Here is a 436,265-nt window from a genome sequence, read left to right on the forward strand (position 1 = left end):
CTGACGGCAAATAAACCTGTAATGGCTAAGTCACTTTGATAAAGGGATAGCTCATTATTGATAGTATCTGAAACAATTGCATCTGAAACAACAGAATAAAGTATATGCAAAAACGAATAACCTGGCCCCCCATACTATTGACCATCCTGATAGTCTTGCTATTCCTGGGTGGCTTGGTATACGGTGCCGTATCCATCCCTTTGGAAAGCGTAATAGATATCCTTCTGGGAAAAGACATCGGCCGTCCGGCCTGGCAAAGCATCATCCTGCAATCCCGTTTCCCGCAGGTGGTGACGGCCTTGCTTGCCGGTGCTTCGCTCGCTACCAGCGGTTTGTTGTTGCAGACCTTGTTCCGAAATCCGTTGGCAGGTCCTTCTATCCTGGGTATCAGCGACGGGGCAAACCTGGGAGTAGCTGCCATCATGCTTTACTTCGGCGGTACCCTCGGTATGGTGACCGAACTGCCGATCAGCGGTTATCTGGCAGTCATCATTGCCGCTTTTGCCGGTGCTGCCTGTATCCTGGGACTGATCATCTGGTTCTCAGCCAAAGTGAAGAATAATGTCATGCTGCTAATCATCGGAATCATGATCGGCTATCTGGCATCCTCCCTGATATCCGTACTGAATTATTACGCATCGACCGATAAAGTACATGCCTTCGTCATGTGGGGCCTGGGTAATTTCTCCGGAGTCTCCCTCATGCAATTGCCTTACTTTCTATTTTTCACCATTACCGGCCTGCTCCTGGCTGTTCTGCTGATCAAGCCGCTGAATGCCTTGCTTCTGGGAGAGATGTACGCCGCCAACCTGGGGATAAAGATTAAACGGACCCGTATCGGAATTCTGTTCTGTACCGGTCTGCTGACGGCTACGACCACCGCTTTCTGCGGTCCTATCTCTTTTATCGGTCTTGCCGTCCCGCATATTGCCCGCCTGATGCTAGGCTCGTCCAATCATAAGATGCTGGTGCCGGTTACGATGCTGGCAGGCTCCTGTATCGCCTTACTCTGTAATATACTGATGGTCATGCCCGGAACTAATAATATCCTGCCTCTGAATGCGGTGACCCCCATGTTGGGTGCTCCGGTCATTATCTATGTGATCGTAAATCGTAAAAACATCCAATACTTTGACTGATGAGGACACAGGAACCAGTAATAGAAACAAATCATCTCAGCATAGGCTACCTGCTGAAAGGCGGCAGGCGCAAGATCATCCACGAGGACCTGAACCTGCGTCTCCAACCCGGTGAAGTCACCTGCCTGTTAGGGCTGAACGGAGCCGGTAAATCGACCCTGTTGCGTACCCTATGCGGTTTCCAGCCCCCGTTGTCGGGTGAGATCCGCCTGATGGGAAAACCGTTGGCATCCTATTCACAAAGCAACTTTTCGCTGACTGTAGGTGTTGTACTGACGGAGAAGACAAACGCGGGCGGAATCACTGTTTACGAACTCGTTTCATTAGGACGCCACCCGTACACAGGTTTCTTCGGCCAACTGAAGAAGCACGACAGGGAGATCATCGAACAATCGCTGGAGGCAGCCGGTATTGCCCACAAAGCACAAAATTACGTATCCGAACTGAGCGACGGCGAACGGCAGAAAGCTATGATCGCGAAAGCCCTTGCGCAGCAATGCCCGATCATCCTGCTGGATGAGCCGACCGCTTTCCTGGATGTCACCAGCCGCATAGAGACTATGGTGCTGCTGCACCGCCTGGCAACGGAACAACATAAAGCCATCCTTCTCTCCACCCACGACCTCGATCTGGCTATCCAGATGGGCGACTGTCTTTGGCTGCAGGAGAAAGGCCGCCCGATGGCCTGCGGTACACCCGAAGACCTGATATTGAGCGGTGCCTTCGAATCCTTTTTCGGTAAGGAGGGCATCGTGTTCGATCCCTCTACAGGGAAACTGAATACCAAAGCTCCTGTCGATCCGATAGGGGTCGAGGGCGACTTCCTTGTCTCTTATTGGGTGGGGAATGCCCTTATCCGGAACGGTTTCCGTCCTGCCCCGGCGAAAGAGGGACAGGTAAATGTAAATTGTCTGTCTCCCAGTGATCTCCTGCTGACTTTGCCTGATGGGAAAGTGAGAAAACTGGACGGAGTGGCTGCTTTGATTGAAGCGGTAAGGGAAGAGGAATTTAGCACTAAAGTGTCGCCCCTATCAGCACAATAGTGTCATTGGCATCAGCACGGTAGTGCTACGGGTACTGACATAATAGTGTTGACAAAAGTATCTTAGTGTCGTTATTGTCAGTAACTTGGCAGTGTTACTAAGAATGAAAGAATAATAAAAGATATAATAAGATAAGTACAGATGAATTATGGCAAATGAAATAACCTGGCGGTTAGAGAATGAGAAAGTAAGCCGTCTGCTGTTACAGTATGCTATCCCGGCGGTGATCGGGACGATGGTGAACTCTTTATACAATATCGTAGACCGGGTTTTTATCGGTCAGGGTGTCGGTGCGCTGGCGATTGCTGGGCTTACATTGACTTTCCCTATCCTGCTTTTCCTGCAGGCATTCGGTATGTTGGTGGGGGCCGGTGCCGCGACGCGTGTCTCTATCCATCTGGGGAGGAAGGCGAATGATATGGCGGAGAAGGTATTGGGAAATGCCTTTACACTGACTTTCATCATAACGATCCTTACGGTAGTCCCCTGTATGATCTGGATGGACGACCTGCTGCTTGCCTTTGGCGGTAGCGAACAGACCATCCCTTATGCAAAGGACTATCTGAATATTGTCATCCCCGGAACGATCCTTACTTCGTTGAGCTTCGGCTTTAATGCCGTCATGCGAGCTTCCGGTTACCCGAAAAAGGCCATGTTCACCATGCTGATCGGAGCCATAGCTAATGTAATCCTCGACCCGATCTTTATTTTCTGGCTGGATATGGGTATACAGGGGGCGGCAATCGCTACGATTATCTCCATGCTCTTGAGTACCGCTTTCGTGATGAACCACTTTATTCAGAAAGACAGTATCGTCCGCTTCCACAAGGGAACGTTCAAGCTGGAAGGACATGTCGTGTGGAATATCCTGACGATCGGTGTTTCACCGTTCGCCATGCAGCTGGCAGGTAGCCTGGTAGTCGTTATCCAGAACTATGCGCTTAAAGTACATGGCGGCGACCTGGCGCTCGGTGCGAACGGGATCATTACCAGCGTCGGCATGCTACTCGTCATGCTTATCATCGGTATCGCCCAGGGGATGCAACCTATTGTCGGTTTCAACTACGGGGCGGGGCATCATAAGCGTGTGCAGGATACCCTTTGGCTCGTTATCATCACTTCGACCGTCATAATGGGGATCGGGTGTATATGCAGCATCCTTTTCCCGGAAACGATCTCCCGTGCTTTCACAAACGATCCGGCACTGATAGAGGTGACGGCAAACGGTTTACGGATCAGTTTGCTGGTCTTCGTGGTGGTCGGTTCGCAGATCTCCATCAGCCAGTTTTTCCAGAGTATCGGTATTGCCTGGAAAGCGATGTTCCTTAGTCTGAGCCGCCAGTGCCTTTTCCTGATACCGGCCCTGCTGGTTTTCCCGAACATCTGGGGGCTCGACGGCGTGTGGTATGCCTCGCCGTTTTCAGACTTCATTGCGGCCGTAACTGCCTGGGGGTTCTTATGGTATCATGTTAAAAACATAAAAAGTACAGGAGTAAATTGAACTTCCTGGCATGTTATTTGTCTATATAATGAAAAGTGATTCACAACGTATTAATTATAAAGAATAGAAGTATGAAAAGAGTATTATTATTGCTAGCTGTCCTACTGTTTAGTGCCGGTTCAGGGACAATGATGGCACAACAGGATAAAGCAGCACAGAAGGCTGCCAAGAAAGCAGAGAAAGAAGCCAAGAAAGCAGCAGAGGAAGCTGAAAATATGGCCTTGTTCGAACAGGCTGTCCAGGCTCTTAACGCTAAAGATTTCGTGCTCGAAGCAGATCGTGTGGAATTTAAACGCGGACGCTTTGTTTATGTCACTCCTAGCACCAACTTCGTATCGATGGATGGCAACCGTGCAACGATCCAGTTGGCTTTCAACGGAGCATATGCCGGACCTAACGGCATCGGGGGGATCACTGTAGAAGGTAACGCTTCGAATGTCGAAATGAAGACCGACAAGAAAGGAAATGTCACTTTCAGTATGATGGTACAAGGTGTAGCTGTTTCAGCAAATGTCACTTTCCGTATGGTTAAAGGCTCCAATAAATGTACGGCTACTGTGAGCCCGAACTTCAACAGCAACCGTGTTTCATTCACCGGTTCACTGTATCCGACAGAACAATCCAATGTGTTTAAGGGACGTTCCATTTAAACCGGTTGAATGACTGTCGCAGGAGCGAAGTCGGATATAAAATAGCATGTGTCAGAAACGGATGAGTTGTCCGGTTTTCTGACACATGTTGTTTTATGCGAGGTTTATTTCTTCACTTGATCGACATCGTGGAATATCATTATCTGCAGTACCGGATTCGCGTCGTCGTCGAGTGTTTTGATAAGCTTTTTCAGTTCCTCGTCCCCATGTTGGCCTTCGGCTTCCTGTAAAGCATATACCTGGCGAGTGCGAACCGCAATATGGCTGTTCTGCGTCGTATTCCAGTTGGTGATGTGCGGATAGTCGTCCATCAGTGTCCAGTAGGAATTGCCCGTATAGTCTGTCATTTTGTAGATCTGGTTCTCTTTCTTGTCGTAGATGTAGAAATGCTCGTCGACATACGGCTTGTACGAATGGCTGCGGAGGATATAAAACATCAGGTAACGCCCGGTTTCGATCGTCGGATGTATTTGTGCGAAGGTGGTGGGGTATTGGCTTTGGTCGATGATACGCGGAACGACCTGCAGGTCTTGCTGCCGGATTTCAAAGATCGTGTCGTTGCCCAGGTTAGCCATAAATGCTCCCTTGGGACTCTTTATCAGGCTTCCGTAGGCCAGGCGTCCGTGGCTGTCGTGAGGCAATTGGGTAGGGAAACGGATCGGTAGTTTTTTTACCGTGCTTCCATCTTCTTTGCGGATGACCGAATAGCGGGGGCCTCCGGGGTTGTATCTGAAATAATTGAGCAGGAGCGAGTCATTGAGTATTACGATCTCTTTTGCTTTGTTGGGGAAGGTCCGTTTGAAGTTCCCTTCCAGGTCGTAGACGTATGTGCAGCCTTTCTTTAAGTTGGCATCTTGAACGAATATCTCTTTCCGGAGGGTATCGACGGCATAGCTGCTAATGTAACTATATTCGCCCGGTCCTCCGCCTCGGTGGTCGATTTTACGGACCAGGCTGCCGTCTTTCTTGAATATATAGATGGCGGTTTGCTCTTCCTGGGCGTAGATAAAGTCGTTGGTCAGCAGATATTCGTTGCCCTCGCAGGTGCCGCGTTGCCTCAGGAGGGTCGTATCGTTGGTCTCCAATGGAATATACAAAGCGTCGGAGAGGTCGCTCAAGCGGATATTCGTTTCCGGATAGTTCTCTTCTACATTGAAGTAGATAGGTTTTTCTCCCTCATACCAGACGGGGGCAGCCGGCAGAGTCACTCTTTCAGATACCTCTTTTCCGGTATCTTCCGTCCGGGATTCTTTTTTTGTGCCGGAACAACAGATTGTCAGGGAGAAAGTGAAAAATAGAAGAGGGAATGTTTTCATGGTATAGTATATCTGATTGTTAAACGCAAACAATATAGATATAAAGGAGGATACAGCAAAGTGGTGGGGCTGTTTTTTAACTTTGTTTGTTCCGCATATAAAGATATTTTGTAGATTTGTTCTCATTAATCCTATAGTTAAAGTTAAGTTATTATGCAATTATCAATCGACCAAAAAGACATCGATAAATTCATCATGATAGGCGATAAAGTGCTTATCAAACCGAAGAATCCGCAGAGCCAGACTAAATCAGGTCTTTACCTGCCGCCTACGGTGCAGCAGGATAAGATACAGAGCGGTTATATCATCAAGGTAGGTCCCGGTTTTCCTCTGCCTTCGCAAAAGGAAGAGCATGAAGTATGGGAAAAGAAGGAAGATGAAGCTGTCCATTACCTGCCTTTGCAGGCGCGTGAAGGCGATCTGGCTGTCTATTTGCAGAATGCAGCCTATGAGATCAACTTTAATGAAGAAAAGTTTCTGATCGTGCCTCATTCTGCTATTTTGATGCTGCTCCGCGACGAAGGATTGTTCGAATAAAGCCTTTTTCTTTGGCAAAATACTAATAGATATACTTTTTTGATGTATTTTTGCAAGCAAATCAACAAAATAAACTATCAACAGTAGCGATTAGAATGAATAAAATTGTAAGTAAAGAACATTTCTCTGCCAACGTCGTGAAGCTGGAAGTGGAAGCTCCGCTGATTGCCCGCTCACGCAAAGCCGGTCACTTTGTGATCGTAAAGGTGGGAGAGAAAGGTGAACGTATCCCTTTAACCATTGCAGGAGCAGATACTCAGAAAGGAACCATCACCCTGGTTATCCAGGCCGTAGGCGGTTCATCCAAAAAGATCTGCGATTTGAACGTAGGCGACTATATTACCGATCTGGTAGGTCCGCTGGGACAAGCCACCCATATCGAAAAGGTAGGGACGGTAGTTTGTGCCGGAGGTGGTGTAGGTGTAGCCCCGCTGCTGCCTATCGTTGAGGCTTTCCATAAGGCCGGCAACCGCGTGATCGTCGTGCTGGCTGCCCGTACGAAAGACCTGGTGATCCTCGAGGAACAGATGAAAGCCAATTCCGATGAAGTGATCGTGATGACCGACGATGGCTCATACGGCACGAAGGGACTGGTGACGAACGGTGTGGAAAGTGTGATCAATCGTGAGAAGGTAGACCTGTGTGTAACCATCGGTCCGGCCATCATGATGAAATTCGTTTCGGCTCTTACAAAGAAATACGAGATACCTACCGTCGCTTCCCTGAATACAATCATGGTAGACGGTACGGGCATGTGCGGCGCTTGCCGTATCACGGTGGGCGGAAAGACCAAGTTCGTCTGTGTGGACGGACCTGAATTCGATGCTCATCAGGTTGATTTCGACGAGATGCTTATGCGTCTGGGTGCTTATAAAGATATTGAAAAGAAATAACCACTTAAACAAATGACAACAGCAGAACTAATTGCAGCCCGCCGTTCCGAACCCTGGAGGGAAGAACTGCGCAAGAGCAAAAAAAATAAAGAACGCACGGATATTCCCCGTGTGGAAATGAACGAACTCGATCCGGAATACCGCAGTCATACCCGCCTGGAAGAGGTGAACCTGGGTTTGACAAAAGAGCAGGCTATGCAGGAGGCACAACGTTGCCTGGACTGTCCGAATCCAACCTGTATGGAAGGTTGTCCGGTAAGTATCAATATCCCGACATTCATCAAGAATATCGAACGGGGTGAATTTCTCGAAGCAGCGAAGGTATTGAAAGAAACCAGTGCCTTGCCTGCCGTTTGTGGCCGCGTATGTCCGCAGGAGAAACAGTGCGAAAGCAAATGTATCCACCTGAAGATGAAGAAGGCCCCGGTAGCCATCGGTTACCTGGAACGTTTCGCTGCCGACTATGAACGTGAGAGCGGTCAGATTTCTGTGCCTGAGATTGCTGAAAAGAACGGTATCAAGGTTGCCGTGATCGGTTCCGGTCCTGCCGGTCTGTCTTTTGCTGGTGATATGGCGAAACGCGGTTACGATGTGACGGTGTTCGAAGCGTTGCATGAGATTGGCGGCGTACTGAAATACGGTATTCCTGAATTCCGTCTGCCGAACAAGATTGTGGACGTAGAGATCGAAGGACTTCGTAAGATGGGCGTGAAGTTCATCACGAACTGTATCGTTGGTAAGACGATCAGTTATGAAGATTTGCACGAAGAAGGCTTCAAAGGCTTCTTTGCTGCCAGCGGTGCCGGTCTGCCTAATTTCATGAACATACCGGGCGAAAACCTGATTGGCGTCATGTCGTCCAACGAATACCTGACACGTGTTAATCTGATGGATGCTGCCAATCCCGAAAGCGATACGCCTGTGTTGCAGGGTAAGAAGGTGGCAGTGATCGGCGGAGGTAACACGGCGATGGACTCTGTACGTACGGCCCGTCGTCTGGGAGCTGAACGTGCTATGATCGTTTACCGTCGTAGCGAAGAAGAAATGCCTGCCCGTGTGGAAGAGGTGAAACATGCGAAGGAAGAGGGTGTGGAATTTATGACTCTCCATAACCCGGTCGAATATATCGGTGACGATCGTGGCCGTGTAAAACAGATGCGTCTGCAGAAGATGGAACTGGGTGAACCGGATGCTTCCGGACGTCGCCGTCCTGTTGCTATCGAAGGAGCTATCGATACGATCGATGTGGACGAAGTAATCGTCAGCGTCGGTGTTTCTCCTAACCCGCTTATCCCGCGTGCCTTCAGTGGTCTGGAAGTAAGCAAATGGGGCACGATCGTGGTCGATCAGGATACTATGCGTTCAGCATTGCCTGATGTGTATGCCGGAGGTGACATCGTTCGCGGTGGTGCGACAGTGATCCTGGCTATGGGCGACGGACGTAAAGCTGCTGCCGCCATGGATGCCAGCCTGCAGGGAAAATGATCCATATAACAGTATAAACAGAAGCCCGGCCCTGACAGGTCGGGCTTTTTCTTTGCCAAAACGTCAGTAAATCTCTATATCTTCTAATTTTTAAGAGCTTCCTCCTAAAAGGTATTGCAAATGAGAAATTTATTTTTAAATTTGCGTTTAACTGATTATCCAGGAAAAGACATATATGAGGTAAAGAAAATATTTATACAATAGTTGTAAATATTGGTGTGTCTATGAAGGGGGGACTATGGCAGAAATGCTATGGTCCTTTTTTATTTAGTTATTCTGATTTTAGTAATGCTATTGCTTCTTGTTTTAATTTAGGCAAATGGTTTACAACGATACTCCACAATATATCGATAGACAGACTGTCGTATCCATGTATGATGTAATTACGAGCATCGACGATCTTACGTGAGTTAGTGATTGTAATGTCGGAATTTACTTTTAGGATCCGGTTCATGGCTTCTCCGATAATTTCAACATTTCTTTCCACTGCGCGTCTAAGGCGTAGATCTCTGTTAAATTCTTCAAATAACTTCGGTTGGTTTTCAAAGAAACTTTCTATTTCTTCGATGGCCGTTATGATGTCCTGTAAATGTTTTTTTATATAGTTATCCATATAATTGTACTTTAGTTGTGTCAATACTTTCTTTCAAATATGGGTTTCGTACAGCTTTGCCTTCCAATAGATCAACATCTCGTCCTAAAAGGCTTTCCAGTGCGTATTTTAAATCAAAGTAATTATCTGCATAATCTTCTAAATTGACACCTTCGAAGTCTACTAACAGATCGATATCACTCTTGTCTGTAAATCGATTAGTAAGTACAGAACCGAAAGCAAACAAATTCTTTACCTTATGCTTTTTGCATAAAGCTATAATCTTTGGTAGATAATTGCTGAAGAAGTTCATATGCCTTGTATTTAGTTGTAACAAAAGTAGATATTATTCTTTAAAAGAGCAATAGGAGGGATAGACTATCAATAAAAAGCCCCGATATTGCAAGCAATACCGAGGCCTTTTGGAAGCGAGCGAAAGACGGGACTCGAACCCGCGACCCTAACCTTGGCAAGGTTATGCTCTACCAACTGAGCTACTTTCGCAATTAAATCAAACTGTACTCGAAGCGGGACTTGAACCCGCACAGCCGCAATGGCCAAAGGATTTTAAGTCCTTCGTGTCTACCGATTCCACCATTCGAGCATCCCTTCTCTTAGAGATGAGCGAAAGACGGGACTCGAACCCGCGACCCTAACCTTGGCAAGGTTATGCTCTACCAACTGAGCTACTTTCGCATTGTTTCCGTTTGCGTGTGCAAAGGTAGATAACTTTTTTGTATTTGCAAATATTTGATTAAAAAAATCTCTTTAGCTGCTGATTTTTTTAATACCGGATCATTAATTTGTTTCCCTGCTGAGTCACGTCAAATCTTGTCAGGGCAAATTCTGATGGGCCATCTGACGGTGTACCAGAACCATACGCTATTTCGTACTTGGTTCCGCACTTAGGACATTGTGCCCACCCGGTGTTATCTGCTTCTACGGTTACATTTTTGTTTGCTTCATAAGGACAGCAAAGATCATAAGCGTAATATTTGGTATTACCGGAAGAGTCGAACCCGCTAACCACCAATACACCGGAAAATCCGAGCTGTGTGCCGTAATTTTGACCGTTGGTGGAAGTTATCTCCTTGTGGTTAAGTGCACCGACCAGATCCTTATCTTTGAAAGCCAGATCCAGTTCAAGATATACCCGTGCATAAGGTATATTCGATACATTAACCTTGTTGCATGACATTACCAACAGCACTACCAAACAAAAAAATATCCTTTTCATATTATTATGCTAACAGTTCCTTTTCAGCTTCGTTTACTTTACTAAACGAGAAACCGTCAATAATATTTTGCATCAGAGCAGAAATACTGTCATTGCATAAATTGCCGATACTACCTTCGTGTGTATGGCTAACCTCCTTATTCGGAGTGAATTTACCTGCTTCGATGTTCAAACCCACCTGTTTGTAAGCGTCGCGGAAAGGAACACCCTCCAGCACGAGGCGGTTTACTTCCTCTACGCTGAACAACAGAGCATATTTGTCATCTTCCAGGATATGTTTGTTCACCTTCACTTCGCGCATCATATGCGTTACCATGCGAATGCAATCCTTCAGTTCGTCGAAAGCAGGCAGGAACACCTCTTTGATGATCTGCAGGTCGCGGAAATAGCCCGACGGCAGGTTGTTGCATATTAAAGTGATCTGTTGAGGCAATCCCTGTATCTTGTTACATTTTGCCCGTGTCAGCTCGAATACGTCCGGATTCTTCTTATGCGGCATAATACTCGAACCTGTCGTGAACTGGTCGGGCAGCTTGATGAACCCGAAGTTCTGGCTGTTGAACATACAAGCATCGAACGCCAGTTTTGAAAGCGTTGCGGCGATACCCGCCATTGCGAAAGCCACCGTACGCTCCATCTTGCCACGCCCCATCTGCGCATAGACCACATTGTAATCCAGCGAATCGAAACCCAGCAGATTGGTTGTCATCTGGCGGTTCAGCGGGAACGAAGAACCATATCCGGCAGCCGAACCCAACGGGTTACGGTTGCAAACCTTATAAGCCGCCTGCATCATCTGCAAATCATCCGCCAGGCTCTCGGCATACGCCCCGAACCACAGGCCGAATGAAGAAGGCATCGCTATCTGTAGATGCGTATACCCCGGCATCAGTATATCCTTGTAACGGTTGCTTTGGCTGATCAAGACCTCGAACAGGCCGTTAGTCAGCTCTACCAGCTCCTGTATCTGCGCACGTGTGAACAGTTTCAGATCCAGTAACACCTGGTCGTTGCGCGAACGTCCGCTATGTATCTTCTTGCCGATATCACCCAAACGGCGCGTCAGCATCAGTTCCACCTGCGAATGGACATCTTCCACGCCCTCTTCGATCACGAACTCGCCGCGGTCGGCCACGGCATAGATGTTTTTCAGCTCGGCAAGTAGAACCGTCAGTTCGTCTTTTGCGAGCAACCCGATACTTTCCAGCATCGTTATATGAGCCATCGAGCCAAGAACGTCGTATTTAGCGAGGTAAAGATCCATTTCACGATCCTTACCTACGGTAAATGTTTCGACTTCCTTGTCTACCTGTACATTTTTTTCCCAAAGTTTCTGAGCCATAATGCGGAGAATTAATAGGGCAGGGAGGCAATCACAGTTGAAATCTTGTCGAGAGCGTCCTGCAACGGTTTTGATACCATCGGTTTGATAAACGGATTCAGATCGGCGCGGATCGTCATTTTCAATCGCGTGTCGGCTTCTTCCACCTGTTTCAGTTGAATCCACAGGAAGAGAGGGACGGGCGAGTTGGTTGTAGTAAATTTGATTGTTTTGTTCGGTTCGCGTTCTACGATCTCGAAGCGTATTTTACCTACGGGATCGACAGCGAAGCTACAAGAGTCGCTGTCGAACTCGAAGTCTTTGATCTTATCTTGTGGAATGCGGTCCTTAACCCGTTCCAGATTGGAAAGGTCGGACAGCATTGCATAGACACGATCCTCGTTATAGGGGATCGTTTTGATTTCACTTACAAATTCTGTCATCCTGTGTCGTTAAAAATTAAGCTTCAGGATTCCAGTTAGCAGGATCTTTGCGCCATTCCTGCAAAGTGGCGATTTCCGATTCGTCGATATAGTCTGTGCGTACAGCTTCTTCGATAACGGCGTCGTAGTTGCTCAGTGTAGTCAGCGTAACTTTTGCATCCTTGAATTGCTGTGTAGCAACAGGGAAACCGTGAGTAAAGATGGCAACCATACCAACAACATCGCAACCGAAGTTACGTACAGCCTGTACAGCTTTTAAGCTACTACCGCCTGTTGATACCAGGTCTTCGATAATTACTACTTTTGAACCCGGTTTCAGTTCACCTTCAATAAGGTTTTCCAATCCATGATCTTTCGGCGTTGCGCGGATATAAACAAAAGGCAGTCCAAGCAGATCGGCAACCAATGCACCCTGTGCGATGGCGCCTGTGGCAACTCCTGCGATAGCATCTGCGTTCTCGTATTTTTCGCTAATCACACGTGCCAGTTCCAATTTGATGAAACTACGAACAGCCGGATAAGAAAGCGTTTTTCTATTATCACAGTAGATCGGTGACTTCCAGCCCGAAGCCCATGTAAACGGATTTGCCGGTTGTAATTTAACGGCTTTAATCTTTAATAATTTCTCTGCAACTAATCTTTCCAGTGTTTTCATACAATCCTACATATATATTTATATCAGTTTGCAAAAGTAGGCAAACTGAATGAGATAACCTTATAGAACCCGAAAAAAATGAAGGTTTAAAAAGATATTTTTGAAAATAAAAGGCTACCGGTCAGCTTCTAGAAGAAGTTCGACCGGTAGCCTGTCGGGGATGGCGGTTAATAGAAGCAATCTTCTTAATATTTTATCAATTTTGAATCATCAGGCATGTATTTTACCTGCTACATACGAGAACTTATCATGCACGTTTCAGCCTTCAGGGTTCTCCTGTCTTTGATAATCATAGTTTAATCCTGAAGGATGAAAATGTAATGACATGTTTTATTCTCCTTTCAGGGTAATGCATTATAAATCAATATTGTAAAGTAGCTGAAGGCTGAAAGGTAACTCTATGGAGCTCGCTTGTAGAAGCTATTTTGGGTAGCTGCTACAGTCATTTCCAGTAGTTGCCGCAGTCCTGAAAAGTCGTTGCAGCACTCATTTCAAATGGCTGCCTACCCGTTCTGAAAAAGACGTAAGCTTTTCGACAAAAAGACGTAAGCTTTTTCTCTGGGGGGCGCCGACGTTTGTGAGCTTTCAATGCCCAGCGTAAAAAGCTGGATCGTTATCTTTGAACGTGAATATTATAATGTACGTGTGTTCGGTAATGATCCTGCAGGAGACCTGCGTCCGCGGTATCAGATGTGCGAGTGTATTCCGGATGTTGAAAAAGATGTAGGAGTATGGCTTACTGATCTTATTAGGAGCTGGTTGCTGCCAGAAAACGGATGCTGGCAAAAATATCGTATTTTCAGAAATAGGATAGAGATTTTTGAGACTTTTGAGACTCCACACTATTTTTGTTCCGAAAACAGCTTTTTCTCCGATGGGTTACTATCGGCTCCAAAACCACTAGGCATCGGGGTTCTGACGCATAAGCACCGATTTGAAGGGTATAGGTGAAAAATGCTTGATTTTACTTTGTCGAAAAAGTGCTTGTAGAGTATGATTATTATTGATTGAGTGAACAGAAAGTAGTGACTAAAAAAATCGTTCCTTTTTTCTCGCCAGCAAAATTACGACATTCTTTTAAACCACCAATGTTTTTACAAATATTTTTTCTTCTCTTATATTCTTTCTTATCAACACAATAGCAAAGTTAGTACAAAATTCCTCTTTTTTTCCACGAAGTGAAAAGAGACATCAAATAATGGCGAGAAAAAAGGAACGTTTAATCTAGTCATTTAACAATTGATGACATTTAAACGGGGTTATAGATAGGACTTTTATAACACTATTATTAATATTAAATTTATTGATTATGAACAAAAAGTTTTTTACTTTGATGGCTGCCGCCCTGGTAACCGGATCAGTAGCTGCGCAGAATTATGATGCAGGTACTGATTTTGTATATCGTCTGGGTACTACCGGCTATACAAACATCGTTGGGTCTGGAGCTAATAATCCGACGCTCGATCCGTCCAGCTCTCCTCTTGCAACAGTTACAGGTGCTGAATGGAACAAAAATGTGATGAAAATCAATTCTGATTACTGGTATCAGTTGGAAGTAAATGATCCTTCTACTCCTGCTGCAGATGTCTTGATTCAGGAACGCGACGAAGAAACAGGTAAAATCTATTTACGTGTTGTTGAAAAAGACGGAACTGCAACAGCTCCTCTGACTGCTTCTCTGTGGAAGATTGAATACAGTAAAGAAGATGGTGTAAGTGGTGGCTATTTTTCTTTTGTAAATAAAGAAACTGGCTATAAATTGTCTTTCGACCAGCTTTTGGCAACCAGTGGTAATGTAGAAGCTCTGAGCAAAGGTGTTTCTGATTGGAGCTGGTATATCAATAATGATAACGGTGCAACAGCACTGGGTTGGACTCCTCTTTACTCTGTTTATACAGATGCTAATAACAAAAAGCAGGTAATGTATTTGGATAAAGCTACAGCTACAGCAGAAAGCAATGCAATCAATACGGCATTAGCAACTAACGGTTATAACTGTCAGACTTCTGCTAGTGCTCCTGTTGCTGCTACATCATTGGTTGCTGTTAAGATTAGTGATGTTCCGGCTAACATTTCTTCCTTGAATGCTTTGGAGATCAAACCGGTTATGGCTGCTCCTTTCTTTATGACTGTAGATGATTTCAACAATCGTTTGGATTCAGACGGTGACGGAAGTTTCAAATTCACAGTTGAAGAAACAAATGTAATTGGTGAAGGTGTTTTGGAACAGGAGTTTGTTGCAGAAGAAGGTTTAGTAGCTAATCCTGAAACAGCTTTTGGAAACGCTGATTATGAAAACTTCAATTTGTCATTCAAGGCTGGCGCTAATTATTTGCAGATCAGCACTGAACGCTATGAAGAAAATAAGCTTCCGAGCGTATCTCCTAGCGTGAAAGTAATTGCTGCAGCTGCTCCGACAGGTAGTGATTATTTGAAAGCGCGTGCAATGTTCCGTGCAACTTACTTCCCGTCAGAAGACCGCGTATTCATCGAACCGTTGAATGCTGGTATTATGACAGATAAAGAATATAACGATGGAACATTGTTTGCTTCATGTGCTGCTGCAACTTCCTTTACAGTAAAAGGTACTAACGGTCAGCTTACATCTGCCAACTCTGTAGTTAATGAAGCAGTAGCTGATTATGCTGAAAAATCTGTATCTTTTACAACTGTAAAATTGTCAGATGGTAGCAAGGTTATTACTGTAGCACCGGCTTCTAAAGATGGTTTTGCTATTACAACTTCTATCGAACAGGCATTCTCTTATCTGCAGCGTGCAGAATTTGCTTCTAACCTTTATACTATCAAAGATGGTAGCGAATATATCGTATGCAATTTCGCCGGTGACATGCAACTGGATGTTCCGACAGAAAATCAGAACTACGACAATATGCCTGCAACAATGTGGACTATTGAGAAAAAAGGTAACGAACAAGTAATCGTTAAGAACCGCGAATTCGGTGTTCCGACAGTATTCGAAGGTCAGCTTTATGTAAAAGATGGCAAATACTTTGCTATTGATAAAACTTATGCAGGTTTGGCTGCTAAGCAATTGAACGATCGTGAAGCTTATGATATTGCAGCTGTTACAGCTAATAATGCATTGACAAGTGCAGATCATGGTTACTATAACGCAGGTGACAAATTGTTGGTTAACAAATTCACTTTCGAATTCAACGATAATCTGGTTGATGATCACTTCCTGAACTTGACTGATGGTAACTTCTTCGTTCCTACTAAGGGTGTGAATAGCTATTACGAATTCTATGAAGCAGGTACTGTTGCATTTGGAAGTCAAGTTGCTTCTCTTCCTGCTTTGTCAAGAAAAGCATATACTGTAAAGGTATTGGATGAAACATTGATCGACAACGACAAAACTTGGATTTATCAGGTTGAAGAAAACGGTAAGCCGACTTATTACAAGGCTATGACTGAAGCTGAAGGTACTGCTGCAAACTTGAAAAAAGCTGTATTCTTCTTCAAATCAGACGAAGTAATGGGTGAAACTGAAACGTATGTATTGATCAAAACAGACGGTACTACTGCTAACACTGCTATCAGTCAGGCTTCTTTGGAATCTACATCTAAATTGGCTTACGATGACTTGAATAATATTCCTAGCGAACCGAGCTCAACATTTGCTATTGCATTGGCTGATGTACAGTTGTATCGTGATTTGACAGCTGAGAAAACTGTTAAGTTCTTCCTGAAGAGAGGTGCAGCTAATGAATATCTGTATGAAGGAAATGGTTCTGAAACATTCGGATTCCTTGGTTTGACTTCTGAAGGTGTTCACCAGGCTGAAGGTTACAATCCTTCAATGGCTTCATTTAAGGTTAGCGATAATGCAGGTATCATGCCTGAATTCTTGTTCGCTGTTGATACAGCAACTGTAGCTGATGGTTACTGGTGTGATATTCATGGTTACGAAGTAACTGATCCTTGCGGACATGCTGATCCTTATAAAGGTTATATGACAGGTCGCTTCCTGATCAACATGAAAGATTACGGTAAAGATTACAAGTTTGAAAGCTATGACCGTCTGGGCTTCGTAGAAGGTATTTATCAGAATGGTAAACTTTATATTCTGTCAAATGATCCTTTAAATGAAGACGCTGTAACTCTTGCAAGCCTTAAGGTTAGCGAAGAAAAAGGTGGTGTTATCGATCCTGCTAAATTGGCCGCATTGACTCCGGTAACTATGGGATCTCCTTATACATTCTCACTGCGTCTGATCAACAGAGGTGACGAAGAAAACTTCTTCATCGAATCAGAACGTGTAGCTGCTGGTTCATTCACTGGTGGATGGATTAAAGTACAGAACGGTTGTCCGGTGATTGCACGTCATACAGCAACAACTGGTTCATCTGAAGATCATGAAGGTGCTAATGGCTCTATCGACGAAATCATGCGTGATGCTCAGATCTTCTCACTGTCTGAAGGTGACGACGTTCCTACTTCAAACGAAGCTATCGATGCTGAAAGCACTGTTAAGGTGGTAACAGTAAACGGTGGTATCCAGGTATTGAACGCAGCTGGTAAGACTGTAACAGTTACTAATGTATTAGGCCAGACTGTAGCTAGCACAGTAGTTTCTTCTGATAACGCAACAATCGCAACTCCTGCTGGTGTAGTAGTTGTAGCCGTTGAAGGTGAAGCAGCTGTAAAAGCTATCGTAAAATAAGAAATATTTATAATCAAAATAATTTTAAATTGTTTACCGCGAGGTGTCATCAGACTCCAACTACCCTGTGAAGGCGAACAAGCGGTAAATATTAATACTAAAGTAATGAAATAAAGTTCTTCTGTTCCACCTCTGTGAAGAGTGAAAACAGACAAAACAAAGCCCGGTAGGATTAACCTGCCGGGCTTTCGTTGTTTATTCGCGGTGTGAAGTATTGTTGGCTTAATTTATGTAAAAACTTTTTGGGGTGTTTTATTTATCGGGTGGAGTATTCGGCTTGTTTTCTTATGATGAAAAAGTAAAGGATTCTGATCTTTTTTTACTTTTTGCCTGTATTGATAGGAAAAATGTCATATTACTACGTACGTGTGCGTACACTAACGTAATTATATCAATAATTCGAATAAAGTGATATTTGTGATTTATGCTTTGATTTACAAAATCTAGGGAGTATATATCTTGTGACTAAAGAAAACGGTCCTTTTTTCTCGTCACAAAAATACAACAATCTTTTTAACCGACAATCTTTTATCCAATCTTTTTTACCGTTTATATCACCTTTCTTATCAGGATGATAGAAAAATAAGGACGAAGTTATCCCTTTTTGACATGAAATAAAAACCGGGCTCAAAAAATGACTAGAAAAAACGACCGTTTAAACTCGTCATTTAACGAATATCAACGGTTGAGAGGATTTTATACATTAACTTTTAGTATAGTAATATTATTAATTAAATTTATTGATTATGAACAAAAAGTTTTCTACTTTGGTAGCCGGTGCTTTGCTGCTTGGTTCCGTTTCCGCCTATGCACAGGTGAAAGCGGATAAGGTGACAGAGATTGAAAAGGGCTATTATGTGCTTTCAGGTGAACAGATTAGTGCAGACGATGGTACTGCTGCTGTGGCTGAATTTTTCAAACTGGATGATGGTAAACTCGTTAAAGTGACAGGTGATTTAGATGCTGATTACAATCAGTCACTATGGACTATTGCCGCAAGTGCCTCCAATTCAAACCACTTTACATTTGTAAATAAAGCTACTGGTTTGACTATCTCTTTTGATCCGAAGAACGCTGTAGCTGCAGATGACGGAGGTGTAGTAACCGCTCCGACAGGTGTTACAGATCCTAGCTTGGTTGTTACCGGTGTTAATATGGCATGGGCATGGGTTGCGAACTCGGCAGATGCAACAGGTTTAGCCGATGTGAAAGGTTTAACTTATGCAATCGACACCGACTCGACCATGGCGTTAGGCGTAACGAATATTAGCGGAACAGATTATGTGTATGCTTATAAATACGCTAATAAAAACATGGGTAGCTTGGGTACGACCAATGCTGATATTCAGGCTGTAAAACCGACTTCAGTTGTTATGAAAGCTGACGATCTGAATGTTTTGACAGATGCGACGAACGGTGATTACTTCACAATGACCCCGAACAAAACACCATTGTTCGTTGATGCGATCAGCAATGTGAAATTTCATGCAGAAAATGGTATTCCCGGTTTTGTTACATTAAAAGAACTCGGTACACAAAAGTACTTACGTGTGGACACGGCTGTTCATGCTGCAACAGGTCTGAATGAAAATAATTTATACCAGTTGGCTCGTAAAGCATTGAAGACCGGTGAAGATGCATCAGCTCTGGTTCCGAATAATTTCAAGATCGAAAAAGATCTGTTTAGAGACAGTGTTTTCGTTTCTATAGCGAAAGTAAATTCAAGATTCACTTATGATGAGACTCCTGATGTTGATGGTTCACATTGGTATACAGCTTTGGCTAGCGGTACTCCTTATGAGTATTGCACATTGTCGAGTATTCTATTGACACCTACGACAGAGGTGATGACATTTTATTCTCCTGAAACTCCGACGTATGCTACATTAGAAAAAGAAAACCTCCTTTTCTCTGTGTCTGATGCTGCAACGGCAGTAGATAGCAGAACTTCAATCGCAGATGGTTTGTATTATATCAGAAATGCAAAAGGTCAGTACCTGGCATCTCCGATCTACGATAATGGTGAATTGGCTGAATGGGTTACTGTAAATGCTGACGAACAGAATGTGGCTCATATGCCGGCATACCAGTGGGTTGTTTTGAAAGACAATATTACTGAATATGCGAAAGACAAGTCTACTGTGACATTGACAAACCGTGAGTTTGCTAACTATGCTAAAGCTCCAGCTATACAGTTGTATAAGAACAGTGGTGCTACTTATTATTCTGTGGCAAGTAATATCTCAATGAATAGCGTTAAGGCTATCGACTCAAAAGACTCTTTGAACTTCATTCAGATCACTGACCTGACTGTTTTAGGTGATAGTTTGCTTGGTTACAAGAACTTTGACAGCAACGATTTGAAAGTAAATCGTTATACATTCAACTACTTTAACCCGTATGTAAGCGATAAGTATATTGGCAAGTCTACGGATTCGCTGTTGGTTGTTAAAGACAATATCCAGCCGTTTGTAGTGAACGCTGTAGGTACTATTGCTGATTATGGTTATACGGTAGCAAATGCTAACGGTCGTATCAGTGGTTTGAAGCAATTACGGCGTCAGGCTTATCAGATGACTGTTCCTGCTGCTGATGGTAATTTGAAATTCGGTGTAGATGCAGAAAACCAATACGCTATTTCTGCGGATCCTGACTTTGATCTTGTAACATTCTTCTTCAAAGAAAATAATGATGTACAGAGAACCAGCGACGAACAGAAAAATGATTTCTATACATTGGTAGTTCGTGATAATCCTTTAAAGATTAAAGCCGGTGTTTCTGACGAAACTCAGGATGCTACTTTGAAAGCACAGTTGATCGCAGAAGCCAGAACTTCTTCTTTCCTGATCTCTCCTTATGATGCTCCTCTCTATCGTCGTTTCAACACGACTCTGGAAGGTGCGGTAGCCGGTGACGGTCCTGATACTGTAAGATTCGTTGAACAATATCGTAAAGAATACCTGCAGATCGAAGGTAACGAGAACTTTACTCACAAAGGTATCGACTTCCTGGGTATCTACACAGACGCGAAAGCTCCTTCCGGATTGGCGTTTATCGTTGATACGGCTTGGGTGAATCGTGGTGCCGGTTATATCAAACCGCAGTATCTGATCTCTATTGAACGTACTGATAAAGCGGCAACTCCGGGTGTGCCTTGTACTGAAACAGGTAAGCATTATGATAAAAATGGAAAGGAAACCGATGCAGAACATTGTGGTCATGCTACACCTGCTGTTCCGGGCTTCGAATTCGGAAAATATCTGGTGAATTTCAAAGACTCTGCTGCTGTAGCCGGTAATGAAGAAGTTTACGCATGGAAGAAATATATTCGCGCTGGTTTCGTGAAAGCGGCTCATGTAGGTGACAGTCTGTATATCCTGAACGGTATGTTTGCTGACGTTACTGCCAAAGATTTTGATCCTGCGGCTGTTCGTGAAGCAGTTAAAGCCGGTAAATATTCAGCCGACTATATCGTTAACCTGAGAGGTGACCGCCATAAAACGGTGACCTGGTCTTTCCGTTATCTGAATCCGGCTAAGGCTGCAACTGACGATAAGAGATTCCTGATCGAATCGATCGCTGTGAATCCTGCAGACGAAATCGCTCCGGTGAATGCGAACTGGTTGAAGATGCAGAACGGTTGTCTGGTTCTTTCTGACGACGATTCTAAGTTCGATCTCTTTACCCGTGATGACGATGCTTTGATCTTCGATGTAGAATATAAGGCAGATGACGAAGTGGCAACAGATGCTGTTACTCCTTCCGTATCTACGATCAGTGTAACTGCAACAGAAGGTGCTGTTGTCGTTAAGGGTGCACAAGGCAAGAAGGTGGCTGTCAGCAATGTTCTCGGCCAGACTGTAGCCAGCACGCTGATTACTTCCGACGAAGCTACTATCGCTGCTCCTGCTGGTGTTGTGGTTGTTGCTGTCGAAGGCGAAGCTGCTGTGAAAGCGATTGTAAAATAAACAGACAATTATTTAATCAAATAATTTTTCAATACTGCGCAGCTTTTTATATGAGCTAAATACCCTGCGACAGGAGAACAAGCAGTATTAGTAATACTAAAGTAATAAAAATAAAGTAACTCTGTTTTATCTCTGTGAAGAGAGAGTGCAGGAGGAAGCCCGGTCAGTAACTCTGTCGGGCTTTCTGTATTTATAGTTGTTTGCTGTTTTTCAGGCGATCGCTACAGCCAGTATGCTTACCCGTACTCCGGGCACGGTCAGTAAGGCTTCGGCACATGCTCCGATGGTCGAACCGGTGGTGATGACGTCGTCTATCAGGAGGATATGTTTGCCTTCCAGTTCTTTCGGGGCGACCACCGAGAAGATATCCTGTACGTTCTGCCAGCGCTCGTAGGTCGGTTTGTTTGTCTGTGTGTCTGTCTCTTTGATGCGGCGGAGGCTGGTGGTATCTATGGGGAGTTGTAACAGGCTGTTCAGTCCCCGGGCTATCCATTCGGATTGGTTGTAACCGCGCTTTTTCTTTTTTCCGGGATGAAGTGGGACGGGAAGGAGCAGGTCGGGACAGTCTGACTGGATGGCTTGCCGGTAATGCAGACCTGCCATGCGTCCCAGCCGGAAGCCGATCTCACGGTTGTCGTGGTATTTCAGGGAATGGATGAGTTGTTGTACGTGGCCGCCTTTCTCATAACGAAGGAAAGCGGTAGCCCGGTAAACGGGAACTTTTCCTGCGAACAGGAATGTGGCAGGATTCTCTTTCAGGAAATCATAACCTGTACGGGGAAGATCGCAAAGACATTTCAGGCAGATATGTTCTTCCCCTCCGACAAGAGGAGTCTGGCATATCATGCAAAGTTTAGGAAAGAAGAGATTCAGCAGGTCGTTAAAAATCTTCCTCATAATCGTTACCGTTGAATAATTGTTTCAGGCAACGGGATACTTCGCGGTTCTCAAAACCACGGCCAGCGGCAAAACGGAGAAGTTTGATGTAAATATCCCGGTCGTCTTTTCCTTTGGTCGACTTCTTTTTCGCCTTTAGCAACGATTGGAGGATATGGGCATATTCTGTTTCATCTATCCCTTCCAACGCATCTGTACGTATGGCGGCGGGGATATTTCTTTTTTGAAGTTCGTAGGCGATTTTGATGCGTCCCCATTTGTTGAAACGGAACTTATCATTCACAAAGTAGCGGGCGAACCGGTGTTCGTCGATGAACTTTTCCTGAAGCAGGCGTGCGATGATGCGTTCGCCTTCCTCCTGAGTGAGTCCGGCAGCCTTGATCTTTTTTTGTACGTCCTGGATGCAACGTTCGGCTGTCGAACAATAGGCGGCAGCACGGCGTAACATTTCTGCTTCGGTTATCTGTTCCATGTCTGTGCTTTTACGAAGCGGTCTTTGCCGGACAGGTCCTGTATCAGTTCTACATTTTTGAATTCCATCATGCGCAGCATGTTCACGACGGCTTCACCCATCTGTGCGTTTATTTCGAAATAGAGATACCCTTTTTTCTTCAGTTTCTGTTCGGCAAAACGCGTAATGTTGTTATAATACAACAGAGGATTGTCGTCGGGGACGAACAGGGCGAGCGACGGTTCGTAGTCGAGCACGTTTTTCTCCATTTCCGATTTTTCCTTTTCCATGACATAAGGAGGATTGCTGACAATGACATCAAACTCCTCTTCTATGGAATCGGCTGTTTTGGAGGGCTGAAGAATATCTCTTTCATAAAACGTGAGCTGCACACGGTTGAGCCCGGCATTCTTTCGGGCGATTTTCAGGGCCTCGGGTGAGATGTCGAGTGCAGAAACCTGCGCTTTGCTCAATAATTTTCTTAACGTGATAGCGATGCAACCACTTCCTGTGCCTACATCCAATATGTCGATGCTTTTTTTCGCATAATCATGTACGATCAGCTCGACCAGCTCTTCCGTTTCCGGACGCGGGATCAGGACAGACGGGTCTACCAGAAACTCGAATCCGTAAAAGTCGGTTTTACCGAAAATATACTGGATCGGTTCATATTTTGTCAATCGTTCTACGATATTATAAATTTGTGTCTTTTCCTTATCGGATAATTCTTTATCTTTGCAGAGTAAGAATTGATGCGGCTGGATATCGCACACGCGCTCCATTATCAAGCGAATGAAAGCTTTAATTTCACTAAGCGGATAATAGTCTTTAAGCGTATCTTGTATGTAGGCGACAGTCTCGGTCATAAAATTGTAATTTTAATGCAAAAGTAATGCAAAAACCATTTATAAGCAAAGAAAATGGTCGAGGTTGAAAATAAATATATGGCTCGCTGTATTTCACTAGCTCGCGGTGGAGCGGGTTGTGTGGCACCGAATCCGATGGTAGGAGCCGTGGTTGTACACCAAGGTAAAATTATCGGAGAAGGTTATCATCGGAAGTATGGCGAAGCGCATGCCGAAGTGAATGCAATCGCTTCGGTCCGTGATGAGTCTTTGTTGAAAGAGGCTACCATGTATGTTAGCCTGGAACCCTGTTCGCATTATGGGAAAACTCCTCCCTGTGCCGAACTGATCATAAAGAAACAGATTCCGCGTGTGGTGATCGGGTGTCTGGACCCTTTTCCGGAAGTGTCGGGAAGAGGGGTGAGGATGCTCCGGGAGGCAGGCGTGGAAGTGGTGACCGGCGTAATGGAGAAGGAAGCTTGGGAGTTGAACCGGGTGTTTATGACTTTCCAGGAAAAACGGCGCCCTTATATTTATTTGAAATGGGCGCAGAGTGCGGATGGCTTTATGGACCGCCTACGGACGGATAATTCGTCGCCGGCTGTCGTGTTGTCCTCTCCGGAGACTATGCGCAGGGTACATTGTTTGCGGGCGGATGTGGCGGCTATCATGGTCGGGACACAGACGGCTTTGCTGGATAATCCTTCGTTGACGGTACGTCATTGGGCGGGAAAGTCGCCTGTCAGGGTGGTACTCGACCGAACTTTACGTATTCCGTCTCATTATCATTTGTTAGACGGAACGGTAAAAACGTTGGTTTTTACGGCAGCAGATGCGATAAGCCGGGAGAATGTGGAATATGTCACCATTGATTTTTCACAACCGGTTTTGCCGCAGGTGATGCATGAGTTGTATATCCGTAAATTAAATTCCCTGATGGTGGAGGGGGGAGCTACGCTTCTCGGCCATTTTCTAAAGGAAGGTTTATGGGATCAAATGTTGGTTGAAACAGCCCCTGTCAGTCTGGAATCGGGTGTGAAAGCTCCGGATCTGGGTAGGGTGGCCTCTCTGGTACTGACGGACGTGAAAAAAGTGCAGGATCATGTAATCTCTATTTTTTCAAGGAAGAATCAGTGAGCGAAGTAGTTTAATGGAACTAAAATATTATAAATATTAGCCGATATTGGGAATAAAGCAAAAAATGTTTCTACTTTTGTGGCTTTATATGCAACAAACTTATTTTTGGATGAAAAATAGAATAGTACTATTTGTAGCGGGATGTATTGCATTGTTTCTGTCTTCTTGTCTGAATTCAGACGATCAGGAGTATGATGTACCTAAGGATTGTCAGTTGACATCTTTTTATATAAGTCATGACTCCATACTGGGAGGAAAGTTGGATACAGTGAAGTTTGTGATCGATCAGGTAAACGGAAAGATTTTTAATCCGGACTCTCTGCCTTTCGGTACGGAAGTAGGGAAAGTCGTTTGTAAGGTAACGAATGGCTTAGGGTTGGTTTCTATCGAGGTGACACAGGAAGCGTTGCCGGATTCTACCTTTTATTGGAATAAAGAAGATTCGTTGGACTTCTCCAAACCTGTTCAATTTGTGACAAAGGCTTATGATGGTCTTTCATCAAAGGTTTATAAAGCTTGGGTTAATATTCATCAGGTGGTACCTGATTCTATGACCTGGGAGCTATATGCAAGTAATGTACTTGGCTTCCCCGTAAAAGAGCAGAAAGTCATAACGTGGGGTGAGGAAGGTAATGAGTACTATTATATGTACGCACAAGCAACTGATGCAAGTAAAGGATATTCATTGCATAGCTCTTCAGTTTCGAATGCCAGAAGCTGGACGGATATGACTTTGAATGGTCTGCCAGCCGGTGAAGTTCGTCTTTCACAGATGACTGAATACGGGGATGCATTGTATGTGCCGACAACAAAAGGTGCGCTTTATCGCTCTGTCAACGGACAAGACTGGACGATTGTAGAGCAGACTTATTCAATAAAGGCTTTATTGGGAGCGGTCAATAACGAAAAAGGCTTGGGACAGTCTTCTTTCCTGTCTGCCATTGCTGATAATAACGGTACATTGGACTTTATTTATATGAATAAAGACCTGGAATGGAAAGCGGGTGAAGCTGTACACGACGGATTCCCGGTTAGTGGCTTTGGTTCTTTGGCTTCTTATTCTTCGGGTAGCAAACAAAACAGTCTGACTGTTGTTGCCGGAAAAGATAGAAACGGTAAGTTGCTCAATTCTGCCTGGGGTACCATGAACGGTGGACAGTGGGTATTGCTGACTGATCAGGAATCGGATTATTTTGATAAGAGAGAGGGTGTTCTGCTTTCTGCTTATGATGATAAATTCTGCCTGGTAGGCGGTATCGACGAGGCTAATAAAGCACAGAAAGATATGTATTTCTCCAGAGACGGTGGTGTGACATGGATTTTATCGGACACATTGGCTGTAATGCCGGAAGATTATAAAGCACGGGGTTTTGCATCCGTTTTAGTGGATAAAGATAATTTCATGCTGATTTTCGGAGGAAAAGAGAATAATAATGCGAATGATCTGGATCAGATCTGGAAGGGTCGTATAAACCGTTTAGGTTTTAAGGATTAATCAAAGTTCGTGGATGGTTGTATAATTTTAAGAAGGTTTTACCGTTAGAAAAAGAAGTGTAGTAACATAACAGCATTGCAATATGACTTCAACTTTTTTTCAACGGGTTCTTATACTGATACTGCTGGTCGGTTCATTTTCCGGTCTCCACGCACAGGAATATAAATATGAAATAGGCGGAATGGCCGGGGGGGCCTTCTATATGGGAGATGCCAACAAGAATGCTTTCTTTAAAGGAATGAATCCGGCAGTGGGAGCAGTATTCCGCTATAATGCCAACTTCAGATGGGCTTTTAAGGCAAATCTGATGTGGGGACAGGTTTCGGGCAGCACGGAAGGACTGGAAAATGTTTTTCCGGACAATGCGCAGGCATCGTTCAGCCGTAGCCTGGTGGAACTGGGCGGACAGATGGAATTTAACTTCTTTCCGTACAGTGATAAATTTGATTATGCAGGAGCGAAGCGCTTTACTCCGTATGTATTCCTGGGATTGGGAGTTACATACGGCACAGGAAATGAAGCGTTTTTCGGACCGAATATCCCGTTAGGGGTAGGCGTAAAATATAAGATCAAGAACAGGATTAACCTGGGTTGCGAGTTCTCTTTCCGTAAATTGTTCGGAGATAAATTCGATGTTACGAACGGAGATAATGCAATGTTGGATAATCCTTATCAGATAAGCGGCAGTTTTTTGAAGAACAAGGATTGGTATTCATTTTTACTGCTATCTGTTACCTGGGACTTCGGTCCGCGTAACAGGCCATGTAATAGTATAAACAGTAACAGTACGTTTAGATACTGAGAAACACTATGTCATTGATAGAGGAAATAGACAAAAATCGCTTGCCGCAACATGTGGCGATTATTATGGATGGAAACGGACGTTGGGCCAAAGCGCAAGGGAAAGACCGGAGCTATGGACATCAGGAAGGTGTTGTTTCTGTTCGTAAAGTGGTAGAGGCGGCAACGGCTATTGGGCTGAAATACCTGACAGTGTATACGTTTTCTACAGAAAATTGGAACCGGCCGGAAGAAGAAGTGAAGGCATTGATGAGTTTGCTTGTCTCTGCTATTCATCGGGAGACCCCGGATTTGATGAAAAATAATGTACGTCTGATGGCGATCGGTAATCTGGACCGTCTGCCGGAAGATGCACACGCTACGTTGCTGGATTGCATCGAACAAACTTCTGCCAATACGGGGACTACTCTGGTATTGGCTCTTAGTTATTCATCCCGCTGGGAAATAACAGAAGCTGTCAAACAGCTCGCTATTCTTGTAGAGGAAAAGAAAATAACCCCCAACGATATAACCGAGGCAGTTGTCTCGGACCACCTGACGACTAAAGGCATTCCCGATCCGGATCTGTTGATCAGGACCGGAGGAGAAAAACGCATCAGTAACTTTTTGCTGTGGCAATGTTCGTATGCGGAGTTCTACTTTACCGATGTCTTTTGGCCGGCATTCAGAGAAGAAGAGTTGTATGAAGCTATATTGTATTACCAGCAACGTGAACGCCGTTTCGGTAAGACAAGTGAGCAATTAATCTTATAAACAATAGCTGTTATATGTACAAAAGAATAGTGCTGTTTTTTATTTTCCTAGGTTTTGCCTGCGGAGCATTTGCCCAGGAAAGTGACACTACCCAGGTTGAAGCACCGGCAGAAGTGCCGGTCATTGATTATTCGTTAGCGCCGAAACGGTATAAAATTGCCGATATCAAGGTAACGGGTATTAAAAATTATGATGATTTCGTGTTAATCGGTTTCTCCGGACTATCGGTCGGTGACATGGTCACTATCCCCGGTGATGAGATTACAACAGCGGTAAAGCGTTTTTGGAAACACGGATTGTTCTCGGATGTAAAAATCCTGGCAACCAAGATTGAAGGTGACGAGATCTGGCTGGAGATCCAGTTGAAGCAACGTCCCCGTATATCAGAAGTAAATTATCATGGTATAAAGAAAGGGGAACGGGAAGACCTTGAAGCCAAGTTGGGCTTGAAGAAGGGTTTCCAGGTAACTCCCAACCTGATGGACCGTGCAAAGATCGTTATTCAGAAGTTCTTTGACGGCAAAGGTTTTAAGAATGTAGACGTCGATATTGTACAACGTGATGATTTGTCCAAAGAGGGCGAAGTGATCGTCGATATCAATATCGATAAGAATGAAAAGACGAAGATTCATCGTATTTATTTTGAAGGAAACAAGGCTTTGTCTAACAGGGACCTGAAGAAGGCGATGAAGAAGACGAATGAAAAATTCAGTATTCCGAACGACTGGAAGACCAGTATCCTGGAAGCATTCAGCACGAAGAAGTTCACTACGGAAGAATACGAAAAAGATAAGCAGAACATTATCTCCAAATATAACGAACATGGTTATCGTGACGCTGTATTGCTGGCTGATAGTGTTGTGAATTTTAATGAGAAGAAGGTCGATATCTTCCTGAAACTGGAAGAAGGAGACAAGTATTATCTGAAAGACATTCGTTTTGTGGGTAATACGCAGTACGCATCTGATTATCTGGAAGCGATCCTCGGAATGAAGCCGGGTGAGGTGTATAACCAGAAAAAGCTGACGGAACGTTTGTCGACAGATGAAGATGCCGTATCCAATGTCTATTATAATAATGGTTACATCTTCTTTAGTGCCGACCCGGTAGAAGTAGATGTGGATAACGACTCTATCTCTTTGGAAGTGCGTATTCAGGAAGGTCCGCAGGCTACCATCAACCGTGTGATCATTAACGGTAACGACCGTCTGTATGAAGATATCGTGCGTCGTGAGCTTCGTACCAAACCAGGTATGTTGTTCAGCCGTGAAGATTTGATGCGTTCCGTTCGTGAAATTGCCCAGATGGGACACTTCGACCCTGAAAATATGGAACCGAAGCCATTACCTGATCCTGAAAACGGAACAGTGGATATCCAGTATAACCTGACATCAAAGGCTAATGACCAGATCGAATTCTCGGCCGGTTGGGGACAGACAGGTGTGATCGGTAAGTTGAGTCTGAAGTTTACGAACTTCTCTATGAAGAACTTCCTGAATCCGAAGACCTATAAAGGTATCATTCCGCAAGGTGAAGGCCAGACTTTGACATTAAGCGGTCAGACCAACGGACGCTACTACCAGGCATACAGTATTTCATTTATGGACCCATGGTTCGGAGGTAGACGCCCGAATACGCTTTCCGTAAGTGCTTACTTCTCTAAACAGACTGATATCAGTAGTAACTACTATAATAATAGTATGTCTAATTATTATGGTAGTGGTTATGGTTATCCTTATTATGGCGGCTATGGTGGTATGTATGGCGGTTATGGCGGCAGTTATGGTTATGGCGGGTATAACAACTACGAATTGGCATACGACCCGGATAAGTCAATCATGATGTTCGGACTTTCTGCCGGTTACGGTAAACGTTTGAACTGGCCGGATGACTACTTCCAGTTCATGGCTACATTGAATTATCAGTTGTATATGATGCACGACTGGGCATACTTCCTGGTACAGAATGGCAATTGCCATAATATAAACCTGGAATTGATGTTGCAGCGTAACTCTATCGACAACCCGCTGTATACTCGTCGTGGTTCACAGTTCTCTTTGTCTGTCAGTGCAACTCCTCCTTACTCTTTATGGGATGGAAAGGATTATGCAAACATGAGCGATAATGACGAAAGTAAGTTTAAGCTTATCGAATACCATAAGTGGAAGTTCAAAGCAAAGATCTTCTCTCCGTTGGCTCCTTCGGCAGTTAAGCGTACACCGGTATTGATGACCCGTGTGGAATACGGCTTCCTGGGATCTTACAACAAACATAAACGTTCTCCGTTCGAAACCTTCTATATGGGTGGTGACGGTATGAGTGGATACTCCAGTACATACGCAACGGAAACGATTGGTTTGAGAGGTTACGAAAATGGTAGTATCGCCGGTAACGGTGGATATAGTTCTTACGGTTATGCTTACTCCCGCTTGGCAATGGAGTTACGTTATCCGTTCTTGTTGGAACCGTCTTCTACGATTTACGGTCTTGTATTTGCTGAAGCCGGTAATGCTTGGAGAGATTTGAAGAGCTTTAATCCGTTTGACTTGAAGCGTTCCGCCGGTGTCGGTGTTCGTATCTTCCTTCCGATGATCGGTTTGATGGGTATCGACTGGGCATACGGTTTCGACAAGGTCGATGGTTCACGTAGTGCTGGTGGTAGTAACTTCCACTTCATTATTGGACAGGAGTTCTAATAAAAAACAATGGATTAATCTAAATTTAACAATTCATCGTCAAGCGTTAACCATAATTCGTTGGAACAAAGTAAACCCTCCGCTATATTTGTAGTCAGAGAGTGAAACTATAAAAAGAAAGCGTATGAAGAAGATTATTGTTTTGAGTTGTATGATGCTCCTCTGCTCTTTTGCCGGTATGGCGCAAAAGTTTGCTTTGATAGATATGGAATATATTCTTAAAAATATTCCGGCTTATGAAATGACAAACGAACAGTTGAGCCAGGTGTCAAAGAAATGGCAGAACGAGGTGGAAGCTATTCAGCAGGAAGCGCAAAATATGTATAAGACCTATCAGAGTGACTTGGTGTTTCTTTCTGCCGAGATGAAAACGAAGCGTGAAGAGGAAATTGTGAAGAAGGAACAGGAAGCACAAGACTTGAAACGTCAGTATTTCGGGCCGGAAGGTGAGTTGTATAAGAAGCGTGAAAGTCTGATGAAGCCTATTCAGGATGAGATATACAACGCAGTGAAAGAAATTTCGGATGACAAAGGATATCAAATGGTTGTTGACCGTGCTGCTGCTATGAATATTATTTATGCTTCTCCGAAGATAGATATTAGCAATGAAGTGCTGTTAAAGTTAGGATATTCAAAATAAATGCTTACATTTGTGCGCTTTATGCACAAAAAAAATGATTGATTAATAACAAGTAATATTTTATAGAAAATGAAGAAACTGATTATTTTTTTGTTGATGATCCTCCCGTTAGGAGTTTTTGCTCAGGAAATGAAAGTAGCGATCGTAAATTCTCAGGAAATTATGTCTGTAATGCCGGAAATAACGGCTATGCAGGAAACGTTAAAGCAAATGAATGACAAATATGCCGGCGAGATGAAAACGATGGAAGATGAATGGCAGAAAAAATATGCTGATTATATCGCCCAACAGGACTCAATGACTGAAAATATCAAAGTAAGAAGAATGCAGGAATTGCAGGATATTCAGCAGAGAGTGGATAACTTTACTCAGGTTGCACAACAGGATATGAGTAAAAAACAGCAGGAATTGCTGGCTCCGATCCAGGAAAAGCTCAGAGCTGCTATCAAAGCTGTAGGAGATGAAAAAGGCTATACATATATGCTTGATAACAATCCTGGCATCGTTCTTTATACTGGTAATTCTGCAATCGATGCAACTCCGCTGGTAAAAGCTAAATTAGGTTTGAAATAATAATTCTAATTAGAGATATAATAAAGGATGCCTTTCTATGGAGGGCATCCTTTGTTGTATTATAAAAGAAGGAAGAAATATGTTTTCACAACAAACAGGACCGATAGGGATTTTTGATTCCGGTTATGGCGGGTTGACTGTCTTTGATAAAATCCGCCAGGCAATGCCTGAATATGACTATATTTATTTGGGTGATAATGCACGTGCCCCGTATGGGCAACGTTCGTTTGAGGTCGTTTACCGGTTTACCCGTCAGGCTGTATTGAAGTTGTTTGAAGAAGGATGCCAATTAGTTATTTTGGCTTGTAACACAGCTTCGGCAAAAGCGTTGCGTTCCATTCAGCAGCTAGATCTTCCTGAATGGGATGCAGAACGCCGTGTGCTAGGCGTCATTCGTCCGACAGTGGAGATAATGGACCGGATCAGTACAACAAAGCATATCGGTATTTTAGGCACTTCCGGTACGATCTCTTCTCAATCTTATTCGCTTGAGATTGGTAAAATGTTTCCACATATTAAGGTGACGGGGGAAGCTTGTCCGATGTGGGCTCCTTTGGTTGAGAATAATGAGTTCGATTCTCCGGGGGCAGACTATTTTGTAAAAAAGCATTTGGATCATATTTTATCTGTGGATCCCAGGATAGACACTCTGGTATTGGGATGCACGCATTATCCTCTTTTAATTGGCAAAATCAAGCAATATTTACCAGCCGGTATAACAGTGCTCCCTCAGGGCGAATACGTGGCGGAGAGCCTGATAGATTACTTAAACAGACATCCGGAAATGAACCGGCGGCTTACCCATGGTGGAGAATGCCGGTTTCTGACAACGGAATCGGCTGCAAAGTTTTCAGATGCCGCCTCTGTCTTCCTGAATGACCCTATAGAGGTAGAGCAGATTTCTATAGATTAAAATGATTTCCAATGAGTTGGCAAAAACATATTTTCCTGTTGGTAGTATTCCTTTTTTGTGCTCGCGGTAGTGCAGAGGAATTGGATACTTATTTACATAATAAGGGATTGGTGGATATTGCTACATTGGACTCAACAATACGTGTACAGCTGGTTTATGCAACAACCGATAATTTTATGAAAGAAGCCGTTTATACCGGAATAACACGTGCCTGGCTTCATCCGGATGCAGCAAAAAAGCTTATAGCTGCGCAACGATTATTGAAAAAAGAACAGCCAGGCTTCACTTTGGTCGTCTACGATGCCGCCCGTCCGATGTCGGTGCAACGTAAAATGTGGGCACTTGTCCGCGGAACGGATAAAGTGAATTATGTGAGTAATCCGGCAAATGGAGGAGGACTGCATAATTATGGAATGGCTGTAGATGTGACTATTCTGGACGAGACAGGCGAACCTCTTCCTATGGGAACACCTTTCGATTTCTTTGGGGAAGAAGCTCATACGAATAATGAGGATACCTTATTGAATGCCGGTAAAATAGACCGTGCAGCATATAATAACCGTCGGCTGTTGCGCCGGGTCATGAAACAAGCCGGATTCCGTATCATTCCATACGAATGGTGGCATTTTAATGCTTGTAGCCGGGCAGAAGCCCGGCAAAGTTATCCGGTACTGGATTAATTGATATTCTTTCCGAAAGGAGTCAGCGCAAGGGCAGCCATTTTGAAATGTTGCCTACCCCAGGGAATACCGATGATTGTAATACATAGCAACAGGCCGAACCCCAGGTGAGTCAAACAAATCCAGAATCCCCCCAGTATGATCCAGAGTATATTCATAATGATACAAAGACAACCGCCGGAATTCCCATTATCCGTAACCGTACTACCGAAAGGCCACAAGGCCAGTAAAGCCAGTTTCAGTGTCTGTAATCCGAAAGGAATGCCAATGATCGTGATCATCAGTAGCAGACTTGAGACCAGATATTCGATACTGGTGATCAGTCCACCGAATATTAACCAGATGATATTGCCTAAAAATTTCATATATCAATACATTTATCGTGTTTACAAATGTACCATAAATCTCATTAAAAGCAATAGTTATCGGTTCTGAAATCGATAGTCACCCGTCAGTTAGCGGGTAGGCACTCATTGGATAGCTTCTGCATGCTATCCAGTTCGGCAAAAAATTGTTGTTTAGCCAACTGAAAACTGTCACGTAATTCAGGCTTGACAGGAAGAGAGGGCGGTGCTTCCATATTTAAAGGATTTATCGGTTGCCCGTTCTTATGTACCCGGAAATCCAGGTGTGGACCGGTTGAAAGGCCGGTTGAACCGACATAGGCAATGACTTCGCCTTGCTGAACATGGCTACCTACTTGTATGCCTTTGGCAAACCTACTGAGGTGCATATAGGTGGTGGTATATACGGAGTTATGCTGTACTTTCAGGAAGTTCCCTCCGCCATTCTGATATCCTTTGGCTATGACAGTCCCGGCCCCGATACTCTTGACGGGAGTCCCGACCGGTGCCGCGTAATCGACACCGTGGTGTGCACGATAGCGTTTCAGGATCGGATGAAAACGGGCATTCGTAAAACGTGAGGTGATACGGAAGATATCCAGAGGAGCTTTCAGGAAAGCCTTTCTCAAACTGTTCCCATCCTGATCGAAGTATTCGAAGACACTGTCCTGGGTAAAGGGAATGGCCACAAAATCTTTTCCCTGATGGGTAAATATAGCTCCCTGAATGCTACTTATATTTAAAGCGGTTGTATCGTCTATATAAGCAATATCGTATAGTACGCGGAAAGAATCCCCCTCTTTGACATCATAAAAGTCGATCTGCCAGGCAAAAACATCGGCTATATTAATTGCCAGTAACGGGTTTACACCATTCGATTGCAGTACGTTCCATAGCGAAGAGTTTATAGTACCTTCCACATATTGGCGTTTTAAAGTGATCGGCTTATTAAATTCATAGGCGCTGATAGTATCACCGGTAAAATCGATCACGGCATAGTCTGTCTTTGTTTTGGCAAAAGCGATGTAGCGGATTTGGGCGGTACTATCTTGCATGCTGAATGTATAATAGTGCATGCCTGCTTGTAATTTGGTAGGATCCAGCACCTCGAGAGACGATCTGCTGATACTGTCGGCCATAAGAGCGGAAAAACCGAGGCTTGAGAATATAGCGGCAGGGTTATCGCCGTTTTTCATCTTATATTCTTTTATATCCAGTGTATCGATGCAGATGCCGTATTGGTATACACGTTGCAGACTGTCGATCCATTCGCTGTCTACTTCTTCTTCGCATTGTTTAGGTGTGTTTTTACAGGAGATACCTAATATAAATAGTAAAATCAAAATAGGTGCAATGCCCGATCCCTTCATTATATCCTCATTTATAGTTTGTTCGTCGGGTGCAAACTTACAGAAAATAATGTAAAACCTCAGAAGGATGAGAGAGGCTATGCAGGAATGGATTGTTAATGTTAACTAAATACAGTACCTTTGGGGAACAATTTAGATGGATTTGGCGTCTTATCTTTGTAAGTGATATAACAAATAGTATAGATTATGAAAAGAGTGATTTTTTATGTATTGATGCTCCCGATGGTACTTGGGATGATGATTTCTTGTTCTGAAGCCAAAACAGATGCCAAGAAACTGGAAGGTAAATGGAATGTAATAGAGGTGAAAGGTGAAAAGATTCTGAAGGAAGGATTACCCTATATGGAGTTTGATATGGCGCAGAATAAATTGCATGGCAATGCAGGCTGTAATATGTTCAATTCTTCTTTTACATTGGATGATAAAGACATTTCTGCAATAACCATTGCACCGGGTGCTGCAACGATGATGGCTTGTCCGGATATGGCTACAGAAGATGCCATTATGCAGGCTATGGGCAATGTGAAAGCGGTAAAAGCCGGTAGTTCCGAGAGTGAAATGACATTGATCGATCAGGACGGTAATGTTCTGCTTGTTTTATCTAAAAACTAACAGAAATGAAGAAGTATTTATATCTATGCCTGGCAGTTGTGGGAATAGCCGTATTTGCTTCCTGTAAATCACAAAAAGCAGTGGTCGCATCTTATTCCGATTTGAATGGAGAATGGAGTGTGGTAGAACTGAACGGTAAAAAGTTAGACCCGTCAGAAAGTAACCAGCTCATAGTCATTGACGTTGCACGCAACCATTTGTCAGGAAATGCAGGTTGTAACCGTATGAATGGGAATATTGAATATTCGGAAGCCAGAAAAAACATCATTAAGTTTCCTCAAGTGGCAACAACACGTATGGCGTGTCCTAATTTGAAGGGAGAACAGGAGTTTCTGGAAGCTCTGAACAAAGTAGTCCGTTTTGAGGCAGAAGGAAATGTGAAACCTGTGAATACGATTGCTTTTTACGGGACCGATAACGGGAAACTGATGGTTATCGAAAAGAAATGATAATACAAACATTATAAATTAGAAGAGGTGGCCCTGTTGAAGGAGGCCACCTCTTTTCAGTTCAAAGATAGAGCATAGTTGCATAATTTTTTAACTTCGCCAATAGTCTCAAAATCTATCTTATTACCATCAATGTATTGTTTAAGCTGCTCTTTGTGTTTAGAGAATATTTTTAAGAATTGTTTTTCTGTAGAGAAACTCTTAAACCCTTTACCTTTTTCAATATAGAATTTATACTTTATCTTGTCTAAAAAAGTATTTGCTTGGTAATCTCCTGAACCATATATGAGATTGCTATAGCCTTCGACAGAAGCTGTTTCTGTTTTACCACCATATGTCAAATCTTTTTTGATTTTCCTTGTTCCATTGTATTGGACAAGGATTTTAGGTTCAGATTGGATTAATTCAGCTGTTTCTTTGCTTGAAACCGGTAGAAAAGTTCTTTCTCCTATTTTGAGAGAAGTAACCATATTCGGATCGGAAAACTCTTTCTTTATATTATCATTGTCAATGAAGAAAAACTTTCCATTGAATAAATTATAGTTGAGCGGTACATGGAATATTCTTCCGTCTTTGTAATAAACATATCCTTTCGTAAATTCAGGAAAAAGATAAGGTGTATTATCTTCTTGGGAATAAACGTTGAACAATTCGAAACAAGAAATTAAAAGAATTAGAATGTATTTCATTTTGACTTATTTATGGGGTAAATGAATATAGTCGTATAAAATTCCCGTAAATAGTAATTGAGTTAGTAGAGCTGTGAAGCTCTACTAACATAAAAAGTTATCGTTTTATTTTAATAGCTGCACCTGAATTTCATACAACCGTCTTGTTTCAGGAACACCTTCCGGTCTGAAAGTTGTATTAATAACCATATATTGATGTGGTTTGGTGAAATCTCCAGGGGCACCTAAAGTCGGTGCTCCGTTAACCGGTTCCACCCGGCATGCATACATATCTTCCAGGATAAGTTCTATGACTAATGCGTCTTGCCTTACCGGTACGATTGCGGAACGATATTTACCTGTTTCAACTTCTTCAACGAATACGGGGTGTAGATTGTCACCATCAAAAGCAGATGCTACAAACAGATGTCCTTTGTTGGGTGTTGTGTACATCACGTTTGCCGGAGAAAAGACATGGATTATATATTTCTTCCCGTCGGGGGCAGAACTGTCGTCCACAACTTCCAATGTATTTTGTACGAACATCGTTTCTCCCGTTTTTAGCACTTTACCCATGATAGTAACATCTGAACCGGTGTTATTGGTATAATCTATTCCGTTTTGGAAACTTTCACTGATAAGCGTTTGAGCAAGCCAGTTTTCTAACCACTGACCTTTTCCATCGTTATGGTTTACTTGCCAGATCTTGTTTGTAAACAGTTCACGGACACGGACTTTAGCCAGGCCGGATCCCAAATTTACGTTTGTATAAATGGATTCGGGTACTTCATCGTAGACTAATCCGCTTTGACAACCTGATAGAGCTGTCAGGCAACATACTGCTGCGATTAATATATTTTTAAGTTTCATACTTATTTCTGTTTAAATGTTATTGATAGCTTCTGTTTTCCCAACCCGGATTCTGAACCAGATTCTTGTCACTTTCCAAAGTTGTTTTTGCAAAAGGAAGTTTATAAAACACTGCGTTGTTGAATTTGCGTTCGTAATATGAGTTATCTATCGGACGCACTTCGAAGTACGGAGTGAAATATTTAGGATCTGTTTCCGGTGCCGGATAGCCGTTATCTTCCACTTTTTCGCTTTCGACACCCTTGCGGAAAATAAACATACCGGAAGAAGGCTTGTTTAATTCTTCGATTACAGTTTTACCTTCTGATTCACCCCATCTGAGCAAATCGAAATAGCGGTGAGACGGTACTTCGAATGCAAATTCAATACGGCGTTGCAATTGGTATTCTTCCCATAAATTATGTCCGACAACAGATGCATCGAAGTTGTCCAAGCCGGCACGATTACGGATCTGGTTGATGGCATCTACAACCTCACTTTCTTTTCCTCCCAGCTTGTATGCAGCTTCGGCCATATTTAGCAGTGCTTCGGCGTAACGTACCATGAAGAATGAAATAGATGTTTGTTTTGTCTCCAGGGTTCCATCTTCCTTAAATTTTCCGGGAACATATTTAGCAGTATAATATCCGGTCATCGAAGACTGGCCGCGGCCTGCTATTTCCAGTTTTTCCGAAGATTTGTAAGTGGTATGCAATGCGCTGTATTTTTCAGTTTTTGTTGGTACCGAATAATCGATCCATACACCAACCAGACATTTTTCAACTCCTTCTTTATCTGCATAATAAGAACCGTCATAAAGTACAGTCGTATAGAAACGTTTGTCTCTGTCGGTATACATCAACTGATAATCTTTTGTTGTTGCTTTTAAAGCTCCGTTTGCTCCGGCTTCAACCCCCATCTCTTTAGCTTGCTGTGTTTTCCACCATTGCATCCATTTGCCTGTTGCTTTGTCTTTCTGGTAATAACAGTCGACTAACTCCTGGGTAGGATAAGCACCTCCATGATCTCCGCCCCAGTCAGGACTATGATCGGTCGTTGCCCCGTACATTCTTCCTCCGGGATGTGCATAATTAGCCGGGTTAAATCCGCTTCTGTTGGATTCATTGAACATCATCGGCCAAATAGACTCAACAGAGGTATGACCTGTTGCTCCGTTGAACAGATTCCGGTAATCCGGATCTAACGAATACTTGCCGATAACAGATTTGGCTGCATTATAAGCAATCTGATAATAATGATTCGCATCTTTGGTGAACCTGTAAAGAGCTTTGCTTTTGTCTGAACCGGCCAACTTATCATACAGACCTTTAGATGATGCTGCCGCAGCACAGGCAGCAGTCAGGGCAGCACGTGATTTCAACACCTGAACAGCATCTGCATTAATCAGACCTAATGTCGGTTTGCTGGTCATTTTGCCAAAGTATTCCAATGATTTGTCATAATCGGCCAGAATCTGGTCGAAGACTTCTTCACGGGTATTTTGTGCGAGCATTGTCTCATCAAATATGGTCATAGAGTTTGTAACGATAGGTAATCCTCCCCAGTACCTTTCCATATCGAAATAAAACTGAGCTCTGAAAGCATAGCTTTCTGCCATTAGTTGATCTCTTACTTCTTCCGTCATATTCGGAACACTGGGAATTCGCTCGATGGCAAGGTTGACCTGACGAATATTTTTGTAGCCGTCTCCCCATGGAGCTCCTGTCAGGCTGGTAATGCCGGTTAATTCATCATACCGCCTATTGTTAAAGTCATATTGGCGGAAGGTAGTCTGGTCACGGTCAACATTACCGACTGCGTTGTCAGACCATTGTTCTGATCTGAAAGCATGATTGGCACCGGCAGGAGCCCACAGGTAAAATTGATTGACAAAGGAACGGGACAACTGCGGGTTTTCCCAGAACTGGTCTTCGAAAACGCTGGTAGTCGGTTCGATTCCTAATGGATCGCAACTCGAGAAACATACGGCTGCGAGTAACGCGAATATATTTATTTTCTTCATATTTCTTAATTTGTCTGTTGTGATTACAATGTTAATGTAGCACTGAGTGTGAAAGAGCGTTGGGTAGGATAGCTACCGAATTTATTTCCGCCCCAGATCGAGTTGGCCGGCAGATATTCCGGGTCCGTTAAATTTTTGAACGGATTACTTTTCTTAACCCAGGTATGTACATTGTTGGCAATGAAGTTCAGCTGTAAACCTTTGATGTAGCTTACGTTTTTAAGTACTCTTCGTTTTAAATCGTAACTTACGCTGATATTCTTGAGCTTCAGGTAAGATGCGTCATATACCCAAGAATCGACAAAGCTGTATCCCCAGCCATAAGTGGAGTTAGTAGGCAACGGCAGCTTGTTTGTGATCGGGTTGCTTGGTGTGTAAGATTCCTGCCACAGGTATTTAGCGTATTTCCAATAGTAATCCTGTTGTGAACGGGCAGGAGAGACTACATCTCCGGTAACGTTGGCGGCTCCCTGCAGGAAGATTTCAAAGCTGAAATCTTTCCAGCCCAGGCCAAGTGTGATACCGTACAGCGTTTGTGGAACTTCGCCGCCTCTTTCATCCCAAACCTGGTCGCCGCCGTTCAATACACCGTCACCATTGATATCTTGCATCCTGAATGTACCGAGAGTGTGGTTACGGGTGAAATGCAGGTAGGAATTGTACATATCTTCATAAGATGTGAACAGGCCGTTTGTTTGCCATGCTACTGTATAAGTTTTCACTTGGTTTCTTTTACCCAGATTCGTTAAGTTCGGATAGTAATAGTCAGTATCTTCTTTGGTGTGTCTTACCGTTATTTTATCCCAATAGGTGTAGTTAGCTCCGATTTTATAAGTGAAATCACCGATCTGGTCATTCCAGTTTAAATTGAATTCAACACCACCTTGATGCGTGGTCACGTAAGGAGCATTCATTTTCGGGGTATTGGGCAAACCCAGGACAGGCGTGTAAGTCAGTTTAGGATTCATATCCATTTCGTCACCTTTGTTCAGATATAAATAAGTATCGAATGAACCGCTTAACCGATCCTTGAAAAATCCGAAGTCAACTCCACCACTGATCTGTTGCGATTCACCCCAGGTCAGATTGCTGGATACGTTACTTTCTTTCCAGGCGGAGCTTGAACTCATGTTTTCACCTGTCAAGATAGTTTTTGACAACTCATACTGGTTCATATAACTGAACGGTTCTGAAAGTTCTTTACCAACCACACCATATCCGGCGCGGATCTTGAACATATTGATATAATCCGTGTTGATGATATCCTTGATAAAGCTTTCTTCTGTCAGAACCCAACCGCCTGATATTGCATAGAAAAATCCCCAACGCTTGTCCGGGTGGTAGCATAGAGAACCGTTATAGTTTGCGCTAAATTGCAACAAATATTTGCTGTCGTAATCATATGAAACACGTCCGACCCAGCTTGCCGAACCCCATTGTCCTTCTGTACCACTCATACTTTCCATGGTTGATCCGCCGTCTATTTGCGGATAGAAAGTGGTCGGATAACCATATTTTTTAGCCATGGTTTTGTTGGTATTTCTTACCTGGCTTTGGTAGTTGGCCATGGCCGACAGATTATGCTTACCAAAAGAACGGTTATAATCCACCTGGAAGATACCGGTTGTCAAAGAATAGTTATTCCATGTCTGTGTCAGATGGGCATCATTCGGGTTGAAGTTATTTTCCTGTGTTGCATACGGATTTGCATATACTCCTTCTTCCGGATGTTTGAAGACTTTGTTCATAGAATAACTGTGGTTGAAGTTGAGGCTTGCGCTGGCTGCCAGACCTTCTACCCAGGGTATATTCCATTTTAATCCCATACTGGCCTGTAAACGGTAGTCGTCTGTATTATTAAAACCATTGCGCAGTCTGGAGTCCAAACCTCCGGCTCTGTCCAAACCGGTTGTCCAGTTACGTGGTATTGAATGGATTTCATCACCTTCAATCAAAACCGAGTTGAAGATACCGTCGCCGCCTTCCGGTTGTTTCTTTTTAGCCATGATCCCATTCAGGTTCATGGTGAACCGCAGGCTTTTGTCTTTAAGCAAAAAGGCTTCCGTATTGACGATGGCATTGTACTGTTCGTAGTTATACGTATCGCTGATACCTGACTGGTTTAAATATCCTAAACTGGAATAGTATCTGACGCGTTCGCCACCACCACGTACACTTATGTTCGTTTGTGTCATCGGCTGTGTGTTGTTGAACCAGTCCCAGGGATCTTCATATGTATAGTAGTTGTTAATGTCACCGCCCTGGGTTACAAACGGATTGAACAGATCGTTTACATCTTGTAATGAATATCCCATATTATATTTCTGGTTGACCATATCGGTGATTTCCTGGCGGCCATATCCTTGCTGGCTCAGATGCCCCATATAATATTTGGACAATTGTGTCGTATTGTATGCCGGATTTTCTTCCATATTGGCTGCATACAATTCATTTTTCATATTCACATAGTCCCATGAGCTCATAGATTTAGGTCTGTAAGAGGGAGTCATAAGTGTGAACTTTTGGTTTACCGTGATATCCAGGGAGCCTTCCTGGCCTCTTTTCGTCGTTACCACTACTACACCGTCGCTGGCACGCGGACCATATACGGCTGTAGCCGATGCATCTTTCAGAATAGTCATGGAAGCGATATCTTCCGGACGCAGACGGTTAAAGAATACTTCACCCTGTTCTGTTTCCATTACTACATCGTCGACTACATACAAAATATCGCTACCACCACGGATCCAAATCTTAGAAGTTTCACCCGGAGCACCGGAACGTGCCTGTGAGATGATACCGGCTACGCGGCCTCCCAAACCGTCGCTGACGGAAGTCACCGGCAATTTGGCAATCGATTCCATCTTTACGGTAACGGCAGAAGCGGTCAATGTCTTGGCTTTCTGTACGCCGCTGAAACCGGTTACGACTACTTCGTCCAGGGTCTGTGAGTCCTCCATTAACTTTACATTAATAGATGCCTGACCTGTGTACTTGATTTCCTGCGTAGTGTAACCGATGAAAGAGATTTGGATGATGTTTCCTTGTTTTACACCCTCTAATGTGAAATTACCGTCCATGTCGGTAATAATACCGTTTGTGGTTCCTTTCACAATGACTGAGGCTCCGGCTACGGGACCGAATTCATCTTCTACTGTTCCTGTCACTTTCCCGTTTTGTTGGGAAATGCTCACACTCGGTCTAATGGGTGTTGTGTCGGCTTTTATGCTCTCGGGAGAACATAATATGCCTGCAAACAGCATTAAACCAATCGGTTTGAAGTTTTTTAGCATAATGTGCGTTTTTAGTTTAATATTAATATGTATAGGTAAAAAAACTCTCTGATTTTGTTTTGGTATTTTTCTGATGGTTGGAAGAGTACGCTTCCACTCATCGGAAGAGCACGCTTCCAGCTATCGGAAGAGCACACTTCCAGTCATCGGAAGAACACTCTTCCGGTCACCGGAAATGATTTATTCTATTTCCGGCCTGTCGCTTCCTCCAACTGTCAGCACGTAGGGGAAACGGTTGCGGCGGGGTTCGCTTACTAAAAATTTTGTATTACCGCTTGACTGGGTTGCAATTTCCAGATAGTAAGTACCGGCTGCCAAAGGCGGAATGATGAAAGAGAAATAGGATGGATCGTTGCGTAACAACGAGGCTACCGGAACCTTTGTCTCTGTTTTGTCTGCTATGGAAACAAAATAGAAACCGACTTCTTTCCCTTCTTCGCCGATAATTCTTACGCGGTTTCCTTCTCCGTTCAGGCCGCCTCCCGGTGTGATCTGATTGTTTACGCTTCCTGTCGTTACATCTGTCACTACTGTTATGACCGGTAGACCCTCAGATGTTCCGGAGATGATGACAGTTATATTGTCGAGATCTTTTTTTAGTTCGGCGAGGGGAACACTTCGTAGAACGACCTTGTTTTTCGTTTGATTGAATTTCGCATCCGGACCGATGAACGGGCCGTCAGCTCCTAATGAGTTAGTCGTAAAACCAAATTCTACGGTAGAAGCATTGTATAATTCGATTTTTGCCTGTTCTTTCAGGGCGTTGTAAGCACTTTCCAGTTCTGAGGCAGAGAATTTACTGTTTGCTGCGGCTAACTGGCAAAGAGCTTTTATGTCTCGGTTTGCCTGATAAACAATATTACAAGTGAAGTCGTCTTCGCGTTCAGTCAATTTGTTCGGTGTTAATTTTCCTGTAATGCTGCGCATTTTAGGTTCTGTTGCTGCCATATTAATATTAGTTTATTTAGTCCTTGGAGAACTAAGTACTTTAACGAGGTTTTATTTACTTTTGAAGTAGATTGAACACTTAAAATGGAGTTTGACATGAATTTGCATGCACTTATAGAGATGAAATGTTAATTGATTTAGTTAAAAAAACAATATTTCAAATAAATATTATTGTTATTTAAAATTAATCTATATTTTTGCGGGGTAAAACAACCTTAGTTCTCCAAGGACTAGGGTTGTTTTGTTTTGTAATGTAAATGATTCAAAGTGTCTGGTTGCCTTGTTTATTCTAGGGGTAAATATTGTGTTGATTTTATTTTTATAAATAATGTTGTGTGTATTGTGATTTTTTTTATATGTTTGCGAGATTCTTGATTGGAGTTTTGGAATATATATTATGAATTCATTTAGTTACAATAGAAAATTTCTTACCATAGGCTGCATCTAAGAGAATAGGTGGGAAGATGTAGCTGTGTTTTTTAACCACGCATTATATTCAGTTGTTTTAATCTTCTAATACATTTATACTATGAAATCAAGTGTCTTATATTTTATATTGATTATGGCTGTTTTAGTTGGCTGTACAAATGATAATGAACCAGTATTGGATCAGGTTATTAATCAAAATGAAGTAAATATCAATCAATTAAAGCAGATAGCAGCAAGTTCCGGCTGGCGTGTTTCTCCGAAAGTGGAGATGGGGGATAGGATAACTCCGTTGACGGAAGGGGAGATAAAGAATTTCCAGGAAGATTTGCAAGAGTATTCTGTTTATCCCAAGATGCAGGAGGAACGAGAGGTCGAAGTGATACCTATTGGGGATCAGTATATATTCATGTTACCATTTACTCCGAAGCTTTTAACAAAGTCTTATTCCGGTGGGTCTGTAATTGTGTATGCGACTTATGGTGAGTGTTTTCTAAATGTTTGTAATCAGGTTGAAATAAAAGTGTGTTATGACTTAGATGAGTATGGCAATATTGTGTATGCTTTCGCTGGTTCAGAATCGTTAATATCTGCAGGTTCTACCTTTTGCCCTTATGGTACTATTCGTTATACAACGGCGTATTATGAGTGCAGTTGGGGAAGTGATACTGTTTCTCTTAAATTATGGCTTAATCGTACAAGGTATGACAACTCTTTTAGTGATAAAGAGCATTTTATGGTAACAGGTTCTGTTAATATTAAAACAGGAACTGCTAATCTAGAGTCTAAGTATGTAGGAAAAGGACTTTGGTCTCCTATTATTACAACACAAAAGTAGTTGATCAAATTGAAGAATTTTTCGACTACTTTTGTTACTACAATAATAAATCTATTCTTTGACTATCATCTCTTTCTCGAAGCGTATAAGTTTGCCATTTTGAGTACCTCCTTCTATAACTACTGAATAAGGACTATCTCCATCTGCCGTGTAAAATTCGACAAATGCTTTCCCTCGTCTATTGGTTTGGATATTAGGATTCCAGTAGATTGTAGTACGTAAATCGTGACTCTCGCTGTTTTTCAGTTGTGGAGTCTCATACTTGGGAGAATAGAAAGCCACCGGTTTCTGATGGCCCAGTAACTGTACTTGTTGTATGTTTTTGGGCATGTAATCGTATGGTTCTGCTTCTTTTTTTAATGTAATGGCGATAAAAGCTGATCCGGTCATAGGGAACCATGCTAATCCTTCTGCGGCTTCTTTGTTGTAGTCGATTTGTTCAATATCTCGTAATTGTAATGTCTCTAATATCATTTTAGCAGTTTGTGTATCATAAATTGGAAATCCATTTAAAATGATCTGAATAGGCTTTGGAATAGGACCTCCTAGTTCCTTTATTTGGAATAAACCTTGTGGTAGAGCTATTAGTCCAGGTAGTCTGGATGCTAAAAATGTGGGAAGCTCTATCATCGAAGACTGTTTAATATCTTCCTCTTTGATGGTTATAGCACTAGGGATACTTTCATAAGGTGTCTTATATACTTTTTTTCTGGCTGTTACCATAACATCTTCCAAGAATATATTACGTATGCCGTTTTCGTATGTCATTCTTCTGTTTGTCTTGTCCAAAAATTCAACTGATGCCGGAAGATCGGAATAGATGTAGTTTGCTGTACATTGGGCGCTATGAGAACGGACAGGCCATATTTGATCGGCTTCCGGAAAGGTTTCCGGGTCGAGTGACAGCAGAACATTCCTGCCATTCTTTTTCGTTGTAGCCTGTATGTTGTAGATGGTACTGTCCGGGAACTCGAAAAAATCGAACTCGAACTTACCGTCTTCTCCGGCATGAATCTCTTCCAAAACCCTTTCTTTTGGGATATGGATTTGTATTTTGGCATTGGCAATCGCTTTGTTGCCGACCAGCCGTTTAACGGAGCCGGTAATTCGTTGGCTGGTTTCGGGGAGGATAGCCGGTTGTTTGTAGTTGGCTGTCAATGCGTTTTCTACATTATATTTTCGCCATCCTTGTGTCAGCATCAACAGGTCCAGTCCCTCTTTGCGTGCGTTATTATCTCCTCGGAAGTACCATCCCGGATCTTCGATATACCCTTTCAAATCGGAAGAAAGCAGGAGAGAGGTGTATATGGTATAGGAGGAATCAGGCAGGATATCGGCATTGTCGGTGACGGCGAGAGAGAAGTTCCCTTGAACAGGTTTACCTTCTACATCTTGTAATGTGATATCCAGACGTACTTTTTCCCTTTGGGTATATGTTTCCTTATCAGTCTGTATATGGGCTGTAACTTGTTTTTCAGATTGAACGAATACCTGGCGTTCGCTGATTATTTGACCTTGTGAAGAAAGTAATAACAGATGTATGATGCCAGGCGAGAATGCCTTCTTGTCGATACTGATCCGATGGGTTTGGCGGAAAGGTTGTACAAACAGCGGGAAACCTCGTTGGTGAATTAGCAAAGTCTGTGTTTCGTCGGTTGCGATTCCGTTGGAGTAAAGGATATTTATATGATAGTCAGAGTAGCTTTCTTCTATATTCAGTGTACTTATGTTCATTTCGGGGGCAGGCAGTTCAAAGCGTTTTTCAACACCGGTTTTAGAGATACACTCTGCATAATACTTTTTACCTGTTTCCGGAATCCAACTGAAGCGTCCCATACCGGCATGTAGCGTTTGGAAAGAGCAGATTTCTTTTCCGGCTTCGTCTTTAACGGTTCCGGTTATGTCTTCAGATAGCCCGTAAGTATTTAGAGCTTTGAAAGCCATTGTCGATGAAACTCCGGCAGGCAGGTTTCCTCCTTCAGGCAGGAAATCGACGTGGTAGTCGTTGGCCGGAAGCGAAACGGGCAGGAACTGCTGGAAGTTTGCTGCTTCCAGTTTGATGACTTTATGTTTATATTTGTCCGGAGATATTTTGAACCGGGATTGTTTTCCCTCTGTCCAGTATTCAATTTTGCCGTTTTCGTCGTAAATGGATACGTTTTCCATTGAAATTTCTTCTTTTGTGAGGGTATTGGTCAGTCCGATCAATCCTTTAATTTGGTTTTGTTGTGGCTTCCCTTCAAAAGTGACGGTTGTTGTCAGAGAGTGGCTGAAAGGGGAAACGATATGTATCGGTTTGCGGAAAAAGTATTCCTCTCCGCTGTTCGTCATGTAACGGGTATAAGCCCTTATGATATATTCTCCGGCAGGGATATCTTCCTCCAATGGCAGATAACCATAAAACAAGCTGTCTTTATCCTCTCTTATTTTGACTCTTGAGACTACGTTCCCAAAAGGATTGATAAGTTCGGAATAGATATAGCGGCTGGTGGTTTCCGGTTGGTTGTTAACAGCATTCACCAGGTATGCCCTAAACCAAATCGTATCACTGCCGGCATATACCGATCTGTCGGTATGTACATGAATTTTTTCGTTAGGGAACAGGCTGCTTTGCTGCCAAAGTCTATTCCTGATAGTATCTGGTGATAAATTGTTCTGGGCAACGGAGGTGAAGGTTGTCAGAGTATATAATATAAGGTATACGGCTTTTTTCATAACATTCTTTATTTGCTGTAAATATGCAAATAAATATTTTATTTGTCACCAATTTACTTATGACATTATAATTTAACCGGAATCTTTAAAGTAAACCGGCTCCCTTTCCCTTCTTCTGACGAGATCAGGATATCGCCTTCCAAACGTTCGGCAATCGTTTTACAGATGGAAAGACCTAAGCCTGTTCCCTGGGCGAATTCGTCTTGTTTATAGAAACGTTCGAATACTTTTTCGATGGCTTCCCGGGAAATGCCGATACCGGAGTCTTCTACATAGATATAGACATTGTTTTCTTCTTTTTTGAATTCATATCCCAGTTTGATATATCCTTGTTTGGTGAATTTTACTGCATTATTGATGAAGTTCGTGATCACTTGGGTAAACCTGAAACGGTCGACATAGACATTGATCTCTGCGGAAGGTGCATCTTTAATAAACTGAATATGCGGGGGAATAAGCAACAGGTGCGTCTGGTAGATTTCGTCGATCAGATCATTTAACCTGAATGTTTCGAAGTCAAATGTCATGCGGCCCGATTCGATACGGGATAGTTCCAGGATATCATTGATCAGTTTTAAAAGCAGATCGCTGTTTTTATTGATCGTGTCTTTGAATGTCTCTTTCTCCTCTGGTGTAAGATCGCTTTCCTCCTGCAGCAGATTGGAAAAGCCGACGATCGCATTTAAAGGAGTCCGTATTTCATGACTCATATTTGCCAGGAAGGCAGATTTCATTTTATTGGCTTCCTCCGCCTTTTCCTGTAAGACCTTCAACCTGTCTTCTTTATCCTTGAACGATTGTATGTTCAGGCACAAACCTATGACAGTCTGTTCAGCGTCAGCCTTATCTTCTCCATGATTATAGCGTAATTCCCACCAGCAATACTCTTTACTATTAAAATTGAACCGACATTGGATGGTCGTTTCTTCCCATATCCCGGCATAAATATCCCGGATGTGGCTACGTAAATGTTCCCGGTCGTCCGGATGTGTTATAGCTAATAAATCCGTAAGAGACATTTCCCTGGGATCGATCTTATTGTCTATAAAGAAATCATCTTCAAAGATAAAACGTCCTTTTTCCAGTTTCCAGGCGTATGTATTACCTCCTTCCAAAGCCAATCGGAGGAAACGCCTTTCCTTGAACAGGTTTGTTTGTATTTGCTTTTTGCGGTTGAACTCCCGTTTATACATGAGAATTAATTGGGCGATAATATATATGATCAGTAGTATGAATAAACTACCCCCGATGATCATCGCTTTATGATAACGTTCATAGAACGGAAGATTATAGATGACGCTGCCTTCCGGTAAATCTCTTTTTTTTATATTGAAACGTCCCATTTCGTTCCAGTCGAAAGCATAGGTTTTGGGACTTTCAATAATGGAATAGTTGGTAGGTGACGCGCCTTGTAAAATATCGGCGGCTCTTTCCGAAACGATATCTGTTTGTATATCCAACGTTGTAAAATATCCTCCGGTAATACCTCTGTCATCATTAAATCCATTATTGATGACAGTGAAATTGGGAACATTCGCCAGGCGGCCTATAGTCAGGACATCAAAGTCGAGGATGATCTGCAGGCATGCCGTATAAGGCTTATTCTGAAAAATGGATAACAAACTCTGGGCCGAAAGATAGGCTGTTTCAGTAGTATATAGAACAGATTTGCCAGGTTCACCAGGGCAAATATCGTCGGGATATTCATTTCTCTTTTGATGAAATAAGCCTATTCGCAAGGTTCTGCCGGTATCTTTGATCTCTTCCTGGATAGCTCTGAACGACTCTCTGCTCATAAAGCGGGCATTCTTGAAAAACAGAATATTGGAAGGACCGTATAATTTCTCTATCAGTTCAATGGTCTTCATGTAGTTGGGTTTATCCCAGAAGCCGGTGAAGTTAGGATGTTGTTTCAGCAAGGACCAGTTAGGAAAGTTTACTCCCGAAAAGACAACGGGCGTAGTCTTTCCCAGCGGGTGGTTGCAAGCCATTAATGTATAGGTAGCCTGGTCGTCGTTGACCAGAATGATATCGGGATTCCAGCTTTTGATAGAATCTAAATAATGATACATACGATCATTTTCTTCTTCCTCATTGTAACGCTCGCAGTCCAGATAAAAAGTCTGTGTGTTTGTCGGGATATTCTTTTTCTCCAGTTTTTCGGCAATCAGGTCGCTAAAACTGGAATATGTAATGAGATCCTCCGTATAAGAATGGAGGATGAGTACTTTATAGGGGGAGTTGCTACCGGCAGCCTCTATATAATCCTTTATTCCAACGGAGAATAAAAGAAAGAACAGCAATATGTGCCAAAAACGTTTCAAGAAATCTTCTATTATTAGCCCTGATAACTGATTAATATGATAACATTACAACAAACAGTGCTATGCCTGCAATAATATAGGACATAACACTGCTGTTCTATTTCTTGTTATGAGTTGGCAAAGATAATTAAAAACCTAATAGAATCAACGCTTATCGGTTCTTTGTTGCTTTTTGTGGGTAATCCGGATACAACAAGTACTTTTTTCGCATTTCTTTATACTTATCCAATTCCGGTTGCCAGCTGTCCCGGATCTCTTGTTCTGATAATCCCCTGACAATCTGATAGCGGAGTTCCTTGGTTCCGGCGAGCAGGTCGAACCATTGCGGGCGGGAGAAAAAGAAAGCCTGTTCATTCCCTGCCTTATTATAGAAATCGAGGAAGAAATGGAGTGTCAACCCTCCTTCAAAAGGGTATTCCCGGAGATCGACGCCATAACATTCTTTGTCCTTCTGTAATGGATTGGTATCAAAGCCGGGTAATGAAACAGGGGTGAATGCAAAATCACCATATTTTCTGTCCGGAAATCCGATAACCTGGAACGGATAATAAGTTCCGCGTCCGATACTGATATTGGTCGCTTCGAAGAAACATAACGACGGGTACAGTCGGATTGACTGGTCGTTCGGCAGGTTGGGAGAAGGCTTGACAGGAAGCCAGTAAGGATCGCCATGCTGCCAGTTTTCCATTTTAACGATATGGAGCTTGCAGCTGTCCGGCGAACTTTTCAACCAACCTTCGCTGTTTATCATCCAGGCCAGTTCTCCGACTGTTAAGCCGTGTAATAATGGAATAGGATCGACACCTACAAACGACTCAAAACCTTTCTGACGGACCGGCCCGTCTACAAAATCATTCGGGTTCGGACGGTCGAGCACGATAAACTCGACGCCATTTTCAGCACAAGCCTCCATGACATAATGCATCGTACTTATATAAGTATAAAAACGGGCACCTACATCCTGGATGTCGAAGACGATAACGTCCAGTCCGCTTAATTGCTCGGCTGTCGGCTTTTTATTTTTTCCATAGATAGAGACGATTGGGACACCCGTTTTCAGGTCGCGGCTGTCTTTTACCTCTTCTCCGGCATCGGCAGTGCCACGGAAACCATGTTCGGGGGCAAATACTTTTTTTACATGGATACCCCGTTCCATCAAAGCATCCAGTAAGTGTTTTTGCTGTTTTTCCAGGATAGATGTCTGGTTCACAACCAATCCGACTTGTTTATCTTTCAATAAGCGGGTGACCACATCCATACGCTCGGCACCCAGAACCAAAGCCCCCTGGGTGGTTGTAGCCTGTAGTTGTGGCATGAGCAGTATGCCGATAAACCAAAGTGTAAGCCTGAAAACTGTTTTCATAATCCGTATCCTACTGTTTTATTGCATGCAAAAGTAGCAAATGTTCGCCTTATTAAAGCTATGAAACGATTAAATGTGTTTATATTTAACATGTTTGCCTTGAACTATCACGCTTCTTTTTATGTTGGATAATTACAAACAAAAAGAATAATCATATGGCAACAAGACTTCCAAAAATCAAAGAAAAAGCGAAAACCGAAGCTTTAGTGTTAGATCATAAAGATGAACGGTATCCTGTGCAACAGGTGGCAACGGATGGTAAAGTGACAAAAAAAGAGGTGAAAGAGGCGGTGAAGGAGATCAATCCCGATTTGAATAGCCTGGGCAGCAGAGGATAGTTTTTATTCGCCGGATAATGATAGTCAATATAAAATATCTGTATCTTCGCAGTCGGATTAAGAATAAAGCGTAGATAAAATGAATCCTATTGATATTATCTCAAAATATTATCCGGTCGGATCGGATGCTTATCATATATTGGTTACCCATAGCCGGAGTGTGACGGATAAAGCATTGTGCCTGGCACACATGCATCCGGAAATGAACCTGGATATCCCTTTTATAGAAGAAGCTGCTATGCTTCATGATATAGGTATCTTTTTGTGTAATGCACCGGAAATAGGTTGCTTTGGCGAGGCCGAATATATCTGTCATGGCTATCTGGGCGCCGATCTGATGCGTAAGGAAGGTTTTCCGCGGCATGCCCTGGTTTGTGAACGGCATACCGGGACCGGTATTACCGCTGCAATGATAGAAGAGAGGCATCTTCCGCTTCCTTCACGTGTAATGGTTCCGGTATCGTTGGAAGAACAACTCATCTGTTTTGCCGATAAGTTTTACAGTAAGACAAAACTGGATAAAGAAAAGCCGGTTGAAAAAGTAAAACAGAGCCTTTCGAAGTATGGAGAGGAGACCGTTATACGTTTTGATAACTGGTGTAAACTCTTTTTAGGGGAATAAAAGCTAAAGGGCTCATTAATTTATTATACATTTGCACGCTGTAACGATTCAGTTGACAGTTGACAGATGACTTCGTTTTCACCTGTCAACTGTCATCTGTCAACTGTCAACTTAATTAATGAGACACAGAGGGCTATTTATCCTATTATATTTCCTCGCCGGGGCTTTGATGATGTATTCGCAGGAGCTGGTTGCCCCGCGGGATACCGTATTGCCTTTAAATGGGGATACGATAGTTCCAGCCGTCACGGACAGTACGGTCCTTGCCGCCGATTCTACCCAGTCCAAAAAGGTCGGGCTCGATGCTCCGGTAGTTTATCAGGCAAAAGACTCTATGGTCATGACTGCCGGAAACTGGGCATATCTGTACGGCGAAGGAGATGTCAAATATCAACAGATCGGGTTGCAGGCTGAGAATATCGAAATGAGCCTGGACAGCAGTCTGGTATTTGCCAAGTTCGGTCTCGACTCCATTGGCGATGAGTTCGGTTATCCCTTGTTTAAAGACGGCGATCAGGAGTACGAATCCAAAACGATGCGTTATAACTTCAATACCAAGAAGGGATATATTACCGATGTGATTACCCAGCAGGGAGAAGGCTTTGTTACTGCCGGACGCACCAAGAAGATGGATGACGATGTACTGAATATGGTGGGGGGTAAATATACCACTTGCGACGAACACGATCATCCTCACTTTTATATCCAGATGACCAAGGCAAAGGTCCGCCCCAAAAAGAATATCGTGACCGGGCCTGTTTATATGGTGATCGAAGATGTTCCGTTGTATCCTATCGGCTTGCCGTTCTGTTTCTTCCCTTTCTCCAGTACCTATTCCTCAGGTGTGATCATGCCGACCTATCAGGACGATTCCCAGCGTGGTTTCGGTTTAAGGGACGGTGGATATTATTTTGCATTGAGCGACTATATCGATCTGGCGGTAACCGGAGAAATCTATACGAAAGGTTCCTGGGGGCTTCAGGCGCAGTCTTCCTATAAAAAGAGATATCTTTTCTCCGGTAATTTCAATGCCGCTTACCAGGTTAGTAAGTTCGGAGATAAAGGGCTGGCCGACTATAGTTTGACGAAGGACTTCCGGATAAACTGGACGCACAGCCAGGACCCTAAGGCGAATCCGTACCGGACATTCTCCGCAAGTGTCAATTTTGCGACTTCCAGCTTCGACCGTAACAGTGCAATGGGTATCTATAACCCGAACACGACGAACAATACAAAAGGTTCCAGTATCAATATCACGCAACGTTTCCCGAACAATCCGCTGACTCTTTCGGCAACCATGAACGTGAACCAGAATTCCAAAGACTCGATGATCTCTGTGACCTTGCCTGACCTGACCATTACTTTGAGCCGTATATTCCCGTTTAAGCGGAAGAATCCGGTAGGTAGAGAACGTTGGTATGAAAAGATATCCATGAGTTATTCCGGATATTTCAGGAATAGTATTACGACAAAAGAAAACCTGTTGTTCAAATCGAATATAATAAAGGATTGGAAGAACTCGATGGAGCATAGCATTCCGGTCAGTGCGACATTTACAGCATTCAAGTATATCAATATCTCTCCTTCGTTCAATTATAAGGAAAGTTGGTATACCAGCAAGATCACAAAGCAATTCGATCCGCAGTTGAATACATTGGTAAACCGCGATACGACTTACGGATTCTATCGTATTTACAATTATAATGCCTCTTTATCTGCCTCTACGACTTTGTATGGTTTTTATAAACCGCTTCCTTTCCTGGGCGATAAAGTACAGATGATCCGTCATCGTTTCGAGCCTTCCGTCAGTATCAGTGCGGCACCCGACTTCGGTGGCAGTATCTTCGGCTTCTATGATCATTATCAGTATATCGATTCCAATGGCGATCCGATCGATTATGTTTATTCACCTTTTGCGCATAATGGTTCTATCCCGAGCGGAAAGCAGGGAAGTTTGAACTTCTCGCTGGATAATAACGTCGAAATGAAGGTCAAGTCGGATGCGGACAGTACCGGTTTTAAAAAGATCAGCCTGATCGATAAATTGTCATTAGGCATGAGCTATAATATGGCGGCGGACTCTTTCAAATGGAGCGACTTATCTGTCGGATTACGTTTGAAGTTCTCAAAAAGTTATACATTGAATCTGAACGGAACATTTGATACCTATACCTATGGTGCGGATAAAAACGGTAAGCCGGTCAGATTGGATATCCCCCGTTGGAAAGCAGGTAAAGGGATCGGCCGTTTGCGTTCGACAGGAACCAGCTTTTCCTATACATTTAATAACGATACGTTCAAGAAGTGGTTCGGTGGAAAGACGGACAGTAATATTCCCGAGGAAAATGCGGGTGACGGCGAACTGGAGAACCTGACAGCAGAAAATCAGGATGGAGAGAATGCCGATGCTGAGGGAACACAGGAAGGCGGACGTTTACGCGGAAAGAAAAAAGATACCGGCGAGTACGATGCCGATGGTTATCTGATCTCTAAGATACCCTGGAGCCTTTCCTTTAATTACAGTATGCAGCTGCGTTATGGCGATTTCGATCCGAACCGGTTGGAGTATAAGTATAAGCTGACCCATGCGTTGAGCTTTAACGGAAATATTCAGCCGACGAAGAACTGGAGTTTTAACTTCAATGCGACATACGATTTCGATAATAAGAAGATTTCGTTCATGACCTGTAACGTGACACGTAACCTGCACTGTTTCCAGATGTCTGCAAGTTTTGTGCCGGTAGGCCCCTACAAATCATATACATTCTCTGTTGCGGTAAGCTCTTCACTGCTGAAAGACTTGAAGTACAACCAGAGCAGCAGCGCCCGTGAAGGACAGGATTGGTATTGATCGGTAGTGCAAAAAGAAATAAAAAAGGCAAGTTCTTCAACCTGCCTTTTTTTGTTATTTTATTACCATTCTATCGGACCTTGTCCTGTGGCTATCAGATAATCATTCGCTTTGCTGAAATGTTTGTTTCCGAAGAATCCCCGGTAAGCGGAGAGGGGAGAAGGATGTGCCGATTTCAGGATCAGATTGCGTGAAGCATCGATCACGGCCCCTTTGCGTTGAGCATATGATCCCCAGAGAATATAAACGATATGGCTGCGTTCTTCCGCCAGGTTTCGGATCACGGCATCAGTGAATGTTTCCCATCCCCGGTTTTGATGTGAGCCTGCCTGATGTGCACGGACCGTCAGGGTGGCGTTCAATAACAGGACACCCTGATCTGCCCAGCGTAAAAGGTTACCGCTTGGGGGCATCGGTTTGCCCAGGTCGCTTTCTATCTCTTTGAAAATATTGATCAGGGAAGGCGGATAAGGTGTTCCGTCCTGCACGGAAAAGCAAAGCCCGTGTGCCTGTCCCGGCTCGTGATAAGGGTCTTGTCCCAGTATGACAACTTTTACTTTATCGAAAGGACAATGCTCGAAAGCATTAAAGATGTAGGGTCCCGGGGGATATACAGTTCCGTGACTGTATTCCTGTTTTACAAAGTTGATCAACTCTTTGAAATAATCTTTTTCAAATTCGGGGGCTAACCGTTCTTTCCAGCTTTGTTCGATCTTTACGTCCATAACTTTAAATTAAATACATTCCTGCAGCACGGGCTTCCTGACGCATTTCTTCCGGCCAGATACTTGCCTGGATTTCGCCGATATGGGCTTTACGCAGATAAAACATACACAACCGACTTTGGCCGATACCGCCTCCGATACTTTGAGGCAGTTCGCCGTTTAAGAGGCGTTTGTGGAAATAGAGTTCTTTTTTCTCTTCTGCATTACATGTCTTCAATTGGCGTAGCAACGCTTCTTTATCTACGCGGATACCCATTGAAGATAGTTCCATCGAGCGGTTCAGGACATCGTCCCAGACAAGCAAGTCACCGTTCAATCCGGTCTGTCCGTTTTCAGCAACAGTCGACCAGTCGTCGTAGTCCGGAGCACGTCCGTCATGTTTCTCCCCGTTGCTTAACTGACATCCGATGCCGATGATGAATACTGCTCCGTATTCTTTGGCAATAGCGTCTTCCCGTTCTTTCGGTGTAAAGGTAGGATATTTTTGCAACAAATCCTCGGAATGTATGAAATGAATCTGCTGTGGAAGTGTCGGTCTTATCTGTGGGAACATTTCGTATACGAGATATTCAGTGCGCACCATGGCGGCATAAATGCGGCGTACCGTCTCTTTCAGAAATTCGATATTGCGTTCTTTAGGACTCATTACCCGTTCCCAGTCCCACTGGTCAACATATAATGAATGCAGGTTCCCCAGTTCTTCATCGGAACGGATAGCATTCATATCTGTATAAATACCGTATCCTTCTTCTATATTATAATCGGCTAAAGTGAGTCGTTTCCATTTAGCCAGTGAATGTACGATCTCGGCTTTAGAATCATTCAGATCTTTGATGGGAAATGTAACAGCTCGCTCCGTTCCGTTCAGGTCATCATTGATACCCATCCCTTTAAGAACGAACAAAGGTGCCGTGACACGACGCAGGCGTAACTCCGAAGACAGGTTTTGCTGGAAAAAGTCTTTGATCTTCTTGATTCCCATTTCTGTTTGAGACAGGTTTAGCAAAGCCTTATATCCCGCAGGTTTAATTAAATAGCTCATATACTTGTTGTGCTTTGTGTTTGTTAAATATGAGTCGCAAAGATAATGATTAATGGCAAAATAGCAATGTTTATGCCTTTTTTATTTGCAAAATGGCAGTATATATGCTGAAGTGTGTTGCAAAATATCAAAACTTATGTTGTAGGGCAGAAAAAAGAAAGATAGATAAAACTCTTCGGCCGTTCGTTTGGTTTCTTCCGATATTATATTTACTTTTGCCCCGTCTTTGGCCTGGTAGCTTAGTGAATAGAGCGTCAGATTCCGGTTCTGAAGGTCGAGGGTTTGAATCCCTCCCGGGTCACGATTAAAGTATTTTTGTAAAAGTCGATACCTCGCAAAGGGATATCGGCTTTTATTTTTTATATGTGTATCAAGATGTTATATACCTCAAAGTTTAATTGAGCGACTGAACATCTTTTGTTCAGCTAAAGTAATATAGGGTTAATTCCCATCCTTCCCACCTAACCTCTGAAATGTTTTTTGAAGTAGCAAAGATCATATATAATCTTTATGATACTGGCAGCATCGTTAACTTCTGCATTTTCTTAGTTATAAACTCCTTTATTTGTAATCGTAAAATACCTGTTTACTAATACAAAGCTACCTATCTTTTAATTTTTTGACCTAGGTAGTAAAGCTTTTTGACCTAGGTGGTAAACGTTTTCTACCTGGGTGATAAACGTTTTTGACCTAGGTCAAAAATATGAAATAAAGGCATCTTTGAATTAGGAACCAGTTGTTTTGTAGTTAGAAGGCTATTGGGTTACAAGGAGTGGAAGCAATGAACATTTCTTAATTCCTTTTGTTTTATATATAGTTATTAATCTATGTAAAAACAAAATAATATGTTGGCGATATACAGATTTTTATTCCCGTCTAAACCGGACGGCACAGCTATTTCACTGTTGTTATTAGCATTACGTATCCTTTTCGGAGGGTTATTGTTGTCTCATGGTATCCAGAAATGGACTAACTTTACAGAGATGTCTGCTGTTTTTCCCGATCCGCTGGGGGTTGGTAGTCAGGTGTCGTTAGGACTGGCTATTTTTGGAGAGTTGGCTTGTTCGATTGGTTTCATCTTCGGTGCGCTGTATCGTTTGGCGATGATCCCGATGATTTTTACCATGTGTATGGCCTTCTTCGTTATTCATGGCAATGATGCGTTTGCTGTAAAAGAGTTGGCATTCATTTATCTGGTTGTCTTTATATTGATGTATATTACCGGTCCGGGTAAATTTTCGATAGACCGGATGATATCGATACCGCTATCGAAGAAGAGAAGGTAAAAATCAGACGATGCAGATTAGGGTTACGATCCCTTGTTTTGCCGGATAGGTAATATTAGTAGACTACATTCTTTTGCGTTTGTATGTATCTGGATTATGGTATTCTGTGTGATCCATCCTTCAAGGAGCCGATCACACGGATAAGTTTTACTGCAATAATCGATATAATGAATAAGTTCCGTTGTATCGTCGAGAAAAAGAAATGCTCCTTTGCATATCTTGTTGCGATCAAATAAACAAGTCAGTGTGGAAGACTCAAACCGGACTTCCAGGCTGGTTTCTTTTTGGGCTTTAAATATATAATGTTTTTCATTCTGCTCTCTGTCAACAAAAACCGTTTTTACAAAACTAAGGGGTTTATTGATTGCGAGGCATCCCAGGGTTATTTGCTCTGCATAATTCCTATTGTTCTTTTGAGTCATATTATTGTCTGTTTAAAAATGATAGGCAAAGGAATAAAATACAAGTCCAATGGTCTATTAAGTAATCCTATCTTTTATCAAATATTGGATTGATATTATTTCGAGGTTTTGTCTGATGATATTATTTCATTAAATAAAATATTATCCAGATTAATACTTACTTTTGCAATAGGTAAATCATATACAATTAATTAAATTATGGAGGCAACAGCAAAAAGGAGCAATCATGGAGCGAATACACGTCGTTGGAGAGAATGGCGCAATATCAATCAAGATGTATTGGCTGAGCAGATTGGTGTATCACAGGCTACATTATCCGGTTATGAGAAAAGGGATAAATTGGAGCCTGATATTTTAGCAAAGATAGCTGAGGCTTTAAACATTCCAGTTGAAGCAATTACAGAGATGGAAGAAGGTGCATCTATTAATATTGTTGCAAATACATTTGATAATCAATCCTCTGCTGTTAATTGGTGTCCGACTTTCAACCCTATCGATAAAATAGTCGAACTTTATGATAAACTTCTGGAAGCAGAAAAGGAAAAGGTTGCGATGTTGCAAGAAGTTTTAAGGGATAAAAGATAGGCTTTATGTTGGGATGATGAAAGATGCTGATAATGAGCCTGTATAGATCGTGTTTTGGTAAACCTGCTGAACGTCCAGGTCATCACTACAAGCGACAAGGCAAAAAAGGAGGCAAGTATGCAGCTGCATACAAACTGCCGAATTCATGAAATTGACCGCATCGTTACTAACTCCGACTGACAGGTCGAACACTGCCGGCACAAAGAGAAAAATGATCAGAAAGAGATAGAATGTCTCCATAATTGCTTGTTATGTATTTGGTTGCAAAGGTCTGAAACAAATATTGCGCAATAAGGACATAGATGTTACAAGTCGAACTATACCCACACAGAAACAGTTGAATAAAAAAATAATGTTATCGAACTAAGGGATTTTCTTTATATTCGCGACTCTTATTATAAGAACATTGTTAATCTTGCTCACACTTGGGAGAGAATCGGGACGATATCATACAGTGGGTTTGTGAAATGGCCTTATCGAATTCGCAGACCGCTCTAAAATCGCTTTACATGGCCTATTTCGGTCCGCTAATGCGATTTACGGGCATGTATGTCTCATCGCCGGCAGAAGCCGAAGAGATTGTTTCCGATACCTTCTTAGCTATCTGGGACAACCGCAAGCAACTTCCCGGTATCTCCAATTTCGATTCTTACATTTATACGGTAGCCCGCCACAAAGCGATCAGCTATTATCGTAAACAGCACATGGAGCAGGTATCGCTGGACGAAATCTCCATCGACCTTTTCACCTCGACCGAAACGACTCCCGAAGAGGAGCTTATCAGCCAGGAAGGGATCCGCCGCCTGAACCTGGCGATCGACTCGCTGCCCGCTAAATGCAAGATGGCTTTCAAACTCGTCCGCGAAGACAAGCTCAAATATAAAGAAGTGGCTGCCATCCTCGACATCTCCGTCAAAACACTGGAAGCACACTTGGCGAATGCCGTCCGCAAACTGCGGGAAACACTTGCCGACGATTGCATCTGAAAAGCAACACTCCGGCAGGAAACAAAAGTTCCATTAAGTGAAATTTTTTATCTTTTTCTCATTTCGACTAAGGGGATTCTCATTTCCCTGCGACTATACATATAGAAACACACAGAATGGAAAACAGAATAAACCATATAATCGCACGTGTCCTGAGTGGAGAAAGTTCTTCGGATGACATCCTTTCGCTAAGCGAATGGCTGAACGAAAACGAAAAGAACCGGGACGAATTCCGACGGCTCAAGAATTATTGGGATGCGGATGTCGCTTTCAAACATTCCGTCGCCCCTGCTTTCTCGGCCGACAAACTGCAACAAAAGATCAATGTACAAAAGAGGCAGACTTTCCGGCGGCAATTATGGAGAAACGCCATTCCACTAATTGCCGCTGCCTGTTTGCTTTTCATTTTCTCAACAGGCTTTTTCCTTTATAATACAAATGACCGTACATCCGAATACTACACCTTGCTGACGGACGAACATAAGTCTAACTTCACGATGGAAGACGGAACCGTCATCACATTGAACAAGAACAGCCGCCTAAGCTATTCCGACAAATACGGAAAAGACAGCCGCAGCGTCAAATTGGAAGGTGAAGCCTATTTCGAAGTGGCAAAAGATTCAGGCAAGCCCTTCCAAATAGAGATGAACGGTGCCTCTATCACCGTATTGGGCACGCACTTCAACGTGAAAGCAGATGCAGAATCCGACGATATCACAGCAACCCTAGTGGAAGGTTCCATCCGTTTCGAAGGTGCAAAACAAAATATCGTGATGACTCCGAACCAGCAACTAACTTTTAGCCGGTCGACAAACAAGGTTGATGTCAAACATGTTGATACAGATTCTTTTACTTCTTGGAAAGACGGTCTGTTGAAATATAAATCGATTCCGTTCATCGAACTTATCAAAGAGCTGCAGAGTACTTATAAAGTAGAAATCCAGATCGACAGTCAGGAACTGAAAAAAACAGCCGTGACCGTCTCCGGGACTTTCAGTCAAGAACAAAGCATCGAGCAGATCCTAAAAGTCATTTCCCGTAGCCTACCTATCCGGTGGCACAATAGCGACGGAGTTTATTACATACAATATGCAACACTTAAAAGATAATGCCTATGAAGTAGCACCAGTGTTAACCTTAATAAACCGGTCATACCTAAGAATACAACCGGTTTAAAATCATTAAATTTAATTTTCCGCTTCGTCCGCTCCGCGACCAAACATTGTGGATGAAGCGAATTATCAATCTTTAAATCAGTACAAAAATATGGAAAATGTTTCGTATTACAAGTCTTTCTTACCCAAAGGTTTAAAAAAACTTTTTATAATTATGAGAATCACGATCATCTTACTATTCGTGGCTCTGTTTCAAACCGTAGCTGTGGAATCGTCTTATTCCCAGTCTGCAACTATATCACTCAAAGCAGAGCAAATATCCCTTACGGATCTATTCACCCAAATAGAAAAGCAAAGCGAATTTCTTTTCTTTTATGTGGATGAAGAAGTTAAAAACGTACAGGTTAGCGTCCAAGTAAAAAGTCGTTCAATCGACGATGTTTTAACACTGGCTTTGGCCAAAACAGATTTGACTTATAAGATCAATGATCGTAACATCAACATTATCCGCAAAAACTATGCTATCCAACAACAAACCAAACGCATTACAGGTAAAGTTATTGACAGTAATGGCGAACCAATTATCGGAGCTAATGTGGTGGAGAAAGGTACTACTAATGGATCTATCACTGATCTTGAAGGTACCTTCAAGATCAGTGTGGCATCAAATGCCACACTATCTATATCGTATATTGGATATAAATCAACAGATATAAAAATAGACACACGCAGTTCATATGAGATCATACTTAACGAAGACTCTGAAGCATTGGACGAAATTGTTGTAATTGGCTACGGTACAGCGCGCAAGATTGACTTGACCGGTTCAACATCTTCTTTAGGTGGTGATAAACTTAGAATGAAAAGTACACCCCAACTTTCCAGCCAGCTACAAGGACAAATGGCCGGTGTACAGATCACACGTTCCAGCGGTGACCCATCAGCCGGAGCAACCATCCGTGTGCGCGGTATTACGACCATGTCAACTAATGATCCATTGGTAATCGTGGACGGTGTACCAGGAACTCTTACAGATATCGCTCCTGAAGATGTAAAAGACATCCAAGTATTGAAAGACGCTGCTTCAGCAGCTATTTATGGTTCACGTGCAGCTGCCGGTGTTATTTTGGTTACAACCAAACGTGCCAAAAATAAGGAATTCCATCTTTCATATAATGGAGAATATGGCATCAATACACCAACAACCAAACCTAAATTTGCCAATGCAGTACAATGGATGAAAGGACTTAACGAATTAGCATTCAATGATGGAGCTTCTTCTCCTCATTCATTGTATTCGGAAGATGTAATCAACAACTATGCACAACTGCGCGCCGAGGATCCTGATCGCTATGCAGACACAGATTTTATGGATTTAGGTCTAAAAAGTAGCACACATCACCAACGTCATTCTCTCTCACTTAGTGGTGGTACCGATAAGTTGAAAACGAACTTCAGCTTTAACTATTATGATTCAGAAGCTCTTATTAATACAAAAAACTATGAACGTTTTAACATCCGAACTAATAATGACTATACAATCAATAGCTGGATCCATGCAAATGTAGACTTGAACCTGCTTTATTCTAATGCAACTGAACCACATGCTAGTATCGGTGAACTGATGGAGCGTGCACCAATCTATAATGCTTACTGGTCAGACGGACGCTTTGCCGATGGTAAAGATGGTGATAACCCTATTGCTCAGCGTGAATTAAGTGGATCAATGAAAAAGCAAAACTATCGGGTTGGTGGAAAATTGCAATTAGATCTTACTCCTATAGAAGGACTGACTCTAACAGCAATCGTTGCCCCTCAATACTCTTTCTATAAGGGAAAAGATCATAAAAAAAGGTATGAGGTCTACCGGATTACTGGTGATCCGATTCCCGGAACCTTTTATTCTTCAACCAGTCTTAGCGAAAGTCGTAACGATAATCATAGTTTAACAAAGCAGTTTTACGCAAACTATAAACTACAATTAAAACGCCATTCTATCGGACTAATGGCCGGTTACGAAGATTATTCTTACAAATGGGAAGAAGAAGGTGCTTCACGTACTAACTATAGTTTGGTAAATTTCCCTTATTTGAATTTAGGTCCTGAAGATTATCAATTTAATAGTGGAAAAGCTGGACATAATGCCTATCGTTCGTTCTTCGGTCGTATCATGTACTCATGGGCGGATCGCTATATACTACAAGCTAATATCCGTTCCGATGGCTCCTCCCGTTTTGCTGATGGTCATCGTTGGGGTACGTTCCCATCTGTCAGCGCTGGATGGGTCATCTCTGAAGAGCCCTGGTTTAATAAGAGTGTTATCGATTTACTAAAACTACGTGGTTCTATCGGACAATTAGGAAATGAACGTATTGGTTCAGAATTCCCATATCAAGCCAAATTGACATTCGGTACAGGTTTTATACCTAATGCTTCTACTGGAGTTTCCGATGTTGTACAGACAGCGTACCAGACAGATTACGCATTCAAAAACCTGACATGGGAAACTACTACTACTTATGGTATTGGTGCAGATATAACTTTGTTGAACAACAGACTACGTGGTTCAATTGATTACTATTACAAAAAGACAACAGATATGTTAATGGAAGTAGGATTTCCTTCCTATTTCGGTTATAATGCACCACAAAACAATGCAGCCGACATGAACACACGAGGTTGGGATCTTGAACTATCATGGAGTGACCAAATTAACGACTTCCGTTACGGCGTAAGTTTCAACCTATCCGATTATCGTTCAAAAATGGGATACATGGCAGATAGACAGAAAATCGACGATAACAAGATTATTGAAGAAGGTTCCTACTATAATGAATGGTATGGTTACAAAAGTATGGGAATTATCTTAAACGAAGCAGCCATGTTAGACGAAAATGGTAATAAGATTCCCGTTCTGACCAACAATGATAAAGCCGGTAATATTCGTTACCAAGACATTGATGGTGATGGTAAAATTACTGCATCTAACGACCGTGTACGTTTAGGTAACTCTCTGCCAGAAATGCAATACGGCGGCTCTCTTTGGGCTGAATGGAAAGGAATTGATTTCAATTTATCATTCCAAGGTATCGGGCATCAATTATCTTATTGGTCATGGCCTGGTACACCATTCAATTACCAAGCATACGCCTGCCCGCTGAATCTAATCGAAAGCCATTGGAACCCAACAGCTACAGACGCAGAAAACGCTAATGCGAAATATCCAAAGTTAACAACCAATAGTGCTAATATTTATGCCAAAAGCGACTTTTATCTTTTCAACGGAGCTTATATGCGTATCAAAAACATTACATTAGGGTACACACTTCCGTCTGAAATCACAAAGAAGTTCTTTGTCAATAAATTGCGAGTCTATTTCAGCGCAAACGATTTACCTGCTTTCTCTAAATATCCCGAAGGATATGATCCAGAATGGAATCGTAGCGGTGATTTGCTCTTATCTTCTTATATTTTTGGTTTGAATGTCTCATTTTAAATAAAGAATCTTATTATGAATAGAATAAGTAAATATATATTTACCGGAATAATAGCACTAAATATGGCCTCTTGTGCCGACCTCGATCTAAATCCATTATCAGAGGGAGCTAGTGAAAATTGGTATCACGATGAAACCGAAATAGAAATGGCACTCAATGACTTATGGCGACCTGATTTCTTTCCTATCGATGGAATGGAATGGGACGATGACATTCTAAATCGTGATGGCTCTAACGAAATCACATTAGGAACAGTAACATCCCAATGGGGAACATCCTCTACTCGTTGGACATCTCATTACAAATCGATTGTACGTGCTTTAAAAATAATCCAAGCATTAGATGATGGAACTGCAAACGGATTGACGGAAGAGAAAATCAATCAATACAAAGGAGAAGCATACTTCATGACTGGATTTGCTTATTGTGCATTAGCTACTTATTATGGAGATTGCGTTTTAAATAAAGGCATGACATTAGAAGAAGCATATAAAGCTGTTCGCTCACCTAAAAGTGAAGTGTTAGCCTATGCTTTTGAATGTTTAGATAAAGCCGTTGAATATTTGCCAACATCTTATACGGGGCAACAAAGGCCAACCAAAGGAGCTGCCCTCGGTTTTAAAGCTCGCTTTGCACTTTTTCATGAAGATTGGAAAACAGCTATTCAGGCAGCTGAAGAATGTATGAATTTAGAAGTTTATCAACTACATGACAATTACAGTGAACTTTTTAAAGCAAACAGTTCCCCTGAACTTATGTTCTATTTTAAAGGAGATTTAACTTTAAAAAAAGGATATGGCTTTTTTGGTGATGTTGGTAGCTATGTTATCCGTAAAATAGGTGGCACTACAAGCAGAAGTCCGTCTCTGGAACTATTCTGTTCCTATACATGCATAGATGGTCTACCTATAGATAAATCCCCACTCTATAATTCAAAAGATCCTTTTGCAAATCGTGACCCACGTCTAGCGATGACTATTCAACCATTTAAAACTAAATATTCTGCTGATTATGTTGAATATGAGCAATCAAAAGTAGACGGAACATTTAAAGAAAAATATCCAGACTACATTACGTTAGGTTATGAATACAACCCTAATCCTTATGCAAATAAAGTATACGAAGTCTCATCTGGACAGATGGTAATCAGCACAGATTCGAAGGCATCCAACCAACATTCAGCATACAATGGATTACTCCTGCGTAAATTTGTAAAAGACAATTGGAAAGATTTTAAAAATTACGGTAGAGTCTCGGATAACTGTTATCCTTACTTACGCTATGCAGAAGTATTAATGACCTATATCGAAGCTAAAAATGAATTAGGTGAATGTACACAAGAAGATTTGGATAAGACTATCAATTTAATACGTGAACGTGCCTATCGGGGTAGTGGAATTACTTATCCCCGTGTTAAAGTTGCATCACAAGAAGCCTTACGAAAAATCATTTGTATGGAACGTCGTTCAGAATTTGCATTCGAAGGAATTCGTTATCGTGATTTGCTCCGTTGGCGTATCGCCGAAAAATCACATAACAAACCAATGTACTATCTTTCACGTGCTTGGTCCAACTCTGCCAATTGGAATGGTTTGACTGGCAGCGAGTCGAATATTGAGTTGTCTGCTGATTTCATGGTTTTACTAAAAAATTGGGATAAAGGTAATTATCCAATCGGCGGTATACCTGTAATTGACAAAGACGGTCTACCCGACCTCTCTCCTATGGAAACAGCTGGATATATCACTACATTCTATAAAATGTCATTTGATCCGAAAAAAAATTATCTATGGCCTATCCCTGCCAACGATATTTTAGTTAATGACAAATTAACACAGAACGAGGGTTATTAATCAATACATTCGAACTATTTTTATACCTTGGCTATAATAGCAATCTTTACAAAAGATATTGTTCAGATTATAGCCGAGGTATTTAATTTTTAATTTTATTCTGCACACAGTAAAACACTATCATATATTCATCACTCATGAAAAGAAGAAATTTTATCCATAATCTAAGCTCTTTAGGATTAGCCTCTGTTACTTTTGGAGCTTCCGTCACTGCAAAAGCAATGGAAACACCGAAAGAACATTATTCATTCGGTAAACTTAAAATTCCCTGTTCCAATGAATATGAGGTCATTGTTGTCGGAGGTGGTCCTTCTGGATGTGCTGCTGCCACAGCTGCTGCACGCGAAGGTGCTAAAACGTTATTGATAGAGGGAACTGGAGCCCTCGGCGGTATGGGAACTTCTGGATTGTTAAATGCTTGGTGTCCCTTTACTGATGGCAAACAAATAATCTATAAAGGTATCGCAGAAAAAGTTTTTACCGAATCAAAAAAAGGGGTACCTCATATCCGTTACAACGATTGGGTTCCCATCAACGGAGAATATCTGAAAATAGTGTATGATGATTTAGTAACTTCTGCTGGTGTTACAGTTCTGTTCTTCTCCAGTATGGCCGCCGTTGAAATGAAACGAAAAGGAGTCGTCGATGCGATCTTTGTGGCTAATAAATCCGGTTTATCAGCGTATAAAGCAAACGTTTTTATCGATTGTACAGGAGATGGAGATCTGGCAGCACGAGCTGGTGCTGATTTTGTAATGGGAGATAAAGCTGGTGCTGTACAAGAAGGAACGCTATGTTTTACAGTCGGGAATATTGACCCATATGAATTTTCTTTGATCGGTAACAATGTCCTCAGCACAAACAAGAAAAGTCCGATCCATTCAATTTTTGGGAATCCGAAATATCCATTGGTAAAGGATAAACACATGAACGACAAGATCATTGGACCGGGATTTTTAGGATTCAATGCCGGTCACGTAACAGTCGACAGTACTGATCCACGCTCTCTGAGTGATGCTATGATAAAAGGACGAAAATTAGTCCGTCAACTGCATGAAGGATTAGTAGAGTTTGCTCCTAAACCTTTCGCTGCTTCATTTTTAGCAAGTACAGCCAACTTAATGGGAATCAGAGAAAGTCGCCGAATCAAATGCGATTATACATTCACCGTAGATGATTGGCTGGCTCGTCGTGAATTTGAAGATGGAATCGGTAGGAATTGTTACTATATCGATGTACATAAAGAAAATGCGAATCACTACCCTCGTTACAAAAAAGGTGAATCACATGGAATTCCATTCCGCTGCTTGACTCCGATCGGTCTTAAAAACGTTATGGTAGCAGGTCGATGCATTTCAACAGATTCATACGCACACGGCAGCCTGCGTGTGATGCCGCCTTCATTAGTAACAGGTGAAGCCGCCGGAATTGCAGCAGGACAAATTTGCAAGTCGCAATCACCAGATGTTCATAATGTAGATATTCAGCGATTAAGAAAACGTTTACAAGAAGTAGGGCAATTAATTTAAGAAACGATTCATTCGTCTTCATCTCTTTTATGCAATTCTTCCATTTTAATTCTTAAATAATAAAACCATGATTACACGTAGAGATTTTTTTAAAATAGCAGCAGCAAGTGGAGCTTTAGCTTCTGTCGGACAAATTGTAGAAGCAAAGTCAACAATACAATCAGCCGTTCCCGACGAAGGATTCTGCCATGAAGGGGCGCGTAAGATTCCGGTGATTGCAGAGGTAGACCTTGTGGTCGCGGGCGGAAGTTCGCGGGCAATTGCCGCGGCTGCTGCCGCAGCGAAAACGGGTAGCCGGGTTTATTTAGTTGGTTACATGCCTTATTTGGGTGAAGACATATGCGGCTCACATCTCTACGAACGGGAAGCAGAAGAAAAATTGCAGACGGCACTTGCACGCAAGCTCTTTCCGGGGAAAAATTTCCCGACCCCGCTGCATATAAAGAAAACATTGGAAGACGAATTGATCGACAACAATGTCCAGTTCCTTTACAGCAGTTATGTAACGAATGTACTGACGGACCCGTCCGGAAAACCTGCGGGAGTCGTGATCGCGAACCGTTCGGGCAGACAGGCCATCCGTTGTAAAGCGATTATCGATGCGACACACAATGCTTCCGTTGCAGGACTATTAGGAGCGGAACGTAAACCTTTTACCGCAGGTACGCAGGAATTCTGCTATACCGTAGTAGGAAATACCAAAAAAGAAGCACCGGAAATTATCCTGGCCGAAGGATTATCCCAGCCCATTAAGGTTGGCGAGAAAAGCTATCCGGTCACCCGCTATACATTCCGTTTACCGCTCAAAGACGACTCGTATGCATCACTGGCCGAGGTCGAACAGATCATCCGCAGCCGGACATGGGATATCGAGCAGGTCGATAGCTCGGATCTGCTCTGGTATATTCCGAAACAAACGATTGACAGCGAGAAAGCATATAACGGGAATCCGGTTTCCTTGCGCAAGTTACCAATGCAAGCGTTTAAATCAAAAAATATAGCAAACCTGTGGGTACTCGGTCCCTGTGCCGAAATACCAAGAGAACTGGCAACCCAAGTGATGCGTCCCGTTCCAGCTTTATTCATAGGAGAGATGATGGGAGAAATGGTTGCCGGACAGATAAAGGATATACCCGTACCGGCTCAGGTCACTGTCCGTCAACTCAAAGTAAATGCTTCGAACTACGGACAAACGGGCGAACTGCTTTCCCCGCTCCGTCCGTCTCTGCAAAAGGGATTCGTCGACTCTCCGTCAGGCGCACTCCCGATTTTAGGCAGCTACGACGTTATTGTGATGGGAGGTGGCACAGCAGGTGCTTCCGCAGGAATATCCGCAGCCAAACAGGGAGCCAATACATTGGTATTGGAATACTTGCACGGGCTTGGAGGATTAAGCACACTGGGTATGATCGGAGTCTATTGGGACGGGTTCCGGGGCGGATATACCGCTCATATAGACAAGAGTGTCCTGGCAATGGCACCCAAAGACCACCCAAGACAACCCAAAGGGGAAGGCCGCTTCCCCGCCGACTGGAAGATGGAATGGCATCGTAAAGAACTGCTACAGGCAGGAGGCAAACTCTGGTTCGGTGTGATGGGATGCGGGGCTTTGACAGAAGGAAACCAGGTAAAAGGAGTCGTAGTCGCCACCCCCTTCGGGCGAGGTGTCATCCTATCCAAAATATTGATAGACAGCACAGGAAGTGCAGACATAGCTATTGCCGCCGGTGCATCATTCGATTATACAGGTAAAAAAACAATCGCCGTACAAGGTGCGGGAACCGGCAAATGGGCACCGGGTGACTATTACAACAATAACGATTGGTTATTCGTTGACGACACAGATATCCTGGATGTCTCACGCGCTTTCGTCCAAGCCAAGACAAAACTGCAAGGACAATACGATCTGGTCAAAATCCCTCAAACACGCGAACGTCGGCGGGTGATCGGAGACTACATCATATCGGTATACGACGTGATAAACCATCGCCGCTATCCCGACACGATTTCTTATCACAAAAGCTCGTTCGATACACATGGCATGATCATAGACCCGCTCTTCATCCTGAACCCACCGGAAAAACGGCATATGATCTACGACGCAGATGTTCCGCTGCGCAGTCTTCTGCCTAAGGGATTGGAAGGGATTCTGACAACCGGCCTGGGAGCAAGTGCGCACCGGGATGCCATGCCGGTGATCCGTATGCAGCCCTGCCTGCAAAACCAGGGATATGCAGTCGGCTACCTTTCCGCCCTATGTGTCAAAGAAAATAAATCTCCGCGCAAGATAGATATCAAAAAGGTGCAGCGTCACCTGGTCGAGATCGGGAATTTGCCGCAACGGGTGCTGACGGATAAGGAGTTTAAAGGGTTCAGTAATTCCGAGATGAAGAAGGCTATCGCCAGTGTGACGGATAATTATAAAGGGCTCGAAATATTGTTGACCGATCCCGAACGTTGCATACAGCTCGCCGGCAAACAAATCGCCGGAGCCACTATGCCGGAAGAGAGAGTGATCCTTGCCAGCATCCTCTGTATCTTAGGACAAGGGAAACACGCTTCGGTACTGGCTGAAGCTATCCGCCAATATAAAGACTGGGACGAGGGCTGGCACTACACCGGGATGGGACAATTCGGGATGTGTCTCAGCCGCTTGGACGCCCTTATCACCGCGTTGGGATACTCTCGCGAAACATCCGTCCTTCCCACCGTACTGGAAAAGGCAAAGAAGTTGGAACCGGAAGACTATCTTTCTCATTTCCGTGCCATCGCTATGGCCACGGAAGCAATAGGCAGCCGAGAAGCGGTTCCCCAACTGGCAACCATGCTGACGACACCGGGTGTACGGGGGCATTCGATCCTTTCCTACACCGAAGCGCGCAGCAAAGCCGTTCCCGATCTCAACGACACATCTACCCGTAACCTCGCGTTGAAGGAATTGCATTTGGCAAGAGCCCTTTACCTATGCGGCGACCAGGACGGTATCGGGGAAGAAGTACTCCGCCGGTATGCCAACGGCCTGCAAGGCCACTATGCACGTTACGCACAAGAAATATTAAACAGTAAATAGCAATTTATGAGAAAGAAAACACTTGTATTCTCCCTCCTTTTAGCCTGTGCGACCGCTTTTGGCCAGTCGTCCTACGACCTGGTGATCGTCGGGGGTAATCCCGGAGGGATCATGGCAGCTATCTCTGCCGCCCGGATGGGGAAAAAATCAGTGATACTCGAACGTACCCGCTATGTCGGCGGACTTCCCGCCAACGGACTCGGAGCAACCGACATCGCTACCCGTGCCGCAACGACCGGCCTGTTCCGTGAGTTTGTGGACGCAGTGAAGCAACACTATATCGACACCTACGGTCCTGCTTCCGAGCAGGTGAAAGTATGCAGCGACGGTTATCATTTCGAACCCTACGTCGGAGCACGCATCTTCCAGAAGATGCTCGACGGACAGAAGGACAAGATCACGGTCCTGATCATGCGTCAGTTCGATGCCGAAGATGAAAACATAGTCATGCGCAATAACCGCATCGAAAAGATCCGCATCCTGAACCGGGAAACCGGAGAGATGGAGGAATATACCGGTTCGGTATTCCTGGATGCCACCTACGAAGGTGACCTCGGAGCCGCTGCCAGCGTTCCTTTCCGCGTAGGGCGCGAAGGGAAAGACGAGTTCGGCGAACCTGGAGCCGGACGCGTCTACAAATATTGGGGCGGTCCGGAAGGGGATGGCAGCACGTTCAAGAAAGACAATGCCGTGCAGTCCTACAATTACCGCCTCTGTCTGACCAACAATCCGGAGAATCGCGTGCCCTTCACCAAGCCGGCCCGTTACAATCGCGAAGATTATGCCTCCATCGTGGAAGATGTCTGGACCGGACGCAACACGGATGTCGCCATGCAACGCGTGACATCCGAAATGATGGAAGAGAACCGGAAGCATATCAAGGCCGGCAACCCCTCCAAACTTCCGGGTGACAAATGGGGGATCGCCAAGATTACCAATATCGTCCATGTCCCGAATATGAAGACGGACGCCAATAACCAGCACGGCGTGTTCGTTTCCACCGACCTGCCTGAGGAGAACTGGCCCTGGCCCACTTCTTCGTGGGAATGGCGCGACAAGTTCGCCCAACGTCTGCGTGAATATACCGAAGGTCTTTTCTGGTTCGTCCAAAACGATCCCGAACTGCCCACCCACTTCCGCAAAGCGGCAAAAGAATGGGGCCTTTCGAAAGACGAATATGTGGACAACGGGCATTTCCCACGCCAGGTCTACGTTCGTGAGGGCCGTCGTTTTGAAGGCGCATATTTCTTTACCGCCAACGATGCCATTCCGGTAACGATCGGTAGCCGCCCACCCATCCACGAAAGCAGCATAACGGCCAGCCATTATGCGCTGGATTCGCATGCGGTGCGGAAAAGAGAAAAAGGAAGGGCGCATCTGGACGGCTTCTTGAGCTATCCGTCGGCAGTATATACAGTCCCCTATGGCGTGATGGTCCCGAAAGAGGTGGACAACCTTCTGTTGCCCGTCCCGGTTTTGGGTTCGCATATCGGATTTTCCACCCTGCGCATGGAGCCCTGCTGGATGGCGATGGGACAGGCCGCCGGTATCGCTTCAGCCCTTTCGATCGACGGAAAGGTAAAGGTGCAGAACATCGACCTCTCCCGCCTGCAGGACAAGCTAATCGACCAGAAAGTGACGCTTATGTATTTCAAGGATGTGGATTACACGAGTCCTCACTTTCGCATGGTGCAGTATTTGGGACTGCGAGGTTACCTCCCCGAATGGACTGCACGTTTGCAGGAGCCGGTGGATGCAGCGACTCTGGCCGCCTGGAAAAAACTGAGCGGAACGGACCTGCCGGGCATAGAAGCCGGGAAGACGACAAGATTAGCGGCTTTGGATATGATTTATCGGAAAATAAAATAATCTAAAAGGAAGTGTGTCAAAACCATCTATGGATATAAAAAAAGTCCGTTAATCATTCGACTAACGGACTTCTCTTTTAGTGGGCGTTGACGGATTCGAACCGCCGACCCTCTGCTTGTAAGGCAGATGCTCTGAACCAGCTGAGCTAAACGCCCGAATTGAAATCAAATTGGTATAAAAGAGTGGGCGTTGACGGATTCGAACCGCCGACCCTCTGCTTGTAAGGCAGATGCTCTGAACCAGCTGAGCTAAACGCCCAAGTTGAAATCAATTGGATATGAAAGGTGGGCGTTGACGGATTCGAACCGCCGACCCTCTGCTTGTAAGGCAGATGCTCTGAACCAGCTGAGCTAAACGCCCTTTCATTACTTCAGTAAGTTTTGTACGCCTTATCTCTCTAAAGCGCTGCAAAGATACGGCTTTTTTTATTACCTCCAAATGTTTCTATGAAAAAGTTGAAAAAAAATTCATTACTACCATTTAATCTGAAGAAATGTAGTAACTTTGCATCTCTATATTATTAATGTATATAAGTATTCGATATCGTAGGTATATCGCCCGGACACTAAGGGATATAGGTGTATAAACTAAATGAGTATGGTATTTTCAACACTAACTGCCATATCGCCCGTAGATGGGCGGTATAGAAATAAAGCCGAGAACCTGGCGGCTTACTTCTCAGAATATGCACTTATCAAATATAGAGTGCGAGTAGAAATAGAGTATTTTATTACTCTGGCTGAGTATCTTCCACAGCTGAATAGCCTGGCTACAGTGGAGAATAAAGAAGCGTTGCGTAAAATTTATCAGGAGTTCAGTCTGGAGGACGCAACCCGTATTAAGGAGATCGAGAGCGTAACTAACCATGATGTAAAAGCTGTTGAATATTTTATCAAAGAAAAATTTGATCTGCTGGCTTTACAGGATTATAAAGAGTTTATTCATTTCGGGTTGACTTCGCAGGATATTAATAATACTTCCGTTCCATTGTCTATCAAAGATGCTTTGGATGAAGTTTATTATCCGGGGATTCAAGAAGTGATCGACATGTTGAAAAAGTATGCTGAGGACTGGAGCGATGTTTCTATGCTGGCAAAGACGCACGGACAACCGGCTTCTCCTACCCGTTTGGGAAAAGAGATTATGGTATTTGTATATCGTCTGGAACAGCAGGTGGCTTTATTGAAGGCAATTCCTGTTTCTGCCAAGTTTGGCGGTGCGACAGGTAACTTTAATGCACACCATGTTGCTTATCCGCAGTACGACTGGAAAGCATTCGGAAATAAGTTCGTGAATGAAGTTCTGGGGTTGAGCCGTGAGGAATGGACTACACAGATTTCCAATTATGATAATCTGGCAGCTATTTTTGATGGTTTGAAACGGGTTAATACTATTTTGATCGACCTGAACCGTGACTTTTGGCAGTATATCTCTATGGAATACTTCAAGCAAAAGATCAAAGCGGGTGAAGTCGGTTCATCGGCAATGCCTCACAAGGTGAATCCGATCGATTTTGAAAATGCAGAAGGTAACCTGGGAATGGCGAATGCAATCCTGGCACACCTGGCTACGAAGTTGCCGATCTCCCGTTTGCAGAGGGATTTGACAGATTCTACCGTATTGCGTAACGTCGGTGTGCCTTTGGCCCATATCGAAATCGCATTCAAAAGCTTAACAAAAGGGTTGGGTAAGTTGTTATTGAATGAGAACGCCTTGTACCGGGATCTGGATAATTGCTGGGCTGTCGTTGCTGAAGGTATTCAGACGATTTTGCGTCGCGAAGGATATCCGAAGCCGTATGAAGCCTTGAAAGCCTTAACCCGGACAAATGAAGGAATCACTGAAAAATCAATCAGTGACTTTATTGAAACGCTGCAGGTTAGTGATGTAGTGAAAGCTGAATTAAAGGCGATTACGCCGCATAATTATACAGGTATTTAGTGTGAAGAAAATAGTGTAGCCGTGAGGTTACCAATTAGTTAATTATTTATTAATTTACAACAATGAGCACAGAAGAAAGAGAAGAATCTCAACCGCGTCCTAGAAAGGTGATACCAAGTATCAGACGGGAAAACACAGATCAGGAAGGTGAAAGAAGACCTTACAATCAAGGTTACAGCAGACCTGAGGGAAACAACTATGAACGGAGACCATATAACCAATCAAGCCGGGATGACCGCGGTGGTTATAATTCTTATGGTGATAACCGCTCTTCTTACGGAGACCGTCCGAGTCGTCCTCGGACGTATGACAACCGTGAAGGGGGTTATAATAGCAGACCTTCTTATAACAACCGTGACAACAATCGTGGTGGTTATGGTAATTCAAATCGTGAAGGAGGTTACAATTCAAATCGCGAAGGGGGTTATAACAGCCGTCCTTCTTATGGTAACAATCGCCCTTCTTACGGTAATGACCGTTCGTATGGTGGTGGCGATCGTCCTTTTAACCGTCCTTCTCGTCCTAACTATGACGAAAGACCGGGCAGAGCCTATTCTGCTTCTCCGGAAGGTGAAGCTGGAGGCGACGGCATGAAGAAAAGAAGACCGAGAGTAGGAGACACACGTGTCAATTCTTACGACTCTCGTGATAATCGTGGCGGTGGCCGTCCTTCATACGGTAATAATAACCGTGGAGGTGGTTACGGAAACAACGGAGGATATGGAAACAGACGTCCGGGTGGCCCGCAACGCCGTACGAACGATTACAACCCGAATGCCAAATACAACTTCCAGAAACAGTTGAAGTATAAGGAAGTATTGGCTGACCCTAACGAACCGATCCGTCTGAACAAATTCTTGTCTAATGCAGGTGTTTGCTCACGTCGTGAAGCTGACGAATTTATTACAGCTGGTGCTGTAAAAGTAAATGATGTAGCGGTTACTGAATTGGGTACGAAAATTACCCGTCAGGATAAGGTTGAATTCAACGGTAAACCTGTGCAGATCGAAAGCAAGGTATATATCGTACTGAATAAACCGAAAAACTGTGTGACTACATCTGATGATCCTCAGGAACGTCTTACCGTTATGGATCTGGTGAAAAATGCTTGCCAGGAACGTATTTACCCGGTAGGCCGCCTGGACCGTAACACAACCGGTGTATTGCTTCTTACTAATGATGGTGACCTGGCTTCGAAGCTGACTCACCCGTCATTCAAGAAAAAGAAGATCTATCACGTTTGGTTGGATAAGAACGTTTCTATCGAAGACATGGAAAAGATTGCTAACGGACTGGAACTGGAAGACGGTGAAATCCATGCAGATGCAATCAGCTATGCCAGTGAAGACGATAAGAGCCAGGTGGGTATTGAAATCCACTCGGGACGTAACCGTATCGTACGTCGTATCTTCGAATCGCTGGGATATCATGTAACGAAACTGGATCGTGTATACTTTGCCGGACTGACTAAAAAGATGCTCGGACGTGGAAAATGGCGTTATCTGAACGAACGTGAAGTTAACGCACTCCGGATGGGTGCTTTTGAATAATATTAAGATTAGCCGGTAGTCAATACCGGCTATCTTGTTTTGATTATCTAAGAATAAACATATAAACATGGAAACAATTACTAGAACAAAAATTGTAGATGTACTGAAAAGCGAAGCTTACGGTACGACCGTTAATGTGAAGGGGTGGGTTCGTACCCGCCGTGGTAGTAAACAGGTTAGCTTTATCGCGCTGAATGACGGTTCTACAATAAATAATGTTCAGATCGTTGTGGATGTGGAAAAATTGGGTGAAGAGTTCCTTAAACCGATTACTACCGGTGCTTGTATCAGTGTGAACGGTGAATTGGTAAAGTCACAGGGACAGGGCCAGAATGTGGAGATCCAGGCAACTGAAATTCAGATTTACGGTACTGCCGATCCTGCTACTTATCCGTTGCAGAAGAAAGGCCATTCACTGGAATTTCTTCGTGAGATAGCTCATTTGCGTCCGCGTACCAATACCTTTGGTGCTGTGTTCCGTATTCGCCATAATATGGCGATTGCTATTCACAAGTTCTTTCATGAAAGAGGTTTCTTCTATTTCCATACGCCGATCATTACAGCTTCCGATTGCGAAGGTGCCGGACAGATGTTTCAGGTAACGACAATGAATCTGTATGATTTGAAGAAGGACGAGAACGGTTCGATCATTTATGAGGATGATTTCTTTGGCAAACAGGCGAGCCTGACGGTTTCAGGTCAGCTGGAGGGTGAATTGGCTGCCATGTCTTTAGGTTCGATTTATACTTTCGGACCGACATTCCGTGCCGAAAACTCCAATACTCCGCGTCATTTGGCTGAGTTCTGGATGATTGAGCCGGAGGTTGCTTTCAATGAAATCGCAGAGAATATGCAACTGGCTGAAGATTTTATCAAGTATTGCGTGCAGTGGGCTTTGGATAACTGTATGGAAGATATCCAGTTCCTGAACAATATGTTTGATAAGGAATTGATCGAACGTTTGCAGTTTATCCTGAAACATGACTTTATCCGCCTGCCTTATACGGAAGGTGTTAAGATTCTGGAAGAGGCTGTTGCAAAAGGACATAAGTTCGAATTCCCTATTTTCTGGGGTGCAGACCTGGCTTCAGAGCATGAACGTTATCTGGTGGAAGAGCATTTCAAATGTCCGGTTATCCTGACTGATTATCCGAAAGAAATCAAATCTTTCTATATGAAGCAGAATGATGACGGAAAGACTGTTCGTGCTATGGACGTTTTGTTCCCGAAGATCGGTGAGATTATCGGTGGTTCACAGCGTGAAGAGGATTATGAGAAACTGACACGTCGTGCAAAAGAAATGGGTGTGCCTGAGAAAGATATCTGGTGGTATCTGGATACCCGCCGTTTCGGTACAGCGCCTCATTCTGGTTTCGGCTTAGGGTTTGAACGTCTGCTATTGTTTGTAACAGGTATGACAAACATTCGTGACGTGATTCCTTTCCCGAGAACTCCGAAGAATGCAGAGTTCTAATAAAGTATTCCGGCAGTAGCCGGAAGCTTTCATAAATAGAAAAAGGCTTTTGAATCAGATTCAAAAGCCTTTTTCTATTTATTCGTCATCCAGATCGATCGGTATCTGTCTCTTAAATGCTTCTTTAAAGGAGATCAGAGATTCTGTCCGTGCCAAGCCCAACGGCTGTAGTTTGTTGTGGATAATGCTTAGCAGATGCTGGTTGTTCTTTGCATATATTTTGATGAACAGATCATATTGTCCGGTTGTATAGTGGCATTCCACTACTTCCGGTATTTTCTTCAATGCTTCTGTTACAGTAGGAAATTGTCCCGGTGATTTTAGGAATAGCCCCATATAAGCACAGGTTTCGTAACCAACTTTTGTATTATCTACGATGAATTCCGACCCTTTGATAACACCGAGATTGGTGAGTTTTTGTATTCTCTGGTGTATAGCGGCTCCTGAAACATTGCACTCTCTGGCAACTTCAAGGAAAGGCATGCGAGCATTCCCTATGATTAGCTTCAATATTTTTTCGTCCAATTCATCCAGTTGATGGTGTGCCATAATTTCTGTATATTTGTATTTCTGTTATTCTATATAATTACAATTACATACAAATATAATCAAACTATAATAATTAGACGATATAATTCGTTCAATTATTTTATTTCGTAAGTTTTCTTTTATTAATCTATCAATTTATAAGAGTATGAGTTCAAGTGCAGTAATCGAATGCAGGATGGTGAAAGATTTTTCCGATCCTTTATTGGATAAAGTAGAAAAAACATATAATGATTCCTTTCCGGAAGCCGAGCGACGGGCGTTTTCCCTGGTGAGAGAATTGGTAAAGGAGGAACCCCGCTTCACCGTTTACACATTATTTAAAGATGGGGTATATGCCGGTTTTATTACAGCCTGGCGTTTTGCGGCATTTATATATGTGGAACATTTTGCTATCGATGCTTCCGCCCGTAACGGTGGAATAGGTGGGGAGTCTATGAAGCAGTTTATGGCGCTTTGCGGCGCTCCTGTTGTTTTGGAGGTGGAAATACCTGCCGACGAGATGAGTAAGCGCAGAATCGGCTTTTATGAGCGTCTGGGGTATGTGTTGGATAACCATGTTTATTTCCAACCTCCGTATCGCCCGGGAGAATCCTTGTTGGAAATGCGGTTAATGACTCACGGGCAGATCGACTTGAGCAAGTCGTTTGAGGAGGTGAAAGATAATCTTTACCGGTATGTGTATGGTGTTCAGGAATAGAAGGTGAATTTAATCCAATAAAAAAGGCAGAACGTTTAGTCCTGCCTTTTTTGTTTATTATTGAATTAATTAGTCAACACTTTGTCTTGCTGAATAACTAATCTTCAATGCGTATGCTTCACGAAGCGCCTGTTTTACGTCTGTGATAACACCCATCTTCGTCTCTTTGTCGGCTTTGATGGATACAGTCATAAATGGCTGATCTTCCTCTTTCATACTTGACTTTTCCTGTGCGATGTAATCTTGAATCTCGTCAATGTCCGCGATTTGATCGTTTAACTGTACACGAGTTTCAGAACCCATCTTTGCTCTTAATTCCTGTGTTGGTTTACCTACATAAATGAATGTTACCAAAGATTTCTTTTCCAGTTTCTGAAGCTCAGTAGCCTGAGGTGCCTGGAAAACTACTTTTAGAGTAACTTCACGCATAGATGTTACCATCATGATAAAGAACAAGAAGGCAAATACCAAGTCAGGTAATGATGAGGTATTTAATTCGGGCATTTCTCTTCCGCCCGCTTTACTAAATTTTCCCATTATTTTTTGCCTCCATAATTTTTAGGTTCTGCTTCTGATATCTTTTGAGGATAAATCATCTGCACAGCCTTTTGTTGGTCTTCATCCAAATCAGCGAAAGCTTTGCCAAATTTCTTTTTAGAAACCTCGTCTCTCAGTTCGTTATAGGCTCCAGCCAATTCGTTCTGAACGTCGATGTAAGCCTGATATTCGGTACCACGGTCGTTCTGCAAAGAGATAACATGATTTTTTGTTACCATCTGCTTTCCGAAGTAAGGTACGTCCACTTCAGTCTTTTCGGGCATATGCTCGTCGTTATAAGGATTTTCAATGAAAGTTCTAACCTTTTCTCTCAGTTGCTTAATATCAATGAATTCATTATTACAGAGAATCTGGTTGTTACTGTTGATCAGTACGACCAGGATATTTCTCTTTTTGATATCCATCTCTTCATTTTTTTTCTGATCTTTGGGTACAGGAGGCGGCAAACGTCTTGCCAAACCTTTATCTGTGTCCATTGAAGTAGTAATAAGGAAGAAGATAAGCAACATGAAAGCAATATCGGCTGAAGAAGTCGCATTCATTGCGGGCACTTTTCTTTTCTTTTTTGCCATATCACTTTTTTTGTTTTATCGGATTCGTTATTACTATTATCTATTAAGCATTCTTTTTACAGAACCGGCAGCAACAGCAATGATGATTAAAATCATCAAAATAGCTGAAGAATAAATCCACATGTCTGTAACTTTCAACCAGAAAGGAATATTGTATTCCTGTGAGTCAGCATTCAAACCTTTCAAAGGTGTTGCGTCACCCATAGAATAAGTAATGAACATCATTGCAGCGAAGAAAATGATAACAATGAATGATGCCAATGCTGATTTCGGACTGGTTTTCAATAATGACGTAAATTGCCAAAGAGCAAATATAACTGTACTAACAATTGTAATGAAAAACAATACAGTTGTCCAGTTAAGCAATAAGCCTGTATAGATAGGCTCTTTCATTTCAACAGAAGGGTCAACGACGCCTCCTGCGTAGAACATACCCAATACAACAAGACTGATAATAGAGGTAATCAGTAATGTCCAGCTGGATACTTTTCTTATTTTAGTAACTGCCATAAGTCTGAATTATTTTTTGAATTTAAGGTTGTATTTGATAACCATGTCGATCAAAGAAATAGAAGCATCTTCCATCTGGTTCAGGATAGCTTCCAGTTTGCTCAACAAATAGTTATAGAATACCTGAAGGATCAAAGCTACAACAAGACCACCTACAGTTGTGATCAAAGCCACTTTCATACCACCGGCAACAACCGTCGGGCTGATATCACCAACCTGTTCGATTTTGTCGAACGCCATAACCATACCTACTACAGTACCCAAGAATCCTAATGACGGAGCCATAGCGATAAACAATGTGATCCATGACATGTTCTTTTCCAAAAGACCACCCTGTACACCACCGTAAGAAACGATAGATTTTTCAACAACATCAATACCCTGATCGATTCTCATCAAACCCTGGTAAGCGATAGATGCGATAGGACCTCTAGTATCACGAGCGATAGCTTTTGCGCCTTCTACATCACCTTTATCAAGGGCATCTTCAATACCTTTTAATAATTTGCTTGCATTAGTTTCAGCTAAGTTCAGATAAATAATTCTTTCAAGGCAGAAAGCCAAACCGAAAATCAAAGCGATAGCAACCAAACTCATGAAGTCGGCACCACCTTCAATAAACTTAACTTTTAAAGCCTGATACATGCCACCTTCAACAACTTGTTCAGTAGCGTCCTGAGCGAATGCCACAGTAGAAGTTCCAAGGGCGCAAATACCCAAGAATGTTTTTGCAAAATACTTTTTCATTGTGTGTTTAATTTTTAAGATTAATAATTCTCTTATTTGTTTTTATTTTTGTTGTTAATAAATTCCCCATGGTACTTATGCGGAGAGAGCGGGATTCGAACCCGCGATACACTTTAGGCGTATACACGCTTTCCAGGCGTGCCTCTTCAACCACTCGAGCATCTCTCCAATTTTCAGCCTTTGTCTCCTCTAAAACGAGCGCAAAATACGAAAAAAATCCCATATGCAAACGTTTCAGTGCACAAATCTAAAGTTTTTGCTTGACATATACACAATATCTGACGTAATAAATTTTGCTTCCGACCTGAAATTTTGAAACTAAGCCTTTTTATTTGGAATTTTGAATAAATCCAATGCATTTTTTCTTGTAATTTCTACGGTTTCATCAAGCGGAAGGCCGAATGTGTCCGCTACCTTCTCAGCCGTTTTCCATATGTATACAGGCTCGTTTCGTCTACCTCTGTAAGGTACCGGAGCCAGGTATGGAGCGTCGGTTTCCAGTACGATGTGATTGATGTCACTGCATTTGATCGTATCTGAAAGTTTGGAGTTTTTGAATGTAATGACTCCGTTAATTCCCAGTTTGAATTGTTCTAATTTTTTTATTTCTTCCAGATCATCTATGGTACCGGTGAAACTGTGGAAAACGCCTTTTAATTTGTCTGCACCGACTTTATGGATGCTATCCAATACCTCCGGATAAGCTTCACGGGTATGGATCGCTACCGGCAGATCCAGGTCGATGCTCCATTTTAGCTGCTCCTCAAAGACTATTTTTTGTTCTTTCAGGTAGGTTTTATCCCAGTATAGGTCGATCCCGATCTCTCCGATACCACAATAAGGTCGTTTTCCCAGATAAGATTCTGTTATTTTTAGATTCTCTGTGTAATGTTCGTCCACGCTGGTCGGATGCAAGCCCATCATCGGATAGGCAAAATCCGGAAAACGGTCGCACAAATCGTGCATCCGTTCAATGGTGGCGACATCTACGTTGGGGAGCAGGATGGTGTCGATGCCTGATTCCCGGGCAATATGAACCAACTCCTCCTGTTCCGGGTCGAACTCTTCCAGGTACAGATGGTTATGCGTATCTATGAGTTTCATTTTTAAGACTGGCGGTACATTAAACGGTTACTTACATCTTTCAAAATGGTCAACTTCTCTGGGGTTACGTTGAGTCTCGATAAATGATCCATTGCCTTGTCGTAATATCCCTGCATTTTAACAGTGGTGATATCTTTCAGATGTAATTCATTATATATGGCTGTGACTGCTTCGATTTTCTCTGCAGGAATGAATTGTGTTTTGCCGATCCAGTTGTTGAGGGTCGCTTTTTGTTCAGGTGAAGCCAATTCAAACGCATGTATCAATAAAAAAGTCTTTTTGTTGCAAGTGATATCACCGCCGATATTTTTACCGAATGTGGCAGTATCTCCGTACACATCCAATAAATCGTCCTGCAGTTGGAATGCGAGTCCGATGTTTATACCGAAATCATACAGATTGTCGGCATCTTCTTTGGATGCACCACCTATGATAGCTCCGATTTTCAGGCTGCAGGCAAGTAAAACGGCTGTTTTTAACCGGATCATTTCAATGTATTCCGGTTCGGTTACGTCTGTCCGTGATTCAAATTCCATGTCATATTGTTGTCCTCCGCATATTTCAAGGGCAGTCTCGGTGAACAGGTCGAATACTTCTTTTAAGCAGGAGGGTTCTGTTTTTCCTATCAACTGATAAGCCGCGATCAGCATGGCATCTCCGGAAAGGATGGCCGTATTGTCATTCCATACTTTGTGGACGGTAGGCTTGTTTCTTCTTTTGTCAGCTCTATCCATCAGGTCGTCATGAAGCAGTGTGAAATTATGGAACACTTCAATACCCAATGCAGGATAGATGACATTGTCAATATTTTCCTGATACAGATTACAGGCCATTAAAGCGAGTGCCGGACGGATCCTTTTTCCTCCCAACGATAGGATATATTCAATCGGGTCATATAAACTTTTAGGAGGATATTCAAAACTCAGTTGTGAAATCTCATGTTCTACTTTTTGTAGGATCTCGTTGAAGGATAACATATAAATATTGAATTAGGAATGAGACGAAATAAAAAAGGCTGCAAATCTACAGCAGCCTTTTTTAGTATGTTTAAAAATAATTATTGCAATCTGAAAGTAACGGGTACGGTATATTTAACACGTACAGGTTTACCTCTCTGCTTACCAGGAGACCATTTCGGCATGGTGTTGATCACACGGAGAGCTTCTTTATCCAAAGAAGGGTCTACACCACGGATTACTTCTGCGTCAACGATTGAACCGTCTTTGTTAACAACGAATGAACAAGTAACACGACCTTGGATACCGTTTTCCTGTGCAATAACCGGATATTTGATGGATTTAGCAAGGAACTGCAATAAAGCACCCTGTCCACCCGGGAATTCCGGCATTGTTTCTACAACGGTAAAGATCTGTTGAGCAGATTCTTCTTCTTCTTCAACGACTGCAGGAGCTACATAGGCTTCTACCTGTGCAGAACTCTGGTCGTCCTCAGATGAGATGATATCCACTTGGTCCAATTCCACGTCATCGTCCACAATGTTCAGCTGTTCTACGGTAGCCGGTGCTGGTGGAGGAGGTGGAGGAGGAGGCGTGTCCTCCGGTCTTGTAATTTCAATTTCTTCTTCAGCGATGATATCAGCTACGCCTTCATTTTTGACTACCTGAATATCACGGGTTCCCCATTCAAACCCAACGAACAAAACGGCCAAACCAACAACCATACCCATCAGGATACCGAGTGTTTTGCCACCTTCTAAGTCCGCTTTCGGTGATTTCTTAACTTCCATACTTCTATAATGTTTAAAGATGTGTTTTCCTATGCTGCAAAAATACAAATTATTTTATATCCTGGTTGAAAAAGGGAAAAATACTTCTATATTTTCACTTTTTTTTGAACCAAAATAAAAATAACTGTGTTTATATACCTTTTTTCGGTTTTTTCCGTTTCTCTTTATGGAATATATTATAACTGCATTTTATCTTTGTACGCATTTTGTTAAGAAAATATGAGACATACATTAATTATATTGTTCTTTTCTTTCGTTTTACAATCGGTCGCGGCTCAATCCGGAGATCAGGTATTTGAATTTTTAACTTTACCTTCTTCTGCCCGGGCTAATGCTTTGGGAGGGCATACCGTGTCGCTGGTAGAGCGGGATCCGTCCCTTATCTTTCATAACCCGGCTCTGCTCGGCGGTGAAATGGACGGAATGATCAATCTGGACTATATGAACTATATCGCAGATATCAATGTGGGAAGCGCTTTGTTCACCAAAGCATTCCGCGAACGTGGTGCATGGGGGGCCGGAGTCCATTATTTCCATAACGGGAAATTTAAAGGGATGGATGAAAACAATCAGTCGACAGGCGATTTTACTGCGAACGATATCGCATTGAACGGTTTCTTTTCCTATGATCTGTCCGAACGCTGGCGGGGGGGAATTTCCATGAAGTTCCTTTATTCCAATTATGATACCTATACGTCATTGGGATTATGCTTCGATGCCGGATTAAGTTACTATAATTCGGAAAAAGAATTTTCATTCGGTGTCGTATTGAAAAATATCGGAGCCCAGTTGAAGCCCTATTATGAGGACCGGCAAAAAATGCCGTGGGATATCCAGATGGGTATTTCCAAAAAGATGAATCACGCCCCTTTGCGTTTGTCGCTGACAGCCATGTATCTGAATCGTTGGAAATTCGATTATATAGATAATGCCGATAAAGATTACGAAGGTGATAATTTTGCCAAAGCATTATTCAAGCATCTGGTGATCGGTATCGATTATATACCTAGCGAAAATTTCTGGATTGGCGTCGGTTTCAATCCGAAGACAAAGATGGATATGAAATTGCAGGGAGGCGGAAGCGGTCTGGCCGGTTTTTCCGCCGGTGCCGGAGTCAAAATAAAAATGTTTGATGTCGGTGTCTCTTTCGCAAAATACCATCCGTCGGCTATGTCGATGATGGTGAGTGTTTCGACGACATTGGCCGATTTTAAACCTTAGGAAATATAAATAACGATAAGCATGAAAAAGATAGTAATTGCAATAGATGGTGTTTCTTCCACGGGAAAAAGCACTATGGCAAAAGATTTGGCAAAAGAAATAGGTTATACATATATCGATACGGGTGCCATGTATCGCGCCGTTACACTATATTGTATCCAGCATAATTTGTTTAAAGACGGTCGGATAGATGAAGAGAAACTTCAGGCATCGATGGGGGATATCCATATATCACTCCGTTTTAATCCGGAAACCGGCCGTCCGGACACTTACCTGAATGGGGTAAAGGTTGAAAAGGAGATCCGGGGGATGGAAGTTGCCAAATGGGTCAGTCCGGTGGCTACTTTAGGATTTGTCCGCCGTGCACTGGTTGCCATGCAGCAGGAAATGGGGAAAGAAAAAGGGATTATCATGGATGGCCGGGATATCGGTACGGTAGTATTCCCTGATGCCGAATTGAAGATTTACGTAACGGCCAGTCCGGAAGTTCGTGCACAACGTCGTCTGGATGAATTGAAAGCCAAAGGCGAAGCGGCTTCTTTTGAAGAAGTACTGGATAATGTGAAAACACGTGACCATATAGATTCCACCCGTAAAGAGAGTCCGTTGCGTCAGGCGGATGATGCTGTCGTACTGGATAACTCGGACATGACTATCGCTGAACAAAAGGCATGGCTTCTTGTTCAATATAATAAAGCTGCTGCCGAATAAGATGGTAGAAACAATAGGTTATTTTTAAGAATGATTGAAGTCGAAATAGATAAAGGTTCAGGGTTTTGTTTTGGAGTGGTTACAGCTATCGAAAGTGCTGAACGTGAATTGGACAATACCGATATATTGTATTGTCTGGGAGATATCGTGCATAACAGCCTGGAGGTGGAACGGCTTCGGGAACAAGGATTGCGGACTATCGGGCATGATGAATTTTCTACACTGAAAGGAAAGAAAGTCTTGCTTCGTGCACATGGCGAACCTCCCTCCACTTATGAGATTGCAAAGCAGAATAATATAACGATTGTAGATGCTACCTGTCCGGTGGTGCTTCAGTTGCAGAAAAAGATACATAAATGTTACCAGGCAACCCGTGAAAATAATACCCAGCTGGTGATATATGGTAAAAAAGGTCATGCAGAGGTGAATGGGTTGGTCGGACAGACGGAGGGTACAGCCATCGTGATCGAAAAGATTGAAGATCTGGACCGCCTGGATTTCAGCCGTGATATCTGTCTCTTTTCCCAGACAACGAAGTCGTTGGACGGATTCCGTAAGATCGTGGAAGAGATATATCAGCGAAAGGCGGAAGGTACCCGTTTTGAATATTACGATACGATTTGTCGCCAGGTGGCAAACCGTTTACCGAATATAAAAGCATTTGCATCCAGCCATGACTGGGTCTATTTTGTAGCAGGCAAAAAGAGTTCAAACGGTAAGATGCTGTTAGAAGAATGCCGGAAAGCGAATCCAAATACCATTTTCATTTCGGAGGTGAAAGAGATCACTGAGCCGCTCCCTGCCGGTGTCCGCCGTGTAGGGGTTTGCGGAGCTACATCGACCCCGAAATGGTTGATGGAAGAGGTGGCAATCCGTATCCGGGAACTGAATGCAGACCGCTGATCAGACGGTTAAGATTTCATGAAGTTTAAGGAAAAATGAAAGATTGTTGGCAAATAATTATTATTTTTGCCGCGAATAATTTAAAATAAAGACGATATGTCTACTATTAAATGTATTGGCATTTTAACGTCCGGAGGTGATGCTCCCGGAATGAACGCTGCCATCCGTGCAGTGACGCGTTCCGCTATCTATAACGGGATGAGAGTTAAAGGTATTTTCCGAGGATACAGAGGGTTGATTACAGGTGAGATTGAAGAATTCAAAACACAGAATGTAAGTAACATCATCCAGCGTGGTGGAACAATATTGAAAACCGCTCGTTGTATGGAGTTCAAAACTCCCGAAGGCCGTAAGCAGGCATACGACAAGTTGGTGGAAGAGGGGATCGACGCCCTGATCGCTATCGGTGGTGACGGAACATTGACCGGTGCACGTATTTTTGCACAGGAATTCAATTACCCGATCGTCGGAGTTCCGGGTACGATCGATAATGACCTGTATGGTACGGATGTAACGATCGGTTATGACACGGCCCTGAACACAATTATGGAATGTGTGGATAAGATCCGCGATACGGCCACTTCCCACGATCGCCTTTTCTTTATCGAAGTGATGGGACGTGATGCCGGTTTCCTTGCACTGAACGGTGCTATAGCCTCCGGCGCAGAAGCGGCTATCATTCCGGAGATTTCTATGGAAAAAGACCAGTTGGCGGAAATGATCGAAAACGGATTCCGCAAATCAAAGAACAGTAGTATCGTATTGGTGGCAGAAAGTGAAGTGACCGGCGGAGCTATGGGGGTTGCCGAACGTGTGAAAACAGAATATCCGCAATTCGATGTACGTGTATCTATCTTGGGGCACTTGCAGCGTGGTGGTTCTCCTACGGCTCAGGATCGTATCCTGGCAACCCGTATGGGAGTCGGTGCGGTCGATGCTTTGCTGGATGACCAGCGTAATGTCATGATGGGTATCCAGAATGACCAGATCGTATATGTCCCATTCTCGAAAGCCATCAAGAATGACAAACCGATCAACCGTGATTTGCTGAATACACTGCGTGTGTCTTCTATTTGATCCGGACTGACGAAAGAATATGAAAAAGCCCGTCGAATCGTTTGATTTGACGGGCTTTCTTTTTTATTATTCGGTAGATCTTATTTCTTCGATAAGTTTTCGAGGAACAGATCCATCATCCTTTTGGCTGCAACGAACGAGCTGATCTCGTTATTCAGCACCTGCTGTTCCGTCTGTATCAGCATACCTTCTACAGCCGGATTATGATAGAATGTTTCCCGTAATGTATCGTTGATACTTTCGTACATCCAATACTTGGCCTGTTCATTTCGTTTGAAGTTGAAATAACCGTTCTTTTTGGTGAACTCCATGTACTCGCCGACCATATCCCAGATTTCTTTGATGCCTAAGTTGTAGTAACCCGAATAAGTCAATACTTTGGGGAACCATCCTGAATCGGCAGGTGGAAAAAGATGTAGCGCATTCCTGAACTGGGCAGCGGCCAGTTTGGCTTTTTCGATATTATCGCCGTCAGCCTTATTGATAATAATGCCGTCAGCCATTTCCATGATACCGCGTTTAATCCCTTGTAACTCGTCTCCTGTTCCTGCCAGCTGAATAAGAAGGAAGAAATCGACCATCGAATGAACGGCCGTTTCGCTTTGTCCGACACCGACTGTTTCCACAAATACAGTGTCGAAACCGGCAGCTTCACACAACACGATCGTTTCACGTGTTTTACGTGCCACACCACCCAAGGATCCTGCGGATGGGGAAGGACGGATAAAAGCATTCTTTTCGCGTGATAAAGCCTCCATGCGGGTCTTGTCCCCCAGGATACTGCCTTTGGAACGTTCGCTGCTCGGATCGATAGCCAGTACGGCGAGTTTGCGCCCTTCCTTGATAAGGTGCATACCAAAAACATCGATAGAGGTACTTTTTCCGGCACCAGGAACACCGGTAATACCGATACGGACCGATTTGCCTGCAAACGGAAGACATTTTTCAATAATCTCCTGTGCCAGTTGCTGGTGTTCATATTTAGCACTCTCGACCAGCGTAACCGCCTGGCTGAGGATTGTTATATTTCCTTTCAGTATCCCTTCGACAAACTCGGAAGGGGTATATTCTTTACGTTGAAGTCTTTTTTTGAGGTAGGGGTTTACAGTCGGTACATCGGCTACTCCCTTGTTTACCTTTAATCCTCTGTAAAGATCGTCGTTTTCGGGATGTTCCATATCTTTTTATTTTTCTGCTGTTACCTTTACGAGGCGAACAGGACCGTTCGGGTCATTACATACTATATTTACCAGTGCTTCCAGTTTCGTCTTTATTTCTTTCGGACGAACTGATATCTTGAATGTAGCCGTTGTTCCCGGTTTTAATTCTTTCTTTCCTCCTGAAATATCGATCCGTTCATCATCGCAAGTGAAACTATGTATGATAAGCGGGGATTTTCCGGTATTCGTTACTTCTACAGTGCCGGTCACTTTGCCTCCGATCAGCGGAATGAACCCGCCTTTTTCCGGTAGCTTACCGAAATCGAGCAATGTTCCTGACAATTGGGCAACCGGAGCCTGTGCCTTTTCTGCAGCAGTCAGTTTACCGAAGTTGTCGATAATATTGGCCGCTACATGTATCTTTCCGTCGACTTCGTTTTTCTGTCCGATACTTTCGATTGTCAAAGGTATTTCTGTCGTAACCCTACCTTTTCTTTTTACTGCTTTGGCATCGAATAACAGAGTAATTTCCCCCACTTCGTCCGGAGCCAGTTGGGTCGGGCGAATCTCGACGGTCAGGTAATGAGGCACTTTGCCCTGACGGATCGTCAGAGTAGTCTTTCCTTCATTCTTGACATTGATCTTTTCTCCCAGTGTTTCGTCGGGACGAACGCTGCTGTACAGTATTGTTTTAGTCTGCATCTTCAGGTCGCCTATCGAATAAGGGAAGATCATAAGCGGTATAAGCGGTTTCGGTGTCACGTTTCCTTTGATTGCCAGCGTGTAGCTGCCTTTCTTTCCATTGCTGAATATGGATACCGTCTTGTAGAACGGACCGGGGCGGCCTTTGGGATTGTAGGTAACCTTGACATTTCCGGTTTTTCCCGGAGCGATCGGCTCTTTTGTCCATTCAGGCTGTGTACAACCGCAAGAAGCAGTAACACGGGTGATGACGAGCGGGCCATCTCCCGTGTTCTTTATTTCAAAAGTATGACTTGCCGGTCCGTCAGCTTCGGCAATTGTTCCGAAGTTGTACGTCAGTTCGTCTGCACTTATCTGGGCTCCATTCTGTGCAGCTATATGCGCCGTGAACAGGAATATGCTGCAAAGAATAAAGCTCAGTCTTTTCATATTCAGCATTCTTTGTTTTTAGTTTAGCTTGTTGAAAATCAAATAACCTCTCCTCTGATCGTCAGGATAAAACTTCCGGTCTTTCCGTTGCTGTAAACAGAAATCGTTTTAGAAAACGGTCCCGGACGTCCTTTCGGATCGTATGTTATCTTGATATCTCCGCTCTGTCCCGGAGCGATCGGTTCTTTTGTCCATTCCGGAGTCGTACATCCGCAGGAAGCGATAACGCGGGTAATAACCAACGGAGCATCTCCCGTGTTTTTAACGGCAAATGTCGCAGTGACTTTTCCGTCTGCTTCTTTTATCTGTCCAAAGTCATGAGAGGTTTCTTCAGCTGTAATAACAGCTTTTTTCTGAGCTGAAGCCATTCCTGTTGCAAGCAGGATCGCCATAAAAATAAAAATAATCTGTTTCATTTTACATCTTATTTAGCTATTGTTTATGTCACAAAGATAGGGATTTAGAATTGAAAATGGAGAATTGAAAATTGAAAATTGTTAACGGGCGAAATCTAAACTACTTTTCCCCTTGATATTCTTCCTCTGATTTTCAATTCTCCATTTTCTATTTTCAATTAACCGTCAGTGTTTCCCCTTCCGTATGAGATATGAATTCGGGTGCGTACAGACATTGGATTGTACTGATTCCTCCGGCATATTCACCTGTACGGGAAACGTAAACCGGATATTCGATCACGAAGGTTCCGGCCGGTAAGCGGTTGAAAAAGAAATTTTCGGAAACATCTGTCGGTGACTGGTAATAAGCCACTCCGTCTCTGAACTTTGTACCGGAAACCTGGCTGGCAGGTTCGAAACAACCGGCTCGCAGGTCTTTCAGGAAGACATAATCCATTTCACGGTCGGTACGAATGGTCAGGCGTACGACCACCTTGTCACCCGGCTGGAGTTTTCCGTTCTCCACCGGAGTGATCTGCAGACCGCTACCGCTGTTGCTTTCAATGAATAATTTCTTTTCAACGTTGAGTACACCTGTCTGTTTTTCTACTTTGTCGATGTTTTCAAAGTATTGTTCATAGACAGCTCCCCAGGCAGGTGCATTTCCTTCCTTCCGAATGGAAATGGAATTTCTTTCGGATGAAATTTCTTTTTCATCCAGTACAACCTTCAGATAACCTGTTGCTGTTTCTCCTTCGGCAGTACTGTATGTTTTATCGCCCCAGGTAACGGTGCAGGTATTGTTATCGTTCAGCCAGTCACTTCCGGTCAGTACCAATGCGTAGATGGCATTCAGCGTAGCAGGAACAGATTCCCAGTTTTGGGTACGTTTCTGGTTCAGCAACCATTGTTTCATACGGTCGGTGTCTTTGGAATCGGGTGATAATGTATTGAATACCTTCATCAGTAAACAATGTGTTTCGATCGGAGAGATGAAATAGTTGTTTCCTCTCCGGTTGTTAGCCCAATACATACCCTGTTCGGTTGTAGTGGTTGCTGTTTTACGCAACCAGGCCAGGATGGTATTTGTGACCTCTTTTTTACCGTTGCGGTACATTAGCAGAGCTATTTCTCCCTTTCCGTAGAGTGATTGTTCGTTCCAGGTCTTTTCAGCCTGTGTCGTGTAGAAACGGATCGCTTCACGGGCATCTCCCAATTCAGGAATATCGCGGTAAGAACTACGGACGTACAGGAATTCCAGTTGTAAAGCGTTCGGCACGCTGCTCTGCCATTTCTTGTTGTTCTTTTGCAAGGACTCATAGTCGGACTGCATCTGTTTGTCCAGATATTTAAGAGCCTTCATCTGCATTTCTTTCTCCTGTTGTCCATATTGTACGGCACTCATCTCGACCAGTTGAGACATTCCTTTCAGGATAGAAAGCGTGATCTCCCGGCTTGCCGGGAAACCTTTGAACCAACTCCATCCGCCGTCTTCGTTCTGTAGTTTCAACAGTTGTTGCAATGCTACTTCACGTTGCTGGGCGGCACGGTTCATGTCGAACAGGAGTGACAGACGTTGTTTTTGTTCCGTTTCATTTTCTGCAGCCAATACCCATGGTGTTTCTTCCAATAGGATATTCTTCAGTTCCTGGTTTTTCTGCAGGTTTGAATAAAGCGTGGAGGCTGTTCCGCCTTGTGCTTTCCATTGGCTGATCACTTTTTGAATGCGCGGATTGGCTGTGGCAATATAATTAGCCAGCGTATTGCTGTAATAGGAGGCAAACCAGGAAATAATGTTATCGTTTGCCGGTTGTGTAAGCGTTGGTAATGCCTGTACGGCGTACCATATCGGATTACCGGTCAACTCCAGTGTCATTCTGAACGGGTTACGGCTGCCTGCTGCTTTTGATCCGGACAGGCGGATTTGTTTTTCCCCGTTTTCCATCAGATAGAACGGAGTACTTTCCGTTACCAGTATCTGGTTGGACAGAACCGGGATCAGATGTTGTTCCCCGTCACTTCCTGATTCGGAATCAGCTACGATACGGCAACCGATCAGATTGGTAGTCTCCGGTACGCGGAAGGTCCATGAGGCGGTCGTAATACTGTCGGCAGACAATGTGAACGGCCTCTGCGATTTGGTCAGGCAGATAACCGGCTGGTCTGTGGCAGGATCGAACAGCTCGAGGCTGACACGTCCGGAGATGGATGCCTTGGAATTGTTGATCACCTGCGTGCTGACAGATACTTCATCTCCCTGTCGCATGAAACGGGGTAGGTTCGGAACGACCATCAACGGTTTACTACTGATTACTTCTTTTGTCAGCAGGCCGTATTTCATATCTACCGTATTGGCCAATGCCTGGAATTTCCAGGTCGTATTGCTTTCCGGCAATGTGAACTGTACCATGACGTCTCCTTCTTCATTGGTCAGTAATGACGGATAGAAGAAGGCTGTTTCGTTGAAGTTTTCACGTACCGGGAGTTGAGGCTGTGCTTGTACGGGTTTCGCTTCCGCTTTGTCCCATGCAGCGTCAGATAAACTGAATAACATTTCGCCGGATTCTTCAACTTCATCGTCTACGATGTTTGCATTTCCGGTAATGGACGCTGCATCATTGCTTCTGTAGCCGACAACTTGTGCCTCGGCGGCCATTGGGGCGGCTGCCGACTTCATCATTATACCTGATCCGTAAGCTCTCTGCTGTCTGTAACTCAATACACCCTGCCAGTCCAGGCGGTCATACTGATAGTCCGGAACTGAAATGAAGTCAGGTTCTCCTGATTTGTACGACGATTTATCGTCCAGGCTGATACCATTGTTGAATGCCGGGGCATTCAGATAAACGGACCTTTGCGGGTCGAAGTTCCATTTGAATGTGCCGTACGGCAATATCTTATCCAGGGAAGCATCATACATGCTGGCAAGCATTTCTGCCATAGCAGGTACGGAGTCGGTATCCAGTATTCTGAATTTCCATGTTTCCCGGTTGCCGGGCAGCAGGCGGTCACGGAAAGTGATCGGTTTGATCGTTAACCGGAGATCAGGTTGCTGACGCTTTATCTCTGACTGGGTTCTGTATAACTTACCTTTTTTGATAAAGGTAAAAGTTGCCACGATACCATCTCCGTAACTTTCATTGAATGGGATACGGAAGAGGTGGTTCTCGTTACTCAATACCACATACTTACGTGAGAGACATTGACCGTTCCGGAATAATTCGTATAGTACATGCGCATCCTTATCGGAAGTGCCGAACAGTATCTTTGCCTCTTCACCCGGCAGACAACTGGTCTTCTCGTTCAGCAACCAGACATGCTTGAATACCGGCGGCTTTTTGTCGCGCAAACTATACAGGATGAAATCCTGTTCTGTTGTAGCCGGACGTCCTTTCGAATCTTTTGCTTCTATCTTGATGCGGTAACGTCCGGATTCCAGTTTCCGGAATACATCTCTATCTATCTGCTTGCCGGAGGTGAAATTTCCGCTGGCAACCTGTTTCCCGACTTTGTAATCTATGAATTCATAATCGGAATATGTTTCCTTGTTCTCATCTTGCAGTTTGTTTATTGTGTAAGTACCATCTAGCGTAACCTGTTCTCTGTTCAGGGTTTGGGCAGAGATGACAACATCTGCCGAATCTTTATCGAACTCTCCTTGAATATTGGTTGTCAGGATGATACTTGTTTTTCCGACTGTTATTGTCGAACTTGCTTCTTGAGTTTCTCCATTGCTGTCGGTCAATGTAACCGAGATCAGGTAGGGTTGGTAGTTACCGGATTCTTCCGGTCGGAAGTCGAATGAGAATGTGCCGTCACTGTTCACTGTTGTTCGGCCTTCCGCCACCTGTTCGTATGAATTATTGATGGGGAAGTAACCGCGCAATAACAGAGGCTGCTTGGTGATTCGATAGGTCACTTCACCGCTTTGCAGCGAAACGCCCGAGAATGTTTCAGCTTTTCCCCGGATGGTTACCAGGTCGCCGAAAGATATTTCATCTTTGACGGGAAGTATATTCACCTGGAATGTCGGACGTTTATATTCTTCGACACGGATATTCGTACTGGCATAATCGGTAGATAGCGTGAATGTGCCGTTCAGTGTTTGCTGCGGTAAGGTAAATTCACCGTTGAAAGAGCCGAACTTATTTGTCTTGAATTCTTTGGTCGCCACTTCTTTCCAGTTGGCATCCCGAAGGATTACTTTGAACGTCTCGCCTTCAAGAGCGTGAGGTTTGCTTGTTTCGTTTGTGTATGCAATACCTTTGAAATAAAGGGTTTGTCCCGGACGGTAAAGTCCGCGGTCTGTGAATAAAGCCAGTTGCGGGCGGGTGGTCCGGTTGACTTGCCGTTCCCCGTTCGGATAAACCATTGTCAACATTGTCTGGGCATCTCCCTGGCGGCTCACCCGGTAAGCCATCAGGTCACCTTTGCGTGAGAATATGGCGATACCGTCTTTATCCGTTTTTACGGTTCCTTGCTGTTGCATTTCACGGCGTTTGCCTGAATAATAAGTAACGGTAGCGTCAGTTATCGGTTTTCCGCTTAAAAAGTCGGTAACCAATACTTCCGTATTCCCATTTTGCATGTTGCGTGAGATGGATGCCAGGCGGCTGACTTCAAACAGATTGTTCGTTTTTATATTGCTTTCCGGTACGGTAATGATGCATTCATATAATCCTATTTGATCCATCGGGATCACAAGACTGGTATCCAGCTGCGTATACGTATTGGGAGCTGTTAAGGAGAATGTCACTTCTTTAACCAGTGCACCGGGCTTGGTGGCGGTATCTCTGTCGTCATAAAAAAGGGTCTGTTGCGGAGTTTTCAGACTTTTGTATATACGGGCGGTGATCTGCGGGATATTCCGGAAATTCAATTTGAGTGTCAGGTCTTTTCCCGGATATACGGTATTGGCCGTATTCACCTGTAAGATCGGATTTTGCATATCTGCCAGCCTGTTTTTGATCAGGCCTATCCGTTCGTAATTGGGAAAACGGGCGATTGTCTCTTTACAAAGTTTATATTCGATAGTTCTCACGGAATCCATATTAATACCGGCTGTGAACCCGAACAATCCGCTGTTCAGCTTGGCTTCGACAATTTCTACGGAATAGTCTTTGTTTCCGTAAATAGCCAGCAGGCTATCCAGCGAAGCGCTATATTCTTCTCTTGCTTTTTCCGAATAGCGGGAAGTGTATTGAAAGCGAAGATAATCCAGATTGGCGAGCATAGCTGCTTTTCTGTCCGGCTGTGTATTCAGATACGTGATAAGTTCTTTATATATATCGGCGGAAGGAGCAATGTCCAGTGCCCGGAATGCGAGAAAATCATATAATGTAGGGCGTAGGACAGGCGTGTCCTTTCCGGTTTCCAGAATAGCATCGAATGCCGAGACCGGTGTATCCTGTAATAGCTTGGCTGGTTCGAGTGAAGCAGTCAGTTCTTCTTTTATCTTTTGGGTGAAAAGATTGGAAGTCCATTCGCGGATATCTTCCGGGGCATAACCTGCCAGGTCGGTACGTTGGCTGATCTTCCAGCGGTTCATGGTATAATAATGATTATACATTTCGGCAATCATCGAATGGAGTACGGCTGTCGAGGCGGGATCTTTGCATTCGGCCGCATAGTTTTCTACTTCCTTGATCAGTTCCGGGAAATCATCTTCATTCACGTCCAGCTGTTCTTTCATCCGGCTGATCAATGCTTTGATCAGTTGCGGTGTATTCTTACCTTGAATGGCTTCGGTAATCATTTTGCTTTCATTTTTCGATTGTGCCGCTGTTGTATACATGATAGCTGCTGACAAACAGCAGAGTATCAATGCGGAAACAATAATAGCTTTTATCTTCATATCTGTAATGGGTTTACATGTTAAACAACGTTCTTTGCTATATAGATACAAAGAAAGGGTAAAAAGATGTAAACCTATTGTTAATAAGGTGTAATAATGGAGGCTGTCAGGTGGAGGTTAAAAAAGAACATGGATTCATATAGTACAATGCATATTATCAAAGATTATGCTACTATATGAATCCATGAACCCGAAATACGGGATAAAATTATTTTTTACGGACGTAAGTCAGGAAGGTATATGGATAAGCATGTTTAGCGTCGGCAGGAAATTCCTGGCGTTCCACTTCTTCCCACATATCCCAGTTTACGACAGGGAAAAATGTGTCGGCATCCTTAAACTCTCCATGTACGCGTGTGATGTACATCCTGTCTGCGATGCGTAATGCCTGGCGGTAAACCAAAGCGCCGCCGAGGATGAATATTTCATCTTCTTTTTCGCAGATATCCAATGCAGCGCCCATTGATTCGCAGGCAAAGCAGTTTACAAAACCTGCTTCCGGCAAGGTTGTCAGGACTACATTCTTCCGGTTGGGAAGCGGTCCTTTGGGCAGAGATTCGAATGTTTTACGTCCCATGATCACGGCATGGCCGGTGGTCAAATCTTTGAAACGTCTCATATCGGCAGGCAGACGCCATAACAACTTGTTGTTTTTACCAATCGCGTTGTTCTCTGCAATTGCGGCAATGATTGAAATTGTACTCATAAACTTATCGATTTATTAGTCATGTTTATATTCCGAATTAAATAAGTATCACCGTTTATACGGCCACTTCTCCTTTTATATGGGGATGCGGGTCATAACCGGTCAGGTTGAAATCTTCGTATTTGAAATCGAAGATGCTTTTTACATCCGGATTAATCTCCATCCGGGGGAGAGGACGCGGTTCGCGGGTAAGCTGTAGTTTTACCTGTTCAATATGATTGCTGTAAATATGGGCATCGCCCAGCGTATGAACGAAATCTCCGGCTTTCAGTCCTGTAACCTGTGCCATCATCTGCAATAGCAGTGCGTAAGAAGCTATATTGAAAGGTACACCCAGGAATATGTCGGCACTGCGCTGATACAATTGTAGGCTCAGGCGTCCGTTCGCCACATAAAACTGAAAAAATGCATGACACGGAGGAAGGTTCATGTTTTCAAGGTCACCCACATTCCAGGCACTGACAATGATCCGTCGGGAATCCGGATTATGTTTGATCGTTTCGACTGCTTCACTGATCTGATCGATGGAACCTCCTTTGTAATCCGGCCACGAGCGCCATTGGAATCCATAGATATGTCCCAGGTTTCCGTCAGGGTCCGCCCATTCGTTCCAGATACGCACGCCATGTTCCTGTAAATACTTCGCATTGGTATCTCCCTGCAGGAACCAGAGCAGTTCGTATATGATCGACTTCAGATGCAGCTTCTTCGTTGTAAGCAGAGGAAATCCCTCTTCCATATTGAATCGCATTTGATGGCCGAAAACACTTTGTGTACCGGTCCCGGTACGGTCTTCCTTCCTGACACCTTCGGCTAATACGCGATCCAGCAATTCTAAGTATTGTTTCATTTTTATCTCTCTAGTAGCTTACAAAAATACGAAAGGGATTTGTATTAAACAACAGGTAAGTTTTAAAATGGAGTTTTCCCTGTTTACAAATTGTAAAAAGATATGCGTCTTTGATTAGCTAAATGATACGTTAAAAAATATTAGTCGCCAGGGTAATTCAATTTATACGGCATACTAATCTGATTTACCCGGTATAGTAGTGACAAAATGATAATCGGGGAGTGGAGGACACGTGTGAGTACTACATTTATATAAAAGCTGAAAATTTTTAATTATGCAGTTTGGAAGTATGGATAATTTTGGATATATATTTATTAATATTAAAGTACACGTACGTTAGTTTTATGGTCTTCCAACCCTTGGGAGTTTAATGCAAAATACTTATTTAATAAATGATCTGAATTCTTTGTATGTAATGAATTGCAGGGCGTGAGGTCTGATTTTCAATGACTAAAAAAAACGTTCCTTTTTTTCTTGCAGCAAAAATACGCATTCCTTTTGAACCTGCAATTCTTTTCAGAACTTTTTTCACTTTTCTATCTGCTTTCTTATCAGTACAATACGAAAACAGGGACAAAATACCCGCTTCCTGTTACAAAAGTAAAAGAATCCTAAACGCATGACTAGAAAAAAGGAACGTTTAAACTCGTCAAATCGGTAATCGACGGGTAAAAAAGATGCCCTGATACAGGCATTTAGCAGTTCCCCTAAAATGCTTTTTCTTGTGTCCTACGGGGTTAGGTAGCTGAAATGAGCTAAATGAGAGAGATTTTATCGAAATGATTATAGATTATAATTTTATTAATTAAATGTTTTACGTATGAGAAAAAGTACTTTGGTAAAAGGCGGGTCGGCCGCTCTTTTATGTGCTATGGCTTTTTATGGCTTGTCTCCGATGCTGAATGCAGCAGACCCGGACTATGCCAATATTAAGGCTAAGTGGTATGAAACAGTGGACTCTGAAAGTGCGTGGGAAAATGAGGCTGGTCTGGTAAGTGGCCCGACTCATTTGAAACCGATCGACAAGGTGAACGTTCACGATCATTGGGAAGCAAATTCGACTTCTTATGGCAACTATGAGTCGTTGATCGACTTCACAAAGATGAATGCAGGTTTGATGAACGGTGTTTTTGTAACCTTCTTCAATCTGGATGCAAGTGATGCTCCTAACTATCTGAAGCCTTTCACCGGAAAGTATCTGGAGATGGCTTATTCGGATATTAAGAATCACGAAGAAATGAATACGGCCGAATATCTGAAATTTACAGATGACAAAGGCAATACCGGATTAGGTATTTATCAGAACCAGACTGCCAGTTCACGTGTAGACTTCCTGTATAGCACAAAAGGCTTGACAGGTGTTGAAAGCGTTGAAATGGATATTCGTGCTTTTGGTAATACGGACCTGGTAAACCGTAAGATCGACTGGACATATGATGTATATGTTTATGATCTGTCAGGAGAATTTGTAGGTCAGATGGTTAGCGACCGTGCAGTTTTCACAGCTAATAACCATGAAATAGCAACAGCCCATACGCATCATATTAAAGCGCATGTTTCTGATGCCGATAATACGAATCCTAATTCATGGCAGCAGGGATCTTTGGACAACAAGATGATTATTGTTATGTTCAGAGGTGCTAAATCACTTGCTGATGATGCAGTTGAATCTACAGGTTCAAAGAACACAGAACCGTTGACAGTATTCACAAATGCAAGATTGGCGTTCAATCGTCCGGATGTTGCTTTCGGTGCTGCAAATACAAAGATATTTGAAGCTGGTGCCGGACGTAATACTTCTTGCGCTACCGATACATTGACAACAACAGTAGATCTGTGGAATACATTGTATGAGAACAGCAAGTCAAATAATGAGTATACTGCAACTTTCGGTGGTGCAGATCGTGATGTTCTGGCTCTTATTGATCAAACTCAGGCTCAGAACTCAAAAGAAGAATTGGCATATTACGAATTGAACGTGGAGTATCCGTTTATCGTTGATAAGATGGAAATCTCCCAGAAAGACGATATGTCGAAAGTTCAGGGTTGGGTATCTATGGATGAACTGACAGCTGGTCCAGCTTACAAAGTTGTTATAAAAGGTACACCGGGCAAAGATAAGAAAGTTACTTATCTGATCCCTCGTGAATTCTTCGTTCAGACAGATGCTACCGATGATCGCGATTGCAAATCAAGCGCTCGTTTCACTTATTACTTTGCTCCGCAGGAAGTAAAAGCATTCGAAAAATCTAACTATATCTGGTCTACTATCACAGCTGAAGCTTCTGATACAGCTCGTTATGCACTTCAGGCTACTTCTGTTCCTGAATATAACGAATTGAACGATCTGTTCTTCGACGAATATCTGGATTTCAAGACTGCAAAAGTTAGCTTCAAGAATCTGCCTTATTTCAACTCATTCGACAATGGTCGTACAATGGATGAAATGCATTATGGTGAATTGCTGCTGGTTAACCGCACAAAAGCGCCGAAGCATTCAACCGATCGTTATGATGACGATGTAAATATCAAGGGTTGGAAGATCGTCTTCATTAATGATCAGAATAAGAAAGACTCTACTTATGTGCCGGGTCGTTACTTGCCGATGTCTGTTTACGGACATAGCTATACTGACTATGCTGCATGGTTGGAAGAACATGGTTGTCCGGAATGCTGTATCGAAGATGAACCGGAAGAAATCGGTTCTTATGTTGAAAATCTTCCTGTAATCGACTGTTCAGGTAATATCTATCCGAACATCGTTAGCGTAAATGCTATCTTTAAATATCATCGTGGTGATGTGAATATTGGTGACGACGAGTCTAAGTATGTAAATGAAACATATACTATTAATCCGGCTCTGACTTACGATGCTTCTATCGCAAGATATTTTGAAAATGAAGATGTATTGAAAGGTACAACTTATACTTACACTGGACAGGATCTGATGGATAAGGTTGGTGGTGCAGTTTATTCAGGCCCGATCAAGATCTTCGGTAACAATACATTCGTATGGTTCCAGGATACTGACCAGTCTCTGTTAAGCCACGCTATGGGCGTTCTTAGCTCTGAATTCCTGAAATATTTCGAACGTATCGACCGTAAAGACTTCTTCTTCGCTCCTTACGACGAATGGGATAACTACAAATATGAGTCAAGACCTCACACTGTTAAGATCTTCGCAACAGGTTTGAAACCTGATGTTGCTGGTGGTACAGTTGCTTCTATCAAGGTCTTCAAAGAAAAGTTCTCTAAAACTGAAAGCTTTGACGATGCAGTTTATCATACAAATGCGTTCATGTTCACTGGTGAAAGCCTTGATTTCGCAAAAGTATATGTGAAGAAAGGTAATCAGGAAAAACCGATCGAAGAATACGACGGATACCAGTGGGGTAAATTTATCGGTATGAGCACAGGTGATACTTTGATTTACAAAGTTGACCTGGATAACGACTACGCTGTACAGTACTTGGAAGAAAACGGTCTTGATATGACTGTTAAATATGTACCTTACAACGACGTGAACCTGCTTCCGATCGCTAAAGAATATTGGGATTATTGCTGCTTCGAAGGTACGCCTAACGTATTCAACCACGTAGCTCAGTTCGGTGTAACTACATCCAACAAGAAGGGTTGGAACGAGTTCTATACATTCGGTACTACTGACAGAGGTTTGACTACTACAATGAACGCTGATAAGATCATCGGTTCATATACAAGCTTCTATTCATTCCTGACTCAGCAGTTCGGTTCTTGCAACGACTGCGGTGGCGGTAACATTCCTAACTATAGTGGTTACGGTGGATATGTATCAGAATCCGGAACTAACTGGGTTCCTGCTCCTAACTTGATCTATAACGAAATGTTCCGTAAGGATTACAAAACTCGTTATGTAAATACTTGCTATCCGGTGCGCGACGGTCAGTTCATTATCTCTGGTTTGAACATTGTTGAACCGGTTGATATGGATGTATTCTCTAACAAGAAAGGTGCTTTCGATTATGAAGTAACAGTTCTTGCCGACCTGAATGGTATACCTTATGGTAAAGTTGATACAGTTGGTACTACAGTTCAGATCTCTCCGAACAAATACGGTGAAGTATTGGCTCTTGTTTCTGCTAAGTTCGATCCGAAAGATCGCGATGGTATTGCAATGACTATCGATACAATCACAAGTGGTTCAGAAAAGGGTATGTGGGCTCGCTACTATGCGAAAGACTCTATCCGTCTGGCTCCGCAACAGCATGGTGCTGATGTTGAAAGATGGAACCGTGTATACTTCTTCGACTTGGATGATTACAAACATAATCTGTCATTTGAAGATGAAAAGTGGAAACACTTCGGTATTTGGGCTCCTTACGGAATCAATATCAACGATACATTGACTGCAACTATCAAGGGTGACGTGAAAGTTCCTGAAGTATGGTTCAGCTCGGATGCTGCAGGTAAGAACAAGATCAATGCATTCCAGTTCGGTGTTGTCAATGGTGGCGCATCTAAAGATTCTGTATTCTATATCCAGGGTCGTGACCTGCCTCATTACGGTACTACTGTAAAAGATACAGATCCTAAGGTAGAACAGGAAATCAACTTGTTGAGCGCTTCTGACTTGTTCACATTCGGAACAAACAAAGCTAAAGAAGTGAAACTGTTCATCCGTGAGAAATCCATGGAACTGGCTGGTACGGTAGAAGATGCTCCTTATATCTATAAGGGTGCTGCAGGCGAACTGGTTAAGAATGTTCTTCGTGGTGACGTAGCTGCTCAGATCGCTGTTCGTGCTACTCCGAATGTAGAAGATCTGTGTGACGTAGAAAATGCACTGTCTCTGGCAGCTGTATGTGACGTTCAGCAGAATCTGCCGCTGGCATTCACTGCCGGTCTTGAAATGCCGTATATCAAAGATATGGAACCGGGTGATGTTGGTGGTAGCGATGCTCGCATCAAATGGACAGCAACTCCGGGTGCTCAGTACTATCAGGTAGCTGTAGGTCGCTTCACTCCGAAGTTCACTTCAGAAGATGTATTCATGTCTGAAGTACGTGCTGACGATGCAAGCAAGACTATCTGGGTTGAATTGTTCAACGCAACAGGCGATGTTATCCACCGTGATAATAAAGTTAACTACTGGTTGGAAGTAACTAAAGAATATACTGATGCTGCAGGTAAACCTCAGAAAGAGATAACTAAGGTAAGTGTAGACAACTTCGAACTGCAAGGTAATACGCAACCGATCGACAGAAACTGGGGTTATGCTCCGATTGCCCACCAGATGGACAACATGGAACTGACTACAGACATCACGAAGCCGGTTAAATATACTATCCGTTTGATGGAAGGATTCCAGACTGACGAACACCAGATCGACATTTATCTGTTCGATACTCCTGCAACATGGATGGTAAGAAAGCCGGTTCAGGGTATGCCTATCAACGGTGGTGAGTTCAACACTGGTGACTGGAGAACTGAAGTAGGTTCATTGCCTACAGCTTATTACGAATGGCAGGATGATGTCAACTTCGACGGTGAAGAATCGTTCAAGGTTACTGCAACATCCACGTCGATAGCTGTTCATAACCTGATCCCGCAGACAGCTTACACTGCACGTGTACGTGCATTCAATGAGTGTGTAGGTGGTGAGGAAATGATTCCGTCGGAAGACTTCTATGACTTCGCTACATCTAAGACTGCTACCTCTACTGGTGACATCTACTTCGATGAAGCAGAAGAACATAATCCGGTTTCTAACGAATCTATCAATACAACTGACGTAACAGTTCTGGGTGGCCAGGGTAAGGTTACGATCCTGAATGCTACTAACAAGAAAGTTGTTATCAGCAATGTATTGGGTCAGACTATTGCTAACACGACCATTACTTCTGACAATGTTACATTCAACGCTCCTTCCGGAATCGTGGTTGTAGCTCTTGAAGACGGAACAATTGTGAAAGCAGTCGTTAAGTAAAAGAATGAATAACTATTGATATAAAGAAGTTTATAATCAATAATTTAATTTCTAATAGCCGCGTGGCGGATGTAGAGGCGTTGCTTGCAACGTCTCTACCTGACACCAACTAACCTGCGAAGGCGAAAATGCGGGTATTAATACTAAAGTAATGAAATATAAATTCTTCCGCCTTAGCTCTGTGAAGAATGAAAGCGGATACAAACCCTGGCGGAGTTTATTTGTCAGGGTTTGTATTATTTTAATTAACTTGATTATAAGCACTTACTATCTATTGATTGAAGTATAAACAAAATAAAATAATGGCGTATGAAAAAAGTATACTTGATCGATGTGAGTAGGCGACTACTTATATTCGTGCTTCTGTTGGGAGGGTATATTACACAGGCGATTGCAGCAGACATTTATGTCCCCGTGAAAGATGTCTTGTCTTATTATGAAGGAACCAGTGAGGCAAATGCAGAACAGCTAAAATCCCATATCCAAAGTTTAATACAGGATGTCGTAGACCAGAGTGGCGAATCGGCAACTGTTTCAGATGTCACCGTCAGAGGTGGCGGAAGTGCACATACCGGCGATCTGGTTGCCGGCAGTTATAATTATACCTTTAATATAACCGCATCTTCCGGAACATTTAACTTTTTCCGGGCGATCGACCAGAATCCTATAACTCCCAATCGGGTCGATGGACCTACAGGAGGGGCTGTGACTGTTACCGTGCCCTTGGCGATCGAGATCAAAGCTCGTCAGGCTGTCGGTAATTTGAAGTTCCCGGCTAACTGGGGAAATTATGTGTATGGTACATCTGTCAGCAACCTGTATACCAAAATACAGGTGCTCGATATGCCCGGAGTTTCATTTAATGATGCTTCGGTTTTTCTGGTTAAAGACGGTGCTTCTGTCCAATATACCGGAAGTAACCTGTTGGAGGCCGGAAAGTATGACGTGGTCGTGACATTTCCACCGACCGGTCAGTTCGCTTATGAACCGACTTTGGCCAATTGTACAAAGCAAGAGACCGGTTCTTATATTTCTACAAAACAATTGGTTGTAAAAGAGAAACCTATCGATAATACGGTATTCCCCGTATTTGCCGAAAAGGTGGGAGGACTGGGAGAACTGGATCCGGCTTCCAATATCAATCTGAACCGGATCAAAAGACTGATCACAAACAATATCAGTTCTTCGGATGATTTTATTTCCGAAATAAAAGTGTATTCAAACAGTAATTTCACCAATGAAGTGACCTCTGGTCCGTTATCCCCCGGTGCTGTATATAGTTACCGTGTGGTGTTGTTGCCTAATTATGGTGAAGGAAGTAATGTTTCTGCCGGTGTAGGCGGAGCCAGTATTTCTTTGAACACTGCACAGTGGAGTTACGATATTGCCAATGCAATAGCCATAGGAAAGAATACGCTGCCGGTTAAATTACCAGATTTTCTATCGAGTCCGATCCGCATCGGTGATTATAACGACAACACAGCAGTGGCTACAATGCTGAAAAGACTGATCCAGGATATTAATCCGGATATGGTAGACCAGGGGCTTGTTCCTCAGATAGAAGTAACCGGAGGTACAGTTTCATCCGGCATGGCCGATAATACCCAACTCGGATATAAAGTAACGGTTCAAGGTGATTTGTCCCAGACTAATCTGAATTTTGTTACGGATGGAAATGTGTCGAGTGCCAATCTGGTGGTGAATGGAAATGTTTGTACATTTAACAATTCTCTGTTGTTTGTAACGACATTGCCTACTACTCACTCTTTGGCTTATCCGGGCAACTATCAGATCAATTACGAAAAAGAGATGCTTCCGAAAGCGGTCATCCGTCGTATCAAGAGCGACTTGCTGGTACGCAATGCAGGTGTCCTGGGGAACGAAACATTCAGTGTGCGTCTGATCAATAATGATCTGAGCAATAAGAATGCGATCGCAGAAACAGACGATTCGTTCGGTTATAAGATTATTATCAATAAGAGTGCGACGCTGCAGGAAATTGAAACTCCTGCAAATCCACGTATCAATGTAGTGAATAAAGAAACGACTATTGAAATAACTTATTCGAGAAGCATCGCTATCGTTCCTCGTCCGACTATCGATTTCACATTCGGTGAATATACCGTTCAATATGTGAAGGATATGACTCGTGATCAGCTTGCAGAAAAGGTACGCGAATATATCTATCTGGCTAATCCGTTTGTGGCCGAGTATATAGCGAATGTACAGATCACTAATACCCGTATCAGGGAAAATATGGGAACAGCAACATATCGCGTGACGTTAAGCTCCGATCTGGATGTTCTCTTCTCAGAGGTATTTGTGAACGGACAGCAGTATAATTCAACGACATTCGAAGGTATTGTAAATATTACTCCGCGTCCGATCGCAAAAGTGAAACTTTACAAGTATGAGTTCAAGAAAGAAGGTGCTTCCAATGATATGATCGAGAAAGCGATCCTGGCTGACCTGCTTTTGAAGAATCCGGATATGAAGGGAGCTTATATCTCCAGTCTGACGTTAGTTCCGACAATGAGTAGAGACGTTTATTCTTATACGGTTGTATTCAGTCCGAATGATAATATACAGAAGATAGAGTTTACGAATGAAGATGGCGGTATTGTTATCCCGATAGAACTCTTTGGTTATACAACAGCTACTTATGCCCGTTCGGTACGGTTAACGGACAACGGTCAGTCGCTGGCGGAATATCCGTTGCCGGTCAATGTGCAACTGCCATTGTGGGAACGTCCGTTCGGAGAGACTGCCGATGAATATGCGGAGGCTTTATTGAATGATTTCAGACTGACTCCGGGTGCGGAACGTGTTACTGTTCCTAACCTGAATAACTGGGGTGTGAAGGCTTACCTGATCAACAACGAAACTTCTACAGGAAATCTTCCGGTACGCATTGCCGGTGAAAGCTATCCGCAGGTATCCGACCTGTATGGATATGAAGTGGTTGCTGGTGCCAATACGCAATTCTCAGAGTATTATACATTAAATTATACGGCTCCGTCCAGTATCCATCTGACAGTGAACGGTAATGACGCGATCGCGAAACTGGCTCTCCGTATCATGAAGGCCAAATGTACACTCACTTTACCGCAGGTCGACGTGACTTACAAGGATATCAACACAAAAGTCGCTCTGCTGGATTCTGTGAAGAAAGCAGTTCTGGAAGATCCTACCAATCAGAAATTCTTCGAGCTGGTGGCTAAGACCGGTGTTAAACCGTTGAAAAGCTTCACTGTAGCAATCAATAATGTGGTAGAAGAAGGTACGGTTCCGGTCAATACATATACTTATTCGGTTATATTCGTTCAGAAAGTGACGGATAATATTGAAATAAGTGAAACAGGAGCTAAGACTCTGGTCGTGAACAAAGCTCCGGTAGAGTTCGTATTCCCGACCGATATTTTCTACCGTTACGGAAAGCGTAAGGTGGCCATCGAAGCCGATATCCTTAGTCAGTTCCTGGCTGCAAACGAAGGCTTGTTGAGCAGCTATGGTTGTTTCGAAAATCCGGCAGATTTGTTCCAGGTTATGCTGACTACCGCTGATTGTACGGCTGAAGCAACCGAAACAATGCCTAAGAATGGTGACTACGGCTATATGGTGAAGGTTCTTGATCCGGCCTTGTTGCCGAACTTCCTGCTTGTCGATCAGTTTGGTAGTGATTTCCACAATGTACAGAACTCTGTACAGATCGGCCAGCGTAAACTGACGATCACTTTGCCTACTTATCTGGCTGCAACAGCCGAAGAAGGAAGTGCTGCGAAAGCTGCATTTATTTTCGGTAAAGCGACAAAAGCACAGATTGTTCAGCAGATTTACGATGATATCGTTGCTTTAAACGGTAGCAAGATTAAGAGCGATTATACATTGGTTGTTGATTTGATTACAACAAAGGCACAGCTGGATAAACAGAATCCTGTGATCGGTGATTATAGTTATACGATTGACCTTACATCCGCAGATTATACATTCGTTTATGAAATAGAAGGTGCAGAAGTGGATGAAACGGATGAGGTAACTGCAGTTAACGCTGTGAAGGTGATTGCTCCGGGTATTGTAATAACATTCAACGAAGAACAATTGAAAGGTGTTTGGAGTATTGTCAATGCGGCTCCTGTATATGAGCTGGCAGATTTGGCATTGGTGGCTGATGATTATGGATTCGGCTTTGTCTCTTTGAAAGAAGATCCGGAAAATCCGACGGCTGCGATGACTAAAGATCGCTGGAATGCTTTGTTCAAAAACAACAAACTGCATTGGGCGTTGTATCGTAACAATAAACTTCAGTTCCATGGTAATACCTTAAACAGTGTATTGGTCGATTCTATCAGGAATAATGTTACACAGGGTACTTACAAGCTTCGTATCATAGATGCTTCTACCTTGAAGGCGGCTATCGGAAACTTCGAGATCCAGTTGGATACAGATCTGGCGACTTTGAAAGTGACTCCGGCTACCGTAGAGATAAAAGCTGGTAAAGAGGTTTATACGAAAGTATATGGTACGGAAGTAACAAAAGATACCGACCTGAGTACTAAGTTAACATTCGTGGCAGAACCGAAGTTGAATAAAGCGAAATTGTTAGCCGAAAAGAATGTGATCGATTTGTTCGAAACAATCCTGCCGGTTGACGAAAATGTCTATAAAGCAGATGCACCGGTAGGTGATTATCAGATCCGTGCAGTAGATGCGATGGTGAAAGATATGTTGACTCCGGTTATCGGTGTTAAGTTCGCAGCAAGCGAAACAGAAGCCAAAGTAACGGTGACTCCGGCTCCGTTGGCAGCTGAAGATTTGATCTTAACCATCTCGGTAACCCGTGAATATGGTGAAGATGCAACCGATGCAGACGTATATGCTGATGTGGCAGGCGACCTGTCCGATACATTCCGTACTGAGATACTTGAGTTGTTGAACGGTGAAAAGGTAAACCGTACGAGCTGGCTGGATTTGTCCGGTGTTAATAAGAAGACAGACGTAGGTACATACGAACTGCGCTTTACTTCTTCGGCTGTTGCTCAGATCGCAGCGTTGCTTCCGAACTTCAATATATCGGGTGCTACTCTTGTGAATGCCGGACTGACAGTGACGAAAGCACCGTTGATCGTTCGCGCATGCAGTTACAACCGTGCATACGGTGCAGGTAATCCTGAACTTGAAATCGAATATATCGGTTTGAAGAATAACGAATATGAAAACCTGGCTGATGTATTCTCGGTAATGCCGAAAGTGGCAACAGATGCTAAATCTGATTCACGTGGTTCTTATGATATCTACTTCACGGTAGAAGGAGAAGCCCGTAACTATGCAGTGACTCACGAAAACGGTGTCTTGTCGATCGATAAGATCCGTCGTACGATCATCTGGCCGGAAGATCAGCGCAATCTGGTGATCCCGGTAGGTGAAACAGTAGAGTTGTCTGCTTATCTGAAATCGGAAGCTGACGGTAAACCGTCTATCTACGATATCCGTTATGAGTTGTCAGGCAACGATCGCGAACGCGTGATCCTGTCTGAAGTATCGAGAGGTGTTTATGCCGTAACCGGAAATGTACGCACGGAAGGTGACAACTTTGTAACCATTACCGTATTTGCCGACGGCGACGATACATATGAAGAGTCGATCCCTGTAACGGGTACTATCAAAGTGGTTGCTCCGGAAGGAGATGCCGCGAAGGTGAATGTGATCGTTTCCAACGTAACCAGCATTTACGACGGTTCTCCGAGAGCTGTAAGCGTGAAGGTGACAGATGTGGAAACCGGCGAAGCTGTGAAAGATTTCAGTATCTATTACGAAGGTGACCAGTTGGGATCGGTTCCGACCTATTATCCTTCTACACAGGATGCTCCGGTGGATGCAGGTGTATATACCGTAACGGTAAAAGCTACGCTTGGTTCGGTTACTTATTCTTACACAGCTAAGAACAAGATGGTGATCGCTCCGAAGCCGGTTGTTGTAACAGCCCGTAACTTCGATATAAAGTATGGTGATGCAATGCCTGCTTATGCAAATGCTTACGATTATAACAAGAATGACTTCCTGAATGGTGAAGACTTCAAGGTCGGCCAGGCTCCGGTGGTTCGCCTCGTAGCATACAGCGGCAAGGCAGGTTCGTATAAGCTGACTCCGTATTCTGCACAGGACTTCGGTGGCAACTATGTGATCACGTATGTATCCGGTCTGTTGAATGTAAGCAAAGCTGCCGTGACTATCCAGGCCGATAATAAAGAGTCTGTTTACGGTAAAGAACAGGAAGAACTGACTTATACTGCTACAGGTTTCGTGAATGGTGAAACGTTGAAAGACCTCGGTTTTGCTCCGCGTATCAGTTCTACTATAACAAGAACATCTGATGCGGGAACTTATCCGATCACATTCTCTGATAATTATACATCCGATAACTACGAAGTTTCTTATATAGACGGCAAGTACAATCTGCTGGCTGCTTCGCAGAAAATCAGTTGGAACCCTGAAAGCGTAATAGACGTAGAAGGTGGCGACGTGATCCTTACAGCGACTGCTTCAAGTAAACTTCCGGTTACATTCAATTCGTCTAACGACGTTGTTGCTTATGTGAACCAGATTGGAGACGCATGGATCCTGACTCCGGTTACTTCCGGTACGGTAACGGTTACAGCTATGCAGCATGGTAACAAGAACTATAATGCTGCTGAACCTGTGGTAGTAACCTTCCTGGTAGACGATGAATATCTGTCTGTCGATAATGAAAAGATCACAGTAACTGATCATATCGAAGTTTATCCGAGACTGTTTACTCACTCTGTGACAGTTGCTGCTCCGTCTGAGATCAAACAAGTAGAATTACTATTGATGAACGGAACGGTGCAGAAAGTTATTCGCAAACCGGGATCTGTTATTGATCTGTCATCATTTGGATCAGGTATTTATCTGCTCAATGTGACATTGGAAGACGGAACATTCAAATCTGTGAAGATCATTAAGAAGTAACCTGTAAAACTAATTTAGTATGAAGAAATATATTAAATCAATATTAACATCGAGGAAGCAGCTTATGCTGCTTCCCCTGATGCTCGTTTCAGGCGGTATCATGCAGGCACAGACAGCTGTTCCTGATACTATATATGTGAGTTTCAATGCCAATACACCGTTAGCGATGACCTATGGTCAGGAACTGGGAACGGTGGCAGGAGGTATTAGCGGGGCCAGTTTCAACTACTTCTATGTGAATGGAGATGGAAGTGTACATGGTAATATCGGAGAAGGAGTAACATTTAAAGCTCCGACGCAGGCTCTTGATGTCCTGAAGTTTTCAGCAACGCCAACAGTTAGCGGAGGGGAAACGCTGGGTTTTGTTGCGAATAATCTGACTGGTTATTTTCAATATGCAAATTCAAGCAATGTCGTGTTCTTCGTCAGTAACCGGGAAGGTACATTTACAAGTATGCCTCTTACGGTGAATCCCGCTGAGTTAAATATTGCGGCTAAGGATACCAGCCGTTTCTATGGAGATGAGAATCCGGTAACGCCCTGGTCTACCAAAGACTTTGTGTTCGACGGATTTGTAAATGGAGATACGGAAGCCATTTTCACCAATTCACAGGTGAATATGTTGCCGACTGTCTCTTATTCTGCTGCCGATAAAAGTTCGGCTCCCGGAACTTATGTGATCGAACTGACCGGTGGTCAGGCGGCCAACTATTCACTGAATTTGCTGGTTTGGTCTGATACCTGGCAGGAAGGCAGAGGTTTGCTGACTGTTAACAAAGCTCCTCTTACACTGGCTGTACCCGACAGTGTCCGTTTATACGATGACGCTAATATCGGAACTATTCCGGCTGGCGAACTTGTTATAACGGCTGGCGAGTTGAAGAATGAGCAGACTCTGGAAGGCTTGTTTGAAGGGGATAATCTGGCTGTCGTTCATACGGCTGTTTCAGCTGCGGTAAATAAACCTAAAAGCGATGTTGGTACATACAGCTATGAGCTGACGGAAGCTGCGACCACTCAGGTTACATGGAGATTGTCTAATTATGATATCCAGGCAATTGCTGCCGGAAAGTATGAAGTGAAGAAAGATACGATCACCATTACGGTCTTTGATGCGTATCAGGCAGTAACTATAGAGGCTAAATCTGTCAATGTCATGCAGAAAATCTATGGTGAAGCGAATCCGGACGGATACTTCTGGCTGAAAAAGAGAGCGGAGAAACCTGCTGCGACAGCTCCTTCCTATGCTTTCTCTAAAGTAGCTGAGGCGGTGAATTATATTTCTGCAACGGCTGAAGGCGATAAAGGTTTCAAGGTTGCTCCACTTGCCGGATATTATGATTACGAAGGTAAGAAAGCAACTGAAAAGACAGAGGTGAATCTGAAACGTGAAAAGCCGAATCAGAAAGAGGACAGCCTGTATGTTGCCAAAGTGGATAATATCGACAAGGTTTCTTCTCTGAACTATGCGTTCAAGACTGTCGACGGTTCATTCCTGATCAACCAGCGTCAACTGGCTATCTGGAAAGTGATTGTAGACCGCGTATACGGTGAAGCCGATAAGGACACGACCTGGACATTCGAACCGAACGATGCCGACAAGAAACGTGGTCTGGCTATCTTTGATGCCAAATATCAGACAACAAGTACTCCTGACGATATTATCGACTTTATGCCGAAAGTAGTCGTTAAGCCAGTTGCTGCCGATAACACCCTGCATGCAGGATCTTATAACGATACTTTGCAGATTAAGGTAGTTACGGAAGACAAGTCTGTTCAACCTCCGTTCGTGGCGAAAGATCGTAATTATAAGTTGCTTATGAATACATTGGTTCCGGGTACTAAAACGAACGACAGCGTTCGTCTGGAAGTGGCGAAAGCACCGCTGATCATCCGTCTGGATACGATCAAGAGAGCTTATGCTTCGGCCGATCCTGAATTTAACAAAGCAGAGGTTCAGAAAGAATTCATTTCTTATGAAGGTTTCAAACTGGACGAATCGGCGAACAATCTGGATTCAACGGCGACGGTAACTGTCGGTAACCGTATCAAGAACCTGGTTATCAATAACCGTCCGGAAGGTATCCTGCCGGTAGGCACATACGAACTGACGGGTATTACCGCTATTAATGAGGAAAATCCGAATTATGAAATTACAATTGTAGGAAAAGCCCGTTATCAGATTTATCCGGATAACAGCTATGTCATGGTTTGGACTCCGATACAGAACGAATTGATCGTAGGCGACCTTGTACGGTTGAATGCTGTAGTAAAACAGGGGACGACTGTAATTGCCGAAGGTTCTCAGATCACTTACGAATCTTCCAATCCGGCTCTGATCCAGGTTGAAAAGGTAGAAAGTATCTGGTATCTGCGTGCAAAAGACCTGACCGGTGACGAAGGTGTTACAATCACTGCCCGTTACAATGCAGAATCCGGACAGGAGGAAGCTCTGAAATCGGAAGTATTTAAAGTAGTACGTCTGAAGAACGAAGCTGATTACAATGTCGTTCTGGGCAATATGGTATTCGATTACGACGGTACGCCGAAAGCAGCCGATGTACAATTGACAGACCTGAAAGGTATCACGACATATAATCCGATCATTACTTACGACGGCGATCCTGATCTGCCGGTTGAAGCGGGTATCTATAACATCTCTATCTTTGTGAAACATAATGGTTCCGACCTGCTTGTCCGCAAGGAAAAGATGCAGATCAAACCGCGCGAAGTATATGTGAAGCCGAAAGATGCGTTGATCTCTTATGGTGAAGAGTTACCGGCAACATTCGAATATACTTATTCCGGATTTATCGGCAGCGACGATTTCAGGGCAGCAACTGCTCCTGTTGTAAAAGTCGCCGGTACGATTACCGGAGCCGGTAACTATACATTATATGTAGAAGGCGGTGATCCGGGTACAAACTATACAGTAGTAGGAGGTACGGGAACACTTACCGTTTCGAAAGCCATTCTGACAATCAAGGCGGGCACGGTCAATATCGTTTACGGTGATGAAATTCCTGAACTGACACCTGCATACGAAGGTTTTGTCGGTAGTGATAATCCGGATGTATTGAACTTCCTGTATACTGTGAAGACGAATGTGAAACCTGTCAATGCCGGTACTTACGACCTGATTATCGACTGTCTGAGTTCAGATGAAGATAATTATGCCGTTACTTTGGTGCCTGGAAAACTGACAATAGCCAAAGCGGCTGCCGGTCTTCAGTATTCTGTAGAATCGACAACTGTCATGGTAGGTGATTCTGTTCTGTTGTATGCAAGCTGCGAATCTCCGGCTAAGATTTCTTATGCTGCCGAATCGATCCAGATTGCAGGTTTGCGTGAACATGCGGAAGGTGTACATGTGATCGGTAAGAGTGAAGGCATAAGTAAGGTTTACATCACTATACCGGAGTCGACCAACCATTTGGCACATCGCGATTCTGTAATCTTCAATGTGAAACTAGGTTCAGTAGGTAATGAATCTATCACTTTGCAGGGTGTCGGCCTGTATCCTACGATCGTAGAGTATAATGCGACAGTTGTATCTGAAACTCCGGTGGAAGCGATCTATGTAGTCGATGCAGCCGGTAAGCTCCGGAAACTTATTAAGAATCCGGAACAGGTGATCGACCTGAGCCAGTTGCGTAGCGGTTATTATCTGGTACGTATCGTTTTGACAAATGGCGAAGCGAAGACGGTTCGGATCATAAAGAAGTAGTTTTGTATTGATGACATATGTCTTTTCACTGGCGAATGCAGATTCACCGGTAAAGAGATAATATAGATAAAAAGAGAAGCCTTCCGGATGAATATTCGGAGGGCTTTTATATATTTGTAGTATAAATCACTATAAAACAAAGTATTATGAGGAAAAATCTACTAAGGCTTTTATGTTGTATTTTGATTATTAACAGCTCTGCGTTTTGTTGCTATCTCAGTGCCCAATCCATTCCGAATGGTGATTTCTCTGCAGAGTGGGAGACTGGTTATAATGGAGTCGGTAAGCAGCCGGCCGGATGGAAAGCTTCGAATGTCAGTCAGATGGGGGTAAAGAAAGAATTGGTAACCCGTAGTTCTGATGGTTCTGTTCTGTTAACCAATCAGTTTGTCGGTTTGTTCGGGATGGGCTCGAATGCGCCGGCTTATATCTCTTTAGGTACTCCGTGGGTATATGCCAATATCTCGGATATCTCCAAAAGTGACGGAGGTACGACGGGAGGAATAGAATTTACCCATCGTCCGGATTCGATAGTCGGCGTGTTCAAACGTAAAGCAGTGTCGGAAGAGACTGCCTGGATTGTTCTTTATCTGTGGAAAGGAACAGTCGTATCTTCCAGTCCTGATGATAAAGAATTGATCGACAACGAGAAAGATGTGCTGGCGGAGAACGGTTCCGTTACCCTGATCGGTAAAGCCGAATATGAAATAAAAGGCGAACTGTCCGACTGGACACGTATTTCTGTGCCGATCGATTATTATTCTGATGAGATACCCGAAAAGATGAATATAACACTTTCGGGAGCAGATTACCGTAACCGTAGTAAGATAAAAGAGAATAACACCCTGTCGGTACAGCGTGTTGATCTGGTATATAAAGATCCGGTATCGACGGAAAAAATTAGTTTGCCTGCCGGTAGTCTGTCTATTGTGGATAATATCTTGTATTTGGACGGCAATTACAATAACCTGGCAGTCTACGCAATGGATGGAAAACTGGTCTTTCACTCTCGTTATCCGGGAGAAACAGTCTCCTTGTCATCTCTTTCTATGGGTGTCTATACCTTGAGAATCGAAGGAAGAGAGGGAGTGCAAACGATGAAGTTCCGGATTCGTTAAAAGATATTATTATTCGGTGTAGGGAGGATATTCTGGTCAGAATGGTGTATATTTGCCCCATATCCAACAAACACTTTAATTTATCAATTTGAAATGAAAAGACTGTGTATGGCTGTTATGGCAATGTGTTTATTGTTGTCATGCGGCGAAAAAAAAGAAGAGGCTACAATTTCCGGTTTAATGAAGTCTGATTTCGTATCGGAAGTGGAGGGAAAGCCTACCGCCTTGTATGTGTTGAAGAATAAAAATGGGGCAGAAGCTTGCGTTACTAACTACGGTGGACGACTGGTATCCGTAATGGTCCCTGATAAGAATGGCAAAATGACGGATGTCGTGCTGGGATATGACAATATCAACCAGTATGTGCAGTCGGACGGTAATTACGGAGCTTTGATCGGACGTTATGGAAACCGTATCAACCAGGCTAAATTCACGTTGGACGACACGGAATATACGTTGCCAAAGAATGACGGCATGCATTGCCTGCATGGTGGTCCTCAGGGATATCATGCCCGTATGTGGGATGCTAAACAGCTGAACGACCAGTCTTTGGAGCTGACTTATCTTTCGAAAGACGGCGAAGCCGGTTTCCCGGGAAATCTGAATATCAAAGTAACTTATACATTGACGGATGATAATGCTGTCGATATCAAATATGAAGCAACGACGGACAAGAAAACGGTTGTGAACCTGACAAACCATAGTTATTTCAATCTTTCCGGCGTTCCCGGTTCCAATGTGTTGGATCAGTTGGTTATGATCAATGCGGATAACTATACGCCGGTTGACAGCACCCTGATCCCTGTAGGTATCAGCCCTGTTGCTGAAACTCCGCTGGATCTGCGTACTCCGGTCGCTATCGGCAAGCAGATCAACGACCCGTTCCAGCAGCTACAGTTCGGTCATGGTTATGACCTGAACTGGGTACTGAATACAAACGGTGACAAGAATGTACTGGCAGCTAAGGCTTACTCTCCGACTAGCGGTATCGCTCTGGAAGTATATACCAACGAACCGGGTATCCAGTTTTATACCGGAAACTTTATGGATGGAAAAGATACCGGCAAGCACGGCGTGACTTATCCGCATCGCGGGGCTTTCTGTCTGGAGACACAGCATTACCCGGATACGCCTAATCATCCGGACTTCCCGAGTGTCGTTCTTAACCCGGGAGAAAAGTATACCAGCGAATGTATTTATAAATTTACTGTAGAATGATTCCGGTTGATTAACAACCGAGATCGCTATTTTGCTATAAAAGGAAGGCTACCTATTACAGGTGGCCTTTTTTTCTTGTTAATAATTCTTTGCAAAGAATATATATTATTGCTTTTAGCTATCTTTGTCCCGTTCAACAGATGAATGGCCCTTTGAGTTTCGGCTACTCATTTGCTGAGTGACATATAAGCGTTTAAGATATTATCTTTGGAACTGAAAATCGCCAAGTTTCTAGTCGAACGAAGATGATAGACAACTGAACGCTCACGCTTGTTATATATACTCCTGTATATACAATAGGGCGTGGGCTGTTGTCTTATTATTTGTTCGATGGGTGTTTGGCGATACCTCAGTTCCGAATAATGGATTAACAGTTCCCACGCTTCTTTATTATATAAAATGCCAAACAAGGGAAACAGGGCGGCTTGATCTACTATATGAATCCTAAAGAAAGAGAACGGATTGCTGTTTGCCGGGTTTTACTGGATATTGCAGAGGGAATGGATGGCTACACACCCGTATCTGATTGTCCGCATTTTCAACAGTTACAGAATAAGATCCTTTTGACGGAGCAGGATTTTGAGAAGGCACGGGAAACAGCTGTCCTGGAAAGCCTGGTTATTCTGAAAGGGGCACATTACAACGTCAAGATGATGCTGGCATTGACCGTGTGCGATCTGTATTCCGAATATATGGTTACTCCGCTTAACTGTCGTCTGGCTTTCGAAACATTGATGAGTGCTATAGACTGGCCCATCTCCTTTTCCGAAGTGTTGGCGAAAAGCAAAACGGAATAACGATACCTTTAGAACAGGTTATAGTTTGTTCTGAGTACTTTAAATTCTGTACGGCGGTTTATCTGGTCAGCCATTTCCTGTTGTTCGGGAGTCAGCGTCAGGATAAACTCTTCCGTCAGTATATCCCCCTCCTTCAGGAAGTCGAAGCTTTTAGCCATTTTCTTATTGATCACCTTCGGTACGCTTTCACCGTATCCTTTGGCTTCCAGACGTTCTTTGTCGATGCCTCCGGCAATCAGATAATCCACTACCGACTGGGCACGGCGTTGTGCCAGGCGTTCGTTATACTGGTCGCTGCCTTTGCGGTCGGTATGTGCTCCCAGCTCGATTGTCACGTTCGGGTTATCGTTCAACATCTTGATCATTTCATCCAGTGCCTTTTGCGATTCGGGGCGCAGGGTTGCCTTATCGAAATCGTAGAAGATATTTTCGATAACGACCGGTTTGCTGATCGGGGAGAGATAGAAGTCTACGATATAAGTCTCGTTCTTCTCTTCCGGTCCGGTTCTCAGTTCGAAATTCTGGTTGAGGTAACCGCGGGCACTAGCCATCATGACGTAACGGATATCGCGTTCCAGTTCCACCCGGTAAGTACCGTCTTTCTTCGCCAGAACCTTTTCGTTCAGACCGTCTTTACCGACAATACGGACCGTTGCATCCTCGATCGGATTTTCATCCACGTCGAAGACAATACCTTCGATAAATATAGTTATAATAGGAAGTTCGAACGAGTATAGGTGATCATAACCGCGTGCATCGTTACGGTTAGAACTGAAAAATCCTTTTTCCTTGTTCCCCTCGAAGGTAATACCAAAATCGTCTCCCATCGAGTTGATCGGTGCTTTCAGGTTCTCGACATGCCATTTGCCGGTGCTGTCCTGGGTCGCTTTGAAAAGGTCAAGGCCGCCCATCCCCGGATGTCCGTTAGAAGCAAAGTAGAGCGTGACGGAGTCGCGTACGTATGGGAACATCTCGTCGCCGGGAGTATTGATCTCCGGTCCCAGGTTTTCCATCGGACCGAAGTCATTGCCTACAAGACGGGAACGGAAAATATCTTTTCCTCCGAAACCTCCCACAGCATCGGATACATAATAAAGGTATTTCCCGTCAGGAGAAATGGCCGGATGACCTAAAGCTGTCACTGAGTCTTTCACAATACTGGCACGTGTCCCTTTACCCCATTTGGCGCTGCTGCGGGTAGATACGTAAATTTCAGAAGTACGCGGTCCCTCCGGGTCTTGTGCGCAATAGGTGTAATACATCGTGTTTCCGTCTTTTGAGAAAGAAGGAGTTCCTTCGTCAAATTCGGTATTCACTTCATCTTCCAGTTCGACAGGAGCAAGCCAGTTGCCTTGTTCATCTTGCTTGACCAGGAAAAAGTCGTTGTTCCTGATGCCGGTGATAGCACTGACCGTCTCATCCTTGTCTTTGTTTGCCCCTTTAGGTGTACGGGAAGAGGTGAAATAAAGCTGGTCGTATTTGTCGCCGTATAACATCGGGCTGAAGTCACCGCGGCGGGAATTGAATTTTTCCATCCGCTTAACGATGTAACGGCTCGGATTCTGTTTCCATTGCGGAGCCAGTTCGCTCCCTTTGATACCATTGAGGGCCAGTTTGCTTTCCGGGTTTCGTTGCAGGAAATCATTGTAGTAACGTATAGCTTCTGTATATCTGCCGGTTTTCTGGTACATCTGTCCCAGGCGCAGGCTTACGATGCTGTCGGGATATTCGTAACGCAATGCGTTCATATAAGCGCTGGTCGCTCTCGGTGTATTATTAATGAGACGGTTACATTCTGCCATCCGGTAAGCGATATACCCGCGTAAGTCTCTTTTCTGAGGAGATGTTTTCGTATAAACCTTCCGATAGATAGCTGCTGCCTCAAAGTATTCGCCGATCCGCTGCTTCTCTTCCGCATCGCTCAGCTTGGCTGATTTGCAGGAAAACAACAGTAAAGCGGTTAAAAACAGTAATATATAGGGAGTAATCTTCTTATTCATCACCGGATAATCTTTATACTATGTAATAACGAATGGATTGAAAGGATATTGCCTGAACCGTATATTCATTATTATAATAATAGCGAGCTATCCCCGTAACTCAAGAATCGGAAATCATGTCCCAACGCATAGTTATATATATTCATCCAATCCCCTTTCACGAAAGCTGAGATAAGTAGGAGCAAGGTGCTTTTGGGTTGGTGGAAGTTGGTCACGATGCCTTTTACAATCTTGAACTCATAGCCGGGGGCAATGATGATCTGGGTAGCCGTAATCAGGGTGTTCAATTGATGTTTATCCAGATAGTCGAGTATGTTCTGCAGGGCTTCTGCGGTTGTCAACCGGTTGTTGCTTTCCTCGTACGGCATCCATTGTTTGACGACCAACTCTTCGGAAGTCGCTTCCGGATTGGTGGCAAGTGTCGTACCGATATAATAAAGGCTTTCGAGCGTGCGGACGGAAGTTGTCCCTACGGCGATAATATGTCCTAGGTTCTGCATGACCCGTTCGATCGTGCTGCGGCGTACGGATATATATTCGGTATGCATTTCGTGCCCTTCGATCGTTTCGCTTTTGACCGGTTTGAATGTTCCGGCTCCGACATGCAGTGTCAACTCTTCACGGCCGAAACCTTTGGCATCCAGATCTGCCAGCACTTCCGGGGTAAAATGAAGCCCTGCCGTCGGTGCGGCAACCGAACCCTTGATTTTTGAATAAACAGTCTGATACGTCTTCAGGTCGCTCTCTTCTGTTTTCCGGTGCAGATAAGGAGGTATGGGAAGCTCGCCCGCAGCATCCAGTACTTCAGCAAAGCTGAAACCTCCGCTCCAGCTGAACCTGATCTGGTGTGTCTCTCCGTAGCTTTGTACTTTCTCGGCAGACAGTCTGACAGTCTGACCTGCAACGGTTATCTCGCGTGAAAGAACAGGCTCTTTCCATTTCTTCGCATTCCCGATCAGGCAAATCCAGTTACATGCTTCTGTTTCCTGAAAGATAAGTTCATAATCATGTGGCACAGCAGGATCAAGACAGAATACTTCGATCTGTGCTCCTGTCGCACGCTGAAATAATAACCGTGCCTGGATGACGCGGGTATTGTTGAATACCATCAGTGAACCTTCCGGCAGATAATCGGTAATATGCTTGAAAACGCTTTCGCCTACTTTTCCGTCCCGGTAAAGTAATAATTTGGATTCATCCCGTTTGGGCAGGGGAAACTTTGCTATTCGTTCATCAGGTAACGAATAGTTATAATCTTCGATACTTATCTGTTGAGTTTTTGTAACCATTGCTATCTCTGTTTTCGGATACGTTCTTATCGAACCGGCTGCAAAAGTACTACAAATGTGTGGGAAATGTATTACTTTTGTGTTCATAACACTAATAATAAAACGATGAATACTGTAAAAGTCGGAGATAAAGTCCGTTTCCTGAATACCACAGGAGGCGGAATCGTACGTAGTTTTAAAGGGAAGGATCAGGTACTGGTAGAGGATGAAGACGGTTTTGAAGTCCCCGCACTGATCCGCGAATGCGTAGTGGTAGGTGGAGAAAATGAAATGCAGGTACATAGCTCGAACCGTCCGAAATCACAACCGCAGGTCCAGGTTCAACAATCTGCCCCCAAACCACAGCCGAAGCCTGAAGAAGTGAAGATCGAGGAAACTGCCGAAGGAGAACGGATGAATATCTATCTGGCTTATCTTCCCCTCGAACCGACCAAGGTGATGCAGCAGAGCGGTTATGAAACTTACTTCATCAATGACAGTAACTACTATCTGCTCTTTAATTATATGAACCGCCATAACAATAGCTGGATCAGCCGCTATAATGGCCTGATAGAACCGAATACGAAAATCTTCCTGGAAGAGTTTGGCAAAGAAGATCTGAATGACCTTGAACGTATCTGCGTGCAGTTGATCGCTTTCAAGAAAGATAAGCCTTATTCCCTGAAGAATTCCATCTCTGTAGAGCTGCATCTTGATACGGTGAAGTTCTACAAGCAGCATTGTTTTATGGAAAATGACTTCTTCGAAGAAGATGCAATGGTTTATCCAATTGTCCGTAACGATGTTCCGGAGAGGGAACTGCTTGTTTCCGCTGCAGATTTAAAGGAAGCAATGTATCAGAAAGTCCAGGAAGAACGTCATGCGCCGCAGCCTATCGTAAAGAAGAAGTCTGACACTGCTGTGCTGGAAGTCGATCTGCATATAACTGAACTGCTGGATAATACAAATGGCCTGAGCAATGCGGATATGCTGACTTATCAGTTGGATAAGTTCCACGAAGTATTGGGTAAGTATGCCAATCATAAAGGACAGAAGATTGTCTTCATCCACGGAAAAGGTGACGGCGTGCTTCGTAAGGCGATAGAAAAAGAACTGAAAACAAGATACAAACAGTATTATTATCAGGATGCTTCTTTCCGTGAGTATGGCTTTGGTGCTACTATGGTTACTATCAAGTAAGATCAGCTCCTGATATATAACGGATAAGTGCCGGATAAGTTATGTTACCCTTGCAGGAAAGTTGTTGCCGACGCCCTCGACAGCTTTGCCGACGTCGTCGACAATTTTGCTGACGCTGTCGACAATATTGCCGACAGTGTCGGCAACAGTTTCCCTGCTGAAGAAAAACTGTTTTAAAAGGAGAGAGTCAAGAGAAAGTACGGAGTATTTTTAAGGAGGCTCCTTCTTCCGAAGCAATCAGGAAAGGGAGATATGGTAAATATTCGGATTTAGAAAGATTTGAGCCAATGTTGCAATAATAGAAAATATTGAACCCAAATGACAGGTTTTGTAGGGGCGGGGTTTACCCGCCCTATGCGACAATAATATAACAACCGATGGAGAAGGGCGGGCAGACCCCGCCCCTACCAACGACACTACATTCAATTCTGATAATAAATAAACTATGGCAACCGAAATAGAAAGAAAATTTATTGTTAAAGGGGACTTCTCTAAAGATGTCTATAGCTCTCAGCGGATTGTGCAGGGATATATCTGTTCCCAACCCGGTCGTACGGTACGTGTTCGTATCCGTGGCGATAAAGGGTATCTGACTATTAAAGGTCCGTCGGACGATAAAGGGTTGAGCCGTTATGAGTTCGAACAGGAAATACCATTGACGGATGCAGAGCAATTGTTGAAACTCTGTGAGCCGGGTGCCATAGATAAAGTACGTCATCTGATCCGTGCCGGACAACATACCTGGGAGGTCGATGTTTTTCACGGAGCCAACGAAGGACTGATCATGGCTGAAATAGAACTGGCCTCCGAAGACGAACCTTTCGAAAAACCGGAATGGATAGGAGAGGAAGTTAGTGGCGACCGCAGGTATTACAATTCGATGTTGACTAAAGAACCCTATACCGGGTGGGCGAAGAAACAATATTAATTTAAACAATAAAACACCATGAAGAAAATCTTATTATCTGTCCTGGCTGCCGCCTTATCGTTGCCTGCAATAGCGGACGAGGGTATGTGGTTGCTTCCGTTGCTCAAGCAACAGAAGTTTCCCGAAATGCAGGCACTGGGACTTAAATTGCAGGACTATGATATATATAGTCCTGATTCTGCATCCCTGAAAGATGCTGTCGTCATTTTTGGCGGAGGCTGTACGGGTGAAATCGTCTCGCCGGACGGTCTGCTGCTGACTAACCACCATTGCGGATATGGTCAGATCCAGCAGCACAGTACGCTGGAACATGATTACCTGACGGACGGTTTCTGGGCAGCTTCCCGCGACCAGGAATTACCGAATCCGGGCTTGACAGTCACGTTCATTGATAAAATAGAGGATGTCACCGATTATGTAAAGGCGGAACTGGCAAAAGATACCGATCCGAACAGCATGAATTTTCTCTCCCCAAAATACCTGAACGGACTGGCAAAAACCAGGGTCGGCGAGAAGTTCCTGCAGGATAACCCCGGGACGGATGTCGAGATCAAAGCATTCTACGGAGGTAACGTATATTATATGTTCACGAAGAAAATCTATTCGGATATCCGATTGGTAGGTGCTCCTCCTTCATCTGTAGGTAAGTTCGGTGCCGATACCGACAACTGGATGTGGCCGCGTCATACCGGAGACTTCTCTGTATTCCGTGTATATGCCGATGTTAACGGTAATCCGGCAGAGTATTCTGAGTCGAACGTCCCGTTGCGTCCGAAGCGCTGGTTTAAAATCTCTATCAAGGGCGTTGAGGAAGACGATTATGCGATGATGATGGGTTTCCCCGGCCGTACCAATAAATATTATACCTCCTGGGAAGTCGCAGAACGCCGTGATATCGACAATACGGTCCGTATCAATATCCGTAATCTCCGCCAGGAAGTCATGTTGGATGAAATGTTGAAAGACCCTTCTGTCCGTATTCAGTATGCTAGTAAATATGCCGGATCGACTAATGCCTATAAAAATGCGATCGGCAGTAACTGGGCGATTAAAAAGCGTAATTTCGAGCAGGTAAAGAAAGAGGAGCAAGACCTTTTGATTGCCTGGGCACAGAAGAATAACGAAGCAACCTATCCCGAAGCTTTGTCCACGTTGGAACAGATCGTTTCCGACCGTAAAGACCTGCGTTTTCGTAGCTGGATGTTGGATGAAGCGATCCTCCGCGGTATCGAGTTTACAAAGGTACCGGCGGAAGTACAATCCGTATGTAATGTCCTGAAAGGGAAAGACCGTAACGAACAGCAGAAGCAGATACGTTTGCTGGATATGTCTTATCACCGCTTTGCCGATAAAGACTATTCGCCGGAAGTAGACCGGAAGATAGCTAAGGTGATGTTGAAAGAATATCGCCGCCTGATACCAGCCAAGTCGCAACCAGCTTACTTTGCTTTGATCGATAAAAAATTCAAAGGTGATGTCGACCGCTTTGTCGATTATCTCTTCGAAAAGTCTATCTACGGAAGTGAAGAGAACTTTGAAAAGTTCAAAATACGTCCGTCTGTTAAGGTACTCGAGGAAGATCCCATGATTCTCTTTGCCAAATCGGTACAGGAAGAAAAGGCGAACCTGAATGCAGCATTGGCAGACTTTGACACCGGCTATGCCCTGGCACACCGGGAATATGTGAAAGGCCTGTTAGCCATGTATCAGGATAAAGCGAACTTTCCCGATGCCAATTTCTCCTTACGTCTGACTTACGGGCAAGTAAAAGGCTATCGTCCGAAGGATGCAGTCTATTATAACTGCCAGACCACTCTTGACGGTGTCATGGAAAAAGAGGATTCGACAAATTGGGAATTTGTTGTTCCGGGCCGTTTGAAGGCTTTGTATGAAGCTAAAGATTTCGGTCGTTATCAACTGGCTGACGGAAGAATGCCGGTAGCCTTCAGTGCGACGACACATACGACCGGAGGTAATTCGGGAAGCCCGGTATTGAATGCGAACGGAGAACTGATCGGTATTAATTTCGACCGTAACTGGGAAGGTGTAGGAGGCGATATCCAATATTTGCCCGATTATCAGCGCAGTATCATTGTGGATATCCGTTATGTCTTGTTCCTGATAGACAAATATGCCGGAGCAAGTTACCTGTTGGAGGAAATGGAACTGGTTGAATAGAAGGAAAGTAAACCTTTCTGGGTATAATAAAAAAAGCGAATGATCGATGATCACTCGCTTTTTTTATATTCTGAAATAATTAAAATATGCCTTTTTCCAGATCAGCCGCTTTAACGCGGAAAATATATCCGTTACGTGAGAATACTAATTCTCCGTCTTCTTTCTTTTTCTGGTTAACTAAGCGTTGAAAAGCTATATTGGCACCTTTTACTATATTCTCTTCAAATTCTCTTACTTCTTGTTCACTCATGATGTTCAAGTTTAGTGTAAATATCCGAATTATATATCTCTTTTTTATCCTTCCTGAATCCTTTGGCTATTACTTCCATCGGAGACATAGAATTGTCTGTTATCATCCAATAATCACTAATAGGGAGATATAGTTCAAACAAGTTGTGGATACCCGCCTCATATCTGCGACGGATTGTACTCTCCGGTATGTTATGACCACCGGCGGCCACTCTCATTTTTACCCGTTCCACTGCTAAATCCGGCGTATTCAACCAGAAATACAACAATGTAACATAATAACCTTCCCTTTGTGCTTCCCTGATCAGGTTTGCGACTGACCGGGTGGCGAGCGTAGTTTCCATTGCAAAAGTCTCACCGGCTGCGATGAGTTCCTTAATGCGTTTATACATAATACGGCTTGCTTCTACAGCTACGGCGATGCTATCTGCGTTAAAAGGGGAAAGCCCCTTGGCTATCTCGTCGGAGTTCACAAACTCTTTACACTTCAACATTTCCGGAAGAATTGTAAATGAAGCTGTGGTCTTCCCTGCTCCGTTGCAACCTGATATTATATATAAATATGGCACTATTTGCTGCTTTTTGACAGGGCAAATATAGATAATAGTTTTATATGTTGTACAATTTATTTCTCAAAAATAGTAAAAATGTGCAGAATTTGTACGAATAACCCGCCATTTCGTTGTTTCGGAGGCCTGTTTTGTTAATTTTAGACCCATAAAAGATCACTCATTATACTATCGGATATGAAAATTCCGTTGCGGGAAAGCGTGAGAATATCCTCTTTTTGGACGAGTAATCCCTGTTTGAGATAAGGGGAGGCCTGCTTCTTACAATAGATTAATTTGTCATTTCCGTATTGTCTTTGAATTTCGGTTAAACTGACTCCCCACATGGTGCGAAGTCCGGTAATAATGAGATCATTGTAACGGGTGTTTATATCCAGTTCTTCCACTTCTATGTTCGGCAATCCCTTCTCAATCCCCCGGATGTAGGCCGGAAGGGAGGATATATTCCATTGGCGGCTTTTTCCGTTGTAGGAATGGGCAGACGGTCCTATACCCAGATATTTCTTGCCGGTCCAGTAAGAACTGTTATGGCGGGAGATCATCCCGGGACGTGCAAAGTTGGATATTTCATAGTGAAGATAGCCGTTTGCCGTCAGCCGGTCGATCAGGGAGGTGAAAAGAGTTACGCTGACCTCTTCTTCAACAGGAGATATCTTTCCCGCTTCCTTTAATTTATATAAGGCGGTCCCTTCTTCATATATTAAATGGTAAGCGGAAATATGGGGAATATCCAGGCGGATAGTCCTATCGAGGTTAGACTCCCATTCTTCCAATGTTTGTCCGGGTAAACCGTAGATCAGGTCGATACTTATATTCGACAGGCCGTTTTCCTTACATAACTCTACAGCCCGTAAAGCTTGTTCCCGGTTATGGCGGCGATTCAGGAAACGGAGGTCCTCTTCTTTGAAACTCTGTACCCCCATACTGATGCGGTTAAAAGGAAATGAACATAGAGAAGTCACATATTCAGGTGTCATATCATCCGGATTGGCTTCCAGCGTGATCTCAGAACAATGGCTTACATCGAACAAGCGATGAATGGCATTGAATATGCGTTCGAAGTCTTTCGACTGTAGTTGCGAAGGTGTTCCTCCTCCGAAATAGATCGTTTCAAGCGGCTCGCCATCTATATAATCCTTCCGCATTTCCAACTCACGGATCAATGCGTCGACATACGGTTCTTTATATTTCATCTCCGTATTGGAGAAAAAATCACAGTACAAACAACGTTTTGCACAAAAGGGAATATGGATGTAAAGGCCTGCCATACTTTCTGTTTATTTCATGACAAAAGTAATGATTCTATTGTTTAAATCATAGGCCTGTTACATAACATAGTTCTCAAACAGGAGGCAGATAATTGCTTTTTTCCTGTACATTCTCTAATTTGCGGCCTCGTGAGTATTTCACGTAATGATATTTATTGTTAAACTCAAATTACCTGATATCATGAAAGTATACCAAACAAACGAAATTAAGAACATCTCTATCTTGGGAAGTTCGGGCTCTGGGAAAACCACTCTCGCTGAAGCAATGCTTTACGAGGGTGGAGTTATAAAACGTCGCGGCTCTGTAGACGCAGGAAATACGGTGAGCGACTATTTCCCGGTTGAGAAAGAGTATGGCTACTCAGTGTTCTCAACCGTTTTCAGTGTTGAATGGCAGGACAGGAAGCTGAATTTCATCGATTGCCCGGGTTCGGACGACTTTATCGGTGGAGCTGTTTCCGCTCTGAACGTGACTGATACAGCACTGATGGTGTTGAATGCCCAGTATGGAGTGGAAGTAGGAACATTGAACCAGTTCCGGTATACAGAACAATTTCATAAACCCGTTATTTTCGTTGTCAACCAGTTGGATAACGATAAAGCGGACTACGATGGAACTATAGCCCAGCTGAGAGATCAGTTCGGCAGCAAAATCGTTCCTATCCAGTATCCGGTGAATACAGGAACAGCTTTCAATGCCGTTGTCGATGTGTTGAAGATGAAGATGTATCGCTGGAAACCAGAAGGCGGTGTGCCTGAAGTATTGGAAGTTCCCGCAGAAGAAATGGATAAAGCAATGGAGCTTCATAAAGCACTCGTTGAGGCTGCTGCCGAGAATGACGATATGCTGATGGAAAAATTCTTTGAAGAAGGCACTTTAAGTGAAGACGATATGCGTGCAGGAATCCGTGCAGGTCTGGTGACCCGCAGTATGTTCCCTGTATTCTGTGTTTGCGCAGGACGTGATATGTGCGTTCGCCGTACTCTGGAATTCCTGGGTAATGTGGTGCCTTGTACCGATAAGATGCCTCGTCCGGTAACTACCGAAGGAGTGGAGGTTACTCCGGTGTCAGACGGTCCGACCAGCCTGTTCTTCTTCAAGACTACGGTAGAACCGCATATCGGCCAGGTTTCCTATTTTAAAGTGATATCAGGAAAGATAAAAGAAGGAGACGATTTGCTGAATGCCGACCGTGGCTCAAAAGAACGTATCGCACAGCTATTTTCTGTTGCCGGCCAGACCCGTAACGAGGTGACTGAAATGGTAGCAGGTGATATCGGTGCAACCGTAAAACTGAAAGATGTACGTCGTGGTAATACCCTGAATGGTAAGGGATGCGATTACAAATTCGACTTTATCAAATATCCGGATCCGAAATACCGCCGAGCCGTTAAGCCGGTCAATGAAGCAGATTCGGAAAAAATGATGGAAATATTGAACCGTATGCGTGAGGAAGATCCGACATGGGTGATCGAGCAGTCTAAGGAACTGAAACAAACGATTATTTCCGGACAAGGAGAATTCCATTTGCGTACGTTGAAATGGAGAATTGAAAATAATGATAAGCTGCCGATCGAATATATCGAACCGAAGATTCCGTATCGTGAGACGATTACTAAAGCTGCCCGTGCAGACTATCGTCATAAAAAACAATCCGGTGGTGCTGGTCAGTTCGGTGAAGTTCACCTGATCGTGGAACCTTATTACGAAGGTATGCCGGCTCCGGATATGTATCGTTTTGGCGGACAAGAATTTAAAATTAGCGTACGTGATACGCAAACTATTGATTTGGACTGGGGTGGTAAGCTGGTATTTATTAACAGTATCGTTGGTGGAGCCATCGATGCACGTTTCTTACCGGCTATTCTGAAAGGTATTATGGCACGTATGGAACAGGGACCGTTGACCGGTTCGTATGCCCGTGACGTGCGCATCATTGTTTATGATGGCAAGATGCACCCGGTTGACAGTAATGAAATTTCTTTCATGCTGGCCGGTCGTAATGCCTTCAGTACTGCCTTTAAAGAAGCGGGTCCGAAGATCCTTGAACCTGTTTATGATGTAGAAGTTTCCGTTCCCGGCGATTACCTGGGTGATGTAATGAGTGACCTGCAAGGTCGTCGTGCCATCATTATGGGTATGAACAGTGAAAAGGGATTTGAAAAGTTGCTGGCAAAAGTTCCTCTGAAAGAAATGTCAAGCTATTCAACCTCCTTGAGTTCAATTACCGGTGGCCGTGCTTCGTTCACCATGAAGTTTGCTGCTTACGAACTTGTTCCGACCGATGTTCAGGACAAATTGCTGAAAGCATACGCTGCTACGCAAACAGACGAATAATTAATAGATTATTATTGAATATGAAAGCACTCTCTGTATCAGGGGGTGCTTTTTTTGTAGTTGTCTGGCGTATGATATAATGGTAAATATCCAAATAGAGGAAACTTTTCCTAAAAAAGAATCGTATCGTATAAGTAAATGATGGAGGTAAGTCGTTTATACTTGTAAAGAGGATTCTTTGTTGACTACGAATATGAAGAAAATCGAAGAGGAAGATCGGGAATTAAATCAATTCAGGATGTTGTACAAAACAAATGTCCCGATGTTGATCTTTTATGCCCGTAAGTTTGTGGATCCCGCAACTGCGGAAGATTTAGTGCAAGATATTTTTTTAAGAGTATGGCAAAAGAGATTATTCCAATTTTTACAGGAGGGAATAAAAACGTATTTATATCGTTCGGTCAGACACGCTTGTTTGGATTACCTGAAGCATCAAGATGTAAGAGGTGACTATGTAAAATCAATGGTTACTCGTCTGAAAATCGAAGAAATCTACTATAATGATGATCCCCGGTTCCTTTTCCCCGAAGATGAACGTATAGCATTTATTTATAAAGAAATGGAAAAACTTCCTGACAAATGTCGGGAAATATTCTCTATGTCTTATTTGGAAGAAAGAAAGACGGTGGAAATAGCTGATTTACTGAATATTTCACCTCGAACGGTAGAGGCGCAATTATATAAAGCTTTAAAATTGCTTAGAGCTGTGTTGATGGCAGTTTTCTTTTTTCTGATAAAATATTACTGAATGAGTAAGTAAAAAAGTAAAGTAAGTCGTGTATAATATAAATACAAGTAAATTATGTCGGAAAAAAATAGTATAGAAACTTTGATTGTCCGTTATCTAAAGCAGGAAATTGACGAGCATGAACTTCGGATTTTGGATGCTTGGCTGGAAGAATCTCCGGAGAATAAATCTTATTTTTTTCAACTAAAAAATGTTTCTGACGAAGCTATATATTTGTCTTTTACTCCTGAAAGTGTGGGTGAGGAGAGTTGGCAGAAAATGAAAAAACGAATGTTTCCAGAAAAAACAGAAATTATTTTATCAAAGAAACAGTTTTTTAAGAATAATCTGTTTTTTTCTTATTTTAAATATTCAGCAATTATTCTGTTGACTTTGAGTATAGGTTGGGGGATTAGTGAGTTTAGGTATCACAGTCAAAATTTATCTTCAAATACAGAAGAGGTTGTATATAATGAAATCTCAGTTCAAAAAGGTGGGAGAGCAAATACATTGATGCTTTCGGATGGTAGTAAGGTTATTTTGAATGCTGCCACAAAATTTCGGTATCCTGCCAATTTTGCAACTGATACACGTACTGTTTATTTGGAGGGTGAAGCATATTTTGAAGTTACTAAAGATGTAAAAAGGCCCTTTATAGTAAAAGTAAAAAGGCAGGATATTACGGTTCTGGGTACCACCTTTAATGTGGAAGCATATGAAGATTTTCCTTTCAGTGTGGTGACTTTATTGAGTGGAAGTGTAGCACTTAAAGCTTTTGATGATAAAGGAAAAGTTATAAGTCATATGCTCTTAAGACCCAACCAGAAAGCTTTTTTTGATAACTATAGTGGTTCTTTGTCCGTCGAGAATGTAAATGCGGCGTTAGTTACTTCCTGGGTGAGAGGTGAGTTTAAATTTAAAGATGCCCCGTTAATTGCAATAATTACGCATCTGGAACATTATTACAATGTGCGTATACATTTGGATGATCAACGATTAGGTTGTATTAAATATACGGGGACATTCTCTTTGGATCAGAATATTGAAGAAGTATTGAAAATTATTGATTATGAAAAAGCTTTTATTTTCAAAAAGATAGGAAAGGACATTTATATTTCAAGAAACTGATTGTTTAACTTTTAAATACTGTTAGCCTATGTAATATGAATTTGAATACAACAAAAAGAGGTCAGAAAATGATTGAGACATCTTCTGACCCGGATTTAATTTTTAATTAGTTAACCATTCTCAATCGCCTGTGTCTGGAAAATACTGCGAATGAGATAATTTAATAATAAAAACATTCAAATATATGGAAAAAGAGCGAGATAAGTATGTCTTATTGTATCAAAAAATTAGACGTGTTATGAAAATCACAACAATATTCCTTTTAGTAGGAATTCTGCAATTGTCTGCAACTACTTATGCACAGGAACAGCGTATCTCTGTAACTTTAAATAATGGGACATTTTATGATTTGGTTTCTCAGATAGAAAAACAATCAGAATTCATGTTTTTTTATAAGAGTGAAGAGATTGATAGTAATCAACGATTTAACTTGAAAGCGAATAATAAGGAGATTTCAGAAATTCTTAATGAGGTAACGAAAAAAAATAATTTGTCATATGCAATAACCGGAAAGCATATTATTATCACAAAGATAACGGGAGTGAGTCAGCAATCAAGGAAGATAACAGGTGTCGTTTTGGATGAGGCTGGTGAACCGATTATCGGAGCTAATGTGATTGAAAAAGGTACAACAAACGGAGTGATGACAGATATAAACGGGACTTTTAGTTTGGAAGTGAAAAGAGGTTCGATTCTTCAGGTATCTTATATCGGTTATAAACCTATTGAGGTATCATCAGGATTAACTCCGTTTAAAGTTATTTTAGAGGAAGATAACCAACAGATAGAGGAAGTTGTTGTAGTAGGTTACGGAACGCAGAAAAAAATAAATCTGACAGGTGCAGTGAGTAATGTAAAAGCGGATATGCTTGAAAATAGAACAAGTTCGAGCCCGATCAATTTACTGACAGGTCAGGTTCCGGGTATGACAATTATTCAACGTTCTGGTCAACCGGGGGCTGACATGGGAACCCTTCGCGTGAGAGGTATCGGTACTTTGGGGAATGCTGAAGCAATGGTTGTTATTGACGGAGTAGAATCTTCTTTCAATAATGTCAGTCCCGATGATATTGAAAGTATATCTGTCCTGAAAGATGCTGCAGCATCATCTATTTATGGGGTCCGTGCAGCAAATGGAGTGATACTTATAACAACGAAGAAAGGCGTGGTAGGAAAACCTGTCGTTTCATATAATGGCTATGTGGGTTGGCAATCGGCTTGTCGTATGCCGGATTATTTGGACTCTTATCATTATGCTCAGTTGTTTAATGAGGCTTATGCCAACGATGGTTTACCTGCCCCTTATTCGGAACAAGACCTTCAAAAATTTAAAGATGGCAGCGATCCTGATCATTATCCGAACAGTAACTGGTTAAATACATTATTAAGTGAAAACGGTCTTTTTCATAATCACCATTTAAGTGTTGTCGGAGGAAATGATAATCTGAGATATTCTTTAGCACTTGGTTATCATGAGAAGAATGGTCTGATTCCTAACTCCGATTACAATAAGTTTACCGTGCGTTCTAATATTGATGCAAAAATAAACAGTCGTTTGAATATCGGCATGTATTTGAGTGCTTACCGGGATCGTTCTACATCTCCTGCAGGAGCAAGTATTGATGATATTTTTTATCATGCTTTGCGTGAAACACCTGTATCTCCGATTCAGTTCCGGAATGGTAATTATGGTTTGTATCTGAATGAACATAGTTCAGTTGCGGAAGCTCGTTTGGGAGGTAAAGACCAATTATATAATAATAATTTTCAGGGGAGTGCATTTTTTGAATATAAAATTATTGAAGGATTGACTTTAAAGGGCAATGCATCAGCAACTTTTAACTCGAACAATCAACATAAATTTCAGAAGAGCATCAAGTTCTATAATGCAGATTCGGATGATCCGATTAAAACAACCCGTAGTATGGCTGTCGATTTTGAAAAGAAAAGTTGGGAAGTTAATTTACAGGCTTATCTCAATTATAATAAATCTTTCGGTAAAAATAATATTGCAGCTTTGCTTGGATATTCACAATTGTATAACCAATACAGGGAATTTGGAGCATCTCGTAAAGATTTACCGAGTAACAATAATCTGGGAGAAGTAAATGCAGGAGATGTGACCACACAGTCCAATCAAGGAAATATGGTGGAATATGCCTTGCGATCGGTGTTTGGTCGTGTAAACTATACTTTTGCCGATAAATATCTGTTTGAAGCAAATCTGCGTTATGACGGGACATCCCGTTTCCCTAAAAACAATCGTTTTGGTGCTTTTCCTTCATTCTCGGCAGGTTGGCGAATTTCGGAGGAAAGTTTTTATCATGCAGACTGGATGGATAATCTGAAGCTTAGAGCTTCCTGGGGACAATTGGGTAATCAGGAGATTGGAAATTATGCTTTTTATAATACCTATGTTTTCGGGCAGAATTACAGTTTTGGTAATATGTTGACCCCGGGTGTTTCTATTAATAGTAAGATGGGGAACTCTATTATTACTTGGGAAAAAACGGATCAGATAGATGCTGGTATTGATGCCTCTTTTCTGGCTGGGAAATTAAGTTTTTCTGGCGATTTCTTTATAAAGAATACAAGAGATATTTTGTTGGATTTGCCAATACCAGATGTCGTAGGGGTTGGTGCTCCGACTCAAAATGCCGGAAAGGTACGTAATACCGGTGTTGAATTGCTATTGACACATAATAATCAGGTGCGTGATTTTAACTATTTTGCAACTATTAATTTCAGTTATGTACATAATGAAATTACAGACCTGAAAGGTGGAGATACTCCTGGTCGTTCGGTAGGTGATCCGATTAATAATATTTATGGATATGTATGCGAAGGAATTTTTAAGGACCAGGCAGAAATAGATGCACACCCGAAACAGGTGACAGGTGATGTCGTTCCTGGTGATTTAAAATATAAAGACTTGAATGGAGATAATATAGTAAATGAAAAAGACCGTAAATCGTTAGGAACCTATTTCCCTAAAATAAACTTTGGTATTCGTCTTGGATTTGAATATCACAACTTCGATTTTTCTGCATTATTACAAGGTGCAGGGATGGTAGATGCGATTGTTCGTGAACAGGTAGGCAAAGCTTTCTACAATGGAGGTGGAGTTATAGTAGGTTATCTGGATAGGTGGACGCCTGATAATCCAAATGCAAAATATCCTCGTTTGTCAATGAAAGACACGCAGAAGAACTGGGAAACTTCAACTTTCTGGATGCAAAATGCCTCCTATCTGAAGATGCGTAATGTACAGTTGGGATATACAATTCCCAAAATGATCTTAAGCAAAAGTGGAATTTCCAATCTACGTATTTATTGCAGTATAGATAATCTGTTTACGATAACAGGCTTTGACAATGTAGATCCTGAAGTCCCTTATGGATCTTATTATCCTTTGACTAAGAATTATTCATTCGGTATCAATTTATCTTTTTAAAATCTAATCGATATGAAAAATACATATATAATAGTAACATTACTCTTTTGGGGATTAGTTAGTTGCAATGATTCTTTTTTGGACAGAGGTCCTAAAGATCAGTTGACGGACGAATCTTATTGGTCGACTGTCGAAGATGTGGAAATGTATACAACATCGGTTTATACTTACTTACTTGACCCTGTTAATTATATATTGATGACAGATGGTTATACAGATAATGCTGTTCCTGTTCATATCTATGATGCACAAGGAGCAATCTCTTCGGGTACTGCCACCTCTACGACACGTTATTTTGGGGAAACATGGAAAAATCAGTTTCAAGGTATACGCCGTTGTAATGTCTTTCTGGAAAATATAGAGCGGGTAGATATGAATGAAAACAGGAAACAAATCTTTATCGGTGAAGTGAAGTTCTTACGTGCATTCTTTTACACAACTTTGGTACGTTTGTTTGGAGGAGTGCCCATTTTGACAAAGCCTTTAGAGTTGAATGAGGCTATTCCTGCCAGAGATTCAGAACAAGATGTATACAACTTTATTGTGAAAGATTTGGATGAGGCTGCTCAATTATTGCCTTTAAAACGAACTGAACAAACGGAAATAGGACGAGCAACTAAAGGTGCTGCATTATCATTGAAAACCTGTATCAGCACATATTTTAATAAATATGATGTAGCAGCCAGAACTGCTAAAGAAGTGATGGATTTAGGTGTATATGGCTTGTTTGATAATTATGAAAAACTATTTTTGCCGGAAGATGAAAACAATCAAGAGGTGATTTTTGACCATCAATATCTGGAAAATGCAAAAGATTTTACAGAAGGGAGCCTCATTGATCAGGCTTTTGGGCCACAAACTTCAAGTGGATGGGAAGCTTTGTCTCCTACACAAGATTTAGTTGACGATTATTTATGCACGGATGGAAAACCCATTGGTGAATCACCTCTTTATAATCCAATGAAACCTTATGAGAATAGGGATCCCCGTCTCGCTTATACGGTTTTATGGGAAGATGCTATTTTTGTAGGAAAGCCTTATAAACCGATGACTGGTTCTGCAAATGCTACCCGCACAGGTTATAATTTCCGTAAATATATTAACCCTAAAAATGATGGTTGTACAAAACCTGGTTGGACTAATTTTATCTATATGCGCTATGCTGAAATATTATTGTCATATGCAGAGGCTCAAAATGAAATTAGTGGTCCCGATCAATCTGTTTATGATGCAGTGAATCAGATTCGTCAGCGTCCTAGTGTTGATATGCCTCCTTTAACAAGAGGATTGACAAAAGAGCAGATGCGTGAAGTAATCCGTCATGAAAAAAGAATAGAATTTGCCTTTGAAGGTATTCGTTTATTGGATACCCGTCATTGGCGAATAACAGAAGATGTTGTGAAAAAGCCTGTTTATGGTGCAATGAAAGATGGAAAACATATCTTTGTAGAACAGCGTAATTTTAATCCGGAAAAAGACTATCTTTGGGCTATACCATTGACTGAGATAAATTTATCGAAAGGTGCTTTGGTGCAAAATCCCGGATATTAATAAATAGAATTAATATGAAAATACCAGTATCAAAAAAGGTTCAGATATGGATAACCGGACTGTTGCTGCTTGTGGGGTGTAACTTGCAGGCACAAGGCCAGGCTTTCGACCCGATGTCTGATCCTCAGTGTAAAATTCAGCCTTTTCCACAAAAGGAAGTGTGGAAAAGTTCTTATATGTGGTATCCGGGGCAATTAGCGGCACATATGCAAAAACTGCATAAAGAAAAATCAAAGGAACGATGTTCCTATGTCGGTTATCCTGGGAAATTCAATGAACCAATCGGACATGCTTATTTCAAAAAGACGATGAAGTTAGGAAAAGAGACGCTGGTGAAATGGAATGGGGCAGAAACTATTAGCTGTACTGTGAACGGTCGGAAAATGGAGAACTCTCATCGTTCTTGTACACTTCCCAAAGGTACAAATACATTGTTTTTTGAAGTACGATCCGAGAATAATCTGCCTTGTCTGATTATAGACGGAGAACAGGTTTCTGACTTGGTTGGTTGGCAGGTCAGTTTAGATAATAGTGAATGGAATAGTGCCGAAACGTATTCCATGTATGATCAACCAGATAAGCGACCGGATACAGAATGGGAAGAGACGGTCCGGATATTGCCTGATCAATATCTTTTTTTACGAAATACCGTTAGGGAGGGGAATAACCTGAAGTTGGGAAAACATGGTCGCCTGATTATTGATTTCCGCCATCTCGAAGTTGGTAATGTGTCTTTTACAGCAACAGGAAAAAGTAATTTGTCTTATAGGGTTGGGGAAAGTCCGGAAGAGGTATTGAATGAGGATGAGAAAGCCTTTGAACAAAAGGCTATTCCGTCCTGTGTTCTTTCCGGCATAAAAGAGAAGATACGTTTGCCGGAACTGGCTTTGCGTTATTTGATAATTGAATGTGATGAACCTTGTACGCTTTCGGATATTTATTTTGACGCGAAAATTTGGCCGGTGGATTTTCTGATGACATTTGAGTGCAACGATCCGAAGATGAATAATCTCTGGAATGCAGGTGTTGCAACGCTTCATACCTCCATGCATAATTTCTATTTGGACGGGGTAAAGCGAGACTATCTACCCTGGTCGATGGATGCAATTGTGAGTGCTTTTGCCGGAGACTATCTGTTTGGTGACGAACAGGTTTCCCGCAATGGTCTGTCAATAGCGTTGATGCCCCCTAATCCGAAAGTCTCAGATTTGGGAATTGTCGATTATCCGCTTCATGCCTTGATCGGTTTCAAACAGAACTATCTGCGTTATGGGAATTTAAGAACCTCTTTGCTTTATAAGAAGCGTATTATCCAAATGCTGGATTTTTATACTTCCATCCAGGATGAAAATGGTTTTATCTCAGCCAAGCACTCTACTTCCGGCTTTATCCCCGGGTGGTCTACTAAAATGGGACCGGATGGACAAGGGACGGCTGCTTACGGACAGATTATGCTATACTTGAATTTTAAGTATGGAGCTTATTTTGCTCGTCTATGGAAAGAGAAAACCCTTGCACACAAATATGAGCAGCGGGCTGAAGCGCTTCGCAAAAGTATATTGACACATTTCTGGGATGAAGGACAAAAGGCTTTTATTAACGGATATACGAAAGCGGGAGATAAGGATATGCGTATTTCCCATCATGCACAATATTGGGCTATTTTGGCAGATCTTTTCCCTTCTCAATATTTTGATAATCTATTTGATAAGGTATTACCTTCTATTAAATATTATAAGGAGAATATTAGTTATGAGAAAGGATATGAGTTTTTGGCCTATGTAAAAGCCGGACGGACCCGGGATATTTTTCCCTTCCTGAATGCTGTTTGGGGAGAATGGCTGGATCAAGGTTATACCCGCTTCCCTGAGAACTTTTCACCATACGCTTCGGTAAAGGAACAGCTTGTGTTTTACAATCGTCCTTTTGGGTTAAGTTTGTGTCATGGAGGAAATGGTGTTCCTCCGGTGATAGCGGTATTGAACGGCTTGTTGGGGTTCTCGCAATCTGACCGGGATATTTCAGAATACAGTCTGGCTCCGCAGTTGATGGATCTGGATTGGGTAAAAGCCCGGATACCGGTTAAAGAAGGTTTTATTAAGCTGAATATCCAACGAACGGGTACAAGTACGATTGATATTCCGGCTGGTTGCGTTGTTCATTTGTATAATAAAGGTACGGCTTCACAAAAGAAAGTATTAAGAAAAGCCGGGCATTACGAATTTATTTATCAATAAGAATAATGGGAGGAGAATGAAATAGTTTTCCTCCTGTTTTATTCTACTCTTATCAAAACTCCCTCTTTAACTGTTCCAGTGCATGAAACACCGCCGGACAAGTCTCCGCATTCTTCACCGTCAGTGCATGTATCTGATAAAACTTCTTCCTGTCTGTATGTGGATATTCCCGGCAGGCTTTCGGTCTGTCCTCGTAAATACTGCAATAATTGTCATCTCCCAGGAAGGGGCAAGGCATCGACCGGAATACGTAATCCTTATCTTCATCGATATGCAAATGCCGTTGTACAACTTCATGTGGTTTAATGCGTAATGCCTGTGCGATCCGTTCGATATCACGGTCTGTGATACGTGGTCCCAATGTGCGGCAGCAATTCCCGCAATCCAGGCAATCGATCGAATCGAATACCTCTTCATGGATGGCGTGTATCGTATCGTCCAGTTCCCGCATGCGGTTTTTCTTGATCGATTTGAAAAAAGCTTTTGTTTCCTTCTCAACTTTTTTAGCTCTCTCAGGGAGGGAGTTAATATCCATAAAATGATCCTGTTTTAATTTGAAGGGGCAAATGTAATCATTTACAGCGGAAAACGAAAAAGCATCTTCATACAGTTGTTGCAACACTGTAACAGCGACTATGTTTCTTTGTGTAGTGTAAATATCTTACGTATGAAACTAAGAAAATATTATCCGACCGTTGTGCTTTCCGACATTCACCTGGGTTCTGAACACTCCAGGACGAAAGAAGTAACCAATTTCCTGAAACATATCGACTGCGACCGCCTGATCCTGAACGGCGACATTATCGATGGCTGGCAACTACAAAAGTCCGGCAAGCGATGGAAGCAGGCACAGACCGATTTCTTCAAAGTCCTGATGAAGATGATGGAGAAGAAAGGGACACAGATCGTTTATGTACGTGGCAACCACGATGACTTCCTGGACAACCTGGTTCCTTTCCGCTTCTCTAACATCTCTATTGTGAAAGACTATTTGCTGAATAGCCACGGGAAGCGTTACCTGGTGACTCATGGCGACATTTTTGACACGATAACCACGAATATGCGCTGGCTGGCCATGCTGGGCGATATCGGCTACACTTTCCTGCTGTGGCTGAACAAAATTTATAACAAGAACCGTGAGAAGCACGGAAAACCTTACTTCTCCCTTTCGCAACATGTGAAGCACCGGGTGAAGAGTGCCGTTTCCTATATCTCAGATTTTGAGAAAGAACTGGTCAAACTTGCTCAGATCAAGCATTTGGACGGGATTATCTGCGGTCATATCCATCAGGCTGCTAATGTCTGGTACGATAATGTCCATTACCTGAACTCCGGCGATTGGGTGGAAAGTATGACCGCCCTGGTAGAGAATGAACAAGGCGAGTGGAATATTGTTACTTACAATAAGGCAGAGTATGGTACGGACGAAGAGGCTGCCGGGAAACCTTTATTATATGCTGAAGTAATATGAAAATGCTGTTTATTATACAGGGAGAAGGCAGAGGGCATCTAACACAGGCTTTGTCTCTCCGTCAGAAGCTGGCTGATGAAGGCCATCAGGTAGTCGGTGTGCTTGTTGGGAAGAGTCCTGCCCGCCGTATTCCTGACTTCTTTACAGAGAAAATTGATGCACCGGTTTACCCTTTCGAAAGTCCGAATTTCCTCCCTACGGCAAAGAATAAACAGGTTAATTTGCTGAAAAGTGTGGGATATAATGTATTGCGTCTCCATACTTATGTGGCTAGCATACATTATATTAATCGGATGGTGAAGGAGACAGATGCAGACGTGGTTGTTAACTTTTACGAGTTACTGACAGGACTGACTTATCTGTTCTGCCGTCCAAAGGCGATGATGGTTTGTATTGCCCATCAATATCTGTTCCTGCATCCGGATTTCTCTTTCCCGAAGCTGAATGTTGTTTCTTTGTCCTTATTGAAGTTCTTTACCCGTATGACGGCTATCGGTGCGACGAAGAAGCTGGCTTTGTCTTTTCGGAAGATGCGCGAAGTGCCTGCCGATAAGATGGTTGTAGTTCCTCCTTTGTTACGTAAGGAAGTGATAAATAAGACTCCCCGCAAAGGACGCTATCTGCATGGCTATTTATTGAATAGCGGATTCAGTGAGGAAGTAAAGGAGTGGCATGCTGCTCATCCGGAAGTTTCGATGCACTTTTTCTGGGATAAGAAAGGGGCAGGGGAGGTTACCCGGATAGACAATACGCTTTCTTTTCATCAGTTGAACGATATTCGTTTTGTTAAATATATGGCAAATGCCAAAGCGTACGCAACGACTGCCGGCTTTGAATCTGTTTGCGAAGCGATGTACCTGGATAAGCCTGTATTGATGGTTCCTACTCATATTGAACAGGCTTGTAATGCCTATGATGCATCCTTATCAGGAGCTGGTGCGGTAGCTGATCGTTTTGACCTGGATGCTTTACTACATTTGTCAGAAAACCATCAATCGAATCCTGTGTTCCGTCATTGGGTACAACAGGCGGATTGGTTGATCTTGCGTGAGTTCCGCGAAGATTTGTTGATGGAGGAGATGCCGTCGTCAGTCTGGCATCGTTTGTCTATGCATTGGGTGTACCGGGTGGCAAAGACGTTCTCGATTTAATGTATGAAGCTCTTATTTGAACCAATAGATGAGGGCTATGAATCGAGATTGAGTAAAAGGTTTAATTATTAATGTACGTGTACATTAATGTAATATTTACTTATGGTAGATAACCCATCTCTCTTTCTTTCTTGTTTTCCTGATTATAGTCAGTAATATAACCAAAAGCAAGGTTTGTCATTTTTATCGCCGATTTTGTACAGACTATCGTATTCAACTGATAAGAAAGGAGATGCCTACGTAAAAAAATCAATGAAAATAATTGCGGATAAAAAACTATTGTTTACTTTTGCTGAAGTATTTGACGATCGTATGAAAAGGCCGATAGAATAAGATTTCGGCATATTATATTTAGATAGAACTTTAAAATTACTTAGTATTAATATTAAATTTTTGATTATGAACAAAAAGTTTTCTACTTTTTTGGCAGGTGCTGCGCTTTTGAGTGCAATGTCTGTTTCTGCTGCTCCTGGTGATGCAGTTCAGTCATTGAAGCTAGGCAAGAATGCTGGCCTATATCAACTGACTACAGGAGATAAAGTACTTTCTATGGATGCAGATGGTAAGTTAACAGTTGTTGCTGCTCCTACTACTTCTACAGGTTTGGCTAATACTCTTTGGTGTGTTGAAGTTGCAACACAGGTTCAGGGTCAGGCTCCTAAATTCGATTTCGTAAATAAAGGAACAGAACGTCGTTTGGATATAACGATGGCTGGTTTGGAAGGTCTGGCAAATCACGAAGCTTTTGCTGGTGCTCCTATTGAAGTCGGTGGAGAAATCTCCGGTTGGGCTTTTTCTAAGACTTATGCTAAGGATTTAGAAGGAGAAAAACCTCTTTACTCTTATTTTAAAACTGACTCTGTAATTGGATTGGTTTTGGATGGAGATGATGTTACTGTAGCTAAATGTGGAGCTAACGAAGATGGTGTAACTACTGCTAACTTTGAAAAATTCACTCTGAAGAGTTCTAATGTTGTTACTCTTAATGCAGAAGAATTGAATACTATCTTAGGCCTTCAAGCAGCTGACAAGGGTGTTAAGTTGACTTTCAAGCCGGATACATTGGGTACTACTTTGGAAAATCCTTTCAGCTCACAGAAATTTATTGCTAAAGAATCTGGTGAAGATACTTATTTGAATGTTATGAGAGGTGATAACTATTTGAGAGTTGATACCACTTTCACAAATGAAAAGGGTGCTCGCTTCCTTGCTTATAAATGGACTACTGCTGCTGTAAAGGATGCTTCTACTATTGGAGAACAGTATAAATTTAAATTTACTTACAGTCCTTCAAACGACAGTCTGACAATTCAGGTTAAAAAAGCTACATTTGATAACGGTCGTGTTCTTGAAGCTTTTGTTTCATTGCAAGATTTGATCAAAGACGAGGCTCGTATCTTAACTGTTGATACACTGGCTCAGAATACAATGATTTCTTTAGGCTTTAAAGGTTGTAATGAAGTATCAAACAGAACTTCTATTGCTTCTGACCTGTATGTTATCAAAAATGCTGCAAATAAATATTTAGCAGTTCCTTTGTATGGTGATAGCACTGCTCAATGGGTTACTCTTGACAAGAACATGGATCCTTGGCATATGCCTGCATTCCAGTGGGTTGTAGAGAAAAACCGTACGACATCTGAAATGGCTCCTACTTCTCCTATCAAGATCACTAACCGTGAATTTGAAAATGTTGTAGTTGATGCTTCACTGCAATTGTATACTGATGGTCCTTCTAAACTTGCTGGTGTAGAAATTACATCTGCAAACTTTACTGCTGACCCTGCTAATGTTAAAGCTAATCCGTACGTAGGTTACAGATTCTTAAATGCAGATTCTTTGACTGTTACAACTTATAAATTGAGATATCTGCATGAATTTGCTGATGACAAATATATGGGTACTTCAAGCGATGCTGCTGACTCAGTTTTATATGTAGGTGCTAAATCTTCTTTCGTACTGACTGGTATGGATACTGATGGCGTAGAATATGGTTATTCTACAAAAGCTATCGCTTCAATGAAACGTCTTGTAAGAAAGGCTTATACATTGAATTTGAAATCTAATGGTAAATATATCATGGCTGATGCAGAAAAGAGATATGCTGTATCTGCAACAGGTAAACCTGCTGTATTCTATCTGAAAGAAAACAATGACAAAGCAACTCATTACTATGCTTTGATCGATACTGCTTCTTACGCTGATGTTCGTAAAGTAGGTGTTGATGATAACAATGTTTATCTGAAAGTTCAGAATTTGAAAGAAACTCGTACTTCTGCATTCTCTGTAGAAATCGATGACGCTCCTCTGTACCGTCGTTTCAACAACGCTGCATTAGGCGAAAATGATGTTGTTGACAGCTTGAGATTCTACGAAAATATTCGTCACGAATATTTGATGGATGAAACTAACAAAGAATTACAGAATGAAGGTGTTAACTACTTAGGTATCTGGACAGCAGACAAAGCTAAAGCAGGTTTGTCATTCCGTATCGATACTGCTTGGGTAAGTCGTGGTCTTGGTTTCATTAAACCTCAGTATTTGATTTCTGTTTCTCGTAATGATCAGGTTGCTACTCCGGGTCAAGATTGTACAGAAGCAACAGGACATCACGTAGATGCTAACGGTAAACCGACAGATGCTGCACATTGTGTTCATGCTATTCCTGGAAAAGCTGGCTTCAATTATGGTAAATATTTAGTAAGCTTTGCTGACTCTGTTACTTATGTAGGTAAAGACAAACCTTATACAGATGTTAAGGGTGGTTATACTCGTGTTGGTTTTGTAAAAGCAATCCAGACTGGTGACAGCTTGATTATTTTGGTTAATGGTTTTGAAAACATGGATCCGAAAGATCTGAATGTAGAAGAAATTGTTAAAGCATACGAAAAAGCAGGTATTAATAAGAAATACATCAATGACTTGAAGGGTGATAACCATAAGAGCTATACTTGGTCATTCCGTTATACAAACCCGGATGTTGCAGTTGGTGTAACTGAAGAAGGTGCTGAAAACGCATTCTTGATTGAATCTGCAGCTTATGAAAAGAAAGATGGTAAATTAGTTGCTATCGCTCCTGAAAAAGCAGCATGGATCAAAATGCAGAATGGTTGCATCGTATTGACAGATGAAAAATCTGAATTCAATAATGCTAAGACTGGTGGTGACGGTGCTCTGATTTTCAATGTTGAAAACATCGAAAACGACGAAATGGCTACAGATACTAAAGATATTACAACTAGCGACGTAACTGTTATCGCAGGTAAGGGTGACATCACTATCAAGGGTGCTGCAGGTAAGACTGTTACTATCAGCAACGTTCTTGGTCAGACAGTTGCTAACGCAGTTCTTTCTTCTAACGAAGCAACAATCTCTGCTCCTGCAGGTATCGTAGTTGTAGCTGTTGAAGGTGAAGCAGCTGTTAAAGCAATCGTAAAATAAGAATAAAGAATAATTAAATAGAAAAAGCTTCTCTGCTCTTCCCCTTTTGGGGAAGGGTGAGTAGCCTGTGAAGGTGAACAGATTGGAAGCGTAATTTTAGTAATAAAAATAAAATAAAGTTCATCCGTGAATATCCCTGCGAAGAGAGAAAATGGATAAAAAACAACCCCGGCGGTATTTGTTACCATCGGGGTTTTGTTTTTGAATAGCTCCCGGAAACGGAGTTCATTATGTTTAATAGGATTTCGACCTGAACCAAGTCTGTTTATGGCAGCAATAGCCATTTCCAGATAGGAATCACATGTATGGTAGTGCCATTTTCATGTGTAATAGTTCTCTCTTCGTCTTTGGTTATAATATACATCCTCTTTAAAGGATAAACATTGTTTAATTTGATCAGACCTTCTACTTCCTGTTGATAAGTGGCTTCATCTTGCAGGGAGTAACTTACCTGATAGGCTGTCTCTATTTCCGGAATAATGAAATCAACCTCTATATTCTGGTTGTAGAAATAAACTTTGTCGCCATATTGTTTATATAGATGTATAGCGACCATAATAGGGGTGAGATGTTACAAAGATAAGAAATCGTTTTGTATAGAAGACGATTTTAACAAAGAATCGTCTTCTATACAAAACGATTCTTTGTTTTACTTGGGCGCTTTTACTGATTCAATGCCTGCTCGATATCTGCAATGATATCGTCTGCACTTTCGATGCCGACAGAGAAACGGATCAGGTCAGGAGCAATACCAGCTTCCTTCAACTGTTCATCTGTCAACTGACGGTGCGTATGGCTTGCCGGGTGAAGCACACAAGTACGGGCATCTGCTACGTGGGTAACGATAGCAGCCAGTTTCAGGCTATCCATAAACTTAATGGAAACATCGCGTCCGCCTTTCAATCCGAATGACAACACACCGCATGAGCCGTTCGGCAGATATTTCTTTGTCAACTCATAATACTTATTACCTTCCAGATCCGGATAGTTCACCCAGGCTACTTTGTCGCAATTCTGAAGCCATTTAGCAACGGCCAACGCATTTTTACAATGCTGTGGCATGCGCAGATGTAAAGTCTCCAAACCTAAGTTCAGTAAGAATGCATTCTGTGGAGACTGGATAGATCCCAGGTCACGCATCAACTGGCTGGTCGCTTTGGTGATATACGCCATCTTGCCGAATGTCTTTGTATAAGTCAATCCGTGATAAGACTCGTCCGGCTGGCAAAGGCCCGGATATTTGTCGGCATGTGCTTCCCAATCGAAGTTACCGCTATCGACGATACAGCCTCCAACAGCAGTTGCATGTCCATCCATATATTTAGTTGTAGAATGGGTTACGATATCTGCTCCCCATTCGAACGGACGGCAGTTGATCGGTGTGGCAAACGTATTATCGACGATCAATGGTACCCCATGTTTATGGGCGATATGAGCGAACTTTTCGATATCCAGTACCATTACTCCCGGATTGGAGATCATTTCGCCGAACAATAACTTTGTATTCGGACGGAATGCCTTACTGATCTCTTCTTCACTGGCATCCTGATCGATGAAAGTACATTCGATACCCAGTTTCTTTAACGTGACGGACAATAAATTGTATGTACCTCCATAAATACCGGTAGCACTTACGATATGATCGCCGGCTTCGCAGATATTGAAACAGGCGAAGAAGTTAGCTGCCTGTCCGGATGAAGTCAACATGGCTGCAACACCACCTTCCAAAGCTGCTATCTTACTGGCAACAGCATCGTTGGTCGGGTTTTGTAGGCGGGTATAGAAATAGCCGCTCTCTTCCAGGTCGAATAATTTCGCCATCTGTTCGCTGGTTTCATACTTGAAGGTAGTACTTTGATAGATTGGAAGTACGCGCGGTTCTCCCTTTTTCGGTTGCCAACCACCTTGTACACACAAAGTTGCCGGCTTAAATGAATTGCTCATATTATTAAATGTTTGCTATGTAATTGTTTCTGCAGACAAAAGTAAAGAATAGTTTGTTCCATTCGTACAAATCAGCGATCATTTATAAAAAATAGCTTTCCGTTTAAAAATAATCTTTACCTTTGTACCCGAATTTTGGTGTCACGATTCCATTTCTACGGAAGAGTGATGAAAAGGGAATCAGGTGAAAATCCTGAACAGACCCGCTGCTGTAAGCTCCGCCAAAGTCTTTGAACACGACTCAATCCACTGTTCGCAATGAATGGGAAGGACGTTCAAAGATGGAGTAAGTCAGAAGACCTGCCAGAATAATAGTTGAAGGCTTTCGGGAAATAGGGCTGAAAACATATGAGTTAGAGCTTTTCACTATATTATTGGGGCTTTGTCTGTTCATGTGTTCTATTTTATTTCATCGGGAGCATACAGTATAATAACGGTTAACAAACTTGATGAAATGAGAGGTTTCATACATGTCCTTTTTCTATTTATTTACTTGTTTTCTGCCAATCTGTCGGCGCAGAATAAAGTGACTCTTTCCGGTGAAGTCAAAGACCAGGAGGGTATTCCGCTTTCTTCGGTGACAGTTGCCCTGGAGAATACGACGGTCGGTACTTATACAAACGATCGGGGATATTATTCCTTGACTGTAACTCCGGGAAGACATACTGTTATTGTCACTTCATTAGGGTATAATACGATAAAGACCCAGATCGATCTCCGTAAAAGTAAAACAGTGGATTTTACAATGGAGGAAAACTCCGTTACTCTGAATTCGGTGGAGGTATATGGCAAATCGAAAACCCAGAAGATCAAAGAAAGTGCTTTTTCAGTAAATGCCCTCGATATAAAGCCGCAGATCAACTCATTGAAGAACCTCAATGAGATCGTGAACCGGACAACCGGTATAAAGATCAGGGAGGAAGGTGGAGTCGGTTCCGACTTCGATCTTTCTATTAATGGGTTATCAGGCAATTCCGTCCGTTACTTTATCGATGGGATGCCTCTGGATACAAAAGGAAGCGGTGTCTCGCTGGCAAATCTTCCTGTCAATATCATTGACAGGGTGGAAATATATAAAGGGGTAGTTCCTGCCAGCCTGGGTTCGGATGCTCTGGGGGGCGCCATTAATATTATTACCAGTCAGGAAAAAAAGAATTATCTGGATGCTTCTTATGGTATAGGTTCTTTCCATACTCATAGAGCTGACCTGAATGCCCAATTCGTAGAACCGAAGACCGGATTGATCATCAAGCCGACCGTCGGTGTCAATTATTCCAAGAATGATTATAAGATGAAAGGTGTCGAGGTATGGGATGAAGATAGCCGTAAATATATTGAAGTCAACCGTAAACGGTTTCATGATGATTATTTTTCCTTGTTAGGACAATTGGAAGCAGGCTTTGTCGATAAAGCGTGGGCAGATGCTTTCTTTGTTTCCGGATCTTATTCCAAAATAGATAAAGAAATACAGACAGGGTCTATCCAGACAAAGGTGATCGGTAATGCAGAGCGTCATTCCGATGCCTGGAATGTATCAGCCCGTTATCAAAAGCGGTTTGAGAAAATCAATACGAGCGCATCGTTTTCCCATACCTGGGACGCGTCGCTTACCGTCGATACTGCTTATCGTATCTATGACTGGAACGGTGATTTTACTCCCTCATCCCGAAACGAGCTTAATGGCCGCGGACGTTCTATGCGTCATTACAACCGTCCAATGACTATTTTCCGCGGAGGTGTCGATTATGCGATCAACCGGCATCATTCAGTCAGTCTGAACTATCTGCTTAACCGTACCGGAAATAAACGCCGTGATGATGTCGACGAAACTTTTGAACCGACCAACGATGTACTGACCAAGCATATTCTCGGATTGACTTACAATCAGTCTTTTTTCGACGGAAGATGGGAGAGTACTGTTTTTATTAAAGACTATATCAATGCTACCTCTATCGAACAAAACGATCTTGCCTGGATAACCGGTTCGGAGGATGCCAAAGGACATTCTTCCAACAGTTATTGGGGAGGCGGTTTGGGGCTGCGTTATACATTTTGGGATGCACTGGCAGGAAAGGTTTCTTATGAACATAGTGTGCGTCTTCCTTTGTCGCGTGAGCTGCTCGGAAACGGAACGACCATCTATCCCAATCTCGCCCTTCATCCCGAAAGCAGCGATAATATAAACCTGGGCCTTTTTGGTAACTGGTATCCTGCTTACGGTCATTCTTTCTATTATGAGGTCAACGGATTTCTCCGCTTTGTCGACGATTATATTCAGGCAACCGTATCGGAAAAAGAAGGTATGATGCAATACGAGAATATTCCGGCTGTACATGTGAAAGGTATTGAAGGGGAAATGCGTTACAACTGGAAAAACAGCTTTCAGATAATGGTCAACTGTAGTTATAACGAAGCACGCGACCAGAAGAAATATAAAACCGACGGTAAGCCTTCGGCTACTTATAATAACCGTGTGCCTAATCGTCCCTGGGTGTATAGTAATGCTGATGTGAGCTATACATTTCACAATCTGGCGCAGAAGGAAGATAACCTTCGCATCGGATATTCCTGGCAATGGATACATTGGTTTTACTTATCATGGGAAGCATACGGAGCTCTTGAAAGCAAGTCGCGTATCCCGACTCAGAATGTATCGAATCTTAATGTGACCTATTCATGGATGAAAAGACGCTATAATGTGTCATTGGAATGTAGTAATCTGTTTGATGCTACGGTCTATGACAATTACAAACTCCAGAAACCCGGTCGTGCATTCTTCGCTAAATTCAGATTATTCATTAATTAATAATTTAAAAATTATCAAATGAAAAAGTTTCAATTACTATTTTGGGCATTATTAACGACATTGTTTACCTTGTCTTTTAGTGCTTGTTCTGACGATGATGATCCAACTCCGGAACCGGAGCCTACTCCTGAAGCGCAAACCTATCACTTCGACATCTGGATTGCTCTGGATAAACACGGTGGTATGGGACGTGACGTACAGACTCTTGTCAAGAGCATCGATTCTTTGAAGGCTGGCTCTCAGATGATCAGCTTTGAAGGAGATGGAACGGAAGTTCATAGTGTTATGTCTTTGGAAACTATTGTCAAAGGGAAATACTATTATCAGGTTCCTGTATCGGGTGATCGTTTTTCCAAATATACACTGTCGAATAATAAGATCAATGTTATCCAGGAGCAGAAATTCGGTACAAATACGTACGATACCCGTAAATATACACATGCCTGGATCGATGATAATACGCTTGTGATCATGGCTTCTAACGGAGATGGAGATAAAATCATCTGGACGAAGCTGAATACGACCGATATGACTATTATCAAGGAAGGTGTTCTTGATATCCCTCTTCCTGAAGGAGATAAATTATTCTCAACTTCAGGTATTCTGAACTATCGTAAAAGCGATAATAAACTTATTTATTTCTATTTGGGTAAGAAAAGTAAACGTGGAGATACAACACCTTTCTTCTTTACAACTGTGATCAATGCTGAAACAATGGCCGTTGAAAGTAATATACGTAATACAATGGCTCATCAGATGGTTGGTAGTGCTTATGGCGAATTGTTGCAGAAATGTACGCTGGTTGACGAGAGTGGAAATCTTTATCTTGCAGGTTTCTCTGAAAATGAAGATGGAACGGAGAAGAGCCATTTGATTCGTATCAAAGCCGGTGAGAAAGATTTTGATCCTAGTTACGATGCTTTCACCAATGCCGGAAAGCTTGTTTCTCTCGAATATCTGGGTGATGGTAAAGTGCTTGCTTATGCACGTCAGGATGAACTTGGAATGGAAATTGATAGTTACAGCCATTATTATACGATCATCGATCTCAATAGTAAAACCAGCAGCCGTGTAAAATACAACGGACAGGATCTTCCGTATAGCGGTGGCCGCTTCTCTCAGCGTACTGCTGTGGTTGATGGTAAGGCTTATATCGGTGTTAATCCGGAAAGTTCAAATCCTTGTGTCTACATTTATGATATAAAGACAGGTAATGTAGAGAAGGGTGCTGATATTAAAGAAGGCTACTACTTCGAGCAGATCCGCGTACTTGATAATGAAGATGCTGAATAAGAACCTTGCATTTGGTTGAACGGTGTATTGTCGGTTGATTTCTGACCGACAAGCAGCCGTGCTCCGGCCGATAGTTATCCGTTGAGGAACGGATAGTTGTCCGTTTTTTAAGTATAGGTGTTTTGAAATGTAAATAAGGGACTTTTGACTGCAAAACATATATGTTTCGCAGTCAAAAGTCCCTTATTTTTTCGGAGGATGTGCTAACCCCGATTTTTGTATATATTTTTTATGATTCCATCCTTTCAGGGCGATGACTTTTGGGGCAGGCATATTGCAGAGAAACTATATTCAGTTTATAACCGAGCCTGTTATTTTTATATGGTTAACAAATAAGTCCTATCTTTGCAGAATCAAGTTGTCAGGAGGATAAATCCTTCGATTAATAATGATAAACAAAATAACAGATGGATTATCATAGGTTAAAATATTATTAATACGTATATTTGCAACTGAAAGGCTTTTGAATAGAAAGCCTTGTGTTGCGTGTGATATTTGTGCGTCTAAATGAAAATCGGCTAAATTTTCTCAAGAACGAATGCACAAAGAAAGCCCTCGCAACCCTTTACCGGATATACGTGTTATCTATGCTGCGATGCAGTGTGGATATATTATTGTATACAGATAAAGGGGGCGTGCGGCTGACTTTTATTCGTTGTTGGGTCTTAGCCGAACCTTCATTTAGATAAAAGTTCAGTCCGCCGCCCTTTCTTTTTTATGAAAGGACTACTCTACTATTATAACGCCATTTAACACCCGCATATTTTAAGGAAAAATCGTTTAAAGTTTATTCCATACCCTTGCTGCTGTATTGCAGGGAGGTATTATGTTTTACTTATAACCTTATTAATATGTCTGAACGTATTACCATTGAAAAAGCTGTCCAGATGACTGGTTTCCCGGCTGAAGATATTCGGGATTGGGCGAAATCCAAAAAGATAAAGTCTTATTCGTATAGAGACGGTGAACCATTGATAGATGCCGCAAGTTTGCAGAATTTTATATCCGGCGTCAAACGCCAGGGAATGCAAAAGTTATATCTCCAAGAGATCATTGAGGATAAAGAGGAAGAGATTAACGAAATCATTGCCTGGTATGACGATTATATTTTCTGCTTGCGTTCTCTCACAACTGTCTCTCCCTTGCTTAAAATAATAATTGCCGAACTGGCCTCTTTCATAGAGGATAAGAAAGCACGATATATATTCACTGAAATAACGGGGGGAGCAAGAATATTGGATGTTGCCAAACATTGTGGTATGTCGTACGATGGTATGTGCAAACGGTATAACACCATTTTGTCTCACCTGAAGTCGGATACTTGTTTTATGCTTGAATATCATAAGACAATAACGAATCAGGAACTGGAGATAGAACGCCTGGAACTTGAAAACAGGAATTTGGAGTATGAGTTAAACCGGTTGTATGAAAAAGGACTTAAAGCAGGTCTACAATTTAATATCTCCCAATCATTAATCCATGTACCTTTGGAGGCAGCCCAGCGGCTTTGCAGGCCGCTTACTGACCTGACACTGTCTCCCTATATCCGTAAAATACTTGAGAATCTCCATATAGAAACAATGGAGGATATGTTGCGTTATATAGAAACCAAAGGGCTTGACTCTTTGCTGGAGATTCCCGGATTTGGTAAACTCGGACTGGAACAACTTAGGTTCCAGTTAGAGAAACATAGGGTACTCGATAAGAATGGCTATTCAGACCTCTATCAATATCTTGTTCGGTAAATATCTCATTTCAATATTTTCTTCTGCAATGTCCGGAACCAGATAAACGCAACAATCCCTTTCAGCATGCTCGATATACTGATCGCCCACCAAACACCGATAATCCCTAATCCCATTGCAGATAAAACGATCGCCATCGGAATACGTAGCGAGTTGAAAGTAATGCTGATGATCGCAGGCGGAACCGTACGTCCTGTTCCGTAGAACAGTCCTTGCATCGTAATCTCAAGCATCATGAACAGCATCGAATACCCGTCTATCCGCAGGAAAATACCTCCGGCTTCAAATGCTTCCTTTTGGGGTACGATCAGTGAGAATACTTCGCTACCATAAAAGACGAACAATAAAGTACACAGGATTCCGAATATGGCCGTCATTTTCAATGTCGTGTGATAGGCCTCCAATACCCTGTTCTTTTCGGAGGCTGCATAGTTCTGGGCAACGAAGGCACTCAATGCCGTACTGAATCCCTGGGAGGTATTCCAGGCAATCGCTTCAATCTGCCCTCCGGCGGTAAGTGTCATCAGGCCGATATGACCTCCGTAAGTGGAGGCTGTCCGTGCCATGAAAATGTTGATAATGGCAAACAGCGTATTCAGCATGGCAACCGGTAATCCCAGTTGCAGGATTCTTTGTGAATAGTTTTTCTTTAGTTTGACGAAGAAAGAGAATCCTCCCAATAATTTGCTTCTCCATTTTAGTTGATATACGAAAATAGCGCATACCGTTGCTTGCGATAGCCACGTCGCCCAGGCTGCTCCGGCTGTACCCATGTCGAATACAAAAATAAATACCGGGTCGAGTATCATATTAATGATAAGTCCCGTTCCGCTGATATAAAACGGTATTTTACTTAGCCCTGCTGCATTGTGGATGCCGGTGAAGGCAGCCGAGAGGAATATAAAGGGGAAGGCTGTCGATACGATCCGTAAATATTCTACGGCATTATCCGCAATAGGGGCTTCCAGTTTATAAATGCCGATGATCGGGTGGGCAAAGACAAAAAGAAGCAATCCCCAGCATACAGAGATAATCAGGGCAATGGTAAGGTTATGTGAAGAATAGTTCCTGGCGTCCTCTTCATTCCGTGCTCCGATGCTTTGTCCGACACTCACTTCCGAGCCTACTTTATTCAACAGCGATATCGAGTTGGTCATCCAGGTAAGGATACCCACGGCACCGATAGCGGCAACAGCCTCGCTACCCAAACGTCCCACCCAGGCCATATCGGTAATGCTGTAAGCCATCTGAATGAAAGAAGTACCCATAATCGGCAAAGCCAGATTGAATAGCTGCCGTTTGATCGGGCCTTGTGTCAGGTTTTTTGTTCCTTGCATGTTCGTCTTATTTGGGTGCAAAAGTAGAAATAAAAAAGGAGAACCCATTACTGGATTCTCCTTCTCTTGTATATCTTATATCAATTTAGAAGTTGATATTCACTCCGATCATTGCACTGAACTTCTGCAACGGATATCCGTAGTAAAGTTCATATTTCTGGAATAATACATTATTCAGTTTCAGATACATCCCGAAAGTATCGTTGAAGTTGTATGCTCCGGTCAAATTCAGTTCGTTGATATTTTTCATATTTTTCTCCCCGTCTGTAATCAGGAAACTTTTGCGGCCTGTTGCCAGATAATAATCCAGCGATGCTGATAAGTTTTTGATAGGACGAACTGTTACGCCGGCTGTGATTTCCATTTCTGGCATACCGTAAGCTTCCGGTTCGTTTTTAGTAAAACCAATAGACTTAAATTCGTCAGTTTCTTCGACCTTCCAATTGTTGTAGACCCCTTTTAAGGATACTTCAAATAATTGTTGGTAACTATACTTCAGATTGGCTCCGATAAACAATTGTTTGGAGTCCAGCATGTTTAGCGGTGTGCTAAAGTTTCCGAAATTATCTTTTACATTATTGAGTAACGGTGCAAAGAAGTAATTATCATTTGTAATCTTGTATCCTCCGAAAATATCAAACCAAAAGCCTGGTGCTACTCCGCTTTTAATTCCTACTATCCCATCTAACCAGTTGCGTGAAGGCATTATTCTGGAGAATGGAGCTGTGTAACGATTTTCCTGAAACATGTCATACTGGCTGTTCGCTTTTAATTCTCCATTGGCTTTCAGGTATAATACTGTCTTGTCTGCCACTTCTACATCTGCAGAAATATTAGGAGATGCCATAAACTTTTTATGCTCTCCACTGAAGAACATCGCGTTTATTCCCAGTTTGATATGCCAGTTGTCACCCTCGACTTTATAATAAGGACTTAATGTGGCTGCGGCAAAATTGTCGAAATAATATGTGTATCCGGCTTTCTCTCCTTCCGGTATCTCTATTTCCTTAGGTAAACTATAGTTGAAGTACTGGAAGTTACCATCTAATCCAATTCTTTGATTACCGCCAAAACCTGCATTTAGTCCAAAATTAAGATTGAATGTTCCTTCTGTCGGTCCGTCGAATGGTTTGCCCGCTCCGTATTTATAAGAGAAATTGGTATAACCTAAATCCAACAGATATCCTACAGGCGCATCTTCTTTTGACTCAACGCCAACATTCGCTTTGATTGTTTGGGCGACCTGGTTGGTTTCAACATCGCTGACAAAATCCGGTACCACACTGGAAGCCGGATCTAAATACACCGGTAAGCCGTAGTAATTGAATCCTGAATAACCATACTTAACGCCCATCTTCAATGCCAACTTATCGAAGTTATGCTTGAAGTTAAGGCCGCCCATATTATCGTTCAGCTTCGCCTTTACCTTTTCGTCTATCTGGAGATATTTCACCTTGCCGTTGGTAGAACGGTGTGAGAACCAGATATTCAGTTGATCCTTGTCTGTGCTGAGGATATGGTAGCCCAGGTCTCCGTTCAGGTTCAGATAGGTGCCGCCTCCGAAGTTGAAATAACCGCGGCGTTTGTTGTATTGGATATCCGTCATGATATTACCGGAAGGGAGCAGGCTGATCTCTTTCTGAGGATCGGCTGCAATTGTAAAACCGGCATAGTCGATCGGCATCTTCTTTACTTCCGGTTCTTTGATGACCGGAAGGGTGTTCACTTTGCTTGCATCCTGTACCGTCGGATCATATTCACGTTCGAGCGTCATCTCCCGGTCCAGATTCTGTTTCTTCGAAGTATCTTCCTGTGCACTCATTGTGGCTGTAGTCCCAAGCAAGGCTACAACACACAGCGCTTTTACATTATATATAGTCTTCATTGTATTCAATTATTGCTTTAGTTTACCTAATCTGTCCTCTATCATACCGGCAATCTCATCGTCACCCTTGTAGTTGTTTTGCAGGTTGTTCAGATAAGCGCGTGCCTGAACGTCGTCTCCCTGGCGGATATAAATATCTGCCCACAGGATGAATCCGCGTGCCAGCCAGTACTGGTGAGGTGTTCCGTTCTTAGCGAAATCTTCCAGTATCTTTTCAGCATTCTTATCGTCTTTGGTGTCATAGAAGTATTGAGCTAACAGATATTTGGCTTCTGCTCCGTGAGCCGTACGGGTATCCTTGCTGAGAACCTTTAGGTCTTCGAGTGCTTTCGCCGGTTGCTTGTGGTCGATATAAGCTTTGGCACGTATATAGCGGGCTTCGGCTTCTACTTCAGGAGACAGCTTCGGGTCTTTCAGTAATTCGTTGGCTGCGAGCTGTGCTTCTTCCTGTTGTCCGGTCTGCAGGGTACAACGCATGATACCCAGGCGGGCTGCCTGTTTGTTTTCCGGATTCTCAGCGATAACCTGTAAACGTTTGAAAGTTTCCAGTGCTGCAGGGAAGTCCTGAGTGAGATATTGCATTTCTGCCGTACGTGCCACCGATTCTTCCAGGAATTTAGTGTCGCCGCTATCGATAACCGATTTGAAACGCTGCAGGGCTTCGTCATATTCCTTCTTGGCAAAGGCGATGCTTCCCAGGTAATAGTTCGCATTCGAACTGAAAGCTCCTTCCGGGAATGTCTGCAGATAGTTGACCAGGCTGCGGCGGGCTTCATCGTTATTACCGCGCAGGAAGAGTTTTTCTGCTGCAATGTATGTCAGTGAATCCTGTTCGCTGACTTCCAGGCGGACATTGCCTCCGAGTGAGTTGACATAGTTGGCATACGCATTGATATCGTTCAGGTCGATATAAACAGACTTCAGGTCCTGAAGAGCTACTCTGGCTTCTTCGCTGCCCGGATAGTTGCTGATAACCTTCTTATAGGCATCGGCAGCTTTCTGCGGTTGGTTGTCATTGAAATACAACAGACCTAACTGGATGCCGGCTTTACGGGCGAGACTGCTTTGCGGGAAACGCTGGATCAGTGTTTCGAAAGCCTGTGCTGCCTGTGAACTGTTTTCAAGCAATACATAAGAACGTCCTTTTTCGAAAAGAGCGTCGTCTACATATTGTGATTCCGGATAATCGCGGATCAGGCGGTCCATTGCACTGATCTTACCCCGATAGTCTTTCTGCAAACCGAGCAGGAAGCCTTTCTGGTAAACCGAATAATCTCCGGCAGAAGGTTGTAGTTGAGCGGCACGGCTATAGTTTTCTTCTGCCTGTGCGAACTGACGTTTCTGATACAGACAGTCACCGACACGGTTATAAGCATCAGCCAAAGCCGGAGCCTGCTGGTTGCTTTCCAGATTGATATACTGGCGGAAACGGTTTTCTGCTTCCCCGTATTCTTTCAGTTTGAAGTAGCAATATCCCAGATTGTAATGAGCCAGCGCGTACATGTCGGTATTTCGCTGGCGGGTATTGTTCAGATAGGTACGGTAATCGGAGATCGCCTGCTGATATTCTCCTTTGCGGTAGTATGATTCTCCACGCCAGAAATAAGCATCGTTGCGCGATTCCATATTATAGGAACCCAGATTGATCGCTTGTGTGAACAGATTAACCGCTTCATCCAGTTTCATATTGGTGAACGCCTGCGTTCCCAACTGGAACAAGATGTCTTGTTTGGCTTCCAGTATCTTTGTACTCGGATGGTTGATCTTATTGATGGAGTTGAGGGCTGCCTGATAGTTTTTAGTAGTCAGATAGACTTCCACCAGGTAGTCGTTTACTTTATCGGCATATTGTGAATTCGGGAAATCGTTGAGGAAGTCTTCGAAGATGGTCACCGACTCGCCGAATCCTGTAAAGGCAGTTTCATGGATCAGCAACGCATAATTGAACATCGCTACTTCCTGGATCTGTTTGTCGAAAGAAGAGGTTGCCGCAGCTTCGAAAGCCATGCGGGCATTGTTCTTGTCTTTCAGTTTCAGGTAAGACTGTCCCAGATACAGATAAGCATTCTGTGTCAGTGCATCGTTTTCGCGTACGGTCTGTGACAAAGCGCTGACTGCACTGCTGTAATTCCCTTTATTATAATAGCAGACGCCGAGAATATACAGATCGCCTCTTAACGGACTGTCGGTAGACGATACATATTTGCTTAACATGCTGATCGCCTTATCCTGATTTCCCTGGTGGTAATACGAATTACCCAGGATACGATAGACTTCGCTGTTATTCTTGCTGTTCGGATAAGAGGAGAGAAGTTCTTCCCCTTCGCTTATCACCTTTTCATACTTGTTCTGTATAAAATAGATCTGTGTAATATAGTACAATGATTGTTCGCGGTAATCCGGCATGTCTTTCAGGCGGGTGAACTCGACCAGTGCATTGTTGTATTTGCCGGTTGCGTAATCTATATAAGCCACATAGTAGGTAGCGGCTTCCCGGTACTGGGTCCCTATTTGTTGTATCCGGGCAAAATAGTTCCGCGCCTTATCCATCTCACCCGTTTGCAGAAGTGAATAAGCCAGCCGGAAGCTATAGACTTCCTGTTGCTCCGGACTGAGCACATCTATATTCGATTCGTTGAACCAGAAAATAGCTTTCTGGTATTCTCCGCGTCCGAAATGAACGGAACCGATCAGGAAGTTCACTTCATCGCTATGGCGTGAAGCCGGATAATCTTCCAGATAATCTTTCAATAGTTCGTCGGCATTGGGACGTCCTTGTTCATAAGCTGCATATACGATCATATAGTCAGCTTCCTGGACCAGGTCTGCATCTTTAGCATGCTGTTTATAAGCTTCCAGCTTATCGATACAACCCGGATAGTTCTTTAAACTAAACAATTCTTTACCTTCTACGAACAAACGGTCCGGTGCCTCAAACTGGTACGACCGTTGCCCGCTAGCCACATGACTTCCTACCACCAGGCACAGTGGAATAAGTATTCTTTTCATCACTCCTTCGCTTTTATGTACAGATATTAAACAGTCTCTGTTAATTCTAAGTTGCAAATATAAAGAATAACATACAAAAGCTAAGTAAGTTATTAACAAAAAGAATTAATATTTGGAATCATAAACAAACGTGTTAAGGTAAAAAGTAATGACACCGGTCATGGTTTCGTGTAAAAATGTCTTATATTTACGCTCTCTTCATACAGCAAAAGATGAGTGGATCAGAAGACATAAAAGAATTGAGCCGGTTGTTGGAAAGTTATAAAAGCCGTTTTATTAGCTTTGCAAATTCCTATGTGCAGGAGTTTTCCGTGGCGGAAGATTTCACGATGGAGGCTTTTATGGACTATTGGGAAATGCGGGAAATGCTGTTGCCTGATTCCAATGTTCCTGCCTATATACTGACTTTGATCAAGCATAAATGTCTGAATCACCTGAAACGAAAACAACTGCATGAAGATATATCTCAAAGACTCCGTGCGGTTGCCGAATGGGAATTGAACCTGCAAATCTCGTCTTTGGAAGTCTGCGAACCAACAGAACTTTTCACAGCGGAAATAAAAGCAATAGTGAATCGTACTTTACAACAATTACCAGAGCAGACGCGGCGCGTTTTCCTGATGAGCCGCTTCGAGAATAAAACCCGTAAAGAGATAGCCGACGAATTGGATATGACTCCGAAAGGAGTAGAGTACCACATTGCTAAAGCCTTGTCTGTCCTTCGTGTTAATTTGAAAGACTATTATACGATCCTTCCTTTTTTATTTTATAATCTGAAATTTTTAACTTTTTTAAACTAGGCACTTGCTTCTTCCGATTTCTATATATACAGAAGATAGAAATATGGAGAAAGAATTGTTATATAAGTTTTTTGCAGGAACTGCTACGCTGGAAGAAAAAGAATGTATTATGAGGTGGATGGAAGTCTCTCCGAATAATAAAGCTGTTTTTCTGAAAGAAAGGAAGTGGTATAATGCGGTGCTGTTGAACAGTGAACCGGGTAATGTTTTGGCTGCAGCAAATAAAAAACAACATTGGATGCGTTCCGGGGTCATGAAGTTTCTGCGGATAGCGGCAATGATCGCCATCGCTTTCGGATTGGGGTATTTTGCGCAGGATAGAGACGATGATGGACCGGTTCCTATGCAGACCATCGCTGTTCCTGCCGGTCAATGTGTCAATCTCACTTTACCTGATGGCAGTAGTATCTGGCTGAATGCACAGACAACTATACAATATCCGGTCTCCTTCAACAAGCATGAACGTAAGATCAAACTGGATGGAGAAGCTTATTTTGAAGTGGCGAAAGATAAGAAACGGCCTTTTATCGTCAACACAAAAGATTGCAGTGTGGAAGTATTAGGCACGAAATTCAATGTGGATGCCTATTCCAGCCGGGATAAATTTGAAACGGTACTGATGGAAGGAAGCGTCAAGGTTTCCATGCATACTGATCCTTCGGAAACAGTTTCGCTAAAACCCAATAATAAAGTGTATCGTTCGAATGGGAAATTGTTGACACAGAAAATAGATAATTACGAAAGATACCGCTGGAAAGAAGGATTGATCTGTTTCCAGGATGAACCGTTTAGACTGGTTATGGAAGACTTTGAAAAATTCTATGGATTGAAGATCGTTGTGAATAACCAGAAGGTTACAAAATATTTGTACACAGGAAAATTTAAGCAAACAGATGGTATTGATTATGCGCTCAGTCTGCTGCAGAAAAATATCCACTTTACCTATCAACGCGACCGCGAAAATCATGTGGTGTATATTAATTGAATGAAATAATAACCTTTTAAATCTGATAGCCTATGGTATAGTAAGAAATATTTTTGTTAACGAAAATGCCGGTTGATGGTGACGCATCAACCGGCAGGAATCTCAATCACAATTAATTAAATTGTATTATTTTGAAACACACAAATGTATGAAAAAAAATACTTTACAGGGACATTATTGCCTAAAAAGTCCCGACCTTAAACAACTCTTTAGAATTATGCGAATAACTACATTCTTGTTATTGGTCTGTATCTTTTGTTCGTTTGCCTCTACTTCCCATTCACAAAATATGCGGGTAAGCATAAGTAAATCAAGCACGCAGTTAAACAAAATTTTCTCTGAAATAGAGAAACAGACAGAGTATCTGTTTGTGTATAACAATCAGATAGATGTGAATCGAAAAGTTTCTGTTAATGTAAAGGAGAAACAAGTTGCCCAGGTATTAGATGAACTGTTCCGTGATACGAATATTGAGTATATGATCCAGGGGAATCATATTGTTTTGTCCTCCAAAGAAAATAAACAGGAAATATTGCAGCAGTTGAGGCGCCAGATTTCCGGGGTTGTCGTAGATGATAATGGCGAGCCGGTTATTGGTGCCAATGTGCTGGTGAAAGGAACGACGACCGGAAATATAACAGATGTAGATGGAAAATTCTCTTTTGAAGTGCCGGATAATGCTGTACTGGAGGTTTCTTATATCGGCTATTTATCGCAGGAAGTCAGCACAAAGAATAAATCGATCCTGAAGATTATTTTACATGAAGATACTCAGAATCTGGATGAAGTCGTGATTGTGGGTTACGGTACAATGAAGAAAAGTGACTTGACCGGTGCTTCCGGTTCTGTGAAGGAAGAAGCATTGGCACAGCGGACAGTGACTTCTTTCGGACAAGCTTTGTCGGGACGTGTTTCCGGTGTGAATATCTCCACAAACTCTGGACGTCCGGGCGGACGTGCTTCCATCCGTATTCGTGGTAACTCTTCTATCAGTGTAACGAACGACCCTCTTTATGTGGTGGATGGTGTGATCCTGAATGTAAGTACATTGACCAACGGGACATCTCCGATCGACTATCTGAACCCGAACGATATCAAGTCGGTGGAAGTCCTGAAAGACGCGTCGGCAACAGCTATCTACGGTGCCCGTGGTGCGAATGGCGTTATCCTGGTCACTACGAAAAAAGGTGAAGGGATGGGAACGACCATTCGTTATGATACCGACTTCGGTATAGGTGTTCTTCCGAAGAAACTGGATGTACTGAATGCTGCCGAGTTTCTGCAACTGGAAGATCTGGCCTATGCGAATGCCCAAAAGTTCGATCCTGAAGGATGGCAGAACGGAAACTATAAAGATCCGAAACTGAAAAGAACAGACTCACGGTTGTTCGATTCTAATGGCCAACCATTGTATGATACAGACTGGCAGGATGAAACTATCCGTAATGCTTTCTCTCAGACACACCAGATATCAGTCTCCAATACGAAAGGCGGCGATAGCTATGGCTTGTCTGTCGGATTCAGAGGCGAGGATGGTTTGATCATCGAATCTTACCTGAAACGTTATTCCGCACGTTTCTTTATGGATAGCGAACTGACTAAATGGTTGAAAGTGGGAGGTAGCCTGAGTTATGCTTACCAGAAAGAACGCCAGACCGATTCAGTGGGCGACGGTGGTATCACTGTTGGTCGTCAGATCGTGGAGGCATTACCTTTTCTGCCTGTCCGTTACGAGGATGGAACTTTTGCCGGAAACAACGATTATCCGGGAATGGAAGGCGGTAACAGTCCTGTTCAGGTTGCTAAAGACCGTAACTATACATTGGAAACACAGACTATGTTAGGAAACGTATATGCAAATATCACTATACTTCCGGGTCTGGAATTCCGTTCCGTATTAGGTGCCAATATCATCAATCAGAAATCGAATTATTATGGAGGCCGTCAGCTGATCTGGATCTCTTCACCGAACGGTAGTGCATCCATCGATAATAACCGAAATAACTCCTGGCAGTTTGAAAATTATGTGACTTATCATAAAGATTTTGCCCGGGCACATTCGTTTACCGGTATGGTTGGTTTATCTTGGCAGCATGTGGATAACTCTTCGTCCACAGCATCGGCTACAGGTTTCGAAGATGATTTCTTCCAGTATAACAACCTGGGGATCGGAACTTCTCCTACAGCAGCATCGAGTGCCAATGCGTATGGTCTGAATTCTTATTTTGCCCGTGTCAATTATGGTTATAAAAGCAAATATTTATTGACGGCAACAGCGCGTTTGGACGGATCGTCTAAATTCGGACAGTCAAACAGATATGCATTCTTCCCGTCTGTTGGTGCTGCATGGCGTATCTCGGAAGAGAACTTTATGAAACCGGCTACTGCCATCTCCAACCTGAAGCTGAGAGCCAGCTACGGCTTGACAGGTAACTCGGAAACCGGTGCTTATGCTTCGCAGGGCAGTTTGGGTAATTATACAACTGTTTTCGGCAGTTCGAAAGCATCCGGTATCGGTGTTTCTTCTTTAGCAAATCCCGATCTGAAATGGGAAAAGACTTCCCAGATAAATGCAGGATTGGATATCGGTCTGTTCAACAATCGCGTAAACCTGGAAATGGATGTATATTATAAGAAAACGACAGACATGTTGCTGAGTGCTCCGGTACCTGCTTCCAGCGGTTTCACTTCAATTACGAAGAATGTCGGAAGTATGAGCAATAAAGGTTTTGAGTTTTCTATCAATACGGTAAATATTACCAATGAGAATTTTTCATGGGAAACGACATTCAATATCTCGTTCAATAAGAACAAGGTGCTGGCATTGAGCGAAGGGGATGATGATATTTATCCGGGACCGGATATTTTGTCTTCAAGCAATAACATCATCCGTGTAGGTGAACCTGTCGGCTCTTTCTACGGCTACAAACGTTTGGGAACCTGGGGTACAGACGAAGCGGAGGAAGCTGCCAAATATAACCTGCGTCCGGGTGACCTGAAACTTTGGGACCGTAACAACGACGGACAGATCAATGATATGGACCGTCTGATTATCGGTAAAGGTATTCCTGACGGTTACGGAACATTTTCCAACTCATTCCGTTATAAAAACTTCGACCTGGTTGTCGACCTACAGTATATGTTCGGTAATGATGTACTGGATATTTCCAAACACTCGGCAGAAGACCGTACCGGTATAGCAAATAGTTATAAGACCGTTCTGGATGCATGGACTCCTGAAAACCAGAATACAATGATCGCACAGATCAGACCGACCGGAGCGGGATATACGACGAACATCGATTCTCATTTCGTGGAAGACGGCTCCTTCCTGCGTGGTAAGAACCTGGTGTTGGGATATACTTTTCCGTCTGAATTGACAAAGAAGATCTCGATCAAGTATCTGAGAGTATACGGTAGTGTTCAGAACTTCTTCCTGATCACCAAATATAATGGTTATGACCCGGAAGTGTCGGATGCGACACAGACGTTTGCTCAAGGTATCACCGTATTCGGTTATCCGAAACCGCGTACGTTCACAATTGGTCTGAATGTTAGTTTTTAACTTTTAATACGATTATTAAATATGAAGACAAAATATGCTTTATTGATATTATCACTGGTGCTCGGTTGTAGTTGTACTGACTTTCTGGACGAATCGAATCCGTCTAACTTTACTCAGCAAAACTATTTTAAGACGGCGGAGCATGCGCGCAGTGTGGTTAATTCTATCTATGCAGATCTGCGGTATTCGGCAAACGGTGACTATGGTGGAAACCCCTATTTTATGACCGATTTCCTGACAGGACTGGCTGGAACGAAAGTAAGCCAGAATGTCAACATCAATAATATCCGTCTGGTAGTGAATAACTCGGACAACGAGTACAGTAAGAGTTGGTGGAACTATGCATACCGTGCCATTGCTAACGCCAACCTGGCAATCACTTATATACCGGGAATCGAGATGGATAAATCGACCAAAAGTAAATGTTTGGGCGAAGCCTATTTCCTTCGTGCCTATAATTATTTCAACCTGGTACGCTTGTTCGGATCTATTCCGTTGGTATTGGTGCCCGTGGATGCTTCCTCTCCCGAACTGTATCCGCAACAGGCTTCTACGGAAGAAGTGTATAACTCGATTCTTTCGGACCTGAAACAGGCGGAAGAATCTGATCTGGGCTGGACGGATGAAACCGGACGTGTGACGAAGGCTACAGTGAAATCTTTGCTGGCGAGTGTTTATCTGACAATGGCGGGATATCCGATGGAAAAAGGGAGGGAATATTATGCGCTGGCTGCGTCAAAAGCAAAGGAGGTGATCGACAATGGCAGTTATAAACTCTTTTCTTCTTACAGCGACCTGCATAATATTGAAATGGAAAATAAAGGGGAACATCTGTTCATGATACAATATCAGTCCGGTATTGTAGAGAATCCGTTCCAAAGCTTACTTTTACCTTACAATATGGACGTTTCTTATTATTCGACGGAAACAGGCTCTGTATATGCACTGGATGAATTTATCAGTACTTATGAAGAGGGAGATAAGCGTACCGAAGAAGGCGAGTTTTATTATACTCAGTTCACATCGAATGCCAACCGTGAAGAAATGGTGAAATTCGGCGGCTATTATATTTATAAGTTCTTCGATATGGATGCCCATTTGAATACGGCTAAGAGTAGTCTCAATTATCCGTTGCTTCGTTATGCCGATGTACTGTTGATGTATGCGGAAGCCCAGAATGAAGCTGAAGGTGGGCCTTCGGCTACTGCTTATGCTTGTGTCAACCAGATCAGACAACGTGCGAACCTGAAAGGTCTGAGCGGATTGTCGCAGGAAGATTTCCGTTATGCGGTTTGGAAAGAACGTTACCATGAACTGGCTTTCGAGAATAAGATCTGGTTCGATATGGCACGTACCCGTAAGGCTTTGAACCTGACAACCAGTAAATTCGATAATTATGTTGGTCATAAGTTCACGTATGGCCCGACATTGAGTGAACGGGAATTACTGTTCCCGATTCCGACGAACGAGATCAAGAACAATAAGAACCTGAAACAGAATGACGGTTATTAAAAGAACGGTTATTTAAGTAGAAAAAAAGGTATATTTGCCGGTTGACTTTTCGGAGGAACCGGCAAATATTTTAATAAGGAACAGTTATGAGAAAAAATGTATCTATTCTTTTATGTCTCGCCTTTTTATGTAGCCTGGCAATACAGGGATTGAAGGCACAACCAGCAGAAGGAACCCCGGATCTGAGGACTTTGCAACAGCAATTTGTCGATCTGAAATTCGGGATGTTCATTCATTTCAATATTCCGACTTTTATGAGTGACGATTGGGCTGATCCCGATGCCAGTCCGGCTATCTTTAATCCGGTGAAGCTGGATTGTAATCAGTGGGCTGAAGCAGCTAAAGCGGCCAGGATGCGCTATGGCTGTCTGACAACCAAGCATCATAGTGGTTTTTGTATATGGGATACGAAAACAACCGGTTATAACGTCATGAACGGTCCGCTCAAACGGGATGTGGTAAAAGAATATGTGGAGGCCTTCCGGAAGCGGGGACTTAAAACCATGCTTTATTATTCTATCCTGGACACGCATCATAAATTACGTCCCGGTTTTATCACGAAAGCACATATCAACATGGTGAAAGCACAGTTGACGGAACTTCTAACCAACTATGGTGAAATAACCGCAATCATTATAGACGGTTGGGATGCTCCCTGGTCAAGGATATCCTATGAAGATGTTCCTTTTCAGGAAATTTACCGGCTGATCAAACGGCTTCAGCCTGATTGTCTGGTCATGGATTTGAATGCGGCCAAATATCCGAAAGAAGCTTTGTTCTATACCGATATTAAATCGTACGAACAGAATGCCGGGCAGCATATTTCAAAAGAATCCAATCAGTTGCCGGCTCTCTCCTGTCTGCCTATCAATAAAAACTGGTTTTGGAAAGAAGAGTTTCCAACCTCGCCGGTGAAAGATCCGACAGTGATCGTAAAAGAGAATCTGGAACCGTTCAACCAGGCTTATTGTAATTTCATACTGAATGTGGCTCCTAACCGGGATGGGTTGATTGATCCGAATGCTGTAGAAGGATTGAAGAAGATTGGGGCTATCTGGAAAGACAATACTGCGGTTCCGGAATTACCGGCGTATGATGCCCCGATAACTGCAACAAATATAGCAAAGCATAAACCTGCCAATTCCAGTTGGAGTGATGATATGTGGATTATGGATTTTGCCAATGACAATGATTTTACAACAAGTTGGAGATCCAATAAACAGGTGGCAAAACCCTGGTTGGAAATCGATCTGGACAAATGTCATTCATTCAATATGATAACGATAACCGACCTGCAGGAAAGTATAAAGAGTTATCGTTTATTATATGAAACGGATGGTGTCTGGAAAGAAATTTGTTCAGGCGATAAGTCTGACAAAGTGAAAGTACATCGTTTCGACCGTCTCTGGGGAAACAAAATAAAAATAGAGATCGACAGCACCGACGGACAGGCTTCAATTGCGGAGTTCGGGGTGTATGATGAACAACGTTAAGAATAAATAAAACCGCCGCGAATCACTTCGGGGCGGTTTCAGGTTCCACATTTACCATCAATTATGTTTATAATTTATGTGGAGATATTTTTGTTTGTCAAAATTATTCAATGACTTTATACCAATCACTCTTCATCCAGAATAGCGTTGTGTACCAGGAGTCTTCTTTACCATTCAGGAATGCATTCAAACTTTCCTGATTGTAATCTTTTTCGTCAGAAGTATATTCCAGGCGGTTCAGAGGAAGTGGGGTATCTGCAGTCTGAGGATCTCTCTTGAAATAGAGTTCCGGATATCCTGTACGGCGTACAACATTCCAGGCTTCCAGTTCCTGAATAGCTCCGTGATGAATCCATCGTTGTGTCAGGATTGATTTTAACGGATTACTAGCATCCCACTGTGATTCAGCATAGGCTTCGACTGTAGCGTCATCTGGTGCCGGCAGTGCTGTACGGTATGTACCGGTTGAATTCAGGTTGAAATAAAACTCAGTAGATAATTTAACACCGTCTATATAAGCCGCTTTGGCATCACCGCTGGCCCAGTTGTTGGCATAGGCTTCCGCTTTCATAAAGGCTACTTCGGCAGCTGTCATCCAGATACCTGGGAAACCCGGGTTACGTGTGAAAGTTGAGGTATCCAACGCAGCATAATATTTAGCTGTACCATGTGTACTGATAGCCATATTTGCTTCCTGATCTGCTGCGCTTTCCGTAGGGTCCAGACCGATATACTGGTTATCCCAGTTTGCGTCATATAATACTTCCAGACGTGGATCCGGATTATCGGTATTTGCATTTAATGCCCGTTGCATGAAACCGGACATACGGTTATATGTCGAGTTTTCAATAGCGTCTTGCAGATCTTTATCGAAATTGAAAGCATCATCGCTTTGTGCTACCGTTGTGTTTTCTGCATTCGTGTCTACCATCGGGTAAGTGGAAGGATTACTAAGCATGGTTTGGATAGCACTGCGTGCTTCTGATGTCAGGTCACCGTTTGAAGCCAAATGAGTGGCGACGCGAAGACGCAGAGAATTGACATATCTCTGCCACATGGATACATCTCCTTTGTTTACATAGTCTTCTGCTGTCATGTAGGTGGCTGCAGAAGAGCTTAATGACGGATGATTGTTCAGGTATGTATTTGTTTCATCCAGATCTTTTAAGATCATGCTATACAGTTCCGTTTCAGAATCGTATTTAGGTTTGGACGAAACAATATCCCCGGTACTCCATAGGTATCCGGCTTCCGAGAAAGGCAGGCTTCCCCATAAAGACAATACTTCATATAGTTGTTCTTCCAGAACAGTGCGTCCCAAATGAAGGAAAATTTCGTTATCTTCTTTTTCTTTATCTGTCAGATTATTGTAAGTCTGTTCCAGTAACCTGTATTGGGCAAGTGTTGTATAGAAATTTTTCCATCTTTCGTTGAAATAAGTTGTTCCCGCACCGGTGAAACGACCTTTGTCGTTGGTGTGTCCGATTACCCCGGAAAAGCGGCCGGAAGTAGTCGAAGATACATAATATCTGTAATATACTGGATTCATCCAGGTATTACAAGCCTGCCAAAGTCCTACCATTACCCCAGGACATGTCACAGACTGTGCCTGTTCCGGATTTTGATATTGATCCGAAAATTTATCGTCGCTGCATGAGAAGGTGGATAATAGTGCCGCACATCCCAATACAAGTGAATATATTTGTTTCATTTTCTGCATTCTTTATATATTTCTTTACAATCAATTAAAAACTAGCACGTAGTGAGAAACCAAAGGAGCGGGTTGTTGCTGTAGATCCGCTGATATAAGATTGGTTCACCCAGTTTGTACCATCCGTTGATTCCGGATCCATTTCTTTCAAACTCTTGTAGAAGTAGAATAAGTTACGTCCGTAAACAGAAACCATTAGATTTTTACAACCAAATTTGGCAACCAGTTCTTTCGGCAGGCTGTAACCTATGCTTAATTCGCGCAGTTTGAAATAGGTGTTTTCCTGGATAGCGTTTTCGTAGGTGACATTACCTGAGTATCCCCAGCCGTATTGGTTGTAAAATGTTTCACCTGCTGTCGCGATGATATCGTTCGGAGTTCCGTCCTCTTTTACACCGGGTAGGATTACACCATTGTCATATACTGTACAGCCGTTTACGGTAGAACCGGCTGCCTGGTCTGTCAGGTGGCGTATGGAAGGATCGGATAATACGTTGCCATCGGCATACCAGCTCAAACCGCCATGAGAGGCGTCACGACCTTGCAGTGTATGTTCCAATGTTCCGATTTCAGACATGTATTGATAGGGCTTGTTCATTACGTCACCACCAATACGGAAGTCGATAGAAGCATCCAGATACCAGTTCTTGTAGCTGACAGATGTACTCAGACCGCCGACCAGTTTCGGCATGGCATTGCCTGCTTTTACGCGTTGTGTGTAATCAACTTTGTATAAACCGTTTTCATCAACAATTTTATTGCCGTTTTCATCTGTTACAGTTTTATATACATACCAGTCGCCCATTGCTTCTCCGACATGTGATTCCAGTACAGCTGCTCCGTTGTCGATGGTTGTATGTTCAAGTCTGTCAACGCCATCTGTTAACTTCACGACCTTATTACGGTTCCAGGCCCAGTTGGCGCGGATATCCCAGGTCCAGTCTTTAGTCTGGATCGGCGTACCGTAAATAGACATTTCCAAACCTTGGTTCTTCAACTCACCCACGTTCATCCAGATGGAAGTACCTCCCGAAGAAGCAGCTGTTGAGGTATTCAGAATTTGGTCTTTTATTTTGTTATGATAGAAAGACAATTCAAATCCTAAGCGGTTTTGTAGAAACTTGTTTTCCCATCCCAGTTCGAATTCGTATTTCTTTTCCGGCTGTAACTCGTTGTTTCCCAGTTCGCTTAATGAAATCTGATTATAAATATAGCTGTCTGCAGCATCTTGTTTATATCCGGTTGTTGCTTTATAGACAATTGGAGCATTACCTACGATACCGTAGCTTACACGAATTTTACCATAGTCATACCAACTTGGGTTCTTATCTTTCAATAATGAAGTATAGATTACACTACCATTGACAGAAGGATAGAAGAAAGAGTTGTTGCCTGGAGCCAAGGTGGATGTTTTTTCCTGACGTATAGTTCCTTCCAGATAAGCCCAACTATCGTAACCAAACGAAGCGGTAGCGAAATATGCTGTTTTCAGCAATGACATTTTTGTCATACTGGGGGTAGCGGGAGATAAAGCGGAAGCATTCAAATGGAACCAGTTTTCCACGCTTAATCCACCACGGGTAGTGACAGAGGTCATCATCTGACGTTCCTGGCGGCCTGACCAGCCGACGTTGGCTGTAATATTGTACTTCTCTGCGAATGTACGGTCAAACATCAACATGATATCACCGTAGTAAATTTCATACTTGTCGTTTTTCAGAGAATAACTACCTGTATAGTTACCTGCCGTTGCCAATGCATTCGGATATTCTGTGTGGTTCTTATTCTCTTCTTCGTCAAATGTTAAGTCGGTAGACAAACGTCCCCGGGCGGTCAATCCAGGTATGATTTCCCAACTGGGAGAAACACTGGCAATAAAACGATTGTTGTTTTCGTATTGTTCCTTGCCGTAGATGTTCCATAAATAACGGTCGCCTATGTAACTGAAAGATGGGTCATATTCCCATGCTTCATCCAGGAATGTAGCAGCATATTCAGAGGTGTATGCTCTGTTCATGTAGCCCTGGCTGGTTACGATCCTGTTTTTCAAAGATGCGATATCGTCATAGCCGGTAAACATACCGTTATAACTACTCATCAACTGGTCGATACGATAGGTACGGTTCTTTACGTATTGACGCATATAATTAGCAGAATAATCAAGTTTTATTCCTTTCAGGATATTCTGAGAACCTGTTAATGAGAAATTGTGTTTGTTGTTATGAGAGTTTAACTGAGTCGGTGTAACATCTGTATAGGTATAAGAAAAACGCATATTGCCTTTTTCCGTACCGTTTGTAACAGCGAGGTTATATGTTTGATTGATACCTGTCTGGAAAAGATCGTTCCATTGGTTATGATCGATGGGGGAATAAGTTCGTATTGTTCCATCCCAGTTATATAATTGGGAGGTATTGTCGTACTTGGGTCCCCATGAATAATATGTATTACGTAAGCTGGTAACCGGGTTGCCGTTTCTGTCAGTACGCGTGTTTTGGAAACCGGTAGCCTTTTCAAAATCATTACCTCTTGTGTCAAGCAGAGAGTTGTCATAACCCGGTCCGAATTCTTTCTGAATATTGGGCATATAGGCTACTTTGTCAAAACTAACGTTTGCACTGAAATCTACTCCTAAGCCGGAAGCTCCTTTACCGCTTTTAGTTGTAATCATAACAACTCCATTAGCGGCCTCAGAACCATACAAAGCAGAAGCTGCTGCACCTTTCAGGATAGAGATATTTTCAATATCGGCAGGGTTGATGTCTACTAAACCATTTGATTCGACACGCTGTTGGCTCCAGTAGTCTTTATTGTTGGCATCCCCGTTGTGAATGGGAACACCATCCATTACGATTAACGGCTGTGTAGAACCGGAAATAGATGATAAGCCGCGGACAGAGATAGATACAGACGATGTACCTCCACCGGGAGCTGCATTGATACGTACACCGGACGCTTTACCATACAATGAAGTGGCGAAATCAGGAGTACCGGTTTTTACGAGTTCTCCTGCCTCAATTGTACTTACAGCGTAACCCAGTTTTTTTGCATCTTTCTTGATACCCATAGCTGTTACAACTACTTCGTCCAGTTTTTGGGTGTCTTCAACTAATTTAATATTCAAAGAGGCTTGACCTGTGTAAGCGATTTCCTGGGTCGCATATCCGATAAAGGAAATCTGGATAACGTCTCCGTTTTTGACTCCTTCCAAGATGAAGTTACCATCCATGTCGGTAATATTACCATTGGTGGTTCCTTTAATAACAACTGATGCTCCGGCAACAGGGCCGAAATCATCTTCTACAACACCCGTCACTTTTCCGTTTTGTTGGGAAATGGCGGTTTCTAGCTTCTCTGGCGCTAAATCAGCGTATACGCTGGCTGGTAGTGCCATAGCTCCTGCGGCAAGGAGTAAGCTGACTTGTTTGAAGTGTTTCAACATAATAAATGATGTTATTGATGATAATACTAGTGTTAGTAAAGGTTCTTTAGATTTTGACGTTTATCGATCTTTGATCTTAGTTCTGAAAGAACTTTGTCTATTGTAATGTTTGTGGGCTTTGATAAATATGGTTTTTGCTTCTTTTTAAAAAAGATAAGAAACTATAAATCAGATAAGAGTCATGGTTTATGGCTCGGAATAGCTTAAAGTGTCTGGTTAATAAATATTGTGTAAAATAGTATTGAGGAAATTTCTTTGAATCGGCTATGTCATATTATGCTTGAAATATACAATATGAATAAATTCATAAGATGTAATTTGCTACTGGATTGACTTGAATTAATTTTCTTATTTTTATCGACAATGTTAAAAACGATGTATTATATGATTAAAATTGACGTAAAATAACAATATGAAATAAAAAAGCTATACATTTGTAGCGAGTATTAAGTATTGAGTTCTTTCAGAACTAAGTTGACATTTCTACCGTATATCCTTATTTTTATTTATTTTTTACTATATATTAATCTATTTTGTCGGGTGCGAGTCGTAATTGTATTAAAAACAAAAGAGCGGACTTTTATCCCGCTCCTAATTGTAATAAACTCATGTTTACCGGCTAGCGATAGTTTTTTCTATAGATTTCGATCCCTTTCTTTATCGACATGAGGCCGAAATCATCTGCATTTAACTCTTCCTTTTTCAGGATAACGGCTTCGCCTGCATCATCTTCTGCATGGACGCCATCGAAGTTTTCCACATAACATTCAAAAAACATATCCACTGTGTGTACCTCAAAGCCGCTATACATATATAGATTAGGAATAGAAAACAGATAACGACATTCGGTAATATCCAATCCTGTCTCTTCCTTCACTTCACGATGTGCCGCTTCTTCAGCCGATTCATGCATATCGACAAAACCTCCCGGTAAATCGAGTGTTCCTTTGGCCGGATCTTTGGCACGACGCACCAATAAGATTTCTCCTGCCGCGTTGCGGATAAAACAGGCAACGGCCGATGAAGGATTGAAATAATAAACGAAGCCGCATGTCGTGCATTGTTTAGCTTTCTCATTACGTTCGACGAAAGTTTTAGCACCACACTGGGGGCAATAAACGAACTGATGTAAAGGATGACTCATAGAATAAACTGATATATAATGTATATAAATGAATAAGGGCGGCTTTAGGCCGCCCTCGATCCGGGGAAAATCCCCAGTGAAATACGATTATTCTTTCACTTCCCAACCCAAAGCACTTGCACCTAATACAGCTGCATCGCTTTCTTTCAATTGAGAGAAAAGAAGTTTTGTTTTACCTTCGTACACTTTCAGCATGTTCTTTTCCATAGAACGTTTGATCGGATTCATGATCAGATCGCCTGCCTTGGTCAGACCGCCGAACAGAATGATAGCTTCCGGACTGGAGAACGCAACAGCATCAGCAAAAGCTTCACCCAGGATATTACCTGTAAATTCAAAGATTTCCTGAGCCAGTTTATCATTCTTCATCGCTGCATCATATACATCTTTTGAAGTGATTTCATCCGGATCCAGTTCACGCAGCAAGCTGTCGTCTTTACGGATTTCCAGATATTCACGTGCTGTACGGGCTACACCTGTTGCAGATGCATACGTTTCCAGACATCCCTGGCGACCGCAACCGCAAGGACGACCGTTGTTACGACGCATAATAACGTGTCCCAACTCACCGGCAAATCCGTCATGTCCGTAAACCAGGTTACCGCCGATAACGATACCGCTACCAACACCTGTTCCCAGTGTGATCACGATAAAGTCTTTCAGGCCGCGTGCTGCGCCATAAGTCATTTCTCCGATCGCTGCAGCATTCGCATCGTTAGTCAGTGCTACGGGAATACCTCCGATCTGTTCGCTGATCAACTGAGCTAAAGGAATTTTACCTTTCCACGGAAGGTTAGGTGCAAATTCGATACAGCCGTTGAAGAAGTTACCATTGGGAGCTCCTACGCCTACACCTTTGATTTTGTCGGGACCACCAGCTTGTTCGATCACTAATGATAAACCTTGACCGAGTTCGGTCACATAATCATTAATGTCATTATATTTACCTGTTTTGATCGATCCACTGTACAAGATTGTTCCTCTTGCGTCTACTACTCCAAAAACAGTATTGGTACCGCCTATATCAATACCTACTACATAAGGCTTCTCCATGATTTTATATTTATGATTAATAATGAGATTTTCTGGAAAGCAAATATAAGAGGAATCTGATTAGCTGCAATGATTTTCTTCAAAAAAATGATGAATTGTTTCAGTTTTCAGTTGTGACAATAAATGTAACTTCAATTTGTTATTCGATCAAAATGTGTCATTTTCAGCTTTTTTCCTGCTTTGGATAGTGGATTTATCGGGATTTGTTTTATATTTGGTAGATTCTTAACTCATTAATGAATAACACTATGCCACAGGTTTCAGACATACGGCTTATGGTCCGGGCGGAACAACCTGTTTTATCGGCCCGCATAAAAGTCAGTTACAACAATTTGGAAGGAATGTTCGCCAGGAAGCGCGAAGAAGCATTGAGCCTTTTACGGAAAACAGGGGTCTATATGACCGATGTACCGTTTATTATTTACTACGATTTTATGAATTTGGATATGTACGACCTGGATGTGGAGTTCTGCTTTCCGGTTTCTTGCCTGATGGAAGGGAATGAAGGTGTGCAACCCCGCGTCATTCCACAATCGAAGGTGGTCCACTGCCTGTTCAAGGGCGATTACGACGAAATGGATTATTTGTATGGTGAAATGACTTCCTGGATGATGCAGAAAGGCTATGAGCCGGAAGGCACTGCTTATGAATATTATTACCGCCGGAAAGAAGAACCTTATGACGACCGTTTAACCAAAATTGTATTGCCGGTAAAAAGCTGATACAATTTTGGCCGTTGGTGTTTTTTTCTTTATTTAGCGGGTAATATTTCGATCCAGTAATCATCCGGGTCATTGATGAAATATAATCCCATATCAGTATTCTCGTAGCATACGCAGTCCATTTCCTTATGGAATTTGCGGACTTCATCGTAATCGCCGGCTACACGGAAACAGAGATGGCTTTCGTTATCTCCCAGTTCGTATGGTTCGTTACGGTCTTTCAGCCAGGTCAGTTCCAGCAGGAAGCCGGTCTGATCGTCTGTCAGGTAAACTAAAATGAATGAACCGTCTTTCGCTTCTTTTCGATGGTGTTCTTTCAGCCCCAGCGCTTTGTTGTAGAAAGCGATACTTCTTTCAAGGTCGAGAACATTAATGTTGAAATGATCAAATCTACTTTTAATTTCCATAATTGATATCTTTATAAATTAAAAATCAGTGCCTTCACCCGGTACGGACAACAAAATATAGCGGCATCCCTTCGATTCGGCATAAGGGCCGAAAGCTACTACTTCGGCGGGACGTTCCCAGAAGTGCATGGGGACTAATACGTCTGTCTTTATCCGGTCGACAAACTGCTCGGCTCCCCGCATGAAGTCCGTACCGATACGTGGGTCGACGGGGAACATGGCGAGGTGTAAATGTTGTGTCGTTTGAGTCAATGTTGTCAGTTCGTGCAGGTAATCACCTTCCGCCTTAGCCACTTCCTGCGGTGTCGATTCGTCTTTCCAGTGCCAGTTGTTGAGGTCGCCGGCGTGGAACAGTTGTTTCCCTTCCGCTTCTATCAGGAAAGAGATACCGACATCGGTCGAACCAAAAGCCTGGATGCGGATATGCTCGTCTTCAAATACATTCCCTTTTTTCAGAAAAGTGGCATCTTCGGCTTTCGCACGCCGACGTTTCAGGATGTCTTTGGAGAAAATATATTTGATATCCGGCTTGATCTCTTTCCATTTTAAAATGTCCGGGTTGAAATGGTCCGGATGAAAATGGGAAGATAATATATATAATGTCCCTGCGCGATGGAGTAATTCATCATGAACGAATCCAGTATCCGGCGTCTTCCCCGTGTCTTTAAAATAATCGATCAGGATAGCATATCCGTCTGCTTCAATGGCAAAGCCGCTATGATAAATATAAGTAAGTCTCATACTGTTTTCTTTTGTTTTCATGTAAATAAAACACGATACGATGTGATTAAGTTGCTTCCTGCGGTACAAATATACAAAAGGATGAACTGAATTTAGAAATAGTCCGGAGATAATCCGAAAAGTATACGAAGAAAGTATATTTACTATCCTATGTAAACTGATTTACTATGGCGGGAAATCAGTGGTTGATAATTGTCGGCCGATTGGTTCACGGTTATCAACCGTATGGCCGATAAATATCAACCGAACGGCCGACAATTATCAGCCACAAAACAGATGTTGAATAGGGGTCTTTAAAGCATTGATTAACAGGATGTATGCTAAATGCTTACTTGAAAACAAATATAGTATAGCTTTTAGTAAGTTCAACTGTTTTTTATCAATTTATAAGAAAAAAAATTAATGGATGCAGTAAATCCGTTTGTAATCAGTTTATTTGTTAAGTAGTTTACCGCAATTCTTCAGGATTAGTAAAAATTACAAAGTTAATATAGATTAAAAATCAGTACCTTGCGATACAAGGTATTTTATATAAATATACATTTGTTCCGTCAGAGAATAAAAAAGTTCCTTAAATGTGTAACATTTTTAGCAATGTGTACGTCTAATAATGAAAAGAAATGACAAATATGATGATTCAGCTGAAAGGAATTAACAAAACGTATTTCAACGGTGCTCCGCTGCACGTCTTGAAAGGTATAGACCTGGAGATAGAAAAAGGAGAGATGGTTTCGATCATGGGAGCTTCCGGATCGGGAAAATCGACACTGTTGAATATACTGGGTATATTGGATACGTATGATACGGGTACCTATCACTTAAACGGACAATTGATTCAGAATCTGAGCGAAACACGTGCAGCTGAATTTCGTAACCAGATGATCGGCTTCATTTTCCAGTCGTTTAACCTAATCTCTTTTAAAAATGCGATGGAGAATGTGGCGCTCCCTCTCTATTATCAGGGAATGAACCGTAAGAAAAGAAATGCCATGGCGATGGAGTATCTGGATATGGTCGGCTTAAGAGATTGGGCGGAGCATATGCCGAACGAAATGTCCGGCGGACAGAAACAGCGTGTCGCTATTGCCCGTGCCCTCATTGCCAAACCACAAGTGATTCTGGCAGACGAACCAACCGGTGCACTCGATAGTGTGACAACGGTTGAGGTAATGGAACTTCTTCGCAACGTGAATAAAGAAGGTATGACTATGGTGATCGTCACCCATGAACAATCCGTAGCTGACGCTACAGAAAAGATCATCCGTGTAAAGGATGGTCTGATAGAAAACATAGAAAGAGGAAAAGGGTATGTTCGACTTTGATAATTTCCGGGAGATATGGAGTACGATCAAAAAGAACAAACTCCGTACGTTCCTCACCGGTTTTTCCGTGGCGTGGGGGATCTTTATGCTGATCGTCCTGCTGGGAGCGGGCAACGGGCTGAAGAACGGTATCATGCACAACTTCGACCGTTGGGCGGGCAACCGTGTGGAGACATGGCCACGTTATGCCAGCAAGCCGTATAAGGGCATGCAGACGAACCGGCGTATTCAATATAAGGATGATGACCTGATCGGTCTGAAACAACAGAATCCGGAAGTGAACCTGATATCGGGTGTTCTTTACCAGAGTGATACGCTTTCATACAAAGAAGAGTATAATTCTTATTCTTTGCAGGGAGTACATCCCGATAAGGCGATAATCGACAAGATCAAGATGACAGTCGGCAACGGGCGTTTTATCAATGAAGTGGATATACTTCAGAAAAGAAAGGTGATCGTTATAAGTCCCCGTATAAAAGAAGTGCTTTTCCGCTCGGAGGATCCGTTAGGAAAATATGTGAATGCCGGTGATGTACCTTATCAGGTGATCGGTGTTTATACGGATGAGGACAATAATAATAATGCTCCGGCTTATATCCCTTTCTCTACGGCACAACAATTGTACCGTTCTGGTTACGGGTTGGATAATATTATCTTCTCCCTGGATGGTATCAATACGAAAGAGGAATACGAGGCTTTCGAGAAACGTTTCCGCCAGCAAATGGGAAGACGGCACATGTTTGATCCGGAAGACTTGCGGGCGATCGGTATGTGGAGCACGATTGAAGATTTTGCCATGTTTAACGGGATGCTGAATGGTATCGCCCTGTTTATCTGGATAATCGGTATCGGAACACTGGCTGCCGGTATTGTGGGTGTTAGTAATATTATGCTGATCACAGTCCGTGAACGAACCCGCGAGTTCGGTATTCGTAAAGCGATTGGAGCCACCCCTTTTTCTATCCTGAAACTGATCATCGTAGAATCTATCCTGATAACGGCCGTGTTCGGCTATCTCGGTATGATTGCCGGGGTGGGGCTGACAGAAGGTATTAATGCTATTATGGAAAGTGCAAAGATGGGACAAGCTTCTTCCGACGATGATATGAGTACTTTCCTGAATCCTACGGTCGACTTGACCGTAGCCTTGATGTCGACGTTGCTTATTGTCGGTGCAGGCGTGTTGGCGGGTTATTTCCCCGCCCGGAAAGCAGTGAAAATTACGGCTATCGAAGCCATGAGAAACGAATAAAAACAGATAGATATGTTCGATATAGACCGTTGGGTAGAGATATGGGTGACTATCACCCGCAACAAGACCAGAAGCCTGCTGACCGGATTTGGGGTGTTTTGGGGAATCCTGATGCTTGTTATCCTGTTGGGATCGGGTACCGGTTTCAAGAACGGAGTATGGAAGAATGTGAATGGTTTTGCCACCAATTCAGCCTTTTTCTTTTCCGAACGTACGGGCGAGCCTTACAAAGGCTACAAGAAAGGACGTTACTGGCAGATGCGTAACCGTGATCTGGAAACGATCCGTAATCGGGTGAAAGGTGTTCGTTATTTGTCGCCGATGGCGATGTCGTGGGGTGGACAAAATAATGTGGTGAGAGGACAGAAAGCCGGTACTTATAATGTACGCGGTGTACATTCCGAATATTTCAATATAGAAACACAGCACGTATTGGAAGGACGTTTACTGAATGAGGTAGACGTAAAGGACAAACGCAAGGTCTGTCTGATCGGTAGTATCGTGCGTGAAGTATTGTTCACCCCTGGTGAAGATCCGATTGGAGAGTATATCCGGGTAAACGGTATTTACTATCAGGTGGTGGGAGTTGTTAAACCTAAACCACGTGTGCAGATCGGAGGACGTACGGAGGAAAGTATCATGTTACCGTTCACAACCTTACAGCAGGTTGCAAACCAGGGGGATAAATTCTGGTTCCTTTGTGCAACGGCCGACGATGGTTATCCTTGCGATAAGATGGTGGAAGATATAACAGCCGTACTGAAATCGCAAAATGAAATATCGCCTACCGACCCGCAGGCTGTCAGCAGTTTTACGATTGCTAAGCAGTTTGACAGTTTTGAAACGCTTTTTACCGGAATTAATATTCTGGTATGGCTGGTGGGAATGGGTACTTTGCTGGCGGGGATTATCGGCGTTAGTAATATTATGATGGTGACGGTCAAGGAGCGTACCCGTGAGATTGGGGTACGCCGTGCTATCGGGGCAAAGCCGTTCGATATCATTTCCCAGATCATGAGCGAGAGTTTGCTGCTTACGGCTCTGGCTGGCTTGATAGGGTTGAGTTGCGGGGTTTTCCTGTTGGATATAGCCAATAATTTGCTGGAAAGCAGTGGCAGTGCTTCTGATAACGGCACCTTCTTCAGTAATCCGGAAATACATATCGGAGCTGCAGCTTCAGCAACCGTCGTTTTACTTATCAGTGGATTGATGGCGGGATTGATTCCGGCTTGGCGTGCCATGCAGATCAAGGCTATTGATGCAATCAGAGAAGAATAACAGTATATCATTTGTCAATTAAATAAACTATATAATCATGAAGAATCGTATCGTAAAGAAAGTCCTGCGAATCATCTTTTTAGTATTGGTGGGAGCCGCGGTGGTCGGCACTTTCTACTTTTTGTGGAAAAAGGCACAGCCAGTCATCACTATGTATGAAGTGGTAACCCCAAAACGTGACTCGGTGGAAACAAAGACTGTGGCGACCGGAAAGGTGGAACCCCGCGATGAAGTACTCATCAAGCCCCAGATGTCGGGTATCATTTCCGAAGTACTGAAGGAAGCCGGACAGATGGTAAAGGAGGGTGAGATCATAGCAAAGATCAAGGTGATTCCGGAAATGGTCCAGTTGAACAGTGCCGAATCGCGTGTCCGTGTAGCAAAGATCAGTCTGGAACAGATAGAAGCGACTTATAAACGTGATAAGGAATTGCATGACCAGGGTGTGATCTCCAAAGAAGATTATGAAACATCTTTGGCTAATTACAAGAAAGCACAGGAAGAAGCAGAGAATGCACAGGATGCATTGGAAATCATTCGTGAAGGAATTTCCCGAAAGTCAGCTTCCTCCAGTACGACACAGGTTCGCTCAACGATTACCGGTATGATTCTGGACGTTCCTATCAAAGTCGGCAACTCTGTGATCCAGTCGAACACATTCAACGACGGTACGACGATTGCTTCCGTAGCCGATATGAACAATATGATCTTCCGGGGAAAAGTGGATGAAACCGAAGTGGGGCGTATCCATGAAGGGATGCCGATCAAATTGACGGTCGGTGCGTTGGATAGCCGTACGTTCGATGCCATGCTGGAATATGTGGCTCCGAAAGGAGTGGAAGAAAATGGTGCCGTCCTGTTCGAGATCAAAGCGGCTGTGCAGATGCCGGAAGATGCCTTTATCCGTGCCGGTTACAGTGCGAATGCCGAGATCGTTCTGAAACGTGCGTCTGATGTCCTGACAATTCCTGAAAGCTGTGTCGAGTTCAGCGGCGATTCTACTTTCGTGCAGATCGTAAAACAGGAAAAGCCGGAACAGTTGTTTGAGAAACGTCCTGTCACTGTCGGTTTATCTGATGGTATCAAGATTGAGGTGAAAGAAGGTTTGACGGAAAATGACAAGATCCGCGGAGGAATTGTCGATGCAAATAAGAAATAGAAATAAAACGAGTAAACTATGAAGCAAATAATACTATCCGTAGTATGGGCATCATCTCTTCTCTGTGCTTCGGCAGGAGCACAGGAAGCACCCAGACAATGGTCGCTGGAGGAATGTATCCGTTACGCTATTGAAAATAATATCGACCTGAAGCAGAAAGAACTGGAGCGGCAGAATCAGGAAGTAACGCTGCACACCAGCAAGTATAGCTGGTTACCCAATCTGAATGCCAGTATCAATGAGAATTTCGGTTTTGGCCGTTCGGAATCGAAAGATGGTCTGATCGTCGATCGTAACTCGGCAAATACTTCTGCTTCTATCCAGTTGAGTATGCCAGTGTTCGACGGTTTCAAAATACCCAATGATATTGCAGCCCGCAAGCTGGATCTGAAAGCGTCTGTCGAAACGTTGAATAAGGCAAAGGAAGATCTTTCCATAAATGTGGCTTCTTATTTTCTGCAGGTACTTTATAATAAGGAAATGCTGAAGATCGCTGAATTGCAGGTGGCACTCAGTTCGGAGCAGGTAACGAAGACCGAGGCTCTTTATAATGCCGGAAAAGTGCCTGTATCCCAATTGTATGATATGAAAGCACAATTGGCTAAAGACGAAGTGACATTGACCGAATCGAAAAATAACGTGAAACTCGCATTGCTTGACCTGACGCAAAGTCTGGAACTGGAACGTGATGGTGAAAATTTCGACGTACAGGAGCCGGAAACCGGTGATGCGGTGGCTCAATATATGAGTAGTATCATTCCTCCTGATCAGGTGTACGACTATGCTGTAGGTGTCAAACCGCAGGTCAAGGAACAGGAATACCTGCTCGAAAGTCAGAAGAAAATGTTGAAGGTGGCTCAGGCCGGTTATTATCCCAAACTGAATTTCAGTGCCGGTTACAGCAACGGTTATTATCATAACTTCGGTGACGGGGAGTACAATAACGCTCCGTTCAGCGATCAGTTGAAGAATAACGGACAGAAATCGATCGGTTTCAGTTTGAGTATTCCGATCTTTAACCGTTTTCAGGTTCGTAACAGTGTCCGTTCTGCCCGCCTCGCTATCCATAATCGTGAGTTGCTGATGGAGAATTCCAAAAAGATACTTTACAAAGAGATCCAGCAGGCTTATTACAATGCCACGGCTGCCCAGGAAAAGTATGTGTCGTCTGACAAGTCGGTCGATGCCAGTAAAATAGCATTCTCTTATGCGGAAGAACGTTATGGTGCAGGAAAAAGTACTGTTTTTGAATACGGCGAAGCAAAAACCAAGTATGCACAGAGTTTGGCCGAACAGACACAGGCGAAATACAACTTTATATTCCGTGCCAAGATTCTGGATTTCTATCACGGAATACCGATTACTTTATAATATTCTTTACACAAGAATATAGATCCTTTTTACAACATAATTGATAGACACACCAAGAGGAAGGGAGGTTTTCGTGAGAAAGCTTCCCTTTGTTATTAATTTAGTAAATTCAGTTCAAAATGAGTGAATAAATATTATATTTGCTGCGTAAGAAAGTGATCGAAATACTTGGAAGGACTTAGTTCTAGAAGAACTAAGTCCTTTTCCATTCTCTTATCTTATATAAATCAATATCCCTCTATTTTTTATACAAAAAGTAACAGAAGTATTCCTGCTTGGAACTTCCTGATATTTATGTGAATAATACAATAACTATTCCTCAGTTCTTCTAGAACTAATATCGTTAATATAATTACTGGATGAATAGTCATGAATACAAACCATATAAATGAAGAGATCATAAAACAGATCAGAAATGGTTCTGAAAAGGCTTTTTCTGAGTTATATTGCTACTATTATAGTTACCTGAATGCAATTGCCCTATATTACTTACTGGACAAAGATCTTTGTTCTGAAATTGTAGATGATGTATTTATAAATGTCTGGTTTAAAAGGGATACCTTAGCGTATCCAATTCATTATTATTTAGTTCGTTCCGTACAGAATGGATGTCTTAATCACATTCGTTCACAGAGAAGCCAGCAGAATATGCTGGATATTCACAAAGATCAGTTACTGGCTCATCAGGAATCTTATATTCAATCGACTCCCGCCCCTTTACAGTACGTGGAAATGCGACAGACCGAAGAGGAGATCCGTTTGGCTGTGAATCAATTACCTCTAAAATGTCGGAAAGTTTTTGAAGAATATTTTTATGCCGGAAAGGCTGCTGATGTAATTGCAGAGGATATGGGACTGACTGTTAGTACAGTACGTGTTCAGCTCAAAAATGCGACCGACCGTTTGAAGCAAGCCCTTAAACATCTTCTTCTCTTTTTTATTTACTAAATATTTATTACACCAATCTTGAAAAAAAGATGATTTCATCTAAATGTTTTTCGATTGGGATGTGTATTAATTATAAACAGACAGAAAATATAGCAGTATGCAAGATAAAAATATACTATTTGAGGAATTAATGGATAAATATATTTCGGGCTCGATAACAGACGGAGAAAAGATCTCTTTGTTTGCTTTAATAGAAGAGTCGGATTTATATCGGAAACAATACCATGAGATGGTCAAGCTGTATGCTTTGCTCCATATTCCTGCTTTTGAATCCCGGAAAGAGACCGGATATGTCCATCTGAAAGAAAGATTGCATTTGACAACCTTGGGAATATCCCGGCGTAGGTGGTTCGTTTATGCCCGGAATATTGCTGCTGTCCTTTTATTAATGGTAACTGTATCTGTCGGTTCGATTTTTACATATAATGAGTTGGATAAATCGGGTGACCAGTTATATAATGAGACAACGGTCCCTTTGGGTTCACAAACAAAAGTTCTTTTACCGGATGGTTCCACAGTAGTCCTAAACTCCGGTTCCGTGTTAAAGTATCCGTTATCTTATGGAAAAAAAGAACGAAATGTATATCTGGTGGGAGAAGGATATTTTGAGGTGGCAAAAGATAAAGAAAAAGCATTTCAGGTATATGCCGGGGATATGACGGTGAAAGTTACAGGTACGGAATTTAATCTCCGTTACTATCTGGAAGACCAATCGACAGAAGTATCTCTGATCGATGGAGGAGTCGATGTCTTTGCCAATAATAAGTATGTTCGTTTGAAACCGGATGAGAAAGCTATTTACAACCGCAATACCGGAGACTTGTACAGCGAGACCGCCGATTCCTATAAATCAGCATTGTGGACGACGGGCAGATTGAGTTTTGTGAATGCATCTTTCCTGGATATATTGAAGGATATAGAACGGAAATACAATATAAAGATCCATGTGGATAGCCAAAAAGTGACGAATGAATATTTTTCAGGAAGTATCGATCTGAATATGTCGCTTCAGGAGGTGTTTAATTTTATAGATGTGGACAAGAAGTATCGTTTTGAACAGAGTGGAGGTGTCATCACATTAAGAGATAAATAAAACTGCGAGTGAAATAGAATGTTTAACTTAAAAAAGAGAACTTATGGAAAGAACCGGATAAAAAAAGAATCGGAGATGGTTGGCACTTCTCTCCGATTCATTAGATGATTTTTTGAATTAATTAGTTGTTAACTAACAAAATCGTTACAAAAGTATGAAAATAAAGTATTTTTCAATCAAACAATTGGGCTTATTTTTGGCGATGAGTGTAATCTCTGCTTCTGTGTATGCTAATGCGGCAATGCAAAGTATAAAAATTACAGTACATCATCAAAATGTACCTATCAGTAAAGTTCTTGATGATATAGAACGACAAACGGGATATTCTATCCTGGTCCGTAACAATGATATAAATATTAAACAAAAAGTTACGGTCAATGCAACGGACAAAACCTTAAATCAAGTGCTAGCCTCCGTTTTTGAAGGCATGGAGGTGAAATATGATATTGAAAATAAAACAATATCTATTTATAAACCGAAAGAAACCACTTTTATTACAACGGCGGTCGATCAGGATAAAAAGATCGTTACCGGTACTATTTATGATCCGAATGGCGAACCGGTGATCGGCGCTAATATTTTAGAGAAAGGTACCAGGGATAATGGTACGATTTCGGATATCTACGGTAAATTTTCTTTAAATGTGGATGATAATGCGACATTATTGATATCGTATGTAGGTTTTAAGAATCTGGAAGTACCGGTAAAAGGGAAAAAAGCATTCAATATTACGTTAGCTAGTGATACGGAGTTGTTGGATGAAGTGATAGTTGTCGGTTACATGACGCAGAAAAAAGGACTGGTGACAGGTGCGGTATCTTCCATGAAGGTGGATGAGAATGTGAAAGCGCTTCCTACTACTTCTGCCGGAAATATTTTGGTCGGTAAATTAGCAGGTGTGAATGTGAGTACGCCGAGTGCTCTTCCTGGTGCTGCACCTAGTATCTCCATTCGTACAGGTGCTTCCTGGAACGCAGAGAATGTTACTTATGTGATCGATGGTGTTGTTCGTGGTGGTGGTGATTTTAATAATTTGAGCCCGAATGAAATCGAGGATGTCTCTGTATTAAAGGATGCTGCCTCTGCTGCTATTTATGGTTCCCGTTCTGCCGGTGGTGTAATAATTGTTACGACTAAAAAAGGTAATCGGGGAAAACCGACGTTTAATTATTCGTATGGATTTAGTACGGATTCCCGTACAAAGAACTCAGAGTTGACAAGTGCTGTTCAGGCCGGTGAAATGTACACCCGCATCAATGGTTCTGCTGATCCTGCAGGCTGGGCCTGGTCGCAGGATGAAATTGATCATTTTAAAACGATAAATGGTGGTTGGGGGTATGACCAGTTGGAAACAGTATGGAGGAATCCGACAACTCAAACACATAACCTGAGTGTAAATGGCGGTAGTGATCGGGTTCGTTATTTTGGGGCTGCTTCTTATGTGAAACAAGAGGGCTTTTTAAAGCCGTTGACGTATGATAAATATAACATTCGTATGAATGTAACAGCTGATATTACAAAAGACTTAGAGGTTTTTGCCGGTTTGGCTATTTACAATAACTTCACAGGAAACGCTGTTTTCGAAGATGCTGGTTCCAATTACAGTAAACTGAGAGTCTGGCAACCGGACCAACCTGTTTATACGGATAACGGACAATATATCGATTATGGCTGGATTGCCAATATGGGAGCTGCTGTCGATGGTAGGGGTGGTTATAACAAATCGCAGATGTTGAAACCTCAAGCTGTTATCAGTGCAACTTATAAGATGCCATTCTTGAAAGGTTTAAGCGCAAAAGTTTCTTATAGCAGAAGTTGGACGAACGATGTCAACAAGAAATTTTATATCAACTATGATTTGGTGACCATGAAAAAAAGTGGTACGAATAATCGCATTATGTCGACAAATGATAATGATATCATAAGTACAAGAAAGTCGACATGGGTCGGTAAGGATTATATTGAGCGTAAATCCAGTTGGAGTGATGACAAACAGTTTAACTTCCAGTTGAATTATGAAAATGTATTTAAAGGCGTACATCGTGTATCGGCAGCATTCGTAACGGAATGGTACGAAGGTGGTGGTGCTGGTGTTACAGGTGGACGTGAAACTTTTCCGGTATATACAACCGACCAGTTCTGGGCAGCAAGTAGTGCCCGTGCGGATACTTGGGGAAATGGTGATACCGACTGGATCAGTGGTCGTATGTCTTATATCGGCCAGTTCAGTTATTCGTATGCCGATAAGTATTTGGCAACTTTCTCTTTCCGTGAAGACGGTTCTATGAATTTTGCTCCGGAGCAGCGTTGGGGATTCTTCCCGGCAGGGTCTCTCGGTTGGGTTATTTCAGAAGAAGGCTTCTTTAATAGAAGTGCCATTCAGTTCTTGAAATTACGTGGTTCTGTCGGTTTGACTGGTAACGATTCCGTTGGTGGATGGCAGTGGCAAGAGTCTTATAGCTCAGGTAATTCTGCTTATTTTGGTAAAAGCCCTGTGAAATCGGTTGGTATAACTTATGGTAGTGTGGTCAACCCGAATCTGACTTGGGAAAAATCATTGAGTTATAATGTCGGAGTGGATATGAACTTCCTGAACCATTGGAATATGTCTGCTGATTACTGGTACCGTAATTCTTATGATATTTTGGGTAGCCGTACTAATACATTGCCGTCGACATTTAGTTTGTCCATGCCGGCAGAAAATTATGGAGAGGTTCATGCACAAGGTATCGATTTCCAATTGGGTTATCGCGGACAAAGTAGAGATTTCTCTTATTTCGCAAACTTGACGATGTCGTATGGTTGGAACAAAGTAATTAAAAAAGACCATGCGGAAAATGCGCAATGGATCGATATCGCAGAAGGTAAATCAACTTCTTATATAACAGGTTGGGAATTTGATAAGATCATCCGTACTCAGGAAGAACTGGATGCGTTTAAGGCAGCTAATCCGAATTACAAACATAACGGTTTATCTCCGGAATTGGGTATGATGGTATTTAAGGATTTCAGTGGGCCTGACGGAACTCCCGACGGTGTAATAAACGATTGGGACCGGGTAATATTAAAAGACAGTAACTTCCCTGTTATTTATGGTTTGAATCTGGGTGGCGGCTGGAAAGGTTTAAATATCGATATGATGTTCTCCGGAAGATTGGGCGAAAAGAAATGGATGTCTGATTTGGCTGGTGGCGTAGAATGGAACCGTATGTGGAACCAATGGTATTATGATAGCTGGACACCGGAAACTCCAAATGCTACATTGCCGAAACGTATCGGTAACAACAACTCGAAAACATATCAGACAAATTCCAGCTACTGGTTGAAAGATGCTAGTTTTATGCGTCTGAAATATCTGACGGTAAGCTATGATTTGCCTAAGGGACAATTTTATAATAAGATCTTTGATAATGTCCGTTTGTTTGTTACCGGAACAAATTTATTCGTATTAAGTAGCTTTAATAAGAATTATTATGATCCGGAAATTGGAAATGGAAATGCTTTCCCGATTTTACGGTCATGGAACTTTGGTGTCGATGTGAAATTCTAACTAAAAAGCTTTGTTAAGTATGAAACGAAAAAATATTATATGCAGTTTAGCCCTTGCTATCCTATGCGGTTGTAGTTTGGACTATGAAAATTCCGGAACGATCACTCCGGATAATGTCTGGAAAGATAAAACAATGATCAGTTCATTCCTGACCGATATTTACGGCAGAATGTTGCCGGGATGGCCTGTTAGTGCCAACAATACGGATGAGGGGATGAATGGTCCTACTAGCATGAGTGAATATGTCAGAGGACAGATCACGATTGATAATTGCGGACAAAAGTTGGATTATGGAAATATAGATCGTATTAACTTCTTCTTGGATCAGTTGGAAACAGTGACTGTTTTAACAGACGAAGAAAAGAAACCGTTAAGAGGTCAGGCTCTTTTCTGGAGGGCATGGGATTATTGGGGAAAAATATTTTCAGTAGGTGGTGTTCCATTGATTCTTCATTTTCAAGATGTGACAGATGTTCCCTCTTTGTTTGTCACCCGAAACAGTACCTCCGAATGCGTGGAACAGATCGTGAAAGATTTGGATGAAGCAATCGCCTCTCTCCCTGATACGTGGGAAGGAAAAGATTATGGACGTATCGACAAAGGCTGCGCCATGGCTTTTAAAGGTCGTATGTTGTTACAATATGCCAGTCCGTTGTTTAATCCGAACAGCGATCAGTCCCGTTGGGAGACAGCCTATAGTGCAAATAAAGCGGCTGTAGACTTTTTACAAAGTGTAGGTAAAGGTTTATATGAAGGCGATTTTGCAGATATTTGGTATGATGAACAGAATCGTGAGGTAGTTATGGTGAACCAGTACATTTATCCGGATCATAAGCTGGATCAAAAAAGTATTCGTCCTGAACCATTGACAAAAGACGGTGCAAATAATAACCAGGCTATATTTCCGCTTCTAATGGCATTTCCGAAAGGGGATGGTTCCAAATTGGAATTGGATGTGAATCGTTTGGCTAATGATCCAACTTACAATGAGCAGTTTATGACCGACTTCTATATGAATCGTGATCCTCGTTTTTATGCGACAATATTCTGTCCGGGAACGGAATATCCATGTAGTGATGTATTGACTGACGATATGAAGTATTGGAATGCATGGAAACTAATGGCAGATGAAGGATCGTCGACGGGTTATAAATATGTGACTTTGATACAAGATCAGTTGAATAAAGGTATTGGTGGTAATTCTTCCGGTTACTATCAGAAAAAAGGTTTGGACCCTGATTTGACGCAAGCTACCGTATATGATGCAGATATCGACTGGATCGAAATTCGTTTTGCAGAGGTTTTGATGAACTATGGTGAGTGTGCGAACGAATTGGGCAAGAGTGGTGAAGCATTGCAGGTATTGTATGATATTCGTAAACGTGCAGGTATTGAATCGGGTACGGGTAACTACGGAATTACTGCAACATCTCAAAGCGACATTCGTGAAGCCTACATTAATGAACGTTTTATAGAATTTGCCTATGAAGGTAAACGTTGGGCTGATTTGCGCCGTTGGAAACGATATGATATTCTGAACAACCTTAAATATCGCGCCAGCTTATATCCGGTGATAAAAGATCAGAGTAATATAGCCGGTTTCGACTGGACGAAGGAAATGTATGATCCGGAAGTCCGTAAATTGTTCCGTTTCGAATATGTAGAATGTGTTGATATGGATAAACAATACATGTTCAACCTGGATTTGAATCATTGGTTCTATTCTATTCATAAGGAAGTTATCGACCGTAACTCCAAGATTGAGCAAAATGCAGAATGGGGCGGTACTTTTGATCCGTTGAAATAATAAACATAATTGATTGATTAAATCTTTGTAGGATTAAGGGAGTGTCGGAAGACACTCCTTTTTTTATGTATCGATGAAAGCTTACAAACAATAATAATCCACAGAATAGGCAATTTTTTGCTATTTAGGATGGGGATGATTGCTTGTATATTTGCACTATTTTACCTGTTTTTTGTTTTTTAACTCTATTTGACTAAATGTTTTAGGTACAAGAAGTGTATTTTATATAAATGAACAGTGAAAGTTAATTTAATTCTAATCGGAAAAATATAAATGTCTATGAATTTGAAAAGGATGGCAATGGGGGCTGCGTTGATAACTCTATGTCTGTTTGCAGAGGCTAAAGTAAAACCAGTTGTACATTATAATTTCGGAAAGTCCGGCAATGTCACGTATGCTGTGGCACCGGAGAAATTGACACCGGTAACCGGAAAAGGAGAATTGTTTGCGATAGGGCGGCCTGTTTTCTATGCCGATGCTCCCGGTGACAAGAAGATGAAGGGTGAAGGGGGAATTTTATTTAATGGAAACGGCGATGGATATAAACTGGAAGGGGCGTTCGGTTCTCCGGCAGAAAATCAGGTATTGGAAATATGGGTAAAACCCCGGTTGGATACTCAACAGGGCGAGAAGGAAAAAGAGCAGGCACAGGTATTGCTTTCCAATGGAACTGCCAAGGAAGGATATGTATTTGTTCATAGGAGAGGACACTGGTATTTGATTTCCGGTGGTTCGGGACGTGTTGAAATCGGAGAGGTTTTACCTAACGCCTGGACACATCTGGCGATGGTGATGGAAGAGGGGAAAGGAACCGTTTGGATGAACGGGAAAAAGACCGGAACATTCAAACCTACAAAGGCAATAGCACCTCATTTTTCTATTGCTGTTTCGGAAGAGGGAAAAGAGGCTTTTTACGGTGAAATATATGAAGTAAGATACAGCACTTTTGCCACCGGGAAGTTCAATCCGGAATCCGATTTCCTATTGGATTATAAAAAGATAAAAGAGATAAGCAAGCAACGCCTGGCCGAACGCCGTGTCTTGGTGCAACAACTGGAACAGGCGAGTGCGGGCAAGAAGATTGTTACGGAACTACCCGATGTTCGTCAGGAAAAGGATTGGTTGATCAGTCAGGTAGAAGAGCCGGCCTGTTTGTTCGTGCAGAAATCGGAAGATGGATTGACATCCAAATTTCAGTTGAATAACGGTTTAGTCTCCCGTACTTTTTATGTCGGTGAAAATATAGCCTGCGTCGAGTATAAAAATCATTCGAATGAGGCAGAGTTTTTACGGGCGGTAAAACCGGAAGCACGTGTTTGCATTGATAGTGTATGGTATGAGGTCGGCGGATTGAAAGGACAGCCGGAATTATCTTATTTATTGGATAGCTGGTATGCGGAAATGGAAGCTTCCGATCTGGCATTTACGCTTGAGAAGGTGGAAACCGGTCTTCCGCTGAAACGTTATCCGTGGACTCCGAAATATAATGCCGTTCCCACAGATTGGCCGGCTAAGGGGTTACGTATGGAAATGACTTTCATCCCGACCGAAAGTATGGTGAATGTAAAAGACGTGAAGGTGAAAGTCAACTATGAAATTTACCAGGGACTACCTTTGATTGCCAAATGGATCGAGGTTGTCAATGAGGGGAAAGAGACTGTTTTGTTGAATGACATGGAATGTGAAGTCTTGGCTGTCAATCAGGATCAGGTGAAACGTATTCATGTGGAAAGTGATTTCTCTTTTGCATTGGTCAATGCGGATATAGAAGGAAGTGCCCTGATGCACTATGCCGGTACTCCCAAGGCATATCATGTGGGAAGTTCTACTACAAAATGGACAGTCGATAAAGACTATAACACCTGGGCCAGTCATAATCAGGCAGAGGATAAGTTCCTGGGATTCCCACATCATAATTTATTACTGAGCAAACTTCCTATGGGGCCTTGTACGAAAGTAAGTAAAGAGGTTCCGTTCAAATCGTATATCACTTTCGAATTGTTGCAGGATAGTGATGATCGTGAGCGGCAATCGCTCGGGCATCGGCGGATGTATAAAAAGCTGGCTCCTCAGACAACCGAGTCTTTGATCTCCGGAGGTATTACTTCACATGATGAAACGAAATTGAAAGGATTTATCGACCAGATGGCCGAATTGGGACTCGAACAGTTGGACATTATGGCTTGGCCTGGCATCAGTCATGATAATCTGGATTCTGCTTATGTGCAATTATGGCGCAGGGTTGCTTCCTATGCAAAAGAACGTGGTATTGTAATGGGAGGATATGAATTACAGGTGGCGTCTCGCGGACGGGGAGCAGAGGTGGATTGTATTCATCCGGAAACAGGAAAACCGGGTAGCCTTTTCGGCCAGAGTGTTTGTATTGCCAGCAAATGGAAAGATACATATTATTCTAAAATGTGGGAGTTCTTTGATAAGACGGGGTTGATGACTTATAATATGGATGGTCCGTATCACGGAGATCCTTGTGCTTCTACTGTACATCCTTACCATGCCTGTTTGGAAGATTCTCAGTGGCAACAATGGAAAACGCAAGTAGAGGTTATCCATGAACTGCAGCGCAGGGGAATGTATATTCCTATTCCGGATTGGTATTTCCTGAACGGACAATGTTCTACAGGAATGGGATATCGGGAAGCAAGTGCAAACCTGACCCCGCAACAGCAATTGTTATTAGGCCGTCAGTATATTTATGACGGAACCTGGCATAAGATCCCGACAATGGGATGGATGACTTTGCAGTTGGTTGGTTTTTATACGAATGACCCAAGGGTTGGGTTGGAGCCTCTTTGTGATAATCTGGATCGGTATGAAGCGCAATTAATGCAGTTTCTGGGAAGCGGTTGCCATCTGACTATTCGTGGAAATCGTTTATATGATACGCCGGAAACCAAACAGATGGTATCCCGTTGTATCGACTGGTTTAAGGAATACCGGGATATATTGACTTCCGATATTATCCACGTCAGCCGTCCGACTGGTCGCGATCTGGATTGCATGATGCACGTAAATCCTTTCATTAAGCATAAAGGTATGGTGGTCGTATTTAATCCGACAGACCGGGATATAACGAAGGAGATGCGTTTACCTCTTTATTACACCGGTTTGAAGGGTAAAGCAACAGTCACAGCTTCGGATAGAAACAAACAGAGTTTCTCGTTGAACCAACAAAGTGAATTACTATTGCCTGTTTCTATAAAGGCGCAGGGTGTATCCTGGTTCCTGATAGAAGAATAAAGGTAGAGGTTCGTTGAATAAATTAAGTAGATAAACGTGAAAAAGTTTATATTATTACTGATTAGTGGAAGCGTTTACGCTCTGTTGGCAACAGGATGCAAGGAGGTTGGAGAATCGAATAACCGCTATGTCAATAAATGGATTGGTACAGCTTCAGAGGGCAGGGTTGCTCCTGTTGCCTCTGTGCCATTCGGAATGATGCAGATAGGTGCGGATACTCGCCCGTATGGAGCCGGATACCATTATCAGGACCCGACAGTTTTAGGATTCAGCCATCTGCATAAAAGTGGAGGTGGATGTGCTGACTTTTTGGATATACTTTTTATGCCGTTACCCTTGAATCACCCGAAAGGAGAGAATGAGTTGTATTCCAAGCAATATCAGGCGGCTTTATCCCATCAAGAGGAAAAAGCGGAGCCGGGGTATTATTCGGTCAATTTGTATGCCGGACAACTGATGGTGGAATTGACAGCTTCCCGTCGATGCGGACTGCAACGATATCGGTATGATACCGGTGGTGAAATACCGGTCGTTGTCGATTTGAAGTATGGTTCGGAAAGTGCTTGTACCATACAGACCGAGCATGATGTGGATACGGTGTATGCCTCTGCGTTCGAGTGGGTCGACTCATGTACGATTTGCGGCTACCGTTTTTCGAACGGTTGGACACCCAGACAGCAAGTCTATTTCTATTCAAAGTTTTCATCCCCTATCAAAGCTTGTGTTCTGTATGTCGATGATCAACGCATAAAGGAGGTTTCTTCTGCTGAAGGACGGAATGTAAAGGCGTTACTTACTTTTGAGAACGAGCGTAGCGAGTTGGAAGTCCGGACAGCACTTTCTTCGGTGAGTATGGAGGGGGCTGCTGCCAATCTGCAGTCGGAAATCGAAGGCAAGACATTTGAAGAGGTGAGGTTGTCGGCATCTGAATCCTGGAGCCGTACGTTGGGGCAGATAGAAATAGAAACCGATGATCCGAAAAAGAAGGAACTCTTTTATACTTCTTTGCACAATGTCATGTTATACCCATTCTTATTATCGGATGTAGATAATCGTTTTAGGGGACCGGATTGGCAGGTACATCAAACCGATGGATTCGATTATTATGGTGGTGTGATCGGCTTTTGGGATACGTTTCGGGCGGCTTGCCCTTTGTTGGCTATGCTTAACCCGGATGTGGCGAAAGATTATGTAAAGACGTTGCTGGAGCATTACAAATATGCCGGTCAATTACCGATATGGACGTTGTGGGGTATTGAGAATTATCAAATGACAGGGATTCATTCGTTGCCGGTGATAGCTAACGCTTATCTGAATGGTATTCGTGGTTTCGATACCCGGTTGGCGCTGGAGGCAATGGTCGCATCGGCTATGAAAGATACGTGCGGCTATTCCATGGGGTATTTTGTCGGCTTGGAAAATTATAAAAAATATGGTTATGTCCCCTGTGATATGGAGATGGAGTCGGTGGCACGTACTTTGGAGTATGCGTTCGATGATTATGCTTTGGCTCGTTTTGCCGAAGCGATCGGTGCACATAAAGAGGCCGGTTACTTTGCAAATCGCTCGCTTAACTATCGGAATGTAATTGATTCCGGAACATTACTGGCCCGGGGACGGCTGGCGGATGGTGGTTGGCGTACGCCTTTCGATCCGTTGGCTTCTTCTCATCGTAGGGATGATTATTGTGAGGGCAATGGCTGGCAGTGGACTTTTTTTGTGCCTCATGATGTGGAGGGTTTAGCTACTTTGCTAGGAGGTAAAAAGGCATTGGAGGCCCGGCTGGATTCTCTTTTCACCATGTCTTCCGAATTGCGCGGGGAAAATATCTCCGGAGATATTTCCGGATTGATTGGACAATATGCACATGGCAATGAACCGGGACACCATACCATTTATATGTATAACCGGGTGGGACGTCCCGATAAAACGCAGAAGTATGTCAACCGGGTGTTGACTACCCTGTATGATAATACTCCGGAAGGTATTTGCGGAAATGAAGATACCGGACAAATGAGTGCTTGGTATGTCTTTAGTTCGTTAGGTTTCTATCCGATGGATCCGGCTTCCGGACAGTATGAATTGGGAGCTCCTTTATTTGAAAAGGCGACAATCAAGCTGTCTTCGGGAAAAGAGTTCGTTATCAAAGCAACTCGTTTGTCGGAAAAGAATATGTATGTGGACAAGGTCTTTCTGAATGGACAGCGTTTGAACCGAACGTATATCACCTTTGAAGAGGTGTTGAAAGGCGGCGAGCTCCTCTTTGAAATGAAGGAAGAGGGAGAAAAGGTCTGATGAAGTATGTGAATAAACACAATAGAAGTATGTATATGAGATTATGTAAATTACCGATGGCACTTCTTTGCCTGTTTTCTTTATCTGTCGGTCAGCTTTGTGCACAAGCAGATAATTATAAGAAACATAAGAATGATGAGGTGGAACAAACCTCGAATCAGGAAATGACCTTTTATCTGGTATTCAAAAGCCATTTCGATATAGGCTATTCTGCCTTGGCACGCGATGTTGTGCATGAATACCGTACTTCCATGATCGATAAAGCAATGGATGTAATGGATAAGAATGCAGATAAGTTGAAAGATACTCAGTTTGCCTGGACCGTTCCCGGTTGGCCTTTGGAACAAATGTTGTGGGACAGACAGTCGCCCGAACGCCGGTTGCGCATTGAACGGGCGTTGAAAAATGGTAACCTGGTGACGCATGCTCTCCCTTTCACTACACATACGGGAACACTTGAAGTGGAAGACCTGGTACGTGGACTGGGATATTCTTCCTCTTTGGCACGCCGATATAACCTGCCGCTTCCTACCGATGGGAAGATGACGGATGTACCCGGACATACCTGGGTACTGCCGACGATCCTGTATCATGCCGGGATTAAGTTCTTCCATTTCGGCTCAAACCCGACTAATCGGGTGGTACAGGTGCCCGAGCTGTTCTGGTGGGAAGGACCGGACGGTTCAAGAGTGTTGACGATGTTTTCAGAAGGATACGGCGGCGGTGTATTCCCGCCTGATGGATGGAAGCACAAGGCGTGGCTGACATTCGTACATGCAGGCGACAATGCCGGACCTCCTGCAGCTGAAGAGGTGGAGAAAGTGATTGCGCATATCAGGGAAAAGTATCCGAAGGCTAAAATACATATCGGTAAGATGTCTGATTTCGCGGATGCTATTTGGGCAGAGAATCCGGAACTACCGGTGGTACGCGGAGACATGTCCGATAGTTGGGTACATGGTGTGATGTCAAACCCGCAGGCCACGCAAAAGGCTCGCCGGATACGCCCGTTGATACCGGCTTTGGAAACCTTGCATACACAAGGAAAGGAGTGGGGCATTATTCCGTATGAGATCGATGAGGATCTGGCATTTGTTTACGAGAAGAGTTTGATGTACGGTGAACATACCTGGGGATTGGCGGATCAACATTTCATCCCCGGATTGGTGGGCAAGGAATGGCATAAGAACTATGTTTCAGGGTTGACTCCCAATTATGCCCGCATGGTAGAGTCGTGGGAAGAGCATATCGGTTATATCGAGGATGCGGAAAAGGTGTTGCGTCCGGAACTGGAAAACGAGCTTTATACCCTGGCAGAGAACGTGGCGCAGAATGGCTTTCGTTTCGTGGTATACAATCCGCTGCCTTGGATGCGTGGCGGTATAGTGAATTTTGCTTTGCCGACGCAAGGATCTATCCAGGACGCGTATGTGAAAGAAGTGGATTCCGACCGCATTCATAAGTTGAAAGTATACGGTGCTGATTCGAAACGGTTGGGTACATTCTATGTAGAGGATATTCCGGCCAACGGATATAAAACATTTATTTTGACTAAAGAAGGACCGGCTGAGGAGAAAACAACATTGAAGGGAAATGAACGTGAGGGTTTTATCGAAAACCGGTGGTATAAAGTAGCATTCGACAAGTCGCGCGGTTGTATAAAGAGTATCTGGGATAAGGTGAATAACCGTGAACTGGTCGATTCGCGTGCCAAAGACGGCTTCGGTTCATACGTTTACGAACGCTATGACAAGAAACAATCGCTGCAATATCTGAAAGAGTATATTTACGACGGTTATAAGAATTCACATTACCGGATCACCGGTAAGAGCTCTTATCTCGACGATCGGACAAAAGGAGTACATGAATCAGCGCGTCGGATGGAGTTGTATGTGGAAGATCATAAATCATCTATTCAGGCGATTCTTGTTCCACCGGCTTCGGTAGGGGAGGAAAAGCATACGGCTGGTCTGAAGGTGACACTTTACGAAGATATGCCTTATATCGATATCAAACTGTCGGTTGTCAACAAACCGGCCACCGAAGAGCCGGAAGCCGGATGGATTGCATTGCCTTTCCGGACAGTGGAACCGGAATACCGTATCGGTCGCCTGGGTTCGGTGATAGATCCGGCCAAAGATCTGATAGAAGGTAGCCAATTCAATTACATTTGGTCGAACTCGGGATTGATGATAAAGGATAAGGAGTATTCGATCGGCATTTGTGCACTGGATGCTCCGGCTTTTCAATTGGGTGATTTAAATTTTATGCACTTCGCGGATAAATATGAAAACCCTCGGTCACATGTCTATTTCAACCTGTTTAACAATCGCTGGAACACCAACTTTACCTCTTTCTGGCATGGCAACCTGACTACGGAAGTTCGTTTATGGGTGAACCAGGCAAGTGCAGACGATGCATCCGGTCTGGTTATTCCGGCTTGGGAAACTCGGCTACCCTTACAAGTAGGTATTGCTACCTGTCCCGGCGGTAAATTACCTGTGGTGAACGAAGGGGTGAAAGTCTCACGCAAAGGGGTACTTGTCACTGCTTACGGTAACAATCCGGATGGCGAAGGCAAACTGTTACGTCTTTGGGAAGAAACCGGAGAAAGTGGTTTCTGTGAAGTCTCTTTGCCAATCCGGAAAGACGGAGTGGCACAACCTGTGAATTTGAGAGGTGTTCCCTGCGGGCAGCCTGTTAAGATACAGGACGGTACGTTTAATATTCAGTTAGATGGATTTACCCCCGCTAGTTATTTAATATATTAATTAAAATAATAATGAAGAAGAATTTTATCTCACTGGCTGCAATAGTCTTGTTGCTGTCAGCTTGCGGAATGGAAGGATCTCGTTCGTTCAAAACAGATCGTTTCGGTATCGATGTAGATAACCGGGGGTATATTACCGGAATGTGGAACTTGACGCGCGAAAGCCGTAATTTCAGTCCGGCAGACCAACCGTCGCCCCTGTTGTCTCTTTATGATGAAGACTTGAAGCGTTATTATTATCCGCAAAAGGCCGTTTATAGGGATGGTAAATATAGGTTAGAGTATGAAAATGGATCGGTAGCTACGGTTTGTTTAGACGAGAAGGACCGGTATTTCAAACTTAAATTAGAGAGCCTGGAGCCTCGTAATGGCATTGACGATGTGCAGTGGGGAAGCTATTACACCAATATCGATAATCTGTTGGGTGAAATCATAGGTGTGGCCCGCGATACTTCGGCGGCTGTAGGGTATGCTATTGGTGCATTGGCCTTGGATGATAATACGATCGGTGGAGAAGCACGTTATACATCCGAGACGGGACCGTCGGGATATATCGCTCATTCTCCCGACCATGCGAACCATCCGTTGCCATTGACCTTGGTTGAGGGACAGCAGTTCACTATGGGCGGCGATGGTATCAATGATGTGGCATTTTACAACCGTAAGGAGTCATATTATCGGATCCTTTATGGAAATACGGCTTATGTGGATTGTAATGGTCGAATTCATATTCGTTACCATTCCCGTGACCGTCGTAAGGGAAAGATGATTTATTCGCCGGAAGGTAATCCTGTTTTCCAAAATAATGAACCGAACCACATGATGCGTCAGGATGTTCCTGGAGTAGATTTCATCGGTTCATCCATTGCTTTGTGGGGTAGTCCGGACAGTACGGCTTTAATGGAAGTTATAGAGAACATTGTTTTGAATGAAGGGCTGCCTCATCCTATGTTTAATGGCAAGTGGGTAAAGGATCCTAGCAATTTCATGCCGGATGTGCGTACCTATGGTGGTTTACAAGATAGTTTTCCTTCTTATGTGAAGCAGATGGGGCTCAAAGTGATCCATACCTATGATCAGCCTTTCTTGCATGCAGATCGGGGGAATGGAGGATATATAGATGGTCCTAATCATGAGAAGAAACGCTATCATTTTACATCAGGTGATTTGTCAACTCGCGAGTATGCCGACCTCTTGGCGAAGGATGGATTGATTTTAGGGAGAACATCTATCTCCAATTCGATGGCACCAGGGACAAAGGATTGCAGCCCGGTTCCTTCAGATAGTATCTGTATCCTACACCGTCGTTATTTGACGGAAAATTTAAATGAAAAGGATACCTTGATCTATATTGACGATCCTACGCATTTAGAGGAGATTGCTTGTTGGGAAGGGCATAGCAAGGAGTTGAATATGGTGAAGATTGGTAAAGAATTGATCCATTATTTGGGGGTAACTAAAGAAAAACCATACCGTTTGATGAATGTTACACGTGGTTATTGGGATACTGAGGCCGTGACACATGCGAAGGGGGATGCTGTAGATAAACTTCAACCTGCTGTGGGAGGTGGATATACCGGTTTGATTCCCAATTTGGAACTTCAGGACGAGATTGCTCACCATTATGCCGATATTTGCAAAAACTCAGGCTTGGGTATGTTCGACTATGATGGACAAGAATTTTTCTTCCATACCGGTTTCGGTGGATATGGAGTGAAACGTTTCTTTCGGGAAATGTTTGCACAAGCCAAAGCGTATGGCTTACCGGATATTCGTTTTACAGGGGCTACTTTGTCTGAAGGGGCTTGGCATTACCAGAGTATTTGGAATGTGGGAGGCGGATTGAATATCTATGATGTGAAGAAGCGGGTTTGGGGATCAACCACAAGCCAGGGAAAGGACCTTCGGGATGTTACGTATGCCAATTTCTTCCCATCTTCCTTCGGAGCTAATTTCCCGATAACGAAGAACACCACTGTGGAAGATTTTGAGCATATTGAAGCCACAGCTATAGGGTATGGGGTTACTTACAACATGACTTTAGGTCAGAAAGATGTCGAAAGTTGTCCGCAGAAATACGCTATCTTTCATGTGATCCGTATCTGGGAGGAAGCTCGCCGGGCAAATGCTTTCCCAACATATATCCGAAAGATGTTACAGAATCCGGCATTAAGCTGGCGTCTGGAGACAAAGGCTGACAATAGCGGTTGGACTCTCTACCAAATGGATAATGGTAAGAAAGTTCGTTCTTTTGATTTATGTACCGATAATAAGCAATAATAATCCACAGAATAGGCAGCTATTTGCTATTTTATATGGGAATAGCTGCCTTTATATTTGCGTCATCAAATAGATGTGATACTTATTAATATTTAAACCATGAAAAAGATACTATGCTTCATCTCGATGTTCTGTCTGTGCGGTAATATGTTATCAGCCAAAGAATATCATGTGTCGGTAAAAGGAAGTGATGCCAATAACGGTGATGTTTCATCCCCTTTCAAAACAATTAACTGGGCAGCCCAAAAGGCTTTGCCGGGAGATACGGTTACGGTACATAACGGAACTTATCGTGAATGGGTGAATCCGCTGAGTGGCGGGGAACGAGAGGGAAAACGTATCCTATATCGGGTGGCTGATGGTGAAAAAGCAGAAATCAAAGGTTCGGAATTGGTAACGGGCTGGAAAAAAGAGAAGAAAGGTAAAGGGGTATGGAAGGTCGTATTACCGAATACATTCTTTGGAAATTATAATCCGTTCAACGACCGTTTGTTCGGTGACTGGCTCTGGTCTGAACGGGTTCATCATATGGGAGATGTTTATCTGAACGATGTTTCGCTGTATGAAGAATTCAGCCTGGAGAAGGTGTTTACGCCGGATACACTTCGTACGATCCGTGATCCACAGGGTTCTACGAATGTATGGTTTGCTGAAGTTGATGCTGACAATACAACTATTTACGCAAACTTTGGCAATGTCGATCCGAATAAGGAAACAGTAGAGGTTTCGGTTCGCCCTACCTGCTTTTATCCGACTCGTGAGGGGTTGGACTACATCACGATTCGTGGTTTCCATGTGAGCCAGGCTGCTACTCAGTGGGCTGCTCCGACAGCAGAACAGGTCGGTATGATCGCTACACATTGGTGTAAAGGCTGGATTATAGAAAATAATGTCATTAAGAATTCCCGTGCCAACGGTATTACTCTGGGTAAGGAACGTGCCAGCGGACATAATCTGGAATGTAACGACAAGCGTTTGGACGGTACGTTACATTATGTGGAAGTTATATTCAACACGTTGCGCCGCGGATGGAGCAAGGAGAATGTCGGTTCCCACATCGTTCGGAATAACGTCATTTCCGATTGCGAACAGACCGGTATTTGTGGTAGTATGGGGGCTGCGTTCAGTGAGATTTATGGAAATCATATTTATAACATCTTAGTGAAGCAGCAATTTGGTGGTGCAGAAATGGCCGGTATCAAATTGCATGGTGCGATAGATACTTATATTCATCACAATCGGATCCATAAAACAGGACATTATGGTATCTGGCTGGATTGGATGGCACAGGGTGCGCGTGTCTCATCTAATTTATTATATAATAATCTGACACAGGATTTATTCTTTGAAGTTTCTCATGGTCCTTACATAGTAGACAATAACATCTCTTTATCGCCCCGCACAATGCAGGAAAATACCGATGGAGGCGCATACCTGCATAATATCTTTTCAGGAGATATCAACCGCCTGGACGATCAACGCTACACTCCGTATCACTTGAACCATTCAACAGAAGTGAAAGGTATCCGGACTATTACTGAAGGTGACCATCGTTTCTATAATAATATTTTTATCGGAGGTGATAACAGTAAGTTGAAATATGGAATGGTGGTGTTCGATGTTTCTCAACGGCCGATCTATGCAGAGAACAACTTGTTCCTCAACGGATCCCTGCCTATGACAAACAAAACGCAGGATTGGGTAGAAAAGACAGTCGATCCGAAACTTAAAGTGGAAGAAACGGCAGATGGTGAAGTATATCTTGTAAGTGACATTAACCTGCAGGAACTATCCTCTTTCAAAGGAAAAAGTATTGATGCCGACCGTCTGGGTATTACCCAACTGACGGGATTTCCGTTCGAGAACTTTGACGGTACTCCTTTTAAACTGGAGAAAGACTTTTTCGGTAAAGAACGTTCTGCGTCCCCGGTTGTGGGACCGGTAGAAAGTTTACCTTCTTCCAAACGTATAAAAGTGTGGCCTAACTTAAAATAACAGTCAATGTCATATAAAAATCATTTATCTCTGGCGGGCAGCCTGTTTATGACAGGACTGCTTACCAGTTGTCGATAATTAGATCAGGGCGTTTTTAATTTATAGATAAAAGACAAAGAAGATGAAAGGGAAATCTGTTAGCATATTACTGTTGATATTTTCGTTTTGCATGGCACCATGGGTCGATGCCCAGGATAACAGAAAGGGATCCTGGTTACCGGAAGACGGAAAGATGTCTGTTCCGGATAGAAAATCTACAGAGGTGTCCGACTTCTTAAAGTCTTTGCATGGTTATCTGCGTCCGATTGTTTGTGAATATGAGGATGTGGTCTTAAAATCGGCAAAGGGTTTTAAAAAAGGAAAAGCGCAAGTGCAAACTTCCTCATGGAGTTGTAATATTAACGAAACGACAGTAGCCGATTGTCCCGATGCCTTAGATTTAGATATTACCTTTATGATAACAGAAGGAGAGCTGAAATCGGGTGGTGTGGCGTTGGCTTTTGATTTTACCGGTTGGAGCCGCGAGAACTATGTCTTAATGCCCGCCTATGTATATAATGGAAACAGGTTTCATGTAGAGACCAATGGATATATGGCTCCTTATCCCTCATATTACTATTATAATAAGAACGTTCCGCTATTGTTTTCCAATAGCCCGCGTTTGTCAGAGGAAAGAAGTGCTTCTAAAATAGAGGCGCTTACAGGTAATCTGGCAACACCTGCATTTTGTTTTTTCTCTCCGAAGGAACAAAGAGGATGCATCATATTGACAGAGCAGAAAAGTCATTTAGGCAATTATGGAATGTTTATTGAAGAAAATGCATCACAGGATAGGGCTACTTTTGTCGTTAGTGCTCCCGGTGTTCGTGAGTTGACTGCAGGGTTTGGAGATTTTGGGTATAGTGGGGATCAGGCATGCAAGTGGACTTCCGGTGATCGGTTACGGATGAGGTTTCGTATCTATAACTTTGAAGCAAGCGGTATTCCGGATCTTTTAGATAAATTCATGAACGTACGCAAAGAAGTTACAGGGAAAAATAATCCGAGGAATTTGTGCCCGTTTAGTACGGTTACCTCTTTCACGGCTGATTATAAGAATCAGGTTCGTTGGTTGGAAAAAGGAACGGGTAAAAGTTTTTACCGTATGGAGAATTCAGATGGCTATCAGCTCGGCTGGGTTGGTGGCTTGATGGGTACTTTTGCTATGTTGGCATTAGACGATTCATTATCGCGTGAACGGGTTATTCAAACGTATGATTATGTCGTTTCGAATATGCGTGGTAAGAGCGGATATTTTTATGGTAGTTTTCGGGATGGAAAGGTAGGGAGTGACAGGGATAATATTCCTGACGCAGCTTTGGTGAGAAAAAATTCGGATGCCTTGTTCTTCATGATGAAACACCTCCTGTTATTCGAACAGCAAGGATATGGTGATTTAGTGAAACAGGAATGGAAGGATGCCGCAAGAGCTCTTGCACAGGCTTTTGTGAATACCTGGGTTAAAAATAAAGATTTAGGAAACTATGTGAATGCGGCTACGGGCGAAATAATCATTTATCATTCGACCTCCGGTGCTATTGCACCGGCCGGATTGGTACTGGCTGCTCGATATTTCAAAGAGAATTCTTTTTTGAAAACAGCCATGGAAATAGCCGGTTACTTTTATGATGATTATGTGGCCGGGTTGGGACTCACCTGTGCGCATTCCGGGGATATAATGCAGGATGCAGATGCCGATTCCGCCTATGGATTTATGGAATCTTTAATGGCTTTGTATTATGCGACAATGGATAAAAAATGGTTGTCTATGGCTCAGACGACAGCTCATTTGGCGGCTACCTGGACCTTATCCTATGACTATGAATATCCACCCGGTTCTACATTGTATGACTTAAAAGCGAATACGGCTGGCGCCATATGGGCTAGTGTACAAAATAAACATGCAGCACCTGGGATATGCACCAGCTCGGGAGATTATTTATTTAAACTGTTCAGGGCTACCGGCCAGGTGCGGTATGCCGATCTGTTGAGAGATATCATCCATGCGCATGCCGAGGTAATGGAAACGCCGGGAAGATCTACAACCGGTATGGGACCGGGGACATCGATGGAGCGTATCCAAACCACGGATGCAGATGGAAAAGGTGCCGTCGGAGTGATTCTTAAAACATCCAATGGCTGGACGGAAGATTGCGGTTTGCTGATGTCGCTTGAAGTTCCGGGTATATATGTACAAACCGATCAGGATGTATTATATGTCTTTGATCATTTAAAGGTTGAGGTTGTATGTCGTAATGGTGACGAGGTGACATTGAGGATAGCTAATCCTACGCGTTTCGATGCTGCGACGGCTGTTTTCGCAGAACGGTCTTCTTCTGCCGGCAAGCCTTTAGGGTATTGTAATTTTACACAGTGGAAAAAAGTATTGGTGAAGGCCGGAAATATCGTGGAGGTTGTAATAAAGGCAACAGACGATATAAAAATAGCCTCGAAAGCCAAGTGCTAATTGTATTTGGTACAATACGTAAGATTGTATAACTTAATAAAAGGAAAGTATAAATTGATTAGATGCTATTCCTCTTATTTTTGTCTCATATTATACGTACACTTATATGAAACGGATTTTACTTTTTATCGTACTGGCATTATTTATATCCCGGTCGAATGCGCAGATAGCTGCGATAGATGTCGATAATGGTTCTGAAAAGACATCGGTCGAAGATATCATTATTGTATTTAAAATGCATTTTGATATCGGATATACAGACTGGTCGGAATCTATATTGCAGAAATATGCAAATTCCATGATGGATGAAACCTTACATTCGGTGGATGTAACGAGTAAGTTGCCACAGGAGAAACAGTTTGTGTGGACGCTCCCCGGGTGGCCTATGAAATATATATTGGATAATATATCGGCAGACCGGAAGCCGGATATTGAGGCAGCCTTGAAAGATGGACGTTTCAGGGTACACGCTCTTCCTTTTACTTATGAGACGGAGTCGAGTGATCTGGAAACGTTGGTTCGCGGAATGTCCTATTCTTCTCAAATCAACCGGACGTATGGGCATCCGTTGACAAGAGGCGCAAAACTGACTGACGTTCCTTGTCATTCCTGGATTTTACCGACACTACTGACACAGGCGGGAGTAAAGATTTTACATATCGGATGTAATCCGGGTTCAGTTTCTCCGGAACTTCCGACATTATTCTGGTGGGAAGGTCCTGACGGCTCCCGGCTACTGACGTTTAACTGGGCTGAATATTATGGATCAGGTGTTTTACCGCCTGAAGGATGGAAGTATAAAACATGGTTAGCCATGATCCATACACATGAAAATACCGGAGCACCGAAACCGGAAGAGGTTGCGGCTGTATTGGAAGAAGCCCGTAAGAAAGTGCCGGGAGCCAGGGTCAGGATAGGACAACTGGAAGATTTTTACGATACGTTGATGAAAGAGAATCCTTCTATTCCTGTGGTACGGGGAGATATGCCCGACACCTGGATCCATGGTTATATGTCGATGCCCAAAGAGGTGAAGATCAATAAATCGATGCAACGTCTGATCTATAATGAAGAGACCTTGAATACGTTGCTAAAAGGTTGGAACGCCAAGGCTGAACCTGTGAAACCGTATGTCGATAAGGCTATCGAACAGTCGGTATTGTTTGACGAACATACTTTCGGACTGGCAATCAGCCACGGCCACCAGGCTTCCTGGAAATATGGCGATCCGTTTGTGATAGATCGTGCGAAAGGTGCTTATGATTTTATTGAAGAATCATGGAACGAAAAGGCTAGCCGTGTACATCGATCGAAACAATATCTTATCCCCTCTTTGCGTAAAGACATGCGTAATCTGGCCAATGCCGTAGAGGGGGATGGGCAGAAGGTTGTGGTATATAACCCGTTACCCTGGAAGCGCTCGGGTGTTGTTTCGTTGTATATGAGTGTCTATCAGAAGAAATTTACTGTTTATGGATTGAAAGACGAACAGACTGGCGAGATCATTCCCGCTTATAATGAGGGTAACTATCTCTCATTTACCGCTCATGATGTACCTACTTTGGGATATAAAACTTATTCGGTGATAACCGAACCTGTTTCGGAAAAGGCTCACTCCATTCGTGTCGTTCAGGCAGAGAATGTTATTGAAAACCAGTATTTCAAAGTAGTTATTTCACCGGATAACGGTGCTCTGTTGTCTGTCTGGGATAAGAAACGGCAGCAGGAGATGGTCGATACCGGCAGTGAATACGGCTTTGGCGAGTTTATTCATGAGAAGTTTGGTAATGAAGAGATCGAACGATATAACAAAGCATACGTAAAACCGGGACATCATGGTTGGGCGGATCCGGAGATGGGACGTCCGGTAGATTCGGCTTTAAAGTATGAAATGGTAAAAGGTAAAGCTTTAAGAATTGCTTATAATCAGACAGTACACTCGGTGGAAGCCACAGCCTTCTGCCGTTCCGGTCGTGGTGAAGACTATACCTTGACTTATACGCTTTATGAAGATTCTCCTTATATGGAAATTTGTTGGGGGATGCAGAATAAGCGGGCCGATATGCAGCCGGAAGGCGGATGGTTGGCATTCCCTTTTAATGTCTCTCAGCCGGTCTTCCATTTAGGACGTACAGGGGCTGTTGTTAATCCGGCTACGGATTTTATAAAACGGTCTAATCATGATTATTATTTTCTGAATACAGGTATGGCTGTTGTCGACCCGAAAGGTAGGGGATTCGGATTGAATACACCGAATGCTCCGGCAGTCAGCCTGGATCGCCCGGGATTATATCGTTTTACCGGTGACTTTATTCCTCAAAGACCGAATGTGTTTGTCAATCTATTCAATACTCAGTGGGGAACAAACTTTACAGAGTGGGTGGAAGGTGCTCTGTCGGCCAGGATTTATCTATGGTCGGTCGATGAATATAAGAATGAGCCTTCGCTGATCACTCCGACAGAAGAAACACGTGTACCTCTTATGGCTGTTTACAGAGAAGGAAAAGGTGGAGAACTGCCTTTGTCGGCAGAAGGAATACAGTTGTCGAAAAAAGGAGTTCTGGTAACAGCCTTCGGAGCTAACACGGACGGAGACGGAGAAGTCCTGCGGGTCTGGGAACAGGCAGGGGATGCGGGTGAATGTGTAATCACATTGCCTGACAGCGGTTATCGTACGGCCCAGTATTGTAATCTGCGTGGGGAACGTCTGGGAAAAGCCTTTCCTGTGAAACAAAATAAAATAACTGTTAACTTGAAGGCTTACCAGCCGTTATCATTAATTCTGGAGAAATAAACAAATGAAATTCAATAAGTGTGTTTTTGTATGTATTAGTTTTTTTGTATGCTCTGCTTTGTCCTTATGGTATACGAAGCCTGCAGGAATCAAACAAGATAGCATACAATTTAACGATGTATCAGGTTGTAAGTTCTCGTCTGAAAAAGATAAAGGCGGTTACTTTCTGACGACGTTTCAGGTAAGGAAAAACAAAATATATAAAATAATAGCTGATATATGAAAAAAACAATTATTCTATGTGTTCTCTGTCTTTTGTCGAGTATGTATGCAAAGGTAACTGCACAGGCTTCCTGGTTACCGGCTGTGAAAGACGTGAATAAAAATATCCGTTTGTTGGAGTGTTCTTACAACGAAGCCGAGTTGAAGCATTGTGAAGAAATAAATTCGTCTTCCAACTGGGAAGTACGGACCGAGCAGGCGATGGCAAATGGTGGTAAACTGTATATTTTTTCTTTTACAGCCAGACGGGATATGAAGGATGCCGGTGTGGCAGTGGCATTCGACCGGTATGGCTGGACAAGCGATAACTATGTGATGATCCCTTCTTCTGTCTACAATGGCAACAGGCAACGTATTGTAAACCGTTCGTACGCTACCGGCCTCGATAAAACGGATTATAACCGGAAAGATCTGGCGCTAACTTCTAATCCGATTCCCCAGCTTTCTCCTGAGTTCGGAGCTCCATCCCGTTTGGAGATCAATGTCAGTAATGCGGCAACTCCGGCTATGACTATGCTGGAACGGGGAAAGAAGTCCGGAACGATTTTATTAACCGACCAGGGCATCGAATGGGATAAGCAACTGTTGGACCATGCTTTGATCGTAGAAGAAACTCCGGATCGCAGTATCGCTTCTTTTGTCGTCAGTGCTCCGGGCGTACGGGAACGTAAACCGGAATTTATCGGTTTCAGCAAAAGTCCCGACCGGGGAATACAGGTGAAGAAAGGAGACCGGATCGTTATTCGGGTTACCGAGATCACTTTTCCCTGCGAAGATGTACCGGTATTACTGGCCCGCTTTATGAAGGATCGTAAACTGCATACAGCCGGGGAAGCCCCCCGTAATTTGATGCCGATGAGCGAGGTACTGACACGAATGGTACGGAATATCGACGACCGTTATTATGTGGGTGACCAGTGGGAATACTACTGCCCGGAGAATGCCGACTGGATTTCCTACGGCTGGATTGGCGGTCTGATGAATACCTATCCGATGCTGGCTTTAGGCGATGAGGATCATTTACGAAAAGTGAAGAATACGTTCGACTTCGGACTGCCGCGTGCTAAAGGAAAAAGCGGTTATTATTATGATGTTCTCGGATCGGACGGAAAAGTCTTATACCGTGATGCGGCCGTCAACAATCCGGGAATCGGCCTGACACGTAAAAACGGGGATGTGCTTTATTGGATGGTCAAGCAATTTATGCTGTTGAAGGAACAGGGAAAAGCCAATGTTATCGACGCCGGATGGGAAACGAATGTGCGTCTGCTGGCGGATGCTTTTGTCAATACCTGGAAAAAACAGGGTACATGGGGTAATTATCTGGATGTGGAAACCGGTAATGTGGCTGTCTATAATACGACGAGCGGCGCTATGGCTGTTGCCGGATTGGCTTTGGCTTCCGGGTATTATAATAATCCGGCTTATCTGGAAGTGGCTTGCGAGGCAGCGGCAGACTATTACGATAATTTTGCTTTAGTCGGCTTTACTTCCGGTGGCTGTGGGGATATCCTGCAAAATGCAGATTCGGAAACGGCAGTTGCTCTCCTCACTTCTTTAATGACTCTTTATGAAATAACCGGAAAAGAACAATATCTGAAACAAGCCGGGGATCTGGCAAACCTGTGCGCCACCTGGACCGTTTCTTTCCCTTATCGTCTGCCGGAAGATACTCCATTGGCGAAACTCGGTGCGAATCTGACCGGTGCCGTTTGGGCAAGCACGCAGAATAAACACGGGGCCCCGGGTTTTTGTACACAGTCAGGAGACGCCTTGTTCAAGTTATACCGTTCTACCGGAGATATGTCTTATGCCGAGTTACTTCGGGACGTGATTCATGCTCATGCGGAAGGCGTACAACCGAATGGTAAGATCACGGAGCGTCTGACTTATTGTGATGCCGACAGCCGTGGTTCGCGCGGAGATGGCGGCAAGACCGGATGGAATGAGACAAACGGAGCAATGATGGCGTTGGAAATCCCCGGTATCTACGTGCGGACGGATATCGGTTCACTCTACGTCTTTGATCATGTGGAAGCTAAAATTGTAAAGCAGAGCAATAAGCAATTGGTTCTGCAAATCACGAATCCGACCGCTTATGATGCTACCGTAACGATCTTTGCTGAGAATGCAGAGGAGTCTGCCCGTCCGTTGGGTGATAACGCTTTCCTGCAATGGAAAGATAAAGTGACGGTAAAGGCGGGTAAGTCCGTAAACTATAAACTAAAAACAAATTAATAATAAACTCTTATGACAGAATATAAGAAGATCCTTTCATTGTGTGCCGCCTCTCTGCTTCTTTTCAGTTGTACGACCGGAAAGACCTGGGATTTCAATACCGACTATTTTAGTATCGGTGTGAATGATAAAGGGTATATAACGAGTATGAAGAATACGACCGTATCTCCTAACCGCGAGTTCAGTCCAGCCGATAAACCTTCTCCCTTGATGTCATTGTACGACAGTGAGAAGAAAGTATATTACACGCCCCGGAGTGCTTTTTTCAATGAAACGACCAATTGTTTCACGTTGGAATACCCGAATGGCTCTGTTGCGGAAGTGGCTTTACAACCCTGCGGTAAATATTTCAAACTGACATTGAATAGCCTGGAGCCGAGAAATGGTATCGATGCGATCCAGTGGGGAACTTACTATACGAATATAACCAATCTGTTAGGTGAAATTATCGGTGTGGCCCGCGATACCAGCGATGTAGTGAATTACAGTATCGGTGTGCTGGCACTCGACGACAATACATTAGGCGGTACACCTGATATCGAAGGTGATGCCGCCCCTTTCCAGTATATCATTCATACGCCCGATAAAGAACGCTACCCATTACCGGACAGCCTGCATGAAGGGCAGGTGTTTACCCTGGGAGGGAATGGTATCAGCGATGTCGCTTTCTATGCCAATAAGGAACCTTATTACCGGATCATGTACGGAAATGCGGCTTTGGTGGATAGCCTCGGACGCATTTATCTCAATTATCAGTCGCGTGACCGGTCGAAACCGCGCCAGGTCTTTTATTCCCTGATCCCGAACATGCCGGCAAACATTCCGAATCATATCGATGTGGAGCCTATACCGGGTGTCGATTTTATCGGCTCTTCCGTAGCTTTGTGGGGGAGTCCGGACAGTACGGCGCTGTTGGATGTGATTCAAAATATTGTCCTCTCGGAGGGATTACCTTATCCGACCGTAAAAGGCAAATGGGTCAAGGATCCGGCAGCCTTTAGTCCGGATGTAATGACCAGCGGTAACCGCTATGATAGCATTATTTCGTATACCGCCCGGTTAGGTTTCCCTGCCATCCATGCCTACGACCAGGGATTTTTACGTCCCGACCGTGCGAACGCGGGATATCTGGACGGAAAGGACCAGGCAAAGAAACCTTTCCGTTTTAGTTCCGGTAATAAATCACATCGTGAATTTGCCGATCTGGCAGCGGAACAAGGGCTGATGTTGGGACGGGTTTGTATAACCAACTCGCTGGCACCCGGCACAATGGATGCCAGTCCTGTACCGAGCGACAGTTTATGTTACCAGCAGAAACGTACCCTGATGAAGAGTATCACGGCGAAAGATACCGTGATAGTAGTGGACGATCCGAAATTCCTGGAAGAGATCGCCAGTTGGGAAGGCCATTGCAAGGATTTGAATATAATAAAAATAGGAAAGGAGCTGATCCATTATCTGGGGGTATCCGAAACGGCCCCTTATACTTTGCAGAATGTAACCCGGGGATATTGGGGCACGAAGCCTGCTTCCCATGAGGCAAATGAAACGGTTTATAAGTTGCAGGTAACTATCAACTACGGTTATGACGGTTTGATCCCGGACCTGGCCCTTCAGGATAAGATCGCCGAGTATTATGCAGAGGTGGCAGCCTATAGCGGCCTGACACTTTATGACTTCGACGGACAGGAATTTCTTTTCAACAATGGACACGGTTATTATTCTGCCAAACGCTTCTTCCGTAAAATGTTTGAAAGGGCGAAAGAACTGGATGTACCTTATATCCGTTTCTCCGGCGCCACATTGTCGGAAGGCTCCTGGCATTACCAGAGCGTCTGGAATGTGGGTGGCGGACGTAACCTGTATGATATCGATACCCGCGAATGGGGAAGTGCGACCAGTCAGGGAAAAGACTTGCGTGACGTGACCTATTCGAATTATTATCCGGTTTCGTTCGGAGGTAATTTTGCTATAAAAGATACTTCTACTGTGGAGCAATATGAACATGTGCAGGCCATCTCAGTCGGATACGGTGCAACCTATTTCCTGGCGATCAACCAGGAAGATGTGGAAAGCTGTCCGCAGAAGGAGGAGATATTCAAAGCCATCCGAATTTGGGAAGATGCTCGTAGGGCGAATGCTTTCCCCCGGCAGATAAAGAAACTTCTCAGGGATCCGTCCTACGACTGGAGACTGGAGGCCGGTGAAGACGGAAATAGTTGGACGTTGTACCGTCTTGCCAATGGCGATAAGGTAGAATCGTTTGTTTTACGAAGAGCGGAAGGGTATTGAAAATAACACAATAGTATTGAGTGGTATAGCACTATAGTGTGAAGGACGTTGGCATAGTAGTGCTATATACCTTGGCACTATAGTGCTACTTTTAATGATATAGGCATCCTGATGTCTTAAGGATATCTGTCTATCAGGTGTTTTCCGAGATACAGAAAGTGTATAGGCTTATTGTATGAAGGATGATTATGTATAGATATTGTTTGTTAGACAATAAATGTCGTCGTTTTTGTTGCATATCTACTTGTTAATCTGTATATTTGTCTCCGTAAATACCTGAAAAACTCAATCTTTATATGTGATAAATACAAGAAGTATGAAAAAGTTATTGCTAACCTTACTGGCTGTACCCTTTTTGGTAAGTTGCCAGGATTCCCATCAGATCGAAGCAAAGATAGCCCAGTCTCCGAAAACGTTTTGTAATCCGGTCAATCTGAATTACCGGTTTATGAAAATAGATGGAGGTCAGGGGATTCGGGAAGCTGCCGATCCGGTCGTAGTCTCTTTCAAAGACAACTATTATTTATTTGCTTCCAAGTCGTCAGGCTACTGGTATTCCAATGACTTTACCGATTGGAAGCATGTTTTTATAACCGATTCAGTGCTGCCGATCGAGGACTATGCACCGGGACTTTTTATACATAATGACTACCTGTATTATGTCGGTTCCACTCACGGGAAAGGCATGTTGTACCGTTCATCCGCTCCGGAAAAAGGGGAATGGGAACCGGTGAAAGAGATCTGGTCTTTCTGGGATCCTGCTTTCTATGTGGAAGGGGATAATTTGTATATGTATTATGGCTGCTCACCTGTCGATCCGATTTATATGCAGGTGTTGGATCTGAATACCTTGGAAGCAAAGACAGAAGTAGTCGCTTGCTTTAACAGCAATAAAGAAAATTACGGCTGGGAACGGACGGGCGAACTGAACGAACTTCCCCGTCGTCCTTATATCGAAGGTGCCTGGATGACGGCTCATCAGGGAAAGTATTATTTACAATATGCCGGCCCCGGAACCGAGTGGAAATCGTATGCGGATGGTGTGTATGTCAGTACATCGCCTACCGGTCCGTTTACTTATATGGAAAACAGCCCGGTCTCTTATAAACCGACTGGGTTTATCGGTGGTGCCGGACATGGCTGTATGTTTACGGCTGGTAACGAAAACTATTGGAAGGCTGCGACCAATTCGATCTCTGTCCGCCATATGTTTGAGCGGAGAGTCTCTTTTTATCCTGCCGGATTCGATAAAGACGGCTATCTGCATACAAATACTTATTTGGGCGATTATCCGATGTATCTGCCCGGAGGGAAAGAACAAACAGCCGGAAACTATCAACCCGGTTGGATGCTGCTGTCTTATAAGAAGCCGGTGACTGTTTCTTCTTCGCTGGATGGGTATCCGGCAGGAAACACAGTCGATGAGGATGCCCGTACGGCTTGGGTTGCCGCCTCGAATAAAGAGAACGAATGGCTACAGGTCGACTTGCAGCAGCTGGCATCTATCCAGGCGATCCAGGTGAATTTCGACGAATACGGAGCCAGCCAGCGGGGCTTTGTCCCCGGCGTTTACCAGAGTTATCTGATCTATGCTTCGGCGAATGGCGAGGATTGGTATCCGGTAGTGGATTACAGTACTAAAAAAACAGATACGCCTCACGACTATATCGAATTTGAGGCTCCGTTCAAAGCCCGGTATATCAAATTGCAAAATAAAGAATATACAGTATCCCAGAACCTGTCCGTCCGCGATTTGAGGATATTCGGTAACGGTCTGGGCAGTAAGCCGCGTGCAATCAATAATTTTACGGTGCAACGCGATCTTACCGATTCGTGTAAAGTTCGTTTAAGTTGGAATGAAGTGCCGCATACCCAGGGATATATTGTCCGTTATGGTGTGGCGGAAGACAAACTTTATAACAATTTCCAGGTAATGGGAGAGACAACCCTGGAGATCGGAAGTCTTAATAAAGGTGTTACTTATTATTTTACCATAGATACTTATAATGAGAATGGCGTTACTCAAACGTCGCAGATAGAAGTTTGCCAATAATATATAGAATAGAAAACAAAAGATCGAAGAATGAAAAGATTGATTTTTACGGTGATGTTATTGCTCCCTGCCCTTTGGATGGGAGCTCAGTCACAACGGGAGAAAGTGTTGTTGAATCAGGATTGGCTCTTCGCCAAAGGGCATGCGGCTAATCCGGAAAAGGATTTTAATTATGGACAGGCACTGTCGTTTTCAAAGGTGGCATTTTTACAGGAGTCGACCTTATTGAATGCGGACCAGGAGTCGCGTTTGTCTATTCCTCATACGCAGAAGTTCGATGACAGTAAATGGGAGAAGATATCTCTGCCGCATGATTGGGGAATGGCTTTGGATTACAGCAAAGAACAGTTCAAGGTAAAAGGATACCGTAAACTGGGCGGGCGTTCACCTGAAAATAGTGTGGGCTGGTACCGGAAACGGTTCACTCCCGAATTGGTAAAGGGAGACCGTTATACATTGGAGTTCGAAGGTATATTTCGTGATGCCCAGGTGTGGATGAACGGTATTTATCTGGGACGTGGCGAAAGCGGTTATGTTCCTTTGGTATTCGATGTGACTGAATGTCTGAATTATGAACCGGATGCAGAAAATGTGATATCCGTACGTGTAGATGCTACTCATTCTGAATTATGGTCGTACGAAGGTGCCGGTATTTACCGGAATGTATGGCTCCATCGCACCGCTCCGATCCATATCCCCCAGTGGGGAACTTTTGTGTCGAGCGATGTCAATCTCCAGACGAAGGAGGCACGCGTAAAGGCGCAGGTAGAAGTTTCCAATCAGAGTAGCAATGTGGCCAATGTAATTGTGCAAAACTCCATAATCGACCATCAAGGTCGGGAAATAAACAAGTCGGGCGGCACACTCTCTATCAAACCATTGGAAACCGAACTGTTTGAGATAGAGATGAACGTATCGGAGGCCAGTCTTTGGTCGCTGAAGACGCCGACTCTTTATACGATGCATACGGATATCCTGGTGGATGGAGCAGTCGTAGATAGTTATGATACTTCTTTCGGAATCCGTGATATCCGTTTTGATGCCAACGAAGGTTTCTTCCTCAATGGCGAACGTGTTCAGATCCAGGGCGTATGTTGCCATCAGGACCATGCCGGCGTAGGTATTGCTGTTCCGGACCAGCTGAATGCGTGGCGAATCGCCCGTCTGAAAGAATATGGAGTGAATGCATATCGTGCATCCCATAATCCTCCGACAACGGCTGTATTGAATGCCTGTGATACACTGGGTATGCTGGTTATGGATGAAATGCGTGTATTGAGTTCCAGCGATGAGGGATTGAATCAGATGAAGACCGTGATCCGTCGCGATCGTAACCATCCGTCCGTCATCATTTGGTGTTTGGGAAATGAAGAACCGGCGATACAAGGCTCGGAAAAAGGTCGTATGATCGTTGAGCGCATGAAAGCCGTTCAGCGCAAACTGGACCCTTCCCGTCCGTGCACGGCGGCGATGAACGGTAGTTGGGGTGAAGGCTTCACTTATGCTGTCGACGTACAGGGCTCGAACTATTATAAGATAGGTAATATCGACGCTGTACACAAGAAATTCCCGAACCTGCCTTGCATTTTTACCGAAGAGGCAAGTACGGTTATGACACGTGGCATCTATGAAACGAATGCAGCTAAAGGTTTCCATCAGGCTTACGACCGCGACCATCCGGGATGGGGTGCACGTGCGCAGGAGTGGATGCGCTATGTGGATGCACGTAAATTTGTTGCCGGAGCCTTCGTCTGGACCGGTTTCGATTATGGTGGCGAGTCGGTAGAACATTACTGGCCGGGCGTAGTGTCTCATTTCGGTATCTTAGACTATTGTGGCTTCCCGAAAGATGCTTTCTGGTATTATAAGGCTTGGTGGACGGAAGAACCGGTGTTGCATATTCTTCCTCATTGGAATGGAATCGGTACCGATTCGGTAAACGTACACCTGTATACCAATATGGATGAAGTCGAACTCTTCATGAATGGTAAGAGTTTGGGTAAAAAACAGGTTGGTAAATTTGATGTTCCCGAATGGCGTGTTAAATATGCTCCGGGTAAGTTGTTGGCAAAAGGAAAGAAGAACGGAAAGAAATATATAGAGTTGGTAGAAACTACCGGAAAGCCGGCTTCCTTGCAACTGGTCAGTGAAAATGGCTCTGCTATCCAGGGTGACGGCAATGACGTTGCTATCATCACCGTAAAAGTCTTGGATGCCAAAGGGCGTGTGGTACCGACTGCCGAAAACGGAATTCATTTCGATGTCCGTAACGGTAAGATCCTGGGAGTGGGGAACGGTCATCCTTCCAGTCACGAACCGGATGTCTTCCCCTCAGGCAGCGATGTACACAGGAATGCTTTCGGTGGTTATGCCCAGGTGCTTGTTACCAGCGATCGTTCAGGACAACCTATTGAACTGACAGCCGTATCGGAAGGACTGAAAGAGAGTAAAATCATTGTCGAAGTAACAAAATAAAATAGATAATCTCATGAAAAACAAACTAAAAAGTATCGTTTTACTGGCTGTTCTCTCTCTGAACGGCCTGGTTGCACAAACGTATGATTATCCGTTCCGGAATCCTGACCTTCCGTTGGACGTACGTGTACAGGATATTATTTCCCGCCTTACGCTGGAAGAAAAAGTCCAGTTGATGAAACATGCCGCCCCGGCGGTTCCCCGTTTAGGTATACCTGCTTACAACTGGTGGAACGAAGCGCTGCACGGTGTGGCACGTACGAAGGAAAAGGTGACTGTTTTTCCGCAGGCGATCGGTATGGCTGCTACCTTTGACACGGAGGCTTTGCAACTTATGGGCGATATGACCTCTTCGGAAGGCCGTGCCCTCTTTAACGAAGATTTACGGGAAGGAAAGACCGGTAGTATTTACCGTGGGCTGACCTATTGGACTCCGAATATCAATATCTTCCGTGATCCCCGCTGGGGACGTGGACAGGAGTGTTATGGCGAAGACCCTTATCTGACAGGTAAGATGGGAACGGCCATTGTCCGTGGCTTGGAAGGTAGTGATTCTCATTATCTGAAAGCGGTAGCTTGTGCCAAGCACTATGCCGTACATAGCGGACCGGAAGGTAATCGGCACTATTTTGATGCACGTACCTCTTTGTATGATTTGTGGGATACGTATCTGCCGGCTTTCCGCGAGCTGGTGACGAAAGCGAAAGTACATGGTGTGATGTGCGCTTACAATCGGCTGGAAGGACAACCTTGCTGTGGTCACAATGAATTGTTACAGGATATTCTTCGTAACCAGTGGAAATTTGATGGCTATGTGACCTCCGACTGTTGGGCTGTAAAGGACTTTGCTCATCATCACAAAACGCATAGCAATGATGTAGATGCTGTAGCAGATGCAGTACTGAAAGGTACCGACCTGGAATGTGGTGATTTGTATCAGAAACTTCAGCAAGGCGTCCAGCAGGGTATTATTTCGGAAAAAGATATAAATGTATCTTTGGCTCGTCTCTTCAAAATACAGTTCAAATTAGGTATGTATGACCCGGCTGACCGTGTTCCGTATGCTACGATCGGGCGTGAAGTGATCGAGTGCGATGCGCATAAGGCACATGCTTATAAGATGGCGCAGGAGTCGATGGTCTTATTGAAGAATAATAAGAATATACTTCCCCTGAATGCTTCTAAGATTAAAAGGATTGCTTTAATCGGTCCGAATATGGATAACGGTAGTACATTGTTGGCTAATTATTTTGGTGTGCCCAGCGAAATCATGACCCCGTACAAGAGTTTGAAGAAACGTTTTGGCAATACGATTCAGATCGATACGCTGACAGGTGTCGGTATTGTTCAGAAACTGGAAGGTGCCCCTTCTTTTGCCCAGGTAGCCGCACAGGCTAAGAAAGCAGACATCATTATCTTTGTCGGTGGTATCAGTGCCGATTATGAAGGCGAGGCCGGTGATGCCGGAGCCGCAGGTTACGGCGGTTTTGCCAGCGGTGACCGTACAACGATGAAATTACCTCCTGTGCAGACAGAGTTGATGAAAGAACTGAAAAAGACAGGCCGCCCGTTGATTCTGGTCAATATGTCCGGTTCTGTTATGAGCTTCGACTGGGAAAGCCGTAATGCCGACGCTATCCTGCAAGCCTGGTATGGCGGGCAAGCTGCGGGCGATGCCATTACCGATGTCCTTTTCGGTGATTATAACCCGGCAGGCCGTATGCCGCTGACTACTTATATGAATGACGAAGATCTTCCTGATTTCGAAGATTATTCGATGGCGAACCGAACTTATCGTTATTTCAAAGGCGATGTCCGTTATCCGTTCGGTTACGGTTTGAGTTATACGACATTTGCTTATCAACCGTTGTCGAATGCTTCTGTTGTGAAGACCGGTGAAAGTATCCAGGTAACAACGACAGTCACAAATACCGGTAAACGGGATGGCGATGAGGTTGTTCAGTTGTATGTCTCTCATCCTCAAAACGGAAATACCCGTGTCCCGTTGCGTGCCTTGAAAGGTTTCAAACGTATTCATCTGAATAAGGGCGAAAGCCAGACTGTCACTTTCACCCTTTCTCCGGAAGAGTTGGCTCTGGTCGACGATAAAGGAAATTTGGTTCAGAAAGAAGGTCCTGTGGAATTATATATCGGCGGAGGTCAACCTTATAAATCGGAAGGAAGTTTCGGCGAGTTGAAGATTGAAGGAGAACCTTATGTCGTATACTAAATATTTTTTATTATTGTGTTTTATTCTATTTGCCTGTTATGTAAAGGCAAATAGAATAGACACCGTTTATGTTTCGGATTTTGGTGTATTACCTAATACTTATGAGAATGTTGTAACGGGTTTACAGGAAGCGATAAGAGCTTGTAAACAGACAGGTGCAAAAGTCTTGTGTTTTCCGAAAGGGCGCTATGATATCTGGCCGGAGGGTGCTGTTCGTGCTGAATATTTTATATCTAATACATCCACAGAAGAAGAGTGTCCTTCGAAAATAAAGACAGTAGGATTATTGTTTAAAGAGATGGAGGATCTTATTGTCGAAGGGAATGGCTCTTTGTTAATGTATCACGGGAAAATGATCACAATGGTACTGGACCATTGTAAAAATATACAGATCCGGAATATAAGTACAAACTTCCAGCGTCCGACAGCATCAGAGATTCGATATACCCGGGTTGCGACCGGAGAAACTGTCGTTACTTTACATCCGGATTCGTGGTATGAAATAGTGGACGGATATATAAATCTGTTTGGTGAAGGATGGAAGTCGAATCGTATTCATTGCAATGAATATGATGCGGAAAAGAAAACTTCCGTTTATACGAATGGTTGGAATGTCTTATCCAAATCAAAAGCAAAAGAACTGTCTCATGGGGTTGTAAGTTTTTCGACTCCTTCTGATTTTCATCCCAAAGAAGGGAATATATTAACTGCCCGCGATGTTATTCGTGACCAGGTCGGAATGTTTATACTGGAGAGTCGCGATATTGTTTTGCAGCATGTGAATATGCATTATATGCATGGTTTAGGTATTGTCAGTCAGTTTGTGAATAATATCACTATGGACCATGTCAATTGTGTTCCGCCGGAAGGTAGTGGCAGGATACTTGCGGCATCTGCCGATATGATGCATTTTTCCGGGTGTAGTGGAATGATAAACATTTCGGATTGCCGTTATGAAGGTGCTCATGATGATCCGATAAATATACATGGTACCAATCTGAGGATCATGGAAAAAATGGATGCTAATACGTTAAGACTTCGTTTTATGCATGGACAGAGTTATGGTTTCGTTGCTTTTCATGAAGGAGATGAAGTCGCTTTTATCAGAGCCAAACGTATGGAACGTTATCAGAGGGCGAAGGTGCAGGAGGTTCGACGGGTATCAGACAGAGAGGTTATAGTGCGTCTGGATAATCCTGTTCCGGCAGATATAGAGTTTGGATTGGATTGTGTTGAGAATATGACTTGTACGCCGGAGGTTGAGATCCGTAACAGTTACTTTACCCGTACTTGTACGCGTGGGCTGTTAATTACAACCCCTCGTAAAGCCATTATTGAAAATAACACTTTCGAGAAAACAGGTATGAGTGCGATCCTGATAGAGGGAGATGCTGAAGGCTGGTTCGAATCGGGGCCGGTCTGTGATATTTTGATTCGGAATAATACTTTTATAGATTGTGCTTATCAGGGTGGTCCGGGTAATGCTGTTATTGCATTGAATCCTTCGAATACACAAATAGATCCTGATCGGCCCGTTCATAAAAACGTACGTATAGAAGATAATGAATTTCAGGTGTTTGATTATCCGATTCTTTATGCCAAAAGTACGAAGGGACTGGCGTTTAAGAATAATACGGTTATCCGGACTAAAGATTTGCAACCGCGATCTTCTAATAAACAGGCCTTCTTCCTGAACGGTTGCAGTCAGGTCGTTATCGAAGGAACGAACTGGGAGGGAGATATTCTGTCTTCGGGGTTACATCTGGAAAATATGAAAAAGAAACATGTGAGGTTTTCTAAAGATATAACACTGGACAAATGAGAAAAAATAGTAATTTGTTGATGGCATTAGGCTTGTCTGCATTGAGTGTTTTCTTATTCTCATGCAATGATCTTAGTGATAGTGAACAACAATCGGAGGCAATCATACGGAAACATACCATACGTTTTACCGAGCCTCCGAAACGGATCCCCAACCGTAATTCGGTAGATGCTCCTTTATTGGGGAATGGTTTTACCGGTGTTGCTTTAGCCGGTCCGCCCGAAGCACAAACCTTTTATGTGGCAAGAAATGATTTCTGGCGGTTGAAGTCGGCGTTAGATGAATCATATCCGTTGGTGTTAGGCAAAATTGAGTTGTCGATGCCGGCATTGAAAGGCGCCTCTTATCTGGTGGAGCAACAGTTGTACGATGCTACTACAACTGCCCGGTTTACAAAAGGCAATTTGTCTGTATCTTATAAAACTTATATTTCAGCAGAAGAGGACTTATTGGTTCTTGAACTGGAAATGAATGGTGAAGACAGCGTGGAAGGGTACGTGAATCTATCCTTACCGGGCGAGAAAGAAACAATAAATAATCCACCGTTAGAACGTGTTTTTCCTGATGAACGGGAGGTCGGCGTTACAAAGGAAGGAGTCTTTTATTTGTGGAGAGCTTTCGAAGATTCTGTTGACATTCCGACGAAAGCGGCTATGGCTTTACGTATGGGGCAGTCTTCCGATGGTAGTTTTGTGTTGAAGCCAGGTAAACCGGTTCGTCTGGTCTGTGCTTTCTCTAGTAACTTTAAAAGTAATGACTGTGTTGCTGATGTCATTAAACGAGTTGAAGATTGTTCTTTTACCCATTTAAATGAGATTGAAAAGCATCATCAGGAATGGTGGAAAGATTATTGGCAGAAATCCTTTGTCAGTATACCGGATTCGGTAATAGAAAAGCAGTACTATCTGTCTCTCTATGGAATGGCCTCTTGTAGCCGTGATAAGGATTTTCCCCCTTCTATCTTCGGCACCTGGATTACCCGGGAACGTCCTAACTGGAACGGTGACTACCATTTGAATTATAATCATATGGCTCCCTATTACGGTTTGTATTCATCCAACCGTATCGAACAGGCCGATCCGTATTATATGCCAATGCTTGCCCAGATAGCCCGTGGTAATTATTATTCAGAAGAAGTAACAGGTATTTCCGATGGCATCTTATTACCGGTAGGAGCAGGGCCGTTAGGTATCGAAACGACCCGTCGTTCTCCCTTTATGGATACTTATTTTAAAGGTTGGATCGATGGAAAGCTGGTGGAGGATGAAGGTTTCTTCATGGGACAGAAGAGCAACTCTTCTTATGCGGTTGTCAATATGTCGATGCAGTTTTACCGGACCTGGGATAAAGAATATACCCGGAAAGTATATCCGTTCGTGAAGGGTGTTGCTGCTTTCTGGGAAAAATATCTGACTCTTGAAGGAGATCGCTATGTCATCTATAATGATGCCATCCACGAAGGCACGGTAGGAACAATGAACCCGATCCTGTCTTTGGGATTGGTTCGGATGGTCATGCAGACAGTATCGGATATGAGTTCTTTTTTAGGTGTCGATGAAGATAAAAGAGAGCAATGGGCATTTATTAAAGATCATATGTCCGATTATCCGCTACAGGAGCGGAACGGAAAAACAGTCTTTCGCTATACGGAGAAAGGTACGGATTGGTGGGGCGATAATACCTTGGGGATACAGCATATTTATCCGGCAGGGCAGATCGGCTTGAATTCAGATCCGCAACTGTTGCAGATTGCACATAATACAGTCGATGAAATGCGACGTTGGTCCGATTTCAACGGAACGAACAGCTTTTTCCCGGCGGCCGTACGGATAGGATATGATCCGGACAGCATCCTGGTTCATCTGAATGCTTATTCCCGCCATACGTATCCGAACGGATTCCAGCTGGATAATCCGCACGGTATCGAAAATTGGAGCACTGTCCCCAATACGATCAATGAGATGCTTTGTATGGGACATCAGGATATTGTCCGTGTTTTTCCGGTCTGGCCGCGTGAGAAAGATGCTTCTTTCCATCAGATACGGGTAGAGGGTGCTTTTCTGGTATCCGCAGAATTGAAAAATAAAGAGGTTACTTCCCTTACCATAGTGAGTGAACAAGGACGACCGTTGACTTTATTGAATCCCTGGAAACAAAAGAAAGTCCGGATGGAAGTCCGGAAGTCCGGCCAGCTGCTGGATGAAAAAGAACTGGAAGACGATGTTTTTCATTTGGAAACTTTACCGGGTACAAGTTATTTATTTGTAGTAAGTGATTGATTAATATACTTTTCATGCTTGCAGGTGTACTGATTTGTTTTAATATCTGTTTTTAGCCAGTCCCTGCAAGCTTTATCTTTTTCGTTATTTCTTATTTATATGTTATTTATTTGCCTATTTTTGCGCGAAAAGGGATACGAGATGATTTAATGAAAAAGCTATACCACCATGATCATCAATGAAAGAACATTCAAAGATGTATATAATGACTATTTTGAAACTATATGCCGCTTCCTGAATTACTATACCCGTGATTATCAGGTGATAGAGGAAGTGGTGCAGGATGTTTTTGTCTGTTTGTGGGAGGACTATGAAGGACAAGAAATACAATATATCAAGACTTTTTTATATAACAGTGCCCGTAACCGGATGCTGAATTATTTACGTGATGAAGATAATCATACTGTTTTATTAGAGAAGTGGGCCCGTATTGAATTAGAGAAAAACGAATCGGTCGATTGTGTGGACCGTGAGTTATTTTATCAACTATTACAAGCTGCTGTCGGATCTTTACCTGAAAAGTGCCGGGAGATATTTATCCTGAGCCGTGAAGAACAATTAAGCTATAAAGAAATAGCTGATGTAAAGGAAATCTCCGTAAAGACTGTCGAGAATCAGATGGGTATTGCATTAAAAAAGATCCGTGAATACATAGCAGCTCATTCTGATGAATCGGTGATGATCATTTTACTTTCCCTTTTATCAAAGAATTACTGACATAAGTTTACTTGGTTTTTTGTGAAGTAACACTTCTTTTGGGTGGTTGGATGGCATATATTTCAATTTATTTATAAAATAATTTATAGGGCTTTGGGGGTTTTAGGGGGATTTATGTGTCAACTAACAAAGAACAAGAAAATGAACGAGCAACAAATACCATATGAACTACTGGCTAAATACTTATCCCGACAGTGTACATTGTCTGAGAGGGAGAAAGTAAATCATTGGCTGAATGAAGATTCCGAACATCGTCTTCTACTGAATAAATTGCAGCAGCAATGGGAAGGTGTACGGGTGAATGCCTCTTCGTATGTGATACCCGACAAAGTCGAAGTTTGGGGGAAGATACAGGATCGTATCCGTCATAAAGTAAAACAGGTCCCGTTGTATTCCCGCTCACTATTGATCCGCATCTCCGGTATTGCAGCTGCTATAGCTTTGATTCTTGGATTTTCTTTGTCTTTTTTATTTAATAGTCAAAAAGATTCCTGGCAGGCATCTCAGTTTGAAAATGTAATTATGGCTCCTTCTGGGCAGAAAACCCAACTTGTTCTTCCTGATGGTACACTTGTCTGGTTAAATTCCGGGTCGCGTTTGTCCTATAATTATCAATATAGTACGCATGACCGTATTGTCAATCTGGAAGGAGAAGCCTTCTTTGACGTTAAAAAAGATACTCAATATCCTTTTATAGTCAAGACGGGTACTGTGGATGTAAAAGTGCATGGTACGGCATTCAACGTCAGTGCTTATACAGATGAAGAGGCCATAAAGGTCGCTTTGCTTCGAGGGAAGGTTAGCTTGCTGTCGGCCGAAAATCAAAATTTGCTGACCTATTTGTCTCCTGATCAGGAAGCTATAGTTTCTAAAAAGAGTTTGTCCTGCCGGGTTGAATCTTGTGATGCGGAGATCGAAGCGAGCTGGCATCACAATCTTTTAAAGTTTGATGGTGATCCTGTAGAAGAAGTTTGGAAGAAACTGGGACGTTGGTATGGAGTAGATATTACGTTATCGAATGTAGACGTCTCAAAATCTTATTGGTTTACAATTAAGACGGAATCATTAACAGAATTATTAGAGATGATCAATAAAATTTCTCCAATAGAGTATAAACTAGACGGAAAGGAGGTGACGATCAGATATAAATAGGAAAGTCTTTTTAGACGTATTCTGCCTTATGCGTAAAAGGCACAGAGACCCCTAATCTCCATGCCTTTTGAAATATATATGCTTGTGCTTTTATTCTGCCTAAAATTAGACAGAATAACTAATTGATATATAAAGGCAAAGATATAATATATTTTATAATCTTAAAGCTATTACATAATGTTTAAATTAAGAAGGAAGTTAATTCCGCTTTTACTTACGTTATTTATATTTAATTCTACTTATGCCCAAAGTGAAAAAATTGATTTATCAGTAAAAAATGAATCGCTTCGGCAGTTAATTAAACAAATAGAAACAAAAACAGATTACACCTTTATGCTGGACCAGACAGTAGATCAGTCACAAAAGGTTTCTGTGGATGCTCGTCAGGAAAGTCTGGATGCTATTTTGAAAAAAGCTTTTGCGGGAAAACAAATCAGTTATGAAGTGGTTGGAAAACAGATTATTCTGAAAATATCACGTAACAGTCAAAGTAATCAATCGCGAAAAATTAGTGGAACAGTTAAAGATCAGAATGGAGAACCTGTCATCGGAGCGAATGTCTCTGTAAAAGGGACAACCGTTGGAACTATCACTGATATCGATGGTAATTTTATGTTAGAGGCTCCTACTGATGTTGTGATCCAGATTTCTTATATAGGATATGTTACTCAGGAAATTAGTTTAGGAAATAAAGATCGTTTGAATGTTCTGTTGAAAGAGGATTTACAAGCATTGGATGAAATCGTTATTATCGGTTACGGAACTGCTAAAAGAAAAGATTTTACAGGTTCTGTATCTTCTGTCAAGTTGGAAAATTCACCGATATCATTGGCGACAAATACAAATGCTTTGGAGTCTTTGAAAGGAAATGTGACCGGACTTGATATTGGTGCGACAAATTCAGCAGGAGGAACTCCTACTATGCAGATTCGCGGACAAAATTCCATATCCGGCTCAAACGATCCGCTGGTGGTAGTGGATGGTGTTATATTTATGGGAAGTATTAATGATATTAACCCCAATGATATAGCATCTTATGACGTATTGAAAGATGCTACTTCCGCTGCTGCATACGGTTCTCGTTCTGCTAATGGAGTAATTATTATTACAACTAAAAAAGGTAAGCAAGGTAAGCCGGTCATCCATTTTAATGCAAGAGGAAGCATGCAGTCATGGCATCTTAAACCAGAATTGATGAATGGTGAACAATGGCTTGATGCTACGGCCGCTGCGAACGGATATTCTGATTATAGTTTTTTGGTACCTCAGGAAGAAATAAACATGAATTCCGGAAAAGAAATAGATTGGTTGGATGAAATTTCACGAACTGGATGGACCCAGGATTATCAGGCGGCAGTATCCGGAGCCGGTGATAGGATGAACTACTATTTATCAGCTTCCTATACAGAGAGTGGAGGCGTAATAAAAGGTGATGATTATGAACGTGTCTCAATATTGGGAAAAATAGATACTGATATTACAAGTTGGTTGCAGATAGGTCTTGATGCAGCATATACCAGAACTGATTATTCCGGTATTGGAGCTAATATTTGGTCAGCTACGATCTTATCTCCGTATGCTATGATGTACAGGCCGAATGGTATGCTTGAGGCTATTCCTGACGGTACGCGCGGTAGAGGCAATCCTTTGTGGGGGATCGATGACGAATCAAAGAAAGAAAATGTGGATCTTCGTGATAATCTTCGTGCGAATGCGTATGCAGTGGTCAAATGTCCGTGGATTTCCGGTTTAAGCTACCGTTTCAATTATGCAGGAAATCTTAATTACAGAAAGAACGGTGATTTTACTCATGAGTCATACAATGTTCCGGCCGGGTCGTATGATGATGACTCCCGCTATTCTGTTGCTACTCAAAATAGTTATTTAAGTAGTGCCGGAGGTAGCATTGCAAATGAAAGAACAACCAGTTATGTGATTGACAATATTTTAAATTATAACCAGACATTTGGAAAACATAATATTGATCTGACCGCAGTTGCAACTCGTGACTACCAGAAGTTTGAATCCCAGACTTTATCAGGTAGTGATTTTGCAGCGAACGGGAATACAGCTTTAGGTTTAAATGGTCTCCATTATGCGTCTACTCAAAAAATATCATTAAATAACTGGAAAAGAACGAATATAGGGTATTTTGGACGAGCTTCTTATTCGTTTGGTGACACTTACTACATGACAGCTTCTTATAGAAGAGACGGTTCGTCTGTTTTTGGTGCAAATAATAAATGGGGTAATTTCTGGGCCATAGGTACAGCCTGGCGTATGACCAATGAACCATTTGTAAAAAGTGTAGAATTTCTTGATGACATGAAGCTAAAACTGTCGTGGGGAAAAAACGGGAACCAGGGATTGACACAATATTCAACATTGTCGCAGGTAGTAACAGGTCATTCCGGAGGTATATATTATCCATTTGGTAATTCGGGAAAACCTTCATACGGTATTAACCAGAATACTATAGGTAATTCAAACTTAGGATGGGAAACGACTGAGGCATGGAATATGGGATTTGAATCAACCTGGCTGAATAGTCGTTTATTCGTCGATGTAGATGTGTATTTATCTAAAACATATGATCAGATTTTTTCTCGCTCGATTCCAGTAATGACTGGATTTGGTAGTATGTACTCTTCCATGGGTGAAGTAAAAAACAGGGGAGTAGAAGCTACTGTACGGACTGTCAATATTCAGAATAAGGAATTTAACTGGACTACAGGATTGACATTTTGGCTGAATCGTAATAAGCTGGTTCACTTGTATGGAGAAGACCTTGATGGCGACGGAAAGGAAGATGATGATATCGGAAATAGTCTGTTTATAGGTGAATCGATACATTCTATTTTTGGATATGAACAGGATGGAATTGTCCAGACAAATGATACTGAATATATGGAAGCCAATGGTGTTTCTGCAGGAACTCCTAAGTATGTGGATAAAAATAATGATGGTGTGATCAATGAAAAAGACCGTTCTGTAATAGGAAATAAGGCACCGAATTTCAAACTGAATTTAAGTAATACGTTACAGTATAAAAACTGGGAGTTGTATGTGATGATTGCCGGAGTGTTCGGAGGTAACGGTTATTATCAGGCAGGAAATACAAATGCTTATATAACCGGAGGTGATAGGCAGTGGTTTGCTTCGAATGGTTTGTATATACCTTATTGGACAGAGGCAAATCCGAGTAATAAATATCCGGCTGCAACTTTTACAGGAGATAGTTATTTTCTTGGTTTGCAAAACCGGGCTTATGTACGTTTACAGGATGTAACGCTTTCGTATACATTCAACCAGCCATGGGTGAAGAATATGGGTATTAATAATTTTAAGTTGTTTATTACAGGGAAAAACCTGGCTACAATTACCGGCTGGGATGGCGGTGATCCGGAAACCGGTAGTACAGCATTAAGTCAGACATATCCGATAATGACGAACGTTTCTTTTGGTTTGAATTTGAGTTTCTAAATTTTACTTTATAAAACAATGGAAAGAACATATATATATAAAACATTATTGTTGTTGATGACGATATTTGCAGTCGTTGGTTGTGATGATAGTAAATTTTTGGAAGAAGATCCCGAAACATTTTACACAATTGACAATGTATTTACTACTTCTGAGCAGGTAGATCAAGTGCTTGCCACTTGTTATATCAAAGTTCACAATATCTATTGTCCTTACAATAACTACGGAGAATTGAATTTGTGGTCATATGGAATGGGAAACGGTACTGATGTTCTTGATGTACCGACTATACGTTATTCTTATCGGTTTAACGATTACAGCATGATTAATTCGGAATATGGAGTATTTAAGGATACATATGCCGCGTTTTATTATCTGATTAATACGGCAAATACAGCCATTTATGCCGCAGGTTTAGAGCATATAATGTGGAATTCGGAATCCGACAAAGCTTATATAATTGCTCAGGCCCGATTCTTCCGGGCTTTTGCTTACAGAAATTTGGGAGAACTATTTGGAGGAGTTCCGTTGGTTACAGAAATAACTTCTACTCCTAAATATGATTATAAACGTTCGACACGTATGGAGACCTATCAATATGCTATCGATGAAATGGAAGATATCATAAACGATTTGCCTGTTACAACAGCAGAGGCCGGACGTTTGGTAAGGGCGGCTGTTCAGCATAATCTTTGTCAGTTGTACATTGATAAGGGAGTTTTGCTGGAAGAGGAAGGTGGTGACGCTGCCAGTGCATATAATAAGGCTATTTCGTATGCCAATGATGTTATAGATTCAGGAACCTATAGTCTTATGACGGAACGTTTCGGTGCACGTAAGAACGAAGGACCGGAGTTTTATTATGCCACTTCAGTTACAGAACAAACAGCAGATCGGACTTATTCTTCAGCAGGCTATCCTATAGAAGGAAATGTGTATTGGGACCTTTTCCAGATTGGAAATCAAGATTATCAAAATGGAAATACGGAAGCTATCTGGTGTGCTCAATCTGACTATGAAGTATATAAATCGGACGGTAATCTGGCTTGTTTAGATTACCCGGCTATTTATGGACCGGTTTTCAGAGATCAGGGGGGAGCTCACATTGGTGGTCAGATGGAAGATGTCGGAGGTTTTGGTTGTAGCCAGGTTACTCCAACTCCTTATTCGCGTGATGGAGTTTATGAAGATAAATGGGCTGAAGATATGCGTAATTCAGAGGCTGTTTTACGTCGTGTTTTTTTAGGAAATATAAAAACATCTGAATATTATGGAAAGCAAATACCTTGGGATGTTCTTTACAAAAAAGATGCGAACGGTAAATATGACGATGGCGCTTATACCTTGATATATCCGATATCATGCAAAATAGGCCCTGACTTTTATACATTAGCAGCTGACGGTAGAGTATTGCGTAGTATTTTCCGCGATGATTATTTGATACGTTTACCTGAAACAATATTGTTACGTGCCGAGGCAAAATTGAGAGTAGGAGATAATTCGGGTGCAGCGTCTGATATAAATATGTTGCGTTCGCGGGCAAAATGCAGTTACCTGGTGACAGCCAGTGATGTCAGCATTGATTTAATTCTTGACGAAAGAACCCGCGAATTGATGTATGAAGAGAGTCGTTGGAATACCCTTCTTCGTATGGGAGGGACAGTCGCTGTCGATCGTATAAAAAAATATTCATATTGGAATTATCCCAGATTAACATTGACAAAATCATTTAATCTTTGGCCTATTCCTCAAACTGTTATTGATACGAATAAAGATGTGGTACTGGAACAAAATCCCGGTTGGTAATGATCTTGTCATAAATTAATGATAAAAATAAATTTATTGAGAGGCTTCCTGTGCAAAGACAGGGAAGCCTCTTTATATGATAATGTGTTTATGATTTTAAATAAAATACAATATAATAATTTGTTTATGAGGAAGATAATCGTTCTTCAAGTAATTGTTCTTTATTCTCTTTCCGGTCTGGTTACTTTTGCTCAGTCACAAAAATATAAAGGATATCCGAAAAAAGATGCAGATGTTTTTTCAGAATTTGCTACTCCTCCGAAAGGATATGGTAATGTGCCTTTCTATTGGTGGAACGGTGACAGTTTAAACCGGGAACGAATGAAAGAACAGCTTGACATTTTATCGGCATCTGCAACAGACGGTTTCGCTGTGAGTTACATACATATGGATCCGGAAGTGGATGTAGAGGAGATGAAAAACGGATATGGACTTTCCGGAAAAACAGAAGCGGGAAGACCGAATGTTTTCTCCGGAGATTGGTGGAATTTTTGGAGTTGGTTTGCTAAAGAGTGCACATTAAGAAATGTCGGATTAGGTATGGATGACTATACTATCGGATGGATTGGTAATGGGTATTATACGGATGAGTTGTTGAAAGAGGAGAAATTTCAGAATTATCAGGGAGAATTGGATATTGTGTCTGATACTGTTTTGGGGGGAACAACTTTTATTTATGATATCCCGGAACAGTTTGTAGGTGCTGTTGCCTGGCCGGAGAAAATAGATTTGGCTAAACATATATCTGATGGAAAACTTTTGTGGAAAGTTCCGGAAGGGAAAAATTATAAAGTATATATTCTTTCAACTAAAAAAAGCCATTTATTGCATCCGGACATCGGGAAAGAATATATAAATGTATATTTTGATCGTTTTGAAAAAAATATGGGAGATGCAGCATCAGGCAGCATGAATTATTTTTTTCAGGACGAGTTATCTTATCCTATTAAAATGGGTTCCTGGTCAGAGGACTTTAAAGAAGAATTTGAAAAGAGAAAAGGATATGATATTACACTTTATCTTCCGGCCTTAAAAGAAGATATCGGGGATATAACTCCTAAAATACGTCTGGATTATTGCGATGTATTAATGGATTTGGCGGAAGAACGTTATTTTCAACCCATTTATAATTGGCATGCTTCACGTGGTTTAATTTATGGAAGCGATAATTTTGGACGTGGAACGGAACCATTGGCATACATCGATTATTTCAGAGCCAATTCCTGGTATACTGCACCGGGAAATGATGCACCGTCGACCGGCTCCAGTTTTTTACAAACGAAAGTATCCAGTTCGATAGCTCATTTATATGAACGTCCGAGGACGTGGCTTGAAGCTTTTCATAGTATGGGATGGGGGAGTACAGGCTCGTGGCTGACAAAACAAATGGATCATCATTTTATGGCAGGCGGAAATTTAGTCTGTATGCATGGACTATATTATTCTACGCATGGTGGTTGGTGGGAATGGGCTCCGCCTTGTTTTCATTTTAGAATGCCTTATTGGCCGCATATGAAACAATGGCTTCAGTATACGGAAAGATTGAGCTATTTGATGAGCCAGGGCACTCATGTTTGTGATATCGCGTTAATGTATCCGACAGAATCGATGCAGGCTTATCCGGAGGCTAATACAAAGATAGCTTTTGAACAAGCCATGAAACTTAGTAATTCCGGTTTGGATTATGACTTTATGGATTACAGATCATTGCAAAAATCAAAAGTTGAAAACGCTTGTTTGAACATCTCTGGAGAAAAATACCGTATATTGATTTTGGCAGATATGAAAGCGATGCATTATTCTTCTTTACTAAAAGTATTGGACTTTTATCGTTCGGGAGGGATAATAATTGCAACTGGCGAATTACCGAAAGCCAGTACCTGTCTTGGAGAAAATGATCCCAAGGTGGATGCGATTATCCGGGAAATATTTGGTGCGACTTCCCAGGAAATATCTCAGGGAAAGAAAGTAAAGAAACAGGTTAATAATTCGAATGGTGTAGGGTTATATCTTTCGGAAGATGAGGTTGTGAAACAAATAAAGGCCCTGATTATTCCCGATTTCATATCGGGAACCGGAGAAGGTAAAGTTTTGCATAGGTGTGTGGGAGAACGTGATGTCTATATGATTATGGACGTGCCTAAAGATACGGAGTGTTTTTTCAGAGCTACGGGTAAAGTTGAACTTTGGAATGCTTCTGACGGGACAATATCCGATTATCCTGTCATCCGTCAAACAAAAGAAGGAACATGGCTCAAATTGGAAAAGGAACCTGATAATTCGTATTTGTTTGTTTTTTCAAAGGGAAAACCTACTATGGCACCGGAGTTCACAAAAGAACCGAAGGTAATATACGAATCATTGATTACTGGTTCGTGGGAGACTGAGTTGTTGCCGACTTTAGACAATAAATGGGGTGATTTTCGTTTCCCTGCTTCGGAAGTTATTGGGGCTGAAGCCCGTTCTTTTAAGCATCAACCGGCAGTTTCTTCTCCTGAAAACTGGATATTACCTGATTTTGATGATTCGGAATGGCCTGAAAGCGTGTATGGTTTTGGTCCTCAGTTTGTAAGTGAGTTTAAGTCTGCGGATATTCCATTAAAAAATGTTTCACAGGAGAATGGTTCATCGCAGGAAATATTGGAATTTTCGTGGCAATATGGTGTTTTTGATAATCCGGGATCACAAGGCTGGCATGGTTTGAAAGGTAAAGTCAGCAATGGTTTCTTCATATTGGATCAGGGAGGACATCAGATATACAGAAGTCAGGTGTATGTCCCGGTTACTGGTTATTATAGAATTGAAATAGAGGGTGTTGATCCCGATTATCTTTTAGTCGATCAGAAACCAGCAGATCGGAATATTTTGCTGGAAGAAGGATGGCATCAATGCACTGTTGCGTATGCTAATACGGAGAAAGGGAAATTCAGATTTCAAAAAGGAACATATAGGGATTTTAGAAAGAGAAGTTCTGTGGTATTTTTCCCGGCATCATCTGTTACCCTGGAAAAACCATCTTCATATGATAAAATAATTTCGACACGATGGGCTTTGGGGGATCATTTGTTATATGATCCTTATGGCGGCAACAATCTTGTTTGGAATTATCGTTTCAAGTCTGTTCCCGGAATGGAGGAAATGGATATGACGATAGCCGGAAGTGATTTGAAAGTATGGTTCAATGGAAAGGCTATAGAGGAAAGGAATATTCAGCTTTTGTCCGAGGATTCTTCGGGAGTAAGTAAATATCGGGTTATTTTTCCGGATACTCGGAAAAAGGTTGGCTTGGTTGCTTTCTCTGTCAAAAGAAAACCTGGTTATCAAGGAGCTGGTGTGATTTGTGAACCTGTTAAAATAAAGACAGGAAAGGGACTTTTAGAAACCGGTAATTGGTCAGAAACCGGAGCTTTGAAATATTATTCAGGTGGAATGTATTACAGAAAGCAGATAACTATACCAAAAATCGGGGCACGGAGTAAAGTCGTTTTAGATCTGGGAGATGTAAATGCTTCCTGTGAGATAAAAGTTAATGGAAAAGAGGTCGGTATAATGATGAGGCCACCATATAAAATGGATATTGGCAAGTATGTTAAACAGGGCGACAATCAACTGGAAGTGTTGGTTTATAGTACATTGTCAAATCATTATCAGACGATTCCGACTCCATATAGAGGAGATGGTGTTGCCGGACTTTTAGGGCCTGTGTCGTTGAGTATATGTGAATAATCAGGGTACTTATTGCTTTAAAAGCAATAATAATCCACTTAATAAGCAGCTATTTGCTATTTTATATAGCGATAGCTGCTTTTATATTTGTATTCGATAAATAGTGACGTAGCAAATATAGTGTTATAGTGTGTCACCTTCTTTTATTTTGTATTTTGTGTGCAAAATAATGTTAAAGAATCACTTTTGAATCACGGAAACCTCCCCCCTGTTATCTCCTTAATATAGGATTCGGTAATAATGCAATGTATCATTTATAGAAAAAACACCACGAATGCACAAAATAGAGCAGTTATCAGATCAACAGTTAATGAAGGAGATTATGTCTGATAACTTTAAAGCTTTCACAGAGCTTTACAATCGGTATAAACACGTTCTCTTTCAGTTTGTCATCCGACTTTCACACGGCGATTATTCGATGGCGGAGGAAGTTGTGCAGGAGACATTTATCATTATCTGGGAGAATCGGAAGAAGATTGTGGTTGAATTTTCATTCCAGGGTTATCTGAAAAAGATATCTCGTAACCTGTTTCTGAAGGAAACGGCAAAACGCATTCAGGAACAATTGATGATTTCACAGATAGAGAACGTTAGGGAAGCCGAGAATTGTGTAGAGAATGAAGTTGAATTGAATCTGTTGTTGGAGGAAGTAGAACGTATTATTTCTATGCTGCCGCCAGCCAGACAAAGAGTCTATCGTTTGAAACATATTGAACACCTTTCCCAAAAAGAGATAGCCAGCCAGCTGGGTATTTCTGAAAATACGGTGGAAAGTCATCTGAGGCAGTCAACAAAGTTCCTTTCCCAAATGCTGAGGGCTAACAGGGGAGACTTGCTGAATGGTATCATATTATTGCTTTATCCGGTTTTATCATTTTTATTTTAAAGGAGATTATGAGCAAACATTTGGAATTACTAGACAAATTCTATGATAATAGGGCTACTGAGCATGAAAAACGTCAGTTAGCCGCAATGTTGAACGACTCAGACAGATGGGTGGAGGACTTTGATGGAATCTGGGAACATTCTTTCGGTCATATGCCGGAGTCGGTAGATGAACGTATTTTTAAGGTTATCAGTAAGACTGTTAACCCCAAAAAGATAAATATCAGGAGGAGCTTTATGCGGATTGCAGCCTATGCAGCCGTAGTCGGTGCCATTGCTGTATCATTATTCTATTGGAACGAAAACAGGTTGTTAACCAAATATAATGATATGACTGTAGAAGTAGGCCAGGGACAGAAATCGGATATTTCTCTGCCGGACGGCACAATAGTCCATCTGAATGCTGACTCGAAACTACGTTATGGTAGTAATTTCAACGGGAAACAACGTCAGGTCGAACTGGTTGGAGAAGCTTATTTTGATGTTGCAAAAGATGCTCGATCTCCTTTTATCGTAAAAGCTGGAGATATTCAGATACGTGCTTTGGGTACTTCATTTAATGTCCATGCCTACCCCGATGATGAGAATATCATGACTTATCTGGCAGAAGGTTCGGTCATTATTTCGTCTTCTACCCAATCTATCAACCTAAGCCCAGGAGAAGTAGCCGTTTATTCGTTGAAGAAAAACCGGATGATAAAGAAAAAGGAAGACGACCGGTTATTTATCGCCTGGATGAATAATGAAATGGTATTCAACGATGAGCCGATCCTGAATATTATCAAACTACTGGAGCGCAATTATAATGTGAAGTTTGAGATTAAAAGCGATAGGCTGAATTGCATCACTTTCACCGGAACCCTGAAAAATGCCAGCTTACAGTCTACTCTTTATGCCTTACAATTTACATCTTCCATCTCTTATAAGAAAAAAGATGACGTGATAGAACTCTATAGTGATTAACCCTTTAAATAGTATGGATATGACGTAGAAAAAACACATACACAAAAAAGGGAAAGTGCTTGCAACACCTTCCCCTATTATCAGTCAATTAAGAGAGTTGAATATTCGTAAGTAGTCACTCTCTGGTAATTAACCATTTAATACTACACAAAAGTATGAATAAAAAATCAGAAATTATTTTTTCCTTTCTGAAAAAAGGAAATATTATGAAAAAGATAGGGGCTATATGTATAGTAGCCTTTCTATCCACTTCCGTTTTTGCACAGGTGACTGTCAATGTAAAGCGACAAACCATCAGGCAGGCCTTACGTACCATTGAAAAAGCTACAGATTATCGTTTCTTTTACAGTAATCAACTCCCGGATTTGGAAAAAACGGTATCTTTTGAAGTCAATAATCAGTCGATAGATGCGGCCATGAGCCGATTGTTGAATGGAACGGTGTTGATCTATGAGAAGAAAGAAGATAATCAGATTTATCTTGCCGTAAAAAAAGCGGGTACCAATCCCATGAAAATATCCGGAACAATAGTAGATGACAATAACGAACCGATCATCGGAGCCAATGTTTCCATGAAGGGAACTACTATAGGAACAATAACGGATGTGGACGGAAAATTCAATATCGAAGCCTCTCCGGGCATGACTTTGCTGATTTCGTATATCGGATACGCAACCAAGGAAGTTACTGTAAGTAATCAAACTGTCTATAAGATAAAAATGCAGGAAGATACTCAGGCTTTGGATGAAGTGGTCGTAATTGGATACGGTACGCTGAACAGACAGGCTATAACCGGCTCTGTGACTAAAGCGGATATCAATACCTACCGGGATGTACCGACAAATAATATTATGGAAACAATCAAGGGATCGGTTCCCGGTCTGAATGTCGGTGGCGTAAATAAAGCAGGTAGTGTGGCAGGATTCAGCATCCGTGGTCAGAACTCAACCCGGGATGGAGGTAATAATCCTTTGATCGTATTGGATGGAGCTATCTATGATGGTTCATTAGCAGATATCCCTTCTGATGATATCGATTCTTTCACTGTGCTGAAGGATGCCAGTGCGGCGGCTGTGTATGGTAGCCGTTCTTCCAATGGTGTCATCCTGATTCAGACGAAACGAGGTAGAAGTAAAACGTCCAAGCCAGAGTTTTCCGTGAATTTGTCGTATGGTATAAGTAATGAGTTGAAACGTTTGAAAGTCTATGATGCAGCAGGGTATTTAAGAAAACTGTTGGATGTACGCGAAGCAAACGGATTGGATGCCGATCCGGAGAAGTTAAATATATATCTTCAGCCGGAAGAAGCTAAAAATTATAATGCAACTCAGGATCATCGTCCGACCTTTACCGATCCTTATGAATTGTTCCGACAGAATGCATATAATTTGAAGGCGAATGTCAGCATATCCAACAGTTCAGATTTTGCTAATTATTATATTTCTGCGGCATTGACCGACCAGAAAGGTGTTGTCATGAATGATCGTTATAAAAACTTTTCAGGGCGTGTCAATATCGACAGCAATTTGACAAGCTGGCTGAAAGTAGGAGTAAAAACCAATTATAGTATTCGTGATTACTCCGGCGATTCTCCCGCAATGAATAAGGCAGCACAGTTCAGTCCTTATGCTTCTTTGTATGATGATGAAGGCCGTTATTTGCAATATCCGCAAACAACGACCTCTTTTGAAAGTCCTTTCTGGAGCATGAAAACCGATGATACTGAAAAGTACAATATTCTGGGGGCTATATTGAATGCTAAAATAACTATTCCCTGGGTAAAAGGATTATCTTATGAGATGGTTTACTCGAATACGTTACGCTGGTCGCAGAAATATTATTTTTATGATGAATATACGACGACCGGCCAGGGGAAAAACGGTAAAGGTGAACGGAAGCATGAGAACAACTATAATATGTTGCTGGATAACATGATAAAGTATAATAATACCTTTAATCAAAAGCATAATATCGATGCAACTTTCTTGTATTCGCGTGAACGTCGTACATGGGAAAATGCAACTGCTTATGCAGAGAATTTTGACAATACGATTTTAGGAGATAACAAACTGGAAGACGGAAAGAAACAAACAGTAGACACAGGTGCCGGCGAAAGTGGCGCAATTGCCTGGATGGCGCGTGGAACTTACACTTTTGACAGTCGCTATTCTATTACGGGAACAGTTCGCCGTGACGGCTGTTCTGCTTTCAGTGTCAACCGGAAATGGGCGACATTCGCCTCGGGCGGTTTGAACTGGAACATCTCTAATGAGTCTTTTATGAAAGATATTGAACCGATCAATAATCTGGCTTTACGTGTTTCATATGGTTCTAACGGAAATCAGTCGATCGACTCTTATAGTACCTTGGCTAAGGTTGGTACTAATAAGTATATTTTTGCAGGTGATCCTTCCTATTCCATTACACAGGGCATCAGTTCGTTTGCTCTGAATGATCTGGGATGGGAAAAAACAACCGGTTTTAATACAGGAATTGATTTCTCTCTTTTGAATAACCGCCTTTCCGGTAATATTGATGCCTATTTCACTAATACGACGGATTTGTTGTTTAGTTTGTCGTTGCCTTCTGTTTCCGGAAAAACATCTATGCTCTCTAATTTAGGAAAGATCAGAAACAAAGGTGTTGAAATCGGATTACATTCTGTTAATATAGAATCTAAAGATTTCAAATGGACTTCCGATTTTGCCTTCTCTCTGAACCGTAATAAAGTGGTTACTATTTATGGAGAAGATAATGATGGTGACGGGAAAGAGGATGATTTGATTAGTTCGGGCTATTTTATCGGAAAGACTTTGGGAACCATTTATGGCTATAAGGTAATCGGTATGTGGCAGCAGGAGGATGTGGATAATGGTACGATCATGGACGGTATGCGTCCGGGGGATTATAAGCTTGAAGATGTTGACGGCGATGGCAAGATCACTTCCGATAAAGACCGTCAGTTCCTGGGTACTTCCAAGGAAAATTTCCGTTGGAGTTTAACAAATACACTGGAGTATAAGGATTTCTCTTTGATGATATATATCAATTCAATCTGGGGAGGAAACGGTTATTTCCAGTCGGGTAGCAATACTCCTTATTATGACGAATATATAAATAGTGCGGCCCATAACAGGACTGTTTTTGACTATTGGACACCTCGGAATACAGATGCAAAGTATCCGCGTCTAGATTATAATTCAAATGCAAGATATAAAGGAACAAAGTATATGGATCGTAGTTTCATTAAATTGCAAAAAGTCGCTTTAAGTTATGATCTCTCTCGTTTTGTTAAACGGTTCGGATTTAATAATATGCGTTTGTCTTTGAGTGCTGATAACCTATTGACGTTTGCTCCTCATTGGGATGGTCTGGATCCGGAAACAGGTTCCGGTTTGACTATTTCGTCTTCTCCTTCTATCCGTACATATCAAATGACTTTATTGTTTAACTTCTAATCTGATTAAAAATGAAATTAATAAAACAACTATTTATAGGATTGGTACTTGCCGGCTCTATGACCTCCTGTTATGATTTACTGACAGAGGTACCTAAAGATTTTTTGACTCCGGAAAATTCATATACAGATAGAAAAGGTTTCGAGGCTGCTTTAGCAAATATTTATCTGAGCATAAGAAATGATTTTTATGCCAATACGGATAGCTGGCAGAATTATGACCTGATGGGAGTGGATGTGGATTTGAACAGTCCTCGTTCCGGTACAGATACATATCCGGAGTATTTTTACTGGAATACGTTGAATGCCGATAATGGATTTGCCAAAAAATGGTGGCAACGGTTGTATGGATATATTTACAGTTGTAATGTCATTATCAATCGGGCAGAGAGTTCACTTGTAAAATGGAATTCTGAAGAAGAAAAGAATGCGATTGTAGGAGAGGCGAAATTCTTACGCGCGTTTGCTTATCGCTTTTTAGCTAATATGTGGGGAAATGCACCTGTCGTTTTAGAAGAAACCACTTCTCCTCAGTTTAATTATCAGAGTGTGTCCCAAGAGGAAATTTATAGGCAATGTAAAGAAGATTTACTGTTTGCAATCCAGTGGATGCCGGAAATAGATAGTCAAAAAGGGGGAAGAGCTTCTAATGTGGCAGCCCGGCATTTGTTATCGGAGATTTTGATTTGTATGAAAGATTATAACGGTGCAGTGGAACAGGCTACTGCTGTTATTAATAATCCGTCGATGTCTTTGATGACGGAAAGATTCGGTAAATTGAAAGATTTTACTTTCGAAGGTTATGATTACCAGGGAGAGAAAGAACGATGGGGGGATGTATACTGGGATCTTTTCAGAGAAAATAATTTCAATAGAATTGACGGAAATAAGGAATGTATCTGGAATGTGCAGTTTGATGTTGAATTGGAAGGAGGTGGAAATGTAGGTGTTTCCGGCGGTAATTTCACTATGGAACGTTGGATAGGTACGAACTGGTGGAACCTGAAAGATACTGATGGCAATCCGAACTGGCTGAAAGATATCTTAAGCGGACGTCCTGTGGATCAGATTTCTATAACTAATTATGCTGCAAATCAAATATGGCAGTACAAGGGAGACTGGGATCGTGATATGCGTAATTCCAAATATAATATGCGGCGCGAATATTACTGGACAAATCCTAATAGCCGTTTTTACGGTCAGTTAATGACAGAAGAGACATTAGGTAATAAAGAGGATTTATTCCGGGTTACTCAACCTATTTTTATTAAAGTCGTTACTGCCCGGCATCACGGACAATTCAAAGATGCAACGAGTGGCGAAACTCATGATAATGGCCGTATTTATAAAGATTGGTATATTATGCGTCTGGCAGAAACCTATTTATTGCGTGCCGAAGCAAATATGTTGGCAGGTAAGCTTGATGCAGCTGCAGCCGATATAAATGTCGTACGTAACAGGGCCAATGCAACTCCTGTTGCAGCTTCCGATGTTAACCAGGATTTGATTCTGGATGAGCGGGCTCGTGAACTCTATATGGAAGATTTTCGTCTGAATACCTTGATGCGAATGAATAAACTGACTGAATATCTGATGAAGTATAATCCGAAAGTTGTTCAGGGAGGATATCAGTTAGGAAATCATTTGAATAAATTGCCTGTTCCTAATTCGGAAATAGAAGCAAACAAGGAAGGTGGCTTGATCCAGAATGAGGGTTATTAATTCATAGTATATTAGAAAAAGAGGAGGATTAAGTGTTGGAAAGCTTATGAATCCTCTTTTTTGAATTATTTTTGTTCGCAGAAATAGTAAGATGATGGCTATGGCCGGGAGGGAGAAATAGATAAAAGTAATTATATCATGAAAAAAACAATTATTTTATTAACTGCGTTATTGCAGTCTGTTTTCGTTAGTGCACAAACGACTGGTTCGTTGAAAAGTCCTTCGGAGTTATTGAATGCAGAAATTGATGTGAAGGATCAATCTGTACAGATTAGTTTGTATGAAAAAGGAAGTAAGGTAGTAGATGTGAAAACCCTTCAATTGGAGTTGGCAGAAAATATTTTGCAGGGTAATTGGTCTGTTATTAATCAAACAAAAAAATCAGTTGATCAAACCTGGCAACCTATCTATGGAGAACGTTCTCTTGTGACAGACCGGTATAATGAGTTAAAATTATCATTTCGTTTGGATGAAAACCTGAAAGAAATGACCTTGTTTGTCCGCTTGTATGATGAAGGTTTGGCTTTTCGCTATGCTTTCGATAATTTGGACTTTTGGAACTGTACGCTGACTGAAGAAAATACGCAATTCCTGTTCAAAGAGGACTGCAAGACCTGGGTAACCGGTATGGCGCAAGGAGCTTATTCGGAAAAGAGATTGAGTTCATTGACTGGGGTGGCCGATCGTCCGCAGGTTATTCAGGTAAATGATCATCGTTTTGTGGCAATCGGTGAAGCGGCCTTGGTCGATTATTCCCGAATGAAGCTTGAAAAGAGCGAAACCGGTTTGGGGGTACAATCCGTACTATCGGGAAAGGTAAACCTGGATTTGGCTAAATATCAATCCCCCTGGCGCTATGTGATGGTTGCCGAGCATCCGGGAAAGCTGGTAGAACATAATTATTTCGTACTCAATCTGAATGAACCTAATCAAATAGCCAATACGAGTTGGATCAAACCCGGGCAAGTGCTTCGTGAGGTTACGTTGACTACGGCAGGAAGTTTGGCGTGTATCGATTTTGCTGCGGAAAACAATATTGCTTATGTGCTGTTTGATGCCGGTTGGTATGGTGCGGAAGAAGATATGAAATCGGATGCAACAACGGTAACGATCGATCCTGCCCGTTCCAAAGGACCGCTCGATTTGCCTGAAGTGATAAAATATGCAGAATCCAAAGGGGTAGGAATACTTGTGTACGTGAATAAAAAAGCCTTGCATCAACAATTGGATGAAATACTTCCTTTATATAAAAAGTGGGGTATCAAAGGTGTAAAATACGGTTTTGTGAATGTGGGTGACCAGTATGCAACGGCTTGGTTGCATCAGGCTGTACGAAAGGCGGCAAAGTATGAATTGATGGTCGATATCCATGATGAATATCGACCGACAGGTTATTCACGAACTTATCCGAACTTGCTGACTCAGGAAGGTATCCGTGGTGATGAAGAAAGCCCGTCATTAGATCAGGCTATCTATACTTTATATAATCGTATGATTTGCGGGGCAGGTGATTATACCAACTGTTATTTTGCAGAAAGGGTGACGGAAAAGATGGGAGGCCGTGCAGCTCAGCTAGCTAAGCTGGTTGCTATTTATAGTCCGTGGCAGTTTGTTTACTGGTATGACCGTCCCGAGAAGTCTCCGTCCCGTGCAGGTGGAGCAGGTTCTGCCGAATCTGTGATAAAAACAGATGGCGCCACTAAATTTTATAATTCAATTCCGACTGTGTGGGATGATACACGATTCATGGAAGGAAAGATGGGGGAATATGCTGTAGTAGCTCGTCGTTCTGGCTCCGATTGGTATATTAGTATCCTGAATGCAGGAGACAAAAGGCAGGTGACATTGCCGCTGGATTTCCTGAAAGATACGTCTGCCTGTGAAGCGACTCTTTATTATCAGGCACCTGGAAAGAAAAAAGATGTGGTAAGTATAAAAACGATAAAACTACAGTCCTCGTTGGTTCTTGATGTAGAGGCGAATAGCGGATGTGTGTTGCATCTTACCCGTTGATAAAGGAATCGTTTAGAAAATAGGTAAGCAATAATAATCCACCAAATAGGCAGCTATTTGCTATTTTATATAGCGATAGCTGCTTTTATATTTGTATTCCATAAATTAGAGGTTGTTTGTATAGAAGCAATAGGAGGGAGTTAATGATGAAAATGAAGTTCATTTTATTAGTCTTTTTTGTTTTACACGGGAGTATTATCCATGGAAAAGATGAAAACAAATCAGATATAAGTCAAACGAAGATAACGGTAAAACCCGGTTCGGGAACTTTGCAACAAGCTATTCGTAAAGCTGCATCGATAGAGGGAGATGTCATTATAGAAATGGCAGGTGGTGAGTATCGTACCGATAAAACGATTGAAATCTTGCCGGGAAACTGGCATTCTTTACGAATAAAAAGTAAAAAAGGGGAGAAAGTCTCTGTTTCCGGCGATAAGGTCATTTCTTTGAGTAAAATAAGACCGGTTAAAGATCCGGTTGTTTTGTCCCGTCTACAGGAAAGTGTACGTGGAAAAGTTGTTGAGGTGGATTGTAAAAGTGTTGTAGAAACATTGGCGAATATTCGCCCTTCCGGATTTGGACGTAAATCATTACCGGCCTGGTCTGAGTTGATTGTAGATACTGAGCCGTTACATTTATCCCGTTGGCCGAACGATTCGATGGTGTTGATCGGGCGTGTCGATATTTCCGGAGGTCCGGAAGATAAGCAGCAAGGTCGGTTGCCTGTTTTCCATTTTCAGGAAGAACGGCCGGGGCATTGGGCACATACGGATAATATGTGGATAGGCGGTTATTTTGGTCATGGTTATGCGGATGATATGATACCGGTAAAATCGATTAACATGCAAGATTCCACAGTACATGCAGGAATGTTTACAACCTATCAGTTTTTTACCGGTGCAGATTTTCGTCGGTGGTTCGCCTTAAATTTATTGGAAGAAATAGATCGGGCGGGAGAATATGTGATCGATCCGGATACACGGAAGTTTTACTTTCTTCCGGGAGATAAAAAAATATCGAAAGTCCGTTTGACTGTTTTAGAGAGTCCTGTTATTGCTGTGGAAAATTGCAGGAACGTGACAATAGAAAGTATTACGATTGAAAATAGCCGGGGAATAGGTGTTTATATGGATAATACGGAAAACATATTGTTACAGGGATGTATAATTCGTAATGTCGGCAATGTTGGAGTTTGCATAGGAAAAGGAACTGATTCTCCTGAGAGATCTGTCGGTGACCAGACACATGCGATGGAAGCTGGTGGGGAACTCTGCAGTAGAAAGGTAGGCGATATGATGGGAAAAATATATGAGAATACAATACTGGATCGGCAAGCCGGTAAAAATAACGGGGTAAAAGATTGTTATATTTACAATACAGGTGCTGGCGGTGTCAGTTTAGGAGGAGGTAACCGTGTTACTTTGACCCGTTCGGATAATTATGTGGAGAATTGTAAAATATCCCGTTATAACCGTATCGAAAAATCATACCGGCCCGGCGTTTGGATCGATGGTGTAGGAAACCGGGTTACGAAATGCGATATATCAGATGCACCGAGTATGGCTATTCTGTTTCATGGGAACGATCATACAATAGAGTACTGTAATATCACGCAGGTTTGTCAGGAGGTAGACGACCAGGGGGCTATCTATTACGGACGTGATCCGTCGGAGCGAGGTAATGTTATTCGCTACAATTATTTTCATGAATTGAGTCCCCGTCACCGTGTAACAGCTACTTATCATGACGATGGGGCTTGTGGAAGCGAGGTTTACGGGAATATTTATTTTAAGGCCGGTTCATTACCTGTTCTGATAGGAGGTGGAATGGATCATAAATATTATAATAATATCTTTATTAATTCTCCTACGGCTATCCATCTGGATAATCGTTTACAAAACTGGGCGAAAAATATGTTGGACAAAGGAGGTATTTATGATAAAAGATTACAAGCTGTCAATTATACGCAGCCTCCTTATAGTATAAAATATCCCGAATTGGTCAACTACTGGCAGGAAGATCCGGCTTTTCCGAAAAGAAACCAGATACATGGAAACTTGTTTTACAAGATAACGGACTTACTGCATGGAAATAGTTTGTGGGGAGAGTTCTGGAATAACTGGGTGACGGATGAAGATCCGGGGTTTGTCGATCCGTCCGATCCTTTGAAAGGATTCAGGAAAGATGCCGGTATTTTTAACCGGATAGCCGGTTTTAAAGAAATTCCTTATTCTGAGATTGGTTCGACATTGGAGTAAGCAATAATAATACACGGAATAAGCAGCTATTTGCTATTTTATATAGCGATAGCTGCTTTTATATTTGTATTCTGAATATATTCATACCATGAAAAAATAAAAATATGTATATGAAACGAATTCTACTATTTCTCCTGGTAATGTTTGGAGGAATTTTTCAACTTAGAGGGCAGGAAATAAATACCTCTGTCGATAAAGTGTATGTTGTTTTTAAAACACATCTGGACGTTGGTTTTACCGATTTGAGTTCTGTAGTAACTCAGCGTTATATAACAGAATTTATACCGAAAGCATTGGATGTCTCGGAAAAGTTGCGTGCTGAGAATACAGATGAACAATATGTCTGGACAACGGGGGCATGGTTGATCTGGAAATATCTCCATACAGCATCCCCAAAAGAAGTAGAGCGTCTGGAGGCCGCTATCCGGCGCGGAGATATAGTTTGGAATTCGGTTCCTTATACCGTTGAGTCTGAGTCGATGAATCTGGACTTGTTCGAAACCTGCCTGCTTTTGTCGCATAAGTTGGATGAGAAATATGGAAAGAAAACAATTGCCGCTAAAATGACTGATGTACCGGGACATACACGTAGTATTGTTGCTCCGATGAGTCGTGCGGGGATTCGTTTCCTGCATATAGGTGTGAATCCGGCTTGTCCTATTCCTGCTGTTCCTGAATTCTGCCGTTGGAGAGATACGGATGGTAGTGAGTTGATTCTGGTCTATCAGCAGGATTACGGATCGGAGAACATACTTCCGGGAGGCAAAGCGGTTATATCCATTAATTTTACCGGAGATAATCATGGTCCTCATTCTTATGAAAAGGTGAAGGAAATTTATGCCGGTTTGCATAAACGTTACCCGAATGCTCGTCTGATAGCCTCTTCTTTCAATGAAATCGCCGAAGAATTGGTTGCGATACAGGATAAGCTGCCGGTAGTGACTTCGGAAATCGGCGATACCTGGATTTATGGTTATGGAAGTGCACCTGTACGAATGGCTAAATTCAGGGCCTTGTCCGAACTTTACTCGAAGTGGTTGCGTGAAAAGAAAATAGATAAAAACAGTGATGCCGCACTCGATTTTGCTCTGGAGTTAGGATTAATAGCTGAACATACACAGGGTGTTGATGTGAAAACACATCTCCATAATTGGGATAAATATGATATGGATCTTTTCCTTCCGGCTCGTTCTACTCCTCCTTTCCAAAAGGCAGAAGCGTCATGGAAAGAGTTGGACGAGTATATTTATAGTGCCATCCAATACCTGCCGCACGATTTGCAAGCAGAGGCGTTGGCTAAAATGAAAGAGATCGATCATCCGGTTGTGCCTTCATTTACGGAAAAAGCCCAATCTATATCTTCTGCTCCTTGGCAGGCCGCAGTATTGAAAAATGGCGTATTGAAGATCGAGGGGCTGTCGTATCAAATGTATGATGCAGCCGACTATGATCATTATCTGGATAATTATCTGCGTGCCCGTTATGGATGGGCTTTGGCCGACATAGGTAAGCCTGAATTGGATAAATCGAAAGCCGTAAGTGTTTCTCTTCCGGTACAGGTCGTCAAGCAGGAAGTTTGTAAAGATAAAAAAGGAATACGAACGGTGAGTGAACTTGCTTTTCCCGAGCGTCCGGAAGTCGACCGGCGGGTATATCCTGAAAAGATGTATGTGGATGTATTGGAATATAAGAATGGCAAGAAAGCAGAAGTTGCGTTGACAATAAAGGGGAAACCTGCGGTTCGCTTGCCGGAAGCCTATTGGTTATCTTTTAATACAGATGATATTCTTTCGATCGTTGCAGAAAAGGTCGGCGAGCGTGTCGATCTGTTCGATGTGGTGGAAAAGGGAAATCGCCAGCAGCATGGCATCGACCGTTATGTGGATTTGGTTACCTCATCCGGAACTATCCGTATCTGGAGCGAAGCTGCTTTTCTTGTCAATGTAGGAGAGGCGAAAGGTATAAACTATTCATTGGAATATCCTGACAAAAAAGGAGGTATTCATTTTAATCTGAGCAATAATCTTTGGAATACAAACTTTAGCATGTGGAACGAGGGGTCGTTAACCTATCGCTTTACGATTGAACGTATAAAGTGAATGATTCCCTGTTATACTCCTGAGTTGAAAAATGCATTAACTTAATGTTTTTTATACACAAAGGATATAACAGGGAATTTTTTGTATATCTTTATCCCCTGTTAGCTATATTATTATGAAGGAGAATACCGAGATACAAACGTTTAATCATCTGTTTACGAATTACAAAGGACGTTTCGTTCACTTTGCCAGGACATATGTGGATGATGAGATGATGGCTGAAGATATAGCGATCGAGAGCTTGATGTATTATTGGGAAAACCGTCAAAAGCTCGATTCTCATTCAAATGTGCTTGCTTATATATTGACCGTTATCAAGCATAAATGTCTGGACCATTTACGGCAGTTGCGTATTCAGGAAGATTTTGTCGAGTATGTAAAAACGAACGAGACCCGAAAGTTGAATTTACGCATTGCCACGTTGGAAGCCTGTAATCCGGAACGGATCTTTTCTGAAGAACTTCAGGAACTGGTTGATAAGGCTTTACTTACCCTTCCGGCACAGACCCGTGATATTTTTACAAGAAGTCGTTATCATAACCAGAGCCATAAAGAAATAGCTGATGCGCTGGGACTTTCGACCAAAGCTGTAGAATTTCATATAACCAAAGCATTGAGAGTACTTCGTGTTGCCTTGAAAGATTATTTACCTGCATTGTTTTTCTTTGGTATTTGTTAGTAGACCGGTCTTTTCTTCCTTTTGAATGAATATTCATTTTTGACAAAATGCTTCTTTTAAAACTCTTTGATGATCATATTGATGTGTTAAAAAATATTAGTCGCAGGGGTATTTTCATTTACCTGGTATAGTAATCCTATTTTCATGGTATGGTAGTTACATTTTGATAATCTGAAAAAGGATAAAATAGCAATGTTAAGATATTTATTTCAAAAAAGATCACTTTTTCGTTAGGGATGTTCCATCGTTAATCGCTTTATAGGCAGAAACACGAAAAGATGGAGAAAGAAATACTATATAAATATTTTGAAGGTATAGCCTCCCCGGAGGAAGAAGATGCTGTGTATCGTTGGTTGGATGCCTCTTCCGAAAACGAAGGGGAACTGTTGAAGGAACGTGAATTTTTCGATGCGATGATCCTTGCCGGAAGTATGGAAGAAGATATCGCAGGAAAGAGCGTGATATCAGGGGTAATCCAAGTTCCTTTGATCCGTCCCTGGATGCGTGATGTACTGAAGATTGCAGTAGCCGTTGCGATAACAGTTGCCTGTGGTTTATATTTCTATGTTTCCGAAAAGAAGGAGATGCTGGCTGCCATGAATACAGTAACTGTTCCGGCCGGACAGCGGGTGAATCTTAAATTATCGGACGGAACTACTGTCTGGTTGAATGCCCGTTCTGAAATGGTTTATCCAGCAGTATTTTCCGGAACAAAGAGGGAAGTCAAGTTAGATGGTGAAGGGTATTTCGAAGTGGAACATGATAAGGAGTGTCCTTTTGTGGTTCATACGCAGAAATGTGATATTGAGGTCTTGGGTACGAAGTTTAATGTAGAAGCCTATTCGGATTCGGAAGAGTTTTCCACTTCATTAATGGAAGGTTCCGTGAAGGTGACAGATAATGCCGCTCTTTCTGCATCTGTACTTCTGAGGCCGGATCAGGAAGTTCATTTTAAGGATGGCAGGTTATTGGTATCATCTATTGGAGATTATGATCATTTCCGTTGGCGGGATGGATTGGTTTGTTTTAATGACGTCGCTTTTAATGAATTGATGAAACGTTTCGAGAAATGTTACGGAATATCCATTGTTATAGAGAATAAAAACCTGGAAGAGTATTCGTGTAGCGGAAAGTTCCGTATCTCCGACGGTCTGGATAATGCGTTACGTATTTTGCAGCGGAATGCTAAATATACCTTTGAAAGGAATGAAGACAACTCGATTGTCTATATAAAATAAGTCTAATTAAAAATGAAAAGCCTATGAAACATGGATCGTAAAGTTAATCTTAAATGAAATGCCGACAAGTGCCCCACACTTATCGGCATCCAATTAACACAATTAAAAACAACTGTATTAATCTATTACAATTACAAAGATATGAATAAAAAATTCTTATCGTGGGTTTTCTATGACAAAACCCAACGGTGTAAACACTTTTTTAGAATCATGAAGATAACCACTTTATTCCTGTTCGTGTTAATCTTCTGTCTGCATGCAGAAAACACAAATTCGCAGAATGTCAGGGTTACTGTAAAACAAAACAATGTAAAATTGGGGAATGTCCTTAGTCTTATAGAAAATCAGACGGATTATCTGTTTATATATGATAAGTATGTAAATGTGAACCGTAAAGTATCGGTAAATCTGAATAAGAAACCTCTTGAGGAAGTATTGGGACATTTATTTGAAGGAACCGATGTAAAATATACGGTAGATGGATCCTATATAATTTTGTCACTCAAAGGTGAAAGTAAAGATTTTTCTGAATTAATTCAGCAGGAACGAAAGATTGGCGGTGTTGTTACAGATGGGGCGGGAGAACCGGTAATTGGTGCAAATGTATCAGTAAAAGGATTGAGTATAGGAACAATTACTGATATAGACGGTAATTTTACACTGGAAATTCCTGACAATGCCGTTATTCTTGTTTCTTATATCGGTTATGTATCCCAGGAGATTCGGCCAGGAAGTGGCAATCAGTTAAAAATTATATTGAGAGAAGATACACAGGCATTGGAAGAAGTTGTTGTGGTAGGTTATACCTCTCAGAAAAAGGAACTTTTAACAGGGTCTGTTGCAACGATGAAGATGAACAAAGAATTGGCAAATACCCCAACAACTGGCTTTGGTAATATTTTGGCGGGTAAATTATCAGGTGTCAGTGTCGGAACTCCCGATGGACTTCCGGGTCAGCAACCGTCTATTTCTGTAAGAAGTAAGTCTTCCTGGAATGATCAACCGGTTCTTTATGTTATTGATGGAAAGATTAGTACTCAAAGTGATTTTAATGGACTAAGTGCTAATGAAATAGAGAATGTCACTGTGTTAAAAGATGCTGCTTCCACAGCTGTTTACGGATCAAGAGCGGCTGGTGGTGTAATTTTGGTCACAACCAAACGGGGAGGCTACGGACAGAAGGTACAAATCAATTACTCATTTAGTACAGGCTTTGATAAAAGAGGTAAAAATGTTGAATTGACAGACGGTCCGCAAACGGCCAGACTTTATCAGAGAATTAATCCGACATCCGATCCGGCTGGTTGGGCTTGGACGGATGAGGATATCGAGTTTATTAAAACGATCAATGGTGGATGGGGCTATGATTTATTGAAATCAGTCTGGAGAGACCCCAATACCACATCGCATAATATTGATGTGACAGGTGGTACGGATAAAGTTAAATTTTTTGTCGGAGGATCTTTTACCAAACAAAAAGGATTCTTGCCGAACCTGGATTATAAGAAATATAATATGCGTATGAATATTTCAGCAAAATTATCAGAGAACCTGGATATATTCGCAGCACTATATTTGAATGATAATAATTCGTCTTCAACAACCGGTGCTAGTGTTGGTGACATCTATGGTTTGTACAAATGGTTATTGAACTGGCAACCGGATTATCCCGTATGGACGAAAGGAGGATTGCCTATCGATATTGGTTGGACTGCTAATATTGCTGCTCAGGTTCGTGGGGATGGAGGCTATGTTAAAACCAACTATCTAAAACCGGTCATTAATGCAAATATGACTTACAAAGTACCATTTATCAAAGGGTTGAGTGCGACTGCTGCTTTTAGTAAATCGTATACACAAGAACGAAGTAAAACGTTTTTGACGCGGTATAAAATGTATGTAACGAAAAAAACGGGAAAACATAACTTTAGTATAGATGATGCGGATATTGTAGGGACGACTATGTCTTCCCAAATATCAAAAGATTATATGCAGCAGGATGTAAAATGGAGCGGTGATTGGCAGTTGAATTTGCAGTTGAATTATAACCGTACATTTAAAGAAGATCATAATGTGAGAGCTGCATTGGTTTTTGAGAAATATGAGACTGATGGTGCGGGTGTTTCTGCAGGTATTGAAAGTTTCCCGAATTATCTGACGGACCAATGGTGGGCTGCCAGCGATGACAGATCGAATTCTTATGTCAACAGAAGTACTGATTTTTCAGATTATATGTCAGGCAGGCAGTCGTGGGTAGGACAGTTGTTCTATGATTATCAGGGAAGATATCTGGCTAGCTTTAGTTATCGTTATGATGGTTCAATGAACTTTTCTCCAGATAACAGGTGGGGATTTTTCCCTTCCGGATCTTTGGGTTGGATTATCTCGAAAGAACCTTTTTTTAAAGTGAAAGGTATCGATATGTTGAAATTGAGAGGATCTGTCGGCTTGACCGGTAATGATGCTGTTGGAGGCTGGCAATGGTTGCAATCATATGTAAGTGGTAATTCTGCTTATTTTGGAACAAGTTCGTCGGTTAATCAGGGGATTACATATGGTGTATTGCCAAATGAAAGTTTAACATGGGAAAAATCACTGAATTATAATGTTGGAGTGGATGTGAACTTTTTAAAAAACTTCAATTTTTCAGCTGAATATTACTACGTGAATACATATGATATTTTAGGAGCCAGATCATTGGCTGTTCCTCCGACTTTCAGTATGGAACTGCCTTCAGAAAATTATGGAGAAGTCCATTCCAAAGGTGTTGAACTAACATTAGGGTATGAAAATACTTTTGGCGATTTCAATGTGTTCGGTTCTTTGGTTGCTTCTTATGGTAATTCAAACTATGTGAAATATGATGATGACAAAGTAACTTACAATTCGGAAAAAAGAGTAGGACGTTCAATGACTGCTGTGTATGGTTATGTGGCTGATAGAGTGATCAGAACTGAAACAGAACTGAAACAGTTCAAAGAGGAACATCCTGATTATCGCTTTAATGGCATCGAACCACAGCTGGGACAAATTGTCTATAAAGATATGGATGGACCTGGTGGAACACCGGATGGAATAGTGGATAAATACGATATCTCTATCTTGAAAAAAAGTAATAATCCGGTTGTTTTAGGGTTGACATTAGGTGCTGAATGGAAAGGCTTGGCAGTAGCTGCAACCTTTAATGGGAATCTGAAATATTACAGATGGATGAAAGACCTGGCGGGTGGTACGGAATGGAACAGAATGTGGGTTAATTGGTATGGAGATTCCTGGACTCCGGATAATACGAATGCCAGTTTGCCCAAGAGATTACATGCTTATGATGGATCTGCTACTTATCATGACGATTCATCGTTCTGGCTAAAGAGAGGCGATTTTTTACGGTTGAAGAATTTGAATTTGTCTTATACTATTCCACAAAAAATCTATCGGAGTATAGGGTTGGATAAAGTGTCGGTTTATTTTGTAGGAACGAATTTGTTTGTTCTAAGTGGTTTCAATAAAAACTATTATGATCCGGAAATGAAAGAAGGATTTACTTTCCCGATAATGAAGTCTTATAATTTCGGAGTTAATGTATCATTCTAAACTGTGTAATAAAAGAATTAATATGAAAAACTATATGAATAAAACGATAAAGGCGTTGGCCCTATTTGCAGTTTCGTTTTTTGCATTCTCATCATGTGAATCAGGATTAGATTACGAAAATACCAATGCAATTGTTCCGGATGCAGTATGGAAAGACTCGAAGATGATCGATGGCTTTTTGAATGATATTTATGGAGGGCTTAATCCTCAATGGGTATTTAATGCCTCGGAATCAGACGAAGGACTCAATGGTGCTAAAGACATGAATAATTATTTGCGGGGAATTCTGACTGTCGATAATACCTGCGACTCTCTTAGATATAAGTATGTAGATAAGATCAACTTTTTCCTGCATAATCTGAAAGATGTGACAACCGATGTTTTATCGAACGAAGAAAATCAGATACTGGCAGCTCAGGCTAAGTTCTGGAGAGCCTGGACTTATTGGGCTATGGTAAAGAATTTGGGAGGTGTGCCGCTGATACTTGAGCCACAGGATATGTCTGATAAGGAAAGTTTGTATAAATCCCGTAACAAGACATCTGAATGTGTTGCTCAGATCATACAGGATCTGGATGACGCAATAGCTGTTTTGCCTGGCAAATATTCCGATGCCAGCGATTATGGCCGCATAACAAAAGCGGCTGCTATGGCCTTTAAAGGAAGAATTTTGTTGTGGTATGCCAGTCCATTGTTCAATCCGGATAATAACAAAGAGAGATGGCTGGCTGCTTATGAAGCAAACCATGCTGCTGTCCGGCTGTTGGATCAGGAAGGATATGGATTATATCCGGATTTTAAGCAATTATGGTATGATGAAAGAAATGAAGAAGTCATAATGGTCAACCAGTATTTTTATCCGGGACATCCTATAAATTTCAATGCTATAAGACCTGAGCCTTTTACAAAAGATGCATCTAATCAGAATCAACCGTTGATGTCTTTGCTTCTTGCTTTCCCTAAAAGAGACGGAAGTCCGATGAATCTGGATGTGAACAGGCTGAAGAATGATCCGCAATACAATGTTGATTTTATGACTGATTTTTATATGAATAGGGATGACCGTTTCTATACTTCGATTTATTGTGGGGGAACACCCTACCCTACACCGGATATCCTGAGTGGACAAAATTCAAAAGTCACATTTTGGAACGCATGGAAATGGAGTGAGCAAGACAATAAATACAATACTTTGTACCTGGATTATAATATTGCCGGTAATCCTGGTGTATCCGGTTTTTTTGACAGAAAAGGTTTGGATACGACATTGATTAATGCGGAAGTTGGCAACGGACAAACAGACTGGATTGAAATCAGGTATGCCGAGGTTTTGATGAATATGGGTGAATGTGCCAACGAAATAGGTAAAACCTCGGAGGCCCTGCAGGTTTTATATGATATTCGGAAGCGTGCTGGTATCGAAGAAGGTAAAGGAAATTATGGTGTAATGGCTTCAAGTCAGGAAGATATCCGCATGGCTTATATTAATGAACGTCAGGTCGAATTTGCTTTTGAAGGCAAGCGATTGGGAGATTTAAGACGACTGAAGCGATATGATTTGCTAAATAATCAGGAAAGGCGTCATGTTTTGTATCTGGTTCTTAAACCAGGAGAAGCTGTTCCGGCTTTAACAGAGACAATAATGGATTCTGTGGTAAGAAAGAAATTCAGGTTTGATTATATCGATAATGTGGATGGTGATGACAGTTATAAATTTAATTTAAGTATGAATCATTGGTTCTATGCATTGAATCCTAATCAAATATCTCAATCCATGAATAAACTGGAGCAGAATAAGGAATGGGGTGGTACTTTCGACCCGTTACAGTGATCGATAGTTTTTTCTTTAAAGGAATCCCTTTGCTGAAAAAACAATAATCTTCCACTAAAGAAGCAACTATTTGCTATTTTTTATAGCAATAGTTGCTTCTATATTTGTACCTGCTATAACAGGAGATGTTCCGAATATGCAGGAGGCATTCCCGGAACATCTGATAGTGAATAGTGATCTACTAAAAAAATAAATACGCATGAATAAACGATTTTTGGTCTTCACATTGCTATTAGCCGTTGGATTAGGAATGTGTATCTCTTGTACAACAGGGGAGTATGAATTAACCTCACCCGATAAAAAACTGGTGATGCAGATACAGCAAGAGGATAACGGTGAACTGACCTATGCTTTCACTGCTAACCGAACTCCGTTAATAAATAAATCCTCTTTGGGCTTCAAATTAGAATCTGAAGAGGTTATTCCTTCCTCCGGTTGGAAGATAGAAGATGTTTCCGGCAGGCAGGTTCGGGGAGAATGGAAACCGTTGTGGGGTAAACGTGCGGTAGTCCCGGATCATTTTAATGAACTGACAATAACATTGACCCGTCCGTCAGGTATCCCCGATCGCATGGAACTGGTTGCCCGGGCATATAATGACGGTATCGCTTTTCAATATCGCATACCATCGGGGAATGCGGGAGAAGCAAAGGTCTTGTCTGAGCAGACAGCCTATAATTTTGCGGATGATTATACAGCCTGGTTCTACAACGGAGAGAATTATAATATCGGACCGGAAAAACTGACAGAGACAGACGGAACCCGTTTCCCTGTAATGACGGTTAAGGCCGTGGATAACCATTATCTGGCTATCCATGAAGCCAATCTGGAGACTGGCGCTCCTTTGGTCTTACAATCGAAAGGCGGGGAACGTTTGTTTTCCGTAGCTTCTAAACCCGCGACTCTCTTATCCGGTTATACGTCAGCTTGGCGGGTGATCCTTTACGGAACGACACCGGGAGTATTGACCGACTCTCATCTGATTGAACTGCTAAATCCTGATCCGGATCCAGCCTACGACTTCTCATGGGTAAAACCCGGTATGGCTGTCTGGGATTGGAGAATCAACGGAGCCGAATGGGAGGGATTCAAATATACGATGTCCTATCCTTCCTGGATACGGATGGTAGACTTTGCCGCAGCACAAGGCTTCAAATATCTGGTGTTGGACGCTAACTGGTACGGTCCCGAATTTGCGTCGGATTCTCATCCGGTGGAAGGTGATAAAGCCAAAGATGTACAGAACCTGATCGCTTACGGGAAAGAGAAAGGAGTGGGTATCTGGTTATACCTGAATGATGTTGGTGGCCGGAAGTTCCCGATAGAGGAGACATTGAAACAATATGGCGATTGGGGAGCAGCCGGAGTGAAGTACGGTTTTATGAGTGGAAGTCAGGAAGAAAAAAATCCCTGGACAAGAAAGATCACCGAGCTGTGCGCAAAGAACCATCTGTTGGTCGATTACCACGACGGTCCGGTTCATCCTTACGGACAGATGCGTACCTGGCCGAATGCTGTCACACGTGAATATTGCCATGCTCAGTTGGATGCTCATCGTGTGTTTGAACCGAAGACGTTTGTTACAACGGTTTTTGTAAACATGGTTGCCGGTCCGGTGGATATGAATAACGGAATGTTCGATCTTCGCCAGGGGCATACGACCCGTGTAGACGAAAGTCAGCCGGTTCCTTCGACACTGGTTTCGGAAGCTGCACGTACCTTGATCGTATTTTCCGGTGTAACGATCCTACCTGATATTCCTGAGTTTTATGAGAAATATCCGGCTTTACTCGACTACCTCTCTTCTCAGAAGATGCCTTGGAAAGAGAGCCGTACGTTGGCCGGTGAGATCGGGGAATATATTGTCATGATGCGTCAGACGGAGGATGCTTACCTGGTCGGTGCCGCAACAAATGAATCCGGTCGTACAATCGATCTGCCTCTTACATTCCTGGAAGAAGGCATTTTTGATGCAGAGATAGTGGAAGACAGCGATGACGCTCATTACCTGACAAACCGGGAGACATTGAAAGTATCAAAGAAACAAGTAACAAATAAAGATATTTTGAAATTGAAGCTGGCTCCCGGTGGTGGTGCTTGTCTGAAATTCATCAAACAGTAATTTATCATGAAAAACAAACTATTAGTAACTGTTTTATTCGCATCTGTCATTTTCTTACAGGCAGGTGCAACAGATCGGATTAAGCCGTCTGTCAGATATCATGAAGGGGGAAATGTTGTTTCCTGTACTCATTTTGAATCGGATAAGCAGACAACAGCAACCGATGCGAACGGATGTAAATGGCTGCTGACCGTAGATAAACGAAATGTGGAGAATGATAAGACGGCTCTGGATTATACATTTACCTGGGAGTTGAAGCAGGGGGTTGCTAAAGATGTGTCTTTCTCGGTCGATTTCCAGTTCGATCAGTGGACACCGGATAATTATGTCTTTGTACCCGCTATAGTCTATGACGGAAACAGGTTTGCTACCAAAAATATCGGCTATCCTCCTTTTTGGTATGATAAGGCGGAATGGCGTGTGGACATGCCTACGACCGTCACCTCTTCTCAGCCTACATTGGGAAAGAAGGGGGAACAGTCTAAACCAATCGAGTTGACTTCGGGAAATGCATCTACTCCATTGATGGCCTATTTCTCGGAAAATGACCGGAAGGCTTGGATGGTACAGACCAACCAAGGTAATGATCTGGGAGATTATGGTTTGACCATAAAAGAGAACGAAGATCGTTCCGAAGCTACTTTTTCTATCATAGCTCCTGTAACACGTACCGGTAATAGTGCAGATATTCCGGCAATTGTAAAAGAGGGGGGAAAGGTTTGTATCTCCTGCCGTGTATATAACTTTAAGGCGAAGCGGTTGAATGACATGATGAGCCGTTTCATGGATGTTCGTAAGACATTTAACAACAGTTCTCCCAGAGAGGTTGTACCTTATAGTGAGGTATGGAAGTTGATGAATAATCTGTACCAGACCCGGCGCTGGGACGATCGTATCGATATGTATTGGTTGAGTGATGTGAAGGATAAGGCTTCCTGGAATTTCATTTGGCAACTAGGTTGGTGCGGAGGAGGACAAGCGACATATCCGATTCTGGTGAATGGCTCTGAACAGGATAAAGCCCGTGCCATGAATAATTTGGAGGCTATTTATAATCGGACACAAGCAAAGTCGGGCTTCTTTTATGCCTATGGCGATGGAAAAGAGTTTTATGGTTTTGGGTATGGGGAGCCGTTGGAAAATAATGTGACATTTGTACGTTCACAGGGTGACTGGTTGTATCTCTCGCAGTTGCAGATGAATTTGTTGAAGTCGAGAGGCGAACAGGTGAAATCCCATTGGTCGGAAGGGACCCGGAAGCAGGCTGATGCCTTTGTCCGTCTGTGGGATAAATACGGCCAGTTCGGTCAGTTCGTGAATGTTGAAACAGGGGATCTCTGTATCGGTAATTCGACGGCGGGAGCTATTGTTCCTGCCGGTTTGGCGCTGGCTTCCGAGACCTATAATGAGCCGCGTTATCTGGAAGTAGCCTGCCTGGCCGCCCGTAATTTTTATACTGATTATGTAGTAAAAGGATATACAACCGGCGGTCCCGGCGAAATCCTGTCAACACCGGATAGTGAGTCGGCTTTTGCCTTATTTGAATCATACATGGTGCTCCATGAGGTGACGGGCGGTAAAGAGTGGTTGAAATATGCTTCTGAATTATTGCCAATCTGTGCTAGTTGGACAGTCTCCTATGATTTTAATTTCCCGAAAGAGTCGGAGATGGGAAAGATCGGGGCACATTCCTGTGGATCTGTCTGGGCCAGTGTCGCCAATAAACATTCAGCACCGGGTATCTGTACCTGGTCCGGTCATAGCCTGCTGAAGTATTACCGTGCAACCGGTGATGAACAAGCTTTGGCTTTGCTGGCCGATATCGCCCACGGTCTTCCGCAATACATTAGTCGTGAAGAGTGTCCGATCGGGAATATGCCTCCAGGTGGTGTCTGTGAACGGGTAAACCTGAGCGACTGGGAAGGTAAAAACCAGGTGGGTGGAAGTATCTTCGGCTCTTGCTCGTGGTGTGAGGTGGCAACTTTATTGACGGTTACTCAACTACCCGGTATTTATGTGCAGACAGACCGGCAGTTGGTCACAGTCTTTGATCATCTGAAAGTGGAAAAGAAACAAGGCAAGCAGGGACGTATGATCTTGAAAGTAACTAATCCTACTTCTTATCCGGCTGATGTGAGGATCTATTCGGAAACATCGAAAGAGGCTCGTAAAGTTGCAATGCCAGCTTTCATTAGCAAGATGAAATCAGTCTCTCTGAATCCGGGTGAATCAAAAGAAGTTCATATCGAATGAAATAGTTGCCGCACCTGTACCAACTGGCTGCGGCAGTTATTTTAGATAGCTGCGGCAATGTTTTTTAATGACTGCCGCAGTCCTGGAAAACACTAGCTGCAGCCATCCTCGTTATAGTTTGAAATTCTGCTTCCTGAACTCCAGCGGGGAAAATCCCATCACATTGGAGAACGTCCGGGAAAAATATTGAGACTCTTTAAAGCCCAGCTTGTGAGCGATCTGATTCACTTTCATATCTGTCTGGATCAGTAGCTTGCAGGCTTTGTCTATTTTCAGGCGGATAAAATAGTCCATAGGGGGATGCCCGATCTCTTTGACGAACTTACGGTAGAAATAAGACTCCGAATAACCGCAAAACTTTGCGAAATCTGCCAGTTTCAGGTTGGATTCGATATTGTCGTTCATGAAATGTACTACCCGGTTGATAATGTTTTCCGAATATTCCTTTGGGCGGAACTGCCTGCGGTAAATATGGATAAAAAGAAATGATCCCAGGAAATGAGCAAAACACAGGTTCGCATAATGCATGTGATCCATATCCGTACTCTCGTTCAGGGTATTGAACATCTCTTCGAACAAGTCGATCCGTTCCTCTATCCGTGATTGTGCAGAGGGGGGAACCGATGTCGGTTTATCGAAACGGGAAGAGAAAAGCGGAGCTTTATCCCCTCTGAAATGTAACCAGTAAATAGTCCAGGGATCCTCGTCATCCGCCCCGTAAGCATGCGGAATGTTACGGGGTAATATGATGAATTGGTTTGCTTCCAGCATTTTCCGTTTCCCATACAGCTCGATCCATCCCCGCCCGTCTTTGCAATAGATGAACAGATATTCATCGCATCCTTCCGGACGATTTATATAATGGTGGGAGGCACGCGCAAAAAATCCCATCGAATAGAGATACAGGTCGCCTGTGAGTGGACTGTCTTCCATCAGATTGATCATAGGAATCGGCAGATAAATGAAACGTTCGCCGGAAAAACCAAGTTCTACTTTTGCCATAATACGTATAATCGGGTTGATACTGTAAAGTAAACAATAATAATCCACGAAATAAGCAATTATTTGCTATTTATTATTGGGATAGTTCTTTCTATTTTTGTTTTAACTTACACTTTCTGTTTGCTGTATGAAAAAAACAATGATATCATGAAAAGAAAAACAATGCTATTCTGCCTATATCTGAGTTGTAGTTTAGGCATTCATTCTTTGGCGGCTACGTCAGATCTCCCTTACAAAGATCCGAAATTATCCGTAGAACAACGCGTCACAGATTTACTGGGACGTATGACGTTGGAAGAAAAAGTGGCCCAGTTGAATATGAAAAGTCTTAGCGGACTGAAAACCAACGAAAAAGGGAAGGTGACGGAGAGTTCATTGGAAGCCCTTTTTGGGGGAGAGAGCATCGGTTGCCTGGAAAGTCCCTTTATCGAACACGGAAAGATTGCTGCTTATTCGGAAGCGGCCGATCAGTATCTGCGGACAAAGACCCGGTTGGGCATCCCTGCTATTCAGATTGCCGAGTGCCTGCACGGACACATGGCGCTAGGGGCCACAATTTTCCCTCAATCGATCGGTTTAGGGGCGACCTGGAATCCGGAGCTGATCAGGGAGATGGCAGGCGTGATAGCCCAGGAAGCTTTACTTGCCGGTGTGGACCAGGCTCTTTCTCCTTTGTTCGACATAGCTAGGGATCCGCGGTACGGACGTGTCGAAGAATGCTATGGAGAGGACCCTTATCTGGTAAAGGAGATGGGTGTGGCTTTCGTGAAAGGGTTACAAGGCGAGCCGGAACAATCTTCCAAAGGAATAGCTCCCGGAAAGCTGGCGGCCATGGGAAAGCATTTTGTCGCCTATTCCAAGCCCGAAGCCGGAATTAACATTGCTCCGGCATTGGTAGGAGAAAGAGAATTGAGGGAAGATCATCTTTATCCTTTTGAGGCGGCGGTTAAGGAGGCCAATATCTATAGTATTATGCCCGGTTACCATGAGATAGACGGTGTGCCTATCCATGCCAGTAAATGGTTGTTGAAGGATATACTCCGCGACGAATGGGGGTTCGACGGATATATATTCTCCGACTATGGGGCGATAGGCATGATGAACTATCTTCACCATACGGCCGACGGACCAAAAGAAACGGGCTTTCAGGCTATAACAGCCGGAGTGGATGTGGAAGCCCCCGGTGCCTATGGATATAAACATCTGGTAGAATTGGTAAAGGAGGGCAGGTTGCCTGAATCGGTTGTCGACGAGCGTGTAAGGTGTGTTCTTACGATAAAGTTTAAGATGGGGCTGTTCGATCGTCCCTTTAAAGTGCATAAAGGCGACCAACAGAAAGTCCATACGAAGGAAAATGTGGATTTGGCAAGGCGTATAGCCGAGGAGTCTATTGTTTTGTTGCAAAACAATGACAATGTTCTGCCATTGGATAAAAACAAACTGAAATCATTGGCAGTGATCGGTCCGAATGCTGATAAAGTTCAGTTTGGCGATTACAGTCCCACGAAAAATAACGACTATGGCGTTACCGTCCTCCAGGGTTTAAGGGCATATCTGGGAGATGAGGTAAAGGTCAATTACGCTCTCGGCTGTGGCATCACTTCGTTGTTTACCGACAGTATCGCTTCGGCGGTGGAAGCTGCAAAGAATAGTGACGCGGTTATATTGGTATTGGGTGGTACAAGCCAGACACTTTCAGGTATTGGCTGGGGTGATGAAAACTCCAAAGAACTGGCTACGTGTGGTGAAGGTTATGATCGTAATGAACTGGATTTTCCCGGTGTTCAGCCACAATTGCTCGAAGCTGTGGCCGCTACCGGTAAACCGATAGTGCTTGTGATGATAAACGGCCGTCCGCTGACGATTGGCGAAGAAGCGAAAAAAGTGAATGCGGTTGTCGAGGCATGGTATCCGGGAGAGAAAGGCGGGGAGGCTGTGGCACGTGTGTTGTTTGGAGAGGTCAATCCATCCGGCCGACTTAGCATGACTTTTCCTCCAACGACAGGGCATATACCGTTATATGCTGCCCAGAAACCGTCTGCCAGAGGTTTTTACAAGAGTCCGGGTACGCCTGAAAACCCTGGCCGTGATTATGTTTTCGCCCATCCGAAACCCTTGTTCTGCTTTGGGCATGGTTTGAGCTATACCACATTCGAATATAAAAATATGCATATAAAAGAAGCGGGTGATGTAGTGAGGGTTTCCTGTGAACTGGCCAATACGGGTAAGCGTGACGGGGCAGAAGTCGCACAATTGTATGTCCGTGACGTAGTGAGCAGCACCAGTACGCCACTGAAGGCTCTTAAAGCTTTTCAAAAAGTATATCTTAAGGCAGGCGAGTCAAAGACAATCGAGCTTGTCGTAAAAAAGGAAGACCTGAAGGTATGGAATCCGGAGATGAAGAAAGTACTGGAGCCGGGTGAGTTTAAGGTGATGGTCGGTTCTTCGGTTGAGGATATCAGGCTGGATGGCAGCTTCGACGTGAGGTAACATCGAAAGATAGTATAAGTAAACAAGGAGAATGTCTATTGTACAGGAAGTAAAAGGTCTTTTATTTTGTACAATAAAATTGCTAATCTAATAAGTAGTCGAATGAAAAAGCGAATAGGATTCTGTTTATTGATATCCGCGTTGTCTGCCACCGTTCAGGCCGACATAAAACCAGGTGCGATCGATTATATCGTGCGTCCGTTATACGGTTACAGGACTGACGGAACGCCCGGGCGTATCGTGACGGTCCGGTTAAAAGGGGAAGAACTGAAAGGCGATCTTTCGGTCGAGGTGATAGCCAAAGGGAAAACGGAAAAGAGCCATTTTGCATTGAATGCGAGAGACTCGGCAGAGGTGGAAGTCCTGTTGCCTTCTACGGTTCCTACCGGAAAGAAGTCGGAAGTTACATTTGTCCTCCACGGGGCGGATAAGACGTATAAACAGAAGGTAAGCGTTACGCCTATGCGCCATTGGAACGTTTACCTGTACAACCATGCTCATGTAGATATCGGTTATACCAATACGCATAAAAATGTCGAACAGCTTCATAAGAACAATATCATTGAAGGAATAAAACTGGCGGAAGAGACGAAAGACCATCCCGACGGTGCCCGTTTTGTCTGGAATCCGGAAGTAGGCTGGCCTATGGAACGGTTGTGGCAATCCAATCCGGAGATGCGGGGTGAACTGGTCGAAGCCATGAAGAAAGGACAGATTTGCCTGGATGCCAGCTATCTGAACCTGAATACCAGCACCTGTGCCGATGAGGAGTTGTTCCATGTCTTCAAATTTACCCGCGAGATGCAACGGCTGAGCGGGCAACCTTCGGATGTTTTCCAGCAATTCGATATACCGGGCATGTCCTGGGGATTGATCCCTGTCATGGCACAGGAGGGTGTCAAGTATATTATCTCATGGCCCAATACCGACCGGGCGGGGAATGCTCATAAGAATATGGACGGGAAACCGTTCTGGTGGGTAGGTCCCGACGGCAAATCGAAGGTGCTGTTCCTGCAGCCGGGCGGCTATGCAAATAGCGGCAGTATGGGAAAAGGGGGAGAGACCGGGCGTCCCTGGTTCGGACAACGTGACCCGGCAAAAGTGCCGAAGGTTATTCGTATGGGATATGCCAATGTCGATTTTACCGAGAAACTGACGGCATTGGAAAAGGAGAATTATCCGTATGACTACACCGTTCTTTCCTGGTCTTTGTGGGATAACAACCCGTTGGATGCCGATGTCCCTTTTGCCGTGAAAGAGTGGAATGAAAAATATGCTTATCCGAAAATCATTATCAGCGGCGGTCATGAGATCATGTCGATGATAGAAGAGAAATACGGTGACCAGTTGCCGGTCGTTTCCGGCGACTATACCGAATACTGGACGGACGGCCTGGGTACGGCTGCCGGTCTGACCGCCAGGAACCGGAATGCCAAGGAGAAACTGGTACAGGCGGAAACGATCTGGTCCATGCTGGCGGACGGTGGTAAAGCTCCGCGTGAAGATTTCGACGAAGCCTGGCGTTATATCCTTTTAGGCTCGGAACATACCTGGTGCTTTGAGAACCCTACCGAACCCTATTTCCAGGATGCCATTTGGAAAGTGAAACAGTCTTACTTCCATGAAGCCGAAGACCGTTCGATCGATATGCTGGATGAATCGCTGGCCCCCGCTACGGACAAGTCGAATGGGGCGCTGGGACCTAAGGAAGGCCCGGCAAACGGAGGTATTGCCGTCTTCAATACGCATTCCTGGCCGCAGAGCGGTGTGATCCGGCTGACGGCAAAGGAAAGCCTGAAAGGTGATAAAGTGGTCGACCAGAATGGTAAGGAGGTGCTTTCCCAACGTCTTTCTTCCGGTGAGTTGTTGTTCTATGTCCCGGAAGTACCGGCACTGGGTTCCCGTCATTTCCGGGTAGTGGAAGGCAAATGTTCTTTGCCGGGTCACTGTAAAATAGAAGGAACGACATTGGAGAACGATTGTCTGACCGTTCATCTGGATAAGGCGACAGGTAATATCACATCTTTATTGAAGAAAGGTTCTGTATATAACTATATCGGTGAGGGTGCCAATACCTTCTCCTGGTTGCCGGCGAACGTGGATGCTCCGCAGGCAGATACCGTATTGTCTGTTTCCGTGGTCGAAGAAGGTCCGCTGGCTGTAGAACTGTGTGTGACTTCAAAAGCGGCCGGTTGCCGGAGCGTCTCCCGTTCCGTTCGTTTGCAGGCAGGTCAGCCGTGGGTGGAAATATCCAACGTCGTAGATAAACTGCCTTTGGTGGAGAAAGACGGCATTCATTTCGGCTTTGCTTTCAATCTGCCGGACTCAAAGACCCGCGTAGATATCCCCTGGGGAGTGATGGAGGTGGAGAAAGACCAATGGCCGCAGGGGAACCGAAACTGGCTGGCGATGCAGCGGTGGCTGGACGTTTCGAATGCGACGCATGGCGTTACCTGGTGTTCGCTGGATGCTCCTCTGTTTGAGTACGGCGATCGGCATGCCAATATCGCAATGGGCTGGGGAGGCCAGGGTAACTGGATCACCAAACTCGAACCCAGTTCTACGGTCTATTCATGGGCAATGAATAATCACTGGCATACCAACTTCCCGTTGACACAGGACGGTCCTGTCCGGTTCCGTTACCGTTTGTATCCGCATGAAGCATATGATGTGGTGGAAACCAACCGTTTCGGTATGGAACAGTCGCAACCTCTGGTATATGTAACGGCGGATAAGGACCCGCAGGCACAGCCTCTGATCGCTATCGACAACCGGAAGGTCTACTCGACGATCATCAAATCCCTGGAAACCGATCATACACTGATCGTCCGTCTCCGTTCCCTATCCGATAAAGAGGAAAGCGTCCGGTTATCTTTCCCTAAAAAGACCCCGGCCCGTATCTCTGTCTGCGATCGCGAAGAGATTGCCGGAGAAAGAACCGACGGTAATCTGGTGATGGCTCCGTACGGACAAATCACATTGAAATTGGAATACTAAGATGCGTTTTTTTGAGATAGTAGTGCTAGCAGGGGTAACATAGTAGTGTTACCCCATTTAGGACAGTAGTGTGAGGAGTTCCCACACTACTGTCTTGTTTGGTAAGTAAGGTATGGTTTACATGTTAAACAATTTATGAGTAATGAAAAAGATTTTATTAATTGCCATCTGTAGTCTCTTGTTTCCCGGAAGTCAACATCTGTGTGCTCAGAAGCAAAGGGCCGAAGCTGCTTATAAAGTAATTGAACGGGTTTCCGGTCAATCCGGCTTACCGGTAAAGTTCTCTTTGAAGCCGAATAAAGAAAAGGGGGAAGGTAGTACTTATTTTCAATATAAGGCGGCTGAAGGCCGGTTGATGATTGAAGGGAATAGTCCGGTCGCATTATGCCGGGGCTTCTATGATTTTATCAAAAGTAATCGTTCAGGTATATATAGTTGGTCAGGAAGTAATGTTCGATTCCCGGAAAAACTGGAAGATATTCCTTTGAAACGGGTTGTCTCTCCTTTTGAGAACCATTTTATGTGTAATGTAGTGGTTTATGGATATTCCATGCCTTATTGGGATTGGGACCGTTGGGAGAAAGAGATAGATTGGATGGCATTACATGGCATCAATATGCCATTGGCATTGGTGGGATATGAGGCGATCTTAGCCCGCGTCTGGAAAAAGATGGGGCTGACGGATGATGAGATAAATCATTATTTCGTCGGTCCGGCTCATTTACCCTGGATGCGGATGGGGAATATCAGTGGCATTGACGGTCCGTTGAATGAGGATTGGCATCGTCGGCAAATCGATTTGCAACATAAGATATTGAAGCGGATGAAAGAGCTGGGGATGAAACCCATCTGTCCCGGTTTCCCCGGCTTTATACCGGAGGTTTTTAAACGCATTTACCCTGATCTGGAAGTTATCCAGACACATTGGGGAGGTGCTTTCTGTAACTGGATGATCTCTCCGCAGGAAGAACTGTTTACCAGAATAGGAACAGAATTTATCCATGAATGGGAAAAAGAGTTTGGAGAGAACGAGCATTATCTGGTAGATAGTTTTAACGAGATGGATATTCCTTTTCCTGCAAAAGGTTCTAAAGAACGTTATGACCTGCTGGCTTCTTATGGCGATAAGGTTTATCAATCTATTCGGAAAGGAAATCCGAAGGCTACATGGGTAATGCAAGGTTGGATGTTTGGTTATCAGAGAGACATCTGGGATTATGAGACGCTGGGAGCTTTGCTCTCTGAAGTACCCGATGATAAAATGCTTTTATTGGATTTAGCGGTAGATTATAATAAGCATTTCTGGAAATCGGAAGTGAACTGGGAGTTTTATAAAGGTTTCTACAATAAGCCCTGGGTATATAGTGTCATTCCGAATATGGGAGGTAAAACCGGTATGACCGGTGTTTTGGATTTCTATGCGAACGGTCATTTGGAGGCGTTGTCTTCTCCTGATAAAGGACGTTTGATCGCTCATGGAATGGCTCCTGAAGGAATAGAAAATAATGAAGTCATCTATGAGTTATTGTCTGATGCAGGTTGGTCGGATAAAAAGATAGATATTCACGAATGGCTGAAGGAGTATTCTTATAATCGTTATGGAAGCTATCCGACAGCAGTTCGTAAATGTTGGGATTTACTGTTGGAATCGGTATATGGGACATTTACCGATCATCCTCGTTATAACTGGCAGTTTCGTCCGGGAACAGTCCGGAACGGTTCGATCTGTTTGAACGAATCTTTTTTCAAAGCGATAGAATCATTTGTTGACGTAAGTGGTCAGTTGAAAGATAATCCTCTTTATTTGGCAGACCTGTCGGAGTTCACAGCCCTTTATCTGGGAGGAAAAGCCGAGTTGCTGGTGAAAGCAATAGACTGGCAGTATGAGATAGGAGATACGGTACGTGCAGTAAAGTTTGAAAAGGATTTTGAATATTTACTGACCGGAATAGATGCTCTGTTATCTGTTCATCCGACATTACGTTTGGAACGTTGGATCGATTTTGCTCATAAGCAGGCTGTAACTCCTGAACAGCATAAGCAATATGAAAGAAATGCGAAGCGTATCGTCACGATCTGGGGACCTCCTGTGGATGATTATTCAGCCCGCGTCTGGTCCGGTTTGATACGTGACTATTATTTGCCGCGTTGGAAGCATTATTTTGAAAGCAGAAAAACAGGAGTTCGTTTTAACTTTGCCGAATGGGAAAAGAACTGGGTTGAATCGGAGGGTTGTTCTCCGCTGGCTCTTCCTGCAGATATAGTAAATACAGCTCGTTCGCTGGTTGATTATGCGGCTTTTATAACTCCGGATTTAATACCGGACGGGAAAAAAGGTCAGTTAGGATCGTGGACGGTCGGTTCTGAAAAGACAGAAGTCTTGTCTTTTCAATTGCCTGCAGATAAGTTGGAGAAATTATCTTCCGTCCAAATAGAAAGAAAGAGAGGGGGAAGTCCGGTCGTTTGTTCCCGTTTCAAATTGGTGGCGGATGGAAAGGTCCTGATAGAAGGTGCTTCAGCTGAAATCTTACAAGGGGATAAATTGAGGATCGTTTATCCGGTGACTTTATCCGATGATATTCGTGGAAATAACGGAGTAGAACTACAGGTGCAGATAGAAAATACCGGATCGGAAACTGCTTCCGGACAAGTCTCTGTTATTGCAGAATAAGGATATTCCGAATAAGCAATAATAATCCACAAAATAGGCAGTTTTTTGCTATTTTATATCGGATAAGGACCCTCTATATTTGCATTGTTCTTCTAGTCGAAGTTACACTAACAATCGAAATACCATGAAGAGAAAGCAGTTATTTTTTATACTATTCCTGATATGCTGCGCAGTAGTGCAGGCGAAAGAATATCATGTATCCGTAAAAGGGAACGATGCGAATGAGGGAACCGAAAAAGCACCTTTCCGGACTATTGGGAAAGCGGCGGAATATGCTTTCCCCGGTGATGTGATCACTGTGCATGCCGGAACGTACCGTGAGTGGATAAACCCTCCGAGAGGCGGTGAAAGCGACGGGAAGCGGATTGTCTATCGTGCGGCTCCGGGAGAAAAGGTAGAGATAAAAGGCTCGGAAAGGATCACCGGCTGGACGAAGGAGAAAGACGGAGTCTGGAAGGTCACGATCCCGAATACATTCTTCGGTGATTATAATCCGTATACCGACCTGATCTATGGCGATTGGTTTGACGGCATGGGACGCGAACATCATACCGGCGAAGTGTTCCTGAATAACAAATCCCTCTATGAGAAGGAGTCGCTGGACAAAGTGCTTCGCCCGGTCCCGCATGAAAACGGCAAAGATAAGGAAGGGGCTGCCTACACCTGGTATTGTGAGAATGACGGCGTGAATACGATCATCTGGGCAAATTTCCATAAATATGACCCGAATAAGGAACTGGTGGAAATAAGTACCCGCAACACCTGCTTTTATCCGTCGAAACCGGGTATCGACTACCTGACTATCCAGGGCTTTTATATCAGTCAGGCTGCTACCCAATGGGGAGCTCCGACGGCAGAGCAGATCGGTATGATAGCTACCCATTGGAACAAAGGGTGGATCATCGAGAACAATGTAATCAGTAACTCCAAATGTTCAGGCATAACGTTGGGAAAAGAACGTCAGACCGGTCATAATGTCTGGCTGAACGATACGAGCATCGACGGTTCCCTGCATTATATCGAAGTGACTTTCAATACGATCCGGAATGGCTGGAATAAGGAGAATATCGGTTCGCATATTGTTCGTAACAATGAGATATCCCATTGCGAACAGACCGGTATCTGTGGAAGTATGGGGGCCGCTTTCAGCCTGATCGAAAACAATCATATCCACGATATCTGGGTGAAGCGTCAGTTTACCGGTGCAGAGATCGGAGGTATTAAATTTCATGCTGCGGTAGACACCCGTATTGTCCATAATCGTATTCATAATGCAGGCCGTGCCCTCTGGCTGGATTGGATGACGCAGGGTACCCGGGTTTCGGGAAACTTATTCTACGATAATGATATGGAAGATCTTTTCCTGGAAGTAAACCACGGCCCGTTCCTGGTTGACAATAACATTTTCGCCTCACGCCGGAGTATCCTGGAACAATCCCAGGGAGGTGCTTATGTGCATAACCTGATCGCCGGAGATATCTACCGGTATGTAGAACACGGACGGTACACTCCTTATTTCCTGCCTCATTCGACAGAAGTCGCGGGCCTGTCTATTATTCCCGGTGGAGACGACCGCTATATCAACAACCTTTTTGCTACCGTTCTTCCGGTGACGGAAGGAGAGAATAAGCGGAAATACGGTTTGGCGGACTATAATAAAACGGTTTATCCGATGATGGTGGACGGGAATGTCTATTACAACGGAGCCTTGCCGTTTGAAGGTGAAAAGAACAAAGTAGTCCTCCCTGACTTCAATCCGAATGTGAAGATCGAAGAAACGGCTGACGGCGTTTATCTGTCTTTATCCGTAAAAGGTTTGAGTGATTTGCAGACCAGCCGTGTCAATACGGAGAGACTGGGAAAAGCCAAACTCCCCGGACAAGTCTACGAGCAACCCGACGGCAGCCCGATTGAAATTGCTGCCGACTATCTGGGGAATGCACGTGGAGACCAGCCCAAGCCGGGACCTTTGGAATCCGTCAAAGACGGCGAGATCAGAATAAAAGTATGGTAATCTAAAATTAGTATTGAACATGACATCCAAACAGCGTGTGCAAAGCGCACTAGCCCATCGTATGCCTGATTGCGTACCGGTCGACTTCGGAGCAACTTCGGTTACAGGCATCCATTGTAAGGTCGTAGAGGCCTTGAGACAACATTATGGATTGGACCCGCATCCTGTCCGTGTCATCGAACCTTTCCAGATGTTGGGAGAGATCGAAAGCGACTTGCAGGAGATTATCGGCATAGACTGTGTCCCTGTTTTCGGACGCAAGGATATGTTCGACATCGATGAAACCCAACTCCACGAGCAAATCACCCCCTGGGGGCAGAAAGTGATGATCGCCTCCGGTATCGACCTGACGACCGACGGCCAGGGAGATGTTCACATCTATGCGGGAGGAGACCGTTCCTATCCGCCCAGTGCCGTGATGCCTTCCGGCTGCTATTTTATCAATGCAACGGAAAGACAGGAATATGTGAATGACGAAGAGATCGATCCGGCAGATAATCTGGAAGAGTTCGGCCCTCTTTCTGACGAAGATCTTCAATACTATAAAAAGACGGTCGAACAGGCTGCCGTAACCGGAAAAGCGGTTGTCGCCAGCTTCGGCGGTACGGCACTGGGGGATATCGCTTTCGTTCCGGGCATGGGGCTGAAAGACCCGAAAGGTATCCGCAATGTCGCTGAATGGTATATGTCTACCGCCATGCGCCGTGACTATGTACAAACGGTCTTTGAAAAACAGACCGATATTGCACTGGCTAACTATCAACGTCTTTGGGATGCGGTAGGTGAGAAGGTCGATGTCGTCTTTACCTGCGGAACCGATTTCGGAACCCAGGACTCGCAATTCTGTTCGCTCGATACATTCAGGGAGTTATGGCTTCCCCACTACAAACGGATGAACGACTGGATTCATCAGCATACCACCTGGAAAGTATTCAAACATACCTGTGGGGCTATCCTCCCGATTCTTCCCGGTTTGGTGGATGCCGGTTTCGATATAATCAACCCTGTCCAGATCAATGCCAAAGATATGGACCCGAGGGTATTGAAAAAAGAGTTCGGCAGCCAGGTGACGTTCTGGGGCGGCGGTATCGACACGCAACGTATCCTGCCGAATGCGACACCCGAAGAGGTGCGGAGCCATGTATTGCAGGAATGTGAGATATTGGGAGCTGACGGCGGTTTCGTTTTCAACGCCGTTCACAACATACAGGCTAATGCGCCGGTTCGGAATGTCGTGGCGATGATAGAGACATTGCGTGAGTTACGAGGTTAATAATTAAAACAGATAAAGTTATGGCAGATTTGGAGAAATTGTATGAGGCTATTTTGACAGGAAAACTGGAGATAGCCAGGGCGGTAACCAACGAAGCGATCGCAGAGAATGTCGATCCGCATTTGATCATTAATAACTATATGTCGCGAGCCATGGAAGATATAGGCAAACGTTTCGAGGAAGGAAAAGCCTTTGTCCCTGAACTATTAATGGCAGCCCGTGCTATGAAAGGTGCGCTCGACCTGCTGAAACCGCAAATGAAAGGTGCAGCCTCCCACAGTCTGGGAAAGGTGGTGATCGGAACGGTAAAAGGAGATTTGCATGATATCGGAAAGAACCTGGTAGCCTCCATGCTGGAAGGCTGCGGCTTCGAAGTGATCAACCTCGGAACCGATATCTCTTCGGAAAGGTTTATAAACGCCCTGAAAGAAAACCGGGCTCAGATCCTGTGCCTGTCTGCCCTGCTGACAACGACGATGAATTATATGCAGGAGGTGATCGATGCTTTGGAGCAGAATGGAATCCGCAGCCAGGTTAAAGTGATGATCGGCGGTGCGCCGGTTTCCGAATCGTTTGCCCGCCAGATCGGTGCAGACGGTTATAGCGACAATGCCAATGCCGCGGTATCGCTTGCCAAATCCTTATTATCCGCCTGATCGTATGCAGGAATACGAGTTAGACTTTAGCCGGTTATCCCTGACGGTAAATGATTTATTTACCGAGATGGGCTACGGCAGTACGGAACCGGAAGAGCCGGTGGAGGCATTGACCGTCTCCATGCTGGAAGAGGTTTCGTCTTGGATCGTTCCGCGTTGTGCGTTCGGTCTGTTTGACGGGCGGATGGAGGAAGACGCTGTATCTCTGGATGGCGGCGAACGTATTCATGTCGGAGCGACGATCTCTTCCCTTCTGAAAGGCTCCGGCCGCTTCGCCCTCTTTGCGGCGACTGCGGGGACTGCTTTTCAGGAGTATCAGAATCGTTTGAAAGCGGAAGAGGACATCCTGAAAAGTTTTATTGCAGATATTATCGGTACTTGTATCGCAGAAAAAGCCGGTGACTGCATGGAACGGTTACTCGAAAAAGAGCTGGTGGGAGAACGGCACACGAACCGCCTGAGTCCCGGATATTGCGGCTGGCATTTATCCGGCCAGCAGACACTGTTCCGCTTGATGGGCGGGAATCCTTGCGGTATCGGTTTGTCGGAGGTATGCCTGATGACACCGATCAAGTCGATCAGCGGTATTATCGGTATCGGGCCTGATGTGGATGAGAAAAAGTACGGTTGCCAGTATTGTGAACTGGAGACTTGTTATAAACGAAAAAGAAAGAAGAAATAATGGAAATACAAAAGTGGCTACACGAAACAAGGAACCGGCAGGAACGTAGGGCTATTCCTATCATGACGCATCCGGGTATCGAGTTATGCGGTAAAACGGTGAGAGATGCGGTTACCGATGGCGAAGTGCATGCGGAGGCGATCTGCCGGTTGAACGAACAATATCCGTCGGCAGCACCGACAGTTATCATGGATTTAACGGTGGAAGCAGAGGCTTTCGGTGCGAAGGTGGTCTTTCCGGAAGATGAGGTCCCCAGTGTAACGGAACCGCTCGTATCGGATAGGGAGTCTATAGATCGTCTTCCAATCCCGTCTCTTGAGGCCGGACGTGTACCCGAATACCTGAAAGCGAACCGGCTGACGGCAGAACGGGTAAAGGATAAGCCGGTCTTTGCCGGTTGTATCGGTCCGTTTTCGCTGGCAGGGCGTTTGTTCGGGTTGTCGGAATTAATGATCGCCCTGTATGTGGAGCCGGAGAATATGACCGTCTTATTGGAGAAATGTACCCGTTTCCTGATCGACTATACCCGTGCAATCAGGCAGACAGGTGTTCATGGCGTGATCATGGCGGAACCGGCGGCGGGTTTGATCTCAAACGAAGATTGTCTGTTATATTCGACGGATTATGTTCGTCAGATCGTGGATGCGGTGCAGGATGAGAACTTTATGGTGATCCTGCATAACTGCGGAAACTTCGGACATTGTACGGAGGCGATGATTCAGTCTGGAGCGGCCGGACTGCATTTCGGTAATAAGATAGATATGGCGGAGGCGTTGGAGAGCTGTCCGGAAGACCGGTTGGTCATGGGGAACCTCGATCCGGTCGGACTTTTCAAACAGTCATCGCCGGAAAAAGTATATGCAGAGACAATGAATCTGCTAAAGAAAACCAGCCAATGGAAGAATTTCGTTTTATCGACAGGTTGTGATGTGCCTCCGCATGTTCCGTCAGAGAATATCGAGGCATTTTATCAGGCACTTAATAGTTTTAACAATCGATCAGTGTAAAAAAGAGAATGTCCTGTGTAAGTTCTTTGCACAGGACATTTTATGTAGGATGCTGTTTTATCGGTTTCTTACCGGATAAACAACAGTTCCCGATATTTCGGCAACGGCCACATCTGGTTATCCACCATCAGCTCCAGTTCGTCGATATGCTCGCGGATATCATCCAGGAACGGAACCACCGTATCATGATAAGCGATCGCCTTGCTGCGGAGGTCGGTGATGACATTCGCCTTCTTACGGGCTTCGATCATTTCGTCCGTCATGCGTGTTACGGCATTTACGTGTTTGGAAATCTTGCGTACCAGGCGGCGCGGTTCGGCGGACAGGTCTTCGTATTCTTCCGGGCTGAATGTTTCTTTCAGCTTGGTGATATTGCTGAGCAGCAAAGACTGGTAGTGCAATACGACCGGAATAATATGGTTCATCGATAGGTCACCCAATACGCGGGCTTCGATCTGTACTTTCTTGATATAGATTTCCCATTTCACCTCATTGCGGGCTTCCAGTTCCTTTTCATTCAATACGCCCGTTTCCTTGAACATGCGGATCACTTCCGGTTTCAGGTAAGCATCGTATTGCAGCGGAACGCTGTTTTCGCAATCCAGTCCGCGGCGGGCAGCTTCTTCCTTCCATTCGTCGCAGTAACCGTTACCGTCGAAGCGGATCGGTTTGGATTCTTTGATATAAGCCTTCAGTGTCTCGAAGATAGCCACTTCCTTGCTCTTTCCAGCAGCCTGAAGTGTTTCTACATCTTTCTTGAACTGTTGAAGCTGGTGAGCGACAGCCGAGTTGACAGCCAGCATAGCCGAGCCGCAGTTCACGGAAGAACCGGGAGCACGAAACTCGAAACGGTTTCCGGTGAAAGCGAACGGAGAGGTACGGTTACGATCCGTATTATCCAGCAGCAATTCCGGTATTTGTCCGAAGCCCAGGCTCAGACGTTTCTTGTCGTCTACCTCGATCGCATCTTCGATCGAACTGTTCTCGAATTTATCCAGCACTTCGCTGATCTGCGTTCCGAGGAAAGAGGAGATAATGGCAGGAGGTGCTTCGTTGGCTCCCAGACGGTGTGCGTTGGTAGCAGAAGCGATACTTGCTTTCAGTAAGGCATTATATTTATAAACAGCCATCAGCGTATTGACCACGAACGTGATAAAACGCAGGTTGTCTTCGCGGTCTTTACCCGGCGAGAACAGGTTGATACCCGTATCGGTCCCCATCGACCAGTTACAATGCTTACCCGAGCCGTTCACACCCATAAAAGGTTTTTCGTGAAGCAGGACGCGGAAATTATGACGGCGTGAAACACGTTTCATCACCGACATCAGCAACTGATTATGGTCGTTGGCCAGGTTACATTCTTCATAGATCGGAGCCAGCTCGAACTGGTTCGGGGCAACCTCGTTGTGACGGGTCTTTACCGGGATACCCAGCTTATAACATTCCACTTCCAGGTCTTTCATAAATTCCTGTACGCGTGAAGGAATAGCACCGAAATAATGGTCGTCCAACTGCTGGTTCTTGGCACTTTCGTGTCCGAGCAGCGTACGTTCGGTCAGCGACAGGTCGGGACGGGCCGAATACAATTCTTCGTCTACCAGGAAATATTCCTGTTCCCAGCCCAGATAGGTGATCACCTTATGAACATCTTCGTTGAAGTAGTTGCAGACCTCTTTGGCAGCTTTGTTCAATGCTTCTACTGAACGGATAAGCGGTGTTTTGTAGTCGAGTGCTTCACCGGTATAAGCGATAAAGACTGTCGGGATACATAAAGTGTCGTCTACAATAAATGCGGGAGAGGAGGGGTCCCAGGCTGAATATCCGCGGGCTTCGAACGTGTTACGCAGTCCGCCGTTAGGGAAGCTGGATGCGTCGGGTTCCTGCTGGGCGAGCAGTTTGCCGCTGAATTCTTCGATCATACCGCCGTTGCCGTCATGTTCTACAAAAGCATCGTGCTTTTCGGCTGTTCCGTCGGTAAGAGGTTGGAACCAGTGGGTGTAATGGGTAACTCCTTTTTCCAGTGCCCACATACGCATACCGGCAGCTACATGGTTGGCTATTTCCCGGTCGATGGGTGTTCCATTATCAATGGCGTGGGTTAGGGCTTTGTACGTTTCCTTGGAGAGATACTTCTGCATTGCCTTGCGGTTAAATACGTTCTCGCCATAGTACTCGGATACTTTCTGTTTGGGAGTGATGGCTTCCACGGCCTTCCGGTTGGAAGCTTTCTCCACTGCATTAAAGCGTGAGATTGACATACGGATTATTTTTTTGTTTTACCGGCTGCAAAGATACAAGCAAATCTTTATTTATACTTTCACTCGGTAGTTAAAAACAATTTCATATATCATTTTGCCAGAAGTAAGGATATAGATAAGTTGGGGGATGAGCTTTGGCTTGATTTACATTTAGCTACATGGTCAGAACCTTTACATTTCCACAATCAATCTTGCTGAAATCTTTGTCATCCGATACAAATAACATATTTTTACCACAGGATCTGCAGTATTCAATGAAGTAACTGTCATTGAAATCTATTATTTTAAAATGGTCGAAAAGTAAATCAAGATTAACCGAGTTAAAGTTATCGGGCATGCGTTCACTTACTTTTAGTATATTTCTCATCACTGCCAGTATCAATGATGCAGTAGCGGCATATTGTTCTGATTGCAGGTAATCACGTTTATAATCGGCCCGGCAATTTTCAGGCATTCTCTTCCAAAGCTGGAAATCCAACCGAAGATAAGTATTTGCAAATTCAGATAATACCAAGCTATTGATATAAATAGTGGCCCGATGGCTAAGAATGTCTGCGAAAAAATTGGAATAAACTGATTGCTTTTTTTTCTGATAATTACCCAGTGGGCAAAAAAGAAACATCCACACGTTATTGTCCAAAAAGAAACAGTCTGTGGAAGAAATAGTATATTCTTTTATTTTTAATATTTTATTATTCTCCACTGATTACTCTTTGTACTGTTTGACCAAAAGAATCTTCATTGTTATAAAATTCTTTAGCCCGGTTGGTTACTTTTTTTAAAAGGATCAAGTCATCCTGACTTACATTTTTAAGTTTGAGACGTTCTCCTAATTCCCGGCTTGAATAATCTTTGTATAACTGTCCTATAGCCCCATTCAAATAAGCTGTAGTTAGTAATGCTATACCAGAAAAATCCAGCACAATAGTTTGATAATCGGAGAATAGTTTAACTATCGTTTGATAGACTTTTTCCCCTTCATCAGTAGCTACTGCAAGGTTTGTGGCTGTGTAATCTGATATTTTAATTACTATAGGATTTGTTTTCATGACGCAAATATATTAAAAGATATTATCAGGAGATACATCAAGTTCTTCTTTTAACATATAAAATGATGTATCATCGAAATTGAACTCGATGGTTACTATAGTCCCCGGAAAATAGTAATCCATTTCAGAGGTACTTGTTTGTCCTTCTGTAAATTCCCAGTATCCTGTAGCTGAAACAATTTGAATCTTGCCTTTGTTTAGTTTTACAAATTCTTTTAACAAGTCTAATCCCAGTCCTCCGGTTTGTTCTTTTTTAGTTGTATGACCGTACTGTATCGCCCAGTCTATTGCGTCTGAGGCTGAAAAAACGGCTTTCCCCTGAAAGTAATCATTTACATTTTTATGAATTGTTTTGCCGGCATCGACTACCGTTATATCGAAACGGGAAGGATGTTTCTGTGGATAATATTGCCCGCAAGTGTGTATCCATTGGCATTTGCCATGTGTTCTGGCATTTTCAAATACTTCAAAGATACTGGTACATATTCTTTTTCCTAATAAGCTGGTATGTTTTGGAAAGTCTTTTTTTACTAACAACTCTCTTTTTAAATAACTGTCAAATGCTGTATCGTGATTAGGAGCAAACTGTTGGAATGTGACAACGGTTTCTTTGCTGAAATCGATCGATGAATAATCGATGTTTCCGATAAAGCCGTTGCGTGTAAGGATACCATATATGGCAGTTGGTATATCGATTAATTTTATAGAAAGGAGATAATCATCCTCCAGTATTCTGATTATGGCTCCCAAAACAGCGCTTAAATTGGCCTCAAACCAAGTCGTTTTAGAGAAACTGATAGAAAAATCCACATCATCTGATTGAATAATCTGGTTGAACAGTAGGGCTAGGCTATTGTAGCCTTCCTTGTTTGTATATAGAACTTTATTGAGATAGAAGATGGTCATACTAGCTAATATTATTTTGCAAAGGAAATGATTTTATAAGAATTAATAGTTACTCCATAGCTATTAATTAGCTTGTTTTTCATATTTAAAAAGGATGATCCCTTACTTTTCCCGATTTTATTCTTTCAGGTAATAATAGAATAGATGTACGCACATGTACATTAATATGTGTATATCCTTTTTATGAGGAATGAATATCTACTATTGAAAGTTAATGTAGATATTGAATATTATATGATTAGTAGTCGAAAATGTGTGACTAGAAAAAACGTTCCTTTTTTCTCGCCAACAAAATTAATAATTCCTTTTTAACCGACAATCATTTTCCAAATTTTTTTCTCTTTTCTATGTTCTTTCTTATCAACGTAATAACAAAGTATGTACGAAATATTGATTTTCACTTATGAAGTCAAAATGAGTAAAAAATAATGGCGAGAAAAAAGGAACGTTTTTTCTAGTCATTCAAGTTTTTCAGACTAGAAAAATGGATATAAATAGGATTTTAGTAACACTATTATTAATATTAAATTTATTGATTATGAACAAAAGGTTTTCTACTATTTTGACAATGGTCCTGTTGCTGATGGGAGCGTTGTTTAGTAACGCGAATGCTGCTTTGACGTATAAATACACGGCTGGAGCTAGTACGCAAACTTTGAAAAACGGCTTAAAAGTTTACCTGAGTGATGCTGGTTCAAACTTTTTAAGCTCTACAGGAGTTTCCGGGAAGAGCGGTTCTTTCACATTTAAAACGGGAACTGATGCTGAATGGTTTGAAATTGCTGATTTCGGACAGGTAAATAACGAATATCAGTTCAAACTGAAAAATCAAAACGGCAAACTTATTTATGCAAAAGCAGGAGTTTCTAATGTAGAAGCTGCAGATGCTACTGCCGTAGATGCTAATACTTGTGTATTTGTAGCAAGTAAAAACACTGCTGATGCTACAATTTCTTTGGGAGGACAGAAATTAACTGTTGATCTAAGTACAGGTAGTGATGTTAAATTCTACTTTGCTTCTGCCACATACACAGCCGAAGAACTGAACAAGAACCTTTCAAATAACGGTTTTTCTTTTGTTTTCCCGGAAGCTGACCCACAGCCGGAAACGAACGTGTTCAACCAGACTGTTTATGCGGTTAGTAAGACATCTACACAAACTAACGTAACGGATCTTCCTGACGGACTATATTTTGTAACTAAAGGTGGTAAAGCCTTGCAGGAAAAGATTACGGCTAATACCGGTGCTGTTATGGGAATGGACGAATTCAAAAACGCAGAATTCATTATCCTCGATCCGTCTGCTCCTGTAGTAAACTTGATCAAGGCTAACGGTGAAGGTTATGGCTTCAAAGTGGTGAAAGGTTCTGACTTGAAGGCTACGGGTGATTTGGCTAAGGATAAAATCAACTGTGTGAACAATGCAGTATTCACAGTATCTGAAGACGATTATGCCAACGAACCGGGTAAATACACAATGGTAGTAGGTACAACCTCTGCTAAACCTTATGTCGTTGTTGAAAGTGGCAAAGCTCCTGTAGAGGTAGCTTCAGCTGTAGATTATAGCACATCTTTTGTTAAAGTATATGCCTATAAACCGGCATCCGGCGTTGCTAAGACTTATATCACAACGATCTCTACAACAACCGGTGTGAATATCTCTAAGGCACAGATCACAGGTACAACCTGGGCTCCTGCTTCTGCTTTGTTAAAAGAAGATGCTGCTAAGATCGTTAACATCAAGTTTGTAGGTGAAAAACCGGATGCAGCCAGTGCTGCTGCTTCTCCTTACGGAAAATATCTGGTGTCTCAGGATGCTGCTACTTTTGCATATAATGCAGTAGCTCCTAAAGATGTGAGACTGACTTCAGCTAAGGCACAGTGGATTGTTACAGGATTCTCTAATTCAACATTTACTTTCAAGAATAGAGAGACTAATCAAACAATCGCTTTGGCTTTGTATTCAATCGAAGGTAAAACAAATGAATTTACGGTGGCTTCTTCTGATAAAAGCTTAACAACTCCTTCTGTTACTAGTCTGGCAGGTCAAACTATCCAGATAACAGACGCACCGGCTTTAGATGACTTCCTGACACTGACTGCTGAACAGTTGGCACAAAAGGCTGAATTGGTATTTAATGGTTCTGATATGGTTGCTGTTCCGCAGTTGTACATGACAGAGAATAAAACTAATGTTTTTGTTCCTACCAAAGAAAGTGATGATAGCCAGTTATGGACTGTTGTAAAAGGGAGAACTTTGAAGAACGAAATAAATTATGCTTACTTGAGCAACGGTTCTGTAAAAACTGACAAGAAAAATGCGGTAGAAGTTGTTACTTATAAATTCCAATCTGTGAAAGGTGCTGATGAATTCCTGCAGACTTCTGACTTTAAGGAAGGTGCTAGTGCTGCAGAGTTTATTTTCCAGAAAGATCTGGAAGGCAATTACACTATGATTGTTTATGCAACAAGTTATGCGCATATATTTGCAACACAAAGTTCTGCAACGAAAGTAGTTGCATCCATCTCTGCAAGTTCTGCATTTGATGTGTCAAAGAAAAAGTATGAAGATGCAGAATATAGCAGTGTAAATGTAGTCTTCAACCGTCTGACAGAAAGTCTGGACGCTTCCACTCCGAGAAAAGCTACATTAGACAGTTATCAGGGTGCAGTAGCCATGAACCTGAATGCAAACGGCATCATGGAAGGTGTTATTGCTGACAAGGGGCTGACTTTCCGCTTGGATACAGCCGATATCAATAAAGACATTCCTTCTTTCTATATTTCAAAAGCTATTGAAGGCGATGAAGATGGTTACAGCAACTTCCTGTTCTATCCGACAGACTCTATCCAGCAATGGGTTGATGATAAAGCTGATTATGAAATCTATCTGAACTATGCTTTGGAAGGTTCTTACACCGGGGAAGCTACAGCTGATGAAGATTTGAAAGCTATCTTCCGTCCGGCAATAAAAACAGGCGTTGATACTGTTGCCACTTACGTGAATGGAGATGTTGTGACAGTTGCAAAAGAAGCTAACGAAGAAAAAGGCATCGCTGCAGGTGTTGAAAACTTTAAGTTCAGAGTAATGGTCGTAGATGGTGGTTATGTCATCCAGCCATTAGGTGCTACTGACAAATATCTGTATAATTTGAATGGACGCTTAGGCTTCACTGAAGATCAGGAAAAAGCATTGGTTATCACGTTGGGTGATGAACAGACTGTTGACAACAGTACTATTGATGCTTCTTCTGTATCAGTAATAGCCATCGACGGTGCTATTATCGTCAAAGGTGCACAGGGCAAAAAAGTTACTGTTAGCAACGTACTTGGCCAGACAATTGCCAACACAGTGATTTCTTCCGATGAAGCTACAATTGCTGCTCCTAAGGGGTATGTAACTGTTGCCGTAGAAGGCGAAGCTGCAGTAAAGGCAATCGTGAAATAAGTAACTATTTATAATCAAAATAATTCTAAATTTTACCGCGCGGCGTTATCGGACTCCAATTACCCTGCGACAGGTGAACAGGCGGTAAATATTAATACTAAAGTAATAAAATAAAGTTCTTCTGTTCTATCTTTGTGAAAAGAGAAAACAGACCAAAACAAAGCCCGGCAGGTTAATCTTGCCGGGCTTTCGGTTTTAGAAAAAGGAGAAACTTTTTCAGAAGACAGTTGACAGTTAGGATTCGCTGTCGAACTATAAAAAATTGGGGCCTATCGCCCATAGGATCAGTCATAAATAAGACATGCTTAGTTACAAGTTCATTTGCCGTCAGTTTTAATCCAATGTCAAATGAACCTGTAAAGGCGAAGTAGCAAAAGAATTATCTTTAATATAAATCAGATGAAAAAAAACTAGACGCCGCCCAGCTTAGTAAGGTGGCACAAGACTTGAAGAATGAATGTGTGCAACTGGAAAAAGGGTTGCACGGAGTGGTGAAACAATGTAACAACCTGAACCGATTGCTCGAACATGCCGTTTGGGAGGAAGATATGGTAGTGGAAGAAACCATTCTTTTCAACGGAAACCTCGATGAGTTTCTTGAACTGATAGCTCCCCTGATCAGAAGCCGCAAATGGACAGTGAACGACCGGCACGAGGTGAAGCCCTTTCTCCGTTCACTCGACTCGATCTTCCATATACGCAACGGCAAATAAACCTGTAACTAAGTATGCCTTATTGATAACAGATAGCCGATAGACAGATAGACTCCCGTTTTATATATTTGATTGTGAAGCCTAACTGTCACTTGTCAACTGTCAACTGAAAAAGGTTTCACCTTTTTCTATTGCCTGACCTTTCCGATAAACAGCACATTATTATCATTCTCATTCAGCGATGCTGCCAGCTCCTGAAGTTTCTTTTTATCCTGGCTGGGGCATTTGCCGGAGGCGAGATGCTTTTCTATTTGTTCGGCCAGTTGTCCCGGTTCCAGGTTCTGGATGAAATAGCCACGGTAAAAACAGTGTCCCGGCGATGAGACAGGAAGATTACCGTAGAAATCGTTTACGAGATTGAAATAAGAAGAGGCATTTTTTTGTTTGTCTATCAGAATGTTTCCACCTCTCTCCGGACCATTGTTCCCCCAATAGTAATAGCTGACCATAAAATGATGGGGCAATCTGTAATACAGATGGATCGGTTTCTCTTTCGGGTTCGGGAATGTCATGGTGAATTCGGGTAACAACCGGTTGCCCGCTACGTCGTAAACGAAAAGAGTATCTATACCGGTGTGGAAGAAATCGAAATCGTTGCAATTCCTGTAAGAAAAGACCTCGCCGTCAAAATTTTCAGCTTTCATCGCTGCGGTGGTCGGTATTTTTTTCAGTATATTTCCTTCTGTGTCCATCTGGAAAGCAAATGGCTCATCTTCGCTGAAAGGCATGTGAACAACCGCTAATGTTCCGTCCGGATTGAGCGACAATTTGGGTTTCTGGAGTCGTCCGGGCAGTTTGATGTCTTTGATCCATCTGCCGTCTGTTCCGTACATCATAATTTTGTCACCGACAAAAGGAGTGAAAAAGATATGCCCGTTCTTTTCGTCAATGACTTCATCATAAATGGAAATGGCATATTCTCCGGCACCGTTGCCCACTGCGCCGATGTCATGCAGGAATTTACCTTCCTTGTCAAACAGCTTGAATGCAGCACCGCTTTGGCGAACACCGATATATTGGTCGGTGGCAAGAATGAACCAGGCTTTGAATAAAGCCTCGTCAGAATTGTCGAACCGGATAATGCGACAGTCTTCGACGAACTCACTGAGAGGTACTTCGATCGTATCTTTTACGGCAGCAAAATCACATACTGTCAGTTTGTTTCCCGAAGTTTCAACAGTACTGAGACTTCCGTCGTTGGTCTTCATCGCCTTTTGTTTCTGTGTAGAAGGGGTGCAACCTGAAAAACAGGCCAGTAACAAGGCAGCGGATAGGAGTAAAGGAGTTGTTTTCATGTCTGATAGTATTTAAACGGTTGATAATAAACAAAATACGAATAGCTCGGAATTACGAACTATTCGTATTTGAATATCTCTTTTCGATTATGTTATATTAACTATTTCAGAACAAACTCCATGCTACCGTCAATCCGGCCATTACGATAGCCACCATGCTCATCAATTTGATCAGGATATTGAGGCTCGGTCCGGAAGTATCTTTGAACGGGTCGCCGACAGTATCGCCAACGACAGTCGCTTTGTGAGCTTCACTGCCTTTGCCGCCATGGTTGCCTTCTTCGATATGTTTCTTGGCATTGTCCCAGGCACCGCCGGCATTTGCCATGAAGATGGCCAGGACAAACCCCGTGCTCAACCCGCCGATCAACAACCCGATCACTCCGGTTACCCCGAAGATCAGCCCGGTGACGATCGGAGCGATGATAGCCAGCAACGAAGGTACGATCATTTCATGTTGTGCCCCTTTGGTCGAGATCTCCACGCAACGCGCATAATCGGGTTCCGCTTTCCCTGTCAGGATACCCGGAATTTCGCGGAACTGACGGCGTACTTCTTCCACCATGTGACCCGCGGCACGTCCTACGGCATTCATAGTCAATCCGCAGAACATAAAAGCCATCATCGAACCCAAGAACATGCCCGACAGCACTTTCGGGTTCATCAGCGTCACGTCATAATAGACCATGAAATCGGAGAAAGAAGCCTTCGATATCTCCATTGTCCGTCCGTCGGCGAATGAAAGGACGGTTTCTCCCAAACGGATCAGACCTATTTTGATCTCTTCTATATAAGAAGCCAGCAACGCCAGTCCTGTCAGCGCAGCCGAGCCGATGGCAAAGCCTTTACCTGTAGCGGCCGTGGTATTTCCAAGTGAGTCGAGGGCATCGGTACGTTTGCGCACTTCTTTTCCCAAACCTGACATTTCGGCATTTCCCCCGGCATTGTCGGCGATCGGTCCGTACGCATCGGTTGCCAGCGTGATACCCAATGTCGAAAGCATGCCGACAGCGGCAATACCGATTCCGTAAAGTCCCATGCCGGTATTATTGAAATCGAATCCGGAAGCAAAGAGGAATGAACAAATGATGCCGACAACAACTGCCAGTACGGGGATGGCGGTAGACATCATCCCCAGCCCCAGTCCCGAGATGATAACGGTTGCCGGTCCGGTCAGACCCGATTCGGATACCCGTTGTGTCGGTTTATACGATTGCGAGGTATAATATTCCGTAGCCTGTCCGATCACGATACCGACCAGCAAGCCGATCACTACCGAACAACTGATCCAGAACCAGTTGTCTAGTCCCAGTGTATATAGTATACCGAATGTAGAGAGGGCGATCAGTACGGAGCTGAGGTTCGTTCCTGTTGCCAGCGCTTTCAGCAGTTGACGGATAGAAGCATCTTCCTTCGTCCTGACGGCAAAAATACCGAGGATCGAAAGAACGATCCCGACAGCAGCGATCAGCATCGGTGCGATAACAGCCTTGTATTGCATTTCTATATCTCCGGAAGAGACAAAGGCGGCTGCACCCAGGGCGGCGGTCGCCAGTATCGATCCGCAATAAGATTCATACAGGTCGGCTCCCATACCGGCAACGTCACCTACGTTGTCGCCTACGTTATCGGCGATGGTGGCAGGGTTACGCGGGTCGTCTTCCGGGATGCCGGCTTCCACTTTTCCGACGAGGTCGGCACCAACGTCGGCCGCTTTGGTATAGATTCCGCCACCTACACGGGCAAAGAGCGCTTGTGTGGAAGCCCCCATTCCGAAGGTAAGCATGGTGGTGGTGATAATGGTCAGTCTATGAGTCGGGTTCAGTGCTTCATCCGGGATAAAAGCATTCAACAGGATATACCAAAAAGAAATGTCGAGCAGTCCGAGCCCCACAACCACCAGCCCCATGACGGCACCGCTGCGGAAGGCTACCTGCAATCCTTTGTTTAACGACGAACGGGCTGCATTGGCGGTACGGGCGGAGGCATAAGTGGCAGTCTTCATCCCCAGGAATCCCGCCAGTCCTGAGAAGAAACCGCCGGTCAGGAAGGCGATGGGAACCCATTCGTTCTGCACACCGAAACCATAAGCCATAATGGAAAACAGGATAACCAATACAAGAAAGACCGAAGCCACGACTTTGTACTGTTGCTTCAGGTACGACATCGCACCTTCACGCACATAAGAAGCGATTTTTGCCATCGTTTCCGTTCCTTCACTCTCTTTCATCATTTGCCGGAAGAAGAACCAGGCAAATACCAGCGCCAGAACTGACGCCACGGGCACAATCCAGAAAATACTTGTTATCATAGTCGTTCGATTTAAAGTGATTCAAGACCTTATTTTGTCTCCCGTAAATGTAACGAAAATAAAGAAGTGGAGAAACTTTTTCGTAAATAATAATGTTTCATTCTAAAAAAAACAGCATATTTGTCACGTTAAAGAGAGAAAACATACAATGACGCAAGAATCGAACCATAAGACCTATAAACTGGGATTGGCCTTAAGCGGAGGAGGCGCGAAAGGTTTTGCACACCTGGGAGTATTCAAATTACTGGAGGAGTGCGGACTGATGCCGGATGTCATCGTCGGGACGAGTGTCGGGTCGTTGATGGGGACTTTGTTTGCCGACGGTTATTCGGCGGATGAGTTGAAAGAACTCTTTACCGGCCGTGAATTCTCCGAATTCGCACAGCTTCAGCTTCCCAAATCCGGATTGTTTGACAGTAAACGTTTCCGGTATTTTTTGAAACGCCATTTGAGAGCCAAGACATTTGAGGAGCTGAAGATCCCTATGATAGTGGTTGCGACCGATCTCGATAACGGCGAAAGCCATGAGTTTAAGAGCGGGCCTATCGTGGAGGCAGTGACTGCTTCGTGCAGTATCCCGATCATTTTCAGCCCGGTGGTCATCAACGGAGTGCATTATGTGGATGGCGGGTTGTTCCATAATTTCCCGGTATCTATTATCCGCGATATGTGCGAGAGGGTGATCGGGGTGAACGTCAGCCCGCTTGTTCCCCAAAAATACAAGCAAACGATCTTTCATATTGCAGAGCGTTCCTACCATTATATGTTCCGGGCGAATACGCTGGAAGACCGGGAGATGTGCGACGTGCTGATCGAGGCGGAAGAATTCGGCATGTATAAGACCTTTGATCTGGAGAATGTGGAACAGATTGCGCGTATCGGTTACGATGCGGCGATCCGGGCATTCGAACTGGTGATACAAGAGAATAAATATGAAACCCTGGTGAAAGCGATTATGGCACGAAAGAACAATATACTCATGCCATAGCTTTGTCCGGCACTGGTCCGGGCAACTTTTACCGATAATTTTTAAAGTGGATAAAGCGATGAAACAAATGGATAAGATGGTCATTTATCAGGTATTTCCCCGTTGGTTCGGAAATTTGAGATCTTCGTTGGTAAAGAACGGCAGTAAGGAAGAAAACGGAGTAGGTAAGTTCTCCGCCTTTTCGTCGACGGCACTGGCTAAGATCAAGGAGTTGGGTACTACGCATATCTGGTATACCGGAGTGATAGAACATGCCACCCAGACTGATTATACCGCTTATCAGATACGTAAGGATCATGCGGACGTGGTGAAGGGTAAAGCCGGTTCGCCTTATGCTATAAAAGATTATTATGATATAGATCCCGACCTGGCTGAAAAGGTGCCGAACCGGATGAAAGAGTTTGAAGCGCTGGTGAAACGTACACACGAGGCCGGATTGAAGGTGATCATTGATTTTGTGCCTAACCACGTGGCACGCGAGTATCATTCGGATGCGCGTATGTCGTATGTGGAAGACCTGGGCCAGCATGATAATACGACGAAAGGATTCGACCGCAATAATAATTTCTATTATATCCCCGGATGTCCGTTACACCTCTCGTTTGCCGATTCGCATGGTGATTATGACTATAGCGAGTTCCCGGCAAAAGTAACCGGAAATGACTGTTTCAGTCCTTCCCCCGGAAAGAACGACTGGTATGAGACAGTCAAACTCAACTATGGTGTGGATTATGTGAACGGGCGGATCGGTCATTTCGACCCGATTCCGAATACCTGGACGAAGATGCTGGATATCCTGCTGTACTGGGCGGATAAAGGTGTGGACGGTTTCCGTTGTGATATGGCGGAAATGGTGCCTGTGGAATTTTGGAACTGGGTGATTCCGAAGGTGAAAGAAAAACATAATGTGTGCTTTATAGCCGAGGTTTATAACCCGGCGGAGTACCGTAACTATATTTTTAACGGTCATTTTGATTATCTCTATGACAAAGTAGGTTTGTACGATACGGTGCGCGCAGTTATGTGTAACCAATCTCCGGCAAGTAATATCTCTTACACCTGGCAAGGATTGGAAGGTATCCAGTCGCATATGCTGAATTTCCTGGAAAACCATGACGAGCAGCGTGTTGCTTCTTATTTCTTTGCAGGCGATGCCCGTCCGGGTATTCCCGGTATGATCGTATCGGCGATGATGAATACGAATCCGGTCATGATCTACAGCGGTCAGGAACTGGGCGAACCGGGCATGGACGAGGAAGGGTTCAGCGGCCGCGACGGTCGTACGACGATATTCGATTACTGGAGCGTCGATAGCTTGCGTAAATGGATCAACGACTGGAAGTTCGACGGCGCCGGGTTAACGGCCGAACAGCGTGCCCTGCGCGAAAAGTATGCTAAGATACTGAATGTGGCAAAGACGGAACAGGCGATTACACAGGGGGCTTTTTTCGACCTGATGTATGCCAATTCGCGGAATCCGTATTTCAATACGCACCGGCAGTATGCCTTTATGCGTAAATTCCGTAATGAAGTCGTACTGATTGTCGTTAATTTCGACAAGAACGAACAGACTGTACGGGTGAAGATCCCTACGGAAGCTTTTCAAACATTGGGATTTGACGATAACAAAGCGGCTGTACAGACCGATTTGCTGACGGGAGAGACTTGTGTCAGTACGTTGACGACGGCTTGTCCGTACCAGCTGGTTCTGCCGGCCTATTCCGGTAGAATACTGCGTTTTACGTATAAATGATAAACATGATATCGAGAGATAAAAAGTAATAGGGGCAGGCACAACTTGCCCTTATTGTTGAAAGTTTTCCGAAGATAAAGGGATTATTGCAAATAAGTTTTGTACTTTTGCACCACAATTCAAATCTATTTACTTAAGATAAATATTCGGAATAATGAGTGCACAAACTCCTTTCTTGGTGTTTTCGGGAACCAACTCCCGGTATCTTGCAGAGAAAATTTGCAATAGTCTTGGTTGTCCTCTGGGACAGATGAACATTCAACATTTTGCTGACGGAGAATTTTCAGTTTCTTATGAAGAATCTATCCGTGGCCGCGATGTGTTCCTGGTTCAATCGACATTTCCTAATTCGGATAATCTGATGGAATTGCTCCTGATGATTGACGCTGCTAAACGTGCTTCCGCACACTCTGTAATTGCTGTAGTTCCTTATTTTGGTTGGGCCCGTCAGGACAGAAAGGATAAACCCCGTGTATCTATCGGTGCGAAACTGATCGCCGATATGTTGAGCACTGCCGGTATTGACCGTCTGATCACGATGGATTTGCATGCAGACCAGATCCAGGGATTCTTCAATGTTCCTGTCGATCACTTATATGCTTCTTCTATCTTCCTGGATTATATCAAGGGCGAACTGCCTTTGGATAACTTGTGTATCGCTACTCCTGACGTAGGTGGTACGAAACGCGCCAGCAGCTATTCCAAATATCTGGGATTGCCGATGGTTATCTGTCATAAGTCACGTCTGCGTGCCAATGAAGTTGCAGAAATGCGTATCATCGGTGATGTGGAAGGTCTGGATGTCCTGTTGGTAGACGACATGGTCGATACAGCCGGTACGATCACGAAAGCTGCTAACCTGATGATAGAAAATGGTGCTAAGTCGGTACGTGCGATTGCCAGTCATGCTGTCATGTCTGACCCGGCTTCTACCCGTGTAGACCAGTCTGCATTGACGGAAATGATTTTTACGGATTCTATTCCTTACGCAAAGAAATGCGAGAAGGTGAAAGTTTTGTCTGTTGCCGATATGTTTGCCGAAGCGATCCGTCGTGTTTGCAGTGGCGAATCTATCAGTTCTTTATATGCTATTTAATTAGCAGGATTAATGATATAAAAAGGCTGCCGTCTGTTGATGGCAGCCTTTTTTATGTTTGATCCTTGGGGTTATCCGATATAACCTTTCAGGGCGTTTACGTAATTCTCGAAAGCTTGCCGTCCTGTAGGTGTTATCCGGCAGGTCGTACGGGGTTTCTTTCCGACAAAGCTCTTTTCTACTTCTATATAACCGGCTTCGCTCAGTTTATCTATCTGCACACTCAGGTTGCCGGCCGTTGCCTGTGTCTTTTCTTTCAGGTAGACAAAATCCGCCTCCTCGACCGAAAGAAGTATAGACATCACGGCGAGCCGTAATTGGGAGTGGAGTAGCGGATCTAGTTCTTTAAACATTGTTTCTTGGCTTTATGATTGACGATATGTCCGGGTATGATCATCATAAACACGAACGATAAACCGAAGTAAAGATACCATAAAGTGGTCGCTTTTTCACCAATCATCAGCATGGTAAGCATATAGATTGCGATAATAAAAGCGATCAGAGGTGTATAAGTCATCCAGCGCTCCTGTATGATAATTCCGGTAATGGAAACGCCGATTCCGCAATAAATCAAAGAGAGCGGCAGCATCAGGATAAAGTCGATATACCGGGCGAAACTAAATTCGATGATACCGATCGTCAGAAAAGTAACGATGAACATCCAGCCCATTACCTGCCATACCTGAGAAATGACTTTGTCGGTATAAGTCACGACTCTGGGCGGTTTCTGTCTTTGTCTGTAAGACATTATCGGCCACATGACGAACATCAGCATCCATCCCCAACTCCATATAAAGTTGTGTGTGAGGTTGACTAAAGCAAATAAGATGATTGAGAGGGTAGTTGTGAAATACCCCCAGATCAGCATGTAATTCCCTTGTCCGATCTCCATGTTTTTCTTACTGGAACTTATCATTTGTGTGATGAGTGCCAGGCTTTCTTTTTCGTTTAATGTTCTTTCTTCCATGATTTTATTTATTTTTTATTTCGTTCTTAATATGTTTGTTCAAAGATAATGGCATTGTTTTTAACAGTCAATCATTCCGGTTTATTTTTCGTTTAACCGGTTTCTTTCCGAGTCGGAACTTCGTTCCACCGTTTTCTTTTTGATCTTCTTGCCGCTGTTGAAGTTCCAGGTCAGGGAGACTTTGAATGTACGTCCCAGGCTGCCGCTTTCGTAATGGCTTCGTGTCGTATATGCATCGATATGACTCACGAAATTATTGTAGCGGTTGAAGATGTTGTTGACCGATGCCGTTAACAGGAAACGGTTGCCGGCGAATTTTTTTCGCGCGGACAGGCTGAATATATGGCGGGAGGCGATTTCACTGTTCCCGGAATATAGGCGGCTTGTTCCGTTGTACTGAACTTCCAGCGTGATATCTTCCGGTAATCGGAAAGACGTGTTCACGTTGGCAAAGGCTAGATAATGATGTGCGAAAGCGGCTTCTTCCGTCATGCGGATATCTTGCTTTACGCCTACGAAATTAGCCGTCAGATCGAGCCACGGGGTCGGTTGCAGCGGTATGTTGGCTGCGACGAACCAATGGTTTTCGATGTTATGGTTCTCATAGGTGATGTAGGATATGTCCGGATCGGTTGCATCTTGTTTACAGAATTCGCGGATCAAGTCGTGGTGCAGGCTACCGCCGATAGTCAGTGTATAACGGTAATTGTAGACTATGGTGGCGCTGAAACGGTTGATATACGTTGGTTTCAGATACGGATTGCCGATGTTATAGCTGTAATCGGAAGTCTGAAGGCGGTTCGGATTGAGCGTATAGAACGCCGGACGTTCGATATTGCGGGCATATTGTCCGACAAGCATCCATGTTTTCAGGTTGTTGAAAGCGTATGTGATATTCAGATTCGGGAAAAGATCGAAATAATCCCGGTCGATGTGGTCGCTTTTATTGGAAGTACGGGTATATTCTCCCCTTACTCCTGCGATGAACGACCAGCGGTTGACATCGGCAGAAAAGGATGCGTATGCCCCGAAGATGTTCTCTTTATATTCGAGCGCATATCCGTATCCCGGGTTTACGTTCCATTGTTGGTTTTCCGACAAACCTTCGTAGCATGCGTTATCGTCCATGAATGTATAGGTGTACTTCAGGCCGGTGTTCAGCGACATCCCCTTTTTGAGATACTTTTTGAGCGAGATGTCCGAAGTGACGATCTGGTAGGTTGCATCCGAATTGCTCCTGTATGTACTGTCTTTATTCCATTCTTTCTGCATGGTGTAGTAGTTGTTCTTTCCGGTTGACTTTTTATTGGCGTAATCCGTGATCAGTTTAAGGACGGAACCTTTATTGTCGAGCTTATGCAGGTAGTTTGCCGTGGCGGATAATGTATTATAGTCGTCTTTCTGATAATAATCTCCTGTACTGTTCAATAGAAAACCTTGTTTCGTTAATTCCGTTTCGCTGTAAGAACTACTTTTGGAAACTTGTCCGATATATTCTATTTCTGCACCTATACTGTTAAGTGTGTCGATTTCAAAAATGGAGCTGATACGTCCGGTTCCGTAGTTCGAACGGGTATCGAATTCGGAAAGACTCGAAAAACGGTCGCTGTCGTTCGTGTATTCTCTGGAGGAAGTCATTTCGCTATTGTTCTTAGGTGTGAAAGAACCTGATGCTGCTGCATTTACCGTCCATTTCCCCATACGGGCGTTTAATGTCGCGGAAGGCAGATAACGGTTCAGGGAAGATGATAAAGCCGTCCCCATCATTATATTTCCCTGCACGCCGTTGTACTGTCGTTGCCGGAGTGTGATCGAAATGATCCCGCCACGGGAACTGGCTTCATATTCTGCCCCGGCAATGGGAATGACTTCTATCCGTTTGATCTCTTCTGATTTCATGGAACGTAAGTAGGAGAGAAGTTCTTCGCCGGTGAGTTTAATCTCTCGGTTGTCGACAAATACTTTTGTACCCTGCGCACCATTTATGGATATGTTTTCGTCCGTCAGCCATACGCCGGGAGCCTGTGAGAGTAACTCGGTTCCGTCTTTGCCACTGGAAGGGGAAACGGATAATATGAAGCGATCGGCTTTTCGTTCAATGTTTTTAGCTTGTACCACGACCTCTTTCAATGCATAGGAGGATTGTTTCAGTGAAATTGTATCGGGGTGGGAGAGCGGTAACCGAATGGTTTTCCGCACCGGATCGTATCCGAGACATTGGGTGACGACGGTATAAGTTCCGTTTTCTACTTCCAGTTTGAAGTCACCTTCATCATTGGTCGTAACTCCGGCTTTCTGTATATCATCTTTCAGCAGAACAATGGTGGCATATTCAATCCTTTTTCCCGGTTCATCCGTTATATGTCCGGAGTAAACCGTCATTCCTGCCGGCTTTTGGGCTATGCCCGAAAAGCTGGCAGCGAAAAAGAACAGGAGAAACGAGGTACTTTTCATGGTATTATTCGCTTGAAGGATAATATAATTTAAGCTTGACTGTCTCTTCTTCTTTTTGAGTTTTGCAATTTTTCATGACATATCCTTCGGCCGGTTTATGGTCGTCTGTGAAATCCATTTTATGATTGCCGTTCTCATCGTGGAAGACTGAGAGGTCGAACTGTTCCCATTCTACGTTTTCGAGCGTGACGGTGGCTTCTCCTTTTTCAGGTTTAGCCATACCGTATACAGGTTTGCTTTCTTTTCCTGACTGGGCCATGACGAGGATCATGCCGTTATCTCCCCGGATATTACTGATTTTTACTGTAATGGTCCGCGACCAGGCCATGCTGCCGGTAAAAAACATTGTCATGATAATTAGTAATATTGTCTGTTTCATTTTTCTTCCTCCTCTTCTTTAATCATATAATGACTAGCGATCTCTAATCCCAGATTGATGCCCCAACCGGCTATTACCCACAAAACCCACCAGTAATATGGACTTGTGACATAATTAACTACTGCCAAAAAGCTGCATATAACGATATAGCGGAGGATATTCATTTTCAGCTGTGCTGGAAATGAATTGTTTTTCTTGTTTGAGTTTACTGTTGCTTCCATTGTTGTTCTCTCTTTAATTGTTGTTTGTAAATAAGTTTATATTATAAACCATAGATGGATTAAAAAAGTGCAAGGAGCTACGCGTTTCTCACTTACACATCGCAAATATAAAATGGTTTATAATATAAACCAAATAAAACAGAAAAAAAATAGACTGATCTGGTATAAATTTATTTTTCTATCCTATCTGATGTAGATTACATGGCGTACTAAATGAAATTACTATGGCGGGAAATCAGTGGTTGATAACCATCAACCGAACGGCTGATAATTATCAACCATGCGGTTGACGGTTATCGGCCGTATGGCTGACAATTATCGGCCATTAAAAACTACTTGGGAAAAATGAGGATAGTTAAGGTGGAATTGGTTGTTAGTTAGTGTTTTAGATGAAAAAAGAGTACGTTCTCAAACAACGTGCTCTTTTTTATATTAAAATAGATCGGCATGAGAACCGGTATCTGTGAATAGAAGTATTAATTCCGTATCATTTTGGTCCCATACCATCAACCAGTCCGATTGTATATGGCATTCTGTTTTTAAAGTTGTTGTTTCCATAGTTGTTTATATTATAGTCTGATACAAAGATGAGTATAATTATTGACAAAGGTTTATTTTTCTTCGTCGATTATCATACCGCTACCCAGGCAGAGATGATGGTCTTTGTCGTAGACAACACCGTACTGGCCGGGGGCAATTCCCTGTATTTTGTTCTCGGACTCGATGCGATATAAATCTCCGATACGGCGGATACGTCCCGGGGTAAAGTCCGGTGTATGGCGGATTTTGAAGGTGATCTCCTTCTCGTCGGTGAATTCTCCCCACGGGTCTTCGGTGATGAAGTCGAAACCGTGCAGGTTGATCGTTTTGCCGTATTGTGTTTCCGGGTCGTAGCCGTTGGAGACGTAGATGATATTGCGTTTGATATCTTTCTTGATAACGAACCAGGGGCCGCCGCTCAATCCAAGACCTTTGCGCTGTCCGATCGTGTGAAACCAGTAACCGTTGTGTTTACCTAAGACTTTACCTGTTTCCAGTTCGACGATCTTGCCGACACGTTTTCCCAGGTAACGTTCGATAAAGTCGTTGTAGTTGATCTTGCCGAGGAAACAGATGCCCTGGCTGTCCTTACGCATGGCACTGGGTAGCTTCTGTTCGGCGGCGATGGCGCGTACTTCGGCTTTCATCAGGTGCCCGATCGGGAACATCAGCTTCTGGATTTGCAGACGGGTAATCTGTCCGAGGAAGTCGGTCTGGTCCTTTACCGGGTCTTTAGCGGTAGAAAGCCATACTTTGCCGTCTATCTCGGTCGTTGTGGCGTAATGGCCGGTTGCGATCTTGTCGAAGTCTTTTCCCCATTTCTCTTCGAAGCAGCCGAACTTGATGAATTTGTTGCACATCATGTCCGGGTTGGGAGTGAGGCCGCGCTTCACCGAGTCGATCGTGTAGCTGACAACCTTGTCCCAATATTCGTCATGCAGGGATACCACTTCGAAGCGGCAACCGTATTTACGTGCTATATAAGATGTTATTTCTATGTCTTCTTCGGCAGGACAGTCGATATATCCGTCTTTATCTTCCATACCGATACGGATATAGAAGATGGTAGGATCGTATCCTGCCTCCTTCAACTGATGGACAACTACAGAGCTGTCCACACCTCCTGATACTAATGCTGCTATTTCCATTCTTTCTAAATATATCGGCTACAAAGGTACAAAATATTAGGGTGATATTCCTATGGCTTCGATTTATTCGTTACCTTTGCAGGAGAGCCTTTCGTTGTAATACTTCAGAAAAAACAAAAGAGTTATTATAAATAATATGAGAAATACAATAGTATCGCTTATGACAGCAATGGCATTGACTGCTTGTGCTGGTCCGAAAGAAAATAAAGGACAGGCACCGCAGGGGGATTTTAATTATGTGGTAGACCAGTTCGCCGACCTGCAGATTCTTCGTTATCAGGTTCCCGGATTCGAGTCTCTTTCATTGAAACAAAAACAGTTATTATATCATTTGTCGCAGGCTGCGCTGATGGGCCGCGATATATTCTTTGATCAGAATTGTCGCTATAACCTGCCGATCCGTCGCACACTGGAGACGATTTATACAACGTATAAAGGAAACCGGGAAGATGCGCAGTTCAAGGCGCTGGAGACTTACCTGAAACGGGTGTGGTTTTCAAGCGGCATCCATCATCATTATGCAGAGGATAAGTTTGTTCCCGGATTTACACCTGAGTTTTTTAAGAGTTGTCTGGAACAGGTAGACGTGACCAACCTCCCTTTACGTGAAGGGCAGACACTGGAGCAGTTTGTCGCTGAGATATTTCCGGTGATCTTTGATCCGTCCGTATTGGCGAAACGTACCGTGCAGAGCGGTGATCAGGATCTGATTCTGGCATCCGCCAATAATTACTATGGCGGAGGTGTTACCGAGAAAGAGGTGGAAGGCTTTTATACAGCCATGAAAGCGGGAAAAGATACTATCACCCCGATTTCTTACGGTCTGAACAGCCGTTTGGTAAAAGAGAACGGAAAGATCGTTGAGAAGGTATGGAAAGTCGGCGGCCTTTATTCGGCAGCCATCGAACAGATAGTCGGCGAGTTGCAGAAAGCCGTGGTTTTTGCCGAGAACGATACACAGAAAGCGATCATTGAAAAACTGATCGAATACTATCAGACGGGCGATCTGAAAACGTTCGATGCTTATTCCATCCTTTGGGTAGAAGATACGACATCCGATGTGGACTTTGTAAACGGTTTTATCGAAACCTACGGCGATCCGCTGGGAATGAAGGCTAGTTGGGAATCTACCGTGAACTTTATCAACAAGGAAGCGACAAAGCGTACAAAGATTATCAGCGATAACGCACAATGGTTTGAAGACCATTCCCCGGTAGACAAACGTTTCAAAAAAGAAAAGGTGAAAGGGGTAAGTGCCAAGGTGATTACCATCGCTATGCTGGGAGGCGATTGTTATCCGGCAACTCCGATCGGCATCAATCTGCCGAATGCAGACTGGATACGCCGCGACCACGGTTCGAAATCAGTTACTATCGAGAATATAACGGAAGCCTACGATAAGGCTTCGCAAGGCAATGGTTTTAGCGAAGAGTTCGTTTGGAGTGACGTTGAACGTGAGGCGTTGAAGAAATACGGATTTATCACGGATAATTTACATACGGATTTACACGAATGTCTGGGACATGGTTCCGGTAAACTGTTGCCGGATACGGAATCCGGAGCCTTGAAAGCGTACGATTCTACACTCGAAGAAGCTCGTGCCGACCTGTTCGGACTGTATTATCTGGGTGATCCGAAATTAGTGGAATTAGGTTTGGTGCCGGATGCAGAAGCATATAAGGCAGAGTATTATAAGTATATTATGAATGGCCTGATGACACAACTTGTCCGTATCGAAGCCGGTAAGAATGTGGAAGAAGCCCACATGCGTAACCGTCAGTTGATTGCCCAATGGGCCTACGAGAACGGTAAAGCCGATAATGTGATCGAATATAAGAAACGTGACGGTAAAACATACGTAGTTGTAAACGATTACGAAAAACTCCGTAATCTCTTCGGTACGTTACTGGCTGAAGTACAGCGAATCAAGAGCGAAGGCGATTTTGCAGCCGGAAAGAAACTGGTGGAAGATTATGGCGTAAAAGTAGACCAGATATTACACGACGAGGTGCTTGCCCGTTATGCCAAACTGAACCTGGCTCCTTACAAAGGTTTTGTGAACCCGGTTATGAAAGAGGTGAAGAACGATAACGGAGAAGTGACCGATATCGTCCTCGATTATACCGAAGGCTACACGGACCAGATGCTCCGTTACAGTAACGATTATTCATTCCTCCCATCTTACAACGACTAAGCTATGTTGCAGGACCAATTAAAAGAAATAAGAACCCAGCTCCGCATGGCGATGAATGGCGTAACATCCACCAGCATGCGCGAGAAGGGGATAATTTATAAACTGAACTTCGGCGTACCTCTGCCCGAAATAAAGCAGATTGCCGCTACGCACGAACCCGGTTCGGAGCTGGCAGCTGCTCTGTGGAAAGAAGACATCCGTGAGTTCAAGATACTGGCATCCATGTTGCAGCCTGCGGATGATTTTCCTTTCGATCAGGCAAAGCAATGGGTGAAAGAAATACCCTATCTGGAAATCGCGGAACAATGCAGCCGTAATCTGTTTTGCAAGTTGCCTTATGTCGATAACCTTCTTCTGGGATTAATCTTCAATGTGGAAGACGAGTATGCCCGTACGGTGGCCTACCTGATTTGGGCGGAACTGTTCAAGGAGGGGAAAACTGTGGTTGCGCCGGTAAGAGCTGCATTCATTGTGGAATGTATGCGTTCGATTGCCTGGCCCGACTTCGGCGCTACCTGGAAAGAGAAGCAGGCAGCTGTAAAAGCAATGAAATTTTACGGTCGCCAGTCTGCCGATCATGCCCGGCAAATGTTAAGTGGTTTCGATGAGTTTCCGGAGTTCATGGAGACGCCGGAAGGACAGGAAATATATAATGATTTAAAATTTGAATTTGAATATTATAGCTAAGGCTTTGCGTTTAAAATAAATGCGCTAACTTTGTCGGTCGCGTAGAGTCGCAACGAAATGGATGAAAAGAAGTACATAGAGATGAAGCAGTCGTTTACGGAGTATCTGACTGAGAAAAAACTACGAAAGACGGAGGAAAGATATGCTATATTTGAATGCATATGTCGTTTCTCGGGTCATTTCGACATGTACTCACTCCAGGAAAAACTGGAAGAGACGAACTTCCATGTGAGCAAGGCAACGCTTTACAATACGCTGGACGTGCTGGAAGACGGTGGCCTGATCGTGCGGCATCAACTCAACGCCCAATCGGTTCAATACGAACTCCGGGCTTTGGCGGAAACGCATCTTCATCTGATCTGTATGAAGTGCGGGGCGATCCGGGAAATGAAAGACAGTATGCTGAAAAAGGATGTCAACAATCTGAAGATATCCCGTTTCACACCTGAGTTTCATGCGTTGTATATTTATGGGATATGCAGTAAATGCAAGTTCAAACTTCAGCAGAAGAATGGTAAATAAGAATATTAATAGTCTATTATAAAGATAACATGAAAGTAGATGTTTTATTAGGATTGCAATGGGGTGACGAGGGCAAAGGTAAAGTTGTCGACGTGCTGACTCCGAATTACGATGTAATCACTCGTTTTCAGGGAGGTCCCAATGCAGGACACACATTGGAGTTTAACGGAGAAAAGTATATCCTTCGTTCTATTCCGTCAGGTATTTTCCAGGGTGGAAAAGTGAATGTAATCGGTAATGGCGTCGTTCTCGACCCGTTATTGTTTAAGCAGGAAGCCGAAGCGCTTGCTGCCAGTGGTCACGACCTGACCAAACAACTTTGTATTTCCAAGAAGGCACACCTGATCCTGCCTACCCACCGTATGCTGGATGCTGCTTACGAAGCGGCTAAAGGTTCCGGTAAGATCGGTACGACCGGTAAAGGTATCGGCCCGACATATACAGACAAGATCAGCCGTAACGGTCTCCGCGTAGGTGACTTGTTGCATAACTTCGATGAAAAATATGCTGCTGCCAAGGCACGTCACGAAGCAATCCTGAAATCACTGAACTATTCTTATGATATCAAGGAACTGGAAGCTCAATGGTTTGAAGCATTGGAATATCTGAAACAATTCAACCTGATCGACAGCGAGCATGTGGTAAACAACTACCTGAAAGACGGTAAGTCTGTTTTGGCAGAAGGTGCACAGGGAACTATGCTGGATATCGACTTCGGTTCTTATCCGTTCGTGACTTCTTCGAATACGATCTGTGCCGGTTGTTGTACAGGTCTGGGCGTATCTCCGCGCAATATCGGTGAAGTATACGGTATCTTCAAGGCGTATTGTACACGTGTCGGCAGCGGTCCGTTCCCGACAGAGTTGTTCGATGAAACAGGCGATCAGCTTTGTACGTTAGGACATGAGTTCGGTTCTGTAACAGGACGTAAACGTCGTTGCGGCTGGATCGACCTGGTAGCTTTGAAATATGCCGTTATGATTAACGGCGTAAGCCAGCTTATCATGATGAAGAGCGACGTACTCGATAGCTTCGAAACGATCAAGGCTTGTGTGGCTTACAAGATCAATGGCGAAGAAGTAACGGAATTTCCGTTCGAGATCGACGATACGATCGAACCGGTATACGTTGAACTGCCGGGTTGGAAGACTGACATGACAAAGATGCAGAGCGAAGACGAATTCCCTGAAGAATTCAACGCTTACCTTTCCTTCCTGGAAGAAGAGCTGGGTGTTCCCGTTAAAATCGTGTCAGTAGGACCTGACCGTGAACAGACAATTATCCGGTATACGGAAGAATAAACCTCATATACTATTACAAAATGGCAGAAGACCACCTCTCAGCAGGCCCATCTTCTGCCATTTTTGTTTTTGGCAGACTTTTTGTAAGACATTTCTTGTATAACACTTAATTAATTAGAGCATTATGAGCATGTATTGGATTATATTTATTGGTTTTGCCTTGTTAAGCTGGCTGGTATCTTCCCGACTGAAAAACAAGTTTGAGAAGTATTCTAAGATCCCTATGCCTAACGGTATGACCGGAAAGGATGTGGCTGAGAAGATGTTGCATGATAACGGCATCTACGACGTGAAGGTGATTTCTACTCCCGGACATTTGACAGACCATTACAATCCTGCAAATCAAACGGTGAATCTTAGTGAATCGGTATATTACAGTAATAGTATTGCTGCGGCAGCCGTTGCAGCCCATGAATGCGGTCATGCGGTACAGCATGCCACTTCGTATGCTCCGCTGAAGATGCGGTCGGCATTGGTACCGGTGGTCAGCTTCGCTTCGAATATTATGACGTGGGTGTTGCTGGGCGGTATGTTGCTGATCCATCAGTTCCCGCAGTTGCTGCTGTTCGGTATCATTCTGTTCGCATCGACGACATTGTTCAGCTTTATCACGTTGCCGGTCGAGATCAATGCCAGCCAGCGTGCGTTGGTATGGTTGAGCAGGGCCGGTATAACGAATGTCAGTACGCATGGTATGGCTGAAGATGCGCTGCGTTCTGCTGCTTATACCTATGTGGTGGCTGCTTTAGGGTCGTTGGCTACATTATTATATTATATAATGATTTTCCTGGGCGGAAGAAGCCGTGACTAAACGGAACTGATTGCGGCAGCGGATAAAACTGTCTGGTGCAGTGAATATAGCTGACTGCCGCACTTGATAAAAATAGCAGCCGCACTCAATTCAATTGGGTGCGGCTGCTATTTTTATTTCCTTTTCTTCTTTGTTCTGCTGAACTTACCTTCCATATAAAGTGCCCAGATTAGAAATCCGAGTGCCATTCCCATAAAGAGTAAACCTACAAATATAAAATCGGGCATGACTAATCCTCCTTTAGTTTAATGAATAATAAACCAATTCTTTTTCATAGTCTCGTTATCTTTTGATTATGATGCAAACATAATAAAAAGAAACCGGTAAAACAATCAACTTAACCGGAAAACTACGAAATTGAAACAAAATACCTACCTTTGCATTCCGAATAATAATTTAATAGCTAAAAGTCGGTTAGCTCCGACGATAAACAAGAGCAAACGATATATGCAGAAGCCGTCTATACCAAAAGGTACCAGAGATTTTTCGCCTGAAGAAATGGCGAAACGTAATTATATATTCAATACGATTCGTGAAGTATATCATCTGTACGGATTTCAGCAAATAGAAACCCCAGCCATGGAAAACCTGTCGACCCTGATGGGCAAGTATGGTGAGGAAGGTGATAAACTGCTTTTCAAGATATTAAACTCAGGAGATTGCTTTTCGGGCATCACCGATGAGGAGTTGCTGGAACGTAATGCCGTACGGTTCGGGGTGAAAGCCTGCGAGAAAGGTCTGCGTTACGACCTGACCGTTCCTTTCGCCCGTTACGTGGTGCAGCATCGCAATGATATAACATTCCCCTTCAAACGTTATCAGATACAACCCGTATGGCGTGCCGACCGTCCGCAGAAAGGCCGTTACCGCGAGTTTTACCAGTGCGACGGCGATGTGGTAGGTTCCGATTCGCTGATCAATGAAGTGGAACTGATCCAGATCATGGATGAGGTATTCTACCGTTTCGGCATCCGTGTCTGCATCAAGATGAACAACCGTAAGATCTTATCTGGTATTGCAGAGATCATCGGCGAAGCGGACAAGATCGTAGATATTACCGTGGCTATCGATAAGCTGGATAAGATCGGACTGGACAATGTGAATGAAGAACTTCGCTCGAAAGGGCTTTCCGAAGAAGCCATTGCCCGCCTGCAACCGATCATCATGCTGTCGGGAACCAACCGTGAGAAACTGGCTGTCCTGAAAGAACAGCTGGCTACCTCCGAGATCGCCATGAAGGGTATTGAAGAAATGACCTTCATCCTCGACCGTATCGACCAGTTGCCTATGCGTGCCGAACTGGAACTCGACTTGACCTTGGCCCGCGGATTGAACTATTATACAGGAGCTATCTTTGAAGTAAAAGCCCTGGATGTACAGATCGGAAGTATCACCGGTGGCGGACGATATGACAACTTGACCGGTGTATTTGGCATGGACGGTGTGTCAGGTGTCGGTATCTCTTTCGGTGCAGACCGTATCTTCGACGTATTGAACCAGCTGGATCTCTATCCTGCTGATTCGTTAATGACAACACAGCTGTTGTTTGTCAACTTCGGAGCGACGGAAGAAAGTTATCTGTTGCCCATTATCTCTCAGGTGCGTGCTGCCGGAATTCGTACCGAACTATTCCCGGAAGCAGCCAAGATGAAGAAGCAGATGGGATATGCCGATACAAAGAAAATCCCGTTTGTCGCTATCGTCGGCGAAACGGAAATGAACGAAGGAAAGATCAACCTGAAGAATATGATCACAGGCGAGCAAAAGCCTGTTACTGTGGAAGAGCTGATTGCACAGTTCTGATCAGATCAGAGATATTTTAATATGCAACGACTTCTCTTTTTACAGGAGAAGTCGTTGTTCCTTATACCTACCGTGAAATGAAAGCATATCAATTAATTCTCACTTTCGCATTATGCCTTTCGGCCTGCTCTTTCCAACCGCGTGCATCGTGGGTGACGACGACCGAAGGTGAACAATGGGTTGAACAAGACGATCTCGTCTCTGCATCTTCTGATACCATTCCTGATATCGATGCGGTTGTTCACACCGGTAAGAAACTCCAGAAGATAGACGGTTTCGGTGCCTGTTTCAACGAACTGGGCTGGATATCCCTGAGCAAACTCGACCCGACAGTCCGCGAAGAGATCCTCGAAGAGCTTTTCTTCCCGGAGATAGGAGCGAACTTTACCATCTGCCGTATGCCGGTAGGAGCCAACGACTTCTCCCGTGACTGGTACTCATATAACGAAACCGACGGGGATTTCGATATGCAATACTTCACTATCGCCAACGATCAACAGACATTGATCCCTTTCATCAAAGGTGCACAGAAATACAATCCTGACCTGAGTATCTGGGCTTCCCCCTGGTGTCCCCCTTCCTGGATGAAATACAATAAGCACTACGCCTCTGCTTATACCGGCGAAACCTATAGCGAGAAATACCGCAACGGTCTGCCCGCCGATAAAGTCGGCTACGAAGGCACAGACATGTTTATCCAGGATTCGCTTTATCTCCGGGCGTATGCCCTTTACTTTTCCAAATTCATCGAAGCCTACCGCGGACAAGGCATCGACATTTTTGCCGTCATGCCTCAGAACGAATTTAATTCGGCACAGATATTCCCCAGTTGTTGCTGGACTGCCGCCTCTTTGGCCGACTTTATCGGTAACTACCTCGGCCCGGCTATGAAGGAACTGGATGTCAAAGTTATGTTCGGAACGATGGAACGTGCCAACGAAACCCTTGTCGATACCATTCTGACCGATCCGGCAAGTGGAAAGTATATCAGCGGTGTCGGTTTCCAATGGGCGGGAAAAGGAGCGATCAAAGGAATCCACGAGCGTTATCCGGCTATGAAGCTCTATCAGACAGAGCAGGAATGCGGCGACGGCAGGAACGACTGGAGGGGTGCCGTTTATTCCTGGAACCTGATGCGTCATTACCTGGAGAACGGTGCATCCGCCTATATGTACTGGAATATCTCGCTCGACAAAGGTGGCATCAGCCGATGGGGATGGGCGCAAAATTCCTTAGTCGTAGTTGATCCCGATGCGAAAACTTTCCGTTATACACCTGAATATTACGTAATGAAGCATCTGAGCCATTATGTCCAGCCCGGTGCCCGCAAGCTCGAAACCTCCGGGCAGTACAGCAACCTGATGGCTTTCGTCAATCCTGACAAAAGTATTGTTGTCGCTTTGGCAAACGAAGGCAATGAAGAACGTCAGGTCTCTGTTGAAATCGACGGTAGTGTCTACCAGCCTGTACTGCCGGCTCATTCCATCGCTACGCTACTGATAGACTAATCTGGAATATATTATATATTAATGTAAGGGACGTAAGGTTTTAATCTTTTCGTCCCTTATTCTTTTTTCTTTTGGCAAGCCTGAAAATCAAATTTTAGCTAGCTCGAAATTAAATTTAAGTATACTCAAAAGAAAAGAATATTACTGGTTTTAGGTTAAAAGACAGCAACCTATGAACTACTTTCCTGCAACTTTTGTTCTAGTCGGGAAGCATGAGAGGCGGAATGTATAGTCATCCTGTCAGTCATGTCGGCGTATCTACCGGTTCGTTTATGCAAAATTGTCAGTCTTTTCCCTGTCAATTAATTTGGCACAGATTTCGCATAGGAGTTAACGTGAATTAGAAAATCACGTATAAACATAATATTATTAACATTAAAAATATATCAAAAGATGAACATTAGACCATTAGCAGACAGAGTGCTTATCAAGCCCGCTGCAGCAGAAGAAAAGACACTTGGCGGAATCATTATCCCGGATTCAGCAAAAGAAAAACCTTTAAAAGGTGAAGTTGTTGCCGTAGGTAACGGAACAAAGGATGAAGAAATGGTTGTAAAAGCTGGTGATACTGTATTGTACGGAAAGTATGCAGGAACAGAGATCGAACTGGAAGGTGAAAAGTTTCTGATCATGCGTCAGTCTGATATCCTGGCTATTATCTAATTCATTAACGGACAATAAAAAAATAATATAATCATGGCAAAAGAAATTAAGTACGATATGGATGCCCGCGACCTTTTGAAGAAAGGTGTGGACGAATTGGCAAATGCAGTAAAAGTAACATTAGGCCCGAAAGGCCGTAACGTGATCATCGAAAAGAAATTCGGTGCTCCTCACATTACAAAAGACGGTGTAACGGTTGCAAAAGAAGTTGAATTGGCTTGCCCGTTCGAAAACATGGGTGCACAGTTGGTAAAAGAAGTTGCTTCGAAGACTAACGACAATGCAGGTGACGGTACGACTACTGCTACTGTATTGGCACAATCTATCATCGGTGTCGGTTTGAAGAACGTTACAGCAGGTGCTAACCCAATGGACCTGAAACGCGGTATCGACAAAGCCGTTGCCAAAGTGGTTGAAAAGATCGCTGACCAGGCTGAAGAAGTAGGTGACCAGTTCGAAAAGATCGAACACGTAGCTAAAATCTCTGCCAACGGTGACGAAACGATCGGTAAACTGATTGCTGAAGCTATGCAGAAAGTGAAGAAAGAAGGCGTTATCACAGTAGAAGAAGCGAAAGGTACTGAAACTACAGTAGACGTAGTGGAAGGTATGCAGTTCGACCGTGGTTACATCTCTCCGTACTTCGTAACAAATACAGAAAAGATGGAATGCGAGATGGAAAATCCGTATATCCTGATCTACGACAAGAAGATCTCTGTATTGAAAGACCTGCTTCCTATCCTTGAACCGGCTGTTCAGAGCGGACGTCCTCTGTTGATCATCGCTGAAGATATCGACAGTGAAGCATTGGCTACATTGGTAGTGAACCGTCTGCGTGGTTCTCTGAAGATCTGTGCAGTGAAGGCTCCGGGCTTCGGCGATCGTCGTAAAGCGATGTTGGAAGATATCGCAGTGCTGACTGGTGGTGTTGTTATCTCTGAAGAAAAAGGTTTGAAACTGGAAGGTGCTACAATGGATATGTTGGGTACTGCCGAAAAGATCACTGTAGACAAAGATACTACGATCATTGTGAACGGTGCAGGCGACAAAGCAGCTATCCAGGCTCGTATCGGTCAGATCAAGACTCAGATCGAAAACACTACTTCCGATTACGATAAAGAAAAACTGCAGGAACGTCTGGCTAAGATGGCAGGTGGTGTAGCTGTTCTTTACGTAGGTGCTCCTTCTGAAGTGGAAATGAAAGAAAAGAAAGACCGTGTTGACGATGCTTTGCATGCAACCCGCGCTGCTATCGAAGAAGGTACAGTTCCTGGTGGTGGTGTAGCTTATATCCGTGCTATTGAAGCATTGGAAGGAATGAAGGGCGAAAACGAAGACGAAACAACAGGTATCGAAATCGTTAAACGTGCGATCGAAGAACCGTTGCGTCAGATCGTTGAAAACGCAGGTAAAGAAGGTGCCGTTATCGTTCAGAAAGTAAAAGAAGGTAAGGGTGACTTCGGTTACAATGCTCGTACAGACAAATACGAAAACCTGTGTGCAGCAGGTGTGATCGACCCGGCTAAGGTAACTCGTGTTGCTTTGGAAAATGCAGCTTCTATCGCTGGTATGTTCCTGACAACAGAGTGTGTGATCGCTGAAAAGAAAGAAGAAGGTCCTGCTATGCCTCCGATGAACCCGGGTATGGGTGGCGGTATGGGTGGTATGATGTAATTCTTCCCATCAAGATAAAACCGGAAACGGCTGCTTCCCGAAAAGGAAGTGGCCGTTTTTTTATTATATTTGTCGTGGTTTACATATATAATAATGTATAGTGATAAAGATTAAAGAAGGATTCAAAGGAGAACGATTCGTTTTCTTGCCGGACGAGTTGCTTGAAACGTATAGCCATGAGCCGCTTGTCGGCAATCTGTACGTTCGTAAGATCGGCTTCTTCCCGAAAGTCAAGTACCATTACGTACAAAAAGACCAGGGTTGCAGCTATGCTATGCTTATCTACTGTACGGAAGGAGAGGGGTGGTACACCATTCACGGCAAGACGTATCCGGTGAAACAGAATCAATACATTATTATACCTCCGAACGTTCCCTATTCGTTCGGAGCCTCCGAGGACGATCCCTGGACTATCTACTGGGTACATTTTATGGGGAAGCTGAGTGGCGAGTTCCTTCCGCCGACGCCCATACCCGGAACGATCCTTCCCGGCGAATATTCACGTCTGCAGGACAGAATACAATTATTCGAGGAAATCTACAGTTGTTTTTCGATGGGGTATATAAAGGAATATATGGTTTATTCCTCCATGTGCCTTTACATGTTTCTTACCTCTTTTTTATATCTGGAGCAGTACCGTTATATTAATTTACCTAACCATAAAGAGTATTCGTTCTCTTCGAGGGTGATCCATTATATGAATGAAAACCTGGAGCGGAATCTTACTTTAGACCAGTTGGCAGCCTACTTCAAATATTCCCCGTCGCACTTCTCCATGCTTTTCCAGCGGGAGACAGGCGTTTCGCCGATCAGTTATTTTATCCGGCTGAAGATACAGAAGGCATGCCAGTATATAGAGCTGACTGCGCTGAAACTGAATGAGATATCTACAAAGCTTGGTTTTGAAGAACCGGCATACTTTTCGCGTACTTTTACGAAGATAATGGGTATATCTCCCTCCGAATATCGCCGTCGGGAGTCCGAACATGGGATGGTCTGACAGGAATAACGTAGGTTGTACGTGAAAACGTGTAATTTGTCCTTTTTAAACTTGGAATAGGATAAGAAAGCATGGTTAAAGGGAAAAAAATATATCAAAAAAATAGTCTAACTAAAAAAGATATGTATCTTTGCGTTATGTTTTTGGTGCGAGGTATGCACTGTTAGGATTGAAAGAGATCCGTTGTTGAGCTTTATTTTTTATTACAAGATAGATTTATTAGAACTTTATATTTTATTACTAATTAAATTATTTGATTATGAACAAAAAGTTTTCTACTTTGTTCGCCGCGTTCCTTGTGGCAAGCAGTAGTTTTTCAATTTTTGCTCAAAATGCGGTACCAGCCTGGTATAAGACAGGTGATACTTACAAGGCTGCATTTGAAGATCCTACTGAAGCACAATTGAAAGCCGCTGCGAAATTTAACCTTCTCGATGGAGATGCGTTAGTAAATAAAACTCATCCGGTTAATATTTGGAAGTATACTTTACCTTTGAATAAGGTGGCTGATGCTACTCTTCTTCCTGGTATGTTTGTTTCTTTCGATTCTGAGGCCAGCCCTGTTGCAGGAGGTGACTATCTGTCAACTGGCGAGTTTTATGACAATGTTAATAAACCTCATTACGGTATTACAACAGTAAAGGATTTTAATTATCTGGGTGTTAGACCAACCAGAGAAGTTAAGAGCCGTGTTGAATTCGTATTTGATACAAGAGGTTTGACAGATGCAACAAGTTTCCATTTCTGGATTAGCCGTTTAGAAAACGTTAATGTAAACCGTAATCTGTTATGGAAGATTGAAAAAGCTGAAGTTTTAGAGCTGGATGGAACTACTCGTGGTGATCTTCCTTATGACGAAGTTTATGACGATGGTTTTAAAATTGACAAGAATGGTGTAACTGTAGGTGATAATACAACACCGGAGGCTTACCAGGTTATGTTCAATGCAACTGGCGCAGGTAAAATTAACATAGATAATGCTATTATCCGTGTTGTTCTTGAATCAGAATATTCTGTAGCTGATGAAAGTGAAACTTCTGATACTTTGGAACCTGTAACATTGTTCGGTGACATTAATCTTGATTTCATTCGTCCTCACGTAGAAATAGATTATGAAACAGAAAAAGAATTCCGTGTAGGTGTTAACCGTTCTACTGAATGCGATGCTTCTGAAATGGATGTTAAGATCTGGAAGTTCAATGATAAGATGGCTGGTGCTGAAACTCCTCACCATGTTCAGGCTACTTATTTGAAACTGAATGTGAAAGCTCCTATCGTTCTTGAAAAGATTGGTAATGTTGCTATTACTGAAGGTAACTTCTCTCAGGCAACAGAAGCTGACGGAAGTAGAAGTTTCTATGTACGTGCAGGTTTGTTCAATGAATATAATCCGGTTGACTGGTCAAACGTAAAGGTTGTTTATCATGTTGAACCAGGAACAAAGGTTGATCAATGGAAATTGGCTGACTATGTATTTGCAACAACAACTGCATCCAGTACAGATACAGCGTTTGTAAGACATAGCGTAGATGCTCGCGGTACTTTCAAATTCGGTGACGACCTGGTATTTACAAAATACGAAGAAGTGCTCGAAACAACTATCGACTTTACTTATCTGCCTATGTTTGTCAGTGACTGCGCGGCAGGTGGACCAGTTGCTAATATGTTGGTTGCTGAGTCAGGTAATTGCGATGGTGGTGTATTGGATCTTGAATTGTTGACTCCTGCTGATCCGGGTTCTACCGACAGATGGGAAGATAAGATTGAATTCTTAGGATTCAACTGGTACTTCGAAGGTAACTTGGTAGAAGCACATAAGCATACAAAATGTATTCCTGGAGAAGCTATTACTTGCCAGGGTAATCTGGCTGAAGGTTGGACAGTGAAAGCTGCTTTCCACTTTGCTTCAGAAAACATGAACATCGATCAGGATGAAGCTTATAATATAGAAGAAAAATGGGGCTTATTGGCAACATTGAATGCTCAGAATGATTGCGAAGGTTATTCAGGACAGGATTTGATCAATCTGGGTGAAGTTTATTATCCGGGTGTTCTGACTACATCTGCTCGTACTCAGCACGTATGGACTAACTGGAAAGGTGTTGAAACAGAAGATGGTACTGTTGCTACTGTATCAAGTACATTAGCTAATGTAATGAACATTACAGACGGTTTGCTTGCTGCTGCTGACAGAAATTCAGGAGGAGAAGGTCTTATCGGTTCTATAAGTGAAGCTGTTAAGGGTGGTGCTGAAGTATTTGCTGCTCCTTACTTTACTAATAAAGATTCTTATGTATGGGGTATCGGTGGTTCTTCTCGTAACCATGTCGTTCATGTATATGCTACAGGTTTGAAACCGGATGCTGACGATCCTAACTTTACAACTATCCGTCTGTACAAACAGGCTATGGAAATTGGTGAAAGAGAAGTATTACAGGATAGGAACTTCTATTTCTCAACAGAATATGCGAATGCTGTTTGGAATCGTGGTGATGTTGGTGGTCTTGAACCGCAACCAGGATCTGTTTGGCGTGGTGAAAGTGCTGGTGACACATTGTATATCCGTGTTCCGTACAAACAAGCAAATCTGGATGCCCTGAAAAATAACGGTATTGCTGTTAAGGTTAGATATACTCCTCAGTCTAGAACTGATTGGGTTCCGACAGAAGAAATCCTGACAGATATGGCTCAGTTCGGTCTGTTGACGAATGATGCAGGCGACGGTAAAGCTAATCATCCGGGATGGGAAAAAGAATTGACAGGTTTCAATCAGTTCAATGTAGTTGGTTCTGTATTTAAAGGTCTTGTTTCTACTATGACAGGTGACAAACCGGTAGGTGCTTATACTAGCTTGTTAGGAAATATCCAGGATCTTGATGAGTTTGAACATGGTGAATATGATTCTAATGTATTCCGTGATCTTTATACTAAGAACTATGCTACTTATTACCTGGGTCAGGAACAGTGCTACGAAGTGAAAGACGGTACTTTCGTTATCGCAGGTTTGAACCTTGTTGCTCCGGTAACAGTGGAAACAAGCATGTCTAATAAGATTGGTGCATTCGATCACGATACAACTGTTATCATTGGTACTTTGGATGCTGGCAAATTGATTCCTAACAAATATGGTGAATTACTTGCTTACGTTAAGTCTACATTCAAACCGTCTGACAAGGCTGGTATCGTTCCTGATACAATCCATTCAGCAATTGATAACAAAGACTTCATCTATAATTATGTAAATGACACAGTTCGTCTGTATCCGATGCAGATCAAAGACCAGATCAGCTGGACTTATGTATATGGTTTGGATGAAAAGTATGCTGATAAAAATGTAGAAAACAATAAGGGACAAACTAACAGTTATACTAACTTGTTCTATATCTACGGAGCTTATCGTAACGATACTGTAGCTACTCGTATCTATGGTGATGTTAAACAACCTGAACTGTATTTCGCTGCTACAGCTGATACAAAGGCTGCTAAGTTGGCTAAGTTAGACTTCGGTGCTGTTACATTTATTGATGATGACATTGCTGCAACTAAACAAATCTATCTGATTGGTAAAGACCTGCCGGCAATCGATCCTACTGAAGAAGTATCTAAAGTAATCGCTATCTCTCCTGCTGGTGCATTGATCGCTTCTACAGAAGGTAAGAACCAGGCTGAATATGTAAGCGAAGCTATTATTCCGGTTTCTATCGACCTGTTGGCTGATAAGAACGACCATGACTTGGTTGCAGACGTATTAGCAGCAAGCACATTGTGCAACTGTACAGTAGATCTTCCGGTTAATTATTCTCCGGTTCTGAGTGCTCCTGTAGTTGATACTAAATATTTGTCTGACAACATTAACGGTAGCAAGGCTGAATTCAGATGGTCTGCAGTTCCGGGTGTTCATTACTACAAAGTAGAACTTGGTCAGTACGAAAAACAGAACACTTCTAAGAATATCTTTATCTCTGAAGTGAAAGCTGAAGAAGGTACAATCATGGTTGAATTGTTCAACGGAACAGGTGAAGTAATCAATCCGTTGTTGCACCACAACTATAAGCTGACTATCATGAAGAATGGCGCTGAATATAAGACAATGGATGTTATTTCAACAAATACTCATTTGAATGAAGCTTATAAGGCTGAAGCATTTGGCGTTGACGCTGATTTGAGCCCGGCTAACACTTATACAGTTCTGTTGAAAGAAGGTGGCAAGCAGATCGATATCTTCGAATTCACTAACACAACTCGTTTGTCTCGTGACGAAAAAGATGGTCTTGAAGAAAACACTGGCGCATTCAATAAGAATGACTGGAATCCTGACTTCGGTTCTCTGCCGGTAGCTAGTTATATGGAAGAATCACCTAAGTGGGATTTCATCTTTGTACAAGGTATTGAATCTGAAGAAGTAGGTCCTACGTCAACTTCAATCAGAGCAATCAACTTGAAACCGCAGACTGAATATGCAGTACGCGTAACAGCTTACAGCTATTCTCCTTCAGTAGTGAAAGCTGCAGCTTCTGAAATCGCTAAGTTTGGTACTTCAATCTTCACAGAAGGTTCTGGTGATATGAAGTTCGACGAAGATTCTTACAACCCGCCGACAGATAACGAAAATATCTCGACAGATGCAGTTAAGGTAATCGGTGGAGTAGGTGCTGTAACGATCCAGGGTGCTGCTAACAAGACTGTAGTTGTTACAAATGTATTAGGACAGACAGTTGCAAGAACAGTTGTTTCTTCTGATAACGTTAAGATTTCTGCTCCTGCAGGTATCGTAGTTGTAGCTGTAGAAGGCGAAAGCGCAGTGAAAGCTGTTGTTAAGTAAATAATATACCGGAAAGACTGAACAGTCTGAAAGTATTCCAACATAGAAACTCCGTCGGGAAACCGGCGGAGTTTTTTTATGATGGAATGTTGTTACGGCAAATTGTATGCTTCTTTTCTTGAAAATTCAGATGAAATAATATAAAAAGAACGTCTGAATATTTTGCAGTATGAAAAAAAACACTACCTTTGCACCGCAATCACGAGAGATTGCTTACCTGAAAGTAATGAAATGCCCAGGTGGCGGAATTGGTAGACGCGCACGTTTCAGGTGCGTGTGTCGCGAGGCGTGCAGGTTCGAGTCCTGTTCTGGGCACTTCCGAAAGCGGACAACTTATAAAGTTGCCCGCTTTTTTTATGTCCGTATTTTTTTATATATTTGAGCCAAAATGGAGAGGATGCAGCAATATACGGAAGATGAAATAGTAGAACAACTGCGGGATCCGGCCCGGCAAAGGGATGCTTTTGCCAGAGTCGTGAGCCTTTACGGGGAAAAGTTATACTGGCAGATACGAAAGATGGTATTGAGCCATGACGATGCAAATGACCTTTTGCAGAATACTTTTCTGAAAGCCTGGACAAATATCGATTATTTCCGGGGCGAGGCGAAGTTGTCTACCTGGCTGTATAAAATTGCCATCAACGAATGTATTACCTTCCTGAACCGTCAGCGGAATATGAACAATGTATCGATCGACGATACCGACATCTTTTTGCTGGAACGTCTGAAAGGAGACGAATACTTTGACGGTGACGAAGCTCAGATGAAGTTGCAGAAAGCGATTCTCACCTTACCGGAGAAACAACGTTTAGTGTTTACCATGAAATACTTTGACGAGATGAAATATGAAGATATGTCAGAGGTTCTCGGAACTTCTGTCGGTGCCTTGAAGGCCTCTTATCATCATGCAGTCAAAAAAGTCGAGGAGTTTTTAACAAAAGACATTTAAACCTTTTGGGCAGAAGCTCGTCAAAGGTGTATTAAAACGGAAGTGTATGGAAAAAGAACAAAACAATCTGGATCGTTTTAAAGGAAAGAATCCTTTTACTGTGCCCGATGGGTACATGAAGGATCTCACGGCTAATATAATGAGCCAGTTGCCGGAGAAGCCGCGCGTAGAGGCAAAGAAAGTCTCTATGATAGACCGTGTGCGTCCCTGGTTGTATATGGCGGCGGTATTTGCCGGGCTGGGATTGTTCTTTAAAGCAATAGTCGGTTTCGACGGTGAAAAGAGCCAGTCTGATACACTGTTGGTGCAGTCGACAGATGCATCGGAAACAAAAGCTGCGATACTCGAAGCGGAAAATGAAGAATATCTGGAATATCTGGAAGCCCAGTATACAGATTATCTTTTAGCAGAAGAATTGGGCAATTATGAATAAATTGACGAAAAAAAGAAGTTATTAGCATATTTTTGTAATAATAATTGTATGAGCAAAATATTTTTTATTACATTTGTGGCGATTTCAGTTTTATTCTCTTCGAAAGTGTTGGCGCAGGGAGATAAACAACATCGACATTTTGACAAGGAGGCCTTTCAGGCAAAAAGAAATGCCTTTATTACAGCTGAAGTAGGGTTGACACCGGAAGAAGCTGCAGCTTTCATTCCTTTGTGTAATGAATTGCAGGAGAAGATGTTTGAAGTTGGCCGTGAATGCCGTAGACTGTCAAAGGATCTGAAGCATATGAAATCTCCGACGGAAAGCGATTATTCAAAAGTAAATGATGAATGTATCGGAGTCAAGATGAAGGAGGCAGCTTTAGAGAAAGAATATTACGAAAAATTTAAAAAGATATTATCGCCAGAGAAACTTTATAAATATAGGCGTGCCGAATATAAGTTTGCACGAAGTTTTATGAAGGGACCGGATGATAAGAAAGAAGAAAACAAGAAAAAATAAAATATTATCATTATTTGTGTTTTTTGTTTAGATTTAGTTTTGGCGTTTAAGTTAAGGGAGGGGTGGCGACGTGATGTCGGTTCCCCTTTTGTTTTTTATAAACCTTTCGATTTAGCTTCATCCCATATCTTATCCATCTCTTCCAAAGACATTTCTTTTAGTGAGCGTCCTTCTTTAATGGTATGATCTTCCAGATAGTTGAAACGGCGGATAAACTTCTGGTTCGTGCGTTCCAGTGCGTTGTCAGGATTGATCTTATACAAGCGGGCGGCATTGATCAGGCTGAAGAACAGGTCGCCGAATTCAGCTTCCATCTTATCCGCATCCATTTTGTCGATCTCTTCTTTCAGCTCTGTGAATTCCTCGTGCACTTTATCCCATACCTGGTCGCGTTGTTCCCAATCGAAACCGACGTTGCGGGCTTTATCCTGGATACGGTGGGCTTTAACGACAGAGGGAAGGGAAGAAGGGACACCTTCCAGTACAGTTTTGTTTCCGCCTTTTTCTTTTAGTTTTATCTGTTCCCAGCTTTGTTCTACCTTCTGGGCAGTATCTGCAGATGCATCGCCGAATACGTGCGGATGACGGAAGATCAGTTTCTGGCAGAGGCTGTCGCATACATCTTTGATATCGAAAGCTTCTTTCTCTTCACCGATCTTTGCATAGAAAACGATATGCAGGAGCAGGTCACCCAGTTCTTTCTTGATGTTGTAGTTATCATTCTTCATGATTGCATCGCACAATTCGTAGGTTTCCTCGATTGTGTTGGTGCGCAGACTCTCGTTTGTCTGTTTTCTGTCCCAGGGACATTTCACCCGGAGTTCATCCAGGATGTCGAGTAGTTGCCCGAAGGCTTCCATTTTTTCTTCTCTTGTTGCCATTGAATAAGATGCCAATTTGATAATGTGCCAAATATGCCAATTGAAATACTCTTTTCGCTTGAGAGTATCCAATTGGCATATTCGCACATTGATTTATTTATTACTTTTTATTTTGCTCTTTGAAAGCTTTCAATCCGTTTTCAAGGAATTGTATATATTTCGATACATCTTCGTTGAAGGCGTAAGACGGGCCGAGCGGTTTGCCTTCGTCATTCAACAGAATGTAGAAAGGTTGCGCATTGGCTCCGAACTTGCTTCTTTGGAGATAACTCCATTTGTCACCGATCGTTTTCAGTTTACGGACTTTACCGTGTTCTTCTATTTCTATCGGTTTGGGCAGTTTGGTTTTGTCGTCTACCATCAGGGTGATCAGTACGTAATCCTTCTCTAGTAATTGTTTTACTTTCGGATCTGTCCATACGGATGCTTCCATCTTACGGCAGTTTACACAACCGAAACCGGAGAAGTCGATCATAACCGGCTTGTTTACCCGTTTGGCATAAGCCATACCACTTTCGTAATCATCGAAGGGGGCATGTACTTCATCGTTGTACAGACTGAAATCCTGTGTGTACAAAGGAGGAGCAAAGGCACTGATCGATTTCAGCGGTGCACCCCAAAGTCCAGGTATCATATAAACGGCGAAACCAAAGGAGATGATTGCCATGAAAAGACGTGGTACGGATACATATTTTACATCGCTGTCATGGCTGAATTTGATCTTGCCCAGCAGGTAGAGTCCTAACAGGAAGAATATTACGATCCATAAAACGATAAATACTTCGCGGTCAAGCAGACGCCAGCCGTAAGCCAGGTCGGCAACAGAAAGGAATTTTAATGCCAATGCCAGTTCCAGGAAGCCTAATACCACTTTGACAGAGTTAAGCCATCCACCGGATTTAGGCATACTTTGCAGCATATTCGGGAAGATAGCGAATAAACTGAACGGAATGGAAAGTGCCAACGCAAATCCGAACATTCCGATAGCCGGACCCACAGCCGTACCCATAGATGCCGCTTGTACCAGCAGTGTACCGATGATCGGACCCGTGCAGGAGAAAGATACCAGTACCAGTGTAAACGACATGAAGAAGATACTTAATATACCGGTCGTAGAATCCGCTTTACTATCCAGTTTTGTAGTCCATGATGCAGGTAATACCATTTCAAATGCCCCGAAGAACGAGATAGCAAATACAACCAGCAACAGGAAGAATATGATATTGAAAATAGCGTTTGTCGATAGGTCGTTCAAGGCGCTTGCCCCGAAAATACCTGTGATGAGTAATCCCATCACCAAATAAATCACGATGATAGACAGGCCATAAGTGACGGCATCGCGGATCGCTTTCTTCCGGTCTTTGGTACGTTTCAGGAAGAAACTGACCGTCATCGGGATCATTGGCCATACACATGGAGTCAGCAAGGCGATCAGTCCCCCCAGGAATCCGGCGAAGAAGATGAATAACCAGGAAGTATCTGTTGCTGTAACGGTTGTGTCGCCATACGCTTTCAGGTCATCGATAACAGGTGTCCATAAAGCTGCGTCGTCTGTCAGTGCGTTGGCAATCTTTTCCGGATTAGCGATGACTACCTCTTCTTTGGCTACCGGATCAGGTGTAGTAAGGGTTTTCCCTTCTTCTATGACCAGGTTTGTGTCCGGTAGTTCTTTTGTCACATCGTCTTTTTCCACGACAGGGGCATCGGCAGGCAATGTCAGTTTTGTATTTTTGCTGTCGAAAGCAAAGCTCACACGGTCAGGCGGCAGACAGGTTTCGTCGTTGCAGACCATAAATTCTACTTCACCTTCAATCTTGAACTTTTTAGGATCGAGGATTTTTACCTTTTGGGTAAAAGTAACGGCACCGGGGAACCAGCGGAGGTCCATTGCAAACTGCTCGTCGTAAACGACAGTCGGTTTGATGTTGGACACCGGTTGTCCGATCAGTTCTGCCCCCTGAAGCGTTTCAAAGGTGAACGAGGTCGATACAGGTCCTCCTTCCGGCAGATTCATATCGTATAAATGCCAGCCCTTTTCGATCGTGGCGGCGAATACGATTTCTTTTTCGGCAGATTTGGAGTCCTCCAGTTTTATTTTCCACTTGACAGGCTGATGGATTTGAGCCTGTACGGCCAGTGTTACGAACACCAGCAATAAGATGCTAAAGAGTTTCTTCATTACTATGTATATATTTCTGTCTGTGTTTATTTAGCTAATGACACGAAAGCATCCGGGATACGTGTTTCGAAGCGCATTTCTTCTCCTGTCTCCGGATGAATAAAGTAGAGCCGTCGGGCATGAAGCATCAGCCGTCCGGCGGGATCGGTCTCTGCGCCGTACTTATAATCGCCGGCGATCGGGTGTCCGATGGATTCCATTTGGACACGTATCTGGTTTTTGCGGCCTGTTTCCAGGTCGAGCTCCAGCAAAGAATAATGGCCGTTGCTATGCAACACGCGATAACGGGTGATCGCTTCTTTTCCTTCGCCTTCGGCTGTTACATAAACCTGCATTTTCGTATTTTCAATCAGGTTGGAGACGATCAGGTCGGAGTCTTTTTCCGGGCGACCTTCCACAACGGCAACGTACGTGCGTTCGGTGATTGCCGAGTTCCAGTTCGATTGCAGAGCTTTTTGCACGCGCTGGTTCTTGGCGAACATCATCAGTCCGGACGTATCACGGTCGAGACGGTGCAGGACAAAGATCTTGCTTCGCGGATCATTTTTCTTGACATAATCGCTAAGCAGATGGTAGGCAGTACGTTCTTTTACACGATCGCTGGAAACAGACAGGAGTCCGTTTTTCTTGTTGACAACGATCAGGTTGTCATCTTCCCAGACAATATGCAGCAAGGGGTTACTGAACTCCACCTTCCCTCGTTCGTAACTGATCTCGACTTCGTCTCCCGGCACTAAAGGAGCGTTGAACAGGGAAGTAACTTTCCCGTTTATCAAGATTTGTCCGTGGGCAAGTAATGCCTTAACGGAACTTTTGCTCTGTTCGCTCAACAATTGAAACAGAAAAGCAAGCAATGTATTCTCTTCCTTAACCGAAACTTTGCGTCCGCGAGGGGCTTTTTTTAGATTTGTGTCTTTGTAACCTGAGCGTCTTCTCATTTTATTTCATAAATAATTTACAAAGATACTGGCAATTGCGGAATGTTGCAAGCTGTGTTTCATAATCTTGGGGTCTGTTTAAATTTTATTCAATAAATATTGTATTGACTTTTTCTCGTTTGTGCAAACATTCATCTTTTCAAACATAGGTGTTTTGTCGTTAAATCATATATGTTTTGATGACAAAACACCTATGTTTGGCTTATTAAATACGTAAGTATTTCCTGTAACCGCTCGGCGGCTTTTTTCAAATGGGTAGGCATCGCTTTGTGAATGGATAGGCACTCGTTTTCAGGCTCTGTTGTTTGTTGATATTTTGTCTTTAATCGGAGTCACTATATGTATACATGGAGCTTAGATGATGATATTCAACAATTAACCAGTGACGCCGGAGGCTATTCCCGGCGTCACTGGTTAATTGTTGAATATCAATCTGTATACTCTGCGTTTTAAATAGTGACGCCAAAAATCGATCGGAATGCATGAAGCTGGCAGGCTTCTTAATCGTTGGCGATGCTCTTGTTGCTCGGTTAGTGAGTTGCTGCAGTCAGTCCGTTTATTGTTTCAACCAGGCGGATAAATTCCCGTTTGTAACCTTGGCGATCGTTTACCAGTCCGCTTTGTGCCAGAGAGATCACCTGATTATATGACCCTGTTCCTTTGTATTCGGAGTTGCGCAGTAGCTGACCGAACATGGCGACAGCCGATGCAAAATAGAAATCAGGGGAAAGCTTGTTGCTGTTGTTTGCTTTCAATTTAGTCTCTATCAGTTGGCTGACGTCGCTGTTGGGAGCTTTGTAACGCAAGCGTATAGTCAGTAACTCCGGTTCTGCAAACTGCATGGTGCGGGGAGCATTGTTCGGTTTTATTTCGTAAAAAGCCGTAACCGTATGTCCGGCCCCCATTTCACCGGCATCTTTAGTGTCGTCGTTGAAGTCCTTGTTATTCAATAAGCGGCTTTCGTAGCCGACCAGACGATATTCCTGTACCTGTTTAGGATTGAAAACAATCTGTAACTTCACGTCTTTGGCTACGGCATACATCGTACCTCCAAACTCATGGACGAGCGTTTTGTTTGCTTCCTGAATATTATCGATATAGGCATGATTGCCGTTTCCTTTTTCGGCGAGCACCTGTATCTTGTTATCCTTGTAATTTCCCATTCCATAACCCAGAACAGTCAGGAATACACCGCTTTTACGTTCTTTTTCGACTAATCGTTCCAATCCTTCGGAAGATGATACTCCCACATTGAAATCACCATCGGTACAGAGTATCACGCGGTTGTTTCCTTCCCGGATATAATTCTTCCGTGCAATATCATAAGCGAGTTGAATACCGGCACCACCGGCAGTTGAACCTCCAGCTGTCAGTTCATCGAGTGCTTCGCGGATCTTTTGCTTATTACTTCCGGAGGTAGATGGAAGTACCACACCTGCTTCTCCGGCATACACCACGATGGCTACGCGATCTTCTTCCCGCAGATTATTGATCAGGAGCTTCAGGGATGACTTAACCAATCCCAGGCGGTCCGGCCCATACATGGAACCTGATACATCAACGAGGAAAACCAGATTGGAAGCCGGTAGATTTTCAGAAGGAATCTCTTTCGCTTTTAGTCCGATACGGACCAGTTGGTTTTCCTTGTTCCAGGGACATGGTCCTATTTCGGTAGTGATTTTTACCGGATCTTTCCCTACTGGCTGTTCATAGCTGTAGGAGAAATAGTTGATCAATTCTTCTACGCGGACCGCATCGGCCGGAGGGTTTTGCCCTTCATTGATATAGCGCCGGATCGTCCCATAAGAAGCGGCATCGACATCGATCGAAAAAGTGGAAAGCGGTTCGTTCTTGACTTTCCTGAATTTGTTTTCTGCCAGTTGGTTATATTCGTTTCTGTTTATTTCCTGATCGTAATAATCGGATGAGGATGTGGTCACCAAAGCTTCGCAACAAACGATTTCTTCTTCTGCAATGATGGGAGCAGCGTCTTCAACGATAGAGAGAACCTCTACCTGTGCCTTCGTCTTTTTCTGTGTTTGTGCCTCAGCCTGCGCCGGATGCGGAACCGGAGGGGGTGTGCAGATTAACGGTTTTTCCTCGACAGGTACTTTAGCCGGACAGATCGCGATAACTGTACTGTCTGTGTTTATTACTTCTTTTGTTTCCGGTATCTGCTTTATTACCAGGAGAAACAGACCGGCAGCCAGGATAGATGCCGTGAGTAAGCTGATGATTGTTGTTTTCGTTTTCATGACTGATCCTGTTTAATGATTAATGAATTGCTTTTACCTGATAGATGCCGCGATAAAGGCGGATTCCATAAATGTTTCGAACTTTTTTGAGAAAGATTTTAATTTAAAGTTTACATTTGTAGAAAAAACGAGAACAACTTGCTGTTTTTCAGACGTAACATATCGACCTATTCAGATAGCGAACTGCTGCAATTATATAAGGAAACCGGGAAAAGCGATTATTTCGGTGAACTGTATAATCGCTATATTCCATTGCTATACGGGTTGTGCCTGAAATATTTGCAGGAAGAAGAGAAAGCACAGGATGCTGTCATGCAATTGTTCGAAGACCTGCTGCCGAAACTTTCGCGTTACGAGATACGGGAGTTCAGAACCTGGATTTACAGTGTGGCAAAGAACCATTGTTTCCAGCTTTTGCGGAAAGAAAATCCCGAAATAGCAACTGATTTTGACCGGCAATTTGTGGAATCGTACGATTTATTGCATCTATTAGATAAAGAAGAGACTAGCGACGATGCTCGTACGGCAGCCCTCAAGCACTGTCTGGAGAAGCTGCCCGAACCGCAGCAACGTTGTATCCTGTCTTTTTTTATGGAAGAAATGTCGTACGTCGATATCGTAGAGCAGACCGGATATCAGCTCAAAAGCGTAAAAAGTTATATTCAGAATGGCAAGCGCAATCTGAAAAGTTGTATTGAAAAGAGAATGGCGCAATGAAAAATCTGTTGCAATACATACAAGGTTCACGAAAAGGCAAGGAAGCCCATCGTCTGGAAAAAGAGGCGATGAGAGATCCTTTCTTGTCCGATGCACTGGATGGTTATCAGACAGTGGAAGGCAACCATGTGGAAAGTATTGAAGCAATGCGCCGCCGTATTTCCCGCCGTACCCGTTCCCAAAGAGATCTGATTGCAAAATGGAGTATTGCAGCCAGCTTGTTGATCTGCCTGGGATTTGGCAGTTACTTCTGGTTCAACAGGGAAGTTGGCCTGCCGAAAGAGTTGCAGTCGATGGTTATACAGGAAGAAGCCGTTACACCGCCACTTCCTCCTGAACCGGTGATAGCCCGGGCTGCTGCTACCGGCGAATTACAGGAAGAAACGGAAGCGATGCAAAAGAAAGCTCTGGCAGCAGCGAAAAAGCCTGAAGCCAAGATGCGGCAGGCAGCACCTCCGCCGGCACCTTTGGCCGCTGCTCCTGCGACAGCCGAAGTCTTGTCTATTGTTGAAGATGACGCCGATGTGGCAGAAATGATCGTGGCAGAAGAAGAAGTAGCGATGGATGTAACTATGGCCCGTGCCCCGATACACCGGCCGGAACCCGTTATCGGTTATAAAGCCTATGAGGAATATTTGCGTAAGGAACTGATTCGTCCGCAAGACTCGATTTGTAAAGGAATAACCGGAATAGTCGTTGTTGAATTTCATATCGATGACAAAGGCCGCCCTGTCAATCTGGAAGTCAAACGAAGCCTGTGTGCATCGGCGGATAAGGAGGCACTTCGTCTGATCGAAAAAGGCCCGGATTGGAAAGTGGATACGGCTCGGGTTATTGCTCCTGTCCTTTTCGCTCCGTAAACAATCTTCGAATATCTTTAATTAGTCCATTTTATTCCATTATTAAAATGTAACTATCCTTATTTAAAAGCTGTACGGAAGTACTCTAATTCCATCTTATTTTGTAATTTTGCACCTTCGTACATAATATATATGTATGGAGAGAGAAATAAGATAACAGATTAATATAAACAATATGGAAATTGCAAGTAAGTACAATCCCGCAGAAGTAGAGGGAAAGTGGTATCAGTATTGGTTGGATAACGGCTTTTTCAAGTCGAAACCGGACGGTCGCGAACCGTACACAATCGTCATTCCGCCCCCTAACGTCACCGGCGTACTTCATATGGGACACATGCTTAACAATACCATTCAGGATATTCTGATCCGCCGTGCCCGTATGTTGGGAAAGAATGCTTGCTGGGTACCGGGTACCGACCATGCTTCTATCGCTACCGAGGCAAAGGTGGTGAACAGACTGGCACAGCAGGGAATCAAGAAAACTGACCTGACCCGTGATGAGTTCCTGAAACATGCCTGGGAATGGAAAGAAGAACACGGAGGTATCATCCTAAAACAGTTACGCAAATTGGGTGCATCCTGCGATTGGGACCGTACTGCTTTTACGATGGACGAAAAACGTTCGGAAAGCGTATTGAAAGTTTTTGTCGACCTGTTTGATAAGGGCTTGATCTATCGCGGTGTACGTATGGTGAACTGGGACCCGCAGGCCTTGACCGCTCTTTCCGATGAAGAAGTAATCTACAAGGAAGAACATAGCAAACTGTTTTACCTCCGTTATAAAATCGAAGGAGAAGACGGTTACGCCGTTGTCGCAACTACCCGTCCGGAAACGATCATGGGCGATACCGCTATGTGTATCAATCCGAACGACCCGAAAAATCAGCACCTGAAAGGTAAGAAGGTAATCGTTCCGCTGGTAAACCGTGTGATCCCGGTTATTGAGGACGATTATGTAGATATCGAATTCGGTACAGGTTGCCTGAAAGTAACTCCGGCGCATGATGTAAATGACTATATGCTGGGCGAGAAATATAACTTGCCTTCCATCGATATCTTCAACGATAACGGAACACTGAGCGAAGCTGCCGGTCTGTATATCGGTATGGATCGCTTCGACGTTCGTACACAGATCGAAAAAGACCTGGAAGCGGCCGGACTGTTGGAAAAGGTGGAAGCATACGAAAATAAGGTAGGTTATTCGGAACGTACCAATGTGCCTATCGAACCGAAGCTGTCTATGCAGTGGTTCTTGAAAATGGAACATTTGGCACAGATCGCTTTGACACCGGTTATGAATGACGACCTGAAATTCTATCCGCCTAAGTTCAAGAATACATACCGCCACTGGATGGAGAACATCAAGGACTGGTGTATCAGCCGTCAGTTGTGGTGGGGACATCGTATCCCGGCTTATTATCTGCCGGAAGGTGGTTATGTGGTAGCCGAAACACCTGAAAAGGCATTGGAACTGGCGAAACAAAAGAATCCGGCACTGACAATGGACGATCTTCGTCAGGACGACGACTGTCTGGATACCTGGTTCTCTTCCTGGTTGTGGCCGATCTCTCTGTTCGACGGTATCAATAACCCGGACAATGAAGAGATCAACTATTACTATCCGACCAGCGACCTGGTAACGGGACCGGATATCATCTTCTTCTGGGTGGCCCGCATGATTATGGCAGGTTACGAATACAGAGGCGACATGCCGTTCAAGAATGTTTACTTTACCGGTATCGTTCGTGATAAACTGGGACGTAAGATGTCGAAATCATTAGGAAACTCTCCCGACCCGTTATTGCTGATCGAACAGTATGGTGCCGATGGTGTCCGTATGGGATTGATGATGGCTGCACCTGCCGGAAATGATATTCCTTTCGATGAGGCATTATGCGAACAGGGACGTAACTTCAACAATAAAATATGGAATGCGTTCCGTCTGATCAAAGGTTGGACGGTCGATGATACGATTGCCCAACCTGAAGCATCGGCAACTGCCGTTAAATGGTTTAAGATGCAGTTGGATAAAACAATTGCCGAGGTAGACGATTTGTTTAGCAAGTACCGTCTGAGCGAAGCGATGATGGTTATCTATAAATTGTTCTGGGATGAATTTTCTTCCTGGTATCTGGAAATGATCAAGCCTGGTTATCAGCTGCCGATCGATAAGGAAACTTATCAGGCAACACTCGGTTTCTTCGACGCTTTGCTTCGTTTGCTTCACCCGTTCATGCCGTTTATCACAGAAGAATTATGGCAGGCTCTTGAACCACGTAAGGAAGGTGAAAGTCTGATGGTAGCATTAATGCCTGAAGTTGCACCGGTAGATGAAGCCTATCTGGAATCATTCGAGATCGTGAAAGAGATCGTCAGTGGTGTCCGTACGATCCGTTTGCAGAAGAATATTCCGAATAAGGAAGAGTTGGCTTTACAGGTGTTGGGCGGTCACAACGACGCTTTTAACCCGGTGATTGCCAAGATGTGTAACTTGTCTGAAATTACTAAGACAGACGATAAAGCAGCCGGAGCCGTTTCCTTCCTGGTTCGCACCACGGAATATGCTGTTCCTCTGGGCAACATGATCAATGTAGAAGAAGAACTGGCTAAGCTGGAAGAAGAACTGAAGTATCAGCAAGGCTTCCTTAATTCCGTATTAAAGAAACTGAGCAATGAAAGTTTTGTAAGCAAAGCTCCGGCGAAAGTGATCGATATGGAACGTAAGAAACAGGCAGATGCCGAAAGTAAAATCAAGTCGATCGAAGAGAGTATTGCAGCATTGAAAAAATAAGGGATTTCTCTTTATTTTATATACAGGATGCACCCGTATTTGTCAGATAAACGGCAAATATGGGTGTTTTTCTTTTAATTATTGGAGCATAAGATATTATTTGTCTAATTTTTACTAACTTTCGACCCTTGATATATGGAGGATATGCAGAAATGAGGGTTTTGAAAGGAAAGTTGTTAATCATCTTTTGCCTTTTGTGGGGTTATTGTATCCCACAAGCAATATACGGTGCTGAAAGTATCGAAAAAACGTTGTCTCTGGATTCGCTGTTTTTAATTGTGCAGGCGAATAATGGGAAACCTCAGGTGTATCAATATACTACTCAACTATTAGAAGAAGCCCGGCATCAGAAAAATCAAACCCAGATAGCAAATGCCTATTTTAGTTATGTGAGGTATTATTATGCAAAGAATCCTGACAGCATGTATTATTGGATGCAGCAGGCATTACCTTTATTTCTGGATCAAAAGCGCTATGAGGAATATTTCCGGATGAAAGCCTGGTATGTGTATGTTTTAACCCGTGCCAAAAAGAATGATGAAGTTTTGCAAAGTATCAATCAGATAAAAGAACAAGCTGAAGAATTGGGATATCTGGATGGTATCGATATGGCTAACCAGGCTTTGGCAGATTTTTATTTATCAAATAATTTGTGTGATGAAGGTGTTGCTCTGTATGAGGAGATATTACGGAGTATGGAAATGCGTAATGCCCCTTTGATCAAGCGTATCAATATTATCCGTCAGTTAATGAATAAACCCAGGGACCTGAATGTGAAAATGAAATATATTCATCGTTTGGAGGAATATGTAAAGATTTGTCATACCCGTAAAATAGAGAAAATAGATGAGGAAAATCCTGTCTACTTTTTGGAATATGTTGTTCACAGACATTATGCGGTAGAATATATATTGATGGGTAAATTGAAAGAAGCGATGCAGCATATTCAGCAGGCGCAGAAACTGTTGAATAAATATGAAATGTTTAATTATCAATCAGAGTTGCAAACAATTTTTGCTTCTTATTATCATCAGAGTAAACAATACGATAAGGCAATCGCTTTGTATGATTCCCTGTTGTCTTTATGGAAAACGCGGAATTCCATGTCTGCCTATCTGGAGGTAATGAAGAACAAAGCGGAAATTTTGGATGAAAGTGGGCAGTACAAGCAGGCCGTCCAGGTTTATCAGGAATATGCTGTTTTGAATGATTCTCTGTCCAAAGTACGTTATTATAAGGAATTGGCAGAGATGAAAACGCAACATGAAGTGGATAAACTGGAGCTTCAGAATAAGCAAATGGACCTGGAGGTAACAGAAGCTCATTCCCAGATGTTGAAAATGGGGGGCGGACTTGGTTTTCTGTTTCTTTTATGTTGTTTGTTGGGGTATATTTCTTATAGCCGCCATCGCTATGGGTTGCAACTGAAGCTGGCCAAGGAAAAGGCTGAAGAAGCCGATCATCTGAAATCAGCTTTCCTGGCTAATATGAACCATGAGATACGGACACCGCTGAATGCTATCGTCGGTTTTTCCCAGATTCTGATCGATGAGGAAGATGTCGAGACCCGGCAGGAATATGCTAATATTATTCAAAATAACAATGAGCTGCTTCAGCGTCTGATCACTGACGTACTGGATCTTTCAAAGATCGAATCGAATACTATGACGCTTCATTATGCAGAATATGAGCTTTCTGTCCTGATGAAAGAGATTTATAATGTCATTCTTATGCGCATGCCGGAAGGAGTGGAGTTGCAACTAAATAACTGTCCCCAGCAACTTTTTTATACCGATCGTAACCGTCTTACGCAAATTCTTACTAACTTGCTGACCAATGCAATAAAGCATACGGAAAAAGGTTTTATCCGGCTTGGTTATGAAGTGACGGCAACGGATGTGGTCTTTTCTGTGGAAGATTCGGGTGAAGGTATTCCTGAAGACAAACTGGAGAAGATATTCAGCCGCTTCGTTCAATTGAATGACTGGAGCAAAGGGGTAGGACTGGGGTTAGCAATTTGTAAAGGACTTATTTCTCAGATGGGAGGAACGATCAGTGTTTCTTCGCAGTTTGGCATAGGATCAACCTTTATTGTGACGTTACCCCTGAAAAAACCGTAACATATTTTATATACATTATTATACCATGGAGAATTCTAGAAGAAAATTTTTTAGACAAGGGCTTGCCGGTGCCTTATTGTTAGGATCGGCAGGAGTAGTAAAAGCAGGTTTGCCGGACCGGATCATTCCTAAAGCGGCGAAGTCGATCAATCCCTGGCATCTGGGGATGGCTGGTTATACATTTGTTAATTTTGATTTGGATACTACTCTGAAAACATTGCAGAGACTCGATATTCATTATCTTTGTATCAAGGATTTCCACTTGCCGCTGGATAGTACCGATGAACAGATCAAGGCATTTCATGATAAATGTGCTGCTCATAAAGTAACCGGCTATGCTGTTGGACCTATATATATGAAGAGCGAAGCGGAGATCGATCGTGGTTTCGAGTATGCGAAACGCGTAGGTGTAAAGCTTATTGTGGGCGTTCCCAATTATGAATTGCTCCCTTATGTGGACAAGAAAGTAAAGGAATACGACTTCAATTATGCGATCCATCTGCATGGACCCGATATTAAAACTTATCCGGATGCGACAGATGTTTGGGAGCATACGAAAGATCTGGATCCGCGTATCGGAATGTGTCTGGATATTGGCCACGATCTGCGTAATGGTTGCAATCCGGTGACAGACTTGAAAAAATATCATACCCGTGTGTTTGATATGCATATTAAAGATGTGACGGATTCTTCGAAAGCAGGTGTCGGCATAGAGATCGGACGTGGAAAAATAGACTTCCCGGCATTAATGAAAATGATGCGTGAAGTCAACTATACCGGAATGTGTAGTCTTGAATATGAAAAGGATATGAAAGATCCTTTCCTGGGTATAGCTGAATCGATCGGCTATTTCAAGGCGGTGAGTGATATTGTATAATTAGGGGCGCAAGTCATTGCGCCTCCTCTAATAGTAAAAAGTGATGAGAGTTGCATATTGTTTATTGAGCGTTTGCTTATTAGCCTCCTGTAGTTCTGTGAACTATGTGGGGATCGAGACTTACAACCCGGCCGAGATAACATTTCCCGGTAATGTCGGTAAGATCCTGGTAGTGAACAATGCTATCCCTCAACCGGACGATGTCGGGTGCGAGTTCATGTTGTTTGGCGAAAAGGTGGATACTTGCAGGGTAAAAGCCGATAGTGCCTTGTTTTATGCCTGTAATGGGTTAGGAAAAGCAATGGCTGATATCTCCTTTTTTAAGGATGTGCTTCTCTATCATGATGCTGTCCGTACGGATGATGTCTATTATGAAGACAAGAAACTGACGCCGGATCAGGTAAAGGCGTTGTGTGAGGAAACCGGAACGGATGCGGTGGTTTCCGTCGATCGTATGTTGTTCGAATCAAAGAAAAATATTGTAGCTTATCCGGAAGGTTATGTCGGAGGAGAAATTCAGGTGAAAATCTCCGGGGTTGTGCGTGGCTATCTTCCCGGCAGGCCGAATCCGCTGGCTACGGTTTATGTTGCCGATAGTGTCTTTTTTAATGAGGAGGCTCCCAACCAGATTATTCTTGACAGGTTCCTGCCTTCATCGGAAAACGCGTTGCGTGCTTCCGCGGAATATATAGGAATGAAAACCAGCCCGAACTTTGTTCCTCACTGGAATAGCGAGACACGTTGGTTCTATACCGGTATGGGGTCACGATGGAAGGAAGCTTCGGCTTATGCACAGTCCGAGAAGTGGGATAAGGCCGTTGAGCACTGGAAACATTTATATGAGAATTCAGGTAGTTGGAAGTCGAAAGCGAAAGCTGCATCCAATATAGCTCTGGGGTGTGAGATGAAGACCGAATTAGAGGAAGCCTATGAATGGGCGAATAAATCAGGCGAGTTATTTAAAAAAGGAGAAGGTGAAGACGGTAAGAATGCGAAACTTTTGCAGCTTTATATAGAGGTGTTACGTAACCGGGTCCGTTCAGATAAAAAACTTAACATGCAATTTGGAGAATAATATCATATATTCTCCGAATTATTATTACTTTTGACAGACGATTCGAAAAAAGAATAAAAAAAGAGTTATGAGTGCAAATAATGCAAAGATTCAGTCTGTCCTGGAGACAACATTTACTTCTGCCATCAACAAATTGACTGCTGAAGATTCTACCGGCTATTACAGCGATTTATATGTCCAGGCTGATCCTGAAAGCGGGGAATTGCAAATCTATGACGAAGAAGAACGATTATTGGATAAAGTAATTGTTTTCGATTGGGTAGGTTGTCCCTGTGAAGAAGAACAGTTCAATAAGCAGGTAGCCAACACTGTAAAATCTGTGCTGACTCTTTTAGTTGCGAAAAAAGTTTTTGATAGCCCTCATATAATGAAACCTTTCTCTGTCAGCCTGACGGATGAGGATTTCGTTGTAATAGAGGAACTTCTATTCATTGACGACGAGCTTTTACGGGCAGACGATCCGCTGTTGAAAGATTTAGATGCAGATTTAGATGATTTTTTAGCCAAACTTCTTTCAGATGTCGAATAGACTTTTTACCTTTGTGCCCGGATTGAAAAACAAGTAACAATAACAATATAGTTTGTTGCCGAAATAGCTCAGTTGGTAGAGCAATTCATTCGTAATGAATAGGTCGCCGGTTCGAGTCCGGCTTTCGGCTCTCTTTTCAAGTAAAATAAAAACAGCGGCTCTAAAGTCGCTGTTTTTTTTATCAGGTTTCTCCTGAAAAATAACAATAGCTTGTATAGAAGCAATATGTTTATAGCTTGAATTTGATGATCCTGACTACCGGATTGTCGTCTTCGACAAGTTTTTTCGCAATCTTATCTCCATTCCCAGCCAATCTTTTTCCATGATAAGCATCTATTACAGCTGATGCCTGAATCAGTTCGGCTACCATATTCCTGGCAATGGCGGGTGACCCTTCCGGCGACCATCTTCCCTGACTCCACGCTCTTGTGTCATATTCTGCATCCAAAATTGGAACTTTCTTTATTTCACCGGTTTTTAATTCATACATGAACGTGGGGATCGGTCCGCCTTTCAAATTATTAAAATCTAAAAGAAGTGTACCGATCAACATGTATTTATCAGTTGTAACAAGAGGAATCCATATATTCCGGGGCTCGGCAGCATGAGTCGATGGAGTGCGGGTTAATAAAGGTATTAGTCCTTTGCTTGGTGATAATTGGTAGAGTGTGTCGGACGATATATCTGCAATCATCAGATCCGGGCCATAATGTATGTTTTGAGGATAATAAATACCAAAAGCTCTCCACATATTGTTCTCTAATTTTTGAGGAATCTTGTTTGAATATCTTTCTGTAAAATGAATATCCAATACGGAAATCAGGCTGCCGTCTTTCTTGGATACCAGGCGGTAAGGTGATGTTTTTGTCTTTTTCTCACGACCAGGTTCAATGATTACACCTTCATAAATGAGCAGCGATTCATCATCAAAATCAAATATGCTCATCTCATTATCGAATGTGTTTATTTTTAATGTTCGTTTGTAGTCACCCTTCAGGGAATAAACCTGAATGTACTGGGAACACACATAGATTTCCTCTTTCTTTTCATCAAAGATTGTTCCTACATTGATCCATGTGTATTCCTGGCCACTCTGCCCTTTATGGTTAAAGTGAGAATAAAGTTTTCCCGTATTACGATCGAAAACAAAGATGTCACCATGCCGGGTTTCATGTACAAGGATATATTTGTCGGTGACAGCGGAGAGTACAGCCCCATCACTCAATAAAATATCATCAGTCGTCTCGAGCGGCACATATTCAATATCAGCCATCTCTTGAAGACGCATCTTTTTTTGAGGATAGTTCTTTGAAAAATCAAATACCGGTAAGTTACTAGCTTTTGATTGGGCATTGATTATCTGACATCCCATTAAAATGAATGGAATTACTAAGAGGAGCTTTGTTGTTTTCATAGTATTTCTTTTTTATTGATGAATTGAACTTTATTACCTGACACTTTGTAAAGTTGCAAAAAATTATTCTCAATGAGCCGTATTCCTTTATTTTTATTATTTAATCGGAATGTTTTGTTTGGATATTTCGCCAAACCTGTCGATTCTTGTTATATTTGTAATCTGATTGATTATTATACAGATAAATAACAGACAAGCAATGAATGAGACCATACTGAACGGGCTACTGAATCTATTTGCCATTTTTGCCTCTTCCGTACGCATTGAAAGGGAACAGGCCAGCCGCGCTGTTCATTCTTATTTGTCAAGCCATTTCGGAGTACGGTCCCATAAAGAATATATCGAACTGTATAATGCTTTACGCGATATGTATGACGATTCGCTCTTTGCACTGGACAAGGAGCAGATCGTACGTAATATCTGTGAGCAAATGAAAGTAAAGTTACGGGCTGAGGAACAATTGCTTTTGCTGATCCGTTTTGTAGAATTTGCTTATACGAACAGTAAAGAAGCGGATGAGCATATGGCTCTTTTCCGTTTGGTAGCAGATATATTTGCTATTCCCCAGGATGAATTTGATGATGCGCTGGCTTTTATCACAGGCAGACCTTCCGCCTCTTTATTGACGATCAGTGGTGAAGACGAGACCGACGGCAACCACATCTGGCGGAAAGGTATGGAGGGGATTATCCGTGTATTCTTTATACGCCGTTTTGATAAGCAGATATTTACTTATCATGGGTGCGGGCAGGTCTTTATGAACGATATTCCTCTTTCGCCGGATATGTTTTATGCCTGGCAGCATAGCAGCGTGTTGAAGGGGCCGTTGTTCCTTCCTGTTTATTATAGCGATTTACTTACCGTTTTCAATAAGAATGAAAAAAAGGAGATCGTTCGTTTGGCTGGGCGGGATATTGATTTTACGTTTAAGAACAGTCGTAACGGACTGCATAATTTTTCTTTCAATCTGGAATCCGGACAGTTGGTTGCCATTATGGGGGGAAGCGGGGTAGGTAAGTCTACCTTGCTGGGTATTATGAATGGAAATATTCGTCCTGATCAGGGTACTATTACCGTGAACGGGCATCCGCTCGAATCACCCGAGGCACGCCGGCTGATCGGTTTTGTTCCTCAGGATGATTTACTGATCGAGGAACTGACGGTCTATCAGAATCTTTTATATACTGCCCGACTTTGCTTCGCCTGCCTTTCCGACCAGGAAATAGGGGAACGGGTAGATACCGTATTGAAAGAATTAGGTCTGGAAGAAATAAAAGACCTGGAAGTCGGATCCCCTATCCGTAAAACGATCAGTGGGGGACAACGGAAACGTCTTAATATCGCGCTCGAATTGATCCGCGAACCGGCTATCCTTTATCTGGATGAGCCAACTTCCGGACTTTCATCATCGGATTCGGAGAAAGTAATCATACTTCTGAAGGAACAGACGCATCGGGGTAAGCTCGTGGTGGTGAATATCCATCAGCCTTCATCTGAAATATATAAACTGTTCGATCGTTTATGGCTGTTGGATAAAGGCGGTTATCCTATTTATGACGGGAATCCGATAGAGGCTATTACCTATTTTAAACAGGCGGCAAAATATACCGATCCGGATATCAGCGTATGTAGTGCCTGCGGAAATGTGAACCCTGAGTTGATCCTGAATATCATCGATTCCAAGAAGATCGACGATTCGGGTAATCAAACTGATATCCGTAAGTTCACACCTGAGGAATGGCATGAAGAATATCTACGTTCACGTCCGTCTTTTTCGCTGGTGAGTGAGGAAGAGCTGCCGGAAAATCTGCAGAAGAAGCCTTCCTGGTTCAAACAATTCATGATTTTCCTGGAAAGAAATGTCCGGACGAAGTTGGCGAATAAGCAATATCTGGCCATTACCTTGCTGGAGGCTCCTTTGCTGGCATTGATCGTGGCACTTCTGACACGTTATGTGGACGGGGGCGAATATGCATTGCTAACGAATAAGAATTTTGTTTCCTATATCTTTATGGCTGTGATCGTGGTGACCTTCATGGGGCTAAGTATCAGTGCCGAAGAGATTATAAAGGACCGGACGATCCTGAAACGGGAACATTTTCTCCGGTTGAGTCGCAGCAGCTATCTGACTTCCAAGATGATTTATCTGTTGTTTATTTCCGGTCTTCAATCCTTCTTGTTCATAGCTGTGGGAAATGCCATCATTGGAGTAGGCGGGGAGATGTTCTTTATTTGGTGGAGTGTCCTGTGGGCTACTTCTTTCCTGGCGAACCTTACTGGTCTCATCTTGTCTCAAACGATGAGTTCGGTGGTTGCCATCTATATTACGATTCCGCTTTTGCTGATTCCTCAGATATTACTTTGCGGGCTGGTAATCAAGTTCGACGATCTGAATACCCGTGCTTCCGATGAGAACATTGTCCCGCTGATCGGTGAGATAATCCCTTCGCGCTGGGCTTTCGAGGCGCTGATGGTCGAGCAGTTTTGTGATAATGCCTACAACCGGACCTATTTCCCGATCGAAAAAGAAAAGTATCTGGCGCAATATTATGAGAATGTGCATTTGCCGGAAGTCCGGACATTGGCAGAACAGATCGCAACCGCTGACGATCCGGGAAAACGGAAAACGGTTGAAAATGAACTGGCCGTACTTGCCCGTGCAGCCCGCATCGAACCGCGTACAGAAGGGGAGAACTATCTCTCTTATCTGGATAAGGTTGCAGCCGCATTACATCAACGTGCCCATAATTTTACGGCTTATCTGGATCAGGTACAACGTGAACAGAGTAATGAAAAAGGTGCGGAATGGTTGACCGAACAGAAAAAAGCCCATCATAATATGGCTATAGAGGATCTGGTGATGGGAACCGGCAGCCGTCATTTATATAAAGAAACGAACAATCGTATTTACCCGCTTGTCGGTACTGTTTATGTGGAACCGGATAACCGTTGGGGGCGTGCGGCCTTCTATAGTCATGAGAAAAACTGGGGCGGATTTTATTTTTCTACCTATAAATTTAATTTATTGGTTATAGGTTTCTTTGCATTATTAGCGATTATCGCTATATTCGCAGAGTTTCCCGGGCGTTTCTTTAAACAGGACGAAGGATGAAGTTTGAAATATAAATTATTAAATTATACAATATGAAAAAGAGTGTATTAAGCATGCTCGCCGTAGCAGCATTAGTGTTTGGAATGACTTCCTGCAACGGAGCCAAAAAATCAAACGAACAAGCCAAAGAAACTGAGGAAGCTGCCGTTATAGCAGGTCAGGCACCTAAAGACCTGTTAACCGAGGAGTTGAAACAAGAAACGATCAAATTACTGAAAGACATGCCGGATTCTGAAATCCCTTATCGTCTGACAAGTGGTGAAGTAAAAGTAAATGTAGGTGATGTAAAATATATGTTGCCGACAGCTAAAGCTGCCGAATTGAGCACACCGGCACAGAAAGCCCGTGCATTGGGAATGTATATGGCTGACTATAACGTGCTGAAAGCAATGGGACAGCCTGCCGCTGAAGTAGAAGCTGTAATTGCTAAACTGGCTACCGACCTGAATATCTCTTTCGTTCTGGATATCCTGAAAGAACAGGCTCCGAAAGATGCAACAAAAGAACAGGTACAGGCATTCCTTCAATCTCAGGAAGATAAAATCATCGAAAAGATGGCTGCAGAAAACAAAATCGACGTTGAAGTTGAAATGTTAGGTGCTGCTTCTGCCGAATATGCTTGTCTGATCGCTAATCCTACATTGGTAGTAAAAGGCGATGCTACATCTGCCGGTCTTTCTGCTAATATGGAAAAACGTGTTAGCATGTTGGAAGAAGTGGTTGCCGACCTGGCTAATTATTATCCCGACCTGAAACAACTGGGTGCAGCTATTTCACCGTTGAAAGAAAAGGTTGCAACTATTCAGGATGCAAGAGCTGCTAATGCAGAGATCACAGGTATCCGCGATTCATTGCTGAAATAAGTTATATATAATATAATGTATAGAAAAAGGCTGTCTTCCGACAGCCTTTTTTGTTTTTATCCTTTGTAAGCGATCGATAGTAATGTTATATCATCCGATTGTACGGCATCTACGACAAAATCGCCAACTGTTTCAGTAATTTTATCTACTACCTCTTTCGGTTTCTTTCCTGCCAGTTCCCGGCAATTATCGAGTAACCGGCGTTCGCTGTATAGTTCGTGTTTCTTGTTCATCGCTTCCGTTACTCCGTCGGTGTAAAGGAACAGGTTATCGCCGGGAGCGAGTTTCAACTCTTTCTCGTGATAAGTGGTATCGCTCATGGCTCCCAGTATCATGTCATTGGTTGTCGGGACTTTTGAAACGGAACCATCCTTTTTCATCAGAATCGGTGGATTATGTCCGGCGTTGCAATAAGTAACGATGCCCGTTCGGATATTCAGAATACCGTAGAATACGGTGACGAACATGTCGTTCACACTTTCCTGGCAGAGAATACTATTGGAGCGTTGCATACACAAAGCAGCGGAGTTTTCGGTAAGTGCAATGGCACGTATCACCGTGCGGCTGATTGCCATAAAGATGGCAGCCGGTACCCCTTTGCCCGATACGTCGGCTATGACAAATCCCAGCCGGTCTTCTCCGATACGGAAAAAATCATAGAAGTCGCCTCCCACATATTTAGCGGCACTCATGTAAGCATACAAGTCGAACGATTTCAAATCCGGGAACGGAGGAAACGTCTTCGGCAGGATCGTTTGTTGTATTTCCTGAGCCACATGCAGATCATTCTGAATGGATTCCAGTTGCGTATGTTCTTGCTGGGCCTGTTTAATAAAGGCGATCTGTTCGGCAGCCTTTTCGATGGTCCGTTCCAGATCTTCCAGGTTGATCGGCTTCGTTGTGAAGTCGAATGCTCCCTGGTTCATGGCGCTTCGGATATTTTCCATATCGCCGTAGGCCGATACCATAATACATTTGAGTGCCGGGTTGCGCATCTCGTTGATTTTGGTGAGCAAGGTCAGACCGTCCATTTCAGGCATATTGATATCGCTCAGGATCACATCGAAGTCTGGTTTGGCAAGCAACATCTGGAGTGCTTCCAGTCCGTTGTGGGCAAATGAAAATTCATATTCGCCTTTCTTTATCTTGCGACGAAAATATTGGGTTAACAATATTTCCAGGTCCAGTTCATCGTCTACACTTAATATTTTTATAGCCATAGTAGCGTTGTTTCTGTAATTATTGAATCGGAATGGTGATAGTAAAACGAGTAAACTCGTTGGGGTGGGATTCCAGTTCTATCGTTCCGTTATGTTTTTGTTCGATGATCGATTTAGTGATGGAGAGACCTAAGCCTGTCCCTTCTCCCAGCGGTTTGGTCGTGAAGAACGGGGTATAGAGTTTCTCTTTAACTTCGTCTGTGATACCAGAACCGTTATCTTCGATCGTGAGGCGCACTTTATCACCGTCTTTCTTCAGGCTCACTTTTATGGTCGGTTTGTAAGGTGTTTCAGTCGCACCTTTCGACTTGTTGAATACAGCATAACACGCATTATTCATCAGATTGAGTACTGCGCGGCTGAAATCTTGCGGGATCACCTTGACCAATTGAAGCGTATCGTCGTATTCTTCTTCGATAGCAACGTTGAAGCTCTTATTGTTAGCCCGTACCGCATGGTAGGAAAGCCATACGTATTCTTTGGTCAGTTGACACAGATTGGTAGGAATATATTCATCGTCCTTTCCGCGTGAATAGAGCAGGATGCCCCGGATAACGCTGGATGCCCGGTTGCCGTTCTCTTCAATCTTGTTCATGTTACCTTTCAGATCCTCCATGATTTCCCGGAGTTCTTCGTCAGCATCTGCCGGCAGTTTGTCTTTCAGTTCGTCCAGTACTTCTTCCATATCCTGCAACAACTTGCACGATAGTTTGCTGAAGTTGATCACAAAGTTGAGCGGGTTCTGTATCTCGTGTGCAATACCTGCGCTCAACAGTCCGAGTGAAGCCATCTTTTCCTGTTGACTGACTTGTTTTTTCAGACGTTCAATTTCTTGTTTGCTGTTATCACTCATTGTTGCTCTTTTGATAAATAGGAATAGAAATCATGAACTCAGTGAAGTTGTCCTTCTCACTCTTAACGATGATGGAACCATGATGGTTCAGGATAACTTCCCGGCAGAGGTACAAACCGACACCTGCCGCTTCGGCAGTAGGTTTAGTTGTAAAGAACGGTTCGAATATCTTATTCTTGATATTATCTTCGATACCGATACCGTTGTCACGGATGCTGATATAAATCGTTCCGTTCAGTCTCTTCTCCACCTGGATCGTGATGACCGGGGAGAACTCTTCTTTCTGTAACTTTTTCAGCAATGCATAGATACTGTTTTTCAACAAGCTGAGCATTACTTTGTTCATTTGTTCGATATCTATCTCTGCCATGGCAGGTTCTGCCGGGCATAGGATATCGATCTGTATCTGTTTACTTTCGATCTCTTCTTTGAACGCTTTGCGGATCACGTCTACATTCACTTTACAGAGTTCGCAGATGTCGGTAGAAGTGGCATTGCCGTTCCTGTCTTTCAACAGTTCCTCCATCGCTTTTACGATCCGCACGGTGTTGCAGCCATGCTCATTGATTTTTTGCAGGTTGCTGTTGATCATATCGAGTATTTCGATGCTGTCGGCATAGTTCTCTTTCGACATGACCGCCTGTTCTTCCGTGATGTTAGCCTTCAGGTCTTTGATCAGGTTGGCGGAAAGTCCGGCAAAGTTATTGATGTAGTTGATCGGGTTCAGGATACGGTCGACCAGTCCTTGTGTCAATTGGCCGACGGTTGCCAGTTTTTCTTTGCGGACAAGTTCGTCCTGTGCTTTAGCCAGAGCATCCAGGGCATCAGAGAGTTTTTTGGACTCATTCAATACTTGGTCACGTTGGATACGGAGTTCGATGGTCCGCTCTTCCACAATCTTTGCCAGGTATTCTTTTTGCTTCAATTGTTTGCGAAACCGTCCTTTAATGATATAGAGGATGATAATTGTTACAATCGTGAGACCGGGAATCGTATCCCAGTCATAATAAAGACCGAGGATGACTACTATCCATCCCGCCAGTGTCGCTTTCTCAATGATCCGTAATTTCAGCTTGAGTGCGCTTATCTCTTTGATGTCGAAGTCTGCCATATCAATGAATATCTTTTGTCATTGTGAGTATATTTTTTCCTGATGAACGGGAATAGGTGACTTCTGTCATCAGTTGTTTGACCAGATAGATCCCGAGACCTCCGATAGGCCGCTCTTCCGGTGGGAGGGTAATGTCGGGTTCTTTCATTTCCAGCGGATTAAAAGGCGTGCCTTTATCGGTGATGACGATCGCCAGCTGTTTGTTCCCATAGTTCATATCGATGCGTATATCCTGATCTTTTTTATTCGGGTAGGCATATAATATGACATTGGTCACCACCTCCTCGAGAGCCAGTTTGATTTGCATCGTCAACTGCTCTTCCAATCCGTAAGCGGAGGTGTGCAGGTCCAGAAACTCATACAAACGGGTGAGCTGCTCCAGTTCGTTCTTTATGTGTAACGTATTTATCATCTGCCGGTACGGGGCGCTTAGGATTCGATGGTAAGGAAAGAAGAGAAACCGGTGATATTCAGAATATCTATGATGTCCTGTTGCAGGTTTCTCAGACGGAAAGTCCCGTTTTTTGCTTTCATACCTTTCTGCAGGGTCAACAGTAAACGAAGTCCGGCGCTACTGATATAAGTGAGCTCCGTTCCATCGAGTACTACAGTATGTACATCTTCTGCAAGTATTTTAGTGATCTCTTTTTCAAAATCAGCAGAAGTAAGCGTGTCTAACTGACCGGAAAGGTTGATGATTGTTTCGTTTCCGTTTTTTACTGTGATCTTCATATATTGTTTTTGTTCTGATTTCTATTACAACAAAAGTATAGATAATCATTTAGTTGGACAAGTTATTTAGGGCTTTTGTACGGATCATAACGGAAATAGGCGGAAGGTATATAGGTTGGTCGTATCGGTATGCCGATATGTTTCGCTTTTCGTTGTGATAACAGTGTTTTGCCACGATGATGTCATAGCAGTGCCAATACTATGGCACAACACTGCCACAGTAATGGCAGAGTCTTGCCACAGCATTGGCAGAGTCTTGCCACAGCATTGGCAGAGTCTTGCCACAGCATTGGCAGAGTCTTGCCACAGCATTGGCAGAGTCCTTTCTTCAGGCCGAAAATCCTTATAGGTAAGGAGTCCGGCCTGACAACACTATGTCCTATTTCCTGATCAACCGGCTGATACCTCTCGCTATCTCTCCGATCCAGAGAACCAGGGAGCTTAAACCGATAATGACACCCCAGTCTTTCAGGGATAAAGGCACTACGCTGAACATCTCTCCGCCGAACGTAACGATCAGATACTGGCCGATGATGATCAACAGGGCGACGAACAGGAAGCTCTTGCTTTCTTTCAGGTTTGCAAAAGCGGAACGGCCTTCCATGAATGCTTTCGCATTGAACATATTCCAGAACTGAAGCATCACGAAGAAACTGAAGAACCAGGATAAATCGTGCGGTGTTAATCCGGTCTGGGCATGGAAGTAATACAATACGCCCATCAGGATCACAACAAAAGCGATACCTACTCCGAAGATGTTGTAAGCCATCGGGCGGGTAATGATAAAGTCGCCGTTTTTACCACTGCGGCGGGGTTTATCTTTCATTACCCGCTCGTTGGGAGGTAATGATGCCAATGCTCCGGCGGCAAATGTATCCATGATCAGGTTTACCCACAACATCTGTGTGATGGTAAGCGGCGATTCGGTTCCGAACAGGGAACCTAGTAATACGATCAGACAAGCGGCCACATTGATGGTAAGCTGGAATAAAAGGAACTTCTGTATGTTACGATATAAAGAGCGTCCCCACATGACTGCACGGGTAATGCTGCCGAATGAATTGTCCAGGATGGTAATGTCGCTGGCTTCTTTGGCTACAGAGGTCCCGTCACCCATAGACAAACCTACCTGGGCGGCTTTCAAAGCCGGGGCATCGTTTGTACCGTCGCCGGTTACGGCAACGACAGCACCTTTTTTCTGTAATAATTGTACCAGGCGTTGTTTGTCGGTCGGACGGGCACGACACATGATCTTCAGGTCGAGCACACGGTCGAGTGCTTCTTCGTCCGTCAGTGCTTCGAATCCAGGGCCGGTAATAATATTGCGGTCGGTGTCTTCCGGTTTCCATGTACCGATCTGACGACCGATCTCACGGGCAGTACCCGGTGTATCGCCTGTGACGATCTTGACGTCGATACCGGCATTCAGACAGCTTTGTACGGCTGCCGGAACATCTGCACGGACAGGGTCGGAGATGGCTACGATACCTAGATAGGTCAGGTCGGTACCATGCAAACGTCCGTTGACGAAATAAGCATCATCCTTCCCGTCTTCAATGATCTGGTAAGCAAAGCCTAATGTACGCATCGCCTGGTTCTGATAGTCCAGTAATTGTTTTTCGATGTCTGCCTTGCAGGCTTCAACCGTTTTGTAAGTACCGTCGGCTGCCACCCGCTGGCAGTTGGCTAGAACAATTTCGGGGGCACCTTTCACATATAATACTTTTTTACCTGACAGAGGCGACTGTACCACTGTGGCCATATACTTCCGTTCGGTAGAAAACGTAAGCTGTGCTAAAACCGGGGCTTCTTCCCGTAATGTCAGATAGTTTTGATTCTGACTGTTCAGCCAAAGCAGTAAAGCAGCCTCGGTTGGATTACCTAGTGTTTTCACCTTATCTTCCGAGAAGTCGAGATAAGCGGTCGAGTTAACGGAAATGCCTTCTTTGATGAGGTTGCTCAACTCGTCATCTCCCAATTTCTGATCTTTGAGATTGTAGAAGTTCGTTTGGTAAACCTGCATCTGGTTTTGTGTCAACGTACCCGTTTTATCCGTACAGATCACCGTTGTCGCTCCCATGGTCTCACAGGCATGCATCTTGCGGACCAGGTTGTTCGTCTTAAGCATGCGGTTCATGCTCAGGGCAAGACTCAGGGTTACACTCATCGGCAGACCTTCCGGAACGGATACAACGATCAGCGTTACTGCCACCATAAAGATGTTCAGAATATGCGAGATCAAGTCCATCACCGGCATACCGGAGGACGTCATCAATAATTTTGCGAGTAAGGCAATGAAGGTAAGTCCGGCAACCGTGTAGCCACCTTTGCTGATGACACCGGCAAGCCCTTTGAGCTGTATCTGTAGCGGTGTTTCCACGTCGCTTTCTATCTGCGAGCCTTCATATACTTTTCCGTAGCCGGTGGCATCGCCTACCAGCTCGACTTTCATCACTCCATGTCCGTCGACAACCGTTGTGCCGCGCATCACCATATTGGATGGATAGGTCGCTTCGTGATCGAACTCGGCTTCGTTGGTGGTCTTGCTGATGATCGGTTCGCCTGTTAATGTCGATTCATTGATCTGCAGAGAGATAGCTTCCAACAGATGACCGTCGGCAGGAACTTCCTCTCCGGTTTCCAGTACGACGATGTCGCCGACAACGACTTCTTTTTTAGTTACCTGGCAAATATTCCCTTCACGGATCACTTTGACGAACGTATCGTCGTTTACGGTATTCAATACATCGAACGCTTTGTTCGCTTTCATTTCGAAGAAGAACCCGACACACGATGCCAGCATGATAGCAAAGAAGATACCGATCGGTTCGAGGAAGGCTGTAAAACCTTTCGCTTCCGGTCCCCAGCAATGTACGCCGGCAATGATCATGGATAGCAGCCAGGCTACCAGCAGGATCTTAATGATCGGGTCATTAAACTTTTCAAGGAACTGGCTCCAGAGAGAGGCTTTCTCCGGAGGTGTGAGGATATTTTCGCCGTGGAGGCGCCTGCTTTCTTCAACTTCTTGTTTGGTTAATCCCTGATACTGATGTTTTTTCTCCATAAATTTGTTTAATCTGATTCAGAAAATGAGTCAGCAAATTACGTAAAGTTGGCGGACATACGCAAGTGCTTTGGTTTTTAATTGATGATGTAATTTATTATTTTATGTGCTAGTATTTTAGGAAAATGGCAGAGTAATGGTTTGTTAACCTCTTGTTGTGTTAAATTAACGGGTTGGATATAAACTTTTGGCTTCTCTAATTGTCTTATATATAAAAGGAGAATTGTGTGTTAGTATTTAAGGTTATGAAGAATGTTAGGTTATTTTGGTTAATAGGGATTGTCCTTCTATTTGCAGGGCAATCCCTTTATGCTCAAAGTAAAAAAGAAAAGAAAGAGCAGAAAGCCAATGAAGTGAAAGAATTAATAGATAGTAAACGGTTTACAGTGAATGTAAATCGTGCGATACCCATGGGAGGACGTTCGGTTAATCTGACTTCTCCCTACTCTTTGGAAATGCGCGGTGACTCGGTTATTTCCTATCTTCCTTATTTCGGAAGGGCATATTCGGCTCCTTATGGTGGCGGTGACGGGTTACGTTTCGAAAAATCAATTACCGATTATCAATGTTCTTTTAATAAGAAAGGAACCGCTCAAATACAGTTTCGTACCCGAAGCGATGACGATACGTTTGCATTTAATGTGCAGGTGTTTTCAAATGGCTCCGCGACAATCAATGTGACGCCTGTCAATAAACAGAACATCACATTCTATGGGGAACTGGCTCCTGAGAAAAAGGAATAAATAATCGTCCTTGCCGTGCATTTCTTTCGGCAATACGCTTATTGACCTTCGCTGTAAATTCGAAGTTCTTAAGTCCCCAGTCGGGAGCGATCAGCAGTTCTTTGGGGGATTGCGATACAAACCTCTCTACTACAATAGAGGGGTTTAATTTTTCTATGAAGTCGATCACCAGGTCGATGTATTCGTCGGCCGTGTACAGATGGAACTCTTCCGGGTGTTCGGCATATTCTTTCGCCATGCGGGTGTTGCGTATCAGTTGCAGTTGATGTAGTTTCAGCGTCGTGACCGGTAAAGCAGATAACCGGTCGGCATGGTGCATTATTTCTTCCCGGCTTTCTCCCGGCAAACCCAGGATCAGGTGGGCCCCCGTATAAATACCTCTTTCCGCTGTCCGCCGGATGGCTGTTTCCGATTCTCCGTAGGTATGTCCGCGGTTGATGCGAAGCAATGTTTTGTCCAGCGTGCTTTCCAGTCCGTATTCTATCATCACGAACTTTTCTTTGGAAAGATCTGTGAAATAATCCAGTAGGTCATCCGGCATACAGTCCGGACGTGTCCCGACGATCAATCCGACCACACCGGGGTAGGATAACGCTTCTTCATACTTCGCTTTCAGCGAGCTCAGTTCATCATATGTATTGGTATAAGCCTGGAAATAGGCGAGATACTTCATTTCTGGATATTTACGGGAAAAGAAACGGATACCTTCCTCTAATTGTTCGGTCACACTCTTTTCCGTATGACAATATTCCGGGCTGAACGTTTGGTTATTACAATAAGTACAACCTCCCCATCCCTTCGAACCGTCGCGGTTCGGACAGGTAAAGCCTGCGTTTATAGAGATTTTCTGTACTTTATAAGGGAATACTTTCCGTAGGAAATCTCCGAAATCGTTATAAGGTTTTACGTTTTCCATGCGGCAAAGGTAATTTATAATGGTTAATGACCAATGTCCGGTGGTTAATTTAACGATAAAATATCCCGGAAACGCTATCCGGGTACATAATTTACCTTTAACGGCTAAGGGTTTACCATGAGAAAATACTACCTTTGCAGCCTATTCAAAATAAAAAATAGTATTCATGAAACGATTGGGTGTTGGTTTCTTGCTTTCATTGGCGATAATTGGAAGCGTATCTGCTCAGAATGGGAGCAAGCGTGTAGATTTAAAAGAAATTACAGATGGAAAGTTCCGTCAGGTAACCGCTATTGGTGAAATGCGGTCTTTACCGGATGGCGAGCATTATACGGCAATGAATAAAGACCGTAGTATGATCATTAAATACTCTTATCGTACAGGTAATCCGGTAGACACTTTGTTCAATGCCCGGACGGCCCGTGAATGTACGTTTGATGATTTTGACGGCTATGATATCAGTAGTACAGGCCATCATATACTGGTTTGGCGGGACACAGAGCCGATTTACCGCCGTTCTTTCAAAGCGATGGTTTACGATTATGACGTACGGCGTAACTATGTGAAACCGTTGTCCGATTCGAAAAATAAACAGATGATTCCGACTTACTCGCCGGACGGACGTATGTGTGCTTATGTGGTGGATAACAATATATGGGTTCGTAAGTTTGATTTCGATACCGAAGTACAGGTAACTAAAGACGGTGAACTGAATAAGGTGCTGAACGGTATTACCGATTGGGTATATGAAGAAGAATTTGCCGTTACGAACCTGATGGCCTGGTCTCCGGACAGCGAATATCTGACTTATGTCCGTTTCGATGAAAGTGAAGTGCCCGAATATTCCATGCAGATGTACGGCAATGGCCTGTATCCCGGATATTACAATTTCAAATATCCGAAAGCTGGAGAGAGCAACTCGAAAGTAACGGTTCATTCTTACAGCGTAGCAACGAAAGATATCAAAGAACTGAAAATACCGGTGGAAGCGGATAGCTATATTCCCCGGATCACGTTCACAACTAATTCGGATCAGTTGGCTGTCATGACTTTGAACCGCCAGCAGAATCTTTTCAATATGTATTATGTAAATCCGAAGAGCGGCGTATCCCGCCTGATCCTTCGTGATGAAAATAAATGTTATGTCGATTCCGAATGGCTGACTTCTATCCATTTCAACCCGAATGGATTTACGTATGTGAGCGAACAGGATGGTTATTCCCATATCTACTTGTATTCGCCGACGGGAGTTATGCAGCGGCAGGTGACGAAAGGCAATTGGGATGTGACCCGTTTGATCGGATATGACGATGTTGCCAAGGTAGTATATTACGAGTCGGCAGAAGAAAGCCCGTTGCGCCGTTCTGTCTATAAAATAGACCAGAAAGGTGTCAAGACGAAGCTGTCGGAAAGCGAAGGTACGAACAGTGCCGACTTCAGTGCTAACTATGCCTATTTCGTAAATAACTATTCGAATGCCAACACGCCTGCCGTGATCACCGTAAATGAAACGAAGTCGAAGAAAGTGTTGCGCGTGTTGCAGGACAATGCTGCCTTACGCGAAAAACTGGCAAGTACATCATTCTCCAAAAAAGAATTTTTCAAGGTGCATACTGCTTCTGATATAGAGCTGAATGCCTGGATTGTAAAACCGGTGAATTTCGATGAATCGAAGAAATATCCGGTACTGATGGTGCAATATAGCGGACCTAATTCGCAACAAGTACTGGATAAATATGGTTTTGACTGGGAACATTACCTGGCTGCGAACGGAATTATCGTAGTCAGCGTGGATGGCCGGGGAACCGGTGCACGTGGTGAAGCCTTCCGTAAATGTACATACCTGCGGATGGGCGAATTGGAATCCAGAGACCAGGTGGAAGCCGCACAGGCTTTGGGCAAACTGCCGTACGTCGATGCAAAACGCATTGCCATCTGGGGCTGGAGCTTTGGCGGATATAATACATTGATGTCGATGAGCGTGGGTAACGGTACATTCAAGGCCGGTATCGCTGTCGCTCCTCCGACAGACTGGAAATATTATGACTCGGTATATACCGAACGTTTTATGCGTACGCCTAAAGAAAACTTCTCGGGCTATGCTGCAACTTCACCGATCCGGCTGGCAAAAGACTTACAAGGTAAGCTGTTGCTGGTACACGGAACTGCTGATGATAATGTACACTTCCAGCAGACGATGGATTATGCAGAAGCATTGGTACAAGCCGGTAAACAGTTCGATATGCAGGTTTACAAAGACCGTAATCACAGTATTTACGGAGGAAATACCCGATATCATCTGTATACCAGGATGTCTAACTTCTTATTTGATAACTTATAATGTCAGAACATGTGAGAAAGCCGGATTGGTTAAAGATCCGGCTTGGTGGGAACGAGCAGTTTACAAAGACGAAAAGTATTGTTGAGTCGCATTGTCTGCATACCATTTGTACGAGCGGCAAATGCCCGAATATGGGAGAATGCTGGAGCCGGGGAACGGCCACGTTCATGATAGCGGGTGAGATATGTACCCGTTCCTGCCGCTTTTGTAATACGCTAACAGGCAAGCCGTTGCCGCTGGATCCGAAAGAACCGGCCAATGTAGCGGAAAGTATTCGCCTGATGAACTTAAAACACGCAGTGATAACGTCGGTCGATCGTGACGATCTGCCCGACCTGGGAGCCCGGCATTGGGTTGATACGATCCGGACAATCAAAGAAGTAAACCCGGATACGACGGTAGAAGTCCTGATACCTGACTTTCAGGGACGCCTTGATCTGGTCGATCAGGTAGTGGCAGCCGCTCCCGAAATCATATCGCATAATATGGAAACAGTGCGGCGTATCAGTCCGCAGGTTCGTAGTGCCGCCAAATACGATGTCAGCCTGGCTGTCCTGTCACGCATTGCAAAACAGGGTGCTACGGCAAAAACCGGTATCATGGTCGGCCTGGGAGAAACCCCCGGAGAGGTATACGAACTGATGGACGATGTGCTGGCAGCAGGTGTTTCCGTATTAACAATTGGTCAATATTTACAACCATCCAGAAAAAATATTCAAGTAACTGAGTATGTGACCCCCGAACAGTTTAATGTCTATAAATCAATCGCTTTGGATAAAGGATTTCGTATGGTAGAGAGCGCTCCGCTGGTTCGTTCCTCTTATCACGCTGAAAAGCATGTTTAATAGCGAAAACTTTTAACACATTGGGTTGTTATATATTTAAAGTGCGAAGAAAGGGGGAAAGGGTATGAACAAAGTTAAGAAAGGTTTAGACAATCAAGCCATTGGTCTGTTGCCATTGTTGCTTTTTATGTTCTTGGATAATTATTTTTCTTATCTGTTGTCTTTCATTATCGGCGTTACCTTTTGTTTTGTATGTATTTTTCTTTATCAGGTATTGAGTAAGGATAAAGTGTATCAATTTTTATTGTTACCTTCAGCTATTACGCTGGTGTTGTATTCTGTCTTTCTCTGCCTGAAACTGGAACCCGTACTATTCATTTATTCTCCGTTGATTACGGAGGTGTTGTTGGTGGTGGTACTTGCGTTTATCGGTTTTAGCCGGCGCTCTGTACTGAAAAAGATAAGAACATCGACACACCCGACTTACAAACGGACTTTGATGCGTACTACGTTAAATGAGTTTTATTTCATTGCCCAGTTGGTTCAGAATTTGTATACATTACATCTATTTGCCATTTTGGTATACAGTATCCTGCCGGATACGATGCAAAGTGTGCGCGTGGAACGTTTCCTTTACAGGGAACTGGGGGTATTGATCGGAGTACTGGTCATTCTTTATGAACAGATACGCTTATCGTTGATGCAAGGTAGTTTACAGAAAGAAATGTGGTTACCGGTGTTGAATGACGGAGGAAAAGTCATCGGTTGTATTGCGCGTTCGGTCAGCCGTTCGTTACCGAAGAAATACTATCATCCGATCGTCCGCGTAGCAGTTATCCATAATGGAATGCTTTATTTGATGAAAAGGAGTAAAGATGCATTCGTATCGCCGGATACGATCGATTATCCTTTCCATAGTTATGTACTATTCAGGCACAGTATCGAAAGTACGGTGCGTGAATCGGTAGGTGAACTTGCTGGACAGCAGGATGTGAATCCTCGTTTTCTCATTCGTTATACGTTTGAGAACGAGAAGGTGAAACATCTGGTATCGCTTTACGTGATCTGTCTTCGTACGGAAGATCAGCTGAGTCAATGCAAGCGGGCAGGTGGAAAACTCTGGACTGCCAAGCAAATAGAAGAGAATCTGCATACCGGCGTATTCAGCGAATATTTCGAGCAGGAGTTCTCTTATCTTCAGAATACGATCTTGTTGGCAGAAAACTTCTGCTGTGGTAAATAACCGGGTATCCTTTAACGGATACCCAGTTCGATCACTTCGAGGTCTTTCATATTTTTGCCGTCGATGACGAAGCGGACCAGGGTACGAACCTGATGGAAACCGCTTTTACCGGCGGCGCCTGGATTGATATACAGACAATTCAGGTACTTGTCAAATGCAACTTTAAGAATGTGCGAGTGACCCGCTATGAACAAGTTCGGGCGGGTATCGTACAATTCTTTGCGGATAGCCGGGTTGTAACGGCCCGGATAACCGCCTATATGCGTCATCATCACATTTACGTCTTCTACTTTGAAATGAGCTACTTCGGGATATTCCAGCCGGAGTGATTGCCCGTCTATATTTCCATATACTGCCCGGAAAGGTTTCAAAGCAGCCAACCGTGCCGCCAGTCCATCCGAGCCTATATCACCAGCATGCCATATTTCATCGCATTCCGAGAAATATTCTGCATATTTATCATCCCACCAGGCATGAGTATCTGAGAGAAGTCCTATTTTAATCATATTTGTGTTATTACGTTAATGCTGTTATCTAAGGTTCTCTATCTGTCCGACCGGCAATCCTGTGCATCTTGCAATGTCGGCAGCCGCTATGCCCATACGTTTCATATTGGAAGCCGTCTGGAACAGAGCTTCAGCTTTGCCTTTGGCTTCGCCCTCGGCAAGCCCCTCTGCTTTTCCCTCTGCCAGTCCTTCGATGCGACCTTCCCATTTGGCGGTGTCGAGAACATCGTTCTGGATCATAATCACGTTCAGATGCTCGTCATACGCATGTCGCTCGCTTGAAGACATCGAGTAGTACTTCAGTTTCTCACGGGCTTCACGAAGGCCCGGTGTTGTCGTGTCCGGGCGGATCGTTCCGTCTTTCAGATACTTGATCCATTCATCCAAAGGCGTCGAGGCGACCTTGTCGAACTCGTTTACGCGGATCAAAATGTACTCAGGGAAGATTGAAGACGGGAGACGGGTGACGACTGCATCACGGTCGCGGGTGTTGATACGCAGCCGGTCGCCGGTATGCACACCGGTGAAATGGTTCTGACCGTGGTAGATATAGTCTGTCCCCACACCAAGGTCGAAATACAGGATACTGATGGAGTAGACCTTTTTTACTTTCTGATAGCCTTCACCCAGCGAGATATGCTCAGTGATGGCTTTGGCCACGCCGTAGAGAATACGTTCGAGATAATGAACTTCACGGGTGTTCTGGATTTCGACGATGATGATTTCGTCTTTGCTGTTCAGCGCCTTTATATCGACGCGGTTAAACTTGTCGTCGGCACTTTCCTGATTGCCTTCGCTTTCGAGGATCTCAAGTATCCTGACCTCTTCACGCAGCATAACGGTAAGGAAACCGTTAAGCACATCGAAGTTGGCCTTCTGGCGTAACAAACGCTTGATTGCCCAATCAAAACGGATATACCGGTCCTGTAACTCTTTTCTTTCCTCTTCTGCCATGATTTTCAGATCTGACTTTTTCATAGTAAGGTGTTTTATATGTTATGTAATACGCAAATATATGCATAATTATTAATGAACAGGTTATTAAAATGGAAGAAATATATTTTACCGGACACAGATTTCGGGACTGTCGATCTTTTATTCGTTTGTGTCTTTTTTCAAGGGATATAGCGAATATGTGAATTATTGTTCTTATATTTGGGTGTTTGCAAAGAAGTATTCATATAATTTTAAAACAATGCCTATGGTATAAAACTGTCTAAAAGACATATTAAGATATAAAAAACGTAAAGTTTATTTAGAAGGTGCTGAAAAACTACCACTTTTAGATGCCCCCTTCAAAGTACACTGGACGTTCACGTTTAGGCGTGGACTTCATTGTTGTATTATAAGGGGAGCGGGTTGTGGTAGACCTTTCAGGACCGTAATACAAAAAAACAATGAGTCCACGTTTTTTTATTGGTCTTCCCTTCTCTCTACTTTGGACTCCCGGCGGGTAGCCGGATATCAAACCTTGTTTAGTACTATTCCTTTCCTATAGGATTCTGATGTAGCAACGTGAATGTTGCCGAATGAATTATTATGAAAAGCGGACACCGATTTGTAGCAAGAATGTGTGATGAATGTCATTAACCTGTCTCCGGATTGAAATGTTGTCTTGCTTATTTTGTTCCGCAAATAAATCAAATTTATTATTATTTTAAACAAAATGGATCGAGAGAAGAATGTGTCCCATTTACTGGGAATTTTATGCCTTGCCGTAGCGTTGCAGTTTTTTCCTGCACAAGTATGGGCGGAGACCAATGTACTTCCTGTTGTTAGCCAGCAAAAATCGTATGCTCTAACGGGGAATATTGTGGATGGAAAAGGGGAGCCGATAATCGGAGCCAATGTTGTGTTAAAAGGTTCTGCGACTGGTGTCGTGACCGATGTGGATGGGAATTTTTCAATGAATGTATCGGAGAAAGATGTCCTGATGATTTCTTATATAGGATACAATTCACTGGAAATTCCGGTAAAAGGGCAAAAAAGCTTGAATATCGTAATGAAGGAGAATGTAGAATCATTGGATGAAATCGTGGTTATCGGTTATGGTACAATGAAGAAAAAAGATTTGACAGGTTCCGTATCTGCCATAAAAGCCGATGAAATTACGGCCTTTACCGTATCCAATCCTATTCAGGCTTTGCAGGGGAGAGTTCCGGGAGTTGTCCTTTCACAGAATACCGGAGATCCGTCGGGAGATTACTCGATCCGTATTCGAGGGGTTAATTCGATCAAAGGGGATAATTCTCCGCTTTATATCATTGACGGAATACCTGCGAGCACGTCTTCTATCAATACATATGATATCGAATCCATGGAAATCCTGAAAGATGCGTCGGCTACGGCTATTTACGGTTCCCGTGGAGCGAATGGTGTAGTTTTGATAACGACCAAGAAGGGGAAAACCGGGAAAACGACAGTTTCTTACGACTTTGAATATGGCTTCCAGAAGCAGATAAAAAGTTGGATTTAATGAATGCTCAGGAGTGGGCGCGGTTTTATAATGAATATCTGGTCAATGCAGATATTTTGAGTGAAGCTCCTTTTTCCGAAACGGATATTGCAGCAATGGGGAAAGGGGTAGACTGGCAGAATGAAGTATTTCAGAATGCTCCTATCTCGAATCATAATATTAATGTATCGGGGGGAACGGATAATTTGCGTTATTTCATAAGCGGTTCAGCGATGATGAAAGACGGCTTGATCCATAACAGTTCGTATGATAAATACAATTTACGTTCGAGCCTGGATTTGAAAATGAGCAAGATGGTCAGTGCTTCGTTGAACATGGGATATTCGCTGATAAACCAGATGAACCAGTCTGACGGAGGAGGTAACGGAGGTTCTTCTATGATCGGTGCCACTTATTCTGCCGCACCGGTATTTTATCCGTACGATGAAAGTGGTAATTATAAGGATTTGCGTTCCTGGTATTCCTGGTCGTCGCATGAAATCAAGAACCCCATTTGCATGGCTTATGAGGCAACTTACAAGACTGTTACGAACCTGACGAATATCAATGCCGCTATCAACTTCCAGCCGATCAAAGGCCTTTCTGTGAAAGCGACTTTCGGTCTGGAAGGTTTGGATTCACGGTATGACGCTTATACGACTAAAAAGTATATTTACCAGAATAATTCCGCATCCGTGAACCATAAACGGTCTACTAATGTGATAAATGAGGATATTGTGAATTATGACTTTACCGTGAATAAAATTCACTCATTCAATCTGATGGGTGGTTTTACTTATCAGCAGAATGTTTATAAATCGATAGCCGCATCCGGTAATACATTCCTGAGCGATGTCCAGCAAACAAATAATCTGTCTTCGGCAGGAACGGTCAACACTCCTTCTACCTCTTATTCCAAATGGGCGTTGATGTCTTATCTCGGACGTATCAACTATTCTTTTAATGGTAAATATCTGGTGACTGCCAGTTTCCGCGCGGACGGATCGAGCCGTTATTCGGCAGGTTCGCGTTGGGGATATTTCCCTTCGGGAGCTGTGGCATGGAGAATATCCGAAGAACCTTTTATGAAACAGTTTGAAAAAGTGACCAATCTGAAACTTCGCCTGGGATATGGCCGTACAGGTTCGAGTGCCATCGATCCGTATATGACACAGAATTTATTGAATACAGGAAAGACGGCGACAGGAACTGAGAATGTACCCTACTATGCGCCAAGCAGCACTTTCCCGGAAGATCTGAAATGGGAGACAACGTCTCAATGGGATGTCGGTGCCGATCTGGGCTTGTTCAACCAACGGTTACGTTTTACAGCCGATTATTATTATAAAAAGACGACTGACCTGTTGAATACGGTATCGTTGCCGTCTTCATCCGGATATTCATCGACAGTCCGGAATATCGGAAGTATGAGTAACCGGGGAGTCGAACTTTTGGTGGAAGCGGATGTCGTACAAAAGAAGGATTTTGGTTTTACAGTCCAGTTTAATATTGCACATAATAAAAATAGAGTTGAAGAATTGGCTGGCGGAGATGATATTTTAGGTACGACTTACAGTAACTATGGTTCTGGTTCTATAACCATTATTCGCGAAGGAGAACCTTTAGGGGCGTTTTATGTATATAAAGATGCCGGATTAGATGAAAAAGGCTCTCTTTCTTATGTCGATATGAATGGTGACGGTCAATATACAGATACGGAAGACCGATATATCGCGGGATCGCCTTTTCCGGATTTTACGTATGGTTTGAATTGCGGCTTTCGCTATAAAAACTGGGATTTCAATTTCTTTCTGCAGGGAAGCCAGGGAAATGATGTCTTTAACTTGAGCGAGATGAGGAATTATTCTTATGGCCAGGGTATGAATATCGAGCGTAAGGTGTATTATGAAAGTTGGAGGGAAGGACAGGATAATTCTCATGTCGCCTATCCGAAGATTGAGGCGGTCGGCTCTTTGAAGTACTCAGACCGTTTCATCGAGAATGGTTCTTATCTGCGTTTGAAAAATGTCAGTCTGGCCTACAATTTCCCTTGTGAAAAATGGAGTACCCGGAATTGGCTTAGCGGTATCCGGGTGTTTGTAAGTGCCCAGAACTGGTTGACCTTTACCAAGTATAACGGGGTGGACCCGGAGGTGAGTTCAAAAGCGAGTGATGTCAATGCCGGTATCGACCATTTGACTTATCCGAACAGTAAAACGTTTTCAATGGGTTTAAGTGTCAAATTTTAAAAATCAGAAACAATGAAAAGTAAGTTGTTATTATCAATAGTGGCCTGTCTCTTTGTTTTTCAGGCGTGCGACAATTGCCTGAATGAGACGAAATATACATATTCGATTTCGAGCGAAACATTTTATAATACACAGGAAGAAGCGAATGCTGCGGTATTGGCTCCCCTGGATGTGATGCGGTCGGCTTATAATTCTAATTTTTTCGCTACGCTGGAAATCAATACGGAGTACTGTTATCCGAAAGGAGTTTACCAGACTTACAAAGCATACAACGGTTTTGTAAATTCTACTCATATCACGCGGAGTGAATCTAACTGGACGAATTTATATAAAGCGATCATGTATTGTAATACCGCGATAGAGAAACTTCCGTCGGCAACGGAGATGACCGAGACGGAAATTACAGCCTATTTAGGGGAACTGAGATTCCTGAGAGGATTCAATTATTTTAATTTAGTCAAATATTGGGGTGGAGTCCCTCTGAAAACCGAGGATAACATTACGATATGGGATGTGCCCAAAAGCTCGAAGGAAGATGTTTATGCTTTTATTATCGAAGACCTGAAATATGCGTTGGCTAATTGTCCGGATAAATCCAGATATCTGGCGACGCCGAATAAAAATGTGGTGAGAACATGTCTGGCTGATGTGTATATGCATACGGGAAACTATGAAGAAGCCAAAACTCTGGCTGGGGAAGTGGTCAATAGCGGAGTTTACTCATTGGTACAGGTCGGTGCTTCAAGGGATTTTGACAAAGTATTCGGGTATGACCTGACAACTTCGACGGAAGAGGTGTTTTATATCAAGACATCGCGGACAGACGGTAAAACCTGGGATTATCTGTCTTATACATCGCATCCGAAATATGAGATAGAACCGGGCAAGTTGATGTTGAATGGGAATGGTTATTTTACGCATTATACGGATTTGAGAAATCATGTGATATCTACCTGGGATAAGAATGATCTCCGTTATGCGCTGAATGTCGGCTTTTATATTTTTGGAGCCGATGCTTACGGAGAGTACACCTGCCTTTTGACAAAGTATTGGGATCCGAATTCACAAGGGGGAGGAGCGAATGTTTCTATTCCGTTGATCCGTTATCCGGATGCAATGCTTATTTTTGCTGAGGCAACGGCACGTGTTGCTGGAGGGCCTACAGAAGAGTCAATCGAAATGCTGAACCAGCTTCGTCGTCGTGCTTATGGGTACGATCCTAAAGTCCCGGATATGGAATTGGATTATAAATTATCGGATTATAAAACGATGGATGACTTTATCGATTTGTTGATCAGGGAAGAAACCTATGAGCACTTCAACGAGGGGAAACACTGGGATTTTATCGTCCGTTTGGGGAAAGCACAGGAACTGGTAGGAAAATATTATAATGTGGAAGACGGTTCATGGACGGAAATTAAGGAAAGACATTTTTTGTGGAAGATTCCGGATTCCGAATTCAATTATAATAAGGCGATGAATCAGTCTACCGACCAGAATCCGGGTTATACTTCTGCCGAATGAGTAAAATGTTAAACTTAAAATAGAGAATAGGAATGAAAAAACAGATTATTAACGGAGGGCGTATATTTTTTATGCTCGCGTTTATGTGGATAGCAGCCTGTCTTGTGACATCATGTGGCAACCGTTCGGATAAGGAACATGTACGTCTTCTCTACTGGAACATCCAAAACGGGATGTGGTCCGGACAGGGAGATAATTATGACGGTTTTGTCGAATGGGTTAAAAAGCAAAATCCGGATATCTGTGTCTGGTGTGAAGCTCAGACTATTTATAAGACGGGGACAGCTGACCCTATGGAGGCAGCAGATCGTTACCTGACAGATAATTGGGAGAAACTAGCCATGCGATATGGACATGCATATTGGTATGTAGGTGGTCACCGTGACAACTATCCCCAGGTGATAACATCTAAATATCCGATTAAAAATGTCTCGCGTATTACGGGGGCGGAGCCGGACAGTGTCGTTACGCATGGCGCTGGCTGGGCGCAGATCGAAATAGGCGGACAAACGGTCAATGTGGTAACGCTCCATACCTGGCCGCAAGCCTTTGCTTTTCGTGCCGAAGACCAGGATGCCAGCAGAGCGGAACACGGAGGAGACAAATACCGGCGTATGGAAATGGAATATATCTGTAAACAAACGATCGGATCAGTTCCCGGGGCAGCTGGCCAATACTGGATGATGATGGGAGATTTTAATTCGCGGTCACGAGTTGATAATACGGTTTACAAATATCCGGAGGTAGATACTCGCTTTTTAGTGCATGATTATATCCGTGAGAATACCCCTTATGTAGATGTGATCGCTAAAAAGCATCCCGGCGAGTTTAAGACCACGACGGGGGGAGAGGCGCGTATAGATTTCGTATATTGTACTTCTCCGCTATATGAACGTATTGTTGCTGCCGATGTCGTGACCGATACTTACACAAAACCGGTGCGCGATCCGGCAAATCTTTCAAACTTTTGGCATCCTTCCGATCATCGTCCCATTTTGGTGGATTTTGAATTGGAAAAAGGTAAATAAAAAGTGATAAGAGCTCATATTCGTTGGATTTTATAGAATTATGAGTTAAAAAAGAGGATCGGACAGCTCTTAACAGGGGTTGTCCGATTTTTGTATAAGTATCTATTTCTTTTATTCTGCAAAAGTCTCTATATTTACGCAGCTAAGAATAGAATACGATGGAGAATTCATATAAATACTTTAAGCGCGACATTAGTTGGCTCTCTTTCAACTACCGGGTTTTACTGGAAGCGGAAGACGATGCGCTGCCTATCTATGAGCGGATTAAATTCTTGTCTATCTATTCTTCCAATCTGGAAGAATTTTACGAAATACGTGTGGCGGAGCATCGTGGGGTGATCATGAAAAAGAATTTCACCGAAGAAAGCGGTGCCGAGGCCGAAGAAGTGTTGACCGAGATAACAGATGAAGTGAACCGCCAGCAACGGGAGTATTACCGTATCTTTTCGGAAAAGATACTGCCGGAGCTTAATCGTCAGAATATTTATCTTTATCAGGGAAGCGAACCCGAACCTTTCCATGAAGAGTTCGTGCATAACTTCTTTAATGAAGAGGTCTTTCCGTTCCTGTCGCCCGTCATGATACAGGCAGGGGATATCCGTACGTTTATCCGCGACCGCCGTTTATACCTGGTGATCCGTATGATAAAGAAGAGCAAGCGGAAGTCGGAAGGCGACCAGGCGCCTGAGTTCCATTATGCCCTGATGAAGATCCCTTATGCCAAAGTACCCCGTTTCATCGAGTTGCCCCAGCATGAAGGGAAGTTTTACATCATGTTCATCGACGATATTATCCGGACGAATCTGGCGAATGTATTTCCGGGTTATGAGATAGACAGTTGTTATAGTATCAAGATATCCCGCGATGCCGATATTTATCTGGAGGATGAGAAAGGGAATATCGTGGAAAGCATCCGTAAGAAGGTAAAGAAACGGAAGATCGGGGCGCTGAGTCGTTTTATGTACGATCGGGCGATGCCGGAAGATTTCCTTTCTTTTATATGCGATGCTTTCGGTATTACACGCGACGACCTGGTGGTTGGCGGGCGTTACCTGAATTTGCAGGACCTTGCCAAATTGCCCAATCCGAAAGGGAAAGAGTTGGAACAGAAGGTCCCGGCACCTATGCGTGTGCCTTATCTGGATGAGAAAGGTTCTGTATTCCGGGCGGTGAAGAAAAAAGATATTTTGTTGCATTTCCCTTACCAGTCGTTCGATTACCTGATCCGCTTTCTGATGGAGGCGGCTTTCGATCCGAAAGTGGATGAAATAAAAATCACCCAATACCGGGTGGCGGAAAATTCGGCGGTCATCAATACGTTGGTAAGTGCTGCACAGAATGGGAAAAAAGTGACGGTCTTTGTAGAACTGAAAGCCCGTTTTGACGAAGAAAATAATATGAGTACGGCCGAGCGGATGGAGAAGGCGGGGATACGTATTATATATAGTATTCCCGGATTGAAGGTGCATGCAAAAGTAGCTGTTATCGTCCGGAAAGATTCGGAGGATGGGAACAAACGGCGTGACTTTGCTTACCTCAGTACCGGAAACTTCAATGAGAAAACGGCACGTGTCTATTCCGATATGGCTTTACTCACCTGCAATGACGAGATCATTACGGATATAAACAAGGTGTTTGCTGTGTTGGAAGGTAAAATGTCGGAGCCTACTTTCCGCCATTTGCTGGTGGCGCGTTTCAATATGGTTCCTGAACTGATCCGTATGATCCACCGGGAGATTGAACATGTGAAACAGGGACGTAAAGGACGGATCGTCTTGAAGATGAACGGTCTGCACGACCAGAATATGATCAATGAGTTGTATCGTGCCAGCGAGAATGGGGTGGAGATCGATCTGATCGTGAGAGGTATCTGTTGCCTGGTTCCCGGCCAGCCTTATAGTGCAAATATCCGGGTAACACGCATTGTCGATATGTTCCTGGAGCATTCCCGTATCTGGTATTTCTATAATGACGGCAAGGAAGATGTCTATCTGACATCGGCAGACTGGATGCGTCGTAATCTGAACCGGCGTATAGAAACGGCTTTCCCGATACTGGTCCCGGAGATCAAACAGGAAGTAGTCGATATACTGAAGATACAGATGCGCGATAATGTAAAGGCTTGTCTGATCGACGAACAGTTGCATAATAACTTCAAACATAACGATGAGCCGGTGAAAGTCCGTTCGCAGTTGGCTATCTATGAATATCTGAAAAATAAATCGTGAATGAATTGATATGGATAATCCTTCTTCCCTGACCTTTTTCTTGTTTTGTTTCTGCTGGGTGGCGCTGATAGCTGGTGCCGTATTGGGCTATATTATCGGTGTCCGTATGGCACGCAGCAAAGAACGTCACCGGCTTGTCAAGGAAAAGATCAGGAAGAATAAGGTGGCTATTTATCATTATCAGAAAGAAAAATACGATTATATCGGGCAGATAAACCGCCTGGAAGAAGATCTGCGTAATCTGGCGGAAGAATCGGAGCTTTATAAAGAACGCATCGCCGATCTGGATTATTACCAGCGGAAAGTTCGGGAAAGCGAACAGATCATCAAACGTCTTTCGGCCGCATCGGAAGAGACGATCGAGTTGCCGACAGATGCTTTTTCTTTATTGATCCAGCTCAAACAAGATCCTGTCCGTACCAATCTGACCAAGCCGGAGTGGAGCGAATTGCTTTATACCACCGATCTTCTTTTCAATAATTTCCTGACGGAACTGAAACAGAAATCGGGTATAACCCGCCATGAAGAAGAAATTTGCTGCCTAATCAAATGGAACTTTCCCCGTAAAGATCAAATGGCTGTTTTTAATAATACCACCGATGCCCTGACCAAGTCGAAGAGCCGTCTGAAGAAACGGTTACAGCTGGACGATAAGACGGATTTGGACCAGTTTATCCGACTGTATCGATAAATTTTGATCCGTAATCTATTCTAATTGTCCTGCAAAGTGTATCTCCTATAGAATATATTGGTTTGTATTTTGTTGATATATAGTATTTTGTCGTTTTTCTTATTTGTCCGGTACTCTTTCTTCCTCTCTTTCTTTTTCCCTCTTACCTTTGCTGCCATAAACAATTAACTCTGAAATGGAATAAAGAATAATGCTTATGAGAACACAATGTCTATTTACCGTTTACCTGTTGGGATTACTGACTTTAATGAGTTGTAATAGCTCCATCGTAGAGAAACGCGCAACCGGTCTGCCTTATGAAATTCTGGTCGTTATGACCAGGGAGGTGGGAGAAAGTGAAGTTGGCGAGTTGATAAAAGAGCAGTTAAATGCTTCGGTAGCAGGACTTCCTCAACCGGAACCCTCCATGCGGGTTACTTTTGTTCCCAAGGAAACATTCAATGGTCTGTTGAGATATGTCCGTAATATTCTTATTATCGATATTGATCCGGCTAAATATACGATGGTGGCGTTGAACGGTTATAAGGATGAGTGGGCAAAGAACCAGGAAGTGATAAAACTCAATGCTCCGTCCGTCCATGAACTGGTGACTTATCTGACATTGCATGATTCTGATATAGTCAATCATTTTTGCAGTATAGAAAAGGGACGTCGTATCGCTATTTTAAAGGAGCATTACAGTAAACTAGCTATGGATAAAGCGCAGGAAAAATTCAATATCCATATCAATGCTCCGGAAGATATGACTTATTATAAAGATACCACCGATTTCCTATGGGTATCGAATAATGCTAATACCGGGCGTGTTGATTTGCTGGTGTATTCTTTTCCGTATACAGATGAAAATACGTTTACGGAGGATTACCTGGTAGCTAAGCGCGATTCTGTTTTGAAGCGAAATCTACCCGGTGCTTTCCCCGATTCATATATGGCAACCGAAACACGTGCCGGTCTGACTTATGAACCTATCATGCTGCATGAAAAATATTGCGGTGTGTTACGTGGCCTGTGGAAGATGGTAGGCGATAAGATGGGTGGTCCGTTTGTCAGCCATGCCTTTCTGGATACGAATAAACAACGTGTGATTGTTACCGAAGGACTTGTCTATGCTCCGGAAACAACCAAACGGAATTATATACGCAAGATAGAGGCGGCACTTCATACGGCGCGTCTGCAATAATCGTGTTTTCTCCTGTACCCGCCTATTCTCCGGGAAAGAGAATAACTTTATCCGGCAGATATCCGCTACGGATACGCCATTCCTGCGGGTACAGGTTGTTGGCACGGTTTCCTAAATGTTTGACAAAACCAAGTGGGAAATCGTTATAACAGACTAATACATATCCTTTTTCTATATCCGAAGGGAGGAGTAAGGCTTCTTTTTTCAGGTATTTGACAGCATCTGCCCAACTGACTTCGACGCGGGTAAAAGCCGTTTTGTTCAATGCGGTGCTTACTGCCAGGGAATGAGCCGGTAAGATGTCTTTCCCTTTTATTTCACCTATGCGTATTCCGGCTGATACTATTCGTAGCTGATTGGATATTAGTTGCCAGGTGTCGTAGTGAACGGTGGGGATGGCCTGTATGGTGTCGTTGAAAACTTCCATCCGGAAGCTGTCAGGCTCCTGCAACCAATTGTTTATAAGGGAAGGAATAGCTGGTGTTGCTTTTCCTTTATCTTTCTTACCTTTCCCTTTAGGACGAATTTCTTCTATTTCACCGGTTGCTTTACGCAGGGCGGCAAGGAAGAAACCTTCTCCTTTTGTTTTATGAGGGAAGAAACGGTAGACCGGGTGTGCATGGCGTAACGGTCCGGTGATCTGCCATTCTTCTTTAACAGGGATGGACAGGGCTTCGGCTCCCAGTTCTTCCAGTATGTAATGTATATTATCCTCGTTTTCTTCCGTGTTATAGGTGCAGGTACTGTAAATAAGTAGTCCGCCGGGTTTGAGTGCATTCCATATATCGTGGATGATACGGCGCTGGCGGGCGGCACAAAGGTTTACGTTTGCCACACTCCATTCGCCCGTGCTGTCGGTGTCTTTGCGGAACATTCCTTCGCCGGAACAGGGAACGTCGGTAACGATCACATCGAATAAATGTGTCAGGCGGCCGATCTCTTCCGGGTCGTTGTTGGTGACGATGCTGTTCGGATTACCCCATTTGGTCATATTTTCAGCCAGGATATTGCTACGTGTACGGATTACCTCGTTGCTGACCAACAGGCTTCCTTCGGGTAAAAGGCTTATCAGGTGAGTGGACTTCCCTCCCGGGGCGGCACAAAGATCCAGGCACTTGACCGGTCCGTCCACAAAGGTGCGAATGGCTTGTTCCAAAAACATCGACGAAGCTTCCTGTACATAATAAGCTCCTGCATGAAACTGTGGATCGAAGGTGAACGAAAGCCGTTCAGGCAGGTAATAGCCGGTTTCGCTCCAGGCGACCGGCGATGTTTCGGGCGCCTTTGTCCCTTTACGCTGATTTATACGGATACTAACGGGTACGTCCGCTTGTAATGCGGCTTCCAGTTTATCATATTCTTCACCTAATAAAGCACGGGTACGTGCGATAAATTCGATAGGAAGTGCCATCTTATTCTGTTTGTTTGGTGCAAAAATACTAACTTTGCAGAAAACTAACAGTATGCAAGCATCGCTTTTCCTTATACCGGTTACATTGGGAGATACCGAGCATCGGCGTGTTCTCCCGGAATATAATCGTGAAATCATTCTACAGATCAAACATTTCATCGTAGAAAATATACGTACCGCACGTCGTTTTCTGAAAAAGACGGAACCTTCTATCGTAATAGACGATCTGACTTTTTATGAATTGAATAAGCATACTTCTCCGGAAGATGTTACCGGTTATCTGGCTCCGTTGGCAAAAGGCGAGCATGTCGGTGTGATATCTGAGGCTGGTTGTCCGGCTGTTGCCGATCCGGGAGCGGATGTAGTGGCGATTGCACAACGGAAGAATTACCCGGTTGTTCCATTGGTAGGACCGTCTTCTATCCTGATGTCTGTAATGGCTTCCGGTTTCAACGGACAGAGTTTTGCCTTTCATGGTTATCTGCCCATCGATGCTTCAGAACGGACAAATACAATTAAAAAGCTGGAAGGGCGTATTTATTCGGAAAACCAGACACAGCTTTTTATCGAGACGCCTTATCGTAATAATAAGCTGGCGGAGGAACTGATCCGTACCTGTCGTCCGTCTACTAAGTTATGCATAGCTTCGGATATTACGTGTGAAGATGAATATATCCATACTCGTCCGGTGAAAGATTGGGCAGGGAAAGTTCCTGATCTGAGTAAGAAACCAACCATCTTTTTAATTTATAAATAATCAGTTATGGCAACTTTTCAGGCACATGAAACAGCAGTGATCGATCCCGGCTGTACGATCGGGGATGATACCCGTATCTGGCATTTCTCTCACATAATGTCGGGTTGTACGATCGGTGAACGGTGTAATATCGGGCAGAATGTTGTTATTTCGCCGGAAGTCGTCCTGGGTAATAACGTAAAGGTGCAGAACAATGTATCTGTTTATACGGGGGTGACTTGTGAGGATGATGTATTTTTGGGACCTAGCTGCGTCTTTACGAATGTTATCAATCCGCGAAGTGCCGTTAACCGGAAAGATCAATATATGAAAACGCATGTAGGTAAAGGAGCTACTATCGGAGCGAATGCAACGATTGTTTGCGGATATACTATCGGAGCGTACGCATTGATTGGTGCCGGAGCGGTAGTTACTAAAGAAATTCCGCCTTATGCCTTAGTCGTAGGTAATCCTTCCAAACAAATAGGTTGGGTGAGTGAATATGGGCATCGGCTCTATTTTGATGGGGATGGATTGGCTGTCTGTCCGGAAAGCGGGGAAAAGTATTTACTGAAGGATGGCGAAGTTGTTCGTATCGGATAAAAATAGAAAAGGCGGATAATTCCGCCTTTTAATATATCTTACTTTGTTATGTAAGTTGTTATTTTTCATGCCACCATCTTTGACCACTTGGAGTCATAAGCCAAATAAAAAAAGCTATACCTATGGCACTCATTGTAATACATAAATAGACAAATCCCATAATTTACTCCTTTCCTTTTAAAAATAAAGCAAAACTAAAAGCAGTCAAAATAATAACAGCTATAAATCCTGATACAAAAATAATCATTTTATCAATATTAAAATTTAATATGTTCGTTAAAATGATACCGCCGAATATCAACTTGGTGAGATCGTTGATGTATTTGCTGGCTTCCAGATAGATGGCCTTCCGTGTTTTTCTACTTACTTTCGGAAGTAACTTAAATGAATCAGGCGTTTTACGCCGATGAATCGTAGTAATATTTTTCATAGCTTATTCGTTTTGTTAATGATGTTGGCAAATGTATAAAAAGAAAGGCGGATAATCAACTATCCGCCTTATAAATATCTCTTAGCAAGCCTTCAAACTCATATCGAGACTCTTGACCGAATGGGTCAGTGCCCCGACTGAAATAAAGTCTACACCACATTCTGCATAGTCGCGCAGTGTATCGAATGTGATACCGCCTGATGATTCGGTTTCGAAGCGTCCGCCGATCATTTCGACAGCTTTCTTTGTATCTTCGATATTGAAGTTATCCAGCATGATGCGGTCGATACCTCCCACGTTCATGGCTTGTTGCAACTCGTCGAAGTTACGTACTTCAATTTCAATTTTCAGGTTCTTGCCTTTTTCTTTCAGGTAGTTCTGTGCACGGGTAATGGCCTGTTCGATGCCACCGGCAAAGTCCACATGATTGTCTTTCAGCAGGATCATATCGAATAGTCCGATACGGTGATTTATACCGCCGCCGATCTTAACGGCATCTTTCTCCATCATACGCATACCTGGAGTCGTCTTACGGGTATCCAATACGCGGGTTTTAGTGCCTTCCAGCGCTTTTACATATTTGCGGGTAGTCGTTGCGATACCGCTCATGCGCTGCATAACGTTCAGCATCAGGCGTTCTGTTTGCAACAGAGACTGTACTTTTCCTTCTACAGTAAAGGCGATGTCACCTTTTTTTACTTCGGCACCATCATTGATAAAGATTGTCATTTTCAGTTCCGGGTCGAAGTCGTGGAAGATACGCTTAGCCATTTCTACGCCGGCCAGTACACCATCTTCTTTAATGATAAGCTGGCTTTTTCCCATAGCAGTATCGGGAATGCAGCATAAAGTCGTATGATCACCGTCGCCTATATCTTCGGCAAACGCTAATTTAATTAAGTCATCAATTAATTGATCCATTTGTTATTCTATTCTGATTGATTGTATAATCGCTTTGTCGCCGTCGGCACGGTAAGTAATGTTTACACGATATTCACCCGAAGCGGTCGGAAGTTTGCCGACAAAGAATCCGGCATCTTTTTTATCTGCATGGTGTACCACCGAGAATCCGGTCGGTTTGTTGTTCCCGAAGAAAGTAGACAGCATTTTGACGGCTTCGCTTCCGCTGCACTTTTTAGATGAACCGGGGAGAGCCATATCTACTTCCTGATCCATAGCTCCGGTCAGTGTAGTGGCATTTCCACTTTTGAAGGCGTTCGATATAGGGTTAATATCGGTTGCCATGACGCTCAAAAATGAGAATACCAATGCCAATGTAAGTAATAATCGTTTCATAAGCTATCTCCTCTTTTTGTGAGTATTATCGCACAAAGGTATGTATTTTTCCTGTAAATTAGCGCCTTCAACACTTAAAATGTAAATAAATGAAAATTGCGCTGGTCGTAATAGGTAAGACCGATGCCGGTTATTTTGTAGAGGCAATCAATGAGTATAAGAATCGTTTGGTTCATTATATCCCTTTTGAACTGGAAGTTATTCCTGATATAAAGAACGTAAAAAATATGTCTGAGACCCAACAGAAGGAGAAAGAGGGAGAGTTGATATTGAAAACATTACAATCCGGGGATTATCTGGTTCTGCTGGATGAGAAAGGGAAGGAGTTTACTTCCATGCAATTTTCTACTTATATAGAAAAGAAAATGCATACGGTGCCGAAGCGGTTGGTGTTCGTTGTGGGAGGGCCTTATGGCTTTAGTGAGGCTGTTTATAAGGCCGCTTCGGAAAAGATTTCATTGAGTAAGATGACTTTCTCGCATCAAATGATCCGCCTGATCTTTATCGAACAGATTTATCGGGCGATGACTATTCTGAATAATGAACCCTATCATCATGAATAGTTGACAGTTGACAAGTGACAGTTGACAGTTTGGGGTTCGATTGCGAAGCTTATCTGTCAACTGTCACTTGTCAACTGTCAACTGTTTTACTCTCTGGTTTTTTGGAGCAGCAAATAATCCAGTATGGTCATCGCTGCCATCGATTCGACAATCGGTACGGCACGCGGAAGAACGCATGGGTCATGGCGTCCGCGGGCTTTCAGGACGGTTTCTTCTCCATCCATATTGACAGTTTCCTGTTCCATCAGTATCGTTGCAACCGATTTGAAGGCAACACGGAAATAAATATCCTGTCCGTTGGAGATTCCTCCCTGGATACCTCCCGAATGATTGGTGTGGGTATTGATATGGCCGTTATCATTGAAGAAACGGTCATTACGTTCGGAACCGCGATATAATGCGGCTTCGAAGCCGTCGCCATACTCAAAACCTTTGACGGCGTTGATCGTCAGCATCGCATGTCCGAGTGCCGCATGTAACTTATGGAAGACCGGTTCTCCGAGTCCGACAGGCGTCCCTTTTATTACACAGGTGATCACTCCGCCGATCGTGTCCCCTTTTGATTTGACTTCTGCGATAAGCTTTTCCATTTCGGCCGCTTTATCCGGGTCCGGACATCTTACATCACTTTCTTCTGTCAGGTTCAGATCGTAATTTTTATATGATCCTTCCAGTTTGATAGGACCGACCTGCGAAGTATAAGCCTGAATATGAATTCCTTTTTGACGTAAAGCCAGTTTGGCAATAGCTCCGGCAACACACCGGGCGATAGTTTCACGAGCAGATGAACGGCCGCCGCCACGAGGATCACGAATGCCATATTTTGTCTGATAAGTATAATCGGCATGCGAAGGACGGTAGACCGTCTTCATATTATCATAATCGGATGAATGCTGGTTTTTGTTCCAAATGATAAAACCGATCGGTGTACCGGTTGTTTTTCCTTCATAGATCCCTGAAAGAAATTGAACTTCGTCATCCTCTTTACGTGGCGTCGTAATCCTTGACTGACCCGGTTTACGACGATTTAATTCTTGCTGTATGAAAGCTGTGTCCAATTCGATACCAGCCGGGCATCCGTCTATAACACCTCCGATTCCCGGGCCATGTGATTCTCCGAAGGAAGTTAGCCTATATATGTTTCCGAATGTATTCATATCTTATAAATGAAATAGGGGATTAAGAATAATATGGCTTAAAAACAGAATGAGGAATGCAGAATCTCTTTCATTCTTCATTCCTCATTCTGCTTTTTTATTTTATAATTAGTGGCAGCTGCCGCATCCGCAACCACCTTCGTGATCGTGATCTCCGCAATCGCTTCCGCAGTCGTCGCATCCGCAACCACATCCACCGGCGGGAGCTGATAATGCTGCGATTTCTTCAGCTGTCGGTTCGTGAACATCGATCACTTCACCGCTGAAGTGCAGAGTTTCGCCAGCCAACGGATGGTTGAAGTCCATCACAACAACATCGTCTTTCACTTCCAGAACAGAACCGTTCAGACGGTTACCGTTTGAATCCATCATAGGAACGGTGTTACCTTCTTTGATAACCTCTGAGTCGAATTTTCCTTCTACTTCAAAGATGTTTTTCGGCAGATCTAATACATGATCTTCCACATATTCTCCGTATGCGTCAGCCGGAGCGATAGAGAAGTCGAACTTGTTGCCTACTTCCAGGCCTTTCAAAGCATCTTCGAAAGCCGGGAGCATAGCACCTGTTCCGAAAATGAATTTCAAAGGAGTTTCAGGCACTGCTCTTTCCATCAACTCACGCTCTTCACCTTCTCCTACGTTCAGGTCGTATGTAACCGCAACGAACTTATTTGCTGTAATTTTCATTTTTAAATGTATTTGTAATAAATAAAACGAGGACAAATTTACGTATAATTTCCGACTTATCAGGTTATTCTTTTAAAAATAAAGATATGTAATGTTTTCAGGCAGAATATAGTTATCTTTGTCGGCTGAATAAATAAAAGATTTTGTACTTATTCTATTGTTACAGTATTTGTCGATAGGTTAATAAAGTCGTGTTTGCTAATGTGGTTTTCTAAAGGGATAAATTTTTTCTTTCCGAACGGAACGGAGAGCAGAAAATTGATAGGTCTGTTTTTTGTTTTTTTGTTTTTGAAATTTATGTGGTTTAATTTGCTTTGGTGCATGTTATCCACATTTACGCCATTCTCAAAGGTTGAAACTTATCTGGATACTATTCTGGTTTCCTTGTTCTTATTATTGCCTCTGGTTTGTTTTCGTGCCGTAAAGACAACATGGGTTATATTTTTCATACTCGATGGTTTGTTTATTTCAAACCTGATGTATTTTCGTACCTATTTTACAGCAATACCATTGGATAGCTATCTTTTGGTCGGTAATTTATCTGATTTTGCCAGTAGTGTATTGGATTCCTGGAGAATGGTGGATTTGTTTTTCCCTTTATCTACAGTTGCAGCAGGAGTTTTGTGGTGGCGTAATTTCTATCGGAAGCCGGAGAATAAAACGGTTGAACAACCTAAGAGAGGGCGGACCTTTGTTCGTTATATTGCTTTGGTCTGTTTGATCGCTTTGGTTCCTGCCATTCGTCTCTGGAGTCAGAACGGGTTCAAGGTTGCCTATGAAAGATTGCAGGATGCATATTTGCACACCTGTAATATACCGATGTACACGATATTCGGTTCTCTTTATTATGATTATACCTGCGACCATATAGTCTATACGGAGGAGATAAAAGACCGCATCGATTCCTGGCTAGCCAGGAAAACGGATTTACAATCCGTTTTCCCTCAAGTATATAGTAAAGATAACTGTATTATTATCCTGGCCGAATCGTTGGAAAGTTGGGTCTTGGAGAAAACGGTCGAAGGGCAGGAGATCACTCCGAATCTGAATAAAATACTAAGGGATTCCTCGGTTATTTATGCACCTCATGTTTTATCGCAGGTAAAGGGAGGGCGTTCTATCGATGCCCAGTTGTTAATGGGCACAGGGCTTTTGCCTATTCAATCAGGCCCTTACAGTATTAAATTTCCGGAGTCATATTATCCTTCTGTCGTTAAGGCATTTAAAGGGAAACATAAGAATGCCAAAGCATACAGCCTGACTATCGATAAACCGATGGTGTGGAATCAATGTATAATAGCTCCGGTTTTAGGTTTTGACAGTCTGGTTTCGAAAACCTGTTTTATACAAGAAGAACCGGTCGGTTCACGTAAGCAGGTTGGCGACCGTGCTTTTCTGCGCCAGTGCCTGGAAAAAATGAAGAATAATGAAGTTTGGGATGATTCCGGAAATACATTTTTACAATGCATTACTTATTCCGGGCACAATCCTTTTATTTTACCGGATTCTTTGAAGAGAGTTTCTTTTTCGCCGGACATTCCCGAGGTTCTGAATAATTATATGACCATGGCCAATTATACGGACCGGGCAATCGGGGAATTTATATCCAGGATTAAAGCGGATAAGCGTTTTGATAATACATTGGTCATGATCATGGGTGACCATGAGGCTTTGGGTACTGTGAGAAAAGAATTATGCAATGATCCGGTGGGAAAGAATATCGTATCGGATAAAGCATTTGTTCCGCTTATAATTTTGAATGCACCCTTTAATATGTATTATGGCAAAGTAATGGGACAGGTGGATGTGTATCCGACATTGCTTGATCTATTGGGGCTGAATGATTATTGGTGGAAAGGATTGGGAGAAAGTATCTTTAATCCGCAGAAGCCTGATTTTGACGTGGATCCTCAGTTGAATATCGTGGGAGATACTGCCGGTGTTCCGGAAGAGACGATCCGTATGCTTAAAAAATCCTGGGAGATTTCAGACTTGATCATCCGCTATGATTATCTGGGGCATAAGCTGAATGTAAAAGAAGAACCGGCAAAAGTAGTAGGCATGAAATAATAAAAATGAGACTGTCAAAAACACTATTACCGAACGCAGAATACGCAGAATACGCAGACGCTCGCAGACTTTTTATTTTCTTTAAAACAATATATTATCAGCGCTCTGTCTGCGTCATCTGCGTTCTTTAATATTGAGTTTTGACACATTCTCAATAGTTACTTTATTTCTTGTCGATCGCTTTCTTAAGAGCATTCAGCGCTTTGTCCAGCACGGAACGCGGACAACCCACATTCAGACGCATATAACCTTCACCGCCCGGGCCGAACATACTTCCGTCGTTTAACAGAATACCCGCTTTATCCAGGAATAGATGGACAAGGTCTTCCTGGCTCAGTTTCAGGTCGCGGCAATCCAGCCAGACAAGAAATGAAGCTTGCGGAGGATATACTTTTATCTTCGGTAGTTTGGTTTTGAAGAATTCATCCACGAAACGGACGTTCTCCATCACATACATGCGCATTTGCTGTAGCCACTCGGCACCATAAGTATAAGCCGCTTCGGTTGCCGTATAAGCAAAGATCGTTCCGTCACCTAATTCTCCGGCTTCCAGAAACTCATAAAATTCCTTCCTGATCTTTTCATTGGGAACAATAGAGTAAGACGTTACGATTCCTGCGATATTGAAAGTCTTGCTTGGAGCCATAAAGGTAATACTGCAATTAGCTGCAGTATCCGAAACAGTGGCAAAAGGATGATGTGTGAATTGCGGATAAGCCATTTCTGCATGTATCTCGTCCGAAATGACCAATATGTTATGTTTGGCACAAATATCCGCCAGTTTAACCAATGTGTCTTTTTTCCAAACGATACCGCCCGGATTGTGAGGGTTGCAGAGGATCAGAATTTTACATTGTTCATCGATCACTGATTCCAGTTGTTCGAAATCCATTTCATAAACGCCGTTCACCAGTTTGAGCGGATTATTGACCACCTCGCGTTTCATACTTTCCGGTACGATGCGGAAAGGGTGATATACAGGAGGTTGAATAATCACTTTATCGCCGGGTTTGGTAAAGCATTGGATAACAAAACCGATCCCTTTAACGATCCCCGGAATATAGCTAAGCCATTCCCGTTTGATCTTCCATTTTTGTTTATAGTCTACCCATTCGATAATACTGTTATAGTAAGAATCTGAGCCGAAGGTGTAACCGAATATCTCATGTTCGCAACGTTTCCTGATTGCGTTGACAATGAAGTCCGGGGTACGAAAATCCATATCGGCAACCCAGAGAGGAGTAAGATCCCCGTTGCCGTACCGCTCTTTTAGCGCATCGTATTTGACGCAATTGGTGCCGCGGCGTTCAATTACTTCATCAAAGTTGTATTGCTTCATTTTTATATTAGTTCAGTCAGTTTTTAGTTTTCAGGTCGATTGATCGGGTCAAAGATACAAATTATTTTATCTGATTCTTTTTATTTTGATTTTTCTGATATTTTTCGCTACTTCGCATTAGTTATGGAATTACCCGAGGAGAGACATATTTTAGAGGAGATCGCTGCAGGAGACGTAAAAGCTTTCGAACGGCTTTTTATTTGTCACCAACCTCGGTTGGTGAACTTCCTTGTCGGCTTGACGCACGACAAGGAAATCAGTCGTGACATCGCTCAGGATTTGTTTCTTTCGTTATGGAAAGACCGTGAAAAATTGAAGGAAGTACATTCCTTTTCCTCTTATCTTTTCCAGATGGCTCGTTTTACTGTGTACGATTATTTCGACCGTCTTGCCGTTTCAGAGAAGTATACGAATGAATTTTTGTTGGAAGCTTCCATCTCGCAATCGGATGAGGAAGCCATATTTGCACGCGAACTGCAAAACCTTATCAACCGGACTGTCGAACAAATGTCTCCGCAACGAAAGCTGATTTATAAGATGAGCCGTGAGCAGGGTCTGTCAAATGATGAGATCGCCACCCGTTTGGGTATTAGTAAACGTACAGTCGAAAACCATTTGACTGCCGCCCTGTCCATTCTTCGTAAGGTTCTTTATCTTTTTTTGTTTACTTGTTTGGGCTGAACACTGTCGTTTTCCAAAAGTGTTTCATTATAATGAAACAAGTGTTCCACCCTGTAGAAACAACTGTTTCATTACTATGAAACACATTCAACGATAGCACCCGTTCGTTCCGGAATCAAAATATTTTCAAAAAAAGTCGATTATTGATTGTGTGTGTCGTTGCTGTTAACCTACACCAATATAAAGACGGATATTTTATGGAAGAAAACAACAAGACAAAACAAGTCATGCGGCTGTACTTTGGGAAACACTTTTCACGGTATGGGCATATTTTGTTTGGGCGTTGGTTGAAGGCTGAAGATGAGGGGGTGGAAAAGCTGGAAGCTTTACAGGATTTGTGGGAAGAGTCTGAAACTGAAGTGACCGCATCTACATATAATGACTGGAATGCTCTGCAGAAACATTTGATAACAGAACCGTTCCGCAAGCGTATGATCCCATTGTACCGCCAGGTATTTAAATATGCAGCTATCATTGCCCTGGTGTTGATGACTGCCGGTACGACTTATTGGGCGACCGATCGTTTTAAGCCTGTCCGTCATGTAGAAATGGCTCAGATATTTGTTCCTTATGGAGAAAGTAAAGAGGTGCTGCTGCCTGATGGTTCGAAAGTATGGGTCGATGCCGGATCTTTGCTGGTTTATCCGAAAGATTTTACCGATACCGAGACACGTACGGTATATCTTACCGGGGAAGCGGCATTCTCTGTCCGGAAAAATCCGGAGCAACCTTTTATTGTAAAAACGACTTATCTGGATGTGCAGGCGCTGGGTACTGTCTTTTCTGTTGAAGCCTATCCTAGTGATTCTTGTTCGATGGCTACGTTGGAAGAAGGGAGCATACTCGTTTCAGTAAACGATGAAGGTATCGAACCTACTATATTAAAGCCGGACCAACAGTTAATCTATTCCCACACAACCCATACAGTGACAGTTCATGCTGTCGATGCATCCATATATAATATGGAAAGGAACGGTTACCTGATATTTGAGAATATTCAGTTCAACCGCCTGATGGCTTCTTTGGAACGTAAGTTTAACGTGACGATCCATTATAATTCACAAAAATATGCGGGTGAATATTACAATGTTAAGTTCTCTCCGGATGAGACTTTAGAAGATGTGCTGAATGTGCTACGGCAATTGGTTGGCATACGTTATACCGTGAAAGGAAGAGTAGTATTCATAAATTAAAAATAAAGGAGGATACAGATATGAGCAAAAGAAAACCGGAAAGACAGAAAGTGCGAAAATCCCTCTTTCCGGAATTCGAAATCGAATCTTGAACATCATTGGATTGACGAGTAAATCGTCAGGTTTTATTAATATTCAATTTTCAAATGTACAAATATATGAAATTAACTAATCTAATACCTATAAATAGCGGAAAAAGTATATCCAAGCTGCTATTTATAACCGCTTTGTTTTCTAACAGCTTGTTTAGCTATGCGCAACAACAACAAGTGCGCCTGACCGGGAATAATGTAACATTGAAGACGGCCTTCAAACAGATAGAACAACAGACAAAATTGTTTGTGGATTATAATACTCAGGAAGTAAATGATTCCCGTCCCATTTCAAAATTACCTAAAAACAGTAACGTGAAAGAGGTAATGGAGCAATTGTTGGAAGGAACCGGTTGTTCGATTGCCTTTAGTAACGGGCATATCATTATAACAAAACAAGCGCAAACTGCATCTGACACTAAAAAGATCTCAGGTATCGTAAAGGATGAACGCGGAGAGCCTGTTATCGGAGCGAATGTCGTGGTAAAAGGAACGACGAACGGGACCGTTACGGATATGGACGGAAAATATACTCTGGAAGTTTCCCCTGGTGCCGTGTTACAGATATCTTATATAGGCTACAACACTCAAGAGGTAAAAGTTGGTAGCGTAAATGTCGTAAATGTATCTCTCAGAGAAGATTCCGAAGCACTGGATGAGGTCGTGGTTATCGGTTACGGTACGGTAAAGAAAAGCGATTTGACAGGAGCGGTCGGTTCCGTACAGATGAAAGATGTGAGTCAAGTCGGTATTACCAGTGCAGACCGTGCTTTGCAGGGACAGATTGCCGGTGTACAGGTTAATGCCAGGACAGGCCAGCCAGGCGAAGCGATGATGATTCGTGTTCGTGGTAGCAACTCTTTGGCAGGTGGCAATGAACCGCTTTATGTCATTGACGGCATGCCGGTAGAGAGCATGAACTCCGATATCAATCCGGAAGATATTTTGTCGATGGAGGTTCTGAAAGACGCTTCTTCTACTGCAATTTATGGTTCACGAGGTGCCAACGGGGTTGTTATGATCACGACAAAAAGAGGTAGTACAGGAGAGACTGTGCTCGATTATAACGGTTATGTGGGTATTTCTATGTTAAGAAAAAAACTGAATTTACTGGGAAAAGATGATTATATATCCATGGTGAACGAGGTTTCGCAGAATGACGGAAAAGGTATAGCCATTATGCCGGAAGAGGCAGCTTCGTTACCTGATAGCGACTGGCAGGATCTGGCTTATCAGACGGCATTAACGCATAGCCATCAGGTATCTGTTTCAGGCGGTACGGATAAAACAAAGTTGTACTCCTCTCTGAACTATATGAACCAGGAAGGTATTATCAAAGGTTCCGATTATAACCGTTTTGCCTTGCGTATCAATGGTGACCAGAAACTGGCGAAAAATCTGGCATTAAACGCAAGTATTGCTTATTCATACGGAACTCAAAACACCGCGAACAGTAGTGCTGATGGTTGGGGGGCGATTGCTTATACGGCAATGGTAATGGCTCCTATACAATCGATCAGAGATGCAGACGGGAAATATACGACTTTCTCCGGTACTCCGTGGGGAGGAACTAATCCGGTAGGGATGGCGGATTTATATAAAAATAAAACTGTAAATTCTCGTTTGCTGGCAAATATGTCACTAATCTATGATATCATTGACGGGCTGACTTTCCGGGTAAATGCCGGTGCTGAGGTAAATGCCGGAAGTACGGACCGATATATTCCGATAGGTTTGTCTGCCGGTGGAAAACTGGATGGAGATGCCTCTAAATCGAAGTCAAATTATTATACGATAATTAATGAGAATATTTTGACTTATGATAAGAAGTTCAACAAGAACCATGCTCTGAACCTGATGGGCGGTATTACTTTCCAGACTTATCAATATAATAGTCTGAGTGGTTCAGGTACAGGCTTTTTACGTGATGTGTATGAAACCAATAATTTAGGAGTAGCTTCAACCCCGGGAACTCCATCCTCGGGCTTTAGTGATTACCGGATGGTCTCTTTCCTGGGACGTGCCAATTATAATCTGATGGAAAGATACTTGTTGACGGTAACGGCACGTTATGACGGATCGTCTAAATTCAGTAAGAATCATAAGTTCGCCTTTTTCCCCTCTGCTGCTTTAGCCTGGCGTGTTTCAGAAGAAGATTTTATGAAAGATATCGACTGGCTGAGCAATCTGAAGTTGCGTGGAAGCATCGGACAGACCGGTAATCAGTCTATTAGCCCTTATCAGACTTTTGCTCGTTTGGGAACATCGGGACCCATCTTTGGCAATGGTAAAGATATCGGTTTCAATTTGTCTTCTATGGCTAATGATGATTTGAAATGGGAAACAACTACACAAACAGACATTGGTGTCGATTTCGGATTCTTCTCCAACCGTTTGAATATTGGTTTTGACTATTATTGGAAACAAACGCGTGATTTGTTATATAACGCTACATTGCCTCCTTCTTCCGGTTATTCTTCTATGTTGAGAAACCTGGGACGTATCGATAATAAAGGTTTTGAAATCTCTATCAACACGATCAACATGAGAGGGAAAGTTAACTGGACGACTAATTTGAACATAACATCAAACAAATCAGTAGTGAAAGATTTAGGTACGGATGTGTATGGAAATAAAATTATGCGAATCGATGCTCCTATCGGAGGAGGAAACTGGTTCCCCTTGTTCGTTGGAAAAGCACCGTTCCAGTTATATGGATATGAGATTGAAGGTATTTATCAAACAGATGAAGAAGCCCGCTCGAATGGCGAAGCGACCAAGAAAGCTGGTGATTACCGCTATAAAGATACTGATGGAAAAGCAGGTATTACAACAGGTGATAAGACTATTATCGCTAATACGCAACCTAAATTTACCTTTGGTTTGACGAATACGATCAATTGGAATAATTTTGAATTTTCTTTCCTGGTGATCGGTAGTGTCGGCGGAGATATAGTAAATGAATTTAATAAGAGCATTACCAATATCGGTGGAACATGGAATATCCGTAAAGATGTATGGCAAAATCATTGGACACCGGAGAATCCGAATGCCAAGTATGCACGAGCTTCTGCTTCAACGAAAGATTATCTGGCATTTGGCGATCCTAGTTCTATTTGGGTGGAGAATGGCTCATATCTTCGTTTTAAAGATATAAAACTGGCTTATACACTACCTACTCAATGGTTTGCTGGTTCACGTAAACCGAATATATCGGTTTATCTGAGCGGACAAAACCTGATCACGATCACAAGTTACTCGCATTATGATCCGGAAGCATCCTGGACCTCTTCAGCCGTGAACGGGTGGGATAGAGGTGTTTATCCGTCTGCAAAATCATTTACTTTGGGTTTACAGGTTAAATTTTAATACGTATTATAAGAATGAAAACACTGATTAAAAATATATTACTGGCTGTACCGGTTATTTTATCTGCTTCCTGTTCGAGTTGGCTGGAAGAAGAACCGAAGACATTTATTTCTCCTTCTGCCTTTTATCAGACAGTGGAAGATTTTGATGGGGCACTGAAAGGGTTATATCCTCAGGATCAGAACCTGAATCTGACAGAAGTTTTTGCCGATTATAATGACAAGCCTGAGTCGGCAGAACAGGTTGGCGATATTTGGGCAAACAATCCGGGATATGGTTTTTATGCATTCAGAGGTGCTTGGGCCGGACCTTACAGTACGATTAAAAATACCAATATGATATTGGAAGAGATAGAAAGTAAGGACTTTTCGGCTGAAACAAAAAATCGTATTATCGGTGAAGCAAGATGCTTGCGTGCCTGGTCTTATTTTACACTGGTCCAGTTTTTTGGAGATGTTCCTCTGCGGGATAAAGTCGTGTCCAGTGATGCGGATGTTGCGATAGATCGTACATCACAGGCAGATATTTATAAATTTATCTTTGATGATATTCTGGATGCGGAACAGAAGTTACCGGAGGATGCTCCGGAAATGGGACGTGTGGATAAATATGTCGCGAAAGCAATCATGGCACGTATTTATTTAACTTCAGCCGGTTATCCGATGAACCAGAAAGAAAATTTTGCAAAGGCAAAGGAAAAAGCATTGGAGGTAATTAATAGTGGTAAGTATTCTTTAATGCCTACTTTCGATAAGGTTTTCAAGACAGAACGTTATACGGCGGAGACTATTTGGGCACAGTTGTTTTCTGCGCCTGACAGTTATAGCGGCATGCATAATAATTCTTCGCCCATCGGTAGCCAGACTGCCTTGTATTTGCCGACGGATGCATTTATTGCCGGTTTTGACAAAGGGGATATGCGTAAAGAGTGGGGAATTAAATCGGAATATATAAATGCCAAAGGAACCAAAGTGATCAGTCGTACATATTATAATAAGTATATTAATGAAGAATATTTGGAACAAGAACTTCCGGCTTCAAATACAAATATTCTAACCTGGCAAACGCAATTGATCCGTTTGGCAGAAATGTACCTGATAGCTGCTGAAGCTGAAAATGAAGTGAACGGACCGGCTGGAGCTTATCAATATATCAATGCTATTCGTAAACGTGCCCGTGTAGATCAGGGTGATCCTACGAATGTCCCGGATCTGAACGGACTTACGCAAGATCAGTTCCGGGAGGCTGTTTTACTGGAACGTAAGCACGAATTGTTTGAAGAGGGTTTTGCCTGGTATGATCTGAAACGTACACAGACATTTGACAAGGTACAGAAGGCGCGTGGTGACAGATTGAATGTGCCTATCGGTACTTACAACAACACCTGGCTAATACCTGATACGGAAATCCTGAATAATAATATTCCTCAGAATCCGGATTATAGATAATCATTGTAGAACACATGAAGGGCCGGTCTGATATATCTTATGGATTGGCCCTTCTTATATCCATCTGTCAAAAATGAAAAAGCAGTTTGTTTATTTATTGTTTTTATGTGCCGTTTGTTTACAGGCTTGCGGTAATCCGGTCGATCCGGTAGCTTTAGATCTGAACCCCACGGATATCAATCGGTTGATACCTTTTCGGGGGGAATTGAATAATGGCGTACGGCAACTTTACCCGGAGGAACCCTATAAAACTTTTTGGGTAGAAAATTGGACTGCACCTGAACAGTCGATTGTGTGGAAAGTGAATACCGGTAGTGAAGATTATCTGGCAGCAATGTTGGTTTCTGTCAATAATCTTGAAGATGGAGAAGACGTAGCAGTAACGCTCTCTAATGGAACGGATAGTGTCATTTGTCGGATAGGGACCACCGGATGGCAACGTTGTCGTTTTCCACGACCTTTGCATTTTACTAAAGGCACCTCGGAATTGTCTTTAAAGATAAGTGAGCCGGGGAAAAAGGCTGATTTTAATATTTATCTCTATTCACTGGAAGTAGTCAAACCTGAAACCTGTAAAAAGTTACAGGCAGAGGCGGCCTCATTACGCAGTAATACATCGTGGATGGCTGATCTGCCGTATGGTTTTTTCTTTCATTGGAATTCGAAGAGTATGCCGAAGGCGGGTGAACCGCTGGCTTATGAGGATGCTGTAAATAGATTCGATGCGGAACGTTTTGCCCGGACTGTTAATGAGTGTGGTGGAAAGCTGGTCTTCTTTACGACTTCGTGGGCCGAATATTATTTCCCGGCTCCGATACAAACTATTGATTCGATATTGCCGGGGCGGACTACAAAAAGAGATCTTGTAGCTGACTTGTCGGATGCTTTAGGAAAGTATGGCATTCGTTTGATCTTGTATTATCATGTGGGACATGGCGATAAAGAATGGTGGGGCAAACAGCATTATACGCGTAATGATGCCGGTGATCTGTTCGCAAATGTGGAAAAGATAGTGGGTGAGGTCAGCCAGCGCTATGGAAGTCGTCTGGCAGGTTTGTGGATGGATGACGGTATCGGTTATTATCCGAACGGTGCCTCTTTCGAACGGATAGCTAAAGCTGCCAAAAGCGGAAATAAGGATTTGGCTATTTGTTTTAATTCCTGGATATTGCCGAAACTGACGGATTTTCAGGATTATTATGCCGGTGAGTTGGGGTTGTCGCCGGAGAGTGCCGGTATAGACGACCCTTATCTACCGTTAGATGGAGACGGCCTGTTTCATGGAGGTCCCCAGGATGGTTTGCAGGCTACTTTCTCCGGTACATTGGAGCCGGGTGACTGGACACATATATATAAGGATTCCATCATTGGAGATCCGGTACTTTTGATAGATGAATTGACACAGGTAGTCAGAGAATCCAATAGGCGAAAAAATCTTCCGATGATCAATGTCCGGATCTATCAGGATGGAACAATTTCTCCTAAATCGGAGGCTTTACTCAAAGAATTGAAGCGGAGAGCCTTTCAAAAGTAAGAATTCAACCGATTCAGGGATGGTTCTCTGTTAAAATGCAAGATGAATCATTCCTTTTATTGAAAAATGAAAGAAAAAGTAAGATTTTTCTTTTAAATCCTTTGTGTATATGAATTATTGTTCTACATTTGCAGCGTCAAACAAAAATAAAGACAATTGAAAAGATGATGAACAATGTATTACATATTATTCTCGTGGTGGTCCTTCTAGTCATTAGTAGGTAAGGAGAAAGGTGTGTAAGAAGTTGTGAAGTCGTAAAAGATATTTCTTAAGCCTTTCTCCATATAGAGAAGGGCTTTTTTTATGGTACGGGAGGTTCGTGAACCGCCCTTTAAAAATAAAAACAAATATGATGAAGAATCCGTTAAGAAGTTCATATAGCACAGAGGGGAGACGTATGGCGGGAGCCCGTGCTTTATGGCGTGCCAACGGCATGAAAGAAGAACAGTTCGGTAAACCGATTATAGCCATTGTGAATTCATTTACTCAGTTTGTTCCGGGGCATGTGCATTTGCATGAGATCGGACAGCAGGTAAAGGCGGAGATTGAAAAGCTCGGTTGTTTTGCTGCAGAATTCAATACCATCGCAATAGACGACGGTATCGCCATGGGGCATGACGGAATGCTTTATTCTCTTCCTTCACGTGATATCATTGCAGATAGTGTTGAATATATGGTGAATGCGCATAAGGCGGACGCAATGGTTTGTATCAGTAACTGCGACAAGATCACTCCGGGTATGCTGATGGCTGCAATGCGTTTGAATATCCCGACCATCTTTGTCTCCGGAGGACCGATGGAAGCCGGTAACCTGGATGGACGTGCACTTGACCTGATCGATGCGATGATCGAAGCTGCCGACGATTCAGTGAGCGATGAGCAGGTCGAAAAGGTAGAACGCTCGGCTTGTCCGACTTGCGGATGTTGTTCCGGTATGTTCACCGCCAATTCGATGAACTGTCTGAATGAAGCGATCGGCCTGGCTCTTCCCGGTAACGGAACAGTTGTGGCAACGCATGCCAACCGTACGCGTCTGTTTAAGAAGGCAGCCCAAATGATTGTGGATAATGCGTTCAAATATTATCGTGATGGGGATGATTCGGTTCTACCTCGTAATATTGCAACCCGTCAGGCATTCCTGAACGCGATGTCGCTCGACATTGCAATGGGAGGATCTACCAATACGGTTCTTCACTTATTGGCTATAGCTCATGAGGCGGAAGCCGACTTCACCATGAAAGATATAGATATGCTGTCCCGCAAAACTCCGGTTATCTGTAAAGTAGCTCCGAGTTGTTCTTATCACGTGGAAGATGTGAACCGGGCAGGTGGTATTATCGGCATTATGAATGAGCTGGTAAAAGCTGGCTTGGTGGACGATTCGGTGAAACGTGTGGATGGCCTGACTTTGGGACAGGCGATCGACCGGTATTGCATCACTTCCGTGAATGTAACCGACGAAGCGATCAATATCTATAAGAGTGCTCCGGCACATCGTTTCAATCTGGTACTCGGATCACAGGAAAGTTATTATAAAGAACTGGATACAGACCGCACTTCCGGTTGTATCCGTGACGTGGAACATGCCTATGTCAAAGATGGCGGTCTGGCTGTTCTCTACGGAAATATTGCACAGGATGGCTGTGTGGTTAAAACGGCAGGTGTAGATGAAAGTATCTTCCGTTTTGCAGGTCCGGCAAAAGTGTTTGATTCGCAGGATGCTGCTTGCGAAGGTATCCTGAAAGATAAAGTCGTCTCCGGCGATGTCGTCGTTATCACCTATGAAGGTCCGAAGGGTGGGCCGGGTATGCAGGAAATGTTGTATCCGACTTCTTATATAAAAAGCAAGCACCTGGGTAAAGAATGTGCATTGATCACAGACGGACGCTTCAGCGGTGGAACATCAGGATTGTCTATAGGACATATCTCTCCCGAAGCGGCTGCAGGCGGAGCGATAGGGTTAGTGAAAGACGGCGATATGATCGAAATAAATATTCCCGAAAGAACCATCCATGTAAAGGTAAGTGATGCAGAACTGGCAGAACGTCGCAAGGCGGAAGAAGCACGCGGAACCAAAGCCTTTACACCTCCTTTCCGCCAGCGTACGGTATCGAAAGCCCTGAAAGCATATGCAAAGATGGTTGCTTCGGCCGACAAGGGCGGTGTACGAATAGTAGAAGATTAAAAAAGATTACATCAGACAATAAAACAACAAATATGGAACAAAAGATAACCGGTTCGGAAGCTTTGCTGAAAGCGCTGATCGCTGAAGGAGTAGATACTATCTTCGGTTATCCGGGTGGGCAAGCGATCCCTATTTACGATAGCTTATACGATTACAGGGATAAATTGAAACATATATTAGTTCGTCATGAACAAGGTGCTACACATGCTGCTCAGGGATATGCGCGTGTCTCCGGTAAAGTAGGCGTCACACTGGTTACCTCGGGACCGGGTGCAACCAATACAATCACCGGTATAGCCGATGCTTTGATGGATAGTACGCCTATGGTGGTAATAGCCGGACAGGTTCCGTCTCCGTTGCTGGGAACGGATGCGTTCCAGGAAGTAGATGTGATCGGTATTACACAGCCTATCACAAAATGGGCTTATCAGATCCGTAAACCGGAAGAGATAGCCTGGGCCGTATCGCGCGCTTTCTATATCGCATCGACCGGCCGTCCGGGACCAGTCGTTCTGGATCTGGCTAAAGATGCACAGGTTGGACTTGTGGATTATCACTATGAGAAAGTCGACTACGTTCGTAGTTACCAACCGGAACCGGATATTAAGCAGGAACGCATTGAAGCTGCAGCAGCCTTGATCAATCAGGCTAAGAAGCCTTTCTGTCTGGTAGGCCAGGGGGTTATTCTGGGAGGTGCGGAAGATGAATTGAAAGAGTTTCTGGTGAAAAATGATATTCCCGCCGGTTCTACGGTTTTAGGTTTGTCTGCGTTACCTTCTGATTTTCCTTTGCATAAAGGTATGCTGGGAATGCATGGAAATGTAGGTCCTAACCGAAAAACAAATGAATGTGATGTATTGATCGCTATCGGCATGCGTTTCGACGACCGTGTGACCGGTGATTTGAAAACATATGCTAAACAAGCAAAAATAATACATCTCGATATAGATAATTCGGAAATCGGAAAGAATGTTCCGGTAGATGTAAAGGTATTAGGGAATGCCAAACATACGATTCCGATGATCACCGCTTTGCTCGAAGAACGGAAGCGTCCGGAATGGAATGCCGAGTTTGAACCTGATGCAAAGGAAGAACAGGAGAAAGTGATTGAAAAAGAGCTTTATCCCGCCAGTGGACAACTGAAGATGGGAGAAGTGGTTCGTAAAGTGTCGGAAGCGACCAATGACGATGCTGTTCTGGTGACCGATGTCGGTCAGAACCAGATGATGGGCGTTCGCTATTTCAAATATAAACGTACCCGTAGTGTGGTTACTTCCGGTGGTTTGGGTACAATGGGTTTCGGTCTTCCGGCTGCTATCGGCGCCAAGCTGGGTGCACCTGACCGTACGGTTTGTTTCTTTACCGGTGACGGTGGTATCCAGATGACTATTCAGGAACTGGGGACGATCATGCAGGAAAATCTGAATGTAAAGATCATCGTTCTTAATAACAACTTCCTGGGGATGGTGCGCCAGTGGCAGGAATTGTTCTTCAACGAACGTTATTCCAATACGATCATGAAGAATCCTGACTTTGTCGCTATAGCCAAAGCATTTGGCATTGCTTCTCGTGCCGTAGATAAACGGGAGGAACTGGATGATGCGATTGCAGAAATGCTCGATCACGACGGGGCTTATCTATTAGTCGCCAATGTGGAAACTTGCGGTATGGTATATCCGATGGTTCCGGCCGGAGGAAGCGTGACGAACATGATTTTAGGAGCTAAGTAAGGAGGAACAATTATGAATACGAAAAAATTATATACCGTTATTATCTTTTCAGAAAACACTGTAGGACTTCTGAACCAGATAACCGTTATCTTTACGCGTCGGCAACTGAATATTGAGACGCTTTCTGTTTCTCCTTCGGCTATAAAGGGAATACATAAGTTTACAATTACTACCTTTGCCGACGAGGATACGATCGATAAGGTCGTTAAGCAGATCGATAAGCGTGTAGATATTCTGAAAGCTTATTATAATACGGACGAAGACCTGGTTTATCAGGAGATAGCTCTTTACAAGCTGAGTACCGAACTCTTTATCAAGATGGGAACGGTAGAGGATCTGATCCGTAAATATAATGCCCGTATCCTCGAGATGAACGAAGATTGTGTGGTGTTGGAAAAGAGTGGTCATTATGATGAAACTCAGGCTTTATTCAAAGAACTGAGCGAAACGATCGGTGTCCTTCAGTTTATCCGCTCCGGTCGCGTTGCAATAACAAAGAGTAAAGTGGAACGTCTGAGCGACATGTTATCTTCGATGGAGAAAAAATTGCAGGAGAAACATGCCTGAGAGCAGATAGTATCATTTATAAACAGTATAAATTATGGAGAAGAACAAAGTAGGAGAATTTCATTTCGTAACAGAGTCCTATCTGATGGACTTCCGGGGACGCATCACGATCCCTATGATCGGTAATTATTTATTGCATGCAGCTTCCTGTCATGCCGCCGACCGTGGATTCGGATATAGCGATATGACCGAAAGGCATACAGCATGGGTGCTTTCACGTTTGGCTATCGAGATGACTTCGTATCCTGCTATGTCCGAATCCGTTACTTTATATACCTGGGTGGATGAAGTAGGAAAGTTATTCACCAGCCGTTGCTTTGAGTTGGTAAACGGCGAAGGTAAGACTTTTGGCTTTGCCCGCTCTATCTGGGCTGCGATCGATGTGGAAACGCGTCGTCCGACCTTACTCGATGTGGAGGGACTGAGTGCGTATGTGACCGACCGTCCTTGTCCGATCGAGAAACCCGGAAAGATCGCTCCGGTGGAAAACAATGCATCCGGAGAGTTTTACCGTGTGAAATACAGCGACCTGGATGTAAACGGCCACCTGAACAGTATCAAATATATGGAACATCTGCTCGATTTATTCGACATCGGTATGTTTCGTGAAAAAGAGATTGGCCGTTTTGAGATCGCTTATCAGTCTGAAGGTAAATACGGCATGGAGTTGACGCTCCATAACCAGGAAGTATCCGAAGGCAAATATAATATGGCAATATGTAACGATGGCAAAGCAATATCTCGTGCCGCCGTTACATGGACATAACCCGGTTCATTTGCCGTCAGTTTTAACTGACGGATAGGTAATGGATATATAATCGTTGGACTTTAGTCCCATTTCTTACTGATACAGTCGTTGAATTTGAAGAAATGTGGCTGAAGCCAAAACAAGAGCTTAACATCTAAACCGTCGGTTAAAACCGACGGCAAAGGAACCCGGAGAGGATTTATCCTCTCGTTATACAGAGACAAATTATTTTTATATACATTTTAATAGTAAAAAGAAAATGGCAGTAATGAATTTTGGCGGCGTTGACGAAAACGTAGTAACCCGCGAAGAATTTCCGTTGGAAAAGGCAAGAGAAGTATTGAAAGACGAAACAATCGCTGTGATAGGTTACGGCGTACAAGGTCCTGGCCAGAGCCTGAACCTGCGCGACAACGGTTTTAACGTAATTGTAGGACAACGTAAAGGTGGTAAGACTTGGGAAAAAGCCGTTGCTGACGGTTGGGTGCCCGGTGAAACACTGTTCGATATTGAAGAAGCATGCGAAAAAGCAACTATCATCCAGTATCTGCTTTCAGACGCTGCCCAGATTGAAGTTTGGCCACGTATCAAAAAGTATCTGACTCCGGGAAAGGCTTTGTATTTCTCTCATGGATTCGGTATTACTTACAAAGAACGTACAAACATCATTCCTCCTGCTGATGTAGACGTAATCCTGGTGGCTCCTAAAGGATCGGGTACTTCATTGCGTCGTATGTTCCTGCAAGGCCGTGGCTTGAACTCCAGCTATGCTATCTTCCAGGATGCAACAGGTAAAGCATGGGATCGTGTGATCGCATTGGGTATCGGTGTTGGTTCAGGTTATCTGTTTGAAACGACTTTCAAGAAAGAAGTATATTCCGACCTGACTGGCGAACGTGGTACTTTGATGGGTGCAATCCAGGGATTGTTGCTGGCTCAGTATGAAACATTACGTGAAAATGGTCACGAACCTTCTGAAGCATTCAACGAAACAGTAGAAGAACTGACTCAGTCATTGATGCCGTTGTTCGCTGAAAACGGTATGGACTGGATGTATGCAAACTGTTCGACTACAGCACAGCGTGGTGCTTTGGACTGGATGGGCCCGTTCCACGATGCAACAAAACCGGTATTCCAGAAACTGTATAGCGAAGTAGCTTGCGGTAACGAAGCTCAACGTTCTATCGATACAAACAGTAAACCTGACTATCGTGAAGGTTTAGAAAAAGAACTGAAAGCTCTTCGTGAAAGCGAAATGTGGCGTGCAGGTGCTGTTGTTCGTAAACTTCGTCCTGAAAACAACTAATAGTTGGTGCGATAAATAAGCAGTAAATATCTTGCGATATAAAGCGGTAATCCGGTCTGTTCCGGGTTGCCGCTTTTTCTTTCCCGTTCCCGGCTAAACATGAACCTATGACTAACTAAGTCTTTCCTTATGACTTGTTAATACGGAAGTCCTTACTTATTAAATTTACCCTGTACATCTTGCGTTATTACCCTGTACACCCTGACTGAATCATCCTGTATATCCTGGCTGGCTACCCTGTACAGTGTAATAATAAATAGTAGGGACTTTTGACTTAGAAGCTCCCTGACTATGCGATAAAAGGTGACGGGAAGAGATATAGTGGTTACCTGTGTGACATATTTTAGTTAAGTAAGTTCTACTATCATAAAGTTTATCGAATTTATCTGCCATCTGCAACCATTGTTCGTAATTATATGGTTATTAGACTGTAAATGGTTGCAGATAGCCGTTTTTTATCTGCTACTTTATCTGTCATCTGTCACCGGTATGGAATATCACCGTGTTATATGTTAAAACCCATTATCGGTGGAGCAGGTTTGTCGATCTCATATGCTTATTGTATTTGATCGGTTAGGTGTTTTTATGTAGTCGCTTTTCTTAATAGATGAGTGTTAAATAGTAAGTAATAAAGTATTAAATATATATTTTTATGCTTGTAGTTATTAATGATAGATTATATTTGTTGAAGAAAGTATGGTGTGTTTAATCAAGATGAATAGATTGATGTTTATGAGTAAAAAGTTGTGTATCTTGATTTTATGAACTTTATTTTATGTATGTGAACCTGGGCGCTTTTTAAGGAGAGAAGCGTGGCCTCTAATGAAATGAATGCTATTATGATTAAATTTATTTAATTAAAGTCTTGAATTTAACTATGTGGACAGACTCAAAACTAATTAAATCACTAATGTTTTCTGTATTGTTTGGAGCTGCGGGAACTGTAGTTGCAGCTATTCCAACAAGTCCCGAAACGATGGTAGTGCAACAGGGAAATAAGGTCTCAGGCCTTGTCTCTGACGATATGGGGCCCGTAGCCGGTGCTTCTGTCGTAGTAAAAGGAACTTCTGTCGGTACGATTACCGATACCGACGGCCGATTTAGCCTGGATAATGTCCGGCGGGGATCGGTTATTGTAATATCTTTTGTCGGCCTGGCTACGCAGGAGATTACGTGGAACGGGCAAGCTTCCTTACATGTTAAGCTGAGCGATGCGACACAGGATTTGGATGAAGTGGTAGTGGTGGCCTATGGTACGGCTAAGAAATCGACCTTTACCGGATCGGCCTCTGTTGTGAAAGCAGAGAAACTGGAAAAGGTGATGGGTACCGGTTTTACGGAAGCATTGCAAGGGATGTCGGCCGGTGTAAATGTAGTGAATACCCAGGGTAATCCCGGAGCAGAAGCCCGTGTTGAAATTCGTGGTATTTCTTCCATGTCCGGAAAAGCCAATCCTTTGTATATTGTTGACGGTATGCCTTATGATGGCGGTCTGAACCAGATCAATCCTACGGATATCGAATCGATGACGGTATTGAAGGATGCTGCGGCTACCTCTTTGTATGGTTCGCGTGCGGCGAATGGTGTTGTGATGATCACTACCAAGAGGGGAAAATCGGCGAAGCCCCAGATTAATTTCCGCGGAGCATGGGGTACTTCGGATAATGCTGTAAAGAACCCAAAGAAAGCGGATCCGTATCAGCAGTTGGAAAATACCTGGTATGCCCTGTATTACGATGCTTTACTTTATGACGGTCTGGATGCCAAGGCTGCCGGCGATTATGCATCTTCCCAGGCATTGACCAAGCAGGTAAAAGCAACAACGAATTCAAAAGGGGAAGCTATTTATGTGACTCCTTTCAGACATATCAATGAAAACTATGTATTACACGACGGCAATGGTAATCCTTACATGAATCCGAATCTGGAATATGTATGGGATGAAGATGACTGGGATGTTTATAAGGCTATCTTCTCCCGAAAACTGCGCCAGGATTATAGTGTGGATATCAGCGGACAGACAGGAAACGGGAAGACTGCTTATTTCTTCTCCGGTGGGTATCTGGATGATCAGGGATATGGAAACCGCCAGTATTACAAACGTTATTCTTTCCGTACGAACTTGAGTACCGAACTGTTCGACTGGTGGAAAGTGGCAGGTAGTCTGTCTTATTCCCGGCATCGTCAGAATGTGTCGGGAGGTGCCAGTCGTGCTGCAAACTTTACCACATCGCTTTCGTCCCCATGGTTGCGTAATGAAGATAATACAGGATGGGTTGTTTCGGAAAAGACGGGAAAGAGAATGTATAATTATGGTAAATATACCAATAACTTCTTTGGGGCGCATATCCTGAACAATTCGGGTGATTATTGGGACAATGAGAATGACGATAGTTTCGATAATAATATGGGACACATTCTCTCGGCTCAGTTTAATACGGAGTTTAAGCTGCCCTTGGGTTTGAAGTTTCGTTCAGCCCTGAATATCGATGATTACTGGTATCGTACGATGAATTATTCTTCTGCTGTGCATGGTAGCGGTCAGACTGCTCCATACGGTATTTCCATCCTGGCGGATGGAGGTTATGCCAGCCGTTATGATTATAATAAGCGCTCTACTACCTGGAATAATGTATTGTCGGGCGACTGGTCGATCGGCGATCACAATATTTCCGGTATGGTGGGGCATGAGTGGTATACCTGGGACTCTCATTATGAACAAGGCTGGGGCTACGGCATTATGGAGCTGGGTAAATACGAATTATCGAATACGACAAAGAATTTTGGCGTATCCGGCGGTCGTGATAAATACTCATTGCTATCTTTCTTTGGGAAACTGGATTATAATTTCCTGAATAAATACTATGTGTCTGCCTCTGTTCGTGAGGATGGTTCTTCCCGTTTCAGCTCCGACAATCGTTGGGGTACGTTCTGGTCGACCGGTGCCTCCTGGAGAGCTTCGAAAGAAGGTTTTCTGGAAGATGTAAAATGGATTGACAATCTGATACTTCGCGCCAGTTACGGTACGACGGGTAATGATAAGCTGATCGTGCGTAATGCAAGCAATGGTAAAGCGGGTGACGAAGTTTTATATGGTTATCAGGGCACTTATGAAAGTGACGACTTGTATCTGAAGTCCGGTTTGAAGCCATCGACAACTCCCACGCCGGATCTGAAATGGGAGAGCAATAAACAATGGAATATCGGTGTGGATTTTTCTTTCTTCAGTCGTCTGAGCGGTACGGTGGAATATTATTCCCGTACATCTCATGACCTGTTGTATTATAAAGAATTGCCTTTATCGGCACAGGTTGGCTCGGCTTCCGGATATAATATGAATATCGGTGACCTGCGTAATAGCGGTGTTGAAATAACGATCAATGCCAATATCTTTACTTCAAAAGATTTCAGATGGGATATCGATGCCAATATGAGTACCTTGAAGAATGAGGTTACTTATCTGCCGACAGGTGCATATACGTATGCTGGTACGGCTTGTACCTATAAAATGGAGGAAGGTAAGTCTATCTATGAATTTATCGCCCCGCAATATGACGGCGTAAATCCGGAAACAGGTTTGCCGGGTTGGTTGATCCGTGACGGTAACGGTGGTTGGGTGCGTACGGAAGATCAGGCGAAAGTAACTACCGATGATTTCGTATACTGCGGTTCTGCCATTCCTAAAGTATTCGGTTCTATCACCAATAATTTCCAGTTTAAAGGGATCGACCTGTCGTTTATGTTCTATTATTCTTATGGATCGAAGATTTCCGACTATACCTATAAAGAACGTATCATGAACCGTCCGGGTGTGGGTGTCGTACAAGAATTGGTGGAAGACCGCTGGAGACAGCCGGGTGACGCGGGAACGCTTATTCCCCGCTGGTCGTATAACCAATATGGTGCAACGGTAAAATATGCCGATAACTTTGTGTTTGACAACCATTACTGGCGCCTGAGAAACCTGACTTTAGGCTATACTTTACCAAAGAATATCAGCCGTAAGGCATTGGTAGAAAACCTGCGTGTGTATGTGACAGGTAATAACCTGTTGACTTTCGGGCCGGCAAAGAAACGCTTTACAGATCCCGAAACAGGTGTAATGGGTAACAGTTATAATGGTAACGCTGAAACGGATAACGGTATTCAGGGTTCCAGAAGACTGTATATGGTCGGTATTCAAATCACATTATAAATGTAAAAAAGATATTTATGAAAAGATTATTTATAAACATATCCTTCCTGTCCCTCGCTCTTGTAGGTTTTACTCTAACAGGATGTGATGACGATCTGACAACCAGTTCGTATGTGAAAGTGAATGATACGGATGTGCTCGAAAATATATCCCAGCTGGAAAAAGTCTTGACCTCGACTTATAAACAGTTGTATTTTAATACGGATAAAGGCGATCGTGTATTTGCCGGACTTCCGGGCTTCCAGATGTATGTCGATGCAGGAGGTGCGGATATTGTGAGTCATACCAATATGGGAGGCGATCAGGTCACGTCTTATCAATATTCGAATGCAAAGACTCAGGCGGATGGAAATGCATCCAAGATATGGTCGATGTGCTATAACGTGATCAACCGTGCTAACATTATCCTGACCAATGTGGATAATGCCAGCGGTGATGAAACGCAAAAGAAGCATATCAAGGGGCAGGCACTGGCTATGCGTGGAATCCAATATTTCCATTTGATCCAGAATTACCAGCAGACGTATGTTATTGCCAAAAACAAACGGGGGGTAATCTTGCGTACGTCTTCCACTGATGAGTCTCATAAAGGTTTTTCAACCGTGGAAGAGATATATACCCAGATCGTATCCGATCTGACTACTGCCAAGTCGTTGCTTACTGATTATCGTCCGGAAGACCTGTGGTTTATAAACTCTGAGATTTGCTCCGGTATCCTGGCCCGTGTATATCTGGTGATGCAAAACTGGGAAGGTGCTTACAGTGAAGCTAAGATTGTTTATGACAATCATAGTCAGTTGATGACGCGCGAACAGTATCGTTCAGGTTTCGATGACATGATTTCCGGTAATTATGCAGAGGTTGTATGGGCGATGAAGTATACTGCCGACAATAACCTGGGAGGTAGTACGCAGTTTAACTTCTGGTACAACCAGGATGAAAGTTATGGCGAAGGATATGCGGATGGTCCGATCTATTCTTTCCTGGATTACTTTGTAGATGAGCAGTTTGTGAAATTGTTTGAAGAAAAGGAAGACCGTTATCAATTCTGGAAACGTACAAAGAACGCAAACAAAGAGATCAATACTAAATGGGCGTTCGATAAGTATAAACATTACGGAGAAGATGGTGGAAGTGTGATCCAAAGTGCTACCCGTCCTGAAGTATGCCTGATGCGTGGTGCTGAAATGCTGTTGATCATGGCGGAGGCTGCTGCTCAGAAAGGAAGTACAGGAGAGGCTCTGACTTTATTGAATCGTTTGCAGGTAGCACGTAATGCAACTCCGACAACCAACGGAGGTGGGGATGCATTATTGGAAGATATCTACAAAGAACGGCGTAAAGAGCTGATCTGTGAAGGACAGGCTGGTTTTTATGATCTGGTTCGTTTGCAGAAGCGATTGATTCGTTATGGCGAAACGGCTGCAAATCCTGCCGGACATTATGTGTGGGGTATGCAATATCTGAATGGTTATAATGTCAGCGATCCCCAACCTGTGGGAATTCTGGAATCGAATGATTATCGTTTCTTCTGCCAGATCCCTCAAATGGAGATCCTTAATAACGATGCAATCTCAGAAGCTGACCAGAATCCCTGGAGCGGTCAATGATACGTGATCTCATACTAGAGGAAATTAACTTGTAGACAATATAAACAAAGAAGTGAGGCATGTCTTTAAAGGCATGCCTTTTTTTGTATCTTTGTATAATTCAAATCATTAATAACTTAAAATAATACCATGAAGAAGATCAGTCTTTTCTTTCTCTTTTTTCTATTGACTGCTCTCCCTGTTTTTGCTCAGGAAGATATTAAAATTACCCATGCCCCCTATCTGCAGAATCTGGGTGAGAATGAAGTAACAATTGTATGGACAGTCAACAAGCCTTCGATCGGATGGGTGGAACTGGCGCCTGACGACGGAACACACTATTATCAGACGGAACGCCCGAAATTCTTTAATGCGAAAAACGGTATCAAGCTGACATCTACCGTTCATGCTGTCCATCTGAAGGGATTGAAACCTGGGACGCGTTATCGTTATCGGGTCTATTCACAGGAAGTTCTGAGCCATGTGGGCTGGCGGGTTATATATGGAAATGTAGCCGCCACCTCTGTTTACGGAAAAGAACCATTGGCGTTTCAGACCAGTGACCACGGCAGGCAAACGGTAAATTTTGCGATGGTGAACGATATTCATGGAAAAAGCGACGTATTGGAAAAGCTTATATCTCATTGCGATTTAAAGTCGACCGATATGTTCCTGTTCAATGGGGATATGGTTTCTATTTTCAATAGTGAAAAGGAAATATTCGAAGGTTTTATGGATAAGGCGACAGCACTTTTTGCTTCTGAAATACCGATGTACTATACCCGGGGAAATCATGAAACGCGCGGCTCGTTTGCCACGGCTTTCCAGGATTATTTCTCTCCTAAGCAAGAGCATATCTATTATACGTTTCGCCAGGGACCTGTCTGTTTTGTGATCCTGGACAGCGGAGAAGATAAGCCGGATTCGGATCTGGAATATGCCGGTATAAACGTGTATGACCAGTACCGTACGGAACAGGCTGAATGGTTGAAAGGCGTACTTGAAAGCAAGGAATATAAAGAAGCACCTTTCAAAGTCGTCGTTTGCCATATTCCTCCTTTTGGTGGTTGGCATGGCGATCAGGAAGTGCTTGACAAGTTTATACCGTTACTCAATAATGCCGGTGTCGATATCATGCTTTGTGGTCATCTTCACCGTTATATACGGAATGAAGCGAAGGACGGTGTGAAATTTCCGGTTATTGTAAACTCTAATAATACGGTGTTGAAAGCTGAGGCTCAAAATAATAAACTAAGCATAAAGGTTCTTGATCAGGATGGAAAAGAGGTCGATAAACTGATTGTAAATAAGTAAAGACTGAGCCGGATATAAATGATTCCCGACAGGTAGTGTTGTTGCTGCCCGTCGGGAATTTTTGTTGTTCGATTGGTTAGAGAGTTCTTTTCATAGTATAAAATGATATTAGTCTTTACCTACATATCCTTGATTTTGCCTTAAATTCGGGTTAGCCAGAATTTCACTTTCCGGTATTGGCCAGACTTCATTCTTGTTTTTCCGGAACTGTCTTATTTCTATCTGTACCTTTTTTCCGGTAACCGGATTTACTGCTCCATATATAGGACCATTCATTGTTGCTTCACCGATATCCCATCTACGGATGTCCATATAACGGGTTCCTTCGAAAGCGAGTTCGATGCGGCGTTCCCGGCGATACAGTTTGCGTACTTTTTCTTCACTATTGTATTCGGCTGCAGTAACAGGTAGCTGACCGGCACGTTTCCGTATATCATTTATATAGTTTAATACGTCCGCATGATTGTATTGACCGGTCTCGATCAGGCATTCTACATAATTAAGTAGGATCTCGGCATACCGGATGATCATATAATCGTTTCTTTGACTGGTCCGGTCCTGTGGATCATAAAACTTCTTTAGCATGAAACCGCTTCGGGAAGCGTTGGGCCTGCCGACTGCTTCCGGTCCTTCACCCCACGGGTCGTAAGTATATTGCTCGAAAGTTGTATTGTCGTAAGGCATCACGATGGTTGCATACAGGCGTGGGTCACGATTGTCATTATATAAAGGATCTTTCATATAGATGTCCAACGAGTCAGCACCTAATTCTTCCAAGGTTTTACCCTGTTTGGTTTCAAAAGCGTTCACGAAGTCGAGCGTGGGCCATGAGGTACATTGTTGCCCCAATCCCGGACCGGAAAAACGAAAATAAGCTTCTTTGCATCCTGCCGGTTTGATAAGGATTCGTTCCTTATTTGCTCCGTCCATACTGACTGTCCGGAATAAATCCCTGAAATTTCGAGCCGGATCGTCATCTTCCGCATGGGTGTAGAATAATTCGTACCGGCCACTGTTTATAATCTCCGTGGCAGCTTGTCTGGAAACATCGTAACGTTTGGTGTTCAGGGCTATGATCGATTTAAGGGACAGGGCTACGGCTTTATCCATTCTGTCTTTTTTAGCATCTTCATATTTGAAAGGTAGTGCTTCGATAGCCAGTGCCCGGTCCAGTTCCGCCAGCATGAAATCGGTAACAGCTTCGGGGGTAGAACGTTCCATAAAATTCTCGTTCGGCGATAAAGCATGATCAACAACAGGGATACCTTCTTTATATCCGAAGTATTTAAACAATTCCCAATGATAGTATGCACGTAAAATAATGCATTCCCCACGCATTCGTTCTTTTTCATTCGGGTCGATAAAGTAAGCCTTGTCCATATTCTCAAGCATACGGCAACAGTTCCGGATATTCTTGTAATAAGCGTTCCATACCTCGGTGATACCTCCAAAGGAATTGGGACTATCCGAAGTGATGGTACTGTTACCGATGGTCGTAATAAAACCTCCGAAATCGGCTCCGTGATACGTATTGTCGGTAAATCCTTCATAATGAATGATCGATGCATAAGGGGATGTATAATGTAGTGAGCCGGAAGGTAACGAATAGCAGAGATTTAAGGCTGATTCTACTTCACCGCTGGTTTTCCAGAACGTATCGTCGGTTGCTCCGAATGGATTATCCCGTGTTAGAAAATCGCTGCAACCGGATAGTAAAACGATAAGAGTCGATAATAATAATGTATTTTTCATATCTGTATTTCTTTTAAAATGAAATATTTATACCTGCAGAATAGGTCTTTGACAGAGGATATGTACTTTCTCCTCCTCTTGATTCCGGATCGATCTTGTTCTCCTTGGCTATCGTGAACGGATTCTGTAAGTTTACAAAAAAACGCAGATTAGATACCCAGTATCTATTGGTAAAGGAAGAGGGGAGCGTATAACCAAGCTGAATATACTTCACCCGGCAGTAACTGGCATCGAAAAACCAATAGTCGGATGATTTACCATTATCTCCGGAAGTCGGTGTCAGGCGGGGAAAGCGGGCATTCGGATTTTCTTTTGTCCAATAATCCAGATGGAAATTCTGTGGACTGGCTGCATTACCGATAGGATCGGAATAGACTCCTCCATAATAAGCATCGACTCCCGATACACCTTGCAACATGATTTCAAAATCGATATTTTTCCAGTTCAGGCTCAGATTGGCAAAGTAGTTGAAATCAGGTTCTCCGTTTCCCATTACTTTACGGTCGTTTGCCGTGATCATTTTATCCCCGTCGAGATCCATATAACGAATGTCTCCGGGTTGTTGTCCGTCTATGATGACAATACCCTCTTTGGGTGTATAACTACCGTCGCTTTGCAGGATAAAATCACTTTCCTGCAATAATCCGTTTGAGACATATCGGTAGTGGCTGCTCAGCGCATGCCCTTCTTTGTCGATATGGCTACCTCCGTCGTAAGGGCCTCCCGGTAATTTCTCGATTTTGTTCTTGTTGCGCGATATTCCCCCGAAAGCAGAAACACTCCAGTCTCCGAATGTTTGCATATAATTCATGCTGAATTCCCAACCTTTATTTCTGATTTCCCCGGCATTGATATCCGATTGGCCGATTCCGCCGACAGCAGACAAGGGCGGTCGTAAGATGATGTCGGAAGTGAGTTTGTCGTAATAATCGAAGGTTATGTCTATCATATTATTGAAAATGCTGAAGTCGACTCCCGTGTTGAACATGGCTACTTTTTCCCAGGAGATATCCGGATTCCCGAAAACAATCTCGGAACCATTTCCCGGATCGATGGTGCTTTGGTATTTATAGGCTCCGATATTTTCGTTTCCTAATAACCCGTAAGAACCCCTTAACTTCAGGTTGTTTATCCATTTAACCTCTTTCAGGAAAGACTCTTTGTTTACATTCCAGCCGATGGCTCCGGATGGAAACCAACCGAATTTGTTTCCGGGGCCGAAGCGGGATGATCCGTCACGGCGAATAGTCGCTTCGAACAAATAGCGGTCATCATAGGTATAGTTTGCTTTTGCTAACAAGGATTGCATGGCATATTCATCCCATACACCACTGTTGTTCAGTTCGGCATTTACTCCGGCAATGGCAAACAGACGATGCTTTTCATGAAATGTCTTGGTATAGTCGACAGTTCCTCCAATATAATAATAACTGGAGCGCCAGGTTGACGATGGCTGAAAGTTTGCCCATGTAGCGATGAGCTGTCCGTTATCGTAATCGAAGAAGTTGACAGCACGCCGGTCTCCTTTGGTTGCTCCGCTATTCACCTGGTAACTGAATTGTCCGGCCAGGTTTAAACCGGGAATTATTCCCCATTTGGGTTGTAAGTTTACACTTATGTTATCTGTCAGGTTCTCTGTGAATCCCCCTTTTTCGATTTGTGCCAGGGGATTTCTCATACTCGATCCGTAGTTCCCGTAATACTCATTGGGGTCTCCTTCCCTTTGCGGATATTTGCCAACGATAGTCGGAGGTGTCCAGTATAATAACCAGATAGGATTGAAAGCCCCGGTCGCACCGTCTACACTGGCCTTATGCTGTGTGCCACGAATTACGTTCAGGTCGACACCTACTGTGATATTCTCCCGTAAACTGACAGTGGTGTTTGCCCGCAGGTTCAGACGGTCGTATGTGAAATCCTTTACATAACCGGTTTGTGCCATATAATTACCTGTAATGGCAAAACGGGCGATGCTACTACCTCCGTAGACCGATATCGAGTGACTTTGTATCGTCGCATTTTTCCATAATAAATCTGTCCAGTTGGTGTCCGGATATTTGTAGGGGTCACTTTGGTTGATTGTTTTTTGTATCGCATCCTCTGTGTAGACCGGATCACCCCCATTGTTTTTGTAAGCTTCGTTCATCATTCTCATGTAAGTGGGAGCATTCACAAAATCCGGCATATAGGTAGCTTTTTGTACACCGCCATATCCATTGTAACTGACCTTTATTTTGCCGGGTTGTCCTCTTTTGGTTTTTACAACGATAACTCCGTTAGCCGCACGAGCCCCGTAAATGGCTGCCGCTGCCGCATCTTTTAATACGGTAACACTTTCAATGGTGGTCGGATCGAGATTATCCATATCCATTGGAATGCCATCCACTAAAACCAAGGGTGACAGATTCCCCATCGTAACACCACGGATCTTGATTATTGCCGCATCTCCTCCCGGCAAACCACTCGATTGTGTTACCGTGATACCTGTAACACCTCCTTGCAGGGCTTGCGATAAAGAGGTGATCGGTTTGTTATTCAGTGTCGCATCCAGCTTTACCTGCGAGATGGAAGAGATACTGTTCAGTTTTCGTTCTTCCGTAAAACCGGTTACGATAACTTCTTCCAGCGCACTGATATTTTCTTCCAGCGAAATGATCAGGTTCGACTGATGGCGTTTAACCAGATATTCGACCGGCTTATAGCCAATATAGGAAAAAACCAGTATATCATCGCGTTGGGCTTCGATATGAAAGAGTCCGTCCAGATCGGTGGCCACACCTTGGTTGCTGCCTTTTATCTGGATGGTAACGCCCGGCAGGGGAGAAGGGGGTTCCTGTTTGTCGAAAACCTGTCCTTTTATCGAAATCTTATTATTCGCCTGCTGGCTTTTCTGTTCTGCTTTATAGAGAATGATATGTTTGTTCTCTATCTTGTAACTGATGTTTTTGTCTGTTAATACTTTATCTAAAATACTTGAAACAGTTTCCTTTTTAGCGGAAACTGATACTTTGGGGCTGAGGTCGATTTGGGAATCCTCATAGAAGAAGGAGTATTCGCTATTCTTTTTTATAACAGATAGAACTTCTTCTATGCTTGCATTTTTCATGATAAATGAAAAAACTTTAGTTTGCGAGTATGTCTCTGCTGAAACATATAAAGCGCAACAAATTAGAAAAAAGGCTGTAATTCTCATAATTCGCTTCAATTTAGGACAATAAATGCCTGAAACGAGATGCTTGTCTTGTTTTTTTTTCATACTTTTGTGAAGAAATTTAATTGCTAATTAAGTTTACGTGTTTGCTTCTGCAAACGCAGAGGATAGGAAATACGCCAATATTTCCTATTCTTTTTTTGAGATGTTATACCATAGGCGATATTAGATTAGGTTTATATTCTGATTGTTTTAGTAATTCCTTATTTAATCGTGATAATATTGTTTTCCTTTCGATAGTTTAGTCCACTACTTATTTTCAGGATATTCAATATCTCATCAATAGTTTCTCCCCGGATAAAATCGCCGGTGAAGTGGCGGTTGGCAACTTCCGGATTTTCAATGATAAATGTTATACCAAACCCTCTTTCCAATGTCTGGGCGAACTCCGGAAACGGGGTGGAGTAAAAAGAATATTTACCGGTTCTCCACATGGATGCAGTTAACGGGTCCACCTGCTTTTTTGAAAACGTATTCATCTGTTTGTCGAAGGTAACACAGTCGTTCGGTTTCATCTCCAGCATCTGATTGGAGGCCGGATGGCTGATCTGGACACGACCTTCTTCCAGTATCGTTTCGACGGACATATCGTTCGCATAAGTTTTCAGGTTGAATTTGGTCCCTAAAACTTTCACATCGATAAGCCCGGTGTTAACCAGGAAAGGTTTTTCCGCATTTTTTGCAATCTCGAAATAGCCTTCCCCTACAAAAGACACTTCGCGTGTTTTTCCTGTAAATTGTTTCGGATATTTCAGGTTAGAACCTCCATTTAAAAATATTTTGCTGCCATCGGCTAGCAATACCGAATCGCGTACCCCTTTTGGGGTAGATATTTCAAGCCAGGCCATATGCTCGTTTTCCGGACTATCTGTAAAGAAGTTATATCCGATAGTGAATAGTACGAGTAGGGAAGCTGCAATTGAAACAAAAAGAATCCTCCGTTCCTTTTGTCTTTTTCGTAGCTGTATCCGGGTAAGGATTTTATCCTGGACACTTCCTTTGCGCTTCCGGATGGCTTCCGGATCAACCTGGCTCCGGATTTGCTCAGCCAGCTTATCTGCTAATTCTACGTCAGATAAAACTTCCCATGGATGATTTGACTGTTTTTGACTACTCATATCTTCTCTTTTATAAATAAAATCCTCGGGGGATTATTTATGCCTAAAAGAAAATTGATATTTAGTGTTTGTTAACGATTAGTTGCTTCTGCGTGGTTTACAGTTAAGGGATTTGTCTTGTTATCTATCTTTTATATAATGTCCCACAATCTCTGTCAGCTTTTTCTTTGCAATGATCTGTTGTGCCTGCACCGTTTTTTCGGAGATACCCAGGATATCGGCTACTTCTTTATATTTCAGGTTATCCTCTTTTAACATAAGGAAGATCAGTTTGCACCGTTGGGGGAGTTGGTTCAGCGCATCTTCTATTATTCCGGTTATTTCGTTTGAGTCCAGCAGGGCTTCCGGTGTTGTATGGTCGATACTCAAATGGATATGCAGGTCTTCGATATATTCTTCGAAATAATTACGTTTATTCAGAAATTTCAGACATCTGTTCTTTATGGCGGTGAAAAGATAAGAGTTGAGGTTATCTATCTTTTTTAAGGAATCCCAGTTTTCCCAGATACTGACAAATACATCCGCCAATATATCTTCACAATCTTCATGGTCGGGAACGAAGTGCAGGGCAAAACGAAACAGACGTTCATACTGCTGCTCATAGAGAATTGTGAAGGAATTATATTTTTCGGTCATAATCGTATTAGAAGCAAATCGAGTATATTATAATTATTAGTGTGCGACTCCTTTGGCGACAAATTTAAACAATAATCTTATATAAAATAGTTTGCTCCTGCTATTTACATTCATTTCAATAATATTCTACATTTCTGCATTAGGGTGTTCCGGCTGAACTATCAAAAATAGAAAGAATTGAATCAGTTTTAGAAAGAAACTGTTAATGAGAGATTCTATATTTGTGCAATCATAGAACTTTAATAATTGTACAAATTAATAGAATCTTTCATGAAAACCTCTTTTTTAACAATATGTATATCGTTTCTATCTTTAGGTGCATCGGCTCAGATCAGCCAGGCGGACTTTGCGAACCCGGAGAATAAATATAAGCCTATCCCTTTATGGTTCTGGAATAACACGACGGTAAAAGAAACGGAGTTACTGGATCAGTTTCACCAGATGGTCGGAAAAGACGGCTATGGTGGTTGTGCCATCCTTCCTTTCGGCCAGGATTTTAAACCGGAATATTTGTCGGACGATTATTTCAACCTGTATGGTAAGATCATAAAAGAGGCTAAGAAATTAGATGTGCATTTATCCCTGTACGATGAGTACGGATTTCCCAGCGGAAGCATGGGGGCTATCAATGCCGATGGAGTTCCCCGTTTTATGAATAAATATCCGGACGCAACTATCAAACGCTTGGATAAGGTCGAATATAAGGTACTTCCCGGAGATGTGTTTGAGCAGGCAGTTCCTGCCGGGAAGCTGATGTCGGTTGTCGCAATGGATACGCTGACAAAATCCCGTATCTCATTGAAACAGCATATCCGTTCCGGAAAACTAGAGTGGAAAGTGCCGGAGGGTGCCTGGAAAATCATGTTTTTCGTCTGTGTGAAAGACGGTGACCCGAATGTCGATTATCTGAATCCGGAAGCTGTTAAATTGTTTGTAAAAGAAACACATCTGGCTTATTATGACCGTTTTCCGTCTTATTTCGGAAATACGATCATAGAGACTTTTTTTGACGAACCGACCATGTACCGGGCAAAAGGACGTATGTGGACAGAAAAGTTTAATGAGCAGTTCATCTCTCGTTATGGAGAATCTCCCGAACTGTTGTATCCGGCATTATGGTATGATATAGGTGAAGAAACCCAATCCGCACGAAACCGTTTGTTCGGATTGCGGGCACATCTGTATGCTGAAGGTTTTATGAAAACGATCGCAGAATGGGCATCGGCTCATGGTATTTCTTCTACCGGTCATCAGGACCAGGAAGAGATCGCGAATCCGGTCAGTGTTTCCGGCGACCTGATGCTATGTGGAAAATATATGGATATTCCGGGTATCGACAAGATTGGCGGAGGGCGTCCGACAGAACTGTTCTATAAAGTGGTATCCTCTTCTGCGAACAACTGGGATAAACGCCAGGTGATGTCCGAAACCTATGGTGCCATGGGGAATATAAGTGTAAAGACGCTTTACCATATCGCCATGGAACAATATACGAAAGGGATCAACACACTTATCCCTCACGCTGTCTGGTATAACGATCAGAATGTCACTTTCCTGCCCGAACTTTCCTGGCGGAACGAATTGTACCGGGACTCTCTTCCGGCATTCAATAAATTTCTTTCCCGTCTCAACTATATCCTGCAGCAGGAAGGAAGACATGTGGCGGATATCGCTGTGCTCTATCCGATCGAGTCCCTGCAGGGAGAACATGTGCTGGACGGCGAACTGGGATTTTATGAGGGGGGAGTAATCATTCCAAATACGGATTATACGCATATCTCCGCCTTATTGACGGATACGTTAGGACGTGATTTTACGTACCTGCATCCGGAAGTTCTGTCTGAAAAATGCCGGGTAGAGAAGGGACTGTTGCATTTGGATAATCAGGTGAACAAAGAAACTTTCCGGTTGCTGATCGTTCCGGGAGTAAAAACAATCTCCTTGTCAACCTTGCGGCAGATAGAATCATTCTTCCAATCCGGAGGAAATGTGATCTTTACAACTCAATTGCCGGAAAAATCTGTGGAACCGGGACGGGATCAGGAAGTGAAAGATAAGATTGCCCGGATATTGGCTGCCGGCTCCTCAGCTTCCGGTAAAGCTTTTTTCATCGGTAAACCCGCGCCCGATGCTTTGCGGGCTGCCATAACAGAGTCCTGCCGTGTTCCTGATGTGGCTTTTGAAGAAGGGGCCGAATTGAATTATATACATAAGGAGTTGAAAGATCAGTCAGTCTATTATTTTGCTAATTTAAAAGAGAAGCCATACCGTGCAAATGTCGTGTTACGTGGCAAACTGAAACCGGTGTTGCTGGATCCTCATACAGGGCAGCAGGCCAAAGTGGCATATAAGCATAAGAATGTTCACGGTATGGAAACGACGACAGTTGTGTTACCGATAGAAAAGAATTCATCAGTATTCCTGATCGATAATATTCATTAGAAAAGATATATACCATGGAAAAAAGAAAAACAAAAGTCGGCCTTGTCGGGCTGGGCCTGGATACGTATTGGCCACAATTTGAGGGGTTGTATGCGCGCCTTTGCGGGTACCAGGATTGGATTGCATCGAAAATGTCCCGTCCGGATACGGAAGTCATTAATGCCGGGATTGCCGATAATCCGGTTAAAGCGGTGGATGTGGCAGAAGATTTAAAGAAAGAAGATATTAGTATTTTGTTTGTGTTTATCTCCACTTATGCGTTGTCATCGACTGTCTTACCGCTTGCCCAACGCGTAAAAGTACCTGTTATCCTGTTGAATATTCAGCCGGCCGCAGCCATCGACTATGACTATATAAATAATCTGGGTGACAGAGGAAAAATGACAGGGGAGTGGCTGGCACATTGCCAGGCTTGTTCCGTGCCCGAGTTTGCCAGCGTATTCAACCGTTCCGGCATCCCGTATGAAATTGTGAGCGGCTATCTGCAGGAAGAGTATGTGTGGAAACAGATTAATAACTGGATCGATGCTGTCCGTGTGGTGAATGGCATGAAGAATAACCGTATGGGAATTCTGGGCCATTATTACTGTGGCATGTTGGACGTATATACCGATTTGACACAGCAGTCGTCTGTTTTCGGGACGCATGTGGAAATCGTGGAAATGTGTGAACTGAAGGCTTATCGCGACAATGTCACGGAGGAAGATGTAAAGGATAAACTGGATGAATTCAATGCCTGTTTTGATATCGACGGCCAGTGTGAACCTTATGAACTGGATCGGGCAGCCCGTACTTCGATCGCGCTGGACCGTTTGATCGATGCTCATGACCTGGGATCGATGGCTTATTATTATGAAGGGTATGCAGGCAATGAATACGAAAATATAGTAACATCCGTTATCGCCGGTAATACCCTGCTGACAGGACGGAATATACCGATTGCCGGCGAATGTGAAGTGAAGAATGTCCAGGCAATGAAGATCATGTCTTTGCTGGGAGTAGGCGGCTCTTTTTCTGAATTTTATGCACTTGATTTTAACGATGATATCGTTATGCTGGGACATGATGGCCCCGCCCATTTCGCGATATCCGAAGGAAAAGTCCGTTTGGTTCCGCTGCCGGTCTATCATGGCAAACCGGGTAAAGGACTTTCTATTCAGATGACGGTAAAACATGGTCCGGTAACCCTGTTGTCGGTCTGCGAAGGGAAAGACGGTATCTTCCTGCTGGCGGCAGAAGGAGAATCAGTAGAAGGCCCGACGCTGAAGATCGGTAATACGAACAGCCGTTACCGTTTTACCTGCGGCGCCCGCGCATTTATCGATAACTGGAGCAAAGCAGGACCTTCCCATCACTGTGCGATAGGTATTGGCCATCAGATAGATAAACTGGAAAAAATTGCATTCCTGCTGGGAATACCGATTGTTAAGGTTTGACAGCAATTTATAAGTGAAAAAGGAAACATAAACTAATGAATTGTAGATTCAATTGTGTTTCCTCTTTCAGTTTATAAGAAAAAACACATAAAAAATATCGTTTTATATTTGGTGGTTTGGAAAAAGGCTGTATCTTTGCAGCGTTAAATAAAAAAAGACAATGAAACAGAACATAGCAAATAGTCTCATTATTTCTCTAAACATTATTCTACTCTGGGAACGGGATAGGAAGTGAGACTGTACGTGCTTTTCTGATGCATGAAGATATTAAAGAGCCTTTCTCACTTCCTGGTGAGAGAGGCTTTTTTTATGGATACAAACAAGAATATAAACAAATTTAAGAGTATAAGATTATGTCAGACAGATTATTTATTTTCGACACCACGTTACGTGACGGTGAGCAAGTGCCGGGTTGCCAGTTAAACAGTATTGAAAAGATTCAGGTTGCCAGAGCACTCGAGGAGCTGGGTGTGGATGTGATTGAAGCAGGATTCCCTGTGTCGAGTCCGGGCGATTTCAATAGTGTGGTTGAGATATCCAAAGCCGTTACATGGCCTACTATCTGTGCGTTGACCCGTGCTGTCGAGAAAGATATCGATGTTGCCGCCGAAGCATTGAAGTTCGCTAAACGCGGACGTATCCATACCGGTATCGGTACTTCGGATTATCATATCCGTTATAAATTCAATTCCAATCAGGAGGAGATTCTGGAACGTGCCATCGCTGCTACGAAATATGCGAAGAGATATGTTGAAGATATTGAATTTTACTGTGAAGATGCCGGGCGTACGGACAATGCTTATCTGGCACGTGTCGTCGAGGCGGTGATCAAAGCGGGTGCTACCGTTGTGAATATCCCTGATACGACCGGTTATTGCCTGCCGGACGAATATGGAGCAAAGATCAAATATCTGATGGAACACGTAGACGGCATACAGAATGCAATTATCTCTACACACTGCCATAACGACCTGGGTATGGCGACTGCCAATACCGTACAGGGTGTCCTGAACGGGGCACGCCAGGTGGAAGTAACTATCAACGGTATCGGCGAACGTGCCGGTAACACTTCACTGGAAGAAGTCGCCATGATCTTCCGCAGCCATAAAGAGCGCGGCATTGAAACCAATATCAATACTACGAAGATCTACGGTATCAGCCGTATGGTTTCCAGCCTGATGAATATGCCGATCCAGCCCAACAAGGCGATCGTCGGACGTAATGCCTTCGCTCACTCTTCCGGTATCCACCAGGACGGCGTTTTGAAGAACCGTGAAAGCTATGAGATCATCGACCCGAAAGATGTGGGTATCGACGATAATGCCATCGTGTTGACTGCCCGTAGCGGACGTGCAGCCCTGAAACATCGTCTGAGTGTGTTAGGGGTGGAACTGAGCCAGGAAAAACTGGATAAGGTATATGAAGAATTCCTGAAACTGGCTGACCGCAAGAAAGATATCAACGATGACGATGTGTTGATGCTGGCAGGAAAAGACCGCACAGCCATGCACCGTATCAAGTTGGATTATCTGCAGGTGACATCGGGTGTCGGTTTACAGTCTGTAGCCAGTGTATGTCTGGATATCGCAGGCGAAAAATTTGAAGCTGCTGCTTCCGGTAACGGTCCGGTAGACGCTGCCATCAAAGCGGTTAAATCGATCATCCATCGTACGATGACTATCCAGGAATTTCTCATTCAGGCGATTAATAAGGGTAGCGACGATATGGGTAAGGTACATATGCAGGTGGAATACGATGGAAACAACTACTACGGCTTTGCCGCCAATACCGATATTATTGCCGCTTCTGTAGAAGCCTTTATCGACGCAATCAATAAGTTCGTAAAATAACATAATACATAATTAGCAATGAGCAAGACATTATTTGAGAAGATTTGGGAAAAACATGTGGTAGACACACTGCCCGACGGAACGATCCAGTTTTACATCGACCGTCTGTTCTGCCATGAAGTAACCAGTCCGCAGGCATTTGCGGGGTTACGTGCCCGTGGCCTGAAGCCGTTCCGTCCGGAACAGATCACTTGTATGCCGGACCATAATATTCCGACATTGCATCAGGAAAAACCCATCGAAGACCCGGTTTCCAAGAACCAGGTGGACACGTTGGAAAAGAATGCGAAAGATTTCAGCCTGACTTATTACGGTTTGCAGCACCCGAAAAACGGGATTATCCATGTGGTAGGACCGGAAACGGGCTTGACCCAACCGGGCATGACGATCGTTTGCGGCGACTCCCATACTTCTACCCACGGCGCTATGGGCGCTATCGCTTTCGGTATCGGTACCAGCGAGGTGGAAATGACATTAGCTACCCAATGTATTATGCAGCGTAAGCCGAAGACGATGCGTATTACTATCGACGGTAAGCGTAAGCCGGGTGTGACGGCAAAGGACTTTGCTCTCTATATTATCAGTAAAATGACTACCGGAGGTGCTACCGGTTATTTCGTAGAGTATGCCGGCGAAGCGATCCGTAATACGACGATGGAAGAACGCCTTACCATCTGTAACCTGTCCATCGAAATGGGTGCCCGCGGTGGTATGATCGCTCCGGACCAGGTCACTTTCGATTATCTGAAAGACCGTGAATTTGCTCCCCGTGGCGAGGCTTGGGAAAAGAAACTGGCTGAATGGCGTGAGTTATACAGCGATCCGGATGCATCTTTCGATAAGGAGATCGTATTCCATGCGGAAGATATCGACCCGATGGTGACTTACGGAACCAACCCTGGTATGGGCATGGGCATCCGCGAAAGCATTCCGGCTATGGAAAGCGTAGATGAAGCCGGTCGTATCTCTTATAAAAAATCGCTCGACTATATGGGGTTCACTGCCGGTGAACCGATCATGGGCAAGAAAATCGATTACGTCTTCCTGGGAAGTTGTACGAATGGCCGTATCGAGGATTTCCGCGCTTTCGCCTCTTTGGTGAAAGGAAAGAAGAAAGCCGACGATGTGATCGTATGGCTGGTGCCGGGAAGTTGGCAGGTAGAACGCCAGATCCGTGCGGAAGGTATCGATAAAGTCCTGACGGAAGCCGGTTTTGAATTGCGTCAGCCGGGTTGTTCGGCTTGTCTGGCAATGAATGAAGACAAGGTCCCGGCAGGTAAATATGCCGTATCTACTTCCAACCGTAACTTCGAAGGACGTCAGGGGCCCGGTGCACGTACGATCCTGGCCGGTCCGTTGGTGGCTGCGGCTGCAGCGGTAACGGGAAAGATTACCGATCCGAGAGATTTAATGTAATAAGATTACGAACTGAAAAATCAAAAGAACGAAATGAAAGAAAAATTCACGATAGTAACATCCACCTGTGTACCTCTTCCTCTGGAAAATGTAGACACAGACCAGATCATCCCGGCCCGCTTTCTGAAAGCGACCACACGCGAGGGCTTCGGCGATAATCTTTTCCGCGATTGGCGTTATGACAAGGCGGGCAACCCTAATCCGGACTTTGTGCTGAATCAGAATACATATAAAGGCGAGATCCTGGTAGCCGGAAAGAACTTCGGTAGCGGTTCGAGCCGTGAACATGCGGCCTGGGCGATTGCCGGATACGGATTCCGTGTCGTTGTCAGCAGTTTCTTCGCTGACATCTTCAAGAACAACTCCATGAACAACGGTCTTGTTCCGGTTGTTGTTTCTCCGGAGTTCCTGGCTGAGATATTCGCATCCGTAGAAGCTGATCCGAAAGCGACATTGACGGTCGATCTGCCTGCCCAGACAATCACCAACAACGCAACCGGAAAAACTGAACCTTTCGATATCAATGCCTATAAGAAAGATTGCCTGGTAAACGGTCTGGACGATATCGACTATCTACTGGCGAATAAGTCTAAAATAGAAGCGTACGAAGCAAACAGAAAGTAAGATGGTAGAAATAATGGATACAACCCTTCGGGACGGGGAACAAACATCGGGTGTCTCTTTTGCGGCTCACGAAAAGCTCAATATAGCGCAAGTGCTGTTGAGCGATCTGGGAGTAAACCGCGTAGAGATCGCCTCTGCTCGCGTATCGGACGGAGAGTTCGAAGCCGTGAAGCGTGTGGCTGCCTGGGCCGAACGTACCGGTAATCTGCATAAGCTCGAAGTGCTCGGCTTTGTAGATGGCGACGCCTCGCTCAACTGGATCGAATCGGCCGGTTGCCGCGTGGTAAACCTTCTCTGTAAAGGTTCGTATAAACACGTGACCGAACAACTCCGCAAATTGCCTGAACAGCATATTGCAGATATCTGTTCTGTTGTATCGCTGGCTACCGAAAAAGGTATTGAAGTAAATATTTATCTGGAAGACTGGTCGAACGGGATCAAGAACTCCCCCGACTATGTTTTCCAGCTGGTCGATGCGTTGAAAGATCTTCCGATCCGCCGTTTCATGCTTCCCGATACGCTGGGAATACTGAATCCGGGCAACACATACGAATTTTGCAAGAAGATGATCGAACGTTATCCCGACCTGCATTTCGATTTCCATGCCCATAACGATTACGACCTGGCGGTAGCCAACGTCTATTCGGCCGTGCGGGCAGGCGTACACGGTGTCCATACTACGATAAACGGTCTGGGCGAACGTGCCGGAAATGCACCGCTCAGCAGTGTGATTGCGGTGATCAAAGACCATCTGGGTGAAGAGACCTCTGTCCGCGAAGAAAAGATCAATGCGGCAAGTCGCCTGGTCGAAACCTACTCGGGTATTCATATCGCGCCGAACCGCCCCATCATCGGTGAGCATGTCTTTACGCAATGTGCCGGTGTGCATGCCGACGGCGACAGCAAAAATAATCTGTATTGCAACGACCTGATCCCCGAACGTTTCGGCCGTGTCCGTGAATATGCCCTGGGCAAAACGTCCGGTAAGGCAAATATCCGCATGAACCTCGAATCGCTGGGTATCGATGTGGATGACGAATCCATGCGTAAGATCACCGAGCGCATCATCGAACTGGGAGACAAAAAAGAAATGGTAACGACCGAGGACCTGCCCTATATCATCAGTGATGTCCTTCACCATGATACAATGGCAGATCAACGTATCCGTATATTAAATTATTCCTTATCTTTGGCACAGGGACTGAGGCCCGTAGCTACGCTGAAAATAGAGATCGACGGAGAAGCTTACGAAGAATCGGCTTCCGGTGACGGTCAGTACGACGCTTTTGTGCGTGCCCTCCGCAGGATCTATTCAGACCTCGGCCGTCCGTTCCCGATGTTGACGAACTATTCCGTATCCATTCCCCCCGGAGGTCGTACCGACGCTTTCGTTCAGACGATCATCAGCTGGAATTATGCCGGAGTAGATTTCAAGACCCGTGGCCTCGATGCCGACCAGACAGAAGCCGCTATCAAGGCAACGCTGAAGATGCTGAATAAGATCGAACAATAAACTAGTTGACAAATGACAGTTGACAGATGAGCTTCGCGCTCGGTAAAACAAATTGTCTGAAAGCCGAGATAACTGTCCACTGTCACTTGTCAACTGTCAACTTAAAAAGTATAGTTATGAACAAAAGATTGACCATTGCGCTGGTAGCGCACGATAACCGTAAAGCAGACATGGTAGAATGGGCCGTGCACAATGCAGAATTCCTTTCCCATCACCATTTGGTATGTACCGGAACCACCGGAGGGCTTATACGCAGTGCCTTCGACGAGAAGGGAGTAGGTGCGGAAATTACTTGTATGCATTCCGGCCCGTTAGGCGGAGATGCCGAGATTGCAGCCATGGTAGTACGTAAAGAGGTGGATCTGGCGATCTTTTTGATCGACGACCTGAATCCGCAACCTCATGAAGCCGACATTCAGATGTTGCTTCGCCAGTGTCGTGTTCATAACGTGCCTATCGCTTGTAACCGTTACAGTGCCGACCTGATGATTACGAGCACCCTGTGGGATGATGACAGTTATGTTCCTACAGAACCCAAATATGTGCTATTTAAAAGAGACTAAAATAACAAACTGAAATGAAATTGAATATTGCAGTCCTTCCCGGTGACGGTATCGGTCCCGAGATTGTAGAACAAGGCATGAAAGCCGTAAAAGCTATATGTGAGAAATACGGCCATGAACTAAGTTACAAACACGCTTTGGTGGGAGCCGTTGCCATCGACGAGACAGGTAATCCGTATCCGGACGAAACGCACGAACTGTGTATGCAGAGCGATGCCGTTTATTTTGGTGCGATCGGTTCTCCGAAATACGATAATAATCCGTCAGCGAAAGTCCGTCCCGAACAGGGGTTGCTGGGTATGCGCAAGAAGCTGGGGCTTTTTGCCAATATCCGTCCGGTAACTACTTTCCCGTCGTTGCTGCATAAGTCTCCGCTTCGTGCCGAACTGATCGAAGGGGCTGATTTCATGTGTATCCGCGAATTGACCGGAGGTATGTATTTCGGTCGTCCGCAGGGAAGAAGCGAAGACGGAAATACCGCTTACGATACGTGTGTTTATACCCGCGAAGAGATCGAACGTATTGTCCGCCTGGCTTATCAGTACGCACAGAAACGTCGTAAGAAAGTAACGGTTGTCGATAAGGCGAACGTGCTGGCAACTTCCCGTCTGTGGCGTCAGGTAGCACAGGAGATAGAAAAGGAATATCCGGATGTGGAAACTGAATACATGTTTGTCGACAACGCTGCTATGCGTCTGGTTCAGTGGCCGAAGAGTTTCGATGTGATGGTTACTGAAAACATGTTCGGTGATATTCTGACCGATGAGGCGTCTGTGATCACTGGTTCACTGGGGATGCTTCCTTCTGCTTCCATTGGCGTACATACTTCCGTATTCGAACCGATCCACGGTTCTTATCCGCAGGCAGCCGGAAAGAATATTGCCAATCCGCTGGCTACTATCCTGAGTGCCGCCCTGATGTTTGAATATGCTTTCAACCTGATGGAAGAAGGTGCCCTGATCCGTGAAGCTGTTACTGCCTCGATGGATGCCAATGTCGTAACAGAGGATATTGCTGAAAACGGCAAGGCTTACAAGACCAGCGAGGTAGGGGATTGGATTGCTGATTATATTGCAAAGAAGTAAAAGTCGGGATGTTATCAATAATGGGCCAATTGACTAATGTGCCAATATCTCAATGAAGATAGCAGTAAGCTCATTATTTCTTTTAGCTATCCCGTAGTCAAAGTGACTTAGTCATCACAGGTTTATTTGCCGTCGATTTTAACCGACAGCAAATGAACCTGTAACTAATATCCCTTATTTATAACAGATGATTTGTGATTGTGACAAAATGTTTGTTTATCTTTTGTTTTAGTATTAATATGTCAGATATATTAATGGGTGTGTAACTGCATAATCTACCGGAATAACCCTTTTGAAAAATGTATTGTTACAATAATTAACAAATCTCTCCGTAAATCATTTCTTGAAACTCATTTTAAAGAAATTGCCACTTCGTTTAAAACGAATTTTTTTTTGTTTTAAAGGAATAGGTGCTTTGTTTAAGACGGGAAAAGTGTTAAAAGAAGTTGCGTACGAGATAGTCCGACGCTTTTTAAAGCCTGAATTATATGCTTTTTAGCAGTTTCTTACCTCTAGAGCACTATCAAAACAGGTCGAAAATGAACTGATATAAATGGTATGAATATCGGTTTTGTGAAATAAACGGATGCAATAAGTAAAAGAATATTGTCTATCTGCTCATTATTTCGCTATAAAGCGTCCTGTTTGATAAGTCTAAACTCTCGGAGAATCCTATAAAATCTATCTCTTCCATCCCTTGCCGGTATACCTGTTTCCTGTACCGGTTAAAATAGCATTTTGACACATTACAGGTTGTAATCAATACTGATTATAACAGATGCAGAAATGAAGAATTTATCTTGAGAAAAATTATTTTGTCATTTTCATCAGTTCATCTATCACTGTCTGGTCATATCCCATCTCCTGCGCTTTCAGGAAATCCTTTGCAGCGGATTCCTTTTCGTATTGAGCGAGTTTTACTTTCCCACGCAACACATATAAAGATGCGCTGGGCGTACTTTCTGTAAATACCTTATTAATATCGGCCATAGCACGGGCATTCTTACCCATCATGAAATAAACATCGGCACGGCCTTCATACAAAAGCCAGTCACGGGGCATCTGGCTGATCAGGTAATTGAATATCTTTTCACTTTCATCGTAATTACCGCGCATCTTCTCCAGAATGGCATGTCCCAGGCGGGCACGCACAGACTTCTCGTTCATCTCGAGTATCTTATCGAAATCCTGTTCCGCCCAGATATAGTTCTTTTTCTGGATATAGATCAGGCCGCGGCAGTAAAGAGCTTCTTCGTTTGTCGGTTCGACGATCAGTAACGCGTTGTAATCGTTCAATGCTTTTTCTGTTTCACCCATTTCAGAATAGAGGGAGGCACGGTTCTCCAGGATAGTCGGATTATTGGGCCGTCCGCTAAGTGCGGCAGTATAGGATAGCAAAGCATCTTCCAGTTTTCCCTGGCGGCGTTGTATGCTTCCCAGATTGGTCAGCAAGGCATAGTTCATCGGGTTGCCCGGTTCTTTACGCATGGCCGACCGCAAACTTTCCTCGGCAGACACCAGGTCTTTTTTATCCAGAAAGTCATAACTTTTTTCGATCAGTTCTTCGTATGACTGGGCAAAACTATTGGCTGTTGCCAGTATAAAAGTGATGAATATCAGCAGTAATCTCATTCTGTCGTTTTTATCTGTTATTTGATCGCCGCAAAGCTACGCAAATATATTCTTCCGTAGACAGATTAAAAAAACTTTATACCTTTGCCACATTTTATAAGACTTTTCGAGACTTTGATTGTTATAAGATAAAAGTGTTTAATTAAAAATGATAGATTTATGATATTATTAGATGTGTTGGCTTCCAGTCCGAGGCTGGAAAAAATTGTCAATTCCCTGGTCGAGCAGGGGAGTCTTTTAGGCTGGACGATCATCAAGGCAATCCTTGTTTTTGTAATAGGGCGCTTTATTATCCGGATGATAAACAAACTTGTCCACCGTATTTTGACTAAACGTGATTTCGACCCCTCTGTTAAAACATTTGTAGGCAGTCTGGTGAATGTCACTTTGATGGTCTTGTTGATCATCTCCGTGGTGGGTGCGTTGGGCGTACAGACTACTACGTTCGCAGCTCTGCTTGCCTCTGCCGGTGTCGCTATCGGTATGGCTTTGAGCGGAAACCTGTCTAACTTTGCCGGTGGGCTGATCATCCTGCTGTTCAAACCTTATAAGGTGGGCGATTATATCGAGTCGCAGGGTGTTGGTGGTACGGTAAAGGAGATACAGATATTCCATACGATCCTGCTTACTTCCGACAATAAAAACATTTATATCCCGAACGGTTCCCTGAGCAGCGGTGTGGTAACGAATATCGGGAGAGAACCGACACGCCGTGTGGAATGGACTTTCGGTGTGGATTACGGTAGCGATTACGAACAGGTGAAAAGAGTTATCGAATCCGTCCTGGCACAGGATGCCCGTATATTGAATGATCCGGCTCCTTTCATTGCCCTGAGTGCCCTGGCCGACAGCAGTGTCAATGTAGTGGTCCGTGCATGGGTGAAAAGTCCGGATTACTGGGGTGTTTTCTTCGACACGAATAAGGCGATCTATGCGACCTTCAATGCCGAAGGTATCGGTTTCCCTTTCCCACAACTGACGGTGCATCAGGCAAAAAACTGATTTTGTCCTTAAAATAAATCTTTTTGTTCAATAACCGACAGGGTTTGTTTGCCCGGTAATAATCGGTTAAAAAGTTGGGCAAAAAGATTTATCTTTGTCTATCAATTTGAAAAGATAAGTTACAGAGAACGTTTTTAAGGTAAAAATATTAAGGACTTTATTTTATTACTTTAGTATTAATTATTTGATTATAAAAGAAGAAAAAGGCTCGACCGTTAGCGGCGAGCCTTTTTTCTATGAATTCAGGCGGTCTACGGTTTTAACCCCTTTGACCGCTTTGATCTTTTTGACCAGCATGTTCAGGGAATTGGTGTCCCTGACGAGTACGGCGAAGTTCCCCTGGAAGATGCCGTCTACCGAATCTATATTCAATGAGCGGAGCGTCACATTGCTCTCTTTCCCGATAACGGAGGTGATATTGGTCACGATCGTTATATCGTCGCGTCCGATCACCCGCAGGGTAACGACGTAGCCGTTGTCGCCTTTCCCGCTCCACTTGGCACGGATGATACGGTAGCCGAAACGGCTGAACATCTCCTGCGCATTCGGGCAGTCCAGGCGGTGGATCTTGATACCTTGTGTGGATACAAAACCGAAGACTTCGTCCCCGTAGATCGGGTTACAGCATTTGGCCAGTTTATATTCTATGCCGGTCAGGTTCTTATCGATGACAAGGACATCCTTGTTCGTGGATATTTCTTCTACCTCGGTCGTCGTGCTATATTCCCCGGCACTGCGTACTTCCGAACGTTCGTTGGCTTCCGTCTCTTTCCGCACATATTCCTGGTATTCGTCGATCACATTGTTCGGGTCGAGACGTTCTTCCGCCAGTTCTACATAAAAGTCGGTGACGGTTTTGAACCCTTTCTTTTTGATGTAGCGCATCAGGTGCGGTTCCTCCATCTCGATCTTCCGGTTCTTGAAACGGCGCTGGAGCATCTCCTTCGCAAAGTCGACGGCCTTGGCTGTCTCTTCGCGTAAAGCCTGCTTGATCTTTACACGTGCCTTGGAGGTCACGACGATATTCAGCCAGTCGCGCTTCGGGCTTTGTGAGGGAGCGGTCACGATCGAAACCGTGTCCCCGTTATGGAGTACATATTTAATAGGTACATTCTTCTCATTCACTTTTGCCGATACACATTTACATCCCAGCTTCGAATGGATGGCGAAAGCGAAGTCGAGCACAGTTGCCCCTTTAGCCAGCTTGATCAACTCGCCTGTCGGGGTGAAGACATATATCTCGTCCTTATACAGGTCCATTTTGAAATCCTGCATCAGGTCGAGCGGGTTGTTCTCTTTCTCCTCGAGGGCGGCACGTACGGTATTCAGAAATTCATCCAGTCCGCTTTCCGCCTTTACTCCTTTGTATTTCCAGTGGGCGGCAAGGCCTCGCTCGGCGATCTCGTCCATTCGCCGGGTACGGATCTGTACTTCCACCCATTTATTCTGCGGCCCCATGACCGTGATATGCAAGCTCTCGTATCCGTTCGTTTTCGGAATGGATATCCAGTCTTTCATACGGTTCGGGTTCGGTTGGTACATGTCGGTGATGATCGAATAGACCTGCCAGCATTCCGAACGCTCCTTTTCCAGCGGCGTATCCAGTACGACACGGATGGCGAACAGATCGTATATGCCTTCAAACTCGATCTTCTGCTTTTTCAGCTTATTATTAATGGAATGGATCGACTTGGTACGTCCTTTAATATCGAAATGCAATCCGGCTTCTTTCAGTTTCTTCTCGATAGGTGCGATGAATCCGGCAATATAAAGGTCGCGCGAACGTTTAGTCTCGTTCAGCTTCCGTTTGATGAAATCGTATTGTTTGCTGTCGGTATATTTCAGCGACAGATCTTCCAGTTCGCTTTTGATCTTATACAATCCGAGCCGGTGTGCGAGCGGTGCATACAGATAAGAGGCTTCCGTTGCCAGCCGCAGCCGGTCGTCTTCCTTCAGTTGTTTACCGAGGCGCATCAGGCAGAGGCGGTCGGCGATCATGATGAGGATAACCCTCACATCTTCCGCAAATGAGAAGAGCAGGTGATGGAAGTTCTCGGAGTTGACTGCCGTATTGCGTGCATACAGGTCGGACGTTTTCAACAGGCGCTGAATGATCAGTGTCACATCTGCATCGAACGTTTTTTCTACCTCTTCCAACGTAACGGCCTTTTTCAGGACCGGGCGATAGAGCAGGAGGGCGATGACGGAAGTCCGTTTCAAGCCGATCTCTGTCGTTGCTATCAGGGCGGTATTTATATTGCGGATCAAGCCGTTGATGCCATTCTTGTCTCTCCCGTAACAGTCGAGTGCGACAACCCGTTGCATCAACTCTCTCATTTTCCGTATATCCTCTTTTTGCAAAAAGGAGTAGAGGCTACGTACCAATTGTCTGTATTTCGAGAAGAAGTCTTTTCTTTCTTCCTCTGTAAAGAACGGTTGTATATCCATAGTTGCGTCAGCTTTTTTACTGCCCATTTTAGGACAGGCCGTAAAACATACTGTAAAAGTATCTTTTTTCTTGGAATATCAATGCGATTCTAATGGTATTTTTATACATTTGCGAGAAGCATACGCAGAAAATGTTATGTTACAATGCAAAAAATACTAATTTTAAAAGATATACTATGTTAAACGCAAACGATTTAGAGCAACTGGCTGATAAAGGGATCAGCGAACAGCAGATCGAAGAACAACTGGCTTGTTTTGCCAAAGGTTTCCCCTATCTGGAGATAGCCGCATCAGCATCAGTAGAAAAAGGAATCAGGGTCGTGTCGCAGGAAGACCAGGCAACCTATATGGAGGCATGGGATGCTTATCTTGCTAAAAATAAGAGAATCCTGAAGTTCGTTCCGGCATCCGGCGCCGCCAGCCGTATGTTCAAGAACCTGTATGAGTTTTTATCGGCTTCCTACGATGTGCCGACGAACGATTTTGAAAAGAAGTTTTTCAATGAGATCACTCATTTTGCTTTTTATGACGCGTTGAATGCCGTTTGCCTGGCGAATGAAGATAAAGATATTCCGGCGCTGGTTGCAGCCGGTAATTATAAGGCTGTCGTATCCAATTTGTTGGATGAGAAAGGATTGAATTACGGGCAGTTGCCTAAAGGTTTGTTGTTGTTCCACCGGTCAGGCGAGACGATACGTACGGCTATGGAGGAACATCTGGCGGAAGGGGCTATGTATGCCAAGAACAATGCGGGTGAAGTGAACATCCATTTTACTGTCTCTCCGGAGCATAAAGCGTTGTTTGAAAAACTCGTATCAGAAAAGAAACAGGCTTACGAAGAAAAATTCTCGGTTGGTTACGATATCTCTTTCAGTGTACAGAAACCGAGTACGGATACGGTGGCAGCCGACATGGATAATAATCCTTTCCGCGATAAGAACGATAAGCTGTTGTTCCGTCCCGGCGGTCACGGCGCTTTGATCGAGAATCTGAACGATATAGATGCCGATGTGGTATTTGTGAAGAATATCGATAATGTCGTTCCCGACAGCTTCAAATGTTCGACCGTTATCTTTAAAAAGGTGATAGCCGGTGTGCTGGTCACTTTGCAGGAACGTATATTTAACTATCTGGATCTGATCGAGACTGGTAAATATTCCCATGACCAGGTTGAAGAAATGATTCATTTCCTTCAGGATGACCTTTGCATAAAGAATCCGGATACCAAACTGCTTGAAGATGCGGAACTGATCCTTTATATCAAGAATAAATTGCTTCGTCCGTTGCGTGTTTGCGGTATGGTGAAGAATGTAGGAGAACCGGGTGGCGGTCCGTTCCTGGCTCAGAATCCGGATGGTACTATCTCTTTGCAGATACTGGAAAGCTCGCAGATCGATTTGAAAGATCCGGAAAAGAAAGCGATGTTTGAACAAGGTACGCATTTCAATCCGGTCGATCTGGTTTGTGCATTGAAGAATCATAAAGGCGAGAAATATAATCTGCCTGATTATGTAGATAAAAATACAGGGTTTATCTCTTATAAGAGTAAGGATGGCCGTGAACTGAAGGCGCTGGAATTACCCGGTTTGTGGAATGGAGCGATGAGCGACTGGAACACGGTGTTCGTGGAAGTTCCTATCGAAACATTCAATCCTGTGAAGACGGTCAACGACTTGTTGCGTCCTGAACACCAGTAATGTCGGCATAATGTGTAGATAAATAAGGTTTATAGAAAAGGCAGGTTCTTTCGAGCCTGCCTTTTCTATTTTTAGGTTCATATTTTCGGTAATTCCCACGGTGCGCGGTATTCCTTGCAAAGATATTTGTCCGCTTCCGTATCATGGAAACTCTTGCCGTCCCATGTTAATTTCTTCCCGGTACGGTAGGCGATATTTCCCAACTGTGAAAATTTAGCGATATGTGCACCGATTTCGATGCTCGCATTACAGTTGCGGTTACGTGATTTGATGCATTCCAAATGGTTTTTGACATGCAGGTTCAAGCCGCCTTCGCCGTATGCTTTTTTCAGGGCGACAGCTTCCATGCGTGCTTTGCCGTTTACCTTTTCAGGGATAACCTCCCAGCCTCCGCGGTCGATGACCAATGTCCCGTTCTCACCCACAAAGCCTAGGCCGTGATTGCGTCCGTAAGCTCCGTCATCGATACCGATGGCATGATCCCACATTACCGTAAAGTCATCAAAAGTATAAATTGTCTGGAGCAGGTCGGGTGTTTCGCAGGCATCATCCGGATAACCGAACTTGCCTCCCGAAGCCATGATCGAGTTCGGTGCCGTTACGTTCATGCCATACAAGGCATAATCGAGCAAGTGCACGCCCCAGTCTGTCATCAATCCTCCCGCGTAATCCCAGAACCAACGGAAGGTAAAATGGAAGCGGTTACGGTTGAACGGACGTTTCGGTGCCGGACCGAGCCACATGTCGTAGTCGACGCCAGCCGGAACCGGTTCGTCGGCTACCACCGGGATAGAAGGACACCATCCCTGATAGGAGAACACACGGACGGTACGTATCTTCCCTAACTGGCCGCTATGTACGAATGCCATGGCATCCTGCCAGTGAGGATCGCTGCGCTGCCATTGTCCGACCTGTACGACACGGTTATATTTTTCGGCGGCACGTACCATGATGTTGCATTCTTCGATACTGTTACCCAATGGTTTCTCGCAATAAACATCTTTTCCAGCTTCGCAGGCGGCAACCATTTGAAGGCAATGCCAATGGTCGGGAGTTCCGACAATAACGACGTCCACATCTTTGTTATCGATCAACTTCCGCCAATCTTTATAAAGATACTTTACCTTCTTTCCTGTCTGTTTCAGGGTCTCTGCTGCACGGTCGTTTAACACATTTTCATCAATATCCGCTAAAGCGATACATTCGACTTCCGGATTGCGGAGAAAAGCCTGCAAGTCGGCAAATCCCATTCCTTTGCAACCGATCAAACCGACCCTGATTTTGTCGTTTGCTCCGATAGATTCGCCACTAGCTTTAATAAAGAACGGGTTCATAGAAAGACCGGCTCCCAGGATAGCTGCTTGCCGGATAAAATCTCTGCGTGTTGTCATGGTCTGAATGAATTAATGGTGATGATACACAATAGTTTGTAAAGTGCCAAAAATAGGAAGAAAGGACGGCTTTTCCCAATAAAATATGTAATAAAAATATAATATTGAGGCGTATTCCAAAAAAGGAGAGTAAATTTGCATCTGTTTTTGAGTAAAAAAGAAGTTTAGATTATTCACACAAAAAGGAACAAAATGAAACTGACACGTTTATTAAGCTGTCTTTTTTTATGTATTACAGGAATCTCCTGTATTCAGGAGGAGGCGCCGAATGCGGAGGCCGATATTCTGACTTGTACAGTACCTGCCGACATATTGCGTCGAGATCCTATTATTGAAAATGACAAGGTGACATTGATGGTAAAGTCAGATACCGATCTGTCGAAACAATCACCGGAGTTTACCCTGACACCGGGGGCCACGATCTCACCGGCCAGTGGAACCACACAGAATTTTAGCGAATCGCAATATTATACGGTTACTTCAGAAGATGGGAAATGGAAAAAACGTTATGAAGTAAGTTATATTGTGACCGGTATCGGTACGGAATATGACTTTGAAAAGGTGAAACATGCCGGTTCTGCTGGTTATGACATCTTTTATGAAACAGATCATAATGGTAACAATATTATGGATTGGGCAAGTGGTAATCCTGGTTTTGCCCTGACGGATATGAATGCTAAGCGCGAATCGTTTCCGACACTTTCATCCGCTGATGGATATAAAGGAAATTGTGCGATGTTAATAACCCGTTCGACAGGTGACTTTGGATCGCGGTTAGGGATGCCGATCGCTGCCGGTAATTTATTTATGGGTACATTCGATATTCTTAGTGCTGTTACGAATGCATTGAAGGCTACCAAATTCGGTATGCCGTTTGAACATGTACCGACTTACCTGACCGGATATTATAAGTATAAAGCAGGTCCCGAGTTCTCCGAGTCTGGAAAAGTTGTTTCAGGCAAGAAAGATATGTTCGATATTTATGCCATCTTCTACGAAACGACTGAGGACGTGAAGATGTTGGATGGAACCAATAAATTCAGTCATCCGAACCTGATCTCTATCGCGCGTATCGATAATCCGAAAGAAACGGACGAATGGACACAGTTCTATCTGCCGTTCAAGATGCAGCCGGGTAAAACTATCGACCGGGATAAACTGAAAGCAGGAAAGTATAATGTAGCTATTGTCTTTTCTTCCAGTGTGGAGGGCGACTTGTTCAACGGAGCAATCGGTAGTACATTATATATAGATGAAGTCGAACTGATCCATTCCGTAGAAGAATAAAATAAAGTAGTATGAAAAAACAATTAATCATAAGCGTCCTGGGTTTGTTATTCCTGACTACCAACAGTCTGCTAGCCCAGAAGGACCAGAATGCCGGAATCATCAATTCGTATCTGGTCGGGTTGGAGTATGAAGTAAAGGCCGGATTGAGTATCGGTGGAACTTCTCCGCTGCCATTGCCGAAGGAGATACGTTCTATCGACAGTTATAATCCGGGATTGCAGATTGCTATCGAAGGAAATGTAACGAAATGGCTTAACCCGGCGCGTACCTGGGGACTTATGCTCGCTTTGCGTCTGGAAACCAAAGGTATGAAAACCGATGCCCGCGTGAAGAATTACAGTATGGAGATCATCGGAGATGCCGGTGAACGAATGAAAGGGTTTTGGACAGGACAGGTAAAGACGAAAGTCAGTAACTCTTATCTGACGGTTCCAGTATTGGCTGCCTGGCGGGTTTCTCCACGTTGGAAATTAAATCTCGGACCGTATGTTTCTTATCGTATGGAAGGTGATTTTACAGGTGACGTGTATGACGGTTATCTGCGTGAACTCGATCCGACCGGTAACAAGGTCATATTCGAAGATGGTAAAAGTGCTCCTTATGATTTCTCTAAAGACCTGCGCCGCTTTCAGTGGGGATTGCAGTTGGGAGGGGAGTGGAAAGCTTTCAAACATCTGAATGTATATGCCGATCTTACCTGGGGTATTAATGATATTTTCAAGAAGAATTTCGATACGATTACTTTCGCCATGTATCCCATCTATTTGAATATGGGTTTCGGTTATGCGTTTTAAATTGTAATACAATATCATGCGAGCGGGAATATTTCATCAAATGTTCCCGCTTTTTTTTGTAATTGTAATAATTTCTATACATTTGCGGTAATGATTTTTTAAGACCAATTTAATTTAGTACCATGAAAGAGAACGAGAAGAAAGGGATCTCCCGCAGGGAGTTCTTAGGTTTGTCCGCACTGGGACTTGCCAGTTTTACAATCCTTCCCAGCTGGTCGATCAATGGCATACGCATCGCGCCGAGCGACCGTGTTGTGCTGGGGTTCATCGGGTTGGGGCAGCAGGGTTTGTCCGATTTTACCAGTTTTTCCAATTGTCCGGGCGTGCAGGTCGCTGCCGGCTGTGACGTCGATTCCATGAAACGTGAGCGTTTTGCCCGCAGGATAATGGCATGGCAGAAGAAACAAGGCGTAGCGCCTCGTTGCGACAGCTATGAGTTTTATGAAGATATGCTGGAACGCAAGGATATCGATGCGATCGAAGTGGCAACACCTGACCATTGGCATGCTTTGGCCACGATCCATGCCTGCCAAGCGGGAAAAGATGTGTATTGCCAGAAACCGTTAGCCTATACGATAGCAGAAGGTTTGGCGATGGTAAAAGCGGTGCGTGACAACAAACGGGTATTGCAGGTGGGTAGCCAGCAACGCTCGAGTGCAGAATTTCAGAAAGCGATCGAACTGGTTCGTAACGGTGCGATCGGTCATATCGAAAAGATATACGCCCGTGTCGGTGCGCCTCCCAAACCGCTGGATTTACCGGAAATGCCTGTTCCCGGCAATCTGAATTTCAATCAGTGGATGGGACCGTTGAATGATCCGAAAGTGCATTATCATCCCGATCTTTGTCCTCCTATCTCGCTTGACCCGGAACAGAACGAACAGTTGTGGGGTGCATGGCGTTGGTATCAGGAAACAGGTAACGGATTTACGGCAGACTGGGGTGCTCATATGTTCGATATTGCTCAGGCGGCTATCGGTATGGATGGTTCCGGTCCGGTAGAATTTGCTCCGGCCGGTTATAACGGACAGAAATATGCTTCCATGAAATATGCGAACGGTATTGTCATGACCGAACAGCCTTATCGTGAAGATAACGAGAATGCGCAGGGACTGCAATTTATCGGTGATAAAGGATGGTTGAAAGTGGCACGCGGCTATATCGAATGCTCTGACCCGTCGTTGCTGAAAGCAGAAAAGAAAGAAGTTGGCAAGGGTGAATATGAAGTAAGCTCACCTCATATGCAGAACTTTATCGATTGCGTCCGTTCACGTGAAAATCCGATTGCTCCGGTGGAAGTGGGTTGTAGTACCAATACGCTTTGCTGTCTGGCAAATATTTCCCGCGAACTGAATCGCCCGGTAAAATGGAATCCTGCCACGTTAAGCTTCGTCGACGATAAAGAAGCTGCAGCACACCGTTTATACTGGTATCAGTATCGCAATCCTTATACGTTGCCGTATTGGAAATGAATTTAGAAATAATAGAACTACTTTTCCCTTGATGGAAAAGTAGTCAAAAGATCAAGGCTTAACCGGCTTCACTGCTTCGGCGAAAGACTGCGCTGAAAAATCCGAAACTCGCTGCGCTCAGACAACGGATTTTTTTAACCGCTTCGTCTTCCTCCTTCGCGGACGTTCACCCGCTTAGGCCTTTCCTAGGAAGCTCGGCTTCCTTTTATGATTGCCGATACCGACACCTATATAATATAACAGGTGCTTTTGGTTTTAACTGACAGTATCGGCCATCATAAAAGAACGCTTTGCGTTCTCTGAAAGGCATCAGCTGGTGAGCGTTAAACGCAGCAGCCGTAGAGAGCGTCCGGAGCATCCGCTGTTTGAGCGAAGCGAGTTTCGGAGGCGACAGCGAACGCAGGATGCGGAGTAGCGAGGTAGGTGCAGCCTTGAACTTTTGGTTACTTTTCTTTCAAGAGAAAAGTAACATTCAATTCTGATAAATATTGAATCTACCCTTTTCCTGCCTCTGCATTATTTCTGTATTGCGATGGGGGCATTCCTTTGATCTGTTTGAACATCGTGCTGAAATGACGGGGGTATTCAAACCCTACGGCTTCGGATATTTCTGTGATATTCATCCTCGAATGGAGCAGTAACAGCGAAGCCTTTTCAATACGGATCATATTGATATAGTCATTGACCCCCATATTGGTCAGTGCCTTTAGTTTGGCATAGAGCGGCGTACGGCTCATGCCCATTTGAGTGGTCAGGAACTTGACATCGAGTTCACGGGAAGAGATATTGTCATGGATCAGCTTATTCAGTTTCAACATGAATTCTTCATCCAGATTGTTTGTTTGTGCCGGGATTGCTTCGGCCAGATGCAAATGGCTTTCTTTATATTTCTGTTTGATCGCCTCCCTGTTCTTTAATTGGTTGACAATGACGGCTAGCAACAGTTCCATATCGAACGGTTTTGCCAGATAAGCATCTGCTCCGAGTTTATATCCCATTGTCGTGCTATCCAGGTCGCCCCTGGCGGTGAGCAGTATCACCGGAATATGGCTGGTTGCCATATCTTCCTTGATCTTTTTACATAATTCATATCCGTTCATCTTCGGCATCATAATGTCGCTGACGATAATGTCCGGATGCTTCTGGTTGATTATTTCAAGCGCTTCCTCTCCGTCACCTGCCACATAAATGTTTTTGAAAGAATCGAGCAGGGCTTCTTTCAGGAAAGAACTTAATTCCTTTTTATCTTCCACTATAATAATGGAATAGTTATTTGTAGAGAACACGTCGGGTTCGGATGGCGTGTCGACTGCAAACCATGTATCCTGTCGGTTCTCTTCGTCCAACTGTTCTCCACGATCGTCTCCGAGCGGAAGTTCGAAGAAGAAAGTAGCTCCTCCGTCGTCATTGTTCATGGCTCCAATGGTGCCGTTATGCTTCTCTATCAGTATTTTGGCAAAAGAAAGGCCGATGCCGCTTCCGGATTGTTCGTGATTTCCCTGATAATAACGTGTGAACAGTTTGTTCGCATCCAGATTACCCAGACCGATACCCTGGTCCGCTACACTGACACGTACTTTTCCATCTTCCAACTGACTGGAAACAGTGATCGTCGTATCTGTAGGACTGAATTTAAGGGCATTCATCAGCAGATTCGATAAGACGGTCGTACATTTCGCCCCGTCGAATGTAACCTGACGGATGTTTTCATCCAATTGGTATTTTATCCTGATATTCCGGGCTTCCAGTTCGCTTTCAAAATCTTTGGCAACTGATACGATCCACTCGTTCAGTTGGTAAGGCGTCTTGTGTAAAGCGGTCTTTGTTTCTTTCAGACTGTTCATGTCCAGTACCATATTGATCGTGTTCCGCATGTCCAGCACTTGTTTGTATATGCCTGCCAATTGCCCTTTCATCATTTCCGGATCGTTCCATCCTTTTTTGTCGAGTATCCTTTTCAGCGGGGCATAGATCAGGGTCAGGGGCGTACGCAGTTCGTGACTGATATTGATGAGGAAATGTACCTTTTCTTCATTCATCCTGTTGGTATGCTCCTTCATTTGCCATTGCATCTTTCTGTTCCTGCGTCGGCGCGATACACGGTCGGTCCAGAAGAGCATCAGGGTCAGCAGAATAATAAAAATAGCAAAAACGTAAGGACGTTGATACCAGGGAGGAGTTACCGTGATATGAAGCACTTCGGCCGGTTCGCTCCATTCTCCGCTTTTCGAATTACAGGAGACCAGGATAGAGTAATCGCCCGGAGCCAGCATGCGTAAAGAGAGGATATGGTTGTATGTTTCAGTATATTGCTTGTCTGTCCCATTGATCATGTAACGGTACAGTTTGTTTCTGAACACGTCCTTTTCCATAGAGATTACTTTTATTTCTATCGAGCTGTGCGTATGAGGAATGGTTATCCGGTTCTTACCGCTGGCTTCGAGTTGGTCGATACATGAATTTCCGTTCAGTAAGACGTCCATAAGCCTTACCTCCGGCAGGGGAGCTTCCTTAGTGGATATATTTTTGTTGATGCGGAGCAGTCCGGAGGCTCCTCCCAGATAGATATAATCCGAAATAGAAGAAACCTGATATTTATAAATAAACTCATTCGTGGTATAACCGTCCGATTCTCCCCATGAGGCAAACCGTTTCTTTTTCAGGTCATACGAGAATAACATATTACGTGCTCCGATCCACAGTCTGTCCTGGTCGTCCAGCAGCAAAGTCGAGACACTGTTGAAGAGTTTGGTTTCGATCTTGGTGAACACTTTGGTCTTTGAATCGAAATAGCCGAAACCATATTCTGTCCCGATCCAGAATATACCGTTTTTATCGCGGGCAACGGCTTTAATGGCTTCGTGTGTTCCTATGCTGAGAAGTGTATATAATGTATCGTTGCCATGATGGGCTTCATAGAGTTTATTACTTTGGATGATGTATGCGGATCTGTCATCGGTACAAACCATTTTCATCGGTCCGACGGCCAACTTATTCCCGTCGATTTTCAGGAATGAATATTTACCGGTCCGGAGATTGTGGCTGATAGCATTTTTGCCGAGAAAATAGGACCATTCATCTGTTATACGGTAAGCCATAGAGGCATTACCGCCATGAAACTGGTCGATCGTGGTCGCTTCGTCGATCACATAAAAAGGACGGCTGTAACGCCCTGTCTCTTTATTGAACAGGTAGAGACCTTTCGTGTATAGGGAAACAAGCAGTTCTGAATCGGAATAATCCGTTATGGAAACGACTTTATCTCCGTAGGTGGCCGGATAATGTTTGAATGTATCGGTATAGGGGTTATACTGATTGATGCCGCCTCCGTCTGTCCCCAACCATAAACGCCCTTTTTTATCTTCGTGGATACTGCTGACCGATATGTCGCTCAATCCGTTGGTATTATTGAGAGGCACGTCTTTATATGTTTTCATGAAAACTTCTTTAATGCCTATCATACCGCCACGTACTGTCCCCACCCAGATATTCTCCTGTTTGTCTTTATAAATGCATTTGATGGAGTTTACCGGGATCGTACTCATATCCCCGGGAGTGTGCATGATAGCGGTCATATCGGAAGGATCATCCATATCCATGATATTGATGCCTCCGCCATCGGTGGTGACCCAGAGTTTATTGTTTATCTCCATGAAGTCGAGGACCAGGTTCGAGGTCAGTCTGGAATTTCCGGCGTGGATAGTATACAGTTTTTTGCCGTCCGGAGCATAACAGACGAAACCTTTATTATAAGAGGAGAGATAAAGTCTTTTCTTGCTGTCCAGGTATATGGCATTCAAACCGGTCTGAACCGGATAGTCGGTAGGGGAGAGCTGGTCGGTGATCGGATTGTATCTGAGAACGCCTTTGTATTGGGAAACCAGTAATAGTTCGTCCTTATCCCAGGTTTTTATGTAGTAAGGACTGAAATTGGAAGAATCCTCCAGCAGGACCGGCCTTTTGCGGAATGTCTGCTTTTTATAGTCGTAAATATATATCCCTTCGTTGGCTGTGAACAGGATCGAACCGGAAAGTGAGCAGAATGAATAGGAGATGATCGCTTTATCTTCAAATTTAGCGGGACGGAATGAGTCGCTGCTTTTATCATACAGGGTTAATCCGTTGTTGGTCGATATCCAGATGTTGTTTTCGGCATCTTCGGCTATAAAATAGATTGTGTTGCCGGGTAAAGAATGTGGATTATCTTTTTCATGATAATAACTTTTCATGTCGTAACGGTCGAAACAGTTCAGACCGGAAGCTGTGCCGATCCATATCAGTCCTTTGTTGTCTGCCAGGATACAATGGACGGTCGTCTGCGATAATCCTTTGTCGAGCCCCAACTGCTGGAAATAGTAGCTGGGATTAGCTCCCCTTCCATATCCGGTGCAGGTGAAAAACAAGAACAAAATGTATAATATCCTAAAAATATAGCTGTTCCCCATAGTCTCCTATTCTAATCCGCAAATGTACTAAAACATGTCCAAAGATGAAAGTATTCGGCATAATCAGAACATTAGGATGGTTTTTGACATGAAAAGTACGTTTGTTGACGTCGGGATATGACGGAAAATGCAACTTTGCCTTTGCAATTATTAACTAATCGAGAGTGCTTATGAAATAGGACTGATTTGATGTTATTAGATGTAAGTTTGAAGAAACTTGTCTGTCTTGAGAAATTAAGTATGTTATTATTAAATTTAGTGTTTTATGAAAAAAACTTTTCTAACATTTTTCTTGATGTTATTTTGCCTGGTAAGCTTTGCTCAGCAAAATGTGACCGGGATTATTCTTGAAGAAGCTACGTCAGAACCCCTGGCTGGAGCAGCTGTCCAGGTGAAGGATTCACAAAGTGGCACGATAGCCGATGCGGATGGCCGTTTTTCCATTTCGGTATCGCCCGGACAAACATTGTTAGTCTCTTATATCGGTATGATCTCACAGGAAATTCTGATAAAGAGCGGTATGAATGATATAACCGTAAAGATGCTCAGTGATGCGGTTGATATTAATGAAGTAGTAGTTGTAGGTTATGGTGTACAGAAAAAAGTGAATCTGACTGGTTCCGTATCAGCCGTTAAAGGAGAGGCTTTGGAACGTCGTCCGGTTGCTGATGCTGTACAAAGTTTGCAAGGTATGGTACCGGGTTTGCTGGTAAGCAATTCGGATGGTGGCCGTCCCGGAGGTGCAGGTACTTTGACATTGCGCGGGCAGGGAAACCTGGATAATAATGCTAATCCTTACGTATTGGTTGATGGCGTGGAAATGAGCCTTTCGGATGTAAATCCCAGTGATATTGAAAACATATCCGTTTTGAAAGATGCGGCGGCTTGTGCCATCTATGGTGCACGTGCTGCTTATGGTGTAATCCTGGTGACGACAAAGAAAGGAGAAGAAGGTAAAATGCGTGTGAACTATCAGGGTACGGTAGGTTGGAGTGCTCCGACAGTTTTACCCGATATGGTCGATTCGTACTCTTTTGCACAATATTGGAATGCAGGTTGTGTCAATGCCGGTTCACCTCGTTTGTATAGTGATGAGAAAATGGCTTTGTTACAGCAATATATCAAAGATCCGAGCAGTGTCGATCCCTGGTTTGAGTTACCGGCTAACTCAAATATGAACCCGGCTTTTGAAAACTCGGAGTCTGGTGTCGGCAATGTGGACTATTTCGATTTACATTATAAGAACTGGGCTTTCAAACAGAATCATAATGTCAGCCTGAGCGGTGGCGGTAAAGCGGCACAATATTATATTTCCGGCGGATATTATTCAGAAGACGGTATCCTTCGTTATGCCGACATGGATTATAAACGTTATAACTTTGCAGCCAATATCACTTCACAGCTGACGAGCTGGATGAAACTGAAAGTAAATACGAAATTCATGCATTCTGACCAGAATACGCCGTTTGGTGACGGTGGTATCAGTGAAGGTTTCTACCATTCACTGGCTCGTTTCCGCCCGACAGTTTCTCCTGTCGACCCGAACGGACATTTTACGGAACTGACAATGATTCCTTATCTGCAGAGTGGAACTTATACGAATACGCAGCGTGATAATATGAATATTACAGCCGGTTTGGATATCCAGCCGCTGAAGAACTGGTTTATATTCTTCGATTATACTTATAAATTAGGTAATAAGGAATATGAAGCACTGAATGTCAGTCCGCTTATTTATGGAGCTGACGGCGTAAGTACTTCCAAAGGGGTACGTTCTGAGCTAGGTATGTCTCCTGACGGTAAATTTACCCGTAGTTATGACCGTTCACGTTATCAGTCGATCAATTTGTATACAAATTACCTTTTCAGCATCGCTGAAAAGCACAACTTTACTGTAATGGCTGGTTTCCAAGAAGAAGATTATGATTACAGCCTGATGAAAAATTCGATCACAGGACTTTATTCGACCAGCAATCCGAACGTAGGTATGGGGACCGGTGACAAAACCGTTGCCGATACTCGTAACGGCTGGGCTACCCGCGGTTTCTTCGGACGTATCAATTATGATTACGACGGACGTTATCTGTTGGAAGTGAACGGACGGTATGACGGTTCTTCCCGTTTTGCATCCGGACATCGCTGGGGATTCTTTCCTTCTGTTTCATTGGGATGGAACATCACCCGTGAACAATTCATGAGTTCTGTAACAGATGTACTGTCTAACCTGAAACTTCGTGCTTCTTATGGTTTACTCGGCAACCAGGCCGGTGCAGCATTATATACTTTCGCTTCGACAATGGAACTCAACAATGTCCTGGGTAACTATATTTTCTCTGACGGACGCCATATTTTTACAAGAGCGCCGGGTGTGGTAAATCCGACAACTACCTGGGAAAAGGTGGAAAGCAAGAATATTGGTCTTGACTTTGGTTTCTTAGGAAACTCGTTGACAGGTACGCTCGATATCTTCCAGCGTGATACGAAAGATATGTTAGGTCCCGGTGTCGATTTCCCTGATTTCTTCGGAGCAGATGCACCTAAGACAAATAATGCCCGTATGCGTAACCGGGGTTGGGAGTTGGCTTTGAATTATCGCGGACAGATCGGTAATGACATCCAGTATACAGTCGGAGGTTCTATCTCTGATGCGATATCTGAAGTAACAGAATATGCGAACCCGACAGGAACCAATCCGAAAGAGAACTGGTATACCGGTAAAAAGGTCGGTGAAATCTGGGGTTACCGTGCCGATGGCTTGATCCAGACACAGGAAGAAGCGGATGCTTACAACGAAAAATACGACCTGTCATTTATCAGTGGTAAACCTTGGACGCCAGGGGATGTGAAGTATCGTGACCTGAACAATGACAATAAGATCAATAACGGAACCAATACTTTGGACGATATGGGTGATATGACGGTTATCGGTAATACGACCCCGCGTTATCAGTATACTGTGAACGGTTCTATCAGTTGGAAAGGTATTAGTCTGAGCATGATGTTCCAGGGGGTCGGCAAGCGTGACTGGAATCCGGGAACTGGTGCTTATTTCTGGGGAAGCGGTCCATATGCACAGGTGACCGTATTTAAGGAACATATGGATTACTGGAGCGAATCGAATCCAGGTGCCTATTATCCGAAACCCTATATCCATACTGCAGGTGGTGTGGTTCCTTTCAGTAACAAGACAATGACTACCAGTGACCGTTATATTCAGAGCGGTGCCTATTGTCGCCTGAAGAACCTGACGATCAGTTATGATCTTCCGACTATATGGACAAATAAAGTGGGATTACAGAAAGCCCAGGTCTTCTTCTCGGGTGAAAACTTACTGACTTTTACAAAGTTGAAAGGTATGTTTGATCCGGAAGCGATCTACACAAAGAATGATTACACCAGTGAGGGTGGAAAGAATTATCCGATGAATCGTGTACTATCTGTCGGTTTGGTTATTAACTTATAATTTAGAGCTTTTATGAAGAAAAGAAATATATTTTTAGGTTTGGCATTGGCGTTCAGCCTTTCCGGGTGTTTCGATCTGGATAAAATGCCGGAAGGAGTACTTTCTACTGCACAGCCTTTCAGTAGTACAGGTGAAATGAGAAACTATTTGGACCAGTTTTATCAGACTGGTAATCCGAAATATCAAGATGATAAAATAAAAGTGAATTTTGGTGACGGCTTGCGTACACAAGACTTTGGTGCCGGTGGAGGAAGTGGTATTGCCGGTTATGATACACATAGCGATAATATGTCGGCAAGTTCCGTAAGTGCACGCCTGGCAGGAGAAACAACGTTGAGCGGGGCTTCCAAGCTGACGAATTATACGGCTATCCGTAATCTGAACTTTTTGTTGACTAATTTGGAGAACTGTGCAGAGCAAGGAAGTGCCGATTATAACCAGTATGTGGGTGAAGCCTATTATTTCCGTGCCTGGTATTATTATAAGATGTTTATCGATTACGGGCCGCTGACCTGGATCAGTACTCCGCTTGATCCGAATGCGGAGGAAATGCTTTTGCCGCGTGACAGCCGTACTACTATTGCTGATAATATTCTGGCGGATCTGGATAATGCTATCTCTCATTTAGGTGAACAAAATAGCAGCGGTTCCATGCGTGTCCATAAAGATGTGGCACGTGCTTTGAAGAGTGAAGTTGCTCTTTTTGAAGGAACCTGGGAAAAGTATCACAAAGCGAAGGGAGATAAGTTCTTCGATCCTTCAGTAACTGATGAAAAAATTCGTGACTATCTCACACAAGCTGTTAATGCAGCGCAAGCTGTGATGGACCGTGGTGTATGGAAAATTTATTCCACAGGTAATGAGCTGAATGACTATCGTCAGATGTTCCAGACGACTGATTTATCGGCTAACCCAGAAGTACTTTGGTTCAAAATGTATGATGGCGACCAGGTGGGAAATAATGTGAATCGTTATTTGAATCAGGGGGGTGGTAGTGTCGGAGTGACGGCATCGTTGATCGACGATTATCTGACGAAAGACGGCAAACCGTTTGTCGGTGCCGCTCTTATAAATGCAAAGAAGGTATTTGGTAATGAGTTATTACCTACCGTACGTGACCCGCGTTTGTCACAAACGATCTGTATGCCGGGACAACAGCTGCGTCCGGATGATACGCCTCCTTATTATGTTGTTCCGCCGCTGATCGGTTCTTCTTCTTATAACCAGAATATGACAGGTTATTCTTTGCTGAAATATGTGCAGATCGATTATACCGGTAGTTTGGATGCCGAATTCAAGGGAGCTACTCCGGCAATTCAGTTCCGCTATGCCGATATCCTGTTAAATTATGCAGAAGCGTTAGCAGAGTTGGATGGAGCCGCAAATGCTCAGAAAATTATTGTAGCTTTGCAACCGTTACGTGACCGTGTCGGCATGCCTGCCGTTGATTTTGACAGAGAATATAATCAGGAATCCGATTATCCGTTCCGTCATTTAGATAAATATATTCAGGTTGTTCGTCGCGAACGCCGCATTGAAAAGGCTTGCGAAGGTCGCCGCTTGGAAGATATCCTGCGTTGGGCTGCTGCCGAAGAACTGATCGTTGGTAAATGGCCGAAAGGAGCGTTGTATACCGGAAGTGATCTGGAAAACCATCCGAAATATGAAGGAAAGTTGATTTATGACCAGGCTTCCGGAAACAATCTTTTCCTCACAGGAAAACCGGGTGATGCCTTACGGTACGTAGTACCGACGAATCCGGCCGGTTACGGACAAGGATGGAAGTTTAATGTCGGTCGCGACTATCTGTTGCCTATCCAGCCTCGTATGCTGTCGTTGACAGGAGGTAAATGGGAGCAGAATCCGGGTTGGTAAACTCATTTATATAAGCAAAATATATGAAAAACGTTAGATCTACAGTATTATTTTCTTTGACAGGAGCAGCGGTGTTGGCATCGTTGCCCTCCTGCAAGGAGAAAAAAGTGGCAGAGGAGGCTAAGAAGCCGATGAATATCCTCTACATTATGTGTGATGACCATTCGTACCAGACTATCAGTGCGTACGATAACCGGTTCATCGAGACTCCGAATATTGACCGGATCGCCAAGGAAGGAGTTCGTTTTACCAACAGTTTTGTTGCCAACTCGCTGAGCGGTCCCAGTCGTGCCTGTCTGTTGACGGGTAAGCATAGTCACAAGAATGGCTTTACCGACAATACGAAAACGTTTGACGGTGGCCAGCAGACTTTTCCTAAATTGCTGAAACAAGCCGGTTACCAGACTGCTATCGTCGGTAAATGGCATTTGACTTCCGAACCGACCGGATTCGATTACTGGAATATCCTGATCGGACAGGGAGATTATTACAACCCGCATTTCATCGATAACGGTGAGAAGAAACAAATAGAAGGATACGCCACCAATATAACGACCGATCTGGCAATCGACTGGCTGGATCAGAAAAGGGATAAGGATAAACCGTTCTGCCTGCTTCTGCATCATAAGGCTCCGCATCGTACATGGATGCCCGATACCTGCGACCTGGAGTTGTATAAGGACGTTGTTTTCCCTATTCCGGAAACATTCTATGACAAGTATGAAGGCCGTGTTGCCGCCTCTCAGCAGGAAATGAGTATCATCAAGGATATGGACCTTGTCTATGACCTGAAACTGGCTGACAAAGAGAATGAAATACATTCCAATCCGGGACTGGAAAAAGCCGGTCGTGCAATGTATAATAAACTCAATGCGGAACAGAAAGCTGCCTGGGACAAACATTACGAACCGATCATCAAGGAGTTCAAAGAAAAGAAACTGTCCGGTAAAGCATTGGCAGAATGGAAATACCAGCAGTATATGCATGATTATATCCGTGTAATCCATTCGGTTGACCGCAATGTGGGCCGTGTCCTGGATTATCTGGAAAAAAATAACATGCTGGACAATACGATCATTGTCTATACATCAGACCAGGGATTCTATATGGGTGAACATGGCTGGTTCGACAAACGTTTCATGTATGAAGAATCTTTCCGTACACCGATGTTGGTTCGTTATCCGGGTGGTATAAAAGGCGATATTCCTGAAATGGTTCAGAACATCGACCATGCTGCTACCTTCCTGGAACTGGCGGGTGCTCCGGTTCCTGAAGATATCCAGGGCGATTCTTATCTGCCGTTGCTGAAAGGCGAACATCCGAAAGACTGGCGTACTTCCTTGTATTACCATTATTATGAATTCCCGGCGGAACATATGGTAAAACGTCATTACGGAGTACGTACCGACCGTTATAAACTGATGCATTTCTATAGTGACATCGATATGTGGGAACTTTACGACCTGCAAAACGACCCGATGGAAATGAATAATATTTATAACAAACCCGGAACGGAAGAGATCACGAAACAATTAATGGACGAACTCCATAAATTACAAAAACAATACGACGATCCGATCGAATCGGAACTGGCAAAGAAAAGCTGATTGAATAAGTGAAATAGGTAAAGGAGATGTGGAGAGTTGTACCCCTGAAGTTGAACAAAAAGGCTTCAGGGGCTCTTTTATATATGAATAGATTAGACTTGCTTAATCTGAAATGTTTATTTTTGCACAAACAATAAATCAATATACAGTATGAAATTAGTCTTCTGCCTGATTCTGCTTTTCTTTATTTCTACATTGAGTGTATTCGCTCAATGGGAGAATGAAAAGGATGCCCGTTATACGATCTGTTTTTATCGGGAAAACAGAAAAGAGGGTAAGTGGGTGAAACAAACTATTTTAATAGATTCGGTATCTTATTTGAAAATAGGTAATAGGGGCAGGGCCATATTCGATATAACAACGAATGTAGGAGATACATTGGATTTAAAGATTTATTATAGCTCGTTAGGCCAGAAAAGGGATCAGGATATTTTGTTGCCTGTTAAGCATACTAATGATACTGTCTATATAAAATCTTGTTTCTATGTGGAGAACTATAATCCGTTGACCAGTAGAAAACCTGATTTCTGGGTGGATGGAATAATAATGGATAAAGAGTTAGGAAGAAAAGAATTTACCGATAACGAATATTTTAAAGATAAAGACGGTAAAAAGATAACAAAGATAGAAATAAAGATCGATCGATAGATGTCAGGTTCTATCTCAATAAAAGTTCTTTAATAAGAATCCTTCATTCCTTCATCTCTGTGATATCTTATTAATAATCTTTGTTTTACATCTGAAGGATAATGATCGGGATGAAGGAATTTGCTTTGTTAACAGGTAGAAAAGAAGTAGGAGTCGGCTAATTGATAATTAGGGGCGGCCTAATAGTCTTCTATTCTGAAGGTTATATATATATGATCGTTTGTCATCTGTCGAATGCTTGTTTGACAAATGTGCTACAAGCGTTTTTCAATTGTCAAATAAGCGTTCGATAGCTGTCAAACAAAAGAAAAGACAGAACAATTGAATTAAATAGTCATAGGCCGCATGTTAGACTAAGGTTAACTAACAGATAACTTTTCAATAGATACTTCCTCTTTTTATAGTATCGGATATCATTACAGATGAATAAAAAAGAACTTTCTTTTATGTCAATTGTTTTCATTCATGTATAAACGATAGATAATCAGTCCTATAACGCATTAGATGAATAAATGAAGGAATTATTAAAAAAAACTTTTATTGTATCAGTATATCTTATATCTATAAACAAAATAAAGCATTATATTGTAAGCTTTGCTTTATAAAAGATTCAATTATTATCATGTTTGAAACAAATAGTCTCCTTTCTTTTTTACCCGAAGGAAATATTCTATATCTTTGTCACACCGCTTGTTATTGAGCGGCAACCAAAATACTTTAGTTATGGGAAAGTTTATCAATCCCTTCACCGACTTCGGTTTTCACCGGATTTTCGGTCAGGAGGTACACAAAGAGTTATTAATTGATTTCTTAAATCAGCTGCTGGAAGGCGAACGCCATATCAGCGATATCACCTTTCAAAATCCGATCCTCCAACCGGAAACGATTGAAGACCGGGGAGTGATATTCGATATTCACTGCAAGGATGACAATGGCGGTTGGTTTGTGGTGGAAATGCAGAACGGAGCCCAACCCTACTTTTACGACCGGGGTATTTATTACTTATCGCGGGCTATCAGTAACCAGGGGGAGAAGGGTAAAGACTGGAAGTTTAACCTGTGCCCGGTATACGGTATCTTCCTGTTAAACTATAAGATGGGAATGAACTCCAAATTCCGGACAGATGTTATATTGGCAGACCGTGATACCGGACGGATGTTTAGCGACAAGATCCGGCAGGTATATCTGGAGTTGCCTTGGTTTACGAAAGAAGCTGATGATTGTGAAACAGATTTTGAACGTTGGTTATATTTATTGAAACATATG

At 43.3% G+C, this 436,265-nt stretch carries 289 protein-coding genes, 10 tRNA genes, 1 pseudogene and 1 riboswitch; of the genes and pseudogenes, 195 read left to right on the top strand and 105 right to left on the bottom strand.

All coding sequences use genetic code 11. The annotated features are described in order from the left end of the window. The first annotated feature begins 104 nt into the window (after window positions 1-104). The 4 genes from IEY67_RS06180 (at window position 105) to IEY67_RS06195 (ending at window position 4,333) form a co-directional block, all read left to right on the top strand. Window positions 105-1,139 (top strand): iron chelate uptake ABC transporter family permease subunit, encoded by a 1,035-nt coding sequence (locus tag IEY67_RS06180; RefSeq protein WP_183668764.1) that lies wholly within the window; start codon window positions 105-107, stop codon window positions 1,137-1,139. Further along, window positions 1,139-2,182, top strand: coding sequence for an ABC transporter ATP-binding protein (locus IEY67_RS06185; protein ID WP_183668766.1), 1,044 nt, complete (start codon window positions 1,139-1,141; stop codon window positions 2,180-2,182). The genes IEY67_RS06180 and IEY67_RS06185 overlap by 1 nt, the downstream gene beginning before the upstream one ends. 148 nt (window positions 2,183-2,330) lie before the next feature. Further along, the gene (locus tag IEY67_RS06190; protein ID WP_183668768.1) at window positions 2,331-3,683 is read left to right on the top strand and encodes an MATE family efflux transporter; all 1,353 of its coding nucleotides are present in this window, start codon (window positions 2,331-2,333) and stop codon (window positions 3,681-3,683) included. 71 nt (window positions 3,684-3,754) lie between these two features. Continuing rightward, the gene (locus IEY67_RS06195; protein WP_122373579.1) at window positions 3,755-4,333 is read left to right on the top strand and encodes a DUF4251 domain-containing protein; all 579 of its coding nucleotides are present in this window, start codon (window positions 3,755-3,757) and stop codon (window positions 4,331-4,333) included. 104 nt (window positions 4,334-4,437) lie between these two features. Here the strand turns inward: IEY67_RS06195 and IEY67_RS06200 are convergent, their stop codons facing one another. Then, the gene (locus IEY67_RS06200) at window positions 4,438-5,649 is read right to left on the bottom strand and encodes a DUF4934 domain-containing protein (protein WP_183668770.1); all 1,212 of its coding nucleotides are present in this window, start codon (window positions 5,647-5,649) and stop codon (window positions 4,438-4,440) included. A 153-nt stretch (window positions 5,650-5,802) separates the two neighbouring features. Here IEY67_RS06200 and IEY67_RS06205 point away from each other — a divergent pair, with 153 nt between their 5' ends. The 3 genes from IEY67_RS06205 (at window position 5,803) to gltA (ending at window position 8,564) form a co-directional block, all read left to right on the top strand. Next, window positions 5,803-6,186 carry a co-chaperone GroES gene (locus IEY67_RS06205; protein ID WP_122354643.1) on the top strand — a complete coding sequence of 128 codons (384 nt, stop codon included), beginning with the start codon at window positions 5,803-5,805 and terminating at the stop codon, window positions 6,184-6,186. A 95-nt stretch (window positions 6,187-6,281) separates the two neighbouring features. After that, window positions 6,282-7,079, top strand: a complete 798-nt coding sequence (locus IEY67_RS06210; RefSeq protein ID WP_122354645.1) for a sulfide/dihydroorotate dehydrogenase-like FAD/NAD-binding protein — start codon at window positions 6,282-6,284, stop codon at window positions 7,077-7,079. Between the two features lie 12 nt (window positions 7,080-7,091). Continuing rightward, a complete protein-coding gene (gene gltA / locus IEY67_RS06215) occupies window positions 7,092-8,564 on the top strand; it encodes an NADPH-dependent glutamate synthase (protein WP_122354647.1) in 1,473 nt (490 codons plus the stop codon). A 271-nt stretch (window positions 8,565-8,835) separates the two neighbouring features. Here the strand turns inward: gltA and IEY67_RS06220 are convergent, their stop codons facing one another. From IEY67_RS06220 to pyrE, 9 genes are all read right to left on the bottom strand, one after another. After that, window positions 8,836-9,177 carry a HepT-like ribonuclease domain-containing protein gene (locus IEY67_RS06220; RefSeq protein WP_122362836.1) on the bottom strand — a complete coding sequence of 114 codons (342 nt, stop codon included), beginning with the start codon at window positions 9,175-9,177 and terminating at the stop codon, window positions 8,836-8,838. Next, a complete protein-coding gene (locus IEY67_RS06225) occupies window positions 9,170-9,469 on the bottom strand; it encodes a nucleotidyltransferase family protein (RefSeq protein ID WP_122362837.1) in 300 nt (99 codons plus the stop codon). Before IEY67_RS06225 ends, IEY67_RS06220 begins: the two co-directional genes overlap by 8 nt. A 118-nt stretch (window positions 9,470-9,587) precedes the next feature. Beyond that, window positions 9,588-9,660, bottom strand: a tRNA-Gly gene (locus IEY67_RS06230). A gap of 15 nt (window positions 9,661-9,675) precedes the next feature. Continuing rightward, a tRNA-Leu gene (locus IEY67_RS06235) sits at window positions 9,676-9,760 on the bottom strand. Window positions 9,761-9,779: 19 nt separating this feature from the next. Then, window positions 9,780-9,852: transfer RNA gene (locus IEY67_RS06240), tRNA-Gly, on the bottom strand. Window positions 9,853-9,940: 88 nt separating this feature from the next. After that, window positions 9,941-10,393 (bottom strand): Rieske (2Fe-2S) protein, encoded by a 453-nt coding sequence (locus IEY67_RS06245; protein ID WP_122354649.1) that lies wholly within the window; start codon window positions 10,391-10,393, stop codon window positions 9,941-9,943. A 4-nt stretch (window positions 10,394-10,397) separates the two neighbouring features. Beyond that, window positions 10,398-11,735, bottom strand: a complete 1,338-nt coding sequence (argH, locus tag IEY67_RS06250) for an argininosuccinate lyase (RefSeq protein ID WP_183668772.1) — start codon at window positions 11,733-11,735, stop codon at window positions 10,398-10,400. Window positions 11,736-11,746: 11 nt separating this feature from the next. Continuing rightward, the gene (locus IEY67_RS06255) at window positions 11,747-12,157 is read right to left on the bottom strand and encodes an SRPBCC family protein (RefSeq protein ID WP_122354651.1); all 411 of its coding nucleotides are present in this window, start codon (window positions 12,155-12,157) and stop codon (window positions 11,747-11,749) included. A 16-nt stretch (window positions 12,158-12,173) separates the two neighbouring features. After that, window positions 12,174-12,812 carry an orotate phosphoribosyltransferase gene (pyrE, locus tag IEY67_RS06260; protein WP_028729716.1) on the bottom strand — a complete coding sequence of 213 codons (639 nt, stop codon included), beginning with the start codon at window positions 12,810-12,812 and terminating at the stop codon, window positions 12,174-12,176. A 1,309-nt stretch (window positions 12,813-14,121) separates the two neighbouring features. Here pyrE and IEY67_RS06265 point away from each other — a divergent pair. After that, window positions 14,122-17,496, top strand: coding sequence for a DUF6383 domain-containing protein (locus IEY67_RS06265; protein WP_183668774.1), 3,375 nt, complete (start codon window positions 14,122-14,124; stop codon window positions 17,494-17,496). A 746-nt stretch (window positions 17,497-18,242) separates the two neighbouring features. Further along, window positions 18,243-21,464, top strand: coding sequence for a DUF6383 domain-containing protein (locus IEY67_RS06270; protein ID WP_183668776.1), 3,222 nt, complete (start codon window positions 18,243-18,245; stop codon window positions 21,462-21,464). A 210-nt stretch (window positions 21,465-21,674) separates the two neighbouring features. Here IEY67_RS06270 and IEY67_RS06275 read toward each other — a convergent pair whose 3' ends face one another. From IEY67_RS06275 to prmC, 3 genes are read right to left on the bottom strand one after another with little or no spacing between them, the layout of a single operon-like run. After that, window positions 21,675-22,361, bottom strand: coding sequence for a ComF family protein (locus tag IEY67_RS06275; protein ID WP_183668778.1), 687 nt, complete (start codon window positions 22,359-22,361; stop codon window positions 21,675-21,677). Continuing rightward, window positions 22,345-22,833 (bottom strand): regulatory protein RecX, encoded by a 489-nt coding sequence (locus IEY67_RS06280; RefSeq protein ID WP_183668780.1) that lies wholly within the window; start codon window positions 22,831-22,833, stop codon window positions 22,345-22,347. Before IEY67_RS06280 ends, IEY67_RS06275 begins: the two co-directional genes overlap by 17 nt. Beyond that, window positions 22,821-23,678: a peptide chain release factor N(5)-glutamine methyltransferase gene (prmC, locus tag IEY67_RS06285; protein ID WP_183668782.1), complete on the bottom strand. Its 858-nt coding sequence runs from the start codon at window positions 23,676-23,678 to the stop codon at window positions 22,821-22,823. The genes IEY67_RS06280 and prmC overlap by 13 nt, the downstream gene beginning before the upstream one ends. A 54-nt stretch (window positions 23,679-23,732) precedes the next feature. On the opposite strand from prmC, the gene ribD reads away from it, so the two are divergent. The 9 genes from ribD (at window position 23,733) to IEY67_RS06330 (ending at window position 33,345) form a co-directional block, all read left to right on the top strand. Next, window positions 23,733-24,794 (top strand): bifunctional diaminohydroxyphosphoribosylaminopyrimidine deaminase/5-amino-6-(5-phosphoribosylamino)uracil reductase RibD, encoded by a 1,062-nt coding sequence (ribD, locus tag IEY67_RS06290; RefSeq protein ID WP_183668784.1) that lies wholly within the window; start codon window positions 23,733-23,735, stop codon window positions 24,792-24,794. Between the two features lie 64 nt (window positions 24,795-24,858). Then, window positions 24,859-26,289 carry a BamI family beta-barrel-assembly machinery protein gene (bamI, locus tag IEY67_RS06295; protein ID WP_183668786.1) on the top strand — a complete coding sequence of 477 codons (1,431 nt, stop codon included), beginning with the start codon at window positions 24,859-24,861 and terminating at the stop codon, window positions 26,287-26,289. Window positions 26,290-26,371: 82 nt separating this feature from the next. After that, on the top strand, window positions 26,372-27,091 hold the full coding sequence (gene porG / locus IEY67_RS06300; RefSeq protein ID WP_183668788.1) for a type IX secretion system protein PorG: 720 nt from the start codon (window positions 26,372-26,374) through the stop codon (window positions 27,089-27,091). Window positions 27,092-27,099: 8 nt separating this feature from the next. Next, window positions 27,100-27,843, top strand: coding sequence for an undecaprenyl pyrophosphate synthase (gene uppS, locus IEY67_RS06305; protein ID WP_122354675.1), 744 nt, complete (start codon window positions 27,100-27,102; stop codon window positions 27,841-27,843). A gap of 14 nt (window positions 27,844-27,857) precedes the next feature. Beyond that, window positions 27,858-30,539 (top strand): outer membrane protein assembly factor BamA, encoded by a 2,682-nt coding sequence (gene bamA, locus IEY67_RS06310; RefSeq protein ID WP_122373569.1) that lies wholly within the window; start codon window positions 27,858-27,860, stop codon window positions 30,537-30,539. 124 nt (window positions 30,540-30,663) lie between these two features. Further along, window positions 30,664-31,179, top strand: coding sequence for an OmpH/Skp family outer membrane protein (locus IEY67_RS06315; RefSeq protein WP_122354701.1), 516 nt, complete (start codon window positions 30,664-30,666; stop codon window positions 31,177-31,179). A gap of 69 nt (window positions 31,180-31,248) precedes the next feature. Further along, complete coding sequence (locus IEY67_RS06320) at window positions 31,249-31,752, top strand: OmpH/Skp family outer membrane protein (RefSeq protein ID WP_122354703.1); 504 nt, start codon at window positions 31,249-31,251, stop codon at window positions 31,750-31,752. A 79-nt stretch (window positions 31,753-31,831) separates the two neighbouring features. Then, entirely contained in the window at window positions 31,832-32,665 is an 834-nt protein-coding gene (gene murI / locus IEY67_RS06325; protein WP_183668790.1) for a glutamate racemase, read from the top strand. Window positions 32,666-32,676: 11 nt separating this feature from the next. Next, window positions 32,677-33,345, top strand: coding sequence for a M15 family metallopeptidase (locus IEY67_RS06330; protein WP_183668792.1), 669 nt, complete (start codon window positions 32,677-32,679; stop codon window positions 33,343-33,345). Here the strand turns inward: IEY67_RS06330 and IEY67_RS06335 are convergent. Together IEY67_RS06335 and IEY67_RS06340 are read right to left on the bottom strand one after the other, a co-directional pair. Continuing rightward, window positions 33,342-33,710 (bottom strand): YccF domain-containing protein, encoded by a 369-nt coding sequence (locus IEY67_RS06335; protein WP_122354709.1) that lies wholly within the window; start codon window positions 33,708-33,710, stop codon window positions 33,342-33,344. The two genes, IEY67_RS06330 and IEY67_RS06335, sit on opposite strands and share 4 nt — an antisense overlap. Before the next feature lie 86 nt (window positions 33,711-33,796). Then, window positions 33,797-35,059, bottom strand: coding sequence for a M23 family metallopeptidase (locus tag IEY67_RS06340; protein WP_122354711.1), 1,263 nt, complete (start codon window positions 35,057-35,059; stop codon window positions 33,797-33,799). A gap of 186 nt (window positions 35,060-35,245) precedes the next feature. Here IEY67_RS06340 and IEY67_RS06345 point away from each other — a divergent pair, with 186 nt between their 5' ends. Beyond that, window positions 35,246-35,671 carry an META domain-containing protein gene (locus tag IEY67_RS06345; RefSeq protein ID WP_122354713.1) on the top strand — a complete coding sequence of 142 codons (426 nt, stop codon included), beginning with the start codon at window positions 35,246-35,248 and terminating at the stop codon, window positions 35,669-35,671. A 5-nt stretch (window positions 35,672-35,676) separates the two neighbouring features. After that, the gene (locus tag IEY67_RS06350) at window positions 35,677-36,120 is read left to right on the top strand and encodes an META domain-containing protein (RefSeq protein WP_122373564.1); all 444 of its coding nucleotides are present in this window, start codon (window positions 35,677-35,679) and stop codon (window positions 36,118-36,120) included. Window positions 36,121-36,176: 56 nt separating this feature from the next. Here IEY67_RS06350 and IEY67_RS06355 read toward each other — a convergent pair whose 3' ends face one another. From IEY67_RS06355 to IEY67_RS06375, 5 genes are all read right to left on the bottom strand, one after another. Beyond that, on the bottom strand, window positions 36,177-36,809 hold the full coding sequence (locus IEY67_RS06355) for a hypothetical protein (protein WP_122354717.1): 633 nt from the start codon (window positions 36,807-36,809) through the stop codon (window positions 36,177-36,179). Between the two features lie 105 nt (window positions 36,810-36,914). After that, window positions 36,915-37,658 (bottom strand): DUF5018-related domain-containing protein, encoded by a 744-nt coding sequence (locus IEY67_RS06360; RefSeq protein ID WP_183668794.1) that lies wholly within the window; start codon window positions 37,656-37,658, stop codon window positions 36,915-36,917. A gap of 19 nt (window positions 37,659-37,677) precedes the next feature. Further along, on the bottom strand, window positions 37,678-39,660 hold the full coding sequence (locus IEY67_RS06365) for a RagB/SusD family nutrient uptake outer membrane protein (RefSeq protein WP_183668796.1): 1,983 nt from the start codon (window positions 39,658-39,660) through the stop codon (window positions 37,678-37,680). A 23-nt stretch (window positions 39,661-39,683) separates the two neighbouring features. Next, on the bottom strand, window positions 39,684-42,953 hold the full coding sequence (locus tag IEY67_RS06370) for a SusC/RagA family TonB-linked outer membrane protein (RefSeq protein ID WP_122373560.1): 3,270 nt from the start codon (window positions 42,951-42,953) through the stop codon (window positions 39,684-39,686). 180 nt (window positions 42,954-43,133) lie between these two features. Continuing rightward, the gene (locus tag IEY67_RS06375) at window positions 43,134-43,901 is read right to left on the bottom strand and encodes a DUF4469 domain-containing protein (RefSeq protein WP_122373559.1); all 768 of its coding nucleotides are present in this window, start codon (window positions 43,899-43,901) and stop codon (window positions 43,134-43,136) included. 529 nt (window positions 43,902-44,430) lie between these two features. Here IEY67_RS06375 and IEY67_RS06380 point away from each other — a divergent pair. Then, window positions 44,431-45,165: a hypothetical protein gene (locus IEY67_RS06380; protein ID WP_183668798.1), complete on the top strand. Its 735-nt coding sequence runs from the start codon at window positions 44,431-44,433 to the stop codon at window positions 45,163-45,165. A 51-nt stretch (window positions 45,166-45,216) separates the two neighbouring features. On the opposite strand, the gene IEY67_RS25125 is transcribed toward IEY67_RS06380, so the two are convergent. The 3 genes from IEY67_RS25125 to IEY67_RS06395 form a co-directional block, all read right to left on the bottom strand. Further along, window positions 45,217-47,880 (bottom strand): alpha-2-macroglobulin family protein, encoded by a 2,664-nt coding sequence (locus IEY67_RS25125; RefSeq protein WP_229800975.1) that lies wholly within the window; start codon window positions 47,878-47,880, stop codon window positions 45,217-45,219. Between the two features lie 65 nt (window positions 47,881-47,945). Next, window positions 47,946-50,204 (bottom strand): sensor histidine kinase, encoded by a 2,259-nt coding sequence (locus tag IEY67_RS06390; RefSeq protein WP_183668800.1) that lies wholly within the window; start codon window positions 50,202-50,204, stop codon window positions 47,946-47,948. 151 nt (window positions 50,205-50,355) lie between these two features. Further along, the gene (locus tag IEY67_RS06395; RefSeq protein WP_122354732.1) at window positions 50,356-51,567 is read right to left on the bottom strand and encodes an exo-beta-N-acetylmuramidase NamZ family protein; all 1,212 of its coding nucleotides are present in this window, start codon (window positions 51,565-51,567) and stop codon (window positions 50,356-50,358) included. A gap of 155 nt (window positions 51,568-51,722) precedes the next feature. Here IEY67_RS06395 and IEY67_RS06400 point away from each other — a divergent pair, with 155 nt between their 5' ends. The 3 genes from IEY67_RS06400 (at window position 51,723) to IEY67_RS06410 (ending at window position 55,378) form a co-directional block, all read left to right on the top strand. Further along, window positions 51,723-51,905, top strand: a complete 183-nt coding sequence (locus IEY67_RS06400) for a hypothetical protein (RefSeq protein ID WP_122354735.1) — start codon at window positions 51,723-51,725, stop codon at window positions 51,903-51,905. A 79-nt stretch (window positions 51,906-51,984) separates the two neighbouring features. After that, on the top strand, window positions 51,985-52,527 hold the full coding sequence (locus IEY67_RS06405) for an HD domain-containing protein (protein WP_183668802.1): 543 nt from the start codon (window positions 51,985-51,987) through the stop codon (window positions 52,525-52,527). Between the two features lie 118 nt (window positions 52,528-52,645). Further along, window positions 52,646-55,378 carry a putative LPS assembly protein LptD gene (locus IEY67_RS06410; RefSeq protein ID WP_122373555.1) on the top strand — a complete coding sequence of 911 codons (2,733 nt, stop codon included), beginning with the start codon at window positions 52,646-52,648 and terminating at the stop codon, window positions 55,376-55,378. Between the two features lie 62 nt (window positions 55,379-55,440). Here the strand turns inward: IEY67_RS06410 and ung are convergent, their stop codons facing one another. Both ung and asnA read right to left on the bottom strand, forming a co-directional pair. After that, the gene (gene ung / locus IEY67_RS06415; RefSeq protein WP_122354741.1) at window positions 55,441-56,103 is read right to left on the bottom strand and encodes a uracil-DNA glycosylase; all 663 of its coding nucleotides are present in this window, start codon (window positions 56,101-56,103) and stop codon (window positions 55,441-55,443) included. 4 nt (window positions 56,104-56,107) lie between these two features. Continuing rightward, window positions 56,108-57,145, bottom strand: coding sequence for an aspartate--ammonia ligase (gene asnA / locus IEY67_RS06420; RefSeq protein ID WP_122373553.1), 1,038 nt, complete (start codon window positions 57,143-57,145; stop codon window positions 56,108-56,110). Window positions 57,146-57,373: 228 nt separating this feature from the next. Between asnA and IEY67_RS06425 the strand changes: the two genes are divergently transcribed. Then, a tRNA-Arg gene (locus tag IEY67_RS06425) sits at window positions 57,374-57,446 on the top strand. A gap of 544 nt (window positions 57,447-57,990) precedes the next feature. After that, window positions 57,991-58,431, top strand: a complete 441-nt coding sequence (locus IEY67_RS06430; protein ID WP_122354745.1) for a DoxX family protein — start codon at window positions 57,991-57,993, stop codon at window positions 58,429-58,431. 23 nt (window positions 58,432-58,454) lie between these two features. Here the strand turns inward: IEY67_RS06430 and IEY67_RS06435 are convergent, their stop codons facing one another. After that, on the bottom strand, window positions 58,455-58,853 hold the full coding sequence (locus IEY67_RS06435; RefSeq protein ID WP_122354747.1) for a hypothetical protein: 399 nt from the start codon (window positions 58,851-58,853) through the stop codon (window positions 58,455-58,457). 198 nt (window positions 58,854-59,051) lie between these two features. Between IEY67_RS06435 and IEY67_RS06440 the strand changes: the two genes are divergently transcribed. Further along, complete coding sequence (locus tag IEY67_RS06440; protein ID WP_183668804.1) at window positions 59,052-59,438, top strand: helix-turn-helix domain-containing protein; 387 nt, start codon at window positions 59,052-59,054, stop codon at window positions 59,436-59,438. 3 nt (window positions 59,439-59,441) lie between these two features. Here the strand turns inward: IEY67_RS06440 and IEY67_RS06445 are convergent, their stop codons facing one another. After that, entirely contained in the window at window positions 59,442-59,678 is a 237-nt protein-coding gene (locus tag IEY67_RS06445) for a hypothetical protein (protein ID WP_183668806.1), read from the bottom strand. A 227-nt stretch (window positions 59,679-59,905) separates the two neighbouring features. Here IEY67_RS06445 and IEY67_RS06450 point away from each other — a divergent pair, with 227 nt between their 5' ends. The 7 genes from IEY67_RS06450 (at window position 59,906) to IEY67_RS06480 (ending at window position 73,357) form a co-directional block, all read left to right on the top strand. Continuing rightward, a complete protein-coding gene (locus IEY67_RS06450) occupies window positions 59,906-60,424 on the top strand; it encodes an RNA polymerase sigma-70 factor (protein ID WP_229800976.1) in 519 nt (172 codons plus the stop codon). A 116-nt stretch (window positions 60,425-60,540) separates the two neighbouring features. Continuing rightward, window positions 60,541-61,533 carry a FecR family protein gene (locus IEY67_RS06455; protein ID WP_183668808.1) on the top strand — a complete coding sequence of 331 codons (993 nt, stop codon included), beginning with the start codon at window positions 60,541-60,543 and terminating at the stop codon, window positions 61,531-61,533. 157 nt (window positions 61,534-61,690) lie between these two features. Further along, window positions 61,691-65,035 carry a TonB-dependent receptor gene (locus IEY67_RS06460; RefSeq protein WP_183669108.1) on the top strand — a complete coding sequence of 1,115 codons (3,345 nt, stop codon included), beginning with the start codon at window positions 61,691-61,693 and terminating at the stop codon, window positions 65,033-65,035. Window positions 65,036-65,050: 15 nt separating this feature from the next. Further along, window positions 65,051-66,889, top strand: coding sequence for a RagB/SusD family nutrient uptake outer membrane protein (locus tag IEY67_RS06465; RefSeq protein WP_183668810.1), 1,839 nt, complete (start codon window positions 65,051-65,053; stop codon window positions 66,887-66,889). Window positions 66,890-67,026: 137 nt separating this feature from the next. Further along, window positions 67,027-68,418 carry an FAD-dependent oxidoreductase gene (locus IEY67_RS06470; RefSeq protein WP_183668812.1) on the top strand — a complete coding sequence of 464 codons (1,392 nt, stop codon included), beginning with the start codon at window positions 67,027-67,029 and terminating at the stop codon, window positions 68,416-68,418. A 67-nt stretch (window positions 68,419-68,485) separates the two neighbouring features. Continuing rightward, the gene (locus tag IEY67_RS06475) at window positions 68,486-71,488 is read left to right on the top strand and encodes an FAD-dependent oxidoreductase (RefSeq protein ID WP_183668814.1); all 3,003 of its coding nucleotides are present in this window, start codon (window positions 68,486-68,488) and stop codon (window positions 71,486-71,488) included. A gap of 6 nt (window positions 71,489-71,494) precedes the next feature. Next, the gene (locus IEY67_RS06480; protein ID WP_183668816.1) at window positions 71,495-73,357 is read left to right on the top strand and encodes an FAD-dependent oxidoreductase; all 1,863 of its coding nucleotides are present in this window, start codon (window positions 71,495-71,497) and stop codon (window positions 73,355-73,357) included. 80 nt (window positions 73,358-73,437) lie between these two features. On the opposite strand, the gene IEY67_RS06485 is transcribed toward IEY67_RS06480, so the two are convergent. The 3 genes from IEY67_RS06485 to IEY67_RS06495 form a co-directional block, all read right to left on the bottom strand. Further along, window positions 73,438-73,512, bottom strand: a tRNA-Val gene (locus tag IEY67_RS06485). A 28-nt stretch (window positions 73,513-73,540) separates the two neighbouring features. Beyond that, window positions 73,541-73,615, bottom strand: a tRNA-Val gene (locus IEY67_RS06490). Between the two features lie 27 nt (window positions 73,616-73,642). Beyond that, window positions 73,643-73,717: transfer RNA gene (locus IEY67_RS06495), tRNA-Val, on the bottom strand. A 237-nt stretch (window positions 73,718-73,954) separates the two neighbouring features. Between IEY67_RS06495 and purB the strand changes: the two genes are divergently transcribed. The 3 genes from purB (at window position 73,955) to asnS (ending at window position 78,322) form a co-directional block, all read left to right on the top strand. Beyond that, complete coding sequence (gene purB, locus IEY67_RS06500; RefSeq protein WP_122373913.1) at window positions 73,955-75,298, top strand: adenylosuccinate lyase; 1,344 nt, start codon at window positions 73,955-73,957, stop codon at window positions 75,296-75,298. Between the two features lie 62 nt (window positions 75,299-75,360). Continuing rightward, a complete protein-coding gene (locus IEY67_RS06505; RefSeq protein WP_122354767.1) occupies window positions 75,361-76,848 on the top strand; it encodes a pseudouridine synthase in 1,488 nt (495 codons plus the stop codon). Window positions 76,849-76,915: 67 nt separating this feature from the next. Next, on the top strand, window positions 76,916-78,322 hold the full coding sequence (gene asnS, locus IEY67_RS06510; protein WP_122373544.1) for an asparagine--tRNA ligase: 1,407 nt from the start codon (window positions 76,916-76,918) through the stop codon (window positions 78,320-78,322). A gap of 78 nt (window positions 78,323-78,400) precedes the next feature. On the opposite strand, the gene IEY67_RS06515 is transcribed toward asnS, so the two are convergent. After that, window positions 78,401-78,871, bottom strand: coding sequence for an Lrp/AsnC family transcriptional regulator (locus IEY67_RS06515; RefSeq protein WP_122354771.1), 471 nt, complete (start codon window positions 78,869-78,871; stop codon window positions 78,401-78,403). Between the two features lie 145 nt (window positions 78,872-79,016). Here IEY67_RS06515 and IEY67_RS06520 point away from each other — a divergent pair, with 145 nt between their 5' ends. After that, window positions 79,017-79,568: a GNAT family N-acetyltransferase gene (locus tag IEY67_RS06520; RefSeq protein ID WP_122373543.1), complete on the top strand. Its 552-nt coding sequence runs from the start codon at window positions 79,017-79,019 to the stop codon at window positions 79,566-79,568. Window positions 79,569-79,637: 69 nt separating this feature from the next. Here the strand turns inward: IEY67_RS06520 and IEY67_RS06525 are convergent, their stop codons facing one another. The 8 genes from IEY67_RS06525 to IEY67_RS06560 all read right to left on the bottom strand — a co-directional run bounded on the left by IEY67_RS06525 (window position 79,638) and on the right by IEY67_RS06560 (window position 84,806). Then, window positions 79,638-80,105, bottom strand: a complete 468-nt coding sequence (locus IEY67_RS06525; protein WP_122373542.1) for an ExbD/TolR family protein — start codon at window positions 80,103-80,105, stop codon at window positions 79,638-79,640. Then, entirely contained in the window at window positions 80,105-80,698 is a 594-nt protein-coding gene (locus IEY67_RS06530; protein WP_122373541.1) for a biopolymer transporter ExbD, read from the bottom strand. The genes IEY67_RS06525 and IEY67_RS06530 overlap by 1 nt, the downstream gene beginning before the upstream one ends. A 36-nt stretch (window positions 80,699-80,734) precedes the next feature. Then, window positions 80,735-81,208, bottom strand: a complete 474-nt coding sequence (locus IEY67_RS06535; RefSeq protein ID WP_122373540.1) for a hypothetical protein — start codon at window positions 81,206-81,208, stop codon at window positions 80,735-80,737. A 9-nt stretch (window positions 81,209-81,217) separates the two neighbouring features. After that, window positions 81,218-81,955, bottom strand: coding sequence for a MotA/TolQ/ExbB proton channel family protein (locus tag IEY67_RS06540; RefSeq protein ID WP_122373539.1), 738 nt, complete (start codon window positions 81,953-81,955; stop codon window positions 81,218-81,220). Between the two features lie 80 nt (window positions 81,956-82,035). Continuing rightward, window positions 82,036-82,123: transfer RNA gene (locus IEY67_RS06545), tRNA-Ser, on the bottom strand. 150 nt (window positions 82,124-82,273) lie between these two features. Next, window positions 82,274-83,059 (bottom strand): TatD family hydrolase, encoded by a 786-nt coding sequence (locus IEY67_RS06550; RefSeq protein ID WP_122373538.1) that lies wholly within the window; start codon window positions 83,057-83,059, stop codon window positions 82,274-82,276. A gap of 2 nt (window positions 83,060-83,061) precedes the next feature. Continuing rightward, window positions 83,062-84,036, bottom strand: a complete 975-nt coding sequence (locus IEY67_RS06555; protein ID WP_122373537.1) for a polyprenyl synthetase family protein — start codon at window positions 84,034-84,036, stop codon at window positions 83,062-83,064. 80 nt (window positions 84,037-84,116) lie between these two features. Then, complete coding sequence (locus IEY67_RS06560) at window positions 84,117-84,806, bottom strand: energy transducer TonB (RefSeq protein ID WP_122373536.1); 690 nt, start codon at window positions 84,804-84,806, stop codon at window positions 84,117-84,119. Between the two features lie 219 nt (window positions 84,807-85,025). Between IEY67_RS06560 and porQ the strand changes: the two genes are divergently transcribed. The 4 genes from porQ to pfkA all read left to right on the top strand — a co-directional run bounded on the left by porQ (window position 85,026) and on the right by pfkA (window position 88,718). After that, window positions 85,026-86,027 carry a type IX secretion system protein PorQ gene (gene porQ, locus IEY67_RS06565; protein ID WP_122373535.1) on the top strand — a complete coding sequence of 334 codons (1,002 nt, stop codon included), beginning with the start codon at window positions 85,026-85,028 and terminating at the stop codon, window positions 86,025-86,027. A gap of 21 nt (window positions 86,028-86,048) precedes the next feature. After that, a complete protein-coding gene (gene cmk / locus IEY67_RS06570; RefSeq protein WP_122373534.1) occupies window positions 86,049-86,738 on the top strand; it encodes a (d)CMP kinase in 690 nt (229 codons plus the stop codon). 30 nt (window positions 86,739-86,768) lie between these two features. Then, window positions 86,769-87,641 (top strand): 4-hydroxy-3-methylbut-2-enyl diphosphate reductase, encoded by an 873-nt coding sequence (locus IEY67_RS06575; protein WP_122354793.1) that lies wholly within the window; start codon window positions 86,769-86,771, stop codon window positions 87,639-87,641. Between the two features lie 96 nt (window positions 87,642-87,737). Further along, window positions 87,738-88,718, top strand: coding sequence for a 6-phosphofructokinase (pfkA, locus tag IEY67_RS06580; protein WP_122354795.1), 981 nt, complete (start codon window positions 87,738-87,740; stop codon window positions 88,716-88,718). Window positions 88,719-88,798: 80 nt separating this feature from the next. Here pfkA and meaB read toward each other — a convergent pair whose 3' ends face one another. From meaB to IEY67_RS06610, 6 genes are all read right to left on the bottom strand, one after another. Further along, window positions 88,799-89,896, bottom strand: a complete 1,098-nt coding sequence (gene meaB / locus IEY67_RS06585; protein WP_122354797.1) for a methylmalonyl Co-A mutase-associated GTPase MeaB — start codon at window positions 89,894-89,896, stop codon at window positions 88,799-88,801. A 6-nt stretch (window positions 89,897-89,902) separates the two neighbouring features. Next, entirely contained in the window at window positions 89,903-91,018 is a 1,116-nt protein-coding gene (locus tag IEY67_RS06590; RefSeq protein WP_183668818.1) for a DUF1573 domain-containing protein, read from the bottom strand. A gap of 29 nt (window positions 91,019-91,047) precedes the next feature. Further along, window positions 91,048-91,425 (bottom strand): DUF1573 domain-containing protein, encoded by a 378-nt coding sequence (locus IEY67_RS06595; RefSeq protein ID WP_122354801.1) that lies wholly within the window; start codon window positions 91,423-91,425, stop codon window positions 91,048-91,050. Window positions 91,426-91,579: 154 nt separating this feature from the next. Next, window positions 91,580-97,258 (bottom strand): alpha-2-macroglobulin family protein, encoded by a 5,679-nt coding sequence (locus IEY67_RS06600; RefSeq protein ID WP_183668820.1) that lies wholly within the window; start codon window positions 97,256-97,258, stop codon window positions 91,580-91,582. 208 nt (window positions 97,259-97,466) lie between these two features. Then, entirely contained in the window at window positions 97,467-97,964 is a 498-nt protein-coding gene (locus IEY67_RS06605) for a dihydrofolate reductase (RefSeq protein WP_122373530.1), read from the bottom strand. Window positions 97,965-98,019: 55 nt separating this feature from the next. Continuing rightward, window positions 98,020-98,814, bottom strand: coding sequence for a thymidylate synthase (locus IEY67_RS06610; RefSeq protein ID WP_122354807.1), 795 nt, complete (start codon window positions 98,812-98,814; stop codon window positions 98,020-98,022). Window positions 98,815-99,634: 820 nt separating this feature from the next. On the opposite strand from IEY67_RS06610, the gene IEY67_RS06615 reads away from it, so the two are divergent. The 6 genes from IEY67_RS06615 to IEY67_RS06640 all read left to right on the top strand — a co-directional run bounded on the left by IEY67_RS06615 (window position 99,635) and on the right by IEY67_RS06640 (window position 118,626). After that, window positions 99,635-104,779, top strand: a complete 5,145-nt coding sequence (locus tag IEY67_RS06615) for a DUF6383 domain-containing protein (protein WP_183668822.1) — start codon at window positions 99,635-99,637, stop codon at window positions 104,777-104,779. A gap of 309 nt (window positions 104,780-105,088) precedes the next feature. Continuing rightward, window positions 105,089-111,766: an MBG domain-containing protein gene (locus IEY67_RS06620; RefSeq protein ID WP_183668824.1), complete on the top strand. Its 6,678-nt coding sequence runs from the start codon at window positions 105,089-105,091 to the stop codon at window positions 111,764-111,766. Window positions 111,767-111,785: 19 nt separating this feature from the next. Continuing rightward, window positions 111,786-115,493 carry an MBG domain-containing protein gene (locus IEY67_RS06625; RefSeq protein ID WP_183668826.1) on the top strand — a complete coding sequence of 1,236 codons (3,708 nt, stop codon included), beginning with the start codon at window positions 111,786-111,788 and terminating at the stop codon, window positions 115,491-115,493. Between the two features lie 146 nt (window positions 115,494-115,639). Further along, window positions 115,640-116,611 (top strand): T9SS type A sorting domain-containing protein, encoded by a 972-nt coding sequence (locus IEY67_RS06630; protein ID WP_183668828.1) that lies wholly within the window; start codon window positions 115,640-115,642, stop codon window positions 116,609-116,611. Between the two features lie 93 nt (window positions 116,612-116,704). Then, complete coding sequence (locus IEY67_RS06635; RefSeq protein ID WP_122373526.1) at window positions 116,705-117,829, top strand: aldose epimerase family protein; 1,125 nt, start codon at window positions 116,705-116,707, stop codon at window positions 117,827-117,829. 425 nt (window positions 117,830-118,254) lie between these two features. Beyond that, window positions 118,255-118,626, top strand: a complete 372-nt coding sequence (locus IEY67_RS06640; protein ID WP_229800978.1) for a hypothetical protein — start codon at window positions 118,255-118,257, stop codon at window positions 118,624-118,626. Window positions 118,627-118,634: 8 nt separating this feature from the next. On the opposite strand, the gene porE is transcribed toward IEY67_RS06640, so the two are convergent. Both porE and IEY67_RS06650 read right to left on the bottom strand, forming a co-directional pair. Further along, entirely contained in the window at window positions 118,635-120,626 is a 1,992-nt protein-coding gene (gene porE / locus IEY67_RS06645; protein ID WP_183668830.1) for a PorE family type IX secretion system protein, read from the bottom strand. 71 nt (window positions 120,627-120,697) lie between these two features. Then, window positions 120,698-121,915, bottom strand: coding sequence for an S-adenosylmethionine:tRNA ribosyltransferase-isomerase (locus tag IEY67_RS06650; protein WP_183668832.1), 1,218 nt, complete (start codon window positions 121,913-121,915; stop codon window positions 120,698-120,700). Between the two features lie 105 nt (window positions 121,916-122,020). Here IEY67_RS06650 and IEY67_RS06655 point away from each other — a divergent pair, with 105 nt between their 5' ends. The 4 genes from IEY67_RS06655 to IEY67_RS06670 all read left to right on the top strand — a co-directional run bounded on the left by IEY67_RS06655 (window position 122,021) and on the right by IEY67_RS06670 (window position 126,200). Further along, window positions 122,021-123,094, top strand: coding sequence for a DUF2027 domain-containing protein (locus IEY67_RS06655; RefSeq protein WP_183668834.1), 1,074 nt, complete (start codon window positions 122,021-122,023; stop codon window positions 123,092-123,094). A 27-nt stretch (window positions 123,095-123,121) separates the two neighbouring features. Continuing rightward, window positions 123,122-123,271 carry a hypothetical protein gene (locus tag IEY67_RS06660; RefSeq protein WP_183668836.1) on the top strand — a complete coding sequence of 50 codons (150 nt, stop codon included), beginning with the start codon at window positions 123,122-123,124 and terminating at the stop codon, window positions 123,269-123,271. Between the two features lie 268 nt (window positions 123,272-123,539). Continuing rightward, on the top strand, window positions 123,540-124,022 hold the full coding sequence (locus IEY67_RS06665) for a CYTH domain-containing protein (RefSeq protein ID WP_122373522.1): 483 nt from the start codon (window positions 123,540-123,542) through the stop codon (window positions 124,020-124,022). Between the two features lie 18 nt (window positions 124,023-124,040). Continuing rightward, window positions 124,041-126,200, top strand: coding sequence for a S46 family peptidase (locus tag IEY67_RS06670; RefSeq protein ID WP_183668838.1), 2,160 nt, complete (start codon window positions 124,041-124,043; stop codon window positions 126,198-126,200). A 79-nt stretch (window positions 126,201-126,279) separates the two neighbouring features. Here IEY67_RS06670 and IEY67_RS06675 read toward each other — a convergent pair whose 3' ends face one another. The 3 genes from IEY67_RS06675 to hemW form a co-directional block, all read right to left on the bottom strand. Beyond that, window positions 126,280-126,450, bottom strand: coding sequence for a DUF8506 family protein (locus IEY67_RS06675; protein WP_165359785.1), 171 nt, complete (start codon window positions 126,448-126,450; stop codon window positions 126,280-126,282). Then, window positions 126,443-127,018, bottom strand: a complete 576-nt coding sequence (locus IEY67_RS06680) for an ATPase (RefSeq protein WP_122354831.1) — start codon at window positions 127,016-127,018, stop codon at window positions 126,443-126,445. Before IEY67_RS06680 ends, IEY67_RS06675 begins: the two co-directional genes overlap by 8 nt. 140 nt (window positions 127,019-127,158) lie before the next feature. Next, window positions 127,159-128,286 (bottom strand): radical SAM family heme chaperone HemW, encoded by a 1,128-nt coding sequence (hemW, locus tag IEY67_RS06685; protein ID WP_183668840.1) that lies wholly within the window; start codon window positions 128,284-128,286, stop codon window positions 127,159-127,161. 181 nt (window positions 128,287-128,467) lie between these two features. Between hemW and fusA2 the strand changes: the two genes are divergently transcribed. From fusA2 to IEY67_RS06715, 6 genes are all read left to right on the top strand, one after another. After that, window positions 128,468-130,624 carry an elongation factor G2 gene (gene fusA2 / locus IEY67_RS06690; RefSeq protein WP_122373912.1) on the top strand — a complete coding sequence of 719 codons (2,157 nt, stop codon included), beginning with the start codon at window positions 128,468-128,470 and terminating at the stop codon, window positions 130,622-130,624. Between the two features lie 193 nt (window positions 130,625-130,817). Continuing rightward, window positions 130,818-131,372 (top strand): RNA polymerase sigma-70 factor, encoded by a 555-nt coding sequence (locus IEY67_RS06695; protein WP_183668842.1) that lies wholly within the window; start codon window positions 130,818-130,820, stop codon window positions 131,370-131,372. 54 nt (window positions 131,373-131,426) lie between these two features. Further along, window positions 131,427-132,479 (top strand): FecR family protein, encoded by a 1,053-nt coding sequence (locus IEY67_RS06700; protein WP_183668844.1) that lies wholly within the window; start codon window positions 131,427-131,429, stop codon window positions 132,477-132,479. 238 nt (window positions 132,480-132,717) lie between these two features. After that, entirely contained in the window at window positions 132,718-135,933 is a 3,216-nt protein-coding gene (locus IEY67_RS06705) for a TonB-dependent receptor (protein WP_229800979.1), read from the top strand. Window positions 135,934-135,945: 12 nt separating this feature from the next. Beyond that, a complete protein-coding gene (locus IEY67_RS06710) occupies window positions 135,946-137,484 on the top strand; it encodes a RagB/SusD family nutrient uptake outer membrane protein (RefSeq protein WP_183668846.1) in 1,539 nt (512 codons plus the stop codon). Window positions 137,485-137,498: 14 nt separating this feature from the next. Beyond that, a complete protein-coding gene (locus IEY67_RS06715) occupies window positions 137,499-139,721 on the top strand; it encodes an alpha-L-rhamnosidase-related protein (RefSeq protein ID WP_183668848.1) in 2,223 nt (740 codons plus the stop codon). A gap of 52 nt (window positions 139,722-139,773) precedes the next feature. On the opposite strand, the gene IEY67_RS06720 is transcribed toward IEY67_RS06715, so the two are convergent. Then, window positions 139,774-140,256, bottom strand: a complete 483-nt coding sequence (locus IEY67_RS06720) for a YkgJ family cysteine cluster protein (protein WP_122354874.1) — start codon at window positions 140,254-140,256, stop codon at window positions 139,774-139,776. 132 nt (window positions 140,257-140,388) lie between these two features. On the opposite strand from IEY67_RS06720, the gene IEY67_RS06725 reads away from it, so the two are divergent. From IEY67_RS06725 to IEY67_RS06735, 3 genes are all read left to right on the top strand, one after another. Further along, entirely contained in the window at window positions 140,389-141,192 is an 804-nt protein-coding gene (locus tag IEY67_RS06725) for a UDP-2,3-diacylglucosamine diphosphatase (protein WP_122373911.1), read from the top strand. Next, a complete protein-coding gene (locus IEY67_RS06730; RefSeq protein WP_122354846.1) occupies window positions 141,189-142,343 on the top strand; it encodes a glycosyltransferase family protein in 1,155 nt (384 codons plus the stop codon). Before IEY67_RS06725 ends, IEY67_RS06730 begins: the two co-directional genes overlap by 4 nt. A 399-nt stretch (window positions 142,344-142,742) precedes the next feature. Then, window positions 142,743-145,784: a DUF6383 domain-containing protein gene (locus tag IEY67_RS06735; RefSeq protein ID WP_183668849.1), complete on the top strand. Its 3,042-nt coding sequence runs from the start codon at window positions 142,743-142,745 to the stop codon at window positions 145,782-145,784. Between the two features lie 265 nt (window positions 145,785-146,049). On the opposite strand, the gene IEY67_RS06740 is transcribed toward IEY67_RS06735, so the two are convergent. Together IEY67_RS06740 and IEY67_RS06745 are read right to left on the bottom strand one after the other, a co-directional pair. Continuing rightward, the gene (locus tag IEY67_RS06740; protein WP_229800980.1) at window positions 146,050-146,340 is read right to left on the bottom strand and encodes an ATP-binding protein; all 291 of its coding nucleotides are present in this window, start codon (window positions 146,338-146,340) and stop codon (window positions 146,050-146,052) included. A 107-nt stretch (window positions 146,341-146,447) separates the two neighbouring features. Next, the gene (locus tag IEY67_RS06745) at window positions 146,448-147,728 is read right to left on the bottom strand and encodes an O-acetylhomoserine aminocarboxypropyltransferase/cysteine synthase family protein (RefSeq protein WP_183668852.1); all 1,281 of its coding nucleotides are present in this window, start codon (window positions 147,726-147,728) and stop codon (window positions 146,448-146,450) included. A 119-nt stretch (window positions 147,729-147,847) separates the two neighbouring features. Continuing rightward, window positions 147,848-148,050: riboswitch (cobalamin riboswitch) on the top strand. 132 nt (window positions 148,051-148,182) lie between these two features. Between IEY67_RS06745 and IEY67_RS06750 the strand changes: the two genes are divergently transcribed. The 3 genes from IEY67_RS06750 to IEY67_RS06760 all read left to right on the top strand — a co-directional run bounded on the left by IEY67_RS06750 (window position 148,183) and on the right by IEY67_RS06760 (window position 153,572). Continuing rightward, entirely contained in the window at window positions 148,183-150,534 is a 2,352-nt protein-coding gene (locus IEY67_RS06750; protein ID WP_183668854.1) for a TonB-dependent receptor, read from the top strand. Between the two features lie 18 nt (window positions 150,535-150,552). Next, a complete protein-coding gene (locus IEY67_RS06755) occupies window positions 150,553-151,827 on the top strand; it encodes a DUF4374 domain-containing protein (RefSeq protein WP_122354854.1) in 1,275 nt (424 codons plus the stop codon). 851 nt (window positions 151,828-152,678) lie between these two features. Continuing rightward, window positions 152,679-153,572, top strand: coding sequence for a transcriptional regulator (locus tag IEY67_RS06760; protein ID WP_183668856.1), 894 nt, complete (start codon window positions 152,679-152,681; stop codon window positions 153,570-153,572). 5 nt (window positions 153,573-153,577) lie between these two features. Here the strand turns inward: IEY67_RS06760 and IEY67_RS06765 are convergent, their stop codons facing one another. The 3 genes from IEY67_RS06765 to IEY67_RS06775 form a co-directional block, all read right to left on the bottom strand. Next, window positions 153,578-154,909, bottom strand: coding sequence for an MATE family efflux transporter (locus IEY67_RS06765; RefSeq protein ID WP_183668858.1), 1,332 nt, complete (start codon window positions 154,907-154,909; stop codon window positions 153,578-153,580). Between the two features lie 85 nt (window positions 154,910-154,994). Continuing rightward, window positions 154,995-156,794 (bottom strand): TonB-dependent receptor, encoded by a 1,800-nt coding sequence (locus IEY67_RS06770; protein ID WP_183668860.1) that lies wholly within the window; start codon window positions 156,792-156,794, stop codon window positions 154,995-154,997. Between the two features lie 9 nt (window positions 156,795-156,803). Next, window positions 156,804-159,803 (bottom strand): tetratricopeptide repeat protein, encoded by a 3,000-nt coding sequence (locus tag IEY67_RS06775; RefSeq protein WP_183668862.1) that lies wholly within the window; start codon window positions 159,801-159,803, stop codon window positions 156,804-156,806. A gap of 212 nt (window positions 159,804-160,015) precedes the next feature. Here IEY67_RS06775 and IEY67_RS06780 point away from each other — a divergent pair, with 212 nt between their 5' ends. From IEY67_RS06780 to IEY67_RS06800, 5 genes are all read left to right on the top strand, one after another. Continuing rightward, on the top strand, window positions 160,016-160,603 hold the full coding sequence (locus tag IEY67_RS06780) for an RNA polymerase sigma-70 factor (protein ID WP_122373910.1): 588 nt from the start codon (window positions 160,016-160,018) through the stop codon (window positions 160,601-160,603). A 43-nt stretch (window positions 160,604-160,646) separates the two neighbouring features. Continuing rightward, window positions 160,647-161,588 carry a FecR family protein gene (locus tag IEY67_RS06785; protein ID WP_183668865.1) on the top strand — a complete coding sequence of 314 codons (942 nt, stop codon included), beginning with the start codon at window positions 160,647-160,649 and terminating at the stop codon, window positions 161,586-161,588. A 289-nt stretch (window positions 161,589-161,877) separates the two neighbouring features. Further along, window positions 161,878-165,153, top strand: a complete 3,276-nt coding sequence (locus IEY67_RS06790) for a TonB-dependent receptor (RefSeq protein WP_221267761.1) — start codon at window positions 161,878-161,880, stop codon at window positions 165,151-165,153. Window positions 165,154-165,174: 21 nt separating this feature from the next. Continuing rightward, on the top strand, window positions 165,175-166,665 hold the full coding sequence (locus tag IEY67_RS06795; protein ID WP_122373509.1) for a RagB/SusD family nutrient uptake outer membrane protein: 1,491 nt from the start codon (window positions 165,175-165,177) through the stop codon (window positions 166,663-166,665). 86 nt (window positions 166,666-166,751) lie between these two features. Next, window positions 166,752-168,158 (top strand): alpha-L-fucosidase, encoded by a 1,407-nt coding sequence (locus tag IEY67_RS06800; RefSeq protein WP_183668869.1) that lies wholly within the window; start codon window positions 166,752-166,754, stop codon window positions 168,156-168,158. Window positions 168,159-168,261: 103 nt separating this feature from the next. On the opposite strand, the gene IEY67_RS06805 is transcribed toward IEY67_RS06800, so the two are convergent. The 4 genes from IEY67_RS06805 to IEY67_RS06820 form a co-directional block, all read right to left on the bottom strand. Next, complete coding sequence (locus IEY67_RS06805) at window positions 168,262-169,869, bottom strand: SusD/RagB family nutrient-binding outer membrane lipoprotein (RefSeq protein ID WP_122354878.1); 1,608 nt, start codon at window positions 169,867-169,869, stop codon at window positions 168,262-168,264. Between the two features lie 34 nt (window positions 169,870-169,903). Beyond that, on the bottom strand, window positions 169,904-173,311 hold the full coding sequence (locus IEY67_RS06810) for a SusC/RagA family TonB-linked outer membrane protein (RefSeq protein ID WP_122373507.1): 3,408 nt from the start codon (window positions 173,309-173,311) through the stop codon (window positions 169,904-169,906). Between the two features lie 619 nt (window positions 173,312-173,930). Then, window positions 173,931-174,455 (bottom strand): NUDIX domain-containing protein, encoded by a 525-nt coding sequence (locus IEY67_RS06815; RefSeq protein ID WP_183668871.1) that lies wholly within the window; start codon window positions 174,453-174,455, stop codon window positions 173,931-173,933. A gap of 87 nt (window positions 174,456-174,542) precedes the next feature. After that, window positions 174,543-175,508 carry an ROK family protein gene (locus tag IEY67_RS06820; RefSeq protein ID WP_122353282.1) on the bottom strand — a complete coding sequence of 322 codons (966 nt, stop codon included), beginning with the start codon at window positions 175,506-175,508 and terminating at the stop codon, window positions 174,543-174,545. A 236-nt stretch (window positions 175,509-175,744) separates the two neighbouring features. Here IEY67_RS06820 and IEY67_RS06825 point away from each other — a divergent pair, with 236 nt between their 5' ends. Then, window positions 175,745-176,230, top strand: a complete 486-nt coding sequence (locus IEY67_RS06825; protein ID WP_229800982.1) for a GyrI-like domain-containing protein — start codon at window positions 175,745-175,747, stop codon at window positions 176,228-176,230. A gap of 29 nt (window positions 176,231-176,259) precedes the next feature. Here IEY67_RS06825 and IEY67_RS06830 read toward each other — a convergent pair whose 3' ends face one another. Together IEY67_RS06830 and IEY67_RS06835 are read right to left on the bottom strand one after the other, a co-directional pair. Continuing rightward, entirely contained in the window at window positions 176,260-176,637 is a 378-nt protein-coding gene (locus IEY67_RS06830; protein ID WP_122353284.1) for a VOC family protein, read from the bottom strand. 18 nt (window positions 176,638-176,655) lie between these two features. Beyond that, window positions 176,656-177,378, bottom strand: coding sequence for an MBL fold metallo-hydrolase (locus IEY67_RS06835; RefSeq protein WP_183668873.1), 723 nt, complete (start codon window positions 177,376-177,378; stop codon window positions 176,656-176,658). 632 nt (window positions 177,379-178,010) lie between these two features. Here IEY67_RS06835 and IEY67_RS06840 point away from each other — a divergent pair. The 41 genes from IEY67_RS06840 to IEY67_RS07040 all read left to right on the top strand — a co-directional run bounded on the left by IEY67_RS06840 (window position 178,011) and on the right by IEY67_RS07040 (window position 260,662). Then, on the top strand, window positions 178,011-178,700 hold the full coding sequence (locus tag IEY67_RS06840; protein WP_183669112.1) for an ABC transporter ATP-binding protein: 690 nt from the start codon (window positions 178,011-178,013) through the stop codon (window positions 178,698-178,700). Continuing rightward, the gene (locus tag IEY67_RS06845) at window positions 178,687-179,952 is read left to right on the top strand and encodes an ABC transporter permease (protein ID WP_122375853.1); all 1,266 of its coding nucleotides are present in this window, start codon (window positions 178,687-178,689) and stop codon (window positions 179,950-179,952) included. Before IEY67_RS06840 ends, IEY67_RS06845 begins: the two co-directional genes overlap by 14 nt. A gap of 12 nt (window positions 179,953-179,964) precedes the next feature. After that, window positions 179,965-181,230: an ABC transporter permease gene (locus tag IEY67_RS06850; RefSeq protein ID WP_183668875.1), complete on the top strand. Its 1,266-nt coding sequence runs from the start codon at window positions 179,965-179,967 to the stop codon at window positions 181,228-181,230. A 37-nt stretch (window positions 181,231-181,267) separates the two neighbouring features. Next, entirely contained in the window at window positions 181,268-182,389 is a 1,122-nt protein-coding gene (locus IEY67_RS06855) for an efflux RND transporter periplasmic adaptor subunit (protein WP_122353287.1), read from the top strand. An 18-nt stretch (window positions 182,390-182,407) separates the two neighbouring features. Next, on the top strand, window positions 182,408-183,760 hold the full coding sequence (locus IEY67_RS06860) for a TolC family protein (protein ID WP_122353288.1): 1,353 nt from the start codon (window positions 182,408-182,410) through the stop codon (window positions 183,758-183,760). Window positions 183,761-184,129: 369 nt separating this feature from the next. Next, entirely contained in the window at window positions 184,130-184,708 is a 579-nt protein-coding gene (locus tag IEY67_RS06865; RefSeq protein WP_122375855.1) for an RNA polymerase sigma-70 factor, read from the top strand. Window positions 184,709-184,805: 97 nt separating this feature from the next. Continuing rightward, window positions 184,806-185,801: a FecR family protein gene (locus IEY67_RS06870; protein WP_122375897.1), complete on the top strand. Its 996-nt coding sequence runs from the start codon at window positions 184,806-184,808 to the stop codon at window positions 185,799-185,801. A 154-nt stretch (window positions 185,802-185,955) separates the two neighbouring features. Continuing rightward, complete coding sequence (locus tag IEY67_RS06875; RefSeq protein ID WP_122375856.1) at window positions 185,956-189,351, top strand: TonB-dependent receptor; 3,396 nt, start codon at window positions 185,956-185,958, stop codon at window positions 189,349-189,351. Window positions 189,352-189,370: 19 nt separating this feature from the next. Further along, complete coding sequence (locus tag IEY67_RS06880) at window positions 189,371-191,158, top strand: RagB/SusD family nutrient uptake outer membrane protein (RefSeq protein WP_183668877.1); 1,788 nt, start codon at window positions 189,371-189,373, stop codon at window positions 191,156-191,158. Window positions 191,159-191,437: 279 nt separating this feature from the next. Further along, window positions 191,438-194,416 (top strand): LamG-like jellyroll fold domain-containing protein, encoded by a 2,979-nt coding sequence (locus IEY67_RS06885; protein ID WP_183668879.1) that lies wholly within the window; start codon window positions 191,438-191,440, stop codon window positions 194,414-194,416. 36 nt (window positions 194,417-194,452) lie between these two features. Continuing rightward, window positions 194,453-196,711 carry a GH92 family glycosyl hydrolase gene (locus tag IEY67_RS06890; protein ID WP_229800983.1) on the top strand — a complete coding sequence of 753 codons (2,259 nt, stop codon included), beginning with the start codon at window positions 194,453-194,455 and terminating at the stop codon, window positions 196,709-196,711. A gap of 35 nt (window positions 196,712-196,746) precedes the next feature. Then, on the top strand, window positions 196,747-199,482 hold the full coding sequence (locus IEY67_RS06895; RefSeq protein WP_183668881.1) for a glycoside hydrolase family 38 N-terminal domain-containing protein: 2,736 nt from the start codon (window positions 196,747-196,749) through the stop codon (window positions 199,480-199,482). An 11-nt stretch (window positions 199,483-199,493) separates the two neighbouring features. Further along, window positions 199,494-201,761, top strand: a complete 2,268-nt coding sequence (locus IEY67_RS06900) for a hypothetical protein (protein WP_183668884.1) — start codon at window positions 199,494-199,496, stop codon at window positions 201,759-201,761. Between the two features lie 99 nt (window positions 201,762-201,860). Continuing rightward, on the top strand, window positions 201,861-203,756 hold the full coding sequence (locus IEY67_RS06905; RefSeq protein ID WP_183668886.1) for a right-handed parallel beta-helix repeat-containing protein: 1,896 nt from the start codon (window positions 201,861-201,863) through the stop codon (window positions 203,754-203,756). 121 nt (window positions 203,757-203,877) lie between these two features. After that, a complete protein-coding gene (locus IEY67_RS06910) occupies window positions 203,878-206,262 on the top strand; it encodes a glycoside hydrolase family protein (protein WP_183668888.1) in 2,385 nt (794 codons plus the stop codon). A gap of 106 nt (window positions 206,263-206,368) precedes the next feature. Beyond that, window positions 206,369-209,056, top strand: a complete 2,688-nt coding sequence (locus IEY67_RS06915; protein WP_183668890.1) for a glycoside hydrolase family 38 N-terminal domain-containing protein — start codon at window positions 206,369-206,371, stop codon at window positions 209,054-209,056. Between the two features lie 219 nt (window positions 209,057-209,275). Continuing rightward, window positions 209,276-211,516 (top strand): hypothetical protein, encoded by a 2,241-nt coding sequence (locus tag IEY67_RS06920; RefSeq protein ID WP_183668892.1) that lies wholly within the window; start codon window positions 209,276-209,278, stop codon window positions 211,514-211,516. A 12-nt stretch (window positions 211,517-211,528) separates the two neighbouring features. After that, window positions 211,529-213,808, top strand: coding sequence for a hypothetical protein (locus tag IEY67_RS06925; protein WP_183668894.1), 2,280 nt, complete (start codon window positions 211,529-211,531; stop codon window positions 213,806-213,808). A gap of 316 nt (window positions 213,809-214,124) precedes the next feature. Continuing rightward, on the top strand, window positions 214,125-215,861 hold the full coding sequence (locus IEY67_RS06930; protein ID WP_183668896.1) for a discoidin domain-containing protein: 1,737 nt from the start codon (window positions 214,125-214,127) through the stop codon (window positions 215,859-215,861). A 30-nt stretch (window positions 215,862-215,891) separates the two neighbouring features. Further along, entirely contained in the window at window positions 215,892-218,336 is a 2,445-nt protein-coding gene (gene galA, locus IEY67_RS06935; RefSeq protein WP_183668898.1) for a beta-galactosidase GalA, read from the top strand. Between the two features lie 13 nt (window positions 218,337-218,349). After that, window positions 218,350-220,566, top strand: coding sequence for a glycoside hydrolase family 3 C-terminal domain-containing protein (locus IEY67_RS06940; RefSeq protein ID WP_183668900.1), 2,217 nt, complete (start codon window positions 218,350-218,352; stop codon window positions 220,564-220,566). After that, window positions 220,553-222,388 carry a right-handed parallel beta-helix repeat-containing protein gene (locus tag IEY67_RS06945; RefSeq protein WP_183668902.1) on the top strand — a complete coding sequence of 612 codons (1,836 nt, stop codon included), beginning with the start codon at window positions 220,553-220,555 and terminating at the stop codon, window positions 222,386-222,388. Before IEY67_RS06940 ends, IEY67_RS06945 begins: the two co-directional genes overlap by 14 nt. Then, window positions 222,385-224,667, top strand: coding sequence for a glycosyl hydrolase family 95 catalytic domain-containing protein (locus tag IEY67_RS06950; protein ID WP_229800984.1), 2,283 nt, complete (start codon window positions 222,385-222,387; stop codon window positions 224,665-224,667). Before IEY67_RS06945 ends, IEY67_RS06950 begins: the two co-directional genes overlap by 4 nt. Window positions 224,668-224,835: 168 nt before the next feature. Next, window positions 224,836-225,384: an RNA polymerase sigma-70 factor gene (locus IEY67_RS06955; RefSeq protein WP_122353306.1), complete on the top strand. Its 549-nt coding sequence runs from the start codon at window positions 224,836-224,838 to the stop codon at window positions 225,382-225,384. A gap of 141 nt (window positions 225,385-225,525) precedes the next feature. Continuing rightward, window positions 225,526-226,536 (top strand): FecR family protein, encoded by a 1,011-nt coding sequence (locus tag IEY67_RS06960; RefSeq protein ID WP_122353307.1) that lies wholly within the window; start codon window positions 225,526-225,528, stop codon window positions 226,534-226,536. Window positions 226,537-226,869: 333 nt separating this feature from the next. Next, complete coding sequence (locus tag IEY67_RS06965; RefSeq protein ID WP_229800985.1) at window positions 226,870-230,019, top strand: TonB-dependent receptor; 3,150 nt, start codon at window positions 226,870-226,872, stop codon at window positions 230,017-230,019. A gap of 18 nt (window positions 230,020-230,037) precedes the next feature. Continuing rightward, window positions 230,038-231,825, top strand: coding sequence for a RagB/SusD family nutrient uptake outer membrane protein (locus IEY67_RS06970; protein WP_229800986.1), 1,788 nt, complete (start codon window positions 230,038-230,040; stop codon window positions 231,823-231,825). Between the two features lie 126 nt (window positions 231,826-231,951). Next, a complete protein-coding gene (locus IEY67_RS06975) occupies window positions 231,952-235,551 on the top strand; it encodes a glycosyl hydrolase (protein WP_183668904.1) in 3,600 nt (1,199 codons plus the stop codon). A 274-nt stretch (window positions 235,552-235,825) separates the two neighbouring features. Beyond that, the gene (locus tag IEY67_RS06980; protein ID WP_122353309.1) at window positions 235,826-236,437 is read left to right on the top strand and encodes an RNA polymerase sigma factor; all 612 of its coding nucleotides are present in this window, start codon (window positions 235,826-235,828) and stop codon (window positions 236,435-236,437) included. An 8-nt stretch (window positions 236,438-236,445) separates the two neighbouring features. Beyond that, window positions 236,446-237,399: a FecR family protein gene (locus IEY67_RS06985; RefSeq protein WP_183668906.1), complete on the top strand. Its 954-nt coding sequence runs from the start codon at window positions 236,446-236,448 to the stop codon at window positions 237,397-237,399. A gap of 206 nt (window positions 237,400-237,605) precedes the next feature. Continuing rightward, entirely contained in the window at window positions 237,606-240,857 is a 3,252-nt protein-coding gene (locus IEY67_RS06990; protein ID WP_229800987.1) for a SusC/RagA family TonB-linked outer membrane protein, read from the top strand. An 11-nt stretch (window positions 240,858-240,868) separates the two neighbouring features. Then, on the top strand, window positions 240,869-242,578 hold the full coding sequence (locus IEY67_RS06995; protein WP_183668911.1) for a RagB/SusD family nutrient uptake outer membrane protein: 1,710 nt from the start codon (window positions 240,869-240,871) through the stop codon (window positions 242,576-242,578). A gap of 138 nt (window positions 242,579-242,716) precedes the next feature. Next, window positions 242,717-244,591 (top strand): glycoside hydrolase family 97 protein, encoded by a 1,875-nt coding sequence (locus tag IEY67_RS07000; protein ID WP_183668913.1) that lies wholly within the window; start codon window positions 242,717-242,719, stop codon window positions 244,589-244,591. Window positions 244,592-244,734: 143 nt separating this feature from the next. Beyond that, on the top strand, window positions 244,735-246,849 hold the full coding sequence (locus tag IEY67_RS07005; RefSeq protein ID WP_229800988.1) for a right-handed parallel beta-helix repeat-containing protein: 2,115 nt from the start codon (window positions 244,735-244,737) through the stop codon (window positions 246,847-246,849). 110 nt (window positions 246,850-246,959) lie between these two features. Further along, complete coding sequence (locus tag IEY67_RS07010; RefSeq protein ID WP_183668915.1) at window positions 246,960-248,948, top strand: DUF5054 domain-containing protein; 1,989 nt, start codon at window positions 246,960-246,962, stop codon at window positions 248,946-248,948. A 115-nt stretch (window positions 248,949-249,063) separates the two neighbouring features. Beyond that, a complete protein-coding gene (locus tag IEY67_RS07015) occupies window positions 249,064-249,627 on the top strand; it encodes an RNA polymerase sigma-70 factor (RefSeq protein WP_122375877.1) in 564 nt (187 codons plus the stop codon). Window positions 249,628-249,905: 278 nt separating this feature from the next. Next, window positions 249,906-250,865: a FecR family protein gene (locus IEY67_RS07020; RefSeq protein WP_183668917.1), complete on the top strand. Its 960-nt coding sequence runs from the start codon at window positions 249,906-249,908 to the stop codon at window positions 250,863-250,865. A 210-nt stretch (window positions 250,866-251,075) separates the two neighbouring features. Next, complete coding sequence (locus IEY67_RS07025; protein WP_183668919.1) at window positions 251,076-254,456, top strand: TonB-dependent receptor; 3,381 nt, start codon at window positions 251,076-251,078, stop codon at window positions 254,454-254,456. Window positions 254,457-254,478: 22 nt separating this feature from the next. Continuing rightward, window positions 254,479-256,287, top strand: a complete 1,809-nt coding sequence (locus IEY67_RS07030; RefSeq protein WP_229800989.1) for a RagB/SusD family nutrient uptake outer membrane protein — start codon at window positions 254,479-254,481, stop codon at window positions 256,285-256,287. A 199-nt stretch (window positions 256,288-256,486) separates the two neighbouring features. Beyond that, window positions 256,487-258,409: a glycoside hydrolase family 97 protein gene (locus tag IEY67_RS07035; RefSeq protein ID WP_183668921.1), complete on the top strand. Its 1,923-nt coding sequence runs from the start codon at window positions 256,487-256,489 to the stop codon at window positions 258,407-258,409. A gap of 6 nt (window positions 258,410-258,415) precedes the next feature. Continuing rightward, window positions 258,416-260,662, top strand: coding sequence for a hypothetical protein (locus IEY67_RS07040; protein WP_183668922.1), 2,247 nt, complete (start codon window positions 258,416-258,418; stop codon window positions 260,660-260,662). A gap of 111 nt (window positions 260,663-260,773) precedes the next feature. Here the strand turns inward: IEY67_RS07040 and IEY67_RS07045 are convergent, their stop codons facing one another. Next, entirely contained in the window at window positions 260,774-261,664 is an 891-nt protein-coding gene (locus IEY67_RS07045; protein WP_122353429.1) for an AraC family transcriptional regulator, read from the bottom strand. A gap of 147 nt (window positions 261,665-261,811) precedes the next feature. Here IEY67_RS07045 and IEY67_RS07050 point away from each other — a divergent pair, with 147 nt between their 5' ends. The 8 genes from IEY67_RS07050 to IEY67_RS07085 all read left to right on the top strand — a co-directional run bounded on the left by IEY67_RS07050 (window position 261,812) and on the right by IEY67_RS07085 (window position 275,454). Continuing rightward, window positions 261,812-264,154 carry a glycoside hydrolase family 3 N-terminal domain-containing protein gene (locus IEY67_RS07050; RefSeq protein WP_183668924.1) on the top strand — a complete coding sequence of 781 codons (2,343 nt, stop codon included), beginning with the start codon at window positions 261,812-261,814 and terminating at the stop codon, window positions 264,152-264,154. Window positions 264,155-264,256: 102 nt separating this feature from the next. Next, window positions 264,257-267,151: a glycoside hydrolase family 38 C-terminal domain-containing protein gene (locus IEY67_RS07055; RefSeq protein WP_183668926.1), complete on the top strand. Its 2,895-nt coding sequence runs from the start codon at window positions 264,257-264,259 to the stop codon at window positions 267,149-267,151. A gap of 142 nt (window positions 267,152-267,293) precedes the next feature. Continuing rightward, window positions 267,294-269,822, top strand: a complete 2,529-nt coding sequence (locus IEY67_RS07060) for an alpha-N-acetylglucosaminidase (RefSeq protein ID WP_183668928.1) — start codon at window positions 267,294-267,296, stop codon at window positions 269,820-269,822. 124 nt (window positions 269,823-269,946) lie between these two features. Further along, complete coding sequence (locus tag IEY67_RS07065) at window positions 269,947-271,836, top strand: right-handed parallel beta-helix repeat-containing protein (protein ID WP_183668930.1); 1,890 nt, start codon at window positions 269,947-269,949, stop codon at window positions 271,834-271,836. Between the two features lie 19 nt (window positions 271,837-271,855). Beyond that, on the top strand, window positions 271,856-273,109 hold the full coding sequence (locus tag IEY67_RS07070; RefSeq protein ID WP_183668932.1) for a uroporphyrinogen decarboxylase family protein: 1,254 nt from the start codon (window positions 271,856-271,858) through the stop codon (window positions 273,107-273,109). A gap of 20 nt (window positions 273,110-273,129) precedes the next feature. Further along, window positions 273,130-273,765, top strand: coding sequence for a cobalamin B12-binding domain-containing protein (locus IEY67_RS07075; protein WP_122353331.1), 636 nt, complete (start codon window positions 273,130-273,132; stop codon window positions 273,763-273,765). 4 nt (window positions 273,766-273,769) lie between these two features. Continuing rightward, window positions 273,770-274,447 carry a vitamin B12 dependent-methionine synthase activation domain-containing protein gene (locus IEY67_RS07080; RefSeq protein WP_183668933.1) on the top strand — a complete coding sequence of 226 codons (678 nt, stop codon included), beginning with the start codon at window positions 273,770-273,772 and terminating at the stop codon, window positions 274,445-274,447. After that, complete coding sequence (locus IEY67_RS07085; protein ID WP_183668935.1) at window positions 274,447-275,454, top strand: uroporphyrinogen decarboxylase family protein; 1,008 nt, start codon at window positions 274,447-274,449, stop codon at window positions 275,452-275,454. Before IEY67_RS07080 ends, IEY67_RS07085 begins: the two co-directional genes overlap by 1 nt. Before the next feature lie 68 nt (window positions 275,455-275,522). Here IEY67_RS07085 and IEY67_RS07090 read toward each other — a convergent pair whose 3' ends face one another. The 4 genes from IEY67_RS07090 to IEY67_RS07105 form a co-directional block, all read right to left on the bottom strand. Continuing rightward, window positions 275,523-277,712 carry a glutamine synthetase III family protein gene (locus tag IEY67_RS07090; protein WP_122353333.1) on the bottom strand — a complete coding sequence of 730 codons (2,190 nt, stop codon included), beginning with the start codon at window positions 277,710-277,712 and terminating at the stop codon, window positions 275,523-275,525. Between the two features lie 154 nt (window positions 277,713-277,866). Continuing rightward, window positions 277,867-278,415 (bottom strand): PIN domain-containing protein, encoded by a 549-nt coding sequence (locus IEY67_RS07095; protein ID WP_183668937.1) that lies wholly within the window; start codon window positions 278,413-278,415, stop codon window positions 277,867-277,869. After that, window positions 278,405-278,761 carry an STAS-like domain-containing protein gene (locus IEY67_RS07100; RefSeq protein ID WP_183668939.1) on the bottom strand — a complete coding sequence of 119 codons (357 nt, stop codon included), beginning with the start codon at window positions 278,759-278,761 and terminating at the stop codon, window positions 278,405-278,407. The genes IEY67_RS07095 and IEY67_RS07100 overlap by 11 nt, the downstream gene beginning before the upstream one ends. A 12-nt stretch (window positions 278,762-278,773) precedes the next feature. Then, window positions 278,774-279,667: a hypothetical protein gene (locus tag IEY67_RS07105; protein ID WP_183668941.1), complete on the bottom strand. Its 894-nt coding sequence runs from the start codon at window positions 279,665-279,667 to the stop codon at window positions 278,774-278,776. A gap of 538 nt (window positions 279,668-280,205) precedes the next feature. On the opposite strand from IEY67_RS07105, the gene IEY67_RS07110 reads away from it, so the two are divergent. Together IEY67_RS07110 and IEY67_RS07115 are read left to right on the top strand one after the other, a co-directional pair. Beyond that, window positions 280,206-283,115, top strand: a complete 2,910-nt coding sequence (locus tag IEY67_RS07110; RefSeq protein WP_183668943.1) for a DUF6383 domain-containing protein — start codon at window positions 280,206-280,208, stop codon at window positions 283,113-283,115. Window positions 283,116-283,549: 434 nt separating this feature from the next. After that, entirely contained in the window at window positions 283,550-283,828 is a 279-nt protein-coding gene (locus tag IEY67_RS07115; protein WP_183668945.1) for a hypothetical protein, read from the top strand. Between the two features lie 128 nt (window positions 283,829-283,956). Here the strand turns inward: IEY67_RS07115 and IEY67_RS07120 are convergent, their stop codons facing one another. Continuing rightward, window positions 283,957-285,123, bottom strand: coding sequence for a DUF4934 domain-containing protein (locus IEY67_RS07120; protein ID WP_183668947.1), 1,167 nt, complete (start codon window positions 285,121-285,123; stop codon window positions 283,957-283,959). 106 nt (window positions 285,124-285,229) lie between these two features. Then, window positions 285,230-287,434 (bottom strand): sodium-translocating pyrophosphatase, encoded by a 2,205-nt coding sequence (locus IEY67_RS07125; RefSeq protein ID WP_183668949.1) that lies wholly within the window; start codon window positions 287,432-287,434, stop codon window positions 285,230-285,232. Window positions 287,435-287,582: 148 nt separating this feature from the next. Here IEY67_RS07125 and IEY67_RS07130 point away from each other — a divergent pair, with 148 nt between their 5' ends. From IEY67_RS07130 to IEY67_RS07140, 3 genes are all read left to right on the top strand, one after another. After that, entirely contained in the window at window positions 287,583-288,422 is an 840-nt protein-coding gene (locus tag IEY67_RS07130; RefSeq protein ID WP_122353343.1) for a patatin-like phospholipase family protein, read from the top strand. Window positions 288,423-288,480: 58 nt separating this feature from the next. Further along, the gene (locus IEY67_RS07135) at window positions 288,481-290,175 is read left to right on the top strand and encodes an alpha-amylase family glycosyl hydrolase (RefSeq protein WP_183668951.1); all 1,695 of its coding nucleotides are present in this window, start codon (window positions 288,481-288,483) and stop codon (window positions 290,173-290,175) included. Window positions 290,176-290,329: 154 nt separating this feature from the next. Further along, the gene (locus IEY67_RS07140) at window positions 290,330-291,271 is read left to right on the top strand and encodes a ribose-phosphate pyrophosphokinase (protein ID WP_007654670.1); all 942 of its coding nucleotides are present in this window, start codon (window positions 290,330-290,332) and stop codon (window positions 291,269-291,271) included. A gap of 71 nt (window positions 291,272-291,342) precedes the next feature. Here the strand turns inward: IEY67_RS07140 and IEY67_RS07145 are convergent, their stop codons facing one another. From IEY67_RS07145 to mnmA, 7 genes and pseudogenes are all read right to left on the bottom strand, one after another. Then, the gene (locus IEY67_RS07145; protein WP_122375893.1) at window positions 291,343-291,624 is read right to left on the bottom strand and encodes a winged helix-turn-helix domain-containing protein; all 282 of its coding nucleotides are present in this window, start codon (window positions 291,622-291,624) and stop codon (window positions 291,343-291,345) included. Continuing rightward, window positions 291,609-292,238 (bottom strand): hypothetical protein, encoded by a 630-nt coding sequence (locus IEY67_RS07150; protein ID WP_122375904.1) that lies wholly within the window; start codon window positions 292,236-292,238, stop codon window positions 291,609-291,611. Before IEY67_RS07150 ends, IEY67_RS07145 begins: the two co-directional genes overlap by 16 nt. A gap of 81 nt (window positions 292,239-292,319) precedes the next feature. After that, window positions 292,320-294,692, bottom strand: coding sequence for an outer membrane beta-barrel family protein (locus IEY67_RS07155; RefSeq protein WP_183668953.1), 2,373 nt, complete (start codon window positions 294,690-294,692; stop codon window positions 292,320-292,322). Between the two features lie 4 nt (window positions 294,693-294,696). Continuing rightward, the gene (locus IEY67_RS07160) at window positions 294,697-295,071 is read right to left on the bottom strand and encodes a DUF2141 domain-containing protein (protein WP_122375896.1); all 375 of its coding nucleotides are present in this window, start codon (window positions 295,069-295,071) and stop codon (window positions 294,697-294,699) included. Beyond that, on the bottom strand, window positions 295,068-295,292 hold the full coding sequence (locus IEY67_RS07165; protein WP_075556213.1) for a 2TM domain-containing protein: 225 nt from the start codon (window positions 295,290-295,292) through the stop codon (window positions 295,068-295,070). Before IEY67_RS07165 ends, IEY67_RS07160 begins: the two co-directional genes overlap by 4 nt. Before the next feature lie 432 nt (window positions 295,293-295,724). Continuing rightward, a pseudogene (locus tag IEY67_RS07170) lies at window positions 295,725-295,826 on the bottom strand (type II toxin-antitoxin system YafQ family toxin); the annotation flags it as partial. A gap of 77 nt (window positions 295,827-295,903) precedes the next feature. Further along, window positions 295,904-296,980 carry a tRNA 2-thiouridine(34) synthase MnmA gene (mnmA, locus tag IEY67_RS07175; protein ID WP_122376285.1) on the bottom strand — a complete coding sequence of 359 codons (1,077 nt, stop codon included), beginning with the start codon at window positions 296,978-296,980 and terminating at the stop codon, window positions 295,904-295,906. Window positions 296,981-297,116: 136 nt separating this feature from the next. Between mnmA and IEY67_RS07180 the strand changes: the two genes are divergently transcribed. From IEY67_RS07180 to IEY67_RS07250, 15 genes are all read left to right on the top strand, one after another. Continuing rightward, window positions 297,117-299,174, top strand: a complete 2,058-nt coding sequence (locus tag IEY67_RS07180; RefSeq protein ID WP_122376286.1) for a dipeptidyl-peptidase 3 family protein — start codon at window positions 297,117-297,119, stop codon at window positions 299,172-299,174. 3 nt (window positions 299,175-299,177) lie between these two features. Continuing rightward, window positions 299,178-299,861 carry a DNA alkylation repair protein gene (locus tag IEY67_RS07185; RefSeq protein WP_122353351.1) on the top strand — a complete coding sequence of 228 codons (684 nt, stop codon included), beginning with the start codon at window positions 299,178-299,180 and terminating at the stop codon, window positions 299,859-299,861. A 57-nt stretch (window positions 299,862-299,918) separates the two neighbouring features. Further along, a complete protein-coding gene (locus IEY67_RS07190) occupies window positions 299,919-300,383 on the top strand; it encodes a Fur family transcriptional regulator (protein WP_075556218.1) in 465 nt (154 codons plus the stop codon). A 29-nt stretch (window positions 300,384-300,412) separates the two neighbouring features. Next, window positions 300,413-301,684, top strand: coding sequence for an adenylosuccinate synthase (locus IEY67_RS07195; RefSeq protein ID WP_122376288.1), 1,272 nt, complete (start codon window positions 300,413-300,415; stop codon window positions 301,682-301,684). Between the two features lie 124 nt (window positions 301,685-301,808). Next, window positions 301,809-302,495: a zinc metallopeptidase gene (locus IEY67_RS07200; protein WP_122353353.1), complete on the top strand. Its 687-nt coding sequence runs from the start codon at window positions 301,809-301,811 to the stop codon at window positions 302,493-302,495. Window positions 302,496-302,942: 447 nt separating this feature from the next. Continuing rightward, complete coding sequence (gene hisS / locus IEY67_RS07205) at window positions 302,943-304,298, top strand: histidine--tRNA ligase (protein ID WP_122376289.1); 1,356 nt, start codon at window positions 302,943-302,945, stop codon at window positions 304,296-304,298. A 77-nt stretch (window positions 304,299-304,375) separates the two neighbouring features. Continuing rightward, a complete protein-coding gene (locus IEY67_RS07210) occupies window positions 304,376-305,806 on the top strand; it encodes a glycoside hydrolase family 30 protein (protein WP_122376290.1) in 1,431 nt (476 codons plus the stop codon). Window positions 305,807-306,199: 393 nt separating this feature from the next. Then, window positions 306,200-306,469, top strand: a complete 270-nt coding sequence (locus IEY67_RS07215; RefSeq protein WP_122376291.1) for a co-chaperone GroES — start codon at window positions 306,200-306,202, stop codon at window positions 306,467-306,469. 33 nt (window positions 306,470-306,502) lie between these two features. Then, window positions 306,503-308,143, top strand: coding sequence for a chaperonin GroEL (groL, locus tag IEY67_RS07220; RefSeq protein ID WP_122353358.1), 1,641 nt, complete (start codon window positions 306,503-306,505; stop codon window positions 308,141-308,143). 100 nt (window positions 308,144-308,243) lie between these two features. Further along, entirely contained in the window at window positions 308,244-309,143 is a 900-nt protein-coding gene (locus IEY67_RS07225; protein WP_122376292.1) for an AraC family transcriptional regulator, read from the top strand. Between the two features lie 259 nt (window positions 309,144-309,402). After that, window positions 309,403-313,965: a DUF6383 domain-containing protein gene (locus IEY67_RS07230; protein ID WP_183668955.1), complete on the top strand. Its 4,563-nt coding sequence runs from the start codon at window positions 309,403-309,405 to the stop codon at window positions 313,963-313,965. A 233-nt stretch (window positions 313,966-314,198) separates the two neighbouring features. Next, window positions 314,199-314,280, top strand: a tRNA-Leu gene (locus IEY67_RS07235). Window positions 314,281-314,362: 82 nt separating this feature from the next. Continuing rightward, window positions 314,363-314,914 carry an RNA polymerase sigma factor gene (locus IEY67_RS07240; RefSeq protein WP_122353361.1) on the top strand — a complete coding sequence of 184 codons (552 nt, stop codon included), beginning with the start codon at window positions 314,363-314,365 and terminating at the stop codon, window positions 314,912-314,914. Window positions 314,915-314,960: 46 nt separating this feature from the next. Further along, the gene (locus IEY67_RS07245) at window positions 314,961-315,347 is read left to right on the top strand and encodes a hypothetical protein (protein WP_122353362.1); all 387 of its coding nucleotides are present in this window, start codon (window positions 314,961-314,963) and stop codon (window positions 315,345-315,347) included. Window positions 315,348-315,395: 48 nt separating this feature from the next. Continuing rightward, on the top strand, window positions 315,396-315,866 hold the full coding sequence (locus tag IEY67_RS07250) for a hypothetical protein (RefSeq protein WP_122353363.1): 471 nt from the start codon (window positions 315,396-315,398) through the stop codon (window positions 315,864-315,866). 95 nt (window positions 315,867-315,961) lie between these two features. Here IEY67_RS07250 and mazG read toward each other — a convergent pair whose 3' ends face one another. The 4 genes from mazG to IEY67_RS07270 all read right to left on the bottom strand — a co-directional run bounded on the left by mazG (window position 315,962) and on the right by IEY67_RS07270 (window position 322,119). After that, entirely contained in the window at window positions 315,962-316,747 is a 786-nt protein-coding gene (gene mazG, locus IEY67_RS07255; protein ID WP_183668957.1) for a nucleoside triphosphate pyrophosphohydrolase, read from the bottom strand. A gap of 100 nt (window positions 316,748-316,847) precedes the next feature. Next, complete coding sequence (locus IEY67_RS07260) at window positions 316,848-318,926, bottom strand: protein-disulfide reductase DsbD family protein (RefSeq protein WP_183668959.1); 2,079 nt, start codon at window positions 318,924-318,926, stop codon at window positions 316,848-316,850. 26 nt (window positions 318,927-318,952) lie between these two features. After that, window positions 318,953-319,864 (bottom strand): RluA family pseudouridine synthase, encoded by a 912-nt coding sequence (locus IEY67_RS07265; protein WP_183668961.1) that lies wholly within the window; start codon window positions 319,862-319,864, stop codon window positions 318,953-318,955. Window positions 319,865-320,394: 530 nt separating this feature from the next. Beyond that, on the bottom strand, window positions 320,395-322,119 hold the full coding sequence (locus tag IEY67_RS07270; RefSeq protein ID WP_183668963.1) for a vWA domain-containing protein: 1,725 nt from the start codon (window positions 322,117-322,119) through the stop codon (window positions 320,395-320,397). Between the two features lie 138 nt (window positions 322,120-322,257). On the opposite strand from IEY67_RS07270, the gene IEY67_RS07275 reads away from it, so the two are divergent. From IEY67_RS07275 to IEY67_RS07310, 8 genes are all read left to right on the top strand, one after another. Continuing rightward, on the top strand, window positions 322,258-322,836 hold the full coding sequence (locus IEY67_RS07275; protein WP_075556863.1) for an RNA polymerase sigma factor: 579 nt from the start codon (window positions 322,258-322,260) through the stop codon (window positions 322,834-322,836). Further along, window positions 322,833-323,696: an energy transducer TonB gene (locus tag IEY67_RS07280; RefSeq protein WP_183668965.1), complete on the top strand. Its 864-nt coding sequence runs from the start codon at window positions 322,833-322,835 to the stop codon at window positions 323,694-323,696. Before IEY67_RS07275 ends, IEY67_RS07280 begins: the two co-directional genes overlap by 4 nt. Window positions 323,697-323,871: 175 nt before the next feature. Continuing rightward, window positions 323,872-326,487 (top strand): valine--tRNA ligase, encoded by a 2,616-nt coding sequence (locus tag IEY67_RS07285; RefSeq protein WP_183668967.1) that lies wholly within the window; start codon window positions 323,872-323,874, stop codon window positions 326,485-326,487. A 152-nt stretch (window positions 326,488-326,639) separates the two neighbouring features. Further along, a complete protein-coding gene (locus tag IEY67_RS07290; protein WP_183668969.1) occupies window positions 326,640-328,607 on the top strand; it encodes a tetratricopeptide repeat-containing sensor histidine kinase in 1,968 nt (655 codons plus the stop codon). 25 nt (window positions 328,608-328,632) lie between these two features. Further along, a complete protein-coding gene (locus IEY67_RS07295) occupies window positions 328,633-329,484 on the top strand; it encodes a sugar phosphate isomerase/epimerase family protein (protein WP_122353378.1) in 852 nt (283 codons plus the stop codon). A gap of 43 nt (window positions 329,485-329,527) precedes the next feature. Further along, window positions 329,528-330,559, top strand: a complete 1,032-nt coding sequence (locus IEY67_RS07300; RefSeq protein ID WP_122353379.1) for a DUF6340 family protein — start codon at window positions 329,528-329,530, stop codon at window positions 330,557-330,559. Window positions 330,560-330,626: 67 nt separating this feature from the next. Continuing rightward, a complete protein-coding gene (locus IEY67_RS07305; protein ID WP_122353380.1) occupies window positions 330,627-331,088 on the top strand; it encodes a hypothetical protein in 462 nt (153 codons plus the stop codon). 57 nt (window positions 331,089-331,145) lie between these two features. After that, window positions 331,146-331,218: transfer RNA gene (locus IEY67_RS07310), tRNA-Thr, on the top strand. 99 nt (window positions 331,219-331,317) lie between these two features. Here the strand turns inward: IEY67_RS07310 and IEY67_RS07315 are convergent. After that, a complete protein-coding gene (locus IEY67_RS07315) occupies window positions 331,318-332,502 on the bottom strand; it encodes a DUF4934 domain-containing protein (protein WP_122376300.1) in 1,185 nt (394 codons plus the stop codon). 199 nt (window positions 332,503-332,701) lie between these two features. On the opposite strand from IEY67_RS07315, the gene IEY67_RS07320 reads away from it, so the two are divergent. Both IEY67_RS07320 and IEY67_RS07325 read left to right on the top strand, forming a co-directional pair. Further along, window positions 332,702-335,614, top strand: a complete 2,913-nt coding sequence (locus IEY67_RS07320; protein ID WP_183668971.1) for an ATP-binding cassette domain-containing protein — start codon at window positions 332,702-332,704, stop codon at window positions 335,612-335,614. A 32-nt stretch (window positions 335,615-335,646) separates the two neighbouring features. Next, window positions 335,647-336,477 (top strand): hypothetical protein, encoded by an 831-nt coding sequence (locus IEY67_RS07325; protein WP_122353383.1) that lies wholly within the window; start codon window positions 335,647-335,649, stop codon window positions 336,475-336,477. Window positions 336,478-336,533: 56 nt separating this feature from the next. Here IEY67_RS07325 and IEY67_RS07330 read toward each other — a convergent pair whose 3' ends face one another. The 6 genes from IEY67_RS07330 to IEY67_RS07355 all read right to left on the bottom strand — a co-directional run bounded on the left by IEY67_RS07330 (window position 336,534) and on the right by IEY67_RS07355 (window position 343,457). Beyond that, window positions 336,534-337,697: a PP2C family protein-serine/threonine phosphatase gene (locus IEY67_RS07330; protein ID WP_183668973.1), complete on the bottom strand. Its 1,164-nt coding sequence runs from the start codon at window positions 337,695-337,697 to the stop codon at window positions 336,534-336,536. A gap of 19 nt (window positions 337,698-337,716) precedes the next feature. After that, window positions 337,717-338,550: a sensor histidine kinase gene (locus IEY67_RS07335; protein WP_183668975.1), complete on the bottom strand. Its 834-nt coding sequence runs from the start codon at window positions 338,548-338,550 to the stop codon at window positions 337,717-337,719. Continuing rightward, window positions 338,543-339,661, bottom strand: coding sequence for a sensor histidine kinase (locus IEY67_RS07340; protein ID WP_183668977.1), 1,119 nt, complete (start codon window positions 339,659-339,661; stop codon window positions 338,543-338,545). The genes IEY67_RS07335 and IEY67_RS07340 overlap by 8 nt, the downstream gene beginning before the upstream one ends. A gap of 1 nt (window position 339,662) precedes the next feature. After that, a complete protein-coding gene (locus IEY67_RS07345) occupies window positions 339,663-340,073 on the bottom strand; it encodes an ATP-binding protein (RefSeq protein ID WP_183668979.1) in 411 nt (136 codons plus the stop codon). A 17-nt stretch (window positions 340,074-340,090) separates the two neighbouring features. Beyond that, window positions 340,091-340,393: an STAS domain-containing protein gene (locus IEY67_RS07350; RefSeq protein WP_122353388.1), complete on the bottom strand. Its 303-nt coding sequence runs from the start codon at window positions 340,391-340,393 to the stop codon at window positions 340,091-340,093. Window positions 340,394-340,772: 379 nt separating this feature from the next. After that, window positions 340,773-343,457, bottom strand: a complete 2,685-nt coding sequence (locus IEY67_RS07355; RefSeq protein WP_122376305.1) for a calcium-translocating P-type ATPase, PMCA-type — start codon at window positions 343,455-343,457, stop codon at window positions 340,773-340,775. A gap of 245 nt (window positions 343,458-343,702) precedes the next feature. On the opposite strand from IEY67_RS07355, the gene IEY67_RS07360 reads away from it, so the two are divergent. After that, window positions 343,703-344,200, top strand: a complete 498-nt coding sequence (locus IEY67_RS07360; protein ID WP_122353390.1) for a DUF4251 domain-containing protein — start codon at window positions 343,703-343,705, stop codon at window positions 344,198-344,200. Here the strand turns inward: IEY67_RS07360 and mnmL are convergent. After that, window positions 344,160-345,116, bottom strand: coding sequence for a tRNA modification radical SAM protein MnmL/YtqA (mnmL, locus tag IEY67_RS07365; protein WP_183668981.1), 957 nt, complete (start codon window positions 345,114-345,116; stop codon window positions 344,160-344,162). The genes IEY67_RS07360 and mnmL overlap by 41 nt on opposite strands. 166 nt (window positions 345,117-345,282) lie before the next feature. On the opposite strand from mnmL, the gene IEY67_RS07370 reads away from it, so the two are divergent. From IEY67_RS07370 to IEY67_RS07380, 3 genes are all read left to right on the top strand, one after another. Next, on the top strand, window positions 345,283-347,457 hold the full coding sequence (locus IEY67_RS07370) for a S9 family peptidase (RefSeq protein ID WP_122376307.1): 2,175 nt from the start codon (window positions 345,283-345,285) through the stop codon (window positions 347,455-347,457). Then, entirely contained in the window at window positions 347,457-348,302 is an 846-nt protein-coding gene (lipA, locus tag IEY67_RS07375; protein WP_122353393.1) for a lipoyl synthase, read from the top strand. Before IEY67_RS07370 ends, lipA begins: the two co-directional genes overlap by 1 nt. A 64-nt stretch (window positions 348,303-348,366) precedes the next feature. Then, window positions 348,367-349,485 carry an NUDIX hydrolase gene (locus IEY67_RS07380; protein ID WP_122353394.1) on the top strand — a complete coding sequence of 373 codons (1,119 nt, stop codon included), beginning with the start codon at window positions 348,367-348,369 and terminating at the stop codon, window positions 349,483-349,485. Window positions 349,486-349,496: 11 nt separating this feature from the next. Here IEY67_RS07380 and IEY67_RS07385 read toward each other — a convergent pair whose 3' ends face one another. Next, entirely contained in the window at window positions 349,497-349,991 is a 495-nt protein-coding gene (locus tag IEY67_RS07385) for a metallophosphoesterase family protein (protein WP_122353395.1), read from the bottom strand. A 24-nt stretch (window positions 349,992-350,015) separates the two neighbouring features. Continuing rightward, entirely contained in the window at window positions 350,016-350,969 is a 954-nt protein-coding gene (locus IEY67_RS07390; RefSeq protein ID WP_122376309.1) for an Rpn family recombination-promoting nuclease/putative transposase, read from the bottom strand. Between the two features lie 688 nt (window positions 350,970-351,657). On the opposite strand from IEY67_RS07390, the gene IEY67_RS25130 reads away from it, so the two are divergent. From IEY67_RS25130 to IEY67_RS07420, 7 genes are all read left to right on the top strand, one after another. Beyond that, window positions 351,658-352,467: a TonB-dependent receptor plug domain-containing protein gene (locus IEY67_RS25130; protein WP_229800990.1), complete on the top strand. Its 810-nt coding sequence runs from the start codon at window positions 351,658-351,660 to the stop codon at window positions 352,465-352,467. Next, window positions 352,467-354,695, top strand: a complete 2,229-nt coding sequence (locus IEY67_RS07395; protein ID WP_229800991.1) for a SusC/RagA family TonB-linked outer membrane protein — start codon at window positions 352,467-352,469, stop codon at window positions 354,693-354,695. Before IEY67_RS25130 ends, IEY67_RS07395 begins: the two co-directional genes overlap by 1 nt. 12 nt (window positions 354,696-354,707) lie before the next feature. Next, window positions 354,708-356,219, top strand: a complete 1,512-nt coding sequence (locus IEY67_RS07400; RefSeq protein ID WP_183668983.1) for a RagB/SusD family nutrient uptake outer membrane protein — start codon at window positions 354,708-354,710, stop codon at window positions 356,217-356,219. Between the two features lie 32 nt (window positions 356,220-356,251). Beyond that, on the top strand, window positions 356,252-357,247 hold the full coding sequence (locus IEY67_RS07405) for an endonuclease/exonuclease/phosphatase family protein (protein ID WP_122376311.1): 996 nt from the start codon (window positions 356,252-356,254) through the stop codon (window positions 357,245-357,247). Window positions 357,248-357,405: 158 nt separating this feature from the next. Further along, a complete protein-coding gene (locus tag IEY67_RS07410) occupies window positions 357,406-359,475 on the top strand; it encodes an RNA degradosome polyphosphate kinase (RefSeq protein ID WP_122376312.1) in 2,070 nt (689 codons plus the stop codon). A 10-nt stretch (window positions 359,476-359,485) separates the two neighbouring features. After that, a complete protein-coding gene (locus tag IEY67_RS07415; protein ID WP_122376313.1) occupies window positions 359,486-360,166 on the top strand; it encodes a hypothetical protein in 681 nt (226 codons plus the stop codon). Between the two features lie 196 nt (window positions 360,167-360,362). Beyond that, window positions 360,363-361,346 (top strand): DUF4837 family protein, encoded by a 984-nt coding sequence (locus IEY67_RS07420; RefSeq protein WP_122376314.1) that lies wholly within the window; start codon window positions 360,363-360,365, stop codon window positions 361,344-361,346. 22 nt (window positions 361,347-361,368) lie between these two features. Here the strand turns inward: IEY67_RS07420 and IEY67_RS07425 are convergent, their stop codons facing one another. Further along, window positions 361,369-362,757: a methyltransferase RsmF C-terminal domain-like protein gene (locus IEY67_RS07425; RefSeq protein WP_122376315.1), complete on the bottom strand. Its 1,389-nt coding sequence runs from the start codon at window positions 362,755-362,757 to the stop codon at window positions 361,369-361,371. Window positions 362,758-362,809: 52 nt separating this feature from the next. Here IEY67_RS07425 and IEY67_RS07430 point away from each other — a divergent pair, with 52 nt between their 5' ends. Both IEY67_RS07430 and IEY67_RS07435 read left to right on the top strand, forming a co-directional pair. Next, window positions 362,810-363,514, top strand: coding sequence for an SAM-dependent methyltransferase (locus IEY67_RS07430; RefSeq protein WP_122376316.1), 705 nt, complete (start codon window positions 362,810-362,812; stop codon window positions 363,512-363,514). A gap of 6 nt (window positions 363,515-363,520) precedes the next feature. Beyond that, entirely contained in the window at window positions 363,521-364,096 is a 576-nt protein-coding gene (locus IEY67_RS07435; RefSeq protein ID WP_122376317.1) for an acyltransferase, read from the top strand. Between the two features lie 163 nt (window positions 364,097-364,259). Here the strand turns inward: IEY67_RS07435 and IEY67_RS07440 are convergent, their stop codons facing one another. The 3 genes from IEY67_RS07440 to IEY67_RS07450 form a co-directional block, all read right to left on the bottom strand. Continuing rightward, on the bottom strand, window positions 364,260-364,526 hold the full coding sequence (locus IEY67_RS07440; RefSeq protein ID WP_229800992.1) for a DUF6722 family protein: 267 nt from the start codon (window positions 364,524-364,526) through the stop codon (window positions 364,260-364,262). A gap of 81 nt (window positions 364,527-364,607) precedes the next feature. After that, window positions 364,608-365,447, bottom strand: a complete 840-nt coding sequence (nadC, locus tag IEY67_RS07445) for a carboxylating nicotinate-nucleotide diphosphorylase (RefSeq protein WP_122376318.1) — start codon at window positions 365,445-365,447, stop codon at window positions 364,608-364,610. Window positions 365,448-365,450: 3 nt separating this feature from the next. After that, window positions 365,451-365,822, bottom strand: a complete 372-nt coding sequence (locus tag IEY67_RS07450; RefSeq protein WP_122376319.1) for a DUF4783 domain-containing protein — start codon at window positions 365,820-365,822, stop codon at window positions 365,451-365,453. Window positions 365,823-365,911: 89 nt separating this feature from the next. Between IEY67_RS07450 and rlmH the strand changes: the two genes are divergently transcribed. Then, window positions 365,912-366,385, top strand: a complete 474-nt coding sequence (gene rlmH / locus IEY67_RS07455; protein WP_122376320.1) for a 23S rRNA (pseudouridine(1915)-N(3))-methyltransferase RlmH — start codon at window positions 365,912-365,914, stop codon at window positions 366,383-366,385. 86 nt (window positions 366,386-366,471) lie between these two features. Here the strand turns inward: rlmH and aroC are convergent, their stop codons facing one another. Beyond that, window positions 366,472-367,542, bottom strand: coding sequence for a chorismate synthase (gene aroC, locus IEY67_RS07460; RefSeq protein ID WP_122353414.1), 1,071 nt, complete (start codon window positions 367,540-367,542; stop codon window positions 366,472-366,474). A 108-nt stretch (window positions 367,543-367,650) separates the two neighbouring features. Next, on the bottom strand, window positions 367,651-368,229 hold the full coding sequence (locus IEY67_RS07465; RefSeq protein ID WP_122376321.1) for an FKBP-type peptidyl-prolyl cis-trans isomerase: 579 nt from the start codon (window positions 368,227-368,229) through the stop codon (window positions 367,651-367,653). Between the two features lie 201 nt (window positions 368,230-368,430). Between IEY67_RS07465 and IEY67_RS07470 the strand changes: the two genes are divergently transcribed. Beyond that, the gene (locus IEY67_RS07470) at window positions 368,431-370,299 is read left to right on the top strand and encodes an LTA synthase family protein (protein WP_183668985.1); all 1,869 of its coding nucleotides are present in this window, start codon (window positions 368,431-368,433) and stop codon (window positions 370,297-370,299) included. A 163-nt stretch (window positions 370,300-370,462) separates the two neighbouring features. On the opposite strand, the gene IEY67_RS07475 is transcribed toward IEY67_RS07470, so the two are convergent. Beyond that, window positions 370,463-371,638 (bottom strand): MalY/PatB family protein, encoded by a 1,176-nt coding sequence (locus IEY67_RS07475; protein ID WP_122353417.1) that lies wholly within the window; start codon window positions 371,636-371,638, stop codon window positions 370,463-370,465. Between the two features lie 123 nt (window positions 371,639-371,761). Here IEY67_RS07475 and IEY67_RS07480 point away from each other — a divergent pair, with 123 nt between their 5' ends. The 13 genes from IEY67_RS07480 to IEY67_RS07540 all read left to right on the top strand — a co-directional run bounded on the left by IEY67_RS07480 (window position 371,762) and on the right by IEY67_RS07540 (window position 393,589). Then, window positions 371,762-372,319, top strand: coding sequence for an RNA polymerase sigma-70 factor (locus tag IEY67_RS07480; protein ID WP_183668987.1), 558 nt, complete (start codon window positions 371,762-371,764; stop codon window positions 372,317-372,319). Window positions 372,320-372,516: 197 nt separating this feature from the next. Continuing rightward, complete coding sequence (locus IEY67_RS07485; RefSeq protein WP_183668989.1) at window positions 372,517-373,512, top strand: FecR family protein; 996 nt, start codon at window positions 372,517-372,519, stop codon at window positions 373,510-373,512. A 158-nt stretch (window positions 373,513-373,670) separates the two neighbouring features. Next, on the top strand, window positions 373,671-376,973 hold the full coding sequence (locus tag IEY67_RS07490; RefSeq protein WP_229800994.1) for a TonB-dependent receptor: 3,303 nt from the start codon (window positions 373,671-373,673) through the stop codon (window positions 376,971-376,973). A 14-nt stretch (window positions 376,974-376,987) separates the two neighbouring features. Continuing rightward, window positions 376,988-378,421 (top strand): RagB/SusD family nutrient uptake outer membrane protein, encoded by a 1,434-nt coding sequence (locus IEY67_RS07495; protein ID WP_221267756.1) that lies wholly within the window; start codon window positions 376,988-376,990, stop codon window positions 378,419-378,421. A 73-nt stretch (window positions 378,422-378,494) separates the two neighbouring features. Beyond that, on the top strand, window positions 378,495-379,955 hold the full coding sequence (locus IEY67_RS07500; protein WP_183668993.1) for an alpha-L-fucosidase: 1,461 nt from the start codon (window positions 378,495-378,497) through the stop codon (window positions 379,953-379,955). 352 nt (window positions 379,956-380,307) lie between these two features. After that, window positions 380,308-382,140, top strand: coding sequence for a dihydroxy-acid dehydratase (gene ilvD / locus IEY67_RS07505; RefSeq protein ID WP_122357121.1), 1,833 nt, complete (start codon window positions 380,308-380,310; stop codon window positions 382,138-382,140). 32 nt (window positions 382,141-382,172) lie between these two features. Further along, a complete protein-coding gene (gene ilvB / locus IEY67_RS07510; protein ID WP_122357110.1) occupies window positions 382,173-383,870 on the top strand; it encodes a biosynthetic-type acetolactate synthase large subunit in 1,698 nt (565 codons plus the stop codon). Window positions 383,871-383,882: 12 nt separating this feature from the next. After that, a complete protein-coding gene (gene ilvN / locus IEY67_RS07515) occupies window positions 383,883-384,437 on the top strand; it encodes an acetolactate synthase small subunit (protein WP_122357108.1) in 555 nt (184 codons plus the stop codon). Window positions 384,438-384,471: 34 nt separating this feature from the next. Further along, window positions 384,472-385,203 (top strand): acyl-[acyl-carrier-protein] thioesterase, encoded by a 732-nt coding sequence (locus IEY67_RS07520; protein WP_183668995.1) that lies wholly within the window; start codon window positions 384,472-384,474, stop codon window positions 385,201-385,203. Window positions 385,204-385,444: 241 nt separating this feature from the next. Further along, window positions 385,445-386,491: a ketol-acid reductoisomerase gene (ilvC, locus tag IEY67_RS07525; RefSeq protein ID WP_122357104.1), complete on the top strand. Its 1,047-nt coding sequence runs from the start codon at window positions 385,445-385,447 to the stop codon at window positions 386,489-386,491. A 910-nt stretch (window positions 386,492-387,401) separates the two neighbouring features. Next, window positions 387,402-390,686 (top strand): SusC/RagA family TonB-linked outer membrane protein, encoded by a 3,285-nt coding sequence (locus IEY67_RS07530; protein ID WP_229800995.1) that lies wholly within the window; start codon window positions 387,402-387,404, stop codon window positions 390,684-390,686. A gap of 17 nt (window positions 390,687-390,703) precedes the next feature. Next, complete coding sequence (locus tag IEY67_RS07535) at window positions 390,704-392,296, top strand: RagB/SusD family nutrient uptake outer membrane protein (protein WP_183668999.1); 1,593 nt, start codon at window positions 390,704-390,706, stop codon at window positions 392,294-392,296. Window positions 392,297-392,425: 129 nt separating this feature from the next. Beyond that, window positions 392,426-393,589 carry a purple acid phosphatase family protein gene (locus tag IEY67_RS07540; RefSeq protein WP_183669001.1) on the top strand — a complete coding sequence of 388 codons (1,164 nt, stop codon included), beginning with the start codon at window positions 392,426-392,428 and terminating at the stop codon, window positions 393,587-393,589. 108 nt (window positions 393,590-393,697) lie between these two features. Here the strand turns inward: IEY67_RS07540 and IEY67_RS07545 are convergent, their stop codons facing one another. From IEY67_RS07545 to IEY67_RS07560, 4 genes are all read right to left on the bottom strand, one after another. Further along, window positions 393,698-395,341, bottom strand: coding sequence for a RagB/SusD family nutrient uptake outer membrane protein (locus IEY67_RS07545; RefSeq protein ID WP_183669003.1), 1,644 nt, complete (start codon window positions 395,339-395,341; stop codon window positions 393,698-393,700). A 13-nt stretch (window positions 395,342-395,354) separates the two neighbouring features. Further along, entirely contained in the window at window positions 395,355-398,447 is a 3,093-nt protein-coding gene (locus IEY67_RS07550; RefSeq protein ID WP_158583242.1) for a TonB-dependent receptor, read from the bottom strand. Between the two features lie 308 nt (window positions 398,448-398,755). After that, window positions 398,756-399,670, bottom strand: coding sequence for a FecR family protein (locus IEY67_RS07555; RefSeq protein ID WP_183669005.1), 915 nt, complete (start codon window positions 399,668-399,670; stop codon window positions 398,756-398,758). Between the two features lie 120 nt (window positions 399,671-399,790). Next, the gene (locus IEY67_RS07560; RefSeq protein ID WP_122375838.1) at window positions 399,791-400,306 is read right to left on the bottom strand and encodes an RNA polymerase sigma-70 factor; all 516 of its coding nucleotides are present in this window, start codon (window positions 400,304-400,306) and stop codon (window positions 399,791-399,793) included. 270 nt (window positions 400,307-400,576) lie between these two features. Here IEY67_RS07560 and IEY67_RS07565 point away from each other — a divergent pair, with 270 nt between their 5' ends. The 8 genes from IEY67_RS07565 to leuB all read left to right on the top strand — a co-directional run bounded on the left by IEY67_RS07565 (window position 400,577) and on the right by leuB (window position 411,235). Next, window positions 400,577-402,748: a glycosyl hydrolase gene (locus IEY67_RS07565; RefSeq protein ID WP_183669007.1), complete on the top strand. Its 2,172-nt coding sequence runs from the start codon at window positions 400,577-400,579 to the stop codon at window positions 402,746-402,748. Between the two features lie 14 nt (window positions 402,749-402,762). Then, window positions 402,763-404,184 carry an L-fucose/L-arabinose isomerase family protein gene (locus IEY67_RS07570; protein WP_183669008.1) on the top strand — a complete coding sequence of 474 codons (1,422 nt, stop codon included), beginning with the start codon at window positions 402,763-402,765 and terminating at the stop codon, window positions 404,182-404,184. A 353-nt stretch (window positions 404,185-404,537) separates the two neighbouring features. Beyond that, entirely contained in the window at window positions 404,538-406,034 is a 1,497-nt protein-coding gene (locus tag IEY67_RS07575) for a 2-isopropylmalate synthase (protein ID WP_122357082.1), read from the top strand. Window positions 406,035-406,052: 18 nt separating this feature from the next. Continuing rightward, on the top strand, window positions 406,053-407,450 hold the full coding sequence (gene leuC, locus IEY67_RS07580; protein ID WP_122357080.1) for a 3-isopropylmalate dehydratase large subunit: 1,398 nt from the start codon (window positions 406,053-406,055) through the stop codon (window positions 407,448-407,450). A 33-nt stretch (window positions 407,451-407,483) separates the two neighbouring features. Then, complete coding sequence (gene leuD, locus IEY67_RS07585) at window positions 407,484-408,074, top strand: 3-isopropylmalate dehydratase small subunit (RefSeq protein WP_183669010.1); 591 nt, start codon at window positions 407,484-407,486, stop codon at window positions 408,072-408,074. A 1-nt stretch (window position 408,075) separates the two neighbouring features. Then, the gene (locus IEY67_RS07590; RefSeq protein WP_183669012.1) at window positions 408,076-409,587 is read left to right on the top strand and encodes a hydroxymethylglutaryl-CoA lyase-like TIM-barrel protein; all 1,512 of its coding nucleotides are present in this window, start codon (window positions 408,076-408,078) and stop codon (window positions 409,585-409,587) included. A gap of 116 nt (window positions 409,588-409,703) precedes the next feature. Next, window positions 409,704-410,150 carry a methylglyoxal synthase gene (locus IEY67_RS07595; protein ID WP_122357072.1) on the top strand — a complete coding sequence of 149 codons (447 nt, stop codon included), beginning with the start codon at window positions 409,704-409,706 and terminating at the stop codon, window positions 410,148-410,150. Window positions 410,151-410,164: 14 nt separating this feature from the next. Beyond that, window positions 410,165-411,235, top strand: coding sequence for a 3-isopropylmalate dehydrogenase (gene leuB / locus IEY67_RS07600; protein WP_122357070.1), 1,071 nt, complete (start codon window positions 410,165-410,167; stop codon window positions 411,233-411,235). Window positions 411,236-412,045: 810 nt separating this feature from the next. Here leuB and IEY67_RS07605 read toward each other — a convergent pair. Continuing rightward, on the bottom strand, window positions 412,046-412,867 hold the full coding sequence (locus IEY67_RS07605) for a tetratricopeptide repeat protein (RefSeq protein WP_122357068.1): 822 nt from the start codon (window positions 412,865-412,867) through the stop codon (window positions 412,046-412,048). Between the two features lie 159 nt (window positions 412,868-413,026). Here IEY67_RS07605 and IEY67_RS07610 point away from each other — a divergent pair, with 159 nt between their 5' ends. Next, on the top strand, window positions 413,027-413,869 hold the full coding sequence (locus IEY67_RS07610) for a mechanosensitive ion channel family protein (RefSeq protein ID WP_183669014.1): 843 nt from the start codon (window positions 413,027-413,029) through the stop codon (window positions 413,867-413,869). A gap of 234 nt (window positions 413,870-414,103) precedes the next feature. On the opposite strand, the gene IEY67_RS07615 is transcribed toward IEY67_RS07610, so the two are convergent. Next, window positions 414,104-416,317, bottom strand: coding sequence for a RelA/SpoT family protein (locus IEY67_RS07615; protein WP_122375832.1), 2,214 nt, complete (start codon window positions 416,315-416,317; stop codon window positions 414,104-414,106). 176 nt (window positions 416,318-416,493) lie between these two features. Between IEY67_RS07615 and IEY67_RS07620 the strand changes: the two genes are divergently transcribed. Next, window positions 416,494-418,014, top strand: coding sequence for a DUF4301 family protein (locus tag IEY67_RS07620; RefSeq protein ID WP_183669016.1), 1,521 nt, complete (start codon window positions 416,494-416,496; stop codon window positions 418,012-418,014). 77 nt (window positions 418,015-418,091) lie between these two features. On the opposite strand, the gene IEY67_RS07625 is transcribed toward IEY67_RS07620, so the two are convergent. Then, window positions 418,092-419,405, bottom strand: coding sequence for a Gfo/Idh/MocA family protein (locus tag IEY67_RS07625; RefSeq protein WP_122357060.1), 1,314 nt, complete (start codon window positions 419,403-419,405; stop codon window positions 418,092-418,094). Between the two features lie 192 nt (window positions 419,406-419,597). On the opposite strand from IEY67_RS07625, the gene IEY67_RS07630 reads away from it, so the two are divergent. From IEY67_RS07630 to IEY67_RS07640, 3 genes are all read left to right on the top strand, one after another. Then, a complete protein-coding gene (locus tag IEY67_RS07630) occupies window positions 419,598-420,692 on the top strand; it encodes a PCMD domain-containing protein (protein WP_122375830.1) in 1,095 nt (364 codons plus the stop codon). 11 nt (window positions 420,693-420,703) lie between these two features. After that, a complete protein-coding gene (locus IEY67_RS07635) occupies window positions 420,704-421,489 on the top strand; it encodes a porin family protein (RefSeq protein ID WP_122375829.1) in 786 nt (261 codons plus the stop codon). Between the two features lie 122 nt (window positions 421,490-421,611). Next, on the top strand, window positions 421,612-422,961 hold the full coding sequence (locus tag IEY67_RS07640; protein WP_122375828.1) for a Gfo/Idh/MocA family protein: 1,350 nt from the start codon (window positions 421,612-421,614) through the stop codon (window positions 422,959-422,961). A 494-nt stretch (window positions 422,962-423,455) separates the two neighbouring features. On the opposite strand, the gene IEY67_RS07645 is transcribed toward IEY67_RS07640, so the two are convergent. Beyond that, complete coding sequence (locus IEY67_RS07645) at window positions 423,456-427,364, bottom strand: two-component regulator propeller domain-containing protein (RefSeq protein ID WP_229800996.1); 3,909 nt, start codon at window positions 427,362-427,364, stop codon at window positions 423,456-423,458. Between the two features lie 307 nt (window positions 427,365-427,671). On the opposite strand from IEY67_RS07645, the gene IEY67_RS07650 reads away from it, so the two are divergent. The 5 genes from IEY67_RS07650 to IEY67_RS07670 all read left to right on the top strand — a co-directional run. Further along, the gene (locus IEY67_RS07650) at window positions 427,672-430,869 is read left to right on the top strand and encodes a SusC/RagA family TonB-linked outer membrane protein (protein ID WP_183669021.1); all 3,198 of its coding nucleotides are present in this window, start codon (window positions 427,672-427,674) and stop codon (window positions 430,867-430,869) included. A gap of 12 nt (window positions 430,870-430,881) precedes the next feature. Beyond that, a complete protein-coding gene (locus IEY67_RS07655) occupies window positions 430,882-432,744 on the top strand; it encodes a RagB/SusD family nutrient uptake outer membrane protein (RefSeq protein ID WP_122357048.1) in 1,863 nt (620 codons plus the stop codon). 23 nt (window positions 432,745-432,767) lie between these two features. Beyond that, window positions 432,768-434,351 (top strand): sulfatase family protein, encoded by a 1,584-nt coding sequence (locus IEY67_RS07660; protein ID WP_122357046.1) that lies wholly within the window; start codon window positions 432,768-432,770, stop codon window positions 434,349-434,351. A gap of 150 nt (window positions 434,352-434,501) precedes the next feature. Continuing rightward, window positions 434,502-434,999: a hypothetical protein gene (locus tag IEY67_RS07665; protein WP_183669023.1), complete on the top strand. Its 498-nt coding sequence runs from the start codon at window positions 434,502-434,504 to the stop codon at window positions 434,997-434,999. 723 nt (window positions 435,000-435,722) lie between these two features. Further along, the coding region (locus IEY67_RS07670; protein ID WP_189086821.1) for an Rpn family recombination-promoting nuclease/putative transposase at window positions 435,723-436,265 on the top strand (543 nt) is incomplete at its 3' end.

The sequence above is a fragment of the Parabacteroides faecis genome (assembly GCF_014647375.1).
GTDB lineage: Bacteria > Bacteroidota > Bacteroidia > Bacteroidales > Tannerellaceae > Parabacteroides > Parabacteroides faecis.

Bases quoted from the DNA above. Each gene is read 5' to 3' on its own strand.
- IEY67_RS06180 (WP_183668764.1), top strand. From the start codon at position 105: ATGCAAAAACGAATAACCTGGCCCCCCATACTATTGACCATCCTGATA.
- IEY67_RS06185 (WP_183668766.1), top strand. From the start codon at position 1,139: ATGAGGACACAGGAACCAGTAATAGAAACAAATCATCTCAGCATAGGC.
- IEY67_RS06190 (WP_183668768.1), top strand. From the start codon at position 2,331: ATGGCAAATGAAATAACCTGGCGGTTAGAGAATGAGAAAGTAAGCCGT.
- IEY67_RS06195 (WP_122373579.1), top strand. From the start codon at position 3,755: ATGAAAAGAGTATTATTATTGCTAGCTGTCCTACTGTTTAGTGCCGGT.
- IEY67_RS06200 (WP_183668770.1), bottom strand. From the start codon at position 5,649: ATGAAAACATTCCCTCTTCTATTTTTCACTTTCTCCCTGACAATCTGT.
- IEY67_RS06205 (WP_122354643.1), top strand. From the start codon at position 5,803: ATGCAATTATCAATCGACCAAAAAGACATCGATAAATTCATCATGATA.
- IEY67_RS06210 (WP_122354645.1), top strand. From the start codon at position 6,282: ATGAATAAAATTGTAAGTAAAGAACATTTCTCTGCCAACGTCGTGAAG.
- gltA (WP_122354647.1), top strand. From the start codon at position 7,092: ATGACAACAGCAGAACTAATTGCAGCCCGCCGTTCCGAACCCTGGAGG.
- IEY67_RS06220 (WP_122362836.1), bottom strand. From the start codon at position 9,177: ATGGATAACTATATAAAAAAACATTTACAGGACATCATAACGGCCATC.
- IEY67_RS06225 (WP_122362837.1), bottom strand. From the start codon at position 9,469: ATGAACTTCTTCAGCAATTATCTACCAAAGATTATAGCTTTATGCAAA.
- IEY67_RS06245 (WP_122354649.1), bottom strand. From the start codon at position 10,393: ATGAAAAGGATATTTTTTTGTTTGGTAGTGCTGTTGGTAATGTCATGC.
- argH (WP_183668772.1), bottom strand. From the start codon at position 11,735: ATGGCTCAGAAACTTTGGGAAAAAAATGTACAGGTAGACAAGGAAGTC.
- IEY67_RS06255 (WP_122354651.1), bottom strand. From the start codon at position 12,157: ATGACAGAATTTGTAAGTGAAATCAAAACGATCCCCTATAACGAGGAT.
- pyrE (WP_028729716.1), bottom strand. From the start codon at position 12,812: ATGAAAACACTGGAAAGATTAGTTGCAGAGAAATTATTAAAGATTAAA.
- IEY67_RS06265 (WP_183668774.1), top strand. From the start codon at position 14,122: ATGAACAAAAAGTTTTTTACTTTGATGGCTGCCGCCCTGGTAACCGGA.
- IEY67_RS06270 (WP_183668776.1), top strand. From the start codon at position 18,243: ATGAACAAAAAGTTTTCTACTTTGGTAGCCGGTGCTTTGCTGCTTGGT.
- IEY67_RS06275 (WP_183668778.1), bottom strand. From the start codon at position 22,361: ATGAGGAAGATTTTTAACGACCTGCTGAATCTCTTCTTTCCTAAACTT.
- IEY67_RS06280 (WP_183668780.1), bottom strand. From the start codon at position 22,833: ATGGAACAGATAACCGAAGCAGAAATGTTACGCCGTGCTGCCGCCTAT.
- prmC (WP_183668782.1), bottom strand. From the start codon at position 23,678: ATGACCGAGACTGTCGCCTACATACAAGATACGCTTAAAGACTATTAT.
- ribD (WP_183668784.1), top strand. From the start codon at position 23,733: ATGGTCGAGGTTGAAAATAAATATATGGCTCGCTGTATTTCACTAGCT.
- bamI (WP_183668786.1), top strand. From the start codon at position 24,859: ATGTTTCTACTTTTGTGGCTTTATATGCAACAAACTTATTTTTGGATG.
- porG (WP_183668788.1), top strand. From the start codon at position 26,372: ATGACTTCAACTTTTTTTCAACGGGTTCTTATACTGATACTGCTGGTC.
- uppS (WP_122354675.1), top strand. From the start codon at position 27,100: ATGTCATTGATAGAGGAAATAGACAAAAATCGCTTGCCGCAACATGTG.
- bamA (WP_122373569.1), top strand. From the start codon at position 27,858: ATGTACAAAAGAATAGTGCTGTTTTTTATTTTCCTAGGTTTTGCCTGC.
- IEY67_RS06315 (WP_122354701.1), top strand. From the start codon at position 30,664: ATGAAGAAGATTATTGTTTTGAGTTGTATGATGCTCCTCTGCTCTTTT.
- IEY67_RS06320 (WP_122354703.1), top strand. From the start codon at position 31,249: ATGAAGAAACTGATTATTTTTTTGTTGATGATCCTCCCGTTAGGAGTT.
- murI (WP_183668790.1), top strand. From the start codon at position 31,832: ATGTTTTCACAACAAACAGGACCGATAGGGATTTTTGATTCCGGTTAT.
- IEY67_RS06330 (WP_183668792.1), top strand. From the start codon at position 32,677: ATGAGTTGGCAAAAACATATTTTCCTGTTGGTAGTATTCCTTTTTTGT.
- IEY67_RS06335 (WP_122354709.1), bottom strand. From the start codon at position 33,710: ATGAAATTTTTAGGCAATATCATCTGGTTAATATTCGGTGGACTGATC.
- IEY67_RS06340 (WP_122354711.1), bottom strand. From the start codon at position 35,059: ATGAAGGGATCGGGCATTGCACCTATTTTGATTTTACTATTTATATTA.
- IEY67_RS06345 (WP_122354713.1), top strand. From the start codon at position 35,246: ATGAAAAGAGTGATTTTTTATGTATTGATGCTCCCGATGGTACTTGGG.
- IEY67_RS06350 (WP_122373564.1), top strand. From the start codon at position 35,677: ATGAAGAAGTATTTATATCTATGCCTGGCAGTTGTGGGAATAGCCGTA.
- IEY67_RS06355 (WP_122354717.1), bottom strand. From the start codon at position 36,809: ATGAAATACATTCTAATTCTTTTAATTTCTTGTTTCGAATTGTTCAAC.
- IEY67_RS06360 (WP_183668794.1), bottom strand. From the start codon at position 37,658: ATGAAACTTAAAAATATATTAATCGCAGCAGTATGTTGCCTGACAGCT.
- IEY67_RS06365 (WP_183668796.1), bottom strand. From the start codon at position 39,660: ATGAAGAAAATAAATATATTCGCGTTACTCGCAGCCGTATGTTTCTCG.
- IEY67_RS06370 (WP_122373560.1), bottom strand. From the start codon at position 42,953: ATGCTAAAAAACTTCAAACCGATTGGTTTAATGCTGTTTGCAGGCATA.
- IEY67_RS06375 (WP_122373559.1), bottom strand. From the start codon at position 43,901: ATGGCAGCAACAGAACCTAAAATGCGCAGCATTACAGGAAAATTAACA.
- IEY67_RS06380 (WP_183668798.1), top strand. From the start codon at position 44,431: ATGAAATCAAGTGTCTTATATTTTATATTGATTATGGCTGTTTTAGTT.
- IEY67_RS25125 (WP_229800975.1), bottom strand. From the start codon at position 47,880: ATGAAAAAAGCCGTATACCTTATATTATATACTCTGACAACCTTCACC.
- IEY67_RS06395 (WP_122354732.1), bottom strand. From the start codon at position 51,567: ATGAAAACAGTTTTCAGGCTTACACTTTGGTTTATCGGCATACTGCTC.
- IEY67_RS06400 (WP_122354735.1), top strand. From the start codon at position 51,723: ATGGCAACAAGACTTCCAAAAATCAAAGAAAAAGCGAAAACCGAAGCT.
- IEY67_RS06405 (WP_183668802.1), top strand. From the start codon at position 51,985: ATGAATCCTATTGATATTATCTCAAAATATTATCCGGTCGGATCGGAT.
- IEY67_RS06410 (WP_122373555.1), top strand. From the start codon at position 52,646: ATGAGACACAGAGGGCTATTTATCCTATTATATTTCCTCGCCGGGGCT.
- ung (WP_122354741.1), bottom strand. From the start codon at position 56,103: ATGGACGTAAAGATCGAACAAAGCTGGAAAGAACGGTTAGCCCCCGAA.
- asnA (WP_122373553.1), bottom strand. From the start codon at position 57,145: ATGAGCTATTTAATTAAACCTGCGGGATATAAGGCTTTGCTAAACCTG.
- IEY67_RS06430 (WP_122354745.1), top strand. From the start codon at position 57,991: ATGTTGGCGATATACAGATTTTTATTCCCGTCTAAACCGGACGGCACA.
- IEY67_RS06435 (WP_122354747.1), bottom strand. From the start codon at position 58,853: ATGACTCAAAAGAACAATAGGAATTATGCAGAGCAAATAACCCTGGGA.
- IEY67_RS06440 (WP_183668804.1), top strand. From the start codon at position 59,052: ATGGAGGCAACAGCAAAAAGGAGCAATCATGGAGCGAATACACGTCGT.
- IEY67_RS06445 (WP_183668806.1), bottom strand. From the start codon at position 59,678: ATGGAGACATTCTATCTCTTTCTGATCATTTTTCTCTTTGTGCCGGCA.
- IEY67_RS06450 (WP_229800976.1), top strand. From the start codon at position 59,906: ATGGCCTTATCGAATTCGCAGACCGCTCTAAAATCGCTTTACATGGCC.
- IEY67_RS06455 (WP_183668808.1), top strand. From the start codon at position 60,541: ATGGAAAACAGAATAAACCATATAATCGCACGTGTCCTGAGTGGAGAA.
- IEY67_RS06460 (WP_183669108.1), top strand. From the start codon at position 61,691: ATGGAAAATGTTTCGTATTACAAGTCTTTCTTACCCAAAGGTTTAAAA.
- IEY67_RS06465 (WP_183668810.1), top strand. From the start codon at position 65,051: ATGAATAGAATAAGTAAATATATATTTACCGGAATAATAGCACTAAAT.
- IEY67_RS06470 (WP_183668812.1), top strand. From the start codon at position 67,027: ATGAAAAGAAGAAATTTTATCCATAATCTAAGCTCTTTAGGATTAGCC.
- IEY67_RS06475 (WP_183668814.1), top strand. From the start codon at position 68,486: ATGATTACACGTAGAGATTTTTTTAAAATAGCAGCAGCAAGTGGAGCT.
- IEY67_RS06480 (WP_183668816.1), top strand. From the start codon at position 71,495: ATGAGAAAGAAAACACTTGTATTCTCCCTCCTTTTAGCCTGTGCGACC.
- purB (WP_122373913.1), top strand. From the start codon at position 73,955: ATGGTATTTTCAACACTAACTGCCATATCGCCCGTAGATGGGCGGTAT.
- IEY67_RS06505 (WP_122354767.1), top strand. From the start codon at position 75,361: ATGAGCACAGAAGAAAGAGAAGAATCTCAACCGCGTCCTAGAAAGGTG.
- asnS (WP_122373544.1), top strand. From the start codon at position 76,916: ATGGAAACAATTACTAGAACAAAAATTGTAGATGTACTGAAAAGCGAA.
- IEY67_RS06515 (WP_122354771.1), bottom strand. From the start codon at position 78,871: ATGGCACACCATCAACTGGATGAATTGGACGAAAAAATATTGAAGCTA.
- IEY67_RS06520 (WP_122373543.1), top strand. From the start codon at position 79,017: ATGAGTTCAAGTGCAGTAATCGAATGCAGGATGGTGAAAGATTTTTCC.
- IEY67_RS06525 (WP_122373542.1), bottom strand. From the start codon at position 80,105: ATGGGAAAATTTAGTAAAGCGGGCGGAAGAGAAATGCCCGAATTAAAT.
- IEY67_RS06530 (WP_122373541.1), bottom strand. From the start codon at position 80,698: ATGGCAAAAAAGAAAAGAAAAGTGCCCGCAATGAATGCGACTTCTTCA.
- IEY67_RS06535 (WP_122373540.1), bottom strand. From the start codon at position 81,208: ATGGCAGTTACTAAAATAAGAAAAGTATCCAGCTGGACATTACTGATT.
- IEY67_RS06540 (WP_122373539.1), bottom strand. From the start codon at position 81,955: ATGAAAAAGTATTTTGCAAAAACATTCTTGGGTATTTGCGCCCTTGGA.
- IEY67_RS06550 (WP_122373538.1), bottom strand. From the start codon at position 83,059: ATGAAACTCATAGATACGCATAACCATCTGTACCTGGAAGAGTTCGAC.
- IEY67_RS06555 (WP_122373537.1), bottom strand. From the start codon at position 84,036: ATGTTATCCTTCAACGAGATCCTACAAAAAGTAGAACATGAGATTTCA.
- IEY67_RS06560 (WP_122373536.1), bottom strand. From the start codon at position 84,806: ATGGAAGTTAAGAAATCACCGAAAGCGGACTTAGAAGGTGGCAAAACA.
- porQ (WP_122373535.1), top strand. From the start codon at position 85,026: ATGAGACATACATTAATTATATTGTTCTTTTCTTTCGTTTTACAATCG.
- cmk (WP_122373534.1), top strand. From the start codon at position 86,049: ATGAAAAAGATAGTAATTGCAATAGATGGTGTTTCTTCCACGGGAAAA.
- IEY67_RS06575 (WP_122354793.1), top strand. From the start codon at position 86,769: ATGATTGAAGTCGAAATAGATAAAGGTTCAGGGTTTTGTTTTGGAGTG.
- pfkA (WP_122354795.1), top strand. From the start codon at position 87,738: ATGTCTACTATTAAATGTATTGGCATTTTAACGTCCGGAGGTGATGCT.
- meaB (WP_122354797.1), bottom strand. From the start codon at position 89,896: ATGGAACATCCCGAAAACGACGATCTTTACAGAGGATTAAAGGTAAAC.
- IEY67_RS06590 (WP_183668818.1), bottom strand. From the start codon at position 91,018: ATGCTGAATATGAAAAGACTGAGCTTTATTCTTTGCAGCATATTCCTG.
- IEY67_RS06595 (WP_122354801.1), bottom strand. From the start codon at position 91,425: ATGAAACAGATTATTTTTATTTTTATGGCGATCCTGCTTGCAACAGGA.
- IEY67_RS06600 (WP_183668820.1), bottom strand. From the start codon at position 97,258: ATGAAGATAAAAGCTATTATTGTTTCCGCATTGATACTCTGCTGTTTG.
- IEY67_RS06605 (WP_122373530.1), bottom strand. From the start codon at position 97,964: ATGAGTACAATTTCAATCATTGCCGCAATTGCAGAGAACAACGCGATT.
- IEY67_RS06610 (WP_122354807.1), bottom strand. From the start codon at position 98,814: ATGAAACAATACTTAGAATTGCTGGATCGCGTATTAGCCGAAGGTGTC.
- IEY67_RS06615 (WP_183668822.1), top strand. From the start codon at position 99,635: ATGAGAAAAAGTACTTTGGTAAAAGGCGGGTCGGCCGCTCTTTTATGT.
- IEY67_RS06620 (WP_183668824.1), top strand. From the start codon at position 105,089: ATGAAAAAAGTATACTTGATCGATGTGAGTAGGCGACTACTTATATTC.
- IEY67_RS06625 (WP_183668826.1), top strand. From the start codon at position 111,786: ATGAAGAAATATATTAAATCAATATTAACATCGAGGAAGCAGCTTATG.
- IEY67_RS06630 (WP_183668828.1), top strand. From the start codon at position 115,640: ATGAGGAAAAATCTACTAAGGCTTTTATGTTGTATTTTGATTATTAAC.
- IEY67_RS06635 (WP_122373526.1), top strand. From the start codon at position 116,705: ATGAAAAGACTGTGTATGGCTGTTATGGCAATGTGTTTATTGTTGTCA.
- porE (WP_183668830.1), bottom strand. From the start codon at position 120,626: ATGAATAAGAAGATTACTCCCTATATATTACTGTTTTTAACCGCTTTA.
- IEY67_RS06650 (WP_183668832.1), bottom strand. From the start codon at position 121,915: ATGGTTACAAAAACTCAACAGATAAGTATCGAAGATTATAACTATTCG.
- IEY67_RS06655 (WP_183668834.1), top strand. From the start codon at position 122,021: ATGAATACTGTAAAAGTCGGAGATAAAGTCCGTTTCCTGAATACCACA.
- IEY67_RS06665 (WP_122373522.1), top strand. From the start codon at position 123,540: ATGGCAACCGAAATAGAAAGAAAATTTATTGTTAAAGGGGACTTCTCT.
- IEY67_RS06670 (WP_183668838.1), top strand. From the start codon at position 124,041: ATGAAGAAAATCTTATTATCTGTCCTGGCTGCCGCCTTATCGTTGCCT.
- IEY67_RS06675 (WP_165359785.1), bottom strand. From the start codon at position 126,450: ATGAGTGAACAAGAAGTAAGAGAATTTGAAGAGAATATAGTAAAAGGT.
- hemW (WP_183668840.1), bottom strand. From the start codon at position 128,286: ATGGCAGGCCTTTACATCCATATTCCCTTTTGTGCAAAACGTTGTTTG.
- fusA2 (WP_122373912.1), top strand. From the start codon at position 128,468: ATGAAAGTATACCAAACAAACGAAATTAAGAACATCTCTATCTTGGGA.
- IEY67_RS06695 (WP_183668842.1), top strand. From the start codon at position 130,818: ATGAAGAAAATCGAAGAGGAAGATCGGGAATTAAATCAATTCAGGATG.
- IEY67_RS06700 (WP_183668844.1), top strand. From the start codon at position 131,427: ATGTCGGAAAAAAATAGTATAGAAACTTTGATTGTCCGTTATCTAAAG.
- IEY67_RS06705 (WP_229800979.1), top strand. From the start codon at position 132,718: ATGAAAATCACAACAATATTCCTTTTAGTAGGAATTCTGCAATTGTCT.
- IEY67_RS06710 (WP_183668846.1), top strand. From the start codon at position 135,946: ATGAAAAATACATATATAATAGTAACATTACTCTTTTGGGGATTAGTT.
- IEY67_RS06715 (WP_183668848.1), top strand. From the start codon at position 137,499: ATGAAAATACCAGTATCAAAAAAGGTTCAGATATGGATAACCGGACTG.
- IEY67_RS06720 (WP_122354874.1), bottom strand. From the start codon at position 140,256: ATGGATATTAACTCCCTCCCTGAGAGAGCTAAAAAAGTTGAGAAGGAA.
- IEY67_RS06725 (WP_122373911.1), top strand. From the start codon at position 140,389: ATGAAACTAAGAAAATATTATCCGACCGTTGTGCTTTCCGACATTCAC.
- IEY67_RS06730 (WP_122354846.1), top strand. From the start codon at position 141,189: ATGAAAATGCTGTTTATTATACAGGGAGAAGGCAGAGGGCATCTAACA.
- IEY67_RS06735 (WP_183668849.1), top strand. From the start codon at position 142,743: ATGAACAAAAAGTTTTCTACTTTTTTGGCAGGTGCTGCGCTTTTGAGT.
- IEY67_RS06740 (WP_229800980.1), bottom strand. From the start codon at position 146,340: ATGGTCGCTATACATCTATATAAACAATATGGCGACAAAGTTTATTTC.
- IEY67_RS06745 (WP_183668852.1), bottom strand. From the start codon at position 147,728: ATGAGCAATTCATTTAAGCCGGCAACTTTGTGTGTACAAGGTGGTTGG.
- IEY67_RS06750 (WP_183668854.1), top strand. From the start codon at position 148,183: ATGAGAGGTTTCATACATGTCCTTTTTCTATTTATTTACTTGTTTTCT.
- IEY67_RS06755 (WP_122354854.1), top strand. From the start codon at position 150,553: ATGAAAAAGTTTCAATTACTATTTTGGGCATTATTAACGACATTGTTT.
- IEY67_RS06760 (WP_183668856.1), top strand. From the start codon at position 152,679: ATGTCTGAACGTATTACCATTGAAAAAGCTGTCCAGATGACTGGTTTC.
- IEY67_RS06765 (WP_183668858.1), bottom strand. From the start codon at position 154,909: ATGCAAGGAACAAAAAACCTGACACAAGGCCCGATCAAACGGCAGCTA.
- IEY67_RS06770 (WP_183668860.1), bottom strand. From the start codon at position 156,794: ATGAAGACTATATATAATGTAAAAGCGCTGTGTGTTGTAGCCTTGCTT.
- IEY67_RS06775 (WP_183668862.1), bottom strand. From the start codon at position 159,803: ATGAAAAGAATACTTATTCCACTGTGCCTGGTGGTAGGAAGTCATGTG.
- IEY67_RS06780 (WP_122373910.1), top strand. From the start codon at position 160,016: ATGAGTGGATCAGAAGACATAAAAGAATTGAGCCGGTTGTTGGAAAGT.
- IEY67_RS06785 (WP_183668865.1), top strand. From the start codon at position 160,647: ATGGAGAAAGAATTGTTATATAAGTTTTTTGCAGGAACTGCTACGCTG.
- IEY67_RS06790 (WP_221267761.1), top strand. From the start codon at position 161,878: ATGCGGGTAAGCATAAGTAAATCAAGCACGCAGTTAAACAAAATTTTC.
- IEY67_RS06795 (WP_122373509.1), top strand. From the start codon at position 165,175: ATGAAGACAAAATATGCTTTATTGATATTATCACTGGTGCTCGGTTGT.
- IEY67_RS06800 (WP_183668869.1), top strand. From the start codon at position 166,752: ATGAGAAAAAATGTATCTATTCTTTTATGTCTCGCCTTTTTATGTAGC.
- IEY67_RS06805 (WP_122354878.1), bottom strand. From the start codon at position 169,869: ATGAAACAAATATATTCACTTGTATTGGGATGTGCGGCACTATTATCC.
- IEY67_RS06810 (WP_122373507.1), bottom strand. From the start codon at position 173,311: ATGTTGAAACACTTCAAACAAGTCAGCTTACTCCTTGCCGCAGGAGCT.
- IEY67_RS06815 (WP_183668871.1), bottom strand. From the start codon at position 174,455: ATGAGTCATCCTTTACATCAGTTCGTTTATTGCCCCCAGTGTGGTGCT.
- IEY67_RS06820 (WP_122353282.1), bottom strand. From the start codon at position 175,508: ATGGAGAAGCCTTATGTAGTAGGTATTGATATAGGCGGTACCAATACT.
- IEY67_RS06825 (WP_229800982.1), top strand. From the start codon at position 175,745: ATGAATAACACTATGCCACAGGTTTCAGACATACGGCTTATGGTCCGG.
- IEY67_RS06830 (WP_122353284.1), bottom strand. From the start codon at position 176,637: ATGGAAATTAAAAGTAGATTTGATCATTTCAACATTAATGTTCTCGAC.
- IEY67_RS06835 (WP_183668873.1), bottom strand. From the start codon at position 177,378: ATGAGACTTACTTATATTTATCATAGCGGCTTTGCCATTGAAGCAGAC.
- IEY67_RS06840 (WP_183669112.1), top strand. From the start codon at position 178,011: ATGATTCAGCTGAAAGGAATTAACAAAACGTATTTCAACGGTGCTCCG.
- IEY67_RS06845 (WP_122375853.1), top strand. From the start codon at position 178,687: ATGTTCGACTTTGATAATTTCCGGGAGATATGGAGTACGATCAAAAAG.
- IEY67_RS06850 (WP_183668875.1), top strand. From the start codon at position 179,965: ATGTTCGATATAGACCGTTGGGTAGAGATATGGGTGACTATCACCCGC.
- IEY67_RS06855 (WP_122353287.1), top strand. From the start codon at position 181,268: ATGAAGAATCGTATCGTAAAGAAAGTCCTGCGAATCATCTTTTTAGTA.
- IEY67_RS06860 (WP_122353288.1), top strand. From the start codon at position 182,408: ATGAAGCAAATAATACTATCCGTAGTATGGGCATCATCTCTTCTCTGT.
- IEY67_RS06865 (WP_122375855.1), top strand. From the start codon at position 184,130: ATGAATACAAACCATATAAATGAAGAGATCATAAAACAGATCAGAAAT.
- IEY67_RS06870 (WP_122375897.1), top strand. From the start codon at position 184,806: ATGCAAGATAAAAATATACTATTTGAGGAATTAATGGATAAATATATT.
- IEY67_RS06875 (WP_122375856.1), top strand. From the start codon at position 185,956: ATGAAAATAAAGTATTTTTCAATCAAACAATTGGGCTTATTTTTGGCG.
- IEY67_RS06880 (WP_183668877.1), top strand. From the start codon at position 189,371: ATGAAACGAAAAAATATTATATGCAGTTTAGCCCTTGCTATCCTATGC.
- IEY67_RS06885 (WP_183668879.1), top strand. From the start codon at position 191,438: ATGAATTTGAAAAGGATGGCAATGGGGGCTGCGTTGATAACTCTATGT.
- IEY67_RS06895 (WP_183668881.1), top strand. From the start codon at position 196,747: ATGAGATTATGTAAATTACCGATGGCACTTCTTTGCCTGTTTTCTTTA.
- IEY67_RS06900 (WP_183668884.1), top strand. From the start codon at position 199,494: ATGAAGAAGAATTTTATCTCACTGGCTGCAATAGTCTTGTTGCTGTCA.
- IEY67_RS06905 (WP_183668886.1), top strand. From the start codon at position 201,861: ATGAAAAAGATACTATGCTTCATCTCGATGTTCTGTCTGTGCGGTAAT.
- IEY67_RS06910 (WP_183668888.1), top strand. From the start codon at position 203,878: ATGAAAGGGAAATCTGTTAGCATATTACTGTTGATATTTTCGTTTTGC.
- IEY67_RS06915 (WP_183668890.1), top strand. From the start codon at position 206,369: ATGAAACGGATTTTACTTTTTATCGTACTGGCATTATTTATATCCCGG.
- IEY67_RS06920 (WP_183668892.1), top strand. From the start codon at position 209,276: ATGAAAAAAACAATTATTCTATGTGTTCTCTGTCTTTTGTCGAGTATG.
- IEY67_RS06925 (WP_183668894.1), top strand. From the start codon at position 211,529: ATGACAGAATATAAGAAGATCCTTTCATTGTGTGCCGCCTCTCTGCTT.
- IEY67_RS06930 (WP_183668896.1), top strand. From the start codon at position 214,125: ATGAAAAAGTTATTGCTAACCTTACTGGCTGTACCCTTTTTGGTAAGT.
- galA (WP_183668898.1), top strand. From the start codon at position 215,892: ATGAAAAGATTGATTTTTACGGTGATGTTATTGCTCCCTGCCCTTTGG.
- IEY67_RS06940 (WP_183668900.1), top strand. From the start codon at position 218,350: ATGAAAAACAAACTAAAAAGTATCGTTTTACTGGCTGTTCTCTCTCTG.
- IEY67_RS06945 (WP_183668902.1), top strand. From the start codon at position 220,553: ATGTCGTATACTAAATATTTTTTATTATTGTGTTTTATTCTATTTGCC.
- IEY67_RS06950 (WP_229800984.1), top strand. From the start codon at position 222,385: ATGAGAAAAAATAGTAATTTGTTGATGGCATTAGGCTTGTCTGCATTG.
- IEY67_RS06955 (WP_122353306.1), top strand. From the start codon at position 224,836: ATGATCATCAATGAAAGAACATTCAAAGATGTATATAATGACTATTTT.
- IEY67_RS06960 (WP_122353307.1), top strand. From the start codon at position 225,526: ATGAACGAGCAACAAATACCATATGAACTACTGGCTAAATACTTATCC.
- IEY67_RS06965 (WP_229800985.1), top strand. From the start codon at position 226,870: ATGCTGGACCAGACAGTAGATCAGTCACAAAAGGTTTCTGTGGATGCT.
- IEY67_RS06970 (WP_229800986.1), top strand. From the start codon at position 230,038: ATGGAAAGAACATATATATATAAAACATTATTGTTGTTGATGACGATA.
- IEY67_RS06975 (WP_183668904.1), top strand. From the start codon at position 231,952: ATGAGGAAGATAATCGTTCTTCAAGTAATTGTTCTTTATTCTCTTTCC.
- IEY67_RS06980 (WP_122353309.1), top strand. From the start codon at position 235,826: ATGCACAAAATAGAGCAGTTATCAGATCAACAGTTAATGAAGGAGATT.
- IEY67_RS06985 (WP_183668906.1), top strand. From the start codon at position 236,446: ATGAGCAAACATTTGGAATTACTAGACAAATTCTATGATAATAGGGCT.
- IEY67_RS06990 (WP_229800987.1), top strand. From the start codon at position 237,606: ATGAAAAAGATAGGGGCTATATGTATAGTAGCCTTTCTATCCACTTCC.
- IEY67_RS06995 (WP_183668911.1), top strand. From the start codon at position 240,869: ATGAAATTAATAAAACAACTATTTATAGGATTGGTACTTGCCGGCTCT.
- IEY67_RS07000 (WP_183668913.1), top strand. From the start codon at position 242,717: ATGAAAAAAACAATTATTTTATTAACTGCGTTATTGCAGTCTGTTTTC.
- IEY67_RS07005 (WP_229800988.1), top strand. From the start codon at position 244,735: ATGATGAAAATGAAGTTCATTTTATTAGTCTTTTTTGTTTTACACGGG.
- IEY67_RS07010 (WP_183668915.1), top strand. From the start codon at position 246,960: ATGAAACGAATTCTACTATTTCTCCTGGTAATGTTTGGAGGAATTTTT.
- IEY67_RS07015 (WP_122375877.1), top strand. From the start codon at position 249,064: ATGAAGGAGAATACCGAGATACAAACGTTTAATCATCTGTTTACGAAT.
- IEY67_RS07020 (WP_183668917.1), top strand. From the start codon at position 249,906: ATGGAGAAAGAAATACTATATAAATATTTTGAAGGTATAGCCTCCCCG.
- IEY67_RS07025 (WP_183668919.1), top strand. From the start codon at position 251,076: ATGAAGATAACCACTTTATTCCTGTTCGTGTTAATCTTCTGTCTGCAT.
- IEY67_RS07030 (WP_229800989.1), top strand. From the start codon at position 254,479: ATGAAAAACTATATGAATAAAACGATAAAGGCGTTGGCCCTATTTGCA.
- IEY67_RS07035 (WP_183668921.1), top strand. From the start codon at position 256,487: ATGAATAAACGATTTTTGGTCTTCACATTGCTATTAGCCGTTGGATTA.
- IEY67_RS07040 (WP_183668922.1), top strand. From the start codon at position 258,416: ATGAAAAACAAACTATTAGTAACTGTTTTATTCGCATCTGTCATTTTC.
- IEY67_RS07045 (WP_122353429.1), bottom strand. From the start codon at position 261,664: ATGGCAAAAGTAGAACTTGGTTTTTCCGGCGAACGTTTCATTTATCTG.
- IEY67_RS07050 (WP_183668924.1), top strand. From the start codon at position 261,812: ATGAAAAGAAAAACAATGCTATTCTGCCTATATCTGAGTTGTAGTTTA.
- IEY67_RS07055 (WP_183668926.1), top strand. From the start codon at position 264,257: ATGAAAAAGCGAATAGGATTCTGTTTATTGATATCCGCGTTGTCTGCC.
- IEY67_RS07060 (WP_183668928.1), top strand. From the start codon at position 267,294: ATGAAAAAGATTTTATTAATTGCCATCTGTAGTCTCTTGTTTCCCGGA.
- IEY67_RS07065 (WP_183668930.1), top strand. From the start codon at position 269,947: ATGAAGAGAAAGCAGTTATTTTTTATACTATTCCTGATATGCTGCGCA.
- IEY67_RS07070 (WP_183668932.1), top strand. From the start codon at position 271,856: ATGACATCCAAACAGCGTGTGCAAAGCGCACTAGCCCATCGTATGCCT.
- IEY67_RS07075 (WP_122353331.1), top strand. From the start codon at position 273,130: ATGGCAGATTTGGAGAAATTGTATGAGGCTATTTTGACAGGAAAACTG.
- IEY67_RS07080 (WP_183668933.1), top strand. From the start codon at position 273,770: ATGCAGGAATACGAGTTAGACTTTAGCCGGTTATCCCTGACGGTAAAT.
- IEY67_RS07085 (WP_183668935.1), top strand. From the start codon at position 274,447: ATGGAAATACAAAAGTGGCTACACGAAACAAGGAACCGGCAGGAACGT.
- IEY67_RS07090 (WP_122353333.1), bottom strand. From the start codon at position 277,712: ATGTCAATCTCACGCTTTAATGCAGTGGAGAAAGCTTCCAACCGGAAG.
- IEY67_RS07100 (WP_183668939.1), bottom strand. From the start codon at position 278,761: ATGAAAACAAATCCTATAGTAATTAAAATATCAGATTACACAGCCACA.
- IEY67_RS07105 (WP_183668941.1), bottom strand. From the start codon at position 279,667: ATGACCATCTTCTATCTCAATAAAGTTCTATATACAAACAAGGAAGGC.
- IEY67_RS07110 (WP_183668943.1), top strand. From the start codon at position 280,206: ATGAACAAAAGGTTTTCTACTATTTTGACAATGGTCCTGTTGCTGATG.
- IEY67_RS07120 (WP_183668947.1), bottom strand. From the start codon at position 285,123: ATGAAAACAACTCCTTTACTCCTATCCGCTGCCTTGTTACTGGCCTGT.
- IEY67_RS07125 (WP_183668949.1), bottom strand. From the start codon at position 287,434: ATGATAACAAGTATTTTCTGGATTGTGCCCGTGGCGTCAGTTCTGGCG.
- IEY67_RS07130 (WP_122353343.1), top strand. From the start codon at position 287,583: ATGACGCAAGAATCGAACCATAAGACCTATAAACTGGGATTGGCCTTA.
- IEY67_RS07135 (WP_183668951.1), top strand. From the start codon at position 288,481: ATGAAACAAATGGATAAGATGGTCATTTATCAGGTATTTCCCCGTTGG.
- IEY67_RS07140 (WP_007654670.1), top strand. From the start codon at position 290,330: ATGAGTGCACAAACTCCTTTCTTGGTGTTTTCGGGAACCAACTCCCGG.
- IEY67_RS07145 (WP_122375893.1), bottom strand. From the start codon at position 291,624: ATGTTTAAAGAACTAGATCCGCTACTCCACTCCCAATTACGGCTCGCC.
- IEY67_RS07150 (WP_122375904.1), bottom strand. From the start codon at position 292,238: ATGGAAGAAAGAACATTAAACGAAAAAGAAAGCCTGGCACTCATCACA.
- IEY67_RS07155 (WP_183668953.1), bottom strand. From the start codon at position 294,692: ATGAAAAGTACCTCGTTTCTCCTGTTCTTTTTCGCTGCCAGCTTTTCG.
- IEY67_RS07160 (WP_122375896.1), bottom strand. From the start codon at position 295,071: ATGAAACAGACAATATTACTAATTATCATGACAATGTTTTTTACCGGC.
- IEY67_RS07165 (WP_075556213.1), bottom strand. From the start codon at position 295,292: ATGGAAGCAACAGTAAACTCAAACAAGAAAAACAATTCATTTCCAGCA.
- mnmA (WP_122376285.1), bottom strand. From the start codon at position 296,980: ATGGAAATAGCAGCATTAGTATCAGGAGGTGTGGACAGCTCTGTAGTT.
- IEY67_RS07180 (WP_122376286.1), top strand. From the start codon at position 297,117: ATGAGAAATACAATAGTATCGCTTATGACAGCAATGGCATTGACTGCT.
- IEY67_RS07185 (WP_122353351.1), top strand. From the start codon at position 299,178: ATGTTGCAGGACCAATTAAAAGAAATAAGAACCCAGCTCCGCATGGCG.
- IEY67_RS07190 (WP_075556218.1), top strand. From the start codon at position 299,919: ATGGATGAAAAGAAGTACATAGAGATGAAGCAGTCGTTTACGGAGTAT.
- IEY67_RS07195 (WP_122376288.1), top strand. From the start codon at position 300,413: ATGAAAGTAGATGTTTTATTAGGATTGCAATGGGGTGACGAGGGCAAA.
- IEY67_RS07200 (WP_122353353.1), top strand. From the start codon at position 301,809: ATGAGCATGTATTGGATTATATTTATTGGTTTTGCCTTGTTAAGCTGG.
- hisS (WP_122376289.1), top strand. From the start codon at position 302,943: ATGCAGAAGCCGTCTATACCAAAAGGTACCAGAGATTTTTCGCCTGAA.
- IEY67_RS07210 (WP_122376290.1), top strand. From the start codon at position 304,376: ATGAAAGCATATCAATTAATTCTCACTTTCGCATTATGCCTTTCGGCC.
- IEY67_RS07215 (WP_122376291.1), top strand. From the start codon at position 306,200: ATGAACATTAGACCATTAGCAGACAGAGTGCTTATCAAGCCCGCTGCA.
- groL (WP_122353358.1), top strand. From the start codon at position 306,503: ATGGCAAAAGAAATTAAGTACGATATGGATGCCCGCGACCTTTTGAAG.
- IEY67_RS07230 (WP_183668955.1), top strand. From the start codon at position 309,403: ATGAACAAAAAGTTTTCTACTTTGTTCGCCGCGTTCCTTGTGGCAAGC.
- IEY67_RS07240 (WP_122353361.1), top strand. From the start codon at position 314,363: ATGCAGCAATATACGGAAGATGAAATAGTAGAACAACTGCGGGATCCG.
- IEY67_RS07245 (WP_122353362.1), top strand. From the start codon at position 314,961: ATGGAAAAAGAACAAAACAATCTGGATCGTTTTAAAGGAAAGAATCCT.
- IEY67_RS07250 (WP_122353363.1), top strand. From the start codon at position 315,396: ATGAGCAAAATATTTTTTATTACATTTGTGGCGATTTCAGTTTTATTC.
- mazG (WP_183668957.1), bottom strand. From the start codon at position 316,747: ATGGCAACAAGAGAAGAAAAAATGGAAGCCTTCGGGCAACTACTCGAC.
- IEY67_RS07260 (WP_183668959.1), bottom strand. From the start codon at position 318,926: ATGAAGAAACTCTTTAGCATCTTATTGCTGGTGTTCGTAACACTGGCC.
- IEY67_RS07265 (WP_183668961.1), bottom strand. From the start codon at position 319,864: ATGAGAAGACGCTCAGGTTACAAAGACACAAATCTAAAAAAAGCCCCT.
- IEY67_RS07270 (WP_183668963.1), bottom strand. From the start codon at position 322,119: ATGAAAACGAAAACAACAATCATCAGCTTACTCACGGCATCTATCCTG.
- IEY67_RS07280 (WP_183668965.1), top strand. From the start codon at position 322,833: ATGAAAAATCTGTTGCAATACATACAAGGTTCACGAAAAGGCAAGGAA.
- IEY67_RS07285 (WP_183668967.1), top strand. From the start codon at position 323,872: ATGGAAATTGCAAGTAAGTACAATCCCGCAGAAGTAGAGGGAAAGTGG.
- IEY67_RS07290 (WP_183668969.1), top strand. From the start codon at position 326,640: ATGAGGGTTTTGAAAGGAAAGTTGTTAATCATCTTTTGCCTTTTGTGG.
- IEY67_RS07295 (WP_122353378.1), top strand. From the start codon at position 328,633: ATGGAGAATTCTAGAAGAAAATTTTTTAGACAAGGGCTTGCCGGTGCC.
- IEY67_RS07300 (WP_122353379.1), top strand. From the start codon at position 329,528: ATGAGAGTTGCATATTGTTTATTGAGCGTTTGCTTATTAGCCTCCTGT.
- IEY67_RS07305 (WP_122353380.1), top strand. From the start codon at position 330,627: ATGAGTGCAAATAATGCAAAGATTCAGTCTGTCCTGGAGACAACATTT.
- IEY67_RS07315 (WP_122376300.1), bottom strand. From the start codon at position 332,502: ATGAAAACAACAAAGCTCCTCTTAGTAATTCCATTCATTTTAATGGGA.
- IEY67_RS07320 (WP_183668971.1), top strand. From the start codon at position 332,702: ATGAATGAGACCATACTGAACGGGCTACTGAATCTATTTGCCATTTTT.
- IEY67_RS07325 (WP_122353383.1), top strand. From the start codon at position 335,647: ATGAAAAAGAGTGTATTAAGCATGCTCGCCGTAGCAGCATTAGTGTTT.
- IEY67_RS07330 (WP_183668973.1), bottom strand. From the start codon at position 337,697: ATGGCTATAAAAATATTAAGTGTAGACGATGAACTGGACCTGGAAATA.
- IEY67_RS07335 (WP_183668975.1), bottom strand. From the start codon at position 338,550: ATGAGTGATAACAGCAAACAAGAAATTGAACGTCTGAAAAAACAAGTC.
- IEY67_RS07340 (WP_183668977.1), bottom strand. From the start codon at position 339,661: ATGGCAGACTTCGACATCAAAGAGATAAGCGCACTCAAGCTGAAATTA.
- IEY67_RS07345 (WP_183668979.1), bottom strand. From the start codon at position 340,073: ATGATAAATACGTTACACATAAAGAACGAACTGGAGCAGCTCACCCGT.
- IEY67_RS07350 (WP_122353388.1), bottom strand. From the start codon at position 340,393: ATGAAGATCACAGTAAAAAACGGAAACGAAACAATCATCAACCTTTCC.
- IEY67_RS07355 (WP_122376305.1), bottom strand. From the start codon at position 343,457: ATGGAGAAAAAACATCAGTATCAGGGATTAACCAAACAAGAAGTTGAA.
- IEY67_RS07360 (WP_122353390.1), top strand. From the start codon at position 343,703: ATGAAGAATGTTAGGTTATTTTGGTTAATAGGGATTGTCCTTCTATTT.
- mnmL (WP_183668981.1), bottom strand. From the start codon at position 345,116: ATGGAAAACGTAAAACCTTATAACGATTTCGGAGATTTCCTACGGAAA.
- IEY67_RS07370 (WP_122376307.1), top strand. From the start codon at position 345,283: ATGAAACGATTGGGTGTTGGTTTCTTGCTTTCATTGGCGATAATTGGA.
- lipA (WP_122353393.1), top strand. From the start codon at position 347,457: ATGTCAGAACATGTGAGAAAGCCGGATTGGTTAAAGATCCGGCTTGGT.
- IEY67_RS07380 (WP_122353394.1), top strand. From the start codon at position 348,367: ATGAACAAAGTTAAGAAAGGTTTAGACAATCAAGCCATTGGTCTGTTG.
- IEY67_RS07385 (WP_122353395.1), bottom strand. From the start codon at position 349,991: ATGATTAAAATAGGACTTCTCTCAGATACTCATGCCTGGTGGGATGAT.
- IEY67_RS07390 (WP_122376309.1), bottom strand. From the start codon at position 350,969: ATGAAAAAGTCAGATCTGAAAATCATGGCAGAAGAGGAAAGAAAAGAG.
- IEY67_RS25130 (WP_229800990.1), top strand. From the start codon at position 351,658: ATGGATCGAGAGAAGAATGTGTCCCATTTACTGGGAATTTTATGCCTT.
- IEY67_RS07395 (WP_229800991.1), top strand. From the start codon at position 352,467: ATGAATGCTCAGGAGTGGGCGCGGTTTTATAATGAATATCTGGTCAAT.
- IEY67_RS07400 (WP_183668983.1), top strand. From the start codon at position 354,708: ATGAAAAGTAAGTTGTTATTATCAATAGTGGCCTGTCTCTTTGTTTTT.
- IEY67_RS07405 (WP_122376311.1), top strand. From the start codon at position 356,252: ATGAAAAAACAGATTATTAACGGAGGGCGTATATTTTTTATGCTCGCG.
- IEY67_RS07410 (WP_122376312.1), top strand. From the start codon at position 357,406: ATGGAGAATTCATATAAATACTTTAAGCGCGACATTAGTTGGCTCTCT.
- IEY67_RS07415 (WP_122376313.1), top strand. From the start codon at position 359,486: ATGGATAATCCTTCTTCCCTGACCTTTTTCTTGTTTTGTTTCTGCTGG.
- IEY67_RS07420 (WP_122376314.1), top strand. From the start codon at position 360,363: ATGAGAACACAATGTCTATTTACCGTTTACCTGTTGGGATTACTGACT.
- IEY67_RS07425 (WP_122376315.1), bottom strand. From the start codon at position 362,757: ATGGCACTTCCTATCGAATTTATCGCACGTACCCGTGCTTTATTAGGT.
- IEY67_RS07430 (WP_122376316.1), top strand. From the start codon at position 362,810: ATGCAAGCATCGCTTTTCCTTATACCGGTTACATTGGGAGATACCGAG.
- IEY67_RS07435 (WP_122376317.1), top strand. From the start codon at position 363,521: ATGGCAACTTTTCAGGCACATGAAACAGCAGTGATCGATCCCGGCTGT.
- IEY67_RS07440 (WP_229800992.1), bottom strand. From the start codon at position 364,526: ATGAAAAATATTACTACGATTCATCGGCGTAAAACGCCTGATTCATTT.
- nadC (WP_122376318.1), bottom strand. From the start codon at position 365,447: ATGGATCAATTAATTGATGACTTAATTAAATTAGCGTTTGCCGAAGAT.
- IEY67_RS07450 (WP_122376319.1), bottom strand. From the start codon at position 365,822: ATGAAACGATTATTACTTACATTGGCATTGGTATTCTCATTTTTGAGC.
- rlmH (WP_122376320.1), top strand. From the start codon at position 365,912: ATGAAAATTGCGCTGGTCGTAATAGGTAAGACCGATGCCGGTTATTTT.
- aroC (WP_122353414.1), bottom strand. From the start codon at position 367,542: ATGAATACATTCGGAAACATATATAGGCTAACTTCCTTCGGAGAATCA.
- IEY67_RS07465 (WP_122376321.1), bottom strand. From the start codon at position 368,229: ATGAAAATTACAGCAAATAAGTTCGTTGCGGTTACATACGACCTGAAC.
- IEY67_RS07470 (WP_183668985.1), top strand. From the start codon at position 368,431: ATGTGGTTTTCTAAAGGGATAAATTTTTTCTTTCCGAACGGAACGGAG.
- IEY67_RS07475 (WP_122353417.1), bottom strand. From the start codon at position 371,638: ATGAAGCAATACAACTTTGATGAAGTAATTGAACGCCGCGGCACCAAT.
- IEY67_RS07480 (WP_183668987.1), top strand. From the start codon at position 371,762: ATGGAATTACCCGAGGAGAGACATATTTTAGAGGAGATCGCTGCAGGA.
- IEY67_RS07485 (WP_183668989.1), top strand. From the start codon at position 372,517: ATGGAAGAAAACAACAAGACAAAACAAGTCATGCGGCTGTACTTTGGG.
- IEY67_RS07490 (WP_229800994.1), top strand. From the start codon at position 373,671: ATGAAATTAACTAATCTAATACCTATAAATAGCGGAAAAAGTATATCC.
- IEY67_RS07495 (WP_221267756.1), top strand. From the start codon at position 376,988: ATGAAAACACTGATTAAAAATATATTACTGGCTGTACCGGTTATTTTA.
- IEY67_RS07500 (WP_183668993.1), top strand. From the start codon at position 378,495: ATGAAAAAGCAGTTTGTTTATTTATTGTTTTTATGTGCCGTTTGTTTA.
- ilvD (WP_122357121.1), top strand. From the start codon at position 380,308: ATGAAGAATCCGTTAAGAAGTTCATATAGCACAGAGGGGAGACGTATG.
- ilvB (WP_122357110.1), top strand. From the start codon at position 382,173: ATGGAACAAAAGATAACCGGTTCGGAAGCTTTGCTGAAAGCGCTGATC.
- ilvN (WP_122357108.1), top strand. From the start codon at position 383,883: ATGAATACGAAAAAATTATATACCGTTATTATCTTTTCAGAAAACACT.
- IEY67_RS07520 (WP_183668995.1), top strand. From the start codon at position 384,472: ATGGAGAAGAACAAAGTAGGAGAATTTCATTTCGTAACAGAGTCCTAT.
- ilvC (WP_122357104.1), top strand. From the start codon at position 385,445: ATGGCAGTAATGAATTTTGGCGGCGTTGACGAAAACGTAGTAACCCGC.
- IEY67_RS07530 (WP_229800995.1), top strand. From the start codon at position 387,402: ATGTTTTCTGTATTGTTTGGAGCTGCGGGAACTGTAGTTGCAGCTATT.
- IEY67_RS07535 (WP_183668999.1), top strand. From the start codon at position 390,704: ATGAAAAGATTATTTATAAACATATCCTTCCTGTCCCTCGCTCTTGTA.
- IEY67_RS07540 (WP_183669001.1), top strand. From the start codon at position 392,426: ATGAAGAAGATCAGTCTTTTCTTTCTCTTTTTTCTATTGACTGCTCTC.
- IEY67_RS07545 (WP_183669003.1), bottom strand. From the start codon at position 395,341: ATGAAAAATACATTATTATTATCGACTCTTATCGTTTTACTATCCGGT.
- IEY67_RS07550 (WP_158583242.1), bottom strand. From the start codon at position 398,447: ATGAAAAATGCAAGCATAGAAGAAGTTCTATCTGTTATAAAAAAGAAT.
- IEY67_RS07555 (WP_183669005.1), bottom strand. From the start codon at position 399,670: ATGAGTAGTCAAAAACAGTCAAATCATCCATGGGAAGTTTTATCTGAC.
- IEY67_RS07560 (WP_122375838.1), bottom strand. From the start codon at position 400,306: ATGACCGAAAAATATAATTCCTTCACAATTCTCTATGAGCAGCAGTAT.
- IEY67_RS07565 (WP_183669007.1), top strand. From the start codon at position 400,577: ATGAAAACCTCTTTTTTAACAATATGTATATCGTTTCTATCTTTAGGT.
- IEY67_RS07570 (WP_183669008.1), top strand. From the start codon at position 402,763: ATGGAAAAAAGAAAAACAAAAGTCGGCCTTGTCGGGCTGGGCCTGGAT.
- IEY67_RS07575 (WP_122357082.1), top strand. From the start codon at position 404,538: ATGTCAGACAGATTATTTATTTTCGACACCACGTTACGTGACGGTGAG.
- leuC (WP_122357080.1), top strand. From the start codon at position 406,053: ATGAGCAAGACATTATTTGAGAAGATTTGGGAAAAACATGTGGTAGAC.
- leuD (WP_183669010.1), top strand. From the start codon at position 407,484: ATGAAAGAAAAATTCACGATAGTAACATCCACCTGTGTACCTCTTCCT.
- IEY67_RS07590 (WP_183669012.1), top strand. From the start codon at position 408,076: ATGGTAGAAATAATGGATACAACCCTTCGGGACGGGGAACAAACATCG.
- IEY67_RS07595 (WP_122357072.1), top strand. From the start codon at position 409,704: ATGAACAAAAGATTGACCATTGCGCTGGTAGCGCACGATAACCGTAAA.
- leuB (WP_122357070.1), top strand. From the start codon at position 410,165: ATGAAATTGAATATTGCAGTCCTTCCCGGTGACGGTATCGGTCCCGAG.
- IEY67_RS07605 (WP_122357068.1), bottom strand. From the start codon at position 412,867: ATGAGATTACTGCTGATATTCATCACTTTTATACTGGCAACAGCCAAT.
- IEY67_RS07610 (WP_183669014.1), top strand. From the start codon at position 413,027: ATGATATTATTAGATGTGTTGGCTTCCAGTCCGAGGCTGGAAAAAATT.
- IEY67_RS07615 (WP_122375832.1), bottom strand. From the start codon at position 416,317: ATGGATATACAACCGTTCTTTACAGAGGAAGAAAGAAAAGACTTCTTC.
- IEY67_RS07620 (WP_183669016.1), top strand. From the start codon at position 416,494: ATGTTAAACGCAAACGATTTAGAGCAACTGGCTGATAAAGGGATCAGC.
- IEY67_RS07625 (WP_122357060.1), bottom strand. From the start codon at position 419,405: ATGACAACACGCAGAGATTTTATCCGGCAAGCAGCTATCCTGGGAGCC.
- IEY67_RS07630 (WP_122375830.1), top strand. From the start codon at position 419,598: ATGAAACTGACACGTTTATTAAGCTGTCTTTTTTTATGTATTACAGGA.
- IEY67_RS07635 (WP_122375829.1), top strand. From the start codon at position 420,704: ATGAAAAAACAATTAATCATAAGCGTCCTGGGTTTGTTATTCCTGACT.
- IEY67_RS07640 (WP_122375828.1), top strand. From the start codon at position 421,612: ATGAAAGAGAACGAGAAGAAAGGGATCTCCCGCAGGGAGTTCTTAGGT.
- IEY67_RS07650 (WP_183669021.1), top strand. From the start codon at position 427,672: ATGAAAAAAACTTTTCTAACATTTTTCTTGATGTTATTTTGCCTGGTA.
- IEY67_RS07655 (WP_122357048.1), top strand. From the start codon at position 430,882: ATGAAGAAAAGAAATATATTTTTAGGTTTGGCATTGGCGTTCAGCCTT.
- IEY67_RS07660 (WP_122357046.1), top strand. From the start codon at position 432,768: ATGAAAAACGTTAGATCTACAGTATTATTTTCTTTGACAGGAGCAGCG.
- IEY67_RS07665 (WP_183669023.1), top strand. From the start codon at position 434,502: ATGAAATTAGTCTTCTGCCTGATTCTGCTTTTCTTTATTTCTACATTG.